Raw genomic sequence first — 461,373 nt, 5'->3', positions numbered from 1 at the left:
CCGTGATCAAGGCAACCTTGCCCTCCAATTCCAGAGCCGGCATTTTTTCTTGCATCGCGCTATCCCCCGTCTAGGTTCATCCACCGCGCGAAACCCGAAGAATCATCAGGTTCCGCTCAATGGATGCGTTTCGGCCCTCAGCCTACGTAACGAATGGCGAACACTGAGCCGTCGGGATGTTTGAAATTCCCCGAGGAATAGCTGTGCCCCATGTTGGTCACGATCATCCGGTTACCGGCGAAACCGATCAGGTTCTGGCCTGCCTGGATATTGGAAGCGAATACATGCTCCCTGCCCTCGGCATCGCGATGAATGATCGACGTGGTATAGGGCAGTGCCGCACTGGAATCACCTTCAGCCCAGTGAACGGAGGACATGAAACCCGCGTACTCGGGACGGAATGCCTCCCCCCCCAGCGGCCCGAAGCCCTTCGGTGCACGCAGCGTAGCGCCACCCTGCAAGGCCTCGATCGGCTGCGGATGAACCATACCATCAGCGATACGGTAATGCGCCGTGCGGAATTCGTGGGTCTGTTCGCCCCCGAAGTTGGTGCTCCATTTTCCTTCAAGCACCAGCATGTTCTCCTCGCCCACCACCTGCGGGTCGGCGTAGAACAAGCGATACGGCATGACCGGTCCGGGCCCCTGCTCGCCGTCCATCACCAACCAAGGTGAGACCGAACCATCCGGGCGTACGGCATAGATCGTGCTGTTATGCATGGAGAAGATCAGCAGCAGACCTTCTTCCGGCGTGCCCTTGCGACCGAATACGCCTGGCAGCAACGCCCCGGAGATCTGCTCTTTACCCGAACGCGGTGCAATGGCGAAGGGATATGGAATGCTCTCGCCCGGCGCTAGGCAATAGATCATGTGATCCATCACGGCACCCCGGCGGTGCGGCACCACCTGGCTGCAGAAGAAAATGTGATTCCCCCAATCGCCCCAATCCGCCGGCGCGATGATGGGCCGGAATACGCCAGCTTGCCGCCCTACGCCAGGAGCCATCAGCGTTTCCCAGCGATTGTCGGCATGCAGGCGATAGAGACCGCCGTGCCCCATCGACCAGTCGGTTTGCGCCTGGGGTTGCCCACCGATTTCCGAGATTAAAATGGACCCATCCGGCAGCCCCCAGGCGCAGTCTTCACGCCAATCCCAGAACACCTGGGGGTCATACAGAAACTCACCGCCCGTGACGATGGGTTCTACGACATAACGCGGATCATGGACCTCGACCTTGAACTGGGTCAGTTCGCGCAATTGATCGGAGGTGAAGCCTGCGTTGCTCATGTTCGTACATCCTCTTCTTGTTTTGGCTGGTGACGCCGGCCAGTCATTGGCGTCGCGCAGTGTGTCCCTGTTAAAGAGAGACAGTACCTCGCCGTCTGCTCGATCCAAGCCCGCCGGCACAGACTGCCCGATGCGTCACTCAGCCGAATAGACCACGACCGACCGTACGGCCTCACCAGTGCGCATCATGTCGAAACCACGATTGATCTCATCGAGCTCGAGATGATGGGAGACCAGATCGTCCAAGCTGTATTGGCCTTCCACGTACATGTCGACGAAGCGCGCTACGTCCTGGCGCTTGGCGCCGCCCATCAATGAGCCTGTCCATTTCCGGCCGCTCATCAGGGTAAAAGGAACGGTACTGAGCTCCTGGCCCGCAGGGATCACCCCTACACATACCGAGAGTCCCCAGGCCGGGTTGGTACTTTCCAGGGCTTGTCGAGCCAGAGCGGGAACGCCAACGCACTCGAACGCAAAATCGACGCCCATACCGGTCAACTTCTGAACTTCGGCAACAATGTTCTCAACCTCCTTTGGGTTGATGAAATCGGTGGCGCCGACTTTCCTCGCCACCTCTGCCTTGGCCGGATTGGTGTCGATCGCAATGATCCGCGACGCACCGGCGATCTTGGCCCCTTGAATTACACTGAGCCCCACGCCGCCGGTACCGAATACCGCCACAGAAGATCCTGGCGTGACCTTGGCGGTGATCATCGCAGCCCCCAGGCCGGTAGTTACGCCGCAAGCGATGCAGCACGCATGATCAGTTCGTGCCTGCTCATTGACCTTGACCAGGCTGTCGACCGGCACGACGGTCATTTCGGCGAAGGTGCCGAGCCCCATGTAAGAGGCAATTGGCTGACCATCGAGCGAAAACGGTGTTTTCGCGGATTGGCGGCGCGCCAGCATCTGCACACACAGGTTAGTACGCCCCGACTTGCAGAACGCACATTCGCCACAATCAGGCACTAGGTACGGAATCACCCGATCACCCACGGCAAACTCGCTGACACCCTCACCAACTGCGACCACATCCCCTACCCCCTCATGCCCCAATATTACTGGGAACGCCTGCGGGATCTTGCCTTCGAGGGCACTCAGGTCCGAATGACAAAGGCCGGTGGCCTTCAGCTTCACTAACACTTCACCAGGGCCTGGATCAGCAAGAGTCACTTCACGAATCTGCAGAGGCTCGTTGGGGCCGAATGCAACGGCGGCTTTAACCGAAAGGGGCATTTTTATTCTCCTGGGACGGGACGGGCCTGCTTGGCTGCCGCCCTGTGTGAGTAGCGCTGTTTTAGTTATCGTAGTTAACCTAGATAACCTTCATTTTTCACTCTGACACGAACAGGAAGCGGCTGTCCAGAAGACAGTTGCAAAGAGATAGGAGAGGATGATGGGAAAGGTTTATGGGTGCTGGACAGCTTGGACGTAGTGCTGGGCACTGGCCCAGAATTGTTCCAGGCCGCGCTTTCGCTGCATCTGCGCAAGACGCACCAGCGACATTTCTGCTGACACCCGCGGTTCGGCAAATGGACGCACCATATGCCCGTCAGGAAGACTGTCTCCCCGAACAAACCAATCAATGCTGATCGCGCAGATACCTTGTGCCGCTGCAAAACTAGCGAGTGCAAACGGATGGGATTCTGGAGGCACGATGCATTGCGCACCGCCGTCCTGCACAAGCCATTGGGTTAGCTGATCGAAAAGCACGGGGCCATGCTCTCGGGCAAAAAATGCGATGGGCGTCTGCGCGAGGTCAGCAAGTGCAATGGATGGTTTGGCTGCAAGCGCGCTGTTCACCGGTACCACAAGGTTGAACGGTACCCGCCGGATCACCAAGCGTTCAAACAGCTTCGAGTCCTGCAACTCGTGGCCCATGTAGAACGCTGCATCAATCTCCATTCTCAGTAATGCATCCAGTTGCTCAGGCTGAGGGGTACCAATGACCTCCAACAGCAACGACGGATAATCCTTCGCGGCCGCCGACACCACCTGTGTGCGCTCGGGTACGAAGACCGAAAATGGTGTCGCGCCAAGGCGACAGGACAAGTCGTTACGCTCCCGAAGAGCTGAGGCATGCTCCCGAAGTTTGCGACTGTTATCGACTACGGCCGCCACGCTGCCGAGAATCTCCTGCCCCTCCTTCGTAAGCTCGACACTCCGCGTGGAGCGCAGGAACAGGGCGAATCCAAAAAACTCTTCCAGCTTGCGGATCTGAACAGAAATGGAAGGTTGTGCCACATGTAGTCTGGCCGCAGCGCGCGTAAACGAGCGCTCCTCAGCAAGCACAACAAAGTAATTCAACTGTCTGGCGTCGAGCCTTTTCATCCGTACTTACCAATCAGCGAGCAGATTTATAGGCTATCGCTATGAATCTCGCTCCGCAATCTATTGGACTCCTGCCACTCATTGAAACCAAACTTTTTTACAAGCTCCCTACTCAAGAAGAACAAAAATGCAAAGCTCGTTAGCAGAACTGCAACGCGTGTTCGCTATACAGAAACGGCATCAGGCAGTGGTAAAGGCCTCGAATGCTGATGCGCGAATCAACAAGCTTCAGCGCCTCAAACAGGCCATCCTCCGCAACCAAGAAGATATTGTCGAAGCACTGACCACCGACCTTCGCCGCCCTCGCACAAGCTCCCCAGAATTTGGTGCAGTCATCGCGGAGATCGATAATGCAGTCATTCATTTGAAGAAATGGATGACCCCTTTGGAGGTTAATCCCTCACTGCCCATACTAGGCGCCAGCGCGCGCATCGTGCGAGAGCCTCGCGGAGTCTGCGCGCTTTATGGCCCTTGGAACTTCCCCATTTTGTTAGTGCTGCAGCCGCTGGTGGCAATCGTTGCGGCGGGCAATTGTGCTATCGTCAAACCCAACGAGCTAACACCCGCAAGTAGCCAGGTGATTGCCCGAATCATTGCCGAGAGCTTCGATGAAGCCGAGGTCGCTGTATTCGAAGGTGGTGTAGAACTCGCGGAGCAAATGCAGGAGCTACCATTCGATCACGTGTTCTTCACGGGTAGCCCGGCAGTCGGTCGCACCATCATGGCCGCCGCGGCGCGGCACTTGAGCTCCGTCACGCTTGAACTGGGCGGGAAGTGCCCCGTCATCATCGACCACACTGTCGACCTCAAAGACGCAGCAGAAAAGATCATTCGAGGCCGCTGCACCAATGCCGGGCAACTCTGTCTGGCCCCTGATCATGTCTGGGTACGCAAAGACCTGCGTGATGAACTCGTTCAGCACCTGTGTGAAACGGTGAGGACACTCTTCTATCCCCAGGGCTTTCTCGACAAAAACGCATTTGGTTGCATCGTGAATGGAAGAAATCTGCAGCGCCTGCAGGGCTATCTACAAGACGCGCTGCAGCGCGGAGCTTCACTGGCTTGTGGAGGGGAAATAGAAGCAGCTGATCTCACGGTCCACCCGACGGTGCTCATAGATGTTCCGGCAACTGCCACAATTATGCAGGAAGAAATCTTTGGCCCACTGCTTCCGGTGATGACCTGGGACTCCATCGATGAGGCGATCCGCGTGATCAATGCTCATGGCAAACCGCTGGCGCTCTATGTGTTCAGCAACGATGACGCATTTGTCGACAATGTACTGCTTCATACCTCTTCCGGCGGCGTCACTCATAACGACGTCATCCTGCATGCAGTAGATCCGGGTCTACCGTTTGGCGGGATAAACGGCAGCGGAATTGGCCGTTACCACGGCATTCACGGGTTCAACGAACTATCCCATGAACGCCCCGTGTTTTCAGTTCCTTACGTAGCGAAGAGAGGGTGAAGCCGTGAACACTTACATCCCTATCCAGCCTGAAGTCATCAAAAACACCGAACGAACGGGGCCTGTTTCCCTAAAACGTCAGCGCCTGATCTCCGCTTTGTACTTATCGGCGGTGGTACTGGGCCTTCTGCCGTGGCTGCTGAACTTGTCAGCGTTCTGGCAAGCTAGTGGCCTGGGGCTATTGTTTCCAGGTGCAGGCTTTCTTGCCGTGGGCGGCTGGTCACTGCTGCTTATTCCTGTCACGTTGCTATTGTTTGCAACAGCTCTCTTCGCCTGGTTCGCGACAGGAGTTGTGGTCGCACCACCATTGATCTGGCTCGGTAGCGCAATTCTTGCTGGCACACTGAGCGGCGATGCCACTTGGCCTTGGGCTCCCTGGTTGACAGCAGCCGTATGTCTAGCCTGGCAAGTGCGCAAATACCTTAAACGCAGCAAGGTGCATCAACGCGACCTGGGGCGACGTGAGCAACGCAATGCCTATCTGCCCGATGCCATGCAGGCTGTCACAGCCAGAGCCGCGCCCCACATTCCCCCCGCCAACCACGAGCTCGGGGCCGATGAGGTCGCACTTTCCAGACTGATACTCGAAAGGGCACTGCAGCCCGTCGGGCAGCTCGAACACTTTGACCGAATCGACCAGTTCCAGACTGCATCACTACGCTATCAGCTCAACTTTCTGGGCTATGGGTTGGCGCAAATGCAGTCTCAATACACGCCCAACTTCCATGGCTATTTGAGCGAAGCCCAGCGGCGGCTTATCGAGCAGTACTTGCAGCGTCCGATCTGGGACTACTGGCGACTGGAAAATCTCTGGGGCAATCTGAAGTACGACCCCGACCCCGTCGACAAAGACAACGTCATGCTAACTGGCTACTTCGGGCAGCAGGTCGGCATGTACATGCTCAATACTGGAGACCATCGCTACGCGAAGCCTGGCAGCCTGACCTTTCGTTGGAACGACGATACCGCCTACGAGCACGACATACACAGCATCAACCGCTCTCTGATGTGGAACTTTGCTAACAGCAGTTACTGTCTGTTCCCTTGCGAACCTAACTGGATCTACACCGGCTGCAACTTCTTCGCCCTCAGGAGCGTCGCGGTGTATGACCGCCTGTTTGGCACACACCAACTGGATGAGCTCAGACAACCATTCCTGGACAGCTTCGAGCGTGAGTTTACGACTGCCAGCGGTAGTGTGGTATCCCTTCGCTCCAGCCTGACCGGGGCTACCGCGCCCTTCCCAGGGGGAGACGCCGGTGCGGTACAGGGGATGAACCTGATTTCCAGCGAGCATGCCAAGCGCTTCTGGGCCATGGCCAGGAACGACATGGCACCCCTGATCGTTGAACAGAACGGCTTGCGCCAAATGAAAATCCCCGGCAAGGGCCTGGATTTCGGCAATTATCGCCGTGGATTCACGATGATCTATGGTGGCCTGTTAATGCAGGCTCGAGAGATCGGCGACACCGAATTTAGCGAAGCGATCCTCAACGCTCTCGATCAGCAATGTGGCCGCAAGCTCGATAATGGTGTCTTGTCATACGAGGGTTCAAATCTCGCCAATGCCACCGCCTTTCTCGGTCGACTCATGCAGCGCGATGGTTATCGCCATTCGCTGACCCAGGGCCCTACAGCAGAGGCGCTTCGAGGCCCATTGTTGACGGGCGCCGAATTTCCGCAGGTGCTGGTAGCCAAAGCGAGAAGCCACGATGGGCAGGATCTAGAATTGGTCTTGTATCCCGGAACCGCTCCCGGCCCCCAACGCATCACCATCGAGCGTCTGAAACCACACGGCCATTACAGCGCCAAAGGCACCATGCAGATGCATTTCACCGCTGACGTCGCTGGTACGGTCGAACTTGAGGTAATGCTCAACGGCCGAACTTCGGTGTGCATAACGCAGGGTTAAGAGTAAGGAGTCATTTATGTTCGGCTGTTGCGTATTGGTAGTGTCAATCATCGTGCTGTTTCTTGAAGGCGCCCGGCGCGTTCGGGCTGCGCTCCAGTCACCGACTCGCCTCGCAAAGGCGGCGCTACCGGTACTTGCCAACTGGCATCGCAAAATGGCGGGCCCAAGCGCAATCGTACTGCTGTCAGTACTGTTTTCCGGAGCGTGTCTTTTGCTTCTTCACGGATGGCCGGAGCACTCGTCACCCGTTGCCGCTGAAGAGAGCCTGGAAACCCTCTTCAGCGGCACTTTTTGCTCTGCAAAACCTGCAGCCAGCCTCGCAATAAAAGACCAAGCGGCTCACACAAACTGAGCCGCCCAAAGGGAAGGCCGCTTGTCCAACCGAGTGAAATCACCGAGGCACGGTATCAGCCATGGCAGCAAGAAAGATCTGTATACCTTGCCGCATGGCCTCCGATAACCACCGCCGACTCCAGCGATTCAGCGGGCATTGGGCAGGAGGAGGCATTTGATTATCGCTGGGCATGGGCGGATTCCTGCTTGGTTTAATAGTTCTGGGCCGAAACTGATTGCTAACTCAGCAAGGCCAAACATAGATAACCTAGATTACCATGTCAACCTCGCTCGCCAGACGATCACATTCTAACTATCACTTGATACGTAGATATAATAGTTATATAAGTTAGTGAATAGAGCGATGACATAGGAACTCCATAACCATGAGCAACGAAGTCGAATCTGCAGTCGATACAGCGCCGCTTAACACGCCCGCTCCTCCTTCGGCACCAACAGACCAACAATCGGCTGCTGCAGCGGCGAGCATACCCCACAGCATGACGCGCCTGACCATTGCCCGTCGGCTAACCGAATCGAAGCAGCAGGTTCCCCATTTTTATGTGAAAGGCGCTTGCCGGATCGATGCCCTACTCTCTCTGCGCAACCAGCTAAACGCTGCGTTGCAGGTCAAGTCATCGGTAAACGACCTTATCGTCCGCGCAGTGGCTCTCGCCCTGCGTGAAGTCCCGGAGGCCAATGTGTCTTGGGGCGAGAAAGCGATGCTCAAACACCAGCAGGTTGATGTTGCGGTAGCGGTCGCTACACCTCGCGGCCTGGTTACCCCCATCGTCCGCAACGTCGAGCAGAAGCAACCGCAAGAAATTGCTAGTGAGATCCAGGAGCTGGCCGGTCGCGCTCGAGCCGGCCGGCTCAAACCCCATGAGTACCAAGGGGGCACCGTCACCGTCTCTAACCTGGGCATGTTCGGCGTCGAAGAGTTCAGCGCCATCATTAACCCGCCGCAATCGATGATCTTTGCCATAGGTGCTGGCCAGGAGCAGGTGATTGCCAACGAAGGGAAGATTGAAGTCGGTACGTTGATGAACGTCACCATCTCGGTCGATCACCGCGCCGTTGATGGCGCCGTCGCTGCACAACTGTTCGCGGCCTTCAAGCGCCTGATAGAACACCCTGAAGCTCTGAGCGCTGTGTAATACGCAGGAAACCCTGTATCGCTCGTCGTTACAGGGTCTTTTTGTTCCTTAAACGGCTGCGAGTTCTGCTCCAGCCGCTTTCGTAAAGAGCTCCTCATGCATCTCGTCACCTCCAAATGGCCCCCATAAAAAAGCCGCGATCATTCGCGACTTTCTCATTTAGTTGACCGGCGTACTCAGTAGCCAGTCTGCAACCCGGGCGGCCAGGACATCGTTGTTGTCCTCCATCATCAGCATGTGGCCATTGCCGTGAATGCCAGACTCGGGCAGATAGTCCAGGGAAATATTGGCGAAGCGCTGCGACAACATCCTGGCCTGCTCAACATCCAGCAACGACAGCGTGCTGCCCTGGGATGGCAGGTTATCTCCCCAGATTAGCCGTACTGGGATATTCGGAAAAAGAGGATCGTCCAGTCCCGGACAGGTCTGGGCAGGCTCAATCGAAGCAATCGCCTTGACCTGATGCGGACGACTGAGGGTCGCCATCCACCCCAGATGCCCACCTTGGGAATGGGTGATCAACACCACTTCACCGAGCATATCGATGAGCTGCAGCAGCGGCTCGAGGGCTCGTGGATCGCTGCGACCGGGCGTGCCGGCGGCGATGGCGCCCGGTACACCAAAATCAGGCCAGAGCTGCGCGCCATAACACAGTGACTCCGCCAATGGAAAGCGCCCACCACCGCGAGCAAAGCGTTCGCCCATTTCCAGGCCGCAGGTAAAGGCCGGCCCCACAGGTTCTGCTCCATTGGCAAAGGGGTTCAGCCCTGTCAGATCTGGTGCGGAACGGCCACGCCACGCCTGGTCGATCACCAGCGTTTCGAAGCCGGCTCGCACGAACAAGGTTTGCCAGCCTTCACGACCATCAGGTGTCGTCTCCCAGGTCACACCGGAATGCATGCCGCCATGCAAGAACACAATCGGGAATGGAAAACATCGTTTCTGGGGAACCATACGCTGAACATACATGGCCCCCGTCACTTGTGTTTCCAGACCGAAGATCTTGTGCTGCACCTGGTGTGACCTTCCTCCAACATAAAAGCTTTCCAGCGCAGCGAGATTCAATGACTGCATACCCCCTCCTTACTCTTCAAAGGCCGCACATAGCTCACCAAAGGCATCGGCGAATTCGAGCTTGAATGTTTCCACGACCTCACGAGAGGAACGAATGCTGTCGACCAGGCCAACACCTTGGCCAACAAAATAGGTGACCAGTACTCGCGCCAATGGGTTACCCGCATCGGCAGCACGGTCCACCGCTGCCAGGGGTTGATTACTGAGCATGGACATCAATGGCATGGGCAGTGCACCCGGGCTGTCCGGGGCGTCCCAGGCATCATGCCAGGCGGAACGCAGTTGCCGGCTCGGCTTGCCAGTGCGCGCCGCGGAGCGGATGGTGTCGCGGGAAGTGGCCTGGACCATTTTCTCGCGGAAGGTTTCGCTGGTTTCCGCTTCGCTGGTGGCCAGCCAGATCGATCCGGTCCAGGCTCCCTGCGCCCCCATGGCCATGCAGCCCGCCATCTGCTGGCCGGTCATGATGCCGCCAGCAGCCAGCACGGGCACCTCACGAATGGGCTTGATCGCGCGGATCACCTCTGGCACCAGCACCAGGGTCGACACCTCGCCGCAGTGGCCGCCGGCCTCGGTGCCCTGGGCCACAATAATGTCGACCCCGGCGTTGACCTGGCGAATGGCATGCTCCTTGGCGCCGACCAGCGCAGCCACAGGTACGCCATGCTGACGTCCGCGCTCAATCATTGACTTGGGCGCAATACCCAGCGCGTTGGCAATCAGCCGGATCGGGTGCTGAAACGCGACATCCATCAACGCCTCCCCCACATCCGACAAGGTCGGTGGACGGCGACGATTGATCACGTTTTCCGGCGCAATAGTCACATCGTGCTTGGCCAGCAACGCGACCACAAAATCGCGATGACGGGTGGAAATTTTCTCAACTAACTCCTCGAAACTGATATCAGCAGAAACGACCTGATGTTCGGGAATCAGAATATCAATGCCATAAGGCTTGCCATCGACATGGGCATCGATCCAGTCCAGCTCTACCTTCAAACTTTCGGGGGTAAAACTGCTACCACCCAGCACACCAAAACCTCCGGCGCGACTGACGGCAGCGACTACATCTCGGCAATGGCTGAACGCAAACAGCGGAAACTCCGCTCCCGTCATACGGCAAGCATCGTTGTTCATGGGCACTTCTCTTTTATTGTTATTCGGTACGCCAGATGGCGAGTGCATCAAGGGCTTCGACGACGGAGCCGTCGACGCGCAACGGGTTGATCTCCAGCGCATCAAGGTCGCTGCCCAGCGCCAGGGCGGCATCACCGATGCGGGCGATTACGCGCGCCAGTTCATCCAGATCCGCTGGCTTGGCGCCGCGGTAACCCGTGAGCAATTTGCTAGCCTTCAACCCCGCCAACATGCCCTTAGCTTCAGTCGCCGATACGGGTAACAAGCGCAGTTGAGTGTCACCGAGCAGCTCGACCCAGACGCCGCCAAGTCCTACCGCTAGCGCCAAGCCCCACACTGGATCGCGGGCCACGCCCACCAATAGTTCGACGCCACCTTTGCGCATGGGGGAAACGATGACACCTTCGATATGTGCAGTGGGTTTGGCCTCGCGAACATTGGCCATGATTCGGTCGTAGCCGTCGCCAACTGCTTGCACGCCTTCCAGATTCAGCAACACACCGCCAACCTCGGTCTTGTGCTGGATGTCCGGGGAGAGAATCTTCAATACCAGCGGTCCCTCGAGCGAGCTCGCGGCCGCCTCGGCTTCCGCGCGACCGGTCACAACCCGCTGAGGAATGACAGGCACGTCGAGGGAATCAAGAAACGCCAGAGTATCGCGCTCGGTTGAGGGTCGTACTTGACTGGCCTGCCCCTCGGCGTGAGCTGCTGGGAGCTCGCGGGCCTGATTGCGCGACCAGCGATAGAGATGGCCGATAGCACGGACAGCATGGTCAATTCCCCCGGTCAGGGCCGGCAGTTCGTTGGTCTTGAGCAGGCCCAGCCCGTAAGCAGTCACTGGCTTCAGCACTTGCTGAATTAGGCAACCCCGCGCTCCGGACGTACGGAACCCCAGCGAGACTTCACGCATGGCCCCCTCCGACATTGGTGAGGCGGTTTCGGCCGACGACGGGATCTCGGACACCACCCCGATAAAGCCGATATTGGCGTCCTGGCTGAGCGCCTTGATGGCACCGGAATATATTTCCGGATTGCGCATTACTGCCCCGGTGACATCCAACGGATTATGGGCCGCGCCAAAGTCCGGCAGTATCCCTGCAAGGGATTCAAGAGTAGCCGGAGCAAACTGCGGGAACGTAATGCCCGCTTCCTCGCCACGGTCGGCGAAAATCTCGCAGGCCCCACCCGATGGAGAAACCAGGGCAAATCCTTTGCTCGCATCGATAGGACCAGTGGCCGCCAGCAGGTCTGCCGTAACCACCAAGTCTTCCAGCGAATCGACCCTGACAATGTTGTAGGCATCGCATACCGCCTGGAACACCCGGTCATCCCCGACCAGCGCGCCGGTATGCGCCTGGGCGACGGTAGCCGTGAGTTCACCGGTGCCGATTTTCAAAATGACGATTGGCTTGCCAGCACGAACAGCCGAGCGCGCTGCGGCCTCAAAGCGACGCGGATCACGGATCGACTCGGCAAAGACGGCGACCGCCCGCGTGGCCTGGTCGTCCACCAGAAACTGGATGACATCGGCCATATCCACCATGGCCTCGTTACCCATGGCGATCGAATAGGTCAGACTGACCCCTTGCTGGTGGGCGAAAGCGCTTATCATCGCTGCGGTTGCCCCACTCTGACTGACCAGCCCCACACGCGGCTGGATGAGCGCCGGAACCTTGATGGGAATAGCCGAAAGCGAAACGCTATCGACGAAGTTGGAGAAGCCGAGGCTGTTAGGGCCCAGCAGAGTAATGCCCAGCTCCTTGGCTCGCGTGAACAGGCGCGCCTGCTCAGCGGCGCCCTCCTCGCCGGTTTCGGCAAAACCTGAGGTCACCACCGCACCGAATCGGATACCACCAGCCGCCATATCCTCGATGGCGTCCTGCAAGGCCACCGCCGGCACCGCCACAAAGGCAGCATCGACATCACGCAACTCAGCACAGGACTGGAAGGTTTTCTGCCCCAATGCATCTGTACCACGACGGTTGACAAGGTGCACCGGACCACTGAAGTTCAAGGCCTTGAGGCTTCGCGCCACCAATGCAGACCAGGGGTTCTTGTCGGACGCGCCAATGATCGCGACAGAGCGCGGCCGAAACAGCTTCTCCAGTTCCATTTCCGATGCACCTTCATTATTAGCTAAATTAGTTAGCTAGGTTATAGCGTGTTGAGTCAATAAATCAAGCATGCAACGGCATCGCGTTTTTCGATACAGACATTCACGAGTGAACGGCGCGCGATCACCTTTCCGATGGGGGACCGGCAAGCGAATCAAGGGACATGCCTATAGCCAGGCGCTCCACAAGGAGCCCTGTACTGGGCAAACGGATGGTGGGGAGGATCTAAGACGTTACGCGATACGGCAGACGCATTGCACGGCTGCGCTATTTAGCAGGCAAAAAAGGTTTGCCCAGGGGAACGAATCGAACTGGCGATTCGGTTCCCCTGATGTCAGCAGGGATCGATCAGGCCGGGCCGGCCTTCACGGAGCTGGAGATCAGCTTGCGCTCACCCAACTTGGTGCGATCGAGGAAATCCAGGGCGCGCTCCATGTAGCGCTGCCAGAACGCCGCTGCTTCATCCACCTTGTCTTTTTCCAACAGGTTGCACAGCGCGTCATAACCGGAAACGGTCTTGGTCATGTTCTTGTGCAGCGCCTCGGCCGACTCACCTTGCTCTGTGAGGTTGATCGAGTAGATACCATCGGAAATGGTTTGCAGCACACTCAACAGCATTGCAATGGTCTTGTTGCCCGAAGCCTGCGCTAACAGTTCGTGGAAACGGTTGGTGCCGGTGACGACATCGATATATTTCCGTTCTTGCAGCGCGTCCTGGAGCTCGCTGACGCAAGCGCGCAACTCCTCGCTTGCACCTTTCAATTCGACGCTACGCCCTTTCAAAGAACGGATAACGCCCGGCTCGAAGAACATCCGCGCCTGGTGCAGATCGCGCATGGTCACGCCACCCGCTGCCAGCATAAAGTTGGCGTATTGAGCCACCTTCTGGATGCTTGGCCCCAGAATCGTAGCTCCCGAACGCATCCCTCGGCCGATGCTGATCAGCCCTTCCGCTTCAAGAATTCGCAGCGCCTCGCGTAACGTTGGGCGCGACACACTGAAAACTTCCAGCAATTTGCTTTCGGGCTGCAGCATTGAACCTGCCTTCAGATTGCCCGATGCGATTTGGTCGCGCAGCCGCCCTGCCACTATGTGAGAAAGCTTGGGAAGACGCAGATCGTCGCCAATCGAGCTCATCAATGCGGCCTGCCCACTACTCTCACTCGTTTTTTTTGCCATTGTAATCTCCTGAAATGCTAGTCGGAATATGCCACATCGTAGTTAACTTAGCCACTTGTTAATCTATCTTCACCTCGCTATTGGTTTGCCGTTGCGGGGTTTTCCCCGTTGCTCCAACGCCTCTACGTGCAGCTCATCCTCTCTGAGTGGCCTACTTTCATTTCTATTGCATCTCTCTTAATTTAGCTCTACATTGCCAACATAGCTAACGAGGTTATCCAAATAAGCGAGGAAGTAGCGTGAGTGCATCGGAACTGTTAGGCCAGGTAGCCCTGGTCACTGGCGCAAGCTATGGCCTGGGACGCGCGATAACGGAGGAGCTGCTCAAACGCGGCGCCAAGGTGATGCTCACGGACATTACTGAGCGAGTGGAAACCACTACGGCGGAGCTGGCGGCGCAGGAGTTGCCGGTGGCCCACACCCTCCTGGACGTAACTGATCGGGCCTCGGTAGATGCCGCGGTAGCGCAAACCGTCGCGCGGTTCGGCAAGCTTGATATCTTTATAAATAACGCCGGCTGGTCCAAGGTGATGAAACCGATCCTGGAGCTAACAGGTGAGGACTGGGACGCCTATATGGACATCAATATCCGTGGCAACCTTTTCTGTATCCAGGCGGCCGCTCAGGCGATGATCGCCCAGGGCCACGGCGGCAGAATCGTCGCAATTGCTTCCACGGCGGCCTGCAAACCCTATAAGCGCGCATCGGCGTACTGCACCAGCAAATCGGCCATCCCGATGCTGACCAAGGCCGCCGCACTGGAACTTGGAGAGTTCGGGATCACAGTCAACTGCGTTGCCCCTGGCCCAACGACGACGGAAACCAACCTGGCCCATAGTTCTGGCGCCATCGATCCCAAAATCGGCGAAGAGAAACGCCGCCGCGAAGCCTTGATCCCGTTAGGTAAGAATGACCCGGTAGATATCGCCACGGCAGTCGCTTACTTCGCCTCCCCCGCTGCGCGTCGAGTTACCGGCCAGATGATCGTGGTGGAAGGCGGCGGGTTGCTGCTGTCATGAGCCAGGTGTTCTCCGACCTGTTCACGCTCCACGGCCAAGTGGCGGTAGTCACTGGCGCTGCCTCAGGAATCGGCAAAGCTACCGCCCGCCTCCTCGCAGCCGCAGGCGCCAGAGTCGTGGTTGCCGACAAGGACCTAGAGGGCGCGCAGCGAGTGGCTGACGATCTGGGCAACGACAGCTTCGCCATTGCTTTTGATCTGACCGAAGACGCCTCGATTCGCACCATGTTCCTGTACATCTCAGAGGTCTGCGGGCGCCTGGACATTCTCATCAACAATGCCGGCATTTATCCCCGTTATGCCTTGCAAGACGTCACCCAGGCGCAGTGGCACGACATGCAGACTGTCAATGTCTGGGGCTGCTTTATGGTGTTACGCGAGGCGGCTCTGCTGATGCGCGCCGGTGGCAACGGCGGGCGTATCGTCAATCTCTCGTCCATCGGTGGGGCGCGCACTGCCGTACACGATCAGGTGGTCTACAACGCGTCGAAAGCGGCTCTGGACTCGATTACCCAGTCAGCTGCGCTCGAGTTCGCCGGAGATCGCATATTGGTCAACTCCATCCTGCCCGGCGCGGTAGCGCCACTGGATCCCAAAGTGAAAACTGCCGGCCATGCCGCCCCCACTGGCCCATTGTTGACTCCCGGTCGCATTTTGTTGGGACGCGCTGCACACGCTAACGAAATTGCAGCGCCAATCCTAATGCTGGTCAGCGCCGCGGGCGCCTACATCACGGGTCAGACGCTCATCGTAGATGGCGGTTTTTCTATTTCCTGAGGAGCAAGCATGCCGATTCAAACCCAACGCCACGGCGATGTGGTCGAGATCACCCTGGATTGGCCCGAAGTCCGCAACGCGCTGGGGCCAAGCGAAGGCCGCGAGCTGCGCCTGGCCCTGGAAGCAGCTAATGCCGACGATAGCGTCGCCGCTGTGGTGCTGTCGGCCAACGGCAAGGCCTTTTGCGCGGGCGGCAACCTACCTGAAATCGTGCGCCTGGCCGAACAGGGTGCCAGTGCCGTGGAGGACACCATTTACGGCGAGTTCCAGGGCGTATTTCGGGCGATCCGTGAGTGCCCGGTACCACTCATTACCGCCGTGGATGGTGCCGCAGTCGGCTTTGGCTGCGACCTGGCCCTGGCCGGCAGTGCCACCTTTATCGGCGACCGGGGCTGGATTGCCCAAGGCTGGATCAAGGCCGGCCTGATTCCTGCTACCGGCGGCACGCACTATGTCGTGCGCCGCGGAGGGCAACAAGCACTCTGGCGCCTGCTGCAAGCAGACAGAGTCGATGGCCCTACCGCAGAAGCCTGGGGCCTGGCCATCGCTTGCCCCCAAGCACGCGAGGCGGCGCTGGCGATGGCGACCAAATATGCAACCTATCCCCGTGCACCATTAAAAGCATTGACCCATCTGGCCAAGCTTGCCGAGCCGGAAGAACACCTGGCAGCCGCCTTGCGTTATCAGATTGGTTTCCTGACTGACCCGGGTTTTGCCCAACAGGCACAGCGACTGTTGAACCCGTAATGTTGTTCACGCCAGCCAATGTGAACAGATCCCTTAACCCAATGATAAAAATTGAGGATCAACGATGGACAAGCACAACACCGGATGCCCGATAACCATGACCGACCCTAAGGTCATGGGCTGCCCGTTTCCTGCCTATGACACGTTGCGGGAAGAAAAGGACATCTACATTGATCCGGTCACCGGCTTTTACGTCATCACCCGCTACGACGACTTGAAGGCCATTGCTGATGACCCTCATACCTTCGCCAACAACACCGGCCAACTGGGCTCGCGCTCGCAGTCGGCAAGCCAGAAAGTGGGTGAACTGTACAGCAAGGAAGGCTTTCTGCACGTCGACACGCTGGTCACCAACGACCCGCCCTCGCACACCCGCTACCGCTCGCTGGTCGACAAGGCCTTCAATGCCCTGCGCATCCGCTCTGCCGAAGGCACTATCCTGGCAGTGACCAATGCCCTTATCGACAAATTCCCCAATGGACCGTTCGATTTCGCCGAAGCCTTTTCGATACCGCTGCCGGTCCGCATGATTGCCGACCAGCTGGGCATCCCGCCGGATCTGGGGCCGGACTTCAAACGCTGGTCAGACGCGCTGCTGCAGCAGGCCAGCCCTAACCTCAGCGAAGATGAAATGTTGGCTGTGGCTAAAGTTGTCGTTCAGATGCAGCAGTTCTTCGCAAAGATGATTCGCGATTCCCGCGAGAAACCGAGCGGCACGCTACTTAGCGACCTGGCCAACCTGGACGTCGATGGCCAACTGCTGAGCGAAGGCGAGTTAGTCTCGATCCTGATGCAACTGTTGGTAGCCGGTAACGAAACAACCACCAACACCCTCTCGGCCGCCGTGTTGCGCCTGGCAGAAGACCCTGCCTTGCAGGATCAACTGCGCAAGAATCCCGATCAGATTCGTAACTTCTATGAAGAAGTACTGCGCCTGGACGCCGCGCTGCAGGGGCTGTTCAGACGAGCTACTAAGGACACCCAGGTTGGAACCACGGCCATCCCCGCCGGAGCGATCCTCAATCTGCGCTGGGGTGCTGGTAACCGTGACCCGCAACGCTACGAGAACCGCAATGAGGTTGACCTTGAGCGCAAGGCCATTACCCAGCATCTGGCGTTCGGTCATGGCATCCACTTTTGCCTGGGCAACCAGTTGGCTCGTGCCGAACTGCGCATCGGTCTGAGCCGTTTGCTTAAAGAAACCACATCATTCCGTCTGGCCGACGTCCCTGACAATGTAGTTCGACCACCGCATTTCATCGCCTATGGCATCAGCAAACTGATGATCGAAATCACCCGGGCCTAGTTCGCTGGCGCCCTACCCAACAAGAACAATCACGCGTTATTGCGAAGGTGCACATCATGCTGAATCACTACACCGACTTCTTCACCCTGGCGCATCCCGAAGAGTTCTATATTGGCGGCGAGTGGGTAAAACCGCTGGGCGACAAGCGCCTGGAAGTCATATACCCGGCCACCGAACAGGTCATCGCACGCCCCCCGGAAGCGTCTGTCGCCGATATCGAAAAAGCCGTGGCGGCCGCACGTCACGCATTCGATTTTGGGCCCTGGGCGCGCATGAGCTATGCCGAGCGCGGTGCCAAACTGCTGCAAGTGGCGGCCATCATGCAGCGCCGTGCAGGCGAGTTCAGCAAAAGCTGGACCGCCGAAATGGGCTGTTCCGTCAATCTCGCAGGCCCGGGCGGTTTCTCGCCATTCGCCCTGTTCTCGTACTACGGCAACCTGATCGCCAACGGCACGTTCGAGGAAGTTCGCCTACAAAGCCGCGGTAACGGTGTCGGCCTCGTGGTCAAGGAGCCGGTCGGCGTGGTGGCGGCCATCACGCCCTGGAACGCACCCGCCTCGCTGTCCAGCAAGATCATCGCCTCGGCGCTGGCCGCAGGCTGCTCCGTAATCCTCAAGCCAGCACCAGAAACCCCACTGTTCGCTTGGCAAATCGCCGAATGCCTCGAAGAAGCCGGTGTACCGCCGGGCGTATTCAACTTTGTTCCAGCAGGCCGTGAGGTGGGTGACCACCTGGTGCGCCACGCTGGCGTCGACAAGGTGAGTCTGATTGGTTCCACCGCCGCCGGCCGTCATATTGCCTCGGTATGTGGCGACCGCCTGGCCCGGGTCAGCCTGGAGCTGGGTGGCAAGTCCCCTGCCGTTATCCTCGATGACATCGACCCGGAACAGGTCGTGCCCAATCTGATCCCGCACTTCACCATGAATGCTGGCCAGATGTGCGCAGGCCTCACCCGCATCATCGTGCCCGAACACCGCCACGACGAGTTCGCCGAGGCCATCAGTGCCGGTCTGCGTAGCCTCAAGGTAGGCGACCCGTTCGATCAGCAGACCGCCTATGGCCCGATTGCCATGAAGCGTCAGTACGACAAAGTGATGGGCTACCTGGAACACGGTCGCAGGGAAGGTGCGCGGGTAATCACCGGTGGTGGCCGAGCCGCCAACCTGGATCAGGGTTACTACATCGCCCCTACCCTGTTCTCCGGCGATAACAGCATGGTTATCGCCCAGGAAGAAATCTTCGGCCCCGTGGCGGTGCTGATCAAACACAAAGGGGACGAGGATGCAGTGCGCATTGCCAACGACACCTGCTATGGCCTCAATGGTGCCGTCTATACCAGCGATGCCGACCGCGCCTACCGCACCGCCCGGCAGATCCGCGCTGGCAACCTGACCCATAACGGCTGGACCTACGACCCGGTATTCCCCTTCGGCGGCTTCAAACAGTCCGGTATCGGTCGTGACGGCGGACCCGAAGGCTTGGCTTCCTACCAAGAGACCAAGGTAGTCTACATGGCGGCAGCACCCAAGTCCTTCGGCGGCTGAACCACAGGGAGTACCACGTGGAAAAGTACGACTACATCATCGTCGGCGGTGGATCGGCAGGCTGCGTGTTGGCTAACCGTCTGAGCCAGGATCCGGGTTGCCGGGTCCTGCTGCTGGAGGCCGGAGGGGACGCCACCAGCCTGAAGGTTCGCCTGGCGTTCGGCTTCGCCCTGATGCTTAACAAGCCCCGTTACGACTGGTGCTATGAGACTCAAAAAGAGCCCCATCTCAATGATCGGCAGATGCCCTATCCCCGCGGCAAACTGCTCGGCGGCTCCAGCTCCATCAACGCCATGCTGTATGTTCGTGGGCTCAAGGAGGATTACGATGCCTGGGCTGCCGAAGGCTTGGACAGCTGGGGCTGGGCTGGCGTCGAGCCCTATCTGAACAAGCTGGAGCACTACCAGGGCCAATCACCCTGGCAACGTGGCGACACCGGGCCAGTAAAGGTTAATCCAGTCCCTAACTTTCACCCCCTCAGTGCCCGCATCGTCGAGGCAGCGGGCCAGTCGAGAGTCGGTAGCACCCAGGATTACAACGGCACCCAGGCATCGGGTATTGGCCAGGCTCAGGTGTTCTACCACAACGGTCGGCGCTGTGGCTCGGCCGCTGCTTATCTCGAGCCAGTACTGGAGCGTGCGAACCTGCGAGTGGAGACCAATGCCACGGTCGAGCGGGTGTTGTTCGAAGGCCAGCAGGCCATCGGTGTGCAGTATCGCCAGAACGGCGAAACCTGGATGGCCAAAGGCCGGGAAATCATTCTCAGCGCCGGTGCAATCGGCTCTCCGCAACTGCTGGAGCTTTCCGGTGTAGGCCAGACCGGGCGCCTGCGTGACCTGGGCATCGAGATGGTGAAGGATCTGCCTGCCGTGGGCGAATACCTGCAGGACCACTTCCTGGTGTTTATCGTTCAAACCCTGCAGAACATCCGCGGCATGGGTGCCGAACTCAGTGGCTGGCGCGCAGCGCTCAACACGGCGAACTATCTGCTGTTCAAACGCGGCCATATGAACGGCACGCCGACACAGATCTGCGGCCATGGAAGCGTCGAGGTGGATGGTGAAGAAGTCGGCCTGCAATTCATGGGCATGCCGCTGAGCTTCGTTCGCGACCCCGTGCGCAAAACCGTGGTGCAAAACCCTGATGCGGCCATGATGCTGGGCATGAATGTGTGCCGCCCACACAGCCGCGGCCATGTGCATATCCGTAGCAACAAGGTGGATGAGGCACCGGAGATTGCCACCAACTTCCTGGCCGATGAGCGTGACCTGAAAGCCACAATTGCCGGCCTACGCCTGTGTCGCGAAATCATCGCGCAGCCGGCCCTGGATGGAATCCGTGCCGAAGAAACCGCACCGGGCGCCCAAGTGGACAGCGATGAAGCGCTAACAGCCTATATCCGCGCTGCGGGTGCTTCGGCCTATCACCCGGTCGGCAGCTGCCGCATGGGAGTCGATCCGGCCACCAGCGTGGTCGATGCCCAGCTACGGGTACATGGACTCAAGGGCCTGCGGATCGTGGATGCGTCTGTCATGCCGCGCCTGGTTTCAGCCAATACCCACGCACCGACGGTGATGATTGCCGAAAAAGCAGCGGACCTGATCCGAGGTGAGCGCAGCCGCGCCTCCACATGACCTCTCTCGCGGGCGGCTTCTGCCCGCGAACACTCTCACAAGTGAATGAAACGCTGCACCCACAGTGAGTATTCATTCGCCTGCACTTCGCCCCAGGGTACCCCGATGTACGATACGAACGCCAACAACGAGCGGCCTGAAGCAGACACCGATAAGCCTTGGTATGTCCTCTTCCTCCTGATCTGCGGTTACATGGTCTACACCCTCGACAAGCAAGTGATTTCGGTGTTGATCGAGCCGATCAAAGCGGAGTTTGGCATCAGCGATACGACGGTCAGCCTGCTCGCTGGTCTAGCCAGTACGGCGCCCTTCGCCCTGGCGTGTATTCCCGTCGGCATGCTGGCCGACCGTATCAACCGCAAAAACCTACTTGTAACACTGATCATTGCCTGGAGCTTGATGACTGGCATGGCAGGCTTGGCCACCAGTATCTTGCTGCTATTTCTCTCGCGCATCGGCGTCGGCGCATTTGAGTCCGGTTTTTCGCCGCTCAGCCTGTCTATCATCAGCGATACGTTCCAGCGTCGCACACGGGCTACCGCCATGGGACTGTTTGCCCTAGGAGCACCGGCAGGCGCCTTCCTCGGCCTGGCGCTGGGCGGTTACATCGCCGCCACCCATGGCTGGCGTGCCGCATTCTTCATTGCTGGGCTGCCTGGCCTGCTGCTGGCGCTGCTGATCGCGTTTACCGTGCATGAGCCACAACGCGGTCGGTATGACCCGCCCGAGCAGCGCACGGGACCGGTTACGCTGTCTCAAGTGCTGGCTCACATCTGGCGTGACAGCGCGCTCCGCAACATTCTTCTGGGCATGGTGTTCTGCGCCGTGGTGCCGGCGGCAATCACAATCTGGAGCCCCAGTTTCCTGATCCGCGTTCATGGCATGGACATCCGGCAAGCAGGCCTGGCAGCGTCTGTGGCAGTGGGCTTGTGCGGCGCGGCGGGTGCGGCCGCAGGCGGTTTTATTGCGGATCGTCTTGGGCGTATCGAGGAATGGCGCAAGCTGATTTCCCCCGTGTTGGGCACCCTGCTCTCGAGCATCCTTGCGGTGTTCACGTTCGTTGTCGTGAGCGACGCGGTGACTGCCGTCATGTGCCTGGCACTTGTCGCCTTCTTTGCCCAGTTTTTCATCGGCACGGGCTATGGCGTCACCACCACACTTTGTCCGCCTGCATTGCGTGGCACCACGCTGTCCATTTTGCTGATGGCATTCAACTTCGGCTCGTTCGGGCTTGGCACATTGCTCCTGGGCATGCTCAGCGACCATCTGACGCCGTGGGCCGGCAACACCGCCATTGCCTACGGCATGCTCGGTTCAGTGTTATTCAGCATTATTGGCAGCGGTTTTATCGCCCGGGCGATGTGGTACATGCGGCGATCCAGCCAGCAAGCGCTGGGCGACGGTTACTGACATGACCTCAAAGGCGCGCAATACAGAGCATCTGACACCGTGGGTGTTAGGCGTTGCGGTGTTATTGCAAACCCTCGACGCCACGTCAGTAGCTGTCGCTCTGCCGGCGATCGCAGTCGACCTGCAGCGTGACACTCTGGCGGTTTCGGCGACCATCTCTGCCTATCTGCTGGGCGCCGCTGCCAGCGTACCGCCCTGCGGCTGGCTGGCTGATCGATTCGGTGGGCGGAACGTATTTCTGCTGGGAATATTAAGCTTCGTTCTCGCGTCCGTGGCCTGTGCTATGGCTCCTTCCTTACACGTACTGCTTGTTGCGCGCTTTACCGAGGGCGCGGCCGGGGCGCTGCTACTCCCCGTGGGGCGTATGGTGATCATGCGCACCTTCGCCGCCGATGAGCGCGTACGCGCCTATACAACCTTCGTACTCCCAGCATTACTCGGACCGATGTTAGGGCCGCTGGTAGGCGGCATGCTGGTGGAGTACGCCAGTTGGCGATGGATATTCCTTCTCAATGTGCCACTGGGTCTGTGCAGTCTACTGGCTGTATCCCTGCTACTGGGAAACTTCCGGGAAACCCAGCCACGGAAGATGGACTTGCTAGGCATGCTGATTACCAGCCTGGCGCTGCTAGTGTTCGTACTTGGACTGATAATGCTATCCAGGGCACTCTGGCAAGTCGGCACTATTGCCGTCGCATTAGGGTTATTGCTTGGCGTGCTGGCCGTCGCTCACGCCTGGCATCATGAGCATGCGTTACTGCAACTATCGCTGCTCAGGTCGCCATTGTTCCGTCGCGCGCTGGGAACAGATCTGTGTTGCCGGCTGCTGATGAATGCTGCGCCTGTTTTGCTTTCGTTGTTGCTGCAATCGAGGCTGGGTCTCTCCCCGTCGTTGACCGGCATTTTGATCGTGATGATCGCAGTAGGGTCACTGCTTACCAAACCCTATACCTATCGTTGGCTCGATCGGTACGGCTGCCGCGAGGTGATGGCCAGTTCAACAGTGCTCGCAGCACTTGCGTTCATTAGTTGCGCCTTGCTCACACCAACCTCCTCACCTTGGCTGATCGGCGCCTTGCTCCTGGCATTCGGTTTTTTCCGCTCACTTACCATCAGCGCCACCGCGGTCATGATCTTTCACGGTGTCGCACCTGAGGATACCGGCGCCGCCACGACCCTTTCAGCCATCGGCCAACAGGTTTTTCAAGTCATGGGCCTCACAGGCGTAACCATCCTGATGCAACTGAGCGGTGGCCAGCATCCGAGCACCGTCACCATCGCCGAAGCCATCGTTGTCAGCGGGCTGCTATCGCTCACTGCTCTGTATTTCATCTTCCGCATCGGCCCCGTGACGCTCCGGCCATGACCTCTTCAGCAACGGAGACAATAACAATGAACCCTCCTACTCCCCGTTCAACCTGGTTGATCATGCTGGCACTGGCCATTGCCGAGATAACCAGCACGTTCGAAGTCAGCATGGCATTCGTGGCGCTGCCAACGCTCAACCGCGTATTCGCCGATCCCGCTGCTGTCAGCTGGGTCCTGTCCAGTTTCTTTATCGTGGCCGCCGGCAGTGTCGCGCTGTTCGCCCGCTTGGGTGACCTCTACGGCCGCCGGCGCATGTTGGTGACCGTGTTGTCCATCGCAGCATGCGGCTCGCTGATCAGCGCTCTGTCCACCACGTTGCCAGGCGTCATACTCGGGCGCTCGCTCCAAGGTGTCACCGGCGCCGTGCTGCCTCTGTGCTTGGGCTTAATGCGCGAGAACATGACGCCCAAAACCCTCACGTTCAACATTGGCGTCATGGGCGGTGTGATGGCCGTAAGTTCAGGTCTGGCCTTCCTAGTGGCCGGCGCCATCATCGATCTGTATGACTGGCATGGCATGTTCTTTTTCAGCGCCCTGCTGGCAGTAGTTGGTATGGTTGCCGTATGGAGCCTGGTACCAGCCTCTCCTCCCGTGGTCAGCGACGGGTCGCTGGATATTCTGGGGGGAGCCCTGTTCGTACCCGCCGTCACCGGCCTGATGCTGTCCCTGACCCTGGCCAAGAGCGGCTGGCTACAACCGCAAAGCGCTGGACTGTTGATGGCCAGCCTTGTGCTGCTAGTTGTGTGGGCACGCCATGAGTACCGTCACCCGGATCCGCTGATCAACGTGCGCCTGTTTGCCGATCGCAGGATTTTGCTGGCCAACCTGGTCTTTGCTGCCATTGGTCTGGGGCCGATGATTGGTGGCGCGGTGATCCTCAGTCTGGCCCAGCAACCGGCGTGGAGCGGCGCCGGGCTGGGGCTCACAGCCACAGCCGCTTCACTGCTGAAGCAGCCCACCACCTTAATGGGTTTTGTCGCCGGGCCGGTCGCCGGCTTGCTTGCCGCCCGCTACGGCATTCGTGTCGCGATGCTGGTAGGCGGCGCGCTGGTCCTGGCGGCTTGGGTTCCGCCGTTGCTGAACCTGAACTCACTGAGCGCGCTACTGTTGACCGTGGTGGTCTTCAGCTTCGGCATCACCGTGTTGTTCAGCGCAACCAGCAACCAGGTGGTCATAGCCTCACCAGCGAATCGGACTAGCGAGGCCATGGGCTTGGCCCAGGTCTGCAGGAGTACCTGCGCCGCGCTGGGCAGTCAGATACTGGCCACGCTGCTGGCCAGCTCGCTGGTAACCCCTGACGGTGGCGGTACGCCGCTACCGAGTGCAGAGGCCTATCGCCTGGCCTTTCTGTTTCTGATCCTCTGCAGTGCGATTGCCCTGCTTGCCGCCTGGCTGGTGCCCACTCCCCGTGAACCTCGGAATCACCCGTCTATGGCTCTAGAGAGTGGGCAGCACTGACTCAGCAATCCGCCAACATACGTTCAAAGCGAGTACGCACGCGGACCTGCGAGTTGGGGTTGGTGAACAGATAGAGCTGACCCTGAGCGATGGCATCCAGTACCTGCTTCGCTACCTCTTCAGGGTCAATGTGGCCGGCACCGCTGGCGCTGGCCGCCGCGTCAGGCACCTGAAGCGGGACGTTACTGTGCCCCGGACGGTTGCGCGCCGCATCGCGTATACGTGTACGGACAAGGCCGCAACACAGTACCGTCACACCGACCTTACTCCCCGCCACGCGCAAGTCTGCTTCCAGGGTCTCGGTGAGCGACACCACGGCATGCTTGGTGGCGTTGTAGGCCGCATTACCAGGGATGGTCGATACGCCCGCCATGGAAGCGGTAGTCACCACATAACCGCTGTCCTGAGCAACCAGCAAGGGCGTGAATACATGCAAGCCATTGAAAACGCCCCGCAGGTTAACGTTCAGAATCCATTCCCAGCCCGTCGCATCCAGCGTCCATAAGGGACCGAACGGCAGCATGACACCAGCGTTGTTGCAGAGGATATCGACCCGACCGAAGCGCTCCAACACCTGGTCTCTGGCAGCTTCTACCTCCGCACGATTGGCGACGTCACAGACCAGTGGCAAAACCTGCACGCCTTTGCTCATTACATTACGCGCCGCTTCGCTCAACGCCTCTGACTCGATATCCAGCAGTGCGATATGGACGCCGCGCTGGGCAAACGCCATGGCCAATGCCAGACCAATACCTGAAGCCGCCCCGGTTATGACCGCGACCTGTCCTGCTACTACATCCATGATCCCTTCCCGCCTACTAGGCCATTGCCACACACACACAAGAAATATAACATAGATCACCTAGATAACTACGTAAACCAGCATGAGGGTGCATGATATGAAATGGTTGACCCAGCAAGTCGTATTGCTATCGGGAGTCGGCGAAGGCCTCGGCCGGGACACCGCGTTGCTATTCGCTGATCAAGGAGCGGACCTGATCATCACCGCACGCCGCGCGGAACACATCGAACGCATTGCCGAAGAGGTACGCGAGAAAGGCCGGCGCTGCCTGCCCGTGGTGTGCGATATCGCCGTGCTCGAAGACTGCGAAAGAACCGTGAGCCTGGCGATTAAGGAGTTTGGCCGGATAGATACGCTGATCAATATCGCCTACCGCGGTGATTGGCCTCAGCGCACCAGCCTGCTCGATTCGCAACCGGACCTGTCCAACTATCGGGAGTGCTTCGAGGTCAACGTGTTCGCCACGCTGCAGATGACCCGGGCCGTAGCGCAGCATATGGTCGAACAACGCAGTGGCCGGATCGTGATGATCAACACCATGACTGCCGAAAAAGTCTTGCCCGGCAGTGAAGCCTACGCCGGTTCCAAGATCGCTCTGCAACGCATGACCAGAGCGATTGCTATGGAGCTTGGCGAATACGGCATCCGGGTTAACTCCATGCACCCGGGCTTCATGTGGGGACCGCAAGTGCGCAAGGTCATGGAAACCCGTGCTGAGCAAAACTGCACCAGCGTGGAACATGAACTGCGCCAGGTCAGCAGCCAGGCCGCCCTGCGCTATATCCCAAGCACCGAAGAATATGCACGCACTCTGCTGTTTTTCGCCTCCTCGCTCTCCGATGCCGTCACCGGTCAGTCACTGCACGTCAACGGGGGGCTGTACATGCATTGATCCACGCACTATCCGCTATCTGCCCGGCGCTGCCAGCCCACCGACAAAAACAACAAGAGCCTCCATGCAAACGCTGATCAACCCCGCCATTCGCCTAATGAACCGCCTGAGCTTCGGCATGAAATTCAGCCTGATCTGTGCCTTGTTCATTCTGGCGCTGCTCGCCACCAGCGGCACCTTGGTGCTCAAGGCTTATCAGCAACTCGAGGCCACCCATAGTGAACACGACAGCCTCGCCGTTCTGAAAGCGAGCCTGCAAATACGCCGTTCCATGATGGATCTGGAAAGCTTGATGACCCTGCGCAACAAAGCGCCGCTGACCATGCAGAACAGCGATATCGACCAACGTATCAGCCGGCTCGAAAGCCAAGTGGTCAACGCGATGCTGGAGCTGAACGGTCTCGCCGATGGAGGCCTGACCCGGCTCGACAAAACCGGCCTCTACGATACGCTGCTCAACGATATGCAGGCCCTCAAGGCCGATGGCTTGCACACCAGCGAACGGGACAGCGTACGCAAGCAACTGAGCAATATGCAGTTGCTGATCGAGTCAATCGCCGCCAATAGCGGCCTTGGCATCGATGAAAACCCCGTGGTTCGAGAGCTGGCCGGATACCTCTCGGTGATGGGCGGAGAAATCGATGCCTCGATAAGCATGATCCGCACCCTGGCAGCCTCGACATTGGCGGTCGGCATGCTGAGCTCAGCCGATGGTGACCTGATCCAGCAACAGTTGAGCGAAGTGGATCGGCTCGAAGACAACTTCTCCAGCAAAGTCTCGCGCTTGTTCGACACCCACCCCGACACCCGTCCAACGCTTGAAGCGGCCAGCGAGGACACGCGGCGCTCTATCGCCGCCGTCATCACCCTGGTGGAAAACCAGGTATTGCTGGCGGGTGACCTGACCATGACTTGGCCCGCGCTCTTCCAAACCGCCGGTAGCGAAATGGACAAGGCCGAGCAGCTCAATCAGGCCATATTCTCCAGCCTGGAGCAGCGGCTCGAAACTCGCCTGGCCAAAGACCGCCGGACCATGTCTCTGTTACTGGCAGCTCTGGCGATCACACTGCTGGTGATCATCTACCTAGCCAGCGGCTTCTATACCTCTATCCGCCGCATCCTCCAGAGTCTGAGCGATGTGATGGATAATGTTGCTGCAGGCGACATGACCGTTAGCGTAGAGGCCGTCAGCCGCGACGAGCTGGGCGACCTGAGCCGCGTATTCAACGTCTCCATCGCCAAGGTGCACGACCTGATAGAACGCGTTGGCCGCACCATTGGCGAAGTAGAACATCAGGCCAGCCAGGTGGCCCATGTATCCAGCCACAGTAACAACGAAGTTTCTGCCCAGCGCGACCAGATCGAGCAGGTAGCCACGGCCATGAAGCAGATGGCAGCAACGGTACAAGAAGTAGCCCATAGCGCCGCCGCGGCAGTCAGCAATGCCCAGGACGTGAACCGCGAAACCATTGGCGGCAAGGAACTGCTCAATGTCCAGGTAGGTAGCATCAGAGCCCTGGCCAGCGAGATCGAACATTCGGTACGCGTGATCAACCAGTTGGCCAATGACAGCCAGGCCATCAGCCAAGTACTGGAAGTCATTCAGGGCATCGCCGAGCAGACCAACCTGCTGGCGCTCAACGCTGCAATCGAAGCAGCCCGCGCCGGCGAACAAGGCCGCGGCTTTGCCGTGGTAGCAGACGAAGTGCGCAGCCTGGCAAAACGTACCCGACAATCCACCGAAGAGATCGAACTGATGATCAGTCGCCTGCAAAGCGGCGTGGGCGAAGCCGTCACAGCCATGAACAACAGCAACGCCAAAGCGGAAACGACAGTCAGCCACTCCGACCAGATGCAACACGCCCTCGCCCACATCCTCAACCTGGTCAACAACATCGTCGATCAGAACCAACAGATCTCCGCTGCTGCAGAACAACAGACGGCAGTCGCCCACGAGATCGACCGCAGTATTGTGCAGATCAATGCCTCGGGGGAGCGTACAGCCGAAGGTGCGGGTCGTACCGAGAGAGCTAGTCAGCAGCTCAGCCTGCAAGTATCGGAGCTCAAGTCGTTGATCGGCGCGTTCCAGGTTCGAGCTTAGCGCCTCGTCTCCTTACTTGAGACCGCCAGCGTGAAAAAGGCGAACGTCTCGCCGTAATGAGGTGTCTCTTGCGAAAGGTTCCTGTCAGGGGGCGGCTGTCTGTCGATGAGAATAGGCAGTTAACGGCCCAGAGTGTGTGCTTTTTGGCAGAAAATACTGATTGCCGACGCCTTGTATCAATCAGGACCGATTGACACCGAAGGCTCCCAGCCGACGGAAACTTTCTATTAGCGAAGCGCTCAGGCAGGAAGAAAGGCTTAGGCCCGCCGCTCCCCTCCGATCAACGAGACGGCAGATTCAACAATTGCACCGGCTCGTGATACTCCGGATCGGCCGATACCTGCATAGCCGCCAACATGGCCTCGCAATCGGCCGCGACGGAGGGGCGATAGTCGGCGTGGGGAAACAGGTAAAACTGTTGCTGGCGCATGCCAGTCACAGCAGCTCGAGCGACATGCTCTGGCGCCATGCCCATCTGGGTGGAGAGATGCGTGGCGACACCGTCTTCGTGACGTAGAGCGTCGGGCCTGGCATGCAGAGCGTTAGCGCGGATTTGCGTGGCCACGACACCAGGGCACAGCACTGATACGCCAATAAATGTCCCCGCCAGCTCCAATTGCAGAACTTTGGCAAAGTTTACCAGTGCCGCCTTGCTGGACGTGTAAGCGCCTTGCGTAGCAAAGGCGTGTAACGCGGTAATGGAGGCCACCAGCAGGACATGCCCCTGCCGTCCCCGAGCCTTCATCCCTGGCAGAAACGCCTGCACGGCGTGCAAGGAGGCGAACAGGTTGACGTCGTAGACCCAACGCCAGGCTTCCACGGTTATTTCTTCCAGGGTGCCAGTGAAGGAGACTCCCGCATTACTGCAGAGAATGTCGCAAGGCCCCAGGGCTCTCTCGGCCTCGTCACGGGCTCCCACCCAACTAGTTGGGTCAGTCACATCTAGCTGGAGGGCGATCACCTGATCACTGTTGCCAAGCTCGGCAGCCACGACACGGGCTCGCTCCAGGTCGATGTCAGCGAGAGCTACGCGAGCCCCCTGCTGTAGCAGCTCGCGAGCTATGGCGCTGCCGATGCCGCCGGCCCCCCCACTGATAAACACGACCTTGTCGCGAAAATCCAACATTGCAAGACTCCTTGTGGTGGGTGGGGCGGGCAGATTTTTTATTAGGGCAGCTTGGCCAGCAACTCCCTTACCGCCGGGCGGCTGATCTTGTCCGAAACAGTACGCGGCAGGCTGTCCACCACGTAGATGCGGACCGGCACCTCGTAGGGCGAAAGGTTGTCCTTGGCGAACTGACGGATCGTCGCTACATCCAGAGCCGCGCCCCGATAAGCCTCGACCACCGCGACCGGCACCTCTCCCAGACGTTCATCTGCAGCGCCCAGCACGATGGCATCGAACACGCCCGGGGACAGCTTGATGACATCCGCCACCTTCCCCGCCATGACCTTGAAACCGCCACGGATAATGGCATCGTCGGCGCGACCGACAATGTAGAGGAAACCATCGGCATCCAGCCGGGCCAGGTCAGTAGTAGGGATCCAGTCCTTGCCACCATCGATACGGTCCAGTTTGGCTTCGAGAATGCCCTGTTCGCCCTGCTCCACTTCCTCGCGGGTGGCTGGATCGACGATACGCAACTGCACACCTTTGGAAACCCGCCCTACGCTGCCGCGTTTGCTGGCAGCAAAATTCTGGTGGTCTTCCAGCGTCCAACTGGTCACCACACCCATGAACTCAGTTGCGCCATACGTAGTGAGCACCGGAACACCAAACTTGCTCTCGAAGGCTTGCTGTAGCTCCACCGACAGTGGTGCCGTGCCTGCGCGCACCGCGCGGACACTGGAGAAATCGTCGCGGGTCGCATCGCTGTCGACCATCATCTTGATTGCCGTGGGCGGCAGCGGCGCAAACTTGGGTCGGTATTTCACCAGGGCCTGGCGATAACGCTCGGCATCGAACTTCTCGAAAAGCACGATGGGGCGCACCTCGAACACCGACATCAGGGTGTTAAAGGTGCCACTGGTATGCACCAGGGGACTGAACATCAGCGTCGGCGAGGTTTGCGGCTTGAGTTCGAAGTTCTCCACCGTGCCCTTGGCACTGCGCACACCATCGCGCAGTGAGGCGCTGATGGTGCGTTCGGATACCGGGATACGTTTAGGTGCGCCGGTAGTGCCGCTTGTCTGGATCTCGATCAGGGTGTTCGCCTCGCGCAAATGCCAGGTCTTGGCGCGTAACGGGGCCAGCTGTTCGAAGAACAGGCGGCCATCGCGAACCTCTGCAGCCAATACCATAGCGCCGCACGCCTCGCTGACGGCGACCACATCGGCGCCCAGGTCGTCACGACTGCCGATTAGGCACGCGAGGCCCAGGCCTGCGACTTCTTCGGCAACCAGGTGCGAGGGGCGTATGGCATTGATCAACAGCAAGCCACGGTCGGCACCCAGAATCGAAATGAAACTGCTCAATTGCTCAAGCCGATTGCGCCCCAGCAGGCCAATAACCGCGTCCTGGCCGATGCCTACCTCGGCAAGCACAGCGCCCAGCTCGGCAATCGCGTCCCCTAGGTCTTGCCAACTGAGGGTCTGCCCGTCGAAATCGATGGCGACCAGCGGACCACCAGCTTCAGTGGCACGAATGATGTGTTCGGCGATACCAGTCATTCAACGAACCTCATAGTCTTTGCGTTTGCCGCTCTGCAGCATATTTTCCACTTGCGGAATGCCCAGCGGGTTACCCAGCTGGGTGTAACTCAGCCCGCGCGCCATGGCTTGTGAACGGCCGGTATCCAGAGACTCCCAAATAGCCCTGACGGTGCCCTGAGTGGAAACGGACGGTTTGGATGCAATGATGGCCGCCACTTTGTGTGCACGAGCCCACAACTGTTCGTGGGGTACCAGCTCACTGACCAGGCCGATCTGATGGGCACGCTGAGCGCTCATTCGCTCTTCCACGCCCATGAGCGAGACCCGCAGGATTTCGCCCAGTGGCATGCGCCGGGCCATGCTGATCGGCTCCAGGGCGGCGACCAAGCCAAAGTCGACATGGGGGTCGAAGAAGGTCGCGTCGTCGGAAGCGATCACCACATCGGAACCGCCCACAATGTAGAAGGCGCCGCCGGCGCACATGCCGCTGACAGCAGTGATCACCGGCTTCCATACCTTGTGATGTTTGGGATCCAGGCTCTCGCCCGGGTCGGGTTTGTTCCAGATATTGTCAGGGTACTGGAAGCCCTGAACACGATCCAGGCCAGTGGAAAACGCGCGGTTGCCATCGGCGCGAAATACCACCGCATGGATATGATCGTCATCGCGCACGACGTTCCACAGGCGTCTGATCTCCACCATCATCTCGGCGTTGATGGCGTTCATCTTGTCGGCACGGTTGAGCGTAATGGTGGCGACATGATCGTCACCCACTTCAAATTGAACGAGCTCGGTCATGGTCGGGTCCTTAACGTTGTGGCGGGGTGATGAAGTCACCGCTGGCATCACCCAACTTCATGCCGCCATCGCAATCGAGAATGGTGCCGGTAATGTAGCTGCCATTATCAGACGATAGAAATATCGCCGCCTGGGCAATATCGCTCGGCGTGCCGAAACGACGCAAAGCGGTATGCGCACTCCACTTGATCTTGTCTTCCTCGGTCGGCGCCATGCGCTCGACACCTTCGGTACCGCGAATCGGCCCGGGGGAGATGGCGTTCACGCGGATGCCGGCCTGCCCCCACTCCATCGCCAACACCTTGACCACCATGTTCACACCTGCCTTGGCGGCACATACATGAACTTGCTGTGGCAGTGGCTGCACGGCCTGCGGCGCAGTGATGGCGATCAGCGAAGCACCGGGCTTGAGGACAAAATCGTAGGCCGCACGGAACACGTTATAGGTGCCCAGCAAGTCGATATCGACCACCGTCTTGAAGCCGTTCGCCGAGATACCCACGGCCGGCGACATGAAGTTGCCCGCTGCGCCGGCGATCACCACGCTGGGGGCTCCCAACGTTTCAGTTGCCCGCTCGAACAGTGCACACACCGCCGCGAAATCACGCACATCGGCACTACCAGCCATGACGGTGCCCCCCGTTTGCGCGCGGATCTGCTCGGCAGCGTCCTCGGCCTTGTCCGGATCGCGTCCGAACACCAGCACCTTGTCACCCTGGGCGGCAAAGCCCTTGGCGATACCCAGATTGATCCCGCTGGTACCACCCGAAATAAATACGGTCTTGCCTGTCATGAAAACCCTCTCTTACCAGCCGGACATTGTGGCGACACGCGCACGGTGCGACTGGGGCATGCCCAGATAGGCCTGATCGAACAACGCGCGCTTGAGCCAGACATGTGCGCCATATTCCCAGGTGTAACCGATGCCGCCATGGGCTTCGATCATGCGGCGAGTGATCTTCGGGTACACCTCGGTGATATGGGCTTTGGCCAAGGCCGCCGCCTCATGGGCGCCCAGCGGTGCGGTATCGAACAGATGGGCGGCGTACCAGTACAGGCCGACGCAGGGCTCCACCATCAATGCCATGTCAGCCAGTTGGTGTTTCACTGCCTGGAAAGCGCCGATTACCTGGCCGAACTGCTCGCGCTCCTTGCTGTACTCCACCGCCAGATGCACGGCCTGGGAAGCGCCACCGAAGGCATCGGCAGCCAACAGAATGAGCCCGGCGTCTACTATGCTCTGGCCAGCCGCCAATGGCAGACGCTCCATGGCGACCTGGTTGAATTCCAGGTGGGCCAGCGTACGCCCAGCATCTGTTGACGGGACCGCAGTACGCTCGATACCGCTGGAATCGCCCTGAACCACCGCCAGCGCGCCGCCCTTGAGGCCAACCACAATCAGATCAGCGCCTTCGGTGTGCAGCACGTACTGCTTGCGACCGGTCAGATGCCCTTCGCCTTCAAGGGTCCAGGTATCGGCTGTCCACTCACCCTTGGCTTCCGCCAAGGCCACCGTGGCGCGCAGTTCACCCGTCACCAACGCCGGCAGCCATTTGGCTTTCTGCTCGTCGCTGCCGGCAATGGTGATGGCCAGTGTCGCCAAGGCATGCTCGAAGAACGGACCCGGCATGGCATAACGCCCCACCGGCTCGGCCACCACGGCCAGATCCAGCAGGCCAAGACCGAGGCCGCCATATTCTTCCGGCACTACCATGCCGCCGATGCCCAGTTCCATCAACCCGCGCCAGAGCGTCAAGTCGGCGTGGCCATGCTCGTGCGGCTCAAGAGCGCGGTTCATCGGGCATTCGGTACGCAGATAATCCACCACAGCGTCCTGAAAGGCGCGCTGTTGCTCGTCTAGATCGAACCTCATTATTGACTGCTCTCCCGCGGCAAGCCGAGACCACGCTCGGCGATGATGTTGCGCTGGATATTGGAGGTGCCGCCGGCAATCGCCGCCGCCAGGGAGTTCATGTACTGATTCACCCAGCGCTCGTTACCCGGTCGGCGGTTACCGATTGGGGAGATCAACCCTTCGTCTTCGAGAATCGCATTGGCAACCTCCGCCACCGCCGCGGCGTAGTTGGATTGGCCAAGCTTGTTCATCATCTGCAGCAGGCCGCCACCATCACCAGACAGCTCGCGACTCATCTGAATGAAGCTGGAGCAGCGCTGCACTTCCAGCTCGGCCTTGAGCGCTGCCAGTCGATCACGTACCCAAGGATCCTTGATCGCCGGCACACCATTTTTGACGGTCCGTTTCGCCAACCCCAGCAGGCTGTCGAACAGGGACTCGGAGCGGTCGATGCCACCGAGCATGTTGCGTTCATGCTTGAGCAACGACTTCGATACGCTCCAGCCCTCGCCTCGCTCACCGACGATCCAGTCCTCGGGGGTCACCGCATCGGTGAAGAACACCTCGTTGAAATCATTGCCGCCGTTGATCTGCTTCATCGGGCGGATATCAATGCCCGGCTGATCGAGATCGATCAACAGGTAGGAGATACCCTGGTGCTTGCTCGCCTCCGGTTCGGTGCGAATCAGCGCGAACATGTACTGGCAGTCCTTGGCATAGGACGTCCATACCTTCTGGCCATTTATCACCCACTGTCCATCGCGCAATACGCCACGGGTCCGCAGGCTTGCCAGATCGCTGCCCGAGCCCGGCTCGCTGAAGCCCTGGGCCCAGCGATACTCGCCGCTCAGCGTCTTGGCGACAAAGCGCTCCTTCTGCCATTCGGCGCCGCGCTCGAGCAGGGTCGGCACCAGCATCTGCACGCCATTGCCTTTGATTTCCCCCGGCGCCTTGGCCGCAGCGAACTCTTCGGCAATGATTCGTGCCCGGATGACATCGGACGGCTGCTCAGAACCGCCGAAACGCTTGGGAATACCCCGATACAGGTAGCCGGCCTCAATGGCCTGCTGACGAAAGGCGACGACATCCGCACCTTCCTTCCAGGTTTCGCGAAGAAAGCCGCGTACCTGTTCGCGGTACTCGTCGTGTTCTGGTCCGTAGTTAAGTTCCATAGTCCGCGGCGCCTCAGTCGAACCCCAGGTCGTCCCAGACCTGGTTGAGGTTTTTCATGGCCTGGCGGCCGCCGACGCGATCCCGCTCGCGCAGAAAATTAATCTCGTCCTCTCGCCATACCACGTTGGAGAACAACGGGTGCCCTACGGTAGCGAAGTTAAGGAAGGCGCCAATACCCAGTCCATGGAAGTACTGCTGCAGCGCACGCTTGCCGAGCATCAGGTTGTCGGTGCTGTGGGCCGCCACGGCGCGGGCATATCGCAGCGATTCGTCTTCCAGTTTTTCACGCGGCACCACCGAGTTGGCGACCCCCCACTCTTTGAGCTCCTGGGCGCTCATCTTGCGACCGGTCAGGAGAATCTCCATCCCCCGGTTCAAGCCCAGGCGCAGCATGGTCATCGGCAGTTGGGTTTCAAAGCCGGCAAAACCAATGCGGCTCTGACGACGAGCTACATACGCATCTTCGGAGAGGATCAGAATGTCAGCCGTCATGGCAAAGGAGAACCCCTGCCCCAGTACAGCGCCTTGCGCTGCCAGGATCACCACCTTGTCGCCCCAAATGGTGCCGGTCAGGGTGCTGTCGAGCAGCTTTCGGATACCACGCATGCGCTTGGACTGGCCAAGCCGACCACCCTTTTTCAGGCCGAACGCCTCGACCGGCATTTTCTTGGTGTCTTCCCCGGAGCAGAAATCACTGCCGTTACCCGCCAGGATGATCACCTTGATCTCGTCGTCGTCCTGCGCCTTGGCGAACGCCTGGGCCAGCATGTCGTTCATGTCCGGCGTCACGATCGCATTCTTGCGGTGCGGCCGATTCAGCGTGATGCGGGCGATATGCCCATCGATGACCTCATAGAGAATGCTCTGAGAAAGATCTTCCTCGGTGTTATCGGGGATGTTGTTCATGGTCGTTTACTTCTCTTAAGCATTGATAAAGTCGTCGATGCGACCGTGGTAATGACGAATGCGCGCTTCTTGGTACCTGGCCAGCACCAAGCCTTTTTTCAGGGTCGACTGCAGCCCCACCCAGACGCCTTCGATGTTTTCGTAATCCTGATCGAAGATCGGCGCCAGACGCCCAAGTGCCGGGCAGTCGACAAAGGGCTTGTCCTCCGGCAACCAGAGGATTTCCGGGCTCTTCTGCATGGGCTCGGAAAGCAACCGCGGCGTCATCACGTAAACCTCCATGATGCAGCTGTCGTGGTTGTCCTTATTGGGGCGGAAGCGATAGACGATCGGAAGCCCCATGCCATACCAGGGCATGAAGTTAGGGAACAGGAAGTACTCGATCGCATCGAGCAACTCGACATCGTTGAGATGGTCCAGCGACTTGCCCATCGCAGCGGCGGCCGCTTGGCGGCGTTGATCCGCCAAGGCGCTGCGGTAGGTCATGCCTTCCGGAACTTGAATCGGCTCGCGCCCGGTGCCTTTGGACGCGTAGTCGGCAAACTCTTGCTGCGACATCTTGCGAGTGATACCGGAGGCCTGTGCTACCGACACGGTGGCCAGACGGCTGACGTTGCGATCGAAGATGTCGTACTGGGTCTCGGCGTACTCGGACACCGGCACCGACTGCGGGTGCGTCGGCATCACGTGGTAGGACTCGATAAACGCTTCCATCGCCACTTTCCAGTTGCCAGGCACGATGCGCGCGACATGCACGGCGACGCGGAAGTCTTCCAGCGGCAGTCGACTGAAATGCTCGGGCAGCACGCCGATCCACTTATCGAATGGCTCGGCGTTTTCGGCATCGGGATTGATGAACACGAAGCCGCCCCAGGTGCCGACCTTAGCCTCCGGCAGGTTCATATTGCGATCGCAGGTTTGCGGAAAATCCCAGTCCTCGGTAATGCGGCGATTACAGCCATTCAGATCCCATGACCACCCATGGAAAGGACAGGTAAAGGCGCCGGCCTTGCCTTGCCCTTTGACCAGACGCATGGCTCGGTGCAGGCAGGCGTTTGGGTAGGCCTTGATCTCATCTACAGCCGTGCGCACCACGATGAAGGAGCGATTGCCGATCTCGTAAGTGATGTAGTCACCGATCTCCGGGATATCGCCTTCATGGCAGGCCATCTGCCAAACACGCGACCAGAGCCCCTGCATCTCGCGCTCATGGAACTGCCGCGAGATGTAGCGCTCCACGGGCAGGTCTGCAGTCCCCATATCGAATGTGGAACGGGTAGCAAAAGCCCCTTCTATGGGGCGCTGTGCGTCTTCCGCCATGCGGATGCCGAGCGTGGGTTGTTTTGCTTGTTCTTTGCCGGACATGTCCCCTCCTCAATTCCTTTCATACGCCTGGGCGGTCACGGTTAACGTGCGCTGACGAACGACATCGCCAATATAGTTAACTAAGTTACACAGCACAAGCCCATTTGATTCACCGACATGACACCGTCGCCCAAACGCAGTCGCAAAAAAAAACTAGATAGATAAATTAGGTATACAAGTTAAATCTCTGCGGTTATTTTATTTTCCACAGGATTCAGACCTGCCTCAGTGCAGGCACTCAAGAATCACAACAACCTGAACCCTATTCATAGGAGATGTACGCGTGTCGACGCCCCCCCATAAAGACCCGGCCCCTCTCGCCTCCGCCGAAATGAAGGCCATCTACCGACGTGTCGCTCTGATCCGTGCCGCCGAACAGGCCATATCCAAGCAACTGCGTGCCGGCAAGATCTCCTTCAGCTTCTACCCCGTCACCGGTCAAGAGCTCGCTCCTTCCGTCCTGGCTCAATGCCTGGGCAGGGACGACCAGATGGTGACCATCTACCGCGGACTGGCAGACACCCTGGCCCGTGGCCTGCCTCTGCGTGAGCTGCTGGCGGAATGCATTGGTCACTCTGCCGGCGTATGCGGCGGCAAGGGCGGCGGCATGGGCGTGGCACGCGCCGACCTTGGTCTGATGATGACCACAGGTATCGTCGGCTCCAGCGCTCCGGTCGGCGTCGGCCTGGCCCTGGCCTCGCAATTGCAGAGCAGCGGCAAGGTGGTCACGGTCAGCTTCGGCGATGGCGCCACCAGCATTGGTGCTGTTCACGAGGCGATGCTCTTCGCTTCGCTGTGGAAGCTGCCGATCATCTTCGTCTGCCACAACAACGGTTGGGCCGAGTCCACTCCGCTCTCCGACTATTCCGTGCTGGAAAAGCTGGCCGAACGGGCTGATGGCTACCGCATGCCCGGTGTCACCGTCAGTGGTCGCGATCCGCATGCCCTGGCCGCCGTCTTCAATGAAGCCATCGAGCGCGCCCGCAGCGGTAACGGCCCGACCTTCGTCGAATCCATGACCTACCGTCTGTGCGGGCACTACTTTGCCGACGCCGGCGCCTATATGAACCAGGAAGAGTTGGCCGCCGAGCGCGCCCGCGACCCTATCGAGGCACTGCGTGCACAACTGCTAGCCGAAGGTCATGCCAACGAGGCAGAACTCCAGGCACTGGAAGCGGGTGTAGCGGATGAAGTGGCGCGTGACATGGCCACTGTGCTGGAAACCCCTGTTGCCCCCTTTACCGAAGCCGATGTGGTCAGCGATGTTTATCAAGACCCTGGCTTCCAACCGATCAGCCGCACTCGCCCGCAATCGTCTGCCCTACCGGCCGGTCCGATGCGCAAGGCGACAATGCGCGATGCGTTCAACGAAGCTCTCGCCATTGCTATGGAACAAGACGAACGCGTGATCATGCTGGGCGAAGACATTGCCGACCCAGCCAGTGGCGTGGTTGGTATCAGCCGCGGCCTGTCCACCCGTTTTGGTGATCGCGTGCGTTCTACACCGATTGCTGAACAAGGCATTTTCGGCGCCTGTGTTGGCGCCGGCCTGGCAGGCCTGAAACCAGTGGGCGAACTGCTGATGATGGACTTCCTGCCCGTGGCCATGGACCAGATGGTCAACCACGCCGCCAAAGCCCGCTACATGACGGGCGGACAGATGTCCGTGCCGATGACCATGATGACCTTGGTCGGAGCCGGCAATGGCGCCCAGCACTCGCAGTCAACCGAAGCCTGGCTGATGCACACCCCTGGCTTGAAAGTGTGCTATCCGAACAACCCGACCGACGCCAAAGGCCTGCTCCTGTCGGCGATCTTCGATCCGGACCCAGTGGTGCTGATCCATTCCATGCTGAACCTGTTTGGCAGCTCGGAAATGCCGGAAGGTGAGTACCGCATACCCCTGGGCCTGGCGGCCATCCGCCGCGAAGGCAGTGATGTATCGATCATCTCCTACGGCCCTGCGGTGGGCGATGCCCTCAAGGCTGCTGAAGCCCTGGCGGGCCAAGGTATCAGCGCCGAAGTCATCGACCTGCGCAGCCTGGTACCACTGGATGGCCAGACAATTCTCGAATCCGTCGCCAAGACCGGGCGTGCCGTGATCGCCCACCGCGCCACCGACTTCATGGGCCCAGCCGCCGAAATCTCCGCCCTGCTCTATCAGGAGCTGTTCGGCAAGCTCAAAGCTCCCATACAACGGATCGCTGGCGCCTACGCGCCCGTTCCGAAACATGGGGGCCTGCTCGGCCTTCATTACAAAGGCGCTGACGCCATCGTTAAAGCTACTCAGGAAATCATGAAATGACTGAACTCAGAATCCCAGCCGCCGGTGATGCCGTATCCGAAGTGCAACTGGTCGAATGGATCGCCGAGAACGGTGCGCAAGTCGCCGAAGGGGAAGTCATCTACTCGATCGAAAGCGATAAGTCCGTACTGGATGTGGAATCCCCGGCCAGCGGCACCCTGACCACCTTGGTCAATGCCGGCGAGATCTTCCCCATCGGCCATCTGGTCGGTCGTATCGACTGACACCCCCAGCCACCCTGGCGTCATCCCGGGGTGGCCACGACAACAAGAACTCCGTCAGTAATCAGGATTGCCTGGAGGCAACATGAGCGAAGCAGCAGGTATCGTCATACTCGGCGCCGGCCAGGCCGGTGGCGAGGTGGCAAGCGAACTCCGCAAACTCGGATACACCGGGCGCGTGACCATGATTGGCGACGAGCCTCATGTTCCCTATCGCCGCCCGCCGCTATCCAAGGCCTACTACGCGGGCCTGGTGACTGCCGAAGAGTTGTACGTGGTACCTCTTGCTAGCCTGGAAAAGGCTGAGATCGAATTTATCGGGGGCGTACGAGCTACCCATATCGACCGCGAACACAAGCAGGTCAGCCTGGAAGACGGACGCTCCATTCCCTACCACAAATTGGTGATCGCCACCGGCGGCCGGGCGCGCCCGTTGCCGCTGGAGGGTGCTGATCGCCCCAATGTCTTCTTGTTGCGCACTATCGACGATATCGAGCGTATTCGCGCCAGCTCCAAGCCTGGCGCCCGCATGGTGATTATCGGTGGTGGTTTTATTGGTTTGGAAACCGCCGCCGTCGCGCTCAAGCTCGGCCTTCAGGTCACTGTATTGGAAGGCTTGCCACGGGTACTGGCACGCGTGACGATCCCGGAAGTTTCGGCATTTTTCGAGCGAGTGCACCGTGAAGCCGGCGTGGACCTACGCACCGGCGCACAGGTCGCCGGGCTTGAAGGCGACGAACGAATCACCCACGTGCACCTGACGGATGGCAGCCGGATCGAGGCAGACCTGGTGGTGGTTGGAATCGGCTTGATCGCCAATACCGAGCTCGCCGAATCCGCCGGCCTGGTGGTGAACAATGGTGTGATCGTCGACGAATACGCCTGCACATCCGATCCCGATATCGTCGCCGCTGGCGACTGCACCAACCATCCGAGCCAATACCTGGGTAGACGGGTGCGCCTGGAGTCGGTCCCCAATGCAATGGAACAGGGAAAGGTCGCGGCAAATACCTTGATTGGCAACAAGGTGCCTTATCACTCGGTGCCTTGGTTCTGGTCCGACCAATACGACTTGAAACTGCAGATGGTCGGGCTCTCGGAAGGGTTTGATGAGTTCGTTGTACGCGGCGATCTGAGCGACCCAAACACCCGCTCTTTTGCCGTCTTCTACTTCAAAGATGGGCATTTGCTCTCCGTCGACGCCGTCAACAAACCCCAGGAATTTATGCTTTCCAAGAAGTTGGTGGCCGAACGGGCTCGGTTGAATCCGCAAGCTCTAACGAACGAAAAAGTGCCCTTCAAGACCCTCATCGCTGAGGCGCGAGCCTGATCCGTTTCGGCGGATCCCTTCAGCAGCCTGTACGACACCTTCGCGTGTCAGGAGACAAGCATGCCTAATGCACTGGCCTCATCGAACACAGAGGTCTGCTCTGCTCTGCCGCCCCAGCGGCGCGACTCACGCTACGATCAGACTCGCCGTAGCGCCCTCAAGTTGTTTGCCAGACAAGGCTTCAGCCATGTCAGCATGCGCGACCTGGCTAACGACCTTGGCATCAGCCCGGGCTCTATCTACAACCATATCGAAAGCAAGGAGCTGCTGCTCTTCGAGCTGATCGAGTCGGTCTATCTGAATCTGCTCGACCTAGTGGTGGCGTTTCGAGTCGACAGTGGCCGACCGGAAATAGCGATGCTGCAGATCATGCAGGCCCATCTTCAACTGCATGAAGACAGACGCCTGCACTTCCGGCTCGCCGAGCACGAATTCAACTGCTTGAGCAAACAGCATCAGGAAGAAATCCTGCTGCTGCGACGGCAATACGAGGAACACCTTTCCACGCTGCTGGGGCAACTGCTCGGCGCCGAGAACGCCGCGCTGCAAACCACCATTCCCCCGGTGCTGGTCGCGCTGCTGAACAATCTGCCAGCCTGGCTGGAACAGAGTGGCTCAACCGCTCTCCCCCGCAGCACGTTGCTAATCGACATGGCGACGGGGGTCCTATATGGCGCCCTGCAATTCAAGGTCTTTCCCCATCTTGATACTTCATACAGCCGCCCTTTGCCATCCCAAGGGCGCTAGCCACGTATCGCATCCCAAGAATAGGACACCTCCATGACCGCAGAAAATCGCAGCGTGCTACTGGCTATCGACGGCGCTATTGCCCGCGTCAGTTTGAACCGGCCTGAGGCACTTAACGCATTGACCGTCGACCTGGCACAAGGCTTTTTGCAAGCAATGCAGGAAATCGCAATCAATACCGATATTCGGGTGGTACTGATCAACGGGCTTGGCCGTGCTTTCTGCGCCGGTGGTGATCTCAGCTATCTGGATGGCGCTACCGCCGACAAGGCCCGCGCACTGATTGATCCGTTGCATGAAGCCATCGAACTGATGACGCAATTGCCGTTGCCGGTAGTGGCTGGCGTACATGGCATGGTCGCCGGAGCCGGGGTCAGCCTGGCACTTGCCAGTGACTTTATCCTGGCCGCCGAAGGCACCCGTTTCAACCTGGCCTACACCGGCATCGGCACCAGTCCCGACGCTTCGGCATCCTGGCATCTGCCGCGCCTGGTGGGCATAAACAAGAGCCTAGAACTGCTATTGCTTAGCGAGCCGTTCGATGCAGCCGAGGCGCTTCAGCTGCGTCTGATCAACCGCGTGCATCCTGCCGAGCAACTCCAAGATGCCTGTGAAGCCATGGCACAGAAGCTCGCCGTTGCCCCCACATTTGCTCTGGGGCAGACCAAACGCCTGGTACGGGAGTCGCCGCAGGCAACGCTCAAACAGCAGCTGGATGCCGAACGGGAAAGTTTCTGTGCTTGCACTCAGTCCCAGGACTTCAGCACTGGAATCCGCGCCTTTCTGAATAGGCAGAAACCTTCATTCACTGGCCGTTAACGCCCAAAGGCCAAGTCGAAGCGAGGGCATCGAGCATGCAGATGGACAACTCAGTTGCCGGCAAACCGGCTAACGTAATCACCGGGATAAAGCTGCGCGGAGCCGAAAAGCTCGCACGTATCCCGGTGAAGATCCTGCCCACCGAGGAGACGCCAAAGAAGCCCGATTGGATTCGGGTGCAGGTGCGATAAGCGTTCGGCGACTCACCCTGACTCCGTGCCAGGCGAATCGTCTATCTCAGTCCTTGCGCTTTGTCTGATCGTGCGACATATACCGACAGAAGCATTTACATCGAGGGCTTTTTGGTAAAATATATAACTTAGTTATCCATGTTAAAATAAGAAGAATTGCCATGAAGCTAGCCTTGCTGTTCCGCTCCGTTCCGCTCGCCGTTTTACTGGCCACCGTGCCGTTTATGGCGGCCAATGCCGACTACAAGGACCCGCTGGACAGTCCCGCCGCCTTCTCGCCGATGGCCGCCAGCACCCAGTTGCTGGATATCGCCACCGCTGGCCAGCGTTTGGTGGCAGTGGGCTGGCGTGGTCATATCCTTTACTCCGACGATCAGGGCCTGTCATGGACCCAGGCTAATAGCCCGGTTGACGTCGACCTAACAGCGGTTAGCTTTTCCTCGCCAAAGAATGGTTGGGCCGTGGGCCACAGTGGTGTGGTGTTGCACACCGCCGATGGCGGCGAAACCTGGAGCAAACAGCTCGACGGACGTACAGCTGGCCCACTGATGCTCGACTACTACGAAAGGAAGCTGAAGGACGGCGACGAGCAAGCGCAGAAGTACGTCGATGATGTGATGCTCAACACCGAGGGTGGCCCAGAACAACCATGGCTGGATGTCGCCTTCGTTGATGACCTGCATGGTTACGTGGTCGGGACCTTCAACCAGATCCTGTTCACCGCCGACGGTGGCAAGACCTGGGTCCCGCAGATGGACAAGGTCGACAATCCCGAGTCGCTGCACCTCAACGCCATTACCCGTGATGGTGATGCATTCTATATCGCCTCCGAGCGCGGGACCGTGTTCGTCAAAAGCCAGGGTGATGACCACTTCAAGTCTTCCTCGAGCGGCTACAACGGCAGCTTCTTCGGCGTACTGGCCAAGAACGGGCTGGTGCTCGCGTACGGTCTGAAAGGAACCCTCTACCGCAGCAAAGACCATGGCTCGACCTGGACTGCCATCGATGCCGGCGTGGACACCGCTCTAACCGGAGGCGCCATGCTCGACAACGGCCGGATCCTGCTGGTCAGCCAGGGTGGTCAACTGCTCAGCGCCCGCAACACCAACGCCGCCATCCAAGCCCTGAGCGTGGAACGCCCCACCATGTTTACCGCCCTTGTGCCGGTAGAGGCCGACAAAGTGGTGATTGTCGGTATGGCAGGTGCCCACCAGGAAACACTCAGCCCCACTCCCTGAGCCACCTTGAATTCAGCGTTTCCATCCAATTACAAGAATGAGGTATCCCCGTGGCCATGAACGCTCATAAGACAGCGTTACCGGTAATTAGCGACCCGAATGACTTCGACAGAAACTCGGGTGACTGGCTGGAACGCATGGTGTTCAACAACCGGATATGGGTGTTGCTCTTTTGCGCGATCATCACTTTGTTCTTCAGCTATCGAGCCACCCAGCTCACGGTCAACGCCAGCTTTGATGAAATGGTCCCGCAGAAGCACCCCTTCATCAAAAACTACCTGGAAAACAAAGACTCGCTGAAGGGGCTCGGCAACTCGATTCGGGTGGTGGTGGAAACCCAAAGTGGCGACATTTTCGACCCCGAATACTTGGAGGTTGTCAGACGCGTCAACGACAAGATCTTCCTGACGCCAGGCGTCGACCGCGCCTTGATGCGCTCGGTCTGGACCCCCATCGTGCGCTGGACGGAAATCACTGAGGAGGGCTACAAGGGCGGTCCGGTGATGCCCTTCGACTACGACGCCAGCGCCAACTCGATCAAAACCTTCAAGCTGAACGCGCTGCGCGCTAATCTACGCGGAAACCTGATCGGCTCGGACTACAAGTCCAGCATGATCATGGTTCCGTTGCTGGACAAACTGGCGGATACGGGCGTTCCTCTCGACTACAAAGCACTGTCCGACACCCTGGAGCAAGAAATCCGTGCGCCAATTGAGCACCCGCAAGCTGACTCGGAAAGTGCCCAGCTCAAAGGCAGCTACAAGATTCACATCATTGGATTCGCCAAACTCACCGGCGACTTGATTGATGGCCTGGCGAAGGTGCTGATGTTTTTCGGCCTATCCGCCCTTATCGCCGCAGCGATCATCTACCTCTACACTCGCGACCTACGCAGTACCGCCCTGTTGGTGCTAACTGCCTTGTGCGGCGTCATCTGGCTGCTCGGGCTGATGCAGTTGCTGGGCTATGACCTGAACCCCTACTCCATCCTTGTGCCCTTCCTGATCTTCGCCATCGGTATTTCCCATGGCGCGCAGAAGATGAATGGCGTGATGCAGGACATTGGCCGCGGCACCCACAAATACGTGGCGGCGCGCTACACCTTCCGCCGTCTATTCATGGCGGGTCTGACGGCCCTCCTCACCAACGTGGTGGGCTTCGCGGTGCTGATGATCATTGATATCCCAGTGATCCAGACGCTCGCCCTGACCACCAGCGTGGGTGTGTTGATCCTGATTTTCACCAAACTGTTCTTCATTCCTGTGGCACTGTCGTATATAGGCGTCAGCGAGAAAGCGGCACAACGCAGCATCCAGGCCGCCGAAAAGGCCCATCAACATCGCTTGAATCTGTGGTCCTTGCTCGTACGCTGTACAGAGCGACGCGTCGCTTTGCCGTTGGTAGTAGTGTCTTTGGCTGTTGGTGCAGTTGCCATTACGGTCAGCCTCAAATACCTGAAAATCGGCGACTTGGACAAGGGCGCGCCAGAGCTGCGCGCCGAGTCGCGCTACAACCAGGACAGCGAATATATCAACGAGTATTACGGCCTATCTGGCGATCAGTTCGCCGTGATTGTGAAGTCTTCTGAAGCAGACGGTGTTTCAAGCTTCCAGTCGCTGGTTAAACAGGACCGCCTGGCATGGATGTTGAAGCAACTACCGGAGGTCCTTGCCACCAGCTCACTTCCCGACAGTATTCGGCAGACCGCCTACGGCCAATTCGAAGGCAATCCCAAATGGCGAACCATCCCACGCAACCCCGGCGTTATTGGTCAAGCCGTAGCCCAAGCGATCGTTGACAGCCCCGGTGCGATCAACGGCAACGGTACCGTGACGCCGATGATTGCCTATCTTAAGGACCACAAGGCCGACACCCTAACTGCAGTGGCCAAGGCCGTGGAAACCTTCGCCGCAGAGAACAACGACGCCGACACGCAATTCCTGCTCGCCGCGGGTTCCGCCGGTATCGAAGCGGCTACCAACATCGTGGTCAAGGAGGCCAACTATCGGATCCTGGCACTCCTCTACGCGGCGGTAACCCTGCTCTGTTTCATCACCTTTAGAAGCTGGCGCGCAGTCGTCGTAGCAATGGTTCCCCTGCTTATTACGTCCTTCCTCTGCGAAGCCCTGATGGTGGCCCTCGGCATCGGCATCAAGGTCGCTACCCTGCCGGTAATCGCATTGGGCGTTGGTGTGGGCGTCGACTACGCCCTTTACCTGCTCAGCGTACAGATGCGCGCCCAACGTCTTGGCGCCACCCTGGCAGAGTCGTATGAACTGGCTATCGGATTCACCGGAAAAGTCGTGGCCCTGATCGGCATCACCATGGCCGCCGGCGTAATGACCTGGGCTTGGTCACCGATCAAATTCCAGGCCGACATGGGCATCCTGCTGACCTTCATGTTCCTCTGGAACATGCTGGGCGCGCTGGTATTGATTCCAGCACTGTCCAGCTTCCTGCTCAATGACCGGAAGGACATTCAGACAAGCGTCGACTTCGACCAGGTATCGCCCCATCCCACCGTGGAACCGCATGACACCGATAGCAGCCATCGGTTGGTTACGCATTCGCAGGGAATTGATGCGTTGGGGGGTGAGCGAATCTCCTAGCCGCTGCTCGCCCTGGTCGATGACAATAAGCCGACCAGGGCGTAGCAATGGGAAGCGGTGAAATCAGGAGGTGATGCGAATGCCGCCCGCTGAATATCGCTGTTTAAGCTTCAGTTCGATGTCGGCGATTTATTTCTCAGGAGCTTTGCGACAGGGCTCCCTATCAACGGGTACACAGCCCTCACCGTTTCAGCTCGTACCCTTTGGTTGTTGACGACCTGAATGGCCAGTTGGAGATTCGCTGGTCTTAAGAAAACGTCCAACAACTCAACTTGGTCTTTTATCCTCTTTCGACGATTTCCAGAATCATCACTTGCTTGAGAGCGCCCCGCCAGTTCCAGCTCCTTTTGGCTCAATCGCGCGTTGGTGGGAATCGCCTCTAACTGGCGACGTAGTTTCAACAGGGTTTCCTGATACAACTGCTGATCCAGTTGCAACCACACACCCAAGCCTTTGAGCTTACCAAATAAGTGCGGGTACCAGCGCCGTTCCTCGTACGACTTCCCCTTTTCGTCTTTACCCTTTTGATGAGTAAATACTCCCAAAACCCCCAAGGCGTTCCGCTCTCGAAAGTGATTGCCCTCAGCCTCTGGTTGTTTTGGGGCTGACGTTGCTGGAGGGAAGGCTTCTCCGACTGCATGGTCCTACCGTCCTTACCGCTGAGCGCCAGATGTTGGCGCTGGCTCTGTCGGCTCGGCTGGCGCTGTCGCGGTCCAAGAGCTCGAGTGGACGCCCCAGAACGCCACTGGCGGCATGGATGCTTTGGGAAAGCAGGATCAATACAGCCAGCAACAAACGCTTACGCGTGTTCGTTCCTTGGAAGTGTCATGAAAAAAAGCGCGCCCTCCGGTGGCGCAGCCCTCCCGTTCTTCGCCAGAAAATTGCTTTCACATTGTCTGCAGACAAAAAAACACCGACCCGAGGGCCGGTGTAGACGGTAGAAACAAGGAACAACGATGAATCGTCCGGAGCTTTAGCGCACGCCTCGCCCAGCCATGGCCTCAGGGGTAAAGGCATTTGGCGGTAGTTTGTCGACTGGCGAGAAAAATGCCTTGGGGTCGCCCTGGCTGGCTACAAAGGTGTAGCCACCACGAGCCAAGTCATAGCCAGTCAGGCAGGACACAAAGTCCACGGTACCGACACCAGCAATATAGTTTGCGCCTGTGTTGCCAAGCAACACGCGGAAGACCTTGCCAGCCTGGTCGAAGCCCTCACTTGCAACAACGGCCCAGCTATCTTCCTCAAGATAGAAGTTGCGCTTTGAGGCCGTATGACGCATACCGCTCTTCAATGTGGCCTCGACTACCCATACGCGACGAAGCTCCCAGCGCATAACATCTGGATTGATATGCTGCTTACCGATTAGCTTGTCAAAAGGAGCAGTCACAGCCATGTAGTTGTTGTAGGGGATATACATCTCTTTCTTGCCGACCAGTTTGAAGTCGAAGCGGTCCATACGCCCGGCAAACATGTTGGCTTCGTCGAAGTACAGAACCCCACCCAGCGGAGTAATTGGCGTGTCATAAGAGAACTCCGGCGCTAGGCGTACACGCCGCTGTCCAGTGGAGTAACTCCAGGAGCGCTGATCTTTGGTGTCATAACGCAGCGGATACCAGAGCAAAATCTTGTTACCGGCATCTCGTGCTGGCGAAAGAGTATTGGTAAGGCTGTAATAGTAGTAATCGCCACCACCCGACCAGTATGGCGTTCCACCATAGAAGCTGAACTGCTGCGGCGTTGCGAGGTTACCTGCAGCGTCCACCACTAGGTTGGTACCACGCCCCTCGGTGAAACCTGCTGGCCGCTCACGCAGCAAGTGGTTCCACATAGCTTGATAGCCATCCTTCGGAATAGGGAACGGAATGCCGTCGGCACAACCAGTGACACCGACACCGTTACTGGTGGTCTGGCATTCAGGGTTTGTGGCGTTTTTCAACGTGGCTGCAGCCCGTTCAGCACTCATCTGCGGATAGGTGCGATGGGTAGAATAAACGTTCACTTTGTAAGTATCGGGCCAGCGCCTGATCAACTCCTGCACACCAGGGCTGAGCTTGTCCGCATATTTCGCAACATTCTTGGCGTCGATAGTAAATTGGGGCTTCTCATCGGCAAACGGATCGACCCATTTACCAGAACCTTGTACATAGTTGGCCGGAGGTTTGGTCATTCCGCCGTTATAAGCGGGAATAGTGCCATCCGCGTTGCCGGCCTTTTCCGCCCCCCATGTAGTCAGCTTGGCGCCCAATAGGGCCGCCTCATCTGCGCTGACAGCCGCAGAGGCTGAGTGGATGATGAACGCAGACAGGATCGCAAGGGAAAGTGCCGCTTGGGTTTTCATGGAAACGCTACCTCTCATTATTGTTAGAAGCTGGTCTTGACGGTCAGACCGATACGGCCGCGGTCGGTGGTCTGCCAGGCACCATTACCGGTATACGAGGCGCCGTTACGCATGATTCTGGCGGTCGAGTCCGCGTAGGTCAGGGCAACGGTCCATTGGTTGCGGATGTTCAGCTCGCCACCGATGGAGTAGGTAGCCGCGCCTTGGTTGGTACCACCGAAGTCGGCGGTATTGCCCTTCAGACCCGCCTGGTAAGTAACAGGCATAGTCAGGTCCACACCCGGGTAGACTTGGGACCACTGCGGCGCGAAGCGGATGCCTAAACCAATGGCGTCGTCAGTAGCGCAACCTGCCCATTTGCCGCGAGGGCAGTTCGTGGTGCCTTCACCGTAGAACAGGTTTTCGTTCTTTTTCACGTCAATGAGATGGTCGTAGGTCAATTCCGCGGTCACGGTGCCCGAGTCCCACAACGCGTTCTGGCTCAGGCCGTAGATCGTGTTGAGGATCACGTGATACGTGTCACCTCGCGCGCCCTCGTCCGACTGTGCGAACCCTACGGTATTGAGGCCTGCGTTCTTGCGATAAGCGATCTCGGCACCCACGGCGAATACGTCGATAGTGGCGTCGACACTCAGACCAAACAGCTTGGTCTTCTCGGGAAAGACAGCGCGGTACTGGAGGGGGTTATCCGGGTTGCGCAACAGCCATAAGCCGTTTTTCTCGTCGAATTCACGATAGTAGAGACCGACCGTGGTGGCGTTCCAGTCGACGAAGTTGTACTTGGCGTTGACACCCCAGTTGCCGCGTTTTTTGTCGGGCTCTACCGCATCACCGCGTACAAATGGCAGGCCGGCGCCGGTCTTGTCGGGACCATCCAGGGTGAAGTCCGATGGGCCAAGGAAGGTACCGCCTTCTGGCGAACGCACATGGTCCCAATCGAAGAAGTATTGCGCCGCTACCGAAAGATTGTCGTTTACCTGCATCGTTGCGGAAATCTGATTCAACGGCAGGAACAGCTCACGCACCTCAGTACCGGGAATCGCCGCACCTTTGCGGCCATCAACCGGCGATTGGCTGTAGGCGATACCGGATTGGGTAAAGACCGAGTTGCCCCAATAGACCACATGCTGCCCCACTTTCACCGACAGGGGCATGTTGCCCAGCTCGAAGTTGCCGTACACGAATGCATCGAGAATCTCGCCAGACGGCCCACGGTAAAAACGCTTGGTCGTCGAGGAGTACTTGTCGTTGTTGTACGAGGACGGCACTCCCCTGAGGTCCGGATTACGTTCGACGTCGGTATCGCCGTAGGCCTGGTCCGCCCAGCCCGATGCGGAAACCCGGAAACCGTGGGTGTTGCGCCAGCCCACCTCCAGTTCGCTGAGGATATCCAGACGATTGGAGGTGATATCTCCTTTGTCGAACTTGTAGTCGCCGTCGTCGAACGCAGGGTTGCCCCCGATTCGATCATCACGCCCCTCCACGCGGGCCTGAAGGTTGTAGCGAAAGGTATTATCCCAGCGGACAGTCCAATCTGAGCTACCGGTGTCGATCTCGATGGCGAAGGCCGGGCTGAAAGCGGCCATGGATGCACATATTGCTGCTATCTGGGTGGTGTGCTTGCGGGGGCATGCGGTCATTTTCATGTCTTCTCGTTCTTGTTTTACAAAACATGCTGGAGGTCGCTACCTAGGTAACTACGTTAGTATAGTTACATCAGAAAACCGCTTCTGTAAAATGATTTCTGCTCGCTCCCAGAAGGTCATTGCTCGGTTGCTTTTCAACGGAGGTGAGCGTTCTCCTCTTTAGCGTGATCATGCTCATCCGCTCTTCGACCAGGGATTACCCGCGATTCAAGTCCAGCGCAACGAAAATGCATTGTGTGAATCCGGCGCTTGCAATTCAGTCAGGCACGACTCAACATGGATAACTACGTTAGCGTTGTATTCCAAATCCCTACACCGCAAACATCCATTTTCGAAGGCATGCAGCATCCGCCCATGTTCTCGATACCGCGCATGCAACCCTCTGCGAGCTCGCAGGGTGTAAGTGCCCTGCGCCGCCTTTCTCCACGAACAGAAGGGCGGCGCTGGTTCCCTGTCGCGAATCAGCCAGAGTTGAGAACACCAGACTGCGCATGCTTTGAACAGCCGGAACAAATGGCTATTGCGGAAGCTAACCTGGCGATCTAATCTACATAGGTAACTACGTCAAAACCGATAACCCCAAAGGGTTTTCTGTGACGATGGTGAACTAGAATAAAAACAACAGAGGGCCACCTCATGCGCACGCACATGCTAATGCTCACCTGCGTTTTTCATCAGTTAGTCGGCTGTTCCGAGCTCCCTGCTCCCGCTACCGACAGGTACCTTGCGCAGTACCACTACTGCGTTCAGTCAACGGAAACCGCATGCAGCCCTCCCGCCAACATCTCGCTGGGCGGGCTGTTTCGTTGAGTTTCGTCAAACCGTTTTAACCACCAAAGGACCTTTATGCACCCGCATTACGCGCTGAGTTTTGCTTGCTTAATCGCTTTCTCCGGTCTGGTCATGGGGGCGGACCTTCCTGCCCCCGTAGAGGCCTATCAAGCAGAAGCGAGTCAGGCACGAGGCCTGCTCGCGAAGGCCGTGGCCGCGTACAAAGAAGAAGGCGACACCGTGTTGGCTCAGCTTAGTCGCCAGGGAAGATTCACCACTCCAGACACTTACGTGTACGTGATCAACACTCAGGGCGTGATGCTGGCCAGCGGCGGCCCCTCCGCCATTTACATCGGCCGGGATATCCGTCCGATGCTCGATGACGAACTGAAAAACGCGCTCAACGAAGCTTTGTCCAGTGCCAACGATGACGTTGCCCATAGCCGCGAATACCACTGGATGAACTGGCGGGACGGCAAGCGCGAACGCAAGCGTGTGTATTTTCAACGCGTAGGCGACAAGGTCTTTGCGGCCGGTTATTACATGCCTCGCTCCTCCCCTCAGGAAGCAGCCCAGCTGCTTGACGACGCAGTGAGTGCCCTGCAGACAGATCCGCGCGCCACCCTGGAAAAAATCAATCGCCTCGACGCATTCTTCAACCGCGACGATCTCTATGTGTTTGTTATCGATGACACCTCCCAGAAATTCGCCGCCCATGGCGCAGACCACCGCCTGGTGGGCACTGATATCCGCACGCTGAGGGGCGCGGATGGCGAGCTGATCGGCCCGCGCCTGCTTGCCGCCGTCAAAGGGCGAGTCCAGGGAGAAGCCACCTACGCATGGCGCAATCCGGTGACGGGAAGCAAAGAGCAGAAGCACACGCTGATGAAGCGACAGGGGCATTTCATCGTCGCTGTTGGCTATTACGCGACCCGCCCTACCCCATGAGCACGGTCAGAGCGTAACCACCTCCCTGCAATCGAATTACGCCTCGACAGCCAATGGCATAAGTCGCCGGCAAAAACACGCCCAATTAGTACGCACTACTCATTATGAGGATGACACCCAATGGGCCCTGACCAGATAAGCCTAGGTTTCCTGATCGTGGATGTGGCGAAACTGATGCGCCGCTCCTTCGAGAAACACCTCGCAGGCAACAGGCTGCCCCTCAGTCAGGCCCGCACGCTGATCTACGTGGCCAAATATCAGGGCTGCCGGCAAGTTGAGCTGGCAGACATGCTGGAAATAAAGCCGATCACCCTGGCCAGACTGATCGACCAGCTGGAACTCGCGGATCTGGTTGAACGCCGTCGCGACCCTAATGACCGTCGTGCCTACCGTCTGTTTCTGCGTCCCAAGGCAGAAGCAGAACTCTCAACCATCGCCCTGGTTGCCGAACAAACGGGACAGCAAGCGCTGCGCAACCTTTCCTTTGACGAAGCCCAGGCCCTGGTCTTCGCCTTGCGTCATGTCCGCACCAACCTCTCTGCATGAGCCAGTTCATGAATAGCGAATTGCCCCTGGAAAAAAAGCCCCAACGCCGTCGCCGATTGCTATTGATGGTCGTGCTTCCTGGCTGCGTTATCGCCGCCTCGGTCGCGCTGTACCTCCACGGTGGACGCTATGTAGAGACGGATAACGCCTACGTCAAAGCCGATAAAGTACCCATCAGTGCGGACATTTCGGGAACGGTGCTGGAGGTAGTGGCCAAAGAAAACCAGGATGTCGCGGCCGGCGAATTGCTGTTCCGCATCGACCCGGCAAACTTCCGAATCGCCGCAGCTAAGGCCGAGGCCGAACTGGCCGAGACACGCACAGACCTCGCCTCCCTAAAAGCCAGTTTTCAAGAAAAGAAAGCTGAACTGGCGCTGGCGCGAACCCGCACCGAATACTCGGCGCGCGACTGGCATCGCCAGGAGAATCTAGCAGCCAAAGGCTATCTGTCCCCCGCTCGCCTCGACGAGGCCAGGCAACTCAAACAAATTGCCCAACAGGAGCAAGTGGCCAAGGAGCACGACCTTACTCGCATCGTCGAATCGCTCGGCGGCGACGTAAACAGCCCTATCGAGAAGCACCCCAGCTACCTGGCGGCTCTCGCGGGACTGGAACGGGCACGGCTGGACCTGGCCCGAATCGAAGTACGCGCCTCGCTGGCCGGCCATGTGAGCAACTTGCCTAAGCCTGGCCAGTACATCATGGCAGGCAGCACCACGATGACCCTGGTCGCCAATCGGGATCTCTGGATCGAAGCCAACTTTCCGGAAAAGGACCTGACCTACGTACGCCCCGGGCAACAGGTAGAGGTGCGATTCGATATGTATCCCAGTCGCAGCTGGATGGGCATTGTCGACAGTCTGAGCCCCGCAACCGGCGCCGAGTTCTCTGTGCTACCTGCGCAGAACGCAACCGGTTTTTCGGCGCCAGCCTGGTACCTCTGTCGCAGTCATTGCTGCTGGACACCTACCCCAAGGAAAAACATGGGTCGGCGATGGCGATGTGGGGAGTGGGCGTCATGGTCGGTCCGATTCTGGGTCCGACACTGGGCGGCTGGCTAACCGAGTATTACTCCTGGCACTGGGTGTTTTATATCAACCTGCCCTTCGGTGTACTCGCCTGGCTGGGGTTGGCCACATCCGTCCAGGAAAGCTCGATAGATACAACGAGGAAATTCGACTACCTCGGTTTCACTCTACTGGCAGTTGCTATTGGAGCCTTTCAGCTCATGCTGGATCGGGGCGAATCGCTGGACTGGTTCGCCAGTGGTGAAATCCTGGTAGAAGGCTTTTTGGCGGGGCTGTGTCTTTACCTGTTCATTGTACACACCTGCACGCATCCTCAGCCGTTTATCAACCCTGACATGTTCAAAGACCGCAACCTGTGTATGGGGCTGATCTTCATCTTCCTGGTGGGCATCGTATTGCTTGCCACCATGGCCTTGCTACCACCCTTTATGCAGAACCTCTTGGGCTACCCAGTGCTGGACGTGGGCTATGTATTGGCCCCCCGCGGCTTTGGCACCATGGTCGCGATGCTGCTGGTTGGAAGACTGATTTCCAAAGTGGATCCTCGCCCGCTGATTGCCCTCGGACTGTTGCTGACCAGCCTGTCTCTCTGGGAAATGACACAGTTCAATCTCGATTCGTCGAGCGCAGACATCATTCGTACCGGTATCACCCAGGGCTTTGGCCTTGGTCTGATTTTCACGCCGCTGACAACGATCAGTTTTTCGACGCTGGCGCCAGCCTTTCGCAACGAAGGAACTGCGCTGTACAGCCTCTTGCGCAATGTCGGTTCCGGCATTGGCATCTCAATCGTGATTACATACCTGAGCCAGCGGACACAAATTAATCACGCCGTGTTCACCGGCTACCTGACGCCGTTCAGCCAGCCACTACAACTGGCCGTGCAGGCGGGAGTGTACGACCTTGATACCACAGCAGGCCTGATGAAACTGGACAAGGAAGTTGCTCGCCAGGCCGTGACCCTGGCCTACCTGCAGGACTTCCGTCTGATGATGTTCATCACCCTGGCAGCGCTGCCAATGACGCTCTTGCTGCGTGTGCCCTAGCGAAATCCGCCCCCTGGAAATGTCATAGCCGAGTAGCAGTCGAGCTGGCTGCTGCCTCGCGAGTGACTATCGCGAACACGGCAAAGAAGTCTTACGCTACTTATATAACTAGGTTATCGTACATAGACAACAGCAACGGCAGCAGCTAGACATCGCGTTGCCCCATGCCCACTACAACGACAAAAACTCGCACGAAGGGATAGCAGCATGATGTTGGATAAGAGCAACGTGGAGTACATGGTCACCGAAGCAGCCAGGCTGATTCGCTGCGCCTTCGTACAACAGATCGAAAACCGCAACCTGACGCTTCGCCAAGCCCAGGTACTGGCCTACATCGCCAGGCATCCAGGATGCCGACAGGCCGACCTTGCCGAGGCGCTGGCCAAAAGAAACATGACGCTGACCGGAGTGCTGGATCGCCTTGAACGCCAAGGACTGTTAGAGCGACGCCAGGACCCCAGTGACCGCCGCGCACACCTGTTGTTCTTGAAAGACAAGGCATCTGCCGAACTGGACACCATCAGCAGCAGCACGACCAACGTACGCGAAGCCGCACTGCAGAACATCTCCGAAGCAGATATCACCGTGCTGACCAACGTATTGCGCAATATTGCTGAAAACCTGAACAGCAAAACCGTCAAACAACACCGGTAACGGATAACGGGGGGCCCTTCTCACCTCAACAAAGCCGTCGCTGGCCCTCCTCCTGGCCTCACGAATTCATGGCACCGACTTGGCCGTCAAAACCACCGCTAAGCGCTGCATCAAAAATATGCCGCAGCATGAGAAACCCGATGTTCTCGGTGATTCAAAGCAAGGAGCCGCGCAAATTGCTCAAACACTTGGCATCCGATCTTGAGTTCTAGCGCCCCCTCTTCTGGCGAGCCTCTCGTTTTCAATCCCCGTCCTCTTTTATCGGCGCAGTGAAGCTAAAGCCTCTACGCATCTCGCGATCCCGGTAGTAACCAACCAATTTAAGCGCCACACATAGATATATAGGTTTACCTAGTTGACACTCTTAATAATGACGCTTACGTTAACGTAAGGCACGTAACGAGACACTGGAGAGCCACACCATGCATAACCTGCCCGGCCTGAATTTTTTCCTTGGCGAAGAGATCGACATGCTGCGCGAATCCGTTGCGGGCTTTGCCGCAAAAGAAATCACGCCTCGAGCCGAGCAGGCAGACCGTACAGATCAATGCCCTATGGACCTGTGGCGTAAGTTCGGCGATATGGGCCTGCTCGGCCTGACCGTTTCTGAGGAGTATGGCGGCGCGGGCATGGGCTATCTGGCCCATATGGTAGCCATGGAAGAAATATCTCGCGCAGCCGATGGCATCGGCCTGTGCTACGGCCTGCCAGCGCGGCATTCCCTTGCTGTTCCTGCAGCACATCACCGGCTTTATGGTCGGCCAGAAATATGAGGCCGGCAGTATCGCCAAACATGGTGCCAAGCTCGTTACTGCCGTGGCCTGCGCCAAAAGTGCCGAAATTCACGGTGATCATCGGCGGGAGCTTTGGCGCTGGTAATTACGGGATGTGTGGCCGCGCATACGACCCACGCTTTTTGTGGATGTGGCCCAACGCCAAGATCGGGGTGATGGGGGCACAGCAAGCGGCGGGCGTGCTGGTTCAGGTGAAGCAGGGCCAAGCACAACGCCCCGGCCAGGTGTTCACCGAAGAGGAAGAGCAGAACCTCAAGCAACCCATCGTGGTGCAGTACGAACGCCAGGCGCACGCCTACTACTCGAGTGCACGTCTCTGGGACGACGGCGTCATCGACCCGGCGCAGACCCGCGACATCCTCGCACTGGCTCTTTCAGCCGCCCTTAATGCTCCTATCGAACCCACCACCTTCGGTGTTTTCCGCATGTGATATCGGCGCACCTGCACCGCAAAAATGGCCACCCATTGAGACCGAAGAGATGACCGACTTCATCACCATTGAACTGGATATAGAACCAACCGGCGTTGCCACGCTCTGGCTGAATCGTCCCGATAAAAACAATGCGTTCAATGCCGAAATGATCAGCGAGCTGAACGCAGCCCTGCGCATTCTGTTTGATAGCGAGATCGCAAGATTTCTGCTGCTACGAGGGCGAGGCAAACACTTTTCCGCCGGAGCAGACCTGACCTGGACGCAGAACTGCACCTTGCTCAGTTATGCAGAAAACCTCAAGGATGCCCACGAACTGGGTGAACTAATGGAGCGCCTTCATCAACTCCCCATGCCAACCCTGGCGGTCGTTCAAGGCGCTGCGTTCGCCGGAGCAATGGGATTGGTCAGTTGCTGTGACATGGCCATCGGTGCAACGGACGCCTTGTTCAGTCTTTCAGAAGTACGCATCGGGCTGGCCCCGGCGGTCATCAGTCCCTATGTCGTACAAGCGATCGGCGAACGTGCCGCGCGCCGCTACGCCCTAACCGCCGAGCGTTTCGATGGCGAACGCGCGCAGCAATTGGGCCTTCTTGCCGAGACTTACCCGGCCGCAGAGCTCGATTCCGCCGTTGAACAGTGGGTTGCAAACTTGCTGAAAAACAGCCCGCTGGCCATGCGAGTGACCAAGTCCTTGTTGTTGGATGTCGGCAGCGGAGCACTGAGCGCAGAGCTGCGCCAACGCACTGAGACCACCATCGCCAGCATTCGCACCAGCGAAGAGGGTCAGGAGGGGCTGAACGCCTTCTTGGAAAAACGCACACCGGACTGGCTGGGAGAATCGGCATGAAAACTCTCAACACCTTACTGATCGCCAACCGTGGTGAAATCGCCTGCCGTGTGATGCGTACCGCCAAAGATCTGGGGCTCGCCACCGTTGCCGTTTACAGCGATATCGATCGCACCGCTCGGCACGTTCGAGAAGCGGATATTGCCATCAGTCTCGGTGGAACCAAGCCCAGCGAAAGCTATTTGCTCGCGGAAAAAATCATTGCGGCCGCCAAGGCCAGCGGCGCGGACGCCGTGCATCCCGGCTATGGTTTTCTCTCGGAAAACGCCTCGTTTGCCCATCAATTGGAAGCAGCGGGCCTGATTTTCCTCGGCCCACCTGCCAGCGCTATCGAAGCCATGGGCAGCAAGTCCGCAGCCAAGGCATTGATGGAAAAAGCCGGTGTTCCGTTAGTGCCCGGCTATCACGGCGAAGCGCAAGACCTGGAAACCTTTCGCGCTGCCGCAGAGCACATCGGCTACCCCGTTTTACCGAAAGCCACCGCCGGTGGTGGTGGCAAAGGCATGAAAGTTGTCGAGCGGAAGAACGATCTGCACGAGGCGCGCAGTTCTGCTCAACGCGAAGCGCAAGCCGCATTCGGCGACTCGCGGATCTGGTGGAAAAATACGTGATAAAACCACGTCATGTGGAAATTCAGGTGTTCGCCGACCGGTACGGCAACTGCCTTTACCTGAACGAGCGTGATTGCTCCAATCAACGGCGTCATCAAAAAGTCGTTGAGGAAGCACCTGCGCCTGGTCTATCACGCGAGCTGCGGCGCGCCATGGGAGAGTCCGCCGTTCAGGCCGCGAAAGCCATCGACTACGTGGGGGCAGGCACTGTCGAATTCCTGCTCGATGCCCGCGGGGAATTCTTCTTTATGGAGATGAATACCCGTCTGCAAGTGGAGCACCCAGTAACCGAGGCCATTACCGGTCTCGACCTTGTCGCCTGGCAGATCCGGGTAGCACGTGGCGAGCCTCTGCCGATCACCCAGGATGAAGTGCCGCTTCAGGGGCATGCCATCGAAGTACGCCTGTATGCAGAGGATCCTGAAGGCGGCTTTTTACCCACCAGTGGCCATCTCGATTTGTACCGGGAGCCGGCTGGCGGCCCGGGGCGCAGGGTAGACAGCGGCGTCGCCGAAGGAGATGAAGTCTCGCCGTTCTATGACCCAATGGTGGCCAAGCTGATCGCCTGGGGCGAAAACCGTGAGGAGGCGCGCCAACGACTGCTGGCCATGCTCAAGGAAACGGCGGTCGGTGGTTTCAAAACCAACCTGGCCTTTCTCGCCCGCATCATTGGGCACCCGGCCTTCGCAGCGGCGGAGCTGGATACTGGTTTCATTTCTCGTCACGAGGCGGATCTGCTACCCGAGCAAGAGCCGCTACCGGACGACTTTTGGCGTGCGGCAGCCGCCGCATTTGTCATCAGCGATGGCGAGCGCATGCGGCATGATCACCCCTACTCCCCCAGGAGTGGTCACACAGGTTGGCGTGCAGGTCTGCCCAATGAAATCGCGCTGACACTGCGCAATGGTGAGACCACCTGCCCACTGAAGCTAGCGACAACCGATGATGCATCTGCCCGTCTTCAGCGCCAGACGTTTTACCGCAAAGGTGATGTTCTCTATCTGAAGTGGAACGGTGTATTGCATACGGTTCGCCAGGTGGACCCTATTGCTCATGCAGGTGCGGCTCAGTCGGGACATGGTGGCGGCCTCACGGCCCCCATGAATGGCAGCATCGTACGCATCCTGGTAGAGGCAGGTCAGCAGGTCGAGGCTGGCGCACCGCTGGTGGTACTGGAGGCCATGAAGATGGAGCATAGTATCGCGCCCCCCACAATGGCGTGGTCCAAGCCATTTACTGCAGTGAAGGCGAACTAATCAGCGAGGGTGTTGCCCTGGTCGAACTGGAAAAGGAGACCCCGCCATGAGCCTGCCATCGAGCGTTCGCTTGGTGGAGGTCGGGCCGCGTGACGGCTTGCAAAACGAGAAGCAGCCGATTGGGGTAAACGACAAGATTCACCTGATCAACCAACTCTCCGCCTCGGGACTCGGCTATATCGAGGTGGGGAGCTTTGTTTCCCCCCAGTGGGTACCGCAAATGGCTGGCAGTGCCGAGTCTTTGCAGGTATTGAACAGCGCGACGGCGTCATCTATGCAGCGCTGACTCCCAACCTCAAAGGACTCGAAGGCGCGATAGCAGCGGGCGTCAAAGAGATAGCCGTTTTCGCCGCCGCTTCCGAAGCGTTTTCCCGACGTCTGATGGCGTTAAAACGATGCGACCCGTCATCAAGCACCGCCAGAACCATCATTGACCACTTATCAGCGATTTGGTCGAACAGCGCCCGGCTTGGGCACTCCGACGAAAAACATTGCGGCTTTAATTCCAGCATCGAAGTTTCCTACACTGATGCCTTCCAGCAAGCTGGCGTAGATATTGGCCAATGCCTGGCCATAGGTGTCATGGAAATGACCGGCCAGTTTGTCGCGTGGAACCCAGCCATTTCGCGAATTGCATAGATGGACGCTCGACAAACTGCCCGAGGTTGAAGCGGCCCGGTCGAAGTTTGACGAGGCCGCGGAGTTTAAGCTGGCGGAGTGATTCGGTTACCGCGCAAGCTACAATTTATAGTTCAATGTCATCAGTGCATTACGCGGCGCTCCATAACTGACAGTATCGAAATCGCCTTTCTGGGTTGCATATTTTTTATCAAACACATTGTTGACATTGATTGATAGGTCCATGTTCCTTGTCAACTCATAACGCGCCATCAGTGACGTCAGCGCATAGGGGTCTTGTTCCGCTACCCTCGTGCTCGTACTGCTGCTTAAGAAGCGGCTTTGCCATCTGACGCCTCCGCCCAAAGTCAACTTTTCCAACATGCCAGGTAATTTGTACGTAGTGAACATCTGAGCGGTTGTGCGCGGTACCTGTGCGTTCAGCCTGGCGTCGTCGCCATCCTTGGCTGTGAAAGCGGCGATGCCAGCGTAGATGTTCCAATTGGGAGCAACTTCACCCTGCAGGTCAAACTCGACCCCGCGGGATCTGGTGCCATCAATACCTTTGTAAGCTTGCGCACCGCCTGGAGTAAGAAGACTGCCATCCGGTTGTGCAGCGTTGTCCAGTTCAGTGTCAAACAATGCGACAGACGCATTCAATCGCCCCTCCAGGTATTCAGCCTTGAGGCCAATCTCTTTCGTCTTGCCCTCCGTCGGTGTGAGGACATTGCCATTGCTGTCTCGGAACGATGTTTGCGGGTTAAATATGCCGGTATAACTGATATATACGGAATACGTATTATCAATGTCGTATATCAGGCCTGCATAAGGTGTAAACTCATTACTCTTTTTATAATTGAACGGCGTCCCACCTGCAGTCTCGTCGATCTCGTACCGACTGAACCGCCCTCCGACAATCAATTTCAATGGGTCGCCCAATGAGAATCTCGCTGTACTATAGAAGCCGCGCTGTTTAACCTCGGTATCGGTCGGCATAGACGCCATTGCATCAAAGTCGGGCTTGGGGAAATGATTATTCCAATTGTAGATATTGCCGGGTGTGAACCCTACAAAAAAGGGACTGATATCGTCTTTATTCGAGGTATACCGAGAACTCATACCGCCTACTACCAGGTCATGTTGGCGCCCCATTAAATCGAAGGGACCGCTCGCCATCACATCAAAGGTGTTTTGACGGCTTTTCCCTTTGCCAGCCAACGCAACCGGATAAGCGCCATTAGGGAAAATGCCTAATCCAGTCTCCTGGTCGGGTGTACCAAACCCGCCCAATAACTGGGAGTCATACTTAGTGCGGTACTGGTTCACCACACCGTGAACTTTCCAACCGTTATCAAACCGGTGTTCAAGTTCGGCAAAAGCCGTCTGCCGGGTGCTGTCCCAGCGATTCCAGTCCGCGGCCAGGGATTTGGAGCGCGACCATTCTGCCTCTGAGCCGTTGCTGAACCATAGAGGAGCACCGCCCCATGTCGGTCGCTCAGGGGAACTGTTCTGATAGTCATACCCAATATCCAAAGTGGTGTCTTCGGTGAGATCTGCCTCAATGACCCCGTAGAACGCTTGCTTTTGTGTTTGGTAACCATCGATGTAGGAGTGACCATCGTTATTGACCCCTACCATACGTGCTCGGATACGACCGTCGGTTGTCAACGGTACGGAAACATCCCCCATCTCTCGGAAACTGTCCCAGGCCCCCGCACTGATAGAGGTGGAGGCCGAGAACTCTGGCGTTGGTCTTTTGCGCACCAGGTTGACCGCAGCCGACGGATTGCCCGTGCCAGTAAGAAGCCCGTTAGCCCCGCGCACAATTTCGACACGGTCGTAAAATGCCGTTTCCAGGTCGCTGATACCGCTGCCGTTTATGACATCACCGATGACGGCGGGTATGCCGTCATACTGAATGTTGTCGATCAGAAAACCTCGGGAATAGAAACTCGTGCGTTGGCTATCTGATTGGTAAGACGAGATGCCAGTCGTGCTCTCCAGTACCCCCTGAACTGAATCCAGCTTTTGATCGTCCATGCGCTGACGCGTTACCACGGAAATTGATTGCGGCGTCTCCCGCAACGTCAGCGGCAAGCGAGTCGCGGCGGTGGTCTGGCCGGTGGTGTAAAGCCCCGTCCCTTCCGTCGTGGTGGTATCGGGTGTCCTCGTCCCGCTTATCGTCACCGATGGGAGAATCATCACGCCTTGAGACTGAGTGCTCTCATCGGCTTCGACAGGGTCCTGCGCCATTACACAACTCGAACTACCTAAAAACACCAACAGCACTGCAGTCACTGGGTTTGTCAGCAAACGCTCAGGCACGCAAGGGCGCCGCTCACCGCAGTAAGTCAACAAATTCCACATCAGCCATTCCTTATCAAGAAAAAACAGACAGCGGCCGACCGTCGAGAGACGGGTTTGAGAGAGGGCCGACAACTCAACCGGCACCAGGCCGGAGAACAGAAGTGACAAATCAATCTCAAGTGAAACTGATTTGCATTCGTTGTCGCGCAATCTAGCAACAAGCCGCCGTTGCCAGATATCGAAGGATGGCCAGATTATTTTCCAGTTCAGCCAATGTCAGCGATTGGTCGTTTTCCAGCCGAAATGAGAAAACTGCAAAACATTTCGCAATGTAGAAAAAGCGGCAAGGCCTTCCCGGCAGCGGCTTATGGCTGAGTCGTCCTGCCGCCAGGATTGGTCAGGCTCGGATAGATCGCCTACGAGCCATTACACGTCGTCAGGAAACAGGATTGACGGCACGGGCAATGACTCACCTGCGATAAGAGCGCTGGCTGAGCGGGCGGAGAGATATTGCACAGGCGGTTTGCCTACGGTTTTGCGGAACATCGTGATGAAGCCACTGGGTCCCTCATAACCAAGCTCCAGTGCAACCGATTGGACGCTTTCGCCCTTGGTCATGCGTTGCAGTGACACAATTACATGCAATTGCCGACGCCAACGTCCAAAACTCATCCCTATTTCCTGCAGCAAAAGCCGACTCATGCTGCGCTCACTCATGCCAATGCGAGTAGCCCACTCGCGCACCGAAACCTTAGCCGCGGGGTCGGCCAAGAGTATTTCAGCGAGCCTGCGCAGACGCGTGTCGCGAGGCATCGGCAAATGCAGGTCCTCCACGGGGGCTGCCGACAACTCGTCCAATAACGTTGCGATCAGGCGGTCTTCGCGCGCGACATTGACAGTGTCTCCCGAGAACCCCACCGCCTTCAGCAGCAACTCACGCAACAGCGGTGATACGCCAATCGTGCAGCAGTTTCGCGGAAGATTCGGAGCGGCATCAGGTTCAACAAACAGGCAATAACATTCCGTTTCTCCTGAACCACGTGTCGCATGTGACAAACCACCGGGTATCCATACGGCACATTGTGGTGGAACGATCCAGACGCCATCTTCTATTTCACAATTGAGGATGCCGCGCACGGAATAAAGCAGTTGCGCCTTACGATGTTGATGGCTGGCTTGCTCCCAATCCTTGCTCACCATCGAAGCGCTGAGGGCAACGACGGGCCGCGAAATGCCATCGACGTCCCATACGGCGACCATGTCTTTTTTAGCAGTGTTCGCCATAGCAGATGTCCCCACGCTAAGCCCTCAAAAAATAAAAATGGCTGCTTTGAACAATATTGTGGCCAGCCTGTGCAATTCAGCCGGATCGCTTGCAGAGTATCCTGAAACCGCAGGACATCACAGAGGTTTGGCAACGTGTCGAAGGACTATAGAAATGCGTATAGACGCCACACAATTTCCGTTCGTTTGGTTGCAAAAAACCACACCGGGCCATAGCCAAGAAGAGTCACTTGCCGAGTTTGAAGCCGTGCTTGCTCGCAATGAGCCCTTCGTATTGATAAGCAATGAAGGTCTGGACAAGTCGCAACCGGAACACTCGCCAGAGGAACTGAAACAAATAACCCTATGGATGAAGCGCCACAAAAGCGAACTCAAGCGTTATGTCAAAGCCTCGATTCATATCGAATCAAGTCTCGCCAAACGGCTGGCAGGCAAAGCGTTCGCAATAATGTATGAAAAATTTTGGGGTTATCCCATGCTCATCTCAACCACTGAAGATGAAGCCTTGGCGCTGGCGCGGAAGTTATTGCAACCAAAGGAAAAGTAGCGGCGTCCCTGAACGCTGCTACTCATCAAGGGGGAGAACCTGTGATGTTTATAGCAGCGAGATGGGGTAGTTGATGAAAATCCGGTTTTCATCAAACTCATTAGTGCTGAAGTCCCGACGGATCGACGCATTGCGCCATTTCACGTTGAGGTTTTTCAGCGCGCCGCTCTGCACGGTATAGGCCAGTTCGGTTTCGCGGCCCCATTCCTTGCCGTCGTCGACTGTGGCGGTGTGCACGTTGTCACCGCTGATGTAGCGGTTCATCAGGGTCAGGCCCGGCACGCCGACGACGGCGAAGTTGAAGTCGTGGCGCAGTTGCCAGGATTTTTCCTTGGCGTTGTCATAGCTGGAGTTGTAGCTGTCGTTGGCCAGGGTGCCGCCGCTGGTGCCGTTGACGCGCATCCAGGCGTCATCTCCGCCGACTTTCTGCAGGCCGACATAGAATGTATTGCCGCCGTATTTGGCCGAGAGCATGGCGAACGCGGTTTTATTGTCCAGGTCGCCGGCTAGGGCGCTGCCGTCTTCCCTGCCGATGAAGTAGCCGAGGTTGGCGCCCAGGGTCCAGTCGCCGATGGGCTGGCTGTGGGTCAGGTTGAAATATTGCTGCTGGTAGATGTCGGACAGTTCCGCGTACCACACACCGACCTGGGTGCGTTTTTCATTGAAGGCGTATTCGCCACCGCCGAAGTTGAAACGGTCGGAGGTGAACGCGCCGCGGCCGTTCATGTACATGTCTTCCATGCTCGCGTCGTTGCGCGGGCTGTTGCCACGGAACTGGCCGCCGTAGAGGCTCAGGCCGTTGATTTCGGTGGAGGTCACTTGGCCGCCACGGAAGGTCTGGGGCAGGGAGCGGCCGTCGTCGGACCGCAGGATCGGCAGCACCGGCATCCATTCGCCGACCTTCAACTCGGTCTTCGACACCATTGCCTTCAGGGCCACGCCCAAACGGCCGAAGTCGTCGGCCGGGCGACCGTCGTCATGCACCGGAAGCAGTTGCGTACCCGCCGTGCCACGGCCGCCGTCGAGCTTGACCGAGTACAGGCCCAGCACGTCCACGCCGAAACCAACCACGCCCTGGGTGAAGCCGGACTTGGCGTCGAGGATGAAGTTCTGGGTCCATTCCTCGGCCTTGCCCTGGGCGTTGTTCGGGTTGGTGAAGTTACGATTGATGTAAGCGTTGCGCAAATTGAGGGTGGCCTTAGCGCCATCGACAAAACCGCTATTTTGATCGGCTTGAACAACAGCTGACGAACCCGCGCAGAACGCAAGAGTCAGGCTGATAAGCGATTGATGTGCAGGCACGCTGCGGATAGTAACCGGGTAGCGCATGATGTTTCCTCACAATGAGTTATTATTGTTTTTGTTGCGATTTTTAACTTATGACAACGCATGCACAGACAGCCCGAAGAGCCAACTTCCGAGCGACCTAAGGAATTCCTTATCCAGCCCGTTATTGAGCAACTAGATAATTGTTTAATATCGCCTTAAGCAAAACCCGAGCGTGCGCAGACGCGAGCTAAACTCAATGCCTGTATTGGCACGCTCGTGGGGAATTGCGTAGTAACAATGACTGGAAGTTAAAACGTGCTCTAACGCCCGGCGATCAACCCGCACTCCCCGGCGTTTTGCAACGTGTGTATTCCAATTGATAAAGCGTGGTTTCTGGTCCCATCGATTGCCCCTCCAACAGCCGTTGCAGCTCGGCTACAAAAGACTCGCCGGCGACGCGAACGTAGTCAGGCGCACAACCTTCGATCATGACGATCCAGGCCGGTATCTGGGTCCCTTCGGAACGGGCCTTTTTCTCTGCGGTTTCAACTTTGCTCACGGCCTCATCAGCCACACACAAATGCACGCCGGTAATACCTTGTTTATCCGCAAGGGGAGGAAGCACGCGTTGGCGCAATGCGTCTGAAACCGATTTATGTCGCCCTTCGACAACATCGAAACGGACGGTTAACAAATACGCGCCCTGCCCTACACCGCTGGTGTAAGTGACCTCGCAGATGGATCGCGCGACGTTGCGATAGGACTGCACCGACTGTTGGGTCCAGGCCGTCGGACTGTTGAGACGCGACAAATAGTCCTGTCCTCCCAACACCTGCACAGTGTCAGCCTCATAGAGGTTGAAATAGGTTGGCCCTGCATCCAAAGCGATGTATCGGCGTCCCCGCAAAAAACCCGGAATGCCGGCCCGCTCAGGCATGTGTTCACGGTTATGCCACTCATAGAACTCGTTCCGCGCTTCGGGCAAAAGATCGTGCCAGATTGCGACTACACCTGTTCCAGCAAAGCTCATAGCGTTTTCCTCTAGTGATAGTCAGTCAACATTGGGATGGCGACCGGCGACCCATGCAGCCCCCATTTCAGCAACGTACGGAACCACGGTCTGAAATTGTTCACCCAGGCCTTGGCCACCGACACGCATGGTGTCACCCGCCTTGAGGAATACCGGCGGCTTCTGCCCGAGCCCCACACCTGGTGGCGTACCTGTAATGATGACGTCACCCGGCATTAGCGGCATGAAGCGACTGAGGTACGCGACAATATGTGCAACGCTGAAAATCATCGTGCGGGTATTGCCGGTCTGAAGACGTTTGCCGTTCACGTCGAGCCAGAGGTCAATTGCCTGCGGGTCGGCAATTTCGTCACGGGTGACCAGCCAAGGCCCCAGAGGTGCGAAAGAAAAACCGCTTTTCCCCTTGGTCCACTGACCTTCGTATTCAAGCTGATAAGCCCGCTCGGAAACATCATTGGCCAGGCAATAACCGGCAATGTGATCCAAAGCCTGCGACTCATCAATCTGCCAGGCAGGCGTACCGATGACGATGGCCAGTTCGACTTCCCAATCAAGCTTCTGAGCCCCCGTTGGTAAAATGACCGGGTCATTGGGTCCGCTGATGGACGCGGTGTGTTTGTTGAAGACCACCGGCTGGCTCGGGATAGGTGTATTCGTTTCAGCCGCGTGATCGGAGTAGTTCAGGCCGATGCAAATCAGGTTCGGTACGCTGCCTACGCATGGACCAAGACGTGTGCCAGGCGCCACCACCGGCAGCTTTTCAACGTCAACAGCACGCAGTTTTTCCAGCACTGTCGGGCTCAGGGCCGACGCATCGATGTCGTCGACAATGCCCGAAAGGTCTCGCACGATCCCTTGCGAATCCAAAACTCCCGGCTGTTCCTGCCCCGGTAAACCAAAACGAACTAAGCGCATTTGTTACTCCTCCTGCGTTGAGAAATGGACAGACAATGAGCCTGCTTCGCCGAACTGGACATGCAGTGGCTGGTTAACGGGCACATCGAGAACACCTGCATAGGACCCGGTGATAATCACCTGCCCTGCTTGCAGCCCTATCCCTTGTGTAGACAGAAAATTGGCCAGCCAGACGATCGGCAACAACGGATCCCCGTCCGGATGGCGGCCCTTGATTTTCAGGGGCTCCGACGTTGCATCGCTCAGGGTGATATCCAGTTCAGAGGGCATGCTGGCAGGGTTCGCCAGCGTGATTGGCGCCCCCAGTACCAGGCCATGATTGAATAGACCGTCCGCGAGCAATTGCTCGAACGGCAGTGTGTGTGGATCGGTGTAACGGCAGTCGATCACTTCCAATGCCAAGTGCACGGCGCTGATCGCAGCAGCGATCTGTTCAGTGGAATAAGGCTCGACACGAGCCGGCAAATCATGGGCCAGGACGCACGCCAGTTCAGGCTCGATGCGCGCCTTATCGGCGTCAGCGGCCAGTTGGTAACGTTCGCCTTTTACAATGCTGTCGCTGTAGATCGGGGCAACGATCCACTTGCCAGCCGGGGGTAAGGCACACTTCCATCCCCCCACGGTTTTTCCAGCCAATGGCCCCACATGCTGCTGGATGGCAAAACCTTGTACGAGGCTGCTTGGCAGGTTCGGGCCTGGCAAGGATGCCAGCCGAACACCCTCTAGCCGTGCACGGACCAGAGCGGCAGCGGCAGCGGCAACTTGCAACCCTGACCCCGCCTCGGCCAATTCAGGTGCGAGCTGGCTCATACGTTCTCCGAATGCACGCTGTTCTGGCGCGGCCAAACCGTACCCAGCTTGTTGGCTGCATCTTCCAGCAGAGCATGCAATTCGTCATAACGTTCAGGCTGCATGCGCAAGACCGGGCCGGCGATACTCATCGTGCCGACCACAGTGCCGGACGGAACCAGCTTGACCGGTACGGCAATCGCCCAAACACCCGCCTCGGCTTCTTCAATGACCAAGCCATACCCGCGCTTTCGAGTCAGCGCTAGCTCGGCCAACAAACCTTCGATGCTGTTGATCGCTTTCGGCCCCTGCCCCATCCCGGCTTCAGCTTTCCCCAATCCGCTACGCAGCGCATGTTCAATGGCCAGTTCATCAGGCATTGAAGCCAGCCAGGCTTTGCCATTGGCGGTGGCGTAGAGATTGATCGGCTGATCCATGGCCGGCGAATACATAAGCCCCGGCGCAGCACCTTGGGCCGAAGACAGCCACGACAAGGTGCCCTCGTTGACCACCGTCAACCGCACCAACTCATGGCACTGAACAGCCACTTGCTCAAGGATCGGCTGGACCAATTCGGGCAAGCCAATCCCATGTAAATAGCGCTGCCCCAACAGTGCAAGCTTCAGAGTCAAGCGGTATTGCGAGGTAGCTTCATCCTGCTCTGCCCACCCTTGCTCGACTAACTGAGCAAGCACTCGATGAGCGGGCCCCTTTTCCAAGCCCAGCTCGGCTGCGATATCAGACATCCGCATCCAGCGAGCTTCACGTGCCAGCAGCTCAATAGCCTCCAGACAACGGTCAACAGCACCTTTGACGACTCTCATATTTTTCTCGACTTATCTTTGACAATGAGGTGAATGTGAGCAACATTGTTCGTACTGGAACGACGTTCCAATAGTATGCAGGCGCCACCCGATAAGTCAAACCTGCTTGTACCTGATCGGCCTTATCGAGACGGAGCAGGCCACGCAGCTGGGTCTCCAGGATGTGGAAACGCCTGACGGATATAAAAAACCGAACTCTTCGGATTCGGCTCTTTTATCAACAGACGTGCACCTGTGTTTGTTCAATCTTTGCGGAAGAACGCCCAATGCATCTCACCCCCCTGCCTTACTTACAAAAGCCCGCGGGCAGCAAGATTGTGCATCATCGCTCGCAAGCCGAAAGTCCAGGGCGCAGCCTCATGGCTGTAGGTGACTGTGTTGCGCAGCGTGCCCAGCAACGGGCTACTTATGCTGACCTCATCCCCCTGCTTATGCGTAAAGCCGCTTCCCGGGGCCTCACGATCTTGGGTAGGCGCAAACAATGTCCCGAGAAAAAGCATGAACCCATCAGGGTATTGGTGATCGCCGCCAACCGTCTGGGCCACGAGATCCAGCGGGTCACGGCTGATCAGCGCCATGGAACTGCTGCCTTGAAGGATGAAGCCGTCGTCGCCCTGAACTTGCAAATCCACGACGCAATTGCGCACGTCATCGAGCGTAAACGCTTCATCGAACAGACGAATAAATGGGCCGACTGCACAGGACGCATTGTTGTCCTTGGCCTTGCTCAACAGCAGTGCGCTGCGGCCTTCGAAATCACGCAAATTGACGTCATTGCCCAAGGTGACGCCATGCACTTGGCCTCGACTGTTCACCGCCAGCACAATTTCCGGCTCTGGGTTGTTCCATTCAGACTTGTGATGGATGCCGATTTCGCTGCCACTGCCCACTGCGGCCAGAACCGGTGCCTTCGTGAAGATCTCCGCGTCCGGGCCGATACCGACCTCCAGGTATTGCGACCACATGCCCTGCTTGATCAGCACAGCTTTAAGGCGCATCGCTTCTGGCGAGCCCGGTTTGATTGCCCGCAAGTTGTCGCCTATGGCTTCTTGCACCAGACGGCGAACACTTTCGGCTTTGGCAGCATCGCCTCGGGCCTGCTCCTCGATTACCCGCTCAATCATGCTGGACGCGAAGGTCACCCCAGCCGCCTTGATGACGTGCAAATCCGCTGGGGGCAACAGAGATGCCTTGCCGGGATCGGAATGGGTGCCGGTGTTCCCAAGCAGCTCCTCGACGGTCCCGACGTACCTGCCAGGCGCCTGACGAACAGCCAACAGCGGCGAGGCGTGTTCCAGCAGTTCGCTTATTGTCGAAAAGACTTCAGAAAGGTCAAACACACCGTCCTCACGCAGCAGCACCGGGGAGGGGCCTGCAATCGCACCCGGGATCCAGGCGCGGCCGATCAGCGTTCCGGCCAGGCCATCCACTGGCAGGGTGTTTTCGCGCGTCAGTTTCAGATTCGACATAGAGCTTCCAGATCAGTCAGCCATCAGAGCCGTAAAAGTAATGGACCGCCCCCGTAAATCCCAATGAAAGAATCTCACTAATCAATGCTGTTTCGTTATCGACAGACAAGGCCTTACCCAATGGAAAACGATCAAATTACTTTTGGCAGTGTCACTCGATGGCTGAAGATCAAACATTTGGTACTGGTCAATAGCCTGGCCAAGACCCGCAATATGCACACCACCGCAGAACACATGAATGTTACACAACCGGCCATCAGTAAATTGCTTCGCGATCTGGAAGTACTCTTGGGATTCCCCTTGTTCGAGCGCCAAACGCGCAACCTGGTCCTGACTGAACTGGGAGAGTTCGTGGCCCGTTATGCGCGTATTACCCTGGAAGACGCGGAATCGTTCGTCGACCAAGTCAACAAGCTGCGAAAAGGCGGGCATGGCCATTTAAAAATCGGCACCATTTTCGCCGCCACATCAGTGGTGCTGCCTGAAGCGATTGCCAGCATAAAACGCGATCGCCCCCTGCTTTCTATTGAGGTAATCGAACAAACCAGTAACCAACTGCTGGAAATGCTCGAACAAAAAAAACTTGATTTGATCATCGCGCGCTTCACGGATGAGGATCGTCAGCCTTTCGAATTTACGTCGCTGGGACCTGAACCCTTTTGTCTTGTCGCGAACAGCACACACCCTCTGTGCCGACTTGAGGAAGTCCCCACCGACGCACTCAGCGAATGGCCATGGGTCATGTATCCCTTCAATACGCCGATCCGACAACGCATGGAGCGCGCGTTCACACTGTTCAAGATCGCCCCGCCAACCAACACAGTGGAGACCATTTCGATGCAAACCTTCCTGCAGTTGCTGCAGTCTGGGCCAATGCTCGCCATGCTCCCCGAGTCCATGGTCCAGTCGCAACTGCAAAATGGGCAGCTTCAAATCCTCGATACGCCCTTCAAAGTTGAATCTCAGGATTACGGGGTTATCACTCGCAAGGATGAGCCCCTGTCAGAGCCAGCGCGGATGTTTGTTGCGACCTTATTAGAGTTCGCCAGACTGCGGCAAACGGCTACAGAGAAGAGGCACTGCAGCGATCCCGGTAAAAGTCGATGAGGCAAAGTTATCGAGCAATCGAAAGCTCTCATTAGGCAGCCATTTCCATGAATCCTATAGTGCCGGCACACAAGTGCAGCGCTATTAGCGACCGCGCACCACCCAGCAGCCCGTGAGGATGCGATGGAACTGATCATGAAAACCGGCGCAGCAGCTGTGCTGCGTTTGAATCCGCTGGACGATGTGCTGATTGCACGCCGACCGCTACTCGCGGGCGAAATCCTTGAGCAAGAAGGCGTGACCATCCGGCAAGCGATCGTCCCGGGCCATAAAGTTGCCTCCCGGCGTATCGAAGCCGGTCAACCGGTAAGGCGCTATGGGCAAATCATTGGTTTTGCTGTTGTCGACATAGAAGCAGGCGAGCACATCCATGTGCACAACCTGGCGATGGGGGAATTCACTCGAGATTATGCTTTCAGCGTCGATGCGAAGCCCAACGTCAAGCCGAGTGAAGCCCCATCGTTCATGGGTATTGTGCGCCCGGATGGACGTGTCGCGACGCGCAACTACATCGGCATTCTGACGTCAGTGAATTGCTCTGCCACAGTAGCCCGGGCCATCGCAGACCATTTTCGTCGGGACATCAATCCCGCCGCACTGCAAGCGTATCCAAACGTCGACGGTGTTGTTGCTCTGACGCACTCTGCCGGCTGCGCCATTGATCCTGCGGGCGACGGTTTGAGCATGTTGCGCCGGACACTGGCCGGATATGCAACCCACGCCAACTTTGCGGCCGTGTTGGTGATCGGGTTGGGCTGCGAAACGAACCAAATCGACTCATTACTCACGACGCAAGGGCTAACCCGTAGTAATACGCTGCGCACATTCAACATCCAGGACAGTGGCGGTACATCCAAGGCCATCGCCTGTGGCATTGACCACGTGAAGCAATTGCTTGGCGAGGCCAATCGGATTCAACGTGAATCGGTCAGCGCTCGCCATCTGATCGTTGGGCTTCAGTGCGGCGGCTCGGATGGCTACTCCGGTATTACTGCCAACCCTGCGTTGGGTAATGCAGTGGATCGCCTGGTCGCCTGCGGCGGTACCGCGATTCTTTCCGAAACCCCTGAAATATACGGTGCCGAACACTTGCTGACACGGCGGGCTGTAAGCCGTGAAGTCGGCGAAAAACTTATCGCTCGAATTCATTGGTGGGAAAGCTACTGCGAGCGTATGGGGGCCGAGTTGAACAATAACCCCTCTGCTGGCAACAAGGCAGGTGGCTTGACCACCATTCTGGAAAAGTCGCTGGGCGCTGTAGCAAAGGCTGGCTCGAGCAACCTGATGGATGTCTACGAATACGCCCAGACCGTCACGGCCAACGGGCTGGTTTTTATGGACACCCCTGGCTATGACCCGGTCTCGGCAACCGGTCAGGTCGCCGGTGGTGCGAACCTGATTGCGTTTACCACCGGTCGCGGATCGGCCTATGGCTGTGCCCCTGCCCCATCAATCAAGCTGGCGACCAATAGCGCCTTATGGGCGCGTCAGCGAGAAGACATGGACATCAACTGCGGCGAAATAGCCGAAGACACTTTGACCATCGAGGCGTGCGGCGCAGCGATCTTTGAAACCATGCTACGCATTGCCTCGGGCGAACGCAGCATGAGCGAAAAACACGGATACGGACAAAATGAGTTCGTGCCGTGGCAGATCGGCGCCGTCACCTGATTCCAGTCCTGGGAACGCCTTGCCCAGCTATCTCTTGCACATTCAACCTGGAGACAACCATGTCCCTCATTACCGGCCAGAATTTTATCGGCGGTCAGCGCAGCGCCGCCGGCAGTATCATCGTCAAGAGTGTGGATGCCAGCACCGGAGAGACCTTACCCTATGCCTTCCACCAGGCGACTACGCAAGAAATCGAGGACGCAGCCCACGCAGCCAACAACGCCTTTTCCAGCTACCGCACCCTGAGCGCGAGCAAACGGGCTGATTTTCTTGATGCCATTGCTGAAGAGCTAGAGGCTTTGGACGATGAGTTTATTGCGCTGGTTTGCCGTGAAACAGCATTGCCTGCAGTTCGCATCCAAGGCGAACGCGCACGTACCAGCGGCCAAATGCGCTTGTTTGCAAACGTACTGCGGCGTGGTGACTTCTATGGAGCTCGCATCGACCAAGCGTTACCCCTTCGCAAACCGTTGCCGCGCCCTGACCTTCGCCAGTACCGCACCGCAATCGGCCCGGTTGCTGTGTTTGGTGCCAGTAATTTTCCGTTGGCCTTCTCCACGGCCGGCGGCGATACCGCCTCAGCCCTCGCGGCGGGTTGTCCGGTGGTATTCAAAGCCCACAGCGGCCACATGGCCACTGCAGAACAGGTCGCCAACGCGATCATCCGGGCGGCCGAGCGCAGCGGCATGCCCGTCGGTGTCTTCAACATGATTTATGGCAGTGGCGTAGGCGAAGCCTTGGTAAAACACCCGCTCATCAAGGGCGTTGGTTTTACCGGATCGCTCAAAGGCGGTCGAGCGCTGTGCGATATGGCCGCCGCTCGCCCCGACCCCATTCCAGTCTTCGCCGAGATGTCGAGCATCAACCCGGTCGTGATCCTGCCTCAGGCACTCTCGCGTCGAGCCGACAGTATCGCTCACGATCTTGTCGCCTCGGTGGTTCAAGGTTGTGGGCAGTTCTGCACCAATCCCGGGCTGGTGGTTGGCATTCGTTCGGATGCATTCAGCGCCTTTCAGAATAGCGTGGCCGCGTTGATCAGCGACCAACCTGCACAAACAATGCTCAACGCAGGCACCCTGCGTAGCTATGCGGCTGGCTTGCAGAACCTGCACGCGCATCCCGGCATCGCGCACCTGGCTGGCAGCAACCAACAGGGTCACCAAGCCCAGCCACAGTTGTTCAAGGCCGACGTAGAGTTGTTGCTTAACGGCGATAAAGTTCTTCAAGAAGAAATCTTCGGCCCCACGTCTATCTTCATCGAGGTCGCTGACCAGGCGCAACTCAACGCTGCCATCAATGCCCTTCACGGACAATTGACCGCAACCTTGATTGGCGAGCCAGAAGACCTTACGCAATTCGTAGAGTTGACTGCTTTGCTGGAGATGAAGGTTGGCCGCATCCTCATCAATGGCTACCCAACGGGTGTCGAGGTCTGCGATTCAATGGTGCACGGCGGTCCTTATCCTGCCACTTCCGATAGCCGCGGCACCTCGGTCGGCACTTTGGCCATCGACCGCTTCCTGAGGCCAGTCTGCTTCCAAAACTACCCCGACGCGTTGCTTCCCGATGCTCTAAAGAACGCGAATCCGTTGAACATTTCGAGGCTCGTCGACGGTGCTCTCTCGAGAGATAGCTTGTAGGTTGGCAAACGGGCACGTCGGCATGCAGACGAATTGATTTCCGATTCCCTTAAGGCGCGGGCTAGTGCGCCTTAAGGTCACTCTGTACTGCTGACGCGCCAAAATTTTGCAGAGCAATCTACAACGTTAAAACCTGTCGCTGGGGTCATTGCTCTTTGTATGAGCAACAGCGGCGACAGCTTGACGCTTGGGAACCTGCTCATCCTCTAGCGCCCTGTTCGCCCGAACGCACGAGCAGGCTTTGCCGTGCTCGCTCGGCTGGGCGACGACGTCGGACGTATGAACTCAGCACCGCACAAACACTAGCGTCCCGCTTGATCGCCCAAGGGGACTTCTCCCTTGACAAGGCGGCAATCTCGGTAACAGAATTACTGATGGAACAGCGTTACAATAACAACAATTGAGAAACCGGAGACACGTTATGAATCAGAGCATACCGATCGACGCTCATTCCAAAAGCCAGTCAAAGAAAGCCGCAGCTAGCGGCTGGATCGGCTCGGCACTGGAGTATTACGACTTCTTTATCTATGCGACCGCGGCGGCCTTGCTGTTTCCACAGCTCTTTTTTCCGTCTGATAACCCAGCGGTCGGCATCATTGCCTCTCTGGCAAGCTTTGGTGTGGGCTATATCGCCCGGCCGATAGGCGCTGTTGTCCTAGGGCATTTGGGTGATCGCCACGGCCGTAAAACGGTTCTGGTTTACTGCATGTTCCTGATGGGCTTCTCGACGATGTGCATCGGGCTGCTGCCAACGTACCAGCAGATCGGGATCTGGGCGCCCTTGCTGCTTGTGACGTTGCGCCTGATTCAGGGTTTTGCGGTGGCCGGGGAGATCTCCTGCGCCAGCTCCATGATTCTCGAACACGCTCCGTCCGGTCGCCGTGGTTACTTCGCAAGTTTTACCCTCCAAGGGGTTCAGGCCGGGCAACTGCTCGCGGCAGCAGTTTTCTTGCCTCTCGCTCATTTTATGCCTGCGGATCAGTTCGCATCCTGGGGCTGGCGGATTCCGTTCCTGCTCAGCGTCGTTGTCGTCATCATGGGATATATCATTCGCCGCCAAGTCGACGAGACACCTGTATTTGCCAAACAAAAAACGCAAGGCGAAGCGACTGTCCTGCCTGTTGTCGAAGTCATCCGGCAGAGCTGGGGTGATCTCTTGCGTGTGATCTGCATGGCACTTGCTGCGGTGATCGCCATTGTCGCCTCGGTATTCGGCGCTACCTATGCGGTTCAACCGGCCTATGGAATCGGTTTCCCTGCAGGCGTCTATTTGTGGATTCCTCTGCTGGGTAACATGTGCGCGGTGGTCCTGATCCCCTTCGTTGGTAACCTCTCAGACAAGATCGGCCGCAGGCCCCCAGTCATCATTGGCGTTCTCTGCGCAGGACTGCTCTCGTACGCGTACCTGTACGCTATCAGCGTCCATAACCTGTGGCTTTCGCTGGTACTCTCCGTACTCATGTGGGGCGTCGCTTATCAGGGTTTCAACGGTGTATTCCCGAGCCTCTTTCCCGAATTGTTCCGTACGCGGGTGCGTGTGACCGGTATGGCCATCGGACAGAACATAGGGACCGCGATGACTGCGTTTCTCCCGGCAATCTTCGTTACTGTAGCGCCCCCCGGCTCCGAGAACATCCCACTAAAAATCGGTTCTCTTACATTAGGTATCTGTGTTATCGCGGCGATCGCGGCGTTCACTACACGTGAAACATACCGGATTCGCCTTGAAGATCTCGGCAAACGCCACGCAGTGCCTATTGCCAAAGAAGAATACGATCGTATGCGGGCCGAAGCGATGCAGGGCACAGCTCAGCCAGCCGCCCCGAACGATCTGGCTAGCCAACTGCGCTCGTAACGACTTTCGACGATCACACTGGTGCGACCATTAGGTTTTCGCGACCCACACAGGCCCGACGGGCAGAGCAGCATCCTGCGGTCGGCACTTGCCAATGCATAGCCATCGACGCTGTGCATGAGCCAAGAAGCCGCCAGGACGCCTCTTCCCGTCAACATCAAATATCAGGCAACCATGGCCTCACATATCACAGGAACAACTCGGCTTTATGGATTGGTCGGCCATCCGCTGACGGCTGCCAAGTCTCCGCAATTATTCAACCGACTCTTTATAGAACAGCAGGCAGACGCGGTTTGTATTCCATTGGAGGTCAAGGCCGATGATCTGTCCGCGTTCGTGAAGGGTGCCAGAGCGCTGAACAATCTCGCCGGCATCCTGGTCACCATGCCTCATAAGCAAAGGATGCTGGATGTTGTCGACGAACTTCATCCGACTGCGCGTCAAGTCGGTGCAATCAACGTCATTCGTTGCGAGACAGACGGACGTTGGGTCGGCGCCGTATTCGATGGCCTCGGCTGTGTTCTTGGCATGCAATGGGAAGGCAACCATCCAGCGAACAAAAACGTTCTTTTGGTCGGTGCTGGAGGCGCGGGCAGAGCGATCGCATTTGCCGTCGCGTCGGCGGGCGCCCGATCGCTGACTATCTCCGATGTCGACGAACACCGAGCCGAGGATCTGGCGAAATCCGTCGCTGCTGAAACAGGTTGCATCACGCATTCCGGCCCACCCGACCCACATGGCTATGAAATCGTGATCAACGCCACGCCGCTTGGCATGAGCAAGAATGATCCTATGCCTGTGGATCCCGAGCGGTTGGAGCCCGGCACCCTCGTGGTGGATATCATCAATTCCCCTGACTCGACACCGCTTTGCGATGCTGCGCGGAAAAGAGGTTGTCGTACCCAGGACGGGGGCCCCATGCACAAAGGTCAGGCGCTGCTTGCCCTGCGCTTCCTTGGGTTTGATTACCACCCCGATAACGTCACAGTAGTCGATGCCGAATTATTGTTGCCGCCGGCAAGAGATGCCGGCCATTTGACGTAAAAACGCTTCAGCGAAAACGGGAAAAACGACCCGTTTTCATCGAAGCGAATAAAGGGAAAGACCATGAATGATTCCAAAGCCGCTGAAACCTATTGCGCGATCATTTTCAACCCGAACATTCCAAATGTCTGCTTGTACCGCGCCAGGAGTGAGTACGTATGAAAGTTGCGTTACTGGAGGTCAGCCATTGGCATGTCCCACTGTATCTGAATGCTCTTGAGGCCAATGGGGTTCAAGTGGTGGCCGTATCGGATTCGGAGCACGTGAAGGGCGAGGCCATTGCCGAGCGATTCAAATGTCCTTTGTATAGTTCATCCTATGAGTTGCTTGAGCGCGAGGAGGTCGATTTTGCTTTCGTGTTCGGCAGGCATTCGGAAATGCCGTCGCTGGCAGAAGCCGTGATCGCACGAAACATCCCTTTTGCCCTGGAGAAACCCTGCGGCATCAACATGGCGCAGGTCACACGACTGCGTGAGCTGGCCGAGCAAGCCAATCTCTACTGTGCTGTGCCGCTCATCTTCCGCATGAGTGAACTGCTGAGTGTTCTGAAAGAGGCTGAGGGACGCTTGGCCGCGGACTACAACTACATGTCTTTCCGTTTCATAGTAGGTCCGCCCGCTCGTTATGAAACAGCAGGCTCAGGCTGGGCCATCGATCCCGTTTTTTCTGGAGGCGGATCCACGATCAACGTGGCTACGCATTTCATAGATCTCTTCAGACTATTGACCGGTAAGGAGGTCTCTCGAGTCTCAGCCGTCATGAATTCACTGACACATCGGGGCGCCGTCGAAGACTATTCGTTATTGACCCTGCAGACTGAAGATGGCGTGATCGGTGTTGTGGAAACGGGATACAGTTTCCCCAGTACCGCCGACGAGCAGCGCGAGTTCTCTTTCACCCTTTCATCTGATCACATGTATGCCAAATCCGGTCCCGACCGAATCGAAATAAGGGATCGACAGAACCTTGCGGCCGGCACTCGAAGCCGCCGACTACAACTGGACACAGACGTCTATTACCCACTGTTCGTCAAACAAGTGCTTGCTGAGTGCCGTAACGGGGCCAAGCCCATTGCATCATTACGCGACGCAGAGGCAATCATGCAGGTCATGGACGCGGCCTACGCTTCAGCTCGGCAAGGAGGTACGCTTTTGACCCTTACGCCGACTCCTAAATGACTTGAGCCGCCGAGAAGCTCCGAGCGCCAACGGAATGAACAATTGCGACTTGCCCCGGTCTCTTGTCCAGATTGAGGTGATTGGGTCGCTTACTCTTCCGTTCTCCACGTCGAGATGATGTCGAAGAACGGTTGACTCCCATCCACATCACCGAACCATTACTAGGTGGGTGGGTTGCCTGCCACCCTCGCCTGCCTAGACATGAATCAGCATTCTAATGGCGGCCTTCTTGTAGGCCGCACTCACTTTGTCTGGATCGGCATGAGACAGCTGCGCTGTCTATCCATACCTTCGGGTATCCAATCTCGTTCAGCGATCGCCACGGCGAACTGGCCCATGGCCAGGCCAATTCCGGCGCCGACGGCGTGGGCCTCAGAGTAAATTTCCGGAGCCTCAGGGCTGCCGCAAATCACCGGATTGTCGGTGACGCTGGCCAACTCGCGCTCGACCACTGTCAGCACCTGGGCCCATACATCGCGCACCGCACCGTGGACCTGCGGTCTATCGCCCCAAAAATATGTGAAGAGACACCCTATAGCTGCTTCAAGCCTACGGTGAGCTTCGCGTCCTTGCATTGAATTATCAAATGTCTGGTATCGAATTATCGTTCATGCGCAGTCGCTCAGGACGATACAAACGAAAAACCGCGATGGGTCGCACTGCGCTCATATTCCAGGAGGCACTCGTAGTCAGCCTCACCGGCCGGCAGAACCTCCTTGATAGCCAGCGCTCGAGAAACCTCAGGAAGCTGTTTCAACGCTTCGTTCATTGCGCTCCTGATTGAATCTGCGTCCGTCGCCGTTCGACGAATCGTCGTTATGTAAGGCAGACAGGGACTGCGCACACTTCGCACAAGGACCCTAACGCCTTCGATCTCGTCACTGTTATCTCTCGCCAGATAGTCGTAGGTGACGCTGTCGATAGAAGCCAAATCACCGTCGTAATCCTTCAGCCTTCGAATGCTCTCCCTGTGCGATCCGGTGAAGGTCAGTTTCGAAAAAAAACCACGCTCGTTGATCCCGGCCAGCGTGTGGCGCAGTAAATTCATTCCAGAGTTGGAATCCCGGGCATTGATCAGCCCATGGCTGCCCTGGAAACCCACCAGATCAGTCACGGCCGAATCAGCTCTGCAGAGCAGCAAACTGCAATGATCACCACCCGAGCTATGAGCAAGCTCATAACTCGGGCGCCCTACTAGTCTCACTTTTCCCCGCAGTGACGTGATGAATGGATAACCACAGGTCTGGGATAACAAGAGATCCGGGGAAAGCCAATGGGGCGTTGGATCAACGATCGGCTTTTGCTCACGGCGCTCGCCCAAGATCTCCAGGACGCATTGGAGCCAGGCCTCTTGTGCCTGTAAAACCCTGGCAGGAGCGAGATACATGGATAGATCGCTGGTCATATGAAAATCCAGTCAGGGGATGTAATTAGCGCTTGACCTCAGATCACAGCAAGAAGCTGTTAACAGGCCTTTTCAAGCCCAAGCGGTCCCTCAGCGTCCCAGGTGCATATTCCTTGCGGAAAACCCCTTTGGCTTGCAGCAAAGGCACCACGCCGCGTGTGAATGCTTCAAAGTCCGTTGGCAAAAACGGAAACATGAGGTTATAGCCATCAACGGCATTCGACTCGTACAGCGCTGAAAGCTTATCCGCAATATGCTCCGCCGTTCCGATCAGTAGCCAGGTACTGGAACTCTTGACCAACCGGCGCCCTATTTCGCGGATGGACAAGGAGGTGTCGTACTTCTTGAGCAGGGCCAGTTCAGTTCGAATGCCATCAAACTCAGACTCATCTGGCAACGCTGGCAATGGGCTATCCGGCGATAGCCCTGTCAAGTCCAGACGGGTATAGCTGGAGACCAAGTCAATCGCCACGACATCGATAATGAGGCTGTCCTCCAGTTGCCGACGTCGCTCCTCCTCAGTCTCATCCTCGAGAACCACCGGAAGCACACCGGTGATGATTTTCAGATCACTGGAATGCCTGCCCTTCAACTCGAGTCGGTGATTCAAATCGGCCCTATACGCCAGTCCCTCTTCGACCGAATTGATGAAACAGAAGTGCACGTCCGCATGCGCAGCGGCCAGGTTCTTGCCCGCTTCAGAAGACCCCGCCTGGGCAAGGACCGGATGTCCCTGAGGTGGACGCGGCACATTAAGCGGCCCACGTACGCTGAAATGTGCGCCTTTGTGATTGATCGGGTGAATTTTCGATGGATCGGCAAAGTCGCCGTTGCCCTTGTCAAACTCAAGCGCACCCTCCTCCCAGGAGTCCCAAAGCTGCTTGACGACGTGGATGAATTCCTCGGCCCGCAGATAACGATCGCCGTGCTTCGTCACGCCTGACAATCCGAAATTCGTAGCCTCTTCTTCCAGCCAGGAAGTCACGATATTCCAGCTGGCTCGCCCTGCGCTGAGATAGTCCAACGAAGCAAAATACCGCGCGAGGTTGAACGGCTCGTTATAGGAAGTTGAAGCGGTGCCCATCAGACCAATGTGATCAGTCACGGCACCCAGTGCGGACAAGAGCGTAATAGGTTCAAGGCGGGCGTTGGCATAGTGCCTCAACCCACTGGCCACGGAGTCCCAGACCGCGACGTGATCCGCTACAAAAACCGCATCGAACTTCGCCGCCTCGGCCGCCTGCACCAGTTTTACGTAGTACTTGAGCGTGAATATTTCCTGGGTCGGTGACAGCGGGTGGCGCCAGGAAAAACGATGATCTCCTTGGGGGTTAAAAAAGAACAAATTCAAAATCATACTTTTATTGGACATAAAGCCTCCGCGACCTTACCAACGTCGCATTCATTTTCACTGGGCCGTCTTGACGGTATGTTCGGCGACCCACTGCGCCGCGACTTTTGCGGGATCCTTGTGATCGATATCAACAAGGCGATTGAGTTGCTTGAGGTCGTCATCGGTCAGTTTTGCAGAGACCGCGTTGAGCACCTGGGTGACTTCTGGGGTTAGCAACGCCTTGCGACCCAGTGGCGTGATGTTTTGCAGGGGCTGTTGGTGCTTGTCGTCCTCGAGGACAACCCAAGGCTCCTTAGCCAGGATGCCTTGCGTGGAGACCACCGTGGCGACGTCGATAGCGCCTGAGTTCAACGCCAACCGCGACAAGGGCCCGCCCATGTCCAGCGATTTGATGCTCTTGAAGTTGATGCCGTAGACCGCCTTCAACCCGGGTAGGCCTAAGGCAGCAGTGGCGACTTCGGGAGGCCCGCCCAACGTGAAATCACCCGAGACGGGGGCCAGGTCAGACAAGGTGTGCAAGTTGTACTTTTCTGCGGTTTTCTTGGTAACAGCCCAAGCGGTAATAGAGCCTGCGGACGAAGGCTCAAGCAGCTGGAGGTCCGCCGGCAACTTCTGTTGCAGAGCGCTGAGGATCTCCTTTTGGGTGGTCAGGGCGGTCTTGTCGTCATAGAAACTCAACAGTGATCCTATGTATTCGGGTACGACGTCTATATCCCCGTTTTCCAGCGCCTTGGCGATGATCTGGCGGTTCCCCAGATTGAGTCGGGTCTTGACGTCTATCCCTTCATTTTTCAAGGCTGACGCATAGATGTTTGCGAGAATCGTCTGCTCGGAAAAATTGGCCCCTCCAATGGTGATGGACTGAGCACTGGCAAACGTGCTGCCAACCAGCAAGCCTAGCCCCAGCAACAATGAAACCGAGTGCACTGAGCGAGCCTTCGAACATTGTTTGTTTTTCATTTGGGTCTGCACCTCTGCAAAGTTAATACGCACTATCAAATGCCCCTGGTCATGTAGCGATTAGTTCAACATTCCCCGCCCGCCATTTTCTAACCATGAGTGTTTCTATCATTGAACAAACCCACTCGCTGACGATCGCAAGTGCCGACACCATCAGTGCGCCGCCAATAATTTGCGGCGTATCATTTCGGCCCAGTCCATCAATAAGAAACCTGCCCAGCCCGCCGAACCCTGCATACGCAGCGATGGTGGCTGTTGCGATAAGTTGCACCAGGGCTGATCGGAATCCAGAAAAGATCAGCGGAAAAGCCAGCGGCAACTCGAGCTGAATAAACATCTGCCATCTGCGCATCCCCATCGATCTGGCAGCCTGCCTCAGAGACGAATCCACCTGATCGATTCCAACATAGGTATTGGTTAATATCGGCGGGATGCTCATAGTCACCAATGCGATAATCACCGTGCTGGTTTCATAGCCAATGAGCATGATTGCAAGTATCACAATACCCAGAGAAGGTAATGCTCGCCCAATATTGAACAGCCCTATCGCCACCTGCGCGCCTTTGCGGTAGTTAGCCAGAAGTACGCCGAGCGGCAACGCTATTGCACAAGCAATCGCCAGGCTCAAAGACACATAATAAATATGCTCTGCCAGCCGAGTCAGTATTCCGTTTTCACCCAACCAATTGTCAGTAAGAGAAAACCAAAGGTAGACACCTGTGATCATGTTCATCAGCGCACCCAAGGGACCAGCCATTTATTTATTGAATAAAACAGAAAATCAAAACATAACGCCAACATCACCGTCAGGACCAGGCTGACCGCCACAGGCGTAGTGAAACTTTGAGCCAGCCCGGTAATGAACATCTGGCCTAATCCGCCTTGACCAATCAAGGCAGTAACGGTCACCAGCCCCACCAATGTAACCGAGGTCGTTCGCAAGCCTGCCAATAACGAAGGCAGCGCCAGTGGAAGTTCAACCCCGAGGAATCTCTGCATGCGCGTATACCCTAGCGCACGGGCTTCTTCCAATACGTCCGGGGGATTACTCGCAAGCCCCGCCAAGGTGTTCTGCAACACAATAAGCAAGGAATACAGGCTCAAACCAATGACCGCCGTCGTCTTGGATAAACCGGTAAAAGGCATTATCAAAATAAACAGCGCCAGGGACGGAATGGTAAAGAGTATGCCGCTGACATAAATCATGGGGCTCGCCAATCCTGGCTGCCACAACGTCAAGAGCACCATTGCGCCCGCTAATAGCATCCCTATACACAGGCCCAAGGTCACCAGCTGAATATGATCAAATAACAGCTGACCGATCTGCTGCCAGTTTTCAACGATCCAGGACCAGTCAATCATTGCGCACTTCCGAAGCGGCGCTCATTGAGTGCGCTGTGAAGGCTGGCAATCGAGAGGCTACCTTCGTAACCGCCCGCCTCGTCCACGCGAACAACCACACCGATAGGAGCCATTAGAATTTTAACCAGTGCGTGATGCAACGAGTCGTTACTCGACACCGTTGTCAGCTCGGGAACAGGCACGTCCGATTCACTGACCCACTTCAACGGGTTGGACTTATCATCCAGTAGAAGGTTGAATTCGCAATTGACTTCATCCGCTGGAAGATCAGAAACCTTCATCAGCGAAAGTCTTTTTAACAGCGGATTTTTGCCGATAAAGTTCTTCACAAACTCGCTGGCAGGATGGGCAAGGATATTGTGAGGCGTATCGAACTGAACAAGCTTTCCTTCGCCCTCGAAGATGGCAATCCGGTCACCAATCTTGATGGCCTCCTCCATATCGTGGGTCACCAAAATAATGGTTTTATGCAAGCGTCTCTGAAGCGCAACTAGTTCATCCTGCAGTCGCTCGCGTATCACCGGATCAAGCGCGGCAAAGGGTTCGTCCATCAATACAACCGGTGGGTCCGAGGCCAATGCCCTCGCCAGAGCGACGCGACTTTGCTGCCCGCCCGACAGCTGATTAGGGTAGCGCTCAAGAAATTCCGGCTGAAGTCCAACCAGGGAAATGAGTTCGCTCACGCGCTGGCGGATTTTATGTTTGCTCCAGCCCAGGAGCCGCGGTACTGCGCCAATATTTTCTGCAACCGTCTGGTGGGGAAATAAGGCTGCGCTCTGCATCATGAAACCAATGCCGCGGCGTAGCGTAACGACGTCAAGCTCATCGGTCGCTACTCCATTGATACAGATGCGACCACTGTCCTGGGTATCCAGCCTGTTGATCATTCGCAAAATGGTTGTTTTGCCACACCCACTGGGCCCGACAAATATACAGATCTCACCCTCTCGGACGTTAAGCGTTAAATCGCTCACGGCCATTCGCGGGCTGCCTTTATGAGTTTTCTTGATGGCTTCAAAACGTATCATTTTCCGACGCCCAGATTAGCTTTCATATTTTTATTGCTCGGCAGGATGGCGAGGACAATCCACGGGACTGACCAGATGTCTCTGCAATAGCTGGAAGTAGCCATGAATGACATAGCCATTGTTTCGCGCAATCCATTGTTCACGCCTGGTTCTATACACCCGGGGTAAATAAAACCAGGGCAAACCGGGAAGATCGTGATGAACCAAGTGAAAATTGAGGTTAAGAAAGAGCCAACTCAACAGCCCTGACGATTCGTTGATAACCGTGCGGTGTTCTGGAAGCGTTGACGGGCGATGCTCGTAAAACGACCTGATCATGGCAATGGACAAGGCCGGCAGAGAAACTAACATTATGTACTGTACGGCACTGATGGCGCTGTATTGTTCAACCAGGGCCAGCACTACGCCAACACTTAGTATATGAGCTGCCCACATCCGCCAAGCGATTCGCCCGGTGTGAAATAGCCCTCCGATCTCGCTACTCACGAGGGTTATCACCGCCAATGGCGCGCCCATAAGCAAACGACCACCCAAGGTCTTGTTTACCCATAACAGCGTTCTGATATAACGAGGCGAGCGCAACCAAAAAGCACCGGTGACATAACGACTTTCTGGATCTTGACCCGGCACCGTCAGCACCTCGTCGTTGTGATGCGCTAAATGCGTGTCCCTATAAATGTCATAGGGATACCAAACGGCGAACGGCAGAAATCCCAGGGCTCTATTTATGGCAGGCCAACGAGTTGGATGACCGTGGATAAGCTCATGCTGAATCGACATCCAGAGCACAACCAGTGGAACCAACAGGACAATGGTGAATACTTCGCCGAGTGCGTCCCCATAAATAACAATAAAAGCCCAGGCCAGATAGAACCCGACCAATAAAAGCCAAGTAGGCCATTCGGTTTGGCTGGTTAATGTCGTGCTCAGCTTAACAATTTCAGCTCGATGAGCTTCATCCAAATAGTTTGGCATTTGTTGTAAGTCGCGATAGATCTTGCTCGGAACAGAAGCCCAATCACTTACGCGTCAAGCTGCAACCCCATGGGACCGGGTATTACCTGAAGAGGATTGGCTAGGCTAGCGGTATGGAAGTGCCCAACAGCGATTATTCACATGGCGTAGAGCAGAAACGCCAAGCCTTCGCTGATTGCACTGCAGGCTTCGCTGTTGGCCTGACAAGGAAGAGGTTTGCCGGTAACGAATGGAATGGCAATGGAGGCACAAGGACTAACGCGGATATTGCCGGAGTGAGAAATCGCGACATGAGCTCTGTCATAAGACAGAGCCTCAAGGCTGATTTGGAAGATTCGGGCGCCGGACATAGTCGTACCATAAAATAGGATTAAACATATCCGGCGGTCCGGTAACCACAATGTAGCAGAATGGCTAATGCACTCAAGAAATATATTTTATTATGCTTATTCCAGAAATGAATAAGCATTAAGCGGTGCATCTCCCCTCCTCTCAACGTGTCTGCTCCGCTAGCCTAGTTTCAGCGTACCGACTCTAAGCAACTTTACGCATTGCCGACTAACTAAATGACCGGCTGCTCCCGAAAGGCCTAGATAGCCACGAAGAATCTAGCGCTACATTAATCGGCGACGCTATGCAACCTGCGCGTAAATGCCCAGGCCGCACCGCAACGCAATTACGCGGGTGTTGAGCGGCCTTAACATGTTCGGTCATTGAAACAGTCAGGGCGCACTCAACAACAAATTACGATCTCGGCCTCGCAACATCCGAAGCTAGACCTCTGATTTTTTCAGACTAAACCTTTGTGGCATCGCACTCTCCACTCCGCAACAAGGCTCAAACCAATTCGGCTAAAGATGCCGGATTGAAGCCCTTCAGATCTGCGTAATCGCCATTTTCCACCTTGGCTGCCCAATCCTTGTCACTTAGCAGAACACGCCCTACAGCGATCAGATCAAACTCTTCGCGCTCCATGCGCTCGACAAGCCGATCCAAACTCGCAGGGGTTGACCCCTTGCCGGCGAATGCGTTAGTAACATCATTATCTAGCCCAACCGAACCAACACTGATGGTCGCGGCCCCGGTTACTTTCTTCGCCCAGCCCGCGCAGTTCAGGCCGTTCTCACCGTCAATCTCGGGGAACTCAGGTTCCCAGAAGCGGCGTTGTGAGCAGTGCAGGACGTCGACACCAGCCTCGACCAATGGCAACAGCCAGTCTTCCATCACAGCTGGTGTTTCAGCGACGCGTACGCCGTAGTCCTGTTGCTTCCACTGGCTGACGCGCATGATGATCGGGAATTCAGGGCCAACAGCATGACGAACAGCAGATACGATCTCGCTGGCAAAGCGCGAGCGTTCCTTGATTGTCGGGCCGCCGTAGCGGTCGGTGCGCAGATTGGTACCAGACCAGAAAAACTGATCGATCAGATAACCATGGGCTCCGTGGATCTCAACGGTATCGAAGCCCAGTCGTTTGGCATCCGCTGCGGCCTTGGCGAACGCTGCTACCGTGTCGGCAATGTCCTCTTCACTCATCGCCACACCACGCAGGTCACCTGGCGAATCAAGGCCCGACGGGCTTTCCACTGGCGCATCTGGCTCCCAGTCGTTGATGTAACGCGTGGAACCGGTGTGCCAGATCTGCGGTGCCATGCGCCCACCAGCGTTGTGGACCGCATCGATCACGTTTTTCCACCCCGCCAGCGCCGCTTCGCCGTGAAAAAAAGGGATGCCGGAGTCATTGCGCGATGCTGGGCGATCAACCACGGTGCCTTCCGACAAAATCAGCCCGACACCTCCCTCTGCCCGCCGCCGGTAATAGGCAGCGCTCGCTTCACCCGGAATGCCTTCGGGTGAGAACAGACGCGTCATTGGCGCCATGACAATCCGGTTTTTCAGTTCAAGCGAGCGGATGGAAAGAGGACGAAACAAAATGCTGCTATCAGGGTTTGACATCGGATGGACTCCATTTGCTTTTGGAAGTCACACAAGTATATTTTGTAGACCTAATGTCAATTAGGCACTTAGAGTCGCCTAGGTATATATGAGGAAACTTCGATGCTGGAATTAAAGCCGCAATGTTTTTCGTCAGACTGCCCAAGCCGGGCGCTGTTCGACCAAATCGCAGATAAGTGGTCGATGATGGTTCTGGCGGTGCTTGATGATGGACCGCATCGCTTCAATGCCATCAGGCGTCGCCTGGAGGGCGTCACTCAGAAGGCACTGACACAGTCCCTGCGGCGGTTGGAACGAAATGGACTCGTCTCGCGCAAGATCATTTCGTTCTCGCCCGTGGCAGTGCAGTATGAGATCACCCCACTTGGTCTAACACTGCAGCAGCCATTTCGCGAATTGCATAAATGGACGCTCGACAAATTGCCTGAGGTTGAAACGGCCCGGTTGAAGTTTGATGAGGCCGCAGACGTAAAGCTGATTATGTGATTCTTTTAACGACTCCCCGCCACTGCCAACCTGCAACGCATTACTTGATAGGTTTGCCGGCGGTATCCCTAAACCTACCAGCGCTACATTAAGTGCCTAATTGACTCTAGGTTTATCGCGCATACCTTGTAATGGTCGACAACGATGGTCTCACTTGATGCCTTATTGCGACCCTTGATCAACGCTTCTCTGCGACTCTCGACGATTGGCCAAGCGCCTTCGATATCGACGCGGCAGCGCTGATCCCAGCGGCCTGACCTTTTTTGGAAAGCCCAATATGACGAGGAGTAAAATGCGCAAAAATCTTCAATTTTACATCGATGGTTCGTGGGTGGAGCCCGCTGGCAATATCGTAATAGATGTAAATAATCCGGCTGACGAAACGGTTGCCGGCCAGGTCGCGCTCGGTGGCACCATTGACGTCGATAAAGCAGTCGCAGCGGCGAGAGCCGCCTTCCAGACCTTCTCGCAGATATCGGTTGATGAGCGTCTTGCACTATTCGATCGAATCATCGCAGCCTACTAGTTGCGCGCACATGACCTTGCGATAGCAGTGTCCGACGAAATGGGCGCACCGCTATGGCTTGCCGAGCAATTGCAAGTCACGGCCGGCCTCGCCCACATTCAAATTGCTCGCGCCGCGTTAGCCAAATACAGTTTCGAACACGAGATGGGCACCACTGAGATCGTACGCGAGCCGATTGGCGTCTGTGCGTTAATCACGCCATGGAACTGGCCGCTCAACCAGTTGACCTGCAAGGTGGCCGCATCGTTGGCGACAGGCTGCACGATGGTGGTGAAGCCTTCTGAAGTGTCGCCCTTCTCGGCGACGATCTTTACCGAGATCATGCATGATGCCGGTGTACCAGCCGGTGTTTTTAATCTGGTACATGGAGACGGCAAAGGTGTTGGCGACGCACTGACTGGTCATCCTGAAGTCGATCTCGTCTCGTTTACTGGATCTACATCCAGGTAGCGCGTAATGCTGCACTGACGGTGAAACGCGTACACCAAGAACTTGGCGGAAAGTCGCCGAACATCCTTTTGCCGAGTGCCGATTTCCCTTCCGCCGTGGCGGCGGGCGTGGCTCAAATTATGCTCAACAGCGGTCAATCATGTAATGCGCCGTCACGGATGCTTGTTCCATTTACACGAATGGATGAGGTAGCCGATCTCGCGCGCACTGCGGCAGCGCAGTGGGTTGTCGGACACCCGGCGAACAATGCCAAAATGGGGCCGGTCGCCTCCGAGGCGCAGTGGAGCAAAATCCAGAACCTGATACAGATCGGCATCGATGAAGGTGCAACACTGATCACAGGGGGGCTCGGCCGACCTGAAGGGCTTGATGCCGGATTCTACGTCCGGCCGACCGTCTTCTCCGACGTGACGAATGACATGACTATCGCCCGCGAGGAAATCTTCGGGCCGGTGCTTGTCATCATCGGTTACACCGATGAAGCCGACGCAGTGGCGATCGCCGATGACACGGTATTCGGTCTTGCCGCTTATGTTCAGGGCGAACATACAGCCGCCGAGGCAGTGGCACGCAAACTTCGGGCCGGACAAATCACGCTCAATTATGCCGACATGGATTTGGCGGCACCGTTCGGGGGATACAAGCAGTCGGGTAACGGTCGTGAATGGGGAGAAGTTGCGTTCGGCGATTTTCTCGAAACCAAAGCGATTGTTGGCTTTCGCCGGGCCATGTGACGAGCCTGCTGCCGGACAGGTTGCCATGAACGTCTGAGTAACCGTCAAGCACTAGGCAACTAGTGCTAGGACATCCGGTGACGTTACCTAAATCGGAATCTATGGCTTAGATGACGGTAACGGTATGATCACGTACTGGTAGCCGGTCATCGTGGCAAGAGGACACTGGAAACAGGGGAGGTACAGCAAGGTCTGGTCTGGACAGGTCGTAGGTCTGATTGATGACATTCCAACTGTGCGCGAGCTTATGGACCGCATTGTGGCCGAATGTCGCCAATCCCTTGCTACGGCCACAACGATGGCCAAGCAGGCGTCTTCATAAACTATCGGGCCGCCACCGCTTCTTCGGTGGTCCGCCAATTAAGTTGGGCGGACACCGGGATCCCGGGCTCAGTCGCCCGCAGTCAACTTTTATCGTTGCGTTGGCGAAAGCTTCCCGGGCTTTCGCCCGTCCATTGCTTGAAAGCCCGATGAAATGCGCTGGGTTCTCTGAACCCGACCTTATAAGCGATGTCCGCAATGCTCAGCGACGTTGTTCTCAAAAGCTCGAATGCAACAACTCGACGTACCTCATCCTTGATTTCCTGGTAAGAAAAACCCTCGCGCCTAAGGCCGCGCCGTAGACTGGCAAGATTGACATCGAACTCATTTGCAACCTGCTCAAGCGTCGGCCAGTCGTCATATCCGCACTCTTTCAACCGCTGATGAATCCGGGCACTGAACCCTTCTCGATTACGGAATCGGATAAAGACCGACTGGGGCGCATTGCGTAAAAAAGTGTAGAGCGCTTTGCGGTCCTGCACTACCGGAAGAGCCAAGTACTCGCTGTCAAACTCAATCTCCGTCGCCACAGCGTTGAAATCGACATTTGCGCCCCAAAGGAGATTTGTATCGCCGTGAGGCGGCCGCCTGTAGGCAAATTGCGCCCGGCCTATCGGGATGCGCCTACCGGCTAACCAGCACAGCAGACCCACAATCATCAATAAGAACGTCTCGGTCACCACTGCCTTCAAATACTCGTCGTCTGAACGACAATGCATGACTACCACCACCCGTTTACCGCGCACATGAACCTCGCATCGAATATCGCGCAAGAACAGCTCGAAGTATTTCAGTGACAGCTGCAGCGCGTTGCCAACAGTCGGCGCCTGAATCAATCCGCGGCATATCAACGCAAAACTACCGACAGGCATTCCATGGGAGTCGAACCCAAAGAATTCATCATCGAGCTCTCTGATTACGGCTAACCAAAGATGGGCCAATAACGTCGGGGACACCCTGTCATCCAGCGCTTCTGGCGTCTGTACTGTGAAACCCGACTCCATTAAAAGTCGGGCCATTCGCTCTGGTTGATCGTGAAAGCGCATGAGCAGGGCTTTGACGAAGTACGATGAAATCGAATGCTTTTCTCTCATAGTTCCTGCAATGCGTATGGCAAAAAATAGCACTTTTGCTGAGCCGTATTGGCATAGGCCCATCTCTGCATGGGCCACTAAACTGATCGTCACCAGAACATTACTTCAGATATCGGCCTACCTGTCACCTGTTGAACACAAGGGCCGACAGAGGCGACTTGTCATACCAAGGAGCTCCTCATGAGTACCCGTGAAGTTTTTATTGTCAGCGCTACCCGCACCGCAATAGGCACCTTTGGTGGCACGCTCAAAGATGTCACGCTGGGCGACCTGGCGACCATCGCCGTCAAAGCCGCCTTGCAGCGCAGTGAAATCGATCCGGCATTGATCGAACATGTGGTAATGGGGAACGTAATAGCGACGGAACCGAGGGATGCCTATTTATCTCGCGTGGCGGCCATGAATGCCGGCATCCCCAAAGAAACTCCCGCGTATAACGTCAATCGCCTGTGCGGTTCGGGTTTACAGGCAATCGTGTCGGCTGCACAAACTCTTTTATTGGGCGATGCCGAGATCGCCATTGGCGCGGGCGCCGAATCCATGAGTCGTGGTCCGTATCTTCTGCCGTCGGCGCGGTGGGGAGCTCGCATGGGTGATGCCCAGGTAGTCGACTATATGCTTGGCATCCTGCATGACCCCTTCCACGGGATCCACATGGGTATCACTGCGGAAAACATCGCAGAACGCAATGGTATTACCCGTGAGATGCAGGATGCACTGGCCTTGGAAGAGCAGAAACGTGCGACGCATGCGATCGCTGAAGGTCGCTTCATCGACCAAATCGTTCCAGTGGAAATCCAGAGTCGCAAGGCCACTCAGCTATTCAGTGTCGACGAACATCCCCGCAGCACTTCTCTGGAACAGCTTGCCCTGATGCGTTCGGTATTCAAACAAAACGGCTCGGTGACCGCCGGTAACGCGTCCGGACTTAATGACGGCGCCGCTGCATTGGTTATGGCCACGGGAGCCGCGGTGAAGTCCAATAACTTACGCCCCCTCGCCCGGCTTGTGGCCTACGCACATGCAGGTGTCGAACCGGAATTAATGGGGCTCGGGCCGATCCCTGCGACACGTCTTGCATTAAAACGGGCAGGTCTGACTGTGGCAGACATGGACGTCATCGAAGCGAACGTCGCTTTTGCAGCCCAAGCCTGTGCAGTCACTCAAGAGCTTGATTTGGACCCAGCCAAGGTTAACCCCAACGGTTCCGGGATTGCCCTTGGCCACCCAGTAGGGGCCACCGGAGCGATCATCGCCACGAAGGCCATTCATGAATTGCACCGCACAGGTGGGCGGTATGCACTGGCGACAATGTGCATCGGTGGCGGCCAAGGTATCGCGATCATTTTTGAAAGGGTTTGAGAATTTTATGAACATTCAACACATTGCGGTGATCGGCGCAGGCGTCATGGGCAATGGCATTGCTCAGGTCTGCGCCTTGGCAGGTATAAACGTTTCATTGATCGACATTTCTGACGAAGCGCTGGCAAAAGGTCTGGCTGCTCTCACCGGTAATTTGGAGCGGCAGGTTCGCAAAGAGGCAATCTCGTCCTTCGATAAACAAACCGCTCTAGGGCGTATAACGTTGAGCACCGACTACGCCGTGCTGGACCAAGCAGATTTGGTGATCGAAGCCGCTACCGAAAATCTTGAGCTAAAAAAACGCATCCTCAAACAAATCGACGATGTGGTTGGCAGCGACTGCATCATTGCCAGCAATACCTCCTCTTTGTCGATCACTGAACTCGCGGCAGTGGTTAGGCGACCTGAGCAATTTATCGGCCTGCACTTCTTCAATCCAGTGCCGATGATGGGCCTGCTGGAAGTCATACGCGGTTTGCAAACTTGCGACGCTACTCACACGACAGCGCTGGCGTTGTCGGCCCAGATAGGCAAGAGTGCGGTGACGGTGAGTAACCGTCCTGGTTTCGTGGTTAATCGTATTCTTTGCCCAATGATTAACGAAGCAATCTTCGTGCTGCAGGAAGGTCTGGCGAGTGCCAAGGACATTGATCTCGGCATGCAATTGGGCTGCAACCATCCCATCGGGCCGTTGGCACTGGCAGACCTGGTTGGGCTGGACGTGCTGCTGGCGGCATTGCAAAGCCTTTATGGGGGCTTTGACGACTCCAAGTATCGTCCAGCGCAACTGCTTAAGGAGATGGTTGCGGCCGGTTATTTGGGTCGTAAAAGCGGCCGTGGCTTCTATTCGTACGAGTGAAGCAATCATACCCACCCTTTAAATGACACCGTAAGCCAATCCCATATCGACCAATCCGCATCGAACAAACACTCAAGTGAAGGTACAGGCCATGATTGCATTCATGGCAGCTACCCTTGTTCGCGACGACGGTCATTTCATTGCGCCGGGTATCTGGATCAACCGCGAATAGCTCTCCTAACCCGGCATCTTAATGATACACAATTCAAGGCTATTAGCTGTGCGCAGTGGTCGTGCGCCTAGTAAAGGGTGCTCGCATCAAGAAATGTCATAGGGAGTCTCTAGCTTCGCTTTTTGATGCATAAGGATAAAAATGTTCAGCTCAAGCCCTTCGTAAATTTCAGGTAAGCAGCTTGGAAGGGCGCCCTCTCCGCCTGAAAATATAATTAGCAAGATTCCTACAAGCCAACATATCATAAGCAAGCTTATGTAATATTTGGTGAGTACAATGACGATTCAACCAACAATGGGCTTCGTTCTTCATGACGTTGCTCGCCTGATGCGCAAACGCTTTGAACAGCGTGCGCGGCAATATGACCTGACCCGCTCGCAATGGCAGGTGCTGTCAAAGCTGGCAGTAAACGAGGGAATTCATCAGAAGGGTTTGGCCGATCTGCTAGAGATCGAGTCTATTACGCTGGTCCGTCTACTCGATAAAATGCAGGAGCGCGGCTTAGTCGAGCGACGCCGTCATCCCACCGACCGGCGCATGACACTGCTTTACCTGACCCCCAATTCCCACCCGTTGTTCAAGGTGATGCGCTCACTTGGTGATCAGACTCGCGTCGAAACCATGTCCGGTTTCTCTGAAGCAGAAAGCGTGCTGCTTCAACAATTTCTGACGCGCATGCGCGAGAACCTGCTCCATGCTTGCGGCCAACCGGTGGACCATGAGGAGCCAAGCGATGTCCGAACTCCGCACTGAAATCGCCACCGGCCTGAACGAATCACCAGAGCAAACATTACCGGTCCGGCAGCGCCTGCGCCGTGTCCTGTTTCTGCTATTGCCCGTCGCCCTGCTCGCCGGTGTCGCCTTGTACATTTCGGGTGGCCAAGTGATCACCACCGACAACGCATATATACAGGCCGTCCGCGTTGGCGTATCCACAGATGTGGCCGGGATTGTCGACGCAGTGGAAGTTACCGATAACCAGGTGGTGACTAAAGGTCAGGTATTGTTTCGTCTACGCCCTGAGCCTTTTCAAATCGCCCTCGACAGTTCCAAAGCACAGTTAGGAGAAGTGCATAACCAGCTCATGAACCTAAAAGCCAACTACGCTGCGGCGCAAGCTGAGATAACTCAGGCGCAATCGGAAATTCCGTACTACGAAAAGAATCTGAAGCGCCTGGATACCCTGGTCAGTGTTTCGGCGGTGTCGAAAACCCAGTATGACGACGCCCGCCACGACCTGCAGACCACTCAGCAAAAAGTTACGGTGGCCAAGGCGCAAGCCCAGTCCATCCTCGCCCAACTGGGGGGCAATATCGACCTTCCGCTGGAGCAACAGCCGAGCTATCTGCAGGCCCGAGCCAAGGTTGATGAAGCGGCGCGCAACTTTAAAAACTCGGTGGTGGTGGCGCCCTTTGCCGGCATTGTCACCAACGTCGATTCGCTGGCTGCGGGAGCCTATCTTCAGCCTCCACAATCCGGCTTTAGCCTGGTCTCGACTGAGCAAATGTGGGTGATGGCGTCGCCAAAGGAAACCGAACTTACCCATATGCAGCCCGGCCAACCAGTGACAATTACGGTCGATAGTTATCCTGGTGAGACCTGGCACGGCACGGTGGAAAGCATCAGTCCCGCGTCGGGTTCGAGCTTCTCCCTTCTCCCGGCACAGAACACCACCGGCAACTGGGTCAAAGTGGTGCAGCGTATTCCGGTGCGCATCCGCATAGAGGATGCTGCCGGAAAACCGCCTCTACGCCATGGCATGAGTGTAGAAGCCGACGTCGACACCGGCCGCGCCCGTGGCCTACCAGAGCTCATCAGTAACCTGTTCGTCAGCAAGGCCCAGGCGCATGAGTGACTGCGACACGGTGATGCCGCCCTCCACGCAGCGGTTCATGATCACCGCTTGCGTGGTTCTGGCGGTCATCATGCAGGCGCTCGACACCACCATTGCCAACGTCGCCCTGCCCTATATGCAGGGCAGCGTGTCGGCAAGCTCCGACCAGATCAATTGGGTCTTGACTTCATACATTGTTGCCGCAGCAATCATGACACCCCCCTCTGCTTTCCTGGCCCGCCGCTTCGGGCGAAAAACCGTATTGCTCTGGGCTATTGTCGGCTTTGTGCTGGCGTCGGTGCTGTGCGGCATTGCCCAGTCGCTGGAAGAGATAATCGCTTTTCGCCTGATGCAGGGTATGGCCGGGGCAGCTTTGGTGCCTCTGTCGCAAGGAATTTTGTTGGATGTTTATTCGCTCAAAGAACGCGGCTCGGCCATGGCGCTATTCGGTGTCTCAGTGATGGTCGGGCCGGTCCTGGGGCCGATGCTGGGCGGCTGGCTCACAGAAAATCTAAGTTGGCGTTGGGTGTTTTTTATTAACGTGCCCATTGGGCTGATTGCTTTGCTAGGCATCATTCGCTACGTCCCGCAAACAACGGCGGATAAAAACTCACGCCTCGACTGGCTGGGCTTCGGCTCCCTCAGCGTGGCGATTATGGCCGTGCAGCTGTTTCTCGACCGTGGCGAGCAATTGGGCTGGTTTTCCTCCCTGGAGATTGTAATCGAGGCCGTGGTAGCGCTTTCCGCCATCTATGTTTTCCTCGCTCACACCTTCACCGCCAAAGACCCTTTTATCAGCCTTAAATTGTTCAAAGACCGCAACTTCTGTGTTGGCGTGGTTTTTATCTTCATCATCGGTATCACCTATTTGGCCTCCCTCGCCCTCATGACGCCGTACCTACAGAACCTGATGGGTTACCCAGTGTTAAAAGCGGGAATGGCGATGGGGCCGAGGGGGCTGGGCACCATGCTGAGCATGTATCTAGCCGGACGCTTGGCAAGCAAAGTCGATACCCGCTGGCTGTTGTTCTGTGGGCTTGCGTTGTCGGCCGGCTCCATGTGGCTCATGACTGGCTGGACGCCCAATGTCTCCATGCAGACCATTGTCTATGTCGGATTCATTCAAGGCGCTAGTCTGGGCCTAATGTTTGTCCCACTTTCGACCATTGCCTTCACCACGCTACCCGCTTCATTGCGTGCGGATGGCACCGGGCTATTCAGCCTATCGCGTAACGTCGGCTCAAGTGTGGGGATATCCATTGTCACTGTTTTGCTGATACAGAACACCCAGATCAACCATGCCGAGATAGGTGCGCATGTCACCGCATTCAACAGATCGTTCGATGCGTGGCCTGTCAGCAGTTTGCTCAACCCTCTAACAGCCAGCGGCCGCGCCCTTCTCGATAATATGATCAATATCCAATCCACCTGGATTGCCTATATCGATAACTTCAAACTACTGATGGTGCTGTCATTGGCGGTCATGCCGTTGCTGTTGTTTATCAAGCCTGCGCCGGTACTTCCGCCTAGCGAACACAGCCCGGTAATCGACTAAGCAACGCCAGCCTGCCGCTCGCTTAACCCTAGCCGTACCATCGCCGCGGTGGTCAGAAGCAGGAAACTCCCTCGAGCCAAACGCATTGGGTTGCGCGTAGTCGGCTGGGACTCGCTGGAAATTGAGCAGTGGGTCGTTGAATGCTAGGCCAGCACGCCTGATGCCATGCGTGTGGTATCGGTGGTCTTCACCAAAGGTGGGGTAGGCAAAACTACAGGCGCCGCCAACCTTGGCGGTCTGCTGACGGATGCTGGCCTGCGCGTCCTGTTGCTGGATCTAAATAGACAGCTCATCCTCTCCATCTATTACGCGTTCAGCCGGAAAGCCGTTGCCGCGGCGTACGAATACATTGCACTCGCCCTAACGGCACCTGCGCAGATTGCTTCCAAGACGGTGATCACAGGGCTCGACCTGATCCTCTCCAACGATCCAGCAAACCGACGACATTACCTCACCGTGGTATTTCTACATTGGCACCGGTGTGACGTCGTTGATTGCCCTGACGGCGCTGCGCAAAGAAGATTTTGTAGCAGGCTCGGGGGGGGTGGAAGCACGTTCGAAGGCTTGCGAGGGTGTACAGGATTTTGTGTAACTGGCGTTACTGTGGCGATGTTATTGAGCGCCAAGTGAAAGAGCTTCATGACTGCATCGTCTGCGGAGAATGAAGCTCTGCTTTTCGTCACCTATCGAACAGTGGGATGACGCTCGCCCAGTTCTTTCGCCACGATTGGCTAATCAACGGGGCGATTCGGGCTCCGCTTAAAACGAGTAACGGCCCCAAACAGAAAATCCAGGCGCACCTGAGTGGGTATGTCGAGCATCGAATACATCAGGCAACGGCCTGACTTGCATTGCCCGTAGCCCAGGGAATGGGCGTCCTTGCTGTCGCCGAAGGAAGCAGACTGCTAACGGCGTCAAGGCGACTGACTTGCTGCGCCGAAAGTTCGACCGACAGTGCACCGAGGTTGTCGGTGAGCTGGGTAACTGACCGGGGGCCGATGATGGGAACCGAGCCATGTGTACCCGCCCAGGCGATTGCGACCTGTCCTGGGTTGACGCCTAGTTCGTCAGCGACCGCGATCACTGTGTCGAGCACCTTAGTACGATGCTCGCTGTTCTCCGGCTGAAAAACCTTGCCACCAAACGCTTCAGCACGTCCCTTCTCACCGTTGCGATACTTGCCGGTCAGCATGCCCCCGCCCAATGGGGACCAGGTGACGATTCCGAGCCCCAGCGCATGAGAGGCTGGAAACAAATCAGCCTCAGGTTCACGCCGAACCAAGCTGTGCTCGAACTGTGCTGCGGCGATCGGCACCGCATGGGTGAGTTCGGCGAGGGTGACTGCCCGCGATAGCCGCCAAGCTGGGAAGTTGGAGAGCCCGGCGTAAAGAATCTTGCCCGCGCGCGCCAGATCCTCGAACCCTCGAACGATTTCTTCGGCAGGTGTGACATTATCCGGCCAATGCGCCCAGTAGAGGTCTATGCGATCAGTCCGCAGACGTTTCAAGCTTGCCTCCACCGAGGCCACCATCGCCTTGCGACTGTTGCCGGTGACAAGCCGGTTAGCGTCTGACTGTGCACCCCTGGTGTATTTGGTCGCGAGTACGAAGTTCTCGCGCCGCCCCTCCAGCAGGGTGCCGAGCAGTTCTTCTGATTGCCCAAACTGATAAACGTCTGCGCCATCGATAAAGTTGCCGCCCGCTTCGACGTATGCGTTGAAAATCGCCTTGCTGGTATCCTGATCGGCGCCATGACCCCAGCCGGTACCGAAGTTACCCGTACCAAGAACTACCTGCGAAACCTGCAAGCCCGTCTTGCCGAATGATAGGTATTTCATGTTTTCTCCGTTAATCACATCAGGAGCCTTTCAGCACGCCGCCGCAGGTGCCGATCGGCGTCCGGACCGGGCCCAAACAACGATGTCACGGCCATCAGCGCTCATCGAAGGGGTTGTGGGGTGATCGAAGATCAGGCATGTCGTGGTGGCGTGCGCGTATAGCCTTCCATCAGGGCCGACGATCCGCCCCTCGGCCGTGGCGACCTGGCTCCCGACATGAATCACCTTGCCCTCAGCACGCACCAACGGCACCGCATCGGTCAAGGCACGCACCACATTGAGCTTCAGTTCAAGCGTGGTATAGCCTTTGCCTACCGCCAGAGTTGTATGCACGGCGCAGCCCACCGCCGAGTCCAGTAGCGTTGCGAACCAGCCACCGTGCACGGTGCCCATAGGGTTGTAATGCCTGCTCCCGGGCCGACCTTGAAAGACAGCGACGCCGGGTTCCATGTACATCGGCAAAAAGTCGAGGGTGTCTCCGATAGGTGGAGGGGGCAACTCCCCGGCAAAGATCGCCTCGAAGACTTCCATCCCCGTGAGGTTGAAAGCCTGCCCTCTGGGCATCGCATCAGGTGCCTGAAGGCGAGCACGGACGGTCTGCTCCTCCTCAATCCATTGCGCTACAACCTGATTGATATCCATCAGTGGCTCCTTCTTCATATACTTGTATATGCAATAGTTGTAGGTACAATATACCGCATGAAGAAACCGATCAAGCCACAAGGATGCACCAACCTTAAGCTTCGCCAGCTCACACGCATGGTGACGCGTCACTACGACCACTATGTCGCAGAGACCGGGTTGAAAAACACGCAGTACGCGCTGCTATCGCATGTCGTCAAGCTAGGGCCAATTCGTCCCGGTGATCTGGCAAAGCGCATGCAGATGGATGCTTCGACATTGACCAGGAACCTTCAGCCTTTGGCGGCCCAAGGCTTGCTGAGGGTCGGTGCAGGCGATGATTCGCGCAGCCGTCTTGTCGACGCAACTGAGGCTGGACACGCGAAGCGAGCTGAAGCACAGCGCGCCTGGAAGCTCGCGCAAACCGCACTCAACGAGCTGTTGGGCATCGAGCGCGTCGCCGCATTGCACGATCTTCTGGATGCTTGCATCGAATGCCTTGGCGACGACGCGGATGACACCGCAGGGGACTAATTTTTTCGGGCGTACGCTTGAACCTAAAGACCCTTGAAAATAAAAAAGCCAACGGATTCAAATCCATGACGAAAACTATTGCCCACTCTTCAAGCCAGGTGGCCGATGCCAAAAATACATCCTTTGCCTATCGACAGGTTGGCCTCCAAGGCGACGCTACCCACGTTATTTTTATACAGCCGGCACGGGAGGTGACGCATGGAGGCTAAAGGCACATTGGCGGTTATCAGCGCGCAATCGCGACCAATAAGCCAGCCACTGACCGGGAGAATTGTGGCGTTGCTTGCAGGTTTAGCGGCTATCAGCACGCTGTCCACGAACATCATCCTGCCGGCGTTCCCCGTCATCGGTGACGACTTGGGGGTAGACGCTCGCGAGCTTGGCCTGACGCTGTCCAGCTTCTTCATCGCCTTCGCACTGGGCCAGTTGGTGGTCGGGCCACTCGCTGACCGCTACGGGCGCAAGAAGCTGGTGTTGGGCGGACTCGCGATCTTCGTAGTAGGCACCGTCATTGGAGGCCTCGCCACCACACTCGATACGCTAATTGCAGGGCGCGTCATCCAGGCATTGGGCGTGTGCGCCGCCTCTGTGTTGTCGCGCGCAATTGCACGGGATCTGTTTGAGGGGGAGGCACTCGCTCGTGCCTTGTCGCTGACCATGATTGCCACCGCCGCAGCGCCAGGTTTTTCACCCCTGGCTGGGAGCTTGATGTCGGTCACGCTTGGATGGCGGGCAATTTTTATCCTGGTAGGGCTAGCTGCCATAGCGCTCGCCTTTTTCTACGTTCGCGGCCTTGGTGAAACTCATCCAGCCGACCGACGCTCGCCGCATTCAGCCAAGAGTGTAATGCAAGCCTATTGGCGGTTGACGCTCGATAAGCGCTTCATCCTGCCAGCCCTTTCGATGAGCCTGCTGATGAGCGGACTGTTCGCGTCGTTCGCCGCCGCCCCCGCTATTTTGATGAAAGGGATCGGCCTGACGTCGTTGCAGACAGGCCTGTACTTCGCCTGCACGGTATTCGTTGTGTTCGCAGCTGGCATGGCGGCCCCGCGCCTGGCGCACCGTTACGGCCCGAGACTCATTACCACACTCGGTATTGCCTGTGCCGTGACAGGCGCAGGGCTACTCCTCGCAGGCCCGTCCGATCTGAGCCTTGGGTGGTATGCCCTTTCAATGGTCACGTTTCTTTGGGGCATGGGCCTGGCCAATCCACTGGGCACAGCCATCACCATGGGTCCTTTCGGCAAGGAAGCCGGGATGGCTTCCGCCCTGCTGGGCTTTTTTTCCATGGGGGCGGCAGCACTGACTACCTGGCTGGTATCGGTACTAACATTCGCGCCGGTCACGGCACTGGGAGGTGTACAGACGACAGCCTGCCTGATCGCGCTTGCGCTGTTCCTTCTACGGGGCAGTCTCGCGAAATAAACGCGAAGGTGCTAAGGCCTTAGCGAAGGCGACCATTAAGCGTTAAATTGGCTTACTCGCTGACGAAGTTCTCCACTCGCTTCGAGTAAGGCCCCGCCGGGGGCAAAATTGGGGGCATCGATAAGAAATTCCAGCCTAAAGCCGTTGATCTAGAGCCCTGTCAAAATGTTCTTCGGCGACCCTGAGAGTCTATAGGCGTCGTCGGGCAGGCTGTTCATCTGATCATTTTTGCCTTTCCACAAACCATGGAGCTTCATTCACTTCCAGTGGATTGCTCCATTGGGGGCACATCTGAGGGCATGCTTTGGATGGTTTGAAAAGGATGCCCCCAACCTAAGGCCAAGCAGGCTATTGATGAGGATAGCTCACCGGACTCTCTGCGAGTTGCTATACCGGCCTGAGATTTTCAGCGAAACGGTGAACATGCAGCCGATGAACATTTGATGATTCTTCGCATGCACACTGAATAGATGCGTGCAAATGTAAAAAATTATGATGGCATAATGCCTCGGAAAGCGGCAATATCCACACGTTCCCAACGGATTTTAAGGAGCGGTTCCGATGACATGGCCAGTCACGCTGAAACTCGACAGCGCAGCCTACCCGCTCAGCGTGGTGCAACGCGCCGCTTACTCCCTGGCCGACACTGTCGCGATCCAGGTCGGTATTGAAGCCAATCAGATAAGCCTCACGGCCCACCCCGCTGAAGCAAGGCTAACGCTTTCCCCGGAGCAGGCTCACTCGCTGATCCTCCAGCATCTGAACGACTTCGCCCTACGCGACCATATCAACCGCGAAACAGCAGGGTTGCGCGAAGTCCTGGCTCGAGCCGCGCTCGCTGGATGTGGGATTTCGCAGTGACACTGATTGCGACAGACGCCAAGCACTACCGCTTGCTGCCTTTTCGATTCATGCGCATGAACACGGGACATGACCGTGACATCCTGCTCACCTCCGATACCGGTGAGTACATGCACGTGAACGACGCGCAATTACGAGCCCTCAGTTACTTCGACGTTCAAGCAAGTACGCCTTTTTACAAGGACCTGCTGGCCCGCCACTTCATCTACGAACCAGGCCGCCACGACCCGTTCCCGGAAATGGCCGCGCAGTATCGCAGCCGCAAGGACTTCCTCTTCCAGGGCCCTGCACTGCACTTGTTCGTGGTTACATTGCGCTGCAACCACACCTGCCAGTACTGCCAGGTGTCGCGGGCCCCTCTGGGAGGATCCGGCCACGACCTGTCGGAAGCGGATGCACAGGCGGCGGTCGATCGCTTGTTCGAATCGAACGCTCCCGCCCTGACTTTGAGTTTCAGGGTGGCGAGCCGCTTCTAGCCTTCGAGCGCGTCCGCCAGATTGTCGAATGGGTCGTTGACCGGAACGTGGTCGAACAACGGGATATCCAGTTCGTCATCACCACCACGCTGCACCACCTGACGGAGGAAATACTCGACTTCGCAGAACAAAATCGCATCCAGTTTTCGACCTCGCTCGATGGGCCGGCGCCCTTGCACAATGCCAACCGCCCTACCCCGTCACGAGACTCCTACGAACGCACTGTAAAAGGCATCCAGTGGGTCCGTGAGCGCCTTGGCCATGATGCAGTTTCCGCGCTGACCACGCTGACTTCAAGAAGCCTCGAACAACCTGAAGCGATCATCGATGAGTATGTAAACCAGGGCTTCTCCAGCATCTCGCTTCGGCCTCTGAGCCCTTATGGGTTTGCCACCAAGAGTGCCCATCGACTTGATTACCCTATTGAGCGATACCTGGCCTTCTACAAGAAGGCACTGGCCTATTTGCTGCATATCAACCAACAGGGCGTATACCTCTCAGAGAGTTATACGAGCCTGTTGCTGAAGAATATCCTGACACCCTTCTCCTCCGGCTATGTAGACCTGCGCTCCCCTGCTGGCGCAGGCACTGCGGCGCTGGTTTACAACTATGACGGTTACGTCTATCCCTCGGACGAAGCCCGAATGTTGCTGGAGATGGGTGAAGACGGCTTGAGGCTCGGCACCGTGCAGCAACCCTTGTCTGAATTACTCGCATCGCCCGTTATGAATGCGTTGCTCGCCAGTGGTGTAGCAGAGGCGCTGCCGGGCTGCTCCGACTGCGCACTTGTCCCGTACTGTGGTGCTGATCCCGTCGAACACTATGCCCGCCAAGCTGACCCGATCGGACACCGAGTGTTCAGCAGCTTCTGCAAGAAGAACATGGGGCTGCTGAAGCATATTTTCGGCCTGCTTTGCGATGGCGACGACAACGTGCAGAGGGTGCTGCTGTCTTGGTTGAACAGGCGCTCTTACAACGATGTCCGGTTCCCGGGTTACAGGGGCTGATGGCGATGCTGCGCAAAGATACCCACTTCGAAATCCATCACCTGAATGAGCCGAAACTGCTCAAGGTCATCACTCTGGATGAGTTCATCGAACAAGGCCTGGCTGTTTGTGCCGGAAGCGCTGAGTTCGGTGACCTGCTGCTTTGGCTGCCAAACGAAGAACGGCTACGGAGCCCGCATCTGCTCTCATTACCAGTGGGTGGATTCCTGATCCCGGAGCCATTGATCGGCGACTTAGACAGCGCGCGGCCACACCTGCACACCCCCAAAGATGCGGATGTCGTGCAGCCCGGCGATGTCATTGCCATCACACCAGGCAACGCGTTGGTGCAAGTGCTCTATCGACGAGGCTCAGACAGCAACCTGCTGTTCATGACCGATCGTTGCAACAGCCTCTGCCTGATGTGCTCGCAGCCGCCCAAAGATATCGATGACCGTTGGCACATCGAGGAGAACCTACGGCTGATCGACCTGATGGACCCGGGCGAGGAAAATCTGGGAATCAGCGGCGGAGAACCCACGCTTTATCGCGACGGCCTGCTCGAAATCCTGGCCAAGTGCAAAGTCGTTTTGCCGCAGAAATCCATTCATGTGCTCAGCAACGGGCGTCTGTTCAAAGACCCGAGCTGGATCGCAGCGCTCTCTGCCATCGGCCACCCTCAGTTGAGCTGGGGCATCCCGCTGTATGCCGACAATGCCGAAGACCATGACCATGTGGTGCAGGCTCCAGGAGCGTTCAGCGAAACCCTGCAAGGTCTTTACAACCTGGCGCGCGCCAACCAGATCATCGAGATACGCGTGGTGCTCAATCGCCTGACCACGCCACGCTTGCCAGAGCTCGCCCACTACGTGTTCAGGAACCTGCCCTTCGTGCGGCATGTTGCGCTGATGGGTATCGAAAGTACCGGCCTGGCCAGGAAGAACTACGAAGAACTGTGGATTGACCCGCTGGACTATCAGGAGTCGTTGAGCCAGGCCGTGTATTTCCTGTTCAACCGCGGAGTGCCGGTTTCGATCTACAACTTGCCCCTGTGCCTGATCCCCGCCCACCTCTCGCGTTTCGCCCGCCAGAGCATCTCGGACTGGAAGAACCTGTTCATCGATACCTGCCAGCAATGCGCTGCCGTCAAACATTGCTCTGGCTTCTTCAAATCCCACACCGACCGCTGGCAGAGCCGCGGCGTACAACTACTATCGACCGAGGCCTTTAGCGCCTATGCAAGGAGTGCACAGTGAAATTGCTCGACCGCTGGAAAGTCCTGATCAGTGGGATCAGCTTGCTGCCAATGGCAGGTACCACCCTGGCACAGGCGGGCCATCTGTCGCTCGCCGATGCGAACTGGCAACCCAACGACAAGCTACAGCCCCCAGTATTTGCCGATACGCTCAATGCGCCAGACACCGTCAACATCTATGCGGCACATCGCTCGCACAGTTCACACCGGTCCCACAGTTCGCACAGTTCTCACTACAGCGGCTCGGGTGGCTATAGCGCACCTCGCTACTACAGCCCACCCGCTACCAGTACCCGAAGCTACAGCGCGCCGAGTGCTTCGAGCAGCACCCCAAGCAGCAACAGCCTTTATCAGTCGTCTGGCACTACCAGCGGGACAAGTTCGAGCACTTCAAAGAGCCGCGCGACCAATGAGCAGAAAAGCAACCTGGTAACCCGTGTGCAGACCGCGCTGATGGTGCGCCAGTATTACCAAGGCACCATTGATGGGGTGATGGGCAAGGCGACACGTGGTGCGTTGATGGCCTTTCAGATGGACAGTGGGCTGACCGTGAATGGCCGGATGGATACGCCATCGCTGAATGCGTTGGGGATCAAGATTCCATAAGTTGTTGGCGCTGATGCGATTTTGACGCCGGCTACCGGAATTCATTGACCCACCCGAGTACTCAAGAAATGATTACCTTGCGGGTGATTTCGGAGGCAGCGTGTGGGTCAGTCAAAATCAGCAACCTGGGTCAAAATCGCATCAGCGCCGACAATCATGGGCTTATCTTGCACCGCAAATAGGTCGATTGGCTGGAGATGCAGCAAGTCGTCACCAGCCACCGTCGCTGCCACCGACCGACACGGATCTGACTACTCTTAGATAAGCCGATGCTCGCGCAGAAACCTCACCTCCCCGCTGAAATTTAGGAATGTGCATGACTGCTGCCATCAGTGATTCAACAGCCCAAATCGCGTTTTCAATGTTTGAAAACAAAGGCGTCTACGCAGTGCTTCTTGGCTCGGGGGTATCACGCTCGGCGGGAATACCGACCGGCTGGGAAATCACCATGGAGCTGGTGAAACGATGGGGCATAGCGTCTGGTGCCGGCGAACAGGAAGATTGGCTCGCGTGGTACGTAGGTCAAACAGGAGAGCAGCCCAATTACTCCACGTTGCTCGAACGCCTGGCGACAACCCAGACTGAACGGCGAGCGATCATTCAAGGCTTTCTGGAACCTAGCGAAGACGAGTTAGAGGATGGCCTTAAACTGCCTACCCCCGCACATCGAGCGATCGCTGCGATGGTCAAAGCGGGTTATGTGCGCGTGATCATCACGACGAACTTCGACCGACTCATGGAAAATGCACTGCGCGATGTCGGCGTTGAGCCAACTGTCGTCAGTTCAGAAGACACCCTCGGAGGAGCGGAGCCACTCACTCATGCGTCCTGCTACATCCTGAAGATCCATGGTGATTACAAGGATGCCAGGATCCTCAATACCGATGGGGAGCTGGGCAAGTATCCGCCAGCGTTCAATACGTTGCTTGACCGCATCATCGATGAGTTTGGGCTGATCGTCGCGGGCTGGTCAGGTGAGTGGGATCATGCGCTGAGGGCGGCGTTTTTGAGGGCGCCCTCCCGTCGCTACCCGACCTACTGGCTTTCGCGAGGAAAATTGAGCGAGCGTGGCCAAGAGCTCATCACTCAGCGGCGCGCCAACGTCGTGACGGGCCTGGATGCCGACACCTTCTTCGATGGGCTGAACCTCAAACTGGAAACCATCCAGCAATCCCGCCTGCAGAACCCAGCCGGCATCGAGCTGACTCTCGCTATGGCCAAACGCTTTATGGCCAGACCCGAACACAGGATTCAGCTCGATGATTTAGTGACAAGCCAGGCTCATCAAGCGATCAGCCATCTGGCTCCTCTATTCACAGAACGACCTCAGGGCAGCACGTCCAAGGACTTTACCGATCTGGTTGAGATATACGAAGCGGCCATCGAGCCACTAGCACGCCTTTGTGCAGTGTTAGGGCGATGGGGTGCAGGTGTTGAGCATTCGATCGTTTTGGATGCGATCAAGGGCCTGCACGCTGCGTCTCAGGTCGAGCAGTCAGGCTGGGTAGCTGGACTTGCATTGAAGAGTTACCCGATAGCACTTGTTACCTATGCGTATGGCATGGGACTTGTACGGGCCAATCGCCTGAGCGAGCTAAACGAGCTGTTTAACACGACCCTTATCAACCGGCGCGAAATGCCTTTCCCTGTGGGAGTTGATCTATCACCGTTCTACGTTGAGGGAGCCAATGGCCTGCTTGAATTATGGAGGAGCTTCGAAGACCAAAGTAGAGCTCTTACCCCCTTGTGCAACCGACTCCATGACCGTCTTGCGCCTCGGTGGGCGCCTGACTTCGCAGGTCTGCAGGATCACGGGCTGCTTTACGAACGGTTTGAGTTTTTCAGTTTCCTGTTCTTCTGCGAGCAACGCGGAGTCAGTGAAGAATCGCTCGCGGATGCGGTGAAAAACCACGATTTCAAGAGAATCGCATTGGGCCGGCTTTCCTGGCATTCAGAGACCATCAACCGCTTCGCTCACGAATATGCGACCGAAGAGTACAGGGCCCCGCTGCTGGCAGCAGGGTTCGCACTTGGGTCGCAAAGCTACCTGGAGCAAATGCTTGAAGGACTGAAGCGGCTGTCCAGGTACTGACGCCTCACGCATTCCAATTAATGCAAATACGATTCAAATGGGGTACATGCGTTTGCTGCTGAAAACCTAGGACAAGTTTGGATTCTGGCAGCGGGCATCGAGGGAGGGTGATTTATGCGTTCTTCATCGGGTCACTGCCACTCCTGACCACCTCACCAGAAGAGGTGAGCGTTTTGGTGACCGCGCTACTGCCCCCCGAGCTCATGGCTTACTACGTGTACCTGCTCATAGCATTCGCTATCGTCAGCATCTTCACGCTTAGGGTGACGTTTCGATCCTTTCATCTCATTGGAAGGTCGCGGGAAGTGCACACGTTCTTCATCAACGAAGGAGGTAGCTTGCTGACTGCCTGTAGGGCTGCGTTGGGGGCGATGATTGGTGATCTGCTTGTATGGTGCTACCTAGCAGTTGATGATGTGAGTGCAGGAGGAGTACATGCAGTGATCAGCTACGCCTCCTTGACCCTGAAGTTCTGCATTGGCCTTGCGTGGACAGATGAGCCCCTCAGAGACCCGCATACCGTTAGCAGCTACAAATGATGGTGGCTGCCAGTAACTCCGGCACAAATGCCTGGCGCGCGGTCATCACGGGGTTAACCCAACGACAGACTGAGACGCTCTGATGACCAAAAACCTCTGTCCCTGCAAGCCCGAGTTTTCGGCCAATGGCTACTGTTTGGCCTGCGACGGTACCAAAATCAAGAATGCTAACAGAGAGAAAACGCTGAATAGCAATCTGCTCCGGCGCATTCCTAGCTGGAAGGAATACCTGAGCTTTGATGGCGCCCATTGCCACCAGCTATGGGCGAAGCTTGATGATCATTGGCGATGCCCGTGCTGCGAACGGACACGATACCAATTGCTACGTTGGACGATGCTTTACCCGAACAAACCGCATAGGCGAGAAGGCTGGGCTGTAGGTCTCCATACTCACCATGACCATGGAACCGACCTTTACGTACGAAAACCGCTTCTTGGAGAACCTCATCGGATCACCACATTTGCTCCCGTCATCATCTGCGAGCAATGCAACAGTGCTGACGGCGCGGTTAAGAGACGCCTAGGCCTTCCACCTTCCTTTACATTTGCGCCACTTGAGATCCGTCAGTTCGTGTGGCCAACGCCTCACGGCAAGCACATCATTCATTACGAGCGAGCCCAAATGATCTACCACCATGTCACGACTCGAGCACCGTTGTTTTTTGGCTGACAGGTTCAACTGAAGGGCATCCTATCAGCAGTCAAGCCAGCCCACGTCTGTACTTCGCAGCCAAGCTGCCCGTAAGATCGACATCGCACCTATCCGAGTAGGAGTGACCCTTTTGCCGAACGTGTTCTTTTCTTATTGCCATGCTGACGAGGCGCTGCGCGACCAGTTGGAAAAGCAGCTTTCGATGCTCAAGCGCCAAGGCGTCATTGAGACTTGGCACGACCGCAGAATCGGAGCAGGCCAAGAGATCGATGCTGCCATTGATGATCACATCAACAGCGACGAAATTATCCTGTTGCTGGTAAGCCCGGATTTCATCGCTTCCGACTATTGCTACAACATCGAGATGGCTCGCGCGATGGAGCGCCATGCCGCTAAAGAAGCGACTGTCATTCCTGTGATTCTTCGCCCATGCGATTGGCATCATGCCCCCTTCGGCAAGCTGCTTGGTACGCCCCAAGATGGTAAGCCAGTGACCCTTTGGCCTGATCGGGACGAAGCATTCTTGCAGGTTGCGAAGGAGGTTCGGAAGGCCGCCGAGCGACGCAGCCGTGGCCAACCGAACACTGCTCCGCGAGCCGAACGCAACGATTTCAATGGAGGTTCAGCGCCCTCCCTTATCGCCCCGGCTGGCCCTAGGTCGAGTAACCTTCGAATGGCTAAGAGCTTCACCCAGCTGGACAAAGACCGCTTCTTGCTCGACAGCTTCGAGTACATCGCCCGCTATTTTGAGAACTCGTTGCTGGAGCTCCAAGCGCGCAACTCAGGGTATGAAGGGGTGTTCCGTCGGATAGATGCAAATCGCTTTTCTGCGAATATCTACAGGGACGGCCACGACGTTGCAAAAGCGGCAGTGTTCACCGGCGGCCAGATGGGCGCCGGTATCTACTACAGCCATGGAGACTCGTTTGGCGGCGGCTCGTACAACGAGGCGCTCACCGTAAATACGGACGACCAATCCATGTACCTGAAGACCTTCGGCATGGCGTTCCACACTCGGCAAGACCAGAAGCTTTCCCAAGAAGGCGGTGCCGAGACGCTTTGGGGCCTTCTCATCGCACCGCTACAACGCAATCGGTAAATCATTGTTGGGTGCGAATTAGAAAGAACCCAGGGGGGGCACTTGGCCTTGACGCTGCCCCCTACGACAAAGAAGTAAGACTCACATAGAAGGTTCAGACCATGGAAGTAGTCCTGCTCGCCCACATCACATTTAACCGAATAGGCTCGGCCAGTGGCGGAGGCTTTCAAAGCCAACGCCAGGTCAAGTTTTCCGCTGAGCTACCAGACACCGACCAATCGGCCTTAAGGGAATTGGTGATCGAGATCGCCGAGGCAAATGGTGAAGCGGCGGGAGCCTTGAGAGAATTGAGGTACGAGCGAAGCTACGGAGGGGAATTGGTACTCAACATCCAAGGCCCGAGCACCTCATACGGCACCGCTTATGCCCAATGTCGCATCATCCATGCGCTGAAAGCCAAAGGGCAGTACTTCAAGCTTCAGGCGGTAGAAGACAGAGACGTCACACCATATGTCTCATCTCGGCGGGCTAAGTAGTTCGCATATCGACTCATCGAACCACCAAGGATTTGCCGGATTCTGGTTGGTCATCCAATATACGGAGGCGCACTGAATACCAGTCACGTCCACCCCGCCCCGCTTCAGAAATCGCCATTCGCGATCGCTCGCACACCCGGTGCAAATGGGGGCAAAACTGGGGGCACAATTCTATTTTTTCAGGCTGTAACTACTGCCCTAGAGCCAAGTCAAAATGTTCTTTGGCGACCCTGAGAGTCTTTAGACGTCGTCTGGCAGGCTATTCGGCTGATCATTTCTGCCTTTCCACAAACCATGGAGCTCCATTCACTTCCGGTGGATTGCTACATTGGGGGCACATCTGAGGGCATGCTTTGGATGGTTTGAAAAGGATGCCCCCAGTCTGCGGCTAGCTGGCTGGCCTGCTCTGATTACTGTAAGAGCGGAAGCAGATGATTTCCCTCGTGATGGCTTTTAGCTTTGATGCCAGCTAGATTTGGTGCTTTCTACGATCAAGGAAGGATATGAAAAAGCTCATCGTGATTATGGGAATATTTGTCGCACTCAGCGGTTGCGCTACGTCGCACTACACCGCAGGCCGAGACTTTCCGTCGGCCAGTGTAGCGAGCATCACCAAAGGCAAAACCACGACTACTGAGTTGAAGTCGCTATTCGGTGAGCCTTACGCCAAAAGCGCAGTCAGCGAAACTGACGAGAAGTGGATCTATACCTACAGCAACGGCTCAGCCCATGCCCAGAGCTATGTGGTCACCATGAAGGTGACGACTACGGGCACTCAGAAAACTCTCGACGTCTTGATCCGAAATGACGTGGTTATCAACTACACGTTCAGCGAAGGCCCCGCTCCAGTCACTACTACTGCGACGAACTGAGTTCGCCACCTTGCCATTGGGCGACCCACCGCGCTCAGTACGTTGTTAATGGAGCAAGCTCATGGACAGAACGTATGCTTTCGTGGATGAGTCCGGGAATTCCGACCTAGACACGTCAAAGGGTGGAAGCTCGGACTTCTTCATCGTGTGTTCCACTTTAGTGGCAGAGAAAGATCTGGAAGCTGCTTATGCCCAAGCTGAAGCACTCCGCGAGCGTCATTTTCAAAAAGGCGAGATCAAATCCAGCAACCTGAAGCCCAAGGATTCAGATCGCCGTGCCCGGATTCTCAACGAGCTAGCTGAGCTGCCGTTCAAGCTCTATTTCACCGTCGTCGATAAATCTCGAATCCACAAAGATGGTGGCCTTCGTATCAAAACCTCGTTCATAAAATACGTGAACGGGTTACTCTATGAACGGTTGTTCCGCGCATATCCTGATCTTCGGATGATCGTAGACGAGCATGGTGGACAGGAATTTCAGGAGAGCCTCAAAAGCTACGTTGCAGAACGGTTCGTCGACGACCTATTTGGCGATAAAGAAGCCTTCCAGACGATTGCCAGCAAGGACAACGTTTTGGTTCAGGTTGCAGATTTTTTTGCTGGCTCAGTGGCTCAGATATACGAGGAGAAAGCGTCGGAAAAAGCAGTTCTTGCCTACAAAAAGATCCTGCGTGGCCTGACTCTTGGCATGCTGGAGTGGCCATCCAAATACCAGCCTCTTTTGCCGCCGCCGACGGATGAAACTGGCTATGCAGACTACCAGGTACACCAAGAAGCTCTCCGCCAAGCTGACCTTTTTAGCGAGCGGGTTGGCGAGCATGCTGATGAGGATGAGCGCCTGCAGCTAAGCATCTTGCGGTTCTTGAGATTCCAAAGCGAATTCGTCACCAAAGACTACGTGCCAACCGCAGAAATTGTCGCCCACCTAAAAGATAGCGGTTTCGGAGACGTCAACGACCAGAGAATCCGCTCCAGTGGCATTGCCAAGCTTCGCGATTCGGACGTGATCATTACAAGCGCGGCGAAAGGCTACAAAATTCCCCAGACGCGTGCGGACATGAATGAGTTTCTTGAAAAAGCGTCAGGCATTGTTGTTCCTCTACTGGAACGTGTCAAAAAGGCTCGAGAGGTGTATCGGCTGAGTAGTCGAGGCGCATATGACATAGTGACGGCAGCCAACCTGAGTGAGCTGTCCAAGCTGCTCGCTGCGCTCGAGGCGTTTGCAGAAGACTGCATCGATCCAGGATGAAACTCTACAGGATTACTTTTCCGATGGAAGGCTCACTGATGAGCGTGTTGACTCCTAGACACGGGCGGTACGCCCGCATCTCGATGGTGTGGATTCTGGTAAGGTGGGAGCGATAAGAGTAGATAGCTCGGCAGGGACAGTCTGGCTACGGGACTCTCCTTGTATGGTAAGCGTCCGGTAGACACACCTGACCACACCATTCTCCCCCCTGTGTTCCTCAAAACCACGCTCATTTGCAAGGCTTCAGTAAGCGCTTGGTTAAGTCACCGTGGTTCGGAATCCGCGCTTAGAAAACTCAAGAGATAGTAAAGTGGGACGCCTCAGACCTCGGCAGATGGTGCGGATAAGATAAAGATTCGGCGTCTTGGATTACCAGACCCGTACTCCGCGCCTTAGCTTCGGTCATCAGCGCCCATTATCAGACTGAGGAGCTTTTTAGCAGGTCAACTCCCAGCGCGAGAACGTTCGTTCAGCTACTGCCCTTGTGCTGATGAGGTTGCCAGATTTGCACGGGCCCACTCCTCAGCGGTCGTGACTTGAATCGACTGCTGCGCGTTGAAAGTGCCTGCTTTAGGCCAGGCCACGCCTCTGCCCTGGGCGAACACAGCGCGGTACTTCTTGATGTGATGCGTTGGGTCTTTCTCCAATTCTTGGAGCAAGTACGGAACAGTCCACACGTTACGTTTGAACGGGCGGCTCAGTACACGTTCGAGGAGGCTCGCAACCTCTCCATACGTCACTGTGTCTCCCGAGAGATACACAATCTGATCGCGGAAGCGAGGTTCGAAGAAAACAATTTCCGCTGTCAACGCACCAATGTCGTCTGGAGTCGTGAGCGTCACGCTGGTCTCAAGACTGCCTAGCGCGTTCACGGTATCGTTTTCGAAGTCAACCACCTCGAATACTGGCTCGAACAGAAAGCTGGTGAACATACCCGTCGAGATGATTACCCATTCAGTTTTATCCTGGGCACGAAGCAATTCGCGAACATCAAGCTGAGCATCGAACAGATCCTGAGGACTGCCCCGACCGATTACCTCGAAGTCGACACCAAACTGCCACGGGAAGTAGCGCTTCACACCGGACTTCAGAACAGCGGTAGCCAGCTTCATTGGGGTTTCCCGGCCTGCAACCATCCCTGCACAGCCTATTACGGTATCGAAACGTGCGAATACTTCAGCCAGCTGATCGATTGAGTCATTCACGAGGTCTGCGGCCACCATCTGGATGCCGAGGCCCCGAAGCTCATCGATTTCGACCTTTTTCTCGGGCACTTGAGTGTTGATGGTCGAATCCCTGAGCAGGACGCTGATTGTGGAACCGGGCGCGCGCTTTGCTACTCGCGCAAGATTGCGCAGAACCGGCAGCCCAAGTTCACCGGCGCCTAGAACGAGAATGGATTGGGGGGAAAACTGGGTCACTTCGGTCATGATTTCTCCTGAGACCTGTTGCCTGTAAGATGAACAAATGCTTGCACGATTAGGCAACGTTCGTAAGAAGGCACACCTGTGATACCAGAGAAAGAAATGACCGATCAGGAGGCTCTCAGCCAGGCAGAAACAATTTGCCGAACGCTTAGAGAAGACGATGATGGCGTCAGACGAGAAGTGCTTGCTCACGCAGGCAGCCGCTGGTCGTTAGGTATTCTGCATGCCCTGGGGGTGTACGGCACGATGCGCCATGCCGAAATAAAAAGGCAGATGGCTGGGGTGACTCAGCGGATGTTAACCAAGACGCTACGCTCCATGGAGCGGGATGGCCTAGTGGTTCGGCGGGAGTTCGGTGAGATTCCGCCACGTGTCGAGTATGAGCTGACGCCGCTGGGTATGGGACTGTTGATCCGCATGTCACCTATCTGGACTTGGGTTGTCGAGAACGTTGAGGATTTCCGCAAGGCGCGGCGTATTTTCGACAGTCAGGATGACAAAAAACCCGCATGGCAAATACCTGCATCGACACCATTAGATTCAGACGCGTCTGACTGAAGGTAGCTCACAGCGTGTTAGGAGCCCTGTGCCCATTGATGCGGTAGTAATTGGCCAATTGCACTGGCCCTCTGTGTCGGCAACCGCGTCAGTACATCCTTGAGATACGCGAACGGATCATGCCCGTTCATGCGTGCCGATTGAATCAAACTCATAATTGCCGCCGCTCGTTTACCGCTGCGCAGTGATCCGGCGAAGAGCCAATTCGAACGGCCAAGGGCCCAAGGCCGGATCGTATTTTCGACCCGGTTGTTGTCGATGGGTACAGCACCATCATTGAGGTAGCGCGTCAGCGCTACCCAGCGTTTCAGGCTGTAATCCAGAGCCTTGGCCGTGGCCGAGCCCTCGGGCACAAGTTCGCGCTGAGCCAGCATCCACTCATGCAACTTCTCCGCGATGGGCATCGCCATTTCTTGCCGTAATCGCCAGCGATCTTCATCGCTCATCTCTTTGGCCTTCCGTTCAACCTCGTATAGGCCTCCGATTGAGTGCAGCGCCTGTTCGGCCAGTTGGCTTTTGTTCGCCACATGCAGGTCGAAGAACTTGCGGCGAGCATGGGCCATGCAGCCGATTTCGGTGATGCCCCCCTTCGAAGCCGGCCTTATAGCCTGCGAAGTCATCGCAGACCAGCTTGCCGTTCCAGGTGCCCAGGAAGTTGCGCGCATGTTCGCCAGCACGGCTCGGGCTGAAGTCGTAGACCACCGCCTTCAGTGCCGAGAATGGTGTCGTGCAGTAGGCCCAGACATACGCTCGGTGCGTTTTCTTTTCACCCGGTGCCAGCATTCGCACGGGTGTTTCATCGGCGTGGACTACTCGCTGGGCCAGCACTGTTTCGCGCAGCGCATCGACCAGCGGCTGAAGCTGCACGCCGGTTTGGCCCACCCATTGCGCCAGGGTGGATCTAGGGATGGCCAGGCCGGCACGGCCAAAGATCTTTTCCTGCCGGTACAGTGGAAGATGGTCAGCGAACTTGGCCACCATTACGTGGGCTAACAAGCCGGCAGTGGGGATGCCCTTGTCAATCACCTGTGCCGGAATCGGCGCCTGGGTCAGGGTTTCGCACTGGCGACAGGCCCACTTCCCACGCACATGTTGCTCAACGGTAAACACGCCCGGCGTGTAATTCAGTTTCTCGCTGACGTCTTCGCCGATACGCTGAAGTTGGCAGCCGCAGGCGCACTGAGTGCTTTCCGGCTCATGACGGATTACGGTACGTGGGAACTGCGCAGGCAACGGAGCACGCTTGGGCTGCTGACTGGGTTTGTCCGGTGCCGGGGCGGGACGAAGTGCTTTCAACTCGGCGTCGATGGCTTCGAGGTCGGTGTTGAGCAAGTCATCCAGCAAGCTGCCTTGCGCCGGGCTTATTTGCTCACTGCGCTTGGCAAACTTGTGGCGTTTGAGGATCGCGATTTCGTGAGAGAGCTGCTCGATGATCGTCTCGTCACGATGGATCTTTCGGCCCATGGTGTCGACCTTCGACAGCAACTGCGCAGCGAGGGCGCGCAGTTGTTCAGGCGTCATGTGGTCGAGATTGAGCGAGGAAGTCATGCTGTGGATTTTACCAAAGCAGCCCACCTGCCACAGCTGAAAGGCGGGGCTAAATCAATGTAATTGCGCCGTTAGAACCAACCCGCTGCCATGGCAAACCGAGCACCAGCGCTTGCAGTTGTTCAGCGTCGAGTTCGACTTCCAGGCCGCGATGAGTTCCAGGCCAATGGAATTTCCCTTGGTTCAATCTCCGTGCTGCAAGCCAGATGCCCACGCCATCGTGCACCAGCACTTTCATCCGGTTGGCGCGTCGGTTGGCAAACAGATAGGCGCAGTGCGGCTTCGCCGCACCAAATACCGCGACAACACGGGCCAGCGCCGTGTCGGTGCCGGCACGCATGTCCATGGGTTCGGTGGCGAGCCAGATAGCGTCGATGCGTATCATTGCGAGAGGCTGCGAATGAAGCGGGCGCAGCCGTCCGGGTCGGAGACCGGCCATTTGACCGTCATGGATTTGTCGCCCAGCGGCAGCGTGATAACTACCACAACATCAACGTGACGCTTGGGCATCGGTTGCAGTGGTACGAATGCTGGCAGCGATGCTGCGCGCTTGTCGCGGTAAATAGGCAGCCACTTGCGGATGACGTTGGCGTTGATGCCGTGGCTGATGGCGACGCTCGAAACCGTGGCGCCAGGTTGGAGGCATTCCTGCACTACCTGAGTTTTAAAGGATTTGGAATAAGAGCTTCGTTGGCGCATGGAAATCCTAGCGATAAGGGTGATCGCGTCCGCTAAAAATTAGGCGGACACCATCGCCCTTAATTCTGGAATTCTGAAGGTGTGTTCACCGGGCGCTTACCTTGTATGTAGGCCATAATGAAAAATGCTCCGCATTTTTCGATACGGAGCATTCTCTTAAGGGGCTGGACAGATTGCTAGGTTTTCACACTGTCTGTTGCAGAACCATTTCATACTCAAATTGAAATCACCTAGCAAGCAAAGATTCGAAGCTTGCATTTAGGTCACCTGAGATAAGGGGATTCACTTCATCGTCGGCATAGAGAACTCTACACCCTCGCGGATGCCCGAAGATGGCCAGCGCTGAGTGACCGTTTTACGCTTGCTATAGAAACGAACGGCATCCGGGCCGTAGGCATGCAGGTCGCCAAAGAGCGAGCGCTTCCAGCCACCAAAGCTGTGATACGCGACAGGTACTGGGAGCGGTACGTTGACGCCGACCATGCCGACCTTGATGTTGTCCGAGAAGTATCGGGCTGCTTCACCATCGCGAGTGAAGATGCAGGTGCCATTACCGTATTCATGAGCATCGATCAGTTGCATCGCCTCTTGCATACTCTGCGCGCGCACGATCAACAGTACCGGCCCAAAGATCTCCTCCTCGTAGCAGCGCATGCCGGGTTTGACTTGATCGATCAATGTCCCCCCAACAAAAAAACCGTTCTCGCAAGCTGGAACCTGAATGTTTCGACCATCCACTACGACCTCCGCGCCCTCCTCTTCTGCACTGTCGATGTATCCGATCACTTTTTGCTGATGTTGGCGAGTGATCAGCGGGCCAAAGTCGTTGCTCTTGTCTTGATAGGCGCCGACCTTGAGACGGGTCATTGCTTCGCGCATTTTGCTGATCAAGGCATCGGCTGTTGCATCACCTACTGTGACCGCTACAGACAGAGCCATGCATCGTTCCCCTGATGATCCAAATGCAGCCCCCACCAACTGGTTGACCGCATTATCGATGTCCGCATCTGGCATGACGATGGCGTGGTTTTTTGCTCCACCCAATGCTTGGCAACGTTTGCCATTTGCCGCAGCCGTCCGGTAGATGTACTCAGCGATTGGTGTCGAGCCTACAAAACTTACCGCCTGAACACGATGGTCGTGGAGCAAGGTATCAACGGCCTCCTTGTCACCATTAACCACGCTCATGACGCCATTCGGCAAACCAGCTTCCTGCAGCAGTTGGGCGATGAACAGGGTCGAACTTGGATCGCGCTCGGAGGGCTTCAGGATGAAGCAGTTACCGCAGGCAATCGCCATAGGAAACATCCACAGCGGCACCATCGCAGGGAAGTTGAATGGCGTGATTCCAGCAACTACACCCAGCGGTTGGAACTCACTCCAAGAATCGATATTAGGGCCAACATTTTTGCTGTGGTCCCCCTTGAGCAACTCGGGCACACCACACGCATATTCAACATTTTCGATGCCCCGCTGAAGCTCGCCCATGGCATCGTGGACTATCTTTCCGTGCTCTTCACCAATCATTTGGCAGATACGTTCGGCATTCTGCTCAAGCAGTTCTTTGAAGCGAAACATCACCCGCGCGCGCTTGATAGGTGGTGTGTTGCGCCACTCAGGAAAAGCCGCTTCAGCGGCAGCAATGGCTTTTTCGACCGTTAGTTTCGAGGCCAGCGCAACCTGTTTGGTGACTTCGCCCGTCGCAGGATTGAACACGTCCTGAGTGCGCTCAGTGTCAGTGACAATCTGGCCGTTGATCAGATGACCTACAGTAATCATGTGAGTGTTCCTTATTTTATGTACGCGGCAGTTACCGCTGAAGTGATGAAGAGGCGTGGTTATCGTTTTGGCTACCAGAGGTTTCGGTAGAGCTCGATCATCTCGTCGACCGAAGGCACCCGAGGATTGTTGCCCGGTGAACCGGATGCGAGGGCTTGCTCAGCCATAATTGGCATCAGTTCGAAGAAGCGTGCGCGACTGATGCCAAAGCCTTCAGGTGTAGGAACTTGCAGCTCGTCATTGAGGGCTTGCAGTTCGACGAGCAACTTAGCGTTGGCGCTATCGTCGCTGTCCTCAACGGTCGCAACACCAATGGCCCGTGCACAATCGGCGTAACGTTTTGGGGCGCCTGGGATGGAGAAAGCTGTTACGCCTGGCAGCAGCATCGCGTTGGAAAGTCCGTGTGGCACATGGAAAAAAGCTCCAATCGGGCGGCTCATACCATGCACCAGGGCAACCGAGGCTGCCGAAAACGCAACGCCGGCCAAAGTAGATCCCAGCATCAGCGCCTCGCGCGCTGCAATGTCCTGGCCTGCGTGATAGGCCCGGCGCAAGTTCGGGCCAATCAGGCGCATCGCGGCCAGCGCCTGACTGTCACTGTAGAGGTTGGCTTTGAGGCTGACATAGGCCTCAATGGCGTGGGTTAGTGCATCGATACCGGTATCCGCCGTGACACGAGCTGGCAGGGAGAGCGTCAGGGTGTAGTCGACCAATGCCGCCACAGGCATAAACCCGATGCCTACGCAGAGCATTTTTTCGTCGTTCTGTTCATCAGTAATGATGGTGAAACGGGTAACTTCCGAACCGGTACCAGCTGTGGTCGGTACTGCAATGATCGGCAAGCCTTGCTCGCTCACCTGCCGTGGAAATTTATAGTCACGCATCTCGCCACCGAACTTGGCGAGAATACCAATGGCTTTGGCACTGTCGATTGGACTGCCACCACCCAATGCAATGATGCTGTCATAGTCGCCCGATCTAGCATGTTCAACACCGGCACGAATCGAATCGACCGTGGGCTCAGGAACAGTGTCGGCGAAAACGTCGGCGCTCAAACCTTTGCTTGCAAGTACATCCTGGATACGACCGGCGTAACCGAGTTGCACCATCATTTTGTCAGTGATGATCAATGGTCGATGGCAACCCAGGCTAGCGAGCACATCTGGAATGGCCTCGCTGGCCTTGGCGCCCACCTGCAGGATGCGCGGCAGAACTATTTGATTCGACATGTTGCCTCCGAAAGTTTCCCTGTGGGGGCGTCGACTCCAGGAGAGTGCCGCCCCCTATTTTTCTTGTGATGGAAGTCGCCGAGGTAGATGGGCATTTGTGAAACTTCTTACCCTTAACCTCTGACGGGAATGTCAGCTGGGCAAATACTCTTGGCTCCAGCTGTCGCTGATAACGCTGCGGGTCATGAGAGCGTCAACTTCACTTTCGCTGTAACCGAGTTCACCCAAGACAGATCTGGTTGAAGCGCCAAATTTTTCTGCTGGTGAAAGGCTGCGGATCGCCGCATGGCGCGGGCGTATGGCAAAGGGATCGAGCTGAGTTACGCAGCGCCCACTCGGATGATCGGCATAGACACTGAACGAGTAGCTCCCGTTGTCCGTGCCCGGGTAGTTGTCAGCAGGTCGGCTGTAGCGATTGCGGAGATTGTCGATGTTATCCGGGACAGCAGCGGCGACTCCGGCTTCCTGCAAACGGCGTTGCCAGGTTTCTCCCGCCACCTTGGCCAGAGCTGCACTGAGGAAAGCCGCGTGGTCACCTGCCGCAGACAGGCCGTTCAAGCCTTGAACTGCATCCAGTCTGCCCAGATCCGCTGAATCTGCATCGAGGTATAGCCAACCGTCAGCCGTTCGATAGAAACGCGACAGATCGCTATAACCCAACACCTCACGACCCGCCGGCTCATCAAAAGGTGCGCGCCCCGAGTAGTCGTAACAGAAAGGAACTTGAACCAGGTTGCCCAAGGCAGCCAGTGACGTCCGAGCTCGGCTGACCTTGCCTGTTCTGGACTTTTGATACAACGCTGTGGCCACGCCAAGCGCAGCAGCGAAACCGCACATCACATCAATGGTGCCAACATGAGCATGTTCTTCCGGGGTCTGCATACCGCCACCAAACCGCAGCATGATGCCGGTCGTGGCCTGGATGAGATCGTCGTAACCCAAGTAGTCAGTTCTAGGGCCACGGCACGGGCCACCGAAGCAGTCCAACTGGCAGAAAATCACCTCAGGATTCACGGCCTTCAGGCTGGCCTCATCTAACCCTAAAGGCGCCAGTTGGCGATCAGGCGCATTCATGACAATGACATCCACTGACTTCACCAACCTGTCGAATACCTCACGCCCCTCATCTTGATTGAGGTCGACCAACACGCTTTGCTTACCGCGCGCCGAAGACATACCGAACACCACGGTGTTCCATGGATCGTAATTAGGCTTGGTGGGGTCAAGCTTGATGACATCCGCACCGAATCGCCCGAGGAATGAGGTCGAGTGCGGGCCGGCAATCACGTTGGTCAGGTCGAGGATACGAACACCGTCCAGCCATCCTTTTGAACACGGCTGATTTGCGACTGGCAACTCCTCGCGAGTGCCTTCACTCACGGTGGCCAATGCCTCCTCGATACTGACTTCTCGTCGTGAGAGCGGAGACAACATCAACTCTGCACTGTCTTCCAGCCAGGCTATAGCGCCGGGCTGTTTCATCAGCCCATATTGATAGTCAGTGACGTCGACCACTAAGCCTGCAGTGTTTGCATGCTCATCATGCAACCACTCTTGAGTTGAACGATGAGGAGCACCAGGAAACTGCCCTTCACCGAAGATTTTTTCCCATTGCGCAGCCGTCTTGGTCAGGAAGACTTCCTTCATGCGAGCCGAGATAACCTTCGCCCAGTGAGCTGGAAGCGGATAAACACCGAGTGAGGCATCACCTTCCCATTGCGCAAATGGCAGGTAAGGATCTTCAACTTTAGGAAGACCCGCAGCGAGCATTTCCTCGTACAAACCCATTGCCTGTAGGCAGCGTTTGGCATGCGAGCGATGGGAGGGGCAAACTGCGTAGAATTTGCGTCCGTCAGCACATTCATAGGTACGGTAGAAGGGGTCGAGGTACTCCTGCAAATCCTCATAACTGAGGTTCATCGGCAGGTTCTCGGCTCGTCGACGCTCAATCTCCTTTTCACGCAAGGTTTTGTAGCGCGCTGGATAGCCGTCGATCTTGATTGAGTTGTAAGAAAGTCCCTCCATGACCGCCGAAGCGAGCGGCACTTCGATCTCATCACCCATGCCAGTGCGTTGTCTGGATTGCAATGCCAGCACCACAGCCGAGACGGCGAGCATCGTGCCGTAAGCGGATGCGAGTGGCAGTGGAGAAAAGCTCGGATTAATGCCCATCAATACCCGATTTTGCCCCATATCAGTGAAAACCCCTGAGGCTGAAGCGATAATTGCCTCAGTGGCACGCCATTGGCTTCGGAGTTCATCATTGGTTGCAAAACCTGGAATGGACAAGGTGATCAGTTGCGGGTGTTCACGACGCAACTCGGAAAAATCCAGTCCCAGGTTTTTCATCACGCCAGGACGGAAGTTCTCAATCACGATGTCAGCTTTAGCGATCATCTGCCTCGCGTGGTGCAAACCCTCAGTAGACTTCAAGTCCAAGCGCAAGCACTGCTTGTTTCGGTTGAGGACGGCATTCGCCGGGCTATCCCAGAGCGGGCCAGCGGGTGGATCAATATGAATGACCGTGGCCCCGAGATCACCCAGTATCATCGCGACAGCGGGGCCGGCAATGTATTGGCCAAAATCGATAACGTTCACACCGCAAAGGGGTAGCTGACTGAGGTTTGTCATGTTTCACCCATTATTTTTATTGTCCTGCTTCTTCAAGCTTTCACGCAGGGTTTAGGTTTTCAGAAGCCGTCTGCAGAGGCTCAAAGCGTTTCAGGCTTGGCCCATTGAGTGGCGATCTGGGAGTTACTTTCGAGAAAAGTTGGGGACTGCGAAAGCAATAAAAAAAAACCCTATGGGTTCATTTTTTTTATGCGATAGGAGTAGGATTTATGGATTGCCGCTACAAGACGTACGCTGGCTCGCCCCATAGCCAGGCACTTTTCCTCAGAGAATTTTGAGCCATGAAGAAGCGACTACCTCCGCTCAACTGGTTGCGCGCGTTCGAGTCAGCCGCTCGTCACCTAAGCTTTACGGAGGCGGCTGTAGAACTAAGTCTCACTCAGGCAGCCGTCAGCCAGCAGATCAAAGCACTGGAATCGCAGCTCGGCGCAGCTCTGTTTAAGCGTCTACCTAGAGGTTTGGAACTGACGGAGCCTGGCTTAGCCTTTCTACCCGTCGTCCATGAATCGGTGGAGCGTCTTGCAGCGGCGACCGATGAGATATTCGGTCAAGGGCACCGGAAGGTGCTCACAGTGCGCAGCAGTCTGGTTTTCTTTACTCATTGGCTTTCGGGTCGTCTGCCGCGATTTCGCGAGCAGCATCCAGATGTCAATTTGCGCATCACCAGCAACATCTGGATGGGCGAAACCGATCTCGAATCTGATCTGGAAATTCGATATGGCAGCGGTAAATGGACTGGCCTGAAGAGTGAACGGCTGACCTGGGATTTGCTTTTCCCTGTGTGCGCCCCTGATTTGCCCACAACGCAAAAGCCCTTGAAAACCCCAAGAGACCTTCGTCACCACGAACTTCTGCATGTCTTGGGTTATGAGGAGGGATGGGGCTATTGGTTGAAAAAGGCCAAGGCCGACGACGTTGACTCATCTCAAGGACTGCAGTTCGACACGCTTATTTCCGCACTGAAAATGGCGGAGCTGGGTCAAGGAGTTGCCTTGGCGCGATCTTCGCTCGTCGAGCAGTATCTTGAATCAGGACAACTCATCGCCCCTTTGACCGCAAAATTTAAAACCTCAGAAGCGTTTTACTTAGTGTATTCCCCGCACAAAATCGTCAATCCCCAAGCGGCAGCTTTCGCAAGTTGGCTGATGGAAGAAGCGTACGCCGCGCGTAGCGAAGAATGAGGAAGTGATTTTTGAATCCGTGAATGCCTGAAGCCCTTCACTTTAGACACCAATAGATAATTTTTGTGTTGCACCCATAAAAAAAATCGCCCCATTGGGTTTTTTTTTATTGCTTTTACCTTCCGATTTTTTTGCCGAGAGTAAAGCCCTGATCGTCTCTTCGGTTGCTCACGCACTCCGTGCGAAGAGCTTGTGACGGTTTCCCACAAAAATAAAAACGAGGGGTCTCACGCATGAAAAGCGCAACGTTTCTTTTGCTAACCGGCATAGTGTCCTGCAGTGCTTACGCAGAAAACACTCTCACGGTTGTGTCCTACGGCGGCAACCTAACAAACGCCCAGATCCAAGCCGCACACAAACCCTTCACTGCCGCCACTGGTACCCGGGTGATTTCGGAGGACTATTCCGGGGGCATCGCGCAAATCAAGACTCAGGTAGACAGCAAAAAGGTCACTTGGGACGTAGTCGATGCTGAAATACCGAACGTCATTCGTGCCTGTAACAACGGCCTGCTTGAACGAATTGACCCAGCCACCCTGGCACCTGCACCGGATGGAACACCTGCTGCAAAGGATTTTCTGCCAGGGGCCCTGACGGAATGCGGCGTGGCGAGTTATGTCTGGTCGACAGTCATGGCCTACAACACCAAAGCCTTCAAGGGCGAACAGCCCCATACCCTGAAAGACTTTTTCGACACCAAGCGCTTCCCAGGCAAGCGAGCACTGCGTAAAGCACCTCAAGTCAATCTTGAATGGGCGCTGATGGCCGACGGCGTGCCCCGTGAAAAGGTGTACGAAATGCTGGGGACTGAAGATGGCCTGGATCGAGCTTTTGCCAAGCTCGACACAATCAAAAAGGACACCATCTGGTGGGAAGCCGGGGCACAAGCGCCGCAACTGCTAGCCGATGGCGAGGTCAGCATGATCTCAGCTTATAGCGGACGTATCGTGATTGCGCAGCAGAAAGAGCAGCAGCCATTCAAAATCGTGTGGGATGGTCAGATGTACGACATGGAGGCTTGGGTAGTGCCTGCCGGCAACCCGAAAAAAGATCAGGCGATGGATTTTTTGAAGTTTGCCACTCAGAGCTCGGTACTGGCTGACCAAAGTAACTATATCGCCTACGGCCCTACACGACTCTCGGCGCAAGCCCTGGTAGACCCGAAGGTCAAACCCAACTTGCCAACTAGCCCTGAAAACTTTGCCAGCGCACTCCAGGTGGACTCCCAGTGGTGGGGAGACCATGCAGACGAATTGAATGAGCGCTTCAACGCTTGGCTGTCCAAGTAACCAAAAACTCAACCACAACCTTGCCGCAGCACACCTGACACACCCCTTTGGCGGGCCCGGGCGACTTTTCGTGCCCGGCTCCTCTACAGCACCAATAACAAGAGATATCTCCCATGCGTACTGAATCATTCGTTAGCTTTCGAAATGTGCAGAAGAGTTATGACGGCGAACATCTGGTCGTCAAAAACTTCAACCTCGAAATCGAACAGGGTGAGTTCGTCACCATGCTTGGCCCTTCGGGTTCCGGCAAGACGACATGTTTGATGATGTTGGCAGGGTTCGAGACCGTGACTCATGGGCAAATTTGCATTGATGAAAAACCGGTAAATGATATAGCTCCGCAAAAGCGCGGTATCGGCATGGTGTTTCAGAACTATGCCCTTTTCCCTCACATGACCATTGAAGAAAACCTCGCCTTCCCACTGAAAGTGCGCAAATTGTCCCGGCAAGACATCGAAGACCGGGTGCGTAAATCACTTGACCTGGTGGCCTTGGGACAATTCGCAAAGCGAATGCCGGCTCAGCTGTCTGGCGGTCAGAAACAGCGTGTTGCACTGGCCCGCGCATTAATCTTCGAGCCACGTTTGGTGCTGATGGATGAACCGCTTGGAGCGCTGGACAAACAGCTTCGTGAACAGATGCAATATGAAATAAAGCGTCTGTCAAAACAGCTCGGCATCACAGTTGTGTACGTTACTCACGATCAGACTGAAGCCCTTACGATGTCGGATCGCATCGCAGTCTTTAACGATGGAATTGTCCAGCAACTGGCCAATCCGTCCGACCTTTACGAAAAACCGCAGACCGCATTTGTCGCGAGTTTCATCGGCGAGAACAACCGGCTGATGGGGCAGATTATCGAGCGCCAGGAACGTTACTGCCAGGTGCGTGTTGGTGAGCATCTCGTCAAGGCGCTGGCCGTCAATATCCAACCTGTAAGCTCGACCACCACACTGTCGATTCGTCCTGAGCGCGTGCAGATTGGCGCACGTCCAGGTGAGTACGACAACCATATGCCGGCCCGCATTGAGGAGATCATTTATCACGGTGATCACTTGCGAGCGCGCTTGAAACTGGCAGGCAACGACGAGTTCATCGTCAAGATGGTCAACACCGCAGGACACGCTGCTCCCCAAGCCGGTACTTGCATCGATGTGGGTTGGTCAGCCGACGACTGTCGGGCGCTGGACGCCTGAAGCCCTACAACGACTTTACTGTTTTGCCGGAGCACCCAGATGAACAACTCATATACCGTCAGCCCCATATTAGAGACCGTCAGCGAGCCCCTACCTCAAGGAAACCTGAAGTCCAGCCTTGACCGGGCAGAACGTCTAAACAAGACCAAATCACTGCTATTGGTCGTCCCATTGCTGGCATTCATTACGGTATTTTTCTTGCTGCCTATTGGCGCGATGTTGCTGCGCAGCATCCAGAACCCGACCCTTTCCACGGCGATGCCACAGACCGCAGCCGCATTAGCCAACTGGGAGGGCACAGCCTTGCCAGACGAGCAGTTGTTCGCCACCGTGGGTCATGAAATCCTCGCCCTGCAAGAGGCCCGACAATTGGACAGTGTCGGCTCCGATCTCAATAGGGTGATGGTTGACGCCAAGAGCCTGATGGCCCGCACTGCACGTGGCCTGGCCAGCAAGGTCGTCGTGCCAGGTGCGTTTAACACCACAATGACCGGCATCGACAAGCGCTGGGGGCAGATCGGCACCTGGATGCAGTTGAAGAAAATGGCGCCAGCCTACTCCGCAACTAACTATCTCGCGGCCCTGGACTTGCGTTATGACGACCAAGGTAAGGTCGTTCAACAACCTGAGAGCCGACGCATCTACGTCAGCATTCTGATCAAGACCTTGATGGTTGCACTAGGTATCACGGCGTTGTGCATGATCCTGGGTTATCCGCTGGCCTACATGCTCGCCACCCTTCCAGCAAAAACCAGCAACCTGTTGATGGTCATGGTGCTATTGCCGTTCTGGACATCACTTCTGGTACGCACCAGCGCCTGGATGGTGATCTTGCAATCCAACGGTGTGCTGAACAGCACGTTGAACAGCATGGGATTGATCAACCAGCCACTCGAACTCATGTACAACATGTTCGGAACGGTCATTGCTATGACCCACATCCTTCTGCCTTTCATGGTGCTGCCGATGTTCAGCGTCATGAAAAGCATCGACACAACCTATACCCGTGCAGCGCACTCCATGGGCGCCAGTTCGTTCCGCACTTTTGTGCAGATCTATTTTCCCTTGTCTCTGCCTGGATTGAGCGCTGGAGGCATCCTGGTGTTCATTCTGGCGACGGGGTACTACATCACTCCGGCGTTGGTGGGTGGGCGTACCGGACAAGTCATCAGCAATTTCATTGCTTACCACATGCAGACCTCCCTGAACTGGGGACTGGCCGCCGCCATCGCGTCCATCCTCCTGATGATTGTCCTGGTGCTGTACTGGATTTATGACCGGGTCGTGGGCATCAACAATATGAAACTGGGGTAATCGAAATGAGTCTTCCAAGCTATACCAGCCCGATGGGCAGAGTCTGGTTCTTCAGCGTTCGAAGCTTTGCGGTATTGGTGCTGTTGTTTCTGATTTTGCCAATATTGGTAGTGGTGCCTTTGTCATTTAACGTCGAGCCCTACTTCAGCTTTACCAGCGGCATGCTCAGCCTTGATCCAGCGGCCTTTTCAATGCGTTGGTACCACATGCTTCTCGAGGATCCACTGTGGGTGCTGTCGTTCAAGAACAGTCTGCTGATCGCCTTCTGCGCAACGGTGATTTCAACGGCACTCGGGACGTTGGCAGCACTCGGCTTGTGCCGCGCTAATCTGCCGTGCAAGGGACTGCTGATGGGCACCCTGATTTCGCCGATGATCGTACCGGTGATCATCTCTTCTGCCGGCATGTACTTTTTCTACAGCGCACTGGGCATCGGGCAAAACCACCTTGGCATCATTCTGGGCCATGCGGTACTCGGTACGCCATTCGTCATCATCACAGTGACGGCGACATTAGTTGGTTTCGACCATTCGTTGACCAGAGCAGCGACAAGCCTCGGAGCTTCTTCCACATATACATTTTTCCGCGTGACCTTCCCAATTATTCGTCCAGGGATCATGTCCGGCGCGCTCTTTGCGATGGTGACCTCATTCGATGAGGCGGTGCTGGTGCAATTTCTTGGCGGGGTTGAGCAACGCACCATACCGCGCCAGATGTGGTCAGGCATGCGCGAACAGATCAGCCCAACCATCCTGGCGGCGGCCACATTACTGATTCTCGGCTCGGTGGCATTGCTGGTCGCTGTTGAACTCATGCGTCGACGCTCGTTGCGCTTACGAGGCATCAAAGAGTAACGAGCGTAGTTCCTGAGGCCCGTGAGACGCACACTTTTATAAAGATGCGTCAAAAAAGAAACCGGGCAGAGGTTAGGCAATCTCTGCTTCGGTTTATCTACTCCAACCTCCTAGGCAACCGTCATGGCAGTTATGAAATTGACTTTGTAGACGATCAGTCTAATATACTTAGCCATGATCAAATCCTCGCAAACTCCTCGCCGTGGCCGTCCGCCCAAGGTATCCCGACAGAATCCGGATACCCGTGACGCACTAATTCGCTGCGGGACAGAAATTCTAACTGAGCAGGGCTTCATGGCCACCGGCATCGACGGCGTACTGAAGACGGTCGGTGTTCCAAAAGGCTCCTTCTACCACTACTTCGATAGCAAGGAAGATTTTGGACGGGCCGTGATGGACAACTACGCAGCTTACTTCGCCAACAAGCTCAAACGCTGGTTTCTCGATGACTCAATGACTCCTCTGCAGCGTGTTCTAGCCTTCGTCGAGGACGCGAAAGGAGGGATGGAGAAATACCAGTTCAGACGCGGCTGCCTGGTAGGTAACCTTAGCCAGGAAGTAACCATCCTTCCCGCAGGTTTCCGTGAGCATCTAGATGCCACCCTATTCAGTTGGCAGCAACAATTGGCCACTTGTCTAAGAGAGGCACAGGATGCTGGCGAACTCGCCAGACATGTTGATTGCGCAGAACTCGCTGCGTACTTTTGGATTGGTTGGGAAGGTGCGGTGCTCAGAGCACGGCTGGTGAAAAGCACAGCCCCTTTAAATACGTTCATCAACGGATTCATGGCCGGATTACCGCGTTAATTTTTTTTGGCCTTTTATAGACGATCGGTCTAATTGAGGAAAACCTTATGTTCCATGGCATTCTGATTGAAAAAAATGACACTAGCAGTCTCGTAAAATTAGCCAGCTTGGACGAAGCACAACTGCCTGCCGGTAATGTGACGGTTCGTGTTGCTTATAGCACCCTCAACTACAAAGACGCACTGGCGATAACGGGACAAGGCCCGGTTGTACGCAAGTTTCCGATGGTGCCTGGTATCGACCTGGTGGGGACGGTTGAGGAAAGTAGCCATCCTGACTTCAAGGTCGGTGACAATGTGCTGCTTAATGGATGGGGCGTGGGTGAAGCGCACTGGGGTGGCCTAGCTCAAAAGGCTAGAGTCAATGGTGACTGGCTTATTCCACTGCCTCGCGGGTTCACCGCGCAACAAACCATGGCAATTGGCACAGCAGGTTATACGGCGATGCTCTCGGTGCTCGCTTTGGAGCGTAACGGCGTGACACCGGATACGGGCGAAGTATTGGTGACAGGAGCCAATGGTGGCGTTGGCAGTTTCGCTATCGCCCTCCTCGCTGGCTTGGGCTACACCGTAGTGGCTTCAACTGGTCGTCTTGAAGAATCTGATTACCTAAAGAGGCTTGGCGCCTCGGAGATCATTGATCGCTCAGTCTTAAGCGGGCAAGGTCGCCCACTTGCCAAAGAACGATGGGCAGGCGCGATTGATTCGGTTGGTAGCCATACGCTGGCCAACGTATGTGCCAGCACCTGTTATGGAGGCACCGTTGCGGCATGCGGACTCGCGCAAGGGATGGACTTACCTGCCAGCGTTGCCCCCTTCATTTTGCGTGGGGTGACACTGGCTGGTATCGACAGCGTGATGCGTCCGCGAAGAGATCGGATCGCAGCTTGGGATCGTCTGGTACGAGATCTTGATATCTCTATCTTAAAAGAAGTAACGCGAGAGATTGGTTTGGACGCGGTTGTTCAGACGGCAAAGCAACTGCTCGCCGGCCAAGTACGCGGACGGGTTGTGGTTAACGTCAATAATTGATTGCATCGTCTCAGGCACCATTGCCTTTCACTTGGGCCTAATGTCTACCAGTCTCCGCGAACAAAAAGGGCCCCTCGTAGGGCCCTTTTTTCTTCTACTAAAACCAAATTCACTTGGTAAGTCTGGACTCGACGGTTTCAGTGCTTTTCAGCTTCCGATGATTCAAATTACGAGAGATATCGCCCCGTTTCCCTAGCATCTCGGGGCGTACGGTGGGTGATCAAACTTGAGAAATGTCCAATCAGCTCGTGCCTTCACCGCCTGGACCGTACACTGAAGGTCGCTGAAGACCAACCTGGTCCACGTCAGAAATCGCCAGTCGCGATCGCCCACGCACCCGCTGCGACTGGGGGCAAAATTGGGGGCATCACCTCTATTCTTGTCGCTGAAATACCCACCCTAGAGCCCAGTCAAAATGTTCTTTGGGGACCCTGAGAGTCTTTGATTCAAGCCGTCGCACACTTAAACGCTGGATGACCGGGCACTCACAACGGCCCGCAAAAGAGCTGCAGGCACTGCCGCTGAGCCAGATGGGGTGGCGACCAGCAAGGTACGCCAACCCGCAAGGTCATATGACAGCACCTGCCACACCAGCCACAGCCACAGCCACAGCCACAGGTAGCTGAGTTGGAACACCACCCAGGTCAATCCTGGCTATCCAAGGCGGTCAAGCATGGCGATTATCCGTACCGTCCATGATACGACGGGCTTTGGCGACCGTGTCTGCGGCCAGGCGTCCTTGCTCCACCAGTGCCTGCAGAGCCGTCAGGCAGATCGCCTGGCTGTCCACCTCGAAGTAACGCCGCAGGGCGCGCCGGGGGTGTCTGAACAGCCGAAGCCATCCGTGCCCAGCACCTTGAACGGCGCACTGACATAGGGAGCGATGAGTTGCGCATAGGCCCTGACATAGTCCGTCGCCGCCACGACCGGCGCGGACCCGCCCAGGCATTGCTCGACATGTCCCAGTGTCGTCTGCGCACCCGCCAGACGCGCGTGTTGGGCAGACCTGGCATCGCGTTCAAGCTCGCTGAAACTGGTGACACTCCAGACCTGCACCGTCACGCCCCATTGCTCGCGCAGCCGGTTCGCCGCCGCCAGCACTTCATTGAGGATCGCGCCGCTTCCAAGCAGGCGCACCAACGGCGCGTCCGACCCGGCGTCCAGTGTATCGAGCAGGTACATGCCCTTGATCACACACGAACGGGGCCAGGACCAGCACGCCTACCACCATCTGGATCAGCACGATCAGGTGCGCGGGCAGGTCCTTGAGGCGCTTGGTGATCGCCGCCGCCACGGCGTAGAAAAAGGCCGAAGCCAGGGCCAGGCAGACGCCGAGCAAGTAGTCGGCGCCGGTGGCCTGCCCACTGCCCTTGGCGGACACGAACAGCATCAGCCCGGCGAAGGCCAACAGCAGCCAGCCAACCTTGGCGGCGCTGAGGCGTTCAGCGAAAAACAGCACACCCAGACCGACCAGCATGAACGGCTGAACGTGGTAGACCACCGTGGCAATGGCGATAGAGGAATGTTTGTAGGCACTGAACAGCCTTCAGCGCCCGTAGTGCGCCCCGGTAACGATAGTGACGCTGTGCGGTTCATGCCGCTTCCAGCGCACCGATTCTTTCATGCACCTCGCCTACCCGCGCTAGCAATTTGTACATGTTCCTCTCCTTGAGTCGGTTTGCGTATGGGAAATCAATGCCCCTTGAATTCGAGCTCCAGACGCGGCGTACCGGCCTTCAGGGCCTTGATGGCCGAAGCAAGCCCGTTCTTCACGTCTTCTGTCTCGAACAAGGGCATGGCAATGTTGAACATCACATCGTCGGCCGCTTGGACACCGCCGTTGGCCCAGGCTCGCAGCAAGGCTTTGTGAGCTGCGTGGGCGCGTGTGGGGCCATGCACAAACTTCGCGGCGAACGCATGCGCCGTTGCAAACAGTTCGGCATCGGCGACGACGCGGTTGATTACGCCGAAGCGCTCCATCGTCGCGGCGGGGACACGCTCGGAAGTCAGCGCCCATTCCATGGCTCGTACGCGTCCTGCACGTTCGGCGACGCGGTAGATGCCGCCCAACAGGGTCACTAAGGCAAGCGACTGTTCCGGATGGCAGAATGTTGCGCTTTCGGCGGCAAAGATTACATCGGCACGCAACGCCAGTTCGAAACCACCGCCGGCGCACAAGCCTTGCACCACGGCGATGACAGGCAGGGTCAGACGTTCGAAGCGATTGAAGACGTCCATGTAACCCTCGAAGCGTGCACGCAACTGGCGGGGGGGGTCATCGGGCCAGGACATGATGTCGCCGCCAAAGCTGAAGCTCTCGCCTTCGGCGCGCACCAGCACGACGCGTGCGTCACTGCGTTCGATCGCGCTGACTGCCGTAGCCAGTTCGTCAACCATCTGGTCGTCGATGCGGTTTTGCGGCGAGCGATCAAGAATGATCGTTGCTATGCCGTTCTCGATGGTATGGGTGAGATGAGACATGTCGGGCTCCTGCGTGGTCGCTAGTTGAGGTTAGAAGAGGTGTTCCTTGAACCAGTCCAGCGCGGCGGTACTTGATTGATCGAATCTGGTGATGTACGGATCGAAGTGGCCGCCGGGAATCGTCACGAGGCGCTTTGGCTCAACGGCACGCTCATAGGCGGCCAGCTCAAGATCGGTCAGCGTGATCGTGTCCTGCAGCGCGACGATCATCAGCAGCGGCGTGGGGGACACGCGCGCAATCCACGTGCCCGGTTCGTACATGCGCGCAGCGCGCGTCGAGCGCACCGTGACGCTGTTCTCCCAGGCGCCGTCGGGTACGGGCTGCAGATAGAACTCGATGGCTTCCTTGGTGCGGTACGAAGCAGGGACGGCCGGATCGGCGCTGACGATTGCCTGCCTACGCGGCGGCTCGCCGCGTGCTTGCGCGCGCTCGTCCGCCGTGAAGGCATCCTCGATGGCGGCGACAGCATCTGGCGGAATGCGGCGCAGTCCTTGCTCGAAGCCGCTGATCGTCGGCACCTGCGCGACGACCGCACGCAAGCGGCGTTCGGTTGCGCCAAGCACGAGTGCGTGACCGCCGGAATAGCTCGTGCCCCATAAGCCGATGCGCTTCGCGTCGACGGCGTCCTGGTCTTCGAGGAAGCTGATCGCGCGCCGCCAATCGGCGATCTGACACCATGGGTCGATATCCTGGCGCGGCGTGCCTTCGCTGGCGCCGAAGTTGCGGTGATCGTGCAGGAGGACGACAAAGCCGTTGGAGGCAAATTTCTCAGCGAATGGCTCCAGGCCGTGCTCCTTCACGCCGGCATAACCATGCGCCATCGTGATGGCAGGATAGGGGGCGGTGCCGCCGGTGGGAATATAGAGCCAGCCGCGCAGCGTGACGCCGCCCTCGGCTTCGAACGCGATATCGGTACGTCGAAACATGGAAGTTCTCCTTGTAGAAAGAGGTCAGGCGGCGCCGTAAACCCTATGCGCAGTGGCAGTTCATGCCTTCCACCCTTGCCTCGGTCACTCGATGCCAGGTCAATTGCCTGGTCGCTCAAGCGTGAAGAGCTGCTCCGCGCCGATTTCGAAGTAGTCGGCCGGCCCACCTCCGCGCAGGATCGGGCGCGCATGCGCAGTCTGATACACGCCGTCTTTGATCAGTTGCTGATCAATGTGGATCGCTACTACTTCGCCCAACACCAGCCACGCCGGCAGCGCAGCACCGCCTTGCGCCTCAAGCTGCACGATCTGGGTGACCACGCACTCGAACTGCACCGGGCTAGCCGCAACGCGCGATGGCCGTACTTTTACGGAGGGCAGCGTCTCCAACTTGGCCAACTCGAATTCATCGACGTCCGCTGGCGCCATCGCCGCAGAGGCGTTCATCGCCTCGGCGAGTTCTCGCGTCGCCAGATTCCATACGAACTCGCCGGTCGCACGCGCATTGGCGAGCGAGTCCTTCGCGCCAAGCGAGCAAAAGCCGATAATCGGCGGCTTGTAGCTGAATAGGTTAAAAAAGCTGTAGGGAGCAAGGTTACGTACGCCGTCGTTGGAGACAGTACTGATCCAGCCGATCGGGCGCGGAGCGACGATGGCGTTGAGCGGATCGTGCCGCAGGGAATGTCCCTGTGCCGGTTCGTAGAAATGCCAATCGGTCATAGCTTACCTCTTTGGGGACGAGCGCAAGAGCTGCCGCCTACAGTGCCTCCGGCTCGGTGCGCGTGCGCAACACCATGGTCGAAGTGATGGCTGCATTCATCCCGATACCCGTCCAGAACATGGTGTCGGATCGGAGCCGCATGAGCCCCACTCCTGAGAAACGAACGAGACATCCGTTTCGAGTCAATTCTGCTGCGCCGTTTCTAAAGAACGGGGCGGCTTTCGTATTTCTTACTTGTTTACCCAAGGCATGGAGAGGTCAATGTCAGTGACCAGCTTGCCACCGCCAAAGCTCATGTTTTCCAAGGGAACGGCATACATGATCAGGCTGATATCGTCCTGACTGACGCCCGCCTTTTCTACCGCGTAACGGGTGACCAACTCCGCGAGTTTGCGTTTCTGCTCCACTGTCCTGCTTGTGCCTATCGTCACCGTTACGACCATGCGCTTGTCAGATCTCTTCATGTCAGGAAAAGTCGGATGGATGAAAAGCTCATCGTCCTTGTGCTCACTGATGATGACGAAACGGTCATCCATAGGCGTATCCATGGCTTCATGAAGAGCGAGATTCAAGGCGTCCGCCAGCGCGCGCTTCTCTTCGCTAGAGAATTTTTGAGCTGGAATGTGGGCGTGGAATATTGGCATGAGTGTTTCCTCGGTGGTGTTGTTCAGGTTAAATGAGGCGATGAAGTGCGTTTCGATGTGTGCGCTGCCTCAGCGGCCTCGGCAACCCTAGCTTTCATATCCCGGAGGAACCGAGAAAATCTCCGCCTCCGGTGGCGGCAGGTCAGCAGCGCCGTTTGGGTGGAGTGCCTGTGCCGCGGCCACCGTGTTAAGAGACTCGCGAAGCAACTTGATTTTGCCGCCCTCGGCAACGAGGTATCCCGTGAACAAGTGATGGATGAGACGTCCGGTCGACGCCGCGCGCGTTTCCGCCAGATATTCGGCGTACACCTGATCCTTCGTGTCGATCAGCACCGTGGTATTCTCGGGTTTGAAGCTGAAGCCGGGATAAAGGTTGCCGCCGACAAAATCATAGAGCTCCGCGATGGCTTCGCGCCCCTGATGGCGGGTCGGAATACCGAGCGAATGGAGGAATGGGAGTTCCAGCACGCCGTCCTCGGCGAACAGCTCAGCACATTTCTTGCCGTCGGGGACAACGGCAAGAAGGTCTAACAGCAATGTTTTTGCATCAGTCATGGTAATTGTCCTCAGGAAAAATTGGCGGCCGCCGCCAGGGGCGGCGCAGTAGGATCAGTTCGGAAAGCTGTCGCCAAACATCGGGAGCCCACTTTTCGAACCGTCGCGCGTGGCCTCGTCTTGGATAACATCCCAGTGTTCGGCGAGCTGGCCGTTTTCGATGCGGACTATGTCGACCACGATCCAGTTTGTCGGGGCGCCGAATCCTGAGAAGCGGCCATGAAGTACGACATAATCGCCCGAGGCCACGGCCAGCCCATTTTCGTAGCGAAACTCGGCGGGCGCTGCCTTGACGAGATCAAACAGGCCTTCGCGACCGGGCGCGATATAAGCACTGTGCTGGATATAGTCGGGCGACCAGAAGCGTTCGGCCGCGGCATAGTCGCGCTTGTTGAACAGCGTATCAAACGCTTCCAGCACGAAATTCCTGTTTCTCTCTTCGGTGCTCATTGGTTTGTCCTCTCTTCGTTATCTGTTGGGTTGAGGGAGGGTAGGCGGATTAAATTTCGCCATCTCCCACCGCTGTGTGGTGGGAGATGTTGGTCCGTACAACTGTAATGATCTTCGGCGAAACGCCAGCTCATCGTGCCATGTCGCCGTTACCGCATTTCGGCCATACGCAGCACCGAATTGCCGCTGTTACCCGTGTTGAAAAACCCAGATGTTCGATTCTTTTAGCGCTTGCAAAGTGCAAGTGGTTGAATAATATTTGCGCTACTTGCATAATGCAAGTGGAAATTTAAGGGGAATAGCAGTGCAGCAAACAAGACGATCGGGCTGCCCGATCAACCTGACGCTTGAGCAGATCGGCGACCGCTGGAGCCTGATCGTTATCCGCGATGTTATGTTCGAGAACAGACGCAGTTATGGCGCCCTGCTGGAGCAAAACCAGGAAGGCATCGCCACGAACATCCTCGCAAGTCGACTGAAGCACTTGACCGCGTCTGGCCTGCTGACACGATGTCCGGATCCGAAACATCAGCAGAAAGGAATTTACAGCCTCACGGAAGCGGCAATACAGCTTGTACCTCTGCTCGCACATATGGCTGCCTGGGGCGTTCGGCATACGCATCCGAGCAAGGAAGCGTCTTTGCGCGCGGAGGTGCTGGAAAAGGGCGGCCCTTCACTTTGGAGTGCCTTTATGGATGAGCTACGTTATCTGCATCTCGGTGCACCGCGTCCGGCGCGCTCAGTATTGGACAAGCTTCGGGCCGACGACGAGCAGGCAATCGCTACTTAGTACCAATCTTTGGCGTCATGACATCCACCATGTGGTGCAAAGCGTTGGCGCTGATGCGATTTTGACCCAGGTTACTGATTTTAGCTGACCCATGTGCAGCCTCTGAAATCCCACGCAAAGTCATGATTGCTGAGTATTCGAATGGGTCAATGATCGCGTTCGATTGTCGAAATGACGGTAGTCACCCCTCGGAAGGCCATAACTCTAAAACACGAAGCTATGCCCTAACTCCCCTTCCATCCAGCTCAAAAATCGCCTGACTCTGGGAAAACTGGAGTGTGCCTTGGGGAACACTAAATGGTGGGCGGCTACCGGAGAGCTCAACGCTTCAGGGGCGACCTCAACCAGCGAACCGCTGGCCAGGTATTTTTGCGCCAGCAGCGTACTTTCGAGAGCGAATCCCAAACCGTGACTCGCTGCTTCCAGGCTCATGTAGGATCGGTCGAAACTCAAAGCGTAGGGTCTTTCGGGGCGCGCCAGGCCATGCTGAGCGAACCACTCAGGCCATCTGAGCAAGGTCGCTTCGGAAAGAATCAGGTCTTCAGCCAGAAGATCAGCTGCGTTGTATACCGCGCAGCGCGCGATCAGCTTGGGCGAGGCCAGCACAGCGAAACTCTCGTTGCGCAAGGTGCGCACTTCATAGCTGGGCCAGTTAGGCCGGCCGTGGCGAATATCGACATCGATTTTGTCCTGGCTGAAATGCAGCGATTCGTAAGAGCAAGACAAATTGATTTGGATGTCCGGGTTGGTCAAGCGAAATGACTCCAACCGGGGCATCAGCCAGAGCAAGCCAAAGCTGGGGGAGGAATGCAGCCGCAGGCAATCCAGACTCACGTCACTCGCTGCCCGCTCGGTAGCGACCTCAAGGCTCTGCAATAAACCGGAAATGTCCTTCAAGTACTGCTCACCCACTGGTGTCAGCGTCACCCCACGCGCTGCCCGCACAAACAACTGTCGACCGATCATGACCTCCAGTTTGGCCAGTTGGTGGCTGATCGCTGATGGCGTGAGGTCCAGCACTTCGGCTGCTCTTGCCAGGTTGCCAAAACGGGCGGTCTGCTCGAAGGCTTGAATTGCTCTCAGCGGTGGCAGATTGGATGAAGGGATATCGTCCTGGCGCATCAGTATTCAGCCTGTTTTTTGGTCTTGAACGGGTAGTGCCATTCAAGCATTTGCGGTCTGCATTGACGAGTGCTGAATTTTATTCATGTAGCAGTGACGTTTGCGTTATTGCTCGGCATGTCGACGGGAGCCACTCTGAGTCATCGATCGCTGAATCGAACCATAAAAACAATCAGAGGTACCCCTCATGCTTCTTCAAGGCAAAGTCGCGATTATTACTGGCGCTGCATCCGAACGTGGTATCGGCCGCGCAACGGCTGTCACCTTCGCCAAACACGGCGCCCGCGTTGTGATCCTGGATCTCGACGAATCCGCCGCCCGCGACGCTGCGGCCACCCTCGGCGAAGGCCATCTGGGCCTGGCTGCCAACGTCGCCGATGAGATGCAAGTCAAAGCAGCCGTCGCCAAGGTTGTCGAGCACTACGGCCGTATCGACATACTCATCAACAATGCCGGCATCACGCAGCCAATCAAGACCCTGGACATACGCCCGGGCGATTACGACAAGGTTCTGGATGTAAGCCTGCGCGGCACGCTGTTGATGTCGCAGGCGGTCATTCCGGTGATGCGCACTCAGGCTTCGGGCAGCATCGTCTGCATGTCATCCGTATCGGCCCAGCGCGGTGGCGGCATTTTCGGCGGCCCACACTACAGCGCAGCGAAAGCCGGTGTGCTCGGACTGGGCAAGGCCATGGCGCGCGAATTTGGCGCGGACAACATTCGCGTCAACTCCATCACGCCAGGTTTGATCCATACCGACATCACCGGCGGCCTGATGCAGGATGATCGCCGCCACGCGATCATCGAAAGCATCCCGCTGGGCCGGCTGGGCGCAGCGCAGGATGTTGCCAATGCGGCACTGTTTCTCGCCAGCGACTTGTCCTCTTACCTCACCGGCATCACGCTGGATGTAAACGGCGGCATGTTGATCCACTGACGACAGGTGTAACCACCCGCTGCCCATTAAGTTCTGGATCGAAGATACGTCGGGCCTCAAGCCCGGCGTTCTATAAAAACAAGAGATCAGACCATCATGATGACCACCATGACGCTCGACGCTGTGTCCACAGTGCGCTCAAGCGCGTATCGCAAAACTGCCTGGCGATTGATGCCTTTCCTGATGTTGTGCTACCTGTGCGCTTACCTGGACCGGGTAAATGTCGGGTTTGCAAAGCTTCAGATGATGAATGACCTGTCCCTGAGCGAGACCGTATACGGGCTTGGCGCTGGCGTGTTCTTTCTTGGCTATTTCCTCTGCGAAGTGCCAAGCAACCTAATCCTCCACAAGGTCGGTGCTCGGCGCTGGATCGCGCGCATCATGATCTCGTGGGGCATCATCTCCGCCCTCTTCGCCTTCGTGGAAACGGCCTGGCAGTTCTATACGCTGCGCTTTCTGCTCGGGATCGCCGAAGCGGGTCTCGCGCCGGGCTTGCTGCTCTACCTCACTTACTGGTTCCCCTCCTACCGCCGCGCAAAAATGACCGTGCTGTGGTTCATCGCCATCCCGCTCTCAGGAATGATCGGCGGGCCGCTCTCAGGCTACATCATGACCCAGTTCGCAGGCTTTCATGGCTGGGCGGGCTGGCAGTGGATGTTCGTGATTGAAGCCATTCCGACGGTTATTGTTGGCCTGATGGTGCTGGCTTACCTCAAAGATGGCGTTCACCAGGCGACCTGGTTGACTGATGAAGAAAAAACACTCGTCAGCAAAGAGCTGGCCGAGGACAACAGCCGCAAAGTCACCCACGCATCGGTCGGGGCATTCCTGCGGGACCGCCGCCTGTGGACTCTTGCCTGCATCTACTTTTGCGTGGTCATGGGCCAGTACGCGATCACCTTTTGGCTGCCGACGCTCATCCGTAACGCAGGTGTTGCCGATCCGATGCACATCGGCTTGCTCACCAGTCTCCCCTACCTGTGCGCCATCGTCGCGATGGTGCTGATGGGGCGTAGCGGCGACAAACACCAGGAGCGCCGCTGGCATCTGGTCGCACCGATGATTGCCGGCGCGCTCGGCCTCACTTTGGCTGCGGTGTTCGGCGGCAACCTGATGCTGTCGGTATTGAGCCTGTGCCTAGCGGCTGCCGGTGTGCTGTCGGCGTCGTCACTGTTCTGGATGCTGCCTACCACGTTGCTTGGTGGTGTCTCCGCCGCTGCCGGGATCGCCGGAATAAACAGCTTTGCCAATCTTGCGGGGTTCTGCTCGCCGTACCTGATTGGATGGATCACCACCACTACCGGTTCGAGCGCCATTGGCATGTACCTGATTACCGGTGTGCTGTGCATCGGTGCTTGTTTGGTGCTGCGCATTCCCGCCGCTTCGGTCAATCGTTGAGTTAACGGAGAATTTCCATGACTGCCACTTTATCTCGCGTGTCATCCACCACGCTGGTGCAGCGCGCCCATAACATTCGCCGCCATGCCTTGCGCATGGGGCAAGTCCAGGGCCAGGGCTATGTCGGCCAGGCGCTTGGCGCGGCAGACTTGCTGGCCGTGTCGTATTTTCATGCCTTGAACTACAAGCCCGAAAACCCCAAGTGGGAACAGCGTGATCGCTTTTACCTCTCCATCGGTCACTACGCGATCGCGCTGTATGCCGCGCTGATCGAGGCTGAAATCATCCCACTGGATGAGCTTGAAACCTACGGTTCGGATGACAGCCGCCTGCCCATGTCCGGTATGGCCGCATACACCCCCGGCATGGAAATCACCGGCGGCTCGCTGGGCCAGGGACTGGGCATCGCGGTGGGCGCCTGCCTGGGTTTGAAGCGCAAACAGTCCAGCTCTTTCGTTTACAACCTGCTATCGGATGGCGAGCTGAATGAGGGCTCCACCTGGGAAGCTGTGATGTCGGCTTCGCACTGGAAACTCGACAACCTGATCGCCATCGTCGACGTGAACAACCAGCAAGCCGACGGGCACTCCAGCGAGGTGCTGGCATTTGAACCCATCGTTGACCGATGGCAAGCCTTTGGCTGGTTCACCCAGCGGGTAGACGGTAACGACCTGGACGCCTTGGTCAAAGCTTTCGACGCGGCCCGCAGCCATCCCGCCGCACAACCGCGCGTCATCATCTGCGATACCAAGATGGGCAAAGGCGTGCCGTTCCTGGAAACCCGCGAAAAGACTCACTTCATCCGCGTGGATGAGCATGAATGGGATGTGGCCCTGAACAACCTCGAAGAAGGCAAAACGCTATGAGCAACGCAACCAACACTACGGCTCAGGCGCCCGCGGCCCTGAAGAAAAAACTGACAACCTCCGCGATGATTGCCTCGATTGCCGCTGAAGGTCAGGCCACCAGATCCGCGCCCTTTGGTCACGCGTTGGCCGCACTCGCGGACCAGCGCCAGGATATCGTGGGTTTATCGGCTGACTTGTCCAAATACACCGACCTGCACATTTTCGCGAAGGCGCACCCGGAGCGTTTCTACCAGATGGGCATGGCTGAGCAGTTGTTGATGAGCGCGGCAGCGGGCATGGCTCGGGAGGGGTTCGTGCCCTTCGCTACCACTTACGCGGTGTTTGCTTCGCGCCGGGCCTATGACTTCATCTGCATGGCGATTGCCGAGGAAAACCTCAACGTCAAAATCGTCTGTGGTCTGCCAGGCCTGACCACCGGGTACGGCCCCAGCCACCAGGCAACTGATGATTTGGCAATCTTCCGCGCCATGCCGAACCTGATGATCGTCGACCCGTGCGATGCCCTGGAAATCGAACAGGCAGTGCCCGCCATTGCAGCGCATCAAGGGCCAGTCTACATGCGGTTACTGCGGGGCAACGTACCGCTGGTGCTCGACGAATATGGCTACAAATTCGAGATCGGCAAAGCCAAAACCCTGCGCACGGGCAATGAGGTTTTAATCATTGCCACCGGCTTGATGACAATGCGCGCGTTGGAAGCAGCCAAGGAGCTTCAGGCTGACGGTGTGGATGTCGCGGTGCTACACGTTCCCACGATCAAGCCTTTGGATGAGCAGACCATTCTGGCTGAGGCCAGAAAGCCGGGACGACTGGTAGTGACTGCGGAAAACCACTCCATCATCGGCGGATTGGGCGAAGCGGTGGCGACCGTGCTGTTGCGCAATGGGGTCACGCCGACATTCAGGCAAATAGCGCTGCCGGACGCGTTTCTCGATGCTGGCGCGCTTCCGACGTTGCACGATCGCTACGGCATTTCCACCCAGGCTGTGTGCGCGCAGATTAAAGGTTGGTTATAGGGTTTAAACTTGCAGGGGGCTGAATCAGCCCCCTGCAAGGAGGAAATATCCCTTGAACGCTGTTTTAAACTGCTGCTTGCCGGCAGTTCGTCAGAGCGCCTTTAGCGCACGTTCGACGCTGATAGCAAGCGGCGTGGTTGGCCTCCCGATAAGTTCAGCCAAGGCGCGTTCGTTGGCGTAGAGAGCCCCCTGGGAGGCGCTGACGTCATAGGAAGCCAATGCTGCGGCAAGATCCTTCGGCAAGCCAACACCTTCGAGCGCGGCGGCGTAGTCGGCTTCCGGGAGGTTGCGGTAAGGGATGTGCTTGCCGGTCTGCTTCGAGATTTCCGCCGCCAGATCAGCCAGCGTCCAAGAGGTATCGCCGGCCAGTTCGTAGGTAGTGTTCTCATGGCCGTCAGCAGTCAACACCACTGCGGCGGCTTCGGCCAGATCCTCGCGTGTCGCTGACGAAATCCGGCCCTCGCCTGCACTACCAAACAGCGCACCATTAGCCAGCGCCACACCAACGAAACCTGTGTAGTTTTCTGTGTACCAACCATTGCGCAACAGCGTGTAGGAAAGTCCGGACGCCTTGAGGGCAGCCTCGGTTGCGCGGTGTTCGTCGGCAAGTGGCAGCACGGACGAGTCAGCGTGCAACACGCTGGTATAGACAATGCGCTTGATGCCGGCCCTCTTCGCCGCCGCAATGACGTTGGCGTGCTGCGCGGCGCGCTGACCGATTTCGCTGGAGGAGATCAACAGCAAGGTTTCCACTCCGGACAACGCCGCATCCAGCGTCTCGGTCTTGGAATAGTCGAACGCCCTTGCCGCAACGCCCAGCGCTTCTGCCTGTTCCGGCTTGCGCACCAAGGCAAGAATGCTGCTCGTGGCGGTTCGCTGCTTGAGGTTCTCGATGACGATGCGGCCCAGTTGGCCGGTGGCTCCAGTAACGGCAATGCTCATGAGGTCACTCCTTGGTGAACGAAAGGGTTGAAGAAATAGCCATGAGCGACTGTAGGATATAAAGTTACTTTAAGTAAGTACGCACAAAAAGGTAAGTGTATGAGTGCAAGCGTTCCTTCAAGATCATCAGAAAAGCCGTCAGCAGTCCCTTTGTCCGAGCGCTTAAGGCGTGGCGACGTGCTGACTCCCCAATGCCCGTCGCGTGAAATCCTGAACCACCTGACTAGCCGCTGGGGGGTATTGGTGCTGATTGCTCTGCTGCCTGGCACGCTGCGGTTCAGCCAGCTACGACGCAAGATCGGCGGCGTCAGCGAACGAATGCTGGCGCAGACGCTTCAGTTGTTGGAAAGCGATGGAATGGTGGAGCGTCACGCCTATGACATTGTGCCGCCACACGTGGAATACACGCTGACGCCTATGGGTAGGGAAGCGGCCGTAAGGGTGCGAGAACTGGCCGATTGGGTGGAGACGCACTATGCAGCCGTGCTGCGTCAACAAGAGGCTTTAGCCGTGGAGAGAGGCCGGTAGGCCAGCCAGCGCAAACAAGTCACGAACCAGCACAAGAGGCCCATCGCTTGTTGGCGCTGATGCGATTTTGACCCAAGCCGCCGGAAATCATTGACCCATCCGAATACTCAGCAATCGATGACCTTGCGTGGGATTTCAGAGGCTGCACATGGGTCAGCTAAAATCAGTAACCTACTGATCTCTTTCGCGTCAATGCTCTGCTGAACGCCATAGACAAGCCCTTAGGTCTGGCGTCATTCCAGCCAGGAGACTCCCTTCGATCTCAGTCGGACAGTGATGGCTAAGGGCAGAGCTCAGACGTTCAGCTCTGAATGCAATTCGGACAACGCGGCAAAAAGTTGCTCATCGTTGCGCTTGTAGTACGTCCATTTTCCAACTTTTGTTGCTGTCACGAAATCCATGTCTTGAAGAACCTTCAGGCAAAGGGATGTTGCAGGTTGCGACATCCCCGCTTTGTCTTGGATCAAGCTTGCGCATACACCGTATACGCTGAAGTCGTAGAGCTGGCTGTAGCTCTTGAAAGACTTGTGCGGGTTTGCCAGCCACGCGAGTACAGCTCGTCGGGTTGGATGAGACAAGACCTTAAGTGCTTCGCTTAGCTCCATAAACCTTGAACCTTGACTCTAATGTGGGGCTGCCCCCATTTGGGTGACCGCGCACGCTGTCAGGTGCTGTGCGGATAGTCGATGTATCCCCGCTCCCCACCGCCATACAGAGTTGAAGGATCTACGGGGTTAAGGGGTTGGTTTTCTTTGAAACGTAGTGGTAAATCCGGGTTTGCGATGAACGTGCGTCCGAAGCCGAAAAAGTCGCCGTAACCCGTCGAGAGAATACGTTTGGCTTTCTCATGAGTGTAGTTACCGGCATACATGATCGGGCCCGAGAACGTATCACGCAGTGCCTGCCGGAATGAGTCTGGAAGATCAGGGCTATTGTCCCAATCTGCTTCTGCAATTGAAAGGTACCCGATGCGCAGGCCTTCCAGCATTTTGGTCGCTTCGACGTAGGTCTCGTGCGGATCTTTTTCGACCAGCCCCAAATAGACCCGTTCTTCATCCGTCGATTCAAACAATGGCGCGAAGCGTACACCAACGCGCTCGCTTGCGAATACACCAATGACCGCTTCAGTCACTTCACGCAGGAACCGCAGCCGGTTTGTGAGTGATCCCCCGTACTCGTCAGTTCTGCGATTAGTGTGCTCTGAGATGAATTGGTTGATGAGGTATCCGTTCGCGGAATGCAGCTCAACGCCATCGAACCCCGCACGCTTCGCATTTTGAGCCGCTCGGCGATAAAGCTCTACCAGCTCCTTGACCTGGATAGTGGTCAATTCTTGCGGCATGCTCGGATCTGCTAACTGTCCCTCGTTAGGGCCGGTTTCAATGAATACTTTAACGTTGGTCGCGCGGATAGCTGAAGGTGCAATTGGAGGCTGATTATCTGGCTGCAAACTGACGTGGGAAACACGACCAACGTGCCAGAGTTGGCAGAAGATGGTGCCACCCTCGGCATGAACTGCTTCGGTCACCTGGCGCCAACCTTCGACCTGTTCGTCACTGTAAATACCGGGCGTCCAAGCATAGCCTTGGCCGCGTGGCTCGATTTGAGAGCCTTCGGTGACCATGAAGCCCGCTGTAGCGCGTTGGCGGTAGTACGCTGCCATGAGCGAGTTCGGTACGTTACCTGGCTGCGAGCTTCTGGAGCGAGTTAGTGGGGGTAAGACGATACGATTTCGAAGCACCATGCTGCCAAGGTTCATAGCGTCAAAAAGATTGCGAGAGGACATTGTTGAGCCCGTATGGGTAGTTGAATGTGCAAACACATTAACACATAAGAATGTTCTGATGTGTTGTGGCGACGCGCTCACTCGTGTTTTCCCAATTCCCTTGACTTTTCGCTGTGCATTTTTGCATGTCAATCAGGCGTTTCTGTCAATTCTTATTGTAAAAAAGCCACCCTATACTCGCGATCAAGCTGGTCCACCAGCATCGTTTCCTAGCCAGTAAGCCACTACAAAAACAATATAGGGCTAACAGCATGAGCGCAGGGGTTAACGTCGGCGTATACGCCGAACACAAGCAGTTGTGCCGCTACGCAATAACGGCAACCCTCACTGTGCACCGCTGGCTCGTGCCACTGCTCGTAACGCATTGGTACGACATCGACTTCCCACATCGCCCTCCCATCCCCGGACGTTCATTCGACCGGCAATGAGTCCTGCAACCCGCATTCAGGTGACGCCCCGCACGGGCGTCGCCCGAGTACTCGTCTGCCTCTGAAAAGGCGGAAACAACAACAAAAAACACACTCGGAGCCTCACTATGACGACTGACCATCCGAACCACGCCCATACCTGCGCACAGGTCAGGGCCAATCCCAATTTCAAGCACCTCACCCGCCAGCGCGCGGTGCTGGCCTGGTCATTGAGCGGCGTGGTTCTGGCTATTTATTATAGTTTCATCATGGTGGTGGCTTTTGTCCCTGCCTGGCTGCACCTGCCGCTGTACGACGGCAGCCACCTCAGTCTTGGCATGCCAATCGGCGTGACGATCATCCTGTTGTCCTGGCTACTTACCGCCTGGTACGTGCACAGAGCCAACACCCACTTCGACGTGCTCAGCTCGCAGATCCTCCAGGAGTCCCGCGCATGAAACGCCTGTCCGCCCTTCTCGCCCTCAGCCCTGTGCTGGCCCATGCCGAGCCTATCATCGCGCAGAAGCAACCGCTCAACCTGCACGCCATCGGCATGTTTTTCGTCTTTGTCCTCGCCACCCTGCTGATCACCTGGTGGGCTGCACGACGCACCCGCTCAGCCGCCGATTTCTACAGCGCAGGCGGCGGTATCACGGGATTTCAGAATGGCTTGGCAATCGCTGGGGACTATATGTCGGCAGCAACTCTGCTGGGCCTGTCGAGCATGGTATTCGCCAAGGGTTACGACGGCTTCGTCTACATCATTGGCTTCTTTGTTGGCTGGCCTATCGTCACCTTCCTGATGGCCGAGCGCTTGCGCAACCTGGGGCGCTACACCTTCGCCGACATCGTCTCCTACCGCCTCGATCAAACCCGCGTACGCAGCTTTGCCGCCCTCGGATCGCTGACCGTGGTGTGCTGCTATCTGGTGGTGCAAATGGTCGGCGCCGGTCAACTGATCAAACTGTTGTTCGGTCTCGACTACCGCACGGCGGTGGTGGTAGTCGGCGTGTTGATGTTGGTCTACGTGATCTTCGGCGGCATGCTCGCCACCACATGGGTACAGATCACCAAGGCGGTCCTGCTCCTGGCGGGCGGCACCACCCTGGTGCTTATGGCCCTGAGCCGCTTCGACTTCAGCTTCGAAACGCTGGCCGCCCAGGCTGTGTCGGTGCATGCCAGCGGTGTGCAGATCATGGGGCCGGGCACCTTGCTGGCCGACCCGATCAATGCCGTGTCACTGTCCCTTGGCCTGGTGTTCGGTATCGCCGGCCTGCCGCACATCCTGATGCGTTTCTTTACGGTGCCCAATGCCAAGGAAGCGCGTAAATCGGTGCTATTTGCCACGATGTTCATCGGCTTCTTTTTCCTGGTGGTCTGCGTCCTGGGTTACACCGCCATCGTCATCGTCGGCACGGATCCACAGTACTACGTCGACGGTAAGCTGGGCGGGACCATGATCGGCGGCAGCAACATGGTAGCCATGCACTTGGCCAAGGCGGTGGGCGGCAACCTGTTTCTCGGTTTCCTCTCCGCCGTGGCTTTCGCCACCATTCTCGCCGTCGTGTCCGGTCTGGCCCTGGCCGGTGCCTCGGCCATCTCCCATGACCTTTATGCTTCGGTATTGAAGAAGGGCCGCGCCGACGAGAAAAAGGAAATGCGCGTGTCGCGCATTGCCACCGTCTGCCTGGGCATCGTTGCGATTTCCCTTGGCATTCTGTTCGAGGGCCAGAACATCGCCTTCCTGGTCGGCCTGACGTTCGGCATCGCCGCCTCGGCGAATTTCCCGGTACTGATCATGTCCATGTACTGGGGCGGCCTGACCACCCGCGGCGCCCTCTATGGCGGCCTGACCGGCCTGATCAGCGCACTGGCCCTGGTGATCTGCTCGCCGTCGGTTTGGGTCGGTGTACTGGGACATGCCCAAGCGCTCTTCCCTTACGACCAACCGGCGCTGTTCTCAATGCCCCTGGCCTTCCTGGTCATAGTGGTCGCTTCCAGGCTTGACCGCAGCGAGCGCGCCGACCGCGAGCGCGCCGCCTATGCCGACCAATTCGTCCGTGCCCAGACCGGCCTTGGAGCTTCCATGGCCAGCAGTCACTGACGCTGCTTTTTCCGGGGCTGATGCCCCTAGCGCGAGTCCGCTCCTTTGCTTCGCGCTTTTTTACGCCCGACCTGCGCCGCTCGGCGCAGGACACCCAAAAAGCGCCCCTCCCTCGCCAACTCCAAATGGCGCGGGAGCGGCTCGTCGACAACAAAAACAACAAAAGGCATCCAATGAAACCGACCACCCTTACCCTGTTCCTGGCCGGCAGCGGCCTCGCAGCACAAGCTCACGCCGACTTCTTCGCAGACAGCACAGCCAACCTTGAGTTACGCAACTTCTATTTCAACCGTGACTATCGCCAAGCCAATGCCGCCCAATCCAAGCAAGAGGAATGGGCGCAAGGTTTTCTGCTGCGCTACGAATCGGGATTCACCGAAGGGCTAATTGGTGTCGGCTTCGATGCCATCGGCCTGGTTGGCGTCAAGCTCGATTCCAGCCCTGATCGCGCAGGCTCCGGCCTGCTCAAACGTCACCGCGACACCAGCAAAGGTGCACAGGACGAGTACGGCGAACTGGGCCTGACCGCTAAAGTGCGGGCCTCGAAAAGCACGCTGAAACTCGGCACGCTGTTGCCGAAACTGCCGACGGTATTGGCCAACGATTCACGGCTGTTGCCACAAACCTTCAAGGGCGGCCAGTTGACCTCGCTGGAACTCGAAGGCCTCACCGTGGATGCCGGGCGACTGACGCAGGTCAATCAGCGCGACTCCTCGGATTACGAGGACATGGGCATCACCCGCACCGGCGCCAAGGGCATCACCACACGTCATCTCGACAGCGACAGTTTCGATTTCGCCAGCCTGAACTACAAATGGACCAGCAACCTCGCCACCGGCTACAGCTACGGTCACCTCGACAACTTCTACAGCCAGCACCTGGTCAACCTGACCTACGTGTTGCCGGTGACGACGGGCCAGTCGCTGAAGACGGACTTGCGCTTCGCCCGCTCCACGGATGATGGCGGCAGCAATGTCGATAACAATGCGATTGGCGCGATGTTCACCTACAACCTCGGCGGGCATGCGTTGGGCCTGGGTTATCAAGGCATGAGCGGCGACACCGGCTACGCCTACGTCAACGGCACCGATGCCTTTTTGGTGAACTTCGTGCAGATCGGCGACTTCGCCAGCAAGGATGAAAAATCCTGGCAGGCGCGTTACGACTACAACTTTGCGGCCATCGGCATTCCGGGCCTGACCTTCATGACCCGCTATCTCACCGGTGACAACATCGATCTGGGTGGCAACCGCCCGGAAGGCAAGGAATGGGAACGTGATACCGACATTGGTTATGTGGTGCAGAGCGGGCCATTGAAGAATGTCGGGGTGAAATGGCGTAACGCGACAGTTCGCTCGACCAACTTCGGCAGCGACCTGGATGAAAACCGCCTGATCGTCAGCTACACCCTGAAGCTCTGGTAAATACGCACGCGAGCCGAATGCTACTCCCAGCGCCTGGCGGTGTGAGTGGCATTCGCCTTGCGGTTCTGCCGCGTCATGGGCCAAACAGCCCCATGCATTTTTGCACAACACACTGGCTTTTTTAGCCATTCATATTTGTTTTATGCATGCATATACTCGATTCAAATCTGGTCACTAATCAGATCAATCCCGATAAAAATAAACAAGGGAACCCACCGTGAAACCATTCTTGCTGGCCGTCTCCCCATCATCAGGTCTGCGCACCTGTCCCGTACGTCCCGCAGCTCGCAGCGATACCACCTTCGCCGCTTGACTGCTTCGTACTCGCCACCCGCGCCGATCGACACCTTGATTGATGGAGAGAACAATGAATACCAACAGCCAACCCTTCCTTGCCGCTCGCGACTTCCTGCTTTCCCACCGTACCGATTACGCCACCGCGGTGCGTGACTTCCGCTGGCCGCAACTGAGCGAGTTCAATTGGGCGCTGGATTACTTCGATGCCATGGCGCAGGGCAATCACGCCAACGCCTTGTGGATCGTCGAAGAAGACGGCAGCGAACAGCGCTACAGCTTCCAGCAACTGGCCTCGCGCTCCAACCAGGTGGCCAACCACTTGCGTGCCCTTGGCGTGCGCCGTGGCGAACGCATCCTGCTGATGCTCGGCAACGACGTCGCCCTGTGGGAAACCATGCTGGCCGCCTTCAAAATCGGCGCCGTGGTCATTCCCGCCACCGCCCTGTTGACCCCGGATGACCTGCGCGACCGCATCGAGCGCGGCCAGGTTCGCCACCTTGTGGTCGGCGGCGCCCACGTCGACAAGTTCGTCGGCCTGGGTGAAGGCTGCAGCCGCATATGCGTCGGCCCGGGCCCCGCCGACTGGACCTCGCACAGCGCAGCCAGCGAATATTCCGAGCAGTTCGAAGTCGAGGGCCTCACCCTGGCCACTGACCCGATGCTGCTGTACTTCACCTCCGGCACCACCTCCAAACCGAAGATGGTACTGCACAGTCATCAGAGCTACCCGGTCGGCCACCTGTCGACCATGTACTGGATCGGCCTGCAGCCGGGTGACCTGCACTTGAACATCTCATCACCGGGTTGGGCCAAGCATGCGTGGAGCTGCCTCTTCGCACCATGGAACGCCGGCGCCTGCATCTTCATCCACAATGTCGCGCGCTTCAGCGCCACGGCTCTGCTCGGCGCGCTGGAGCGCTACGGCGTCACCAGCCTGTGCGCCCCACCCACCGTCTGGCGCATGCTGATCCAGGAAGACCTGGCCAGTTACAAGGAGCGCTTGAAACTGCGTGAACTGGTGGGCGCCGGTGAACCGCTCAATCCGGAGATTATCGAGCAGATTCTGCATGCCTGGGACTTGCCACTGCGCGACGGCTTCGGCCAGTCGGAAACCACCGCCCTGGTCGGCAATACACCCGGCCAACTGCTCAAACCCGGCTCCATGGGCCGTCCGCTGCCGGGCTACCGAGTGACCATGCTTGACCCCGATGGCATACCCGGCAATGAGGGTGAAGTAGCCCTGCCGCTGGATGTGCGACCACTCGGTCTGATGTTGTGCTACGAGGACAGCCCGGAAAAAACCGCCGAAGTGATGCGCGACGGTTACTACCGCACCGGCGACACCGCGCAGATCGACGAGGACGGCTATGTCACCTTTGTCGGCCGCGCCGACGATGTGTTCAAAGCCTCCGACTACCGCATCAGTCCCTTCGAGCTGGAAAGCGCGCTGATCGAACACCCGGCGGTGATGGAAGTGGCCGTGGTGCCGAGCCCTGATCCGGTGCGCCTGGCAGTGCCCAAGGCCTATCTGATCCTGGCCCATGACGCACCGGGCAGCTACGAACTCGCCGCCGACATCCTCGCCTTCGCCCGCGAGCATTTGGCGCCCTACAAGCGGGTGCGACGTATCGAATTCGTCAGCGAACTGCCCAAGACCATCTCCGGGAAGATTCGCCGGGTGGAATTGCGGCAAATGGAAGTGCAGCGTCGCCAGGGCGACGCACGAGGCCCCCAGGAATACTTCGAAGAAGACTTCCCGCAACTCAAGGGCTGAACCCGGGCCGGTAAGCCGGCCATTCTGAATTCAAACGCGACCGCTCGGCCAATCAGGCCGAGGGGCCTCACTCGACTCAAAGAAAGTAGACAGGACCCGAAAATGACCTCCTCCAGCATTCCTAGCGTCAAGCTTCTTATCAACGGCGAATTCGTCGAATCGCGCAGCACCCAATGGCGCGACGTGATCAACCCGGCTACCCAGGAAGTCCTGGCCCGCGTCCCCTTCGCCACCGCCGAAGAAATGAACGCCGCCGTGGCCAGCGCCAAGGAAGCCTTCAAGACCTGGCGCAAAACGCCGATTGGCGTCCGCTCCCGGATCTTCTTCAAATATCAGCAACTGATCCGCGAAAACATCAAAGAACTGGCAGCACTGCTCACCGCCGAACAGGGTAAAACCCTGCCGGATGCAGAAGGTGATGTGTTCCGCGGGCTAGAGGTCGTTGAGCACGCAACCGCCATCGGCAATCTGCAGATGGGCGAACTGGCCAACAACGTCGCCAATGGCGTCGACACCTATACCTTGATGCAGCCGCTGGGCGTGTGCGCCGGCATCACCCCGTTCAACTTCCCGGCGATGATCCCGCTGTGGATGTTCCCGATGGCCATCGCCACCGGCAACACCTTCATCCTCAAGCCGTCCGAGCAAGATCCGCTGGTGACCATGCGCCTGGTCGAACTGGCGCTGGAGGCCGGTGTACCGAAGGGAGTGCTCAACGTCATCCACGGTGGCGTCGACGCGGTGAACTTGATCTGCGACCACCCGGACATCAAGGCCGTGTCCTTCGTCGGCTCGACCAAGGTCGGCACCCACGTCTATAACCGCGCTACCCAGAATGGCAAGCGTGCGCAGTGCATGATGGGCGCAAAGAACCATGCCATCGTCCTGCCCGATGCCAACAAACAGCAGACCCTGAACAACCTGCTGGGTGCTTCCTTTGGCGCTGCGGGCCAGCGCTGCATGGCTCTGCCAGTGGTGATCCTGGTCGGTGAAGCACAGGCCTGGTTGCCAGACCTGATCGAGCGAACCAAGACCCTCAAGATCAATGGCGGCACCGAGCCGGGCACCGACATCGGCCCGGTGATTTCCTGCGCCGCCCTGGAGCGCGTCAACGGTCTGATCGCCAGCGGCATCGAAGAAGGCGCCAGGCTCGAACTGGATGGGCGCAACCCGAGTGTGCCGGGCTACCAAGACGGCAACTTCGTCGGCCCGACTATCTTCTCCGGCGTTACCGCGCAGATGTCTGTGTACCGCGAAGAGATCTTCGGCCCGGTGCTGTGCGTCATGCACGCCGCCAGCCTGAGCGAGGCGATCGAGATCATCAACGCCAACCCGAACGGCAACGGTACGGCCCTGTTCACCCGCTCCGGCGCTGCCGCCCGTCACTTCCAGGAAGAGATCGATGTCGGCCAGGTGGGCATCAACGTGCCGATCCCGGTGCCGGTCCCGCTGTTTTCCTTCTCTGGTTCGCGCGCCTCCAAGCTGGGCGACTTGGGCCCCTACGGCAAGCAGGTGGTGACCTTCTACACCCAGACCAAGACGGTCACCCAGCGCTGGTTCGACGAAGACGACACCAGCGGTGCGGTAAACACCACCATCACCCTGAAATGACCTTTGCTGGCCGACGCCAAGCGCCGGCCAGTCAGGAGCTGAAAGATGGAATACCAAACTTTACTGGTCGATGTGCAACAGCGCGTGGGCCTGATCACCCTCAACCGGCCACAGGCGCTCAACGCGCTGAACAGCCAATTGATCGCCGAGCTGAACCAGGCCCTTGATCGCCTGGAGGCCGACCCTGAAATCGGCTGCCTGGTCATCACCGGATCGACCAAGGCCTTTGCCGCGGGTGCTGACATCAAAGAGATGGCCGCGCTGGGTTATCCGCAGATTTATCTGGACGATTTCTTTGCCGCCGCCGACCGCATCGGCGCCCGGCGCAAGCCAATGATTGCCGCAGTGGCTGGCTACGCGTTGGGTGGCGGTTGCGAGTTGGCGCTGATGTGCGACTTCATCTATGCCGCCGATAACGCCCGCTTCGGCCTGCCGGAGCTGAACCTGGGTGTGATCCCCGGGATTGGTGGCACCCAGCGCCTGAGCCGCGCCATAGGCAAGTCCAAAGCCATGGAGATGTGCCTGACGGGTCGCCAACTCGGCGCCGAGGAAGCTGAGCGCGCCAATCTGGTGGCCCGTGTTTTCCCCGTCGCAGAGTTGCTGGAACGAACCCTGGAAGTCGCCCGCGGCATTGCCGGCAAGTCGCTGCCAGCAGCCATGATGATCAAGGAATGCGTCAACCGCGCCGAAGAGATCAGCCTCACTGAAGGCGTACGTTTCGAGCGCCGGCTGTTCCATTCGCTGTTTGCCAGCCACGACCAAAAGGAAGGCATGCAAGCCTTCGTCGACAAGCGCGTGCCGAATTTCCTGCACCGCTGAATCCAACTCGCAAAAGGTAGCCATCATGCATATCGGATTTCTCGGCCTCGGCAACATGGGCGGCCCAATGGCCCGCAACCTGCTCAAGGCTGGCCACAGCCTGACCGTTTTCGATCCATTCCCCCAGGCGGTCGCCACCCTGGTGGAGGCCGGTGCCAGCGCCGCCGACTCCCCCGCCGCCGTGGCCAAGGCCAGGGTTGAGGTGATCATCACCATGCTGCCGACCGCCGAGCACGTGAAGCAGGTCTATCGGGGCAAGGATGGCCTGCTGGCCAATATTGGCCAAGGCGTGCTCTTGATCGACAGCTCGACCATCGACCCGCTGAGCACCCGCGAGTTGGCCAAATACGCCCTTGCCCAAGGCAACCCAATGCTCGACGCGCCGGTATCCGGTGGCACCGGCGGTGCGGCGGCAGGCACCCTGACCTTTATGGTCGGTGGCCCGGACAGCGTGTTCGACCAGGCCCTGCCGATCCTCTCGGCCATGGGCAAGAACATCGTGCACTGCGGCGCAGCAGGCAACGGCCAGGTGGCCAAGATCACCAACAACATGCTGCTCGGCATCTCCATGGTCGGCGTCGCTGAAGCCATGGCCCTGGGTGTAGCCCTGGGCATGGACGCCAAGGTACTGGCCGGAGTCATCAATACCTCCACCGGCCGCTGCTGGAGCTCGGAGATCAACAACCCGTTCCCAGGCGTGCTGGAAAACGCTCCAGCCTCGCGTGGTTACAGTGGCGGCTTTGGCAGCAACCTGATGCTCAAGGACCTCGGCCTGGCCACCGAAGCAGCCAGGCATGCGCGTCAACCGGTGGCGCTCGGTGCTGTAGCCCAGCAGCTGTACCAGACGTTCAGCCTGCAAGGTAACGGTGGCCTGGACTTCTCCGCCATCATCAAACTGTTCCGCGGAGAAGCCTGAGCATGAGCGAGCAGCAAGCCCCAGTGCTGGCCAGCGTGCGTAACCGCGTCGGCCACCTGACACTGAATCGGCCAAATGCGTTGAACACCCTGGACCTGCCCACGGTGCGCCTGCTCTGCCGGCACCTGCGGACTTGGGAGCAGGACCCGGAGATTGTCGCCGTGACCCTGCGCGGTGCTGGCGAAAAAGCCTTCTGCGCCGGTGGCGATATCCGCATGCTGTACGACAGTCACAAGGCCGGCGACAACCAGCATGAGTTGTTCCTCGAAGAAGAATACGCCCTGGATGAGTACCTGCACGGCTACACCAAGCCAGTGCTGGCACTGCTCGATGGTTTCGTCCTCGGCGGCGGCATGGGCCTGGCCCAGGCCGCCTCGTTACGGGTGATCACCGAGCGCACGCGGATGGGCATGCCGGAAGTCGGCATCGGTTTTTTCCCTGATGTCGGTGGCAGCTATTTCCTGCCGCGTTTGCCAGGTGAACTAGGCACCTATCTGGGCATCACCGGCTGCCAGGTGCGTGCCGCCGATGCCCTCTATGCGAACCTTGCCGACTACTACCTGCCCAGCGAACGACTGGCCGAACTCGATGCCAGAATCGACCACTTGATCTGGACCGCTGCACCCGCCGAAGACTTGCAGGACCTGCTCTGCGACATGGCCACCGAGCGTCTGGCCGGGTCCGAGCTCAAGGCCTGTCGCCAGGCAATCGACGAATATTTCGCCTTGCCCGATGTCCCGGCCATTCGCGCCGCGCTGCAGGGCGAACATCGCCCTGAGCTGCAAGACTGGGCCGAGCAGACGGTCAAGCTGCTCGACAGCCGCTCGCCGCTGGCGATGGCTGCGACGCTTGAGTTGTTGCGTCGTGGTCGTTACCTGAGCCTGGCTGAGTGCTTCGCTCTGGAGTTGCACCTCGACTACCAGTGGTTCGACAAGGGCGACCTGATGGAGGGTGTGCGCGCCCTGATCATCGACAAGGACAAGCGCCCTTGCTGGAACCCACCCACCTTGGCAGAGCTGGTTCCTGCCCGGGTACAAGCCTTTTTCAACGACTTTGAACGCGCCTCCGGCAAGCCCGTACGCACCGCCTGATCGGCAGGAGACTTTACAATGCACGATATCGAATTGACCGAAGAGCAACGCATGATCCGCGACATGGCGCGCGACTTCGCCCGCAGTGAAGTCGCGCCGCATGCCCAAGCCTGGGAGAAGGCCGGCTGGATCGATGACGCGGTGGTGGCGCAGATGGGCGAGCTGGGTCTGCTGGGTATGGTCGTCCCGGACACCTGGGGCGGCAGTTATACCGACTATGTGGCCTACGCTCTGGCTGTGGAAGAAATCTCGGCCGGTGACGGTGCCCTCGGCGCGCTGATGAGCATCCACAATTCGGTGGGCTGCGGCCCCCTGCTGAAATACGGCACCCCCGCGCAACAGGACAGCTGGCTGCCGCTTCTGGTCAGTGGTCAAGCGATCGGCTGTTTCTGTCTGACCGAACCACAGGCCGGCTCCGAGGCGCACAACCTGCGCACCCGTGCCGAACTGCGCGACGGCCAGTGGATTCTCAACGGTGCCAAGCAGTTCGTCAGCAACGGGGAGCGGGCCAGGCTGGCCATTGTCTTCGCCGTCACTGATGCGGAACTGGGCAAGAAAGGGCTGTCGGCCTTCCTGGTCCCCACTGACAACTCCGGATTCGTGGTCGACCGACGCGAACACAAGATGGGGATCAAGGCCTCCGATACCTGCGCGGTGACCTTGAACAACTGCACCATTCCCGAAGCCAACCTGCTGGGTGAACGCGGCAAAGGTCTGGCCATTGCCCTGTCCAACCTCGAGGGCGGTCGCATCGGCATCGCCGCCCAAGCCCTGGGTATCGCTCGCGCCGCCTTCGAGGCTGCACTTGGCTATGCCCGCGAACGCATCCAGTTCGGCAAGCCGATCATCGAGCACCAGAGCGTGTCCAACCTGCTCGCCGACATGCACACCCAACTCAACGCCAGCCGGCTGCTGATACTCCATGCGGCGCGCCTGAAAAGTGCCGCACAACCGTGTCTGTCCGAAGCCTCCCAGGCCAAACTATTCGCCTCGGAAATGGCCGAACGCGTGTGCTCCAGCGCCATTCAGATCCATGGCGGCTACGGCTATCTGGAGGATTACCCGGTGGAGCGTTACTACCGCGACGCGCGTATCACTCAGATCTACGAAGGCTCCAGCGAGGTCCAGCGCCTGGTGATCGCCCGCGAACTGAGTCACTACGCGCTCTGACCCCTGCAGCCGGACGCGCCTGCCGCGTCCGGACTTCACTGTGTTTCCTCTCGCGGAATGGAGGCCTGATTTCATGACCCACGCCCAGCCCGTCATGTCGCGTTGCGCCAAATCGAATGCCTTGTTGGCGGTGGCCATCGACTCGCGCTACCTGGAAACCCGCCAGAAGGCTCTCGAGTTGTTCGCCAAGTGTGGTTTCAGCCGGGTAAGCATGCGCGACCTGGCCACCTATCTGGGGATCAAGGCTGGCTCCATTTACAACCACATCGAAAGCAAGGAGGCACTGCTGTTCGAACTGATCGAGGAACTCTACGAACAGTTGCTTCATGGCGCCAGCCTGGTGACTCGTCGCAAATCCGCCCCCGCTGTACGACTGCAAGGCCTACTTGAGGCGCATCTGCTGCTACACGAGCGAATGGGGGCGCATTTCCGTCTGGCGGAATACGACCTCCATTGCCTGAGCAGCGAACAGCATGCCTCGATCCTGAGCCTGCGCCGACGCTACGAGGAGCATCTGGTGGAAACGATAGAGCAACTCACCGGCACACCGGCCAACGCCACCCGACGCGCCACCTTGAGCGGCATCGTTTCCCTGCTGAACCAACTGCCGGCCTGGGTTGCGGAGCCACAGGCAAGCAAGGGAGCACGCCGCAAATTGTTGCATGACATGGTGATGAGCGCTCTTCAGGGTGCGTTGCGGGCAACTTAGGCCTCTGGCCGAGTGGCTCTTGAAGGTTCATAAAGCACGCCGAGCGTTTTACCGTACGCTGGTCATTAACGCCCGGGTATTGGACTGCTTGGGCGTTTTACAACGCGTTTTCGCCTGAGCGAGTCAGGGCTCGCAATGCGGCTCGGTTGAGGCAACCGGGGCTTACGCAGTAACTGACTTATTTCCTCTGCGCTGACCGCGCAGCTGAAAAAGTGGCCCTGAATTTCATCGCAGCCGTTTTCACGCAGGAAGGTTTGCTGCTCTTCGGTTTCGACACCTTCGGCAATGACCTTCAGGTTCAGTTTGTGCCCCAACGAAATCACTGCGGTGGCGATGGCTTTGTCGTTCTCGTTGTCGGGCAGATCGCGCACGAAAGACTGGTCGATCTTGAGTCTCGCGATCGGGAAACTTTTCAATGCTGCGAGGCTGGAGTAGCCGGTGCCGAAGTCGTCGATCGAGAGACTGATCCCCATTGATTGCAGTTCCTTCATTTTGCTGATGGCCTGCTGAAGGTCTTGCATGATCAGACTTTCGGTCAGCTCCAGCTCAAGGTACATCGGGTCCAGTCCGGTTTCTTGCAAGGCATGCATCACCCGGTCGATCAGGTCCCTTTCGATGAACTGGCGTGCTGAAATATTCACCGACATGGTGATCGGCGGCCAGCCCGCATCCTGCCAGGCCTTGTTCTGTCTGCACGCGGTATGAATCACCCAGTCGCCGATGGGCACGATCAAGCCGGTCTCTTCGGCCTGCGGAATGAATTTGATTGGAGACACCATGCCGAGCTCGGGGTGCTGCCAGCGGATCAGTGCTTCTACGCCGATAATCTGACCTGACTGCAAATCCACCTGTGGCTGGTACAGCAGCAGGAACTCGTCATGGTTGAGTGCGTTTCGAAGCCCGTCTTGCATGGCGAGCTTGCCCTGATCCTTGTTATTCATCTCGCTCGTATAGAACTGGTAACTGTTGCGCCCCAGCTCCTTGGCCCGGTACATGGCGGCGTCCGCGTTGCTGAGCAACGTCTCGGTATCGCTGCCGTCGGCGGGATAGGTGGCCAACCCCATGCTGCAGGTGACGTGGAGTGTATGTCCGCTGAGCTGAATCGGTTGCAGGATGGCTTCCTGGATTTTGTGCAGGGCGGGAGTAACGCCGTCGAGGTCTGAGGGCTGGTCGAACAGGATGATCACAAACTCGTCGCCACCCAGTCGCACGACGGTGTCGGTGCGGCGTACACATTCCAGCATGCGCTGGGCGACGGTTTTCAGCAGTTCGTCTCCAGCACTGTGCCCAAGGCTGTCATTCACCAGTTTGAATTTGTCCAGATCGAGAAACACCACCGTCACCAGCCGGCTGTAGCGCTGAGCATAAAGTATTGCCTGCTTGAGACGGTCTTCGAGCAGTGTGCGATTTGGCAGCCCGGTCAGCGCGTCATGGTCACCCATATAGCGAATGCGCTTTTCGGTCAGTTGGCGTTCTATCGCAATGCCGGCAAGCGGTGTCGCCATGTTGATCAGTCGCGTTTCGGTCGAGCTGGGGCTGCGCACGGTGCTGGAATACAAGGCAAACGTACCCAATACCTTGCGTTCATGGGACAGAATCGGCGTCGACCAGCACGCGCGAAATCCATAGGGCGCGGCGACTGAACGGTACTCCTCCCACAGCGGATCCAGCTCGATATCCGTGACGATGACCGGTTCTCGTCGATACACCGCGGTGCCGCATGAACCGACGTTCGGACCGATCGCAATCCCGTCAATGAGTTGGTTATAGGCTTTCGGCAAACTGGGCGCAGCCCCGTGCAGCAGGTGTTTGCCATCCTCATCCAGTACCAGGATGGACACCATCATCCCCTCCAGTTGGGACTCGACCAAGTGAGCCAGGCTGTCGAGGACTTCTGCAAGCTCGGTGCTCCTGGCGATCAGCTCCAGGACATGACCTTGTCCGGCACGGATGACGGCTTCTTGCTCTAATCGGCTGTTTTGCAAGGCGAGCCGTTCTGTGGCGATGCTCAATTGGACCGTTCTTTTTTCCAGCTGAAGTCGGTCTTTGAGAAATTGATTCACCGCGCGAGCCATGTTGCCGATCTCGTCCTTCCCATGTTCCGCCATCATCAAATGCGTCTTGTCAGTGCGCTCCTGACGCAATTGCCGGCTTATTTCATTCAGACGCACGAGCACATGACGCCCCATGAAGACCCGGGTCACGAACCAGGCAAACACCAGGCTGGCGCCCAACATGATCAGCACCCATTGCTGGCTACGATTTGAATCCTCGACCAGGCGCTGCAGGGCTTGGCGATAGTCTTCGGTGTAAGCACTGGATTGCGCACGGGCCACCGCGACCAGAACCCCGGCCTCGTTCTTCAGTTCCTCATTGAAGTGCTGTATGACGTTGTACTGATTGATGAGCCTCAGGCGCAGGGAGAAGAGATCGGGCGTCTCCACATTAGCGTCGGGTAGCTTGCCTGTGGTGCGTGACAGGCGCTCATATCGGATCCGCAGCCGTTGCACGGCATCACTGTCGACAGCCTGCGGCAGGTCGAAAAGTAACACCGCCAGTTCCAGGCTGGCCCGGGTCTGGGTCGCGGTTAACCGGGCGGTGTGATCCTCCATGGTTTGCTTGAAGGTGACCTCGGTTTGCAGCAGGCTTTCTCGCAACTGCGCAACGATGTTGGCGGTATTGCGGAACATCTGACTCGACTGATGCATGTCGAGTATCGCCACGCCACTGTTCGCGGCAGTCAGCTGCTGCACCAGTTGATCAAGGGCTTCAAGCTGTTCGACGGTCGCCGCATAGCTTGAACGCAGGGTGTCGGGGGAGCGGGTTGTCAGAAGCTGATCGGTCTGGCGTTCGATCAGCAAGGTACGCTGCAGCATGTCTTGCCCATTTTGCATGCGGACCAGTCGTTCCTCCGTCAACTGGCGGGTGCCGTTGTTTGACGTGCGCAAGGCGTAGACCGCCGTTGCACCACTCGCCAGGATCAGCAGCGCCAGCGTCAGAAACGCCAGTGTGAACTGTGCGCGTAGCGATTGCGGCAATAGCCGGCGTCCGAGCCGGGAAGTAACGTCCAATGTCAGGGATTCCATTGGTGGCGATAGATGTCTCGATAGCCATTGTCAGGGTCGTACTGGAATTTCTTCCCGCCGTCGAAGGCGATATTGTCGGCATTGACCAGGTGAATCGGCGCTACGAAGCCGCTCACCGGCAGACCTGCAAACAGCCGGTTCAATTCATCCATCACTTGCCAGCCATGCAGGTTGAGCGGCTCGGCCACGGTGACGGTCTGGTAGGTTTTTGCCTGTATGCGCAAGAAAGCCGAGGCGCTGCCATCACCGGCAGACAACAGACTGATGCCGTCACTGGGTATTGCGGCACTGGTCAATGAGGCAATCGAGTAGTCGAAATAGATATCGTTGATGGCCAGCGTGTGGGTCCAGCGCTTGCCATAGCGCTGAAGCAGCTCCTTGGTGATCGCCGGCATCTTCTCGCCACTTTCGGAGATCGCGACATCGCGCACTTCCAGCAACGTACATTCCCGACAGGCCCGAATGACGTTTTCCATGGCCTTGGCTTTCGCCATGGCGATGCTGTACTTGGAGTCGGTCAGGATGACCACGCCGGCGCGTCCGTTTGACTGTGCCACTGCCGCCATGGCCGTGAGGCGAGCCACTTCGAGCGGATCGGTCGTGACGTTCATGGCCACCGGCGTGCCGTCAATTGGCCCGGGGCGTGCCCCGGCGTGCCAGCCAACCACCGGCACATCCGTGTTGGCGAAGAGGATCAGCGCCGCATTGTTCTCAAGAGCATCGGAGCCGCACAGAATGAGGCCGTCGGGTTTCGCTGCCAGGGCATCGGAAAAGGCCTTTGCGCGCCCGGCCGATGATCCAGCGCCATCGAATATCTTCAGCGTCCAGCCCATCGCCTTGGCTGCCTCGCGAGCGCCCTGCGCGACACCGACAATTCCTCCGTTACGCAAATCTTCTGCGACAAGGGCGATGTTCTTGCCCCGCAGGGCTTGCGGGCCGGATTCAGGGCCGCTCCAGCGAACGGCTTCAAGGGTGGCCCTGGAAACGACTTCCTGCGCTTGAATCACCGTAACCGTGGCGTTTTCGACAGCGTATCCGGGAGTTGCCGTGAAAAGACAGCAAACCGTAATTGAAGCGAGTAGCCAGGGCCTGAGTAACCAGAGCCTGATCAGACAGGCTCGATCACCGCATGTGATGCCGGGTCTGGAGCTGATGGCGCGTTCATAGTCTGGCATGGCGTCCCTTTTTGCCAAGAGTGCAGCGTTCACTATCCGAAAGGATAGTCGGTTCTGCTGTCATCAGGTCTTTTGTGGGGAAAGTGCGCGAATTTTAGTCCTGAACATTCAGGAAATGGGACAGGGTCCATGGCCTACTTGCGCAACTTACGGCTCCTTGTATGGGGATTTGTGTACGCCGCCGGTCCATGTGTGGAAGCCTGCTCGCGATGCCCACAACGCGCTTAATGCCAATCCTTACACTCCGTGCAACACTGAATTGTCATCATTTCATTTGAAAGCCCGCCAATGGGAGGTGCATGCTAGAGGGCTAGCAATGAACTTATATCATTCCGAATGATAGTTACCTTCGGTTCATTCGATTCGTGCCATACAACCCCGCCAAGCATCATCCGTCCATCTCAATACATTGGCGGATGCATCCATGGAACAGTCACTCAAACATTTGCGCTTCCCCTTGGCCTTGTTGGCCGTGCTGGTGATGAGCGCCTGCGGCAAGACCCCGGACGCTGCCGCCACGATGCCCGCGGCCAAAGTCAGCGTGGCCAAGGTGCTGGAGCAACCGGTCAACGAGTGGGACGAATTCACCGGGCGCCTTGAAGCGCCGGAAACGGTAGAGATTCGTCCACGGGTTTCCGGCCAGATCGATGATGTGGCCTTCACCGAAGGCGCGTTGGTCAAGAAAGGCGACCTGCTGTTCCAGATCGATCCGCGTCCATTCCAGGCTGAGGTCCGCCGCCTCGAAGCCCTGGTTGCCCAAGCTCGCGCCACCGCCACCCGCAGTGAAAACGAATCCCAGCGCGGCGAACGCCTGCGCACCAGCAACGCGATTTCCGCCGAACTCGCCGACTCGCGTACCAGCGCGGCTCAAGAAGCCCGCGCCGCCGTCGGTGCCCTCCAGGCCCAATTGGACCTGGCCAAACTGAACCTGAGCTTCACCCGCGTCACTGCGCCTATCAGCGGCCGTGTCAGCCGTGCGGAAATCACCGCCGGCAACCTGGTGACCGCCGATACCACCGCGCTGACCAGCGTGGTGTCCACCGACAAGGTCTACGCCTACTTCGACGCCGACGAGCGTGTCTTCCTTAAATACACCCAGCTCGCCCGCCAGGGCCAACGCGGCGCAACCACGCCGGTTTACCTCGGCCTGTCCAATGAAGACGGCAACCCGCACCAGGGCCAGATGAACTTCGTCGACAACCAGGTCAACCCGAAGACCGGCACCATCCGCGGTCGTGCGGTGTTCGACAACAGCGACGGCACCTACACCCCGGGGCTTTATGCACGCCTGAAACTGGTGGGCAGCGGCACTTACTCCGCGGTGTTGATCAACGACGAAGCGGTCGGTACCGACCTGGGTAAAAAGTTCGTGCTGGTGATGGATACCGACAACAAAACGGCTTACCGCCCCGTCGAACTGGGTCCGAAGATCGAAGGTCTGCGCATCGTGCGCAGCGGCCTGAACAAAGACGACACCATCATCGTCAAGGGCTTGCAACGGGTTCGCCCTGGTTCACCGGTCACCCCTGAAGTGATCCCGATGGCCAGCCAGGAAACCCTCGCGGCGCTGGCTCAACAACGACAAGCGCTGGAAGCCAGCAACCTGCCCCAAGTCGCACCTGCCAAGGTCGCGCCGGGTACGGTTGTGAAAGTGGCTGCTGCCACTCCACGCGGTTAAGGGACAATTACTCCGATGAATTTTTCCCAATTCTTCATTTCACGGCCGATCTTCGCAGCGGTACTGTCGCTGCTGATCCTGATCGCCGGCGCCATCTCGCTGTTCCAGTTGCCGATCAGCGAATACCCCGAAGTCGTGCCGCCGACCGTTGTGGTCCGTGCCAACTTCCCGGGCGCCAACCCTAAAGTCATCGGTGAAACCGTGGCCGCTCCGTTGGAGCAAGCCATCACCGGCGTCGAGAACATGCTGTACATGTCCTCGCAGTCCACCGCTGACGGCAAGATCACCCTGACCATCACCTTCGCCCTGGGCACTGACCTGGACAACGCGCAGGTACAGGTGCAGAACCGCGTGACCCGGACCGAACCCAAGCTTCCCGAGGAAGTGACGCGTATCGGTATCACCGTCGACAAAGCTTCGCCCGACCTGACCATGGTTGTGCACTTGACCTCGCCGGACAAACGCTACGACATGCTCTACCTGTCCAACTACGCCTTGCTCAACATCAAGGATGAGCTGGCGCGTCTGGGCGGTGTCGGTGATGTGCAGCTGTTCGGTATGGGCGATTACTCGCTACGGGTATGGCTCGATCCGAACAAGACCGCTTCGCGCAACCTGACCGCCACCGATGTGGTCACTGCGATTCGTGAACAAAACCGTCAAGTGGCGGCCGGTGCCCTGGGCGCTCCGCCTGCGCCGAATGCCACCGCGTTCCAGTTGTCGGTGAACACGCAAGGTCGTCTGGTTTCCGAGGAAGAGTTCGAGAACATCATCATTCGTTCCGGCGAAAATGGTGAAATCACTCGCCTTAAAGACATCGCTCGCGTCGAACTCGGCTCCAGCCAGTACGCCCTGCGCTCCTTGCTCGACAACCAGCCGGCGGTGGCGATCCCGATCTTCCAGCGCCCTGGCTCCAACGCGATCCAGATCTCCAACGACGTCCGGGAGAAAATGGCCGAGCTGAAGAAGAACTTCCCGGAAGGCATGGATTTCAGCATCGTCTATGACCCGACGATCTTCGTGCGCGGTTCCATCGAGGCGGTGGTTCACACCCTCTTCGAAGCGCTGATCCTCGTGGTACTCGTAGTGATCCTGTTCCTGCAAACCTGGCGCGCCTCGATCATCCCGTTGGTAGCAGTGCCGGTTTCGCTGATCGGTACGTTTGCCGTGATGCACCTGTTCGGCTTCTCGTTGAATGCCCTGTCGCTGTTCGGACTGGTACTGGCCATTGGTATCGTGGTCGACGATGCGATTGTGGTGGTGGAGAACGTCGAGCGAAACATCGGGCTCGGATTAACCCCTGTAGAAGCCACCAAGCGTGCGATGCGTGAAGTGACCGGCCCGATCATCGCGACGGCGCTGGTGTTGTGTGCGGTGTTTATCCCGGCCGCGTTCATCTCCGGCTTGACCGGGCAGTTCTATAAACAGTTCGCCCTGACCATTGCGATTTCGACCGTGATCTCGGCCTTCAACTCGCTGACTTTGTCGCCGGCGCTGGCCGCCGTATTGCTCAAGAGCCATGACGCGCCGAAGGACCGTTTCTCCAAGGTTCTGGACAAGATCTTCGGTGGCTGGTTGTTCCGCCCGTTCAACCGTTTCTTTGACAAGGCCAGCCACGGCTATGTCGGCACCGTGGGCCGGGTTATCCGCAGCAGCGGTATCGCCCTGCTGGTGTACGCAGGCCTGATGGTGTTGACGTTCTTCGGTTTCTCCAATACCCCGACCGGTTTCGTACCCGGCCAGGACAAGCAATACCTGGTGGCCTTCGCGCAACTGCCGGACGCCGCGAGCCTGGACCGTACCGAAGACGTGATCAAGCGCATGTCCGACCTGGCCCTGAAACAGCCTGGCGTGGAAAGCGCGGTGGCCTTCCCGGGTCTGTCGATCAACGGGTTCACCAACAGCCCTAACTCCGGCATCGTGTTCGTGACCCTGAAGCCTTTCGACGAGCGCAAGGATCCGAGCATGTCCGCCGGTGCGATTGCCGGTGCATTGAACGGCCAGTATGCAGGGATTCAGGAAGCCTACATGGCGATCTTCCCGCCGCCGCCGGTACAAGGCCTGGGCACCATTGGCGGTTTCCGCCTGCAGATCGAAGACCGGGGCAACCTGGGCTATGACGAGCTGTACAAAGAAACCATGAACATCATCGCTAAAAGCCACAGCGTTCCGGAGCTGGCAGGCCTGTTCACCAGCTACACGGTGAACGTGCCGCAGGTCGATGCCGCCATCGACCGGGAAAAAGCCAAGACCCACGGCGTGGCCGTCAGCGATATCTTCGACACCCTGCAGATCTACCTGGGTTCGCTGTATGCCAACGACTTCAACCGCTTCGGTCGCACCTACCAGGTCAACGTTCAGGCTGAGCAGCAGTTCCGTCTCGAATCGGACCAGATCGGTCAGCTGAAAGTGCGTAACAACCGCGGCGAGATGATTCCGCTGGCGACCTTCATCAAGGTCAGCGACACCTCGGGGCCGGACCGTGTGATGCACTACAACGGCTTCATCACCGCTGAAATCAACGGTGCGGCAGCCCCCGGCTACAGCTCCGGCCAGGCCGAGAAAGCCATCGAGAAACTGCTCAAGGACGAATTGCCCAACGGCATGACCTACGAGTGGACCGACCTGACCTACCAGCAGATTCTGTCCGGCAACACAGCGCTGTTCGTGTTCCCGCTCTGCGTACTGCTGGCGTTCCTGGTGCTCGCGGCTCAATACGAAAGCTGGAGCCTGCCACTGGCGGTGATCCTGATCGTACCGATGACCCTGCTGTCGGCCATCACCGGTGTGATTGCCTCGGGCGGCGACAACAACATCTTCACCCAGATCGGTTTGATCGTACTGGTGGGACTGGCCTGTAAGAACGCGATTCTGATCGTTGAGTTTGCCAAGGATAAACAGGAAGAAGGCCTCGGCCCGCTGGCAGCGGTATTGGAAGCTTGCCGCCTGCGTCTGCGGCCGATCCTGATGACCTCCTTCGCGTTCATCATGGGTGTGGTGCCTCTGGTCTTCTCCAGCGGTGCCGGTGCCGAAATGCGTCATGCCATGGGGGTGGCGGTGTTCTCCGGGATGCTCGGGGTGACCTTCTTCGGTCTGTTGCTGACGCCAGTGTTCTACGTACTGATTCGTAACTTTGTGGAGCGCGGTGAAGCGCGCAAAGCGGCCAAGGCGCTGAAATTGGAAAAGCAACTGGAGGCGCAACAATGACCCTGAAAGCCTTCCTGCCGAGCCTTCTGGTGCTGGCCTTGAGTGCCTGCGCCGTCGGCCCGGACTACAAAACCCCAACCACGGAGGCGGCCAACATCACGGCCGCCACCGATGGCAGCGCCGGTCAGAAGAACTTCGACCGCGCCCGTTTCGAAGGCATCTGGTGGCAGCAGTTCGACGATCCGACCCTCAACCAGTTGGTGACCCAATCCTTGCAAGGCAACCGTGATTTGCGCGTGGCCTTCGCTCGCTGGAAAGCGGCCCGGGCGATTCGCGATGACGCCAGCAATGACGCCATGCCGACCATCACCAGCCGCGCCAGCAGTGATTTGGCCAAGGGGCAGATTCCCGGCCAGACCACCGACCGGGTCAGCAGTGAACGCTATGACCTGGGCCTGGATATGGCCTGGGAACTGGACTTGTTCGGTCGCATCCAGCGCAACCTGGAATCCAGCGACGCTGAACAGCAGGCCGCCGAAGCCGATCTTTACCAACTGCAAGTCACCATGATTGCCGAATTGGTGGACGCCTATGGCCAACTGCGCGGCGCACAGCTGCGGGAAAAGATTGCCCTGGCCAACCTGAACAACCAGCAGGAGTCGCGCAAGATCACCGAAAGCCTGCGTGATGCCGGTGTCGGCGATCAGCTGGACGTGGTTCGCGCCGATGCGCGCCTGGCCTCTGTCGAAGCCAGCGTGCCGCAACTGCAGGCCGAACAGGTGCGTCAGCGCAACCGCATCGCCACCTTGCTGGGCGAGCGTCCGGACAAGCTGAGCGTCGACCTGAGTCCAAAAGACTTGCCGGCCATCGCCAAGGCCCTGCCAATCGGTGATCCGGGCGAGCTGCTGCAACGGCGTCCGGACATCCGTAGCGCCGAACGCCAACTGGCGGCCGCCACCGCTCGCATCGGCGTGGCCAAGGCTGATTTGTTCCCACGGGTCAGCCTCAGCGGCTTCCTCGGTTTCACCGCCGGGCGCGGATCGCAGATCGGTTCCTCGGCAGCTAATGCCTGGGCACTGGGCCCAAGCATTACCTGGGCGGCATTCGACCTGGGCAGCGTGCGCGCCCGTTTGCGCGGTGCCGATGCTGAAGCCGAAGGCGCCTTGGCGACCTACGAGCAGCAAGTGCTGCTGGCGCTGGAAGAGTCGGAAAACGCCTTCAGCGATTACGGCAAACGTCAGCAGCGCCTGATCTCGCTGATTCGTCAAAGCGAATCCAGCCGCGCCGCTGCGGACCTGGCCGATATTCGCTACCGCGAAGGCACCGTGGACTTCCTCGTGTTGCTCGATGCCCAGCGTGAGCGCCTCGCAGCCGAAGACACCCAGGCCCAGGCCGAAGTCGATTTGTATCGCGGCATTGTCGCGATCTACAAAGCCCTTGGCGGCGGCTGGCAGCCAGAGACGGTCGCCAGCAAGTAACGTTTTATAGAGCTCCTTTGGTTGGCCGCAACCAACCAATTCTTTTGCCCCGCGCCTCATTCGGTCGCGGGGCTTTTTTTGTCTGCACGCCGTGCTGGAGTCACCCCCCCCCCTGTGGGAGCGGGCTTGCTCGCGAATGCGATGTATCAGCCGCAGAATATCTATTGGATGTACCGGCCTCTTCGCGAGCAAGCCCGCTCCCACAGAGGTTAGTGGGTTGCCTTGCTATCGCCGTTTTCCATGATGGTTACCGTGGCCGTGGTCCCGGCACGCAGGCGGTTTTTGGCGACATAGTCGGCGTCGATTTGAATCCGCACCGGCACCCGTTGCGCCAGCTTCACCCAGGTGTAACTGGGGTTTATGTTTGCCAGCAGGCGACTGCCGGGGGAGTTCTCGCGGTCGGCGATAGCAAAAGCGATGCTTTGCACGGTGCCGCCGAAGGTCTCGCCGCTCATCAACTCGACCCTGACCCGGTCGCCCTCCTCGATTCGCGGCAGCTTTGTTTCTTCAAAGTAGCCGCTGACATAAAACGAGTCGCTATCCACCAGCGCCAGCAACGCCCCTCCGGCAGTGGCGTAATCCCCCTGACGAGTCAGCAGGTTGGTCACATAACCGCTAACAGGCGCTGCGACCCGCGTGCGCTGCAAGTCCAGTTCGGCCTGGGTCAATGCGGCAATCGCCAGTTGCACATTGGCTTGTGCCAGGCCCAGATTGGCCTGATTGCGTAACAACTCCGCCTGCGCCACAGCCACTTCAGTACTGGACTTTTCCCATTCTTCGCCGGAGATCGCGAAACCCTGTTTGAGGGTTCGACGGCGGCGCTCTTCGCTTTGGCGCTGCCTGAGCAGCGCTTCGCTGGAGACAATCGTCGCTTCAGACTGGCCCAGCGTGGCTTTTGCGACTTCCACTGCGCGCTTGGCATGCTCCACTGCCAGCGTATAACGAGCCGGGTCGATCTCCAGCAGCAACTGGCCTTTCGTAACATGCTGGTTGTCTTGAACACTCAGGCTGACGATGCGCCCCGAGACATCTGCGGACAACGTCACCACATCGGCGCGAACCCGCGCATCCCGAGTCCAGGGCGCGCGGGTGTAATGTTCCCAGGCGAACCAGCCGAGCACGAAGGCCAGCAATACCACCGCCACAGTCACGAGTCGGGCAAGGATCTTCTTCAAGGCATCAAGCTCCCATCACCAGAATCAGCGTCGCGCAAACGCTGGCGTATAACGCGCCTTCGAACAAGGCCTCATGCCAGACAAAACGCAGCACGCCAAAACGGCGCAAGATCCAGTCCAGCAGCAGGAAGATCGGCAGGGCCAGCAGTAACGCCTGGGCAATCGGCGGCAAGTAGACGCCGCCCAATTCAAAATCAATGGGCAAGGGCTGGCTCTCCTTCCGTTTGGGCGGGTTGAAAGTATTGGCGATGTCGCTCCAGAAACGACACCACGATCAACAACGCCACGCGCATCCTGAAAACCGACCACAGGTGTTCATGAACGTCTAAATGCAAGTCGTCCATTTCATCGCCCAAGACACGCAAGTTTCCGAGCAGTTGCTCAAGGTCAATCCCGGGCCGCCCGGAGATCAATCGGCCTGTCTCACGCACGGCAGCCAGCAAACGGTTTTGCTGGTCTGTACTCAGCAACGTGTTGCTTTGCCCCTGTTGCCTGAGCTGGTTCAAAGCCACACCCAGTGCCATGCACCCAAGGCTGACTTCGAACAGCTCGCTGGAGTGCTTGTCGTTGGTAGCCGGTAATAGTCCCAACATCATGGTCAGGCGATCGACCATACGACTTTCAAACGCAAATTGCTGTTCATCGGTGGCCGGCGTCTTCAGCAAAGCGTAGACCTGCTCGCAGTTTTCACTGAACAGCCGACGTATCCGCAAAACGGGCCTGAACGGGAAGATCAAGGCGTAGACGCTGAGCGCCAGCGCGGAGGCGCTGATGTACGCACCAGCAAACTCAAACCACTGAATGGCGCTGTTTTGGCCGATTTCTGTGTTTTGCGGCCCCAGCAACAGAATGGTCGTCAGTCCAAGACCAATGCCTGTGCCGGTGGTTGGCGGACTGGCCAGCCCCACCGCGACGGCATACAGCAATGGGGCAAGCAACAAGGCGAGTAATTCGAAGTCACTGATCATCGGTATCAGCATGAACAGATAGAGCGCCGACACCACCATGGCCAGACCCTGCCCCCTGGCAAAGCTTTGCGCAGCCAGCAACGGTCGCGGAAAAGTCGCCATCAGCGAACAGAGAATCCCCACCACAATCATCCCGCCACGGGCCCCGTCCCAGGCAGTCTCGATCCAGATCAGACCGGCCACCAGCAGCGCGACAAATGCCCGGACTGCATTCATTGCCGCCAAGGTGAAGTCCAGATGCAGCGGATTGTCCTGGCCACGGAATACGCAACTGGCTTCACGCCCTTCCTGGATCGCGTCGCTTAGCTCCAGAATCTGTGCCAGCTGCTCTAGCATCCGCGCCTGCTCCCAACGCAGTGCCCAGGCCAATGAACGCAGGGTGGCAGGCATCGTCTCGGTGAGTTGTTCGGCCTTGTAGGCCTGGTCATCGAAACGCTGTTGCAGCGCCGCGAAAGAGTGCCGCGCCTCAGTCGACAATGAACGCCCTCGCAGGGCCAATTCATCGAGAAACGCCAGTTCTTCGGCGCGCAAACGTTGTATCTCTTCCGGCAACGCGCCTTCCCAGCGTTCGGTGAGCAGTTGCCGCTGGTGACGCAGGGCCGTCAACCGCGAAGTCAGCAGCACCAGCTGATTGCCCAGCAGTTGCACCAGCCCATTGGCGCTGCGCAACCGTGGCGCATCGTAATATAAATGCCGACGTACCCCCTCCAGAGCACTGATTGCACCGAGCAGTTGCATCTGCCGCCGATGGAAATCGGCCTCGCTTTCTTCGGTTCGAATGACGGCAGCAGCGTGGGTCGCGAGCAGCTTGATGACCTGATCGATCTTGGCGAAGTAATCCCGCGCCACAGCTTCCGGCCGCGCCGTGAGAAGGCTGACCACGCACACGCAAGCCACCGCCAAAAGCGTCTCGGTCACACGAGTGACGGCCAGCAGGAACGTGCCGTCCTGATCGGGCACCGCCAGCAGCGCCACGACCACCGCCGTGTACCCGCTCAGAACAAATGCCTGGGAGCTGGTGTAGCGCAACAAGGTGCCGCCGGCGGTACAGAATGCCAACCACAAGGCCAGGGTGAGGATGAAAGGCAGGGGCGCCTGGGGGAAGATCGCCATGATCAACACCGCCACCACCGCTCCTAACGTGGTGCCGATGACCTGGCCGAAACTTCGGGCAAGGGCCATGCCGCCCAATGGCTGGCTGACGATGACCACCGCCATGATCGACCACTTGGGCTGCTCAAGGTCGAACAGGAAGGCCAGATACAATGTCAGCAGCCCGGCCACAATGGTTCTCAGGGCGAACAGCAGCACCTCTCGTCCGGGGTTGAGTATCGCCTTGAAATATTGAAGCAGGGGTTGCATGGGTGTGCTCATTAAGTCATCTCCAGCAAGCGTAGTCATTGCTTCAGTGCCTCGACAGGTTTCAGTGTCGACAAAACCTGTAGGCAAATTCGCCGATGGACACGCTTACCTTGATAGAGCCTGTCGATTACCTCGTCAGCCATAGCAATTGGACAGCCCCCCCGCCGCCCCTTAGGCTGACACTGCTGCGAAAGCGCCACTCTCTATATAAAGTTGCTGCCCATGATTGTGCGTTCCAAGCCGAATCTGATCGGCATGCTGTTTTCCCTTAAAGGCTCGATTGCCAAGCGTATTGCCTTGCGCAGTCTATTGGTGACCTTGCTCGCGTCGGTCATTGTGTTGGTGGAGACTTGGCACCCGGCCTATTTTTCCAAGGTCAATGCCACACCCTTCACCCTGCTGGGATTGGCGCTGTCGATATTCATGAGTTTTCGCAACAATGCTTGCTACGACCGTTGGTGGGAGGGTCGCAAGCAACTGGGGCAACTGATCATCGAAGTACGCTCGTTGATTCGCGAAACCCAAGGGTTGATGACGGCGGCCGAACGTGAACTTCTGCTGCGTGAACTCTGCGGTTTCGCCCATGGCTTGATCGCCCGCCTGCGTTTTGAAAACGAGATGAGCGCGATCAAACCGTGGACGCAAGAAGCCGTAGACGCAAAGCACCCGAACATCACTGACGCACTCTTGCAGCGAATCGGTGCTCGGTGTTCAGCGCTGGCCGAACGTGGTCAGATCAGCGAGTGGCGTTACACCCAACTGGAAACTCGACTGGTCAGCCTCAGCCAGGTCCAGGCCAGTTGCGAACGAATCAAAAGCACGCCGCTGCCCTTCCCTTACACCCTGCTGCTGCACCGCACCATTTACCTGTTCTGCATCTTGTTGCCATTTGCCATGGCCGAACCCCTCGGCTGGCTGACGCCGGTGATCACCGCCATTGTCAGCTACACCTTTTTTGGCCTCGACGAAATCGGCGACGACCTGGAAGACCCTTTCGGCTTCGATGAGAACGATCTGCCGTGCAATGCGATTGTGCGCATGCTGGAGCGCGAAGTGCTGGCAGCGCTGGGGCAAACCGCGTTGCCACCCGCCCTTGAGCCGGTCGACTACGTGCTGACCTAAGCTTGGGTTTGACTCACAGCCCGGCCTGACCGAAGCTGGTGGCTTTGCAAAAGCCTGCCAGCTCCCGGATTCCTGCATGCCTCAGTCCCGCCGCTACTTGCTCATCAGCCTCTGCGTATTGTTTGCCCTCGCCCTCGCCTGGTTTTTCCTGCGTAGCACGACGCCCGTGGTGCCGGCGGCGATCAAGCATGGCTACAGCGAAGCGCTGGCCCAGGCACGCGCGGGTCAACCGGGGGCGGCGCGGGTGCTTTACCAGCAATTGGGTCGCCCTGACCTGTCGACCAAGCGCCGTGTCTGGCTGCACGCCGAACTGCCCAACTACCCAAGCCCGCAAGCCCTGAAACTGGCGGATGCGGACTTGCAACATCCATCGGCGGATGTGCGCATCGCAGCGATCAAAAGCATCAGTGGGTTGGTGCCCAGCGGGCAGCGCAGCCTGTTGCTGGGGCCCTTGCTTGATGACAGCGATCCGAGCGTCCGGTTTGCGGCGGTCAACGCCTTATTGGGTCTGACGCCGGATGAACTGGGGTTGTACTTCGGCCCCTTGGAGCAGGCCATCGATGCTTGGGAGCAGCTCCTCAAGGGTCAGCCGGAAAGCGCCGAAACCCAATACCAACTGGCGCGCCTGCACTTGCACAATGCCGAGCTGAAGGATGCGCAGCAGGCCTTGGAGCGCACGTTACAACTGGCGCCCGGCAACCTGCCGGCATTGGTGATGCAGATCGAAGTGCTGGATAAACAGGGCCAAAGCGATGCCGCCAGGCAATTGTTGGCGAAACAGTTAAAGGCCCAGCCTGACTCGGCTTACCTGCAACATGCGCTGGGGCTCTGGTTGCTGCATCACGGGCAAAGTGAGTTCGCCCTGCTCGGGCTGTCCAAAGCCGTGGAGCTTGAGCCGGACAACAAGGATTACCGCTACGACCTGGCCACCACGCTGCACGGTGAGCAGGAGCTGGAGGCGGCGCAGAACCAGTTGCAGGAAATCGTCCAGCGCCACCCGGCCGATCGCAAGGCGCGCGTGCTGCTGATCAACTATTGGAAGGAAAGCGGACAGTTGCAGAACGTGCAGATATTGCTGGCACAGCTGGAACAGCTCAACCCCGACGATCCGGCGTTGCAGCAAGGGCTTTAATCAAGATCTTTGCTTTTTTGTACAAGAACCACACACAAACACAAAAGGTTGAACCGCCGTCTCGGCGAAAGGTCAAGTGATCAGGCATTCCATTCAGGCACTTCAAGCCTGTTGCCTCGCTTCCCCTAGTCATGAGAGGGCATTTCTTGTCTACATCTAACGAGTTGATCAGTGCAAAAGCCGCCACCGGCATTGAAGGTCTGGATGACATCCTGGCCGGTGGATTGTCCCGCGGCCACGTGTTCTTGCTGGAGGGTGAACCCGGAACCGGCAAAACCACCGTCGCATTGCATTTTTTGCTGGCTGGCGCCCATGCCGGCGAGCGCTCGTTGTACATCACCTTGTCTGAAACCGAGCGCGAGCTGCGCCAAGGGGCGTTGTCCCACGGCTGGGAGCTGGATGAGAACATCCACATCTTCGAGCTGACGCCGCCGGAAAGCCTGCTCAATGCCGAACAACAGCAGAGCCTGCTGTATTCCTCGGACCTGGAGCTGGGTGAAGCCACCAAACAGATTTTCGAAGCGGTCGAACGGGTCAAACCGACCCGCGTGGTGGTCGACAGCCTGTCCGAAATCCGCCTGTTGGCCCAAAGTTCTTTGCGCTATCGCCGGCAGATTCTGGCCATCAAGCATTACTTCGTGCGCTACGAGGCCACGGTGCTGCTGCTGGACGACCTGACCACCGAAGCCCTCGACAAAACCGTGCACAGTGTGGCCCACGGGGTGATTCGTCTCGAAGAATTGACGCCCAACTACGGTGCCGAACGCCGGCGCATCCGCGTGGTGAAGTATCGCGGCCAGAAGTACCGGGGCGGTTTCCATGACTTCACCATCATGGGTGACGGCGTGCATGTGTTCCCACGCCTGGTGGCGGCCGAACATCGCGGCCGTTATATCCGCCAGCAATTGACCAGTGGCATCCCGGAAATGGATGCCCTGCTCGGTGGCGGTATCGAGACGGGGTCCAGCACTCTGATCCTAGGCCCGGCCGGCACTGGCAAATCGCTGATCTCGATGATCTTCGCCGCTGCGGCGGTGGCCCGTGGCGAAAAGGCCGCGTTGTTCATCTTCGATGAAGAACTGGGGCTGCTGTTCGAGCGGATGAAAAACATCGGCATCGACCTGAAGGCCCTGGAAGACACCGGCAACCTGCTGATCGAGCAAGTGGACGCCGCCGAATTGTCCCCCGGCGAGTTCTCCTACCGGGTTCGTCGTTGTGTCGATGAACGCAATATCAAAACCGTGGTGATCGACAGTATCAACGGCTATCAGGCGGCGATGCCCGAGGAAAATGCGCTGGTGCTGCACATGCACGAGTTGCTGCTATACCTCAATCGCCAAGGCGCCGCCACCTTCATGACCGTCGCCCAACATGGGCTGGTCGGTGACATGCAGGCCCCCGTCGACATTACTTATCTCGCCGACACGGTCATTCTGCTGCGCTACTTCGAAGCCCTGGGCAAGGTTCGCCGAGCGATCTCGATCATCAAAAAACGTACCGGCAGCCACGAATCGACCATCCGCGAATACCGCATCAGCAGCCACGGCATGACCATCGGTAAACCACTGGAGGCATTCCAGGGTGTATTGCGTGGCGTGCCCACTTATCTGGGCGCGAGCAATCCGCTGCTTGAGGAAGATGCCCAGTGACGGTCATGGAGGCAATGTCCGAGCGTGCGATCATTCTTGCGCCGTTGGGACGCGACAGCCAGATCGCGCTGATGATGCTCAACGAGGCAGGGTTCGACGGGGTCATCACCCGGGATCTGGGCGCGTTGTGCAATGAGCTGTCGCTAGGTGCCGGCCTGCTGGTGATTGCTTGCGAGGCTTTATTGGGCGCCGACCTTGAACCACTGCTGGGTCTGATCGAACAGCAACCGGCGTGGTCGGATCTGCCGATCGTGCTGCTGACTCACCACGGTGGCCCGGAGCAGAACCCTGCATCGCGACTCGGTTCGCAGTTGGGCAACGTGACTTTCCTTGAGCGCCCGTTCCATCCGGTCACGCTGATCAGCCTGGTCACCACGGCGTTGCGCGGGCGACGTCGGCAGTATGAAGCCCGAGACCGGTTGATTGATCTGAGCCAAAGTGAACTGCGCCTGCAAAATACCCTGGAAACCCTCGAGCAACAGGTTGAAGAGCGCACCGCGCAATTGCGCCGCAACGAGGAAGTCCTCAGGCAGTCGCAGAAAATGGAAGCGGTCGGCCAACTCACCGGCGGCATTGCCCACGACTTCAACAACATGCTGACCGGCATCATCGGCAGTCTGGAGCTGCTGCGTCGACGCCTGGCGCGCGGACGCACCGAAGACCTGGACAGTCTGATCGATCTTGGAGTGACCTCCGCCAACCGCGCGGCGGGCCTGACGCATCGTCTGCTGGCGTTCTCCCGTCGCCAGTCGCTGGATTCAAAACCGGTGCAGATGAATACCCTAGTGGTATCCATGGGTGAACTGTTGCAGCGCAGCATCAACGAAAGCATTCACCTGGAAATGCAGCTGGACGAGCAACTGTGGGTCGCCGAGGCAGATCCCAACCAACTCGAAAGCGCCCTGCTCAACCTGGTGCTCAACGCCCGGGATGCCATGCCCGACGGCGGAAAGCTGCTGGTAAAAACCTCCAATCAGCATCTGGATCCGGGGTTCACCGCGGCACACAGCAATCTGCAGCCGGGCGATTACATCGTCCTGAGCGTCACCGATACCGGTTGCGGCATGCCGCAAAGCACCATCAACCGGGCCTTTGATCCCTTCTTCACGACCAAACCCATTGGCCAGGGCACAGGCCTTGGATTGTCGATGATTTATGGTTTCAGTAAACAGTCCGGCGGCCATGCGAGCATTCACAGTGAAGTCGGAAAAGGCACCACGGTCAGTCTGTTTTTGCCGCGTTTCAGCGGCGAACTGGTCCAGGACGCCCAAATCGATGCCCAACACGCTCCTTACGCCCGGGACGGCGAAACCGTGCTGATCGTCGAGGATGATCCCGCAGTTCGAGTGTTGGTCAGTGCCGTATTAAGTGAATTGGGCTACGCCTTCGTTGAAGCGGGCGATGCCGACAGCGCCGTGCCGATACTCAACTCCAGTCAGCGAATCGACTTGCTGATCAGCGACGTGGGACTGCCGGGCATGAACGGCCGGCAACTGGCGGAAATCGGCCGGCAGTATCGGCCTGATCTGAAGGTATTGTTCATCACCGGGTATGCCGAACACGCCGCCGTGCGCGGTGGTTTTCTTGATCCCGGCATGCAGATGATCACCAAGCCGTTCACCTTCGATTTGTTGACGGCGAAGGTGCGGGAGATGATCAGAATCTGAGGGATTCTCGTGTAGGAGCTGCCGAAGGCTGCGATCTTTTGATCTGGGCCGTCGCGCAAGCGCAAAAAGATCAAAAGATCAAAAGATCAAAAGATCGCAGCCTGCGGCAGCTCCTACGGGGGTCCGCCGTCTTCAGGACAGCAGGTCCTGCATGACCTGTTGCAACACATCCAGATCGAACGGCTTGGCCAGGATCGGTGCTTTGCGGGTGATCGGGCTGTCGGTTTCGCGAATTTCCTGCGGGTAACCGCTGATAAAAATGACCTTGAGCTCCGGTCGCAGCTTCACGGCGGGCTCGGCGATCTGCACGCCAGTGATTCCCCCCGGTAAGCGGAAGTCGGTGATCATCATGTCCAGATGCGGCTTGCTCGCCAGAATTTCAAAGGCCTGCTCGCCGTTTTCGGCTTGCAGCACCCGGTAACCCTCACCCGACAAGTAAGCAGACAGCACCATCAAGATCGAAGGGTCATCCTCGACGATCAGTACCACATCTTGTGCATCTTCACTCATGGAAAGCCTTTGTTCGGTCAATAGCTGCTGATACGACCGTGCGGTCACTCAGAGGTTGCGTTTATCGGGCTGTTTCCCTGCAGCGGCAGACAAACGCGAAACAAGGCGCCTTCGCCAATCCGGCTCTCGACAGTGATGGAGCCACCGTGGGCGGCGACAATCTGCTCCGAAATAAACAGCCCCAGGCCCAGCCCCGCTACAACGGTCTTGGCGGAAACCCGTTCGAACTGCTGAAAAATGCGCTGCTGATTCTCTTCACTGATCCCGATACCGCGATCCTGAACCTCAACCCACGCTTGCCCGTCCTGATTGTACACGCGTACGTCGATCAGGCTCTTGGCACCATAACGCAGCGCATTGGTCAACAAGTTGGAAATCACTTGTTCGATACGGAACTCGTCCCAGTGGCCCACCACCGGCTGCTCGGCCGTCAAGGTCATCGACGACTCGGCGGCCTCGACCTGCGGGGCAAAGTTCTGCAGAAGGTTGTTCACCAGTTGCACAAGGTCAAACCGACTGGGGCGGATCGACAGCTTACCGGTGCGGATCCGCGATACATCGAGCATGTCTTCGATCAGGCGGATCAGGCTTTTGATCTGCCGCTCGTCGCGGTCGACCATGGCGTGCATCTTGTCCAGCGTGAATGCTGCAGCGTTATTCCGGGCCAGGTGCATTTTACGCAACTGGGTCTCAAGAATCAGGCCATTGAGCGGCGTACGGACTTCATGAGCCACGATAGACATGAAGTCATCACGCATGCGCACCGCCTGCTCCAGCTCATTCTGGGTGTTCTGCAACTGTTTGAGCAGCGCCTCCTGCTCCCGGCGACTTTGCTCCAGCGCTTCGACCTGATGCTTCATCGCTTTGCTCTGGCGATACAGGTCGACAAAGACATTGACCTTGCTCTTGACCGCATGAACGTCCAGCGGCTTGTGCAAGAAATCTACCGCACCGCTTTCATAGCCCTTGAACGCGTAATTAAGCTCGCGGCCGGCGGCACTGACGAACACAATCGGGATATTTTTGGTTTTTTCCGTGCCGCGCATCAACTCGGCCAGCTCGAAGCCGTTCATGCCGGGCATCTGCACATCGAGAATGGCCATGGCGAATTCATGCTGCAGCAACAGCGACAAGGCTTCGTCGGCGGACAGGGCTTTGTAGACGATACGGTCTTCACGCCTGATCAATGCATCGAGCGCCAGAAGGTTTTCCGGCAGGTCGTCGACGATCAGTAATTTGGCCAGGACATTACTTAACATACGATTCGTTCCAGCTCGACAAACAGACGGCCAATGCCGCGAAGATCCAGCCGATGAGTATCCAGCACTGCCCTATTCATGATTTGCGATAGATCCGTTCTGGTTTGACCAATGCTTCAAATTGATTGCCATAGGCCGAGAAATCCAGGGTTTCCTTACTGCCCAGCGCCAGAAAACCCCGATGACACAGTGATTCGTGAAACAAGCCCAACGCACGGCCCTGAAGTTTTTTATTGAAATAAATCAATACATTACGACATGAAATTAATTGAGTTTCCGAGAACACACTGTCGGTGGCCAGGCTGTGATCGGCGAAGGTCACGTTGTCGCACAGGCTCTTGTCGAAAATCGCATAACCATAGGCCGCCGTGTAGTAATCGGCGAACGACCGCTGACCACCCGCCTGCTGGTAGTTGTGAGTGTAGGCCCGTACGTTCTCCAGGGAGAAAATCCCCTGCCGCGCTTTATCCAGCGAGTGCGGGTTGATGTCGGTGGCATAGAGGATGGTGCGATCCAGCAGGCCTTCTTCGCGCAGCAGAATCGCCATCGAATAGACCTCTTCGCCAGTGCTGCAACCCGCGATCCAGACCTTGATCGACGGATAAGTCTTGAGCAGTGGCACCACTTCCTGACGTAGCGCCAGGAAATGCGAAGGGTCGCGGAACATTTCACTGACCGGAATCGTCAGCAATTGCAGCAATTGCATGAACGCGGTCGGATCATGCAGAACCTTCTCTCGCAGCGCCGAGATGGTTTTGCACTCGAACTGACTCAAGGCGTGATTGACCCGGCGTTTGATCGACGCGCTGGAGTAATCGCGAAAATCGTAGCTGTACTTGAGGTAGATCGCCTCGATCAATAAGCGCAATTCGGTTTCGGTGTCGCGCTCCACTAGTGTCCTGCCTCGCAAGTATGTCCCTTTTTGGGGAGTGGCTGATGTTGCCAGACAAGGCGCCGCGACGAGTCATAGCTGGCTATGGCGAGGAGCGGCAACGCAGTATGGCGACAACAGACGCCGCCAAAAAGGAACATACTTGCGAGGCAGGACACTTATATTCGTTCCATCTTCGGTAACCACACACGAATCAGCGAAAACAGGCGATCCAGGTCGATAGGCTTGGCCAGGTAGTCGTTGGAACCGGCCTGCAAGCAGCGCTCCTGATCGTCCTTCATCGCCTTGGCCGTCACCGCAATGATCGGCAGCTTGCGCCAGCGCGGGTCCTTGCGGATTTCGAGGGTGGCTTCGAAACCATCCATTTCCGGCATCATCACGTCCATCAGCACCAGGTCAATGTCCTCGACTTCATTCAATTTCTCGATCGCCTCACGGCCGGTGCGGCCAATGACCACGACGGCCCCCTTTTGCTCCAATGCACTGGTCAACGCGAAGATGTTGCGTACATCGTCGTCCACCAACAGCACTTTACGGCCCTCGAAAACCTTGTCCCGGCTGCGGGCGATCTTGAGCATCGTCTGACGCTCCTGGGACAAGCGGGATTCGACCTTGTGCAGAAAAAGTGTCACTTCGTCCAGCAACCGCTCGGGCGAGCGAGCGCCCTTGATGATGATCGAACGCGAATACTTGCGCAGCTCTGCCTCTTCATCCCGGGTCAGGTTACGTCCGGTATAGACGATCACTGGCGGGAACGAGCAGATATCCTCGGTCGACATGCGTTTGAGCAAGTCATTGCCGAGCATGTCCGGCAGCTTCAGGTCGATGATCATGCAGTCGAAAATCGTGGTGCGCAGCAGGTCCAGCGCATCCTGCGCCAGGCCGACAGCGGTGATTTCAATGTCCTCGTCGCCGATCAGCCGAGCGATGCTGTCGCGTTGCACATCATCGTCTTCAACCAGCAAGACCCGTTTGACCTTCTGCGTCAGTTTGGCTTCGAGGCGGGCAAATACCTCCTTGAGCTCCTCGCGGGTGGTGGGCTTGACCGCATAACCGATGGCGCCCATGTGCATGGCCGCCTCGACCCGGTCTTCGACCGAAATCACGTGTACCGGGATGTGCCGGGTTTCAGCATGTTCTTTCAGGCGCTGCAATACCGTCAGCCCGGAATGATCCGGCAGGCGCATGTCCAGCAGAATCGCATCAGGGAGGAACTGCATGGCCAGGTCATAGCCTTCGTCGGCGCCATGGGCCACCAGGCACTGATAACCCAGTTCATGGGCCAGATCGTAAAGAATGTGCGCAAAGTTGGGCTCATCCTCCACGACCAGGATGCAGCGGGTAGCGAATGGCGCCTTGTTGCGATCATCGTCGAAACGCGGAATGTCGACGTCGGCAATCAATGGCCCAGGCGCAGAAATCACCGCGTTTGTAGGCTCGGCCACTGTCGTTGCATTCATCGCCTCGTCTGGTTCGACGTAGTGCTGCGGCAGCACCAGGGTGAACACACTGCCCTGCCCAGGCGTGCTGGTCACGCTGATGGAGCCGCCCAATAACGTGGCCAGATCACGCGAAATCGACAAACCCAGGCCGGTGCCGCCGTAACGACGATTGATGGTGCCATCGGCCTGACGGAAGGCTTCGAAAATGCTTTCCTGCTGATCCGGCGCGATACCGATGCCCGAATCGCGGATGATAAAGGCAATGCCCTCGCCCGGTTGAGCAGCGACGCTCAGGCTGACAGTGCCTTTCTCGGTGAACTTCACGGCGTTGGACAGCAGGTTCTTGATCACCTGCTCCAGGCGCTGGCGGTCGGTGAACAGCATCAGGGGCGCATCGGCCAGCAATTGCACCTGGAAATCCAGGTTCTTTTGCGCAGCCAACGGCTGGAACATGCCACGCAGGCCTTCCACCAGACGCGCGACACTGGTGTTTTCCGCTCGCACCTCAAGCTTGCCGGCCTCGACCTTGGAAATGTCGAGAATATCGTTGATCAGGTTGAGCAAATCATTGCCGGCGGAATAGATCGACTCGGCGAACTTGACCTGCTCGGCACTGAGATTTTCCTGCGGGTTTTCCGCCAACAGCCTGGCCAGAATCAACGAACTGTTCAGCGGCGTGCGAAGTTCGTGGGACATGTTGGCGAGGAATTCGGATTTGTACTTGCTGGAGCGCTGCAACTCTTCGGCGCGCGCTTCGAGTTCAACCTGGGCCAGATTCAGCTCGGTGTTTTTCTGGTCCATGGCATCGCGTTGCGCGGCCAGGATCTGCCCCTGCTCGGCGAGTTGTTCGTTGGTTTGCTCCAGCGCTACCTGCTGGGTTTCCAGGTGGCCCTGGGATTCCTTGAGAATCCGCGACTGCTCTTCCAGCTCCTCGTTGGCGCTCTTGAGTTCTTCTTGCTGAACCTGCAGCTCTTCGTTGAGTTGCTGGGCTTCGGCCAGCACCTCCTGCAAACGTTGACGATAGCGAGCGGCCTCGATCGAGGTGCCGATGTTGCCGGCAATCAATTCGAGCAGTTCAACATCACGATCCGTCAGCGTGCGCAGGAACCCCAGTTCGATCACACCGTTGACCCGATCGTCATCGCTGGTCGGCACCACCAATACGCTATGCGGTAAACCTTCGCCCAGGCCGGAACTGACTTTGAAGTAGTCGCCTGGTACGTCATCCAGACGAATCAAACGCGCCTGTTGCGCCACCTGGCCGACAATCCCTTCGCCACTGTAGATCTGCTGTTCAAGCGCTTCCTGTTCCCGGGAGAAACCGTAAGACGCGATACGCTTCAGGCCACCATGATCCTCACGGACATAGATCGCCGCGACAGCCGTGCCTAAATATTGCGCACAGAACTGCAAAATGTTGCGCCCCAACACATTGAGAGATAGCTGCCCCAGGACTTGCTCGGCCAGTTCGGTCTGGCCGTTACGTAACCAGGCTTGCTGTTCCAGGCGTCGGGCACTGGCCTGTTGTCCGGCGAGATTGGTGCTGTAACTTTGCGACAGTTTGAGCAAGTCCCGACGACCAATGTAGGCCAGCAACCCGCTGATAGCGGCCACGAACAGCAGATAAAGGGCGATGCTCCAGATCGTGGTTTGGCGCACTTCCTCGTTGCGTGTACCACGCAACTGCTGCTCCAGGTCGATAACATCTTCGAATTGCTTGCGGATCTCATCGGTCAGCCGCTTGCCACGCCCGGCCTTGACGGCGCCACGGTAGTCACCGCTGGCACGCTGCAAATCGATCATCGCTTGCGCGTAATTGGCCCACTCCGTCTGCAAGGCCTGGAGCCGGCGCAGACGATCAGTCTGGACCGGATTGTCAGCGGTCAATTCGAGCAAGGTATTGAGCGCGACGGCGATTCTCGGCTTGGCCGTCTCGTAGGGATCGAGGAAATGTTCGTCGCCACTGAGCAGGAACCCACGCATGCCGGTTTCCAGATCGACGGTCAGCTTTATCGCCTCATTGGCATTATTGATCACCCGGTCGGTGTGCTGGACCCACTGAATCACCGACAGTAGGTAGGTGATCAGCGAAACGAAGAAAACCGCACTGATGACGCCCACACCCAATGGCAGGCTGACGTTGCGGCTCAGGAGTTTACGGAATCGTTGCTCATCAACCGAGGACGCAGAGGTCATGGGGAAGCCTTGTCGTGCTATTGAAAAGCATCGAGTCTGCCCCAAAACGGCCGGGCTCATCCATTTTTCTGACATGTTTTGCGGCAAAAACCTGCATTTAGCTGCTCTGGGACAAAGGAGCGGTTATTCTCTGCGGCTCTTGTGCGGCTATTGTTTTTGTAGCGCGTCGGGAACCTGTCGTGATTCATCACTCAATCACGCAAGAACCCGGCGGTTTCGATTGTCCGGCAACCGCGAATTCAACCTTTGAGAGCCCCACTATGTCCGCAGACACCTCCACCATTCTAGTCGTCGAAGACGATGCCATCGTGCGCACGCTGATCGTCGATGTGCTGGAGGAGCTCGAATTCGAAGTACTCGAGGCGGATGGTAGCGAACAGGCCCTGGAGTTTCTAAATGACGAAGACCAGGACATCGACTTGCTAATGACAGATGTGGGGTTGCCGGTCATGGACGGTCGGGAACTGGCGAAGCAGGCGCGCATGCTGCGTCCCGAATTGCCAATTCTGTTCGCCAGCGGCTATGCCGAAAGCATCGAGGTGCCTGACGACATGCACGTGATCGGCAAGCCGTTTTCCATTGATCAGTTGCGGGACAAGGTCAAAGGCATGCTGGTCTGAGAAAGTTGACTGGGGCTGTGGCCCCCTCCACTTCTGCATAAACAGACGTAAGACTGCATTTTTCGGCGTTTTTCGGCTCAACCTGTCAACTCTGACAGTAGAAAAGGCCGCCCGCCTGGCGTTTGATTGGACCGGTGATTCTCACTCATAAGGAACCGGGTCCATGCCGAATCAAACCGAATGCTACGCACGTTATTTGAAAATCAGCGGATTGTTGCTAATGCTCATCGCCGGATATGGTTGCCAGTCAGCCTCTTCCGACAATCCGCAGCACTGCTTTGAACAGAACGGACAAGCGTTCAGCGAAGTATTGAACTGCTATCGCAAAGCCCAAGCGACGCAACCGCTGCGCTACGTCAGTAAGGGACAAGAGCAACAGCCCGGCGTCAACATCCGGCGCTTCGAACTGATGTCACAGTCCTGGGGCCAGGGCGGTCAAGTCGCCCCAGCAGACTGGACCCATGGAGTCGACCTGTACATTCCCGACAACGTCAAAGGTACGCGTGCCGTGCTGGTCGCCAACGACGGCGTCAACCAGCCTTTGCCCGGTGAGTCTCCGGGAGCACCCAACAACTTTTCGCAGCACACATTACTCAACATTGCCCGGCAAACCGGTTTGATCGTAGTGGCTGTCAGCAATGTCCCTAACCAGTATTTGACCTACAGCGATGACGGCGTGCCGCGCACAGAAGATGGCAGCGTTGCCCACAGCTGGAAACTATTCATGCAGGCGCCGGAACAACAACCCTTTATGTCGCTGCATGTGCCGATGATGGAAGCATTGGTTAAGGCCATGGACCTGACACAAAAGGAAACGCAGCCAGGCCAGGTGGTGAGTTTTCTTGCCACCGGCGCGTCGAAACGCGGTTGGGCGGTATGGCTGTCCGCCCTTTCGGACTCACGCGTCGATAGCATCGTGCCGTTTGTCATAGACGTCTTGAACACGGACAAAGTGTTCGACCAGACGTTTCTGGCTTACGGCGGTAACTGGCCTCTGGCGTACATCGACTACTACTTGCAAGGCGTGATCGCCCAACGCAAGAGCGAGCCGTTCAAGAAGTTGCTGCAAGTCGAAGATCCGATGAACTATCGAAATCTATCCGGCTACATCGACCGCTTGAAGATCCCGAAATACATCGTCAACGCCAGTGGTGATGATTTCTTCATCCCGGATGCTTCGCGCCAGTATCTTGCGGATCTGCCGGGTGACAATACACTTCGGATCATTCCCAATGCCGCCCACGATGTGCGGGCGTTTGTTGAAGCGAACCTGATTCCTTACATCAAGCGGCGGCAGACCGGCAATACCGCACCGAGGTTAAAGGCACAGGAACAGCACCTGGACGCCTCATCAACCAAGTTGCAGCTGACCTTGTCCGAAATGCCAATCAGGATGACCCAGTGGACAGCCCACAACCCAAAGGCCCGGGACTTCAGGTACAACTGCGGCGTGCGCTACACCGCAGCACAGTTGCCGGCCTCAACGGAAGTCCATGCAACTCTCCGTGCTCCCAAGGTGGGTTGGAGCGCAGAGTTCTTCGAGGCTGAGTACGCAGACGGCGTTGTCGAAACGACATTGGTCAAGATTCTTCCGGATACATATCCGGATAAGGCACCACCCGCCGATGAGGCGTTTTGCAGAACGCTACCCGCCACCCTGGGTCAGTGAATCAAGACACGACAATCTCGACCGTTTTGCTAAATGGGGTGGTTCTCAACAATTGGACGTTAGTCCACTCCTGAATCTCGCCAACGGCAAGATGTCCATGGGCCTGCCGAGTTTTCCAAATACCAACTACAACAGCTCCATGGTGTTTAAAAATGCCGACTCGTTTGCATTGACGACATCGCTGCTAAGCCAATTAAAAACCAACAAGCAAGCGTATCAGCAGAATATAGCGACCATGAAAGCGGCACTCAAAAATGCCAACCATGGATACATCAGTGGGCAGACACTGGTAAAAATCAACATCCTCTAAGTTTCAGACATACCGAGTTACCGATACCGGGCGCATGCGACCACTACTGTACTGTGGTTTAATTGCGCCCTTTTTGCCCCCTCGCTTGCTGCAAAGGATCACTATTTATGACCCAGCCCCGCGCAACCAAAGTCCTGGTGATTGGTTACGTCTGGCCCGAGCCCCGCTCTTCTGCGGCCAGTGGGCATGTCATGCAGATCCTCGAAACGTTTTTGCAGCAAGGCTGGGATATCACTTTCAGCAGTCCCGCCGGTCCCGGCGAGCACAAGGCCGATCTGACCGTGCTGGGCATCCGCGAAGTGCCGATCGAGTTGAATAACAGCAGTTTCGACACCTTTGTCAGTGAACTGGCACCGGATATCGTGTTGTTCGACCAGTTCATGATGGAAGAACAGTTCGGCTGGCGAGTAGAGAAACACTGCCCCGACGCCTTGCGCGTGCTGGAGACCTCCGACCTGCAAAGCCTGCGACATGCCCGGCATCAGCGACTCAAGGAGCGCTTGAAGGCCAGTGATGACGCCAATGATTTCAGCGAGTTATTCGCCCCTGCATTGCGCGAAGAGTTCGAGCTCATGGCCGATACCGATCTGGCGAAACGGGAGATCGCCGCGCTGTATCGCTGCGACTTGAACCTGATGATCTCCGAAGTGGAGATTGAATTGTTGGTCGAGCAGTTCGGGTTGCCGCAACAATTGCTGCACTGGTGCCCATTGATGGTCGAACCCCTGACCACCGCGTCGCCGGCGTTTGAGGAGCGTGCGCATTTCCTCAGTATCGGTAACTTCCGCCACGCGCCGAACTGGGATGCCGTGCTCTGGATGAAAACCACGATCTGGCCGCTGATCCGTGCGCAGTTGCCAGAGGCGCAACTGCACATCTATGGCGCCTATACGCCGCCCAAAGCCACCGCCCTGCACAATGCGGCCCAAGGGTTTCATGTGATGAACTGGGCAGAAGATGCTTTGCAAGTCATGTCCGCGGCGCGGGTATGCCTGGCGCCGTTACGCTTTGGTGCGGGTATCAAAGGCAAGATTGTCGACGCCATGCTGTGTGGCACGCCCAATGTCACCACCCCCATTGGCGCAGAAGCGATGCACCGCGAACAGCCGTGGCCGGGCGCCGTGACCCGAACCGCGCGCGAGTTCGCCGATTGTGCGGTTCGTCTTTATAAAGAAAAAGACCTCTGGATGAGTGCCCAATCCCATGGCCAGCAATTATTAGCCGATCGCTATCAGCCCGCGGTACATGGCCCGGCGCTGATCGAGAAGTTGTTGTATTGCCAGCAACACCTGGCACTACTTAGAAGGGATAACTTCACCGGCAGCATGTTGCGCCATCATCATCACAAAAGCACTCAATACATGGCGCAGTGGATTGAAGCAAAAAATCGCATTTAAGAAAATGCCGAACTTCGCCCGCCGAACGCAACAAGAACTTATCAGCACTTGAAGGGACGCCCTACGAAACGTTCTTCTGATCGCTGTCTTCGACCACCATTCGCTATCGAGCAGTGTCGCAGGCTGGCACAGAGAGCCTGGAAAGAGGCATGATCAACGGGCGATAACAATAAAAGTGCCCTGACATGAGCCGACCAGCCAGAGTTACCGATCCTTCCTACGAATTGATGGACGACCATAACGGGTTGTCCATCATCTATCGTCAGCATGGCTTCCCCTGCCCTTTGGTGCGCTGGCATTTTCACAAGGAATACGAACTGCACCTGATCATCGCCAGCTCCGGCAAGGTGTTCATCGGTGACTACATCGGCAACTTCTACCCGGAAACGCTGTTCCTGACTGGTCCCAACCTGCCTCACAACTGGATCAGCCAGGTGGCCGAAGACGAAGTGGTGCCCAAACGCGACATGCTGGTCAATTTCACTGACGAACTGTTCGAAAGCGGCCATCAGGTGTTCGCCGAGCTCAAGACGCTTGCACCCTTGCTGGAGCGCGCGCAGTACGGCATCGAGTTTCGCTGCAAGCGCACGATTCGCCAGGCCATGACCTTGATGCAGCGCATCGCTGATACCAAGGGCATGACCCGGCTCGGGCATTTTTTCATTCTGCTGGAGTTGCTGGCGGCATCCGATGACTATCAGTTGCTGTCCGGTGCCACGACGCCGCAATTGGCCGATGAGCACAATATCGACCGCACCAACCGGGCGGTGGATTACATCTTTGCCCATTACGCCCGAGAACTGCCGCTGGAAGAAGTCGCCGAGCACTTGGGCCTGAAGCCGACCTACTTCAGCCGAGTGTTCAAACAGGCCACCGGGCGCTGCTTCATCGAATTCGTCAATCGCCTGCGCATCAGCAAATCCTGCGAGCTGCTGGCCGATGGCGACAAAACGGTGACCGATGTGTGTTTCGAATCGGGCTTCAATAATATTTCCAACTTCAACCGGCGCTTTCAACAGCTCAAGGGCATGACGCCGTCGCACTACCGGCGGTTGGCGGTGCAGCGCTTGACTGAGCAAAACCTGGGTTAATACCTACCCCTGTGGGAGCGGGCTTGCCCGCGATAGCAGACTGTCAGCCGATATAAATCGGTGGATCTGACGGCCTCTTCGCGGGCAAGCCCGCTCCCACAAGGTTTTGTATTCAAGCTGAAAACCTGTACAGATTTCCAACGGCGCTAGCGGCTAGTAAACCGTACCACGCACCTCTCGCCCTCAACCCCAGTGCAAAAAAGTATCGGTCACAGTGCGATGGATGATTTGTCACCCCATCAATTGAAGGCTGTAATCAGTGCACATTCTTCCTGCGCAGGAAGACACAAAAACAATAACTGTCCTTCTGTAACCCGCCGGGTGCAGAAAAGGAGTGCACGATGCAACCTTCTGTAAAAGCTCTGCTTGCTCTCACCTGCATGACCCTCAGTAGCGTCAGCCTCGGCGCCCAGACCCTGACCATTGCCACCGTCAACAACAGCGACATGATCCGCATGCAAAAACTCTCGAAAACCTTCGAGGCCGAGCATCCGGACATCAAGCTCAATTGGGTGGTGCTCGAAGAGAACGTCCTGCGCCAACGCCTGACCACCGACATCGCCACCCAGGGCGGGCAGTTCGATGTGTTGACCATCGGCATGTACGAAGCCGCACTCTGGGGCGCCAAGGGCTGGCTGGAACCGATGAAGGACTTGCCGGCCAGTTACGCCCTCGACGACGTGTTCCCTTCAGTCCGGGAAGGTCTCTCGGTCAAGGGCACGCTCTATGCCCTGCCGTTCTACGCGGAAAGCTCCATCACCTATTACCGCACTGACCTGTTCAAGGACGCCGGGCTGACCATGCCCGAGCGCCCGACCTGGACCCAGATCAGCGAATTTGCCAGCAAACTCACCAACAAAGACAAAGAACAGTACGGCATCTGCCTGCGCGGCAAGGCGGGCTGGGGCGAGAATATGGCACTGATCACCACCGTCGCCAATGCTTACGGCGCACGCTGGTTCGATGAGCAATGGAAACCGGAATTCATCGGCCCCGAATGGAAAAACGCGCTGAACTTCTACGTCGACACCATGAAGAAGTCTGGACCTCCTGGCGCGTCGAGCAACGGTTTCAACGAAAACCTGGCGCTGTTCAACAGTGGCAAGTGTGCGATCTGGGTCGATGCCAGCGTCGCCGGCTCGTTCGTCACCGACAAGACCCAAAGCAAGGTCAGCGATCACGTCGGCTTCACCTACGCACCACATGAAACCACCGACAAAGGTTCGGCCTGGTTGTATTCCTGGGCGCTGGCCATTCCGACCAGTTCCAAGGCCAAGGACGCGGCGAAAACGTTCAGCGCCTGGGCCACTTCCAAGGAATACGGTGCGTTGGTCGCGGAAAAAGACGGCATCGCCAACGTGCCGCCAGGCACTCGTACTTCGACTTACACCGAGGCCTATATGAGCGCCGCGCCGTTCGCCAAGGTGACGCTGGAATCGCTGAAGGCTGCGGACCCGAGTAAACCGTCCCTCAAGCCCGTGCCCTATGTCGGCATCCAGTTGGTGACCATTCCTGAGTTCCAGGCCGTGGGCACCCAGGTCGGCAAGCTGTTCTCGGCAGCGCTGATCGGCCAGACCACGGTCGACCAGGCTTTGACCGCCGCCCAGTCAACCACCGAACGTGAAATGAAGCGTGCCGGTTATCCAAAAATAACCGCGCAATAACAACTGTGGAGACGGGCTTTGTGGCGAGGGGGCTTGCCCCCGTTCGGCTGCGAAGCAGTCGCAAAGCTTTGGGGTCGCTTCGCGACCCAACGGGGGCAAGCCCCCTCGCCACATAAGCCCGCTCCCACATTGGATCTTCATTTGTCTGTTCTTAATCGGTTTTAACGCCATGAATATTTCAACTGTCAAAGCTCACATGGACATTGCCCAACCGGTGCGTAAAAGCCGGTTGACCAACCCTGGCTGGTTTCTGGTCAGCCCCTCGGTGGCGCTGTTGCTGCTGTGGATGATCGTGCCGCTGGGCATGACCGTTTACTTTTCGATGATCCGCTACAACCTGCTCTACCCCGGTGAAAACCAGTTCGTGGGGTTGGAGAACTTCAGCTACTTTCTGAGTGACTCGGGCTTCCTGCCCGGCGCCACCAACACGCTGTTGCTGGTGGGCAGTGTGTTGCTGATCAGCGTGGTGTTCGGCGTGTTGATCAGCGCATTGCTGGAGGCCAGTGAGTTTCTCGGTCGCGGCATCGTGCGGGTGATGTTGATCTCGCCCTTCTTCATCATGCCCACCGTCGGTGCGCTGATCTGGAAGAACCTGATCTTTCACCCGGTCTCGGGGATTCTCGCCTACATCTGGAAGCTGTTCGGCGCGCAGCCGGTGGACTGGCTCGCGCATTACCCGCTGCTGTCGATCATTATCATTGTCTCGTGGCAATGGCTGCCCTTCGCGATCCTGATTCTGATGACCGCCATGCAGTCCCTCGATCAGGAGCAGAAAGAAGCCGCGCGCCTGGACGGTGCCGGCCCCATCGCGATCTTCTGGCACCTGACCCTGCCGCACCTGGCGCGGCCGATTGCAGTGGTGGTGATGATCGAAACCATCTTCCTGCTGTCGGTGTTCGCCGAAATCTTCACCACCACCAACGGTGGCCCCGGTTATGCCTCGACCAATCTCGCCTATCTGATCTACAACCAGGCGCTGGTGCAGTTCGACGTCGGCATGGCGTCCGCCGGTGGTTTGATCGCGGTGTTGATTGCCAACGTCGCGGCCATCGTGCTGGTGCGGATGATCGGCAAAAACCTGACAGACAAAGCCTGAGGCCTGCGCCATGACTCTTCAACAATCCCGCCGTCTGCAAAGCCTGCTGCTGGGCACCCTGGCCTGGGCCATTGCGATCCTGGTTTTCTTCCCGATCTTCTGGATGGTACTGACCAGTTTCAAAACCGAAATCGATGCGTTCGCCACGCCGCCACAGTTCATCTTCACGCCGACGCTGGAGAACTACCTGCACATCAACGAGCGCAGCGACTACTTCAGCTTCGCCTGGAACTCGGTAGTGATTTCCTTCAGCGCCACGGCCCTGTGCCTGCTGATCGCAGTACCGGCGGCCTACTCCATGGCGTTCTACGAAACCCAGCGCACCAAAGGCACGCTGTTGTGGATGCTATCGACCAAGATGCTGCCGCCGGTGGGCGTGTTGATGCCGATCTACCTGCTGGCCAAGAGCTTCGGCCTGCTGGACACGCGCATCGCGCTGATCGTGATTTACACGCTGATCAACCTGCCGATCGTGGTCTGGATGATTTACACCTACTTCAAAGACATCCCCAAAGACATCCTCGAAGCCGCACGCCTGGACGGCGCAACGCTGTGGCAGGAAATGGTCCGGGTGTTACTGCCGATCGCCAAGGGCGGCCTGGCTTCCACGGTTCTGCTGTCGCTGATCCTGTGCTGGAACGAGGCGTTCTGGTCGCTGAACCTGACCTCGTCCCAGGCCGCGCCACTGACCGCGTTGATCGCCTCGTACTCAAGCCCCGAAGGTCTGTTCTGGGCCAAGTTATCGGCGGTGTCGACCCTGGCCTGTGCGCCGATCCTGATCTTCGGCTGGATCAGCCAGAAACAATTGGTCCGCGGCCTGTCGTTCGGCGCCGTGAAATGAATCCGATCCGATCCCTGTAGGAGCCAGGCTTGCCGGCGAAGGCGGTTTGACGGACGCCTTCGCCGGCAAGCCTGGCTCCTACAGAAAAGCCCGCACGGCTCAACTGAATAACAACACCTGGAGGCCCATCATCATGGCCAACCTGAAAATCAAAAATCTGCAAAAAGGCTTCGAAGGTTTTTCCATCATCAAAGGCATCGACCTGGAAGTGAATGACAAGGAATTCGTGGTGTTCGTCGGCCCGTCGGGCTGTGGTAAATCCACCCTGCTGCGGCTGATCGCCGGCCTTGAAGAAGTCAGCGGTGGCACCATCGAACTGGATGGCCGCGACATCACCGAAGTCAGCCCGGCCAAGCGCGACCTGGCGATGGTGTTCCAGACTTACGCCCTGTACCCACACATGAGCGTGCGCAAAAACATGTCGTTTGCCCTGGACCTGGCCGGTGTAGCGAAAGCCGAAGTCGAGAAAAAAGTCGGCGAAGCGGCGCGCATCCTTGAACTCGGGCCGATGCTGGAGCGCAAGCCCAAGCAATTGTCCGGTGGTCAGCGGCAACGCGTGGCCATCGGCCGGGCGATCGTGCGCAACCCGAAAATATTCCTGTTCGACGAACCACTGTCCAACCTCGACGCCGCCCTGCGGGTGCAGATGCGCCTGGAACTGTTGCGCCTGCACAAAGAACTGCAAGCCACGATGATCTACGTGACCCACGATCAGGTTGAAGCCATGACCATGGCCGACAAAGTCGTCGTGCTCAATGGCGGCAAAGTCGAACAAGTCGGTTCGCCGCTGGACCTGTATCACCAGCCGGCCAACCTGTTTGTCGCAGGCTTCCTCGGCACGCCGAAAATGGGCTTGCTCAAAGGCAAAGTCACCCGCGTCGAAAGCCAGCGCTGCGAAGTGCTGCTGGACGCCGGCACCCGCATCACGTTGCCGCTGAGCGGCGCCAACCTGAGCGTCGGCGGCGCGGTAACCCTGGGCATTCGCCCGGAGCATCTGAATCTCGCGCAAACCGGCGACTGCACCTTGCAAGTCACTGCCGACGTCAGCGAACGCTTGGGCAGCGATACCTTCTGCCACGTCCTGACGTCGTCCGGCGAAGCGCTGACCATGCGTGTTCGCGGCGATCTGGCCAGCCGTTATGGCGAAACCCTGAGCCTGCACTTGGACGCTGAACACTGCCATTTATTCGATGCCGACGGCGTGGCGCTGACCCGCCCACTGCGCGCCGCGGCCTGATCCGAGAGCATGCGATGAAACTGAATAAACAGAACCTCAACCGCCTCGCCCCCGAAGTGGCCCTGCCCGCCTACACCCTGAGCGACACTCGCCAAGGCATCGCGCACATTGGCGTCGGCGGTTTCCACCGCGCGCATCAGGCGTACTACACCGATGCCTTGATGAATACCGGCGAAGCGCTGGACTGGGCCATTTGCGGGGTCGGCCTGCGCGCTGAAGATCGCCGCGCCCGGGACGATCTCAAAGAGCAGGATTATCTGTTTACCCTGTTCGAACTCGGCGACAGCGACGACGCTGAAGTGCGGGTTATCGGTGCCATCCGCGACATGCTGCTGGCCGAAGACAGCGCCGAAGCGCTGATCGACAAACTCGCCGATCCAGACATCCGCATTGTCTCGCTGACCATCACCGAAGGCGGCTATTGCATCGATGACAGCAACGGCGAATTCATGGCGCACCTGCCTCAGATCCAGCATGATCTGGCTCACCCGAACGCACCGAAAACCGTGTTCGGCTTCCTCTGCGTCGCACTGGCCAAACGACGTGCAGCCGGCACGCCCGCGTTCACGCTGATGTCTTGCGATAACCTGCCGCACAACGGCGCCGTGACCCGTAAAGCCCTGCTGGCATTCGCCGCCCTGCGCGACGCCGATCTACGCGACTGGATCGAGCACCATGTCAGTTTCCCTAATGCGATGGTCGACCGCATCACGCCGATGACCAGCACCGAGCATCGTCTGCAACTGCACGACAAACACAGCATCGACGACGCGTGGCCGGTGGTCTGCGAACCGTTTGTGCAATGGGTGCTGGAAGACAAATTCGTCAACGGTCGCCCGGCCTGGGAAAAGGTCGGCGTGCAGTTCACCGATGACGTCACGCCTTACGAAGAGATGAAGATCAAACTGCTCAACGGCAGCCATCTGGCCTTGACCTACCTGGGCTTTTTGAAAGGTTACCGCTTCGTTCACGAAACCATGAACGACCCACTGTTCGTGCGCTACATGCGCGCCTACATGGACCTGGACGTGACGCCGCAACTGGCACCGGTGCCGGGCATCGACCTGACCGAGTACAAAAACACCCTGGTGGCGCGCTTCTCCAATCAGGCGATTGCCGATCAGCTGGAGCGAGTGTGTTCGGACGGCTCGTCGAAGTTTCCGAAGTTCACCGTGCCGACCATCAACCGCTTGATTGCCGATGGGCAGGAGACCAAACGTGCGGCGCTGGTGGTGGCGGCCTGGGCGCTGTACCTCAAAGGCGTGGATGAGAATGGCCAGAGCTATGCAATTCCGGATCCACGGGCAGCGTTCTGTCAGGCGCTGGTGGCCGATGATGTGTTGATCACTCAGCGGTTGTTGGAAGTGGAGGAGATTTTTGGGACGGCGATTCCGCGCTCTCCAGAGTTCGTCGCTGCGTTCGAGTGGTGCTGTAACAGCTTGCGCGATGTTGGGGTGACACGGACGTTGGAGCGGGTGCTGGCGTAAGAGTGGTGGTGAACCTGCTGCCGTCTTCGCGAGCAAGCCCGCTCCCACAGTAGATCTTCAGTGAACACGGATTTTGTGTTCGACAACAATCCAATGTGGGAGCGGGCTTGCTCGCGAATGGGTTCACCGAGATCGACCTGACACATCAAGGATCTTCCATGGCAAACCAACAACTATTCCTGGGCATCGATTGCGGCACCCAAGGCACCAAAGCCGTGATCCTCGACGCGCACAGCGGTCAGGTCCTCGGTCAGGGCGCCGCCGCCCACAGCCTCATCAGCGGCGCCAATGGTCGTCGCGAGCAAGACACTGCCCAATGGCTGGAAGCCTTTACCCTGGCCACCCACCGTGCATTGCTCGCAGCGAATGTAGACGGTCAGGCCATCCTCGGCATCGGTGTTTCCGGCCAGCAGCATGGCCTGGTGATGCTCGACGATCGCGGCCAGGTGTTGCGCCCGGCCAAGCTCTGGTGCGACACCGAGTCCACGCCGGAGAACGACCGCTTGCTCGCCCATCTGGGCGGCGAAGAAGGTTCCCTGGAACGCCTCGGCATTGTCATCGCGCCGGGCTACACCGTGTCCAAACTGCTCTGGACCAAAGAACAGCACCCGGAAGTGTTCGCCCGGATCGCCCGCATTTTGCTGCCCCATGACTACCTCAACTACTGGCTCACCGGCCGCAGTTGCAGCGAGTACGGTGATGCCTCGGGCACCGGGTATTTCAACGTGCGCACCCGCCAATGGGACTTGCAACTGCTGCGCGACATCGACCCCACCGGGCGCCTGCAAGCCGCGCTCCCGGAGCTGATCGATGCCCACCAACCGGTCGGCACAATCCTGCCGAGTATCGCCGAACATCTGGGCATCAATCCGCAAGCACTGGTCTCCAGCGGCGGTGGCGACAACATGATGGGCGCGATCGGAACCGGCAATATAAAGCCCGGCGCGATCACCATGAGCCTTGGTTCCTCGGGCACGGTTTACGCCTATGCCGAACAAGCAAACGTCAGCCCGGATGCCTCGGTTGCGACCTTCTGCTCCTCCAGCGGCGGTTGGCTGCCACTGATCTGCACGATGAACCTGACCAACGCGACCAGCACGATTCGCGAGCTGTTCGAACTGGATATCGAGGCGTTCAACGGCTTGGTCGAGCAAGCGCCGATCGGTGCCGACGGCGTGTGCATGCTGCCGTTCCTCAATGGCGAACGCGTTCCCGCCCTGCCCCATGCCAGCGGCAGCCTGCTGGGGCTGACTATGACCAACCTGACCCAGGCCAACCTGTGCCGCGCCGTGGTAGAAGGCACCACCTTTGGTTTGCGTTATGGGCTGGACCTGCTTCGCCACAATGGCTTACAAAGCCTGCGCATCTGCCTGATCGGCGGCGGCTCGAAGAGCCCGGTGTGGCGGCAGATCGTCGCTGACATCATGAATACGCCAGTGATTTGTACCGAGCAAAGTGAAGCCGCGGCCCTCGGCGCAGCGATTCAGGCGGCGTGGTGCAAGTCCTGGGCAAACGGTCACGAAGACAGCCTGGCGGACTTGTGCGAGCGTTGCGTAACGCTCGATCTGGCCAGTGAAACCTTACCGATTGCAGAAAATGTGGCGGCCTGTCAGCAGGCCTATGAACGCTATCGACAGCATGTCGCAACCCTTTAAAGAGCGAGAAACTATGTATCTGGTATGTGGCGAAGCGCTGTTCGATTTCTTCAGCGAAGACGATGCCAGCGGCTTGGCATCCAAAGTGAATTTCAAGGCGATTGCCGGCGGCTCGCCGTTCAATGTGGCCGTAGGTTTGCGCCGCTTGGGCGTGGACGCGGCACTGTTTGGCGGGCTGTCGACCGATTACCTCGGCCGACGTTTGCAGCAAGTGCTGCAGGATGAAGGTGTGCGCCCGGACTACCTCGTGGACTTTGCCGCGCCGACCACCTTGGCAATGGTCGCGGTCGGTGCCAATGGCTCGCCCCATTACAGCTTTCGTGGCGAAGGCTGCGCTGATCGGCAGTTGAGCCTGGCACATCTGCCGACGCTTGGGCCTGAAGTGCGCGGGTTGCACGTCGGCTCGTTTTCGCTGGTGGTGCAGCCGATTGCCGATACGTTATTGGCATTGGTGCAACGGGAAAGCGGCAAACGCCTGATCAGCCTCGACCCGAACGTGCGCCTCAATCCCGAGCCGAACATCGAGTTGTGGCGCTCGCGGATTGCCACGCTGGTGGAGCTGGCGGATCTGATCAAGGTCAGCGACGAAGACTTGAGTCTGTTGTACCCCGAGCAAGATCCTCAGCACGTCATCGAAAGCTGGCTGGAATATCGCTGCCAGTTGGTGTTCCTGACCCGTGGCGGCGAAGGCGCAACGGTGTTCAGCCGTGCCCACGGCTCGTGGTCGGTACCGGCCTGTTCAGTGAAGATTGCCGACACTGTGGGGGCTGGCGATACATTTCAGGCAGCGTTGATTACCTGGCTGACCGAGCAGCAGTTGGATTCGGTTGAAGGTTTGCAGCAGCTGAGCCGTGAACAGATCGACGGGATGCTCAGGTTTGCGGTGAGCGCAGCGGCGCTGACGTGCAGCAAGACAGGGCCGGATTTGCCGTATCGGCAGCAGTTGGAAATGCGCTGAATGTGAGGGCCTCTTCGCGGCAAGCCTCGCTCCTACAGGTCCGGCGCTGGCATGATCAATGCCTCGCCACAAATGCTGTAGGAGCGAGGCTTGCCCGCGAAGGCGGCCTACCGGTTGCACACCGAAAAATTGTAACTCCGCAATCAACGGCACAAGCCCATATCCATTGCTCGAAACCCTCTAGACAAGGGTTTCCCCTATACAGCTTGCCCTCCATATTCGTCTTGAACATGGCACTTTAATACTGCACCATCCGCCCCTGCTTTTTCAAAGGACGGAACTCAAGGCATGCTGGACGCAAACGCAATCCATATCTCCCTCACACTCGAAGGCGTTTCCGTCGACCTGCAGGTCCTCAGTTTCGTCGGCCGCGAAGCCCTCAACCAGCCGTTCTGTTTCGACATCGAACTGGTCAGCGCCCGCCCCGACCTGAAACTCGAAGAGTTGCTGCACAAGCCCGGTTGCCTGACCTTCGGCGCCACCGGCCAGGGCAAGATCCATGGTCTGGTGTACCGCATCGAGCAAGGCGATTCCGGCAAGAGCCTGACCCGCTACAGCATCAGCCTGGTGCCGCAACTGGCCTACCTGCGGCACAACCACGACCAGCAGATTTTCCAGCAGTCAAGCGTGCCGAAGATCATCGCCCAGGTCCTCGAGGCCCGCGGCATTCTGGCCGACGCCTACAGCTTCCAGCTCGGCGCCATCTACCCCGAGCGCGTGTACTGCGTGCAGTACGACGAATCCGACCTGCACTTTATTCAGCGCCTGTGCGAAGAGGAAGGCATTCACTTCCATTTCCAGCACTCGACCAGCGGCCACAAACTGGTGTTCGGCGATGACCAGACGGTGTTCCGCAAACTCGCGCCGGTGAGCTACCAGCAAGACTCCGGCATGGCTGCCAAAAAACCGGTGATCAAGCGCTTCAACCTGCGCCTGGAAACCCGTACCACCCGCGTCAGCCGCCGCGACTACGACTTCGAAAAACCACGCCTGCTGCCTGAGGGCGCGGCCAAAAGCGCGTTCGCCCCGGACCTCGAAGACTACGACTACCCCGGCCGCTTCACCGACCGCGCACGGGGCAAGCAACTGGCGACCCGTGCCCTCGAACGCCATCGCAGCGACTACCAACTGGCCGAAGGCAAAGGCGATGAACCGACCCTGGTCAGCGGCCACTTCATGGCCCTGAGCGAACACCCGCGCGCCGAGTGGAACGACCTCTGGCTGCTGCTGGAAATCGTCCACGAAGGCAAGCAGCCGCAAGTGCTCGGCGAGAACATCACCAGCGACGTCACCGATAACAAGGACGACTTCCACCAGGGCTACCGCAACCGCTTCCTCGCCACGCCGTGGGACGCGCATTACCGCCCGGCCCTGGAACACCCGAAACCGAAAGTGCTGGGCAGCCAGACCGCCATCGTCACCGGCCCGGCGGGTGAAGAAATTCACTGCGACGAATATGGCCGCGTCAAAGTGCAGTTCCACTGGGATCGCGACGGTCAGGGCAACGACACCAGCAGCTGCTGGCTGCGCGTCGCCACCGGCTGGGCCGGCAACGCCTACGGCGGCATCGCCATCCCGCGAGTCGGCATGGAAGTGCTCGTCACCTTCCTCGAAGGCGACCCGGACCAGCCGCTGATCACCGGCTGCCTGTACCACAAGGAAAACGTCGTCCCCTACGACCTGCCGACAAACAAAACCCGCAGCACCTTCAAGACCCTCAGCTCACCGGGCGGCAAGGGCTACAACGAGTTTCGCATCGAAGACAAAAAAGGCGCGGAACAGCTCTACTTGCACGCCCAGCGCGACTGGGATGAAAACATCGAGCACGACCAGAAAATCCGCATCGGCAATGAACGGCATGACACGGTCGAGGCCAATGTATTCAGCGAGTTCAAGGTGGAAGAGCACCGCCTCACCCATCTGGACCGCAAGACCGAAGCGCGGGCGGACGATCACCTGACTGTCGGCGTGACCCGGCATGTGAAAGTGGGAACGGCGCAGTTTGTCGAGGCCGGGACGGAGATTCATTACCACGCCGGGGAGAAGGTGGTGGTTGAGGGTGGCATGGAGCTGACGGCCAAGGCTGGCGGGAGCTTTGTGAAGATTGATGCGAGCGGGGTGACGATTAGCGGGGCGGAGGTGAAGGTGAATTCCGGGGGTGGCCCGGGAGCGGGTTCAGGTACCCAGGCATTAGGTCCATTGATCCCGTTAGCAGCTGCAATCGCGAGCGCCGGTCAACTTTTAGAACGAAAAACAGTTCTCGAGAAAACAGACCATGACTTGGATTTCTTGATTACTGATCAAAACACGGGTTTACCGTTGAAAAATTTTCCTTATGTCATCAAAACCTCTTCGGGCAAGAGCCTGGCGGGACGTACCAATGATGAAGGAATAACTGGAAAAATAAAAAGTGCAGAAGCGGAAATGGCTGTGATTGAGGTTTATGACGACATCCCCCCTATCAATCCAGGATGGGACGCTTGATATGCCTAAATTGAAACCTTTGGCCACAAGTCAAAAAGCGTTGACTCCGGTAACCGATAAAAAACCGGCTTCAGTCATGGTAGATGACAGTAAGCGTTTGAAGGAAATCAGGAAACTGGTTGAAGCCAACAACAAGTCTTCGATTGATACAAACACTATCATTTGCCAGATTTATATGGAGTCACGTTTCGATGCTAATGCCGGGGCTGGGCACAATGCTCGAGGCCTGATGCAAATGCAGATGCAAGCGGTGCAACAGGTCTACAAATATCGAAGAAAGAAACAGCTTGGCCGTACGCCGAGCGACGAGCAAACCAAAGCGGTATTTGCCGAAGGCAAGGAATTCCACGCTAGCGCCAGCATTTTTGACGAAGCCAAAAATATTCAACTTGGCACGGAGTACATGCAATATTGGATCGATGTATCCAGCTCAATTGAAGAGGCCTACAAAAAGTACCGAGGCCTTTCCAACGGAGTTTATTATAAAAAAATAAGTGCCTGTGCCGCGAAACTCGCGGCCAGTCCCGATTCAATGCAGGTGCTCAGGGACAATATAAAGTGAAAAAACCGTGGTTGTATTTAATCACTGTCCTGTTTATAGGGACTGCCTATGCAGAGCCGCCCAAGTCAATTCTCGGCTGCCCTTTGTCTGATGGAACACGGGGGTCTTTACTGGCCGAGTCAACTGCAGAGGGTCAGCGCTTGTTTCTTGAGCTCGATCAGAAAACACAAACTGCATTTACGGACATGCCTGATACCGACTTTGTCGGGCAGGTGGTCCTGGCAAAGTGCATTTCCTCCGGCTTTATATTTGCGCTCAACTACGGCTCGCCGTATTTGAAGGGTGTTGTTTTACGCAAAAACCCCGTCAGTCATTCGATCGAACGAATCGATTTTGCAGAGAAGTCCCTGCCCCGCTGGCTTTATCTTGGACAAGAGCAAATGCGGTTGGTCATTCCAAATATCGGGAACGAGGTCCCAGGAAAGTTCCTGGTTTATGATTATTTCGCGGAAAAAGGGCAACCAGAGGAAGCAGGTAGTGTTGATGTTCGGCCAGATACCCATGGGTTCAAGGTTTTACGCCTGAAATGAGCGCATCATCCCATTGAATACATCACCGTCGGACATCTAGCTTCAAAGCCTGCCCGCAGGAGGCAGGCTTGTTTTTGAAGGTGCGCGTCAGACCGGAAAGATTAAACGAGAAGGCTCCTGACCTAGCCTTTGAATTGCCGGATAACACCCCAGTCATCAGGCTGGAATTGATCGCTACGGTGTACTTCAAAGAGGGCTATTTGCTTGAAAACAAGCAAAAGGTCATGGAGTGTTTCGCCCGCTTCAAGGAGGAATTCGGCCAATATCAGAAAGTACAACAACAAAAAAAAGCCCGGCTTGCCAACGGTAGCGTCTCGAAGGTCGCTATCGCCGGCAGGCCGGGCTCCTAAAGCAAAATACCGCTTAAATGTTTCGCATCAACAGCACTTCGGTCCCGCCTTGCTGCCGTAACGAGCCTCCTGACGTTCGCGAAAGAACACCTCGTAGCTCATCACCGGTTTGTCCGGGTGTTTGGTTTGCATATGCTCAACGTAAGTGTCGTAGTCAGGCATGCCAACCATCAAGCGTGCAGCCTGCCCCAGGTATTTACCAAGGCGACTCAGGTCATTGAACATGGGCACCCTCCTCCATCAAGCATCCGGCAAAGCCTGGAATGGTGCTTCTTTATCCGTACGCTCCTTGGTGCCCCAGGCGGCTATACCGACCTTGAGTGCAAAGAACAGGATGCTGAACACCACGAGCAAAAACAGCGCGGTCAACGTTGCGTTGGTGTAGGCGTTGTAGATGACGTGCTGCATCTGCTCGATGCTTTTGGCCGGCGCGAGGACCTGGCCGTTGGCCAAGGCGTCGCTGTACTTTTTCGCCAGCGCCAGGAAGCCGATTGCCGGGTTGGCGTCGAACAGCTTGATGAAGCCTGCGGTGGTGGTGCAGATCAGCAGCCACACCGCTGGCAGCATGGTGACCCAGACGTAGCGTTGGCGCTTCATTTTGATCAATACGACAGTTGCCAGCATCAGTGCGATACCCGCCAGCATCTGGTTGGAGATGCCGAACAGTGGCCACAAGGTGTTGATCCCGCCCAGTGGGTCGATCACGCCTTGATACAGCAGGTAACCCCACATCGCCACGCAACCGGCGGTGGCGATCAGGTTGGCGGTCCAGGATTCGGTGCGCTTGAGCGCTGGAACGAAGGAGCCGAGCAAATCCTGCAGCATGAAACGCCCGGCACGGGTACCGGCATCCACCGCAGTGAGGATGAACAGCGCTTCGAACAGGATCGCGAAGTGGTACCAGAACGCCATGGTGTTTTCACCTGGCAGAAGTTGGTGCAGGATCTGCGCGATACCGACCGCCAGAGTCGGCGCACCGCCGGCACGGGCCAGGATGGTGGTTTCACCGATGTCCTTGGCCACTGCTTGCAGCGCTTCCGGGGTAATTGCAAAACCCCAACTGCTGACCGTCTGCGCCACTGAAACAGCATCCGCGCCGACAAGGGCCGCCGGGCTGTTCATCGCAAAGTACACGCCTGGCTCGATCACCGACGCAGCCACCATGGCCATGATCGCCACGAAGGACTCCATCAGCATGCCGCCATAACCGATGTAACGGGCATGGCCTTCACTGGCGAGCAGCTTTGGCGTGGTGCCGGAAGCAATCAGTGCGTGGAAACCGGACACCGCGCCACAGGCAATGGTGATGAACAGGAACGGGAACAACCCACCTTTCCATACCGGCCCGGTGCCATCGATGAACTGGGTCAATGCCGGCATTTTCAGGTCGGGCATGGTGATCAGAATGCCGATCGCCAGCGCAACGATGGTGCCGATTTTGAGGAAGGTCGACAGGTAGTCACGCGGCGCCAGAATCAGCCACACCGGTAGTACTGCGGCGACGAAACCGTAGCCAATCAGCATCCAGGTGATCTGGATTCCAGTGAAGGTGAACGCCTTGGCCCACACCGGGTCAGCGGCAATCTGCCCGCCCAGCCAGATCGACCCCAGCAGCAACGCCACGCCGATCACCGAGATTTCACCGATGCGGCCCGGGCGGATGTAGCGCATGTAAATGCCCATGAACATCGCGATCGGGATGGTCGCCATCACCGTGAAAATACCCCACGGGCTTTCGGCCAGGGCCTTGACCACGATCAGCGCCAGCACCGCGAGGATGATGATCATGATCAGGAAGCAGCCAAACAGCGCAATGGTCCCGGGGATGCGGCCCATTTCTTCACGGACCATGTCACCCAGGGAGCGACCGTTGCGGCGGGTGGACATGAACAGGACCATGAAGTCCTGAACCGCACCGGCCAGCACCACGCCGGCGATCAGCCACAGCGTACCGGGCAGGTAGCCCATCTGCGCCGCCAATACCGGACCGACCAGCGGCCCTGCGCCAGCGATCGCTGCGAAGTGGTGTCCGAAGAGCACGTGTTTGTTGGTCGGCACGTAGTCCAGACCATCGTTGTTGAGTACGGCGGGAGTGGCTCGATTGGGATCGAGCTGCATCACCTTGGTGGCGATGAACAGGCTGTAATAGCGGTACGCGACGAGATAAATAGCGACTGCTGCGACTACGATCCAGAGGGCGTTGATGGCTTCGCCGCGGCGCAGGGCCACGACACTTAGCGCAAACGCTCCCAGGACAGCCACGGCAAACCAGGCGAGGTGTTTAGCCAGACGGGGCATAGCGTGTCTCCTGCCGACAGCCAGTGGCTGCGGCGGTAATTATTATAATTGTGTCCGCATTGCGGAGCGGGCCCAATATCCGCCCATGCTGTCGACAAATAAATCCGCGTTACTACGTACGTGGCGTCTACGTATTTCTACGTAGATGATCTGTCAGATGAAATACAAAACCTGTGGGAGCGGGCTTGCTCGCGAAGAGGCCAGTACATTCAACATCACCGTTGACTGACAGACCGCCTTCGCGAGCAAGCCCGCTCCCACAAGGTTCTGCGTTTTCATCACAGCCGCAGGTCATTCTGTCCAGCACTGCTACTGGAGGCGCGTATCTTTGGCATATGATGCCGGGCCTTCGCCTTCCCTCGGTCTGGCCAGGAGTAGAGATGCAGCTCAAACATAAAATCGTCGCGCTCGGGATTCTGCCGCTGGTGTTGGCGATCGCGGTCATCTGTGCGCTGGTGATTTCCCTGAACCGGCAACTGGGTGATCAACAGGCGCAACTGATCGAAGACAGCATTCTGGCCAGCAAGCGCGCAGAGCTGAAAAACTACGTCGAAATGGCCCAGAGCCTGATCGCGCCGCTGTACGACGACGGTCGGGGTGATGAGCGCGCGCAGCAGCAAGTGCTCGAAGAACTGCGCAAGCTCAGCTTTGGCATCAATGGCTACTTCTTCGTCTACGACCGCGAAGGCCGTAGCCTGATGCATGCGCGCCAGTCAGAGCTGGTGGGCAAATACCTGTGGGACATGACCGACCCTCACGGTCTGCCGGTGATCCAGGCGTTGCTCAAAAGTGCGCAATCGGGCGAAGGTTTTCAACGTTACGCCTGGAACAAACCCTCTTCCGGCCAAGTGACCGACAAGCTCGCTTACGTGGTGATGCTGGACCGTTGGGGCTGGATGCTCGGCACTGGCATTTACCTTGAAGACGTCGAACGCGCCACCCGACAGGCCCGTGACGAGGTGGCTCAGGGCATCCGCAAAACCATGCTGGCCATTGCCGCGGTGGCCCTTGTGGCGGTGCTGTTTGTCTTCGCCAGCGGCATGACGCTGAACGTCAGCGAGCATCGCCTGGCCGACAAAAAACTCCAGCGCCTGACCCAACGCATTGTCAGCCTGCAAGAGGAAGAACGGTCGAGGGTTTCCCGAGAGCTGCACGACGGCATCAGCCAGCTACTGGTGTCTATCAAGTTTCAGTTCGAACTGGCCAGCCATGTGCTGGAGAATGGACAAGACAAGGGTTTGAGCATCTTAAGAGACGCCACGGAGCGCCTCGGGGATGCGATTGGCGAAGTTCGCAGCCTCTCTCACGACCTGCGCTCGTCGCTGCTCGACACCCTCGGCCTGCCGGCGGCAATCGGTCAACTCGCCGCAGAATTCGAGCAGCGCAGCGGTCTGGTCGTGACTTTCAACGATAACGAATTCGACTGTCATCTGGTCGATGGCGCCGCCGTCTCGTTGTTTCGCATCGTGCAAGAAGGCCTGACCAATATCGAACGCCACGCACAGGCAAAAAACGTCATCATTACCCTGCACGGTTCTGAAAAGTCCGTACGTTTGACAGTGGTCGATGACGGCATCGGTTTCAACGTCGCCCAAGTCGAACGTCGTCACGCGGGTATTGGCCTGCGCAACATCCGTGAGCGTGTCGAGCATTTTGGCGGTCGATTCGACCTGACCTCGATGCCGGGAAGAAGTGAGCTGGACGTGCTGCTGCCGATGAAACTGCCCGGTACAGAACGCTGACTCAACCCATAACAATTAGAGTGAATGCCTGCGATGAACCTGCCCTACCCGATCCGCGTCGCCCTGGTTGACGATCACTCCCTGGTCCGCGACGGAATCAAATCGCTGCTGGCGGTCATGACGCAGCTGGAAGTGGTGGGAGAAGCCGAGAATGGCGCCGATGCCATTGAAATGGTCGGGCGCTGCCAGCCGGACCTGTTGCTGGTCGACATCAGCCTTAAGGACATCAATGGCCTTGAGCTGACGCGCTTGTTACGCAGCCAATACCCGTCGCTCAAGGTGTTGGTGCTGAGCATGTACGACAACTATGAATACGTGAGTGAATCCGTTCGCTCGGGTGCCAGCGGCTATGTGCTGAAGAATGCGCCTTCACGGGAAATCATTGCGGCAATCGAAGCCATTGTCAGCGGCGGGACGTTCTACAGTGCCGAGATCGCACAACGGCTCATCGCCGATAAAAGTACCGACAACGAGCTGACTCCGCGCGAAAGCCAGGTGCTGTACAAGATGGCTCAGGGGTTGAACAACAAGGAAATGGCTCGCGAACTGGATATCAGTGTGCGGACTGTAGAAACCCATCGCCTGAGCATCCGTCGCAAGCTCAACATCGACAAACCCGCCGCCCTCGTAAAGTACGCGATCGATCACGGGATCATTTCGCGTTAGCGGTGATTCACACCGCGCTCGTATTAACGACACGTGCCGTGCGAATGAACAACGCGCGTACCTTGTCCCAGAAATTCCCCCCCAGCACGAAAAAGCTGCCGATCAACATGGCATCGCCCAGCGCCTGGAGCTGCCAGATATTGGGCCTCAGCCCCGGCCAGATAGTATCTATGTAAGGTTCGAGAAATCCCGAGATCAGTGGCAAGCAAAACATCACGAGGCCGATTCTATGGCGAGCCGGGCCTACTTCCACGTCTGCCGGTGCAAGTGTGGAGACGTAACCGAACATGCTGCGCTTGAGTTGCTGAAAGCCGGACTTGCCCATAATGGCAATGACGAGAATTAACAGAACTTTGTTGCTGATAAACAAAACGCCTGTCAGTGCCGCGATCTTTGAGCCGGGCACATCCACTGCGGCAGCGAGAGGCACCATCAGCCAGGATCCCAGCATCAAACAGATAATCGCGATGCCCAGTTTGAAGCGCCAACCAGCGGAACCAGGTGCATTGTCATCCTGAGGGTTGCTCATGGTCTTCTTAACCTTCATTTTTTGGCCGGGATTAATGGATCTTCAGAAGCGTAGCAGTTAGTTGATCCCGGATCATTCAACATGACCTTGTATTTGTCCGAGCTGTACTAACCTAAGCGAACCGGTAACCAACGCCATTTCAATACTAGGTATGTTCGGATGACGTTTTCCCAAGATCTACCATCAGTGCACCGATGCTGACGTGCTCGGGCCGGCTGCTTCTTCTATGCGCCCTCGGCCTTGGCGGCTGTGTCCGTCTGGGACCGGATTTCCAGGCCCCCGGCGAGGCCTGGACAAAACTCTGGAGCAGCCCCGCGCTTGAGCAAGCCAGCCAACGAAGCCTGAATCCCGACATTCGCCAATGGTGGCAAGTGTTCGCCGACCCGGTCCTCGATGCGCTGATCGCCGAATCGGATGCGCACAATTCCAACCTGAAAATTGCCGGCCTCCGCGTCATGGAAGCCCGTGCCCGGTTGGGCATTGCGCAAAGCGGGCGTTATCCGCAGCTGCAACAGGCCAGCGCGGACAGCTTGTACTTCAACCGCAAGCAATCCGGTGGCAGCAACCCGCAAGACAGCCACTTCTGGCAACACAGCGCGGGCTTTGATGTCGGCTGGGAACTGGACTTCTGGGGGCGTTTCAGTCGAGCCATCGAGTCCTCCGATGCCAGTTACTTCGCGGCCCAAGCCAACTATGAAGACGTTCTTGTACTGTTGCGTGCTCAGGTGGCCGATACCTACTTTTCGTTGCGCACCACCGAAGCGCGTTTGCGCGTCGCCCGAGAAAACGCCGAACAGCAAAAGCGCAACTTTGAGATCACCGAAAAACTGTTCAACAGTGGCCAGAGCGCCGAACTCGACTTGCAACAAGCCAAGACCCAATACCTGGGCACCTTGAGCAGCATTCCGGATTTTGAGGCGCAAGTAGTGCGCACCCGTAACGCGTTGGCTGTGCTGATCGGACAGCCACCCAGCGCCCTGCCCCAATTGCTTGAAAACGAGGGACTGATCCCGCTGGTGGACCAAGCCGTGCTGCAAGACGTGCCGGCCAACCTGTTGTTGCGTCGCCCGGACGTGCGCGCCGCCGAGCTCAATGTCGCGGCCCAGTCGGCACTGATCGGTGTGGCACAAACCGACTTTTATCCGTCGCTGACCTTGCTGGGCAGCATCGTCTGGACCACCGATACGTTGAGCGGCACCTCCAACAGCCTGGACCTGATCGGCGGTCCCAGTTTGCGCTGGAACCTGTTTGACCACGGCCAGATCAGCAACAACGTGCGCATACAGGATGCGCGGTTGCAGCAGCTGATTGAGGTTTATCGCGACAAAGTCCGCCAGGCCGCACGAGAGGCCGATGATGCCGCCAGCAGCCTGATCAAATCACTGGAACGCGAGCGCATCCTGGGTGAAGCACAGGTCGCCGCCGCGCGTTCGTTGAGCCTGGCCAGCACCCAATACCGGGAAGGTTACTCGGACTTCCAGCGCGTGCTGGACGCTCAACGCGCATTGCTCGAACAGCAGGACAATTACCTGCTCAGCCGCAGTAATGCCGTGAGCAACCTGATCGCCCTGTACAAAGCCCTTGGCGGCGGGTGGTACAGCGCCCAGCCGACAGTCGATCAAAACACTCGCCAGCAAATGGAACAACGCACCGACTGGGGCAACCTGCTGAATGAGCCAGCCCCTTCGCAAGCCTCTTATCCCGAGCCAGAAGGTTAAAGCCGATGACTGAACCCTCGCCGCCCGTCACTGAGGCGCCCTCCCCCAAGGCATCCGAGCCTGCCGCCGATCCTGCAAAAAAGGGCATCAAGTGGGTGATGCTGCTGATCGTCTTCAGCTTGGCCTGGTACTTGTTGGCTGACCGTTTCACACCGTATACGCAACAGGCTCGGGTGGGCGCCTTTGTCATTCCGGTGGCCTCAGAAGTGGCGGGCCAGGTGATCCGTGTGAATGTGCGCAACAACCAGGACGTCAAGGCGGGCGATGTGCTGTTTGAAGTGGATCAGCAGCCCTATCAAATAGCTGTCGACCGCGCACGCGCAGACCTTGAATCGACACGCCGGCAGATCGGTGCCAGCACGGCCGGCATTGCTTCGGCTCAAGCCAATTTGCGCGCCGCCCAGGCCAATGAACTCAAGGCGCGGCAGGACAATCAGCGCCTTGAAGGTTTGTACCGCGAAGACCCTGGCACCATTTCCGTGCGCCTGCTGGAAGTCTCTCGGGCCAGCCGTGAGCAGGCCATCAGTCAGGTCGCCGCAGCCCGTGCCGAAGTCCAGCGGGCACGGGAACAGGAAGGCGGCAGCGAAGAAGACAACGCGCTGTTGCGCAGCGCCGCCACGGCGTTGTCAAAAGCTGAACTGGACTTGTCCAACACGCAGATTCACGCACGGTCGGCGGGACTGATCACCGACCTGCGCACCGATGTCGGACAGTTCGCCACTGCCGGCAGCCCGGTCATGACCCTGATTGCCATCCACGATGTGTGGATCAGCGCAGACATGACCGAAAACAACCTTGGCCTGGTCGAGGTCGGCACCCCTGTTTCGATCGTGCTGGATGCCCTGCCGGGGAGGGTTTTCGAGGGGCGTGTGCGCAGTGTCGGCTACGGTGTCAGCGTCGGTCAGAGTACTGCGCCCGGCAGCCTTCCCAGTGTGCAGAACAGCCGCGACTGGCTGCGTCCGGCCCAGCGTTTTCCAGTGATTATCGAGTTCTCCGAGGACTCAAGGAAAACGCTGTTCGCCAGCCGCGCCATCCGTGCCGGTGGGCAGGCTGAAGTGATGGCATTCCCGACTCAAGACAACCCATTGAACCTGCTCGGTCGTTTGTTCGTGGGGCTAATGAGCTGGCTGAGCTATGCCTATTAAGGGCGTGCCTACCCAGCGCACGCCCCGGGTTCAGCGTGCGTTGCGTATGGGCACAGGCACCGCATTGTGCCTGGCGACCAGCTTCGGCCTGGGCTTGCCGATCCCTTTTCTCGCGCCGGTGCTGGCCGTGTTGCTGTTGGCTTCCCTCAATCGGCCGCTGCCATTGAAGGCCGGATTGATTCTCGCTCTGGCTGCGATGTTAACCACCGGCGTCGGCCTGTTGTTGATTCCGATCCTGCGTTACTACCCGATTACCGGCGTGCTGCTGATTGGCGTCAGTATGTTCCTGGCGTTTGGTTTTGGCCTGCGCGGCGGCAACGCCTTGATCATGACCTTCATGATCATTGGCCTGACGATGATTTCTTCGGCCGGCGTCGCCGAGTTCGATCTGGCGATGATGGTCATCGGTGCCCTGGTCAAGGGCTTGATCCTCGCCGTTCTCGTTGTGGGGATTAGTCACTGGCTGTTTCCCGACCCCGCCAATGCGCCTTCCCCACCCGCCGCCAGCGCTTTGCCGGCGCAAGAAGTTAGCAGGGTTGCACTGCGTGCAACCCTCATTGTCATACCGGCATTCCTGTTGGCCCTGATCGACCCGGCGAGCTATCTGCCGATCATTTTGAAAGCGGTCAGTCTTGGCCAACAGAGTTCGACGACAACGACGCGCAACGCTGCTCATGAATTGCTCGGTTCGACCTTCATGGGTGGCCTGTTGGCTGTTGGGTTCTGGTGCGCGCTCAGCCTGTTTGTGCACCTGTGGATGTTCTTTCTGTGGATGCTGCTGTTCGGCTTGCTGTTGGCGCGCAAGCTCTATGCCCTGAGCCCGACCCGACAAACCCCGGGGTTCTGGCTCAACAGCCTGGTCACGCTGATCATCCTGCTGGGTCAGTCGGTTCAGGACAGCCTCGCCGGGAAAGACGTCTATACCGCCTTCGCCGTGCGCATGGGATTGTTTATCGCCCTCACGCTCTATGCCTTGCTGATGGTCCACCTACTTGATCGGCGGCAGCGCAATCCACGTGTCACTCAGCTCACGGAGTGATCTGATAACCCCGCCCTTGCAGGCAGCTGTGATAGTGCTGTTTCACATCGACCTCGACCGGCTCATAAAACTCGTCATGTTGACGTCCAAGTACCTGCGTAGCATCCACCGCAGCACCCTCCGAGGCTGGCGGGCCAGAGGAGCTCTGGCTGGCCGTGACGTTGCTGCAATCATTGATATCCAGTTGGGTTTGTTGGGAACTCTGCCCGTTCATGGGCACGATCGTTTCGGCCTGAACCGGCGTATAGACCATCAACATGACGGCACACAGGCTGAAAGACGATAACCGACTCATGATGATCTCCGACACGGTCCACTGTGTTTGCGGGCCAGCGTTTGGCTGGGAAGTTCCTGGAACAACGCTCGATAACTGCTGGAAAACCGTCCCAAATGCCAGAACGACCAATTCATCGCCACTTGCGCGACCGTGGTTTCCCCGGCCGTTCGCCTGAGCAATTCGCGGCGCGCGCTGTTGAGCCGACGCAAGCGCAACCAATGCGTGGGTGTCATTGCGGTATACGCCTTGAACGCATGCTGCAACTGACGCAGCGAAACCCCGGCCACCTGGGACAGCTCCAGCAAATTGAGGGTTTCTTCCGGTGTATCGGCGGCCCATTCGGCGACGCGTTTCATGATCGTTCGCTCCTCCGCCCGGCGCTGCAAACCTGCGCGATCCAGGCACACACAGGCGTTATCGAGGATGTACAAACAGTCCTCCAACAGTTGCTGGGTCAACGCCTCTTTGCTCGGTGGATCCAGCGTCTGCGTCAGCCGCGTCAACGTCCCGCTCAACCAGCGGCTGAACAGCGCGTTCTGACCTGAATTGAGCGGCGACATGAACAAGCCTTCAAGTCGCGCCACGTCCAGGCCATGGCGCTGAACGAATTCCGGACCGAACACCACGGCGATTTCCTGGTAGTTCTCCGGGGTGATCCAGATATTGCGGCTTTCACCGTTCAACACGTACAGCGAGTTGTCGCTGCGATCGAAACAGAACGCCAGCGAGCCTTGCGGGGCACTGAAATTCTGCTCGACGCGGGTGTTCATCTGTTCCTCGTAAATCTCGACGCCTTGCAAATCCAGATAGCGCACCCTTCCGGCGAAATGCCCCGGGGACATTTGCTGATAGTGCTGCACCCAACCCGGTGTGGCGCGGATTTGCTCGGCCACATCGGCGGTGTTGAACGCTTGAACCTGCAACGGATTGCACGCTGTCATGGGGGTGCCTCGCGCACTCTTTTGGTGCGCTTTGTGCGGTTTAAAGTGGATAGATGGAACGGCAAGGCTCACCCAAGATAGTCGTCAACGCGCCACAGGGGAAGTGTTCGGTGGATGAAGCCGCGTCCCTCCCCGGCGTTAATCAAACCAATAATGAGGTTTTTATGAATGCCCCTTTCGATCAGCTGTTCACGTGGCTGAAAGATCACAAGATTACCGAGGTCGAGTGTGTGGTCAGCGACTTGACCGGCATTGCTCGCGGCAAGATTGCACCCACCAACAAATTCCTGCATGAGCGAGGCATGCGCCTGCCGGAAAGTGTGCTGTTGCAAACGGTAACCGGGGACTTTGTTGACGACGACATCTACTACGACCTGCTCGACCCGGCGGACATCGACATGGTCTGCAAGCCCGTCGCCGATGCGGTTTACGTCATTCCATGGGCCATCGAACCCACCGCCATCGTGATCCATGACACGTTCGACAAGTTCGGCAATCCCATCGAACTGTCGCCGCGCAACGTGCTGAAGAAAGTGCTGCAGCTCTACACCGACAAAGGCTGGAAGCCGATTGTCGCGCCAGAAATGGAGTTTTACCTGACCCAGCGCTGCGAAGACCCGGACTTGCCGCTCAAGGCACCACTGGGACGCTCCGGCCGTGCGGAAAGCGGTCGTCAGTCGTTTTCCATCGACGCCGCCAACGAGTTCGATCCATTGTTTGAAGACGTTTATGACTGGTGCGAACTACAGGGCCTGGACCTCGACACGCTGATCCACGAAGACGGTCCGGCGCAGATGGAAATCAATTTCCGTCACGGCGACGCGCTGGATCTGGCGGACCAGATCACCGTGTTCAAACGCACCCTGCGCGAAGCGGCACTCAAGCACAACGTCACCGCGACCTTCATGGCAAAACCGATCGGCGACGAGCCCGGCAGTGCCATGCACCTGCACCAGAGCGTGGTGGACATTGCCACCGGCCAGCCGATTTTCGCCGATGCCGACGGGCAGATGAGCGAACTGTTCCTGCACCACATCGGCGGCTTGCAAAAGTACATTCCCAAAGTGCTGCCGATGTTCGCGCCCAACGTCAATTCGTTCCGCCGCTTCCTGCCTGACACCTCGGCGCCGGTCAACGTTGAATGGGGCGAAGAAAACCGCACCGTCGGCCTGCGCGTGCCGACCTCCAGCCCGGACGCCATGCGCGTGGAAAACCGCTTGCCGGGTGCTGATGCCAACCCTTATCTGGCGATTGCCGCGAGCCTGTTGTGCGGGTATCTGGGCATGGTCGAAAAGGTCGAACCGAGCGCCGCGGTGCAGGGCCGTGCTTACGAGCGGCGCAATCTGCGCCTGCCGATCACCATCGAGGACGCACTGACGCGCATGGAAGAGTGCGAAACCATCGAGCGCTATCTGGGGAGCAAATTCGTGCGCGGTTACGTCGCGGTCAAACGGGCCGAACACGAAAACTTCAAGCGCGTGATCAGCTCCTGGGAGCGTGAGTTCCTGCTGCTCAGCGTTTAGTCAGTAACGGCCCCATGATGATCGTTCCCACGCTCCGCGTGGGAATGCCTCAAGGGACGCTCCGCGTTCCAATGGGACGCAGAGCGTCCCGGGCTGCATTCCCACGCAGAGCGTGGGAACGATCAAACGCCTGAAGAAATTCAATAACTAAAAGAGGTGTCGATATGCGTCTATTGAAATCCGTGGTCCCGGTCACGCTGGCGGTCTTGTTCAGCGCAGGTGCGCAGGCTCAGTCACAGGTCAGCGTCTACAACTGGACCGATTACATCGGCGAGACCACCCTCGCCGACTTCCAGGCAAAAACCGGGACCAAAGTGATCTACGACGTATTCGATTCCAACGAAACCCTGGAGGGCAAACTGCTCGCCGGTCGTACAGGTTATGACGTGGTGGTGCCCTCCAATCACTTCCTCGCACGCCAGGTGAAGGCCGGCGCGTTCCTCAAACTGGATCGCTCGCAACTGCCCAACTGGAAAAACCTCGACCCGAAACTGCTGGCCTTGCTGGAAAAAAACGATCCGGGCAATGAACATTCGGTGCCGTACCTGTGGGGCACCAACGGCATTGGCTACAACGTCGACAAGGTCAAGCAAGTGCTGGGCATCGATCGCATCGATTCCTGGGCGGTGTTTTTCGAGCCGCAGAACCTGAAAAAGCTCAGTCAGTGCGGCGTGTCGATGATGGATTCGGCCGATGAAGTGTTCCCGGCGGTCCTGAACTACATGGGCATGGACCCACGCAGCGAAAACCCCGAGGATTTTAAAAAGGCCGAAGCCAAACTGATGACCATTCGGCCTTACATCACCTATTTCCATTCGTCCAAATACGTGTCGGACCTGGCCAATGGCGACATTTGCGTCGCATTCGGCTATTCGGGCGATGTGTTCCAGGCGGCGAACCGCGCCAAGGAAGCGAAAAACGGCGTGAATATCGCCTACTCGATCCCCAAGGAAGGCAGTAACCTCTGGTTCGACCTGCTAGCGATTCCTGCCGACGCCAGCAACCCGAAAGAGGCTCACTCGTTCGTCAACAACCTGCTGGATCCGCAGGTAATCGCCAAGGTCAGCGCGTCGGTCGGTTACGCCAATCCAAACCCGGCGGCCAAACAATACATGGACACCGAGCTGGTCAATAATCCAGAGGTCTATCCTCCTCAGGAAGTGCTCGACAAACTCTACATCTCCACCACCCCGCCCCAGCCGATCATGCGTCTGATGACCCGCTCCTGGAGCAAAGTGAAGTCCAACCAATGAATCAGTACGACAACGAACACGCTCATTCCTATTACGCTGCATCGGCCAAGGGCATGACACCTTACCCCGCGCTGGGTTCGGATCTTGAGGCCGATGTCTGCGTGGTGGGCGGCGGCTTTACCGGGGTTAACACCGCGATCGAACTGGCGCAGCGCGGGCTCTCGGTGATTCTGCTGGAAGGCCGGCGGATCGGCTGGGGCGCCAGTGGGCGTAATGGCGGGCAGTTGATCCGCGGCATCGGTCATGACGTCGACGGTTTCGCCCGTTATGTCGGCCAGGACGGTGTGCGCTATTTAGAGCGTGCAGGCATCGAATCAGTGGAACTGGTGGGCAATCGCATCCGTGAGCATGGGATCGATTGCGACCTGCGCTGGGGCTTCTGCGAGCTGGCCAACACCCCGGCGCAGTACGAGGCGTTCAAGGCGGAACGGCAAAACCTTGCCGAACTGGGTTACCGCCATGAAACCCGACTTGTCGGCCCCGAGCAGATCCGCCAGCAAGTGGTGGGCTCCGATGTTTATGCCGGCGGCCTGATCGACATGGGTTCGGGTCATTTGCATCCGCTGAATCTGGTGCTTGGCGAAGCGCGCGTTGCCGAATCCCTCGGGGTGCGAATATTCGAACAAAGCCCGGTGCTGGAGTTGATCCATGGCAGCACCGTGCAGGTTCGTTGCGCCGGCGGCACGGTTCGCGCCGGCAGTCTGGTGCTGGGTTGTAATGCGCACCTGGAAGAACTCGAACCACGCCTGAGCGGCAAGGTTTTACCGGCCGGCAGTTACATCATCGCCACCGAGCCTTTGGCACCTGAGGTTGCCGCGCAATTGATCCCGCAGAACCTGGCGCTGTGCGACCAGAAAGTCGGCCTCGATTACTACCGGCTCTCGGCGGATCGACGCTTGTTGTTCGGCGGTGCCTGCCATTATTCCGGGCGCGATCCGGAGAATATCGGCGCTTATATGCGGCCAAAAATGCTCAAGGTCTTCCCGCAATTGGCGGATGTGCGCATCGACTATCAATGGGGCGGCATGATCGGCATCACCGCCAACCGCTTCCCCCAGGCCGGACGATTGAGCCAGTACCCGAACGTGTTCTACGCCCAGGGTTACTCCGGTCATGGCCTGAATGTGACCCACTGGTGCGCACGGTTGCTGGCCGAAGCGATTCATGCCGGGCACAGCAAGGGGCTCGATGTTTTCAGCGCCGTCCCGCACATGACCTTTCCCGGTGGAAAAGCCCTGCGTTCACCGCTGCTGGCCCTCGGCATGTTCTGGTATCGCCTGCGCGAATTGCTCGGCTGACGACCCTTCCAGGCGCTGCCGAAAATTCCCCGGTTGACTACCTCCCCCGGAGCTGCCGCAGGCTGCGATCTTTTGATCTTGCTTTTAAAAGTAAAAAGATCGCAGTCTGCGGCAGTTCCTACAGGGAATTCATCGTCCACCCTGATCAGTCTTTTATTTGCTCAATCGCAAGTCACTTCTATATTGAGGGAGTGCTCTGACTTTCCTGCCTCCTGGCGAGTGCGGCCTATGGCTACGACTGACCAACTGATCATCTGCGAGCACTGCGACTGCGTGTATGAAAAAGTCACGCTCGCCAAACATCAGAAAGCCCTGTGTACCTGCTGCGGCGGCGTGCTGCAGCGTTATAACGGACTGTCGGTGGAGCAGCGTCTGGCCTTGGCCTTCACGGCATCGGTGCTGTGGATTTTCGCCAACTTCTATCCCGTCATGAGCATCAGCCTCAAGGGCCTGAAAAACAGTGCGACGCTGTGGGATTCGGTATTGGCGTTGAGCCAGGGGCCGATCACCTTTATTGCGCTGGTGGCCGCGATTTCGATCATCATCGCGCCGCTTTTTCAACTGGTGTTGCTGATCTGGGTCCTGAGCTTCGCCCTCGTGCATCGGCGCTCGCCAGGCTTCAAGCTGTGCATGCGCTGGCTCGAAACCCTCAGACCCTGGAGCATGCTCGAGGTTTGTCTGCTGGGGGCAATGGTGGCGGTGTTCAAACTGGCAGGTTTGCTCGATGTAATACCCGGCCTTGGCCTGTTTGCCCTGGCTGTCCTCAGCCTGCTACTGATCCGCATCGCCGGGCGCGATGTCCGGGAATTGTGGGACACCTTATGAACAGGCCACCGCTCGCCAGCGAACTCAACCTGTGCCTGTGCCATAGCTGCGGCCTGGCCTGCGACATAACGGATAACCCTCACGAATGCCCACGCTGCGGTGCGCCCTTGCATGCTCGCAAAACCAATTCATTGACCCGCACATGGGCCTATTTGCTGACCTCGCTGGTGTTTTATATCCCGGCCAATCTGTTGCCGGTGATGAACACCAGTCTGTTCGGCAACGGCTCCGACAGCACCATCATGAGCGGTGTGCTGGAGTTCTGGGCGCACGGTGCGTGGGACATTGCCCTGATTATTTTCATCGCCAGCATCGCGGTACCAGGCGTCAAGTTCGTTGCCCTCTCCCTGCTGCTGATCACCGTGCAACGCGGCAGCCTTTGGGCGCGCAAGGAGCGTTCGAAGCTTTACCGTTTCGTCGAGCTGATCGGCTACTGGTCGATGCTCGATGTGATTGTTGTCGCACTGGTCGCCGCGCTGGTGAAATTCCAGGCGCTGGGCGATATTCAACCGCGCCTGGGTATTCTGTTTTTTGGTCTGGTGGTGGTATTCACCATGCTGTCTGCCATGAGTTTCGATCCGCGGCTGATCTGGGATAAAGAGCGGGATAACGAGCGGGCCAACCCACCCAACGAGGAGGTCAAGGATGAAGTCGCAAGCCACTGATGGGCCGCAAGACCCCGGCCAGGCCAGTATCAAGACCCGTCGCTTCAGCGTTTCGCTGGTGTGGATTGTGCCGATCGTTGCGGTGCTGGTGGGGATCTCCCTGGTGATACACAGCATGATGCAGGAAGGCCCGACCATCACCGTCACGTTCAAGACCGGTAGCGGTCTTACGGCCAACAAGACCGAGGTCAAATACCGCAACGTGGTCATCGGCCATGTCTCTGAAGTGAAGCTGAGCGACGATCAGAAAAGCGTTAACGCCACGATCAAACTCGACAAACAGGCTGAAAACTTCACCCGCGAAGATTCGCAATTCTGGGTCGTGCGACCACGCATTGGTGCCGGCGGTGTCTCGGGCATCGATACCCTGCTGTCAGGCGATTACATTGGCGCTGACATCGGCGAGGCCAATGCCCGTTCCAAACATTTCATTGGTCTGGAAAACCCGCCGCCCATTACCTATGGCGAGCCGGGCAAGCGCTTCATGCTGCGCACCCAGGACCTGGGCTCGCTGGACATCGGCTCCCCCGTCTATTACCGCAAGATTCCGGTCGGGCAAGTGGTGGCGTATGCGCTGGATGCCGACGGCAAAGGGGTGAACATCGAAATTTTCGTGCATTCGCCCAATGACGTCTTCGTCACGCAGAACACCCGGTTCTGGAACGCCAGTGGTATCGATGTGAGCGTGGGTGCCAATGGTTTTGCGGTGAATACCGAATCCCTGTCTTCGTTGTTGGTGGGCGGCATCGCGTTTCGCGCGCCGGAATACAGCCCCAATGATCAGCCAGCCAGCGAGAATAAAGCCTTCGACCTGTTCGAAGACCAACAAACCGCCCTCGCGCCCCCCTTTGGCAAGGGGCAGTTCCTGAGCTTGCGCTTCGATCAGGCCTTGCGCGGGCTGAAGATCGACGCGCCGGTGGAGTTCCTCGGCATCGAATTTGGCAGAGTCGTCTCGGTCAATCTGGATTTCGACGCGAAAAAGCGCAGCTTCCCGGTCAATGTCGGCATCGTGATCTACCCGCAACGCCTCGGTCAGGCTCATACCAAAATGCTCGAGGCCTTGAAGCATGACCCTAATGACGAAGCCGCTGGTGTGCGGCTGATGGGCAGCTTCATCGAAAACGGCCTGCGAGCCCAGGCCCGTAGCGGCAACCTGTTGACCGGCCAGCTCTACATCGCGCTCGACTTCTACCCCGACGCAGAGAAAGTCGTGTTCGATCCAACCGCCCGCCCCGTCACCATCCCCACCATTCCTGGCAGCCTCGAGCAGTTACAGGAAAAACTGGAAAACATGATCAACAAGATCAACCAGCTACCGATTGACCGCATTGCCGGCAATCTCGACAGCAACCTCGTCGAACTGCGCAAGGGCCTCGTACAGTTCAACGCCAGGACCCTGCCCGGCGTGCAGACCACCTTGGGGGACGTCAGCAAGGCCTTGCAATCGGCCAGTTCGACCTTGGCCGATGATTCGCCGCAACGGGAGCAGTTGACCCAGACCCTGGACGAACTCGGGCGCATGTCACGCTCCTTGCGTGAACTCTCGGATTACCTGGGCCGGCATCCGGAATCACTGATTCGCGGTCGTCCCGACAACGCCGCACCGATGGATATGAAGGCGCCACCGCGCAACTGACCACAGGAGCAATACCCATGGCTTTCCCGCTGAAGATCTCGCTGGTCACTGCGCTGTTACTGCTCACCGCTTGCCGCAGCGATCCGATTCAGTTCCATACCCTGACCCCGACCCAACTGAGCGGCGCAAGCGGCGGCGCGGAGATTCAGATTGAAGGCATCACGGTGCCGCCCCAGGTCGATCGGCCGCAGATTGTCATTCGCCAAGGTAACAGTGGCCTGGCGATCCTCGAAACCGAATGGTGGGCGGCGAGTCTGGTGGATGAATTGCGCAGCGCCTTGGTCGATCAACTGGTCACCAGCAATCTGCAACGCAGAGTGTCGTTGCGACTGGACGTGCAGCGCTTTGATTCGATCCCCGGTCAATACGCGCTGATCGACGTCAAATGGCGCCTGCGCAGTCTAAGTCCCGGCGATGCTGCGCTGATCACCTGTCGCAGCACGTTGCAGACCCCCGCCGGCCCGAGCATCGATGAGCTGGTGCTCGCCCATCAGAACAATGTGAAACGGTTAGCTGCCGCCATCAGTCAGGCTGCAATCGGATCTTCACGGGGCTGTCCGTCGGTCAAGTAGCCAGTGCGCGGTTTTCCCTCGGTGGCAAAGCACGTAGGATGCCGCCCAACCACCGAGGCTGACCGATGTCCCATACAGCTACCCTTCAGGGTTCAAGCGTAAGAATCCTGATTTATCTTCTGTTCGCGATCCAGCTCATCTCCATGGGCGCGATGGAAATGAGCGGGACGTTCTGGCCCGTCCATCTGCGTGGGCTGACGTCGTCGGAGTCGGTGTTCAGCTTCGCCAGTATCGCCGTCTACGTCGGGCCGATGCTGGGGATTATTCTGACCAGCGCATTCTGGGGCCGTATCGGCGACCGGTATGGCCACAAGTTGATGATGATCCGCGCCCTGGCCGGTTTGTCATTGACCCAGCTTGGGCTGGCCCTCTGCAGCGATATCTGGGTGATCCTGCTCCTGCGCTTCTTGCAGGGCGCGTTCGCCGGGTACATCGCCCCGGCCCAGGCTTACGGCGTCAGCATTGAAGCGCCTTCACGCCGGGCGCGGCTGTTTGCAATCCTGCAAATATCCACCAACGTCGGTTCATTGCTCGGTGCCGTGGTCGGCGGGCTGATCCTCGATTACGCGACCTTCTTCTGGATCAACATCATTGCCTCGGCCCTCTGTGCGATCTGCACCGTGGTGGCGGCCGTGACCTTGCCGGATGTGCCGCCGGTGAAGAAAGCACCAGTGGTGGATGCCACTGCACCGGTCAAGCGTTCACGTAGTGTGTGGCAAGGCTCGCCGCTGCTGTCGTTGCTGGGCGTGATGGGAATTTTGTTGCTGGCGCGAATGCTGCCGCAGACTTCGTTCTCGCTGTATGTCAGTTCGGTGTTCAAGGTCAGCAACTCGGTGGTTGGCCTGTGCTACGGCTTGCTGGCCCTGGGTTTCATCATCTCGGCGACGCCGTGGTCGCGCTACTTCGAACACCGTAGCCAGCAGGAAACCCTGCACCGCATCACCTACATTGTCATCGGTTGCATCGGCCTGACCGCCGTGGCCGGCATCACCCGCAACCCGGTGGTGTTTGTCATTGCCTACTTCGTGTGGGGCGTGCTGCTTGGGGCGACGACGCCGGTGCTGATGGCACTGATCTCGAAAACCGCCGACAGCTCACAGCAGGGTTACGTGCTGGGAATTGCCCAAAGTACCGCGCAACTCGCCTCCATCGCGGGCATCTCGGCCGGTGCTTTGTTCAGCCAGGTCTATGGTTTGCAATACACCTACCTGTTTGTTTGCCTGGCCTACGTGGTCGCGCTGATACCGATTGTCGCCCTGCGCTATTGGCCAGTGGTGATGCAACCGAGTCAGGTGCCCCCGGGCGACTGATCCTGCAGGCCCCTCTTGCGCCGCAGGGTCACAGTCAACTAGCATTGGGAATACTTCTCAATCGCTAAAAATTATCATCCATGAGCGATACCCTGCCCGCGACTCACAACAATCACCTGCGCATGATCGAGGCCCTGTACAGCGGCCATCATGGCTGGCTGTATGCCACGTTGCGCAAAAAACTGGGCAACGCCATGGATGCGGCCGATCTTGCACAGGACACCTTTACTCGCATACTCGCTTCCCGGGTCGCGGTCATTGAGCAGCCTCGGGCTTACCTGAGCTGCGTGGCCAAGGGCATTCTGGTCAATTGGTATCAGCGCAAGGCGCTCGAACGCGCCTACCTGGATGCCTTGGCGTTGCTGCCCGCGCCCGAAGCGCCCTCCCCCGAACTGCGTTTCATGGTTCTGGAAACCCTGCACGAAATCGACGCAATGCTCGATTCCCTGCCGCCGCTGGTAAAGCGTACGTTCTTGCTATCGCAGATTGGCGGGCTGAAATACGAGGACATCGCCGCACAACTGGGCGTCTCGCTGATTACCGTCAAGCGCTACATGAAGCAGGCCTTCGTGCAATGCCTGATGCTGGTGGAATGAATGTCGACTCGCCACAGTGACGCGCAAATCGATCCGCGAATTCTCGAAGAAGCCGCCGAATGGCTGATGCGTCTGAGCGAAAGCGACTTCAATGAAACCCAGCGAGCTGAATGGGAATGCTGGCGCGTCAGCAGCCCCGAGCGTCATCGCGCCTGGGCTCGTGCGCAATTGCTGCAAAGCAAGCTCGGTGGGCTGCCACCGTCGCTGGCGATGTCGGCGCTGGATCGCCCAAGCAATCCTGAGCGACGCACCGCACTGGCAAAACTGGCGACCATCCTCGCGGTATTGCCCGCCGGCTGGGGCAGCTGGAAACTGGTGGAATCGCAGCAATGGACGGCCGACTACCGGACTGCCGTCGGCCAACGTCGTGAAATGACCTTGGCCGACGGTTCGCACATCACCCTGAATACCGACACCGCCATCGATGTGCTGTTCGATGCTCACCAGCGACTGATCAACTTGCGCGAAGGCGAAATTCTGGTGCAAACCGCGCCGGATGTATTGTCCCAGGCCAGACCTTTTTTGGTCAGCACCCGTCAGGGGCGCATGCAGGCCTTGGGCACACGGTTTACCGTTCGCCAATGGCAGACCCGCACCCACCTTGCCGTGCTGGACGGCGCAGTCAGAGTCGAGTTGCCCCGTGACAGTCACGTCGCCCCATTGATCGTCAATGCCGGGCAACGCACCGATTTTTCCGCGCAAGCCTTTGGCCGGTTGAACCCGGTGGACAGCGCAGTCAGCGCCTGGGCTCAAGGCATGTTGATGGCTGACAACGTACGTCTGGCCGACTTCCTCGCCGAACTGGCGCGCTATCGCAAAGGCTTCGTACGCTGCGACCCGGCCATTGCCGATCTGCGCATTTCCGGCGCCTTCCCCATCAGCGACACGCAACGCACCCTGAACATGCTCGTGCAAACGTACCCGGTGATCGCCACCGGGCATTTAAACGGCTATTTGGTCACGCTTTCTCCCGCCTGAGCTCGCAAAAAAATATTGCGGCGCAGGTGATACTTTTTTTGATCTCGACTGGCTAGGGAAGGAAGAACTTCTCAACCTCGTCGAAAGGGTCATCACTCCATGTTCGTTGCACGCCCTCAGTGTTCGGATCGCTCGTTGAAACTGGCTGTCCGTAGCGCGTTGCTAAGCCTTGCCCTGACCGGTGCCGTCTGCTCGTCTGCCTCGGCCGCCGCGCCGGTACAGCTGGATGCCACCGCCACCCGCGCCTACAACATCGCGCCGGGGCCATTGGGTGCAACGTTGTCGAGATTTGCCGTGGACGCCGGCATTGCCCTGTCATTTCAGCCCTCGATGACCGAAGGCCTGACCAGCCCGGGCCTGTCGGGCACTTACTCGACGCAGGAAGCGCTCAGCCGATTGCTGGCCGGCAGCGGGCTGGAAATCGTCTCGCGCAATGACGGCAGCTATACCCTGGCACCGCGTCCGGCCGACAGTGCAGGCGGGTTGACCCTTGACGAAACCACGGTCAATGGCATCGACGCTCGCACCAATAGCCTGCCGCCGGCTTATCCGGGCGGTCAGGTCGCTCGTGGTGGGCGCCTTGGCATGCTGGGCAACAAAGATGTAATGGACGCGCCCTTCAGCGTCAGCAACTACACCTCGGCACTGATGAAGGATCAGCAGGCGGTCACCGTGGCCGATGTGCTGGAGCGTGACTCCTCGGTGCGCTCCACGGGCCAGACCGGTGGCATCGTCGACTCGTTCTTCATCCGTGGCTTCCCGGTGGGAGAAGGCAACCTCGGTGAGTTGGCGTTCGACGGCGTGTACGGCGTGGCCCCCAACTATCGGGTGTTCACCGAGTACGCCGAACGCATCGAAGTGATCAAAGGCCCTGGCGCCCTGCTCTACGGCATGTCACCCAACAGCGGCGTCGGTGGCGTGATCAACGTGGTGCCCAAGCGCTCTCTCGATGAAGACCTGACCCGGTTCACCGCCAGTTACGCCATGAATTCGCAGATCGGCGGGCACATCGACGTCAGTCGGCGCTTCGGTGAGGAACGCCAGTTCGGCGTGCGCATCAATGGCAGTACCCAGCAAGGCGACACCGCCATCGACGATCAATCCCGTGATGTCGATATCGGTTCGATCTCGCTGGACTATCAGGGTGACCGCCTGCGCACCACCCTGGACCTGATCAGCCAGAAGGAACAATTCGACGCTGCGTCACGACCGTTCCTCGTCGCTTCCGGCGTGGAGATTCCCTCCGCAGCTAATGGCCGTACCAACGTCAGCCAGGACTGGGGTTGGTCTGAAACCCGTGACAAATCCGCCCTGTTCGGCGCCGAGTACGACCTCAACGACGCCCTGACCGTGTTTGCCCACGCCGGCGGCGGCAAGTCGGATGTCGCGCGAATGTCCGACCAGACCCCGACCATCCTCAACAGCGCTGGCGATACGCGCTCGGTTCCCGGCTATTACAAATTCGAAGTCGAGCGTTACACCGTCGATGCCGGTGCCCGTCTGCGCTTCGACACCGGCCCGATCAGCCACAGCACCACCGTGCAAGTCACCCGTTACCGCGACGAACTGTCCAGGGGCATCAACTCCGGGCCGGCGGTTCTATCGAACATGTATCACCCGGTCGATCGTCCGAAACCGTCGATTGCCAGCCCCGATGCACTGAAAGTCTCCGAGACCGAACTGTCCGGCGTGGCCCTGGCCGACACCCTGTCGATGATGGACGAACGTTTGCAGGTCACCCTCGGCCTGCGCAAGCAGAATATCCAGTCCGATAACTACAACACCGCCGGCGTGGTCACCACCTCGTACGATGAAAGCGAAACCACGCCGCTGTTCGGGGTGGTGGTCAAACCCTGGGATCACGTTTCGTTCTACTACAACTACATCGAAGGTTTGAGCAAGGGTGACATCGCGCCGGCCACGGCCTCGAACTCGGGCGAGATCTTCGCGCCTTACATCTCCCGCCAACAGGAAGTCGGGGTCAAGGTCGACTACGGCACCTTCACTTCTACACTCGCCCTGTTCCAGATCAAGAAGCCCAGCGGCGAACTGGCCAACGGCGTGTTCTCGGTGCAAGGCGAGCAACGCAACCGTGGCGTCGAGTTGAACGTGTTCGGTGAAATCGCCCAGGGCACGCGCCTGCTCGGTGGCGTGACCCTGCTCGACGCCGAACTGACCAAAACCGGCACCGCCGCCAATCGTGGCAATAAACCGGTGGGTGTGCCCGAGGTTCAGGCCAACCTCTGGGCCGAATGGGACACCCCGTGGGTCGAGGGTTTGACGCTGACCAGCGGCGCGATCTACACCGGCAGCCAATACGTGAACCAGGCCAACACCCAGGAACTCGATCCATGGACCCGCTTCGATGTTGGCGCGCGTTACGCCACCCGCATCGCGGAACGCCCGACCACGTTCCGGGCGACGGTGCAGAACGTGTTCGATCGTGAGTACTGGTCCGGTGTCGCGTCTTATGGCGCTTTCTCCCAAGGTTCGCCGCGCACCCTGCAACTGTCGGCCACCGTCGATTTCTGAAAATGTTCAGCCCTAGCAGTGGCCTGAGCCGCTGCTGGGGCTGGCCCTGTAAAGGCTTCAACCATGGCATCTGTTCATCGACACAGCCACGCCTTCGTTGCCCTGCTATTGGCAGGAGTGCTGGGCGTGGCGTTGTTTTTTTCACTGGCGCCGCGCAATGCAGTCGCCGCCGCTCAAGACCCTGCAGCAGTCACGGTGACTGACTTGTTGGGCCGCGAGGTCAAGGTGCACCTGCCGGTCAGACGGGTGATTCTCGGCGAAGGTCGACAGCTGTACCTGGTCGCCGCGCTGGATACGCAGAACCCGATCGAGCGCATCGTCGGTTGGCGCAAAGACTTGATCCAGTCCGATCCGGACACCTACGGCGCCTACCTGCGCAAATTCCCCGACATCGCAAAGATCCCCACCTTCGGCGGCTTTGAAGACGGCACGTTCGACATCGAGCAAGCGATCTCGCAGCAGCCCGACGTGATCATCCTCAACATCGAAGCCCAACATGCCACTGAAGACGCTCGCTACATCGAGAAACTCGACGCCTTGGGTATTCCAGTGGTCTATGTCGATTTTCGCAACAACCCGATGGACAACACCGAACCGACCATGCGCCTGTTCGGCAAGCTGTTCGGCAAGGAAGCGCGTGCCGAGGCGTTCATCGATTTTCGCAACCAGCAGATCCGCCGCGTTACTGACGTCATCAAGGCCAGTCAAGCGCCGCGCCCGAACGTGTTCATCGAGCGTATCGGCGGTTACACCGACGACTGTTGCCTGAGTTTCGGCAATGAGAACTTCGGTCGTTTCGTCGAGATGGCCGGCGGCAATAACATCGCCAAAGGCATCATTCCGGGCACCTTTGGCCAGTTGAACCCTGAACAGGTGATCGTCGCCAACCCGGATCACGTGGTCGTGACCAGTGCCAACTGGGAAGCCTTCGCGCCCAGTGGGCGTTGGGTCGGCGTCGGCCCGGGCGCCGACCTCACAGAGGCCCGACGCAAACTGGCCTGGTACACCCGGCGCCCGGCATATGCAGGGATCAAGGCTCAGGACACTCAGGCGTTTCATGCGATCTGGCACCAGTTCTACAACAGCCCTTACCAATTCGTGGCCATCCAGCAACTCGCCAAATGGTTTCACCCGACGCTGTTTGCCGACCTTGATCCCGACGCTTCGTTTCGCGAACTGCATGAGCGATTCCTGCCGGTACCGTACGAGTCGGGTTACTTCGTCAGCCTGAAGGAGAGCCGTCAATGAGTTCTCTGGGTGAAGCGCAGATCGTACAGCGCGACACGTATCGCCAACTGGTGCTGCGCAAACGGCTGATCCTCGCGGCATTGGTGGTGTTGCTGGTGGGCAGCGTGTTGCTGGATCTGGCCCTGGGCCCCGCCAGTTACAGCTTGAGCGAAGTGCTTAACGCGCTGTTTTCACCGGACACCGCCTCGGCGCAAGTGCGGGTGGTGATGTGGGAAATCCGTCTGCCGGTGGCGCTGATGGCGGTGGCGGTCGGTGCGGCGTTGTCGCTGGCCGGCGCGCAGATGCAGACCATCCTCAACAACCCTCTCGCCAGTCCTTTCACCTTGGGCATTTCTGCCGCCGCCAGTTTCGGCGCGGCCATGGGCCTGGCCTTCGGCGTGGCGCTGTTCCCGTTGGCGGCGCAGTACATGGTGCCGGTGAATGCCTTCATCATGGCGATGCTTTCCGCCCTGCTGATCCACTTCCTGAGCATGCGCCGCGGCGTGACGGCGGAAACCATCGTACTGCTCGGCATTGCGCTGGTGTTCACCTTTAATGCGCTGCTGGCGCTGGTGCAGTTTTTCGCCACCGAACAAGCCGTCGCGGCGGTGGTGTTCTGGACCATGGGCAGTTTGACCAAAGCCACTTGGCCGAAACTCGGGGTGATCTGCCTGGTGATCCTGATCACCCTGCCGATCTTCGCCAAACGTGCCTGGGCCTTGACTGCCCTGCGTCTGGGCGATGACAAGGCCGCGAGTTTCGGGATCAACGTGCGCAGCCTGCGCTTTCAGACGTTGATCATGGTCAGCCTGCTCGCCTCGTTTCCGGTGGCGTTTGTTGGCACTATCGGTTTTATCGGGCTGGTCGGGCCGCACATCGCACGGATGCTGATCGGCGAAGATCAGCGGTTCTTTTTACCCGCCTCGCTGCTGACCGGTTCGCTGATTCTGTCTGCCAGTTCGGTCGTCAGTAAAACCCTGATCCCGGGTGCGATATTTCCCATAGGCGTGGTCACCTCGCTGATCGGCGTGCCGTTCTTCATATCTCTGATTCTCAGCGGGAAGAAAAACTCATGGTGAAGATCCAGCTTGAGAACCTTGGCGCCCGCTACGGCCAGCGCGAGATCATTTGCGGCGTGACCACCGCGACCTTCACCGGTGGCCAGGTGGTCGCCGTGGTCGGGCCGAACGCGGCGGGCAAGTCGACCCTGTTCAAGCGCATCGCCGGGCTGATCGATGGGCCAGGACAAGTCATTCTGCAAGACTCGAAAAAAGGTTCACAAGGCATCAGCTACATGCCGCAAGGCCTGAATGCCAGCGCCCGTCTGACGGTTTACGAGTCGGTGTTGCTGGCGCGCAAACAACTGACCCCGGGCTGGGTCGTGCACGACGACGAGTTGAGACGGGTGGACGATATCCTCAGCGCACTGGGGATCACCGAACTGTCTTTCCGCAACCTCGGCGAACTCAGTGGCGGCCAGCAACAACTGGTGTCGATTGCACAAACCCTGGTGCGCGAGCCGGAAATCCTGCTGATGGACGAACCGACCAGCGCCCTCGACATGCATCGGCAGGTGCAAGTGCTGAACTTCATGCGTGCACTGGCACGTAAACGCGAGGTGATCGTGTTCATCGCGATCCACGACCTGAATCAGGCCCTGCGCTTTGCCGATCAGGTGCTGGTCATCGCCAACGGCACCAGCCAGGGCAGCGGGCCCAGCGATGAAGTGATCACTGAGCAGATGCTGCGAGAGGTCTACAAAGTCGAAGCGCGGATCGAGAAATGCAGCCGTGCCCAAAGCCACATTCTGATCGACGATATCGTCTGAAACCCGCCGTCAAAGGTCGAAGCGATCGACCGCCCGACGGCGTTCATTGTCGTCGCGCACATCGTAATTGGCCGTGGTCTGGATGTTGCTGTGGTGGGCCAGTTTCTGCGCGATCGACAGGTCGTGCTCTTCAATCACTCGGGTGATGAACGACCGCCTAAAATCGTGCGGCATGATTTTCACCCCGACCTGCGCACCGCGTTGCCGGGCAATGTAGTAGATCGCATGCTTGGTGATGCGCTCGCGGGTAATGTGGCTGCCACGGCGGATGCGGTTGAACAGGAACGGATCATCCGTCTCGCCCTCCTTTAACTGCGAACGCCGCAACTCCAGCCACGCATCCAGTTTGGCGAAGGCCCAGGCTGGCGCGTACTTGATCAGCTGTTTGTTGCCCTTGGCGGTGACGCACAGGCTACGCTCGGTGAAATCCACCTGTGCCAGATCCAGATTCACCGACTCCGATTTGCGCATCCCCGACCCGTACAGAATCCCGATGATTGCCGCATCCCGTAGCCCTTGTGGCCGTGGATCGGCTGCGCAGACCTCCATCAGATCGCGAATCAGGGTGCGCTTGAGGTTGCGCCCCTGGGACAGTCGCGTGCCGGCAATGCCTTTGACCGAACGCATTTTCAGCAGATGCTCCTGACTGATCAGGCTCATGCGCCACGCTTCGTTCATCACCCCGCGCACCGCATTAACGTAGAGCGACGAGGTATTGGGCGCGTAGCCGTCTTCGCGCAAGGTCGCCACCAGTGCAACGACATCTTCGGGCTGCAGTTGATGCCAGGGAATCTCTTCGATGTTCATGTCTTCGAAGTCCAGACGGTCGGCGGCGTCCTGCAATACATAACGCATGGTCAACTGGCTGGACGGTGCCAGACGTGCCAGGTACAGGGTTAACGGGTTGGCTTTGGAAATGCTGGATTCAGTAGCAGGTAAGTCAATCAATGAAACGGCCTTGAAATGAATAAAGTTCAACAAAACAACTAAGCAATGCAACACAAGTCCTATAACGCGGACACATCTGTAAGTCTTTTCCTATAAAAATCGCAATAAACGGCAGAAGTCTGAACAGTGGCTGTATGAGCTTCAGATAAACGATTCGCCTACCGGTTTTTCATGTTCCTTTCACAAAACCGCGCTTAACCTCCATGGATCCGAAATAACACCTTGTAAGCGTCCAACGTGCCGGCCACGACACGAAAAGTCAACCAATGTGATTTGTCACCAGTTCTGGCAACTACTTGATGCAGCTTTCGTTTTTGCGTCTACGCTAATATTGGATCCGATGTTTTCGCCTGTAAGGCTATTCATTTTTCAGCCGCGAGGTGCCCATGAATCAGGCGTTTCTCCCCTTCTCCCGCCCCAGTATCGGCGATGAAGAAATTGCTGCCGTAGAGCAAGTACTGCGCTCCGGCTGGATCACTACCGGGCCGAAAAACCAGCAACTGGAAGAGCACTTCGCCAACTATGTAGGCTGTCGCCATGCCGTCGCATTGTCCTCGGCCACCGGCGGGATGCATATCACGTTACTGGCCTTGGGAATTGGTCCCGGTGACGAAGTCATCACACCGTCCCAGACCTGGGTATCGACCGCCAACATGATCTGCCTGCTCGGCGCGACGCCGGTTTTCGTCGACGTTGACCGCGACACGTTGATGAGCGACCTGGCGAGCATCGACGCGGCAATCACGCCGCGCACCAAGGCGATCATTCCGGTGCATTACGCCGGTGCGGCGTTCGACCTCGATCCGCTCTACGCGCTGGCCGACCAGCACGGGATCGCCGTCATCGAAGACGCGGCCCACGCGGCGGGTACTTTCTATAAAGGTCGTCATGTCGGCGCCCAAGGCACGGCGATCTTCTCGTTCCATGCGATCAAGAACATGACCTGCGCCGAGGGCGCGATGTTCGTCAGTGACGATGAAGCCCTGGCGACTCGAGTGCGCATGCTCAAGTTTCATGGCCTTGGCGTGGATGCCTACGACCGCCTGACCCACGGCCGCAAACCCCAGGCCCAAGTGATGGAGCCTGGCTTCAAGTACAACCTGGCCGACATCAACGCGGCCATTGCCCTGGTGCAACTGGAGCGTCTGGACGCGATCAACGCCAAGCGCACGGAGTTGGCCCGAACCTATTTGCAACGCCTGGAAGGCTTGCCAGTGCAACCGCTGGCCATTCCGGCGTATACGCAGCAGCACGCCTGGCACCTGTTCATTCTGCGTATCGACACCGAACGTTGCGGGCTGGACCGTGAGGCGTTCATGAAAGCCCTGCAAGAACAGAACATCGGTACCGGCATTCACTTCATCGCCACGCACCTGCACACGTACTACCGCCAGCGTTTCCCCGACATCTACCTGCCCAACACCGAATGGAATTCGGCGCGGCTGTGTTCGATTCCGTTGTTCCCCGACATGACCACCGATGATGTCGATCGTGTCGTCGGCGCCATTGAAACCATTCTGGATACAAGCCTGTGAGACCTTACCCAATCCGTTGCGTGTCAATCGTCATTCCGGTCTACAACGAGCAAGACAGCCTGCCCGAGTTGCTCCGGCGCACCGAAGCGGCGTGCCAGCAACTGCACCAGGATTACGAAATTGTGTTGGTCGATGACGGCAGTCGCGACAACTCGGCGCAAATCCTCGAGGACGCTGCCAATCGCGAGTGCAGCCCGGTGGTGGCGGTCATTCTCAACCGTAACTACGGCCAGCACGCAGCGATCATGGCCGGTTTCGAACAGTGCAAAGGTGATGTGGTCATCACCCTCGACGCCGACCTGCAAAACCCGCCGGAAGAAATCCCGCGGCTGGTGGCTCAGGCAGAACTGGGCTACGACGTGGTCGCCACGGTGCGCAATAACCGTCAGGACTCGGCCTTGCGCCGCTGGCCGTCGAAGCTGATCAACCTCGCCGTGCAACGCTCCACCGGCGTTGCCATGAGTGACTACGGCTGCATGCTGCGCGCCTATCGCCGGACCATCGTCGACGCCATGCTCGCCTGCCGCGAACGCAGCACCTTCATCCCGATCCTGGCCAACAGCTTCGCCCGCCACACCACGGAAATTCTGGTGACCCACGCCGAGCGCGAACACGGCGAATCCAAATACAGCTCGATGCGCCTGATCAGCCTGATGTTCGACCTGATCACCTGTATGACCACCACACCGCTGCGATTACTGAGCATCGTCGGCTTCGGCATGGCCGGCCTCGGCCTGCTGTTCGCCGTCATGCTGATCGTCCTGCGCCTGGTCTTCGGCGCCGAGTGGGCCGGCGATGGTCTGTTTGTGCTGTTCGCCGTGCTGTTCGTTTTTACCGGCGGGCAATTCATCGGCATGGGCCTGTTGGGTGAGTACCTGGGCCGCATGTACAGCGACGTCCGGGCGCGTCCACGGTTCTTCATCGAAAAGGTTCTGCGTAGCCCCCCCTCTACCCCTGCTCCCACTGCCATCTCCATAGCCACTGTCGACGGCCTCACTTCCACTTCCGCAGATCAGGTTCTCTCATGAGCGCAAAAGCTGTTGTCTTCGCTTATCACGATATTGGCTGTGCCGGCATCGAAACCCTGCTCAATTCAGGTTACGAGATTGCCGCCGTGTTCACCCATCCCGACGATCCGAAGGAAAACGCGTTCTATGGCTCGGTTGCGCAGCTGTGCGCGCGCAAAGGCATCCCGGTGCACGCCCCGGAAGACGCCAACCATCCGCTGTGGATCGAGCGCATCAGCAAGCTCAACCCCGATTACCTGTTCTCGTTCTACTACCGCAATCTGTTGAGTGAGCCACTGCTGGCCACGGCCAGTAAAGGTGCGTTCAACCTGCATGGCTCGTTGCTGCCGCGCTACCGTGGCCGGGCACCGGCCAACTGGGTGCTGGTCAATGGTGAAACGGAAACCGGCGTGACCCTGCACCGCATGGTCAAGCGTGCCGACGCCGGCGCGATCATCGCCCAGCAACGGGTGGCGATTGAGCGCACCGACACCGCGCTGACCCTGCACGGTAAATTGCGCCTGGCGGCCACCGATCTGTTGCGCGACACCCTCCCCGCGCTGCTTCAGGGCAAAGTCAGCGAAACGCCTCAGGACGAATCCCAAGCCACGGTGTTTGGCCGTCGCACCCCGGCGGACGGCAAACTGCTCTGGAACAAACCGGCTGAAGAGCTGTTCAATCTGGTCCGCGCCGTGACCCAGCCTTACCCGGGCGCGTTCTGCGCGGTGGGTGAGCACAAGCTGATTGTCTGGAGCGCCGACGTGGTCAAGGGCAATGAAGGACTGCTACCGGGCCGGGTCATCAGCGTCGACCCATTGCGTATCGCCTGCGGCGAAGACTCGCTGGTGATCAACGCCGGCCAGCGTAACGACAACGGCCTGTACCTGAGCGGCCCGCAACTGGCCAACGAACTGGGGCTGGTCGATGGCTCGGTGCTGCGCGGCGCCGAATCGGGCCGTGCACCGCGTCGCACCCGGGTCCTGATCCTCGGCGTCAACGGTTTCATCGGCAATCACCTGTCCGAACGTCTGCTGCGTGACGACCGCTATGAAGTGTACGGCCTGGACATCGGCTCGGACGCCATCGAGCGCCTGCGCAGCCATCCGAACTTCCACTTCGTCGAAGGCGACATCAGCATCCATTCGGAGTGGATCGAGTACCACATCAAGAAGTGCGACGTGGTTCTGCCACTGGTGGCGATTGCCACGCCGATCGAATACACCCGCAATCCGCTGCGGGTGTTCGAACTGGACTTCGAAGAGAACCTGAAACTGGTTCGCTACTGCGTCAAGTACAACAAGCGCGTGATCTTCCCGTCGACCTCCGAAGTCTATGGCATGTGCCAGGATGGCAACTTCGACGAAGACAGCTCCAACCTCGTGGTCGGCCCGATCAACAAGCAACGCTGGATCTACTCGATCTCCAAGCAGTTGCTCGACCGAGTGATCTGGGCTTACGGCCAGAAAGGCCTGAATTTCACCCTGTTCCGCCCTTTCAACTGGATGGGCCCGCGCCTGGACCGTCTGGACTCGGCACGCATCGGCAGTTCCCGGGCCATTACCCAACTGATCCTGAACCTGGTGGAAGGCACACCGATTCGCCTGTTCGATGGCGGCGAGCAAAAACGCTGCTTCACCGACATCGCCGATGGCGTCGAAGCCCTGGCGCGGATCATCGACAACGAGAACGACGTCTGCAACGGCCAGATCATCAACATCGGTAACCCGGATAACGAGGCCAGCATTCGTCAGTTGGGCGAAGAACTGCTGCGTCAGTTCGAGGCGCACCCGCTGCGCGCCAACTTCCCGCCATTCGCCGGATTCCGCGATATCGAAAGCAAAGCCTTCTATGGCACTGGCTATCAGGACGTGTCTCATCGCAAACCGAGCATCGCCAACGCCAAACGTCTGCTTGACTGGAGACCAACAGTCGAGATGAGCGAAACCATCGGCAACACGCTGGACTTCTTCCTGCGTGAAGCCATGCTCGAAGTCGCTCAGCGATCTACAGAAGAATCATGCTGATGCAGGCAGGCCTACGAATCGATGTCGACACTTACCGAGGCACCCGTGAGGGGGTGCCGCATCTGCTGGACATGCTCGATGAGGCTCAGGTCAAGGCGACGTTTTTCTTCAGCGTCGGGCCGGACAACATGGGGCGCCACCTATGGCGCCTGATCCGTCCGCAGTTCCTCTGGAAGATGCTGCGTTCCAACGCCGCCGGCCTGTATGGCTGGGACATTTTGCTGGCCGGCACCGCGTGGCCGGGCAAACCGATCGGCCGCGACCTCGGGCACCTGATGCGTCAGACCCTGGCGGCAGGGCATGAAGTCGGCCTGCACGCCTGGGATCACCACGGCTGGCAGGCCAATGCCGGGCGCTGGAGCGAGGCGCAGTTGATCGAGCAGATTCGCCGTGGCGTCGACAGCCTCAGCGATATTCTCGGGCAAAAGGTCGAGTGCTCGGCGTCTGCCGGTTGGCGGGCGGACGAGCGTGTGATCGAGGCCAAGCAGGGTTTCGGCTTTCGCTACAACAGCGATTGTCGGGGCCAGCGCCTGTTCCGGCCGACGCTGGCCGATGGCAGTCCGGGGACACCGCAGATTCCGGTGGACCTGCCGACCTTCGATGAGGTGGTCGGCCCGAACGTCGCCGCCAAGGACTTCAACGCGTTCATTCTTGAGCGGTTCACCCCGCAAGCACTCAACGTCTACACGATCCATGCCGAAGTAGAAGGGATTCTAATGGCCAACGATTTCCGTCAACTGCTGGCCGATGCGCGCCGGCAGGACATTCATTTCCAACCCCTGGGCGACCTGCTGCCCGAGGCACCCGCCACTTTGCCCATGGGTCATGTCGCGCGCGGAACCCTCGAGGGCCGTGAAGGCTGGCTCGGGGTACAAGGCGTATGAGCAAACGCTGGGCACTGCCGTTTTTGCTGGTCGTTCTGGCGTTGGCGTACTTGCTGCCGCTGGGCACCCACGGTTTATGGATTCCCGATGAAACCCGTTACGCCCAGATCAGCCAGGACATGCTCCTGAGCGGTAACTGGGTGTCGCCACACTTCATGAGCCTGCGTTACTTCGAAAAGCCAGTGGCCGGTTATTGGATGATCGCCATTGGCCAAGCGCTGTTTGGCGACAACCTGTTTGGTGTGCGTATCGCCTCAGTGCTGAGCACCGGGCTGAGCGTGTTGCTGTGTTACCTGATCGCCCGCCGGCTGTGGAACGAACCGCGCAAAAGCTTCGCCTGCGCGCTGCTGTACATGAGTTTTACCATCGTCGCCGGGCAAGCCGGCTACGCCAACCTCGATCCGCAATTCACCTTCTGGGTCAATCTGAGTCTGGTGGCTTTGTGGTTTGCGCTGGACAGCGTCAGCCGTGGCCGGCGTCTGCTCGGTTGGGCGGTTCTGGGGCTGGCCTGCGGCATGGGCTTCATGACCAAGGGGTTTCTCGCCTGGCTGCTGCCGGTGCTGATCGCCCTGCCCTGGATGCTCTGGCAAAAACGCTGGCGGGAGCTGCTGACTTACGGCCCGGTGGCGATTGCCGTGGCCATCGCGGTGAGCCTGCCGTGGGCCTTGGCGGTGCACGCGCAGGAACCCGATTACTGGCGGTTCTTCTTCTGGCACGAACACATTCGCCGTTTCGCCGGGGATGACGCCCAGCATGACGCACCGTGGTGGTTCTATTTGCCGCTGCTGGTGGCGTTCAGTCTGCCGTGGGCGGCGTTGCTGCCGTCGGCACTGAAACAGGCGTGGCAGACCCGGCATCAGGCGGGCATTGCTTTCCTGTTGCTGTGGCTGCTGATGCCGTTGACGTTTTTCAGCCTGAGCAACGGCAAATTGCCGACCTACATCTTGCCCTGCCTGCTGCCCCTGGCGCTGTTGCTGGGCCATGCACTGGCAGACCGTCTGAAGCTGGAAAAGGGCCGGGTACTGGGGATCAATGGCCTGCTGAACCTGACGCTGGGCCTGATCATCCTGATTGCGCTGATCTATCTGCAACTAAAAAAACCGCTGTACAACCATGAACTGCACAACCTCGTTCTGGTGTTCATCGGCTTGACCGGCTGGATCATGGCCAACCTGCTGCAAGCGTTCCGCCCGTTGCAATGCTGGGCGGCACCGGCCTTTGGCAGTTTGCTGCTGATCGGTGTGCTGCCGGCCGGACTGCCCGACTCGGTGGTGGCGAACAAGATGCCTGACCAGTTCATCCTCGAGCACGCCGAGGAACTGGCGCAGACCGGCAAGTTACTGAGCAATGACCTGGGCGCCGCTGCAGCCCTGGCCTGGCGCCTGAAACGCCCCGACGTGGCGTTATACAACACGATAGGCGAATTGAAATATGGCCTCGCCTATCCTGATTCAGTGAAGCAGCGAGTCGACCTGGACAAGGTGCAACAGTGGATGCGCGAAGCCCGCCAGAGTGGTTCGGTCGGCGTGGTGATGCGGGTCAAGGGCGATGGCGAGCTGCAAGAAATCGAACGACTGCCCAAGGATGGCAAACGTTATGAACAAGGCAACCTGGTGATTCTGATCTTTCCTCAGGGGGCGCCATGAGCCTGCTGCTCGTATTGGCTGCCTGCCTGCTGACCTGCCTGGGCCAAATCGCCCAGAAATACGCCGTGGAAAGTTGGCGCGGCAAGACGTCGGGCTGGGGCGAGAAACTGCGCTCGCCGTGGCTGTGGCTGGCGCTCGCCTCTCTGGGCTTGGGCTTGCTGGTCTGGCTGCTGGTGTTGCAGCGCCTCGAAGTCGGCGTCGCCTATCCCATGCTCAGCCTGAATTTTGTGTTGATCACACTGGTCGCCCGCTTCGTCTTTCATGAAACCATCGACCGCCGTCACTGGCTGGGCGTGGCGCTGGTAATCGCTGGCGTGGCGCTGCTGGGGCAACACGCATGAGCCTGCGTCGCGGACTCGCCTTCGCCTTGGGCAGCGTGCTGCTGGGCAGCGCCGCGCAGTTGGGTATGCGCTGGAGCATGACCCGCCTGCCCCATCCCGAACAATTGATATCCGCCTTGAGCAACGGCAGCGTCGATGTGTCCGCCGTAGTCGTCGTGCTGGCCGCCATTCTCGCCTATGCCGTGTCGATGCTTACCTGGCTCGCCGCCCTGCGGGACTTGCCCCTGGGTAGGGCTTATTCGCTGCTGAGCATCAGCTACGCGCTGGTGTATGTGCTGGCCGCCAGCCTGCCGTTGTTCAACGAAACCTTCAGTCTTTCGAAAACCCTCGGGGTGGCGCTGGTCATTCTCGGTGTCATCACCATCAACTCTCGACCTGCTCACGTGCCCACTATCAGGAGAGCTCTATGAAAATCAGTGTATTTGGTAGCGGTTATGTTGGCCTGGTGCAAGCTGCCGTCCTGGCTGAAGTCGGCCACGACGTGGTGTGCATGGACATTGACGAGAAGAAAGTCGCGTTGCTGCAACAAGGCCACGTCAGCATCTTCGAACCGGGGCTGGCCAGCCTGGTGCGTGAGAGCCTGGAAGCCAAACGGCTGCAGTTCACCACCGACGAAAAACTCGCGGTGCAGCATGGCCAGGTATTGTTCATCGCCGTCGGCACGCCGTCCCGGGAGGATGGTTCGGCGGACCTGCGCTACGTGCTGTCGGTGGGTGAAGCGGTGGCGCGTCACCGTGAACAATCGGTGATTCTGGTGGAGAAATCCACGGTGCCGGTGGGCACGGGCGATACCCTGCGCGCGCATATCGAAAAGTGCCTGCTCAAGGTCGGTCGGCTGCTGCAGTTCGATATCGTCTCCAACCCCGAGTTTCTCAAGGAAGGTTCGGCCGTGGCCGATTGCCGGCGCCCGGACCGCATCATCATCGGCTGTGAGCGCGATGACGTGCGCGATGTGATGCGCGATCTCTACGCCCCGTTCAATCGCAACCATGACCGCATCATGTTCATGGACCTGCGCAGCGCCGAGCTGACCAAATACGCCGCCAACTGCATGCTGGCAACCAAGATCAGTTTCATCAACCAGATCGCCGAGCTGGCCGAACACCTGGGCGCCGACATCGAATCGGTGCGGCTGGGCATCGGCGCCGATTCACGCATCGGTTATCACTTCATCTATCCCGGCTGCGGTTACGGTGGCTCGTGTTTCCCCAAGGACATGCGCGCGCTGATTCACAGTGCCGAAGAAGCCCATTGCAACAGCGACCTGCTGCAAGCGGTGGAAGCCATCAACGAGCGGCAGAAACACAAACTGTTCGAACGCATCAACGCCTTCTACAAGGGCGATTTGCGCGACAAGACCTTCGCTGTGTGGGGCCTGGCCTTCAAGCCCAACACCGACGACATGCGCGATGCGCCGAGCCGGGTGCTGCTCGAATCGCTGTGGGCCGCCGGGGCCAATGTACGAGCGTTCGACCCGGAAGCCATGCAGGAAACCCAACATCTTTACCCGGACGAATCTAAGCTGATGCTCATGGGCACACCAGAATCGGTTCTTACCGGGGCCGACGCACTGATCATCTGCACCGAATGGCAGCAATTCAAGGCGCCGGACTTCGATCTGATCCAGCAACGGCTTAACGCTCCGGTGATCTTCGACGGGCGCAACCTGTACGACGCCGAACGCCTGGCCCGCAGTGGCTTCCTGTACTTCCCGATGGGCCGTGGCGAATCACGCAACCTGCCGATTCCCCATCAGCAATGGCCAGCGGCCTCGGTCGTGGCGTGACGCGCCCATCTTCCAGCCCCCCTTTGTGAGCTGCCGAAGGCTGCGATCTTTTGGCGGCTTTGAAATTGCTGAAGATCAAGATCAAAGGATCGCAGTCTGCGGCAGCTCCTACATGAACTCGGTGTACGCAGTCTTGTCCTGGGCGCTGGCCGCAAGTTGCTGTTAACGGCACTGGTAGACGAGAACTCCACGGTCTGACTTTGACTACGTTTCGCGACTTGCCCTGGAATGAATCGTTTTATCGGCAACTCGGTTTTGAAACTTTGAGCCTGGCTGAAATCGGCCCGCGTTTAACGGCGGTGTTGAACAATGAAAGCAACCACGGTTTTCCGGGGGAGCGACGCTGTGCGATGCGCTTGACGCGGCGTTAGCGTCAAACCGACGCCTTCAAATCCACCCCCAACGCTTGGGCAAACGCCTTTACCAGCGGACTGCGCACAGTGTTGTGACGCAGGATCAAATTGAACGGCGTGACGATGTTGATCAGGTCCGGCCGCACCGCCCGAAACTGTCCCTGAGCCACCAGGGTTGCCGCGTAATGCTCGGGCAGAAAACCCACGAAACGGCCGGTCTTGACCAGCAGCGCCACGGCTTCCACTTGAGTTGCCGACGCAGAAAAGCTGTCGTAGCGGGCAAAATTCAGTTTGTCTCGATGGATCGCGTAACGGTGGTTGATGCACTCGTAATCCTGCAGCACATTGCTGCCCATCTCCGCCTCCAGCACTGAGAACAGCGGATGGCCGACGGCGCAATACACGTACGAGCGTTCTTCATAAAGCGGGAAGTAATCGAACTCCTCTCTTTTCTGATAAACCGGCACGATCCCGGCCACTAACCGCCCCTCGACGACGCCTCTTTCTACCTCATCTAACTGAGACGCTTGAAGTTGAAACCTTACTTTTGGCGACTCTTCATTTATTTTTCTAAGCGCCGCAACTAACGGTGAATTATCGTCGGTGATCGTATTATCAATAACACCCACCCCAAGATCGCCAATAAGTTCATTCTGCGCCGAACTAAGCCGGTCTCGAAAGTTGTCGACGGAGGCAAACAAATCGATTGATGCCTGGTACACCAGGCGCCCTTCTTCGGTCAGGTGAAACCCTTCCCGCCCTCGGGTGCACAGGCGCATGCCGATGCGAATCTCGAGGTCGGAGATCTGTTTGCTGATGGCCGCCAGGCCCACATTCAGCTCATTCTGCGCCGCACTGAAGCCACCCGCCTCGACCACAGCCTTGAATACTTTGAGCAGTTTGAAGTCCAGACCGCTGAGGGCCAGCGGTGCCCGATGTAGCGTTTTTGGCGGCGGGTTTCCGGAATTGGAAAGTGGGGTTTCCATAATGCTTATTTACCTCTGGCGCCCTATTCAACAATCTGTGCCCAACAACAAAAACAGTGCTGGCTAATAATAATGAACACAGAAAACAAGGCTTGGCAACCGTTAATAAATCCCGTCGATCAGTGCCAACTCACTGATTTCGAACTATTAAAAGCTGACACTTCGATCAGCTCTCGCCATTTAGCAACTGCGCTTTTCCCCTGCCCTTGAATTTGATTGAGCCGAACCACGCCCGAATGATTTTCGGCGGGTGTTCCAGGCTCTGCACACTGATGATCTGTAGGAGCGAGGCTTGCCCGCGAAGCTCTTCGGCCTCACACCAGATTAATTTTTAACTTCCGAGCAACGACGAGGAAAAACAACAATGTCTCAAACCACCGACCGTCTCTGGGGTGCCCGCTTCAAGAGCGGCCCGTCCGAAGCCCTGGCGGCCCTGTCCCGTTGTCCCGAGCGCTACTTTCGCCTTACCCCGTACGACCTCGCCGGATCCAAGGCGCATGCCCGGGAATTGCAGCGCGCAGGGCTTCTGAGCGAGCAGGAAACCCAGACCATGCTCGACGCCCTGGAGCGTATCGGTGATGACTTCCGTGCCGGTAGCATCGCGCCGACGCTGGATGACGAAGACGTCCACACGTTCATCGAGCGCCTGCTGACCGAACGCCTCGGCGCACTGGGCGGCAAGCTGCGCGCCGGCCGCTCGCGCAACGACCAGACCGCCAATGACCTGCGGCTGTTCCTGCGTGATCACGTGCGCACCCTGGCCGTCGAAGTGCTGGCCTTGCAACAAGCGCTGGTGGATCAGGCCGAGCAACACATCGAGAGCATCTGCCCTGGGTTCACCCACTTGCAACAGGCCCAGCCAATCGTCTTTGCTCACCACTTGCTGGCCCACGCCCAATCGATGCTGCGTGACGTGCAGCGCCTGGTGGATTGGGATGTGCGCACCTCGCTGTCGCCACTCGGCGCGGCGGCCATGGCCGGTTCCGCCATTGCTCGCCTGCCGCAGCAGTCGGCCAAGGAAATGGGCTACAGCGGCGTGTGCGAAAACTCCATTGACGCCGTTGCCAGCCGCGATCACGTTGCCGAGTTCCTGTTCATTGCCAGCATGCTGGGGATCAACATTTCCCGCCTCGCCGAAGAGTTCTGCCTGTGGTCGTCGCGGCAATTTCGCTGGGTCGCGCTGGACGATGCCTACGCCACCGGCAGTTCGATCATGCCGCAGAAGAAAAACCCGGACATCGCCGAACTGGCCCGGGGCAAGGCTGGCCGCCTGATCGGTAACCTGACCGGTTTGCTGTCGACCCTCAAATCCCTGCCGCTGTCGTACAACCGCGACTTGAGTGAGGACAAGAACGGCGTGCTCGACAGCGTCGACACCCTGCTGCTGGTGCTGCCGGCCATGGCCGGAATGGTCGCGACGATGAAGGTCAACGTCGAAGAACTGCGTCGTCAGGCCCCGCTGGGTTTCACCCTCGCTACCGAAGTGGCCGACTGGCTGGCAGTGCGCGGCGTGCCGTTCAAGGAAGCTCACGAAATCACCGGTGCACTGGTCCAGGCCTGTGAGAAACATGAGATCGAATTGTGGGAAGCATCTCCGGCGCTGCTGGCCGAGATCGATTCGCGCCTCAAACCTGAAGTGCGCGACAGCCTGACGCTGGAAGCCGCCATCGCCGCCCGCAGCGGCTGGGGCGGCACCGCGCCGCAACAGGTGCGCGAGCAGATCGGCCGTTTGAAAACCGCCCTCGCCGCCCAGCAGCAATGGACCGAGAACTATCAGGGTTTCCGGCTCTGAAGCAGGACACAAAACCTGTGGGAGCGGGCTTGCTCGCGAAGGGGCCGTGTCAGTCGCCATTTATGTTGAATGACACACCGCATTCGCGAGCAAGCCCGCTCCCACAGGGGATTGTGGTTGGCCTGAATTACCAAGCGTACGGAGAAACAACATGAGCCAGACTCAGGCAGAACGACTCCAGGCGGAGCGCAAACTGGCGGAAAACCAGTTCGATATCACCCAGTACCAGCATGTGCCACGGCGTTACTACGGGCGGATTTTCTTCGCCACGGTGATCGTGATTGCAATTATCGGTCTGGTACGGGCCTTCGCCGAAGGCAAGATCGAATGGTCGTACATCGGCCAGTTCCTTACCTCACAGGCCATTATGTGGGGCCTGCTCAACACCATCGTCATGGCGGTGCTGGCGATGGCGCTGGGCATCGTGTTCGGGGTGATCACCGCCATCATGCGCATGTCGGCCAACCCGATCCTGCGCTATGTGGCGCTGACCTACACCTGGCTGTTTCGCGGCACGCCGCTGATTCTGCAACTGCTGCTGTGGTTCAACCTGGCACTGATTTTCCCCACCATCGGCATCCCCGGCCTGTTCGAAATGGACACCGTGAGCCTGATGACACCGTTCGTGGCCGCCCTCCTCGGTTTGAGCATCAACCAGGGCGCCTACACCGCCGAAGTGGTGCGCGCCGGCCTGCTCTCGGTGGACACCGGGCAGTACGAAGCCGCCAAGTCGATCGGTATGCCACGCCTGCAAGCCCTGCGCCGGATCATCCTGCCCCAGGCCATGCGGATCATCATTCCGCCGGTGGGTAACGAGTTCATCGGCATGGTGAAAATGACCTCCCTGGCGAGTGTCATCCAGTACTCGGAACTGCTCTACAACGCCCAGAACATCTACTACGCCAACGCCCGCGTGATGGAGCTGCTGATCGTCGCCGGTATCTGGTACCTGGCCACCGTCACTGTTCTGTCCTTTGGTCAAAGCCGTCTGGAGCGTCGTTTCGCTCGCGGCGCCGGCAAGCGTTCTTGAGGAGTTCAACATGAGAAGCATCGTCAAGGCCGTGAGCCTGAACAAGTACTACGACCATTTCCACGCACTCAAGGACATCAACATCGAGGTCGAGCAAGGCGAAGTGCTGTGCATCATCGGCCCGTCCGGCTCTGGCAAGAGCACCCTGTTGCGCTGCGTGAATCAGCTGGAAAAAATCGACAAGGGCGGCCTGTGGGTCGACGGCGAACTGGTGGGTTACCGCATCGTCGGCAACAAGCTGCACGAACTCAACGAGTCGCAGATCGCCCGTCAGCGCCTGGCCACCGGCATGGTGTTCCAGCGCTTCAACCTGTTCCCGCACATGACTGTGCTGCAAAACATCATCGAAGGGCCGTGCCAGGTGCTCAAGCGTTCACCCAAAGAAGCGCACGAAGAAGCCTTGGAATTGCTCGCTCGCGTCGGCCTGGCCGACAAGCGCAACAGCTACCCGATCGAACTGTCGGGTGGTCAGCAACAACGAGTGGCGATTGCCCGCGCGTTGGCCATGCGCCCCAAGCTGATGCTGTTCGATGAACCCACTTCGGCACTCGACCCGGAACTGGTCGGAGAGGTGCTGTCGGTGATGCGCGATCTGGCGCAGACCGGCATGACCATGATCGTCGTCACCCATGAACTGGGCTTCGCTCGCGAGGTTTCCAACCGCATGGTGTTCATGGACGAAGGACAGATCGTGGAGGCTGGAAGCCCCGAAGAAATACTAATAAGTCCACAAAACCCACGCACCCAAAGCTTCATTTCTGCCGTTCGAACCTAAGCGCCAGCCTCGGAAACCAAGAGCTGCGTAATAACACTCATAAGAGAACGACCATGAAGAACATAGTTATCCCAGCAGTACTCGCAGGCGTTATGGCTTCCAGCTTCACCTGGGCCGCCGAACTACCGGCCAGCATCAAGGACAAGGGCGAGGTCGTGGTAGCGATCATGCCGAACTACCCGCCGATGGATTTCAAGGACCCGGCCACCAATACCCTCACCGGCCTCGACGTTGACCTGGGCAACGCCTTGGCCGAGCGGCTGGGCGTGAAGATCAAATGGCAGGAAACCGGCTTCGAACAAATGATCAACGCGCTGACCACCGACCGTGTCGACATGGTGATGTCGGGCATGACCGACACCGCTGAGCGTCAGGCCAGCGTGACCTTCGTCGACTACTTCACCAGCGGCCCGCAGTTCTACACCTTGCAGAAAAACAAGGACACGAACGAGATCATCGACCTGTGCGGCAAGAAAGTCGGCACCAGCCGCCGCACCACCTTCCCGGCGGAAATCGCCGAGTGGAGCAAGGCCAACTGCGAAGCCGCCGGCAAGCCTGCGATCAACGTGATCGGCACCGAAGGCTCGGCCGACGCCCGCGCGCAACTGCGTCAAAGCCGTATCGACGCAGCCATGCAGGGCAGCGAAACCCTGCCGTACCTCAAGACCCAGGAAAAGGACATGTACAAAACCGTGGGCCTGCCAATTTCCAAGCAGTTCACCGGTCTGGGCGTGAGCAAGAAAAAGCCTGAGCTGAGTGAAGCGGTGAAAGTGGCGATGCAGAGCATGGTCGATGACGGCAGTTACCAGGCGATCCTGAAGAAGTGGGACCTGGAACTGGGCGCGATCAAGACCGTGACCATTAACGCCGGCAAGTAATGCTTGCCCTGTAGGAGCGAGCCTGCTCGCGATAGCGGTCTGTCAGATGACATAGATGTTGAATGTGCCGGCCCCATCGCGAGCAGGCTCGCTCCCACACTAAATCCGGGTCGATCACAATTTTGTGACCAACCGGAAAACCTGTGGGAGCGGGCTTGCTCGCGAAGAGGCCCTGTCAGCCAGCATTGATGTTGACTGACACACCGCCTTCGCGAGCAAGCCCGCTCCCACAGGGTTCGGCGTTTATTTTTAGATAGTTGGAGCACCACATGTCCTCCTCACCCCAACCGACCTGGCCGGACCAGCACACAGCCTGCCTCGCCCTGGCCTTCGACCTCGATGGCCCGACCGGCGATGCGATGCTCAACGGCTCGATTTGGCGCAAGCCCGAGTATTTCGGTTTCGGTGGTTATGGCCCCTATCGGGCTCTGCCGCGGATTCTCGATTTGCTGGATGAGTTCCGGATCCCGACCACGTTTTTCGTCCCGGCCTGGGTCGTGGAGAACTGGCCGAAACAGTGCCAGGCAATCGTCGAGCGCGGGCATGAGGTGGCTTACCACGGTTACAAACATGAATCCTTTTACGCCCTGACGCTGGACCAGCAAAAGGACGTGATGCACAAATCCCGCGAGGTGTTCTGGAAGCATCTGAACATCCGCGCCGAAGGTTTCCGCACACCATCCGGCGACTGGCGGGCCGAAACACCGGCCATGCTGGTGGAAGCCGGCGTGACTTATTCCAGCAGCATGCGCGGCGATGATCGGCCGTACCTGGTCAACGTGCCGGGCTTCGATACGCCACTGGTGGAAATCCCCGGCCGCTGGGAAATGGACGACTATGCCTCCCTCGCCTACACCCGCGCGCCGGACTTTCCATCGGGGTTGGACCGTACCGCCAGCTACGCGCTGACCCTCGACAACTGGTGCCGCGAGTTCGACGGCGCCATGGACGAAGGGTTGTGCCTGACCACCCTGTTCCACCCCAAGATTACCGGCAAGCCGGGGCGCATCCTGCTTCTGGAAAAGCTCTTCGAACACATGCGCCAACGCGACGACGTCTGGTTCGCCACCTGCCGCGACGTCGCCCACTGGTGGCTGAAGGAGCATCACCATGGCTGATTCCACTGTCTGGCCAAACGGCTATCGCTGCGCCGTGGTGCTGACCGTCGATTACAACGACATCCACGGCATCCTCACCCAGGCGCCGGAAGTCGCCGGGCGCGACAAGACTTTATCGGTGTGGCGCTACGGCACCCAACGCGGTGTCGAGCGTTTGCTCAGGCTTTTCGAAGAACGGGGCGTTTCCAGCAGTTGGTGCATCCCCGGCATCGTCGCCGAAGAAAACCCGCAGCACATCCGAGCGATCCAGGCTGGCGGGCATGAGATTGCCTGCGCCGGGTATCGCCATCAGAACTACGACAACCTGACGCTGGCCGAGCAAAGCGCCGAGGTCGCCAAGGGTTGCGCGGCCTTGAGCGCGCTGACCGGTCAGCGTCCGACAGGCTTTCGTATTCCGGCCGGCAACGGTGCGGCCGGCTTCATTGAAGCGTTAAGGGAGCATGGCATCCGCTGGGACTCGTCATGGCGCGGCGATGATTTGCCCTTCGCTCACCCGACGGCACCCGAAGTGATCGAGCTGCCGTTGCACTACGAACTGGAAGATGAGCCCTACTTCGCCTTCAACCTCAGCCCGGCGGTGCCGCCCGCGCAATCGAGGATCGCTTCCTACAGCCATACCCTGGGCAACCTGCAAATGGACTTCGCCGGGTTTCACCGCTTCGGGCTGTGTTACGTGCTGCGGTTGCACCCGGAAATCATCGCCACGCCCGGGCGGATCGGCGTGTTGCGCCAATTGCTACAAAGCATTCAACAGCACGATGACGTGTGGATCGCCACCGGTGCCGAGGTCGCTCAATGGTGGGCTGAATCGGCAGCGCCCGTGGCCGAGGATCATCCGGCGACCGTGTACGAACGTCATTACCGGGATTACGGCGTATGAAAGATCAACAAATCTCAGCCTTCGGTAGCGCCTACGATGGAGTCGTGCGAATGGAGCGGTTGGCACAGTTCTGCGTCGATACTCGCTTCGAAGATTTACCTCCCGCGTTGGTTGCGCAAGCCAGGCGACACATCCTCGACACCTTCGGCGTGACCCTGGCCGGGGCTGGCAGTGATGTGGCGAAGCAGGCACGTCAGGTTTTCGAGGGTGAGGCCGGCAGCACGTTGGTCTGGGGCACCGGTCAGCGGGTCGGCGCGGCACAGGCCGCCATGCTCAATGGCATCGCCGCGCATGCCCTGGAGCTGGACGACACCGGCGGTTGCGACCATTCCGGCGCGGTGGTGCTGCCGGCGGTGATGGCTGCGCTCTCGATGTCGGAGCTATCGGTTTCTGAAGCGTCAGTAAACGGCCGCGAGTTGATCACCGCCGTGGTGATCGGCTACGACCTCAGCCGTCGGGTACTCGAAGCCTGCGGCAGTTATTCGGCCCACAACGGTGCCGGTTGGCACTCCACGGCGACGTGCGGGGTCTTTGGCGCAGCGGCGGCCAGTGCCCGGATTCTGGGTCTGGATGCGCAGCAAACCCTTGCGGCGCTGGGCATCGCCGGCAGCTTCAGCGGCGGTCTTTGGGCCTTCATTCATGACGGCTCGCAAAGCAAAAAACTCCACAGCGGTCGCGCCGCCGAAGGTGGTTTGTTGGCGGCACGGTTTGCTCAACAAGGCATCACCGGGCCGACAAAATTGTTCGATGATGTCTGGGGCGGTTTTCTCAAGACCCTCGCGGCGGATACCGCCGTGCCCGAGGCGCTGGATGCCGAACTGGGCCACGTGTGGAAACTCGCCCGCTGCTCGATCAAACCCTATGCGGCATGCCGGGGCACGCATTCGGCGATCGATGCATTGGGCCTGTTGCTGGATCAATTGCAGGTCAGCGCGGATCAGGTCGAAAGCGTTCAGGTTTCGTTGTGCGGATTCCTTCAGGACATGTGTGGCGGTCAGGACATCAATACCCTGCCGGCTGCGCAAATGAGCCTGCGTTATGCCCTCGCCGCCCGGCTGGTCCATGGGCATTGCCGGTTGGAAGCCTACGACGACGAACAGCGCCACCACCCGCGAATTGCTTATTGGATGTCGCGCATTCACCTTGAAGTCGACCCGCTACTGTCGGAGGATGGCGAGCCTGTGGTCAGCCTGCAGACCGTGGACGGTCGGCAGGCGAGTTTGTGTGTTGAGGTACCGTTGGGTGCGCCGGGCAATCCGCTGAGTGATGAGGCGCTGGAGGAGAAGTTCTTCAGTCTGGCGGGCCGGGTTATGCCGCGACAGCGGGTGCAAGGATTGATTGAGCAGTTGTGGCGGCTGGAAGAGCTGGAATCGGTTCGGGCGCTTGATCGGTGGCTGAGTTGAATAGTGTGTTGCCTGGTCCGGCCTCTTCGCGAGCAAGCCCGCTCCCACAGTTGATCGGGTTGATCACAAATTTTGTGATCGGCACAGTTTTAATGTGGGAGCGGGCTTGCTCGCGAATGGCAGCGACTCGATATCCCGGCGAACACTACGAAATCTAAAATAAGGACATTTGCCCCACCGTGGCCACTTACTCCCTCGTTATCCGCCGCTTGATGATCGTTTCGCTGACCATCGTCATCAGCCGCGCCATCACCAGCCCGTTGCTCACCCTGTTTCTGAGCAACAAACTCGGCCTCAACCAACAGGACGTCGGCCTGTTGCTGGGCATCGCGGTGTTTATCGCCACCCTGCTCGCGCTTTACGGCGGTTACATCATCGACCGCCTCGAAAAACGTCGGCTGCTGATTCTGACCATGCTCTCCAGCGCCATCGGTTTCGTGCTGCTGACCTTCGCCGAAAACCTCTACCTGACCACCGCCACCCTGGTGATCACCGAAACTGCCTCGGCGCTGTTCCTGATCGGGTCCAAGGCGATCCTCAGCGAAAACCTGCCCGTGGGCCAGCGCGCCAAGGCTTTTTCGCTGCGCTACACCCTGACCAATATCGGCTACGCCACCGGCCCGATGCTCGGCGTGGTGATCGCCGGGGTGCAGCCGCTGGCGCCGTTCCTGATCGCCGGCGGCATCGCATTCTTCAGTATTTTCCTGATGAGCGGGATTCCCAAAGACCCGGCCCAGACACCCGCCATCGGCCAGCCCCAGAGTTTCCTCAAAACCCTGATCACCCTGAAGAACGACCGCACGCTGATCATGTTCACTTGCGGCTGCCTGCTCAGCACCGTGGTGCACGGTCGTTTCACCCTGTATCTGTCGCAATACCTGCTGGTCACCCAAGACACCAAACGCGCCCTGGAAACCATGGCCGCCCTGCTCGCCTGCAACGCCATCAGCGTGATCCTGCTGCAATACCAGATCGGCCGGTTCCTCAAACGCGAACAACTGCGTTACTGGATTGCTGGCGGCACCAGCCTGTTCATCCTCGGGTTGATTGGTTTCAGCCTGGCTGACAGCCTGGTGAGCTGGTGCGTGGCGATGTTCATCTTCACGCTTGGCGAAATGATCATTTACCCGGCCGAATTTCTGTTCGTCGACACCCTGGCCCCGGAAGAGCTGCGTGGCAGCTACTACGGCGCACAGAATCTCGCGGCCCTCGGTGGGGCGCTGAGCCCGGTGATCTGTGGCTATCTGCTGCTGCACACGCCCGCGCCCACCATGTTTTATGCACTGAGTGCGTTGACGGCGATGGGCGGTTTGCTGTGCTTCATGAGCGGTCGGCGCGTGGCAATACTGCAAAAATAATGCACTGAAACAGCATTAATATGAATTTGTCAGCATAAGGAATGATCGGCACACTGTGCGGCGTTCCTCCCCCAATAGTTGGAACTACTTCAAGGGCTTTCTGGGTATCCCAGCTAAGCCTTTTTTTTGCCTGGATTTTTATACGGACCGTTTGCCTCATGTTCGCTCGCTGGTTACCTGCCGCCATCAATACCCGCCCTTCAGAATGGAGCCGCGCCGCCATCGGCATGTCACTGGGCACGATGTTCAGCGTCTGGCTCTGCAGCCAAGTGTTCGGCATGGACGTGGCGCTGCATCTGATCGGGCCACTGGGCGCCTCGGCGGTGCTGTTGTTCGCTGTGTCCTCGGGCGCGCTTGCCCAGCCGTGGTCGATTCTTGGCGGTTACCTTTGCGCGGGAGTGGTCTCGCTGCTGGTCGCTCATGTGCTCGGACGCACCCTCGGCAGCGCTTGCCTGGCGGCGGGCATGGCACTGATTCTGATGTGCTGGCTGCGTTGCTTGCACCCACCGGCTGGTGCCTTGGCGTTGCTTATGGTGGTGGCAGACCCGGCGACCATCGCCCTGGGGTGGAAAGCCCTCGGCCCGGTGATGCTCAGTGGCTCGACGATGCTGCTCAGCGCATTGGCGTACAACAATCTGACGCGCATTCGTTACCCAAAACGTCCCTCTGAACCGGCACCGATGATGCCCGTTCCCGACAGCCAGGCGATCACTGCCGCGGATCTGAAACTGGCCCTCGCCGACATGGAGGCCTTCTACGACGTCACCCCTGAAGACCTCGAGCAGTTGATCCATGCCAGCGAGTTGCATGCCAGGCGCCGTAGCATCGGTGAAGTGCTGAGCAGCAGAACCTGAGTTTATCAATGGCAGCAGCAGGTTTTGTGGCGAGGGAGCTTGCTCCCGCTGGGCTGCGAAGCAGCCCCTTCACAGAGCCTGCGACTGCTACGCAGTCGAACGCGAGCAAGCTCCCTCGCCACAAGTTCGAGCTTGATTCAAAACGGTGTCAGGCTGCCAAAGGTTGCGATCCTCTGATGTTGCCCTAAGGTAAAAATGCAAACAGCACCTGCACGTATCCCGGTTGTACATCACAAATTTGCACTGATACGATCCAGCATCGCTCGCGCGCGAGCTTCTCTAGAAAGAACAATAAAAGCAGGGAGTTAGTGATGACTGCTCAGGTTTCATCCCCGACAACACAGCCCATGGATGCCACGCAAAACGAAGTGTTGGCCGAGGTTCGCAATCACATCGGTCACCTGACCCTCAATCGCCCCGCCGGCCTCAACGCCATTACCCTGGACATGGTTCGCAGCCTGCAACAGCAACTCGACGCATGGGCCGCAGATCCGCAGGTGCACGCGGTGGTGTTGCGCGGCACTGGTGAGAAAGCTTTCTGTGCCGGCGGCGATATTCGCTCGCTGTACGACAGTTTCAAAAGCGGCGATACCCTGCACGAAGACTTCTTCGTCGAGGAATACGCCCTCGACCTCGCCATCCATCACTATCGCAAACCGGTCCTGGCCTTGATGGACGGCTTTGTGCTGGGCGGTGGCATGGGGCTGGTGCAAGGCGCCGATTTGCGGGTGGTCACCGAGCGCAGCCGTCTGGCGATGCCGGAAGTGGCTATCGGTTATTTCCCGGACGTTGGCGGCAGTTACTTCCTGCCGCGCATCCCCGGTGAGCTGGGCATTTATCTCGGGGTCAGCGGCGTGCAGATTCGTGCCGCCGATGCGCTCTATTGCGGCCTGGCCGACTGGTACCTGGAAAGCGCCAGCCTGGGCGCGCTGGACGAGCAACTCGATCACCTCCAATGGCACGAAACTCCGTTGAAGGACCTTCAAGGTCTGCTGGCGAAACTCGCCGTGCAACAACTTCCGGCGGCACCATTAGCGGCATTGCGGCCGGCCATCGATCACTTCTTCGCCCTGCCCGATGTGCCGAGTATGGTGGAACAACTGCGTGAAGTGACCGTCGCCGACAGCCACGAGTGGGCCACGGCCACCGCCGACCTGCTGGAAAGCCGTTCACCGCTGGCCATGGGCGTGACCCTGGAAATGCTGCGGCGCGGTCGGCACCTGAGCCTGGAACAGTGCTTCGCCCTCGAACTGCACCTGGATCGCCAGTGGTTCGAACGCGGCGACCTGATCGAAGGCGTGCGCGCCTTGCTGATCGACAAAGACAAGAACCCGCGCTGGAATCCGCCGACTCTGCAGGCACTGGACGCCGGGCACGTGGCGAGTTTTTTCACCGGGTTCGACCACAGCGGGAGCTGAGCCATGCACGATATCGAATTGAGCGAAGAGCAAGTGATGATCCGCGACATGGCCCGGGATTTTGCCCGCGGCGAAATCGCGCCCCATGCACAAGCCTGGGAAAAGGCCGGCTGGATCGATGACGGTCTGGTGGCGAAGATGGGTGAACTGGGTCTGCTGGGCATGGTGGTGCCCGAGGAATGGGGCGGCACTTATGTCGACTACGTCGCCTACGCCTTGGCGGTGGAAGAGATTTCCGCCGGTGACGGCGCCACCGGTGCGCTGATGAGCATCCACAACTCCGTGGGCTGCGGGCCGGTGCTCAACTACGGTACCGAAGAACAGAAACAGCAATGGTTGCCGGACCTCGCCAGCGGCCAGGCTATCGGTTGCTTCTGCCTCACCGAACCCCAGGCCGGTTCCGAAGCGCATAACCTGCGCACCCGCGCCGAACTGCGCGACGGCCAGTGGGTGATCAATGGCGCCAAGCAATTCGTCAGCAACGGCAAACGGGCGAAACTGGCGATCGTGTTTGCCGTGACCGATCCGGAGCTGGGCAAGCGCGGCATCTCGGCGTTCCTGGTGCCGACCGAAACCGCGGGTTTCATCGTCGACCGCAGTGAACACAAGATGGGCATCCGCGCTTCCGACACCTGCGCCGTGACCCTGAACAATTGCACCGTTCCCGAGGCCAACCTGCTGGGCGAACGCGGCAAAGGCTTGGCCATCGCCCTCTCCAACCTCGAAGGCGGCCGCATCGGCATCGCCGCGCAAGCCTTGGGCATCGCCCGGGCAGCGTTCGAAGCAGCGCTGGCTTACGCGCGGGATCGGGTGCAGTTCGACAAGCCGATCATCGAGCACCAAAGCATCGCCAATATGCTGGCCGACATGCACACCCGACTGAACGCCGCACGCTTGCTGATCCTGCACGCCGCACGGTTGCGCAGTGCCGGCAAGCCGTGTCTGTCGGAGGCTTCACAGGCCAAGCTGTTTGCCTCGGAAATGGCCGAGAAGGTCTGCTCGTCGGCGATACAGATTCATGGCGGGTATGGGTATCTGGAAGATTACCCGGTGGAGCGTTACTACCGGGATGCGCGGATCACGCAGATTTATGAAGGGTCGAGCGAGATACAGCGGATGGTGATTGCCCGGGAGCTCAAGCACTACCTGGTCTAGAGAGTCGCCGCAGACATGATCGTTCCCACGCTCCGCGTGGGAATGCAGCCCGGGACGCTCCGCGTCCCATCAAAAGCCGAACGCGGAGCGTCCGTTGAGGCATTCCCACGCAGAGCGTGGGAACGATCAGTGTGGGTTACTTGCCGACGAACTCCGCCTCACGCTTGGCAATAAACGCCGCCATCCCTTCCTTCTGATCCTGCGTCGCAAATGCCGCATGGAACACCCGACGCTCAAAACGCACGCCTTCCGACAGGCTGACTTCAAAGGCGCGGTTGACGCTTTCCTTGACCATCATCGCAATCGGCAGCGATTTCTTGGCAATCAGTGCCGCGACTTTCAGCGCTTCTTCCAGCAACTCATCAGCCGGAACAATCCGCGCAACAATGCCGCAACGCTCCGCTTCCACCGCATCGATCAAACGCCCGCTCAGGCACATTTCCATGGCCTTGGCCTTGCCCACCGCGCGAGTCAGGCGCTGGGTGCCGCCCATGCCCGGCAACACACCGAGGTTGATTTCCGGCTGACCGAATTTGGCGTTGTCGCCCGCCAGAATGAAGTCGCACATCAACGCCAGTTCACAACCACCGCCCAAGGCGAAACCGTTGACCGCGGCGATGATCGGCTTGCGGCGGTTGGCCACGCGATCGCTGTCGCTGAACAGGTCATCGAGGTAGATCTGCGGATACGTCAGCTCGGCCATTTCCTTGATGTCGGCACCGGCGGCGAAGGCTTTTTTCGAGCCGGTCAGCACGATGCAACCAATGTTCGAATCGGCTTCCAGGCCATCGAGGGCGTGGTTCAATTCGCTGACAATTTGTGCATTCAACGCGTTCAAGGCTTGCGGACGGTTGAGGGTGATCAGGCCGACGCGGCCGTGGGTTTCCAGCAAAATTGTTTCGTAGTTCATCGGTGGATTCCTTCTCAAAGATTGCGCGAAATGACCATGCGCTGAATATCGCTGGTGCCTTCGTAGATCTGGCACACCCGCACGTCGCGGTAGATCCGCTCCAGCGGGAAGTCGTTCAGGTAACCGTAACCGCCAAGGGTTTGCAACGCTGAGGAGCAAACCTTCTCGGCCATTTCTGAAGCGAACAGCTTGGCCATGGACGCTTCGACCAGCGCCGGTTTACCGCTGTCGCGCAATGCCGCCGCGTAATGCACCATCTGCCGGGCCACGGCGATCTGGGTCGCCATGTCCGCCAGCCGGAACGCCACTGCCTGATGTTCGATGATCGGCTTGCCGAAGCTCTCGCGTTCACGAGCGTAGTCGCGGGCTGCTTCGAACGCGGCGCGGGCCATGCCCACCGATTGCGAGGCGATGCCGACACGGCCGCCTTCGAGGTTGGCCAGGGCGATCTTGTAGCCTTCGCCCTCCTCGCCCAGTCGATTGGCCACCGGGACTTTCACATCCTCGAAGAGGATCTGGCAGGTGTCGGAGGCATGCTGACCGAGTTTGTCTTCGACTCGCGCGACTTTATAACCCGGCGAATCGGTCGGCACGATCAGCGCTGTGATCCCACGCTTGCCGGCACTCGGATCAGTCACCGCAAACACGATCACCACCCCGGCGTTCTGCCCGGAGGTGATGAACTGCTTGCAGCCGTTGAGCACGTAGTGATCGCCGTCGAGCCGGGCGCGGGTTTTCAGGCTGCTGGCGTCGGAGCCGGCTTGCGGTTCGGTCAGGGCAAACGCACCGAGCATCGCGCCGCTGGCCAGCGGCTTGAGGAAGCGTTCTTTCTGCTCGTCGTTGCCGAACTTGAGGATCGGCACGCAACCCACCGAGTTGTGCACGCTCATGATGGTCGAGCAGGCGCCATCGCCCGCAGCAATTTCTTCCAGCGCCATGGCGTAGGCCAGGTAACCGGTGTCACAACCACCCCACTGCTCCGGCACCAGCATGCCGAAAAAGCCAAGGTCGGCCATCTCGCCGATGGCTTCCTTGGGGAAGCGATGTTCGCGGTCCCATTCGGCGGCGAACGGTTTCAGCCGTTCCTGGGCAAACTGCCGGGCCGCGTCGCTGATCTGAAGTTGTTCGTCATTGGGAATCATGCCAAGTCCTTAAAAATGAGCCTAACGCACAAAATGCCTGGTTGAAACGCTGAACCTGTGGGAGCGGGCTTGCTCGCGAAAGCGGTGTGTCATTCAACATTGATGTCGATTGACCCGGCCTCTTCGCGAGCAAGCCCGCTCCCACAATGGGATAGCGTCAGTTTCAGTACAGGCATTCCACAGCCATGGCCGTGGCTTCGCCGCCGCCGATGCAGATCGCTGCAACGCCGCGTTTCAGACCTTTCTGGCGCAAGGCCGAGAGCAAGGTCACGAGGATCCGCGCGCCGGACGCACCGATCGGGTGGCCCAGGGCGCAAGCACCGCCGTGAACGTTGATCTTCTCGTGGGGGATTTCCAGTTTGGTCATGGTCACCAGACTCACCACCGCGAACGCTTCGTTGACTTCGAACAACTCGACTTCGTCCAGGGACCAGCCGGTTTTCTTCATCAGCTTCTTGATCGCGCCCACCGGTGCCACCGGGAACAGCCCCGGCGTGTCGGCAAATGCAGCGTGACCATGAATCACCGCCAGCGGTTTCAGGCCTTGCTTTTCTGCTTCGGAACGGCGCATCAACACCAGTGCCGCCGCGCCGTCGGAGATCGAACTGGAGTTCGCCGCAGTCACGGTGCCACCGTCACGGAACGCCGGTTTCAGCGAGGCGATCTTGTCCAGTTTGGCTTTCGGCGGCTGTTCGTCATGGCTGATCAGCACCTGCTCTTTGCCGACGGTCACGGTGAGCGGCACGATCTCGGCGTTGAAGCTGCCGTCCTTGATCGCCTGTTGCGCGCGGGTGGTCGAAGCGATGGCAAAGGCGTCCTGAGCTTCACGGGTAAAGCCGTTGGTTTCAGCGCAATCCTCGGCAAAGGTGCCCATCAGGCGGCCCTTGTCGTAGGCATCCTCCAGGCCATCGAGGAACATGTGATCGAGCACCCGGCCATGGCCCATGCGGTAACCACTGCGGGCGCGGTCCAGCAGGAATGGAGCGTTGGACATGCTTTCCATCCCGCCAGCGACTACCACGTCGGCACTGCCGGCGATCAGCATGTCGTGAGCCAGAATCGTGGCTTCCATGCCCGAGCCGCACATCTTGTTCAGTGTCGTGCAACGGGTCGACTTATCCAGCCCGGCGCCCAGTGCCGCTTGCCGCGCCGGGGCCTGGCCGAGGCCGGCGGAGAGCACGCAGCCGAACAGCACTTCTTCTACGGATTCAGGGGCGACACCGGCGCGTTCGACGGCAGCACGAATCGCTGCAGCGCCCAGCTGCGGTGCGGTCAGGCTCTTCAGTTCGCCCTGGAAACCGCCCATCGGGGTGCGGACTGCACTGACAATAACAATCGGATCGTTGGAAAGTGTCATGTCTAATCTTCCTTATTTAGCGGCCATGCGCAAGGCACCGTCGAGACGGATCACCTCGCCGTTGAGCATGCTGTTTTCTATGATATGCCTGACCAGCGCGGCGTACTCGCCCGGCTTGCCCAGACGCGGCGGGAACGGCACGCCAGCGGCCAGAGACTCGCGCACTTCCGGGGTCATGCCGGCCATCATCGGCGTTTCGAAAATGCCCGGGGCGATGGTCATCACGCGGATGCCGAAGCGCGCCAGTTCACGGGCGGCGGGCAAGGTCAGGCTGACGATCGCACCTTTCGAAGCCGAATACGCGGCCTGACCGATCTGGCCGTCGAAGGCCGCGGCCGACGCGGTGTTGATGATCACGCCACGCTCACCGTCTTCGTCAGCTTCGGTTTCGGCAATCGCCGCGGCCGCCAGACGCAGCATGTTGAAGCTGCCGATCAGGTTGACGTTGATCACCTGGCTAAAACTGTCCAGCGCATGAGGACCGTTCTTGCCGAGGATCTTCTCGCCACGGACGATGCCAGCGCAATTGACCAGACCATTGAGGCCGCCAAACGCTTTGACCGTCGCCTGCACCGCCGCTTGCGCCGCCGTTTCATTGCTGATGTCCGCCACCACGCTTTGTGCGCCCAGACGTGCAGCCTGGGCCGCGACGGCTTCGGCGTTCATGTCCACCAGCATCACCTTGGCGCCGGCAGCGATCAGCATTTCAGCGGTGGCGGCACCGAGGCCGGATGCACCGCCGGTGACGAGAAAAACCTTGTTTTCGATCTGCATCATTGTTTCCTTGGATTCAAGCTGAAACGTTCTTCGCGGCGGCCTCTTGAGCCTTGGCGATTTCCTGGTTGCGCAAGATAAAGCGCTGCAGTTTGCCGCTTGGGGTTTTCGGCAATTCGCTGACAAATTCAATTTCACGGGGGTACGCGTGCGCCGCCAGACGCTTGCGCACGTGTTGGCGCAGCTCTTCGGCGAGCGCAGGTTCGGCACGGTATTGCGGGCTGAGCACGACGAAGGCTTTCACCAGCTCGGTACGCTCCGGATCGGGCTTGCCGATCACCGCCGCTTCGACCACTGCCGGGTGTTCGACCAACGCGCTTTCGACGTCGAACGGGCCAACGCGGTAGCCGGAGGTGGTGATCACATCGTCACTGCGGCCGACGAAGCTGATGCTGCCGTCCGGGTTCCACTCGACGGTGTCACCGCTCAGGTAATAGTTGCCGACGAACGCCTTGGTCGGCGCGCCTTCGTAGCCGCCGAACCAGCACATCGGCGACTGGGTCCGGTCGATGGCCAGAATGCCGGGCTGGCCGACGCCCAGTTCTTTGTATTCGTCGTCGAGCACCACGATGCGGTGGCCCGGCGAGGCGAAACCGGCAGCGCCGACGTGCACCGGATGATCGAGGCCATGGTGATTGCACAACACCATGCCCAGTTCGGTCTGGCCGTAATGGTCATGAATCACCACGCCGAGATTATCGGCGAACCAGCGGATCACTTCCGGGTTCAGCGGCTCGCCGGCGCTGCTGACGATGCGCAGCTTGCCCTTGATCGAGCGGGAGAATTCATCGCCACCGGCAATCAGCAAGCGATAGGCAGTGGGCGAACCAGTGAGGTTGGTGATCCCGTATTTGTTGATCACCCGACAGGTGCTTTCGAGGGTGAACGGGCCATCGTAAAAGGTGATCGGGTGCCCCATCGCCATCGGTCCGGTGACGCCAAAATAGATGCCGTAGGCCCAACCCGGATCGGCGACGTTCCAGAACGCGTCTTCGGGGCGCAGGTCTACCGCGTCACGGGTGTAACTCTGGAACGCGACGATCGCCTTGAGCGGCACCGACAGCGCTTTCGACGGGCCGGTGGTGCCCGAGGTGAACATCAACAGGAACGGGTCTTCGCCGGTCAGTAATACCGGTTCGCAGACGCTGGAGTAGTTGGCCAGTTCGGCCCAGAAACTGAAATCACCCCGAACAATACCTTGGCCTTTCGGGCCGCCGACGGTGACGATGGTCGGGCAGTCGGCCACTTCGGCCAGTTTCGGGCGATTGACGGCGTCGGTTACTACGACTGCGGCGCCGGAGCTGTTGAGGCGATGTTCGATGGCTTTCGGGCCGAAGGCGGTAAACAGCGGTTGATAGACCGCGCCGATGCGCCAAGTGGCGAACACGGTGATCAGTAATTCGATGTTGCGTGGCAGGAGGCCGGCGACTTTATCGCCCTTCTTCACACCCTGGGCCAGCAGGAAATTGGCGAAGCGCGCGGCTTTGTCCTGCAAGTCGCTGAAGGTGTAGGTCGCGCTGCTGCCATCGCGGCCTTCCCAAAACAGCGCGATGCGCCCCGGCAAGGCATGCCGGTCGCAACACTCGACGCAGGCATTGAGCGCGCTCAACGACCCTGTGAGCGCGGCATCGACGGTGTGCTGATAATTGAACTGTGACTTGGCAGACAAGTAATCGCGCATTGCCAGAATCCCTGTGTGTTTTTATTAGGTTGGGGGGAACCGTAAACAACAGGGAAATACTCGCTCTGCGCGGGGAGCGGGACAATGGTCAAAGCTATCAAGTTGTGTGACTGGTTTGGCCAAGGTCACTACTTACCTCATTCCCACGCTCCGCGTGGGAATGCAGCCCGGGACGCTCCGCGTCCCAGAAGCGGACGCAGAGCGTCCATTGAGGCATTCCCACGCAGAGCGTGGGAACGATCGATCAATCAGCCTCGTTAAGAATCAAACTCCGATAATGCCCCGGATTAGACCCCGACCACTTGCGAAACGCCTTGTAGAACGAGCTGGTATCGGCAAATCCCAAGCGGGTGGCGATTTCGGTGAAGCTGATGGCAGGCTCCGCCAGCCAGACGATCGCCAGTTCCTTGCGCACACTGTCCTTGAGCCCCTGATACGTCTGGCCCTCTTCAGCCAGACGCCTACGCAGGGTCGAGGCCGACATGCACAGTTGCTGCGCCAGCGCCTCGGTTTCCGGCCAGTGTTCGGCGGGCAGTTGCCGCAGATCGTGTTTGATCCGGCTGGCCAGGCTCTCGGGATCGCGGTATTTGACCAGAATGTTCGCCGGCGCATGGGCGAGGAATCGCTTCAGTTCTTCAGGGCTGCGCTTGATCGGCAAATCCAGGCAGTCAGCGGAGAAAATCATCCGCGTGCGCGGCCGGTCGAACCGCAGGTTCTCGGAGAACATCACCCGGTAGTCATCGCAAAAATCCGGCGCCGGGCAACGCAACTCAATGGCCAGGATCGGTATCCGCCGCCCCGCCAACCAACAGGCCACGCCATGCACGATCATCCAGTAAGTGAAATAGGTAAAGGCGCGGCGCGGGTCTTCGTCATCCTCCAGCAGAACGATTTCCGCCAGGCTTTGCTGGCGAACCAGTTGCGCGGGCATGCGCTCGAGCATCAACGACAGAAAGCTCAGCCCCGAGGTCAGCCCGGCGGCCAGGCTTGGCTGAACCATCGAGCAGCGACACAGGAACTCCAGACTGCCGGACTTGAGTTTGCGCGGGTCCATGCCAAAAAACTCATCGTCCCCGCGCCGGGCCAACAAGCGCCACAGCCTTGCATAAGCAGTGGCCGGAACGCGGGCGTCGGTGGTTTGCAGCAGCACAGGATCGATGCCGACCTTGTTCAACACCTCTTCGGTGGCCGCGCCCGGGGCACAACTTTGCAACAGCGCTTCACGCACCAGTTGAATGGATATGGTGTCTTTTTCCGACATTGACCGAGGCGAGCCTTGTTCTTGTTTGAGTGGTGAGCATATTAGCGCAGCCACCACAGCCCGGCGCAGATCCCTGTGGGCAGCCTAGATCCCTGTGGGAGCGGGCTTGCTCGCGAAGGGGCCATAACAGTCAACATTGATGTCGCCTGACACACCGCTTTCGCGAGCAAGCCCGCTCCCACAGTGGATTTGAGTCGATGCACGATTGTGTGACCGACACATGGCTCACTGTGGGAGCGGGCTTGCTCGCGAAGGCATTATTACCGGCGACACACCTTCGACGCCGGGTTGAACCTCACAAAATCCGATACAACAACCGCTCGATCCGTACCCGGCTGACACGCTTGAGAAACTTGGCCACTCCCGCCGGATAATCCGGCAGCGTTTCCAGATCCTGATACCGCTCGATGCGGCGGATGTGCTGGAAAATCTCCGCCAGCTCTTTATCACGCGGCTCCAGCAATTCACCTTTCGGATCATCGATCAGCAGCGCGTTTTCCAGGTCGAGACGGAATGCACGCGGGTTGAGGTTGTTGCCGGTCAGCAAGGTGTAGCGCTGATCGATCCACATCCCCTTCAGGTGATAGGTGTTATCGCCATCCTTCCACAAATGCAGGTTCAGCTTGCCACTGTCGATGCTGCGCTGATGACGCTTGGCGAAGCGCCGCAGGCTGATCTCGTAAAGGTATGGCAGCGCCGCGATCACCTTGAACGGCTCGCTCGGCGGAATGTAGAAATCGTTGGCGGTTTTGTCGCCGACGATGATGTCGATCTTCACCCCCCGCGCCAGCGCCCGATTGATTTCCCGGGTCACCGCCAGCGGCAGGTTGAAGTACGGCGTGCAGATGGTCAGCTGATGTTGCGCACTGGCGATCAGCTCGCAAATCACCCGGCTCAACGGGTTGTTCTTGCCCACACCGAGCAAGGGGCTGACGGATAAACCGCCCTTCGCCGTGCTGCCCGCCGTGGTGTCGTATGCCGCGTGCTTGAGACGGCTGCGCAAGTCACCGATGTCGTTACGCAGGCTGCGGGTGGTCGGCAGGTTCGGCAGGTCGAGGCGATGCACCGCTTTGGAGGCGATCAGACCGTGCTGAATCAAATGCTGCATCGAATCTGCCAGTGCTTGATTCTGCAGCAGGTGATAGCGATCGAAGCGGTACTTGTCGAATTTGTGCAGGTAAACGTTGTTCAGGCTCGCGCCGCTGTAGAGCACGCAATCGTCGATCACGAAACCCTTCAAATGCAGCACGCCGAACAGCTCGCGGGTCTGCACCGGCACGCCGTACACCGGCACAACGCTTTCGTGGGTGCGGGTCGTTTCCTGATACCAGGCCGCGTTGCCCGGCTGCTTGCCGGCACCGATCAAACCGCGCTGGGCGCGCAACCAGTCCACGACAACCACCACGTCCAGTTCCGGGCGCGCCAGTTTGGCGGCGTGCAGGGCATCGAGGATTTCCTGCCCGGCCTCATCCTGTTGCAGGTACAGCGCGACGATATAGATGCGCCGGGTTGCCTGAGCGATTTGTTCCAGCAGGCAACGACGGAACTCGGCGGCGCCAGAGAGGATGGTGACGGCATCGGCGGTCAGCGGAAAACTGCGCAGTTTAGGCAGCAGAGAGCGTTTGAAAAGCGACGGCATAGGGCTCGCAAAGGGTCGAATCCGAAGAACCCGAGAGCTTACACCATGGATTGCCTTGGGTCTTGTTAGTGTCTGTAAAGACCCTATCGCGAGCAGGCTCGCTCCCACAGGGGAATACATTTCAAATGTGGAAGCGAGCCTGCTCGCGATGGCAATTTTATGGGCGCCAAAAATAACCGCTTGACCAAGGAGAACGATCATTCTACTGTTGGTCACATGAACGAAATCACTAGCAACGACACACGCGACATCATTCTGGATGTCACCGAAAAGTTGATCTACAAAAGTGGCATCGCGGCCACCGGCATGGATCTTCTGGTGAAAACCGCCGGCGTTTCCAGAAAAAGTATTTACCGCTACTTCGCCAACAAGGAGGAGCTTACCGTCGCGGCTCTGCAACGCCGCGATGTGCGCTGGATGCATTGGTACCGAACGGAAGTCGGCAAGGCACAAACCCCGGCCGAGCGGCTGCTCAACCTGTTTACCGTGCTCAGGACCTGGTTCGACTCCGAAGGCTTTCGCGGTTGCGCATTCATTAACACCAGCGGCGAAACCGGCGATGCGCAAGACCCGGTTCGCCTGGTCGCCAAAGACCACAAACAGAAACTGCTCGACTATGTGTGCGAGCTCTGTACCGAACATGGCGCAACAGACCCGGAGACGCTGGCCAAACAGCTGCTGATCCTGATCGACGGTGCCATTACCGTAGCGCTTGTGATGGGTGATCACAGTGCCGCCGATAATGCGCAATGCATGGCGCGAAAGTTATTGGACCTGTAACACTCTTTAATAAGCCCGACAACTTGCTAGAACGTTAATTTGATAGGGAGACTTAATATGTCTACTGCCGAAGTTCGTCCGCCATTGCCGCCGTTTACCCGTGAATCGGCCATCGAAAAAGTTCGCCTGGCCGAAGATGGCTGGAACTCCCGCGACCCGGAACGGGTGTCCCTGGCCTACACCCTGGACACCCAATGGCGTAACCGCGCCGAGTTCGCTCACAACCGCGAAGAAGCCAAAAATTTTCTGGCCCGTAAATGGGCCAAGGAACTGGACTACCGGCTGATCAAGGAACTCTGGGCCCATGGCGACAACCGTATCGCTGTGCGTTATGCCTACGAATGGCATGACGATTCGGGTAACTGGTTCCGCTCCTACGGTAACGAGAACTGGGAGTTCGACGAGAACGGCTTGATGTTCAACCGTTACGCCTGCATCAACGACATGCCGATCAAGGAAAGCGACCGCAAGTTCCACTGGCCGCTGGGCCGCCGACCGGATGATCACCCGGGCTTGTCCGATCTGGGCCTGTAACTTCACCTCACCTCGATGATCGTTCCCACGCTCCGCGTGGGAATGCATCCCATGACGCTCCGCGTCACATCCGAAGCGCACGCGGAGCGTCCATACCGGCATTCCCACGTAAGACGCGGGAACGATCGGCTGTATCAGGATAACTTTATGGGTAAGATACCGGCCTTCCCCGCAGCCCATCTTCTGCGCCCTGCCGAATAAGCCCATTTCATGCCTTTCGAACTCAGCGTTGACCTCACTACCCTGGCCGTTCTGGCTCTCGTCGCTTTCATCGCCGGTTTCATCGACGCCATCGCTGGCGGTGGCGGTCTGTTGACCACCCCGGCGCTGCTGACCGCCGGCCTGCCGCCGCACCTGGTGCTGGGCACCAACAAGCTCAGTTCGACCTTCGGCTCGGCCACCGCCAGTTTCACTTTCTACCGGCGCAAACTGTTTCATCCACGGCAATGGATGCACGCCATTGTCGGTACGCTGGTGGGCGCACTCACCGGTGCTGTGGTCGCTCATTACCTGCCGGCGGAATGGCTGAACAAGATGCTGCCGGTGATCGTTTTCGCCTGCGGTCTGTACCTGTTGTTCGGCGGCACACCAAAGGCGCCGCTGGACAGCGACGCACCGATCAAGAAGAAGTGGCAATCGAGCCAGGGCTTCAGCCTCGGTTTCTACGACGGCGTCGCCGGCCCGGGAACGGGTGCGTTCTGGACCGTCAGCAGCCTGCTGCTCTACCCCATCGACCTGGTCAAGGCCAGCGGCGTGGCACGCAGCATGAACTTCGTCAGCAACATCGCAGCGCTGTCGGTGTTCATATTTTCCGGGCAGGTGGACTGGATCATCGGCCTGAGCATGGGCCTGTCGGTGATGGTCGGCGCCTTCTTCGGCGCGCGCACCGCCATCAGCGGCGGTGCGAAATTCATTCGCCCGGTGTTCATCACCGTGGTGCTCGGCCTGACCGTCCGGTTAGCCTGGCAGCACTGGTTCAGCGTGGCCTAAGCGCCGCGCCACATAGACATCGATGAGGTAACGGGCAATCGAGCGAGACGCCGGCAACGGCGGCAGCTCGTGCACGTTGAACCACTGGGCGTCTTCGATCTCATCTTCCTGACAGACAATCTCGCCACCGGCGTACTCGGCGTGAAAACCGAGCATCATCGAATGCGGGAACGGCCAGCATTGACTGCCCATGTACTGGATGTTCTTGACCTCGATCTGCACCTCTTCGCGGACCTCGCGAATCAGGCAGTCCTCGGCCGACTCACCCGGCTCGGCAAACCCCGCCAACGTACTGTAGACCCCGGCGACAAAACGCGGAGAACGAGCCAGCAGAACCTCGTCGCCACGGGTCACCAGCACGATCATGCTCGGTGAAATGCGCGGATAGTGGCGTATATCACACGGCTCACAGTACATCGCCCGCTCACGCGGCACTTGGCTCATCACCTGCCCGCAATTGCCACAAAAACGATGTTCACGGGCCCAGGTACCGATTTGTGCGGCGTAGCCGAGCACCTTGTAGACGGTGTGATCACCCTCAAGCATGAACGCTCGCAGGCCTTTCCAGTTGCAACCCGGTACTTCGCTGTGACTGCGCAGCTCCAGCAGGTAGACCGGTTCGCCATCCAGGTGGCCGATGCCATGCTCGGCGAGAATCGACAGGTCCTGACGCTTGAGCCATTCCCGTGGAAACAGCGCGCCATTGTCATCGAACAAAAAGCCTTCGGGGCTGCGCGCCACGGCCCAACCGCCGGGTTGATCGGTGTCCAGTACTGCGGTGGTCCAGCGTGAAATCATGGTTAATCAATCCAGAAATTCGGGTTTCTGTTTGCTCATATGGGCGGCCATGGCCACGCGCAGATCGGTGGATTGCACCATGGCGGCGTTCCAGGTGGCGACGTATTCGAGGCCGTCGTCGATGCGATGGTCGCGCATGTAGCTGATCATCTCTTTGGTGCCGGTGATAGCGATCGGCGACTTGCCGGCGATCTCGCGGGCAATGCCCATCACGCCTTCAAGCAGGCTGGCGGCATCGCTGTAGACGCGATTGACCAGGCCGATGTTGCGCGCTTCGTCGGCGCCAAAGGTGCGACCAGTGTAAGCCAGTTCACGCAGCATGCCGTCACCGATTATCCGTGGCAAGCGTTGCAAAGTGCCTACATCGGCTGCCATGCCGATGTCGATTTCCTTGATGGAAAATTGCGCGTCCTCGGCGGCGTAACGCATGTCGCAGGCCGAGATCAGGTCGATGGCGCCGCCCAGGCAATAACCCTGAATCGCCGCCAGCACCGGTTTGCGGCAGTTGTCGACGGCATTGAAGGACGCTTGCAGCGTGAGGATCGTTCGTCGGAGCAGCCGTGCATTGCGGCTGACGTCCTTGCCCAACTCATTGAGCATACCGGCCATCATCATCAGGTCGATGCCCGAAGAAAAATGCTTGCCGGCGCCACTGAGTACCACCACCCGGACTTCATCGGTATCGTCGATCCACCGGAAAATTTCGATGATCTCGCTCCAGAACGCGGCGTTCATCGAATTGATCTTTTCCGGGCGATTGATCTGCACATGGGCGATGTTATCGGCCAGTTCGACGCTGAAGGCAGTGTATTGAGACATGGCAGTGATCCTTTACCGGGGCAGGAAATGAGGCCGAACTATAACAAGGCATCCGTGCCGGCAGTAAGGCAGCGGTTCGGCCAAATGCGGGACTGGTTTCAGGTTCTTTAGCGTCTGGGCTGACCTCATCGCGAGCAGGCTCACTCCCACATTGGATCCTGGGCGTTCACAAATCCCCCGCTCGCGATTGGCCGCACCACCGAAATTATTGAGAAACCGACTTAGCACACGAGCAAACTTGTCACTATGCTTGCACCGGACTTTCCAAGGAGGAACCCGCCCATGCCAATCTCTTCACGAGCAGCCTTGCTGGTTATCGACGTACAGAACGACTTCATTCCCGGTGGTCAACTGCCGGTGCCGGAGGGTGACCTGATCGTGCCCTTGATCAACCAGCTCGGGCGCCAGTTCAAGCAGGTCATCATTGCCCAGGACTGGCATCCGCCCGGCCATGCCTCATTCGCTTCCAGCCACCCGGGGCGCAAACCCTACGACGTGATTCAGTTGCCTTACGGTGAACAAACGCTTTGGCCTGAGCATTGCGTACGGGCCACACCCGGCGCCGAGTTCCACGCGGAACTGGACCTGCCCCACGCCCAACTGATCATTCGCAAGGGCTGCAATCCGGACATCGATAGCTATTCGGCGTTTCTGGAGGCGGATCGAACCACGACCACAGGCTTGGCCGGGTATCTTAAAGAACGCGGCATCGACACGGTTTACATGGTCGGGCTGGCACTGGATTTTTGCGTGATGTTTTCTGCGCTGGACGCGCGGGCAGCGGGATTCAATGCGTTTGTGGTAATGGATGCGTGTCGGGCGATTGATCTGGATGGATCGCTGGCGGCGGCAACTGACCGGATGCAGGTGGCTGGGGTCGGGTTGATTCTATCAACCGAAATACTTGGTTGATCTGTAGGAGCTGCCGAAGGCTGCGATCTTTTGATCTTGCTTTTAAAAGAACAAGATCAAAAGATCGCAGCCTTCGGCAGCTCCTGCCTTTGGATCGAGTAAAACCGTAAACGCGAATCGTCTGAAAGAGGACCTTTAAACCGGAGTCGGTAACCACAACCGAAACCGCGCGCCCCCCAGCGGCGAAGCTTGCGCGGTGAGTGTGCCGCTCTGTGCTTCCAGTGCCCGGCGGCTGATTGCCAGGCCCAGACCAAACCCGCCAGTGGCGCGATCCCGGCTGCGGTCCAGCCGATAAAACGGCTCGAAAATCCGCTCCCGCTCTTCTTCCGGAATGCCGATGCCATCGTCATCCACCCAGATCTCACAGCCTTTGGGGCACACCTGCACACCGATCTGAATCCGTTTTTCGCAATAGCGCATCGCATTGCGCAGCAGGTTCTGGATCGCCCGGGCGGTCAGTCGCGGGTCCAGAGAGAAGCGTTCGAGCTGGCCGTTAAGCAGCACATCAATGACGATCTCCGGTGACTCAAGTTCTTCATCGACGCTGCCCAAAATGCTGTCGATGAACTCATCCAGCGACACGTCGACCTGTTCCGGCAGCCGCCCCGGGTTTTGCAAGCGGCTGTAAGACAGTAACTCCAGCACCAGTTCATCCAGTTCGCGAATGTGCGCGACCAAGCCTTGCAGACGTTCGCGGCTGGTGGCCGGCAAGTCATCGGACAGTGCCAAGGCCAGGCCGAAATCCAGCCGCGTCAGTGGCGTGCGCAACTCATGGGACACGGCGTTGAGCAGATCGCGCTGTTGGTTGAGCAAGTTTTCGATGTCGCCGGCCATGGTGTCGAAAACATTGGCCAGGCTGCCGATGTTGGAGCTGGGGGAAATCTGCGTGCGCTCGCTCAAGTGGCCCTTGCCGAAGCGTTCGGCGGTGCCTTTGAGGCGTTCCAGGTCGCGCCAGTGCGGGCGCAACCACAGCAACAGACAGGCGAGCATGGTCGCGCCGATCAGCACGTTGATGCTCCAGTACAACCAACTGACGTCCGTCGGGTCCGGCGGCACGACCATCTTCACGACCAGTTGCTCGCTCAACGGCGCCACGGCCAAGGTGCGCCAGCCCCAATCGCCGATGCGCACGACGTTTTCCCCGCGCTGCAAGCGCGCACGTTCATCCAGAGTAAATTCGGCGTCATCGTTACGGCCCAGCACAATGTCCAGCGGCTGGAATTCCTTGTCCATTTCGTCTGCCAGCGCCGGCCACTGCTCAATAGGCACCGCGCGAAACTGCTTGACGATCAGCGTTTGCAAACCTCGGGAGTAGTCGAGGTTGTAGGTGACAAAACGCTCATGGAAAACCTGGATTACCAGATCCGGCACCAGGTAGATCGCCGCGCTGAACGAGACGATAGTCACCAGATAGAGGCGAAACAGGATTCTGAACATCGACTCAGCATTCCCACTCAGAGCGGCTGAACAGGTAGCCCTTGCCCCACACGGTTTTGATCTTGCGCGCCTCGCCAGCGTGGTCGTCGAACTTGCGCCGCAGCTTGGAGATGGCCACATCCACCGAGCGGTCGGTGCCGTTGAATTCGATACCGCGCAAGCGTTGCAGAATCTGGTCGCGGCTCAGTACTTCGCCGGCATGCCGGGCCAGCACCACCAGCAAGTTGTATTCACCGCTGGACAGCTCGACCAGTTGCTCGCGCCAGGTCACGGTGCGCTCGGACAGGTCGATGCACAGATTGCCCATGAGAATGCGATCGTTGGCGGTCATCGGTTCGCTGAGGCTGCTGCGGCGCAGCAAGGTGCGCACCCGGGCCAGCAACACCCGTGGTTCGCAAGGTTTGGTGACGTAGTCGTCGGCGCCCATTTCCAGGCCCAGCACCTGATCGTGGCTGTCATCGCGGGCGGTGAGCATCAGGATCGGCAAAGTCGCCGAATCGGCTCGCAGCAAGCGGCAGACCTGCAAACCGTCGAGCCCCGGCAGCATCAGATCGAGAATCACCAGGTCCGGAGGATTGAGCCGCGCCCGTTCGCGCACATGATCGCCACGGCTGATCACACTGACGCAATAGCCGTTGCGTTCCAGGTAGCTGGCAATCAGTTCGGAGAGCGCAGAGTCGTCTTCGACCAGGAGGATGTTGGGCATGGGGGTGTTTCCAGAAAGTGCAGTGGCGCCTGTCAGGGCCTCTTCGCGAGCAAGCCCGCTCCCACATTTGATCTTCAGTGCGACATAGATCCCATGTGGGAGCGGGCTTGCTCGCGAAGGCGGCATAACAGTCGCAAAACGGAATCAAGTCGCCAAGGATATACGCCCTCACACGCCCATGAGCAAAACCCTTACACAATTTCACACAGCACCTACAAAGCTTCACCGCTACCCTCGTCGCCCCCCCGTAGGATACGGGGGTCAATATTGGGGTATTTACATGTCAAAGAATCTGCTTGCCCGGCTCAGCCTGATTGCACTGGCGTTGACGCTGAGTGCTTGTGATCAGTCCTCGACCGCCGAAGAACAGGCGCCGCTGGCCACCGTGCGGGTTGAAACCGTCGAAGCCCGGCCGCTGTCGATCAGCAGCGAGCTGAGCGGGCGGATTGTCGCGCCACGCATCGCCGAAGTGCGCGCCCGAGTCGCCGGCGTGGTGTTGCAGCAGGCCTTCCGTGAAGGCAGCGACGTAAAAAAAGGCGACGTTCTCTTCCGTATCGACCCGGCGCCGTTCAAGGCCGACCTGGACAGCGCCGAAGCCGCACTGCGCAAGGCCGAGGCCAATGCATTCCAGGCCAGATTGCAAGAACAGCGCTACGCCCAGTTGATCGAAGGCAACGCCATCAGCGGTCAGGATTATGACAACGCCCGGGCCAATGCCCGGCAGACCGCCGCCGATGTCGCCGCCAACAAAGCCGCCGTGGAGCGGGCGAAACTGAACCTGGGTTATGCCACCGTTACCGCGCCGATTTCCGGACGCATCGGCCGAGCGCTGGTGACCGAAGGCGCGCTGGTCGGGCAGAACGAAACCACGCCGCTGGCACTGATTCAGCAGTTGAACCCGATCCACGCTGACCTGACGCAATCGACCCGTGAACTCAACGACCTGCGCCGCGCGTTCCGTTCCGGCCAGTTAAAGGAAGTGGGCCAGGGCCAGGCCAAAGCCACCTTGATTCAGGACGACGGCAGCCTCTACCCGCTACCGGGCAAGTTGCTGTTCACCGACATCACGGTCGACCCGGGCACCGGCCAGATCATTCTGCGCAGCGAGTTCCCCAACCCGGACCTCGACTTGCTGCCGGGCAGCTTCGTTCGCGTGCGTCTGGAGCAAGCGTTCAATCAGCAAGGCATCAGCGTGCCGCAACGGGCCGTCCAGCGTGACAGCGCCGGCATCGCCCAAGTGCTGCTGCTCGATGCCGAACAGCGGGTCGGCCAGCAAGCGGTCGAACTGGGCGCAGTGCAGAACGATCGCTGGATCGTCACCCATGGCCTCAAGCCCGGCGACCGCATTGTCACTGAAGGCCTGCAACATGCGCGCCCCGGTGAAAAAGTCCAGATCGATAACACCCCTCTTCCCCTTGCCCAGGTTTCTGGTCAGTAAGCAGGACGCTTTTTATGCCGCAGTTCTTTATCGACCGCCCGGTGTTCGCCTGGGTGATCGCCTTGTTCATCCTGCTGGCCGGTGCGCTGGCCATTGTGCAGTTGCCGGTGGCGCAGTACCCGAACGTTGCACCGCCGAAAGTCGAAATCTATGCCACCTACCCCGGCGCATCGGCGCAGACCGTGGACGAAAGCGTGGTCAGCCTGATCGAGGAAGAGCTCAACGGCGCCGACCATCTGCTGTATTTCGAATCCCAGAGCAGCCTCGGCAGTGCCACCATCACCGCGACTTTCCAACCAGGCACTGACCCGGAAATGGCGCAGGTCGACGTGCAAAACCGCCTCAAAGTAGTCGAGTCGCGCTTGCCGCAAGCGGTGACTCAGCAAGGCTTGCAGGTGGAGAAAGTCTCCGCCGGTTTCCTGCTGCTGATCACCCTCACCTCCAGCGATGGCAAGCTCGACGACGTGGCGCTCAGCGACTACCTGGCGCGCAACGTGATGAACGAGATCAAGCGTCTGGACGGCGTCGGCAAGGCCCAGTTGTACGGTGCCGAACGGGCGATGCGGATCTGGATCGATCCGCGCAAGTTGATCGGATTCAACCTGACCCCGGCCGACGTCAACGCCGCCATCGTTGCGCAAAACGCTCAGGTTTCCGCGGGCAGCATCGGCGATTTGCCGACCCGCACCACCCAGGAAATCACCGCGACCATTCTGGTCAAAGGTCAGTTGTCGACGCCTGAAGAATTCGCCGACATCGTGCTCAAAGCCAATCCGGACGGTTCAACCGTGCGCATCCGCGATGTCGCGCGGGTGGAGATCGGCAGCCAGGAATATCAATTCTCCACGCGCCTGAACGGCAAACCGTCGACCGCCGTCAGCGTGCAACTGTCGCCAGGCGCCAATGCCCTGAGCACCGCGACGCTGGTACGGGCGAAGATGGACGAACTGGCGCGCTACTTCCCGGCCGGCGTGGAATACAAGATTCCGTACGACACTTCGCCCTTCGTCAAAGTCTCGATTACCAAGGTGGTCTACACCCTCATCGAGGCGATGGTGCTGGTGTTTGCGGTGATGTTCCTGTTCCTGCAAAACATCCGCTACACGCTGATCCCGACCCTGGTGGTGCCAGTCGCACTGATGGGCACTTTCGCGACCATGCTCGCACTGGGCTTCTCGATCAACGTGCTGACCATGTTCGGCATGGTGCTGGCCATCGGCATTCTGGTGGACGACGCGATTGTGGTGGTGGAGAACGTCGAGCGGATCATGGCCACCGAAGGCCTGTCGCCCAAGGACGCGACGCGCAAGGCGATGAAGCAGATCACCGGGGCGATCATCGGCATTACCCTGGTGCTGGTGGCGGTGTTCATTCCGATGGCGTTCATGCAGGGCTCGGTCGGGGTGATTTACCAGCAGTTCTCGCTCTCCATGGCCACGTCGATCCTGTTCTCGGCGTTCCTCGCCCTGACCTTGACCCCGGCGCTGTGTGCGACGCTGCTCAAGCCAATTGCTCAGGGTGAACATCACGCCAAGGGCGGCTTCTTCGGCTGGTTCAACCGGCGCTTCGAACAACTGACCGAGCGTTATCAGGGCTGGGTCGCCTATGCACTGAAACGCACCGGGCGTTACCTGTTGATCTACGGCGTGCTGCTGATCGGTCTGGGGCTGTGCTTCAGTCGTCTGCCCTCCTCGTTCCTGCCGGTGGAAGACCAGGGTTACACCATTACCGACATTCAACTTCCACCGGGCGCGAGCAAGAATCGCACGGTGCAGGTGGTCGAGCAGATCGAAGCACACAACGCCACCGAACCGGGCGTCGGCGACAGCACGGTGATTCTCGGTTTCAGCTTCTCCGGCAGCGGGCAGAACGCCGCACTGGCGTTTACCACGCTCAAGGATTGGTCGGATCGGGGCAGCGACGACTCGGCGAGTTCGATTGCCGACCGCGCCAACATCGCGCTCAGTCAGATCAAGGATGCCATGGCCTTTGCGGTCCTGCCGCCGCCGGTCGATGGCCTCGGCACTTCCAGTGGTTTCGAGTTCCGCCTGCAAGACCGTGGCGGCCTTGGCCATGCCACGCTGATGCAGGCGCGCAGCCAATTGCTGGCCGCCGCCGAGAAGAGCCCGGTCTTGATGAACGTGCGCGAAAGCGCCCTGGCCGAAGCGCCGCAGGTGCAACTGGAAGTCGACCGCAAGCAAGCCAACGCCTTGGGCATTTCGTTTGCCGACATCGGCAACGTGCTGTCCACCGCCGTGGGGTCGGCCTACATCAACGACTTTCCCAATCAGGGACGGATGCAGCGAGTGGTGGTCCAGGCTGAAGGCGATCAGCGCAGTCAGGTCGACGACCTGCTGAAGATTCACGTGCGCAACAACGGCGAGAACATGGTGCCGTTGTCGGCTTTCGTTCGGGCCAACTGGACCCAGGGCCCGGCGCAATTAACCCGTTACAACGGCTACCCGGCCATCAGCATTTCCGGCGAACCGGCGCCCGGCTACAGCACTGGCGAAGCCATGGCGGAAATCGAGCGATTGGTGGCGCAAGGGCCGGCGGGATTGGGGCAGGAATGGACCGGGCTGTCGTTGCAGGAACGTTTGTCCGGCAGTCAGGCACCGATTCTGCTTGGGCTCTCGTTGCTGATCGTGTTCCTGTGCCTGTCGGCGCTGTATGAGAGTTGGTCGATTCCGACCTCGGTGTTGCTGGTGGTGCCGCTGGGTGTGCTCGGCGCGGTACTGGCCGTGACGTTGCGCGGAATGCCCAACGATGTGTTCTTCAAGGTCGGGCTGATCACCATCATTGGCCTGTCGGCGAAGAACGCGATCCTGATCATCGAATTCGCCAAGAGCCTGTACGACGAAGGTCACGACCTGATCGACGCCACCCTGCAAGCCGCACGCTTGCGCCTTCGGCCGATTGTCATGACGTCACTGGCATTCATCCTTGGCGTGGTGCCATTGGCGATTGCCACCGGGGCCAGCTCGGCGAGCCAGCAAGCCATCGGCACCGGCGTGATCGGCGGGATGATCACCGCGACCCTGGCAGTGGTGTTTGTCCCAGTCTTCTTCGTCGTCGTGATGAAACTGGTGCGCAAGCGCCACAAAAACATCTAAGCCACAACACATCCCCTGTAGGAGCGAGGCTTGCCCGCGAAGGCGGTGCGTCAGTCGACATTAATGTTGAATGTGACGGCCTCTTCGCGGGCAAGCCACGCTCCTACAAGGGATTATCGTTGTGGTCACAACCTGGGCTAAGGTGTTTAGACACCCAGGCCCATCGAGTTCCCATGCCTCTACTCGCCCGCACCCACCCTCGCCTGTCCGCCGCTGCCACCCTTGGCGTCGCGGTGGGCATTCTGGCTCCGGCCGACTCGATCATCAGCAAAATCCTCATCGGCTGGAACACCGGGGTCTGGACCTATCTGATGCTGATGCTCTGGCTCACCATGCGAGCCAAAGCGCCGGATGTGCAACGCATTGCCGAGGTCGAAGACGAAAACGCCGGTCTGGTGCTGTTTGTTGTATGCATCGCCGCGTTGGCGAGCCTGGCGACCATCGCCTTTGAACTGGCCGGCAGCAGGGACCTGGAAACGACCCGCAAACTGTTGCACTACGGCTTTACGGCATTGACCGTGATCGGTTCATGGCTGCTGATCGGGGTGATTTTCAGCGTGCACTACGCCCGTCTGTTCTACACCTTGGGCGGCAAAGACCCCGCTCTGCGTTTTGCTGAAGGCCTGACAACGCCCAACTACTGGGACTTCCTGTATTTCTCTTTCACCATCAGCGCGGCGGTCCAGACGTCCGATGTCGGCGTGGCGACTCGGGATTTGCGCAAGATTGTCCTGGCGCAGTCGCTGATCGGCTTTCTGTTCAACACGGCCATTCTCGGGTTTTCGATCAACATCGCGGCGGGACTGTTCAACTGATCCCTGCACAAACGTTCTAGCCATCACCCTCGGCGCGGGCGCAGCTGCGGGTATTAACGTTGACTATCATTTTTTTTGCGTTTCTCTTCCATGCCTGACAAGTTGGGCATGGCTGGGAACCCGTACCCGCCTACACCTGGATACACCACTAAAACGACAACGACTCAACCAACTCCTCGCCAATTGAACCGCTTGCACAAATTAAAAAATATATAGACGATCCATGTCCGGCGTTGAGGTGTCACGCCAAATAACGCACAAAAATCACCCACTGTAAACTGTCAACTCTGACAGTTTACAGCCAGACCTATTAACGGTTTGATAACTCATCCCGATAGTAGTCTTTATAGAGCGGGATACTTTGTGATGACTATGGAGACCACCTTGATGATCATGAAAAAACCCAACACCAGACAGGCCGCCCGAGCTGGAGTTTGCGAAGGAAAATTGAATAGCTCCGAGGATTTCAAGGCAGGATTGGTTGAGCTCTCTCTGGAGCAATACGAGCCACCGCATGGTGAGGCCTACCGCATGTTTGCCCGTCAACGCAGTCAGCAGGGGTCGGCTACGAAAGAAATCATTCTTTCTTTCACCAAAGGTTCTGCTGATGGCACTTACGATCTGACACCTGATGCGTCCACTGTCAGGCTCACGTTCATAGATACCGATGAGAATTCTACAAATATCTACATGCAAGTCAGTGGAAAAGCGGAATTGAGCGTTGATCAAGACACTGGTGTTTTCAGTGGTGAATTGAAAGATGTAATTGTTGAATATCGAGTCGATGAAACACCGGTCCAGCTAACCATTAATGTGACATTCGAGGCCATCAACAATCGCGTCAGGTACACGCTCCCCCAACAGCGCAACCGCGCCGCCTGATGACGGGGGGCATGAAATAAAAAAGGAAGCCCAGGCTTCCTTTTTTACAATCATTCAATCAATCTTTTTACCACTCGTAACGACCGCCGATATTGATGCCCAACGGTTGTTCGATGTTCCGGCCGTTACTGTATTCAAAATCAGCATGCACATGGAAGTTATTGGTCAATGCCATGGCAACACCGGTCGCCAACTCCGTCCGTGACCCGGACAGGTCATTGTTGAATACGTTGTTGTTGACCTGGACTTCGTTGTTTTTGGCAAACTCATGAGCCCAGGCGGCACGCAGGTAAGGCTGCAGGACCCGACCCTTTTCCAGTTCGATACTGCGACCAACCGTTGCGCCGGCCTTGCCGATAAGGGAGCGCATGCGATCCCCTTCAGCTTGCAGGTCATTGTCGAGGGAAAAGTCTTTGCCCTGAACCACGATCGCAGACCATTGGGTGAAGGGCTCAACGAAGTACCCGTTGCCAAGGGGCAGATGACGACCCACCTCGATCGATCCGCCAAGGCCGGTGTTGTCATAGTCGCCTTTAGCCCGCTTTCCATCGCTCAGCCCGACTTTCACTTCGTTACGGAAGCGGTTGGCTTTCAATACGCCGTCAAAGTAAAAACCGGAGCGCGGATCGAGCCAGGTCGCGTAAGCGCCCAAATAGTAGCTGTCGACACGCCCTGAGGTACCCGCATCAAGATTGAGGTCTGATTTACTGTGTCCCGCCATCGCTCCCACTAACCATTGGTCGTCGCCAATCGGCAGCGGTGCGTCAGCTCCCAGGGTAAAACCTTGTTGGGTTTGCTGGTAACCGACGCCAGAGCCATCGGCCACATTGTATTTGTTGCCATAGGTGCGGCCCCAGGCTCCGGCGCGCCCTCCATTGAAACGCAGTTCCCCCATGCGAGTACGCAATGAGGTCAACTCGCCGAGCCATATTGTGGAGGGGGTGTTGAACAGGGCGAGAACTGAACGTGCGCCCGGGCTGACCGTTCGAGTGCTGGGGTCAAGTACCCAATCATTGCCACTTTTTGTCAGACCGTAAGAGTAGGTACCCAGATCGACAGCACGGGTCATGAAGAACTGTGCATCTCCTCCTGCTGTCTGGACGACGCGGATAGGCTGTCCGGTGGCAGGGTCAACTCCACTGCTCGCAATCACCAACTCGTGCGTACCACTGGCGTTACCGGTGACATTCAACAAGTCGGTCTGGCCGGTGGCGAAATCGGTTCCCATCAAAAACCGGCCGCTACCGGACAGCGAAGTGACATTCAGTTGATAGAACGCGTCGTTGGCGCCGAATACCACCGACCCGCCATGGTTAAGCGTGAGTTGATCAATGCTGCCGTCAGCCGCCATTACCCAACTGGAACCGTCGTTGATAGTGGCGCTGGACACGTTCTCCAAACGTCCAGTCAAGGTGGAACTGTCTTGCAGCGTCAAATGTGTCGTACTGCCCTGCTCCGTAACGATGTTACCCGTCAGATGGCTGTCGTTGACGAACAAAGAAGTAATCGCTCCGCCTCTTACATCCAACAACGTCCCGTTGCCGGCAAGCAAATGAGATTGGGTCAATGAAACAGTTGCTGTCGAGTTTGAAGTGTTGCCAAAGTCGACCAGAATTGCCGAACCGGTTTGCCCCTGAACCGTGGCGTTATCCAGGTTCAGTACTGCGGGCTGGACTTCATTAGGGTCAAGATCGATCACTACACCCTCTTTCCCACCGATGATCCAGCTGCTCTTGGCTGATGCCTGGCCGCTACGCAATCGAAGCCCGTAACTTGTGGCGCCGGTGCCCATAAGCGTTGAATCGACAAGATCCAGCGTACTGAAAGCACTGACCAGTGCGCCACCAAGGTTACCGCTGATTGTGCTATTGCCTACCGTAACCTTGGAGCCTATTTGGGTAGTGAAGTCACGAACCGCCTGGAGCCCTATACGATTACTCGTGATAGTACTTTTGTCGATCGTTGCATCGCTGTTGCTCAGAAGAACAGCGGCCAATCCGCCAGTACCTGAAACGGTGGCGCCGTTCAGGTAAACCGTTGACCCATTGCGGGCCGATATCTGCTGGGTGGTACTGCCAACGTTTACGTTGAGGATAGAACTATCAGAGTTGATCGCGAGCGTTTGTGCACCATTGACCGTTAACGTAGCGCCTTGGCTAAGGTCCCAACGTTCCGGTGCTCCACCACTGACGACTTCCTCTCTTCCGACAACGGGCGCTGCAAATGCCGATGAAATAAAAAAGGACAGCAGCGATGTGCTTAAAATTGCATAGCTGATTGTACCGTTCGAATTGAGTGTCAATGTTCTCCACATACCTGATCACCTACCTGATTAAAGCTTGAGCACTGGCGTTCCGAACGACCAGCCGTTTGAGGGCTGGCAGACTACCCGGCGGTTACACAAATCTATGTAGGATTAATCCTTATATACCGGTGAATATTCCTCACATCCTTTTGTTTGAAGGATTTCACTGCCAAAAAGGGGCGGCGAGTTCTCCAGCCTCGCCGCCCCTTGATCTGATTTCTATTTAGGGGGTCGGTATAACAAACTCTTCGCAGTAGCGACCCTCACTGTCATCCAGGTCCAACTCACGGATCGCCGCTGCCGAGTCGGGCGTAGGATTATTCCCTGCCCCTCCGCGCGAAATAGAATAAGTAACATGACCCAATGCCTGGTGTGCAGGTTTGAAGTCTTCCTCATAATCGCCTATTCCAATAACAACCCCCTCTGTAGGGAATACACCCGATATTGGATACGTAGCCACAGCATCTGTATCTGGAATGGGCGTAGTGGGATCATCTTTGGGATACGCTACGTACTTCAATGTAATAGTCTCACCATCCACCGTGTATGTGTTTGGCAATATACGTACTAGCAAATTCCTCCTATCAGAGCCATCCCCCGGATTCGTTGCGGTAGGGAAATTCAGAGTCGCGCATCCGATTCTTCTCGCGGGGCCAGCAAGATTCAATATTTCCGGCGCCACCATTTGAATCGGAAAGGGTTCTACAGGAATATCCCGCGGGTCGGACTCATTCCGATTAGTCCCCGAGGGCGTATACAACTCATAGTGTAATTTCTTTGTTCCAGGCTCCTGCGTTTCAACTATATTCCAAGGCAGGTTTCTGGAAATGGTTGTACCTGCTTGTCCCGTCGTCAGGGCAATGGGAGAAGCAAATTTTACGTTGTCATAAAAGAGATCGATAAACCAGCCTTCTTCTGTCGGAGGTGTCGCAAAAACATCAATGTGGGCTTGTATGCCAGTATCACCGAAATCTGCTTCCAATATTGTGTTGATACTCCCGTTTGTCGTGGTCAACCTGGGGGGGGCCATCACGTCCGGACCGATGCGTGAAATATCCACATCAATAACGACGTCATCCTCAGCGAGCTTGTTGACACCACGGAACATTTTGAAACTCACGGTTGTGCGAACGATAACATCTGTATCGCCATACACTTGTTTGACGAGATCGGCAGCTGCATGAAATGTCAGCTCAGTGTTAGTCCTTACTGGCTGCTCTGCCCCTGCCTGCTGCCCTCCCCAATAACCCACGATCGTGTCGTTTGGTGCATTCGGCGTGGGAACTTTTACTTTGAACTCTACACCCTGTGGAAGAACTTGAACGTCCTTGTAATCGATTAGACCGTCGCCATTCTCGCCATTGGCCAACGTCACAATTGGCGGGAAAACCGTCTCGGGATCGGGATTTGGTGTATGGGCCACAGTGCGCTGGCTGGAGCCTGATCGACGCGCGACATTACCCGCCGCGTCTTCTGCTACATACATCAGCAGGTTGACACCGTCAGCAGCATTTGTAAAAACAGCCACCGGAATTTCAGCGTCCTGACTTGCTGACAATCGTCCATTATAAACAGGAGTGTCCCGTGACGGATCGGGCGTCGGACCAAAGTACAACTTGTAGATATCACTTGCCAAGTAATTTGTTGGCGGGATGGCTGGCTTGACAATGATCCCGGTCTTGCCGTCGAGATAAGCTTCATCAATTGGCGCGCCTGGTGGCAGATCGGCAGGCCATGTAGGGGCGCCCGGCGTACGGTCAGAGGGCGGATTCTTTACTTTATAGGGGTAAGTTCGGTCAATAGCGAAAGTGGCAATGGCGGACGCCACATCGTTCGTACCACCGGCCCAATAAATGTATTGAAACTCCCATTCAGTCGGGGTTTCGGGCGTGTCTTCTTCTTTCAAAAAACTTTGCGGAATTTTGAAGGGCACGGTCCAGTCTCGATCGGCTACTGGACCCAATTCTATATATTCATCCGGGTGCGGGAAGTCCGGGTGCGGGAAGATATTTATCCATGCAGTGTCACCTTTTTTACGAATTTGCGGTTGTAAATAATCCTCATCATCTTCAAGTGGCGGCTTTCCAACAAGATAATCCAGATCTGCCGAAAGGTATCGGGTATGGATTCGCAGATCGTCAGGAATATCCTGTCCTGGAAAAGTGGCCTTGACAGGCGGGTCAGCACGCACGTTATCTACCGAGGTTTCTGTTTGAGATGCTGCTTCCCTGGACAGTTCGGCCCGCTCAACTATTGCGCTCATAATCGTCTCCACATATAAAAGTTAGATAGCGCAACGATAAATAACAAACTGCTCGCCAGTTGCGCCCGCACCATCTTTGTCTACTTAACAACACTGCAACTTACATCGATAAACCTACAAACACCCCTCCAGCGCTGAAACTTCCATCTCTTGCTGATTTTTCAACACCCTACTTTGCAAGTCATTGTTCAAGGCCCGCATGGAAGGTCGTCACCCGGTATAATTCTGTCAATTCTGGCCAGTGCTGTTTTTGACACACCTACAAGCCTGGCTCCACGATATATTTCATAAACAAGGGTGGCGGAAGCATTCTCCTCCATCGGTTTTATATGTGTGCTGTAGGGTTCAACTACGAGCTCATATCCTTCCCGAATATCTTTATCGCTCAAATTTTGGCGTACATTGACCCAGCGCGCAGAAACAATTTCGGGGCCACTACCATTCAGCGAGGGATACCCTTTCCATGTAACTTCGCATCTATCGCCAACTTTAAATAATGTGAGCGGAGGAACAACAACATGTACACCAAGCCATATTGGCGGCTCGGTGTAGCAATTATAATAGCCCTCATCATTTTTATATAAAAAATGAGGCTCCTCAACATCGTTCTGTATTGGAGCGTGATCTATTGTCAGTTTACGACGATATGAAGATGATGGATTATCGGCCGTATCAAGCAACTCATACCACAACTCCCCGACGCCATTATTTAGCAGATGTTCCGGACCAATATGAATAATAAACTCAGGCTTCATGTCCGCCGGAGTATAAATATTTTCTATCTTTACAGGTATTTGTCCGGGTTGCTCAAAACGAACCGTCAAAATGTCCCTTTCCCCCGGTTCCGTCGCCGGCTCCTTCCATAAAGGTACGATTACATCAACACCTGTGAGCAGCAATGGAAGTGGAATATGACCCTCCGGATCAACATCGGGATCATCTACACCTTCAACTTTTGGCGCATCGAATGTCAGAGGTTTATTGGGCGCCATGTCGCAAGTCCTTTGATGGTCACAAAATTATTCGTTGGTACTGAAAGAAATTAAGCGCCTAGTTCAGTGGTGTGACTACTGTCATATCTGACAGGTAATGCTACCGTTTGTCGGTTTTTTCCTACGCAGTAGGATGTCGCGGGCTTGACGCATCTTCGCGAATGATGTTTTCTGAAACCGGTTTCATAGCCAGCCTGCACAAACTCCAATAACAAGGTTGAAAACCGTGAACGACTTCTCCGCCGCCCAACGCAGTCGCGTCACCATGCTCGACGTCGCCGAACATGCAGGCGTGTCCAAAGCCAGCGTCTCTCGCTTCATCGGCGATGACCGCTCCCTGCTCTCCGATGCCATCGCCCTGCGCATCGAGCAGGCGATTGCCGAATTGGGCTACCGCCCGAACCAGATGGCCCGCGGCCTGAAACGTGGGCGAACTCGTTTGATCGGCATGTTGGTGGCCGATATCCGTAACCCTTATTCGATTGCCGTGATGCACGGGGTGGAAACCGCTTGCCGTCAGCACGGCTACAGCCTGGTGGTGTGCAACACCGATCGCGATGATGAGCAAGAGCGTCAACACCTGGCGTTGCTGCGCTCGTACAACATCGAAGGCTTGATTGTGAACACCCTCGGTCATCACCGGGATGAACTGCGCGAACTGCATCAGGAAATGCCCATGGTGCTTGTGGATCGCAAGGTCGAGCAGCTCGAGAGCGATCTGGTGGGGCTGGATAATCCGGCCGCTGTCGAGATGGCCGTTGCCCACCTTGAAGAGCGCGGTTATCGCGATGTGCTGATGGTCACCGAACCGTATGACGGCACCAGTTCGCGGATCGAGCGGGTCAGCAGTTTCAAGGCGCAGATCGAGCGGCGTCCGGCGCTTTCGGGGGCTGTGGTCGAAACCGGCGGCGATCTGACTGTTCGTTTGAAAAACTTTCTGCAAACGCCTGGCCCTGGCCCGAAAGCGCTGTTTTGCGCCAACGGTATCGCCGCGCTGGCCAGTACTCATTCGTTGCGTGAGTTGAAGTGCAACCTGTTCGGGGATGTCGGGCTGATTGCCCTGGATGATCTGGATTGGTATCCGCTGGTGGGGAGCGGGATTACCGCCCTCGCCCAGCCGACGGCGGAGATGGGCGCGAGTGCGTTTGAGTGTTTGCTCAAGCGGCTGCGAGGGGATGACGGGCCGGTGCGGAACCTGGATTTTTCGGCGCGGTTGATAGTGCGGGGGTCGACCCTGGGGAATCTTCGGTGAATATTCGGGCCTCTTCGCGGGCAAGCCTCGCTCCTACAGATTTTGTGTACGCCACAGATCCCTGTAGGAGCGAGGCTTGCCCGCGAAGAGGCCCCAAAGACCACCCCACAACTCACATCAATATTTTTTTGACCAAAAATGAAACCGGTTTCAGAGGTGAATAACAATGAACAAACCACCCGTTTCCATCAGCCTGTCCAGCTACGGCGCCGACCTCGTCCGCCAACGCGGCCAGGGCAGTTTTGTCGAGGTGCTGTCCGCTGCGGGCGCCACGCACATTGAATGGCGCGAAGAGCTGCTGACACTCGAAGTCCCCACGCAATTGGCCAGCGCCACGCAATCCCGGGGCCTGGAAAGCATCTATTCCTCACCGATGGAATTGTGGCGGGCCGGGCAATCGGCCCCCAATCCTGAGCTTGTCCCGACCCTGAAACGTGCCGAGTCATTCGGCGCCCAATGGCTGAAAGTCTCCCTGGGCTATTTCACCGACAACAATGATCTGCAAACACTAGCGCTGCAATTGCAACAGAGCCCGGTGCAGCTGCTGGTGGAGAACGATCAGACCTTGCACGGCGGCCGAATCGAACCCTTCCTGCGTTTCTTCGCCGACGTCGAGCAGCACAACCTGCCGATCAAAATGACCTTCGACATCGGCAACTGGCAATGGCAGGACCAGTCCGCCGCCAACGCCGCGCGGCTGCTCGGTCGATACGTCGGCTATGTGCATTGCAAAGCCGTGGCACGGCGGGCCGACGGCAAACTGGTGGCGGTGCCGCCGTCTGCGAGCGACCTGCATCTGTGGTGCCGACTGCTACGGCATATGGATCACGGCGTGATGCGCGCGGCGGAGTATCCACTGCAAGGCGATGACCTGGTGCAGTTGACCACCGAGCATGTCGCCGCCCTCGCCCGCCTCGGTCAATCCCGCCTGGAGCCTGCGCATGTCTGAGATCGATATTCTGTCGTTCGGTGAAACCATGGCGATGTTCGTCGCCGAGCAGAACGGTGAGCTGGTTGACGTCGGCCAGTTTCACAAGCGCATTGCCGGGGCCGACAGCAATGTTGCCATTGGCTTGTCGCGGTTGGGTTTTAACGTCGCCTGGCTGAGCCGGGTGGGTGCTGACTCTTTGGGTCGGTTCGTGATCGATACGCTGGAGAAAGAAGGCCTGGATTGCAGCCATGTCGACATCGACCCGGCGCACCCGACCGGTTTTCAGCTCAAGTCCCGCAGCGACGATGGCAGCGATCCGGTTGTCGAGTATTTCCGCCGTGGCTCGGCCGCCAGTCATTTGTCGGTGCAATCCATTGCTCCGCAATTGCTCGAGGCCAGGCATCTGCACGCCACGGGCATTCCCCCGGCGCTGTCGGAAGCGGTCCGGGAAATGTCTTTCGAGCTGATGACCCGCATGCGCAATGCCGGGCGCAGCGTGTCGTTCGACCCCAACCTGCGCCCGAGTCTGTGGGCCAGCGAGCAACAGATGATCCGCGAGATCAACCGCCTCGCCGCCCTCGCCCATTGGGTGCTGCCGGGTTTGAGCGAAGGGCGTTTGCTGACCGGTTTCGAAGCCCCCGCCGACATCGCGGCGTTTTACCTCGACCAAGGCGCTGAAGCCGTGGCGATCAAACTCGGGCCGCACGGCGCGTATTACCGAACCCATCTGAATGAAGGTTTCGTTGCAGGCGTGCCGGTGGAAACGGTGGTCGATACGGTCGGTGCCGGTGACGGGTTTGCCGTCGGCCTGATCAGCGCCCTGCTGGAAAACCACAGCGTTGCCCAAGCGGTGCAGCGTGCCAACTGGATCGGTAGCCGCGCGGTGCAGAGCCGTGGGGATATGGAGGGGTTGCCCGGTCGGGCCGAGATGGATGCTGAATTTGAGGCCGCCTTCGCGGGCAAGCCTCGCTCCTACAGGTCTTGCGCGATCCCGTAGGAGCGAGGCTTGCCCGCGAAGGGCCCCTAACAGTCACCGCAAAAAACCGATTCAAAACCGTTACCTGCTGCGACAAAAACAACAAGCTCAGGAGCATCACTATGAAAACCGCAACACTGGCCACCCGCCGCTGGTGGTACATCATGCCGATTGTGTTCATCACCTACAGCCTGGCGTATCTGGACCGCGCCAACTATGGATTCGCCGCCGCCTCCGGAATGGCGGCGGACCTGATGATCACCCCCGGGCTGTCGTCCTTGCTCGGCGCACTGTTCTTCCTTGGCTATTTCTTCTTCCAGATTCCGGGCGCGATCTACGCCCAGAAGCACAGCGTGAAAAAGCTGATTTTCGTCAGCCTGATCCTCTGGGGCGGCCTGGCGACCTTGACCGGGATCGTCTCCAACGCCTACTGGCTGATCGTGATTCGCTTCATGCTCGGCGTGGTCGAAGCCGCCGTGATGCCGGCGATGCTGGTGTACCTGTGCCATTGGTTCACCCGTGCCGAACGCTCGCGTGCCAACACGTTCCTGATCCTCGGCAACCCGGTGACCATGCTCTGGATGTCGGTGGTGTCGGGCTACCTGATCCAGCATTTCAGCTGGCGCTGGATGTTCATCATCGAAGGCTTGCCGGCGGTGCTGTGGGCGTTTATCTGGTGGCGGCTGGCCGATGATCGCCCGGCTCAGGCCAAGTGGCTCAGCGACCAGGAAAAGCAGGATCTGGAAAGCGCCCTGGTCGCCGAACAGGTCGGCATCAAAGCGGTGAAAAACTACGCCGAAGCCTTCCGCTCGCCGAAGGTGATCATCCTTGCCTTGCAGTTTTTCTGCTGGAGCATCGGCGTCTACGGTTTCGTGTTGTGGCTGCCGTCGATCCTCAAGGCCGGCGCGCAGATGGACATGATCGAAGCCGGTTGGCTGTCGGCGTTGCCCTACCTGGCGGCGGTGATCGCCATGCTGCTGGTGTCCTGGGGCTCGGACAAACTGCAAAAGCGCAAACGCTTCGTGTGGCCACCGCTGTTGATCGCCTCGATTGCCTTCTATGGCTCCTACGTTTTGGGCGCGGAACATTTCTGGTGGTCCTACACGCTGCTGGTGATTGCCGGCGCCTGCATGTACGCCCCGTACGGGCCGTTTTTCGCCATCGTCCCGGAAATCCTCCCGGCCAACGTCGCCGGTGGCGCCATGGCGTTGATCAACAGCATGGGCGCGCTCGGCTCGTTTGGCGGCTCTTATCTGGTCGGTTATCTGAACAGCTCCACCGGATCGCCCGGTGCCTCTTATCTGCTGATGAGCGGTGCGTTACTGCTGTCGGTGGTGCTGACGATTTTCCTCAAGCCCGGCGCCAGTGACCGGGTCGCTGTGCCCCGGCCGATGGCGGCTCATTCTTGATTTGATATAGAGATGACAACGATGAAAAAGCAGGTTGTGCTGTACAAGAAACTCTCGCCGCTGCTGATGGCTCGCTTGCATGAGCAGACCGAGGTGACGCTGATCGACAGCCTCGACGCAGAGGGCTTGGCGCAACTGCGCCGGGCCCTGCCCCGTGCCCAAGGATTGCTCGGCGCCAGTCTCAAACTGGACGCCGGTTTACTGGATCTGGCGCCGAACCTGGAAGCCATTGCCAGCGTGTCCGTCGGCGTCGATAACTACGACATCGACTACCTGACCGAACGGCGAATTTTGCTCAGTAACACCCCCGATGTGTTGACCGAAACCACCGCCGACACCGGTTTCGCGCTGATCCTGGCCACCGCCCGACGCGTGGTGGAACTGGCCACTATGGTTCGCGCCGGCCAGTGGAGCCGCAACATCGGCCCGGCGCATTTCGGCAGCGATGTACACGGCAAGACGCTGGGCATTATTGGCATGGGGCGGATCGGTGAGGCGTTGGCGCAACGCGGTCATTTCGGTTTTGGCATGCCGATTGTGTATCACAGCCATTCGCCAAAACCGGCGGTGGAGCAGCGATTCAACGCGCAATACCGCAGCTTGAGCGATCTGCTGCAGCAGGCCGATTTCGTTTGCCTGACGTTGCCGTTGACCGCTGCAACCGAAGGGATGATCGGCGCTGAACAGTTCGCCCTGATGCGCCCCGAAACGATCTTCATCAACATTTCCCGGGGCAAGGTGGTGGATGAGCCGGCGCTGATAGAGGCGTTGCGGCAGAAGCGGATTCGCGCGGCGGGGCTGGATGTGTTTGAGCGTGAGCCGCTGGACAATGACTCGCCGTTATTGCAGTTGAACAACGTGGTGGCGACGCCGCACATCGGGTCGGCGACGCATGAGACCCGGGAGGCGATGGCCCGGTGTGCGGTGGATAATCTGTTGGCGGCTTTGGCTGGGGAGCGGCCGGCTAATCTGGTGAATGCCGGGGCGTGGGGCGGTCAGGAAGAGCCGAAACTCGTTCTCGCGACAGGCGGCATACAACCCGGTTAACCATCGCTTAACCCCATGGTCCAAAACTTTACTGGACCGCACGCCCTCAGCTCCTCTGACGCCCAGTGCGGCAGGTTCGACGTTCTTCAGTCGAACTGATTTCCCCTCTGCACTGGAGATTCACCATGAACACGCGAACACTGCTGATAACCACTGCCCTCGCCTGCACCGCGTTCGCCGGGCTTGCTCAGGCCAACGAGACGTCGTCCCCCCAACCCGTGCCTTATCACTACGGCATGCCGTTGCAGGTGGCCAAGGTCATTTCACTGACTGAACCGCAAACGCAGGAATGCCAAGTGGTGACGGCCAACATGAAGTACATCGACAAATCGGGTGAGCCTGCGCAGATTACGTACCAAAAACTGTCTGACGCGTGCAGCTATCAGAACTGACAGTAGGCCTGTAAGGGTTCTGGCGCTAAGCTCTGGCGCTTCCCTCACTGCCGCAAGGGTTTGGCGGCACTGGGCTTCGGTGAATGGCTCAATGGTCATGCCGAGCCGGGCATTTTGCTGGCGATCCTGGTGGAATTGGCGCTGGGTCTGGGGTTTATCCAGACCCGGCGCGTATCGGTCGAACTCGGTGAAACGGCCGGTTAATGGACTTTTGACGTTGGGTGCAACAGCTCGCTGTGCGTGTTGCGCTCAAGGTCGCTGCGTAACTCGGCGATCAGATTATTGATTTCCCGGCACCCGTTGAGGTGATGGGCGTCTATGCCAGTGACGATCAGGTCGAGGTGGTCAGTCTCGACGTCCGAATACACCTTGATGGTCATCGACAGGTCCGGCGACAGCGTGCATTGGCAGCGTTTCGGGAGAAAACTGCTCTCAATGATATTGCGTAGTTCCAAGGCAGAAAGAAACATGGCCACCCTCTCGGTATTGTGAGATTGCCAATCAAAAATCAATGTCGGTCGGAGCTAAAATCGCCCGTTGTTTTTCTTCCATGGGGAACCTCATTGTTCCAACGTCCCAACCGTCTTCTTGTTTCAGCGCTGACTCAGTAATGATCGTGGTCAGCTCAAGACAGCTTCAGCATAAAACATGCCCGAGATTTCGCCCTGCGCCTCGTCGGCAAATCAAGGGTTTGGGGGAAATGGCAACACATCGCGTCATGCAAAATGCAAGAAAGGTCTGTTTCAAGACCTGCATTTTGCAAACGCCCCGATGGCGGGTTTGCATTGGGTGAGGACGGCAGTGAGAAGGCGGCCCATCCATTCAGTATCCGCTGACCCCACACACACGCAAGGAGGCATCATGGGTGCTTTGCCGCTTAACACGACCGTCGGGCTGATAGTTGCCATTTTGTCGTCCGTAGCCCACGCCGCAACCCTCGAAGACGTCGCGCCGTATCCCAAGCCTGAGAGCGGTTTTACCCGCCAGGTCATTCACCTCGCCCCGCAACAACAGGAAGACGGTTATCAGGTCGAAATTCTTGCCGGCAAGACTCTGACCGTGGACTGCAACCGTCAGCGCTTGGGCGGCATGCTTGAAGAAAAGAACCTTGAGGGCTGGGGTTACCCGTTTTACCGGCTGGAGAAAATCACCGGCCCGATGAGCACGCTAATGGCCTGCCCGGATGGCAAGCGCAAAAAGGACTTCGTGCCGGTTGTCGGTGACGGTTTCAGACTGCGCTACAACAGCAAATTGCCGATCGTGCTCTACATGCCCAAGGACGTCGAAGTGCGCTACCGGATCTGGTCGGCGTCGAGCCATGTCGAGAAAGCCGTTCAGGAATAATCGGACCAGCCTTCACGCCAACACGCCGCTCAACGCGGCGCGCTCGGCCACATGCCGCAAACTGTCGAAATTGATATTCGCGCCCGAATCAATGGCCACCAGGGTCTGACCCCGAGCGCCGGTTCGCGCCACGTACTGCTTGATCCCGGCCACGGCCAGGGCGCCGGAAGGCTCGGTGATCGAGCGGGTATCGTCGTAGATGTTCTTGATGGCGGCGCAGAGTTCGTCATTGCTGACGGTCATTACCTCGTCGACGCAAAACCGACAGACCTCGAAGCCATGGGCGCCGATCTGAGCGACGGCCACGCCATCGGCGAAGGTGCCGACGGTTGGCAGCACAACCCGTTCGCCGGCCTGTAATGCAGCCTGCAAACAGGCGGAATGTTCCGACTCGACGCCGATGATGCGCACTTCAGGGCGCAGGTATTTGATGTACGCGGCAATGCCGGCGATCAAGCCTCCACCGCCCACCGGAACGAAGATCGCGTCCAGCGGCCCTTGGTGCTGGCGCAGGATTTCCATGGCGACGGTGCCCTGCCCCGCGATCACGTCCGGGTCGTCGAAGGGCGAGACAAAGGTGCGGCCGGTTTGCTGTGCCAGGCTCAATGCGTATTCCAGGGCAAACGGAAAACTCTCGCCGTGCAGCAGCGCTTCGGCGCCTCGACTGCGAACCCCGAGCACCTTCAATTCCGGTGTCGTGCAGGGCATGACGATGGTTGCGCCGATCCCCAGCTCGCGGGCCGCCAACGCTACGCCTTGGGCATGATTGCCCGCCGAGGCCGTGATTACGCCGCGGGCCTTCTGTTCATCGCTCAGGTTCACCAGTTTGTTGTAGGCGCCACGGATCTTGAAGGAAAACGTCGGTTGCAAGTCTTCGCGCTTGAGCAGGATCTGATTGCCCAACGCCTCGGACAAGGCCGGAGCCGCTTGCAACGGCGTGCGCACGGCGAGTTCGTAAACCGGCGCGGCGAGGATCTTTTTCACGTAGTGCTCAAGCAAGCTCTGCTGGGCGGGGGTACTGTTCATGGTCGTCTCCTTGGTATCCGGGTTTACGCGGTCGGCAGCTCCTACGCCGGTTGCGTGCGCCCGGCAAGCTCAAAACCCAAGAGACAGAAAGTAAAAACCCGCCTCTAGGGCGGGTTGGGTGCTGCAGTCGTGAGCTAGCCCGCCAAATAAGGAATGGCGGTAATAATGCTTGGCTGGCAGCGCAATACGGTGGAAGTCATGGCTGGAAATTAGCCGGAGGCTGATGGCAAGTCAATGGCCAATTTTCAAAAGCCGCTGTAGGCTGGCGATTCTGTTCATCGTCCAAGGAAGGAAACCATGAAGTCTGTCGCCCTGCCCCTCATCGCCTTGATCGCTTTCGCCAGCTACACCGTTTCGGTGATGCTGCAGGCGGAGCAGTCGTTGCTCGACTTCGGCATCAGCCTGATGTCGCGGCCCGATACCGCGCAGGTGGTGATCGATTTATACCTGTTGGCGACCCTTGCCGGTATCTGGATGTACAAGGATGCGCGCAAGCGTGGGCAGTCGGGGTTATCGGTGGTTCCCTATCTGGTGGTGACGGCGGTTTTTGTGTCGGTCGGGCCGTTGTTGTATCTGGTGGTGCGGGGGCTTCAGGAGCGGAAAAACTCTGGCGAGGCAGCTCAAGAGGCCTGATCCAGGAGTTGTTGCGCTGTTGAGATTGCCTTCGCGAGCAAGCCCGCTCCCACATTAGATCTTCCGTGAACACATAATTTGTGAACACCAGAGATTAAATGTGGGAGCGGGCTTATTCGCGAAGGCGATCTGACAGCCGCCGAAGTCACTTCGCCAGGCGCTTGAGCCCGAGCACCATCACCCCCGCCCCCAGCATCATCGCCGTCAGAAACAACGGATAGGCAATCCACCACGGCGTACCAGCGGTCATCATGCTGAACTCGGACATGCCGCCAATGCTCGCAATCAGGTTCAACGGCAGAAACACCACGTTGATCAACGTCAGTTTGCGCAGCAGGTTGTTCATGCTGTTGTTCATCAGGTTGCCGCGCGCGTCGATCAACCCGGAGAACACCGTGGAGTAGATTTCCGCCTGCTTGTAGCACTGGTTGTTCTCGATAATCAGATCGTCGATCAAACCGATGGCTTCAGGGCTGAAGTGTTCCTTCGCCGCATGATTACGCAGCCGGGTCAGGACCGCGCCGTTGCTGTGAATGGCGTTGATGTAATAGATCAGGCTTTCGCTGAGGTTGAACATCTGGACCAGATGCTGGTTCTGCATCGAGGCATTGAATTTTTGCTGCAACTCCCGGGCAACCATCTTGATCACCTTGAGGTGCCCCAGATAGTGATGAATGTTGTTGAACAACAGGTCGAGCAACACATCCAGTGGTGTCTTCAGTGACTGCCGCGTGCCGAGGCCGCTGAGCGGTGAGTCGTCGGTGGCGATCACCAGCAGACGCCCCGGGGAAAACAGCAAGCCGCAGGATGACACTTCGAAGGCCAGGCTGCCGCCGCCTGAGTAGTTTTCCGGGCGTTTCCAGATCAGGAACAGGTTGTCGGGGTGAAACTCGATGCGCGACACCTCGTCGGGGTCCAGGGCTGAGGCCAGAGCGTGTTCATCTACTTTGAAATGGCTGTGCAACAGATCCCGCTCGGCCGCATCGGGGTTGCTGAACAGCATCACGTCGGCGTCCAGCCGTTCGACCGCGTGCAGGGCGCCGTGGCTCAGTTCAAAGCTTTTGATCATCGGCCGCTCACCAGGCCTGGCCGCGGCGCTTGAGCTCCAGCCGACGGACAAACTCTTCCAGCACCAAAGAATACAAATCGTCCTGCAAGTAGGCGTCTTCGATGCCGGCGTCCATGTTCGGGTTGTCGTTGACTTCGATCACCACCACTTTGTCGCCGGACTGTTTGAGGTCGACGCCGTAGAGGCCGTCGCCAATGAGATTTGCGGTTTTCACCGCCAGTTCAACCACCGCTCGCGGCGCTTCGTGAACCGCCAGGGTGCGGCATTCGCCGTTGATGTCCTGGCCTTTGGCTTTGTGGTTGTAGATCTGCCAATGGCCCTTGGACATGAAGTACTGGCAGGCAAAGATCGGCTTGCGGTTGAGCACGCCAATGCGCCAGTCGTATTCGGTGTAGAAAAACTCCTGGGCCAGCAGCAATACCGAGTGTTCGAACAGTTCGGCGGTGGCTTCAAGCAAGGCTTGCTGGCTCTCGACCTTGATGACGCCCTTTGAGAAACAACCGTCGGGGATCTTCAGCACCAGTGGAAACCCCAGACGCTCGCCTACCCGCTCGAAATCTTCCGGTCGTTCCTTGTAGAGGATTTCAGTGGCGGGCATGCCCAGTTGATGGCTCTTGAGCAAATCGGTCAGGTAAACCTTGTTGGTGCAGCGCAGGATCGACGCCGGGTCATCCATCACCACCAAACCTTCGCTCTCGGCCTTTTTGGCGAAGCGGTAGGTGTGGTTGTCGACGCTCGTTGTCTCGCGGATCAGGAGCGCGTCGTATTCGGCGATTCGGGCGTAGTCCTTGCGTTCAATCAGCTCGACGTCGATGCCTAGTGTCTTGCCGACCCTGACGAAGTTGTCCAAAGCCTTGGGATTGGAGGGCGGCAATGCTTCTTGCGGATCGTGCAGAATGGCCAGGTCATAACGGGCCAATCGCCTGGAGCGCGGCATGCGCCAGATCTTGCGACTGAAACTGTCGAGCGCATTAGCGAATTGATCTTCCTGATCTTCACGCAACTTATGCAAGGCGCCAAACTTTACACCTTCGATGTGCCAACCGTTAGTTCGACGAAACTCAACCAGCAATATCGGACAAGGAAAAACCTCGAACAACTGTCGAGCCAGATCCTGTAATGGCTCGATAGCGGTTTTGCCGAAATACAGTGTCAGGGTAAATCCTTCGGTATCGCTGTAAAGATGATTGCTGAGGGCCTTTTCCAGGGTTTTATCCAGATCATCCAGGGCCAGCCCATACAGGGATTTTCGGGTCAGTTCGCTGATGGTCCGCACCGACGGTATAACCTTGTGCCCCCGCGCTTCGGCCAGCAGCGAGCAGTAATAACCGTGCCCGAGGTACTTGTAGCTGCGGCACAGGTTAATCACCTGAACCCGCTTGCCCTGCTCGTTATCGCGGGTCTGTTCGAGGTATTCCTGGGCAGTGACGATGTCTTCACTGGGGAAATAGGAGGCCCAGTCTTCCTTGCGTTCGACGATGATCATCAACTGGCTGGAAGTTCTTATCGAGCCATTTAAATAGTTTGTGGAAGTTATTGCTGTTGGTAGCGTTTGCTCAGATACTTCGCGCCAATAACCTTGTACCGCTGACATAGTGATTGATCCATTGAAGAACAAGACCTTTCCTATTAAGCACGAACTTTTTCGAAAGTCCCGTTTCGTTACGCAACTTTTACGGCGGTTATATGAATCCTGTTTTTCGCTTGGCGGTAGTTGAAGATATACCGTCACTGCTGGCACTCGAACAGCAATGTTTCACCACGGACCGGCTCAACAGTCGCAGTTTTCAATGGATGATTACTCGGGCTCACGGGCAACTGCTGGTGGCCCAACGAGGCGAGCAATTGGTGGGCTATGCGGTGGTGCTATTTCACCGGGGCACTTCATTGGCGCGCCTGTACTCGATTGCGATAGCCCTTGATGCTCGCGGCAGTGGACTGGGCAAGCAATTGCTCGAACGTGTCGAGGCCTGCGCCATTGAACATGACTGCGCCTACCTGCGGCTGGAAGTGCGCATCGACAATCCAACGGCCATTGCTCTGTATGAGCGTAACGGTTACCGGCGTTTTGCGCTGATTCACGACTATTACCAGGACCATGCCGACGCGCTGCGCCTGGAAAAACGTATCCTCCAGCACCGCGATTCACGCAACATCAAGGTGCCTTACTACCCGCAGACCACCGAGTTCACCTGTGGCCCGGCCTGCCTGCTGATGGCCATGGGCGCGCTGCAAGACGATCGAGCGTTGGAGCGCGGTGAAGAACTGCAAATCTGGCGCGAGGCGACCACGGTGTTCATGACGTCTGGCCACGGTGGCTGCAGCCCTCAAGGTCTGGCGCTGGCAGCGTGGCGGCGTGGCTTTCGGGTGCGGCTGCAACTGAGCATGGCCGGGCCGTTGTTTCTCGACGGCGTGCGCGATGCGCATAAAAAAGGCGTAATGCGCCTGGTACACGAGGCGTTCACGGCGCAGTTGCAAGCCACCGACGTGGAACGAATGATCGGCGGACCACTGGATCTGCCACGGTTACTGCACGATGGCGGACAGCCGCTGGTATTGATCAGCAGCTATCGCCTGACCCGTTCCAAGGCGCCGCACTGGGTGATCGTCACCGATTGCGATGAAGAGTTTGTCTACCTGCACGATCCGGATGTGGATCACAGCCAGCATCGTCAGCCGATGGACTGCCAGCACTTGCCGGTCAGCCATGGGGAATTCGACAAAATGTGCAGTTTCGGACGAGGCAAGCTGCGGGCTGCGGTGATTCTCTATGCTCCACGGTGAAACTACCCTGTAGTAGCTGGCGAAGCCTGCGTTCGGCTGCGCAGCAGTCGTAAAAAATCATCCACCGCGGTGGCCCAGGTAGACCGAGGCGCCAAGATTGACGACTGCTGCGCAGCCGAACGCAGGCTTCGCCAGCTGCTACAGGGGGGTGGTTACTTCAGGCCAAGCTTGTACAGCACTCCGTCATCTTCATCGGTCAGCAAATACAGATAACCATCCGGCCCCTGCCGTACATCACGAATCCGTTTGTTGAGCTCACCCAACAACCGCTCTTCGTGAACAACCTTGTCGCCTTCGAGCTGCAGGCGAATCAGCTCCTGACTCACCAGCGCCCCGATAAACACGTTGTGCTGCCAGGCCTTGAAGCGATCGCCGTCATAGAAGGTCATGCCGCTGAGGCCGGGGGATTTTTCCCAGACATGGTGCGGGCCCACGGTACCTTCGGCGGTTTCGCCCTTGGCTTCCGGGATCGGCAGGCCGGAATAGTTGATGCCGTGGGTTGCCATCGGCCAGCCATAATTTTTGCCACGCTCGATGATGTTGATCTCGTCGCCGCCCCGTGGGCCGTGCTCGTTCTCCCAGAGCGTGCCGCTCCAGGGATTGAGTGCCGCGCCTTGCGGGTTGCGTTGGCCGTAAGACCAGATTTCCGGGCGAACGCCTTTTTGCCCGACAAAGGGATTGTCTTGCGGCACCTTGCCATCCGGATAGAGCCGCACGACCTTGCCTTGCAGCTTGTCGAGATCTTGCGCCGTGGGCCGGTCGTTATTCTCGCCCAGGGTGATGAACAGATAACCGTCACGGTCGAACACCAGTCGTGAGCCGAAATGATTGCCGACGGAGAGCTTGGGCTCCTGACGGAAGATCACTCTGAAATCCTTGATCGCCGTCAGGTCTTCCGACAACCGTCCGCGACCGACCGCCGTGCCGGCCTTGCCGCCCTCACCGCCCCCTTCGGCGTAAGACAGATAGACCATGCGGTCTTGCTTGAAATCGGGCGACAACACCACATCGAGCAATCCGCCTTGCCCCTTGGCCCAGACCTGAGGCACGCCATTGAGTGGACCCGAGAGTTTGCCGTCGCCACTGACCAGCCGCAGGTTGCCGGGCCGTTCGGTCACCAGCATCCCTTGGCGGTCAGGCAGAAACGCCAACGACCAAGGGTGGTCCAGGCCTTTAACGATCGGCGTGAGCTCAAGGGTGCCCTGCTCGCTTTTAAAATCCTGTGTTGGCGCTGCAAAGGCGGGCGCCGTGACGGTTAATAACGCGCTGGCACAGAAAGTGGCCAAGAGGGTTTTACGCAACATGCACGATTCCTTTTGTCGTCAATAGCGCTGGCAAGACTTCTGTCTCGCCGTTCAACGGTAGTTGCGGTCCGAGCCCCTAGGTGGTGGATTGGGAATGAACTTCGGTTGGCTGGCGGGAGCCTGTCGATCTTGCGGATAGCGATTGCCGATGCCGCCATTATCGAGCGTTGGCGGTCGTGGCACAGGCACCGTGTTTGGCCCGCGGATTACAGGGATATTGGGTTGCGTGCCTTGCATGCTGTTGGGATTGGCCCGGCGAATCGGGCTGTTGTAGGGATTGTTGTTGCTTCCCGGCAGGTTCTGCGCCAGCAGCAAGGGCGAAGAAGACGATGCGGCGTCTGCCAGAGCCAAAGGGCTTAGCACGCCACTCAATGCCAGCGCGATGACGCCGAGCACACATCGGTTCATGGGGGACCTCTCTAAATGAGCGTGCCATGCTTCATGGATGAATAGAGCCACGCTACGCCCAGGGTTCGGATTTGTTAACTAAAACCTCCCCCGCAACATGTAACACGAGTTAACCGCACCGCCGATCCGCCCGCAGGACCGGGCCGCCGCCGACTGAAACTTTTGCCCTTGGCCACAGGTCACCTGAACATCAACGACGAGGTCACGACGATGGCACGGGCAATCTGGAAAGGCGCAATCAGTTTCGGTCTGGTGCACATTCCCGTTGCGCTGGTTTCGGCGACGTCTTCGCACGGGATCGATTTCAAATGGCTCGACAGCCGCAGCATGGACCCGGTCGGCTACAAGCGCATCAACAAGGCCACCGGCAAGGAAGTCACTCAAGAGCACATCGTCAAAGGGATCGAGTACGAAAAAGGACGTTACGTGGTGCTCAGTGAAGAGGAGATTCGCTCGGCTCATCCACTGTCGACCCAAACCATCGACATTTTTGCCTTTGTCGGCAGCGAGCAGATCCCTCTGCAAAACATCGACACGCCCTACTACCTGGCGCCGGACAAACGCGGCGGCAAGGTCTATGCGCTGTTGCGCGAAACCCTCAGCAAAACCGACAAGGTCGCCCTGGCCCGCGTGGTGTTGCATTCGCGCCAGCACCTGGCGGCCCTCATGCCGCTGGAATCAGCCATGGTGCTGGTGATGCTGCGCTGGCCCGCCGAAGTACGCAGCCTGGATCAACTGGAACTGGGCAGTGAAGTGACCAAGCCGGATCTGGCCAAAGGCGAGTTGGAGATGGCCAAACGACTGGTGGAAGACATGAGTGCCGACTGGACGCCCGAAGAGTACCGCGACAGTTTCGAAGACAAGATCATGGCGCTGGTCGAGAAGAAGGCGAATGAAGGCAAGATCGAAGATGTCGAAACCGTGACGGGTGAAGAGGTGCGTAAAACCGCCGATGTTATTGATCTGACCGAACTGCTCAAACGCAGCCTTGGTGGCAAGGGCGGCGGTAAAGCGGCTACCAAAGCCAAATCTGCTGCGCAGAAAAAACCCACGAAGCGGTCGAGCGGCTGACCCTTGTTGGCACCCATGAGTTATGGGGTGCAAATACTGGCCTCTTCGCGAGCAAGCCCGCTCCCACATTGGATCTGTGTCGTTCACAGGACAAATGTGGGAGCGGGCTTGCTCGCGATGGCGTCATGCGCCACAACGCAAAACTCAGATCAAAACAAAAATCGCCAGTAATCCGCCAAAAACCGCCCATTTCTCCAGGTAGTAGCGAGTACGGTTACGCTTCTTGAGCGCTTTGCCACGCAGGCGAATCTTGTAGATTCTGGCGAACAAGCGGTTGATGCCACCGACCTTGTCGCCCGCATCGTTCGGCGCGCCCGCCGCTGCCATCACCGTGCGGCTGAACCAACGGTTGAACGCCGCCGCCCAGCGATACTTCATCGGCCGCTCGATGTCGCAGAACAGGATGATGCGGTTCTGCGCAGTGGTGTTTTCGGCGTAATGAATGAAAGTCTCATCGAACATCACCGCTTCGCCATCGCGCCAATGGTAGTTCTCACCATCAACGTTGATGTAGCAACCGGCATCGTTCGGAGTGTCCAGCCCCAAGTGATAACGGTAAGAACCGGCATACGGATCGCGGTGACGGACCAGTTTCGAACCCGGCGGCAGTTCGGCGAACATCGCGGCCTTGATCGAGCCGATGCTTTGCACCAGTTCAGTCGTACGCGGGCAGAGCTTTGCGGCCGACGGGTGACTGTCGCCGTACCATTTGAGGTAGAAACGCTTCCAGCCACTTTTGAAAAACGAGTTGAAACCAACGTCGTCGTACTGATTGGAACGTTTGATCTCCCCGGCCTTGAGCAAATTCTGGCCTTCAGCGCGAATCTCTTCCCAATGAGCCTGCAAAGGGCTCAAGTCGGGAAAGTCTGCCGGATTGAGATAAGGTTTGTTGGGCGTTTTGGAGAACAGATAAAGGAAGCAATTGACCGGCGCCAGAAACGTCGAGTGGTCGCTTAGTTGACGGCCTAATTTGTGGCGCACTTTTCCGCGCAAGTGCACATACGCGATGGAGATGACATAAATAGCGGCAATGATAAGTTTCACGAAAATCGTCACACGTCAGAAGTGAACAAACGGCGTCCCGATGGCGCATTCTTGAGCCATGCCGATGGACGGCACGACGTCGAAAGATGGCATTTTAGCCACACCTTGTAACTAATAGTTAACCTTCAACTGTGAAAATGTGTCCACTTAGTAGCGCGGCTCGGCCGGTAATGCGAACCGCTCTCCCGATAGTAGCCCCATGCCATACCACCATCCGTCGAATATGTAAACACGACACTCTATACGCGGCCCCGTCTGGCTTAGGCTTTGCAATGGCCGGACCTAGCAGCCCCAGAGCGACATAATTCTGACGCGGCGGCAATTAAATTAACGATTAGGACTCCAGCGATACGCTTGGTCAGTCACCGGGAGATGTAACGTGTCAACTCTCAATGAAATCGCAGCGAACCACGCGAGAATGGCTAAGGCAAAAGAAGAAGAGTCGACCGGGCTGAGTGAGCGGCACCTTCAAATAGTGGGAAGTTTCGAAATCCCGTCTATCGATGACCAACAACACATTCCACTGCACCTTATCACCGGAGCGCAGGACAACCACCTCGTACAAGCTACTGGCTACTTGCTCTGAGTCTCGATCTGGTCAGTCGCCGGCTTGTCGCACGCGGTTCAACGTGCGGCAATGCCAGACTTTCAACCGCTGCCAGCGAGTTGTTTACAGTGGGCAGACAGCGACAACTTTATAATCACTGCCTGAAGAGGTGATCTGCACGGTCCAGCCTTGCGCAAAAACCATGTCGTGATGCTCGACGATGGCACTGATGACGGGGCAAAGCTTGCTGGCTTCTTCTGGAGAGCTGTCTACCGAGATGTTGACCGAACGATCCTCGCTTGAGAACTCGGAGGCCTGAGTCAAGGCGTCGTTGCTATCCAGAATTTTGCAGAGCAATGAGGCGTTCTCAACGGACTCGTCTGTAGTGCCGGAGTAAGCATATTGAGCCGTTACAATCGTCAATAGAAAAAACAAACCTGTTGCATATTTGTGTCTCACTTCCATGTTTCCTTGGGTTGGGGGGAAGGAATACTAATCCATTAGCCGGTCAATAGTTTTGACGGCAGCCCTCTTCCCTCCAGCAACGCCCGCAGCACTGATACCGTCAAGCTCGTTTATTCCCCTTTGCCCAGCCGACGACCATTAAACCCAGGCCGGGAATCCATAGACCAGGTGCAGTGATAGCGAGACCGCAGATAGCCATTGGTAGCCCAGTCAGAAACATCGGGTTTCGAAACGCCTTATCCATAGCACCCTCTCCTTTAAGAATTTCTCTCATTAAACCACTAAGCCTGTCGCTGAGCGGCAAATAGTCATTGGCACCACTGAGACTCACAGGGGATTGCGTCGTTGTCGCCGTCCATTTTCATTCCTGGGCAATTTTGCAGAAAGTTTTTGGCCTCTGCGCACGAGGTCATCTGTGAACAATATTTGCGCCCATCACATTTGAATGGCGCTGAAACAGGCTTCGGCGCAGTCACGACTGTAGCTATTTCTTTGGGATTCGATAGTTGAGCCGTAGCCCAGGACTGTAGTTCAGGGGAAAACTTCCAAGCCAACAGACCCACAACAAGCATCACCAAAATCAGTTTCATTTTGATCCCACCCATGATGAGAGACCATTTGCGTTCTCATGTTGCCTGCTTTCCAGCGTACGGCGGGCGAGGAACGCGTGCTGGGCGAGAATCAGGAAGAGTATCTGCAAGACGAAGCGCCAGCGCGCCCGGAAACCCGAGCCCTGACGAAGAAGAATAGACCTCTCCCCACTTTGTGCTGTCACGCGTGGTACGGAGAGACGAATCTGAAGAGGTGCCCACCCTGACCAAGTGCTGGCCATTCAGTAATCCATCTGAAACACACGAGGCCGGGCAAGCGGTGCTGACTTTACCCAGAGCCACGCCAAGTGTCCCGAACACAACGCTGAACAAAAATAACATCGAGACAACTCTACGCTCCCCTGCCTATCCAGGATGAACGACCTCCCAGCCAGCCCCCGATTCTGCACAAACCGGGGCCGAACCTTGAAGAAGCCTGCGACACGTTATCGCCCACCGTACAACTGCCGTCACACATATGCGACAATATGCGCAATGTCTGGCATGAATCCCGCCTTTTTGCCCAACAGCTTGGACACCGCGTCCAGATGCTGCTCTCGACTTATGCGCGCTGGTTGAACTCTAGCGGTGACTGGGAAGAGATGGAGAGAAACTCCAGAATGTCCCAGGAATGGCCCAAGCGCCAAATGCGCAGCTCGCAACCCATTGATAGGTAAAGTAATTGATCTCCACAGCTAACATCACGATGCAGTTCGGCGCCAAGCCGCTATTCGAAAACGTTTCGGTCAAATTCGGCGCCGGTAACCGCTACGGCCTGATCGGTGCCAACGGTTGCGGCAAGTCGACCTTCATGAAAATCCTCGGTGGCGACCTCGAGCCGTCCGGCGGCCAGGTCATGCTCGAGCCGAACGTGCGTCTGGGTAAATTGCGCCAGGACCAGTTCGCCTACGAAGAATTCACCGTGATCGACACCGTGATCATGGGTCACGAAGAGCTGTGGAAGGTCAAGGCCGAGCGCGACCGCATCTACTCGCTGCCGGAAATGACCGAAGAAGACGGCATGGCCGTGGCCGAACTGGAAACCGAATTCGCCGAAATGGACGGCTACACCGCCGAATCCCGCGCCGGTGAACTGCTGTTGGGTCTGGGTATCGGCATCGAGCAGCATTTTGGCCCGATGAGCGAAGTGTCCCCGGGCTGGAAACTGCGCGTGTTGCTGGCGCAGGCACTGTTCTCCGATCCTGAAGTGCTGTTGCTCGACGAACCGACCAACCACCTGGACATCAACACCATCCGCTGGCTGGAAAACATTCTGACCCAGCGCTCCAGCCTGATGATCATCATCTCCCACGACCGTCACTTCCTGAACAGCGTGTGTACCCACATGGCTGACCTGGACTACGGCGAACTGCGTCTGTTCCCGGGCAACTACGACGAGTACATGACCGTGGCGACCCAGTCCCGCGAGCAATTGCTGTCGGACAACGCCAAGAAGAAGGCGCAGATTTCCGAGCTGCAATCGTTCGTCAGCCGCTTCTCGGCCAACGCCTCGAAAGCCAAGCAAGCGACCTCCCGCGCCAAGGCGATCGACAAGATCCAACTGGCCGAAGTCAAGCCTTCGAGCCGTGTGAGCCCGTTCATCCGTTTCGAGCAAACCAAGAAGCTGCACCGTCAGGCGGTCATCGTTGAGCGCATGGCCAAAGGCTTCGACGGCAAGACACTGTTCAAGGACTTCAGCTTCCAGGTTGAAGCCGGCGAGCGCGTGGCAATCATCGGCCCGAACGGTATCGGTAAAACCACCCTGCTGCGCACTCTGGTCAACGAACTGACCCCGGATGCCGGTACCGTGAAGTGGACCGACGCCGCGGAATTGGGCTACTACGCCCAGGACCACGCGCATGACTTCGAAGACGACTGCAACCTGTTCGACTGGATGGGCCAGTGGACCCAGGGCGGCGAACAACTGGTTCGCGGCACCCTCGGCCGGATGCTGTTCTCCAACGATGAAATCCTCAAGTCGGTCAAGGTCATCTCCGGTGGTGAGCAAGGTCGCATGCTATTCGGCAAGCTGATCCTGCAAAAGCCCAACGTGCTGGTGATGGACGAACCGACCAACCACTTGGACATGGAATCCATCGAGGCGCTGAACCTGGCGCTGGAGAACTACCCGGGCACGCTGATCTTCGTCAGCCACGACCGTGAGTTCGTATCGTCCCTGGCCACTCGCATCATCGAATTGAGCGCCGATGGCGTGATCGACTTCAGCGGCACCTATGACGACTACCTGCGTAGTCAGGGTGTTTTGATGTAAGACGGCTGCAAGCTTCAATTGAAAAGCCCTGTCCTGGTGACGGGGCTGATCGTTCCCACGCTCTGCGTGGGAATGCCGCCAGGGACGCTCCGCGTTCCCGCTTTGAAGGGTGACGCAGAGCGTCACGGGATGCATTCCCACGCAGAGCGTGGGAACGATCGCCAGCTGTATCGTTAGCCTGCTTCCTTTTATTCCCCGCCCACGCCATGATGCAGTTCTCCTACCGCCGCCCGCGAAAGAGCTCTCATGTCTGTGCAGCAACTGCCCCCGCAAAGCTCCATGGCGATCACTCTGCAGATCGTCTCCATCGTTTTCTATACCTTTATTGCCTTCCTCTGCATCGGCCTGCCGATTGCGGTGTTGCCCGGGTATGTCCATGAACAGTTGGGGTTCAGCGCCATCGTGGCGGGGCTGACCATTGGTTCTCAGTACCTGGCCACCCTGCTCAGCAGGCCCATGGCCGGACGTCTGTCGGACAGCATCGGCACCAAGCGGGCGATTGTTTACGGGTTGTCGGGGATTGCGTTGAGCGGCGTGCTGACACTGCTGTCGACCCTACTGCAGGGTATGCCGTTGTTGAGCCTGATCATCCTGATCGCTGGCCGCTTATTGCTGGGCATTGCTCAAGGATTGATCGGGGTCGGCACGATCAGTTGGTGCATGGGCCAGGTCGGTGCCGAGCACACGGCGCGTTCGATTTCCTGGAACGGCATCGCTTCGTACGGCGCCATCGCCATCGGCGCGCCGCTGGGGGTGGTGATGGTCGCTGAACTGGGGTTCGCCAGCCTCGGGATCTCGCTGTCGTTACTGGCCCTGCTGGCGCTGCTGTTGATCCGCAACAAACCGTCGGTGCCGGTGATTCGCGGCGAGCGCCTGCCGTTCTGGGCGGTGTTCGGGCGCATCGCTCCCTTCGGCGCGAGCCTGAGCCTGGCGTCCATCGGATACGGCACGCTCACTACCTTTATTACCCTGTATTACGTCAACCTAGGCTGGACCGGCGCGGCTTATTGCCTGACGGTATTCGGAGTCTGTTTCATTCTGGCGCGGTTGTTGTTCATCTCCAGCATCAGCCGTTTCGGTGGCTTCACCTCAGCCATCGCCTGCATGACCATTGAAACCGTGGGGCTGGTCTTGCTGTGGCTGGCGCCCTCGACGGGTTATGCCTTGATCGGCGCTGGGCTGACCGGGTTCGGTCTGTCGCTGGTGTATCCGGCGCTGGGGGTGGAAGCGATCAAGCAAGTGCCCAATTCCAGTCGCGGAGCGGGTTTGAGTGCCTATGCGGTGTTTTTCGATCTGGCGCTGGCGATTGCCGGACCGCTGATGGGCGCGGTTGCGTTGAACCTGGGGTATTCGTGGATTTTCTTTAGTGCGGCGATGTTGTCGATAACCGGACTTGGTTTGACCCTGCTGCTGAAACACCGCGCAATGACCTGACACCTGTAATCCCTTGTGGGAGCGAGCCTGCTCGCGATGGCGGCAGGACATTCAACAAATCAGTCGCCTGTCAGACCGCTATCGCGAGCAGGCTCGCTCCCACAAGGGTTCCGGGGAAATTATTGATCGGCGGTCTGCATCCCGGCGCGGGTAGGTTTGCCCAGGGCATGGGCGAAGAACCGTCCGGCTTCGGAAATCATGTTGCGGTGAATGTCCTTGCGGTCGACGCCGTCGGCATCGGTACACAGCGCCGGCATGGCGGCGATCTGTTCTTCGTTGCACGGCGCCAGGAATACGAAGTGCCCTGCCCCGGCCAGCAATTTGAAGTCCGGTGCGGTTGGCAGTTTGCGCGCAAGCGCTGCGGCGTTTTTGTCGAACGCCACCAATTTGTCGCCATCACCGCTGTAAAGCAGCACCGGCACGTGCACGTCGGCCAAGGTATGGCGGCCGAACTTCAGACTCAGCGGTGCCATCAGTAACAAGGCATGCACGCGCGGGTCCGCCACTGGCTGCAAATCATCGCGGTCGACGATCAGTTCGCCTTGCGTGTTGCAGGCATCGTGATCATCCGGGCGCTCCTGGCAATAACGGCGCAGACGATCCAGATCCGGGGTGGCGCCGGACAGAATCAGTGCAGTCTCACCGCCCGCCGAATAGCCAATCACCCCGACCTGCTCGGCATTGACGAAAGGCGCGAGCATCCGGTCGCCCAAAGTCGCGGTAATGGCTTCGGAAATCTGGATCGGCCGACCATAAAGGTTGCTCAAGGTGCCGAGGCGGCTGTGGTCTTTGGAGTTGTCGCCGGGATGGATCACCGCCACCACCACAAAGCCCTTGCGCGCCAATGAGGTGGCGAGGTCGTGCAGGGCCAGCGGGGTTCCGGTGTTGCCGTGGGACAACATCAGCATCGGGAAACGTCCGATGGCGACTTTGGTGTCTTCACCCGCTTCGACCGTATAGCCCTCGAGCGTGCTGGAATGTTCCTTTTCACTGGACGGGTAAAAAGCGATGGCACGCATCGGCTGCAGGTCCAGCGGATCGAGGAACGTCATTTCATGGAAGCCGACGCTCCAGTGAGGATGCGGCGCAGACGCGGCATGCACCAAACTCAGACTGCCGAGCAGGCAAATCAGTAGCGTTGCACAAAGACGCACCATCGGATGCCCCACCTTGTTACCTGACCACAGATGTCAGCCCTCGACTGCATAACCTGGGCCATAAATCGATAACGCCAGAAACAAAAAACTCCGTACCTGGCCATCACGATGACCAGAATACAGAGTTTCAGCGGTATTGCCCGAGGCTGTTTACGACTTTTATGCAAGCCTTACGCAGCCGCGAACAGTTGCTCGCTGATGTGCGCCTGGGCGTCGCTCATGGCTTTAGTGCGCACTTCATCACCGTAGGCCAGGCCATGGGCGCGGACAAACTCGATATCGGTGATGCCGAGGAAACCGAACAACACCTTCAAGTAGTCTTCGTGAGCAGTGCCGGTTGGTTGGCCAACGTGCAAACCGCCAGACGTCGAAACGATGACTATTTTCTTACCGCCGCACAGGCCTTCAGGGCCGGCTTCGGTGTAGCGGAAAGTCTGACCGGCCACGGCGATGCGATCGATCCAGGCCTTGAGCTGGGTCGGAATGGTGAAGTTGTACATCGGCGCGGCAATCACGACGGCATCGGCGGCGAGGAATTCGGCCAGGGTCTGCGCGCTCAGCTCGGCTTCGTGTTGTTGCGCGGCGTTGCGCAGTTCAGCGGCGGTGCCAGCGGCAACCAGAGTGGTGGCGGAGAAATGGCTGATGGCATCAGCGGCCAAGTCGCGGTAAGTCACCGCTACGCCAGGCTCGGCGGTTTGCCAGGCTTTGACAACTTCGCCGCTCAGCTGACGGGAAGCCGAGTTGTCACCCAGAATGCTCGAATCGATATGCAGTAATTTCATGTGGGATCTCCAAGGTGAGGATCGCCACCCGGCGATCTGATGGAGACAATCCTATCGACGAAACCAATGGCTGATTAGTCAGCAACAATGCGATAGTTCGTCTCACTGATAGAACAATCGGATTTAAATCATGCAAGACCTTAACGACCTCTATTACTTCGCCAAGGTGGTCGACGCCGGCGGTTTTGCGGCGGCCGGGCGTTTGCTGGGGATTCCCAAGTCGCGGTTGTCGCGACGCATCGCCGAGCTGGAAGAGCGCCTCGGCGCGCGCCTGCTGCAACGCACAACCCGCCAACTCAACCTCACCGCTGTCGGCGAGCGCTACTTGCGGCATTGTCAGGCGATGCTGCTGGAGGCCGAAATGGCCGACGAAGCGGTGGCCAGCATGTCCAGCGAACCCCGGGGGCGCTTGCGAGTGTCCTGCCCCGTAGGGTTGGCCCACCAAATGCTGCCAGAAGTAATCAGTAACTTCCTGGAGAAATTCCCTCAGGTTCAACTGGAAGTCATGCTGCTCAATCGTCGGGTTGATTTGATCAACGAGGGTGTCGATGTCGCCTTGAGAGTGCGGGATCTGGGTGATGAAGATCCATTGCTGGTGACCCGTCGCTTGCGTCAGGCACAGACCGTCATGGTCGCCAGCCCGGCGTTTCTTCGCGAGCGGCAGATCAAAACCCCGGACGACTTGAAAAACGTACCGATACTGGGCGCCCTGGAAGCCGATCGGCTGGTGCATCTGCGGATGCTCGACCAGCATGGCAAGGCCTGTGAAATGACATTCGAAGCCCGATTGGGAGTCGATGATTTTCTCGTGCGCAAGGCTTGTACCCTGTCCGGGCTGGGCTTTACCGTGCTGCCCATGATGTATTGCGAGCAGGAGCTGGAAAACGGCACGCTGGTGCAACTGTTGCCCGACTGGTCATTGCCGGGCGGCTGGCTGCAAGCCGTCTACCCTCATCGACGCGGGGTGATGCCAGCGGTGCGCGCCTGGATCGACCATCTGATCGAATCATTCAATGCTTGTGGGGACAGACTGTTATGAAAGCGCGATTAATGAGCGAAGAGGATGTCGCACAATACTGCCTGGCGTTGCCCGGCGCGCGGGAAGATTACAAGTGGGGTGGCGTGCGGGTGTTTTCGATTGCCGGGAACAAGATGTTTGCCTTGCAGAACCTGCGGGGACAGTCCCTGGCGTTCAAGGTCGACAAGGACCTGTTCCTGGGCCATTGCGACCGGCCGGGCATTCACCCGGCACCGTATCTGGCCCGGGCCCAGTGGGTCATCATGGAAACGCCCTACCCCCTGGGCACCGAAGAGCTGCAAGGTTTGCTGCAACGTTCCCACCAACTGGTGGTGAGCAAGTTGCCCAAGCGCACGCAGGTCGGCTTGCTGCTTTAAAGTGCTTTAAAGCAATGCAAACAGGTTAGCGCCCAGAAACAGCTGATCGATCCAGAACACTTGATGCATCAACACGATGAGCCAGAACACCAACTGAAACGAGACTTTGCGGGTCTTGTGCCGAAACGCTTGCTGGGCCAGCAAAGCGCCCGGCCAACCACCCGCCAGCTCCACCGCGTGCAAGACGTTCTCCGGCGTGCGCCAGCTATCGGCGCGGGCCTTGTGCTTGTCGCTCCAGTACAGGAAAAACGCCAGCACGCTGACGATGCCGTAGGCCGCCAGCGGAATCACCGACACCCCGCGCAGCCACATCGACACCGAGCCAAACAACGGCACTGCGCACAGCACAACGAACACCAACAGTTTCAGCCGCAGGTTCTGCATGGCGCCCCCGGACTTGCGCCCGGGGTTATTGTTGCGCGCACTGGAATCGCTCATGGCTTGACCGCGGTCCAGTCGACCCAGCCGAATTGCCAGGTGGCCAGGATCACCAGACCGAACGCGATGCGATACCAGGCGAATGTCGCATAGCTGTGGCTGGCAATGAAGATCAGCAGGGCCCGAACGGCGATCATCGCAAAGATGAAGGCGGTGATGAAGCCAATGGCAAATACCGGAAAATCAGCCGGCACGAACAGGCTGCGGTATTTGTAGCCCGAGTACACCGCCGCGCCGACCATGGTTGGCATGGCGAGGAAGAACGAGAATTCGGTGGCCGTTTTGCGCGACAACCCGAACAGCAAACCGCCAATGATCGTCGAGCCGGAACGCGAAGTCCCCGGAATCATCGCCAGACACTGGGCGAAGCCGACTTTGAGAGCGTCTTTCCAGGTAATGTCATCGACGCTTTCAGCATGCACTTCATGCTGACGACGTTCGGCCCACAACATCACGACCCCGCCCACGACCAATGCGGTAGCCACGGTAATCGGGTTAAACAGGTACTCATGAATCAAGTCGGCGAAAATCACCCCCAACACCACCGCCGGCAGGAAAGCGATCAACAGGTTCGCGGTAAAACGCCGAGCGCTGGGCTGCGTCGGCAAGCCAATGACCACGTCGAAGATCTTGCGGCGAAACTGCCAGACCACCGCCAGGATCGCGCCGAGCTGAATGATGATATTGAAGGCCATGGCCCGCTCGCCGCCGAAATTGAGCAAGTCCGCCACAATAATCTGGTGCCCGGTACTGGAAATGGGCAAGAACTCCGTCAGCCCTTCTACCACGCCTAAAATCAATGCCTGAAAGGCCGTCCAAAGATCCATCAATCCCCCAAGAAGAATGCCCCCAGGCATGCTCCGTTAATAATTTATAAACGTTAACTGCGATCAACCTTAGCTGAATCCCCGCGCGCACAAGATCCACGCAAAACGGTAAAAATTGCGTGAAAAAAGACTTGGGCTCAGGTTTTCCCGCGCGGGGCCGAAATCCTATCAGACAAGCTTCGTTTACGCTGCCGCGTAATAGGACCTGAGTCGGATAGGCCCGATCGGCAAAGTGTGATTGGATGCTGGCGATCGTTTATCACAAGAACAAGAAACCGGAGTAACCGCGTTATGAACAGCTTGCGCAGTGTGTCGATCAGCCGACGCTTGTGGCTCATCTTGATCGTGGCCGTGGTGATGCTATTGACGTTGGGCGTGTTGATGCTCAAGCAGATTCACGACGACCTCTATCAGGCCAAGGCCCAAAAGACCCAGCACGTGGTGCAGACCGCCAGCGGGATCCTCATCTACTATCACGGCCTGGAAACTGCCGGCACCCTCACCCGCGATGCCGCGCAAAAACAGGCACTGACCGCCGTGCGCGGTTTGCGCTACGACCAGAACGATTATTTCTGGATCAACGACCTGACGCCCGTCATGGTCATGCACCCGACCAATCCGAAACTTGAAGGTCAGAATCTCTCGACGATCCGCGACCCCGACGGTTTCGCGCTGTTCAACGAGATGGTCGCCATCGCCAAGGCCAAGGGTGCCGGCATGGTCGATTACCGCTGGCCGAAACCGGGCGCCAGCGCACCGGTGGAAAAAACCTCCTACGTGAAACTGTTCGAGCCCTGGGGTTGGGTGATCGGTTCGGGCGTGTACATCGATGACATGCAGGCCGAGTTTTATGCCCAAGTCTGGAAGGCCTCATTTTTGGGTCTGGTGATTGCGCTGATCATGGCCCTGCTGGTGATCATGATTGCCCGCAGCATCGTGCGTCCGCTCCAGGAAACCGTGAACGCCATGGCCAACATTGCCAGCGGTGAAAGCGACCTGACCCGCAGCCTCGATACCTACGGTCAGGACGAAGTCACGCAACTGGCCCGGCACTTCAACGCCTTCACCGCGAAACTGCGCCTGGTGATCAGTCAGCTGCAAGTGTCGGCTGGTGCGCTGGGCCAATCTTCCAATGAACTGGGCAATGATGCCGCGCAAGCCCAGCAGCGCAGCCAACAGCAATCCCAACAAATGGAACTGGTGGCGACCGCGATCAACGAAGTGACCTACGGCGTGCAGGATGTGGCCAAAAACGCCGAACACGCGGCCAGTGAAATGCGCAATGCCGAGTCTCAAGCGCAACAGGGCCAGGTCAATATCGACGGCAGCCTGCAGCAGATCGACAAGCTGTCGTCGACCATCGATCAAGCCGTTGAAGTGATTCGTACGCTGGCCGCCGAAAGCACGCAAATCGGCAGCGTTCTGGAAGTGATCCGCTCCATCGCCGAGCAAACCAACTTGCTGGCCCTCAACGCGGCGATCGAAGCCGCTCGGGCCGGCGAGCAAGGTCGCGGGTTTGCGGTGGTTGCCGATGAAGTGCGCCTGTTGGCCCAGCGCACTCAAAAGTCGACGGCAGAAATCCAGTCGATGATCGAACGCCTGCAAAGCCATTCCGAAGCGGCGGTCAAGGTGATTGGCGACAGCAGCCGTGCCTCGCAACTGACCATCGAGCAGGCCGGCCTGGCCGGCGCCAGCCTGAATGCCATCGGCCAGGCCTTGCGCAACCTCAACGGGTTGAACGCCTCGATTGCCAGTGCGACCTTGCAGCAGGCCCACGTGGTGGAAGACATCAATCAGAACGTCACCCAGGCAGCCGGGTTGTCCCATAGCACGGCACTGGCGGCCGAACAGTCGAGCGTGGCCAGCGTTCACCTCAAGGAATTGAGCGAGCAGTTGAACGGGTTGCTGAAGCAGTTCCGGGTTTGAGAGCACTCCTGTAGCAGCTGGCGCAGCCTGCGTTCGGCTGCGCAGCAGTCGTGAAATCAGGCGGCGCGGTGTTTCAGGTATACCGCGCGCGCAGAACTTGCGGCGGCTTCGCCGCCGAACGCAGCCTCGCAGGCTCGGCAGCTGCTACACCGGACTGCGCAAGCCGGTTCTACTTGGCAGCGCCTGCCGCTACAATCCCCCCTCTTCGTCTTCCCCAAGGAACCTCCATGTCCGGGCTTGAACTGTTTGCTGCCGCCCTCGGCGTGATTGCCGTCTGGTTGACGGTCAAACAGAACCCCTGGTGCTGGCCGATCGGTCTGGTCATGGTGCTGCTGTATAGCTGGATCTTTTTCGAAGTGAAGCTGTATTCGGACATGCTGCTGCAAGTGATCTACGCCGGTTTGCAGATCTACGGCTGGTGGCAGTGGACCCAGGGGACCGCGACTCATGGCAAGCGGCATGTCAGCCTGCTCGATGGCAAATCCGTTGCGCTCGGACTGGCCGTCGGCGCAGTCGGCAGTTTGCTGCTGGGCGCCGCGATGGCCCACTGGACCGATGCCGCGCAGCCCTGGCTCGATGCGGCACTGACCGGTTTCAGCCTGGTGGCGCAGTTATGGATGGCGCAAAAACGTCTGCAATGCTGGCCCCTGTGGATCGCGCTGGACATCATTTTTGTTGGCCTGTTCATCTACAAAGAGCTGTACCTGACCGCGGGCCTGTATGGGGCGTTCGCACTGCTGGCGGTGCATGGCTGGCGGACATGGCGCACCGATCCGGCGTTGCGCACATGAAAGTTCTGGTACTGACGGGCCCTGAATCCAGTGGCAAGAGCTGGCTGGCCGCCGAACTGCAACAGCAATTCGGCGGCGCTCTGGTGGGCGAATACGTGCGCTGGTTCATTGAGCAGGAGGCGCGAGACACCTGCCCGGCCGATATTCCAGAAATCGCTCGCGGTCAGCTGCAATGGGAAGACGAAGCTCGCGCCCTGGGGCCGCCATTGCTGATTCTCGATACTCACTTGTTGAGCAATATGCTCTGGAGCGAAACCCTGTTTGGCGATTGCCCGGCCTGGCTCGAGCAAGCACTGCTGGCTCGACACTATGACTTGCACTTGCTGCTGTCGCCCGAACAAGTCGATTGGACCGATGACGGTCAACGGTGTCAGCCCGAGCTGGAGGAACGCCGGGCATTTTTCAACGCGACTCAGGCATGGCTGGAGCAGCATCGACAGCCTGTTCAAGTGCTTCAAGGCGATTGGGCCGAACGCCGGCTTCAGGCATTGCAAGCCGTCACGCTGCTGCTCGAGCGCTGACCTCTCTATTTCGGCGGGACCTGTGGGAGCGAGCCTGCTCGCGATTGGGCTATCACATTCAACATCTATGTTGACGGTCAGACCGCTATCGCGAGCAGGCTCGCTCCCACAGGGATTGCGCTTAACTTGCTGGCACTCTCCTCCAGCCATTTGTTGCAGTATTTTTGCAAATACGTCCGCTTCTGAAACACCGTCCCCTCTCGAACAACCCATTTCAACGCCGGTTATCGTCTTGTCATGCGATGTGTTAGAACGCTGATACATCCCGCATAAAGCTTGGATCCAGTGCTATTGCGATCTCTTATCAATATTGCCGTCCCGGCGGTTGTCTCAGACCTGAAACACCCTTTCATCGATCCACTAGCGTTGATCGATAACCCTCTGAATCAAAACGACAATCAAAAACCGGCACAGCTTTCGCTCGCTCCTTCGCAATGTTGATTGGGACCCGCCCACATCAAAGAAGGAATTGCCGCCGTGGGGACATTTGATAGCAGCATCTTTAGCCTCTTACTGATCGGATGTGCACTGGGCTCAAGTGTCAGCCTGCCCGTACAGGCTGACAACGGCATCATTATTATCAAACGTGATGTCCAACCGCGCATGGCAACCCGTGCACCGGTGATTCCCGACCCCAGCCCCACGACCGCCAATGCCAACCCGTCCAGACAAGTCCTCAGGCAAACGAACGAGTTGAGCGACGGCGACTTCGCCAACGTCGCCAGTGGTGCCGGTATCTCCCGCCTGGTCACTCAAGGCACCCACAACAACCTGGGCGGCAATCTCACCAACCAGACCCAGCTTTCCAACCTCCCCGCTGGACGTTCGGGAAACTCGGGCAACGGTATCGCCAACATGGTCAATTCAAATGTCCAGCAAGGTCTGGGTGCTCTGAGAGTTGTAACGGGAGACCGTTGAGATGAATCGTACGCTGCTGATGATGGCCATGTTTTGCAGTGCATCGACCTTTGCCCAGCCTCCCGTCATCAATAACGCCGAAATCGACGGTTCGGGCATGCAGCACCAAGGCAACCTCTCGGTCAACCAGGCGGCGGGCGATCAGCAGCAACAGGCCAATGCCCGGGCCATCGCCATTGGCAACAACGCCAGCGCCACCACACAGATTCGCCAACGGCTGCGCACGCAGGTCGACCCCAGGATCGACGCTCGATCCAGCATTCAAGGCGACTCCTTCAGCCACAGCAACGGCGTACTGGGCGTCAACCAGAGCGCAGGCGCCAGCAATCAGCAAGCCAATGCCCTGCGGATAAGTATCAGTACACAACCGCAAAGTATCGACGACAGCGTCCTCATGCAGCAGAACGTGACGCTGATCCACAACTCCGATCCAACTGACTCTGCACCAGGCAATCGCCAGGTCGCTACCAGCGATCAGGCCTTCACCGGTAGCCGTGGGGTGATCCAGTTGAATCAGAGCTCCGGGGTGGGAAACCGAATGGCCAACACCCTGAGCGTACGGGTCACGGATTGATCCAAACAGGTAGACACAACACTTAACCTAAAATAAGTACGGAGAATCACCATGAAACCTTCGATGGCACTCAAGCCTCTGGTTTTCGCAATTGCTGCGGTCATGGCTGTTGCTGTACAAGCTGGGCAGAACGATTGGCGTGACAATGACCACCACCATGGTCATAAACCCCCTCCTCCAACAAAGATCCCTGTCTATGCGACGGCCAATGCGTGGGATAACCAGAGCAGTACCGGCAACCGCATCCATAACGAGGGGACGGTCAACGAAGCTGAAATGAGCAGCTCTGCCACAGGCGCCAGCGGCAACGTCGGCGTCAACGTGGCAGCAGGTAGTGGCAACCAGCAAGACAACGCGTCCGCCATCGCCAATGCTGCCTCAAACTCCAGTCAGGATAACAGCTTCGTGTTCGGTACTGCCGAAGCCACCGCCGACGTCACGCAATACAGCAACAACAATAGAGTCAACAACTTCGGTAGTACAGCCTCCGCCGTGATGAACGGATCGGGGAATGGCGGCAGCGGCAATATGGGTATCAACATTGCTGGCGGCGACCTCAACCAACAGAAAAACACCATGGCCATTGCCAACACCAATGCCCCGCTTGGTAATGCATTAGCCACCGCCTCTGCCGATCAACAAGGTCCTGGCCTGGTAGTGAATAACTACGCTGATCGGACAACTCGCCTGGATACGATAACCGTTACCACAACGGCCAGCGGTAGTTCCTCTCGCGACAAGTCTTCCGATTTGAGCGTTAACAAAAGCGCTTCTTCGAGCTTCGATGTGAGTGGTTCCAGGAGCGCTGATGCGAGTGGTTCCAGAAGCTCCGATGCGAGCGGCTTCAGAAGTTCGGACAGCAGCTCCAGCCGCAGTGCTTCTTTGAGTGCTGCTTTGGATGCGTCTGCGAATGCCACCAGAACTGTTACCTGGAACAATGGCAATGGCGATCGCACCCGCACCAGGACTGTCGACGCATCGGTTGACGCATCGATCGATGCAGATTTCGACGCATCGCGTCAAAGATCGAGCGACTCCTCGTTCGAAAGATCGTTCGATAAGTCGTGGGAGAGCTCGTCGGCCTCCTCGTTCGAAAAATCGGGCAGTAAAGAGTCCGAATCTTCGTACGACAAATCAAAAAGTTACAGCGAGAGCAGTTCTTTTGATTTGAGCAACACCTATTCCTATCAAGTGCTGACTCCAACTGGCTGGGCCAACCCTGTGACCAACACCGCAACCCTGAACGGTTCGGTGAATGGTGGCAGTGGCAACCTGGGCGTCAACGTGGCTGCGGGTGTGGGCAACCAACAAAGCAACTCGTTGGCCATTTCCAACAACTCGTTCTAATTGCTGTCTCTGGAGGCCCCCTTACGGGGGCCTGTTTCAACACAACCAGAAGGCGTCCTTCCATGCGCATTATTGCTTTGGCATTTTTGCTGTGCGTGGCCAGTGTGAGCGAGGCTGCACAAATGCCGCTGTCCGTCCTGCCGGGTGGCGCGGTGGTGTACAAGCCGATCCAGAGCATTCGCGAGCGTAAGTTTGCCGACCTGGTGCAACAGAAAACCGACTTCAGTTGCGGCGCAGCTGCGCTGGCAACCATATTGCGCCAAGCCTATTGGCTGGACGTAAATGAAGAACAGATCATCGAAGGCATGCTGGCACATTCCGATCAAGATCTTGTCCGTGTCCAGGGCTTCTCCATGCTCGACATGAAGCGCTACGTGGAAAGTATCGGCATGCGGGCCCGTGGCTACCGGGTAGCGCCGCAAACGTTGAGCGACATCAGAATTCCGGTTGTGGTGCTTCTGGATATCCGTGGCTACAAACATTTTGTGGTCATGCAAAGAGTTCACAAGGGCTGGGTCTATATCGGAGATCCGGTACTCGGTCATAAACGCTACAAAGTCGACGACTTTGTAAAAGGCTGGAACGGCATCATCTTTGCCGTCATCGGCCAGGGCTACGACAAAGCCAATGCATTGCTCGACCCACCCATGCCACTGACCGCCAAGAACCGCATCAACACCTTCACCCCGGTGCGAGACGCAGAATTGATGGATTTCGGCTTCATTCAAAGCGACTTCTTCTGATAACAAGGAGCACGACGCTCCGGGAGCATCCCATGAAGACTCCACTCTGGCTGGCCGTGGTTTGCCTGGCCGCCAGCCTCCCGATCCAGGCACAGACGTTCAAACCCATTGAGCTGAAGGATCAGGAATTGGCGACCCTGCGCGGCCGCTATGTCATGCCGGGGCGAATCATCAGTTTCGGCATTGTCATGACCAGCACTTGGCAAAATGCCAACGGTGAAGTGATCGGGGCAACGTCCTCGATGCAAATTCAACAATCGACCATCAAGCCACAGTTCTATGTGTCGATGATCAATGAAAAGGGTAATGGCTCAACGAGTTCGCAAGGCACCGGCACTGTCACTGGTGGCAATGGCCTCAACAGCACCGAAGGCGTCACTCAAGTCGTGCGTGCTGCCGGCGACCATAACAGTGCCTACAACAACGTTCAGATCAACGTCACAAAGGCGAGCCAGGCGCCAGCAACGCAACAGCAGGGCCAGGCGTTGGCCGCAGGCTCGACGTTGGTCGGCGCCAATGGCGCGGGCGCGTTGAGCGTTTCCTCGACCTCTACGGGTATGCAACTCAACATCGTGGCCAACAACAACCAGGGCAGCACCGAACAACGCCTGGCTCAGGGCGGATTGATGCAGAACACGACGTTGCTCGGTGGTGGTAACCAGGTCAACAACCTCACGTCACTCAATGTCGTGCTGCGTGACAACGCGACAGCCGGGTCGCTGAACGGCAACCTGGACCAACTCAAAGGTCTTCGCACTCAAGGATTCTGATCTACGCTCAGTGTCACCCGATGTAGTCAGAAGGGACGGCTAACCCATGCACCGATCGTTGACGTTCAGAGCTATCGTTTGTTTGAGTAGCCTGGCCCCGGTCCCACTGCTGTACGCAGCACCGGACCCCCAGGTCGAAGCACTAAAACAAGAACTCATGGAGTTGAAACAGCGTTACGAAGCACAACAGAACGCGCTTATGGTACTCGAGCAGCGCATTCGCCAAGTCGAAGAAACACCTGCGACGCCTGCCCCCAAACGCCTGACCAAATCCCCCGCAGAAACGCCCGGCAGTGGTCAGACAGTGGCTGCCGGTGCGCCGGGAACCACGGGCAGTTCATACGGCCAATCGCTCAAGGATGATTCGCAACCTGCGCAAAGCGTTTCCAACCTGTATGACGAAGCCAGCGGCTTCTTCGGTGGCGGCAAGTTCAGCTTCGAAACCGGCCTGACGTACACGCACTACGATACCCGTGCATTGGTACTCAACGGCTTCCTGGCACTGGACTCGATTTTCCTTGGCAACATCAACCTCGACCGTATCAAGGCGGATAACTGGACCCTGGACCTGACCGCCCGCTACAACGTGGCACAACGTTGGCAGTTCGACATTAACGTCCCCGTGGTGTATCGCGAATCAACGTATTCCTCCGGTGGTGCCGGTGGCGCAGGCCCGGTGACGTCGGACGCAACCGTGACCCGCGACCCGACCATCGGCGATGTGAACGTTGGCGTTGCCTACAAGTTTCTGGATGAGTCGGCCAATCTGCCCGACGCGGTCTTTACACTGCGCGTCAAGGCGCCGACCGGTGAAGACCCTTACGGCATCAAGCTGGTCAATGACCCGAACAACGATAACCTCTCGGTACCCGAGGAGTTGCCTACCGGCAATGGTGTCTGGTCGATCACTCCGGGTCTCTCACTGGTCAAGAGCTTCGACCCGGCCGTACTGTTCGGCAGCCTGGCCTACACCTACAACATGGAAGATTCTTTCAGCGACATCAGCCCTCAGGTCAACTCCAAGGTGCCCGGGGACGTGAAACTGGGGGATTCCTGGCAGATCGGCGCCGGTATTGCCTTCGCCTTGAACGAGAAGATGAGCATGTCGTTCTCGTTCACCGATCAGTTTGCCAGCAAGAGCAAGATCAAGCCGGACGGTGGTGACTGGCAATCGATTTCCAACAGCGATTACAACTCGGCCAACTTCAACATCGGCATGACCCTGGCCGCGACCGATAACCTGACGATCGTTCCCAACCTGGCCATCGGCCTGACCGACGACTCGCCGGACTTTTCCTTCAGCCTGAAATTCCCGTACTACTTCTAATCCCGCGCACACACTTTTGTTGATCATGTAGCAGCGAGGCTTGCCCGCGAAGAACGCCAGGCGGTTTAACTGAATCACCGCGCTATCGTTCTTCGCCGGCAAACCTCACTCCGGGCCCGCAATCGCTCAACGTATCTGATGCTTGTGCAACAAACGGTAGAAGGTAGGCCTGGATACCCCCAGCACCTTGGCGGCGTTGCTCAAATTATCGCTGTGGCGGTTAAGTACATCGCACAAGGCCTGGCGCTCTGCCCGGCACTTGTAGTCTTCCAGCGTGCCCATCGGCGCGGCAATGGCCTGCTGGCTGAGCAACCCCAGGTCCCGGGCTTCGATCTGCCTTCCTTCAGCCAGAACCAGTCCGCGCCGTACCCGATTGGCTAACTCGCGAACATTGCCCGGCCAGTCGTGCTTGCCCATGGCGATCAGCGCGTCTTCGCTGAAGCTGCGCGGACGACGACCGGTTTCATGGCTGTAGAAATGGGAAAAGTGATTGGCCAACATCGAGAGATCACCATGGCGCTCGCGTAGCGGCACGGTGATGACTTGCAGGACGTTCAAGCGGTAGTAAAGATCTTCGCGAAAGCGTTTCTTCTCGATGGCCGCTTCCAGGTCGACGTGCGTTGCCGCCAATACCCGCACATCCACCGGAATAGGCTGGTGGCCCCCTACACGCTCAATGTGTTTTTCCTGCAGGAAGCGCAGCAGATTGGCTTGCAGTTCCAAGGGCAAATCACCGATTTCATCGAGAAACAGCGTTCCGCCGTTAGCCGCCTCGATCCGCCCGACCTTGCGCTGATGCGCGCCGGTAAAGGCGCCCTTCTCGTGGCCAAACAGTTCGGACTGGATCAAGTGTTCGGGGATCGCGCCGCAGTTGATCGCCACGAACGGTTTGCTGTGACGCTGGGATTGTCGATGCAGCGTGCGAGCGACCAACTCCTTGCCCGTCCCGCTTTCGCCGCGAATCAGCACCGGGGATTCGGTGGGTGCCAGTTTGCTGAGCAGTTTGCGCAGTTCGCGAATCGGTTTGCTGTCGCCGAGTAGTTCATGTTCAGGCTGATCGACATGAACCGTGCCCTGCCCGCGCAAGCGTGCCATACCGAACGCTCGGCCCAGGGTGACCTGAACCCGTGAGACATCGAACGGCAGGGTATGGAAGTCAAAAAACCATTCGCAGACGAAGTCTCCGACATTTTGTAATCGCAGGACTTCTTGATTCAGCACTGCAATCCACTCGGTACCACTACGGGCGATCAATTCCTTGACGGCTTCCGGGCGCTCCAGATGAAAGGGCTGCAAACGCAACAGGCCGACATCGCAGGTTCGTTCGGTGGCGTTTTCCAGGGTACAGCTGTCAACATCCCATCCAACGGCGCGTAAACCCGGCAACAAGCGGTGGCAGTCGTCGCAAGGATCCACTACTAAAAGACGTCGTAAGGCAGGCGCTTCGATCATGACTGTTCCTTGACGCCAAATTTAGGAAATATTAGTAAAAACAGTCATTTGGCGGGCTTCGATGTAACACTAGCAAGATTTTGACGCGAGCTTGTATCGATTGCTTATAGGGTTGTTTGCTTATTAGTTATAAGAAGTCAGTTGGTTAGTTGCCTAACGGGTTAAACCTTTCATTCAGCTTTCAGAAGCGGCCTGAATATCGAATCAATCAAAGAAAGTTAAAATTTCTTTCGATTGTGTGTGACCCAACCCCCGGTTGCGGACATCAGTACAAGTAACCAGCCGAACGGTAAGCCCAACCGACGGCACATCACTTGTTTGGGCATACAGAGAGAAGATCCCATGAACGCCCCGCTCCGTATCAACGAAGCACTTTTGATTGCCGACCGCGCATTCCAACCCTTTCAATGCGTGGCCTGGGCTCTACAAGACGGTAGCGAACTAAACCTGGCCATCATTGATCGCACCAACACGCGCATCAGCCGCAAACAGATTCCAAGCAGCGCCTACTCCGATCCGGCGCAACTTGAACATGTGCTGGAAGAAGCCCGTGCCGAGTTGAGCCAGGAAGGTTACAAATTGCAATCATGGTCCATGCCGCACTAAGTGTATTCGCGGATTGCCGCCCGGCAATCCGCGCCCCTTCTTTTTAGTTGACGATTTTCTACAGTCAGCTGCGCAAACCCTCCCCTGTTTCAACTTCTAACCGCCGGTTTACTTGGCAGGCTTTTCAGTGGTTCGAAAAGACACTGTTCTGGCACAAAACGCCCCCCCTCCAGCTCATGAAAACAGTTGTGCGCCGAGTCATTCAGGGATTGAATGTTTTACTCAGGCGGTCACCTTCCGGGCACCTGGATCAGGACGACTGGCAAGGAGATGCATGCATGTCACCCCAGACTGCTTTTGCCTTACCTGCAACCGTGAATGGCGCCGAACGGCTCGATGCGAGTTTCGCTGGCACCGGCAAGACTCAAGTGTATTTTTCCGGCAGTCTCTCCAGCATGGCCAATGACATTGCGATTGACCCTGTCGGCCGGTTGCTGGTGGCGGCAAAAGTCGGTACGCCGGGCGGCCATCGCTTCGGCCTGGCCCGTCTGCTTGCAGATGGTTCGGCGGATCTGGCATTTGGCAAACAAGGCAGCATCAGCGGGCAGTTCGCCCACGGCTTCGAAGCCATGGCCGGCAAAGTGCGGGTGTTGGCCGACGGGCACATTCTGGTGGCCGGCCTGCATTACGAAAATGCTCACCGTACGCTGCCTGCCCTGGCGATGTTCGATCAGCAAGGCTGCCCGGTCCAGGGGTTTGGCGACAATGGATACTGCGTGGTGCGCCTGCCGGGTGATCTTTCCCGGGGCGCTCGCGATGCCTGGTTACCGCGCGGCATGCCGGGCACTGAAGCCTGTGATGTCTGCGTGCAGGACGACGGTCGAATCCTGTTGCTGGCCAATCATCACTTCGACCTGGCCGATCACGCCGGCATGCTGATACGACTCAACGCCGACGGTTCGCTGGACGATAGCTTCAACGGCCGTGGTTTCGTCATGGTCCGGCACCTGTTAATGAACACCTGGCTCTGCAGCTTGATGGTGCAGCGCGATGGTCGGATCCTGGTGAGCGGAACAATCAATGTTCCCGAGGAAGGTCTGCTGGCGCGTTATCACCCGGATGGCCGGCTGGACGACCGCTTCGCCGTGGATGGTTTCATGACCTTCAAGGCACGCGAGCACAGCGCTCGGGTCTGCCAGATCGTCCAGCATGAAAACGGTGACTTGCATTGCTTTGGCAGCAGTCGCGATCCGATGCTCTGCCTGTCTCTGAAAGTTCACAGTAATGGCCGGCCGGATATTCATTGCAACGGTGGCCAGCCAAAGCTATTGGGAGTCGGCCGCAGCGACTGCCACTGGACCGCCGCCGGGGTTCAGCCGGACGGGCGAGTGCTGACAGTCGGAGCGACGGTCGGCGGGGTCGAAGCTGATCTCGTTTTTGCCCGATATTTACCCAGTGGGCAACTGGATCGCAGTTTTGCCAAGGGCATCGGCTGGTGTCGCACACACCTGAGTCACGGTTCGCATACTGCTACTTCATTGGCCATTCAGGCCAACGGTTGCATTGTCATAGGCGGCTATTCACTGGACGGCAACTGCCGCGCGGTCGTCGCGCGTTATCGGTGTTAGGCCAACGTCATTTTCCGCACTTGATCTTCTGTTGTTCTTACGGCAACTTGCGCGCTTCTTAAAACAAGGAGTAGCCGATGTCTGGTTCAATGGCCCAGGCCTTCGCGCATAATTTTCTCGGGCACTCACCTCGTTGGTACAAGGCGAGCATTGTCGGCTTCCTGATTCTCAACGCTCTGGTGTTGTGGACGGTCGGTCCGGTGGCGGCCGGCTGGTTATTGGTGCTGGAGTTTATTTTCACCCTGGCCATGGCGCTCAAGTGTTATCCGTTGATGCCCGGCGGGTTGCTACTGGTCGAAGCATTGCTGCTGAAAATGACCACGCCCCAGGCGCTCTATGATGAGCTGGTGCACAACTTCCCGGTGATCTTGCTGCTGATGTTTATGGTGGCAGGCATCTATTTCATGAAAGACCTGCTGTTGTTTCTCTTCTCGCGCTTGTTGTTGGGGGTTCGCTCCAAGGCCCTGCTGGCGTTGATGTTCTGTTTCCTGTCCGCGTTTCTGTCGGCGTTTCTCGATGCGTTGACCGTGACTGCGGTGATTATCAGTGCGGCGGTGGGTTTCTATTCGGTGTATCACCGTGTCGCCTCGGGCGGCGATCCGCGTCAGGACAGCGAAATCGGCGATGACCGGCACTTGCCCACGCTCCATCACGCCGACCTCGAACAGTTCCGCGCCTTCCTGCGCAGCCTGCTGATGCACGGTGCGGTCGGCACCGCGTTGGGCGGTGTGTGCACGCTGGTTGGCGAGCCGCAGAACCTGTTGATCGGCCATGAAATGGGTTGGCACTTCGCCGAATTCTTTTTGAAGGTCGCACCGGTGTCGTTGCCGGTATTGGCAGCGGGTCTGGTGACTTGCGTACTGCTGGAGAAACTGCGCTGGTTCGGCTATGGCACGCTGCTGCCGGACAATGTGCGTACGGTGCTGGCCAACTACGCCGCCGAAGACAACGCCGCACGCACTGCACGTCAGCGCGCTGCGTTGATGGTTCAGGGCGCGGCAGCGCTGATTCTGATTGCCGGCCTCGCGTTTCACGTCGCCGAAGTCGGCTTGATCGGTTTGATGGTGATCGTGCTGATCACCGCATTCACGGGCATTACCGATGAGCATCGCCTTGGCAACGCCTTCAAGGATGCCATGCCGTTCACGGCGCTGCTGGTGGTGTTTTTCGCAGTGGTGGCAGTGATTCAAGATCAGCAACTGTTCACACCGCTGATCCAGTGGGTGCTGGCGCTACCGACAAGTCAACAGCCGGGCATGTTGTTTATTGCCAATGGCTTGCTGTCGGCCATTAGCGACAATGTGTTCGTGGCGACCATTTACATCACCGAAGTGAAACAGGCGTTCCTCGCCGGCCACATGAGCCGCGAACAGTTTGAAACCCTGGCGATTGCGATCAATACCGGCACCAACCTGCCGAGCGTGGCGACGCCCAATGGTCAGGCGGCGTTCCTGTTCCTGCTGACCTCGGCGATTGCCCCGCTGATTCGCCTGTCGTACGGGCGGATGGTATGGATGGCGCTGCCTTATACCGTGGTGATGGGCGTGTTGGGCTGGTATGCGGTGAGCTACTGGCTGTAACACCGGCCAAATGTGGGAGCGGGCTTGCTCGCGAAGGCGATGTGTCATTCAACAACGATGTTGAATGTGACGGCCTCTTCGCGAGCAAGCCCGCTCCCACATTGGTTTTGTGTCGTTATCGAGGGAGGATGTATTGCTCGATCGCCTGGGCCGCGCCGTCTTCGGTATTGGCTCCGGTCACCACGTCGGCCTGACGCTTCACCGCCTCTTCCGCCTGCCCCATGGCGATCGACAACCCGGCCCGGTGAAACATCGCCGGGTCATTGCCACCGTCACCCAGGGCGGCGGTCTGTTCCAATGGCACCCCGAGAAACTCGGCCAGTGTTGCCAATGCCTCGCCTTTGTTAGCCAGCATCGCCGTCACGTCCAGATAGATCGGTTGTGAACGCGAAACCTGCGCCTGCCCTTCGACCTTGGGCAGCAACTGCGCTTCCAGTTCGATCAACAGTTCGGCGTTATTGCTGGCCGCGACGATTTTGTCGATACGTGCAAGGTAAGGCTCGAAATTCTCGACCACCACCGGCGGATAACCCAAGCCGTGCTGCTCTCGCGGGACCATCGGGCCGTACGGATCTTTCAACAGCCAGTCGCCGCCACTGAACACCCAGACTTCAATGTCAGGCTGATCGGCAAACAGTGTCAGCGCCGTCAGCGCCGCCGTTGCCGGCAAATAATGTGCAACCAGCACACTGCCGTCCGGGTTTACGAGGGTGCCGCCATTGAAGGCCGCCGTCGGCAGATCAACACCCAGGGCTTCGATCTGCTGCAACATGGCTTTGGGCGGACGTCCGGTGGCCAGGCTGAACAGTACGCCAGCCTCGCGCAAGGCGCGGACCGCTTCGATCGTGCGCTGACTGAGGCTGTGATCAGGGAGCAGTAACGTGCCGTCCATGTCGCTGAGCAGAAAACGGATGGGCTGTTGCGTTATCTCACTCATCCGACGCTGTGCCAGACGCGGCCGTCGCGGGTGAGCAGCTCATCAGCAATCTTAGGTCCGTCTTCGCCGGCCGTGTAGTTCTCCACCGTTGCGTCCTGCTGCCAGGCATCGAGGAATGGCTGCACGGCGCGCCAGCCGTTCTCGATGTTGTCGGCGCGCTGGAACAGCGTCTGATCGCCGGTCAGGCAGTCGTAGATCAGGGTTTCATAGCCGGTCGATGGCTGCATCTCAAAGAAATCCTTGTAGGCAAAACCCAGCTCGATATTGGCCATGTTCAACGCCGGCCCCGGCCGCTTGGCCAGCAGGTCGAACCACATGCCTTCGTTTGGTTGAATCTGGATCCGCAGGTAGGTCGGCTGCAACTCATCGACCTCGGTGTCGCGGAACTGCGCATACGGCGCCGGCTTGAAGCAAATGACAATCTCGGTGTCGCGGGCGCTCATACGCTTGCCGGTGCGCAGGTAGAACGGCACGCCGACCCAGCGCCAGTTGTCGATCATGACTTTGAGCGCGACATAGGTTTCGGTCGTGCTGTCGGGTGCCACGTTGGCTTCCTGGCGATAACCGGGCAGCGGCTCGCCACCAATCTCGCCGGCGGTGTATTGGCCGCGCACCGAGTTGGCTCGCGCTTCCTCGGTCGACCAGGGGCGGATCGCGCCGACGACTTTGGCTTTTTCGCCACGTACCGCATCGGCGCCAAAAGCAGCCGGTGGTTCCATGGCCACCATCGCCAATAATTGGAACAGGTGATTGGGCACCATGTCCCGCAGGGCGCCGGTGACCTCATAAAAACTGCCACGGGTTTCCACGCCGACGGTTTCGGCGGCGGTGATTTGCACGTGGTCGATGTAATGGTTGTTCCAGAAGGCTTCGAACAGGCTGTTGGAGAACCGGCTGACCAGAATGTTCTGCACGGTTTCCTTGCCCAGATAGTGATCGATCCGGTAGATCTGCTTTTCCGTCATCACTTTGAGCAAGCACGCGTTCAAGGCTTCTGCGGTATGCAGATCGGAGCCGAAAGGCTTTTCGATCACCACCCTTCTGAAGGCATCGGGGGTTTCTTGCAGCAATCCGGCAGCACCGAGACGCCGCACCACCTCACTGAAAAAACGTGGCGCGGTGGCCAGATAGAAAATCGCATTGCCCGTGCCGCTGGCGGCGATTTTCGCCGCCAGCGCTTCGTAGGTGCGTTCGTCAAGGAAGTCGCCCTGGACATAGCTGATGTGCTTGGCCAGTTTGGCCCACAACACCGGATCAAGGGATTGATCGCCCTTGCCAACCTTGGCCGCCACTTCCACCCGAATGAAATCTTCGAGCTTTTTGGCGAAGGCTTCGTCACTGATAGCGTTGTGATCAACGCCGATGATCCGCAGTCCATTCCCCAGCAAACCGTCGCGACTCAGGTTGTACAGCGCCGGCATCAGCAAGCGCTTGACCAGATCACCATGGGCACCGAACAGAAACAGCGTGGTAGGCGGTGCGGGTTCTGCCTTGGATTTCCTGCGGATCACATGGGTCATTTTTTCGGGGTCTCCACATGGCCGCCGAAGCCGAAGCGCTGGGCCGAGAGAATCTTGTCACCAAAGGTGCCTTGCCCGCGCGAACGGTAGCGCGAGAAGAGCGAGTTCGACAGCACCGGTACCGGCACCGATTGCTCCATCGCGGCTTCGATGGTCCAGCGACCTTCACCGCTGTCAGCCACAGAGCCTGAGTAGCCGTCGAGCTTCGGATCGCTGGCCAGTGCGTCGGCGGTCAGATCAAGCAGCCAGGACGACACCACGCTGCCACGACGCCAGACTTCGGCGATGTCGGCAACGTTCAGGTCGAAACGCTGGTCTTCCGGCAGGTTGGTGCTGGCTTTGGTCTTGAGGATGTCAAAGCCTTCAGCGAAGGCCTGCATCATTCCGTATTCGATGCCGTTGTGAATCATTTTCACGAAGTGGCCAGAACCAGCCGGGCCTGCGTGGATGTAACCGCGCTCGGCGCGATCGTCATCGGACTGGCGATCCTTGGTGCGCGGGATGTCGCCCATGCCCGGGGCCAGCGTTTCGAACAGCGGGTCAAGACGCTTAACGGTGTCGGCATCGCCGCCGATCATCATGCAGTAGCCACGCTCCAGGCCCCAGACGCCGCCGGAGGTGCCGACGTCGATGTAGTGCAGGCCTTTTTCCGACAGGGTTTTGGCCCGGCGGATATCATCCTTATAGAAGGTGTTGCCGCCGTCGATGATGGTATCGCCCGCTTCAAGCAAGGTGCTCAGGGTGTCGATGGTGTCTTCGGTCGGTGCGCCGGCGGGCAGCATGACCCACACCGCGCGTGGTTTGGCCAGGCCAGCGACCAGGGCTGGCAAGTCGGCAACACCGGTGGCGCCTTCTTCAGCCAGGGTATCGACAAATGCGCTATTGCGGTCGTAAACAACGGTGGTATGTCCGTTGAGCATCAGGCGCCGTGCAATATTACCGCCCATGCGGCCCAGTCCAATAATCCCGAGTTGCATGTACTGATGCTCCCTACTACAAATAAAGTGTGTCAAAGGTTATAGCCCAACGCGACTCATTCGAGTTAGTCCAGCGTATGGGAATGAAGTTTCCGGGCATTGTGCCCGATCCAGACTGATAACGTCGGGAATCGTACCGAAGACACAACGACCATGAAAAATAAAAAAGTTCCCTTCAGGGGCAAAAGAAATCAAAATCGGCGCCGATAGTAAGTGAGCACCCGAAATCGGGAGCGAACTTACAGTTGAGACAGCCATTTGCGAGGTGAGCAATGGGCACCGTACACACAGCACTGCCAGCACAAACCCTTTACGTCACGATCCGTCGCGATGAACTGCGCCAGTTGAAAGATGAGCGCGACCAGTTGAAGCGGGAAGTCGCCCAATTGCGCCTGCTGACCCAAGGCAATCAGGCTCAGCCCTTGCCTGTCACCCAACGCGCCCCCCACGCCTGACCCCTCGTTTGACTCGGAAGCAGCCGCTGCTGTTTCCGACTCGCTGCAACCCTGCCAGCTCTGGCAACTCACAAAGTTTTCACACCTTCTTGTTGATACTCCGGCTCATTGTGGCCGCTCGGTATCCACGCGGCGCCCGTTCGTCTGCGACAAGGAGAGTGCCGACGGCCGAAGAAATTATCAGGCTGGAGTGCTGAATGGCTTTGTTTAAACGCAGCAAAACGTCTGCGAAAGGTTTTGATTGGGCAGGATTTCTCTGGTTATTTCTGTTCTTCTGGTATTTTTCCGGCATCACCCAACTGCTGATTCAACTGACGGGCACCTCCGGTTTTACCGGGTTCCGCCAGGCCTTTGTGATGAGCGCCATCTGGCTCGCGCCGATGCTGCTGTTCCCCAGAAAAACACGGGTGATGGCCGCACTGATCGGCGTGGTGCTGTGGGCCTGTTCGATGGCCAGCCTCGGTTATTTCTTCATCTATCAGCAGGAATTTTCCCAGAGCGTCATCTTCATCATGTTCGAATCGAACGTGTCTGAAGCCGGCGAGTACATGACCCAGTATTTTGCCTGGTGGATGGTACTGGCGTTCCTCGCCCACACCGCGTTCGCGTATTTCCTGTGGACCCGTTTGCGCCCGGTATACCTGCCACACGGCCAGGCATTGGTCGCGGCGACGGCAATTCTGCTAGCCGTGGTCGGTTACCCGCTAATCAAGCATACCGCACGCAGCGGCAGCCTGGCGGGCGGCTTCGAGAAGTTCGAAACCCGCATCGAGCCCGCCGTGCCTTGGCAGATGGCCGTGGCCTATCACCGTTACCTCGATACCCTGGCCGGCATGCAAGACATGCTTCACAGCGCCAGCAAAATTCCACCGCTCAAGAACCTCACCGATTCGATGGCCAATCAGCCGGCGACCCTGGTGCTGGTGATCGGCGAGTCCACCAACCGTCAGCGCATGAGCCTGTACGGCTACCCTCGGCAAACTACGCCGGAGCTGGACAAGCTCAAGGACCAACTGGCGGTTTTCGATAACGTCATTACCCCGCGCCCCTACACCATCGAAGCGTTGCAGCAGGTACTGACGTTCGCCGACGAAGAAAACCCCGACCTCTACCTGTCCACACCGTCGGTGGTCAGCATGATGAAACAGGCGGGTTACAAGACCTTCTGGATCACCAACCAGCAGACCATGACCAAGCGCAACACCATGCTTACGACCTTCTCCGAGCAGGCCGACGAGCAGGTATACCTGAACAACAACCGCAACCAGAACGCCGCCCAGTACGACGGCGACGTGATCGAGCCGTTCAACAAGGCTTTGGCTGATGCAGCGCCACGCAAGCTGATCGTTGTGCATTTGCTCGGCACGCACATGAGCTACCGGTACCGTTACCCATCGACGTTCAACAAGTTCACCGACCGCAAAGGTGTTCCGGACGGCGTGCGTGACGATCAGGTGCCGACGTACAACAGCTATGACAACGCAGTGCTGTACAACGACTTCGTGGTGTCGAGCCTGATCAAGGACTACGCCAAGTCTGATCCGAACGGCTTCCTGCTGTACCTCTCCGACCATGGCGAAGACGTCTTCGACTCCGTTGGCCATAAAACCCTGGGCCGCAACGAGAGCAAGCCGACGGCGCCGATGTACACCATTCCGTTCATGGCGTGGGCTTCGCCGAAATGGCGCGAAACCCATGACTGGAGTTTTGCCGGCGACCTGAGCCGTCCGTACAGCAGTTCTCAGCTGATTCACACCTGGGCGGATCTGGCAGGCCTGAGTTTCGATGAACTGGACCGCAGCAAAAGCCTGGTCAGCGACAGCTTCAAGCCTCGGCCATTGATGATCGGCAACCCTTATGCACGTAAGCAGAGGCCGTTGATCGACTTCAGCCTGATGAAACCCAAGGACGCGCCTATCACGCCGGAAGTCGTTCAACAGTAATTCTTTTGTAGGAGCCAGGCTTGCCGGCGAAGACGTCCTTAAGTGCGCCTTCGCCGGCAAACCTGGCTCCTACAAAAAGCGGTTCATCAGGACTGCGCATTAAAGCGCCTTGGTCCAGAACAGCATCCGCCCGTGCGCCGGGTCGAACATGCCTGGCGCAAAACCGAATTTGCCATAAGCCCCCTGAGCCACCGCGTTACCTTCCAGTACTTCCAGAGTGATTTTGCAGCAGCCGCGCTGGCGCGCGATGTCCTCGACTTTGTGCAGCATCTTCTGGCTCAACCCCAACCCGCGAAACTTCGACACCACCGCCACATCGTGCACGTTCACCAATGGCCGGCAGGCGAAGGTCGAAAAACCTTCAAAACAGTTGACCAACCCTGCCGGCTCGCCGCCGACAAACGCCAGTACGCTGAAGGCATGGGGACGTTTGGCCAGTTCCCCCGGCAGTTGTCGCAATCTATCGGCGGGTAACGGGTGACCGCCGCCCATTGGGTCTTCGGCGTAGTGGTTCAATACAAGACAAATCGCCTCGGCATGCACCGGGTTGGTGTAGCTGGCCTGAAGCACAAGAATTTCTGCGGATTCCATTTCCACCCTCAATCACACAAGTTGCCCCAGCTCGCTTCTTGCGCGCTGAAAGGTCTGACGACCTTATCGCGAGTGCCGGGGTGCCGACAACCGGATCCTGTTGTGATCGTTCTCTCTCAAACGCCCCAGATCAATGCCTCGGTCCATCCCAGCTCGGCAAAATCCTCAGCCCTCAACCCCGACTCACCCGCACAAAAAAACTCGTCCAGTTGCGGCGGCTTGACCGACGTGCCACTGAGCATCGCGTGAACCTGCCCGCGATGATGGATCTGATGCTCGAACAAATGGGACAGCATGCGCAAACGGCTGTCATGTTGCGGGGTGTCGCGTGCGATGGTCACGAGCCGCCCGAGGTCTGCATCGCGCAGGTGCTCGCAGTAGGCGATCAGTCGACGGTCCACCAGAGCTTGCTCGCGTTTGAGATCGACGCCGTGGGCGAACGGCTCGTCTTCGTTGAAAAAGACGTAGCAATCGGGATGCGGTTCGTCACCGCGCAACTCCCGCTCCAGTGCATCCACATAGAACCAGTCACAGGTCAGGATGTGATTCAGGGTCGCGCTGAGGCTGGGAAAGAAACTGACTCGCGGCGCTGCCAGTTCGGCCGGGCTTAGCTGAAGCCAGGCCTTGGCCAGTCGGTGATTGGCCCAAGCGTTCTGATAGGCCATGGTCAGCAAATGGTGGGACAAGGGCTGATTCATGTTCGCTCCTCCCGGATATCAAACCTCGGCGAAACGTTTGAGCTGCATTTCCTGCAGACGACTAAGGGTGCGACGAAACGGAAACTCCAGATAGCCCTCGGTGTACAACGCCTCCATCGGCACCTGCGCCTCGAGGTACAGCGGCACCTTGCGGTCGTAGCATTCGTCCACCAGGGCGATGAACCGCCGCACGCCATCGTCATGCACCGACAACTGCGGCAACTCGCGATCCCCCGCCGCCACCCTTTCGACGCCGTCTTCAGTGCCACGGGCGATGCGCCCTTCGCGTTTTTGCGCGCTGAGGTTGGGCACGTCGCTCAACAGAATAGCGCTGAAAGTGTCGCACAGGGCCATGAAGTCCATGGCGGCAAATGGCTGCTCGCAGAGCTCGGTGTAACGGCACCAGAGCACGGTTTGACTGGCCTGCATGACATTGACCGAACGGTAGCCGATCTTGACCGGATCGCTGGACAGCGACTGGCCGACGGTCAAGGCTTTGAACACCTCGCTCAGCGCGCCGGGCTGGCCCGGTACGTTCACCCAGTAACGCTGCAGACCGGCGCCAGGATGCAGACGATGATCTTCCCCGCCATCCACCGCTATCACCTGCATGTGTTGTTTGATTGCAGTAATAGCCGGCACGAACCGGTCACGATTGAAGCCATCTGCATACAGCTGATCCGGCGGTTGATTGGAGGTGCAGACCACCACCACGCCCTGCTCGAACATCACTTGAAACAAACGTCCGAGAATGATCGCGTCACCGATGTCGTTGACGAACAGTTCATCGAAACACAGCACACGCACTTCCTGGCTCAGCTCGCGGGCCAGCGCTTTCAATGGGTCGGCGATGCCGGTCAATTGAAAGGAACGCTGATGCACCCAGCCCATGAAATGATGAAAGTGCTGACGCCGGGCCGGGACCCGCAGGTTTTGGTAGAACTGATCCATCAACCAGGTCTTGCCCCGCCCGACCGGCCCCCAGAGGTACACACCGGTAATGGACGCGTGGTCTTCATGCAAGGCTTCATGGCATTTTTGCAACGCCCACACGGCGTGTTCCTGAGCTTCGTCCTGGACGAAGCCCTTCTGTTCGATGGCGTGTTGCCAGGCGCTTAAGGGAGAGTCGACATTCATGCGCGGCAGTATACGTTGTAGCCGCCGCTTACGGCTGGCTCGTAGCAGCTGTCGAGCCCCAGCGAGGCTGCGTTCGGCTGCGCAGCAGTCGTCAAACCAGAACCTGCGGTGTATCAGGCAAACCGCGTTAGCCGGACTCACGACTGCTTCGCAGCCGAACGCAGCCTCGCCGGGGCTCGACAGCTGCTACGAGCCAGCTTTTGCAGGCCCGCGGTTACAGCGAGATGTCCAGCCGGGCAATCTTGCCCTGTTCATTGAGGCGGAACATGTAGCGCAGTTCCAGCGGGCTGCCAGGGAACGTTCCGGAGATCAGGTTGTGCACCAGCACTTTGCCGGTGCGCAGCTGAACGTCGAGCACCTCGACCCGGGGCTGATAACGTTGTGCGGTGTCTTGCATCCATTGGGCGATGGCTTGTGTGCCGACTTGATGCTGCCCCTCATCGAACACGTTGGCATCCTCAGCGAAAAAACTGGCAACCCTCGACGTGTCGCGAGCATTGGCAGCGGCAATGTAGGCGGCGATGGCGGGGGCCAGTGAAGAGGCTGGATTGGACATGTTTACGGCTCCTTGTGAGTTGATTCTGGCGCCATGCTAAAACAAGCCTGTGTCAATTCTTGTCAGGAGTGAAACGCCCTGCTTCGTCCAGTTGCATCTGCTTGCGCCAGGTGCGCGGCAGGTCGCTGCGCCGCCCCGGATAGCGTTCGCCCTGCTCGCTGGCGGCCGAGATCCGGTCGGTGCGAAACGTGCGATAGGCACTGCGCAACTCACACCAGGCGACGATGATCCGCACCTCGTTGAGAAAGCCCAGGGCCAGTGGCCAGATCAGCCGCTGACTGGGCACCTGATTGGCGTCCGCGTAGTCGATGTGCAGCTTGGCCTGATCGCGGATGGCTTGGCGAAACACATTCAAGGGCACGGCATTTTGCGGATAGCCATAACCCGGCGGCCCCGGCAGCACCGTCGGGTTGCGCAAGGCCTCCTGGGCCGTGGGGTCGAGTACCGCAGCGATTTTTGCCAGGGCATCGGCCGCGGCTTTGCCCAACACCTCATCGCCACGCTGATCCACGTAACGCAAGCCAAGCACGATGGCTTCGGTTTCGTCGGCATTGAGCATCAAGGGCGGCAGAAACAGACCGCTGCGCAACACATAGCCGATCCCCGCCTCGCCAAAAATCGGTGCGCCGAGCGCGGTGAGTTCAGCGATGTCGCGGTACAGCGTGCGTTCGGAAATCTCCAGTTCGCTGGCCAATGTCGCCGCCGTCACCGGACGACTTTTGCCCCGCAGCACTTGTAACAAAGTCAGTAAACGGCTGGTTCGCGACACGGTCGGCAGGCTCTTTCCTGAAAAGTCGTCGGAGCTTAGCAGAGGCTGTTGTCAGAAACTGGCAGTAGCGATAAGACCTTGCTCGATGGCCTGGCACAGATCAAATGTGGGAGCGGGCTTGCTCGCGAAGACGGCTTAACATTCAACACTTCTGGTGGCTGACACTCCGCTTTCGCGAGCAAGCCCGCCCTCACATTGGCTTGTGTGTTACCGATCGACCTTATGCCTGGCCGCATACAAACACAGCATCTCCATGGCTAATGTCGCCGCAGCCAGTGAGGTAATGTCCGCGCTGTCGTAGGCAGGCGCCACTTCCACCACGTCCATCCCCACCAGGTTGATCCCGCGCAAACCGCCGAGAATCTCCAGCGCCTGCACCGTGCTCAAACCGCCGCACACCGGCGTTCCGGTGCCCGGCGCAAAGGCCGGGTCGAGGCAGTCGATGTCGAAGGTCAGGTACACCGGATGATCACCGACCCGGGCACGAATCGCCTCGACGATCGCCTCGCACCCTTGCCTTCATCCTTTCCGGCAAGCATGTGGGCTACCTGCCCGATCACTTCGCCCGCAGTTGGGAAGACAAAGGGTTGCTGCGCGCCGTGCGCCAGGGCGACATGAGTTTTGAGGTGGCGTTCCATCTGGCCCGCCATCGCGCACAGGTGCCGGGGGATGCGCAAAAAGCCTTTGAAGAGGATTTGCTTGCGGCGTTTGCTTGAAGAGCAATTGGGCTTGCCCCGTAGGAGCGAGGCTTGCCCGCGAAGAACGATGACGCGTAATACCTGAAAAACCGCGGCGCATTCTTCGCGGGCAAGCCTCGCTCCTACAGTATTTTCATTGCGGAGCTGCCGAAAGGCTGCGATCTTTTGACCTTGCCTGGTTCACCGGCGTGGAGAGTGAACCCGTTTCACCTGCGGCTGTCGCACTGGTAGACCGTGCGTAATACTCAAGAGCCGAGCCACGAGCGGCTCGGCCTTTTTCTTTACGAGAACCTGTCCATGCGCAGATTGTTCGCCCTGTCTCTGTCCCTCCTGCTGCTCTCCCTGAGCGCCTGCGCCCTGTTCCCCCAACACGACCCGCTGAACATCAACGTGGTCGGTATCGAGCCACTGCCAAGCCAGGAACTGGAAGTGCGTTTCGCGGTAAAACTGCGCGTGCAGAACCCCAATGAAACGGCGATCGACTACAACGGCGTGGCCCTGGATCTGGAGGTGAACGGTCAATCCCTCGCCTCTGGTGTCAGCGACCAGTCGGGCTCGATCCCACGTTTTTCCGAAGCGGTGATTGTGGTGCCGGTGAGCGTTTCGGCTTTCTCGGTGCTGCGTCAGACCCTCGGGTTGGGGCAGACGCAGACACTGAACAATCTGCCTTACGTGCTTCGGGGCAAACTGGCTGGTGGCGTGTTCGGCACGATGCGTTTCCTTGATCGCGGCAAACTCCGCCTGCCGGAGCCGACCACCGACACGTGGTAATGCTCACGGCTCGGCTCGCGGCTTAACTGGATCGATCACCTGGGTCACACAATGTTTGAGGCCTTCTACGTGCCAATTGGCCCACAGCCGACTTTTGCCGGTGCTGTCTTCATCCGGCTCTATCGCCAGCCAGTTTCGAGCGGCGATCAGGTAACGTCCCCGTGCACCAATGGGCAACATGGTTCCGGTGATGCCGTAGTCGATCTGCTCCTGGTGCTTGCCAATGGACTCCAGAAACTGCACTGCCAGCACCGGCGGTGCAGGATGCACGACCCCGGTCGAAATCAATTGGTAGATCAATCCCGAACCATCGTTGCGATGCCGGGACAACGTTGATTCGATCACGCAGGCCCCCGCCACATGAACATCACCGGACACCAGCGTGACCTTGCATGACTCGGCATGGGCGAAATTCAGCAGACGCATGATCAACCGCTTGCGTTCGTCCCGGTGAGGCAGGCTTCGCCAATGGTCGCGCAAATCGTCCTCGAGTTCCTGTTGCCCCGAAATCAGGTCCAGTGCCTTTTCCGCCGCCTGCAAATCAAGGTAACCCACGGGAATACTCGACATCAGGAGCAAGTGCTTATGCCCCTTGACCTTGCCCAGCCAGGCATAAATCGCATCCCAACTGACGGGCGAAATGATCCGGGTTCGCCGGGCCGGCGCAGTCGTCAGATCCGGCGCACGTTCGCTGCGCAAGTCGGGAACCAGTAATGCCAATTCGCCCAGGCCGGTAAACCCCAGGTGAAAGCCGTCAGCGGTATCGGGAATCGCACAGGGATGAGTATCAGCGGACGGTTTGAGGTGAGGATGAGTCTGGATCAGTTGCTGTTGGAAAATCCTGAAATAGCGTTTGGCCGTGGCAAACAACCCCTGGAACACCGGGCTTGAATGCAGAATCTCATCGTAGGAACCCCAGCCATCGATGATGTCATGGTCGTCCCACATCATTACCGTCGGAACGGCGCTGAGCAGCTTCGCGACCTCAGGCTGTTTCCAGCGCTCCAGATAGAGTCTGGCGAAGAACTTGTCCAGATCGGCTTCGATCAGCTTGCTGTAGACCGCCTTTTTGCGCTCGGCGAAGGGTTTGGAAAACCATGTTTTCATCGACGACAGATTGCTGCGCATATCGTCGCTGTAAACCTGATCGCCCCCCATCAACAACAGGTGATAGGGCTTGCTTTGATGAGCCCCCCACATGTGCTCCCAGCGCTCATGGTTTCTGTCCACCTTCTCCATGTCCTTGGGGTTCGAAAAGCCGTTGCACGACACATAGGCCATGCGCGGCGACTGCCCCTCGGCCGGAACGACGAAGTTGGCCTGCGCGCCCTCGATCTTGATTGTGTAAGTGCTGGCAACAGCCTGGTCTTGCAGCGCTTTTAAATCGATGCGCCAGACGCGGTACTGAGGACTGAGCAACGGGATATCGGCGATGGCCAACGGTTTGCCGGCAGTGACACCGCCGGGGACTTTTACGCTGGGTGATGATTCACCCAAAGGTAAAACCACTAGGGCAGACACGTTATAGACATTACTGTTGATGCCACGAAATTGCAGAATCGGGCCGAGTAACAAACTCATGGACAGTCCATCCGTTGACAGGGGTGTGAACGCCTAGAGACTAGACGACAATCGACGCTGCGCATGGCGCACCACCCGTCCCTACAAGGAGGTCACCCACGATGCACGCCGCTCCAACGCTCTACACCGAACGACTGATCTTGCGCCCGCTGGAACTGGCCGATGCCGAGGCTTCAACTGCGCTGAAGATCCACTGTGGGAGCGGGCTTGCTCGCGAAGGCGGTGTGTCAGGCAATATTAATGTCGACTGACACGCCCTCTTCGCGAACAAGTCGAATCGTCGCACCGCCGCTCCCACATTAAGTTATACGTTGAACCGCACGCCCGGTTTGGCCCGCTCATCCACCGTCAATTCAAATACGTCCGGGCGCGCGTAGTGCCCGACCACGTCGTAGTCGTAACGGGCGCGGATCAGGTCCTCGGTGTCGATTTCGGCAGTCAGCAAACCCGCTTCGTCACGCAGCGGCCCGGCGAGAATGTCGCCCATGGGCCCGACAATCACGCTGCCGCCGGCAATCAACGGGCGCTGCGCCGGCCAGTTGGCGATGTCCACGCCCAAGGCTTGCGGTGAGGCCTGGACCTGACAGGCGCTGACGACAAAGCAGCGTCCTTCATGGGCGATGTGGCGCATGCTTACCTGCCACATTTCCCGCTCGTCCACGGTCGGCGCACACCAGACCTCCACGCCTTTGGCATACATCGCGGTGCGCAGCAGCGGCATCATGTTTTCCCAGCACACGACGGCGCCGATTCGCCCAACCTGGCTGTCGATCACCGGCAAGGTCGAGCCATCGCCCTTGCCCCAGATCAGCCGCTCGGTGCCGGTGGGCATCAGCTTGCGATGCTTGGCGACCAGTCCGGCCTGCGGGTCGAAATACAACGCGGTGCAATATAACGTGCTGCCCGCGCGCTCGATCACGCCGATCACCAGATTGGCCCCGGTGCGTGAGGCCAATCCGGCCAAGGCTTCAGTTTCGGCACCGGGCACATCGATGGCGTTGGCAAAATATCGGGCAAACGCTTCACGACCTTCCGGCAGTCGATAGCCGAGTTGCGTGCCGAAACCCTCGCCCTTGGGGTATCCGCCGAGCAACGCCTCCGGCATGACCACCAGCGCGGCACCGGATTCGATAATGGCGGTTTCCCAGGAGAGGATTTGATCGAGGGTTTCAGCCTTGCCGCCGGGCAAGGCGCCGATTTGCAGCGCAGCAACGATGGACTTGGGCATCGCGATGACTCCGTCAGTAATGAGGTGTTGCTCATTCTCCGGCGCCACAGGATCATGAATAAAGCCCGACTCACTGCTGAATGATATGAACCAAATGAATATCGCCACCGTCGATCTCAATCTGCTCAAAGTCTTCGAAGCCCTGCATGAGGAATCCAGCGCCAGCCGTGCCGCACTACGTCTGGGCGTGACGCAATCGGCGGTCAGCGCGGCGTTGCGCCGATTGCGCGAGGTGTATGGCGATCAGCTGTTCGTGCGTACCGGCCGAGGTCTTGCGCCGACGCTCAAGGCCAACCAGTTGAAACCGGTGGTGAGCGATGCGCTGAACAAATGCCGCCAGAGTCTGGCGATGGTCGATCCGGCGGCGAATCATTACGACGGACGTTCGGTGACGGTGGGTTTGTCGGATGATTTCGAAATCGCCTACGGGCGACAATTGATTGAAGAGATCGCGGACCGCGCGCCGAAACTGCGGCTGATCTTTCGCCAGACCCACAGCCAGATCGTCGCCCAGGCCTTGATGGAGCGCAGCATTGATCTGGCGATCACGGCAGGCGGGTTTGCCGAGCGTTTGCTCAGTCGTCAGGTGCTGGGTGAAGGCGATTATCTGTGCCTGGTAGACCCCCTCAGTCTGGCCGAGGGACAAGAGACTCTCAGCCTTGAGGCGTTCGTCGCCCGCGAACACATTCTGGTGTCATCGGGCGGTTTTATCGGGATTACCGATGAAGGCCTGGCGGCGTTGGGGCTGAGTCGGCGGGTATGCGCGTCAACCACGCACTTTGCCGCGTTGCCGCATCTGCTCAAGGGCAGTCAGGCGGTTGCGACCATTCCAGCCCATGCAGCTCGAAGTATCGCCGCGCTCAGCGGATTGGCGCTGCTGCCCTGCCCTTTGGCGCTGCCACGCTATCCGATCGAGCTGGGCTGGCGCACCAGCACGCAGCTCGATCCGGTGGTGTTGAAAGTGCGCGAGGCGATAATCGCGACCTTTTCCCAACAGGGGAATGGTGTCTGGACGTTTATTTAGCGGCCATCAGGCGATTGACTTCGCTGCGCACCATGTTGGCGAATTCCGGGGGCGACATGCCGTCGAGTTCGGCGCGGACCCACTCAGCCCATTTGCCTTTGCGCTTGGCACGTTCACCGAACAACCGTGCGGCTTCGCCCTTGGATTTACCCAGGTTGTTTTGCCAGAGTTCGAACAGACGGGATTTTTCATCTTCAAGCGCCGCGCGCTCGGCAAGGGATTTGTCGGCCAGATTGAAGCTCATGGAAGATTACCTGCTGCGTAAAATAGGCGACATCTTACACTGTAGGAGGAAATGTCCTGCCCTGGATTTTTCTTCGGGGTGGAGTCGCCACGCAAAAAGACTGCAACTTTTGCCATGGCGCCAGACTCCATTGTTCACTGCCCGTCTATCTGCAAGGAGTACTCCAATGGCCCGCAAAATCATCGATCAAGTCGCCGATGATCAAATCAAGGATCAGGTCTTCAGCGAACTTCAGGCCCTGATCGAAGAGTCGGAAAAACTGCTGAAAAGCAGTGCTTCATTGGTCGGTGAAGAAGCGGACACCCTTCGTGGGCAAATCGCCCAGAAGCTCCAGCAGGCCCGGGGTTCAGTTTCCAGTATGCGTGACCGGACCAGGCCCGCGGTCGAGGCCAGTGAAATCTACATCGGCGGTCATCCCTGGCAAACCGTGGCCATCTGCGCCGGATTCGGTTTGGTGGTGGGGTTGTTGTTGGGTCGTCGTTAAGCCAAGCGCAACCTATGTGGGAGCGGGCTTGCTCGCGAAAGCGGTGTGTCAGGCAACATCAATGTTGACTGTGTCGCCGCCTTCGCGAGCAAGCCCGCTCCCACAGGTTCCGTTTTCAGGGTTCAGAGCCCGGCCAGCTCCCGCAGATCTGCCAGCGTCTGAGGATCAAGCGCAATGCCTTCGATCCTGGCTTTGGCGCGCTGCCCGTGACGTCGATCACCCGGTAACCGCTTGAGCCCGACACCGTGCATCTGCCGGACCAGTTCCTGGCTGCGCTCGGCAAAATCCTGCCCCGCCGATTTGCTCGGATCGATCACAATCAGCAGTTGACCGGTCCAGGGGGTTTTCGCCCCCGGATGGTTCGACCAGTCGAACTCAAAAGAAAAATTGCCCCCCGTCAACGCCGCCGCCAACAGCTCCACCATCATCGACAGCGCCGAACCTTTATGGCCGCCAAATGGCAGCAAGGCGCCGCCTTCAAGAATTGCTTTCGGGTCCTGGGTCGGCTGGCCGAGGCTGTCCACCCCCATGCCTGGCGGCAAGCGCTCGCCTTTGCGGGCAGCGATCTGTACATCGCCATGGGCGATGGCACTGGTTGCCAGGTCGAAGACGATCGGAGCACCGTTGGCCCGAGGGGCGGCGAAGGCAATCGGGTTGGTCCCGAACAACGGACGATCGGCACCGTGCGGCACCACGCAGGTCATGCTGTTGACCACACTCAGCGCCACCAGCCCTTCATCGGCAAACGGCTCGACGTCCGGCCACAAGGCAGCGAAATGGTGGGAATTACGAATGGCCAGCACCGCAATACCGGCACTGCGGGCTTTCTCGACCAGCAATGGCCGCGCCGCCGCGAGCGCCGGTTGGGCGAAACCATTCGCGGCGTCGACCCGGACAAACCCCGAAGCCACGTCCTCGACCACCGGCACAGCCTGACCATTGACCCAACCACTTTGTAACGTCGATACATAACCGGGAATGCGGAATACACCGTGGCTGTGAGCCCCGTCGCGCTCGGCGCCGGCGCAGTTGAGGGCCAGGGTTTTGGCGACATCGGCCGAGGTTCCGTGGCGCAGGAAGATCTGCTCGAGTAACGCCGTCAGCACTTCGAAGGACAGGTTTTGCGAGATAGCAGTAGACACAGGATCGTGTGGCGCAGACATCTGAAGCTCCAGAGTAATTATTGGAGGGGGCAACAGCGTACGAAAACCAACCGATTAACAACGGGCGACGAGTAGCCTGTCAACCCTTCGCTTGAACCAATGCACCTGATGAGAACCGATTGAACCGAAAAGATGCTTTGGCGCATGTTTGCACAAACACTGGGCAGCCATGCGGTAACTATCTACCACCTTCGACTCCCCCGCGACTTTTAGTCTTGAGCCTCAACCCATAGGCGCATTCAGCAGCGCCCTGAACGAGACTCGACGATGCCCACACCTCCCGCTCCGCTGTTTTTCCCCCAAGCCCTGCACTCGCCCGGCCACTGGAATGATCTGGGTAAAACCCATGGGCTGACGCGCAAGGATTTCGAATGGTTCAGTCATCTGGAACTGGCCAGCCAAACGTTACGCAGTCAACAGACTCCGCCCATGTCTGCCGAAAAAATCCTGCTCAATGCGCAAGACTTGGCCTCCACCCCCTTGGCCGGCAGCTTCGTGTTGAGCCTCACTCCGGATGACAACGGTGAGATTCTCTACACCCCGTACGCCGGCATAAAGAAGTTCCACAGCCGCGAAGCCTTGATCGAACAGCTTGAAGGTCAGCTGAAGAGCGCGACGGAGGACGACGACCTGCTGGCTTTCATGTCGTTGTCTGCGCGTAAAACATTGGCGGCTGCGGCCAACATTCAGGTGAGCTTTCAGGGCATCGAGGGCGACGTATTCGAAGACCAGCGCACCGTCATTGCCAATAACCAGCGAATGAACGAGCAGGCCATGCTGGACGAGTTGTTCAAGCTGCCAACACTCACCTCGCTGCTCACTACGCTGCTTGATGAGTTGCTGCAGTCGTCATTCCCGGGCCTTGATCAAAGCCAGACCCGACTCAACTTCTACTCCGTTGCACCGGCCCATGACGACAACCAGGAAAGTGCCCCGCCCCGGCGCTGGATCAACTCCATGTCCCTGAGTGACGCGGTACTGTCGTACTACCGCCATCAGCGATGGCCGATCGGGCAGTCTCATGAATTTTCCCATCCGGAAAAAAAGCCGACGAGCACCGACCAACTCCAATGGGAAACCGCGGTAAAGACCGCTTCCAGCAAACTGATCAGCCTGCTTTCCGGGAAACTGCAGCGCTACTGGAACGATGCGGCGGCTGACGGGGCATCCCGCCGCGTTTTTTTCAGCCGGGCCATCTGTGAAAAGGCACGCACAGAGTTCCTGATCAAGCGCGAGGCCGAGATCATCAGCCCTGAACAAAGCCAGGCCTTGCACTCGTTGATTCAGCCGACGGCGAGCACGTCCTCGGCACTCAGCCTCGAGACGGTGCATCTTTGGGAACACGCAGCCAATTATGTCGAACTGGCGGGCGCACTGATGATCAGTCACGCCAATTCCAAGGCCTTTCTTTACACCCCCACGCAAGGACTCCAGGTGCTGAAGGACTATCAGGACCTCAAAGATACCTTGCTGAGCAAATTCAGCGCGCGCGGTCACGAAGATGAACTCTACGGCCTGCTGAGCCTGGAGGAGCGTAACCGGTTCATCGGTTTCAATCAGCCTCAAGTCTCCGGCGAGGTGATTTCAGGCTCGATATTCAAAACGCTGTTTGAGGCGATCATCGCCAAGCAACGGCAAAACATGGAATACGTTCTGCAGGTTTTCCGTCACAGCGACGGCACCGTGGACCTCCATGCCTTGTTCGACAAGGCACTGGATATCCGCGCCATGATCAGCGATCAATTACTGACGCTGGATGTTCAGGGACGCTGGAGTACCCGGCCGGTGTTATCTGGCAACCAGCTGCCTTCCATGGTCTTGGCGGATAGAGCCGCGGCGTTCGTAAAAACCTTCAGCGATGTCGAATCGCTGATCAGCGCGGAATTCGCCTCCCAGCCGACCGCCTCTGGGGCCCTGCAGCGCATTTACCTGGAGAATCTGAAACCGCGCCTGGCCCACGCGCTTTCCGTGGGTGTACGGGGAGAAGCCAGCCTTCGAGTGCTCAACGCCACGCTGCGGGACGCCGACCGGGCCATTGTCGATACGGTGTTCAACCCGGATCAACCGGATCGAGAAACGCGCCTTGCCCTCAATGGTTTCAGGCCTGACGCTTATTCACTGCTCCTTGAGTGCTCCGGGCAGAAGAATCCGCTGCCCTTGGCCAACTGCGTACTATTGACCGAACGTGGCGGGCTCGATGTTCAACATTCCGGCCGGGCAATTCTGTGGACGCCTGCGACCGGACTGGAAGTCTTCGCGACGGTCAGTAGCGCAACGACGGAATTGAACCGGCGCCTGCTCGACGCCAACAAACGCCTGGAATTGCTGGAAAATCTCAACCCCGCCCAGCGCACATTCCACCAGCGCTATACACTCAACTCGTTGCGACTGATTGAGGGCAACGTCCTGCGGCGCCTTGCGCAATCCTCCATTGACCACTTCCTGGCCCGTTGCGAACACCTGCGCGGCCTGAAGCTGGACGCTGCAAAGAAGATCAAAGCGCTTAACGAAATGACGCAACGGGTCATCGACACCAACTTGCAAAGAGCCAGGTTGATCTCGCAGGCCATCACCCGACAGCAGTCCCTGCCTGCATGGCTTGGCATGGCCCCTGTCGAAGAACAGCAGTTACACATTGAACTGCTGGAGCAATACCACAACAGTGTCTCCGACGATAAAGACTACCTGCACGGGGTCCAGCCCCTGAAGTCCTATGTGCATGACCGATTGGTGTCATTGCTTGGCAGCCGATTCACAGGAACGCGACTGGACCCCGACCACATCAAAATCACGCCCAACCTGGCCCTGGCCGGGCCGGCGCGTAGCCTGACCGAGTTTGCCCTGAACCCTGTCAACGCAGCTCAAGCCATCGGCTTCAAGATTGCCTCGACAACCTCGACGGCCCTTCCCGATCGCCTGGATCAGAACGCCGTGCGCCAGCTTGTGCAGTCACTGAATATCCACAGCGATTATGCAGCGCGGGTGACGGATGCATTGACTAAAGCCGGCGCCGATTCCGACAAACGAAAGCAGCGTTTTATTCAGCAACTACCGTGGCAACTGTTGCAACACGCTCATGCACTGAAACTGCAGCAACATCTCAGTGCCAGCGCCTTCGACTTGATCTGGCAGGTTCTCGACATGCCGGACGCCATTGCCCGCGCGGCTGTAACAGGTGCCCACGCCATCGTCAGGCCGCTGGAACTGATCAAGACGGCAGGTGCCACGGCCGTTAAAACCCTGGGTCTGTACCTGATCGGCCCCGGTGTCGGGCATCAAGGGCCGCAAATCCTGTATGCGCCCTACCACACAGGCTCCGTGTTCACCGAATTCGAGAACGAAGCCAGCGTTATATCTGCGATCAATGTGCCAGGGGCACTGCAGAATCTGATCATTCGTCGGCTTCCCGAGGGTGAGCAAACCTTGTTCGGCAATCTGCTCAAGGCCACCATCGGACAACTAAGCGAAATCACCCTCGCGTCCACCCCCATTAACGGCAACCTGCTTGCACAACTGTTCAGCGATAATGTCGGCCTTCTATCAAAAATGCTGGGCAGCCAGTCAGAGATCACCGGCCAGGCCGACTGGGAAACCGCCAAAAACCTGTTCAGCGCCGGCATCAAACTGATATCGGGCCTGTTGCCGGGCAAACTCGCCTATGGGCAGTTACTGTGGCAAAGCTACAAGGACTTCAAGAACTCCGCCGAAGCGCTACAGGATCATCACTGGAAACAGGCATTGCAGGCGTTTATTGCCGGCACCGCGCAAATGGTGACGCTGGGCAAGTTGTCGCTGGAGGCTTCAACGACTCCTGCGCAAGCAACCTCCAACACCGCGCCTGTTGCCAAACCGGTGGCCGCCCTGCAATGGTCAAAAGTGAAACCGACGGCTCTGATGCGCACGGTGTTGCAGCCTTTGGAGGCCTCGGACACTGCATTAAAGGATCTGAAGAAGAGCAGCACCAATGGAACTTACCTGGACTCGGTCAACAATCGTACGTACGCCCCCGTCGAGGGAAAGGTTTACCCCGTGGTCAAAACCGGGCCGATCTGGCGAATGATCAAAGACCGACAGCAAGGTCCCGCGTTGCTGGCGGCTTCCGGCCAGCAGCTAGTGATCGATCCGGACATCCATACGGTCCATTACGGCAAAGCCCTGTCGAAAATGCACAACAAATATGTTGTTGATCGCACGGCTCGAGACATTCTGAATATCGAAGCGCGGGGAATGGAAGACATTCGGATAAAACACCCGGAAAAAGCACGCATGATCGTGCAGGCCATAGACTTGGCTCGCTATTACGCATTTAACAGTCTGCATAATCTGGTGCAGCTCAGACACCTGAATCCGGGGACGCGGCTGGATACCTTTCTTAAAGCCTTTTTTGATGCTGACCACCTCGACGCCAGCCTCCTGGCAAAAATCAAAAAGGTCATCGTTCCCATTTGCACAGCGCTGGTGGACCCAAACGAGGACTGGATGAACTCCGAACGTTTTGTGGTCGGTTCAAACAAATACGAGACCAATAGCACGATCGCTTTTGTTGTACCTGACGATGCACAGAAGCGTGTGTATTTCACGGAGATGTTTTTTGACCCGCAACTCGATTGGTACAAGTCCTGTTTGACTGAACCTTTCGACGTCGACGACCATGCCCGGGCCGCTACCCTGATTCATGAGTTCTCCCATATTTTTTCAAACACCGTAGATATTGCAACGCTTGAGGCAAGGCGTCCGTTCACCGATCTGATCGCCACCGTCATCGGTTTCGGTACGCAAACCAAACAGACTCAACAGGACTTCCAGCGAGAGGCACTGTCCCTGGATACCCCGAGGGAAGAACTGTTTGCCCGCTGGAACGCAACATTGCAGTCATGGATCAGTCTGGACTCGATTGAGGGGTTGGAGCATGTGGGTAAGGACATCCTCAAAACGACGAGCTGCAAAACGATGGATGAGGCTCGCAACGCCTTCCTGAATCCAGGGAAGGTGGACCTGCGAGCCGACATCATTTTGCGCAACGCCGACTCGATCGCTCACTTGATCTGTGAAATGGGTCGACAACTGGATCCGGTGCCCGCCCCGCTCACTGCCTGACGTCCGGCGTAGCAGCTGTCGAGCCCCAGCGAGGCTGCGTAGCAGTCATAAATCAGATTGCGGTATGTCAGGCAGACCGCATTAGCGGGTTTCACGACTGCTACGCAGCCGAACGCAGCCTCGCTGGGGCTCGACAGCTGCTACCGTCCGGGACGGCGGGATCAGTCCTGGAGGTCTTGACCCTTTTTTCACTCCATTTATGGATACTGCCTGGTGCCCCCCGGCTTTCAGAGTGTCCATGTGAAAATAAGTTGTTCTTTGATGGGCAAATGCCATGACGGTTGTTCTCGCAGACTTCCCCTCAAGGTTAGAATGCAGGAAATCAGGATGAGTCAATGACCGACCACTCTCTCTCCCAAGCACAATACGACGCCATCACCGATGCCGCTGCGCACTGGTGCATGCGCTTGCATGCCATCGACTGCACAGCCGAAGAGCGTCAGGCGTTCGAGCAATGGCGTGATGCCCATCCCCTGCACGCCTTCGAGTACGAAGCCATGCTGGAAATCTGGGAGGTTGCGGGCGATTTGCCTCGTCCCGAATCTCCCGCGCCGGCTGTTCGCGGAAAACCGACAATGCCTTGGCGCACTTTCGGCATTGCCGCCACCGTCTGCGCCTTGGCGTTGCCGCTGGCGGCCTATACCGGATGGAACCTGGGTTGGCTGCCCAATGCCTATCAGCATTTCGAAGCGAGCGACAATGTTCGTCAGGTCACGCTGAGCGACGGCAGTCAGGTGGAGCTGAATCTGGGCACTGAACTGACGTTCAGCAATTACAAGGATCAGCGTCGCGTCACGTTGAAAAAAGGCGAAGCCTTCTTCAGCGTCAGTCATGACCTGCAGCATCCATTTATCGTCAAGGCAGCCGATGGCAGAATTCGCGTCACCGGTACCCGATTCAATGTCTGGATGTATGAAGATCAGGTACGCGTGAACCTGATAGAAGGGTCCGTGCTGGTGACCAGCAACGCTGCCTTGCCCGGCGAAGGTTCACGTCTTGAACCTGCCATGCAGGCACGTTATCGACACGGTGACTTCACGCCGCAAATCAGCCAGGTCTCTGCCGATGACCACTCGCTGGCGTGGCGCAGCGGCAAACTGGTGCTCGATGATCTGACGCTGACCGATGCCCTGCCCTTGATCAATCGTTATTTGAACAAGCCAGTCATGATCGCGGACCACAGCACCGGCTCGATTCGCCTCGGTGGTATCTACAACATCAAAGAGCTCAATAGCCTGGTGGCTTCGTTGCCCAAGGTGCTGCCGGTCTACCTGACCCGCAACAAAGACGGCAATCCGGTTCTCAATTCGATCCCGCAACAAGCCCCAAAAAGCTGAAGGCCGCCACCCTTGCGGGGTGCGGCCTTCATGTTTCATTCGAACGCTATCGCTATTACTGCGCGACGATCTTCCCTGCTTTTTCATCCTGTTCGCGAATCGTCTGAGCCTGGTACTGCGGATCGGACGTGATCTGCTGCTCGGTGAACGGCAATACGCTCAGCTGCTTCTTCGAAAAGGCCAGTGTCTGGTCCCGGGAGTACTTCGACGCCGGGTCACTGGACAATGAGAATGCCAACAAACCTTGAGCCTGCGGCCCCTTGTCATCGAACGTCACCACCTGCAAATAGCTGGTACCACTGACGACTTCGCGCTTGCCGTCGGTTCTCGGCACGCTTTGGATCGCGTTATACACACCCAGCATGCCCGGTCCGCCGTGAATTGGCGTTTGCTGCCCTCCACTGCTGACCACCTGGATATCACCCCAGCGGCTATCGGCTTTCAGGCCAAGGGTTTTTACCTGTTCGACCGAGGCCAGCATCGCCGCCCGAATCGCTTTGGCGACGTCTGGCTGTTCAATTGCCAGGCCACGTGGAGTGTGTTGCGGGTTCTTCGGATCGAACGCGACACGCCAGATGCCAGGGATTTGCTGCAACGGCTCCATGACATTTTGAAAATGCACAAAGCCCAATCCACTGTCCAGATTCACCCGGCGATCCCAAGCCTTGAGGCTGGCACACAACGGCGTAAGCGTCGGCGCATCGGCGCCAAGATCCGCGGCGCAGAATTGCAGCAGGTCCGGCATCACCTGGGTCGCCTGATACACCTGATCGTCCATCACCATGTGTTGCAGATCTGCCGCGGCGACAGGGCCGGCCTTGCTCAAATTCCCCAGACGCTCCAATGCAAAGCGCGAACGCAGCCCCAACGGTTGATTGTCCTGACTGATCAATGGCGAGAAGCCGGTAAGCGGTTGTGCCGGGTTGGCCATCCAGGCCGAATCGTTGGAATGTTGTACAAAGTCTTTGCGCAACAGTTGCGGCAACTTGTCTGCCGCATAAATACCTTTTTGCGCAGCGTGCGGGTCGATGTCCCAGGCACAGGCGCTGTTGGAACCGTCGAGCAGGATCATCTGTAATCCGGCCCGAGGATCGCTGCACTTGGCCAGCTTGTCGGCATTGACGTTCGGCACCACCGACAGGTTCATGTAAAGCGTCTGCCCCTGATCGTCCACCGCCAGGGTATTGACCCACGGAATCCCCTGAATTTTGTGCACCGATGCCTGCAAATCCTTGAGGCTGGCGGCACGGTTCATCGCATACCACTGTTGCAAGACCCGGTCGTTCTCCAGATTGGCATCGCGCAGGCTATAGGCGAACTGGTTGTTCCAGTCCAGCTTGCCGGGCCATTGCACAATCGGGCCGAATTGCGAGCTGTAGACCACATGGGAAATCTGCCGGGTCTGGCCATCGGCTTGCTTCACGTTCACCGCCAGCGTCTGCTTTTTCATCGGCAAGGACTTGCCATCCAGCAGGTAACGGGTCGGATCCTTGGGATCGAGTTGCAGACGATACAGCGTGAAATGCTTGGACGAATCCACGGTGTGGGTCCATGCCAGGTGCTGGTTGAAACCAATGTTGATCATGGGCAGGCCGGGCAACGCGGCGCCCATGACGTCCAGTTTGCCGGGAATAGTCAGGTGCATCTGATAGAAACGCATCCCACCGACCCAAGGAAAGTGCGGATTGGCCAGCAGCATCCCGCGTCCGTTGAACGAACGTTCGCTGCCGACCGCCACGGCGTTACTGCCGCGATCCAGAGCGAAGCGTTGCATGCGTGAAGCCGCCAGCTGGAACGACGCCGGATCGCCCACCACCTGCGCGACGGTTTTCGGTGGGGTAGCGCCGGCCAATGCTTCGGCAAACTGACCCACGCCGCCTTCGACCAGCAGACGTCGGGTCAGCTTGACCAGATCCTGCGCAGTGATCGCGCGCACCCATTCGCCCTGGCATTGCTGCGGCAAACCCTGGGCCTGGCGCTCTGTCAGCGAACGGTTGTAACCGGCCACATAACCGTCGATGAGCTCACGAACTTCAGGCGTTTGCGCCTGCCAGAAAGCGCCGACTGCCTGCGGCGTATTCAACCAGTTGAAAAACAGATCGCTGGCCAGGTTCCCGCGCTCTTCGACGGTAAACTGGTCCGGCCCAAAATACCGTGAGCGCTCGCCATTGACGGTGACAATCTCATTGGCCAGCAAGCACAGATTGTCCTGAGCGTAGGCATAGCCAATGCCATAGCCGAGGCCGCGCTCGTTTTCGGCACGAACATGCGGCACGCCGAAACTGGTTCGACGAATCTCGGCTGTCGCCGGCTCTGGCTGGCTGCGCGCGTTTGCCGCAAGACTCAGCCCCAGCAACACACCCGCAAGGCTCAACCTGGTTAACTGCCTGGAAATAATCACGCTCGCTCCTGATCGAAAAGACGTATGACACGCAATGCGCCTCCCCTTAAAACGAAGCAAACAGCAAAAATTTAAGCCTTTGAGGGGTAACCCCACGCCCGGCTCACGGGCCGCTGACGTACTGGCGACAAATTTTCTACATACGGGTCTTCATTATTTGCCTGGCTCGTTCGTCTTATTGATTGAGAGCACCCATCACATTTTTCCTGATCAGGCTCTGAAAAGGAGTTTTTGCATGTACAACCCGCAACTGCCAACGGACGGTAGCCATGCGCCAAAGGCCAGCACCCTGGGCTCCGGCGTTTTCAATCAACCAGCCGAACGCCACGGCAACGAACGGATCAGGTTTCTGCTCAAGAGCTTTGGCCTGCGAACCAGTCTGATTCGCCTGAAAGTGATCGACGCCTTGCTGACGGCCGCCCAAAGCGACCGCAGCCTGGGTGTGCGTGGCGTGCACAGTCACTTGCTGGACCTGGATATTCCCCTGTCCTTTCTCAGTGTCCGTGAAGTGTTGAAACGCTTGTGCGGTGAAGGCGTGATCACCCTCAATCCGGACAAAAGCTACAGCCTGCATCCACAGGCTGCCGCCGTCCTGTTCAGCGAGTAGTCCGGCCATGGGGCGTCGCTCAAGGCTTGACCTTGCGACGCATCACGCCATTGATCACCACCACGAGCACCGCCACGCCAATGGCGATGTACTGGAACAGCTGCTCTGTGATGATCCCTGCATTTTGCAGCCAGGAAAGGCCGAACATGATCCCCAGTACCACCAGGGAAATCAGTATCGAGTATTTCAAACGTTGCGACTGGGTCATTGCGGGTTCCTGAATCAAAAAATGTATCCGACTTGTATTCGATTGCATACCAAGCCACTACCGATCTGCGGGAATGAGGGGCTGCAAGCGAGGTCGTATGTTACAGCCGATGACGAAATTTGACTTCATTGCGGCGATAACCATGAGGATTTTGAAATGTTTCGGCGAATCACACTGCTGATCCCCTTGCTGCTCTCCTGCTCCTGAGTGGCTGCATCGTTTTCCCCCCACGGCGGCTGACATGGCGATCGTCATTATGACCCTGGCGCACCGAGTTATGATCAGCCTCGATAACATTGGCTGGCCGGTTATATAACCGACTTATTCGCCAACACCAAAAACTTATCCTACGAACTCCCGTACCACGCCTGCTTTATAGCGGGCATTTTTCGTGCTGGGGGATTTGATTACGAACTCACAGTCTCTTTTTCCAAAAAACCCAACCAGACACACAATGAAAAATAGTGAAGTTTTTTGCCTCAAATAAGCACATGAAAATCCTCATGGGCCATGGTTATTCTTGTTCTGCCGTCTTATCAGACTTCCGGCATAAACAGGAACATCATGCACAAACCCTTAATAGATATAAGTTCGTCCAGACTTCTTGGCTTTTGCCTTGCAATCACTCTTTTTGAACTTCTGACTTACATGGCCAGCGATATGATCATGCCGGCCATGTTGACCGTAACCCATCAATTGAATGCCAGTGCGAGTCATGTTCCCTACGCCTTCAATCTTTATTTGGCAGGGGGCATTCTTTTGCAGTGGTTTATCGGTCCACTGTCCGATCATTTCGGTCGTCGCAGAGTGCTGCTCATCGGTTGTGCGGTATTCGCTCTAGCCTGTGCTGCGGCGTTTTACGTGCATAGCATCTTTGTCTTCAATGGTTTGCGCCTGATTCAGGGCATGGGATTGGGATTTGTCATCGCGGTCAGTTATCCAGCCCTGCAAGAAGTCTTCTGTGAAGCCGACGCAGTAAAGATCATGGCATTGCTGGGCAACGTGGCGCTGCTCTCCCCGCTGCTGGGCCCCTTGCTCGGCAGCCTGATGCTGGAATGGCTCTCCTGGCGGGAGCTGTTTTTACTGTTAGGGGTCGGCGGTGCGATGGTCTGGTTGGGGCTTTACTGGTACATGCCGGAAACGGTGGGCACCTTGCGTCAGGATGGTCAGCGACTGGCTGCCGTACCCTTTGAATGGGGCGGCACGGTGCGCCGCTACACCGCTTTGCTCACCAACACGCAATTCCTGCGCGCCACCGTCGCCTTGGGACTGATGAGCCTGCCGTTGATTGCCTGGATCGGGCTGGCACCGCTCTTGCTGATCCAGAACCAGGGACTTTCCACCCTGCAGTACGGCCTGTGGCAGATCCCGGTATTTGCGGCAGTCATTCTCGGCAATCTGATACTCAACCGATTGATTGCCAACACTGAACTGCCCCAACTGATTCGATACGCGCTCTGGCCGTTTTGCGGTGGGCTCATCGCATTGGCCGCCATTACTTTCACCGGTGCCTCGACGCTCCTGTTGGTCAGTTGCCTGTCGCTTTACGCCATCGGTCTTGGCATGAGCAACGCCGCGCTGTACCGGCTCGCGCTGTTTTCCAGCGATGACAGTAAAGGACTGGTCTCAGCCGCGATCGGCATGATCTCCATCGCTGTCATGGGTGGTGGTGGCTCGATTATCGCGGCCCTGGGTGCCGGTGACAGCCTTGAGGCCTTCGCTCTGATGGCCTGTCTCATGGGGCTATTGTGCCTGGAGCCCTTGAGACTGTTTCTGCGTCGTTCTCACATCCCGCTTGCGATCTGACACCAACCAGTAGGTCTTTTGATGATCCATCTACCCCATACCGATGCGCTTTGTGCGTTAACGCAACCCTATTGCCTGGATTCCGTGCCGGACGGTCTGTTCGACCGGGCCATGAGCGAAATCAGCCTGTTTCATTGTCATCACACACCCGGATACGAACGCTGGTTGAATGCTAATGATCTTGACGCCAACGCCCTGGAGACGCTGGATGACTGGTCAAGGTTGCCGCCGATTTTCGCCAATTACTTCAAACGTCATTTGGTGTTCGGTCCCACAGGCGAAGGCGCGCTGGAGCTGACATCATCCGGCACCAGCGGCCAGAAGAGTCGCATGCGCTACGACCATCGCAGCATGGCCGCGGCACAAGGCATGGTGAACCACATTTTCCGGCATTACGGCTGGGATACACCGGACAGCCCCTGCAACTATCTGCTCCTGAGCTATGAGCCCGAGGCCGCCATCACCCTGGGCACTGCCTATACCGATCAGTTTCTTTGCAGCTACGCCCCCGTCAACCGTGTCGCTTACGGCTTGCGCCTCTCCGGCAAAGGTCATGAGTTCGATCTTTTTGGTGTGATTCGAGCCTTGCAAGAATTTGCCGAGGAAGGATTGCCCGTTCGCATTCTCGGTTTTCCGGCGTTCCTTTCCCATGCCCTTCAATGCATGGAAGACACCGGCGTGGCTGATTTGCAATTGCCTGCCCAATCATTGGTGTTTCTGGGGGGAGGCTGGAAAACCCAGGCGGCACAGGAGATCCCCCTGCATCAGTTGTATGCCCGAATCAATCGGCAATTGGGTATCGACCTGCCCCGCTGTCGGGACGGCTATGGCGCCGTAGAGCATGCAGTGCCTTACATCCAGTGTGCCCACCATCATTTTCATGTACCGATCTATTCGAAGGTTTTCGTGCGCAACCCATCCGATTTCACTGTCCAGCCATACGGCAAGCGCGGCTTGCTGGAATTCGTCTCGCCGTACATTTCGTCGAGCCCTGCCCATGCCGTGGTCATGGGCGATCTGGCAACATTACATCCTGGCGCCAGTTGCGGATGCGGTCTGCCAACCGATTGGTTCGAGCTCCATGGCCGTGCCGGCACCTCCGCCAGTCGCAGTTGTGCCATGGCCGCTTCCGAACTGATCGGAGGCGCTTGATATGTACCTGATCAATGGCCAGTTGCGTGATGACGTCACCCCGGAAAGTGCCCTCGAACTCCTTAAGAAACCATTGCCCCGGCTGCTTTCTTCACCGATCGATAGTGAGACCGTTATCGAGTCTGCTGTGCGCTTTGCCACGAAGTTGCAATCTCGTAGCCAGGATCTGGCCCTTGACGATGAGCAATATCAGGGGCTGATCGATTTCTGCCAGCGCAGCAATCTGAGCACAAAACTTGAGCGAGAGCTGGGCCTGCAACCGCGTTCGCTGCGACGTATCGACTATCGACAGCCATGTTTCGAAAGCTGGCATCCATTAGGCTTGGTGGTGCATATCACCCCAGGCAATGCGCCGTTACTGGCGTTCTGCGCAATACTCGAAAGCCTGCTGGCCGGCAATATCAACTGGTTGCGCCCCAGTGCCAGCGATCAGGGGTTGACCGCACAGTTGCTGGCCGCCCTTGTGCAATGCGACAGCAGCGGCAGGCTGGCCGAATTCGTAGCAGTTCTGCCGGTTGACACCTCACGGATAGCTCAACTTTGCGCCACGGCAGACGGAGTATCGGCCTGGGGTGGTGTCGCAGCGCTCAAGGCGATTCGTCAGCAGATTCCTGCGGGATGCCGCTGGATCGATTGGGGGCACAAGATCAGCTTCGCTTATCTGTCACCTGAAGCGGCAGAGCCCGCCGCGCTCGATGCCTTGGCAGATGAAGTCTGTCGACTGGATCAACAAGCGTGCTCCAGCCCTCAATGGGTGTTGGTGGACAGCAACGATCCGGCGGTCCTGCACGACCTCGGAGAGCGTCTGGCCGAAGCCTTCAAACGTCGCGCCCAACAGTGGCCGGCGCTAATGCCGACGGATCAGGAAGCTTCGGAAATCACCACACGCACTGCCATGGCGCAGCTTGATCAGTGCTTTACCCACCAGACCGGCCAGGTGTGGACCGGCTCCGGGTGGCGTGTCATCTGGGAGCATCATCAGACGCTCGCGCCGTCGCCGCTGTTTCGTACAGTGCTACTCAAGCCAGTCCCACAGCACTTGCTTGCCGAATCATTGTTGCCCTGGCGAAACGTCCTGCAAAGCTGCGCGTTGATAGCCTCCCCGGCAGGGACACCCGAGCTTGTTCGTACACTGGTCAACGCCGGCGTCACTCGCATTGCTCCTTGCGAGACGATTCATGATGGCTACGCTGGCGAGCCTCACGATGGTGTTTATGCGCTGTCGCGTCTGAGTCGCCGCCTCTCCGTGAGCCTGGCCGCTGATGTCTCGATTGGCCGCTCAACGCTCGACCCGGTGCCGCCTGCCCCTGACACAGCCCGTGGCCCGATCATGGACAAAGACACCTTCACGACCCAGCCGATCAGCCCCACGGCACAGCTGTATTTTCGCTCCGGCGGTAGCAGCGGCACTCCGGCCCTGGCAGGTTTCAGCTACCGAGACTTCCAACGACAAATGCGCGCCGCGGCTGATGGCATGTTCGCTGTCGGGCTCGATCCGTCACAGGACCGGGTGATGAACCTGTTCTATGGCGGGAACCTGTACGGTGGTTTTTTCAGCTTTTCGAGCATTCTTGAACAGATGGGCGTTGCACATTTGCCTATGGGGGCTCCCCAGGACGACGACTTCAGCGAAATCGCCCGACTGATCGTGGAGCAACGAGTCACCGTGCTGATTGGCATGCCCAGTACGCTGCATCGCCTGTTTTTCAAGGAGCAGGCCCGACTTCGCGACTATGCTGGTATTGGCAAAGTGCTCCTTGGCGGCGAGCATCCGGGCGAGGCCAGTCGACGCCTGATGGAAAGTTGTGGAGTGTCGACGATTCGTTCTGCGCTCTATGGATCCGTCGATGCAGGCCCACTGGGTCATGCCTGCCGGGCTACCGCAGACGGCGTGTTTCACTTGATGTGCGAAACCCAGTATCTGGAGATCGTTCAGTTCGAGCAGGATGTGCCGGTGCAAGCCAATGAGATCGGCCGTCTGCTATTTACCTCCCGCGCCCGGCAAGGTCAGCGCGTTCACCGATATGACATCGGCGACACCGGCCGCTGGCTCCCCGGAGCCTGCCCTTGCGGACTGGAAACGCCGCGATTCGAACTACTGCAGCGGCACGGCAAGCTGGTGCGGATTGGTACGGAGTTCATCTCGCCTTCGGCGCTGGAACACAGCGTAGGAATCCCCATTCAAGTTGTTCTGGATTACACCGCCAGTGGCGTCGAACGAATGCAGGTTCGAACGGATGCCGATATCACTTGGGTACGAGAAAAATTGCTGACCCATGAAGCATTGGCAAATGCCATAGCCGCGGCCCTGTTAATTGTCGAAGTTACCGCCTGCGCTGAACATGAATTCATACGAAACAAGCACAGCGGAAAAGTCCCACTGATTGTCGATCGAAGAATATAAAAACAGAACGTTTCAACGACCGTGTTTTTCAAACCAAAACGCCTGATTAGAAAAGAGAATCCAGTGAAATCAATTCATTCGCTCGAACAACTCGTGTCTTTTGTACGACAACACTCAAACTACTACAGCGCGCACCTGAAACATTTACCCACCACAGGTATTACGTTAAAAGATTTACCGTTAACCAATGTGACCAACTATTGGACCGGCAGCAATGACTTGAATCATTGGTCGGTCTTGACGGGAAACGTTGATAACGCGTTGGTGTTTAAAACCGGAGGTTCGACCAGCCAGGGGAAACTTGCGGTTTACTCCTACGAGGAATGGCAAACACTGGTCAGTACCTTCGGAAACAGTCTCTCTTCTCAATTGAACAATGGCGATCGCGTCGCCAATCTGTTCTTTTCAGGGGATCTCTACGCCAGTTTTCTGTTTGTCCACGATTCCCTGGCCCATGTCGGACGATCCATCTGTGAGTTTCCGTTTACCGGCGACATCGAACCGGACGTACTGGCGGATGCGATCGCACGACATCGAATCAATATTCTGGCCGGGGTGCCCGCACAGTTGCTTCGATTCGCGGCCTACCTGACGCAGCATCGGCGTGTGCTCTGCGGGGTCGAGACGCTGCTGTATGGCGGCGAAAGCCTGTTTGCCCCGCAGTTGGCAATCCTCGGTGAAGTATTCCCCAACGCCCGTATTGCCTCTATCGGCTACGCCAGCGTAGACGCCGGGCTCATAGGGGCCAGCACTCGCGACTGTGCATTGGGCGAGCATCGGGTATTCGAACAGCAAACCTTGCTGCAAATCATCGATGAACACACCGGTGAAGTGATTGAAGAATGCGATCGTATCGGAATGCTAGTGCAGACCAATCTGACACGCCGGCTCATGCCGCTGCTGCGTTACCCGGTGGGCGACCGTGCATGTTGGCGTGAACCGACCGCCACCCCGAGGCGTAAATTCGCCCTAAAGGGGCGTAGCGCCCACAGTCAGCGGGTACGAGTCGGCGTGCTGTCGCTGTTTACCGAAGAAATACACGAGATCATTCAGCGCGTAGCGCACAGCGAGCAATGGCAATTGCTGATCGAACAGACCGGCTCCAAGGATCTGTTGAGCGTGAAGTGGGTGCCCGAACCTCAGTCACAAACCGTCGAGCCGGTACTCCGTGCATTGCGTGAAGCTTTGCTTGCCCACTACCCTGCCATCGACGACCTGAGCCGCGAGGGTCTGCTGGAGTTTCGAGTGCTCTGCTGCGCAGCCACAGACCTGCAACTTCACCCTCGCTCGGGCAAACAATTGCGAGTGCGGGATTTGCGAGTGTATGACGTCTGCTCGCAGGAGCCCGCGCAATGACCCGGTTGATACTTCGCCCCTACCGTCCTTGCGACGCAGATGCCGTGAGCCGGTTGTTTCGAGAGGTCTACGGCGATCTTTACGCTCAGCCGGATGTTTACCTGCCGAACATGATCAGTCAGCACAACGCCGAAGGCCGCTGGCAATCGATACTGGCCATGGATGGCGCGCGGGTGCTCGGGCATGCCGCGCTGTGCCGCGACTCGCCTTCGAATACCGCGGAACTGGCGCTCACCGTGGTACATCCCGTCGCCCAGGGACAGCATATCGCGACGCGCCTGGGCCGAGAGTTATTGATGCTGTCGGGTTCTCTGGGGATCCGGAGCGTATCGATCAAGCAAGTGACCCACCATCCCTACACTCAACGCATGGCAGAGAATATCGGCTTTCACAGCACTGGACTGCTTCCCGATTACGTCCCTTCGCCATTCGGTGAATCGCTCCCGGAAACCATCGTGATGGGCAGTCACATGATCGAAGGACACACGCGCCCGCTCCCCGACATCCCCTGGCCTGAAAGCTGCCGAGCATTCATGCAGCACCTGTGCTCGGTGTTCGGAACCTGCCAGGACAAGGCGTCACGACCCGCGATGCCGTTGCAAATAAAACAACATCAGCACCGGTATGACATTGTCATCCAGCACTTGAACAAAGACTTGCTCGAGCAGCTCTGGCAACTACCCAGACACTGGCTGATCTCGGCACGAGTCGGACTATCCCGGCACTTCGCCCGCAATCTGCGCAACTTATCGACTTTGGGCTTCGCCTTCACTGGCCTGATGCCTGCGCCGGGTGACAATGGTTGGTTCGCATTGTTTCATCGGGGCGTCCGTTCTCGATCCCTCAACCTGCACTGCGCGCGCATGCAACAGTTGCATGACGAACTACAGCAGAACACCAACGCCACGAATCCCATGATTGCGTCGATACACTCGCCTATGGATGCCCGCTCAGTCGCGTAAATGTTTTCTAGAAAAGTCATTACCTGGTTGCGCACAGAGCTCCACCAACCAATCGACAAATACCCGCACCCGCCGGGACAACTGGCGGTGAGGAGGATAGAGCGCCGTCAGCGGCATACCCGGTGGCGGCACGTCCCTCAGGACCTCGATCAAACGCCCCTCCTTCAGTTGGCGGGCAACGTGATAATACGGGGTCTGGACCAAGCCATATCCCGCCTCGCACGCCGCCAGATAACCATCGGAGCTGTTGACCGACACGTGCTTGGGCAGGTCGATCAGTTGCAGTTGGTCATCGACTACAAATTCCAGCCCGTAGCGTTTGCCGGTGCCATTGGAAAAGTATTCCACCATCTGATGCCCCTTCAGATCCTCCAGGCATAGCGGAGTCCCGCGAAGTTGCAGATAGTCGGGGCTGGCGCATGTGATCTGGTCCAGTATGCCCAGCGGCCGCGCCACCAGTGAGTCTTCCAGGGCCGAGCCACCCCGCAACACGCAATCGACACCTTCGCGGATCAGATCCACAGGCCGGTCATTCAACCCGATTTCCAGTTCGATCAAGGGATACCGGTCAGTGAATTGCGGCAATGCCGGAATCACAATCAAACGTCCCACTCCCGCCGGCATATCCACTCGCAGCAGACCTTTGGGGTTTTGGCGAGCAGCGGAAAACACCGCTTCGGTCTCCTCCAGATCCGCCAGCAGCCGCACGCAACGCGGGTAATAGGCGGCGCCATCGAGCGTCAGGCTGATCTGCCGGGTTGTGCGTTGCAGCAGTTGCACGCCCAGATGAGCCTCAAGTTGCTTGATCAGAATGGTCACCGAAGCCCGGGGCAATTGCAGGCTGTCCGCCGCTTTGGCGAAGCCGCCCAGTTCGACGATTCGGGTGAACACGCGCATGGCGTTGAAACGGTCCATTGCTTTGGCTTACCAGCTGATTATTTAGAAATTACAAATAGTGATAGCAGATTTAGCCGGTTTATCTTGTTTCTGTCGAGGTCAACAATGGGATTCAATTCAAAGGGAGCTGATTTCATGCAATCACGTCAACTGGGCAAAAACGGTCCGCAGGTGAGTGCGATAGGTCTGGGCTGCATGGGCATGACCGATTTCTACACCACCGGCGTAAACACCCGCGAAGCCACGGCCACTTTGCACCGCGCGCTGGAACTGGGAATCAACCTGCTCGACACGGCAGACATGTACGGCCCACATACCAATGAAGAGCTGATCGGCAAGGCCATTATCGGCAAGCGTGAGCAGGTGTTTCTGGCCAGCAAGTTCGGCATTGTTCGCGACCCGTCCAACCCCGGTGCACGGGGCGTCAACGGTCGACCGGAATACATTCGCGACGCTATCGACGGCACCCTCAAACGCCTTGGCGTGGAAACCCTGGATTTGTATTACCAGCACCGCATTGATCCGCAGGTGGCCATCGAGGAAACCGTCGGCGCCATGGCAGAACTGGTGAAGGCCGGCAAGGTGCGTTACCTGGGATTGAGTGAAGCATCGGTCACCACGCTGGAGCGAGCGAACAAGGTTCACCCGATCAGCGCACTGCAAAGTGAATACTCGCTATGGAGCCGCGACCAAGAGGAGAACGGCTGCCTGGCAGCTTGCCAGCGTCTGGGTGTTGCTTTTGTGCCTTACAGTCCGTTGGGCCGGGGCTTTTTGACCGGTGCTCTGAGAAGTCCGGATGATTTCGCAGCCGACGACTACCGTCGCTTCAGTCCACGCTTTCAAGGGGAAAACTTCGCTAAAAACCTGTTGCTGGTGCAGCAAGTGCAGGCCCTGGCCGCCGACAAGGGTGTGACGGCGGGCCAACTGGCGTTGGCATGGGTATTGGCCCAAGGGGATTACCTGATCCCGATTCCAGGCACCAAACAGCGTAAATACCTGGAAGAAAATGTCGTCGCGCTGGACGTGAAACTGAGCCGCGAAGAGTTGCAGGCCCTGGAAGGGATTTTCCCGGCCAATGCCACGGCCGGCCTGCGTTATCCGGAAGAAGTCATGAAGTTGCTTGACCGATAACAGGTGCCCGGCCCGTTCGATGGTTCGAGCGGGCCAACGCGGCCAAACATCACGCCTTGGCGTTAACGCCCTTGTCATCAGGAACCGTCGTACCGTTGCCCTTGCCGTAAGCTTGCAAGTTCTGCAGTACGTAGATCGCCGTCTTGTATTCAGGGATCAGGCCAACGGCGTACTTGTCACCCTTGATACTGTTGTTCTGAATGGTATCCAGTTGCGTGGCGAAATACTCCAGCGCATTGAACTTCGCATCCGGGTCTTTCTGTACGCCAAAACGATCAAACTTGTCACCGGCATTAAGCAAGGTCATCGAAGTAATATCGGAAATCAGGCCTTTGCCTCTCAAGAAGGCACTGAGATTGCCCAGTTGCTTGGCGGATACATTTTCCGGATCGAAGCCCTTGATGTTCCTGTGCAGTTTCTGTTCATCCATTTTCGCCGTATTCAGCGCATTGGGATTGCTTCCCACCAGTGCCAGCATCTGCTTGACCCTGGCGCTGTGGGTGACAGGCTTGCCGCTGCCGGTATCCTTGACCAGTAAACCTGCCTTGCTCGTCCATGCGCCTGTATAGCCGATTGTCATGACCGGGCTCCCGACTGCGTGACAGGATGCCGATCATCCAAAACACACAGACGTCCTTGTGAGGCGACCATAAAAGTTCCTTGTTTATCCGAGTTAAGTGCGGGCGAGTATCGATGCACGCTTCAGCGTCACCAACAAATATTTCCGCTTTTTACAATTCTTGTACATTTACGACACATACCAAAAAGCCCCTTGTTTCATTGGCCAATACGAACTTTTCGATATTGGCGCAGATAACTAATCAAGCCCTTATGCATGTCTGGGTTAGTTTGTTTGTATCAATATGGACACGTCCCTTCCGGCCGTTCGTCACCCCAGGCAAATCTTGCACGATCGTACCTAAAGCTCGACATTCGTGAGCCGATACCCTTTCGATGCCCCGATTTTCAAACCCACACCCCCATAATAAAAACGCTGCACAAGGACCGGTCCCATGCCCGCATTTCGTACCATTCAGGCTCGCTACACGCTGTTTCTGGTCCTGTTCATCCTGCTTTTATCCGTCCTGACCGTGGTTGGCATCAGTCAGCTGGTCGCGCCAAAACTGCGTTATACCGAAGAACAGGTAGCCCTCAATCGCATCGCCGAAGTGGCCGAGCAGATCCAGGGTGAACTGAACAAGGTGCAAGCCCAGCAGCGCAGCATCACTCAAACCATTCCCCTGCTCGACAGCGCCGCCATCGACACGGTCCTGCCGGGCCTGGTTGATCAGTACGGTGAACTGAAAGTCTTCGGTGGCGGGATCTGGCCATTGCCCGGTCAGCGCGAAGCCGGGCGCAATAAGTTCAGCACCTTCTGGCACCGCGATGCCTCGGGAAAACTGGCGGTCAATACGTTCTGGAACAGCGACGCCGCGCCCAACTATTACGACCAGACCTGGTACAAGGGCGGTATGCAGACTCCGCGCGGCCAATGTGCCTGGGCCGCCGCCTATAAAGATGACGCCAGCGCCGAACCGCGCACCAACTGCGCCATGGCCATTCAGAAAAATGGCGCGGCGTACGGTGTCTCGACCATTGACGTGACACTAGGCTTCTTCAATGACTTGGTGGCGCGCAAGGAAAAAGACCTGGGTGCCGAGATGCTGATCGTCGAGGCCGATGGCAAGATCATCAGCAACAGCTCGCGAATCAGCGGGCCGATCGTATTGAAAAACATCGCTGAACTGGCCGGCCAGTCGCCGTTTGCCGCTCAGGTCAAGGCCGGGCTGGCACAGCGGGACCAATCGCTGCAACGGGTCGAGTTCGATAACAACGGCGAAACCAGCACCTTCTTCATGCGCCCGATCGAAGGTACGCCGTGGTTCCTCGCCACCGCCCTGCCGACCACACTGATCACGGCCCAGCGTGACGATGTGCTCAACACGTTGAGCCTGTTGCAGATTCCGATGGTGATTCTGCTGGTGTTGCTGCAGGTCTATGCCATCCGCCAACTGATCCAGCGCATGAAAGCCCTGAAAGCCAATATCGACGCCTTGTCCACGGGTGATGCCGACCTGACCAAGCGCATCACCATCCGCGCCGAAGACGAACTCGGCGCCATCGGTCATTCGGTCAACACCTTTATCGCCTACTTGCAGAATATGATCGGCGAAGTTACTCAGGCGACGGGCGCAATGGCGTCGAGCCTGGAGAATCTGCAACGGACTTCCGCTCACACCAGCCAGATTCTGGTGCGTCATGCTTCGGAAACCGATCAGACCGTCACCGCCATTACCGAGATGAGTTCGACCGCCGACAGCGTCGCGCAGAACGCCGCCGAAACCGCCGCTTTCACGCAACGCGCCAATGAGCACGCGGATCGCTCCCGCGTGGTGGTCGGCGAAGCGTCGAGCAGTGTGGTGGCGTTGATCGATGAAGTAGCAAGTGCCACCCATAAAGTCGAAAACATGCAACAGGACGCCCAACGCATCACCGAAATTCTCGGGGTGATTGGCGCCATCGCCGGGCAAACCAATTTGCTGGCACTGAACGCCGCGATCGAAGCAGCCCGGGCCGGTGAGCAAGGCCGCGGGTTCGCAGTGGTCGCCGACGAAGTCCGCGCCCTCGCCGCCCGCACCCAGGCCAGCACTTCGGAAATCAACGAAATGCTAACCCGCCTGACCCAAGGCGTGAGTTCGTCGGTCAGCGCCATGGAAAACACCCAGGTCAGCTGTCAGTCGGCTGCCGATGCCACGGCCCGGGTCAACTCCGGCCTGGATGAAATGGCCGGCTCCGTCAGCCACATCAACAGTCTGAGTACCCAGATCGCCACCGCCGCCGAGCAGCAAAGCGCCGTGACCGAAGAGATCAATCGCAGCATGGTGCAGATCCGCCATATGGTCGATGAGCTGGTGAAAAGCGGCCAGGCCAGTGAGCTCAACACTCAGCAACTGCTGGAAGCCAATAACCGGGTGAGCGCGATCATGGGGCGTTTCAAGGTTCGTTGATCGCAAAAGCAAGGCATGCCCTTCGGTGAGGGGCTTGCGCTGATGCCAGTCAGAGAAACATCGTACCTGTGGCGAGGGAGCTTGCTCCCGCTGGGGCGCGCAGGGGCCCCGAATCTGCCAGCGTGGGGATCCGGATCGAATACGAGCGTCTGGTTTTGCGACTGCTTCGCAGCCAAGCGCAAGCAAGCTGCCTCGCCACGATGCGTTACTCATGCTGTATTACTTCGAAACAATCCGCCTCCTCTTCGCGAGAGAAAACGGTCAAAATGCATCTTTTTGGCCACAACCCGAGACGAGATCCCCATGCGAACCCACCTGCGTCTGGCCGCCCTGAGCGCCCTTTTCATCTCATCCCTTGCCCAGGCTGCCGAGCTGATTCCCATCGAAGTTCATCGCGACGCCAACTGTGGCTGCTGCAAAAAATGGGTCAGCCATCTGGAAGCCAACGGTTTCAAGGTCGCAGACCATGTTGAAGCCGACATGAGCCAATTCAAGCAACAACACGGTGTGCCACCTCGGCTCGCGTCGTGTCACACCGGCCTTATCAACGGCAAATTCGTCGAAGGCCACGTGCCGGCCGATCAAGTACTGGCCTTGAGCAAGCGTGACGATTTGTTGGGGGTTGCAGCCCCTGGCATGCCGATGGGCTCGCCCGGCATGGAAACGGACGGCATGAGCGATGCCTATCAAGTGATCGGTTTGAAAAAGGACGGCACTGACGTGGTGGTGGCGGACTACCCCGCCCATTGATGTTCGGCGCCTACATCGGGCTGTTTCTCGCGGCGTTCGGTGCCGCGACGCTGCTGCCACTGCAATCCGAAGCAGTGCTGGTGGGGTTGTTGCTCAGCAATCAGGATTGGCTCTGGTCGTTGTTGGCCGTCGCAACGCTGGGCAATGTGCTGGGCTCGCTGCTGAACTGGTGGCTGGGGCGCGGCATCGAGCGGTTTCGCGAGCGGCGCTGGTTTCCGGTCAGCCCTCGCCATCTCGAGCAAGCCCAAAAGCACTACCAGCGTTATGGCCATTGGTCGCTGCTACTCAGTTGGGTGCCCATCATCGGCGATCCACTGACGCTGGTGGCTGGCGTCATGCGCGAACCGCTGGGGCGTTTCCTGGTGATCGTGACACTCGCCAAGGGCGCCCGCTATGGTGTGTTGGCCGCGGCTACGCTGGGGTGGATGGGTTGAATGGTCATGGCGATGGCCCGTAGCAGCTGTCGAGCCTGCGAGGCTGCGTTCGGCTGCGAAGCAGTCGTAAAATCAGAAATTGCAGTGCATCAGGCAGACCGCGTCAGCCGGACTCACGACTGCTTCGCAGCCGAACGCAGCCTCGCAAGCTCGACAGCTGCTACGGCATTGCGGCCATGACCTATGTTTAATGTCACCCTAATCATGCCGGTCCAGCATCGGCGGATTTCCTGCGGAGCTTACCCATGTCGCCCATGCTCTCTCGCTGGTTACCCGGCCTGCTGCTGACAGCGGCTCTGCCCGTTCTCGCTCACGCCCAGAACCAGAACCAGGCCGAAACGCCGGAATACGGCCCGCAACTTCAGGGCTTCGATTACCCCTACACGGTCAAGTACTTCGACTTTGAGTCCCAAGGCAAATCCCTGCAGATGGGTTACATGGACGTTGCCGCCCAAGGCAAGGTCAATGGACGCAGCATGGTGCTGATGCACGGCAAAAACTTCTGCGGCGCGACCTGGGATAGCTCGATCAAGGCGCTGAGCGAGGCCGGTTACCGGGTCATCGCGCCGGACCAGATCGGCTTTTGCACCTCCAGCAAACCGGACCACTATCAATACACTTTCCAGCAACTGGCAGCCAACACCCAGCAACTGCTCAAAACCCTGGGCATCCAGAAGGCCACCCTGCTCGGCCACTCCACCGGCGGCATGCTCGCCACCCGCTATGCGTTGCAATACCCCGATCAAGTCGAACAGTTGGCTTTGGTCAATCCAATCGGCCTGGAAGACTGGAAAGCTCTTGGCGTGCCCTATCTCACGGTTGATCAATGGTATGAGCGCGAGCTGAAAGTCACGGCGCAAGGTATCCACGACTACCAACGCAACACCTATTACGATGGCCGCTGGAAGCCGGAGTTTGATCGTTGGGTGAACATGTACGCGGGCCTGGCCAAAGGGCCAGGCAAAACAGCGGTGGCTTGGAACTCGGCGCTGATTTACGACATGATCTTCACCCAACCGGTGTACTACGAGTTCAAGGACCTGAAAGTGCCGACCCTGCTGCTGATTGGCACCTCCGACACCACGGCCATCAACAAGAACATCGCACCGCCCGAGGTCAAGGCGAAAATCGGTCATTACGACGTACTCGGCAAGCAAGTGGCGAAATTGATTCCCCGGTCGACGCTGATCGAATTCCCCGGTATGGGCCACGCGCCACAGATGGAGGAACCGGCGAAATTCCATCAGGCGTTGCTCGGCTGGCTGAACCAAACCAATCCCGTTCGTTGATGAGGCAAGGCTGATGGCGGTGCAGATTGCGGTGATCGATGACTGGCAGGACGTGGCTCGCGACGTGGTGGACTGGTCGGTGCTGGACAGCATCGGCCAGGTGAGTTTTATCCATGACTACCCGGCCGACAACGAAACCCTGGCCGAACGCCTCGGCGCATTCGAGGTGATCTGCGTGATGCGCGAGCGCACCCGGTTCGACGAAGACCTGCTGCGCCGCTTGCCCGCACTTAAACTGCTGGTCACCGGCGGCATGCGCAACGCTGCCCTGGACCTGAAAGCCGCCGCCGCGCTGGGCATTCAGGTGTGCGGCACCGACAGCTACAAACACGCCGCCCCCGAACTGACCTGGGCGCTGATCATGGCCGCGACCCGCAACCTGGTGGCCGAAGCCAATGCCTTGCGCGCAGGTCAGTGGCAACAAGGGCTGGGCGGCGACCTGCAGGGCAAGACCTTGGCGATTCTCGGTCTGGGCAGCATTGGTCAACGGGTGGCCCGGTTCGGGCAGGTGTTCGGCATGCGGGTAATTGCCTGGAGCGAAAACCTGACCGCCGAACGGGCTGCCGAGGTCGACGTCACCTATGTCAGCAAGCAGGAACTGTTCGAGCAGGCCGATGTGCTGTCGGTCCATCTGGTGCTCAGCGAGCGCAGCCGAGGGCTGGTTGACGCTCAGGCACTGGACTGGATGAAACCCACGGCATGGTTGGTCAACACCGCTCGCGGGCCGATTGTCGATGAATCCGCATTGATCAAGGCCCTTCAGAAAAAACGCCTGGCGGGTGCTGCGCTGGATGTGTTCGAGCATGAGCCGTTGCCCCGTCATCATCCCTTCAGAACGCTGGACAATGTACTGGCCACGCCTCATGTCGGGTATGTCAGCCGGCAGAATTACCAACTGTTCTTTTCGCAGATGATTGAGGACATTCAAGCATGGGCGGCGGGAGCGCCGATCCGGCTGCTGGGCTGAAACCGAGTTATCGTTCATCGCGAGCAGGCTCGCTCCCACATTGGATCTCGGGTGTACACAGAATGTGTGACGAAGCAGATCCAAATGTGGGAGCGAGCCTGCTCGCGATGAGGCCCTCAAAATCACTACCTCTCCCCTAAACCCTACGCACCGCAATGGTGCGACCCACATCCCATCACGCCCGATTATCGTGACTCCCGGGTCCTGATTTGACCCACGCCAGAAAATAAACCTGCCCTTCGTCGGTGCATCTCCCCGCAAAGCTCTATGCCTGTACCCTCTTTTGACCGATTGTCGAACAATTTCACCCTATAGCCGCCCCCGCTCTAAGTTCTGGCCTAGACTGATTTTCGCGGAGTAAAACCGGCTGGTCATTCGGTGAAAATAATCGAAACTTTTGGTGCTGGCCTCGTGTCAGGTTAAAGGTAGGGCCACAGCGACTGGTGCATTCCTTGCAACAGCCACTTCACCCATTCTGCTTCAGCGCATGGGCAGCACTTGCTCACCGATGCGTAGCGCGTTTGCGCCCGGCCACAGGATTTGGCCACGAACACCGTTTGTGCCAGGCCTAGAATTAGATCAACAACACGGGAGATTCATATGATCAGTGCGGCTTTAGATATCCAGGGAGAACGTGCTCATCAGCAGGTCGGGGAAACGAGCACCGTCGGTATCCTCAATGCCAAATCGGTCAACATGCCGACCCCCAAGACACTGGCACCGGTAGTCAGTCAGAATCCCAACAAGAAAAGAGTCCTGTTTGTCACCTCGGAGATTGCCGACCTGGTAAAGACCGGAGGTCTTGGCGACGTTTCCGCCGCACTGCCCCGGGCCATGGCGCATCTGCACGATGTGCGTGTGCTGATCCCCGGTTATCCGCAAGTGATGAATAGCGAAAACCCGATTCATATCATCGGTGAACTGGGCGGGCACGCAGCGTTGCCGCCCTGCAAGATCGGGCGCATGGACATGCCCGATGGCCTGGTCATTTACGTGTTGATCTGCCCTGAATTGTACGAGCGCGAAGGTTCACCTTACGGCGCCAACAACGGCCGCGACTGGCCGGACAACCATATCCGTTTCGCCCGCCTGGGCCTCGCAGCAGCCGATATCGCCGCCAACCTCGCCCAGATTCACTGGTGCCCGGACCTGGTGCACGCCCACGACTGGCCCGCAGGCCTGGCGCCGGCCTATATGCACTGGCGTGGCCAACGCACCCCGACCCTTTTCACCATTCACAACCTGGCGTACCAAGGTGTCACCAGCCTCGGTTCGTGCCCGGAACTTGGTATCCCCATGCATGCCTTGCAACAGGAAGGCATGGAGTTTTACGGCAAGATGTCGTTCCTCAAGGCCGGCATGGCCTACTCGAGCCACATCACCACCGTCAGCGCGACTTATGCCCAGGAAATCACCACGCCGGCCTTCGGCTGCGGTCTCGACGGTTTTCTCGCCGCCAAGACCCAGCAAGGCTTGCTCAGCGGGATTCCCAATGGCATCGATGAAAGCTGGGATGCAGCGACCGATCCGCACCTGTTCCACCCGTTCGGCATCGGCGACTGGGACGGCAAAGCAGTCAACGCGGCGCATGTTCGCCGGCTGTTCGACCTCGAAGACTCCGAAGGTCCGTTGTTCGCCGTGGTCTCGCGGCTGGTCTACCAGAAAGGCCTGGACCTGACCGAAGCGGTGGCAGAATACATTGTCGCCAACGGCGGGCAGATCGCAATCATCGGCCGTGGCGAACCGGAAGAAGAACAAGCCATGCGTGAACTGGCGTTGCGCTTCCCCGGGCAAGTCGGCGTGCACATCGGCTTCAATGAAACCGACGCCCGCCGGATGTTTGCCGGCAGCGATTTCCTGCTGATGCCTTCGCGTTATGAACCCTGCGGCCTGAGCCAGATGTACGCCCAGCGCTTCGGTTCATTGCCGGTGGCCCGCAATACCGGTGGCCTGGCCGACACCATTGAAAACGGCGTGACCGGTTTCCTCTTCGACGAATCCACGGTGGAAAGTTATCGCGAAGCCCTGAGCCGCGCGTTCAAGGTGTTCGCCTTCCCCGGCCTGCTCAACGCGATGCGGTGCCGAGCCATGGCGGCGCCGTTCAACTGGTGCAAGGCAGTCGAACCCTACGCCGAACTCTACGAAAAACTGGTGGCTAAAGCGCTGGGAAAATCGGGCAAACAGTAAGAGGCTTTCAACGATGCCGTTACGGACCCTTGAGACCTGGCCCCACGGCGCAATCATGCTGGACGCAGAACACACGCGTTTTGCCTTGTGGGCGCCAGATGCGTTTTTCGTCAGTCTCGAACTGGAAGATGGACAATCCCTGCCACTGCTGCCTCAGGCCGATGGCTGGTTTGTGATCAACACCCGCTGCCCCGCGGGTACCCGCTACCGCTACAACATCGATGGCGAGCTTACGGTGCCGGACCCGGCCTCCCGCGCCCAGGCGGGTGATATCGACAGCCACAGCGTGGTGGTCGATCCCCTCGCCTATCGTTGGCAACACAGCGCCTGGCAAGGTCGACCGTGGAATGAGGCGGTAATCTACGAATTGCACGTCGGTGCACTCGGCGGCTTCAGCGAGGTTGAGCAATACCTGGCGCACCTGGTTGAGCTGGGTATTACCGCCATCGAACTGATGCCGCTGGCGCAGTTTCCCGGCGAACGTAACTGGGGCTATGACGGGGTTTTGCTTTATGCGCCTCAAGCCTCCTACGGCTCGCCCGAACAACTCAAACACCTGATCGACACGGCCCACGGCCACGGCCTGGCAGTGATTCTCGACGTGGTCTACAACCACTTCGGCCCCGACGGCAATTACCTTCATCGCTACGCCAAAGGCTTTTTCCGCGAAGACAAACACACCCCCTGGGGTGCGGCGATCGACTTCCGGCGGCGCGAGGTGCGCGACTTCTTTATCGACAACGCGCTGATGTGGTTGCTGGAGTACCGCTTCGACGGCCTGCGCCTGGACGCGGTGCATGCCATCGAAGACCCGGACTTTCTTCAGGAGCTGGCGCAACGGGTACGGCGGCAAACCGATCCGGCGCGACACGTGTGGCTCATGGCGGAAAACGAACACAACCAGGCCAGCCTGCTGGAACAAGGTTTCGACGCGCAATGGAACGACGACGGCCATAACGCCCTGCACGTTCTGCTCACGGGTGAAACCGATGCCTATTACGCCGACTATGCCCGGCAGCCCACCGAACAGCTCGCCCGTTGCCTGAGCCAGGGCTTCGTGTTTCAGGGCCACATCACCCGCCACGGTACGGCGCGCGGTGAGCCGAGCGGTCACTTGCCGCCCACGGCCTTCGTGCTGTTCCTGCAGAACCACGACCAGATCGGCAATCGCGCCTTTGGCGAGCGCCTGCATCAGTTGGCCCATCCTGATGCCCTTTACGCCGCCACCGCGTTGCTGCTGTTGTCGCCGATGATCCCGCTGATGTTCATGGGCGACGAATTCGCCGCCGAGCAACCGTTCCTGTTTTTCACCAGCCACCACGGTGAACTGGCGGAGTTGGTGCGCGAAGGACGACGCAATGAATTCGCGGCGTTCAGCGCCTTTGCCGATCCGCACAAACGCGAGCAGATTCCCGACCCGAACGCGACGCAGACCTTCGAAGCTTCACGGCCGAAACTGAGCGCCAGCTGCCAATCGCCGGTTTATGAGCTGTATCGCCAACTGCTGAAGATCCGCCATCAACACATCATCCCGCACCTGCCCGGCGCCCAGGCGCTGGGAGCGCAGGTACTGGCCGCGGGCGCGGTGACGGCGCGCTGGCGGTTGGGCGATGGCAGTCAGTTGCGCATTGACCTGAACCTCAGCGATGCGCCCGTGGTCCACTCCCCACAGGCCGACGCGACATTGCTGTTCGAACACCCGCCACAATCGGCCGGTCTGTTGAATCAGGGCACACTTGCCCCGTATTGCGCGCTAGTCAGCCTCACGGCCGCAGCCCCTTTGCTACCCCCGGATGGAGAGCGCCCATGAGCAATGCGCAACTGGAAATACTGGCCAGCCGAGCAGGCCTGGCCGTCGACTGGATCGATGCCAATGGCCGTCCACAGAAAGTGACCCCGGCGGTGTTGCGCTCGGTGCTCAGCGGGCTTGGCCATCCCGCCAATACTGCCCAGGAGATCGACGCCAGCCTGCTGCAATTGCAGGAAGTGCAACAAACCCGGCACCTGCCACCGCTGTTGACCTGCGATGTGGGCGTCGGCCTGGACCTGGCCCACTACTTCGAACCGCAAACCCCGTGTGAAATCCATCTCGAAGACGGCTCACGGATCAACTTGAAACTCGATGACAACGCGGTGTTGCCCGGGCTGGTGCCGGTGGGTTATCAGCACGTCAGCATCGATGATCAATCCTTCACCCTGGCGGTGGCACCCCAGCGCTGCTACAGCGTCGGCGACGCGGTGGACAGTCAGAACCCGCGTGCCTGGGGCCTGAGCGTGCAGTTGTACTCGTTGCGCCGTCCCGGCGATGGCGGTTTCGGCGATACCCAGGCCCTCGAAGATCTGGCCCGGGTGGCCGGGGAACGAGGCGCCGAAGCGTTGGCGATCAGCCCGCTGCATGCGATGTTCAGTGGCGATACCCAGCGTTACAGCCCTTACTCGCCATCCAGCCGCCTGTTCCTCAATAGCCTGTACGCGGCGCCCGGTGCGATTCTCGGTGAGCGTGCCCTGCGCGCCGCGATCGACGCCACCGGCCTTGCTGCTGAGCTCAAGCACCTTGAGGCATTGCCGCTGATCGACTGGCCCACCGCCGCCGAAGCCAAGCACCGCTTGCTTGAGGCCTTGTACGAAGGCTTCACTCACGGCGAACACCCCTTGCACCCGGATTTCAGCAGCTTCCGCCATGCCGGTGGCGAAGCGCTGGAAAATCATTGCCGCTTTGAAGCGATCCAGGAGGTCCGTGCGCGGGACGGTGAAAGCCTCGACTGGCGCGAGTGGCCCGAACAATGGCGTGACCCGCGCAGCACCGCCCTGGCGCATTTTGCCGAAGAAAACTCGACCCGCATCGGCTACTACGCGTTCTGCCAATGGCTGATTGCGCGCAGCCTGGAACGCGCCCAAGCCGCCGCCCGCGGTGCCGGCATGGGCATTGGCCTGATCGCGGATCTGGCCGTTGGCGCCGACGGCGGCGGCAGCCAGGCCTGGAGTCGTCAGGACGAATTGCTCACCTCGCTGACCGTGGGTGCGCCACCGGACATCCTCAATCGTTCCGGCCAGGGCTGGGGCATTTCCGCGTTCTCCCCCGAAGGTCTGGTGCGCAACGGCTTTCGCGCGTTCATCGAAATGCTGAGGGCCAACTTCGCCCATGCCGGCGGCCTGCGTATCGATCACGTCATGGGGCTGCAACGACTGTGGGTGATCCCCAACGACGCACACCCCAGCGACGGTGCCTACCTCTATTACCCGGTGGACGACCTGCTGCGCTTGCTGACCCTCGAATCCCATCGACATCAGGCCATCGTCCTCGGCGAAGACCTCGGCACCGTGCCCGAGGGTCTGCGCGAGAAACTCATCGCGCGCTCGATTCTCGGCATGCGCGTGCTGCTGTTCGAACAGGACAATACTCACTTCAAGCCGATTCTCGACTGGCCGGACAACGCCTTGGCAACCACCAGCACCCATGACCTGCCGACGCTCAATGGCTGGTGGCATGGCCGCGATATCGACTGGAGCGCGCGCTTGAATCTGGTCGACGCCCCGGGTGAAATCGAATGGCGCCAACACCGTGAGCGCGAGCGCGAAGGTTTGCGTCGGGTGCTGAGCGAGGACCCGCAGAATTTCCGCGAGGAGTCCCACGAAACCGATCAGGTGCTCGACGCCGCGATCCGCTTCCTCGGCCATACCCGCGCGCCGCTGGTATTGCTGCCAATGGAAGATGCCTTGGGGATCGAACAGCAGGCCAACCTGCCCGGCACCACCGACACCCATCCCAACTGGTCCCGCAGGCTACCCGGCGACAGCGAAGCCCTGCTCGATGATCCGGACGCCGCCCGGCGCCTGGAACTGCTCGCCTGTGCGCGACTTCAGGCGGCCGAGCGTGACCAATGAATCAACCGTTCAACCAACCGCTGCGGGCGACTCTGCGGCTGCAGTTTCATAAAGGTTTCACTCTGGATCAGGCGGTGCCGCTGGTGCCGTACTTCGCCAGCCTGGGCATCAGCCACGTCTATGCCTCGCCGCTGCTCGCCGCCCGCGCGGGGTCCATGCATGGCTACGACGTGGTGGACCCGACCACGGTCAACCCTGAGCTGGGTGGCGAAGCTGCGTTGCGCCGTTTGGTCAGTGCGTTGCGCGAACAGGACATGGGGCTGATCCTCGACATTGTCTCCAATCACATGGCCGTCGGCGGTGGCGACAACCCTTGGTGGCTCGACTTGCTCGAATGGGGGCGACTGAGCCCTTACGGCGAGTTCTTCGACATTCAATGGCATTCGCCCGACCCGTTGATGGAGGGCCAATTGCTGCTGCCTTTTTTGGGCAGCGATTACGGCATCGCCTTGCAGGACGGCACCCTTCCCTTGCGTTTCGATGCCCGGCGCGGCGCTTTTTATGTCGAGCACTACGAACATCACTTCCCGATTTGCCCCACCAACTACGGCGAATTGCTCAAGGCCGATGATCAATTGAATGCCGGGCAGGTCGAGCAGCTCAAATCCCTGGCAGACCGCTTCAGTACCTTGAGTTACCAGACTGACGCGCACAGCTTGGCGATCCCACTGAAAACGGAACTGGCTGAACTGGCCAGCGATCCGGCCATTCTTCAGGCCATCCAGCACACGCTCGGCACCTACGACTCGCTCACCGCCGAGGGTTTCCAGCGCCTGCATAACCTGCTCGAACGCCAGAGTTATCGCCTGGCCAGCTGGCGCACTGCGGCGGACGACATCAACTGGCGGCGCTTTTTCGACATCAATGAACTGGGCGGCCTGCGCGTTGAACGCCCGGCGGTGTTCGAGGCGACTCATGCAAAAATCTTCGAGCTGGTGGCCGAAGGTCTTGTCGACGGGCTGCGCATCGATCACATCGATGGCCTCGCCGACCCGCGTGGTTACTGCCGCAAACTGCGGCGCCGAGTCGATCGCCTGGCGCCGGATCGGCACCTGCCGATCTACGTCGAAAAGATCCTCGGCGAAGGCGAAACCCTGCGCCGCGACTGGTCCGTCGATGGCAGCACCGGTTACGAATTCATGAATCAGTTGTCGTTGCTGCAACACGACCCCGAAGGCGCCCAGACCTTGGGCGAACTCTGGAGCCGGCACAGCGAACGGCCCGCCGATTTTCGTCAGGAAGCGCAACTGGCGCGCCAGCAGATTCTCAACGGCTCCCTCGCCGGGGATTTCGAAAGTGTCGCCCACGCCCTGTTGCAAGTGGCCCGGGACGATCTGATGACCCGGGACCTGACCCTCGGCGCAATCCGTCGGGCCTTGCAGGAACTGATCGTGCACTTCCCGGTGTATCGCACTTACATCAGCCCGCTGGGCCGAAACTGCGCCCAGGACGAGGTGTTTTTCCAGCAGGCCATGGACGGTGCAAGGCAAACCCTCGGCGAGGCCGACTGGCCGGTGCTCGATTGCCTGTCCCGCTGGCTCGGCGGTCAACCCTGGCGCAAACACCCGGTGGGGCGCCCACGCAAACTGCTCAAGCATGCCTGCGTGCGCTTCCAGCAACTGACCTCACCGGCGGCGGCCAAGGCAGTGGAAGACACCGCGCTTTATCGCTCGGCGGTGCTGCTGTCGCGCAACGATGTCGGCTACAACACCGAGCAATTCAGCGCTCCGGTGGCTGACTTCCATGCTGCCTGCGTCAATCGCCTCGCCGAGTTCCCCGACAACCTGCTGGCCACCGCGACCCACGACCACAAACGCGGCGAAGACACCCGCGCGCGGCTGGCGGTGTTGAGCGAGCGCAGCGCCTGGTATGCCGACCAGGTCGAACACTGGCGAACCCTGGCCGACAAATTGCGCATTGAACCCGGCGCGCCTTCGGCGGGTGACGAGCTGATTCTTTATCAAGCGATCCTCGGCAGTTGGCCGCTGGAGCTGCACAGCAACGATCAAGTGGCGCTCGAGGACTACGCCAAACGCCTCTGGCAGTGGCAACAGAAAGCCCTGCGCGAAGCCAAGTTGCAAAGCAGCTGGAGTGCGCCAAACGAGGGGTATGAACAGGCGACCCATGGGTTTCTCGAACGCTTGCTGCTCAGCCCCGAAGGCCAGCCACTGCGCACGGCCATCGGTGCGGCGGCGCAGAGCATCGCCGCCCCGGGAGCATTGAATGGCTTGGCGCAAACCTTGCTGCGAATGACCGTGCCGGGGGTACCGGACCTCTATCAGGGCAACGAGTTCTGGGACTTCACGCTGGTCGATCCGGACAACCGCCGACCCGTGGATTACGTCAGTCGTCAGCAGGCCATGCACCTACGGTTGGACCTGCCCGATCTGTTGGCGAACTGGCGTGACGGGGCCATCAAGCAAACCCTGATCGCCCGGACGTTACATCAACGTGCCGAGCATGCCGGACTGTTTCAAAAAGGGACGTATCAAGCCCTGGAAGTCCTCGGTAGCCAGGCTCACCGGGTACTGGCGTTTGCTCGTGAATGGCAGGGAAAACGGGCTATCGTGATAGTACCGATACGCTGTGCCGAACTGCTGGAAAACAGTGCCGAACCACAGATTGATGCGCCGCTCTGGGGCGATACACGGGTCAAGTTGCCGTTCGCCGTCCCTGAAGAAAATCTGAAGGGACTTTTTGCAAGCGTCATAGTCACAAAACACAGGGAACTGTTGGTCAGCACCGCGCTGGGGAATTTCCCGGTCAATCTCTTTATCCAAACTACCCAAGCTTGAGTTCAGTTCAGGAGCATTGCGATGAGTACCGACGATAAACGCATCCGCGAATTTGCCTATCAAATCTGGGAATCCGAAGGAAAACCCACGGGCCAGGAAAAACGCCATTGGGAGATGGCCTGCAAACTGGCCGACGCTGAAGCCCAAGCCAAAGCGCTGGCGCCCGGCAAGTCATCGAAAGCTGCCAGCAAAAGCATCGGTGCCAAGTCCGCGGTGGGCAAGCCCGACGGCAAGCTCAATGCCAAAGGCGTCGAACCCAAAACCAAGGCCAAAGCCAAACCCTCTGCTTCGACAGTGACCCCGCTTGGCGAAAAAAACGTCGAGAAAAAGCCACGCGCTGCGCGCAAGCCGCCAACGACCTGACGCGTTTATCGCCTTGCCTCGCTTGATTTGTGGCGTGTCTCTCGCCACCGAGGGCGCGCTCGCCCTCGAAAAAAACCAGAGCCACGGTTCATCGCAGTCGAGTACCGTCACCCCATGCAGGAGCAACTATGAGCAGTCCAAAGAAAACCGCGCCCGAACCTCGTGCCGAGGCTTCGCGAATCCGCGAAGGCTTGCCCTTCCCGCTAGGCGCGACCTGGGATGGCCTGGGGGTCAATTTCGCGCTGTTTTCGGCTAACGCGACCAAGGTCGAACTGTGCATCTTCGACGATTCCGGCGAGGTGGAACTGGAGCGTATCGAGTTACCGGAATACACCGACGAGATCTACCACGGCTACTTGCCTGACGCCCACCCGGGGTTGATCTACGGCTATCGCGTGTACGGTCCTTACGACCCGGCCAATGGTCATCGTTTCAACCCCAACAAGCTGCTGATCGATCCCTACGCCAAGCAATTGGTCGGTCGATTGAAATGGTCCGAAGCGTTGTTCGGCTACACCATCGGCCACCCTGACGCCGACCTCAGTTTCGATGAGCGGGACAGCGCGCCCTTCGTGCCCAAATGCAAAGTGATCGACCCGGCTCACACCTGGGGTCATGACCATCGCGTCAGCGTGCCGTGGGACAAAACGATCATTTATGAAACACACGTACGCGGTTTCAGCATGCGTCACCCCTCCGTCCCCGAGAACCTGCGTGGCACCTTCGCCGGGTTGATGGTCGATGACGTGCTCGAACACATCCGCAAGCTCGGCGTGTCGACCGTGGAATTGCTGCCGATTCATGCCTTCGTCAATGACCAGCATCTGCTGCACAAAGGCATGACCAACTACTGGGGTTACAACAGCATCGCATTCTTTGCCCCGGACCCGCGCTACCTGGCCAGCGGCAAGATCGCCGAGTTCAAGGAGATGGTCGCACACCTGCACGAGGCCAATCTGGAAGTGATCCTCGACGTGGTCTACAACCATACCGCCGAGGGCAACGAACAAGGCCCGACCCTGTCGATGCGCGGCATCGACAACGCCTCTTACTACCGCTTGATGCCTGACGACAAGCGCTACTACATCAACGATTCGGGGACCGGCAACACCCTGGACCTGAGTCACCCGTGCGTACTGCAAATGGTCACCGACTCCCTGCGTTACTGGGCCACGGAAATGCATGTGGACGGTTTCCGTTTCGACCTGGCGACCATCCTCGGCCGTTACCACGACGGTTTCGACGAGCGTCACAGCTTTCTCGTGGCCTGCCGCCAGGACCCGGTGCTGCGTCAGGTGAAGATGATCGCAGAAGCCTGGGATTGCGGCCCCGGGGGCTATCAAGTCGGGAACTTTCCGCCGGGTTGGGTTGAGTGGAATGACAAATTCCGCGACACCGTGCGCGCGTTCTGGAAAGGCGACGACGGCCAACTGGCCGACTTCGCCAACCGCATGACCGCCTCCGGCGAGATGTTCAATCAGCGTGGCCGGCGGCCGTATGCCTCGGTGAACTTCGTCACCGCCCACGACGGTTTCACCCTCAACGACCTGGTGTCGTACAACGACAAACACAACGAAGCCAACGACGAGAATAATCAGGACGGCAGCAACAACAACCTGTCCTGGAACCACGGTGTCGAAGGCCCCACCGACGATCCCGAGATCAATGAGCTGCGCCAGCGGCAAATGCGCAATTTCTTCGCCACGTTGCTGCTGTCCCAGGGCACGCCAATGCTGGTGGCTGGCGATGAATTCGCTCGCACCCAGAACGGTAATAACAATGCCTATTGCCAGGACAGCGAGATCGGTTGGGTCAATTGGGACCTGAGCGAAGACGGCAAGGCCCTGCTCAAGTTCGTCAAACGCCTGATCAAATTGCGCCTGGCCTATCCGATTCTGCGTCGCGGGCGCTTCCTGGTGGGCAACTACAACGAAGACATCGGCGTCAAGGACGTGACCTGGCTGGCCCCGGACGGCAGCGAAATGTCCATCGAACAATGGGAAGAAGGCCACGGTCGTTGCCTGGGCATGCTGCTCGATGGCCGCGCCCAGGAAACCGGCATTCGCCGCAAGGGCGGCGACGCGACCCTGCTGCTGGTGGTTAACGCCCACCATGACATCGTCAATTTCCTGCTCCCGGAAGTGCCTGACGGCGGTTTCTGGACCTGCATGATCGACACCAATCAACCCTCGATTCGTGGCCAGGAACGCTTCGAGTTCGGTCACGAATATTCAGTCACCGGCCGCTCGCTGCTGCTGTTCGAATTGCAGCGCGAAGAAGAAGAGTGAACGGGGCCCTCGGGGGCAAGCCGTAATGAAATCCGTAGGGACGGTTTCGCTGATTATTTGCGAAACCTGACACAGCCTGGGTTAAAAAAACCGCATCAGACCAAAGACTGAGGCGACGAATAACGATCCATGAGCAATACTCTGCCCGCAGCAATCCAGGGTTCGGAGCGCTGCAATTGCTATTTACCCCGCCTTCACGGGTCTGCCAGGCTTGCACCCTCGCAAGCATTGCGCACGACTGAGGGCCAGACAGAACAAGGACGTAGCGCCTATGAAAACGGTTTCCATCAGCGAAAGTGGTCTGCCCGTGCAGATCTGGAACAGCGCCCAGCAACTGGACAACATCCCTGTCATCAATACCGAAACCCTGGTCCCGGCCGGCGCTCGCGCAGTGGTGATCGCGCCGCATCCTGGCGATGAAGTGCTGACCTGCGGCGGCCTCCTGCAACAGCTGTGCGCCCTTGGCCATCCTCTGCAATTGATCTCGATCACCGACGGTAGCTACAGTCATTTTGGTTCGCGACAGTGGTCACAGAAACGCCTGAGCGTATTCCGCCCCCAGGAAAGCGTCGAAGCCTTGCGCCGGCTCGGAGTGCCGATGCACAGCCTGAAGTGGATTCGCGCCGGCTTCACCGACAGCGGGCTGGCCGAACGGGAGTCTGAACTGACCCAATTCATCGTCCGCTACCTGCGCCCCGGCGATGTGGTGTTCACCACTTGGCGCGAAGACGGTAACCTCGACCACGACGCCGTCGGCCGCGCCAGCGCCAGGGCCGCAGCGCTGGTCGGTGCGACGCTCAACGAAATACCGGTTTGGGCCTGGCACTGGCCGACACGTGAGCATGGGCTGATCCCCTGGGATCGTGCGCGCAAGGTACGCCTCGACACCTGGACCGTCGCGCGTAAAAGCCATGCCACCTACGCCTACGCCAGCCAACTCGACGGTGAGCCGATAATCGGTGTCGCCCCGTCAGTGCCCCAGGTGCTTCTGGAGCGCATGCGTTTGCCGTATGAAATTGTGTTTGTCTGAAACCCTTGCAGCAAAGCTGCGTTCGGCTTGTAGCAGCTGTCGAGCTAGCGAGGCTGCGTTCGGCTGCGTAGCAGTCGTGAATTCAGCATCTGTGATTTATCTGACGAACCGAGCAGCCTGATTTTACGACTGCTACGCAGCCGAACGCAGCCTCGCAAGCTCGGCAGCTGCTACGGGGTTGCGATGGATGTGTTACGACAATCAACTGAACTGCTCGCCCATGCACCAGTCGCATGCATACATCAGCCTGATTCAGAGGAGTGAACGTGACCAGCGATGCCGAACGACAGGCCGTCGAATCCATGCCACCGAACACGCCTGCGGCGGTTCATCGACTCAGAGTGCTGACGGTCAACACCCATAAAGGCTTCACTGCCCTCAACCGGCGTTTTATCCTCCCGGAGTTGCGTGAAGCGGTACGCAGCACGTCGGCAGACCTGGTGTTTCTGCAGGAAGTGGTCGGTGAGCACGACCGGCATTCTTCCCGCTACAACGACTGGCCACAGACCTCGCAATACGAGTTCCTGGCCGACAGCATGTGGAGCGATTTCGCTTATGGTCGCAACGCGGTCTACCCCGACGGCCACCACGGCAATGCCCTGCTGTCGAAATACCCGATCCGCGAATTTCGCAACCTCGACGTCTCGATCACCGGCCCCGAGCGGCGCGGGTTGTTGCATTGCGTACTGGATGTGCCGGGGCATGCCGAAGTGCATGCCATTTGCGTGCACCTGAGCCTGTTGGAAAGCCATCGACAACTGCAGCTGCAGTTGCTCTGCCTGTTGCTCGAATCGTTGCCCGATGACGCCCCGGTGATTATTGCCGGCGACTTCAACGACTGGCAGTTGCAAGGCAATGCCGCCCTCGCCCGGCGCGACTACCTGCATGAAGCCTTCGAACGCCATCATGGCCGACCGGCGAAAACTTACCCGGCACGTTTTCCCCTCCTGCGCCTGGACCGGATCTACCTGCGTAATGCCAGCAGTCATGAACCGCGAATACTTGGCCACAAACCCTGGACGCATCTGTCGGACCATTTGCCGCTGGCGGTGGAAGTGCGCCTGTAACACCGTCAAATGACAGTCGCCAAGGATGCCATCGCTGACAGAAAAAATGACAGCAATGGCGCGCCGACGCCGTTTGTTTATCCTGCACTGGATCAGCCGCCAAACAACCGATAGCCCCCTACCAAACGCGTCTGGCCCGCGCCTTTCTGGATGATTTTTCGCACAAACAACAACTTATATACGCGCCAAAAATCAGTCACTTACAACACCTAAAATAGCCATACCGCTTATCGGCCACTTTCTTGACGCAGTGTCAGCAGTCTTCTTAGCTAGTGCTTACTACCCCCGGAAATCCATCAGGGGCAAGCCACCAGACTCCTGTAAAAAAAGGCGGGTCTGACCCTGCCCCAATCCATTCGGTCGCCCCTCATTCGGGGTAGGAGAGACGCCAAAGCGAGATACGCATGCCATTGCAAGGTAGACCTCCATGAAAACTTCATTCACTCCACAAGAGATCAAAATCACTTTTTGCACCGTCACGAGTTCACTCCTGCTGTGCTCATCCATGGAGGTGCAGGCCTCGTCTGCCGAGGATGAACCAACGCTTTGGTATAACCAGGCACTGCCGACCCTTACCTTGCCCACCGGCTCCGTCACGTATCCCGGTCGTTCACGCTTCAATCCAGACTTGCAAAGCTCACGCCTTACGGTCGAAGACGCCGCGCCTTCGGCCTGGGACCACGTCTATGGAAAGACTTCACGGCAGGCCCAAACCGACTATCTGGCCCAGGGCTCCTCCATCCCCGGCGCCAGCGAATTCAAAGGCCCGGCGCTGCTGACCGTCCAAAGCAACAGCGGCCATACCCAGCGGGTCGGACTGATCGGCGGCACCACCCAATTCCAGGGCAATGACAACGGTCTGCTGACCAGTCGCGCCCTCGCCGACCCCGGCCATGACACGCTCAACCTTCAAGGCCAGAGTCTCGGCGCCTACTGGAGCCTGACCGGTCCAAAAGGCTGGCACGTAGACTTGAGCGCCAGCGGCGGCCGGGTCAACGGCTACAGCCGCAATGACCAAGGCGCGCGACAAGCCACCGAAGGCAGCGCGGTGACGCTGTCGGTGGAAGGTGGTTTCCCGATTGGCCTGGGTAATAACTGGGTGATCGAACCCCAGGCGCAGTTGATCAATCAACGCATTACGCTGGATACGCCCTATGCCGGCTCCGGCAACGGCTCCTCCAGCGATATGACGTCCTGGAGCGGTCGGGTCGGTGCGCGCTTGAAAGGCAGTTACGATATCAACGGCCTGCCCGTCGAACCCTATGTGCGGACCAACGTGTGGCACACGGTATATACCGGTAATACCGTGAGCCTGGATCAGGTCGACAAAATCAGTAGCAGCCGCAAATCCTCGACCGTGGATGTGGGTTTGGGGCTGGTCGCCAGAGTGACGCCTTTGGTCAGCCTGTACATCAGCGCCGATTACAGCAGCGATGTGGATGACAATGATTTGAACGGGTTGATTGGCAGTTTGGGGGTGCGGATGCGGTGGTGAGCGCATGACACAAGAAGCGCTTTGTTCGATCTGGCCTCTTCGCGAGCAAGCCCGCTCCCACATTGGTGTTGTGTACGACGACAATCCAATGTGGGAGCGGGCTTGCTCGCGAATGAAGCGACGCGATTTTAGATCAACCCTCCGGACGCAGGATCAACACCCCCAACGGCGGCAAATTCAACTCCAGTGAGAGGGCCTGGCCATGGCTCGGTTCTTCGTCGGTGAACACCCCGCCACCATTGCCGTAATTGGACCCGGCATAAGTGTCGGCGTCGCTGTTGATCAACTCAACCCAGCGCCCGGCAAACGGCACGCCGACACGGTAGGACTGTCGCGGCACCGGGGTAAAGTTCGCCACTACCAGCACTGGACGTCCGTCCTTGCTCCAGCGCAACCAGGCATAGACGCTGTTGACCGCATCGTCGCCGATCAACCACTGGAAGCCTTGCGGGGCATCGTCCTGATCGTGCAGCGCCGGTTCTTCGCGATACAACCGATTCAGGTCACCGACCAGTTTGCGCACCCCCTGGTGTTCCGGGTATTGCAGTAAATACCAGTCCAGTTGCTGATCGTGATTCCACTCACGCCACTGGCCGAATTCGCAGCCCATGAACAACAATTTCTTGCCCGGATGCGTCCACATGAAACTCAGATAAGCCCGCAAGTTGGCAAACTTCTGCCAGCGATCCCCCGGCATCTTGTCGATCAGCGAATGCTTGCCATGCACCACTTCATCGTGAGAAATCGGCAGGATAAAGCGTTCGGACCAGGCATACACCAGGCCGAAACTCAGCTCATTGTGATGATGGGCGCGGTACACCGGATCCTGCTGAATGTAATGCAGCGAGTCGTGCATCCAGCCCATGTTCCACTTGTAGGCAAAACCCAGCCCACCCTGTTGAGTGCTCTGGCTGACACCCGGCCACGCCGTGGATTCTTCGGCAATCACCAGCGCCCCCGGTGCTTCCAGGGCCACCACATCGTTGAGATGGCGGACGAAATCAATGGCCTCCAGATTCTCCCGACCGCCGTGACGGTTGGGCACCCACTCGCCGGCCTTGCGCGAGTAATCGCGATACAGCATCGACGCCACTGCGTCCACGCGCAGGCCATCGACGTGGAAATGCTTGAGCCAGTGCAGCGCCGAGGCCAGCATGTAGCCGTGCACCTCGGTGCGGCCCAGGTTGTAGATCAGCGTGTCCCAGTCCTGGTGAAAACCTTCCTGCGGGTTGCCGTACTCATACAGCGCGGTGCCATCGAACTGCGCCAGGCCGTGGGTATCGGTGGGGAAATGCGCCGGCACCCAATCGAGGATCACGCCAATCTCGGCCTGGTGACAGGCATTGACGAACGCGGCGAAGTCATCCGGCGTGCCGTAACGGGCGCTCGGGGCGAATTGCGACAGCAGTTGATAACCCCAGGAACCACCGAACGGATGCTCCATGATCGGCATCAGTTCGATGTGGGTGAAACCCAGCTCCTTTACATAAGGAATCAGCCGCTCGGCCAACTCGGGCCAGGTGTACTGACGGGCGACCTCGCCCAGGTCATCCAGCTCGCATTGCCAGGAACCGGCGTGCAATTCGTAGATCGACAGCGGTGCGCTGGTTCGCTGCCGCTCGCCCCGCGACTGCATCCAGTCGTGGTCCTGCCAGTCGATTTTCAGCGGCGCGGCGACTTTCGATGCAGTGTCCGGTGGCAAAGCGGTGGCAAGGGCCATCGGGTCGGCCTTGAGCGGCAGAATGCCGTGGGCGCCGAGAATTTCGTATTTGTAGGCTTCCCCCGCTTGCAGGCGCGGAATGAACAACTCCCAGACCCCGGAAGGATGGCGCAGACGCATCGGATGACGACGACCGTCCCAGACGTTGAAATCGCCAACCACCGAGACCCTTTTGGCATTCGGCGCCCACACGGCGAAGCGCACACCCTCCACGCCATCGACCGTCTTCAGCTGCGCGCCGAGGCAACTGCTCAAGTCCCGGTGATTGCCCTCGGCGAACAAGTACAAATCCATCTCGCCGAGTAACGGGCCAAAGCTGTAAGGGTCCTCGGCGAGTTGCTCGCCACCGGCCCAACGGGTTCGCAACAGATAGGGTCGGGCCCGCTCGAAGTGCCCGACGAATAGCCCCGGGGTTTGGGTGGTCTCAAGGCTGCCGAGCTCTTCCCCGGATTCCTTGTCCACCACTTGCACGCTTAAGGCATCCGGCAGATAGGCGCGAATGAATTGCCCGCCAGCGCCATCGCCGTGCGGGCCGAGAATTGCGAAGGGATCCCGATGCTCAGCGCGTACCAACGCATCGATATCCCGTGCCCTGGGCAGCAGCGCCTGTTCCACGTGCCCCTGTTCCTTGTTCGAGATACTCATGACTACTCTCCACCAAGATCGGAAAAGGGTTTGAGCCCACTCAATAACCCGTACAGACCGTGCAACGGCACGGGCAGCCAGGTGGGGCGATTTTCAGCCTCATAGGCCACTTCATAAGCCGCCTTCTCCAGACCGAACAACGCCAGCGCGGCGTCCTCGCCTTCAGGATCTTGCCATGCATGAGCAAGACTAGCTGCCGCCAGCCGATAAGCGTCGACAAATGCTTGCCGCGCCTCTTTCAGATAACGATCGGCGACCCGTTGACGCGCCGCTTGGGCGTCGGCAGTGTTATCGACGTTGTGCACGTTGATCGTCATCGCCGCCGCATAATCGAAGGAGCGCAACACGCCGCTGACATCTTTATAAGGGCTGTGTTTGCCTCGGCGCTCATGCAGCGGCCGCGCCGGCTCGCCCTCGAAATCGATCAGGTAGGCATCGCCCTTGATCACCAGCACCTGCCCCAGGTGCAAGTCGCCATGGACGCGAATGCGCAGGCCACCAGCAGCCTTTTTACCCAGCTCCTGGACATGGCTGAGGATGGCTTTTTTGTTGTCCAGCAAGCGACTGACCAATGCCTGGTCCGCCGCGCTCAGTTCAGTTTGATGCTGCTTGAGCAGCTTCAGGGCATGTTCCAGTTGCGCCGTCACGTCCTTGGCCGAGGCCAGGGCATCTTTCTGGGTAGTGATTTGTGGCGCGAAGTCCGGGTTGGTGCTCGGGGCCGCCAACACCTGATGCATTTCCCCCAGGCGCTGGCCGAGCATGCCGGCAAAATCCTTCAACTCGCCGAGGGCGTTGTAGTGCTGCTCCTGTTCGGACATAGCATCAGCGAGTTCGTCGCGAAGTGCCCGTTCGAGGTTGTTCTGGGTCCACTCCCACGCGTCGCCCTGATTGCTCAAGTAGCCTTGGGCGATCATCAACAACGTGTCCTCGCCCGCCGCATCGCGACGAATCACCGCGCCCAGCAGCGGCGAAATATTCTGGAAACCGGCATGGGTCAAGTACGCACTCATTTCCAGCTCCGGGTGCACGCCTGACGCGACCTTGCGGATCAATTTCAGCACCAGGCTGCTACCAATCACCACCGAACTGTTGGATTGCTCGGCGGACAGGTACCGCACCTCCGACTCGGCCGTCAGGCCAAGCCTGTTCAGTTCGTCGGTCGGCTCGAAACGGATCTCGCCACCGTCCGACGGCAACACCATGCCAGCCTGCATGCTCTGCAACACGGCATGAACAAAGCTGTCGAGGCTGAAGGCATCGGTGATCAAACCGACCTGACGCCCGCGCCGGACCCGGGCCAGTGCCAATTGCTGCGGCAACGCCGCGCCGACCTGTTCCTCGGAGATAAAACCGAATGGCAACTGGTAACGGCTGGTCTGACCGCCGCTGGTGACGTCGATCTCACCCAGCAGCACGGGATGCTGCGGGTCGCCGAAACGCACGCCGTAAGCGAGGTTGACGTTGTCGATGATGCCGTCCTTGCCGGCGTACCAGCGGCGGTTCTGCAACCAGCTCGGCAGAATGCCCTGCTCCAGGGTGTGGCGGGATGGCGCTTCGAGCAGCTCTTCCATGCGTTTCTTCAGCACCAGAGTGGTGAAGTCCGGCAGGCTTTGCGCCGGCTCCACGTGCCAGCTCGGCATTTGGTTTTCCGCCGCCAGCCCGAACCAATAGAAGCCATAAGGCGCCAGCGTCAGCAGGAAATTCAACTGGCCGATGGGCGGGAACGCATTGCCGCCGAGCATCTCCACCGGAACCATGCCGACATAAGCCGACAGATCCAGCTCCGCCGCCTGCGCGCTGCGGGACACGTTGGCCACACACAGAATAATCTCGTGCTTGCCGTCAGGGCCGGTGAATTCGCGGGTATACGCCAGGATCCGTCGATTGCTCGGTGAGAGCATCTTCAGCGTCCCACGACCGAAGGCCTTGGACTGCTTGCGCACCGCGAGCAGGCGTCGGTTCCAGTTCAATAACGAATGAGGGTCACCGGCCTGGGTTTCGACGTTGACCGACAGGTAGCCATAGAGCGGATCCATGATCGGCGGCAGCACCAGGCTGGCCGGGTCGGCGCGGGAGAAACCGCCATTACGGTCGATCGACCATTGCATCGGCGTGCGCACACCGTCGCGGTCGCCGAGGTAGATGTTATCGCCCATGCCGATTTCATCGCCGTAATACAGGGTCGGCGTGCCAGGCATCGACAGCAGCAAACTGTTGAGCAATTCCACGCGGCGACGATCACGTTCCATCAACGGCGCCAGACGCCGGCGAATCCCCAGATTGATCCGCGCCCGACGGTCGGCGGCGTAGTAATTCCACAGGTAATCGCGCTCCCGGTCGGTGACCATTTCCAGGGTCAGCTCATCGTGGTTGCGCAGGAAAATCGCCCACTGGCAATTGGCGGGAATTTCCGGGGTCTGGCGCAGAATGTCGGTGATCGGGAAACGATCTTCCTGGGCCAGCGCCATGTACATGCGCGGCATCAACGGGAAGTGAAAGGCCATGTGGCATTCGTCGCCGTTCTGGCCGTCGGCAGAGGTGTTGCCAAAGTACAGCTGAGTGTCTTCCGGCCACTGATTGGCCTCGGCCAGCAGCATGCGATCGGGGTAATTGGCGTCGATTTCGGCGCGGATCTGCTTGAGGACGTCGTGGGTCTCGGGCAGGTTTTCATTGTTGGTGCCGTCGCGCTCGATCAGGTACGGGATCGCGTCCAGCCGCAGACCGTCGATGCCCATGTCGAGCCAGTAACGCATCACCGATAGCACCGCTTTCATCACTTGCGGGTTGTCGAAGTTCAGGTCCGGCTGATGGGAATAGAAACGGTGCCAGAAGTACTGACCGGCGACCGGGTCCCAGGTCCAGTTGGACTTTTCGGTGTCGAGAAAAATGATGCGGGTTCCGTCGTATTTCTGATCGTCATCGGACCAGACATAGAAGTCGCGGGCCGCCGAACCGGGCTTGGCCTTGCGCGCGCGCTGGAACCACGCGTGCTGGTCCGAGGTGTGGTTGATGACCAGTTCGGTAATCACCCGCAGGCCGCGTTTATGGGCCTCGGCAATGAAACGCTTGGCATCGGCCATGGTGCCGTAGTCAGGATGCACGCCACGGTATTCGGCGATGTCATAGCCATCGTCGCGTCGTGGCGAGGGGTAGAACGGCAACAGCCAGATGGTGTTGACGCCCAGATCGGCAATGTAATCGAGTTTGGCTATAAGGCCGGGAAAGTCGCCGATCCCGTCGTTGTTGGAGTCGAAAAAAGACTTAACGTGAACCTGGTAGATCACCGCATCCTTGTACCAGAGCGGGTCTTTGATAAAGGTGGCTGACCTGGGTTTCTTCGCCATTTGTAACTCCTGTTGATACTAGAGAACGCCTTGGCCTGGATCGTTCCCACGCTCTGCGTGGGAATGCATCCAGTGACGCTCTGCGTCACAGCGGCGGACGCAGAGCGTCCAGGGCGGCATTCCCACGCAGAGCGTGGGAACGATCATGACGGTCAAGAAGTAGTAATCCTCCAAATCCCGAACGGCAGATGCCACGGTTCGATCCGCATGAACTGGTACTTGCCGTGCCAGGTCCAGCGGTGGCCGTTCATCAAGTCTTCGCCCTGAGTGACGGCATCATCGGGCAGGCCCATCTCCCACAGCGGCAATTCGAAGTTTGCCTCCTGGGCGTGATGCGGATCGAGGCTGACCGCCACCAGAATGAAATTGCTGCCGTCGACGCTGCGTTTGCCGAAGTACAAAATATTGTCGTTCCACGCGTTGTAGACCTTCAGACCCAAGTGCGTGTGCAACGCCGGGTTCTGCCGGCGGATGCGGTTAAGCTGGGCGATTTCGGCAATGATGTTGCCCGGCGCATTGAAGTCTCGTGGGCGGATTTCGTACTTCTCGGAATTGAGGTATTCCTCCCGGCCCGGTACCGGCGCCGCTTCACATAGCTCAAACCCCGAATACATGCCCCACAGCCCGGAACCCATGGTCGCCAGTGCGGCACGGATGAGAAAACCGGCGCGCCCGGATTCATGCAGGAACGCCGGGTTGATGTCCGGCGTGTTGACGAAAAAATTCGGCCGGTAGCATTCACGCCACGGCGACTCATTGAGTTCGGTGAAGTAGGTCGCCAGCTCGGTCTTGGTGTTGCGCCAGGTGAAATAGGTATAGCTCTGGGAGTAACCGACCTTGCCCAAACGCGCCATCATCGCCGGGGTGGTAAAGGCTTCGGCCAGGAAAATCACATCGGGGTACAGCGCCCGCACATCGGCGATCATCCATTGCCAGAACGGCAACGGCTTGGTGTGAGGGTTATCGACGCGAAACAGCTTCACGCCCTCCTCGACCCAACCCACCACAATGTCACGCAGTTCGATCCACAGGCCGGGAATTGCGTCCACGGCATAGAAATCGACGTTGACGATGTCCTGGTATTTCTTCGGCGGGTTCTCGGCGTATTTGATCGTGCCGTCCGGCCGCCAATTGAACCAGCCCGGATGCTGTTTGAGCCACGGATGGTCCTGGGAACACTGAATCGCAAAGTCGAGGGCGACTTCCAGCCCGTGCTCGGCGGCGGCCGCGACGAGCCGGCGAAAATCTTCGCGAGTACCCAGTTCCGAGTGAATCGCCTCATGCCCACCCTCTTCGCTGCCAATAGCGTAGGGGCTACCCGGGTCGTCCGGGCCGGCGATCAACGAATTGTTCGGGCCTTTGCGGTAGCTGCGGCCGATCGGGTGGATCGGCGTGAAGTACAGCACGTCGAAGCCCATGTCCTGGATCATCGCCAGCCGCGAATGCACGTCGTTGAAGGTGCCATGGCGGGCCGGATCGTCGGTGATCGAGCGCGGAAACAGTTCATACCAACTGGCGAACTGTGCCAGCTCTCGCTCCACGTCCACCGGGTATTCAGGGCTCAGGCTCAGGAAGGGACGATGGTCAGCCTGGGCCATCAAGTCCGCGCTGCGTTGGTGCAGAAACAAGGCGACCTGCTCGGTTTCGAGCAGACCGGACAGCTCATGGTGCAACGCCGCCAGTTGTTCACTGAGCGGGCCTTCAGAGCGTTCGGCTGCCTGTTGGACGTGGGTGCGCCCTTCCTGCAACTCCAGGCTGACTGAGACGCCGGCGTCGTGCTTTTTTTTCAGCTCATAACAAAAGCTGGCGAACTGATCGATCCAGGCTTCGAGGCAGAACACATAACGCCCCTGCTTGTTGACACGAAACTGGCCCTGCCAGCCGTTATTGCCCAGCTCGGCCATCACCTCGCTCTGCCAGTCTTCGTCGCCGTCGGCACGCCAGCGGATGCGCACGGCCAGTTTGTCGTGACCGTCGGCAAACACTTTGCTGGTCACCACCACGTCCTGATCAATCACGGCTTTAACGGCGAATTGCCCGCCATCGAGGGTCGGCATGGTGTTTTCGATCACGATCCGCGGTAGCAGTAACGCCTGCGACAGCGGTATATGCGGGTTGTAGCTCAACTCTGTGGGTTTCTCAGCGGTCATCGAGCATCTCTCCTTAACGCCCCAAGGACGCTCTTGTGCCTGGTCGTCGTTCACACGAAGCGATCTGCCCCGACATGAACTCACTTAAGTTCCGAACAGCAGGCGTCGGTAAAAGTTCAGAGGGATTTGCCAAGTCTTTCGGGGAATCAAATTCCCTGTGTACGGGTCAACCAACTTAAGCACGACTCACGCCATCTGCCACTGGAGACTGTATCGATGAGTATTCCAATCCCGGCCGAGACACCCGATCCGAACATTGATGAGCCGACGGTACCGCCGATACAGCCAACACCGCCGACCGAGCCCGCCCCCGTCCCCGAACAGGAACCGCCGGGCACCAACCCGCCACCGCGCGAAGAGCCACCGACTGTTCAGCCACCGGAAATCGTCACCCCTGAGTGATCAGTCGCGCGGGGGGCGTTCCTTTTCCAGCTGGCGCACCACGACCGGCATCACACCGAGAATCACCAACGCCAGCAACGTACTGAGCACCGCCGTCGCCTCGCGGCCCATTCCGGCCGAAACACCAATGGCCGCCGTCATCCACAAACCGGCGGCGGTGGTCAGGCCTTTGACATGGCCCTCATCGCCATCAGTGTTTTTCAGGATAGTCCCGGCGCCGAGAAAGCCGATGCCGGCGATCACGCCCTGCACCACCCGGCTCATGGCGTCGGCCTGGGATCCTGACATCTGCGGCACCAGCACAAACAATGCCGCGCCGAGCGCCACCAGCATGTGGGTGCGAACCCCGGCAGCCTTGCCCTTCTGTTCACGTTCGAAACCGAGAATGCCACCCAGCAAGGCCGCCATCAGCAAACGCACGGTAATGCGCGTCAGTTGTGAAGCATCGCCAATGTCGGCGAACTCCGCTTGCAGCGTCACCCAAACCTCGTGCCACCAAGCGTCCATGGCGCAGTCCTTGTGAAGATTTAATGACTCGATAGAGGATGGACCGCCACCACCATTAATCGGTTGCACAGAACGATGACCGGCGGATGCGTCCTAACACTTCAGAATCCGCCGAAAAAGGACGCCTCCATGACCGTGCGCATCGAAAACCAGACCTGCTTCTTCATCACCCAAAACGGCGAAGAAATCCGTCTTTGCCCCGACGTGACCATCATCACCGACGGGGAAAAATCCATGTCGGCGGTCGACCTCGACGGCCAGCGCATCTACATCACCGAAGCAGAAGCCGATGCATTGACCGTAGCAGGCGCAGTGGACAGTCGCCGACATCTGAAGGCCACGGACAGTGATTCGGTGATTTGACTGACCCGCATCAACACACCCCACAAACAACTGGCATAGGTGTTTGTGGCCAACCATTGCGGGTGCATCAAGTTGTCGCAGGCGGGTGCGGACAACTCATCTGATCCGCTTTTTATTGCTTTAGCTGAGTCTGTTATGCAAACAGATCGCTGGTCATAGTGCTCAGGCCTGATGGAGGCTGATGAGCGAAAGACCATGAGCGATAGAATCCCCGTCCGAACCGTTGAAAATGCCTCATTTTTAAAAAGCAATGAACCTTTGCGTCCAAAGATAAAGGCCAAATCCAGCGACAACCTGATCCATACCCGCAGCTTCACGGGTGTGTTCCGCACCCTGCGCATGAGTGGCGCGGGGGTTCTGTTTCTGCTGTTCTTCGGTACGGTGTGGCTGAACTGGGGCGGTCGCCAGGCAGTGCTCTGGGATCTTTCCGAAAGCAAATTTCACATCTTCGGCGCGACCTTCTGGCCACAGGATTTCATTCTGCTTTCGGCGCTGCTGATCATCGCTGCGTTCGGCCTGTTTGCGATCACCGTGTTCGCCGGCAGGGTCTGGTGCGGTTACACCTGCCCGCAGAGTTCCTGGACCTGGATCTTCATGTGGTGCGAGAAAATCACCGAAGGCGAGCGCAACCAACGGATCAAGCTGCAAGCCGCCCCCTGGGGCCTGAACAAACTGATCCGCCGCTCGGCCAAACACACCCTGTGGCTGGCGATCAGCCTGCTCACCGGCCTGACCTTTGTCGGCTACTTCACGCCGATCCGTCCGCTGGCCGAAGAACTGCTGACCTTGCAAATCGGCGGGGTCAGCCTGTTTTGGGTGCTGTTCTTTACCGGGGCTACTTACATCAATGCCGGTTGGTTGCGCGAAGCAGTGTGCATGCACATGTGTCCGTATGCGCGGTTCCAGAGCGTGATGTTCGACAAGGACACCCTGACCATTTCCTACGACGTGGCCCGCGGCGAAAACCGTGGCCCGCGCAAACGTGACGTCAAACCCACCGAGGTCGGGCTGGGTGATTGCATCGATTGCCAATTGTGCGTGCAGGTCTGCCCGACCGGCATCGACATTCGCGACGGTTTGCAGATGGAATGCATCGGTTGCGCCGCGTGCATCGACGCCTGCGATTCGATCATGGACAAAATGGGCTACGCCCGTGGGCTGATCAGCTACACCTCGGAGCATGAACTGCAGGGCGGCAAAACCCACCTTCTGAGGCCGCGACTGATCGGTTATACCGCCGTGCTACTGGTAATGATCGGCGCCCTCGCCCTGGCGCTGGTGGAACGGCCAATGGTGTCGCTGGACGTGAGCAAGGACCGTGGCCTGTTCCGCGAGAACAGTGAAGGCCAGATCGAAAACATCTACAGCTTGAAGGTCATCAACAAGACCCAGCAACGTCAGGATTATCGATTGACGCTGGTCGATGGCGATGGCTTCCAGCTGCAAGGCAAGACCGAACTGAGCCTGGCACCGGGCGAGATTGTGGATGTGCCGGTGTCGGTGGCGATGACCACGGAACGGCCGAGCAGCAGTTCGCAGACGATCAGTTTCAAGATTGTCGACAGTGATGAGCCGGACATCTATAGCGTGGCCAAGAGCCGGTTTGTTGCGCCGATGAACCGTTGAGCCATTAAGATGCAATCCTTTGTCAGATGCGGTCCTCTGTCAGATGCGATCCTCTGTCAGATGCGATCCTCTGTGGCGAGGGAGCAAGCTCCCTCGCCACAAAAGGGCACCACATGAATAACTTCAAACCGGGCACTCGATGAAACGCTACGAAAAATTCGCCGACGACATCGCTGAACTGATCCGCTCCGGCGTCCTCGGTCCCGGCCAGCGGGTGCCGTCGGTGCGCTACGCCAGCCAGACTTACGGGGTCAGCCCGTCCACGGTGTTCCAGGCCTATTACCTGCTTGAGCGCCGTGGCCTGATCCGCGCCCGGCCGCGCTCCGGTTACTTCGTCAATACCCATGCACCGAGCCCGTTTTCGGAGCCGGTGATCAGCAGCCAGGTCAACGAATCCACCGAAGTCGACGTCAGCGAACTGGTGTTCTCGGTGCTGGACTCGATCAAGGATCCGAACACCGTGCCCTTCGGCTCGGCCTTCCCCAGCCCCACGCTGTTCCCGCTGCAGCGGTTGTCCCGCTCACTGGCCAGCGCCGCCCGGGAAATGGACCCGCGCATGGTGGTCACTGACATGTCGCCTGGCAACCCGCAACTGCGTCGGCAAATAGCCCTGCGCTACATGGTCGGCGGGCTGATGTTGCCCATGGAAGAATTGCTGATCACCAACGGCGCCCTCGAAGCCCTGAACCTGTGCCTGCAAGCGGTCACCGAACCCGGCGATCTGGTGGCCATCGAAGCCCCGGCGTTCTACGCCAGCCTGCAAGTGCTGGAACGGCTGAAGCTCAAAGCGGTGGAAATTCCGGTGCACCCGCGCGATGGCATTGACCTTGGTGTGCTGGCCCAGACCCTGGAACGGCATCCGATCAAAGCCTGTTGGTGCATGACCAGTTTCCAGAACCCGATGGGCGCGACCATGCCCGAGGCGAAGAAGCAGGAACTCGTGGAGTTGTTGCGCAGTCACCAGGTGCCGCTGATCGAGGACGACGTCTACGCCGAGCTCTACTATGGGCAACAGGCGCCAAAACCGGCCAAGGCTTTCGATACTGAGGGTCTGGTGATGCACTGCGGTTCGTTCGCCAAGAGCCTGGCCCCCGGTTATCGCATCGGCTGGGTCGCGGCCGGGCGTTATGCGCAGAAGATCGAGCGCCTGAAGCTGATGACCTCACTCTGCGCCTCGATGCCCGCCCAGGCCGCCATCGCCGATTACCTGCAACACGGCGGCTACGACCGGCACCTGCGCAAACTGCGCTACGCCCTGGAAGAACAGCAAAGCGCCATGCTCGCCGCCATCGCCCGCTACTTCCCGGCCCAGACGCGCGTCAGTCAGCCGGCGGGAGGGTACTTTCTGTGGCTGGAGCTGCCGCCGCAGATGGATTCGTTGAAGTTGTTTCAGATGGCGCTTGCGCAAGGGATCAGCATCGCCCCGGGGCCGATCTTTTCACCGACCCAGCGGTTCAGGAATTGTATTCGGTTGAATTACGGCAGCCCGTGGACTGAGGATTCAGAGAAGGCGATGGAGACGTTGGGGCGGATTGTGCGGTCGTTCTGAGGGTTTGATGTTGTCTGGGCTATCGCCTTCGCGAGCAAGCCCGCTCCCACAGGGGTTCGGTGGTGTTCACAAATTTGGTGTGTAGACACCGTCCCCCTGTGGGAGCGGGCTTGCTCGCGAAGAGGCCAGAACAGACAAAGCAAATCCTGAGGATTAACGCCCACCACCCAGATCGACGAACGTCCCGGTCGCATAAGAAGCCTTATCCGACAACAACCACACTATCGCCTCCGCCACTTCATCCGGCCGCCCACCCCGGGCCATCGGGATTGCCGACTCCAGCTTGCTGACCCGGTCCGGATCGCCGCTCAGTGCATGGAAATCGGTGTAGATGTAACCCGGCCGCACGGCGTTGACGCGAATACCCTCGCCCGCCACTTCCTTGGACAAACCGATGGTGAAGGTGTCCAGCGCGCCTTTGGACGCTGCGTAGTCGACATATTCGCTGGGGGCGCCCAAGCGGGCAGCGACCGACGACACGTTGACGATGCTGCCGCCCTGACCGCCATGTTTGGGTGACATGCGCAGGATCGCGTGTTTGGCGCAGAGGATCGGCGCCAGGACGTTGGTCTTGAGGATTTTCAGAATACGGAATTCGGACATTTCGTCGATCCGCGACTTTTGCCCGACAGTGCCGGCGTTGTTCACCAGCGCCGTGACCCGACCGAGTTCGGTATCTACGCGGTGGAACAGGCCGATCACCTCGTCTTCGATGCTGACATCGGCGCGTACCGCAATGGCTTGGGCACCGAGTGCGCGGACTTGTTCCAGCACACTGTGCGCCGCCTGTTCGTCGGACTGATAGTTGATACAGATCCGATAGCCCTGCTCTGCGGCCAACAGGGCCGTGGCGGCGCCAATTCCGCGGCTGCCGCCGGTGATGACGATGACTTTGTCCATGCTGGCATTCCCCCGTTTCAAGCGTAAGCAGTCGGGGCCAAGAATAACCGCCATTGCGCGGTTTTGCATGGGTTGTGTGGCGGCTGTTCAGACACCTTCGCGGGCAAGCCTCGATCCTACGGATTGATGGTGATCTGTAGGAGCGAGGCTTGCCCGCGAAGAACGATAACGCGGTCCCTCAGCCCGCCGCCAATTGCTCCCCACGGTGAATATCGGCCATGAAGCGATCGGCCGGCAGCGGATGCCCCAGCAGGTAACCCTGCAACGAGTCGCAGCCCAATTGGGTCAGGAAATCTTGCTGGACACCGGTTTCAACCCCTTCGGCGACAATCCGCAAGCCCAGCGCCTGGCCGAGGGCGACGATGGCCGAGACGATGGCCGCGTCGTCGCTGTCGTGTTCCAGATCGCGGACGAAACCCCGGTCGATCTTCAGTTCATTGGCCGGCAGGCGCTTGAGGTACATCAAGCTCGAATAGCCGGTACCAAAGTCATCGATAGACAGGTCGACGCCCATCTCCGAGAGTTCCTGCAGCACCGTCATGCTCGCGTCGGCATCGCTCATGGCGGTGGTTTCGGTGATTTCCAGGGTCAGGCTGTTGGCCGGCAAATGATGAGTGGCCAGGGCCTTGGCGACGCTCTGGACCAACCCGGCATGGCAGAACTGCAAGGCCGAGAGGTTCACCGCGATGCGCCAGTCGGTGTAACCGAGCACGTACCACTCGCGCATCTGACGGCAGGCTTCATTGAGCACCCACTCGCCGATCGGAATGATCAGCCCGGTCTTCTCCGCAAGGTCGATGAAGCTGTCCGGCTGAAGCATGCCCTGGGTCGGGTGTTCCCAGCGCAGCAACGCCTCGGCACCCACCGGTCGGCCATGGCCGGCGTCGAACTTGGGCTGGTAATAGAGGCTGAATTGCTGCTGATCCAGGGCGTTGCGCAAGTCCTGAAGCAATTGCAGCTGTTTGCGCGCGTTGCTGTTCATCGAGGCGTCGAAGAAGCTGTGGCCGTTTTTCCCGGCACCCTTGGCGTGGTACATCGCCGCGTCGGCGTTCATCAGCAACTCCTCGGCAGTCTGACCGTTGCCCGGATAGAGCGCGATGCCGACGCTGGCGGAAATCTGCAAGTCATGCTCCGCGACCCGGAACGAGCGCGCGATCAGCCCCACCTGTCGCGCCGCCAGGTTCAGCGCGTCATTGGGCTCGGCGAGTTGCACCAGCAACACAAATTCATCGCCGCCGATCCGCGCCAGGGTGTCCTGGCTACGCAAATCTTCACGCAAGCGCAGGCCGACCTCACGCAGCAACTGGTCGCCCATGTGGTGCCCAAAAGCATCGTTGACCGGTTTGAAACCATCCAGATCAATGAACATCAACGCAAAACAGCCACCCTGCTCCTGCACCCTCGACATCGCCTGATCGATACGGTCGGCCAGCAACACTCGGTTCGGCAGCCCGGTCAGGGTGTCGTGCAGCGCCAATTGGGTGAGTTCGCGATTGGCCTCGGTCAGCGAGTGGGCCAGGTCCGCGGTGCGAGCCTCCAGGCGTGCATCGAGGATCGAGGTCAGCAAGGCAATGCTCAATACGGCAAGGGTGGTGATCAGAACAAGATTGTCCAGGCCCTCGCCGTTCAGGCCATCGGCCGCCGCGCCACAGAAACTGCCGTCGGCAAAGCGTGCCGCGGCCATGCCGGTGTAGTGCATGCCGACGATGGCGATGCCCATGATCACCGCAGCACCGCCGCGGATCAGGCGAACATAGGGCGCATGCCGACGCAGGCGGAAAGCGATCCACAATGCCGCGCCCGACGCGACGACGGCAATCAGCAATGAGGCGCTAAACAGTGCAGGGTCGTAATCGATACCCGGCTGCATGCGCATGGCGGCCATGCCGGTGTAATGCATCGCACTGATGCCAGCGCCCATCACCAGCGCGCCGAACGCCAGTTGCCAGGCTGGCAGTTGTGGCTGGCTGACCAACCACAAGGCAAAACCGCAGGACAGAACCGCAATCAATAGGGACAGCGCCGTAAGGGAAACGTCATAGCCCAGGTCGATCGGCAATGTGAATGCGAGCATGCCGATGAAATGCATCGACCACACGCCAACCCCCATTGCAAAAGCGCCGCCCGCCGTCCACAGATGCACCGCCCGGCCTGTGGCCGTGGCGATGCGACCGGTGAGGTCGAGCGCGGTATAAGAGGCAAGTATCGCCACACAAAGCGATATGAAAACCAGCGTAAGGGAATAACTACCAATGAGCATGGGACTTCTCGCGACCGCCCCCGCCGTGGTGCATTCATTCTCGGGGAGCAAAGTCGGCGATTGTACTGATTCCGCGGACGAACGCACTCACAAAGTCATCAAAAGGCCATCAAGGTGATGAAGCATTTGTATGACTGCTGCACAAGTCCCCTGTAGCAGCTGCCGAGCCTGCGAGGCTGCGTACGGCGGCGCAGCCGTCGTAAATCAGCTATCGCGGTGTGTCAGGAAAACCTTGCATGTAGGGTTTGCGACGGCTGCGCCGCCGAACGCAGCCTCGCAGGCTCGGCAGCTGCTACGGGCTACAAGTTCGCTATTTGTCGCTCACCTGCAACTGCCCGTCCCACCCGCCGCCCAGTGCGGCGATCAATTGCACGCTGGCGATCAAGCGGCTCTGCAGCAAGCTCAGCACGTTGCGCTCGTTACTCAATGCCGTGGCCTGAACCACCACCACATCCAGATAGGCAATCAGCCCGGCCCGGTACTGATTCCGGGTCAAACGCAAGGATTCGCGCGCCGCCTCCAGGGCTTCCTGACGCACCTTGGCTTCGTCTTCCAGCACCTTGAGCTGCACCAGATAGTTTTCCACTTCACGGAAGCCGTCGAGCACGGTCTGGCGGTATTTAGCGACGGTTTCGTCATAGGCCGCTTCGCTGCGATCGACTTCCGCCGAGCGCTGCCCACCGTCGAACAGGGTCATGGCCAGTTGCGGGCCGACTGACCAGAAGCGGTTCGGCACGCTGATCCAGTTGTTAGAGGTGCTGCTGCTATAACCGCCGTTCAGGCTCAGGGTCAGGTCTGGGTAGTAGGCGGCTTTGGCCACGCCGATATTGGCGTTGGCGGCCATCACCGAGCGCTCGGCGGAGGCGATGTCCGGGCGGCGTTCCAGCAACTGCGAAGGCAGGCTCAGCGGCACCTGCGGCAATGCCGGGATATCTTTGGTTTCAGCCAGCCTGAACTCGGCCGGCGGCAGACCAATCAGTACAGCGATGGCGTTCTCGAACTGCGCGCGCTGCCAGATCAGGTCGACCATCTCTGCCTGAGTGCTTTTGAGCTGCGTGGTGGCCTGCGCCACAGCGTCCTTGCCGGAGACACCGGCGCGGTACTGGTTTTCGGTCATGGTCAGCGAGCGCTGATAAGCCTCGACCGTCGCTTCCAGCAGGCGTTTCTGTTCGTCGATCACCCGCAGTTGCAGGTAGTTCTGCACCAGCTCCGATTGTTGGCTCAGGCGCATCGCCGCCAGGTCGGCAAAACTCGCCTCGGCGTTGGCGGTGTCAGCTTCCAGGCCTCGGCGCAATTTGCCCCAGACGTCCGCTTCCCAGCTGACCCCGGCCTGCGCGGTGTAAGTGTCGCGAATACCGCTGGAGGAACTGCTCAGGCTCGAGCTGCTGCTACCGGTGCCCTGGCTGGAACGGGTTTTCCCCACGGTCAGGTCCACCGTCGGGAAAAACGCCCCCCGGGCGCTGCGCACCAAGGCCTGGGCCTGGCGGTACTGGGCTTCGGACTGAGCGACAGTCTGGTTGGCGCTGTTGAGTTTTTCGATCAGGCCGTTGAGCTGCTGATCGCCATACAGCTCCCACCAGGCACCACGGGCCAGAGAATCGCTGGGATTGGCCTGACGCCAGCCAGCCGCTTCCTTGTACTGTGCTGGCGCGGCGGCTTGCGGGCGCTGGTAATCCGGGCCGATGGCGCAGGCACTGAGCATCGCCACGCACAGCGACAGGCTCAGCAAACGCGAGCGCTGCGCCGTGAACAGCGCCGTGATCAGCGGTGCAGCCAGGTTGATAAGCGAACGGTCAGTCATAGCGGAGTTTCCAGAGCAGCATCGGTACGCACTCCACGCCAGCGGTTGAACCGATGGCGCAGATTGTCGAGATAGAGGTAAACCACCGGGGTGGTGTAAAGCGTCAGCACCTGGCTGAAGACCAGCCCGCCGATGATGGTCAGGCCCAGCGGCTGACGCATTTCCGCCCCTTCGGCACGACTCAGCAGCAACGGCAAGGCGCCAAGAATTGCCGCCAGGGTGGTCATCAGAATCGGTCGCAGCCGTTGCAGGCAAGCGCTGCGGATCGATTCCAGCGGCTCCAGGCCTTGATGCCGTTCCAGTTGCAGTGCCAGATCGATCATCAGAATCGCGTTCTTCTTCACCACGCCAATCAGCAGGAACAGCCCGAGCAAGGAGATCAGGCTGAACTCGCCGCCCAGCACATAGATCGACAGCAACGCTCCGACCCCGGCCGACGGCAAGGTCGAGAGAATGGTCAGCGGGTGGATGTAGCTTTCATACAGCACGCCCAGCACCAGATACACCGCCACCAGCGCGCCGAGAATCATCCACGGCTGGCTCTTCTGGGTCGCGGCGAACGCATCGGCGGTGCCGGCCATTTTCGCGATGACGTCTTCCGGCAAACCAACCTTGGCAATCGCCCGCTCAATCGCCGCCGAGCCCTGCTCCACCGTCACGCCTTCGGCCATGTCGAACGCGATGCTTTCCGAAGCGAACTGGCCTTCGTGACTGACCCGGTCGTCTTCCAGGCTGTTTTCATAGTGCGCGATGATGGACAGTGGAATCCGCGCACCATCGGCGGTGATCACCTGCACCTGCTTGAGCGTGATCGGGTCTTGGGCGTATTTCGGGTTGACCTCCATCACCACCTGATACTGGTTGAGGCTGTCATAGATGGTCGAAATCTGCCGCTGGCTGTAGGCGTTGTTCAACACCGAAGTGACCATGTCCATGTCCACGCCCAGACGCTTGGCCTGATCGCGATCGACGATCAGGGTCACTTGCTGGGCGCCACGGCCTTCGCGTGCGTCGATTGCCGTCAGTTCCGGCAGCGCCTTGAGGGCGGTGACGACTTTCGGATACCACTCGCGCAACGCGCCGAGATCGCCGCTTTGCAGGATGTAGGAATATTGCGAGGAGGTTTGCTCGCGGCCGCCGCCAAATTGCAGGTCCTGATCGGCCATTAGCATCAATTGCGCACCGGGCATCTTGGGCATTTCCTTGCGCAGGCGTTCGATGACTTTCTGCGCGGACAGGTTGCGTTCCTTGATGGGCTTGAGCCGCACCAGCATGAAGGCGTTGTTGGTGCCGTTGCTGCCACCGATGAACCCGGCGACGCTCTCCACCGCCTCGTCCTTGAGCACGGCGCGACGGAAGATTTCCATCTTCGGCTGCATCACGCTGAATGACAGCCCATCGTCGCCACGCACGAAACCGATCAACTGGCCGGTGTCCTGCTGAGGTAAAAATGTTTTAGGAACAATGATATACAGCGCGATGTTCACGCCAATCGTCACGAACAGACTGAGCAGTGTCAGCCTACGGTGACGCAATACCCAGTCAAGGCTGGTGGCGTATTTGCCGACCATCCACTCGTTGGTCCGCTGGCTCCAGCGCTGCAGGCGGTTTTCCTGCCCCGGCGTGTGCGGCTTGAGCCAGCGCGCGCAGAGCATCGGCGTCAGCGTCAGCGACACCAGCAACGACACCACAATGGCCGCCGCCAGGGTGATGGAAAACTCGCGGAACAGGCTTTCGATGATCCCGCCCATGAACAGGATCGACAGAAACACCGCCACCAGCGAGACGTTCATCGACAGCAGCGTGAAGCCGACTTCCTGGGCCCCGAGGTAGGCAGCCTTCATCGGCGGCACGCCCTTGTCGATGTGCCGGGAAATGTTCTCCAGCACCACGATGGCGTCGTCCACCACCAGCCCGGTGGCCAGGATCAGCGCCATCAACGACAGGTTGTTCAGGGAGAACCCGTAGAGGTACATCACCGCAAACGTGCCCACCAGAGAAACCGGTACCGCCAGGGTCGGAATCAGCGAGGCACGCAAGTTACCGAGGAACAGAAACACCACCAGAATCACCAGCGCCACGGCAATCAGCAAAGTCATTTCCGCTTCATGCAGGGTGGCCTTGATCACCGGCGAACGGTCCATCGCCAGGTTCAGCTTGACGCTGGCTGGCAGCACAGCCTGCAGTGCCGGCAATTGCGCCTTGATCTCGTTGACCGTCTCGATGATGTTGGCGCCAGCCTGGCGGTTGATCACCAGCAACACCGCCGCGTCGTCGTTGAAGAACCCGCTGTTGTAGCGGTCCTCGACGCCGTCACTGACCTTGGCCACATCTTTCAGGCGCAGGGCCGCGCCGTCCGCGTAGTGAATGATCAGCGACTCGTAATCCTTGGCCTTTTCCAGCTGATCGTTGGCCTGCACCTGCCACAGCCGCTGGCTGTCTTCGACCGAGCCCTTGGGCCGGCGCACGTTGGCGTTGGCGATGGTGTTGCGCACATCGTCCAGCGCCACGCCGTATTGGTTCAGTGCCTGGGGCTCGAGTTCGATGCGCACCGCCGGCAGCGAACTGCCACCGATCTGCACTTCCCCCACGCCCTGCACCTGGGACAGGCTCTGGGACAGGATCGTCGAGGCGAGGTCGTAGAGCTGGCCTTTTTCCAGCACATCCGAGGTCAACGACAGCACCATGATCGGCGCCTGGGACGGGTTGACCTTTTTGTAGGTCGGCATGCTGCGCATCCCGCTCGGCAGCAAATTGCGCGAGGCGTTGATCGCCGCCTGCACTTCCCGCGCCGCGCCGTTGATGTCGCGGTCCAGGTCGAATTGCAGAATCACTCGCGTCGAACCCTGGCTGGAACGACTGCTCATGGTGTTGACCCCGGCGATGGCGCCGAAGGAACGCTCCAGTGGCGTGGCCACGGTCGAAGCCATGACCTCCGGGCTCGCACCGGGCAAACTGGCCTGAACCACGATCACCGGGAAGTCCATCTGCGGCAGCGGCGATACCGGCAACAGGCCGAAGCTCACGCCGCCCAGCAGCATGATCGCCAGGCTTAACAACATCGTTGCGACCGGGCGCTTGATAAAAGGTCCGGACAGGTTCATGGCTGTTCTACCGGTTCCACAGACTCGGACTTACGGCCCCAGCGCCGCCCGAGGCGATCGAAGTACAAGTAAATGACAGGCGTGGTAAACAGCGTCAGCACCTGACTCACCAGCAAGCCACCGACCATCACCAGACCCAAAGGCTGGCGCAGTTCCGCGCCGGAACCGGTGGCCAGCATCAATGGCACCGCACCGAACAATGCTGCCAGGGTGGTCATCAGAATCGGCCGGAAGCGCAGAAGCGCGGCCTGATAGATCGCCGTTTGCGGGTCCATGCCCTGATTGCGTTCCGCCTCGAGGGCGAAGTCGATCATCATGATCGCGTTCTTTTTCACGATACCGATCAGCAGGATGATGCCGATGATCGCGATCATCCCCAGGTCATTGCCGCTCAACAGCAACGCCAGCAAGGCGCCGACCGCCGCCGAGGGCAAGGTCGAGAGAATGGTGATCGGGTGAATGTAGCTCTCGTAGAGCACGCCAAGCACGATGTACATGGTCACCACCGCCGCCAGAATCAGCAGCAAGGTGCTCGACAGCGACGCCTGGAACGCTTCGGCCGCGCCCTGGAACTGGGTCTGCACGCCGATCGGCATGCCAATGTCTTTCTGTACCTGATCGATGATCTGCACCGCATGCCCCAGTGCCACGCCCGGTGCCAGGTTGAAGGACACCATCACCGCCGGGAACTGGCCGATGTGAGTGATCGCCAGTTGCGCCTGACGTTCCTCGACATGCGCCAGGCTGGACAGGCGTACCTGACCGCCATCGGTGGTCTTGACGTGAATCTGGTTCAGCGCATCCGGGCCGATTTTCTCGCCGGACTGCGACTGCAACACCACGCGGTATTGGCTGGCCTGGGTGTAAATGGTGGAAATCTGCCGCTGACCGAAGGCGTCGTACAGCGCGTCGGTGATGTTCGACACCGATACGCCGACCCGCGATGCCGCATCACGGTCGATCACCAGATAAACCTGCAAGCCCTTGTCCTGCAAATCGCTGGCGACGTCGGTCAGCTCCGGCCGTTGGGCCAGGGCTTCCACCAGACGCCCGCTCCACAGGCTGAGCAACTCGGAATCCGGCGAGGACATGCTGAACTGGTACTGCGTGCGGCTGACCCGATCTTCGATGGTCAGGTCCTGCACCGGCTGCATGAACAGGCGAATGCCGATCAGCTTGTCCAGTTCCGGTTGCAGACGCGCAATCACTTCGGTGGCACTCAGGTCGCGATGGCTGTGGGATTTGAGGTTGATCAGCAGCCGGCCACTGTTCAGCGTCGAGTTGTCGCCATCGACCCCGATATAGGACGACAGGCTCTCGACGGCCGGATCGGCCAGGATCACCTTGGCCAGTTCCTGCTGGCGCTCGCTCATCGCCGCAAAGGAAATCGACTGCGGCGCCTCGGAAATACCCTGGATCACCCCGGTGTCCTGCACCGGAAAGAAGCCCTTGGGCACCATCATGTACAGGAACACGGTCAACGCCAGCGTGCCGATGGCCACCATCAGTGTCAGCGGCTGGTGCTTGAGAACCCACTTTAACTTGCGCCCGTAAGCCGCGATCATCCAATCAATTGCGGCGCCACTGGAGCGGTAGAACCGGCCCTGTTCTGCTTCCTTGGGCTCACGCTTGAGCAGCCGCGCGCACATCATCGGCGTCAGGGTCAGGGAGACGACAAGGGAAATCAGGATCGCCACCGCCAACGTGATCGCGAACTCGCGGAACAAGCGCCCCACCACGTCGGCCATGAACAGCAGCGGAATCAGTACCGCGATCAGCGACAGGGTCAGGGAAATCAGGGTGAAGCCGATCTGTTTGGCACCCTTGAGCGCGGCTTGCAGTGGGCTGTCACCCTCCTCGATGAAGCGGGAAATGTTCTCCAGCATCACGATCGCATCGTCCACCACGAAACCGGTGGCGATGGTCAGCGCCATCAGGGTCAGGTTATTGACCGAAAAGCCTGCGAGGTACATCACGCCGAAGGTGCCGATCAACGACAGCGGCACGGCCACCGACGGAATGATCGTGGCGCTGGCCCGCCTCAGGAACAGGAACGTGACCATCACCACCAGCGCGATGGCGATCAGCAGTTCATGTTGCACGTCGGTGACCGAGGCGCGGATGGTCTGGGTGCGGTCGGTGAGCACTGTGACGTCGAGGCCGGCCGGCAGGTTGTCGGTGATGCTCGGCAGCAAGGCCTTGATCCGGTCGACCACTTCGATGACGTTGGCGCCGGGCTGGCGCTGGATGTTCAGGAGCACAGCCTGGTTTTCATTGGCCCACGCCGCCAGACGTTCGTTCTCGGCTCCGTCGACGATCTGCGCCACGTCCTTGAGCCGCAACGGTGCGCCGTTGCTGTAGGCGAGGATCAGGTTGGCGTAGTCCTTGGGTGACGTCAGTTGGTCGTTGGCGTCAAGCATCGACACCCGGGTCGGGCCGTCGAAGTTGCCCTTGGGCTGATTGACGTTGGAGGCGCCGATCAACGTGCGCACGTCCGACAGATTCAGGCCGTTGGCCGCCAGGGCCTCCGGGTTGACCTTGATCCGCACCGCCTGACGCTGGCCGCCGGCAATGCTGACCATGCCGACGCCGCTGATCTGGGCAATTTTCTGCGCCATGCGGGTGTCGACCAGATCATTGAGTTTGGGCAACAGCATCGTTTTGGAGGTGATGGCCAGCGTCAGCACCGGGGTGTCCGCCGGGTTGACCTTGTTGTACACCGGCGGTGCCGGCAAATCCTTGGGCAGCAAGTTGGTCGCGGCGTTGATCGCGGCCTGCACCTGCTGCTCGGCGACGTCCATGTTGATGTCGAGGCTGAACCGCAGGGTCAGCACCGAGGCGCCGCCGGAACTGGTGGATGCCATTTGGGTCAGCCCGGGCATCTGCCCGAACTGACGCTCCAGCGGCGCCGTCACGGCGCTGGTCATGACATCCGGGCTGGCGCCGGGATAGAGCGTCATGACGCGAATGGTCGGGTAATCCACCTGGGGCAATGCCGACACCGGCAGCAGCCGATAGGCGATCACACCGGCCAGAATAATGGCCAGCATGCTCAGGGTCGTGGCGACCGGGCGAAGGATGAACAGCCGCGAGATGTTCATGCGCCGCCCTTTTTCGCCTTGTCGGTGGTCGCGGGTTCAGTCGCATCGGCCGCCGATTTGCCTTGCAGGTGCTCGGTCGGGGTGGTCGGCACATCCTTGCTGTCGTTGACGACTTCCACTTCGCTGCCTTCTTTCAGGCGGTCGGTGCCTTCCAGCACCACCCGATCACCAGCGGCCAGGCCCTCGGTAATCACCGTGTTGTCACCGTCACTGGCGCCGACTTTCAACGGGCGGATGGTGACCTTCTTGTTGCCATCCATGGCATAGACGAACGTGCCGTTGGTGCCGAACTGGATCGCTGCCGAAGGGGCAAGCACCACACCTTTGAGGGTGTCGGCCAGCAAGTGGACGTTGACGAACTGATTGGGGAACAGTGCTTGATCACGGTTCTCGTAACGGGCCTTGAATTTCAGGGTGCCGGTGGTGACGTCGATCTGGTTGTCCAGACTCTGCAACACGCCAGTGGCCTGCAATTGGGTATCACCACGGTCCCAGGCTTCGGCGGGCAGCTTGGCACCGGTGCGATAACGGGCCAGCACGGTGTCCAGGCTGTTTTCCGGCAAGGTGAATGCGACGCTGATCGGTTGAGTCTGGGTGATGATTACCAGCGCCGTGGTGTCATTGGCGGCAACAAGGTTACCGACGTCCAATTGACGCAAGCCCACACGCCCGGCGATCGGCGCGCGAATTTTGGTGAACTCCAGGTTGAGCTTGGCGTCGTTGACCGCCGCCTGATTGGTCTTGACCGTGCCCAGGTACTGGCCGACCAAGGCTTCGGCGGTGTCGAGGGTTTGCTTGGCGATACTGTCTTCGCGGTACAGGCCGCGATAGCGCTCGACATCGACTTGGGCATTCTTCAGTTGTGCCTGATTCTGCAGCAAGGTGCCTTCAGCCTGGAGCAAGGCGTTCTGGTAAGGGCGCGGATCGATTTCGGCCAGCAGGTCGCCCGCCTTGACCATTTGCCCTTCTTCAAACGAAATCTTGATCAGTTCGCCGCCCACCCGGCTGCGCACATTGATGGTGTTCAGCGCGGTCACGGTGCCCAGCGCCTTGTAATACAGCGGGAAATCGCCTTTGACCGCTGGCGCCACACGCACCGGGACCGGACCGGTCGCCCCGCCGAACCCCGGACGCATCCCCCCCGACCGGCCGGTGTGTCCGGCAACGGCTTTCTGCCCTGCGCCCTCCTTCGGGCTGCTGCCTGCGGGCCAGAACTTCCAGCACAGGCCAGCGATGACCAACAGGACAAGCAGGCCAAACAGCCAGCGACGGGGACTACGGGAAGCGGAGGATTGCATTGAGTGATCAACCATTGGGCGCGTGGGCTTTTTTACATGAGGCTGAACGATAAGCACTGGCGGGTCTGAAGCAAAGCGCCTTTACCGGCAATTTACCTTCGGCTTACGTAACAGAAGATTTATCTAAGACACTGAAGCACAAATGAAAACGGCCTGGACAGGGCCAGGCCGTTAACAATTGTAAAACTTCGCTTATTTCAGAACGGCGAGCGCTGCGTCGTAGTTCGGTTCTTGACCGATTTCGCTGACCAGTTCGCTATGCAGAACCTTGTCGTTCTCGTCCAGCACCACGACGGCACGGGCGGTCAGGCCTTTGAGTGGGCCATCGGCAATCGCCACGCCGTAGTTCTCGATGAACTCGGCACCGCGCAGGGTCGACAGGTTTTGCACGTTTTCCAGACCTTCGGCACCGCAGAAACGAGCCTGGGCGAACGGCAGGTCAGCGGAGATGCACAGCACGACGGTGTTGGCGACGTCGTTGGCCTGGGCGTTGAACTTGCGAACCGAAGTGGCGCAGGTCGGGGTGTCGATGCTTGGGAAGATGTTCAGCACTTTGCGCTTGCCGGCGAAATCCTTCAGGGAAACATCCGACAGATTGCCGGCAACCAGGGAAAAGGCTGGCGCCTGGGAGCCGGCTTGTGGCAATTGGCCGTTGACTTGAACCGGGTTGCCTTTAAGAGTGACTTGAGCCATGAACGGAGTCCTTCTGAACGTTGGTGTAGAGAATTTTGACGAGGCCGAAGTTAACCACGAAATGGTCTGGCGACCTATGGCCAGATACAAATTGTGATGTTTCGTCGCACAAACTGGATACAAGCGTTTCAACAAAACTGATTAACACTGCATGACCCTGTGGGAGCGGGCTTGCTCGCGAAAGCGGTTCAACATTCAACAATGATGTTGGCTGAGGTCCGTCTTCGCGAGCAAGCCCGCTCCCACAGGACCGTATACGGGCTGCTTAACCGAGCAAGCGCAACATATTGCGGTGCCGCGCTTCGAAAATCCGCTGCATGTAGGCATTGACCACCAGCCACTCCAACGGCGCGCCACCAATGGCCGCATAGGTCACACGGTCGGTGTACAGCGTACCGCCCTCACCCGCCGCCACCCGATGTTCATGACGAAAGGCAGCCATTGGCCCCTCGAGCATTTCATCGATGAAATGGTGCTCTCCCACCTCGCGGATCACCACCGTCCAGCTCGACGGGATCAAGTTGAACATCCAGTGCCGAAAGCGAAACTGGCGACCGGCTTCGATGCGCAGGTTACTCAAATCGATCTCGCTCAACAGCGTGACTCGCTCTGGAAAGATCTTCGGGAAGTTCACGCCTTCCAGACAGAAGTCGAGGACTTGCTCGGGGGTACGATTGGGGATCAGGGTGGTGAGTTCCAGTACAGGCATAGACCGTAACATTTCCTTTGTTTGGCGGGATGGCTGATTGGGCAGCCGTGTTAACACGACACCGTGCTAGGGCTTTGCTTGAGCAACGGTCATTTCGGGGTATTCGTTTCGGTCTCTGAACATGATGTAAAGCGGGTCCAGGCCAGACGCTGGCGGGAAGACAACGACGTAGTCATCGAAACGAATCGCGGCCATGTCGTTGAAAGCCTCCAGCAAGGGCACAGGTGAAGACCGGAGGAATCCCAGCCGATACTCGGGGGCTGGCGCCAGGGTCGATGTGGCGTCAAGGGGCGCAGGCTCGCTCCAGCTCACAATTGCCGGGGCCGGCCCGTCAGCGGTAAAACAATAGGTCTTCATCTGCTCATTCCAGACAGCAGCTCGCACCCTCACCCTGGAGGACAATACGTTGCCATTAGTCGGCGTAATGGCCACCTGTAGCAACGTGTTTATTTCTCTCAGGCCTTGGGACATCGTCCTTGGTGGAACGGCGTACGTGCCGCTGCTCATCCTGAACGGAAGATCGACTTCGGCCCCCGTCGCGGCCAAGTCTTGCCAGTCCTGGCCCTCGATCGGCAGCAACTCGAGCAGCGGAACGCTGAGCCCATACCTTCCCACTTCGGCCCGGCTGGTGAATTCGAATTGCAGCACGGCTGCGTATTGACCTTGATGGTCCTGGGCTCCCGAGGTGATCTGCCAGGTAAACTCCGCCACCGCCGAGCGTATGGCTTTTTGCAGTGCTACCCGATGGGTCTCCAGGGGTTGCGAAAGGCCGCCATCGAGGAAAATACCCGGTCGCGCATTGGCAAAGGCAAGCGGCGCAAAAAGCAGCTCGCCCGCCTGGGTAGGCCCTGCTCCCTGTTGATAACGCTGATCAACGAGTTGTGTTTGCGCGACTGCCAGCAGCGCTTCAGCATCCACTTGAAAACGATGGAGACGTTGATTGATTTCATTCAACTTCGCCAGATAACGGTCGTGAGTGGCATTGATCTGCTGGGCGATACTTTGCCACTGCGCGAGTTCGGACCGGGCGTAGGATAGCTCGCGCCGGGCGCTGTCTCTTTTGAACCCGATGCTCATTTTCCAGAATTCGTATCGGCGGGCTGCCAGGCGCGCTTGAAATTCAGAAGTCTCCAGAGCACGGATGTCCGCCTCGCGCCCACGGATGTCCACTAGGGCGTTCTGGCGCTGACGCAGGTGTTTGATTCGTTGCTCGAATACACTGAGTGCCGCTTCTGCCGCCCGTTCTGAGTCCGCCAGATCTACAGCGACTTTCTGTACGTCAGCCAGGTTCCGGGCGATACGTTGCTGCGTCATCTGCGCCAGGGTCAACGGTGCTCCCGGTCTTGCAGCAACCGGACGAGGAACAGGAACACCCTCCCCTTTGAATGCGGCACGCCCCTGTTTGTGGTGCCAGTCTTTGACGTAGTACACGACCGAGCCCGATGAATAAGTGTTCGTATCGTCCTCTGGCGGATAAAACAGCAGGTCTGCCCCTTTGGGATCACCGACGATGCGGTCGAAATGATTGATCAGTCGGTCGTGGTCCTGTTTCGGCAGATCGACGGCCCAGATTCTGTTCACCAAGGTCTGGAATTCCGATTCGGTGTAATCCTTGAGTGTTGTTTTAAGTTCCATCTTTATTGCTTCCTTGTTTCTGGCACATGACGACTGCCAGTTAACGGCATCTGCTCATATTGTGATGAGCAGATGCCTTTGAGTTGTTTGCGTTTCAAGCAGGGCAGTTACTCTGGCTTGAAACCGGGTTTGTTATTGAGTGCGCGCCATTCTTTAATGACCCTCAGCACGTCTTCCGGGGTACTTTCACACCCTTCCTTAGGTTGGAAAATTACACCAGATCGATCTGGATGTTCAGTCACCTCCTCGAAGTGCAATACACCCTTGACTATAAAGTCATCAAATGCATCAGCGGACAAATCATCTCTCTCTTCATAAAGCCCGCGCAGAAATTCTAAAAATTCAGCCTCGGTGTAGTCTTCAAACTTCTCTTTAAAAACCATCATCAATTTCCTTTTCCATGAAAATCAATATGCCGTTTAGGCGTCATCACCACCAAATTATCCATATCGTAAACAGCCCCTCCTTGTGCAACTTCTACAAGATGATGAATTTCGAATTTAATTCGACCTCCATTTCTATCTTCTGGTAACGGGAAAGGAGCCTTACCCATTTTCATTAAGTGCAAATCGATAGGCGTAAATTGAGCCCTCAATTCCACATCCGCCGCAACAGCCCTCCAAAACGCCCGCCTGAATCCATGGAAATTACGAAATTCCATCGACCGCAACTTATCCGCAATCTGCTCGGGAATCGGCGCCCCCTCCGCTCGTGCCGCATCCCCCAACCATATTCCTGAAACCGACTGCCCAAACCCCATCGCCACACCCGGATCATCACGCCGATCCAGAAACAGGACATCCGACGAAGGCAACTCCATATCCGCCGGATACCCAGGAATACTGGCACCGATCTGCCCTTCGTCAACAGCCGGAAACGTCTCGTTTTGCGGTAGGACCGGGATGATCGGTGTGCCGGGATAAACCGCTGGAATCGACGGTGTAATCGGTGAAGTTGTAGGACCGAGGTGTTCGATACCCGGCGGCACCAGAGGTGTCCAGGTTCCGACGCCGACCGGACGAATCGGCCAGGGCAGGACCGCAGGAGTGATCCCCAGCCGTCCCTGGATGCTTTGCGGCGTGGTGATGCTGATTTTGTCGAGGTTGAAAGGATTGGCGCCGAACTCCGCCCGTTCCTGATAGCGCAGTTCGAACTCGCGTCGCTCACCGACCCAGGTACTTTTCGGCGCGTACGGCGCGAAGCCTTGTTCGATGCGCTTTTTGTTCACCTCATCGAATTGAGCGATGAGCGTCGGATGCTCGCCGAGCGTTCGCCACAGCGCTTCGTCGAAGGCGGCAAGCGAGTTGAATTCACGACCACGAAACTGGTCGCCTATCTGCAAGGGAATGGCAGCACCTTGTGCCTGGCTCGCGGTTTTCCACCAGTCATTCGCCGCCGGTTTACCGACCCCTGTGACGACGCCCGAGCCTATCGGTGGCAGATTGAAGGTGAAGTAAATCGGCGGCTGATCAGGCACGCACACAATGCAATCGCTGATACGCAGATCGACGCCCGCCGCGATGGCCTCGACCTGGGGTGTCAACACGCTCAGCCCGGGCTGACTGGCAGTGGCAACCTGAGTGGTGTCCGGGGTGAATTGCAGGTGCCTGGCTGGCGATCCGGGAATCTCGGCGCTATAGAGGCCGGTCAGCGGGTCAGGCACCGCATTGATAACCGGCACCTCAGCACCAATGGCATCGCCCGTAGCGACAGCGATGATCGCGGTGCCTTCCGGCACGGTTTCAGGTTTGAGTCGGTACGCGACCTCCACTGAACCGCCCGCATCGGCGATCGATTGCAACGCTTGGCGGTCAGTAAGGCCCAACGCTTGCGCCGGCACCCCGACAGCCTGAAACAAACGCCGACGTTGCTCAGCGCTCAACTCACCATTGCCAAGGGTTGGCGAGTACACCATCGCGGTGACGAACACCGGTCCCGTTTTTGCGGCAATCCGCCCGAAATCGATGAGGGTATTGACGGCAGACTGGACAGCCATTTCAAGCACTGCAGCGCCTTGCTGCGCAACGAATATGCCATCGCGCGTCAAAGCCATCCCGCCAGCGGTCAGCGAAGACACCGGGACTGTCAGCGTGTTGGCCTGCCTGACCCGCTCAACCCGTGCATCTTCATCGGCCTGCTGCTTGAAGCGAACTCGAGCTTCATGCTGCTTGGCGTACTGGCGTTGGGCCTCCCAGACCGCTTCCCTTTCGCGCCAGACAATCGTCTGCTCGGCATGACGCCTGGCCAGCACGCTGGACTTGTCAGTGAGTGCGCTTATCTGTGTGGATAGCAGCCGCGCTTCGTGGGCAGCGTTGTAGGCGTTTTCCCAGATCTGGTGGCCGTCGTTGAGTGCCTCGCCGAACTGCCCCAGTCGCGTCAGGTAATCGTTCGATGTGCGGGTGAATGGGTCGTGCCCATCGAATGAGCGAGCGACCGCGTTCCTGATATTTAGCTCGGTGGTTTTGCGGGCGATGAGCCCATCGATTTCGTTTTTTTCTTTGGTGATCAGGTAAAGCTGCCAGCGTTCGCTCGAGTCGGTGGTGGGCGCCCGTCGTGCAGCCGAGATTTCTTGTTCAAGAGATGGCGCGAGTTGCCCGGCCCTGTCGGCAAAACGACGGTCCACCTCACCCCTGATAGCGTCATGACGCTGCGCCAGCCCCGCCAGAAACTGGTGAAGAGCCTGAGTTTGCGCTGCGGCTGCCTGTGCTTGAGCCGCCTCGGCTTGCGCTTTGGCCTCGGCCTGCGCACGCTCTTTTTCCTTCTTCTGACGATCAGCTTCTATAGCCCGCCTGCGGGCCTTTTGTCTTTTCTTGCTGGTTCTACCGAATCCGCCTGAAACCCCTGCGCCGCCACCAAAACCGCCGCCTGAGCCACCACTCGAAGCGGGTGGTCCGGACGTGATGACAACACTTCCTGACGTTCCATCGTAATGTGTTTGTTGTGCCATACAGTCTCTCCTTGTCTGTAGGCACAGCATGTCGATGCAACCGCAGTCAGGTGCGGTACATAGTTATCGGTGTGGATTTAAATCAAGGTGCTATTTGAGGGAATCAGTCACCCACACAGGTAACAAATTCACTTCTTTTGCGGTCTTTCGTTAGAGGTAGTGTCGATTCGGGCGACCGCCATTCGACTAGACAGTGAGTCACTCACATCCAGCGGAGACAAAACCATGCGATTCATGATCATTGTGAAAGCCAGCCCGGATTCCGAGGCTGGTGTGATGCCCAGCGAAGAACTGATGGCCGCGATGGGCAATTTCAACGAGGAACTGGCCAAGGCCGGCATCCTCATCGATTGCGACGGCCTGCAGCCCAGCAGTAAAGGCGCCCGCGTACGTTTTTCGGGTGACGAGCGTACGGTGATCAACGGCCCGTTCGCTGAAACCAAGGAGCTGATCGCTGGCTATTGGTTGTGGCAGGTGAAGTCGAAAGAGGAAGCGATCGAGTGGGTCAAGCGCTGCCCCAACCCGATGCCGGGTACAGAGGCCGAGATCGAGATTCGCCAGGTGTACGAGGCCGAAGACTTCGGGGCCGAGTTCACACCGCAGTTGCGCGAGCAGGAAGAACGAGTACGTGCGCAGGCGAAGCAGCACTGAAGCAAAACTGATGCACCTGACATACCTGATGCACTTCTGATGCACCTGATGCCGCTTGATGCGTCGTAGGAGCTGCCGAAGGCTGCGATCTTTTGATCTTGTTTTAGCGGCCCTGGGAAAGAGCAAGATCAAAAGATCGCAGCCTTCGGCAGCTCGGTATCGGGATTGCGGGGGGAATTAGTGGTACCCGGAGACCGCTTTCGCGAGCAAGCCCGCTCCCACATTTGATCTCTGGTGTACACAAAATCTGTGATCGAAACAGAATCAATGTGGGAGCGGGCTTGCTCGCGAAGAGGCCCTCAGCCCCGCCGCATTACTTGGACTTGAGTTTCAGATACGACTGATGCATATCCGATGCCCAGCCATCGATCACGTTTTTCACGTCACCGGCCTTCATCACCTGATCTGAGTTTTCCAGCGGTTTGCCAATGCCCTTGCGCACCACTTGGGCCACGACTTTGTTGTTGCCACCATCGAGAAACACCGCTTCGGTGGCCAGATTGGTTTCCTGGTCGCGAATGCCGCTGGCTGTACTGACTGCCGCCGCTACCAGGGCGATCGGGATCACTTCATAAGGCTGGAGGCTTTCGGTCTTGCTGGTAACAGAGGTGATCGCCGCACGCACCACCATCACGCCAGGGCCGGGACCGTTGGCCAGTGGCAGGGATTTGCCTATTTCGCGTTTAAGCGCCTGATCGTAGTAACTGGTGATGCCGTTCAGTGTGGTTTGAGGGATTTTCGCCGTCGGTTGCGGTTTGGGATAGAGCTGAGTCGGTTCGATGTAGACACTGGTGAATTTGTTGATATCAAGCTTGGGGTCCATCCAGCGCATTACCACAGCGCCCGATGGCGACTTGGCTTCCTTCAGCTGACTGTAGTTCTTGAGAAAACCGGAATACTGGTCCGGCTCGACGACTTTGCTCGAGCAACCCACCACCCCGATCGAGGCGATGCACAGTGTGCTCATCAGTAACGCAAGCTTCATGCTGTAACTCCTGTCAGAAGGCCGGGCAACAATATTGAATACGGGAAATACAGGTATAGCCAATGCCCGGCACTTTGTTATCAAAAAGCACAATATTCATCTATTGCTGAAGTGATCGCGGCCATATTCAAAGACCCTTCGCGGGCAAGCCTCGCTCCTACAAGTCCGGGTTGTATGAACCAAAACCCTTGTAGGAGCGAGGCTTGCCCGCGAAGACATCAGCTCAAACAACACAAAACCTCATTGGAAAAACCTGGTCAATCACCACGAAGATCCGCTTTTCGCCGCCAATTCCCGCCGACTATTGGCGCGCATCGCCTTGATCAGCGACACCGTGCCCACCAGGATGATCACCGCCGCGAACAGGAAGTCGATGCTGTACAGCTGGAAGTCGTTCAACGGCCCCACCAGAAACACCCGGATCGCACCAATACTCACGAGCGTCGCGAGAAAATCGATGCCCGGCTCATCGCGATAAAACACGTGCAGCAGCGGCAGGCACATCACCAGCAACAACAGCAGCACAATCACCTTGAACGAGCCCTTGCGCTCGACACTGAACGCGCATTCGTTGGCGCCGTAGGGCTTGTAATCCTCCTCGCGAATCAACGAGTTTTTCTCGTTGATGTACTCGACACGGTTGTACTTGCGGATTGGCGTAAAGGTGTTCGACATCTCCATGCCAGTGGTGATGTGCCTGAATTTCAGGTCAATGCGCTCATTGCCCTTGAGGATGTACAGCACCGGTTTGTAGCCGTGGCGATAGGTGTCGAACGGAAAGTCCGTCGACCGCCCCAAGACCCCGATGGGTCTGGACTCAAGTTCCGCGTAGGCACTTTTATCGGTCGAAGACAGGTTGCGGCTCAGGGGCTTGATCCTGACCTGCTCCATGAGAATCGGCGCAATGCCGTAGGACCACTGCAGGGGTTCCATGCGCAGCCGCAGTTCGTTGCGGCCCAGGTCATAGCGATCAAAGGTTCGCTCGGAGACGATCACCGCGCCCGAGAGCATGAACTCGCCATGAACGTTGTTGGTGATATGCAGCGACAGTCGATCCCTGCCCGAGCCTGTGGCATCGCTGGCCGGTGGCGTGCCACACCAGGCGTAGCTGCTGAAGGTCTCCCCGAGCTGGCCGGTACGGTTCTCTTTGAACACATAAAAGTAACTGCCCCACAGGGCCGCCATCAGCAGCAACGCGAAAAGCCCTAAAATCTTCTTGCCCACGCTCAAACCAGACTCCTTTCTTTGCTGACTCCCTATGAGGCGCGGACTCTATCAAAATGCCATCATTGGCCCAAGTAAAAATCCCCGTACACAGAAGATCCTTGTGGGAGCGGGCTTGCTCGCGAAAGCGGTGTATCAGTCGACATCAATGTTGAATGTCAGTCAGCTTTCGCGAGCAAGCCCGCTCCCACAGGGGTTGCGCTAACTGACTGGGATTTGAGCCGGGAAAGCTTCAGCGCCGCCGAAACAACGGTCGCGGCTCAATCACCGAGCGTCCGTACAACACGCTCATCCCCGCCAATCCCTTCAGCGCATCTTCAGCGGATTTATCTTCACGCACGGCGAAACTGTCGAAACCGCATTGGCGCATGTGGCTGAGTTGATCGCGCAGCACATCACCAATCGCGCGCAATTCGCCTTGCCAACCGAAACGCGTACGCAGCAGATAGGCCTGGCTGTAGGCGCGTCCGTCGCGAAAACTCGGGAAGTCGAGGGCAATCAGCGGCAGGTCGGGAAACCACGGGGTCAGGTTTGTCACTTCCTCGTTAGGCCCCAGCCAGACGCCTTCGAGCGCTGATGTCCTGTCGGCATTAAGTGCCAGCCACTGGGGTAACGGCAGTATCAGCGGTCCGGCCGGCAACTCATCCGTTGCTTCACGAATCAACTGCCACGGATCATCGCGCACCCACTCGGCACCGCCCTCTTGCAAACGCAGCAGATTATTCATGCCGACACCTCCAGCATTTTCGGGTAAACCCGTTCCTTGAACGGCTCCAGACCGATGCGCGCCAAGGTATCGACGAACAGTTCCTCGCTCTCGCGGTAGCGGACAAATGTAGCGATGATCCGCTCGATCACCGCGGGCACTTCGACGGCGCTGAAGGACGGGCCGATGACTTTGCCCAACGCGCTGTTCTTGCCTTGGGCACCGCCAAGAGTGATCTGGTACCACTCGCTGCCGTTTTTATCGACGCCAAGAATGCCGATGTTGCCGATATGGTGGTGACCGCAGGCGTTCATGCAACCGGAGATATTCAGACTGATGTCGCCCAGGTCATGCAGGTAATCCAGGTCCTCGAATCGCGCCTGTATCGCTTGTGCGACGGGAATGGATTTGGCGTTGGCCAACGCGCAAAAGTCACCGCCGGGGCAGGCGATGATGTCGGTCAACAAGCCGATGTTGGCGCATCCCAGGCCTTGCTCGCAGGCCAGGCACCACAGCGGGTAAAGGTCAGTCTTGGGCACGTCCGGCAGGACGACGTTCTGTTCATGGGCGATGCGAATTTCGCCGAAGCCGAACTGTTCGGACCACTGGGCCACCGCCTCCATTTGCTCGGCCGTGACATCCCCCGGTGGCGCGGCGATGCCCGGTTTGGTCGACAGCACCACGCTGGCGTAACCCGGCACCTTGTGCCGTTGAACGTTGCGCGTCACCCAACGGGCGAAGGCCGGGTTCTCGGCCAGGCGCGTGCCGAAATCCAGGTCGGTGCCGGCCAGTGAACGGTAATCGGGGGGCACAAAGGCACTGGCGACACGCTCATACTCGACGTCGGTCAACTGCGCCGGACCGTCCTTGAGGTATTGCCACTCCTCCTCCACTTCCTTGGCGAACGCTTCGATACCCAAAGCCTTTACCAGAATCTTGATCCGCGCCTTGTATTTGTTATCGCGCCGCCCGTGGCGGTTATAGACCCGCAGCACCGCCTCGACATAGGACAGCAGGTGCTGCCACGGCAAGCCATCGCGAATCTGCAAACCGAGAATCGGCGTGCGCCCCAACCCGCCACCCACGATCACCCGCAAGAGCATTTGCCCGCTGTCATCGCGATAAAGATAGAGGCCGATGTCATGCATCATGATCGCCGCGCGGTCCTGCTTCGCCGAGCAGATGGCGATCTTGAACTTGCGCGGCAGGAACAGGAATTCCGGATTGATGGTCGACCATTGCCGCAGGATCTCTGCCAGTGGGCGCGGGTCCATCAGCTCGTCCGCCGCGACGCCGGCGAAGGCTTCGGTGGTGATGTTGCGCACGCAGTTGCCGGAGGTCTGGATCGCGTGCATTTCGACTTGGGCCAGACGTTCGAGAATGTCCGGCACCTGGGCCAGTTCGATCCAGTTGAACTGCATGTTCTGCCGGGTGGTGAAGTGGCCGTAGCCACGATCGTAGTCCCGCGCAATGCTCGCCAGAATGCGCATTTGCTTGGCGCTCAGCGTGCCGTAAGGAATTGCCACGCGCAGCATGTAGGCATGTTTTTGCATGTACAGGCCGTTCTGCAGGCGCAGGGGCAGGAACTCTTCTTCACTCAACTCCCCGGCCATGAAACGTTCGACCTGATCGCGAAACTGCGCAACACGCTCGAACACCAGGGCCCGGTCATAGTCATCGTATTGATACATGTGGCTGCCACCTCATCAGGATTATCGGGCTCTGCGGCTAATGCCAGTCAGTCAGGCGCAGAACCTGTGGGAGCGGGCTTGCTCGCGAAGAGGCCGTCACATGCAACATCACCGGTGACTGACACTCCGTCTTCGCGAGCAAGCCCGCTCCCACAAGGATTGCGGTGTTCAATTCCTTAACTGGTCGGCATCAGGCTCTGCGGCTCGTTCTTGAGGTGGCGACTATGCACCTGCAGCGCAGCACGTTACAGATTCAGCTAAACACTAAAAAACCGTATCAGGGCGCGGCCTATGGCCGCAGGCCCGCATCACATCTGATCCGCATAAACTCGGTTTTTCTGAGTCTGTTTTGTCTGCGGCAGGGTTTCTACAGTTCATGCATGCCAGACCGGGTGGCCTGGCAAGTCTTTGCAACCGTGGAAGAATTGACCATGAGCACAGCAACAATCGGACAGGCCTATAACTACAAGGTCGTTCGCCAATTCGTCGTGGCAACCATCGTCTGGGGCGTCGTCGGGATGGCGATGGGGGTGTGGATCGCCTCGCAACTGGTGTGGCCGGAGATGAACCTCGACCTGCCGTGGACCACCTTCGGCCGCTTGCGCCCGTTGCACACCAGCCTGGTGATTTTCGGCTTTGCCGGCAGCGCGCAATTCGCCGCCAGTTACTACGCGGTGCAACGCACCTGCCAAGTGCGGCTGTATTCCGACAAGCTCGCCGCGTTCACCTTCTGGGGCTGGCAATCGGTGATCGTGGTGATGCTGATCACCCTGCCGCTGGGCTACACCACCACCAAGGAATACGCCGAGATCGAATTCTCCGGCGCGGTGTGGATGACGGTGGTCTGGGTCGCTTACGCCATCGTGTTCTTCACCACTGTGGTGCAACGCAAGACCAAACACATCTACGTCGGCAACTGGTTTTTCGGCGCGTTCATCGTGGTGATCGCCATGCTGCACGTGGTCAATCACCTGTCGATTCCGGTGGACTGGTTCAAGTCGTATCCGGTGTATTCCGGGGCCACCGATGCCATGGTGCAGTGGTGGTACGGGCACAACGCGGTGGGATTCTTCCTGACCACCGGCTTCCTCGGGATGATGTATTACTTCGTGCCGAAACAGGTCGGCCGGCCGGTGTATTCCTATCGGTTGTCGATCGTGCATTTCTGGGCGCTGATCACCCTGTACATCTGGGCCGGCCCACACCACTTGCACTACACCGCACTGCCAGACTGGGCGCAGTCGCTGGGCATGGCGATGTCGCTGATCCTGTTGGCGCCGAGTTGGGGCGGCATGATCAACGGCATGATGACCCTGTCGGGCGCCTGGCATAAATTGCGCACCGACCCGATCCTGCGCTTTCTGGTGCTGTCCCTGGCCTTCTACGGCATGTCGACGTTTGAAGGGCCGATGATGGCGATCAAGACGGTGAACGCCCTCTCCCACTACACCGACTGGACCATCGGCCACGTTCACGCCGGGGCCCTGGGCTGGGTGGCGATGATCACCTTCGGCGCCGTCTACCACATGGTCCCGAAAGTCTTCGGCCGCCCACAGATGCACAGCATCGGCCTGATCAACGCACACTTCTGGCTGGCGACCATCGGCACCGTGCTGTACATCGCCTCGATGTGGGTCAACGGCATCACCCAGGGTTTGATGTGGCGCGCGATCAACGACGACGGCACGCTGACCTACTCCTTCGTCGAAGCCTTGCAGGCCAGTCATCCGGGGTTTGTGGTGCGCTTCGTCGGCGGGGTGTTCTTCCTTAGCGGCATGTTGCTGATGGCCTACAACACCTGGCGCACGGTGCGGGTGTCGGACGTGAAGATGGCTGAACTTGAAGCGCAGATTGCCTGAGGCAAGGAGCCTGACATGATCGAGATGGCGCTGAATCTATTGGGTGTTCTGGGGCTTTGGCTGGCGGTCGAATACTGCCTGAAACAGCAGACGGCCGAGAGCCTGGACGATGCCAGCCTGATTCCGTTCGCCGATGATCCCGAGGTGGCGCGGCGGGTGGAATTGGCGACGGGTAAGACTGTGAAAGCAGTGGCGCCGGAAGAGGTGAAGCCGGGTTGGGGCAACCTCGAAATCTGAGGTGCAACCAATACACTGTGGGCTTGCCCTGGGCTACACAGTTTTACTCTGTCACGCAGCTTTGAACTTCGACCATTCATCAAAAAACCGTTCCCCCTATCAGATCTGACAGTAGCCATGTTCGTTGAACTGCTATTTGATGACTCCAGTCCATTGACCATCGTGCAGGAGCCTCAGACATGACCACCCCCGAATCCATCGACAACACCGTACTGATACTATCCCTGCCCCGCGTGCTCGGCGCCACCCGACCCGTTGAGGGGGCCAATATCGGCGTCTCTTTGCTTATTTACGATCTGGCCGACGAGGGAGCCACTGTCGAGGTCGATCCGCCCTTGTCAGGCACGATGGATCCCGGGGATGTCATGCAATTGTGGCTGGAGGATGACCACACGCTCCTGGACAGCGAGATCATTGTGGACGTGAATGCCAAGACAACCTTGCGCATCCCCAAAGACCGGCTGCATCCGGACCGGATCAACGAGTTGTACTACACCATCACCCGTAACAGTCAAAACATCGGCACCTCCACGCCGCCGTTGACCATGCTCTACAACAAGATCCGCCCTGGTCTGAAGGACACCCATCCTGAGGATGGTCATTCGGAGCTTAAGTTGTTGCTGCCCGATGTGATCAGGAATGGTGTAGGCCCCGATTTTGTCAGCGCAAGGGTGTGCGTGTCATACCCGTATTGCCGGGCCTATGATGACGTCAGCCTGAAATGCAACGGCGAGCTCATGACCTATCAGGTCAGCAAGGACGAGGCCCCGGAACCGCCCAACCCGGGCTCGGCGATCCCGACCACGGTGTACTTTACCGTGACCCGCAACTACCTGAAACAAGCACAAAGACCGGGCAATAAACTGGTTTTTTCCTACACTGTCACCGACCAGATCGGTAACGGCCCAGACACCAACGCGGTGTGGTCGGCGTCGCAAGAAGCTGAAGAAGACCTGGACGGTCTCTCCTTGCTGATGCCAATCCTGCGTGAAATTCAGAGTGATGTTACGGATGATCCGGGCATCATCGATTTGGAAAAGCTTGGCCCTAATCCGCTGTGGTTTATTGCACTGACCGACGACTCGCGCATTCAGGTGGGGGACACGATCAACGCTACCTACACCGCGACAATCGAGGGCCAGCCGGACGTCGTGGTGTCGCCCAGCGGGACGGTGGAGGCGGATGAGTTCGGGCAGAAAAACCCCTGCATCCTGCAGATTCCAAACAACAAGGTCATCACCGGCAGCAAAGTGACGGCGACATACGGGCTGTTCAGGGGAGGGGTTGAGATCGGCAAATCCAGGACGGCCACGGCAAAGGTGATTGGTCCAGAGCTCCACCCAGAGATCACCTCGGTGAGGGATTCCAAAAACAATGAAATCCCGAATGGCGGAAGCACCGTTGATGTCACTGTCACGCTCAGCGGTAACGGCCGTAACGACCAACGAGTTGAGGTTTTTGATAACGCGAGCTCGCAAGGGATTGCACTCGTAGATAGCGACGGTGACTGGAGCAAAACGGTGACAGGATTGGTAGAGGGCACTCACAGTTTCATCGTCAAATCCCTGTATGGCAACGGGCTGGAATCGTCCCCATGGAGCCTGACCCGGCGCGCGCCATTGGAAGTTGCAGACCCAAACGTTTCACTCAGGGGCACCCAAATTATTTCAGCCCCAGTTCCCTACAATCCTCAGTTTTCAAGAACAAAGTATGTGATTCCCGGAACCACCGATGTACGAATACCCACGGGAGGGAAACCACCCTACACTTACACATCAAGCAATCCCAATATAGTGACCGTAGAGCAGACAGGCGTCATGAGTTCCACAGGGAACGGTAGAGCAACGATTACCATCAGAGATAGCGTGGGAGACAGTGTGGTGATCCAAGTGCAATGCGAGAACGTATACCAACTCCTTGCAGGCAACTTACTATATACCTTCAGTGCATATGAAGAATGGCTAACGGGAACTGACTGCGTGCCCCCAGGCGCTTCCCGTTACTTCAACGCGATCCAGTTCGCATATGAGGGATTCCCAGCCGATGCATTCCCTTCCGTGTACTGGTCCCTCAACTCCCCCAACTACCCAGGCAAAGCCTACCGGATAAAAACATCCGGAGTCCCCATCGGCGAGCCACCTTACCTGCAAGGAGTCATACAAGAACATATAGAACAAGGGACAATCAGATTAAAGCCGCTAGGAATCCGACCAAAAACCGGCTTTTAACTCTGCCAGAATGGGATTGAATCTGTTGGGCGTGCAGGGGCTTTGGCTGGCGGTCGAGTACTGTTTGAAGCACCAGACGGCCGAGATGCTGCAGTGAAGCCGTCTTTTGCGAACGCCGTAAATCAATGTGGGAGCGAGCCTGCTCGCGATAGCGGAGGGTCAGTCAACCATACATGTTGATTGCTAAACCGCCATCGCGAGCAGGCTCGCTCCCACAGGGAATGCGCAATGCTCAGAGCATTCAGCCGCGCTCACGGGGAATCAGGCTCTGCAGTTGCTGCGCCAGGAAGTTCGCATCGAAGGCAAAGGTATCCGGGTCTTTCAAACCATTGGTCTTGCGCCATTGCCAATTGCTGGAGGGCGGCAGGCACACCAGCGAAATGCTGCCATAACGCGCGGCGGTCAAGCCCATCACTGCCAGGGAAATCTGCCCACCCGCGCCCATCACGTCCGGCACGAACTCCACTGGTTTACCGGCAATCACAACAGACAGTTTCTCGGTCTTGAACGGCGACGTCTCGAGCGGCACGCTCGGCCCCGACGCGACATACGCCTCGCGACTCACTTCCAGCAGATTCGGCGTCAGGATCGGAGCCAGCCACTGCTGGATCTGATCGAACAACTCACCAATGCGCGTCGCCCACACGGCCGATTGCGACTCAAACAGTTGCTTCTTGTGCGCTTCGCTATCTGCATAGTGGCGAAGCATCTCGCCCAGTTGCTGTACATCGTCCATTGCGGTGTTCCTTTGGTTGAAGCGTTGCTGCGGACTTTGAGCATGGCAGATGCGCGCCACAGACGTACGACTAAAAGCGTGAACGGTATTGGCGAGGGGTCATGCCCAGGTGCTTGCGGAAGGCACTGCCCATATGGGACTGATGGGCGAAACCGGCATCCAGAGCGATACAGGCCAAGGATAGATCAGTGCATTCGATCATCCTTCGTGCCGCCTGAAGGCGCATTTCAATGAGGTAAGCGTAGGGTGTCAGGCCGATAGTCTGGGTGAAATCGCGCAGAAAGCGCAGCTCGTTTTGCCCATAGGTGGCAGCCAATTGTTCCAGCGTCAGAGGCTGCTGGAACTGCTCGCTGATCTGCTCCATGACGCGAGCGAAGGCCCGGGGCGCCGCACGCTGCGTGATATCGGCTTTCCAATTCGCTACGCCAACCAGCGCCACGGCACATTGCTCAAGTGCCAGCAAGTCGGGTTGCGTGGCGAGCAACTGACGCCGTACCTCTCGCGCCAGAGACAACGCTCGTCGATTGCCGCAAGACTGCACGCGGTGGGCGACGGAGGGTAACTGTTCGCTGGCTAACTGCTCGTCCAACTGCATCAGCAGATACTCGCCACCGGTGGCTGATTCGGAAAACACCTCCACGCCGATAGGCGTATAAGCCAATACACCCGCAAAGGTATCAAAATCTGTCCGTCGGTCAGAATCGATCGCATGCACGCCTTGCTGACGTTCCAGTGTCACCCCTAGCGTTTTTGACTGTGCCGGATCGCGCGCGCTGTAGGCCGCACGAGGCAAGAGTTGCAGGCAGATTTTGCCACCCGGCAGGCGCTGGCTCAGCACACTGGGCATGTGAAATTTCCTGATAGATCGCCATGAAGACCCACGGGATACTCTCGAATAAAGAGCACCCTCGCAAGGGTTTGCCACTACAGGAGCACAACATGCGCACCATCGGCCTTATCGGCGGCATGAGCTGGGAGTCCAGCGCCGAATATTACCGTCTCATCAACCAGCAAGTACGCGACCGCCTCGGGCCGTTGCGCTCGGCGAAACTGTTGATGTACAGCGTCGACTTCGGCCCGGTCGAACAGGCCCAGCATGCCGGGCGCTGGGACGATGCGGCGGCGATTCTGGTGGATGCGGCCCAGCGTCTGGAAGCAGGTGGCGCCGAGTGCGTGGTGCTGTGTACCAACACCATGCACAAGGTGGCCGGGCAGATTCAGGCGGCGATCGATATTCCGTTCCTGCACATTGCCGACCCGGCCGCTCAGGCGGCACTGGACGCCGGTGCGCTGCGGGTGGGTTTGCTGGGTACTGCGTTCACCATGGAGCAAGACTTTCTCAAGGCACGTCTGACGGCCAAGGGCCTGACAGTGCTGGTACCGGAGGCTGAGGAGCGCCAGGCCGTGCACCGGATCATCTATAACGAGTTGTGCGTCGGGGTGATCAGCGAGGCGTCACGTCAGGTCTATCAACGGGTGATCGAGTCGCTGACCGAACGCGGCGCCCAAGCGATTATCCTCGGCTGTACCGAAATCGGCCTGCTGATCAAACCCGAGCACAGCGCCCTGCCCTTGCTCGACACCACCGAACTGCATGCGCAGGCGGCGGTGGCGTTCGCGTTGGACGACTGACTCGCGCAGAACCTGTAGGAGCGAGCGGTGCGTCGATCCGACTTGCCCGCGAAGAATGCACCGCGGTTTTTCAGGTATTACGCGTCATCGTTCTTCGCGGGCAAGCCACGCTCCCACAGGATGTTCGTCGCTCACATTTCTTGACTTATCGGCGTTGGGCCTCGGGCGTGCGACGCAGGCGCGCCATGCTCAGGGTATCGACCAGCCGACCGTCACGCACGGCGTAATCGCGGAACAGGCCTTCGGTCTCGAAACCGAATTTCTGGTACAGGCCGATGGCTGCTTCGTTGTCGGCGTACACCGAGAGTTCGACCCGTTGCAGGTTCATCCAGTTGTCGGCGACGTCCAGCGCTGCTGCCAGCAATTTCGAACCGACACCCTTGCCCTGCCACGCCACGGCGACACCCATGCCAAAGCTGCCGGCGTGGCTGCGGCGGATCCGCGAAAACTGCTCAAGGCCAATGTTGCCGATGACCGATCCCTGGTGCAGCGCCACCAGTTTCACCGCGCGCTCGTTGTCCGCCATCAGGCGCTGGCGCCAGACCTCGGTGGACTGAAACGGCATTTGCAGCACCTGCCGGGCCACGGCGGGGTCGTTGTAGAGCGCGGTGATGCCCTCGATGTGGGATTCGCTGAAACGTTCGAGGTGAATGGCGGGGTCATGGTCGGGCATGGCGGTGTTCGTCCTTGATCGGTGTGTGACCGGTCACTCTAAACCGCGATCCCCATGAGTGGCGAGATCAAAATGTGGGAGCGGAGATTCGGGCGCGGACCTGACGAAAACAAAGTCAAAAGATCGCAGCCTTCGGCAGCTCATGCATTGATCGTGTGTACCCGTCATTCAGCGGGTGTACCCAATCTCTGTAGGAGCTGCCGAAGGCTGCGATCTTTTGCTCTTGATGGCAGGCTGTGGCGGTGTTTTGTGTCCGTTGCCGGTTGCCGAGATGCGTGCTGCATGCAGAGCGGCATGGCTAGACCGTTGACGCGACAACCACCTGCTAGAGTAAAAAACATACCCATCGACTATCCAGCACCGGAGTCGTGCACCGCCACCTGGACGTTCGACTTGAGAAACGACGTTATTCGCCGGACTGAATGTCACCTTTGGAAAATGAGGAAATTTCTATGAAAGGTTTGCTTCGCGCCGCAGGATTCAGCCTGATGGCGTTTTTCGCAAGTTGTGGTGTTGGTGCTCAGACAGTGCACAGTCATGCTGCGCCGCCTGCCTTCCCCGCCACACCGGCCGATATCCAAGCGGATAGCCAAAGAAATTGATCGTTCTCATGTTCCACGGAGGGCTTGGGGACGGGCTTGCTCGCGAAGGCGGTGTGTCAGTCGACATCAATGTTGCCTGACGCACCGCCTTCGCGAGCAAGCCCGCTCCCACATTAGTTAGTCGTCAACTCTCGAACCACTCCCGCCGCTCGCTGAAGGTGTTGTGGATCAGTTCGACGATCCGCTGCACCTCGGTCTCATTCCGGGAATCGGCATTGACCGCCATCCACACCTGGCGCTGCATCGGTTGCTTGAAGAGCCCGGGTAACGCCACCAGCCCCCGGTCGAATTGGCTCATGTACTGCGGCAATAAACCGATGCAGGCGCTACAGCGGATCATCTCTAGCATCAGCTCATAGGCATGCAGTTGCACCACCCCCGCCAGGCGCTGCTCCACCAGACTGTTCCACGCACCAAAAGCGCTGACATGACGATCGTGCTGCCATTGCACCAGCATGAAATCGGCCAGGTCACCCAGGCTGTCCGGCCGCGCCGCGACCCGTGAATACCGTTTGGCGATGTGCGGCAGATAGTCCAGCCGTGCCAGTCGCTGGGGTTCGCTGATGGCAAAACTGGGGCCTGGCGACGGCGAATCGGTGCCGGCCAGCCACACCACCACATCGGCACTGATCGCTCGCAGGGACAGTTCGCTGTCCAGGGAAATGATGTCCAGGCGCACACTGGCGTTGCGCCGCAGCAGCGAGACCAGATCACGGCCGAGGATGTCGTGCAGGATCGATTCGGCGACGGCCAGGCGAATCAAGGGCTGTTCGATCACGGGCAAGTCGCGTTCACGGGCCAGGGCAATCAACTGCGCCTGAAGCCGCAAGCCGTCACGACTGAGTGCAAAGCCATTGCCCGAGTGGCTGAACAGCGAACGCCGCAGTTGCGCTTCAAGTTGTGCCAGTTGTTTACGCAATTGGGTCGATTTGATGTTGAGGCTGCGGGCCGCTTGCATGAAACAACCGCAACGGGCGCAGACCCGGAAAGACTGCACCAGCACCGGATCGATTCCGGCCAGTGAGTGTAAGGATTGGTTTTGTTCTACGGGCCAACGGTACTCGGTCACACCCTGACGATCAGTGGGTTCCATGAATGACATTGATGACTCCCTGTCGATCTGTCCTTGAGCGTTTTATCCTGCTGACTGTTTATGAACTTGATGTGACGGCCGCACAAAAAGCGAATCAACCACCGGGCGTTTGCCGAAAGCTCACCGCCAGGCGGTTCCAGCTGTTGATGGTGCTGACGGCCAGGGTCAGGTCGACCAGTTCACCGTCGCTGAACTGCTCCCGGGCCTGAGCGTAAACGTCATCCGGCACGTGGCTTTGCGAAAGCAGGGTCACCGCTTCGGTCCAGGCCAGGGCCGCCTGCTCCCGAGGGTTGAAAAAGTTGCTGTCGCGCCAGACCACGATCGCGTAAAGCCGGCGATCGCTCTCACCGAAGCGGCGCGCGTCCACCGAATGCATGTCGGTGCAGAAGGCGCAGCCATTGAGCTGCGAGGCGCGGATTTTGATCAGGTTCAACAAGGCCGGTTCGATGCTCAGGTCGCGGGTCAAGGCCTCCATGGCGATCATGGCTTTCATTGCTTTGGGCGATGCGCTGTAGTAATCCAGACGGGAGTTCATGGGGCGACCTCGGGGATCGGATAGGTGACTCCAAGGTAGAGGCTGATCCGCGAGCGTCACAGGTCCAATTCGTCGAAAAAACCATGGACCGCCCGGCAGCAGGCCAATCGCAGGTTTTTCGCCCACGCAACTTCTGCGCAGCCGTTCATGCGGGTAATCTGGCGCGACGCACAGTCGCCTCAACCGCCCCAGGAGCCCCGCCGGTATGGAACTTCATGTTGTCATCAACGGCCGCAAGGACCTGGCAGGCCAGTTGTACCGGCAACTGCGCGACGCCATTGAATCCGGTCGCCTGACAGCCGGGACGCAACTGCCGCCCAGCCGCTTGCTGGCCGAACAACTGGGGATCTCGCGCAAGACCATTTCCGACACGTATGCGCAATTGACCTATGAGAACTTCCTCACCGGGGTGATCGGCAAAGGCACTTACGTCAATGCCCGGGCGGCGAAAATCGTCCACAAGCAGAGCCACTCGGAGCTGGCGAGCTTTGAGGTCATCGAACGCTGGCGCAACCTGCCGACATTCTTGCGCCACCCGACGCTGGAAGGTTCGTTGCGTTACGAGTTCATTGGTGGCGCCACCAGCAAGGGCCAGTTCCCGCAGGACGACTGGCGCCGCTGCACTTCCCATGCCTTGCGCCAGATGGCCGGTTCCAAAGGTTTCTATAGCCTGCCCGAAGGCCTGCCGGCGCTGCGCAATGCCATCGCACAGCACATCGCGTTTTCACGCGGGGTCAACTGCCAGGACGAAGACGTGGTGGTGTGCAATGGCGCCCAACAGGCGCTGGACCTGATTTCCCGGGTGTTGACCCAACCGGGCAGCCTCGTCGCCATGGAAGACCCCGGTTACCCGCCGGCGCGTCTGTTGTTCGGGAGCCATGGCGCAACGGTGGTCGGCGTGCCGGTGGATGCGCAAGGCATTCAGGTCGAGCACATTCCCGATGGCACCCGGCTGATTTACGTCACCCCGTCGCACCAGTTCCCCTTGGGCATGCCCATGAGCCAGGCCCGGCGCGAAGCCCTGCTCGCAAGGGCCTATGAGCTGGGGGCGATCATTATCGAAGACGATTACGACAGCGAATTCCGCTACGAAGGCCGGCCCACCGACTCGCTGCAAAGCCTGGATGAGCGCGGCATCGTCGCCTACGTCGGCACTTTTTCGAAGACCTTGCTGCCGGAACTGCGGCTCGGGTACGCGATATTGCCGCCGGCGATTCTCGAAGCGGTGATCCGCGCCAAGCAGCTCACCGACCTGCATACCTCCACCCTGCCCCAATGGGCGCTCGCCAAGTTCATCGCCGAGGGCTGTCTGCTCAAGCACATCAGGCGCTGCCATACGATTTACGCCGGGCGCCGTGAACGGATCCTGGCGCGCATGGCCGGCGACCTTTCGCCGTGGTTTGAAGCGGTGCCAACCACGGCCGGGTTCCACATGGCGGTGCTGTGCAAGGTGCCGGTCGATATGCCATTGGTGATCGAATTGGCAAAAAAAGTCGAAGTGGGGCTCTATGCCCTGGACAGCTTTTTTTACCAGCAAGCGCCGCGGGCCGGGCTTTTCCTGGGGTTCGGCGCGATCGAAACCCTGGACATCGACATCGCCCTGGACCGGTTAAGGGATATCTTGCAGCAGCTCGGCTGAGGGATTGGTCTGCGGCTTTATCCGGTGATTGGCTATTGGCGATCTGGGGGTGCAGGCCTATCCTGATTGGGCGTTATCCCTCAATGAGCAGGATTCGTCCGGCCTGATTCAGGAGTGTGAGCAATGTCCAACGAAGTGATTACCACCGTAAAGGTGCAGGCGGCCGCCGGCCGCTCGGACGAACTGGGTAAGCAACTGCAAAAGATTGTCGACACCCTGCGCGAACTTCCGGGCTGTGACTCCTATATGGTCGACCGCTGCCCCGAGGACGACACCCGCTGGACAGTCAGCGCCCGCTGGCAATCGGAAGCGGCCATGCAATCGCATTTCAACTGCCCCGAAGTGCAAGGCTTTATCGGCCTGATCGACAGCCGACTGGCCAACGCGGTCGACTTCAACAGCTTTCCGATCGTTTAAATCAAGACACTCTGGTGATGATCGTTCCCACGCTCTGCGTGGGAATGCAGCCAGGGGCGCTCCGCGCCCCAAAAGCGGACGCAGAGCGTCCGGTGAGGCGTTCCCACGCAGAGCATGGGAACGATCAACGGGTAACGTAACTTCGGTCATTGGTCATCAGACAAAAAAAAGCCCCATCTCTTTCGAGACAGGGCTTTTTCATTCAACGCTTATCAGGCAGCCGGTTCCAGCTCGGTGCTGACAGCGACAGCCGCAGTGGCAGGCACCACCGCTTGACCGCTCAACGCCAGGTCCAGCAGTTCGCGGTTGGCCACTGCGTACATGGCGTAGTCGGTGCCGCTGGCGGCACGGATTTCCACCAGCATGGCGCGCCAGCGTTCGATCATGCCTTCGTGCTCTTCCATCCACAGCGCCAGGCGTGTTTCCACGTCCTGGGTGCCGTCGCCCTGTTGCAGGACAGAGATGGTGATCGCACGTTGTTGCCAGTCGACGTCATCACGGAACGCTTCACGGGCCAGGGCCTGCCAGTTGTTTTCAACCGGCAGAGCGCTGATCTGTTGCAGGTACCAGGTGATGTCCAGCGCACTGCCCACGGCGAAGTAGGCCTTGGCCACGTCCGCTGCGTTCTGGCCGGTCACATCCGAAGCTTCGATGATCGGCAGCAAGGTGTACAGATGAGTGGTGCCTGCAACCATGCGCGCCAGCAACTCAGGCACGCCAGCAGCGACGTAAGCCTGGTAGCGGGTCTGCCAGCCTTCGCGGGTCGGGCCTTCCAGCAGCTCGTCGAGCTTGAGGCCCAACGCCGCCAGGTGCGGACCGAAGTGCGCGACGTCACGGGCAGCGTTCTGCTCGTTGCGACGGCTGCGCAGGAACCAGCGCGTAGCGCGGCGGCCCAGACGCATCAGCTCGTCCATCAGCTCCAGTTGTACGTCAGCGGAAACCTGGTAGTCCAGGGCTTCGATCTGCCGGAACCAGTGCGGGAGGTGGAAGATGTCACGCACGATCACATATGCACCGGCCACGTTCGCCGGGCTCATGCCGGTCGACTCTTTGAGTCGTTGAACGAAGGTGATGCCCATGTGGTTCACCAGATCGTTGGCGATCTGGGTGCTGACGATTTCACGCTTCAGACGGTGACGGCGCATGGCATCGGAGAACTTGCTTACCAGCGTCGGCGGGAAAGCGGTTTCCATGTCGCGGGTCAGGTAGTCGTCGTCCGGCACCAGGGAGTTGAGCAGCGCTTCCTTGAGGTCGATCTTGCTGTAGGAGATCAGCACCGACAGCTCGGCACGGGTCAGGCCATGGCCTTCCGCGAGGCGTTCGTTGATCGCGTCTTCAGCCGGCAGGAACTCGATGGCGCGATCCAGCTTGCCGCGGCCTTCCAGATCGTTCATCAGACGTTTGTATTCGGCAATCCGCACGAAGGCACGACGTGCCGCCAGGGACAGAGCCTGAGTCTGCTTGTAGTTGTTGCCGAGCACCAGATTACCGACTTCGTCGGTCATGCTCGCCAGCAACTGGTTACGTTGCTTGTCGGTCATGTCACCGGCGTGTACCACTTCGTTCAGCAGGATCTTGATGTTCACTTCGTGGTCGGAGCAGTCCACACCACCGGCGTTGTCGATGAAGTCGGTGTTGGAACCGCCGCCATTGAGGCCGAATTCGACACGACCCAGTTGAGTCATACCGAGGTTACCGCCCTCGCCCACGACTTTGCAGCGCAGTTCGTTGCCGTTCACGCGCAGTGCATCGTTGGCCTTGTCGCCGACATCGGCGTGGCTTTCGGTGCTGGCTTTCACGTAGGTGCCGATACCGCCGTTCCACAACAGGTCTACCGGTGCCTTGAGCAAGGCATTGAGCAGTTCGGTCGGGGTCAGCTTGTCAGCCTGAATGTCGAAACGCTCTTTCATCTGCGGGGAAATCGCGATGCTTTTTGCGCTACGGGAGAAGATCCCGCCGCCTTCGGACATGATGCTGGTGTCATAGTCCGACCACGCCGAACGCGGCAAGTCGAACAGACGCTGACGCTCGGCGAAGCTGTTGGCAGGCTCCGGGTTCGGGTCGATGAAGATGTGCAAGTGGTTGAACGCAGCGACCAGTTGCAGCTTGTCGGACATCAGCAAGCCGTTACCGAACACGTCACCGGCCATGTCACCGACGCCCACCACAGTGATGCTGTCTTCCTGGACATTGATGCCGCGCTCGCGGAAGTGGCGTTGTACGCCGACCCACGCGCCCTTGGCGGTAATGCCCATTTTCTTGTGGTCGTAACCCGCCGAGCCACCGGACGCAAAGGCGTCGCCGAGCCAGAAGCCGTAGTCGATGGCGATGCCGTTGGCGATGTCGGAGAAGGTCGCAGTGCCCTTGTCTGCCGCCACTACCAGGTACGGGTCATCGTCGTCATGACGCACGACGTTGGCCGGCGGTACCAGTGCGCCGTCTTTCAGGTTGTCGGTGATGTCCAACAGGCCCGAGATGAAGATGCGGTAGCAGGCGATGCCCTCGGCCGCGATCTCGTCACGGCTGCCGCCCAGCGGCAGGCGACGCGGCAGGAAGCCGCCCTTCGCACCCACCGGCACGATGACCGAGTTCTTCACTTGCTGGGCTTTTACCAGGCCCAGGACTTCGGTGCGGAAGTCTTCTTCACGGTCGGACCAGCGCAGACCACCGCGAGCAACGTTGCCAAAGCGCAGGTGCACGCCTTCGACGCGAGGCGAGTAAACGAAGATTTCGAACTTCGGAACCGGCTTGGGCAGCTCCGGAATCTGGTGCGGGTTGAACTTGAAGCTGAAGTAGGACTTGTTCTGACCGTGGGCGTCGGTCTGGTAGAAGTTGGTCCGCAGGGTCGCTTTGATCAGGTCCAGGTAACGACGCAGGATGCGGTCTTCGTTGAGCACCTGGACATCGTCCAGTGCTGCCAGAATCGCGTGTTCCAGGCGTTGCTGCTTGTCTTCCAGATCGTCGCTGGCAAGCTTGCGCGCCAGGTAGAAACGGGTCTTGAATAACCGGGTCAATTCACGAGCGATGTCGGTGTGGTTGTTCAGGGTGCTGGCGATGTAACCCAGGTCGAAGCCCAGGCGGATCTGCTTCATGTAACGAGCGTAGGCACGCAGCAGCGCCACATCGCGCCATGGCAGGCCGGCGGTCAGCACCAGGCGGTTGAAGGCATCGTTCTCGGCATCGCCACGCACGATGTGGACGAAAGCGTCCTGCAAGGTGTCGTTGAGTTGCTGGATGTCGAGTTCCAGGCCTTCAGCGGCGGTGAACGCGAAATCGTGAATCCAGAATTCGCGGCCGCTGTTGTGGCGCAGGCGATACGGGAACTCACCCAGCACGCGCAGGCCGAGGTTTTCCAGGATCGGCAACACGTCGGACAACGCCAGCGGGGTGTCGGCGTGATACAGCTTGCAGTGCAGCATGCGCTGACCGGAGACCTGGGCCAGCGGCTGATAGAAGCTCATGACCAGCGGATTTTTTTCGCTCAGGCTCAGCAGGTGCTGCATGTCGACCACAGCTGAGTGGGCGGCGAAACGCTCGCGGTAACCAGCCGGGAAGCCTTTCGGGAAGTCGGCCAGCACGTTGGTGCCCTGGGCTTCGCCGAAGCTCTCGACCACCAGGCTCGCGTAGTCGTCCTGCCAGCTGCGGCAGGCCTGTACCACTTCTTTTTCCAGCAGAACCGGGTCGATGTCCAGACGGTTCTTCGGATCGACCCGCAGAATCAGTTGCACACGGGCCAGCACAGACTCGGAGAAGAAGGTCCAGAACTCGCAGTCCGAGGCTTTCAGGCGATCCATCAGCACTTGCTGGATCTTCTGCCGCACTTCGGTGGAGTAGATGTCGCGCGGCACGTAGGCCAGGCAGTAGCAGAAACGGCCGTACGGGTCTTTGCGCAGGAACACACGGATCTTGTTGCGTTCCTGGATCTGTACGATCGACATCACGGTGGTGAACAGCTCGTCCACCGGGGTCTGGAACAAGTCATCGCGGGGCAGTACTTCGAGTACCTGGGCCAGTTCCTTGCCCAAGTGAGCCTTGGCCTGGAAACCCGAACGCTGTTCGATGATCTCGACCTTGCGACGGATGTAAGGAATGACCCGCACGCTTTCGCCATACACCGACGAGGTGTACAGGCCCATGAAGCGGCATTCCTTGACGACCTTGCCATCGGCATCGATCTGGCGGATCGATACGTAATCCGGGTAAGCCGGACGGTGGACACGGCTTGGGTGCGCAGCCTTGGCGAACGACAGCGGCGTCGGTTCGCGCAGGTAGTTGACGGCGTAGTCTTCGATGCGCAGGTCGTCGACGGTCAGGCCGGCGCGCAGCAGTTTGGTCAGGCCGAGGAACGAGTTCTGGTCATATTCGATGTGACCGCCGTTCTGATCCTCGCCCACCACGAACTCTTCGTAGCCCAGGAAGGTGAAGTGGTTGCCCACCAGCCATTCCAGGAAGCTCTTGATTTCGGACTTTTCGTCGGCGTTGATGATGAACTGGCTGTTGTCGATGCCTTCGATCAGCTCCTGGACCTTGGCCTTCATCGGTTCGAAATCGGCGACCGCGACGCGGACTTCACCGAGAACCTGCTCCAGCTCTTTGGTCAGGACGTTCAGTTCGGCCGTGTTGGCGCAACGGTCGATTTCCAGGTACATCAGCGATTCTTGCAGAATGCCTTCGCCCTGGGTGCCTTTGGGCAGGATTTCCAGCAGCTCGCCCTTGCTGCCGCGACGCACGCTCAGCACAGTGGTTTGCAGGGTATGAATGCTGTAGCCGCGACGGTTCAGCTCGGTGCGCACCGAGTCCACCAGGAACGGCAGGTCGTGGTGCAGCACTTCGACCGCGGTGTGGGTCGACTGCCAGCCGTGGCGTTCGTAATCGGGGTTGTAGACGCGCACTTGCGGATGCGCGTGATCGAAGCGCTCAAGCAGGCGCCACGCAGAAAGGGTGCAGCCGGCGAGGTCGGACAACCGACGCTGGGTCAGCTCGTCCAGGGAAATGATGCCGAAGAATTGTTCAGCGAACAGCGCCACTTGTGGCAGTGCCTGTTCACTGATGTGCTGCGCCAGTGCCGCTTGCAGTTGGTGCTGGAAGTCGGCTTTGCTGGCTGCGGTGAAGAACGCCATCTGTGGTACTCCGCTTGGGCTTGTTATTGATGGAAGCGTCGCGTGCAAACCCCTTTCGGGGCAATCCGTCACCCTGTTCCTGATTCTCGGGCAGAGGAAACAGGATGACAGGTGGATGAAGCTGGACGAGACACTCAGGTCACATTCACCTTCCAAGAATGGGCATCTGCAAAAACGACTGCCAAGGCAACAGGCAATGCCTTTACGGGTGCTCATCCGTTGCGCAGCTTAACGACTGCGGCAAGGGCCATGCTTGCAGCGCTGCGACATATTCGGTCAACGGTACGCAGCGCGCGGCAGGTGCCTCGAACAACATTAGCAGCCGTGTCGCAAAACGGGCGTTTTATGCCCGGTTTTACGGTACATGCGTGCCAATAATGACCAGTAACACCCCGAATGTTCACGACACATCTTCTGACACTCAGCCGAGCAGAAATTCCCCAGGGCTGGCAGAATTGCTTTTTGTAACGTTCACCATGCTCGCCGAGCCAGGATTTTCCCCATGCAAATGACAACTGACCTCTTGATCGTCAACCCGTGCGACGAAGAAGAAGACAACTTGGCCATGCTCTGCTGCACCAGCGCTGACGGCGAAATGTTCCTGATGAGCCGCTTTCCGGACGAGGATGAGCTGGAGATCATCTTCCACGACAAGCCTTCGGCCCTCAACGGTGTGAAAGTCACCCTCAGCCCCGACCGCCTGCTGATCGAAATCGCCGCCGCGGACGCCGATGTGCTCGATGGCGAAGATTCGCTGGAAATCCTGCACAGCACCGATGCGCAGGATCTGGCTGAGGTGGAAGAAACCTTGCAGAACATCCTCAAAGGGACTGGTACCTATATAAGCCAGCTCTGAGCCTCGGAATCTCAGTGCCTGAACGGACGCCTTCGCGAGCAAGCCCGCTCCCACATTCGATTGCATTTTTCCTGGAAGAACGCGGTTAACTGTGGGAGCGGGCTTGCTCGCGAAGAGGCCAGCCAAATCACCACCCTGCCCCTTGTCTACAAAATTCCAACAATTTTGCCCATCAATTCCCGCACTTTGCACAAAATGCCGTTAGTCGCCGCCCCCCGCGATGGATTAAAGTAACGCCCCCAGCCCTGGCGTTATTCGAACGTCTTCGGTCACCCTTTCCAGGAACAGTCATCGATGGAACATCGTGAAGCGCTGCTCGCGCTGCGAACCTTTCTTTCAACGCAGATTCTCGGCCAGGAAAAACTCATCGAGCGCTTGCTCATCGCCCTGCTCGCCGACGGCCACATGCTGGTCGAGGGCGCCCCGGGCCTGGCCAAGACCAAGGCCATCAAAGAGCTCGCCGAAGGCATCGAAGCACAGTTCCATCGCATCCAGTTCACCCCCGACCTGCTGCCAGCCGACATCACTGGCACGGAAATCTATCGCCCGGAAACCGGCAGTTTCGTATTCCAGCAAGGCCCGATCTTCCACAATCTGGTGTTGGCGGACGAAATCAACCGTGCCCCGGCCAAGGTTCAGTCGGCCCTGCTTGAAGCCATGGGCGAACGCCAGGTCAGCGTCGGGCGCAGCACCTACGACCTGTCGCCGCTGTTTCTGGTCATGGCCACGCAAAACCCCATCGAGCAGGAAGGCACCTACCCGCTGCCCGAAGCCCAGCTCGACCGTTTCCTGATGCACGTGAAAATCGGCTTCCCTGATGCCGCCGTCGAGCGCCGGATTCTGCAACAGGCCCGCGGTGAAGCGCTGCACGGCGAAACCAAGCCCGAGCGCCGGGTCAGCCAGCAGGCGATTTTCGCCGCGCGCAAAGAAATCCTCGGGTTGTACATGGCCGACGCCGTGGAGGAATACCTGGTGCAACTGGTCATGGCCACGCGCATCCCCGCCAAGTTCGACCCGGAAATGGCCGAATGGATCGCCTATGGCGCCAGTCCGCGCGGCTCCATCGCCCTGGACCGTTGCGCCCGGGCCCACGCCTGGCTGGCCGGTCGCGATTTCGTCAGCCCGGAAGACATTCAGGCGGTGCTGTTTGATGTGTTGCGCCACCGCATCATTCTTTCCTTTGAAGCCGAAGCCGCTGGCATCGACCAGGACCGGGTGGTCCAGCGGATTCTCGACGTCGTAGCCGTCGCTTGACTCCGATGAACGCCCTCCTGCCGCCCGAGCCGGGCATCCGTGTCAGCCTTTCCGAGCTGATCCAGATGCGTCATCGCGTGCGCGAAGTGCAGTTGTTTTCCACGCCGAGCCAGCGCAGCCCGCTGATCGGCCTGCACCATTCCAAACTGCGCGGGCGCGGGGTGGACTTCGATCAGGTGCGGGTGTATCAGGCCGGCGATGACGTGAGGAGCATCGACTGGCGCGTCACCGCCCGGACCCAGGAGCCCCACACCAAGCTGTTCCATGAAGAACGCGAGCGACCGATTTTCATCATGGTCGAACAGAGCCGCCGGCTGTTTTTCGGCTCCGGACTGATGTTCAAATCAGTGCTGGCCGCCCAGGCGGCGAGCCTGATTGGCTGGGCCGCGCTGGGCCATAACGACCGGGTCGGCGGGCTGGTGTTCGGCGATGACGAGCACTACGAGATCAAACCGCGACGCAGCAAACAGAGCCTGCTGCAATTGCTCAACCGACTGGTGCGGGTCAATCAGTCGCTGCACACTGAACGCGAGCCGGATCGCGACGCCTTCGGCATTGCCCTGCGCCGCGCCCGGGAAGTATTGCGCCCTGGCAGCCTGGTGATCGTGATCTGCGATGAGCGCGCCTTGTCCGACGGTGCCGAGCAACAGTTGAGCCTGTTGTCACGTCATTGCGACCTGTTGCTGCTGCCCGTGTCCGATCCGCTGGATCATGCCCTGCCCGCTGCCGGGCTTTTACGCTTTGCGGAACGGGGAGCGCAACTGGAACTCGACACATTGAATTTCGACTTGCGCCAGGCCTATCGCGCACAAGCGGAAGCGCGCATCGCCCGTTGGGAGTTGCTGGCGCAGAAACTGCGGGTATTGCTGATGCCTTTGAGCACCCAAAGCGAAATGGTCGAGCAACTGCGCGAATACCTGAACCCGCAGCGTCCGGGAAAAAGTCGATGAGCAGCCTCGATCAACTGCAACCGCTGATTTCCCCGCCACCGATCGGCTTCTGGCCGCCGGCACCGGGCTGGTGGCTGCTGCTGTTATTGCTGCCATTGATCGGTTTCGGCCTGTGGCAGTTGCGCCGTTTCATTGTGAACAAACGTCCTGTCGTGCGCGCCGAACAACCGCTGGACCCGGTGCGTCTCGCGGCCTTGGCCGAACTCGCCCTGATGCCCAAACCCTACGACGGCGCCCCGGCTGGCGCCTGGCTGCAGCAACTCAATGGCTTGCTCAAACGCCTGTGCCGCAACCATTACCCATACAGCCAGAGCCACACCCTTAACGGGCGCAAGTGGCTGGCGTTCCTTGACAACCGCTGCCCGGCCGCCGGCCTTACGCGCTGGATGGTGCTGGTGGAAGGCGCCTACAAACCCGAATGCAAACTCGACGACAAGGCCATCGCCGGCCTGACTCAAGCGGTCGACACCTGGATTCGCAAACATGTTTGAGTTCACCTGGCCGTGGATCTTCGCCCTGCTGCCACTGCCCTGGCTGATGCGGGTGCTGCTGCCGGTGGCCGACAGTGGCGAACCGGCGCTCAAGGTCAGCTTCCTCAGCGAACTGGAAGGCCTCGCTCGCCGCCGCGCCCGGGCGAATCTGCCGGCGTGGCGCCAGCAAGCCCCATTCATTCTGCTATGGCTGTTATTGCTGATCGCTGCCGCACGCCCGCAATGGCTCGGCGAGCCCCTGCCGATTGCCGCCAGCGGCCGCGACTTGCTGGTAGCGGTGGACGTGTCCGGCTCCATGGATTTCCCCGACATGCAGTGGCAGGACGAAGACGTCAGCCGACTGACACTGGTGCAACATTTGCTCGGCGATTTTCTTGAAAGCCGCGACGGCGACCGGGTCGGCTTGATCCTGTTCGGCAGCCAGGCCTATCTGCAAGCGCCACTGACTTTCGACCGGCACACCGTGCGCGTATGGCTCGACGAAGCGCGGATCGGTATCGCCGGCAAGAACACCGCCATCGGCGATGCCATCGGCCTGGCCCTCAAACGCCTGCGGCAACGTCCGGCACAAAGCCGCGTGCTTATTCTGGTCACTGACGGCGCCAACAACGGTGGCGAAATCGATCCGTTGACCGCCGCACGGCTGGCAGCCAACGAAGGGGTGAAAATCTACCCGATCGGTATCGGCGCCGATCCGGAACAAAGCGGCACCCTGGGATTCCTGGGCATCAACCCGAGCCTGGACCTCGACGAACCGGCCTTGAAAGCCATCGCCCAAGCCACCGGTGGCCAGTACTTCCGCGCCCACGACGGCGAGGAATTGCAGGCGATCAAGCGCACCCTCGACAAACTGGAACCGGTGACCCAGCAACCCACTCAGGCCCGCCCGGCCCAAGCGTTGTATCACTGGCCTTTGGCGATGGCGCTGCTGTTGAGCATGCTGCTGGTGATCCGCGAGCGCTGGCCGGACAATCCGTTGCAACGGCTGCTCATCAAGAAGCTGTTTACCAAAGAGCGGTTTCTACAAGCGCAACTACCCGACTGGCGTCAGCGGCTTAAACGCCTGCATCTGCGGAGGCGCCGATGATTGCGCTCTGGCCGCACTGGTTCCGCCCTTGGTGGCTGCTGTTGCTTCCTTTGCTGGGCTGGTTGCTCTGGCAACTCTGGCATCGGCAGAAACGCGCCGGGCGCTGGCAAATGATTCTGCCGCCGGCCTTCCATGCCGCGTTGCTCAGCGGTGGCAGCGGTCGCGAAAGCAAACTGCCATGGGTCGCCCTGGGCCTGGCCTGGGTGCTGACCGTGCTGGCCCTGCTGGGGCCGAGCTGGCAGCGCGTCGAACAAACCAGCCAGAAACCCGCCGACCCGCTGGTGGTGTTGCTTGAGCTGACCCCGGAAATGCTCGCCACCGACAGTGCGCCGAACAGGCTGGAACATGCCCGGCGCAAACTGTTCGACCTGCTGCAAAACCGCAGCGACACGCAGACAGCAATCATCGTCTACGCCGGCAGCGCCCACACCTTGGTACCGCTGTCGGATGATCTGTCGACCAGCCGCAACCTGGTGGATGCACTCAAGCCGTCGCTGATGCCCCTGGCCGGTCATCGTGCCGATCTGGCGGTGGCCAAGGCCCTTGCGCTGCTGGATCAGGGCGCCCTCGGCCAGGGTCGGATCCTGCTGATCGGTTCGTCGCTGACGGAACAGGAGCGCCAAGGGATTCGTCAGGCGCTGGACGACAGGTCCACGCAATTTCTGATGCTCGGTATCGGCACCGCCGAAGGGGCGCCGGTCGCGCAGGATGACGGCAGTTTCCTCAAGGATGACCTGGGCGCCATTCTGGTGCCCCGCCTGGACGGCCCCAGTCTCAAAGCCTTTGCCAACGGCCTGGGCGGACGTTATCGCCAGGCGCGTCTGGACGATGCCGACCTGCGCGGCCTTGGCCTGTTCGATGGGCCACGGGATCTGCGCAACGAAGGCCAGACATTGCGCCTCGACACTTGGGCCGATCAGGGCTATTGGCTGCTGCTGCCGCTGTTATTACTGGCCGCCTGTGCCGGGCGCCGCGGTTGGCTGTTCTGCCTGCCGCTGCTGTTCCTGCTGCCGCAACCGAGCTACGCCTTCGATTTCGAAGACTTGTGGCTGCGTCCCGATCAGCAAGGCCTGCATTTGCTCAAACAAAAGCGCCCGGCCGAGGCCGCGCAGCATTTCGAAGACCCGCAGTGGCAAGGTGTGGCGCTCTATGAAGCCGGCGACTACAGTGGCGCCGCCCAGCGGTTTACCCAAGGCACCGACGCCCACGCCCACTACAATCGGGGTAATGCCCTGGCCAAAAGCGGTGAGCTGGAAGCAGCGCTGGATGCTTACGATCAAGCGCTTGAACGTCAACCGGATCTGCGCCCGGCCCTGACCAACAAGGCATTGGTGGAAAGCCTGCTCAAGCAGAAAACCTCAGCGCCGCCCGTCGAGCCGGACAAAACCGCCGATGGCAAAACCGAAACCATCACCCAGGAACCGCCGCCGGGCAGCGCCACCCAACCCAGCAATGGCGAGCCGAAATCCGACGCTGAGCAGACCACGCCGGACGCCGGGCAGCCGCCCACGACGACACCGCAACCGGGTGCCAATGAAGTCCCGGGCAGCGAGTTGGGCGATGAGCAAAGCACCACGCCACCACGACGCCCGGCCAGCGACACGATTGAAGGCGAACAGCGCCAGGCGCTGGAGCAATGGCTGCGCAAGATCCCGGATGACCCCGGCGAATTGCTCAGACGCAAATTCTGGTACGAACAGCAACAACATCAGGATCAGGAAAAAACTCGATGACCCGCTTCACCGCCTTCTTGCTCGCATTGTTGCCCGCCCTGTTGCTCTGCACCGTTCAGGCCCAGGCTGTGGAGCTGGTCGCCAGCGTCGATCGCAGTCGCCTGAATTCCGGCGAGACGGTCGAACTGACCCTGGAGACCAGCGACGTGACCCAGTTCGGCAAACCCGACCTGTCCCCGCTGGAGCCGCTGTTCGAAGTGCGCGGCACCCGCCAGGTCAACCAACTGAACACCCTTAACGGCGACACTCAGGCGACCACCCGCTGGATCATCACCCTGCTGCCTCGGCAAAATGGCAGCGTGGTGATCCCATCGCTGCAACTGGGCGACGTTCAGAGCCAGCCGATTACCGTGCAGGTGATCGAGAGCGAAACCCAGGACAGCAGCAACACACTGGCGCCGGTGTTCATCGAGGCCAGCCTCGACCAGAACAGCGTCTATGTGCAGGCTCAGGCGATCCTGACCTTGCGCATCTACCATTCGGTGTCGCTGTACGACGACAGCAGCCTGACCCCGTTGCAGATTCCCGATGCGCGCATCGAACAGCTGGGCGAGTCGCGCACCTACGAAAAAGTCATCAACGGATTGCGTCATGGCGTGATCGAAATGCGCTACGCGATCTACCCGCAGCACAGCGGTGAATTGACCATTCCGGCGCAGATGTTCAGTGCCACGCCGGTCGATACCCGGCCATCCCAGGACGCAACACCTCAAGGTCCGAAACCGGGCAAGCAGATGCGCGTCAAATCCGCCGAGATCCCGCTGACGGTCAAGGCCAAACCCGACACGTATCCGGCCGATGTTCCCTGGCTGCCGGCCCGCAGCCTGAGCCTCGGCGAAAGCTGGAGCCCGGAACCGGATCATTTGCAGGTCGGCGACTCGCTGACCCGCAGCCTGACCCTGAACGCCGAAGGCCTCGCCAGTTCGCAACTGCCACCGCTGCCGGCCACCGAGATCAACGGCCTGCGGCGCTACCCGGATCAACCGGTGCTGGGCAACCAAAGCAGCGAGCGCGGTTTGATCGGCAGTCGTGAGGACCGTGAAGCCCTGGTGCCGACCCGCACCGGCAACATTGACTTGCCCAGCGTTGAAGTGGTCTGGTGGAACACCTTCGAGGATCACCTGGAACACAGCAGCCTGCCGGCCCGCACGCTGCAAGTGGCGAGCAATCCAAGCCTGATCGTCGATACCCCGACGGGCAGCCCGCAGGTGATGTCCGATGCCAACAACGAAGCCCTCTGGTGGAAACTCAGCACCGTGATCCTGGCCTGCACTACCCTGCTGGGCTTCGGCCTCTGGTGGCGCGCCCGCTGGCAACCGGCGATCCTGCGGGCGGCGCAGACCGGCCCGAGCCCACGCACCCTGCTCGACGACCTCAAGCGCGCCTGCCAGGCCAACGACTCCCACGCCACTCGCCAGGCCCTCGACGCCTGGGCCCGACAACAACCGGAAACCCTGGCCGACATGGCGGCGCGTTTTGTACCGCTGTCCGATGCACTGGACGGCCTGAACGGCGCGCTGTACAGCGAAACCGGCCAGTACTGGCAGGGCGAGGATCTCTGGCGCGCGATTCGTGCGATCCCGACGGCCGAGGGGGTTCAGGATCTGGTTGGCGATACCGGGTTGCCGCCGTTGTATCCCAAATAAACACCAGCCAAAACCAACACCCCATCCATGTAGCAGCTGGCGAAGCCTGCGTTCGGCTGCGCAGCAGTCGTAAATACTGTTTGCGCGGTATTCCTGACACACCGCGAGTTCTGGTTTTGCGACTGCTGCGCAGCCGAATGCAGGCTTCGCCAGCTGCTACAAAGAGTGCATTGGCCACATCCAACGTGTTTGCCAGTAAACTCTCCCCTCTTTAGCCGCCACCCTTTTCCTCGCGGCCATCACCTTATTTTGTTGCGGAGTACGCCTTGCGCCTGTTTCACACCTCCGACTGGCACCTTGGGCAGAACCTGCACGGCCAGGAGCGCGATTTCGAGCATGCCTGCTTTCTTGACTGGCTGCTGCGTCAGCTGAAGCTGGATCAGCCTGATGTACTGCTGATCGCCGGCGATATCTTCGACACGGTCAACCCGCCGGTCAAAGCCCAGGAGCGCCTCTACGACTTCATCGTCAGCGCCCACGAGCAGCAGCCGTTGCTGACCATCGTGATGATCGCCGGCAACCACGACTCCGGCTCGCGCATCGAACTGCCCGCGCCGTTGATGCGGCGCTTGCGCACTCACGCCCTCGGTCGCGTGCTGTGGCTCGATGACGGGCAACTGGATGCCGAACGCCTACTGCTGCCGTTGCCGGATGCCAGCGGCGAAATTGCCGCCTGGTGCCTGGCGTTGCCGTTCCTGCGCCCCGCCGAAGTGACCGGCGCGCATTTGGGCGATAACTACTTGCGCGGCATCGGCCAGGTTCATGAATGGCTGATTGAAGCCGCCAATGCCAAACGCAAGTCGGGCCAGGCGCTGATCGCCATCAGCCATGCGCACATGGCTGGCGGTTCGGTCTCGGAAGATTCCGAGCGCAGTTTGATCATCGGCAACGCCGAAGCCCTGCCCGCCAGTTTGTTCGGGCCGAGCATCAGCTACGTCGCCCTCGGGCATTTGCACAAGCCGCAGAAGGTCAACGGTGAAGAGCGCATCCGCTACTGCGGCTCGCCGATTCCGTTGTCGTTCTCCGAGATCAATTACCAGCATCAGATCCTCGACATTCAGCTCGATGGCGAAACATTGGTCAGCGTCGAACCACGCCTGATTCCCCGTTCCGTCCACTTGCAACGCCTCGGCTCCGCGCCGTTGGCGGAAATCCTGTTGCAACTGGCCGACCTGCCCAACATCGACCTGCTCGCCGATATCCAGCGTCAGCCGTGGCTGGAAGTACGGGTCCGTCTCGACGAACCGCAACCGGACCTGCGCCATCAAGTGGAAACCGCTCTGCAAGGCAAGGCAGTGCGGCTGGTGCGGATCGCTGCCGAATACGCCGGCAATGGCAGCCGCGACGGCATCGATGACGGCACAACCTTGATCGAACTCGATCAGCTTTCGCCCCAGGAACTGTTCAGCCGCGCCTGGCAGGACAACTACGGCAGCGAGGTCGACGAGCAAACGCTCAAGGACTTCGCCGAGCTGCTGCAGGACGTGCAGATGGAGAGCGAACAACCATGAAAATTCTCGCGATCCGCCTGAAAAACCTCGCCTCCCTGGCTGGGCCGTTTGAAATCGACTTCACTGCGGAGCCCTTGGCCAGTGCCGGCCTGTTCGCGATTACCGGGCCGACCGGTGCGGGCAAAAGCACGCTGCTCGACGCCCTGTGCCTCGCACTGTTTGGCGCTGTGCCGCGCCTGAACAACACCGGCCGCGACGCCAAGGTCCCGGACGCCGATGGTGAAATCGGCACCGGCGACCCGCGCACCCTGCTGCGTCGCGGCACCGGCGAAGGCTATGCCGAAGTGGATTTCGTCGGCATCGACGGTCGCCGCTATCGCGCTCGCTGGGAGGCCAATCGCGCCCGGGAAAAGGCCGGCGGCAAACTGCAAGCCAGTCGCCAGAGCCTGCGTGACATAGATCAGGATCAACTGCTGGCCAGCCAGAAAGGCGAATACAAAGCACAGCTCGAAGCCGCGCTGGGCCTGAACTTCGAACAGTTCACCCGCGCCGTAATGCTGGCCCAGAGCGAGTTCAGCGCCTTCCTCAAGGCTGACGACAACGACCGCAGCGAGCTGCTGGAAAAGCTCACCGACACCGCGCTCTACACCCGTCTCGGTCGCCGCGCCTTCGACAAGACCAAAGAAGCCCGCGAAGCCCACAAGTTATTGCAGGATCAGGCCTCCGGGGTCACCCCGCTGTCACCTGAAGCCCGGGCCGAACTCGATGAGCGCTTCAACGACGCTCAACAGCAACTCAAGAGCCAGCAGGCGCAGCTCAAACAGTTGGAGTTGCAACACACCTGGCTCAAGGACCTGCGCCAGGTGCAGGACGCGCAACAAAGCGCCACCGAGCAACTGCAATCTGCCCGGCAACACTGGAACAGCCTGGCCGGCGAGCGCTTGAAGCTGACTCGCCTGGAGCAATTGGCCCCGCAACGGCATCAGTTCGCGCGCAAGACCGAACTGACCGCCCAGCTCACGCCGCTGGCGGCGCAGATTCAGCAACACACGCAACAGCAAAGCGAGCTGAGCGAGCGACAGGCTCAACTCGAACAGAGCCTGAGCGCTGCGCAAACGGCGCTGACCCAAGCGCAAAGCCAACACACCTCCAGCGCCCCACTGCTGCGCCAAGCCTTCGAAGAGCAAAGCACCCTCGCCCGCCTGGTCAAGGACGCCAGCCTCAGTGCCGACCTCAAGCAGCAGGCAGAACAGGCCTGCACTCAGGGTCAGGGCACGATTCAGGGTTTGCTCGAGCAACAGAAACAGGTCGCCGAACGGTTGCAGCGGATTGCCGGGGAGCTTGAGCAGAGCACCCATCTGGCGCCATTGAGCGATGCCTGGAACGCCTACCGCGATCGCCTGCAACAACTGATGCTGATCGGCAATCGCCTGAACAAGGGCCAGGCCGAACTGGCCGCCCTCGAGCAAAGCGCCGCTCGCGCCGCCGACGAACTGACCACACAACGCCAGAGCCTTGAGGTGCTGTACAAAGAAGCCGGTGCCGAGCCTGAAGCGGTGGCCGAGCAGATTCAGATCCTCGGCAGTTTGCTGCAGGACAACCGCAAGCAACTGCGGGCCGTTGAAGAGCTGACCCGGCTATGGGCCAGCCAGCAGGAACTGGACAAACGCGGCGCCGAGCTTCAACAGCGGCAACTCGCCGCTCAGCAAGACCGCGATCGTCTGACCCAGGACGGGGTGAAGACCAAGGCCGAACTGAGCGTCGCCGAACAGACCCTGACCGTTACCCGCGAACTGCTGGAACGTCAGCGTCTGGCGCGCAGTGCCAGTGTCGAAGAACTGCGCGCGCAGTTGCAGGACGATCAGCCGTGCCCGGTTTGTGGCAGCCCGGATCATCCTTATCATCAGCCTGAAGCCTTGCTGCAAAGCCTCGGCCGGCATGATGAAAGCGAACAGGCCAACGCTCAGAAAGCCGTCGACCTGCTCAAGGAAAAACTCACCGATCTGCGTGCCGAAGTCGGCGGTTTGATTGCCCAGCAAAAGGAATTGCTGCAACAGCAGGAACAACTCGCGAGTCAGCAACAAGGCCTGACCCCGAGCCTGGAGGCGCACCCACTGTCCGCGCAACTGTTGGCCCAGGACGCAAGCAAACGCGATGCCTGGCTAACGCAACAAAGCAGCCAGTTGAACCAGAGCATCACGCAGGATGAGCAACGGCAAACCGCCCTGCTCACCCTGCAACAGGATGCCGCGCGCCTTGCGCAACAACTGCGCAGTGCTGAAACGGCGAGTCAGCAAGCCACACAGCACCTGATCAACCAACAACGTGAATTGAGCAGTGATCGCCATCGTCTGGACGAAGAACTGAAGGCGTTCAGCACTCTGCTCCCGGCCGACACGCTGGAGGCCTTGCGCAACGAACCCGCCGCGACCTTCATGCAGCTCGACCGGCAGATCGCCCAGCGCCTGCAACAACTCGACCAGCAGCGCGAAGAACTCGGCGAACAGCAACAGCGCCAGCAGACGCTGGAGAAAGAACAGTACCAACAGCAGACCCGCATCCAGCAACAGGAAGCTGCGCAGCAGCAGTTCACGGCGCTGACCGGGCAGCAACAGGCTTGCCAGGAAAAACTGACGCAACTGCTGGGCGAACATGCCAGCGCCGAACAGTGGCAGCAGCAACTGGATCAGGCCGTCGAGCAGGCGCGCACTGCCGAAGCGACGGCCAATCAGGAACTGCAAACCGTACGCACGCGCTTGGTGCAACTGGCCGCTGAACTCAAAGCGCAGCAGGAACGTTCGCAGGCTCTGGAAACCGAAGATCGCGAGCTGAGCGCCAAGATCGCCGACTGGCGTGCGCAGCATCCAGAACTGGACGACGGCGGACTGGAAGATTTGCTCGGCATCGACGACCAACAGGTCAGCGAACTGCGTCAACGATTGCAGCAGAGCGAAAAGGCCATCGAGCAAGCCAAAGTGCTGTTGCAGGAGCGCGATCAACGCTTGCTCGATCATCAGGCGCAGCACAACGGCAATCTCGACGCCGAACAACTGGCCACGACGCTGGTCGAGCTGCAAAACCTGTTCGCTGCCAGCGAGCACCGATGCGCCGAATTGCGCGCCGAACAGGCCGAGGATCAGCGTCGACAGAATGCCAATCAGGCGCTGGCGCAGCAGATTGCCGACGCCTACGCCGAGTACCAGCGTTGGGCACGTTTGAGTGCGCTGATCGGTTCCGCCACCGGCGACACCTTCCGCAAGATCGCCCAGGCCTACAACCTCGATTTGCTGGTGCATCACGCCAACGTCCAGCTGCGCCAACTGGTGCGGCGCTATCGCTTGAAACGCGGCGGCAGCATGCTCGGGTTATTGGTGATGGACACCGAGATGGGCGACGAACTGCGCTCGGTGCATTCGCTGTCCGGAGGCGAGACGTTCCTGGTGTCACTCGCCCTGGCGCTTGGTTTGGCGTCGATGGCTTCGAGCACGCTGAAAATCGAATCGCTGTTCATCGACGAAGGCTTCGGCAGTCTCGATCCTGAATCCCTGCAACTGGCCATGGACGCTCTCGACGGTTTGCAGGCGCAAGGACGCAAGGTCGCGGTGATTTCCCACGTGCAGGAAATGCATGAACGGATCCCGGTGCAAATCCAGGTTCACCGTCAAGGCAACGGCCTGAGTACGCTGGAGGTGAAATGAATACGCTGTATTCGTTCCGCCGCTGCCCCTACGCCATGCGCGCACGCATGGCGCTGCGCTATTCGGGGGTTGCGGTGCAGATCGTCGAGGTCAGCCTCAAGGCCAAACCGGCCGAAATGCTCGCACTGTCGAGCAAAGGCACGGTGCCGGTGCTGAGTGTGGATGGGCGGGTGATCGATGAGAGCCTGGACATCATGCGCTGGGCGCTGGCGCAAAACGATCCGCAGGACTGGTTACTCAAGGATGATCCGCAAGCACAGCAACATAGCGCCGCGTTGATCGAAGAGAACGATCAAGTGTTCAAGGTGCATCTGAATCGCTACAAGTACGCCGAGCGTTATCCCGAGCAGCCGATGGCGTTTTACCGGTCTGAGGGCGAGGTGTTTTTGCGCAAGCTGGATGAATTGCTGGAGGGGCGCGACTACTTGCTGGCCGGGCACCCGAGCCTGGCGGATATCGCCCTGATGCCGTTCGTGCGGCAATTCGCCCACGTGGATCGCGAGTGGTTCGGGCAGACGCCTTATGTGCGGTTGCAGGCGTGGCTGCAGCGCTTCATCGACTCAGATCTGTTCACATCAGTCATGGTGAAAACTCGGTCCCCGTAGGAGCTGCCGAAGGCTGCGATCTTTTGACCTTAAAAATCAAAATCAAAAGATCGCAGCCTTCGGCAGCTCCTACATTCATGCCAAGACCGCGCACATCCCCAACACCGAGCAATCCACCTGGAATGGCCCGAAGAATTCGCCATTGGATTTGATCGGCGGATTGCCCACCAACAGCTCCAGAGCCTTGGCGGTCTGAATGTTGTGGGCGATGTTGTGGTTGCATTCGATAGCCCGCGCCACCGACCCCGCCGAACCCTGCCCGATCCCAAGTAAAGAAGCGCCATTGGTCATGAACGCCAGGAAGGCGATGACCCAGAGCTTGCGTCCTTTCATGCCCCCACCACTCCCGCCACGTCGGCATGATCGAGCAATACGTTTGGCGCGCGGTGTTCGAATTGAATGGCGGGATAAGCGACCTGGATCGGTGCTTGAACGGTTTGTTGCGATTGAGCCGAAAGGCTGACGGCCAACACCATGGCCACGTAAAGACCGATGGCCAGGTAGGCGCCGTATTTGGCAGAAGTAATGATTGCGCTGGCCATGGGTTCTCCGTGGGCATGTTTCAGTGCCCACAGAATCGATCAAAAAACAGAAGTTAACTAGCGACCTTTATGCATAGTAGCTATCAGTTTTATTGATCATGAACCCAGCGTGTTTCAGTCCTCGATAAAACTCATCAAGCGCTCGCGGGCCGCATCCGGCTCGTTGGGAACGGGCTGGGCAGCCGACAGAATCGGGGTGGAATAGAGAAACAGGAGAACCACTGCCAGACGCATCGCCATGCTGTCGATCCTTTTAGGGAAGGAGTCAAAAAATCAGCGTCAAATTTAAATTAATGGCCATGTGATATCAAGCAATACATTGATAGCAATATGATGCTGTCGTAAACGCGTTATGCAGGAGCGACATCACTTCGGGGCTTTTCGACGCCTATGGGCCGATCGGCAAGTGACTTCGCTCCTGCATAAAAGGTGCAGGGTTCAGATTTCAGTGTTGGGTTTTGTGATCCAGCGCGGCGTAGAAGTTGGCGCTCTGTTGCAGGTATTTCTGGGTGTAGCTTTGGGTGTGGGATTTTCTGTCGCTGATTTCAACGTTGGCGCTGGCAGGCAGTGCAACAGTGGCAGAGATAGCGGAAGCGGCGATGACAGAGAAGACATTGAAGTTCATGGCGGTATTCCTCGGGTTCAGTTGGCTTGCTTGCCCGGTGGGGCCGTGAAGCAAACTTAACTCCCGAGGGTCGACGCCTTGAAATGCTTTGTAGCATTAGCCGATATCAGTCTCATTAATAGAAGGTTGCAGGCCCCATCAACCGGGGCCTGCGGTCTATTGACGCACCAGGAACTTGAGATCGCTGGGGGCATCCATCGGCAGTTTCTGCACGGTTTTGCCCAGCAGCCCGGTCTTGGCGTCGCGCTCGACGACGACAATCTGGTTGCTCTTCTGGTTGGCAATCAGCACGAACTTGCCACTCGGATCGAGGCTGAATTCGCGCGGGTGATCACCGTCCACGGAGCGACGCTGAAGCTCCTTGAGCTGCCCGGTCGCCGGGTCGATGGCGAACACCAGCAACTGATTGGTGGTGCCACGGTTGCTGACGTAAAGGAACTTGCCGTCGGCCGAGGCGTGAAGCGCAGCCGCAGCCTTGCCCGATGTAGGCAGGCCCGCCGCCAGATCGACCAACTGCGTTTGCTCAAGCTTGCCGTCGCGGTAATCGAACACTGCGACCTGCGCGCTCATTTCCATGGTCAGCCAGGCGTGCTTGCCATCGGCACTGAACAGCAAGTGTCGCGGCCCGCTGCCAGGTGGCAACTGGACGGACGCAGGTTTAGCGGCGGTCAACGGTCGTTCCGGATTGGCCTTGGGATCGAAGCGATAGACGAAAATCTTGTCCGCTCCCAAGTCGTTGGAAAACACGTATTGGCCATCCGGCGATGAAACCACCGAATGCACGTGTGCCGTCTTCTGCCGCTCAGGGTTGACCCGGCTGGACGGATGACTGCTCATCTGCACCACGGGTTTTAGCTTGCCGTCGGTGCCCACCGGTAACACCGCCAAGGTGCCGCCCGGGTCTTCAGCCACCGAGTAGTTGCTGACAAACACGTGACTGGCATCGCCGCTGACGCTCGAGTGCGTCGGCTCGTTGCCCAGGGTTTGCACCTGACTGATCAGGTTCAATTCATTGGTCTTCGGGTCAATTGCATAACTGCTGATACGCCCTACCGGATCCGCCTGCCCCGGGCCATTTTCGTTAACCGCGAACAGGCGCTGTTGATCCTTGGATACGGCGAGCCAGGACGGGTTGGCGCTCTTCACCACCTGCAGGGGTGTGGCGTCGATCTGCCCGGTGCGGCTGTCGAAACCCAGACGATAAATCCCCTGGCTCTGGCCGGCGGTGTAGGAGCCCACCAGCAATTCGTAACTGTCGACCGGGGCCGCTTGCACGCCCATTGCGCCGACGCTGCCAGCCATCAACAGTGGCCAGAAGTTACGCATCCTCATTCGTTTCGTCCTCATCGTCACCACCGCCGAACGCTTCCATAGGCACCAGCCGGTGCTCGCCGGAATCGCCGGTAATGATCCAGCTCTTCAAGTCGGGATCGAACGTCGCCGCCGCGATCTGGGCCATGCTGAACTCCCAGCGCTTGAGCGCCCGACCGTCCATGCATTCGATGTGCAGGTTATCGTCTTCATCGAGGGAGAAGTCGAACGCGTGCAGCCCGTCGATTTCAAGCATGTCGCAGTGTTCGAGGGCATTGATCAAGGTGTTGCTTACGGCAGTCATGGCAGTCAATCTTTGAATGGGAAAGGCGCAATGATAGCTCATCACACCGCAATGATCGTTCCCACGCGCAGCAAAGGAATGCAGCCAGTGACGCTCTGCGTCACATCAACAGCCGAACGCAGAGCGTCCGTTGAGGCATTCCCACGCAGAGCGTGGGAACGATCAGTTCCAGCGGACCGAGCCAATCAGTTGTGGGCGGCTAGAGAGCTTCGCGCGATGGCTTGCCGTCGACCAGGCGCTGGATGCGCAGCGGATTACCATTTTTCAGCGCTTCCGGCAGCAGGCTGTCGGGGTAGTTCTGGAAGCACACCGGGCGCAGGAAACGGTCGATGGCCAGGGTGCCCACCGAGGTGCCGCGCGCATCGGATGTCGCCGGATACGGCCCGCCATGAACCATCGAGTCGCAGACTTCCACGCCGGTCGGATAGCCGTTAAGCAGGATTCGTCCGACCTTCTGCTCCAGCAATGCCGTCAGCTCACCGAATTGTTCGAAGTCCGCCGGCTCACCGATGATCGTTGCCGTCAGCTGCCCATGCAGACCGTTCAAAGCGGCATTGAGTTGCGCCTGATCCGCCACTTCGACGAACACCGTGGTCGGGCCGAATACTTCCTCTTGCAGCACTTCATCGCCATCGAGCAACAGGCTCACATCGGCCTTGAACAGTTGCGGTTGCGCCTGATTGCCTTGTTGCGGACTGCCCGCCAAATGCTCGATCTTCGGATGCGCGAGAAGCTTCTGCAGGCCCTTGCCATAGCTGCTCAAGGTGCCGGCATTGAGCATGGTTTGCGCCGGTTGATCGCCAATCAGCCCCGCCACCTGCTGCACGAACGCGCTGAACTGCGGCGAACGAATACCGATCACCAACCCCGGATTGGTACAGAACTGCCCACAACCCTGCACCACCGACGCCGTGAGGTCTCGGGCGACGCTTTCAGCACGAGCTTCCAGCGCTTGAGGCAGCACGATCACCGGGTTGATGCTCGACATCTCGGCGAACACCGGAATCGGCTGCGCACGTGCCGCTGCCATGTCGCACAGCGCACGGCCACCTTTGAGCGAACCGGTAAAACCGACTGCCTGAATGGCCGGGTGCTTGACCAGCGCTTCGCCCACTCCGCCGCCGTAGATCATGTTGAACACACCGGCCGGCATGGAGGTTTTCTCGGCGGCGCGAATCACGGCATTGGCCACCCACTCAGCAGTGGCCATGTGGCCGCTGTGCGCCTTGAACACTACCGGACAGCCAGCGGCCAATGCCGAAGCGGTATCGCCGCCCGCCGTGGAAAACGCCAGCGGAAAGTTGCTCGCACCAAACACCGCGACCGGCCCGAGGCCGATGCGGTACTGACGCAAATCCGGACGCGGCAATGGTGTGCGTTCAGGCAGCGCCCGATCAATCCTTGCGCCATAGAAATCACCACGCCGCAGCACCTTAGCGAACAGACGCATCTGGCCGCTGGTGCGACCACGCTCTCCTTGAATACGACCGGCCGGCAACGCAGTTTCGCTACAGACCACGGCGACAAAGTCATCACCCAACGCGTCCAGTTCATCGGCAATCGCATCGAGAAATTGCGCACGTCGTTCGGCGCTCAGGCTGCGATAGGCCGGGTAAGCGGCGGCGGCAGCCTTTGCGGCGGCGTCGACTTCTTCAAGGGTGGCCTGATAGAAGTCGTGAGGCAAAGCCTCGCCAGTGCTGGCGTCGATGCTCTGGAGTTTGATGGTGCCGGTAGCGCTGCGCTGACCGCCAATGTAGTTGTGACCAAGAATCTGGGTCATGGGTGTCTCCTTAAAGTGTGCCGACGGTGCCGGGTTCGAACGCCGCTTCAACGGGTTCAATGCCGTTGATCAAGGGTGCGCCGAACTCGGCCTGGCTGATCTCGAACACGTCACCCGGTTGGGTGCGAATGCCATCGGCGAAGGACAGGGTCGCGGTGCCGAAGAAGTGAATGTGTACGTCGCCGGGGCGCAGGAACTGGCTGTACTTGAAATGGTGGTACTCGAGGTTTTCCAGGCTATGGCACATGTTCGCTTCACCACTGAGGAATTCGTTCTGCCATAACACTTCACCGTCACGCAGGATGCGGCTGGTGCCGGCCAGATGCGGGGGCAATTCGCCGACCCGAAGCTCCGGGCCATAGCTGCAACTGCGCAGTTTCGAATGGGCCAGATACAGGTAATTCTTGCGTTCCATCACGTGATCGGAGAACTCGTTGCCCACCGCGAAACCGAGGCGATAGGGTTTGCCGTCGTGGCCGATCACATAGAGACCGCTGAGTTCAGGCTCCTCCCCGGCATCTTCGGCAAACGGCGGCAGCGGAAATGGTTTGCCCGGTCGCACAACGATGCTGCCGTCGCCCTTGTAGAACCATTCCGGTTGCACGCCGGCCTGGCCGGTCGCGGGTTTACCGCCCTCCATGCCCCACTTGAAGATGCGCATGGTGTCGGTCATGGCGGTTTCATCGCCGGCCTGTTGATGCATTTTGTCCCGGGCCGAAGCGCTGCCCAGATGGGTCAGGCCGGTGCCGCTGACCAGCATGTGCGCCGGGTCCGGGTGATCCAGCGGCGGCAGGATCTGCAGATTGGCCAGTAGCGCTGAATAGTCATGGCTGATGCCCAGCCCCAGGGTTTGAACCTGTTGCTCAAGATTGACCCCCGCCTCGATCGCCGCCAGCGCCAGATCCCGCACCGAGCGCGCATCCCGCACTTCGCGCACCAGGCCGTCCTCGACCACGCCAACGCGGCGTTCGCCGTGACTCAATTCGAACTGAACTAAACGCATGATTTTTCTCCTGTTAAAGCAAAACTTCAAAACAACGCAGGACCCTGTGGGAGCGGGCTTGCTCGCGAAGAGGCCGCCACATTCAACATCACCGGTGACTGACACTCCGCCTTCGCGAGCAAGCCCGCTCCCACATTTGGATCGTGTTGACCTCAGGTACGGGTAGCGCCCCGGGCGCTGGCGGCGAACTGGTCGGCCGGCAGCACATGCTTACGCTCCAGCAACCGATAAACCACACCCGTGAGGACCAGGCCGAACACCATCACGCAGGACAGGAAATACAACCCCGACGCCAGGTTACCGGTGTATTCCTTCAGCGCACCGATCACGAACGGGCCGATGTAGCCACCAAGGTTGCCCACCGAGTTGATCAACGCGATCCCCGCCGCCGCACTGGCGCCTGCGAAGAATCGGCCCGGCAAGGTCCAGAACACAGCGGTGCAGGAAAACAGCGCGAACGCCACCAGGCACAGCGCCGCCAATTGCAGCACCGGCACGGTCAGCCAGGCGCTGAGGAACAGGCCGATGGCGCCCAATACATACAGCACCGCCAGATGGCCGTAGCGATCATTCAAGCGATCGGAACTGCGCGGAATGATCAGCAAACCGATGATCCCGAAGATGTACGGCACCGACGACACGAACCCGGTCATCAGGTCAGTGCCACCGAACTGCTTGATCAACGTCGGCAGCCACAAACCGAGACCGTAGATGCTCAGCGTCACCGGCAGATAGAACAGCGCCAGCAGCAACACGCGTTTGTCCTTCAGTGCGTGCAGCGGATTGCCGTGGCGAGTCTGGCCGTACACCTCCAGGTCCTTTTTCAGCTCACCGGTCAGCCAGTCTTTCTCAGACTGGTCCATCCATTTCACTTGTTGCGGGCCGTCCGGCAGGTAACGCAGCACCGGCCAGGTCAGCAAGATCGCGGGTGTGCCGATGACGATGAACAGCCACTGCCAACCGTGCAGCCCAAGAATGCCGTCCATGCCCAGCAAGCCGCCGGACACCGGGCCGGTGATCATCATCGCGATGGGTTGGGAAAGGATGAACAACCCGAGAATCTTGCCGCGATGGCGGATCGGGAACCATTGGGTGATGTAGTACAGAACGCCCGGGAAGAAACCGGCTTCGGCCGCGCCGAGCAGAAAGCGCATCACATAGAAGCTGTTCGGTCCCTGGACGAACGCCATGCCGATGGTGATGGCGCCCCAGGTGACCATGATCCGCGCGAACCAGCGCCGGGCGCCAAAGCGGTCGAGCATCAGGTTGCTGGGGATTTCCAGCAGGAAGTAGCCAATGAAGAACAGCCCGGCACCCAGACCATAAGCCGCGTCACCCAGACCGATGTCGGCGCCCATGTGCAGCTTGGCGAAACCTACCGCGGAGCGATCCACATAGGCGATCAGGTACAGCAGGATCAGGAAGGGAATCAGTTTCAGCGTGATGCGACGGATAAGCCGCAATTCCTGGCTCATGAGTTCGGTCTCCGATTGTTGTTGTTATAGAACCTCGGGGGACGCCTCTCGCAGAAAACTGCCAGGGCCATCCCTCCGTTGAAAATGACTATATAGTAATACTATTTAACCAACAACCCTTCCAAACAGGCGAAATTGCGCTTATGTTACGCCAGAGCTTTAACAATATAGTCATACAATAAGAGAACCGATCATGTCTGATAAGAAACCCACCCTGCGCTCCGCCCAATGGTTTGGCACCGCCGACAAGAACGGCTTCATGTACCGCAGCTGGATGAAGAATCAGGGCATCGCCGACCACCAGTTCCACGGCAAGCCGATCATCGGCATTTGCAACACCTGGTCGGAACTGACCCCATGCAACGCGCATTTCCGGCAGATCGCCGAGCACGTCAAACGCGGGGTGATCGAAGCCGGCGGCTTTCCAGTGGAATTCCCGGTGTTCTCCAATGGCGAATCGAACCTGCGCCCCACCGCCATGCTGACTCGCAATCTGGCGAGCATGGACGTCGAGGAAGCGATTCGCGGTAACCCGATCGATGGTGTGGTGCTGCTCACCGGCTGCGACAAAACCACCCCGGCGCTGCTGATGGGCGCGGCCAGTTGCGACGTGCCAGCAATCGTCGTCACCGGCGGGCCGATGCTCAACGGCAAGCACAAGGGCCAGGACATCGGCTCGGGCACGGTGGTCTGGCAGCTCAGCGAACAGGTCAAGGCGGGCACCATCACCCTTGACGATTTCCTCGCGGCCGAGGGCGGCATGTCACGCTCTGCCGGTACCTGCAACACCATGGGCACGGCCTCGACCATGGCTTGCATGGCCGAAGCACTTGGCACTTCCCTGCCCCACAACGCGGCGATTCCGGCGGTCGATGCGCGCCGCTATGTATTGGCGCACATGTCCGGCATGCGCGCCGTAGAGATGGTGCGCGAAGACTTGAAACTGTCAAAAATCCTCACCAAGGAAGCCTTCGAAAACGCCATTCGGGTGAACGCCGCCATCGGCGGTTCGACCAACGCGGTGATCCACTTGAAAGCCATCGCCGGGCGCATCGGTGTCGAACTGGACCTGGATGACTGGACCCGCATCGGTCGCGGCATGCCGACCATTGTCGACCTGCAACCGTCAGGGCGCTTCCTGATGGAAGAGTTCTACTACGCCGGCGGCTTGCCCGCGGTGCTGCGTCGCCTCGGCGAAGCGAACCTGATTCCGAACCCGAATGCCCTCACCGTCAACGGCAAAACCATCGGTGAAAACACCAAGGACGCGCCGATCTACGGCCAGGACGAAGTGATTCGCACCCTCGACAACCCGATTCGCGCCGATGGCGGCATCTGCGTGTTGCGCGGCAATCTGGCCCCGCTGGGTGCGGTGCTCAAGCCATCCGCCGCGAGCGCCGAATTGATGCAACATCGCGGGCGTGCGGTGGTGTTCGAGAACTTCGACATGTACAAGGCACGGATCAACGACCCGGAACTGGACGTGGATGCCAACTCGATTCTGGTGATGAAGAACTGCGGACCGAAGGGTTATCCGGGCATGGCCGAAGTCGGCAACATGGGATTACCGGCCAAGCTGCTGGCCCAGGGCGTGACCGACATGGTGCGGATTTCCGACGCACGCATGAGCGGCACCGCTTACGGCACCGTTGTTCTGCATGTGGCACCGGAAGCGGCGGCTGGTGGGCCTTTGGCGACCGTGAAGGAAGGCGACTGGATCGAGCTTGATTGCGCCAACGGGCGTTTGCACCTGGACATTCCGGATGCGGAGCTGGCAGCGCGCATGGCGGATCTGCAACCACCGCAACAGTTGATCGTGGGCGGTTATCGTCAGCTGTACATCGACCATGTGCTGCAGGCGGATCAGGGTTGCGACTTCGACTTCCTCGTCGGGTGCCGAGGGGCCGAGGTGCCGCGTCATTCTCACTGACACCATTCATCTAATGTGGGAGCGGGCTTGCTCGCGAAGGCGGAGTGTCAGTCAGCATTGATGTTGAATGTGACGGCCCCTTCGCGAGCAAGCCCGCTCCCACATTTAATCCCCATCTGCTTCAGGACTGTGCTTGCTCTGGCGACCGTCCTCGCCGCGCCTGCTATCATGCGCGGCACCCCATCGCACAGGATCGCGCCGTTCCCCATGGATTACCGCAAACCCTCCGACCGCAAAAGCATGCACTCGCGCATCGTCCAGGAATTGGGCATGCAGATCGTCTCGGGACGGTTCAAGCCGGACGACAAACTGCCCGCCGAAGCCCTGCTGTGCGAGGAATACGCGGTCAGCCGACCGGTGCTGCGCGAAGCCACTCGCGTATTGGTGGCCAAGGGCCTGGTGTATTCCCGTCCGCGGGTCGGCACGGTGGTCAAGCCGCGCAAGGAATGGCACATGCTCGACCCGGACGTGCTGCACTGGCTGATGCAAAGCAGTCCGCAAAATGAATTCTTTGATCTGCTGACCAGTGTGCGCAGCATCATTGAGCCGGCCGCCGCCGCGTTGGCCGCGCAGTTCGCCACCGACGAAGACATCGCCTCCATCGGTGAAGCCTACCAACGCATGGAAGCGGCGCCGACACCTGAAGCCTTGCTGCAACCGGACCTGGATTTCCACAGCCGGATCGCCGACGCAACCCATAACGACTTACTGGCGAACCTGTGCAACATGTTGTCGGTGGCCATTGCCGAGGCCTTGAAGCATTCCAACCAACGGCCGAATCTGCATGAACTGGCACTGCCACGGCACAAGGCGATCCTGACCGCTATCGAAAACCGTGACGCCCTCGGTGCCCGGCATGCAACGCTGGTGCAACTGGATGATGCGCGCAGTGCGCTAAGCACGGTACTCGGTCAAGTCTTGTAACCACACGCCATAACCCATTGCGCACAGGCGGTGACAGAATGAATTTTCCTGCTCAGGGCCGATGATCCGGCCCAGAGGCACGGACGCTATGACAGCGCCGACCTATAACACGAAAAGGATTTCGTCATGCTCACCCCTGTTGCACCGGTATCTCCTCCATTCAGCCAACTGCCCGCCCGGGCGGTTCAGCAGCGATTCGCCAGTCGACCGACACTGCTTTCTGCGATTATCAATGCATTACGCGACAGGTTGCTGGAGCATTACCCCACACTGGATTTCGATCCGATAAAGATCAAGCTGGCCAGCCCCGCTGTCGGTGGCCATTGGGATCTGAAGCCGTTGAGCCAAGTGGTTATCGACCATCTGATCAACCCGCAGATGCTGGACTTTACCCCACAGGACTCAAGGGCGTTTTTCCTCACGCAAGTACCACCCAAACGCCTGGACACCGCAGCCAAGCCTCACGTGGACATGCAAATCATTGCCAGCATCATTGCTGAGCTGCCATCGACGCTTTACCTCGATTATCAGCAGGCATTGGCTGACTACTGGAGCCTGACCGACGACAGCGGCATCAGTCGCTGGCAATGTTTCAGCGAGTTCCTCCATGACCAGTTGAAAGCCGCAGCCTTATACGCCAAGAATCTGAGTGACGAACAGCGAGACATGGTGCGGCAGGTCACGGACTGGCCCGACAGAGTCGAGCGCTCGCCCAAGACCAGCAAAACCGTTTACGCCTGCTTTCTGGAAACGACACTCGGCAACGACGATAACGAAATACTTCTGCTCGGGCCTGAAATTCTGTTGATGCGTGAGAAACAAGTGTTGCTGTGCAGCGTTGACGGCCACGTCCAACCTTTCGATTCCCTGGATGACTTCGGCAGCGCCTGGGGGAAGAAGATGCAAAGCGAGTTTTTGATCGACCGTCTGACCTGGAAACGCTATGAGCCCAATGGCAACCTGTTCGAGCTCCAGGCGGGCCTGATCCTTAATCGGCAGCTCGAAAACCTGACCGCATTGTCATTTTCCAGTTACCCGAGCGAGCAGGACCTGGCGCAACGTCTGGACACCCTCACGGATCCGGCAACGCTGTTCATCCGGCAATCGACAGCGCCACCAACGATGCTGGCACAGTTGCACTCGCAACTCCCCGACTGGTTGAAACAGGCTTCGGCCACTGATCGCTTCGCCTATCGACAGCACCTGCTCGACCTCGCAAACGTCACCGCTCAAAGCCATGGACAGTCATTTAATGAAGGCATCGAAGATATCCGAAGCTTCAGCCGCGAGGCGCTGCGAGCGCAGATAAAGCAGGATCACGACGTCGACTACAACCCCGACGATCTGGTGCTGGACTTCGCCGTCGCTGCCGGCTATCCGGGAGGTGCCGGTTTTATCGAACATGTGCGCATGTCCCTGACTGATCTGGCCCTGAAGAATCTCGCCGGCAAGCCCCGTGGCCGCCTGCGGGTTTTGCGCAAGGACGGACAGACTCCCGAAGACTGGTTGAACGAGGACTATATACTCGGCAGCAAAGGCCTTATCCAGCGCGTCGACATCGGTACGGTCTATCCGCAAAGGATCAAGACGTTATTACTATCGGACACCGTGGATGCCCGGCGCCGAGAAGCCCTGTTTACCCGCGAACTGCGAGTCCAGTTACCGATGCGCGCGCTGGAGTACAAGGTCAGAAAACAATATGGCTTGACCGACAAGGGTTATCGCTACGTCAAGGCGCTTATGGGGCAGACACCTTCGGAGCGCAAAGTCGACGAACAGAACATCGTCATCCGCCCGTTGGCGTTTCACAGAAAGCCCGGCGCCAAACCCGATACGGTGGACAACATGTTCCTGATCGAACCCCTTGATCCGAACGTTGGCCCACATCTTCTTTATCGTCCGTTGTACGCCGAAGCCCTGCTGGAGTACCCATCGCGCCAGGCCGTCCTCGATGCCATCGCCGAATCCGGCGCGTTGCAAACCAGCGTGCTTACATGGATGGCGGATAACGTACGAGACATTTACGACAATGACGGATTCAAGGAACCGCACATTGTTCGCTTTCACTTGGGCGACGAATTCGAACGTCCACGAAAACCTGCCCCCACAACCTTGGCCAGCAATGAGGGTGCAGAAGTATTGCGCCAGTCGCTGCACGACGGTCGACTGCTCAACTACCTTTTCACCAGCACCGCTCGCACCTTGGTCGATCTGGCCGAGCGTGAGTCGGTGTCCAACAGTGAAAGCCGTTGGGCCGTTCTCATGGAGGGTGCATGGTTACTCTTCAATACGCTGCTGCTACCGCTGACGCGAGGGCCGCTGATGCTTGCCGGATGGATGACGGTACTGATCACCAGCCTCAAACAGGACCTGCCCGCCCTCGACAGCGACGATCCGAAAGCCAAAGAGTTAGCGCTGATTGATCTGCTACTCAATACCGCGATGGTGCTGTTGCACCTGGGAGCCAGCTCGGAGAGCGCCCATCAGCGGCCATTGCCATCGAAACTCCCTGAACAAACCGCCCCGCGCCTGAAACCCTGGCGCAGACTGGCAAATCACGCAGAACCGATGCCTGCCGCCCTCGTTCATCAAGGTTCGCCGGGCATCCCACAGGGACCGGTAGATGGCAGCCATACGGTGCTGGATTTCACCAGCTCCATTGCCACCTCTAAAGCGGCCGACAAGCTGCTCAATGCCTTGTTGGACTTTCACGTGCCATGGCCGCAGAAGTTGCCACCGGCCGAGAAAAACGGGTCCCTGAAAGGACTTTTCCGGATCGACGATACCTGGCACGCCAGCATTGGCGGACTTTTTTTCCAGGTCAGCGTCGTGCCCGGCTTCGCAGAGGTCTACCTGGTAGATCCGGCCCATTCCGATCGCCCCGGCTTCAAACTCGCCAGCGACGGCAAGGGGAACTGGCGACTGGATCGGGGATTGAAGCTTGAAGGCGGCATGAGGGGGCGACTCCAGGCGGTACGCGATGAAAACCGGCTCCGGCTACATGAACTGACCACTCATAAGGATCGTCTGAAGCAGGCTCTCGCGCCATTGGTACTCTCTCAATCAGAGGCGAGGAGATCATTGTTTTCAGCGAGGGAAATACTCGACGCACAAAAGAAAAAGCTCAGGATCGTATGGGAGTTGCTCGGCAAGGCTACACCAGAGCAGAAGGTCCAGCTGACCTCGCGTCATAGCCAGGAAGTGCTCAAGACAGCAGAGGCCGCCGCTATACATGACAGAGAGCTGAATATTTACAAGGAGCGCATTGACACGTTGAACGCAGAAATGCCGAAGTTGACCGATGCGTACAACGCCTTGATCGAAGTCGACAGAACCAGGCCTTACGAGAGCGAACGTGATAATGGGCTTTTACTCATCTGGGACGCTCTGGATATCGTTCATGAGCAAACAAAGCTGTTGGGACGCGATCTCCTTCAGACCAGGAATGGGGAATACCTCAATGAACTCCTCGCCCGTTTTCCTGAAGAATTGGGTCAGGAAATAACGACAGCCTATTTCGAATTTGTCGACAACCGGCGGGCAGAAATCGAGATAACCAACAGGCTCATCGAGTCCGCCAAAACACTTGAAACGACTCAGGAACAGGCAGGTGAAAAACTGCGCAGTCGAAAAATAGTGAAGCACTTGTTCAATGCCGAAAACTACCTCCCTGCTTTAATCAAGTTGCATCAATTGCTGTCGCTTAAAGAATTGGTTCTGGAACGCAGTTGCCGCTCCAGAGATCCGGCAGAGTATCCCTTTGTAATGCGACTCGTCGGCTCTTCAATGGAGAGCACAGTGCTGTCCCACATGGAGATCTGCAGTAGCTCCGGCTACGCAACCGCCGAGCAGATAGCCGTCCTTGAAAACATCCTCAAGCACTACGAAGAAATCGATAATGCTGTTCGTTCGTTGAATGAAATGGCATCTGGCTTTGTGCGCACTGAATATCAAACACCGTTTCTGAAGCAACTCAATGAAGCGCACGTCAGCGCCGAAGAGCAACTGGCTGCACTGATTCGAGAAAACGAAGGGGTCGCGCCCCAATCCGCACATACCAAACCGATCAGGACCAGGCCGTCCACCAAAAGGGTATTCAAGTCCCGCAACAAAGGCACCCTGATCGGCGACATCAGACCCTCCCGGGAAAACAATCAAGGTCGTTTCATCGATGTTCAAGATCCGATTACCGAACAGAAGATTGCCAGCTACATGGAACACCCCGAGGAAGGTGTCTGGGTTGAAGTCGTGCAGGGCACGCCCACTCAACCAACATTGCCGCCAGGGTCGCGACCTTTATCGGCAATAAAAAAGGAAATGCATACGCTGATTGGCCAACGGGCAGGTATCGAAAACTCGATACGCTTCCAACAGAAAAAGCTACAGGATCCTGGTCGGCTCGAAAGCCTCAACCCCTTGGACTGGAATGACATGCTGATCCAGCATGCCGAAAAACTCGACGCCCTGGCCTATGAAATTGATAGCACCCACCCTACCGAGACCGAGGCAGCACAACTGAGCAAAACCCTTCGTGACGAGGCGCTCATAACAACTCGCCAGGCACGTCTGTATTGCAGCGAGGGCTACAAAAAACAGCTGCCCAAGGCAGAAAACATCCACTACTTATGGAAGAACGGTTTCGTTGACATCAATCTGGTGGGGCGTTTGATACCGACGGCTGCCGGAGACTATCTCACCGAATATGCGGTCCGCGAAAAGAACACATTTAACGTTTTATGGTATGCGCACTTTCATTACGCCAGCCTTGATATGCCTCGACCGGACTACAGCATTGGCCATTTAAAACTACCGGAGCAGCGCTTTCTGACACGCAAGGATCTTATCCGGCAGGCCGCCGCCGACAACCGTGCCGTGGCCAATCTGGAGAAATCGCTGATCAAACCGCCGCTGGATGAAACACTGTTCTTAAAACTCTGAATCCAGTTTCCGGCCTGAACAACACACGATAAAAAAAGCCGCAACCCATGATTGCGGCTTTTCTGTTTCAGCCAGGGATCAGTGAGCAAACAGCGAGTTGCCCTTCTGCCCTGCCAGTTTCTCCGGTTTGATCAGGAACCGCGCCAGCGCTGGCAGCAGCCACAACGCGCCGAACATGTTCCAGAGCAGCATGAAGGTCAGCATCAGGCCCATGTCGGCCTGGAACTTGATCGCCGAGAAGATCCAGGTGCATACGCCGATCGCCAGGCACAGGCCGGTGAACAGCACGGCTTTACCGGTGGACTTCAGCGTCTGGTAGTACGCCTCTTGCAACGGCAGGCCGGCACGCAGGAAGCTTTCCAGACGGCTGTAGATGTAGATTCCGTAGTCCACGCCAATCCCCACCCCGAGCGCCACTACCGGCAAGGTCGCCACTTTCACGCCGATGCCCATGAACGCCATCAATGCGTTGCCGAGGACCGAGGTCAGTACCAGCGGCAGCACGATGCACAAGGTCGCCGCCCAGGAACGGAAGGTGATCATGCACATGGTTGCGACGCAGATGTACACCAGGACCAAAATGGTCAGTTCGGAGCGTTTGATCAC

378 protein-coding genes and 20 pseudogenes (2 of these 398 cut by a window edge) are annotated in these 461,373 nt (G+C 58.4%); 239 read left to right on the top strand and 159 right to left on the bottom strand.

Going from position 1 to position 461,373, the window contains the following annotated elements; all coding sequences use genetic code 11:
• From IB250_RS04580 to IB250_RS04565, 4 genes are all read right to left on the bottom strand, one after another.
• Nucleotides 1-55 carry the beginning of an SDR family oxidoreductase gene (locus IB250_RS04580; protein ID WP_225603265.1) on the bottom strand. The gene continues 689 nt to the left of window position 1, outside the view, so the window shows 55 of its 744 coding nt (coding positions 1-55); the start codon lies at nucleotides 53-55; the stop codon falls past the left edge of the window.
• An 82-nt stretch (nucleotides 56-137) separates the two neighbouring features.
• Nucleotides 138-1,286, bottom strand: a complete 1,149-nt coding sequence (locus IB250_RS04575) for a hypothetical protein (protein WP_192343161.1) — start codon at nucleotides 1,284-1,286, stop codon at nucleotides 138-140.
• A gap of 135 nt (nucleotides 1,287-1,421) precedes the next feature.
• Nucleotides 1,422-2,522: a zinc-binding dehydrogenase gene (locus IB250_RS04570; protein WP_192343160.1), complete on the bottom strand. Its 1,101-nt coding sequence runs from the start codon at nucleotides 2,520-2,522 to the stop codon at nucleotides 1,422-1,424.
• 171 nt (nucleotides 2,523-2,693) lie between these two features.
• Nucleotides 2,694-3,617, bottom strand: a complete 924-nt coding sequence (locus IB250_RS04565) for a LysR family transcriptional regulator (RefSeq protein WP_192343159.1) — start codon at nucleotides 3,615-3,617, stop codon at nucleotides 2,694-2,696.
• Between the two features lie 127 nt (nucleotides 3,618-3,744).
• Between IB250_RS04565 and IB250_RS04560 the strand changes: the two genes are divergently transcribed.
• The 3 genes from IB250_RS04560 to IB250_RS04550 all read left to right on the top strand — a co-directional run bounded on the left by IB250_RS04560 (nucleotide 3,745) and on the right by IB250_RS04550 (nucleotide 8,487).
• On the top strand, nucleotides 3,745-5,085 hold the full coding sequence (locus tag IB250_RS04560; RefSeq protein WP_192343158.1) for an aldehyde dehydrogenase family protein: 1,341 nt from the start codon (nucleotides 3,745-3,747) through the stop codon (nucleotides 5,083-5,085).
• A gap of 4 nt (nucleotides 5,086-5,089) precedes the next feature.
• Nucleotides 5,090-6,997, top strand: a complete 1,908-nt coding sequence (locus IB250_RS04555; RefSeq protein ID WP_192343157.1) for a hypothetical protein — start codon at nucleotides 5,090-5,092, stop codon at nucleotides 6,995-6,997.
• Between the two features lie 719 nt (nucleotides 6,998-7,716).
• Entirely contained in the window at nucleotides 7,717-8,487 is a 771-nt protein-coding gene (locus IB250_RS04550; RefSeq protein WP_192343156.1) for a 2-oxo acid dehydrogenase subunit E2, read from the top strand.
• Between the two features lie 159 nt (nucleotides 8,488-8,646).
• On the opposite strand, the gene IB250_RS04545 is transcribed toward IB250_RS04550, so the two are convergent.
• From IB250_RS04545 to IB250_RS04530, 4 genes are all read right to left on the bottom strand, one after another.
• Nucleotides 8,647-9,561, bottom strand: a complete 915-nt coding sequence (locus IB250_RS04545; protein ID WP_192343155.1) for a hypothetical protein — start codon at nucleotides 9,559-9,561, stop codon at nucleotides 8,647-8,649.
• A 9-nt stretch (nucleotides 9,562-9,570) separates the two neighbouring features.
• Nucleotides 9,571-10,695 (bottom strand): nitronate monooxygenase, encoded by a 1,125-nt coding sequence (locus tag IB250_RS04540; protein ID WP_192343154.1) that lies wholly within the window; start codon nucleotides 10,693-10,695, stop codon nucleotides 9,571-9,573.
• A gap of 19 nt (nucleotides 10,696-10,714) precedes the next feature.
• Nucleotides 10,715-12,808 carry an acetate--CoA ligase family protein gene (locus tag IB250_RS04535; RefSeq protein ID WP_192343153.1) on the bottom strand — a complete coding sequence of 698 codons (2,094 nt, stop codon included), beginning with the start codon at nucleotides 12,806-12,808 and terminating at the stop codon, nucleotides 10,715-10,717.
• Nucleotides 12,809-13,157: 349 nt separating this feature from the next.
• Entirely contained in the window at nucleotides 13,158-13,988 is an 831-nt protein-coding gene (locus IB250_RS04530) for a FadR/GntR family transcriptional regulator (RefSeq protein ID WP_192343152.1), read from the bottom strand.
• Between the two features lie 239 nt (nucleotides 13,989-14,227).
• Between IB250_RS04530 and IB250_RS04525 the strand changes: the two genes are divergently transcribed.
• The 9 genes from IB250_RS04525 to IB250_RS04485 all read left to right on the top strand — a co-directional run bounded on the left by IB250_RS04525 (nucleotide 14,228) and on the right by IB250_RS04485 (nucleotide 25,250).
• Nucleotides 14,228-15,007: an SDR family NAD(P)-dependent oxidoreductase gene (locus IB250_RS04525; RefSeq protein ID WP_192343151.1), complete on the top strand. Its 780-nt coding sequence runs from the start codon at nucleotides 14,228-14,230 to the stop codon at nucleotides 15,005-15,007.
• Nucleotides 15,004-15,783, top strand: a complete 780-nt coding sequence (locus IB250_RS04520; RefSeq protein ID WP_192343150.1) for an SDR family NAD(P)-dependent oxidoreductase — start codon at nucleotides 15,004-15,006, stop codon at nucleotides 15,781-15,783. The genes IB250_RS04525 and IB250_RS04520 overlap by 4 nt, the downstream gene beginning before the upstream one ends.
• 9 nt (nucleotides 15,784-15,792) lie before the next feature.
• Nucleotides 15,793-16,530, top strand: a complete 738-nt coding sequence (locus IB250_RS04515; RefSeq protein WP_192343149.1) for an enoyl-CoA hydratase/isomerase family protein — start codon at nucleotides 15,793-15,795, stop codon at nucleotides 16,528-16,530.
• Between the two features lie 97 nt (nucleotides 16,531-16,627).
• Nucleotides 16,628-17,836 carry a cytochrome P450 gene (locus IB250_RS04510; RefSeq protein ID WP_192343148.1) on the top strand — a complete coding sequence of 403 codons (1,209 nt, stop codon included), beginning with the start codon at nucleotides 16,628-16,630 and terminating at the stop codon, nucleotides 17,834-17,836.
• Between the two features lie 56 nt (nucleotides 17,837-17,892).
• Nucleotides 17,893-19,380: an aldehyde dehydrogenase gene (locus IB250_RS04505; RefSeq protein WP_192343147.1), complete on the top strand. Its 1,488-nt coding sequence runs from the start codon at nucleotides 17,893-17,895 to the stop codon at nucleotides 19,378-19,380.
• A 17-nt stretch (nucleotides 19,381-19,397) separates the two neighbouring features.
• On the top strand, nucleotides 19,398-21,014 hold the full coding sequence (locus tag IB250_RS04500) for a GMC family oxidoreductase (RefSeq protein WP_192343146.1): 1,617 nt from the start codon (nucleotides 19,398-19,400) through the stop codon (nucleotides 21,012-21,014).
• Nucleotides 21,015-21,119: 105 nt separating this feature from the next.
• Entirely contained in the window at nucleotides 21,120-22,424 is a 1,305-nt protein-coding gene (locus tag IB250_RS04495; RefSeq protein ID WP_192343145.1) for an MFS transporter, read from the top strand.
• 1 nt (nucleotide 22,425) lies between these two features.
• Nucleotides 22,426-23,790, top strand: coding sequence for an MFS transporter (locus IB250_RS04490; protein WP_192343144.1), 1,365 nt, complete (start codon nucleotides 22,426-22,428; stop codon nucleotides 23,788-23,790).
• 26 nt (nucleotides 23,791-23,816) lie between these two features.
• Complete coding sequence (locus IB250_RS04485) at nucleotides 23,817-25,250, top strand: MFS transporter (RefSeq protein WP_192343143.1); 1,434 nt, start codon at nucleotides 23,817-23,819, stop codon at nucleotides 25,248-25,250.
• Nucleotide 25,251: 1 nt separating this feature from the next.
• Here IB250_RS04485 and IB250_RS04480 read toward each other — a convergent pair whose 3' ends face one another.
• The gene (locus IB250_RS04480; RefSeq protein ID WP_192343142.1) at nucleotides 25,252-26,052 is read right to left on the bottom strand and encodes an SDR family NAD(P)-dependent oxidoreductase; all 801 of its coding nucleotides are present in this window, start codon (nucleotides 26,050-26,052) and stop codon (nucleotides 25,252-25,254) included.
• Between the two features lie 97 nt (nucleotides 26,053-26,149).
• On the opposite strand from IB250_RS04480, the gene IB250_RS04475 reads away from it, so the two are divergent.
• The 3 genes and pseudogenes from IB250_RS04475 to IB250_RS28980 all read left to right on the top strand — a co-directional run bounded on the left by IB250_RS04475 (nucleotide 26,150) and on the right by IB250_RS28980 (nucleotide 29,045).
• Nucleotides 26,150-26,944 (top strand): SDR family oxidoreductase, encoded by a 795-nt coding sequence (locus IB250_RS04475; RefSeq protein ID WP_192343141.1) that lies wholly within the window; start codon nucleotides 26,150-26,152, stop codon nucleotides 26,942-26,944.
• Nucleotides 26,853-28,172: pseudogene (locus IB250_RS28985) on the top strand (HAMP domain-containing protein); the annotation flags it as partial. The gene IB250_RS04475 and the pseudogene IB250_RS28985, both read left to right, overlap by 92 nt.
• A gap of 153 nt (nucleotides 28,173-28,325) precedes the next feature.
• Nucleotides 28,326-29,045 carry a methyl-accepting chemotaxis protein gene (locus IB250_RS28980; protein ID WP_412548330.1) on the top strand — a complete coding sequence of 240 codons (720 nt, stop codon included), beginning with the start codon at nucleotides 28,326-28,328 and terminating at the stop codon, nucleotides 29,043-29,045.
• A gap of 280 nt (nucleotides 29,046-29,325) precedes the next feature.
• Here the strand turns inward: IB250_RS28980 and IB250_RS04465 are convergent, their stop codons facing one another.
• The 8 genes from IB250_RS04465 to IB250_RS04430 are packed head-to-tail and all read right to left on the bottom strand — an operon-like array spanning nucleotide 29,326 to nucleotide 37,794.
• Nucleotides 29,326-30,171, bottom strand: a complete 846-nt coding sequence (locus IB250_RS04465; RefSeq protein WP_192343139.1) for an SDR family oxidoreductase — start codon at nucleotides 30,169-30,171, stop codon at nucleotides 29,326-29,328.
• A gap of 41 nt (nucleotides 30,172-30,212) precedes the next feature.
• On the bottom strand, nucleotides 30,213-31,715 hold the full coding sequence (locus IB250_RS04460; RefSeq protein ID WP_192343138.1) for a class I adenylate-forming enzyme family protein: 1,503 nt from the start codon (nucleotides 31,713-31,715) through the stop codon (nucleotides 30,213-30,215).
• Entirely contained in the window at nucleotides 31,716-32,495 is a 780-nt protein-coding gene (locus IB250_RS04455; RefSeq protein ID WP_192343137.1) for an enoyl-CoA hydratase/isomerase family protein, read from the bottom strand.
• 10 nt (nucleotides 32,496-32,505) lie between these two features.
• Nucleotides 32,506-33,288 (bottom strand): SDR family oxidoreductase, encoded by a 783-nt coding sequence (locus tag IB250_RS04450; protein WP_192343136.1) that lies wholly within the window; start codon nucleotides 33,286-33,288, stop codon nucleotides 32,506-32,508.
• A gap of 12 nt (nucleotides 33,289-33,300) precedes the next feature.
• Entirely contained in the window at nucleotides 33,301-34,368 is a 1,068-nt protein-coding gene (locus IB250_RS04445) for an acyl-CoA dehydrogenase family protein (RefSeq protein ID WP_192343135.1), read from the bottom strand.
• Entirely contained in the window at nucleotides 34,368-35,522 is a 1,155-nt protein-coding gene (locus IB250_RS04440) for an acyl-CoA dehydrogenase family protein (RefSeq protein WP_192343134.1), read from the bottom strand. Before IB250_RS04440 ends, IB250_RS04445 begins: the two co-directional genes overlap by 1 nt.
• A gap of 13 nt (nucleotides 35,523-35,535) precedes the next feature.
• The gene (locus tag IB250_RS04435) at nucleotides 35,536-36,429 is read right to left on the bottom strand and encodes an enoyl-CoA hydratase/isomerase family protein (protein WP_192343133.1); all 894 of its coding nucleotides are present in this window, start codon (nucleotides 36,427-36,429) and stop codon (nucleotides 35,536-35,538) included.
• 15 nt (nucleotides 36,430-36,444) lie between these two features.
• Nucleotides 36,445-37,794, bottom strand: coding sequence for an aromatic ring-hydroxylating oxygenase subunit alpha (locus IB250_RS04430; RefSeq protein WP_192343132.1), 1,350 nt, complete (start codon nucleotides 37,792-37,794; stop codon nucleotides 36,445-36,447).
• A 283-nt stretch (nucleotides 37,795-38,077) separates the two neighbouring features.
• On the opposite strand from IB250_RS04430, the gene IB250_RS04425 reads away from it, so the two are divergent.
• The 8 genes and pseudogenes from IB250_RS04425 (at nucleotide 38,078) to IB250_RS04390 (ending at nucleotide 47,254) form a co-directional block, all read left to right on the top strand.
• On the top strand, nucleotides 38,078-40,099 hold the full coding sequence (locus tag IB250_RS04425) for a thiamine pyrophosphate-dependent enzyme (RefSeq protein WP_192343131.1): 2,022 nt from the start codon (nucleotides 38,078-38,080) through the stop codon (nucleotides 40,097-40,099).
• Entirely contained in the window at nucleotides 40,096-40,323 is a 228-nt protein-coding gene (locus tag IB250_RS04420) for a lipoyl domain-containing protein (protein ID WP_218396122.1), read from the top strand. The genes IB250_RS04425 and IB250_RS04420 overlap by 4 nt, the downstream gene beginning before the upstream one ends.
• An 82-nt stretch (nucleotides 40,324-40,405) precedes the next feature.
• Entirely contained in the window at nucleotides 40,406-41,650 is a 1,245-nt protein-coding gene (locus IB250_RS04415) for an NAD(P)/FAD-dependent oxidoreductase (protein WP_192343130.1), read from the top strand.
• 60 nt (nucleotides 41,651-41,710) lie between these two features.
• Nucleotides 41,711-42,397 carry a TetR/AcrR family transcriptional regulator gene (locus IB250_RS04410; protein ID WP_192343129.1) on the top strand — a complete coding sequence of 229 codons (687 nt, stop codon included), beginning with the start codon at nucleotides 41,711-41,713 and terminating at the stop codon, nucleotides 42,395-42,397.
• Between the two features lie 33 nt (nucleotides 42,398-42,430).
• Complete coding sequence (locus IB250_RS04405) at nucleotides 42,431-43,216, top strand: enoyl-CoA hydratase/isomerase family protein (RefSeq protein WP_192343128.1); 786 nt, start codon at nucleotides 42,431-42,433, stop codon at nucleotides 43,214-43,216.
• A 35-nt stretch (nucleotides 43,217-43,251) separates the two neighbouring features.
• Nucleotides 43,252-43,401: pseudogene (locus IB250_RS04400) on the top strand (lipoyl synthase); the annotation flags it as partial.
• A gap of 167 nt (nucleotides 43,402-43,568) precedes the next feature.
• Nucleotides 43,569-44,645 carry a WD40/YVTN/BNR-like repeat-containing protein gene (locus tag IB250_RS04395; RefSeq protein ID WP_192343127.1) on the top strand — a complete coding sequence of 359 codons (1,077 nt, stop codon included), beginning with the start codon at nucleotides 43,569-43,571 and terminating at the stop codon, nucleotides 44,643-44,645.
• A 56-nt stretch (nucleotides 44,646-44,701) separates the two neighbouring features.
• Nucleotides 44,702-47,254 carry an efflux RND transporter permease subunit gene (locus IB250_RS04390; protein ID WP_192343126.1) on the top strand — a complete coding sequence of 851 codons (2,553 nt, stop codon included), beginning with the start codon at nucleotides 44,702-44,704 and terminating at the stop codon, nucleotides 47,252-47,254.
• A gap of 110 nt (nucleotides 47,255-47,364) precedes the next feature.
• Here IB250_RS04390 and IB250_RS04385 read toward each other — a convergent pair whose 3' ends face one another.
• From IB250_RS04385 to IB250_RS04375, 3 genes are all read right to left on the bottom strand, one after another.
• On the bottom strand, nucleotides 47,365-47,808 hold the full coding sequence (locus IB250_RS04385; RefSeq protein WP_192343125.1) for a hypothetical protein: 444 nt from the start codon (nucleotides 47,806-47,808) through the stop codon (nucleotides 47,365-47,367).
• A gap of 419 nt (nucleotides 47,809-48,227) precedes the next feature.
• Complete coding sequence (locus IB250_RS04380) at nucleotides 48,228-49,592, bottom strand: DUF1329 domain-containing protein (protein WP_192343124.1); 1,365 nt, start codon at nucleotides 49,590-49,592, stop codon at nucleotides 48,228-48,230.
• Between the two features lie 23 nt (nucleotides 49,593-49,615).
• Entirely contained in the window at nucleotides 49,616-51,232 is a 1,617-nt protein-coding gene (locus IB250_RS04375) for a DUF1302 domain-containing protein (protein WP_318652630.1), read from the bottom strand.
• A gap of 852 nt (nucleotides 51,233-52,084) precedes the next feature.
• On the opposite strand from IB250_RS04375, the gene IB250_RS04370 reads away from it, so the two are divergent.
• From IB250_RS04370 to IB250_RS04325, 10 genes and pseudogenes are all read left to right on the top strand, one after another.
• The gene (locus tag IB250_RS04370) at nucleotides 52,085-52,957 is read left to right on the top strand and encodes a cache domain-containing protein (RefSeq protein WP_225603264.1); all 873 of its coding nucleotides are present in this window, start codon (nucleotides 52,085-52,087) and stop codon (nucleotides 52,955-52,957) included.
• Nucleotides 52,958-53,077: 120 nt separating this feature from the next.
• Complete coding sequence (locus IB250_RS04365; RefSeq protein ID WP_192343122.1) at nucleotides 53,078-53,503, top strand: MarR family winged helix-turn-helix transcriptional regulator; 426 nt, start codon at nucleotides 53,078-53,080, stop codon at nucleotides 53,501-53,503.
• A gap of 8 nt (nucleotides 53,504-53,511) precedes the next feature.
• Complete coding sequence (locus IB250_RS04360; protein WP_225603306.1) at nucleotides 53,512-54,564, top strand: HlyD family secretion protein; 1,053 nt, start codon at nucleotides 53,512-53,514, stop codon at nucleotides 54,562-54,564.
• Nucleotides 54,456-55,577 (top strand): DHA2 family efflux MFS transporter permease subunit, encoded by a 1,122-nt coding sequence (locus IB250_RS04355; protein ID WP_225603263.1) that lies wholly within the window; start codon nucleotides 54,456-54,458, stop codon nucleotides 55,575-55,577. Before IB250_RS04360 ends, IB250_RS04355 begins: the two co-directional genes overlap by 109 nt.
• Nucleotides 55,578-55,784: 207 nt before the next feature.
• The gene (locus IB250_RS04350) at nucleotides 55,785-56,231 is read left to right on the top strand and encodes a MarR family winged helix-turn-helix transcriptional regulator (protein WP_192343121.1); all 447 of its coding nucleotides are present in this window, start codon (nucleotides 55,785-55,787) and stop codon (nucleotides 56,229-56,231) included.
• A gap of 422 nt (nucleotides 56,232-56,653) precedes the next feature.
• Nucleotides 56,654-56,935, top strand: a pseudogene (locus tag IB250_RS04345) (acyl-CoA dehydrogenase family protein); the annotation flags it as partial.
• Nucleotides 56,931-57,456 (top strand): annotated as a pseudogene (locus IB250_RS04340) (carboxyl transferase domain-containing protein); the annotation flags it as partial. The pseudogenes IB250_RS04345 and IB250_RS04340, both read left to right, overlap by 5 nt.
• 49 nt (nucleotides 57,457-57,505) lie before the next feature.
• Entirely contained in the window at nucleotides 57,506-58,306 is an 801-nt protein-coding gene (locus tag IB250_RS04335; protein ID WP_192343120.1) for a gamma-carboxygeranoyl-CoA hydratase, read from the top strand.
• A pseudogene (locus tag IB250_RS04330) lies at nucleotides 58,303-60,223 on the top strand (acetyl/propionyl/methylcrotonyl-CoA carboxylase subunit alpha). The gene IB250_RS04335 and the pseudogene IB250_RS04330 overlap by 4 nt, the downstream one beginning before the upstream one ends.
• Nucleotides 60,220-60,551: pseudogene (locus IB250_RS04325) on the top strand (hydroxymethylglutaryl-CoA lyase); the annotation flags it as partial. The pseudogenes IB250_RS04330 and IB250_RS04325, both read left to right, overlap by 4 nt.
• Here the strand turns inward: IB250_RS04325 and IB250_RS28585 are convergent.
• Together IB250_RS28585 and IB250_RS04320 are read right to left on the bottom strand one after the other, a co-directional pair.
• Nucleotides 60,545-60,685: pseudogene (locus IB250_RS28585) on the bottom strand (winged helix-turn-helix transcriptional regulator); the annotation flags it as partial. The pseudogenes IB250_RS04325 and IB250_RS28585 sit on opposite strands and share 7 nt — an antisense overlap.
• Nucleotides 60,675-60,788: pseudogene (locus IB250_RS04320) on the bottom strand (hydroxymethylglutaryl-CoA lyase); the annotation flags it as partial. The pseudogenes IB250_RS28585 and IB250_RS04320, both read right to left, overlap by 11 nt.
• 1 nt (nucleotide 60,789) lies before the next feature.
• Between IB250_RS04320 and IB250_RS28580 the strand changes: the two are divergent.
• Nucleotides 60,790-60,894 (top strand): annotated as a pseudogene (locus IB250_RS28580) (transcriptional regulator); the annotation flags it as partial.
• 17 nt (nucleotides 60,895-60,911) lie between these two features.
• Here IB250_RS28580 and IB250_RS04315 read toward each other — a convergent pair.
• Together IB250_RS04315 and IB250_RS04310 are read right to left on the bottom strand one after the other, a co-directional pair.
• Nucleotides 60,912-63,308: a TonB-dependent siderophore receptor gene (locus tag IB250_RS04315; protein WP_225603262.1), complete on the bottom strand. Its 2,397-nt coding sequence runs from the start codon at nucleotides 63,306-63,308 to the stop codon at nucleotides 60,912-60,914.
• 216 nt (nucleotides 63,309-63,524) lie between these two features.
• Nucleotides 63,525-64,382 (bottom strand): AraC family transcriptional regulator, encoded by an 858-nt coding sequence (locus IB250_RS04310; protein ID WP_192343119.1) that lies wholly within the window; start codon nucleotides 64,380-64,382, stop codon nucleotides 63,525-63,527.
• A gap of 154 nt (nucleotides 64,383-64,536) precedes the next feature.
• Between IB250_RS04310 and IB250_RS04305 the strand changes: the two genes are divergently transcribed.
• Entirely contained in the window at nucleotides 64,537-64,929 is a 393-nt protein-coding gene (locus IB250_RS04305) for a hypothetical protein (RefSeq protein WP_192343118.1), read from the top strand.
• Nucleotides 64,930-64,977: 48 nt separating this feature from the next.
• On the opposite strand, the gene IB250_RS04300 is transcribed toward IB250_RS04305, so the two are convergent.
• The 6 genes from IB250_RS04300 to IB250_RS04275 all read right to left on the bottom strand — a co-directional run bounded on the left by IB250_RS04300 (nucleotide 64,978) and on the right by IB250_RS04275 (nucleotide 71,225).
• On the bottom strand, nucleotides 64,978-66,258 hold the full coding sequence (locus tag IB250_RS04300; RefSeq protein WP_192343117.1) for an OprD family porin: 1,281 nt from the start codon (nucleotides 66,256-66,258) through the stop codon (nucleotides 64,978-64,980).
• A 274-nt stretch (nucleotides 66,259-66,532) separates the two neighbouring features.
• The gene (locus IB250_RS04295) at nucleotides 66,533-67,228 is read right to left on the bottom strand and encodes a DUF4286 family protein (protein ID WP_192343116.1); all 696 of its coding nucleotides are present in this window, start codon (nucleotides 67,226-67,228) and stop codon (nucleotides 66,533-66,535) included.
• 21 nt (nucleotides 67,229-67,249) lie between these two features.
• On the bottom strand, nucleotides 67,250-68,143 hold the full coding sequence (locus IB250_RS04290; RefSeq protein WP_192343115.1) for a fumarylacetoacetate hydrolase family protein: 894 nt from the start codon (nucleotides 68,141-68,143) through the stop codon (nucleotides 67,250-67,252).
• 3 nt (nucleotides 68,144-68,146) lie between these two features.
• Complete coding sequence (locus tag IB250_RS04285) at nucleotides 68,147-68,953, bottom strand: 2-keto-4-pentenoate hydratase (RefSeq protein WP_192343114.1); 807 nt, start codon at nucleotides 68,951-68,953, stop codon at nucleotides 68,147-68,149.
• Entirely contained in the window at nucleotides 68,950-69,756 is an 807-nt protein-coding gene (locus IB250_RS04280; protein WP_192343113.1) for an IclR family transcriptional regulator, read from the bottom strand. The genes IB250_RS04285 and IB250_RS04280 overlap by 4 nt, the downstream gene beginning before the upstream one ends.
• Before the next feature lie 290 nt (nucleotides 69,757-70,046).
• On the bottom strand, nucleotides 70,047-71,225 hold the full coding sequence (locus tag IB250_RS04275) for a fumarylacetoacetate hydrolase family protein (protein WP_192343112.1): 1,179 nt from the start codon (nucleotides 71,223-71,225) through the stop codon (nucleotides 70,047-70,049).
• 120 nt (nucleotides 71,226-71,345) lie between these two features.
• Between IB250_RS04275 and IB250_RS04270 the strand changes: the two genes are divergently transcribed.
• From IB250_RS04270 to IB250_RS04245, 6 genes are all read left to right on the top strand, one after another.
• Complete coding sequence (locus IB250_RS04270) at nucleotides 71,346-72,332, top strand: LysR family transcriptional regulator (protein ID WP_192343111.1); 987 nt, start codon at nucleotides 71,346-71,348, stop codon at nucleotides 72,330-72,332.
• A 123-nt stretch (nucleotides 72,333-72,455) separates the two neighbouring features.
• On the top strand, nucleotides 72,456-74,003 hold the full coding sequence (locus tag IB250_RS04265; protein ID WP_192343110.1) for a UxaA family hydrolase: 1,548 nt from the start codon (nucleotides 72,456-72,458) through the stop codon (nucleotides 74,001-74,003).
• 59 nt (nucleotides 74,004-74,062) lie between these two features.
• The gene (locus IB250_RS04260) at nucleotides 74,063-75,643 is read left to right on the top strand and encodes an aldehyde dehydrogenase (NADP(+)) (RefSeq protein ID WP_192343109.1); all 1,581 of its coding nucleotides are present in this window, start codon (nucleotides 74,063-74,065) and stop codon (nucleotides 75,641-75,643) included.
• 421 nt (nucleotides 75,644-76,064) lie between these two features.
• A complete protein-coding gene (locus tag IB250_RS04255; protein ID WP_192343108.1) occupies nucleotides 76,065-77,498 on the top strand; it encodes an MFS transporter in 1,434 nt (477 codons plus the stop codon).
• Nucleotides 77,499-77,615: 117 nt separating this feature from the next.
• Nucleotides 77,616-78,542 carry a shikimate dehydrogenase family protein gene (locus IB250_RS04250; RefSeq protein ID WP_225603261.1) on the top strand — a complete coding sequence of 309 codons (927 nt, stop codon included), beginning with the start codon at nucleotides 77,616-77,618 and terminating at the stop codon, nucleotides 78,540-78,542.
• A 158-nt stretch (nucleotides 78,543-78,700) separates the two neighbouring features.
• Nucleotides 78,701-79,720 (top strand): Gfo/Idh/MocA family protein, encoded by a 1,020-nt coding sequence (locus IB250_RS04245; RefSeq protein ID WP_192343107.1) that lies wholly within the window; start codon nucleotides 78,701-78,703, stop codon nucleotides 79,718-79,720.
• A gap of 242 nt (nucleotides 79,721-79,962) precedes the next feature.
• On the opposite strand, the gene IB250_RS04240 is transcribed toward IB250_RS04245, so the two are convergent.
• The 9 genes from IB250_RS04240 to IB250_RS04200 form a co-directional block, all read right to left on the bottom strand.
• Nucleotides 79,963-80,202 (bottom strand): aromatic amino acid lyase, encoded by a 240-nt coding sequence (locus tag IB250_RS04240; protein ID WP_218396159.1) that lies wholly within the window; start codon nucleotides 80,200-80,202, stop codon nucleotides 79,963-79,965.
• A gap of 140 nt (nucleotides 80,203-80,342) precedes the next feature.
• Nucleotides 80,343-81,125 carry a phosphate/phosphite/phosphonate ABC transporter substrate-binding protein gene (locus IB250_RS04235; RefSeq protein WP_192343105.1) on the bottom strand — a complete coding sequence of 261 codons (783 nt, stop codon included), beginning with the start codon at nucleotides 81,123-81,125 and terminating at the stop codon, nucleotides 80,343-80,345.
• Nucleotides 81,126-81,168: 43 nt separating this feature from the next.
• Nucleotides 81,169-82,497 carry an LLM class flavin-dependent oxidoreductase gene (locus IB250_RS04230; protein ID WP_192343104.1) on the bottom strand — a complete coding sequence of 443 codons (1,329 nt, stop codon included), beginning with the start codon at nucleotides 82,495-82,497 and terminating at the stop codon, nucleotides 81,169-81,171.
• A gap of 36 nt (nucleotides 82,498-82,533) precedes the next feature.
• Nucleotides 82,534-83,373 (bottom strand): ABC transporter substrate-binding protein, encoded by an 840-nt coding sequence (locus tag IB250_RS04225; protein ID WP_225603260.1) that lies wholly within the window; start codon nucleotides 83,371-83,373, stop codon nucleotides 82,534-82,536.
• Between the two features lie 115 nt (nucleotides 83,374-83,488).
• Nucleotides 83,489-84,172 (bottom strand): ABC transporter permease, encoded by a 684-nt coding sequence (locus tag IB250_RS04220; protein WP_192343103.1) that lies wholly within the window; start codon nucleotides 84,170-84,172, stop codon nucleotides 83,489-83,491.
• Nucleotides 84,172-84,801, bottom strand: coding sequence for an ABC transporter permease (locus IB250_RS04215; protein ID WP_192343102.1), 630 nt, complete (start codon nucleotides 84,799-84,801; stop codon nucleotides 84,172-84,174). Before IB250_RS04215 ends, IB250_RS04220 begins: the two co-directional genes overlap by 1 nt.
• A complete protein-coding gene (locus IB250_RS04210) occupies nucleotides 84,798-85,829 on the bottom strand; it encodes an ABC transporter ATP-binding protein (protein WP_192343101.1) in 1,032 nt (343 codons plus the stop codon). The genes IB250_RS04215 and IB250_RS04210 overlap by 4 nt, the downstream gene beginning before the upstream one ends.
• A 30-nt stretch (nucleotides 85,830-85,859) precedes the next feature.
• Nucleotides 85,860-86,804, bottom strand: a complete 945-nt coding sequence (locus IB250_RS04205; RefSeq protein ID WP_192343100.1) for a fatty acid desaturase — start codon at nucleotides 86,802-86,804, stop codon at nucleotides 85,860-85,862.
• A gap of 837 nt (nucleotides 86,805-87,641) precedes the next feature.
• Nucleotides 87,642-88,760: an NADH:flavin oxidoreductase gene (locus tag IB250_RS04200; protein ID WP_192343099.1), complete on the bottom strand. Its 1,119-nt coding sequence runs from the start codon at nucleotides 88,758-88,760 to the stop codon at nucleotides 87,642-87,644.
• A 102-nt stretch (nucleotides 88,761-88,862) separates the two neighbouring features.
• Between IB250_RS04200 and IB250_RS04195 the strand changes: the two genes are divergently transcribed.
• Both IB250_RS04195 and IB250_RS04190 read left to right on the top strand, forming a co-directional pair.
• Nucleotides 88,863-89,246, top strand: coding sequence for a winged helix-turn-helix transcriptional regulator (locus tag IB250_RS04195; protein WP_192343098.1), 384 nt, complete (start codon nucleotides 88,863-88,865; stop codon nucleotides 89,244-89,246).
• A 292-nt stretch (nucleotides 89,247-89,538) separates the two neighbouring features.
• A pseudogene (locus IB250_RS04190) lies at nucleotides 89,539-90,956 on the top strand (aldehyde dehydrogenase family protein).
• Between the two features lie 404 nt (nucleotides 90,957-91,360).
• Here IB250_RS04190 and IB250_RS04185 read toward each other — a convergent pair.
• Nucleotides 91,361-92,371 carry an AraC family transcriptional regulator gene (locus IB250_RS04185; RefSeq protein ID WP_192343206.1) on the bottom strand — a complete coding sequence of 337 codons (1,011 nt, stop codon included), beginning with the start codon at nucleotides 92,369-92,371 and terminating at the stop codon, nucleotides 91,361-91,363.
• A gap of 180 nt (nucleotides 92,372-92,551) precedes the next feature.
• Here IB250_RS04185 and IB250_RS04180 point away from each other — a divergent pair, with 180 nt between their 5' ends.
• From IB250_RS04180 to IB250_RS04150, 7 genes and pseudogenes are all read left to right on the top strand, one after another.
• Nucleotides 92,552-93,733 (top strand): acetyl-CoA C-acyltransferase family protein, encoded by a 1,182-nt coding sequence (locus IB250_RS04180; protein ID WP_192343097.1) that lies wholly within the window; start codon nucleotides 92,552-92,554, stop codon nucleotides 93,731-93,733.
• A 7-nt stretch (nucleotides 93,734-93,740) separates the two neighbouring features.
• Nucleotides 93,741-94,592, top strand: a complete 852-nt coding sequence (locus IB250_RS04175; protein ID WP_192343096.1) for a 3-hydroxybutyryl-CoA dehydrogenase — start codon at nucleotides 93,741-93,743, stop codon at nucleotides 94,590-94,592.
• Nucleotides 94,593-95,040: 448 nt separating this feature from the next.
• Nucleotides 95,041-95,517, top strand: coding sequence for a MarR family winged helix-turn-helix transcriptional regulator (locus tag IB250_RS04170; protein ID WP_192343095.1), 477 nt, complete (start codon nucleotides 95,041-95,043; stop codon nucleotides 95,515-95,517).
• Nucleotides 95,498-96,619, top strand: coding sequence for an HlyD family secretion protein (locus tag IB250_RS04165; RefSeq protein WP_225603259.1), 1,122 nt, complete (start codon nucleotides 95,498-95,500; stop codon nucleotides 96,617-96,619). The genes IB250_RS04170 and IB250_RS04165 overlap by 20 nt, the downstream gene beginning before the upstream one ends.
• Nucleotides 96,612-98,153, top strand: a complete 1,542-nt coding sequence (locus IB250_RS04160; protein ID WP_225603258.1) for a DHA2 family efflux MFS transporter permease subunit — start codon at nucleotides 96,612-96,614, stop codon at nucleotides 98,151-98,153. The genes IB250_RS04165 and IB250_RS04160 overlap by 8 nt, the downstream gene beginning before the upstream one ends.
• Nucleotides 98,154-98,216: 63 nt before the next feature.
• A pseudogene (locus IB250_RS04155) lies at nucleotides 98,217-98,300 on the top strand (AlpA family phage regulatory protein); the annotation flags it as partial.
• Between the two features lie 18 nt (nucleotides 98,301-98,318).
• Nucleotides 98,319-98,675 (top strand): annotated as a pseudogene (locus tag IB250_RS04150) (ParA family protein); the annotation flags it as partial.
• Nucleotides 98,676-98,982: 307 nt separating this feature from the next.
• Here IB250_RS04150 and IB250_RS04145 read toward each other — a convergent pair.
• Together IB250_RS04145 and IB250_RS04140 are read right to left on the bottom strand one after the other, a co-directional pair.
• On the bottom strand, nucleotides 98,983-99,990 hold the full coding sequence (locus IB250_RS04145; RefSeq protein WP_192343093.1) for an aldo/keto reductase: 1,008 nt from the start codon (nucleotides 99,988-99,990) through the stop codon (nucleotides 98,983-98,985).
• Between the two features lie 30 nt (nucleotides 99,991-100,020).
• On the bottom strand, nucleotides 100,021-100,632 hold the full coding sequence (locus IB250_RS04140) for a PaaI family thioesterase (RefSeq protein ID WP_192343092.1): 612 nt from the start codon (nucleotides 100,630-100,632) through the stop codon (nucleotides 100,021-100,023).
• Nucleotides 100,633-100,689: 57 nt separating this feature from the next.
• On the opposite strand from IB250_RS04140, the gene IB250_RS04135 reads away from it, so the two are divergent.
• The 7 genes and pseudogenes from IB250_RS04135 to IB250_RS04105 all read left to right on the top strand — a co-directional run bounded on the left by IB250_RS04135 (nucleotide 100,690) and on the right by IB250_RS04105 (nucleotide 108,846).
• Nucleotides 100,690-101,145, top strand: coding sequence for a MarR family winged helix-turn-helix transcriptional regulator (locus IB250_RS04135; RefSeq protein ID WP_192343091.1), 456 nt, complete (start codon nucleotides 100,690-100,692; stop codon nucleotides 101,143-101,145).
• A gap of 198 nt (nucleotides 101,146-101,343) precedes the next feature.
• Nucleotides 101,344-102,570, top strand: a complete 1,227-nt coding sequence (locus IB250_RS04130; RefSeq protein WP_192343090.1) for a multidrug effflux MFS transporter — start codon at nucleotides 101,344-101,346, stop codon at nucleotides 102,568-102,570.
• 561 nt (nucleotides 102,571-103,131) lie between these two features.
• Nucleotides 103,132-103,431: a His-Xaa-Ser system protein HxsD gene (hxsD, locus tag IB250_RS04125; RefSeq protein ID WP_161871905.1), complete on the top strand. Its 300-nt coding sequence runs from the start codon at nucleotides 103,132-103,134 to the stop codon at nucleotides 103,429-103,431.
• Nucleotides 103,428-104,914, top strand: a pseudogene (hxsB, locus tag IB250_RS04120) (His-Xaa-Ser system radical SAM maturase HxsB). The gene hxsD and the pseudogene hxsB overlap by 4 nt, the downstream one beginning before the upstream one ends.
• Nucleotides 104,914-106,149, top strand: a complete 1,236-nt coding sequence (hxsC, locus tag IB250_RS04115; protein WP_192343089.1) for a His-Xaa-Ser system radical SAM maturase HxsC — start codon at nucleotides 104,914-104,916, stop codon at nucleotides 106,147-106,149. The pseudogene hxsB and the gene hxsC overlap by 1 nt, the downstream one beginning before the upstream one ends.
• Nucleotides 106,146-106,754, top strand: coding sequence for a His-Xaa-Ser repeat protein HxsA (gene hxsA / locus IB250_RS04110; protein ID WP_192343088.1), 609 nt, complete (start codon nucleotides 106,146-106,148; stop codon nucleotides 106,752-106,754). The genes hxsC and hxsA overlap by 4 nt, the downstream gene beginning before the upstream one ends.
• Before the next feature lie 316 nt (nucleotides 106,755-107,070).
• Complete coding sequence (locus tag IB250_RS04105) at nucleotides 107,071-108,846, top strand: SIR2 family protein (RefSeq protein ID WP_192260341.1); 1,776 nt, start codon at nucleotides 107,071-107,073, stop codon at nucleotides 108,844-108,846.
• A gap of 522 nt (nucleotides 108,847-109,368) precedes the next feature.
• Here the strand turns inward: IB250_RS04105 and IB250_RS04100 are convergent.
• Complete coding sequence (locus IB250_RS04100) at nucleotides 109,369-109,635, bottom strand: hypothetical protein (RefSeq protein ID WP_192343087.1); 267 nt, start codon at nucleotides 109,633-109,635, stop codon at nucleotides 109,369-109,371.
• A 532-nt stretch (nucleotides 109,636-110,167) separates the two neighbouring features.
• On the opposite strand from IB250_RS04100, the gene IB250_RS04095 reads away from it, so the two are divergent.
• From IB250_RS04095 to IB250_RS04080, 4 genes are all read left to right on the top strand, one after another.
• Nucleotides 110,168-111,136, top strand: coding sequence for a toll/interleukin-1 receptor domain-containing protein (locus IB250_RS04095; RefSeq protein ID WP_192343086.1), 969 nt, complete (start codon nucleotides 110,168-110,170; stop codon nucleotides 111,134-111,136).
• A gap of 101 nt (nucleotides 111,137-111,237) precedes the next feature.
• Nucleotides 111,238-111,612, top strand: coding sequence for a hypothetical protein (locus IB250_RS04090; RefSeq protein WP_192260344.1), 375 nt, complete (start codon nucleotides 111,238-111,240; stop codon nucleotides 111,610-111,612).
• 503 nt (nucleotides 111,613-112,115) lie between these two features.
• Nucleotides 112,116-112,484, top strand: a complete 369-nt coding sequence (locus IB250_RS04085) for a hypothetical protein (RefSeq protein WP_192343085.1) — start codon at nucleotides 112,116-112,118, stop codon at nucleotides 112,482-112,484.
• Between the two features lie 61 nt (nucleotides 112,485-112,545).
• Nucleotides 112,546-113,733: a DUF3800 domain-containing protein gene (locus IB250_RS04080; RefSeq protein ID WP_192343084.1), complete on the top strand. Its 1,188-nt coding sequence runs from the start codon at nucleotides 112,546-112,548 to the stop codon at nucleotides 113,731-113,733.
• Between the two features lie 473 nt (nucleotides 113,734-114,206).
• Here IB250_RS04080 and IB250_RS04075 read toward each other — a convergent pair whose 3' ends face one another.
• Complete coding sequence (locus IB250_RS04075; RefSeq protein ID WP_192343083.1) at nucleotides 114,207-115,163, bottom strand: aromatic alcohol reductase; 957 nt, start codon at nucleotides 115,161-115,163, stop codon at nucleotides 114,207-114,209.
• Between the two features lie 96 nt (nucleotides 115,164-115,259).
• Between IB250_RS04075 and IB250_RS04070 the strand changes: the two genes are divergently transcribed.
• Nucleotides 115,260-115,718 carry a winged helix-turn-helix transcriptional regulator gene (locus IB250_RS04070; protein ID WP_192343082.1) on the top strand — a complete coding sequence of 153 codons (459 nt, stop codon included), beginning with the start codon at nucleotides 115,260-115,262 and terminating at the stop codon, nucleotides 115,716-115,718.
• A gap of 17 nt (nucleotides 115,719-115,735) precedes the next feature.
• On the opposite strand, the gene IB250_RS28795 is transcribed toward IB250_RS04070, so the two are convergent.
• From IB250_RS28795 to IB250_RS04040, 7 genes and pseudogenes are all read right to left on the bottom strand, one after another.
• Nucleotides 115,736-115,849 carry a transposase domain-containing protein gene (locus IB250_RS28795; RefSeq protein ID WP_263864761.1) on the bottom strand — a complete coding sequence of 38 codons (114 nt, stop codon included), beginning with the start codon at nucleotides 115,847-115,849 and terminating at the stop codon, nucleotides 115,736-115,738.
• A gap of 9 nt (nucleotides 115,850-115,858) precedes the next feature.
• Nucleotides 115,859-117,182: pseudogene (tnpC, locus tag IB250_RS04065) on the bottom strand (IS66 family transposase); the annotation flags it as partial.
• Nucleotides 117,183-117,315: 133 nt separating this feature from the next.
• Nucleotides 117,316-117,651, bottom strand: coding sequence for an IS66 family insertion sequence element accessory protein TnpB (gene tnpB, locus IB250_RS04060; RefSeq protein WP_192343081.1), 336 nt, complete (start codon nucleotides 117,649-117,651; stop codon nucleotides 117,316-117,318).
• Complete coding sequence (tnpA, locus tag IB250_RS04055) at nucleotides 117,648-117,965, bottom strand: IS66-like element accessory protein TnpA (protein ID WP_192343080.1); 318 nt, start codon at nucleotides 117,963-117,965, stop codon at nucleotides 117,648-117,650. Before tnpA ends, tnpB begins: the two co-directional genes overlap by 4 nt.
• A gap of 282 nt (nucleotides 117,966-118,247) precedes the next feature.
• Nucleotides 118,248-119,744, bottom strand: a complete 1,497-nt coding sequence (locus IB250_RS04050) for a CoA-acylating methylmalonate-semialdehyde dehydrogenase (RefSeq protein ID WP_192343079.1) — start codon at nucleotides 119,742-119,744, stop codon at nucleotides 118,248-118,250.
• Between the two features lie 71 nt (nucleotides 119,745-119,815).
• A complete protein-coding gene (locus IB250_RS04045; protein WP_041983780.1) occupies nucleotides 119,816-120,973 on the bottom strand; it encodes an iron-containing alcohol dehydrogenase in 1,158 nt (385 codons plus the stop codon).
• A gap of 132 nt (nucleotides 120,974-121,105) precedes the next feature.
• The gene (locus IB250_RS04040) at nucleotides 121,106-123,604 is read right to left on the bottom strand and encodes a CoA transferase (RefSeq protein WP_192343078.1); all 2,499 of its coding nucleotides are present in this window, start codon (nucleotides 123,602-123,604) and stop codon (nucleotides 121,106-121,108) included.
• 281 nt (nucleotides 123,605-123,885) lie between these two features.
• Between IB250_RS04040 and gcvA the strand changes: the two genes are divergently transcribed.
• The 7 genes from gcvA (at nucleotide 123,886) to IB250_RS04005 (ending at nucleotide 131,276) form a co-directional block, all read left to right on the top strand.
• The gene (gene gcvA / locus IB250_RS04035) at nucleotides 123,886-124,785 is read left to right on the top strand and encodes a transcriptional regulator GcvA (protein WP_192343077.1); all 900 of its coding nucleotides are present in this window, start codon (nucleotides 123,886-123,888) and stop codon (nucleotides 124,783-124,785) included.
• 233 nt (nucleotides 124,786-125,018) lie between these two features.
• The gene (locus tag IB250_RS04030; protein ID WP_192343076.1) at nucleotides 125,019-126,074 is read left to right on the top strand and encodes an ABC transporter substrate-binding protein; all 1,056 of its coding nucleotides are present in this window, start codon (nucleotides 125,019-125,021) and stop codon (nucleotides 126,072-126,074) included.
• A 113-nt stretch (nucleotides 126,075-126,187) separates the two neighbouring features.
• On the top strand, nucleotides 126,188-127,270 hold the full coding sequence (locus IB250_RS04025) for an ABC transporter ATP-binding protein (RefSeq protein ID WP_192343075.1): 1,083 nt from the start codon (nucleotides 126,188-126,190) through the stop codon (nucleotides 127,268-127,270).
• 39 nt (nucleotides 127,271-127,309) lie between these two features.
• Nucleotides 127,310-128,584 carry an ABC transporter permease gene (locus tag IB250_RS04020; RefSeq protein ID WP_192343074.1) on the top strand — a complete coding sequence of 425 codons (1,275 nt, stop codon included), beginning with the start codon at nucleotides 127,310-127,312 and terminating at the stop codon, nucleotides 128,582-128,584.
• Nucleotides 128,585-128,589: 5 nt separating this feature from the next.
• Nucleotides 128,590-129,438, top strand: a complete 849-nt coding sequence (locus IB250_RS04015; RefSeq protein ID WP_179053930.1) for an ABC transporter permease — start codon at nucleotides 128,590-128,592, stop codon at nucleotides 129,436-129,438.
• A 174-nt stretch (nucleotides 129,439-129,612) separates the two neighbouring features.
• A complete protein-coding gene (locus tag IB250_RS04010; RefSeq protein WP_192343073.1) occupies nucleotides 129,613-130,245 on the top strand; it encodes a TetR/AcrR family transcriptional regulator in 633 nt (210 codons plus the stop codon).
• Nucleotides 130,246-130,292: 47 nt separating this feature from the next.
• Nucleotides 130,293-131,276, top strand: coding sequence for an MDR family oxidoreductase (locus IB250_RS04005; protein WP_192343072.1), 984 nt, complete (start codon nucleotides 130,293-130,295; stop codon nucleotides 131,274-131,276).
• 765 nt (nucleotides 131,277-132,041) lie between these two features.
• On the opposite strand, the gene IB250_RS04000 is transcribed toward IB250_RS04005, so the two are convergent.
• The 8 genes from IB250_RS04000 to IB250_RS03965 form a co-directional block, all read right to left on the bottom strand.
• Complete coding sequence (locus IB250_RS04000) at nucleotides 132,042-132,458, bottom strand: transketolase-like TK C-terminal-containing protein (RefSeq protein ID WP_225603257.1); 417 nt, start codon at nucleotides 132,456-132,458, stop codon at nucleotides 132,042-132,044.
• Nucleotides 132,379-132,753, bottom strand: coding sequence for a hypothetical protein (locus tag IB250_RS03995; RefSeq protein WP_225603256.1), 375 nt, complete (start codon nucleotides 132,751-132,753; stop codon nucleotides 132,379-132,381). The genes IB250_RS04000 and IB250_RS03995 overlap by 80 nt, the downstream gene beginning before the upstream one ends.
• A 215-nt stretch (nucleotides 132,754-132,968) precedes the next feature.
• Entirely contained in the window at nucleotides 132,969-133,757 is a 789-nt protein-coding gene (locus tag IB250_RS03990; RefSeq protein WP_192343071.1) for an enoyl-CoA hydratase/isomerase family protein, read from the bottom strand.
• A gap of 30 nt (nucleotides 133,758-133,787) precedes the next feature.
• Nucleotides 133,788-134,684 carry an alpha/beta hydrolase gene (locus tag IB250_RS03985; RefSeq protein WP_192343070.1) on the bottom strand — a complete coding sequence of 299 codons (897 nt, stop codon included), beginning with the start codon at nucleotides 134,682-134,684 and terminating at the stop codon, nucleotides 133,788-133,790.
• A 99-nt stretch (nucleotides 134,685-134,783) separates the two neighbouring features.
• Nucleotides 134,784-135,404, bottom strand: a complete 621-nt coding sequence (locus IB250_RS03980) for a flavin reductase family protein (protein WP_192343069.1) — start codon at nucleotides 135,402-135,404, stop codon at nucleotides 134,784-134,786.
• 231 nt (nucleotides 135,405-135,635) lie between these two features.
• The gene (locus tag IB250_RS03975; RefSeq protein ID WP_192343068.1) at nucleotides 135,636-136,049 is read right to left on the bottom strand and encodes a tautomerase family protein; all 414 of its coding nucleotides are present in this window, start codon (nucleotides 136,047-136,049) and stop codon (nucleotides 135,636-135,638) included.
• 87 nt (nucleotides 136,050-136,136) lie between these two features.
• Complete coding sequence (locus IB250_RS03970; RefSeq protein WP_192343067.1) at nucleotides 136,137-136,604, bottom strand: nuclear transport factor 2 family protein; 468 nt, start codon at nucleotides 136,602-136,604, stop codon at nucleotides 136,137-136,139.
• 54 nt (nucleotides 136,605-136,658) lie between these two features.
• Nucleotides 136,659-137,054 (bottom strand): nuclear transport factor 2 family protein, encoded by a 396-nt coding sequence (locus IB250_RS03965; protein WP_192343066.1) that lies wholly within the window; start codon nucleotides 137,052-137,054, stop codon nucleotides 136,659-136,661.
• A 304-nt stretch (nucleotides 137,055-137,358) separates the two neighbouring features.
• Between IB250_RS03965 and IB250_RS03960 the strand changes: the two genes are divergently transcribed.
• Entirely contained in the window at nucleotides 137,359-137,844 is a 486-nt protein-coding gene (locus tag IB250_RS03960; protein WP_192343065.1) for a winged helix-turn-helix transcriptional regulator, read from the top strand.
• A 204-nt stretch (nucleotides 137,845-138,048) separates the two neighbouring features.
• Here IB250_RS03960 and IB250_RS03955 read toward each other — a convergent pair whose 3' ends face one another.
• A complete protein-coding gene (locus IB250_RS03955; protein WP_192343064.1) occupies nucleotides 138,049-138,966 on the bottom strand; it encodes a LysR substrate-binding domain-containing protein in 918 nt (305 codons plus the stop codon).
• A 187-nt stretch (nucleotides 138,967-139,153) separates the two neighbouring features.
• Here IB250_RS03955 and IB250_RS03950 point away from each other — a divergent pair, with 187 nt between their 5' ends.
• From IB250_RS03950 to IB250_RS03935, 4 genes are all read left to right on the top strand, one after another.
• The gene (locus tag IB250_RS03950) at nucleotides 139,154-139,903 is read left to right on the top strand and encodes an SDR family NAD(P)-dependent oxidoreductase (RefSeq protein WP_192343063.1); all 750 of its coding nucleotides are present in this window, start codon (nucleotides 139,154-139,156) and stop codon (nucleotides 139,901-139,903) included.
• 96 nt (nucleotides 139,904-139,999) lie between these two features.
• Nucleotides 140,000-141,301 carry an MFS transporter gene (locus IB250_RS03945; protein ID WP_192343062.1) on the top strand — a complete coding sequence of 434 codons (1,302 nt, stop codon included), beginning with the start codon at nucleotides 140,000-140,002 and terminating at the stop codon, nucleotides 141,299-141,301.
• A 17-nt stretch (nucleotides 141,302-141,318) separates the two neighbouring features.
• Complete coding sequence (locus IB250_RS03940; protein WP_192343061.1) at nucleotides 141,319-142,167, top strand: transketolase; 849 nt, start codon at nucleotides 141,319-141,321, stop codon at nucleotides 142,165-142,167.
• Nucleotides 142,164-143,186, top strand: coding sequence for a transketolase family protein (locus IB250_RS03935; RefSeq protein ID WP_192343060.1), 1,023 nt, complete (start codon nucleotides 142,164-142,166; stop codon nucleotides 143,184-143,186). Before IB250_RS03940 ends, IB250_RS03935 begins: the two co-directional genes overlap by 4 nt.
• 90 nt (nucleotides 143,187-143,276) lie before the next feature.
• Here IB250_RS03935 and IB250_RS03930 read toward each other — a convergent pair whose 3' ends face one another.
• Entirely contained in the window at nucleotides 143,277-144,128 is an 852-nt protein-coding gene (locus tag IB250_RS03930; RefSeq protein ID WP_192343059.1) for an SDR family oxidoreductase, read from the bottom strand.
• Between the two features lie 177 nt (nucleotides 144,129-144,305).
• On the opposite strand from IB250_RS03930, the gene IB250_RS03925 reads away from it, so the two are divergent.
• Complete coding sequence (locus IB250_RS03925) at nucleotides 144,306-144,656, top strand: helix-turn-helix domain-containing protein (protein ID WP_318652625.1); 351 nt, start codon at nucleotides 144,306-144,308, stop codon at nucleotides 144,654-144,656.
• Between the two features lie 293 nt (nucleotides 144,657-144,949).
• Here IB250_RS03925 and IB250_RS03920 read toward each other — a convergent pair whose 3' ends face one another.
• Together IB250_RS03920 and IB250_RS03915 are read right to left on the bottom strand one after the other, a co-directional pair.
• The gene (locus IB250_RS03920) at nucleotides 144,950-145,261 is read right to left on the bottom strand and encodes an ArsR/SmtB family transcription factor (RefSeq protein ID WP_192343057.1); all 312 of its coding nucleotides are present in this window, start codon (nucleotides 145,259-145,261) and stop codon (nucleotides 144,950-144,952) included.
• 59 nt (nucleotides 145,262-145,320) lie between these two features.
• Entirely contained in the window at nucleotides 145,321-146,442 is a 1,122-nt protein-coding gene (locus IB250_RS03915; RefSeq protein ID WP_192343056.1) for an alkene reductase, read from the bottom strand.
• A 535-nt stretch (nucleotides 146,443-146,977) separates the two neighbouring features.
• Between IB250_RS03915 and IB250_RS03910 the strand changes: the two genes are divergently transcribed.
• From IB250_RS03910 to IB250_RS03865, 10 genes are all read left to right on the top strand, one after another.
• Complete coding sequence (locus IB250_RS03910; RefSeq protein ID WP_192343055.1) at nucleotides 146,978-147,307, top strand: DUF485 domain-containing protein; 330 nt, start codon at nucleotides 146,978-146,980, stop codon at nucleotides 147,305-147,307.
• Nucleotides 147,304-148,953 (top strand): cation acetate symporter, encoded by a 1,650-nt coding sequence (locus tag IB250_RS03905; protein WP_192343054.1) that lies wholly within the window; start codon nucleotides 147,304-147,306, stop codon nucleotides 148,951-148,953. Before IB250_RS03910 ends, IB250_RS03905 begins: the two co-directional genes overlap by 4 nt.
• A gap of 173 nt (nucleotides 148,954-149,126) precedes the next feature.
• Nucleotides 149,127-150,377 carry an OprD family porin gene (locus tag IB250_RS03900; RefSeq protein WP_192343053.1) on the top strand — a complete coding sequence of 417 codons (1,251 nt, stop codon included), beginning with the start codon at nucleotides 149,127-149,129 and terminating at the stop codon, nucleotides 150,375-150,377.
• Nucleotides 150,378-150,744: 367 nt separating this feature from the next.
• Nucleotides 150,745-152,448: an AMP-binding protein gene (locus tag IB250_RS03895; RefSeq protein ID WP_192343052.1), complete on the top strand. Its 1,704-nt coding sequence runs from the start codon at nucleotides 150,745-150,747 to the stop codon at nucleotides 152,446-152,448.
• Between the two features lie 102 nt (nucleotides 152,449-152,550).
• Complete coding sequence (locus tag IB250_RS03890; RefSeq protein ID WP_192343051.1) at nucleotides 152,551-154,059, top strand: CoA-acylating methylmalonate-semialdehyde dehydrogenase; 1,509 nt, start codon at nucleotides 152,551-152,553, stop codon at nucleotides 154,057-154,059.
• A 45-nt stretch (nucleotides 154,060-154,104) separates the two neighbouring features.
• The gene (locus IB250_RS03885; protein WP_192343050.1) at nucleotides 154,105-154,878 is read left to right on the top strand and encodes an enoyl-CoA hydratase; all 774 of its coding nucleotides are present in this window, start codon (nucleotides 154,105-154,107) and stop codon (nucleotides 154,876-154,878) included.
• 25 nt (nucleotides 154,879-154,903) lie between these two features.
• Nucleotides 154,904-155,794 (top strand): 3-hydroxyisobutyrate dehydrogenase, encoded by an 891-nt coding sequence (gene mmsB, locus IB250_RS03880; RefSeq protein WP_192343049.1) that lies wholly within the window; start codon nucleotides 154,904-154,906, stop codon nucleotides 155,792-155,794.
• Nucleotides 155,795-155,796: 2 nt separating this feature from the next.
• Complete coding sequence (locus IB250_RS03875; protein WP_192343048.1) at nucleotides 155,797-156,885, top strand: enoyl-CoA hydratase/isomerase family protein; 1,089 nt, start codon at nucleotides 155,797-155,799, stop codon at nucleotides 156,883-156,885.
• 18 nt (nucleotides 156,886-156,903) lie between these two features.
• On the top strand, nucleotides 156,904-158,055 hold the full coding sequence (locus IB250_RS03870; protein WP_192343047.1) for an acyl-CoA dehydrogenase family protein: 1,152 nt from the start codon (nucleotides 156,904-156,906) through the stop codon (nucleotides 158,053-158,055).
• Between the two features lie 73 nt (nucleotides 158,056-158,128).
• Nucleotides 158,129-158,764: a TetR/AcrR family transcriptional regulator gene (locus tag IB250_RS03865; protein WP_192343046.1), complete on the top strand. Its 636-nt coding sequence runs from the start codon at nucleotides 158,129-158,131 to the stop codon at nucleotides 158,762-158,764.
• A 65-nt stretch (nucleotides 158,765-158,829) separates the two neighbouring features.
• Here the strand turns inward: IB250_RS03865 and IB250_RS03860 are convergent, their stop codons facing one another.
• Together IB250_RS03860 and IB250_RS03855 are read right to left on the bottom strand one after the other, a co-directional pair.
• Complete coding sequence (locus IB250_RS03860) at nucleotides 158,830-161,850, bottom strand: EAL domain-containing protein (RefSeq protein WP_192343045.1); 3,021 nt, start codon at nucleotides 161,848-161,850, stop codon at nucleotides 158,830-158,832.
• Nucleotides 161,838-162,857 carry a substrate-binding domain-containing protein gene (locus tag IB250_RS03855; protein WP_192343203.1) on the bottom strand — a complete coding sequence of 340 codons (1,020 nt, stop codon included), beginning with the start codon at nucleotides 162,855-162,857 and terminating at the stop codon, nucleotides 161,838-161,840. Before IB250_RS03855 ends, IB250_RS03860 begins: the two co-directional genes overlap by 13 nt.
• A 592-nt stretch (nucleotides 162,858-163,449) precedes the next feature.
• Between IB250_RS03855 and mexE the strand changes: the two genes are divergently transcribed.
• Genes mexE through IB250_RS03840 form a run of 3 tightly spaced genes read left to right on the top strand, consistent with a single transcriptional unit; the run spans nucleotide 163,450 to nucleotide 169,328 of the window.
• Nucleotides 163,450-164,703: a multidrug efflux RND transporter periplasmic adaptor subunit MexE gene (mexE, locus tag IB250_RS03850; protein ID WP_192343044.1), complete on the top strand. Its 1,254-nt coding sequence runs from the start codon at nucleotides 163,450-163,452 to the stop codon at nucleotides 164,701-164,703.
• A 15-nt stretch (nucleotides 164,704-164,718) separates the two neighbouring features.
• Nucleotides 164,719-167,910, top strand: coding sequence for an efflux RND transporter permease subunit (locus IB250_RS03845; protein ID WP_192343043.1), 3,192 nt, complete (start codon nucleotides 164,719-164,721; stop codon nucleotides 167,908-167,910).
• Nucleotides 167,907-169,328, top strand: a complete 1,422-nt coding sequence (locus IB250_RS03840) for an efflux transporter outer membrane subunit (RefSeq protein ID WP_192343042.1) — start codon at nucleotides 167,907-167,909, stop codon at nucleotides 169,326-169,328. Before IB250_RS03845 ends, IB250_RS03840 begins: the two co-directional genes overlap by 4 nt.
• A 209-nt stretch (nucleotides 169,329-169,537) precedes the next feature.
• Here IB250_RS03840 and IB250_RS03835 read toward each other — a convergent pair whose 3' ends face one another.
• The 3 genes from IB250_RS03835 to IB250_RS03825 are packed head-to-tail and all read right to left on the bottom strand — an operon-like array spanning nucleotide 169,538 to nucleotide 172,845.
• Nucleotides 169,538-170,503 carry an HlyD family secretion protein gene (locus IB250_RS03835; RefSeq protein ID WP_048393500.1) on the bottom strand — a complete coding sequence of 322 codons (966 nt, stop codon included), beginning with the start codon at nucleotides 170,501-170,503 and terminating at the stop codon, nucleotides 169,538-169,540.
• A gap of 4 nt (nucleotides 170,504-170,507) precedes the next feature.
• Complete coding sequence (locus IB250_RS03830) at nucleotides 170,508-170,708, bottom strand: DUF1656 domain-containing protein (protein WP_192343041.1); 201 nt, start codon at nucleotides 170,706-170,708, stop codon at nucleotides 170,508-170,510.
• Entirely contained in the window at nucleotides 170,698-172,845 is a 2,148-nt protein-coding gene (locus tag IB250_RS03825; RefSeq protein ID WP_192343040.1) for an FUSC family protein, read from the bottom strand. The genes IB250_RS03830 and IB250_RS03825 overlap by 11 nt, the downstream gene beginning before the upstream one ends.
• A 210-nt stretch (nucleotides 172,846-173,055) precedes the next feature.
• Here IB250_RS03825 and IB250_RS03820 point away from each other — a divergent pair, with 210 nt between their 5' ends.
• The 4 genes from IB250_RS03820 (at nucleotide 173,056) to IB250_RS03805 (ending at nucleotide 178,403) form a co-directional block, all read left to right on the top strand.
• Entirely contained in the window at nucleotides 173,056-173,955 is a 900-nt protein-coding gene (locus IB250_RS03820; RefSeq protein WP_192343039.1) for a bestrophin family protein, read from the top strand.
• A gap of 76 nt (nucleotides 173,956-174,031) precedes the next feature.
• Nucleotides 174,032-175,087: a tetratricopeptide repeat protein gene (locus IB250_RS03815; protein ID WP_192343038.1), complete on the top strand. Its 1,056-nt coding sequence runs from the start codon at nucleotides 174,032-174,034 to the stop codon at nucleotides 175,085-175,087.
• A 146-nt stretch (nucleotides 175,088-175,233) separates the two neighbouring features.
• Nucleotides 175,234-176,736, top strand: a complete 1,503-nt coding sequence (locus IB250_RS03810; protein WP_192343037.1) for an ATPase domain-containing protein — start codon at nucleotides 175,234-175,236, stop codon at nucleotides 176,734-176,736.
• A 5-nt stretch (nucleotides 176,737-176,741) separates the two neighbouring features.
• Complete coding sequence (locus IB250_RS03805) at nucleotides 176,742-178,403, top strand: ATP-binding protein (protein WP_225603302.1); 1,662 nt, start codon at nucleotides 176,742-176,744, stop codon at nucleotides 178,401-178,403.
• A 132-nt stretch (nucleotides 178,404-178,535) separates the two neighbouring features.
• Here IB250_RS03805 and IB250_RS03800 read toward each other — a convergent pair whose 3' ends face one another.
• From IB250_RS03800 to IB250_RS03785, 4 genes are all read right to left on the bottom strand, one after another.
• Nucleotides 178,536-178,913 carry a response regulator gene (locus IB250_RS03800; protein WP_192343035.1) on the bottom strand — a complete coding sequence of 126 codons (378 nt, stop codon included), beginning with the start codon at nucleotides 178,911-178,913 and terminating at the stop codon, nucleotides 178,536-178,538.
• Nucleotides 178,914-178,957: 44 nt separating this feature from the next.
• Nucleotides 178,958-180,172: a hybrid sensor histidine kinase/response regulator gene (locus tag IB250_RS03795; protein WP_192343034.1), complete on the bottom strand. Its 1,215-nt coding sequence runs from the start codon at nucleotides 180,170-180,172 to the stop codon at nucleotides 178,958-178,960.
• A gap of 76 nt (nucleotides 180,173-180,248) precedes the next feature.
• Nucleotides 180,249-181,064, bottom strand: a complete 816-nt coding sequence (locus IB250_RS03790) for a CheR family methyltransferase (protein ID WP_192343033.1) — start codon at nucleotides 181,062-181,064, stop codon at nucleotides 180,249-180,251.
• A gap of 158 nt (nucleotides 181,065-181,222) precedes the next feature.
• Nucleotides 181,223-184,702, bottom strand: coding sequence for a response regulator (locus tag IB250_RS03785; protein WP_192343032.1), 3,480 nt, complete (start codon nucleotides 184,700-184,702; stop codon nucleotides 181,223-181,225).
• A gap of 260 nt (nucleotides 184,703-184,962) precedes the next feature.
• On the opposite strand from IB250_RS03785, the gene IB250_RS03780 reads away from it, so the two are divergent.
• The 16 genes from IB250_RS03780 (at nucleotide 184,963) to IB250_RS03705 (ending at nucleotide 202,653) form a co-directional block, all read left to right on the top strand.
• Nucleotides 184,963-185,322 carry a response regulator gene (locus tag IB250_RS03780; RefSeq protein ID WP_192343031.1) on the top strand — a complete coding sequence of 120 codons (360 nt, stop codon included), beginning with the start codon at nucleotides 184,963-184,965 and terminating at the stop codon, nucleotides 185,320-185,322.
• A gap of 163 nt (nucleotides 185,323-185,485) precedes the next feature.
• Entirely contained in the window at nucleotides 185,486-186,991 is a 1,506-nt protein-coding gene (locus IB250_RS03775; RefSeq protein ID WP_192343030.1) for a PhoPQ-activated protein PqaA family protein, read from the top strand.
• Complete coding sequence (locus IB250_RS03770) at nucleotides 186,948-187,301, top strand: hypothetical protein (RefSeq protein ID WP_192343029.1); 354 nt, start codon at nucleotides 186,948-186,950, stop codon at nucleotides 187,299-187,301. Before IB250_RS03775 ends, IB250_RS03770 begins: the two co-directional genes overlap by 44 nt.
• A gap of 107 nt (nucleotides 187,302-187,408) precedes the next feature.
• Nucleotides 187,409-188,698 (top strand): glycosyltransferase, encoded by a 1,290-nt coding sequence (locus IB250_RS03765; RefSeq protein ID WP_192343028.1) that lies wholly within the window; start codon nucleotides 187,409-187,411, stop codon nucleotides 188,696-188,698.
• A gap of 185 nt (nucleotides 188,699-188,883) precedes the next feature.
• A complete protein-coding gene (locus IB250_RS03760; protein ID WP_123496941.1) occupies nucleotides 188,884-189,789 on the top strand; it encodes an AraC family transcriptional regulator in 906 nt (301 codons plus the stop codon).
• Between the two features lie 341 nt (nucleotides 189,790-190,130).
• On the top strand, nucleotides 190,131-191,453 hold the full coding sequence (locus IB250_RS03755) for an ABC transporter substrate-binding protein (RefSeq protein WP_192343027.1): 1,323 nt from the start codon (nucleotides 190,131-190,133) through the stop codon (nucleotides 191,451-191,453).
• A gap of 169 nt (nucleotides 191,454-191,622) precedes the next feature.
• Nucleotides 191,623-192,549, top strand: a complete 927-nt coding sequence (locus tag IB250_RS03750; protein ID WP_123496945.1) for a carbohydrate ABC transporter permease — start codon at nucleotides 191,623-191,625, stop codon at nucleotides 192,547-192,549.
• 10 nt (nucleotides 192,550-192,559) lie between these two features.
• Nucleotides 192,560-193,390 carry a carbohydrate ABC transporter permease gene (locus tag IB250_RS03745; RefSeq protein WP_192343026.1) on the top strand — a complete coding sequence of 277 codons (831 nt, stop codon included), beginning with the start codon at nucleotides 192,560-192,562 and terminating at the stop codon, nucleotides 193,388-193,390.
• A gap of 133 nt (nucleotides 193,391-193,523) precedes the next feature.
• Nucleotides 193,524-194,627: an ABC transporter ATP-binding protein gene (locus IB250_RS03740; protein WP_192343025.1), complete on the top strand. Its 1,104-nt coding sequence runs from the start codon at nucleotides 193,524-193,526 to the stop codon at nucleotides 194,625-194,627.
• A 14-nt stretch (nucleotides 194,628-194,641) separates the two neighbouring features.
• Nucleotides 194,642-196,114, top strand: a complete 1,473-nt coding sequence (locus IB250_RS03735) for a mannitol dehydrogenase family protein (protein ID WP_192343024.1) — start codon at nucleotides 194,642-194,644, stop codon at nucleotides 196,112-196,114.
• 158 nt (nucleotides 196,115-196,272) lie between these two features.
• On the top strand, nucleotides 196,273-197,769 hold the full coding sequence (gene xylB / locus IB250_RS03730; protein WP_192343023.1) for a xylulokinase: 1,497 nt from the start codon (nucleotides 196,273-196,275) through the stop codon (nucleotides 197,767-197,769).
• Nucleotides 197,770-197,782: 13 nt separating this feature from the next.
• On the top strand, nucleotides 197,783-198,727 hold the full coding sequence (locus IB250_RS03725; RefSeq protein ID WP_192343022.1) for a carbohydrate kinase family protein: 945 nt from the start codon (nucleotides 197,783-197,785) through the stop codon (nucleotides 198,725-198,727).
• Nucleotides 198,728-199,015: 288 nt separating this feature from the next.
• Nucleotides 199,016-201,211, top strand: a complete 2,196-nt coding sequence (gene tssI / locus IB250_RS03720) for a type VI secretion system tip protein VgrG (RefSeq protein ID WP_192343021.1) — start codon at nucleotides 199,016-199,018, stop codon at nucleotides 201,209-201,211.
• A 1-nt stretch (nucleotide 201,212) separates the two neighbouring features.
• Nucleotides 201,213-201,773, top strand: coding sequence for a transglycosylase SLT domain-containing protein (locus IB250_RS03715; protein WP_192343020.1), 561 nt, complete (start codon nucleotides 201,213-201,215; stop codon nucleotides 201,771-201,773).
• Nucleotides 201,770-202,303, top strand: a complete 534-nt coding sequence (locus IB250_RS03710; protein ID WP_192343019.1) for a hypothetical protein — start codon at nucleotides 201,770-201,772, stop codon at nucleotides 202,301-202,303. Before IB250_RS03715 ends, IB250_RS03710 begins: the two co-directional genes overlap by 4 nt.
• 68 nt (nucleotides 202,304-202,371) lie before the next feature.
• Nucleotides 202,372-202,653, top strand: a complete 282-nt coding sequence (locus tag IB250_RS03705; protein WP_008069969.1) for a hypothetical protein — start codon at nucleotides 202,372-202,374, stop codon at nucleotides 202,651-202,653.
• A 27-nt stretch (nucleotides 202,654-202,680) separates the two neighbouring features.
• On the opposite strand, the gene IB250_RS03700 is transcribed toward IB250_RS03705, so the two are convergent.
• A complete protein-coding gene (locus tag IB250_RS03700) occupies nucleotides 202,681-202,878 on the bottom strand; it encodes a YbdD/YjiX family protein (RefSeq protein ID WP_007900300.1) in 198 nt (65 codons plus the stop codon).
• Between the two features lie 15 nt (nucleotides 202,879-202,893).
• Entirely contained in the window at nucleotides 202,894-204,951 is a 2,058-nt protein-coding gene (locus tag IB250_RS03695) for a carbon starvation CstA family protein (protein ID WP_192343018.1), read from the bottom strand.
• A 380-nt stretch (nucleotides 204,952-205,331) separates the two neighbouring features.
• Here IB250_RS03695 and IB250_RS03690 point away from each other — a divergent pair, with 380 nt between their 5' ends.
• Together IB250_RS03690 and IB250_RS03685 are read left to right on the top strand one after the other, a co-directional pair.
• Complete coding sequence (locus IB250_RS03690) at nucleotides 205,332-206,693, top strand: cache domain-containing protein (protein ID WP_192343017.1); 1,362 nt, start codon at nucleotides 205,332-205,334, stop codon at nucleotides 206,691-206,693.
• A gap of 33 nt (nucleotides 206,694-206,726) precedes the next feature.
• A complete protein-coding gene (locus IB250_RS03685) occupies nucleotides 206,727-207,359 on the top strand; it encodes a response regulator (RefSeq protein WP_007900295.1) in 633 nt (210 codons plus the stop codon).
• Nucleotides 207,360-207,366: 7 nt separating this feature from the next.
• On the opposite strand, the gene IB250_RS03680 is transcribed toward IB250_RS03685, so the two are convergent.
• Entirely contained in the window at nucleotides 207,367-207,888 is a 522-nt protein-coding gene (locus tag IB250_RS03680) for a transporter suffix domain-containing protein (RefSeq protein ID WP_192343016.1), read from the bottom strand.
• A 194-nt stretch (nucleotides 207,889-208,082) separates the two neighbouring features.
• Here IB250_RS03680 and IB250_RS03675 point away from each other — a divergent pair, with 194 nt between their 5' ends.
• The 3 genes from IB250_RS03675 to IB250_RS03665 are packed head-to-tail and all read left to right on the top strand — an operon-like array spanning nucleotide 208,083 to nucleotide 211,790.
• Nucleotides 208,083-209,606 carry an efflux transporter outer membrane subunit gene (locus IB250_RS03675; RefSeq protein ID WP_192343015.1) on the top strand — a complete coding sequence of 508 codons (1,524 nt, stop codon included), beginning with the start codon at nucleotides 208,083-208,085 and terminating at the stop codon, nucleotides 209,604-209,606.
• Nucleotides 209,607-209,611: 5 nt separating this feature from the next.
• Nucleotides 209,612-210,751 carry an HlyD family secretion protein gene (locus IB250_RS03670; RefSeq protein ID WP_192343014.1) on the top strand — a complete coding sequence of 380 codons (1,140 nt, stop codon included), beginning with the start codon at nucleotides 209,612-209,614 and terminating at the stop codon, nucleotides 210,749-210,751.
• Entirely contained in the window at nucleotides 210,741-211,790 is a 1,050-nt protein-coding gene (locus tag IB250_RS03665) for a DUF2955 domain-containing protein (protein WP_192343013.1), read from the top strand. Before IB250_RS03670 ends, IB250_RS03665 begins: the two co-directional genes overlap by 11 nt.
• On the opposite strand, the gene IB250_RS03660 is transcribed toward IB250_RS03665, so the two are convergent.
• On the bottom strand, nucleotides 211,780-212,085 hold the full coding sequence (locus IB250_RS03660; RefSeq protein ID WP_192343012.1) for a hypothetical protein: 306 nt from the start codon (nucleotides 212,083-212,085) through the stop codon (nucleotides 211,780-211,782). The genes IB250_RS03665 and IB250_RS03660 overlap by 11 nt on opposite strands.
• Nucleotides 212,082-213,008 (bottom strand): helix-turn-helix domain-containing protein, encoded by a 927-nt coding sequence (locus IB250_RS03655; RefSeq protein WP_008072346.1) that lies wholly within the window; start codon nucleotides 213,006-213,008, stop codon nucleotides 212,082-212,084. The genes IB250_RS03660 and IB250_RS03655 overlap by 4 nt, the downstream gene beginning before the upstream one ends.
• A gap of 164 nt (nucleotides 213,009-213,172) precedes the next feature.
• On the opposite strand from IB250_RS03655, the gene IB250_RS03650 reads away from it, so the two are divergent.
• From IB250_RS03650 to IB250_RS03585, 14 genes are all read left to right on the top strand, one after another.
• Nucleotides 213,173-214,531 carry a glutamine synthetase family protein gene (locus IB250_RS03650; protein ID WP_007900282.1) on the top strand — a complete coding sequence of 453 codons (1,359 nt, stop codon included), beginning with the start codon at nucleotides 213,173-213,175 and terminating at the stop codon, nucleotides 214,529-214,531.
• A 164-nt stretch (nucleotides 214,532-214,695) separates the two neighbouring features.
• Entirely contained in the window at nucleotides 214,696-215,784 is a 1,089-nt protein-coding gene (locus IB250_RS03645; RefSeq protein ID WP_192343011.1) for a polyamine ABC transporter substrate-binding protein, read from the top strand.
• On the top strand, nucleotides 215,781-217,082 hold the full coding sequence (locus IB250_RS03640; protein WP_192343010.1) for an NAD(P)/FAD-dependent oxidoreductase: 1,302 nt from the start codon (nucleotides 215,781-215,783) through the stop codon (nucleotides 217,080-217,082). Before IB250_RS03645 ends, IB250_RS03640 begins: the two co-directional genes overlap by 4 nt.
• A gap of 228 nt (nucleotides 217,083-217,310) precedes the next feature.
• Nucleotides 217,311-217,907 (top strand): paraquat-inducible protein A, encoded by a 597-nt coding sequence (locus IB250_RS03635; protein WP_192343009.1) that lies wholly within the window; start codon nucleotides 217,311-217,313, stop codon nucleotides 217,905-217,907.
• Complete coding sequence (locus IB250_RS03630; RefSeq protein ID WP_192343008.1) at nucleotides 217,904-218,572, top strand: paraquat-inducible protein A; 669 nt, start codon at nucleotides 217,904-217,906, stop codon at nucleotides 218,570-218,572. The genes IB250_RS03635 and IB250_RS03630 overlap by 4 nt, the downstream gene beginning before the upstream one ends.
• Complete coding sequence (locus IB250_RS03625; RefSeq protein ID WP_192343007.1) at nucleotides 218,553-220,208, top strand: intermembrane transport protein PqiB; 1,656 nt, start codon at nucleotides 218,553-218,555, stop codon at nucleotides 220,206-220,208. The genes IB250_RS03630 and IB250_RS03625 overlap by 20 nt, the downstream gene beginning before the upstream one ends.
• A 17-nt stretch (nucleotides 220,209-220,225) precedes the next feature.
• Nucleotides 220,226-220,780, top strand: coding sequence for a membrane integrity-associated transporter subunit PqiC (locus IB250_RS03620; RefSeq protein ID WP_192343006.1), 555 nt, complete (start codon nucleotides 220,226-220,228; stop codon nucleotides 220,778-220,780).
• A 65-nt stretch (nucleotides 220,781-220,845) separates the two neighbouring features.
• A complete protein-coding gene (locus IB250_RS03615) occupies nucleotides 220,846-222,090 on the top strand; it encodes an MFS transporter (protein WP_192343005.1) in 1,245 nt (414 codons plus the stop codon).
• Between the two features lie 80 nt (nucleotides 222,091-222,170).
• Entirely contained in the window at nucleotides 222,171-222,686 is a 516-nt protein-coding gene (locus tag IB250_RS03610; protein WP_008072357.1) for a sigma-70 family RNA polymerase sigma factor, read from the top strand.
• The gene (locus IB250_RS03605; protein WP_192343004.1) at nucleotides 222,687-223,664 is read left to right on the top strand and encodes a FecR domain-containing protein; all 978 of its coding nucleotides are present in this window, start codon (nucleotides 222,687-222,689) and stop codon (nucleotides 223,662-223,664) included.
• 99 nt (nucleotides 223,665-223,763) lie between these two features.
• The gene (locus IB250_RS03600; protein ID WP_192343003.1) at nucleotides 223,764-226,196 is read left to right on the top strand and encodes a TonB-dependent receptor; all 2,433 of its coding nucleotides are present in this window, start codon (nucleotides 223,764-223,766) and stop codon (nucleotides 226,194-226,196) included.
• Nucleotides 226,197-226,259: 63 nt separating this feature from the next.
• Entirely contained in the window at nucleotides 226,260-227,444 is a 1,185-nt protein-coding gene (locus IB250_RS03595; protein WP_192343002.1) for an ABC transporter substrate-binding protein, read from the top strand.
• On the top strand, nucleotides 227,441-228,502 hold the full coding sequence (locus tag IB250_RS03590; RefSeq protein ID WP_192343001.1) for a FecCD family ABC transporter permease: 1,062 nt from the start codon (nucleotides 227,441-227,443) through the stop codon (nucleotides 228,500-228,502). Before IB250_RS03595 ends, IB250_RS03590 begins: the two co-directional genes overlap by 4 nt.
• Nucleotides 228,496-229,251 carry an ABC transporter ATP-binding protein gene (locus IB250_RS03585; protein WP_192343000.1) on the top strand — a complete coding sequence of 252 codons (756 nt, stop codon included), beginning with the start codon at nucleotides 228,496-228,498 and terminating at the stop codon, nucleotides 229,249-229,251. The genes IB250_RS03590 and IB250_RS03585 overlap by 7 nt, the downstream gene beginning before the upstream one ends.
• A gap of 9 nt (nucleotides 229,252-229,260) precedes the next feature.
• Here IB250_RS03585 and xerC read toward each other — a convergent pair whose 3' ends face one another.
• Complete coding sequence (gene xerC / locus IB250_RS03580; protein ID WP_371317105.1) at nucleotides 229,261-230,199, bottom strand: tyrosine recombinase XerC; 939 nt, start codon at nucleotides 230,197-230,199, stop codon at nucleotides 229,261-229,263.
• A gap of 386 nt (nucleotides 230,200-230,585) precedes the next feature.
• On the opposite strand from xerC, the gene arnB reads away from it, so the two are divergent.
• The 8 genes from arnB to IB250_RS03540 are packed head-to-tail and all read left to right on the top strand — an operon-like array spanning nucleotide 230,586 to nucleotide 239,422.
• Nucleotides 230,586-231,734, top strand: coding sequence for a UDP-4-amino-4-deoxy-L-arabinose aminotransferase (arnB, locus tag IB250_RS03575; protein WP_192342999.1), 1,149 nt, complete (start codon nucleotides 230,586-230,588; stop codon nucleotides 231,732-231,734).
• Nucleotides 231,731-232,762: an undecaprenyl-phosphate 4-deoxy-4-formamido-L-arabinose transferase gene (gene arnC, locus IB250_RS03570; protein WP_192342998.1), complete on the top strand. Its 1,032-nt coding sequence runs from the start codon at nucleotides 231,731-231,733 to the stop codon at nucleotides 232,760-232,762. The genes arnB and arnC overlap by 4 nt, the downstream gene beginning before the upstream one ends.
• Nucleotides 232,759-234,765: a bifunctional UDP-4-amino-4-deoxy-L-arabinose formyltransferase/UDP-glucuronic acid oxidase ArnA gene (arnA, locus tag IB250_RS03565; RefSeq protein WP_192342997.1), complete on the top strand. Its 2,007-nt coding sequence runs from the start codon at nucleotides 232,759-232,761 to the stop codon at nucleotides 234,763-234,765. Before arnC ends, arnA begins: the two co-directional genes overlap by 4 nt.
• Nucleotides 234,765-235,649 carry a 4-deoxy-4-formamido-L-arabinose-phosphoundecaprenol deformylase gene (gene arnD / locus IB250_RS03560; protein WP_192343201.1) on the top strand — a complete coding sequence of 295 codons (885 nt, stop codon included), beginning with the start codon at nucleotides 234,765-234,767 and terminating at the stop codon, nucleotides 235,647-235,649. Before arnA ends, arnD begins: the two co-directional genes overlap by 1 nt.
• Nucleotides 235,646-237,295 carry a lipid IV(A) 4-amino-4-deoxy-L-arabinosyltransferase gene (gene arnT, locus IB250_RS03555; protein WP_192342996.1) on the top strand — a complete coding sequence of 550 codons (1,650 nt, stop codon included), beginning with the start codon at nucleotides 235,646-235,648 and terminating at the stop codon, nucleotides 237,293-237,295. The genes arnD and arnT overlap by 4 nt, the downstream gene beginning before the upstream one ends.
• Nucleotides 237,292-237,636: a 4-amino-4-deoxy-L-arabinose-phosphoundecaprenol flippase subunit ArnE gene (arnE, locus tag IB250_RS03550; RefSeq protein ID WP_008072369.1), complete on the top strand. Its 345-nt coding sequence runs from the start codon at nucleotides 237,292-237,294 to the stop codon at nucleotides 237,634-237,636. Before arnT ends, arnE begins: the two co-directional genes overlap by 4 nt.
• A complete protein-coding gene (gene arnF / locus IB250_RS03545; protein WP_192342995.1) occupies nucleotides 237,633-238,046 on the top strand; it encodes a 4-amino-4-deoxy-L-arabinose-phosphoundecaprenol flippase subunit ArnF in 414 nt (137 codons plus the stop codon). Before arnE ends, arnF begins: the two co-directional genes overlap by 4 nt.
• Nucleotides 238,043-239,422 (top strand): UDP-glucose dehydrogenase family protein, encoded by a 1,380-nt coding sequence (locus tag IB250_RS03540; protein WP_192342994.1) that lies wholly within the window; start codon nucleotides 238,043-238,045, stop codon nucleotides 239,420-239,422. The genes arnF and IB250_RS03540 overlap by 4 nt, the downstream gene beginning before the upstream one ends.
• A gap of 373 nt (nucleotides 239,423-239,795) precedes the next feature.
• Here the strand turns inward: IB250_RS03540 and IB250_RS03535 are convergent, their stop codons facing one another.
• A complete protein-coding gene (locus IB250_RS03535; RefSeq protein WP_192342993.1) occupies nucleotides 239,796-240,761 on the bottom strand; it encodes a LysR family transcriptional regulator in 966 nt (321 codons plus the stop codon).
• 364 nt (nucleotides 240,762-241,125) lie between these two features.
• Between IB250_RS03535 and argH the strand changes: the two genes are divergently transcribed.
• The 11 genes from argH to IB250_RS03480 all read left to right on the top strand — a co-directional run bounded on the left by argH (nucleotide 241,126) and on the right by IB250_RS03480 (nucleotide 253,422).
• Entirely contained in the window at nucleotides 241,126-242,553 is a 1,428-nt protein-coding gene (gene argH / locus IB250_RS03530; protein ID WP_063343604.1) for an argininosuccinate lyase, read from the top strand.
• 151 nt (nucleotides 242,554-242,704) lie between these two features.
• The gene (locus tag IB250_RS03525; RefSeq protein WP_105346141.1) at nucleotides 242,705-243,583 is read left to right on the top strand and encodes an amino acid ABC transporter permease; all 879 of its coding nucleotides are present in this window, start codon (nucleotides 242,705-242,707) and stop codon (nucleotides 243,581-243,583) included.
• Between the two features lie 10 nt (nucleotides 243,584-243,593).
• Nucleotides 243,594-244,358, top strand: a complete 765-nt coding sequence (locus IB250_RS03520; protein WP_007900205.1) for an amino acid ABC transporter ATP-binding protein — start codon at nucleotides 243,594-243,596, stop codon at nucleotides 244,356-244,358.
• 53 nt (nucleotides 244,359-244,411) lie between these two features.
• Nucleotides 244,412-245,236, top strand: a complete 825-nt coding sequence (locus IB250_RS03515) for an ABC transporter substrate-binding protein (RefSeq protein WP_007900204.1) — start codon at nucleotides 244,412-244,414, stop codon at nucleotides 245,234-245,236.
• Between the two features lie 269 nt (nucleotides 245,237-245,505).
• Nucleotides 245,506-246,354 carry a polysaccharide deacetylase family protein gene (locus IB250_RS03510; protein ID WP_063343602.1) on the top strand — a complete coding sequence of 283 codons (849 nt, stop codon included), beginning with the start codon at nucleotides 245,506-245,508 and terminating at the stop codon, nucleotides 246,352-246,354.
• Entirely contained in the window at nucleotides 246,347-247,234 is an 888-nt protein-coding gene (locus IB250_RS03505; protein ID WP_192342992.1) for a polysaccharide deacetylase family protein, read from the top strand. Before IB250_RS03510 ends, IB250_RS03505 begins: the two co-directional genes overlap by 8 nt.
• On the top strand, nucleotides 247,231-248,637 hold the full coding sequence (locus IB250_RS03500; RefSeq protein ID WP_192342991.1) for an MmgE/PrpD family protein: 1,407 nt from the start codon (nucleotides 247,231-247,233) through the stop codon (nucleotides 248,635-248,637). The genes IB250_RS03505 and IB250_RS03500 overlap by 4 nt, the downstream gene beginning before the upstream one ends.
• Nucleotides 248,638-248,816: 179 nt before the next feature.
• Nucleotides 248,817-249,995: an MFS transporter gene (locus tag IB250_RS03495; protein WP_192342990.1), complete on the top strand. Its 1,179-nt coding sequence runs from the start codon at nucleotides 248,817-248,819 to the stop codon at nucleotides 249,993-249,995.
• A 158-nt stretch (nucleotides 249,996-250,153) separates the two neighbouring features.
• Entirely contained in the window at nucleotides 250,154-250,849 is a 696-nt protein-coding gene (locus IB250_RS03490; RefSeq protein ID WP_192342989.1) for an HPP family protein, read from the top strand.
• Between the two features lie 311 nt (nucleotides 250,850-251,160).
• Nucleotides 251,161-252,267, top strand: a complete 1,107-nt coding sequence (locus tag IB250_RS03485) for an enoyl-CoA hydratase/isomerase family protein (protein ID WP_192342988.1) — start codon at nucleotides 251,161-251,163, stop codon at nucleotides 252,265-252,267.
• A 3-nt stretch (nucleotides 252,268-252,270) separates the two neighbouring features.
• Nucleotides 252,271-253,422: an acyl-CoA dehydrogenase family protein gene (locus IB250_RS03480; protein ID WP_063343595.1), complete on the top strand. Its 1,152-nt coding sequence runs from the start codon at nucleotides 252,271-252,273 to the stop codon at nucleotides 253,420-253,422.
• A 136-nt stretch (nucleotides 253,423-253,558) separates the two neighbouring features.
• On the opposite strand, the gene IB250_RS03475 is transcribed toward IB250_RS03480, so the two are convergent.
• The 7 genes from IB250_RS03475 to pssA all read right to left on the bottom strand — a co-directional run bounded on the left by IB250_RS03475 (nucleotide 253,559) and on the right by pssA (nucleotide 262,186).
• Nucleotides 253,559-254,332, bottom strand: a complete 774-nt coding sequence (locus IB250_RS03475; protein WP_192342987.1) for an enoyl-CoA hydratase — start codon at nucleotides 254,330-254,332, stop codon at nucleotides 253,559-253,561.
• A 14-nt stretch (nucleotides 254,333-254,346) separates the two neighbouring features.
• Nucleotides 254,347-255,474 carry an acyl-CoA dehydrogenase gene (locus tag IB250_RS03470; RefSeq protein ID WP_095634009.1) on the bottom strand — a complete coding sequence of 376 codons (1,128 nt, stop codon included), beginning with the start codon at nucleotides 255,472-255,474 and terminating at the stop codon, nucleotides 254,347-254,349.
• Between the two features lie 163 nt (nucleotides 255,475-255,637).
• Nucleotides 255,638-256,831 carry an acetyl-CoA C-acyltransferase gene (locus tag IB250_RS03465; protein WP_192342986.1) on the bottom strand — a complete coding sequence of 398 codons (1,194 nt, stop codon included), beginning with the start codon at nucleotides 256,829-256,831 and terminating at the stop codon, nucleotides 255,638-255,640.
• Between the two features lie 12 nt (nucleotides 256,832-256,843).
• The gene (locus IB250_RS03460; RefSeq protein WP_192342985.1) at nucleotides 256,844-257,605 is read right to left on the bottom strand and encodes an SDR family NAD(P)-dependent oxidoreductase; all 762 of its coding nucleotides are present in this window, start codon (nucleotides 257,603-257,605) and stop codon (nucleotides 256,844-256,846) included.
• Between the two features lie 16 nt (nucleotides 257,606-257,621).
• Nucleotides 257,622-259,286 carry an AMP-binding protein gene (locus tag IB250_RS03455; RefSeq protein ID WP_192342984.1) on the bottom strand — a complete coding sequence of 555 codons (1,665 nt, stop codon included), beginning with the start codon at nucleotides 259,284-259,286 and terminating at the stop codon, nucleotides 257,622-257,624.
• Nucleotides 259,287-259,530: 244 nt separating this feature from the next.
• Nucleotides 259,531-260,547: an AraC family transcriptional regulator gene (locus IB250_RS03450; protein WP_192342983.1), complete on the bottom strand. Its 1,017-nt coding sequence runs from the start codon at nucleotides 260,545-260,547 to the stop codon at nucleotides 259,531-259,533.
• Nucleotides 260,548-260,842: 295 nt separating this feature from the next.
• Nucleotides 260,843-262,186 carry a CDP-diacylglycerol--serine O-phosphatidyltransferase gene (pssA, locus tag IB250_RS03445; RefSeq protein ID WP_192342982.1) on the bottom strand — a complete coding sequence of 448 codons (1,344 nt, stop codon included), beginning with the start codon at nucleotides 262,184-262,186 and terminating at the stop codon, nucleotides 260,843-260,845.
• A 216-nt stretch (nucleotides 262,187-262,402) separates the two neighbouring features.
• Between pssA and IB250_RS03440 the strand changes: the two genes are divergently transcribed.
• From IB250_RS03440 to IB250_RS03430, 3 genes are all read left to right on the top strand, one after another.
• Nucleotides 262,403-262,966, top strand: a complete 564-nt coding sequence (locus IB250_RS03440; RefSeq protein ID WP_192342981.1) for a TetR/AcrR family transcriptional regulator — start codon at nucleotides 262,403-262,405, stop codon at nucleotides 262,964-262,966.
• Between the two features lie 57 nt (nucleotides 262,967-263,023).
• Nucleotides 263,024-263,500 (top strand): DUF1348 family protein, encoded by a 477-nt coding sequence (locus tag IB250_RS03435; RefSeq protein WP_123497029.1) that lies wholly within the window; start codon nucleotides 263,024-263,026, stop codon nucleotides 263,498-263,500.
• Nucleotides 263,501-263,710: 210 nt separating this feature from the next.
• Nucleotides 263,711-264,490, top strand: a complete 780-nt coding sequence (locus IB250_RS03430) for a TSUP family transporter (RefSeq protein ID WP_095631017.1) — start codon at nucleotides 263,711-263,713, stop codon at nucleotides 264,488-264,490.
• On the opposite strand, the gene nudC is transcribed toward IB250_RS03430, so the two are convergent.
• A complete protein-coding gene (gene nudC, locus IB250_RS03425) occupies nucleotides 264,458-265,288 on the bottom strand; it encodes an NAD(+) diphosphatase (protein ID WP_123497031.1) in 831 nt (276 codons plus the stop codon). The two genes, IB250_RS03430 and nudC, sit on opposite strands and share 33 nt — an antisense overlap.
• 6 nt (nucleotides 265,289-265,294) lie before the next feature.
• On the bottom strand, nucleotides 265,295-266,107 hold the full coding sequence (locus IB250_RS03420) for a crotonase/enoyl-CoA hydratase family protein (protein WP_192342980.1): 813 nt from the start codon (nucleotides 266,105-266,107) through the stop codon (nucleotides 265,295-265,297).
• Nucleotides 266,108-266,389: 282 nt separating this feature from the next.
• Between IB250_RS03420 and pncA the strand changes: the two genes are divergently transcribed.
• On the top strand, nucleotides 266,390-267,019 hold the full coding sequence (gene pncA, locus IB250_RS03415; RefSeq protein WP_192342979.1) for a bifunctional nicotinamidase/pyrazinamidase: 630 nt from the start codon (nucleotides 266,390-266,392) through the stop codon (nucleotides 267,017-267,019).
• Between the two features lie 135 nt (nucleotides 267,020-267,154).
• On the opposite strand, the gene IB250_RS03410 is transcribed toward pncA, so the two are convergent.
• Together IB250_RS03410 and IB250_RS03405 are read right to left on the bottom strand one after the other, a co-directional pair.
• Nucleotides 267,155-268,456, bottom strand: a complete 1,302-nt coding sequence (locus IB250_RS03410; protein WP_192342978.1) for an ATP-binding protein — start codon at nucleotides 268,454-268,456, stop codon at nucleotides 267,155-267,157.
• 4 nt (nucleotides 268,457-268,460) lie between these two features.
• Nucleotides 268,461-269,162 carry a response regulator transcription factor gene (locus tag IB250_RS03405; RefSeq protein ID WP_007900125.1) on the bottom strand — a complete coding sequence of 234 codons (702 nt, stop codon included), beginning with the start codon at nucleotides 269,160-269,162 and terminating at the stop codon, nucleotides 268,461-268,463.
• A gap of 280 nt (nucleotides 269,163-269,442) precedes the next feature.
• On the opposite strand from IB250_RS03405, the gene IB250_RS03400 reads away from it, so the two are divergent.
• The 4 genes from IB250_RS03400 to IB250_RS03385 all read left to right on the top strand — a co-directional run bounded on the left by IB250_RS03400 (nucleotide 269,443) and on the right by IB250_RS03385 (nucleotide 275,410).
• Nucleotides 269,443-270,600, top strand: coding sequence for an efflux RND transporter periplasmic adaptor subunit (locus IB250_RS03400; RefSeq protein WP_192342977.1), 1,158 nt, complete (start codon nucleotides 269,443-269,445; stop codon nucleotides 270,598-270,600).
• 14 nt (nucleotides 270,601-270,614) lie between these two features.
• Complete coding sequence (locus IB250_RS03395; RefSeq protein WP_192342976.1) at nucleotides 270,615-273,713, top strand: efflux RND transporter permease subunit; 3,099 nt, start codon at nucleotides 270,615-270,617, stop codon at nucleotides 273,711-273,713.
• 173 nt (nucleotides 273,714-273,886) lie between these two features.
• The gene (locus IB250_RS03390) at nucleotides 273,887-274,528 is read left to right on the top strand and encodes a DUF1345 domain-containing protein (RefSeq protein WP_192342975.1); all 642 of its coding nucleotides are present in this window, start codon (nucleotides 273,887-273,889) and stop codon (nucleotides 274,526-274,528) included.
• A 366-nt stretch (nucleotides 274,529-274,894) separates the two neighbouring features.
• On the top strand, nucleotides 274,895-275,410 hold the full coding sequence (locus tag IB250_RS03385) for a hypothetical protein (protein WP_192342974.1): 516 nt from the start codon (nucleotides 274,895-274,897) through the stop codon (nucleotides 275,408-275,410).
• Nucleotides 275,411-275,477: 67 nt separating this feature from the next.
• On the opposite strand, the gene IB250_RS03380 is transcribed toward IB250_RS03385, so the two are convergent.
• From IB250_RS03380 to IB250_RS03370, 3 genes are all read right to left on the bottom strand, one after another.
• On the bottom strand, nucleotides 275,478-277,724 hold the full coding sequence (locus IB250_RS03380) for an autotransporter outer membrane beta-barrel domain-containing protein (protein WP_192342973.1): 2,247 nt from the start codon (nucleotides 277,722-277,724) through the stop codon (nucleotides 275,478-275,480).
• Between the two features lie 214 nt (nucleotides 277,725-277,938).
• Nucleotides 277,939-279,978, bottom strand: a complete 2,040-nt coding sequence (locus IB250_RS03375; protein ID WP_192342972.1) for a hypothetical protein — start codon at nucleotides 279,976-279,978, stop codon at nucleotides 277,939-277,941.
• Between the two features lie 188 nt (nucleotides 279,979-280,166).
• On the bottom strand, nucleotides 280,167-280,970 hold the full coding sequence (locus IB250_RS03370) for a hypothetical protein (protein WP_192342971.1): 804 nt from the start codon (nucleotides 280,968-280,970) through the stop codon (nucleotides 280,167-280,169).
• Nucleotides 280,971-281,196: 226 nt separating this feature from the next.
• Here IB250_RS03370 and IB250_RS03365 point away from each other — a divergent pair, with 226 nt between their 5' ends.
• The 7 genes from IB250_RS03365 (at nucleotide 281,197) to IB250_RS03335 (ending at nucleotide 287,181) form a co-directional block, all read left to right on the top strand.
• Nucleotides 281,197-282,222: a LacI family DNA-binding transcriptional regulator gene (locus tag IB250_RS03365; protein WP_192342970.1), complete on the top strand. Its 1,026-nt coding sequence runs from the start codon at nucleotides 281,197-281,199 to the stop codon at nucleotides 282,220-282,222.
• A gap of 166 nt (nucleotides 282,223-282,388) precedes the next feature.
• Nucleotides 282,389-283,171 carry a sugar phosphate isomerase/epimerase family protein gene (locus IB250_RS03360; RefSeq protein ID WP_192342969.1) on the top strand — a complete coding sequence of 261 codons (783 nt, stop codon included), beginning with the start codon at nucleotides 282,389-282,391 and terminating at the stop codon, nucleotides 283,169-283,171.
• Nucleotides 283,164-284,150, top strand: coding sequence for a sugar kinase (locus IB250_RS03355; RefSeq protein WP_192342968.1), 987 nt, complete (start codon nucleotides 283,164-283,166; stop codon nucleotides 284,148-284,150). Before IB250_RS03360 ends, IB250_RS03355 begins: the two co-directional genes overlap by 8 nt.
• Nucleotides 284,151-284,251: 101 nt before the next feature.
• The gene (locus IB250_RS03350; protein WP_192342967.1) at nucleotides 284,252-285,538 is read left to right on the top strand and encodes an MFS transporter; all 1,287 of its coding nucleotides are present in this window, start codon (nucleotides 284,252-284,254) and stop codon (nucleotides 285,536-285,538) included.
• Between the two features lie 21 nt (nucleotides 285,539-285,559).
• On the top strand, nucleotides 285,560-286,585 hold the full coding sequence (locus IB250_RS03345) for a 2-hydroxyacid dehydrogenase (RefSeq protein ID WP_192342966.1): 1,026 nt from the start codon (nucleotides 285,560-285,562) through the stop codon (nucleotides 286,583-286,585).
• 125 nt (nucleotides 286,586-286,710) lie between these two features.
• Nucleotides 286,711-286,977, top strand: coding sequence for a DUF2790 domain-containing protein (locus tag IB250_RS03340; protein WP_192342965.1), 267 nt, complete (start codon nucleotides 286,711-286,713; stop codon nucleotides 286,975-286,977).
• Between the two features lie 60 nt (nucleotides 286,978-287,037).
• On the top strand, nucleotides 287,038-287,181 hold the full coding sequence (locus IB250_RS03335) for a hypothetical protein (RefSeq protein WP_192342964.1): 144 nt from the start codon (nucleotides 287,038-287,040) through the stop codon (nucleotides 287,179-287,181).
• Here IB250_RS03335 and IB250_RS03330 read toward each other — a convergent pair.
• Nucleotides 287,178-287,447 carry a DUF1652 domain-containing protein gene (locus IB250_RS03330; protein WP_192342963.1) on the bottom strand — a complete coding sequence of 90 codons (270 nt, stop codon included), beginning with the start codon at nucleotides 287,445-287,447 and terminating at the stop codon, nucleotides 287,178-287,180. The two genes, IB250_RS03335 and IB250_RS03330, sit on opposite strands and share 4 nt — an antisense overlap.
• A gap of 391 nt (nucleotides 287,448-287,838) precedes the next feature.
• On the opposite strand from IB250_RS03330, the gene eco reads away from it, so the two are divergent.
• Nucleotides 287,839-288,321 carry a serine protease inhibitor ecotin gene (eco, locus tag IB250_RS03325; RefSeq protein ID WP_192342962.1) on the top strand — a complete coding sequence of 161 codons (483 nt, stop codon included), beginning with the start codon at nucleotides 287,839-287,841 and terminating at the stop codon, nucleotides 288,319-288,321.
• Nucleotides 288,322-288,351: 30 nt separating this feature from the next.
• Here eco and ilvA read toward each other — a convergent pair.
• Nucleotides 288,352-289,347, bottom strand: a pseudogene (gene ilvA, locus IB250_RS03320) (threonine ammonia-lyase, biosynthetic); the annotation flags it as partial.
• Between the two features lie 297 nt (nucleotides 289,348-289,644).
• On the opposite strand from ilvA, the gene IB250_RS03315 reads away from it, so the two are divergent.
• A complete protein-coding gene (locus IB250_RS03315; RefSeq protein WP_192342960.1) occupies nucleotides 289,645-289,980 on the top strand; it encodes a DUF2834 domain-containing protein in 336 nt (111 codons plus the stop codon).
• A 145-nt stretch (nucleotides 289,981-290,125) separates the two neighbouring features.
• Here IB250_RS03315 and IB250_RS03310 read toward each other — a convergent pair whose 3' ends face one another.
• Nucleotides 290,126-291,049, bottom strand: a complete 924-nt coding sequence (locus IB250_RS03310) for a magnesium transporter CorA family protein (protein WP_192342959.1) — start codon at nucleotides 291,047-291,049, stop codon at nucleotides 290,126-290,128.
• Nucleotides 291,050-291,056: 7 nt separating this feature from the next.
• Nucleotides 291,057-292,535: a RimK family protein gene (locus tag IB250_RS03305; protein ID WP_192342958.1), complete on the bottom strand. Its 1,479-nt coding sequence runs from the start codon at nucleotides 292,533-292,535 to the stop codon at nucleotides 291,057-291,059.
• Nucleotides 292,536-292,735: 200 nt separating this feature from the next.
• On the opposite strand from IB250_RS03305, the gene rimI reads away from it, so the two are divergent.
• On the top strand, nucleotides 292,736-293,833 hold the full coding sequence (rimI, locus tag IB250_RS03300) for a ribosomal protein S18-alanine N-acetyltransferase (RefSeq protein WP_192342957.1): 1,098 nt from the start codon (nucleotides 292,736-292,738) through the stop codon (nucleotides 293,831-293,833).
• A 152-nt stretch (nucleotides 293,834-293,985) separates the two neighbouring features.
• On the opposite strand, the gene IB250_RS03295 is transcribed toward rimI, so the two are convergent.
• Nucleotides 293,986-295,137 carry a PQQ-dependent sugar dehydrogenase gene (locus IB250_RS03295; protein ID WP_192342956.1) on the bottom strand — a complete coding sequence of 384 codons (1,152 nt, stop codon included), beginning with the start codon at nucleotides 295,135-295,137 and terminating at the stop codon, nucleotides 293,986-293,988.
• Nucleotides 295,138-295,188: 51 nt separating this feature from the next.
• Nucleotides 295,189-295,545: a hypothetical protein gene (locus tag IB250_RS03290; RefSeq protein ID WP_192342955.1), complete on the bottom strand. Its 357-nt coding sequence runs from the start codon at nucleotides 295,543-295,545 to the stop codon at nucleotides 295,189-295,191.
• A 210-nt stretch (nucleotides 295,546-295,755) separates the two neighbouring features.
• Here IB250_RS03290 and IB250_RS03285 point away from each other — a divergent pair, with 210 nt between their 5' ends.
• Complete coding sequence (locus IB250_RS03285) at nucleotides 295,756-296,616, top strand: Ku protein (RefSeq protein WP_192342954.1); 861 nt, start codon at nucleotides 295,756-295,758, stop codon at nucleotides 296,614-296,616.
• Nucleotides 296,617-296,760: 144 nt separating this feature from the next.
• On the opposite strand, the gene lpxO is transcribed toward IB250_RS03285, so the two are convergent.
• Entirely contained in the window at nucleotides 296,761-297,660 is a 900-nt protein-coding gene (lpxO, locus tag IB250_RS03280) for a lipid A hydroxylase LpxO (protein WP_192342953.1), read from the bottom strand.
• A 379-nt stretch (nucleotides 297,661-298,039) separates the two neighbouring features.
• On the opposite strand from lpxO, the gene IB250_RS28880 reads away from it, so the two are divergent.
• On the top strand, nucleotides 298,040-298,246 hold the full coding sequence (locus tag IB250_RS28880; protein ID WP_318652622.1) for a hypothetical protein: 207 nt from the start codon (nucleotides 298,040-298,042) through the stop codon (nucleotides 298,244-298,246).
• 84 nt (nucleotides 298,247-298,330) lie between these two features.
• On the opposite strand, the gene IB250_RS03275 is transcribed toward IB250_RS28880, so the two are convergent.
• Together IB250_RS03275 and IB250_RS03270 are read right to left on the bottom strand one after the other, a co-directional pair.
• On the bottom strand, nucleotides 298,331-298,672 hold the full coding sequence (locus IB250_RS03275) for a hypothetical protein (protein ID WP_192342952.1): 342 nt from the start codon (nucleotides 298,670-298,672) through the stop codon (nucleotides 298,331-298,333).
• A 308-nt stretch (nucleotides 298,673-298,980) separates the two neighbouring features.
• On the bottom strand, nucleotides 298,981-299,262 hold the full coding sequence (locus tag IB250_RS03270) for an excalibur calcium-binding domain-containing protein (protein WP_032830181.1): 282 nt from the start codon (nucleotides 299,260-299,262) through the stop codon (nucleotides 298,981-298,983).
• Between the two features lie 444 nt (nucleotides 299,263-299,706).
• Between IB250_RS03270 and IB250_RS28570 the strand changes: the two are divergent.
• The 3 genes and pseudogenes from IB250_RS28570 to IB250_RS03260 all read left to right on the top strand — a co-directional run.
• Nucleotides 299,707-299,939 (top strand): annotated as a pseudogene (locus IB250_RS28570) (integrase); the annotation flags it as partial.
• A 5-nt stretch (nucleotides 299,940-299,944) separates the two neighbouring features.
• Nucleotides 299,945-301,534 (top strand): ABC-F family ATPase, encoded by a 1,590-nt coding sequence (locus tag IB250_RS03265; RefSeq protein ID WP_081499236.1) that lies wholly within the window; start codon nucleotides 299,945-299,947, stop codon nucleotides 301,532-301,534.
• Between the two features lie 246 nt (nucleotides 301,535-301,780).
• Nucleotides 301,781-302,968 (top strand): MFS transporter, encoded by a 1,188-nt coding sequence (locus IB250_RS03260; protein WP_192342951.1) that lies wholly within the window; start codon nucleotides 301,781-301,783, stop codon nucleotides 302,966-302,968.
• 119 nt (nucleotides 302,969-303,087) lie between these two features.
• Here the strand turns inward: IB250_RS03260 and IB250_RS03255 are convergent, their stop codons facing one another.
• Together IB250_RS03255 and IB250_RS03250 are read right to left on the bottom strand one after the other, a co-directional pair.
• The gene (locus IB250_RS03255; RefSeq protein WP_192342950.1) at nucleotides 303,088-304,125 is read right to left on the bottom strand and encodes an alpha/beta hydrolase family protein; all 1,038 of its coding nucleotides are present in this window, start codon (nucleotides 304,123-304,125) and stop codon (nucleotides 303,088-303,090) included.
• Nucleotides 304,126-304,295: 170 nt separating this feature from the next.
• Nucleotides 304,296-304,907 (bottom strand): FMN-dependent NADH-azoreductase, encoded by a 612-nt coding sequence (locus tag IB250_RS03250; protein ID WP_192342949.1) that lies wholly within the window; start codon nucleotides 304,905-304,907, stop codon nucleotides 304,296-304,298.
• A gap of 130 nt (nucleotides 304,908-305,037) precedes the next feature.
• On the opposite strand from IB250_RS03250, the gene IB250_RS03245 reads away from it, so the two are divergent.
• Nucleotides 305,038-305,946, top strand: a complete 909-nt coding sequence (locus IB250_RS03245) for a LysR substrate-binding domain-containing protein (RefSeq protein ID WP_192342948.1) — start codon at nucleotides 305,038-305,040, stop codon at nucleotides 305,944-305,946.
• A complete protein-coding gene (locus tag IB250_RS03240) occupies nucleotides 305,943-306,302 on the top strand; it encodes an MmcQ/YjbR family DNA-binding protein (protein WP_192342947.1) in 360 nt (119 codons plus the stop codon). Before IB250_RS03245 ends, IB250_RS03240 begins: the two co-directional genes overlap by 4 nt.
• A 6-nt stretch (nucleotides 306,303-306,308) precedes the next feature.
• Here IB250_RS03240 and IB250_RS03235 read toward each other — a convergent pair whose 3' ends face one another.
• Together IB250_RS03235 and IB250_RS03230 are read right to left on the bottom strand one after the other, a co-directional pair.
• Entirely contained in the window at nucleotides 306,309-306,740 is a 432-nt protein-coding gene (locus IB250_RS03235) for a DUF1294 domain-containing protein (protein WP_192342946.1), read from the bottom strand.
• Complete coding sequence (locus IB250_RS03230) at nucleotides 306,737-307,567, bottom strand: undecaprenyl-diphosphate phosphatase (RefSeq protein ID WP_192342945.1); 831 nt, start codon at nucleotides 307,565-307,567, stop codon at nucleotides 306,737-306,739. Before IB250_RS03230 ends, IB250_RS03235 begins: the two co-directional genes overlap by 4 nt.
• A 291-nt stretch (nucleotides 307,568-307,858) precedes the next feature.
• Between IB250_RS03230 and IB250_RS03225 the strand changes: the two genes are divergently transcribed.
• The 9 genes from IB250_RS03225 (at nucleotide 307,859) to IB250_RS03185 (ending at nucleotide 316,484) form a co-directional block, all read left to right on the top strand.
• Nucleotides 307,859-309,493 carry a methyl-accepting chemotaxis protein gene (locus IB250_RS03225; RefSeq protein WP_192342944.1) on the top strand — a complete coding sequence of 545 codons (1,635 nt, stop codon included), beginning with the start codon at nucleotides 307,859-307,861 and terminating at the stop codon, nucleotides 309,491-309,493.
• 227 nt (nucleotides 309,494-309,720) lie between these two features.
• Entirely contained in the window at nucleotides 309,721-310,284 is a 564-nt protein-coding gene (gene pnuC / locus IB250_RS03220; protein WP_063343558.1) for a nicotinamide riboside transporter PnuC, read from the top strand.
• Nucleotides 310,281-310,805 carry an AAA family ATPase gene (locus IB250_RS03215; protein WP_192342943.1) on the top strand — a complete coding sequence of 175 codons (525 nt, stop codon included), beginning with the start codon at nucleotides 310,281-310,283 and terminating at the stop codon, nucleotides 310,803-310,805. Before pnuC ends, IB250_RS03215 begins: the two co-directional genes overlap by 4 nt.
• A 477-nt stretch (nucleotides 310,806-311,282) precedes the next feature.
• Complete coding sequence (locus IB250_RS03210) at nucleotides 311,283-311,723, top strand: hypothetical protein (protein ID WP_192342942.1); 441 nt, start codon at nucleotides 311,283-311,285, stop codon at nucleotides 311,721-311,723.
• A gap of 1 nt (nucleotide 311,724) precedes the next feature.
• A complete protein-coding gene (locus tag IB250_RS03205; RefSeq protein WP_192342941.1) occupies nucleotides 311,725-312,297 on the top strand; it encodes an adhesin in 573 nt (190 codons plus the stop codon).
• A 51-nt stretch (nucleotides 312,298-312,348) separates the two neighbouring features.
• Nucleotides 312,349-313,644 (top strand): heme utilization protein, encoded by a 1,296-nt coding sequence (locus IB250_RS03200; RefSeq protein ID WP_192342940.1) that lies wholly within the window; start codon nucleotides 312,349-312,351, stop codon nucleotides 313,642-313,644.
• 62 nt (nucleotides 313,645-313,706) lie between these two features.
• The gene (locus IB250_RS03195) at nucleotides 313,707-314,387 is read left to right on the top strand and encodes a C39 family peptidase (protein WP_192342939.1); all 681 of its coding nucleotides are present in this window, start codon (nucleotides 313,707-313,709) and stop codon (nucleotides 314,385-314,387) included.
• A gap of 32 nt (nucleotides 314,388-314,419) precedes the next feature.
• The gene (locus IB250_RS03190; protein WP_192342938.1) at nucleotides 314,420-315,157 is read left to right on the top strand and encodes a hypothetical protein; all 738 of its coding nucleotides are present in this window, start codon (nucleotides 314,420-314,422) and stop codon (nucleotides 315,155-315,157) included.
• 46 nt (nucleotides 315,158-315,203) lie between these two features.
• The gene (locus IB250_RS03185) at nucleotides 315,204-316,484 is read left to right on the top strand and encodes a hypothetical protein (protein WP_192342937.1); all 1,281 of its coding nucleotides are present in this window, start codon (nucleotides 315,204-315,206) and stop codon (nucleotides 316,482-316,484) included.
• Between the two features lie 126 nt (nucleotides 316,485-316,610).
• On the opposite strand, the gene IB250_RS03180 is transcribed toward IB250_RS03185, so the two are convergent.
• Nucleotides 316,611-317,936 carry a sigma-54 dependent transcriptional regulator gene (locus IB250_RS03180; RefSeq protein WP_192342936.1) on the bottom strand — a complete coding sequence of 442 codons (1,326 nt, stop codon included), beginning with the start codon at nucleotides 317,934-317,936 and terminating at the stop codon, nucleotides 316,611-316,613.
• Between the two features lie 342 nt (nucleotides 317,937-318,278).
• Here IB250_RS03180 and IB250_RS03175 point away from each other — a divergent pair, with 342 nt between their 5' ends.
• From IB250_RS03175 to nhaB, 3 genes are all read left to right on the top strand, one after another.
• Nucleotides 318,279-318,542, top strand: coding sequence for a hypothetical protein (locus IB250_RS03175; protein WP_192342935.1), 264 nt, complete (start codon nucleotides 318,279-318,281; stop codon nucleotides 318,540-318,542).
• A gap of 278 nt (nucleotides 318,543-318,820) precedes the next feature.
• Nucleotides 318,821-320,110 (top strand): hypothetical protein, encoded by a 1,290-nt coding sequence (locus IB250_RS03170; protein WP_192342934.1) that lies wholly within the window; start codon nucleotides 318,821-318,823, stop codon nucleotides 320,108-320,110.
• A 77-nt stretch (nucleotides 320,111-320,187) separates the two neighbouring features.
• Entirely contained in the window at nucleotides 320,188-321,690 is a 1,503-nt protein-coding gene (gene nhaB / locus IB250_RS03165) for a sodium/proton antiporter NhaB (RefSeq protein WP_192342933.1), read from the top strand.
• Between the two features lie 115 nt (nucleotides 321,691-321,805).
• Here nhaB and IB250_RS03160 read toward each other — a convergent pair whose 3' ends face one another.
• From IB250_RS03160 to gnd, 3 genes are read right to left on the bottom strand one after another with little or no spacing between them, the layout of a single operon-like run.
• Complete coding sequence (locus IB250_RS03160) at nucleotides 321,806-322,627, bottom strand: HAD family hydrolase (RefSeq protein WP_192342932.1); 822 nt, start codon at nucleotides 322,625-322,627, stop codon at nucleotides 321,806-321,808.
• Nucleotides 322,624-324,147 carry a glucose-6-phosphate dehydrogenase gene (gene zwf, locus IB250_RS03155; protein ID WP_192342931.1) on the bottom strand — a complete coding sequence of 508 codons (1,524 nt, stop codon included), beginning with the start codon at nucleotides 324,145-324,147 and terminating at the stop codon, nucleotides 322,624-322,626. Before zwf ends, IB250_RS03160 begins: the two co-directional genes overlap by 4 nt.
• The gene (gene gnd / locus IB250_RS03150) at nucleotides 324,144-325,124 is read right to left on the bottom strand and encodes a phosphogluconate dehydrogenase (NAD(+)-dependent, decarboxylating) (RefSeq protein ID WP_123496772.1); all 981 of its coding nucleotides are present in this window, start codon (nucleotides 325,122-325,124) and stop codon (nucleotides 324,144-324,146) included. Before gnd ends, zwf begins: the two co-directional genes overlap by 4 nt.
• A 272-nt stretch (nucleotides 325,125-325,396) precedes the next feature.
• On the opposite strand from gnd, the gene IB250_RS03145 reads away from it, so the two are divergent.
• Together IB250_RS03145 and IB250_RS03140 are read left to right on the top strand one after the other, a co-directional pair.
• Nucleotides 325,397-325,579 carry a DUF6026 family protein gene (locus IB250_RS03145; protein ID WP_008069248.1) on the top strand — a complete coding sequence of 61 codons (183 nt, stop codon included), beginning with the start codon at nucleotides 325,397-325,399 and terminating at the stop codon, nucleotides 325,577-325,579.
• Nucleotides 325,580-325,776: 197 nt separating this feature from the next.
• Entirely contained in the window at nucleotides 325,777-327,522 is a 1,746-nt protein-coding gene (locus tag IB250_RS03140) for a phosphoethanolamine transferase CptA (protein ID WP_192342930.1), read from the top strand.
• 99 nt (nucleotides 327,523-327,621) lie between these two features.
• Here the strand turns inward: IB250_RS03140 and IB250_RS03135 are convergent, their stop codons facing one another.
• The 6 genes and pseudogenes from IB250_RS03135 to IB250_RS03110 all read right to left on the bottom strand — a co-directional run.
• Nucleotides 327,622-328,113: a GNAT family N-acetyltransferase gene (locus IB250_RS03135; RefSeq protein WP_123496776.1), complete on the bottom strand. Its 492-nt coding sequence runs from the start codon at nucleotides 328,111-328,113 to the stop codon at nucleotides 327,622-327,624.
• A gap of 116 nt (nucleotides 328,114-328,229) precedes the next feature.
• The gene (locus IB250_RS03130; RefSeq protein ID WP_192342929.1) at nucleotides 328,230-328,811 is read right to left on the bottom strand and encodes a DinB family protein; all 582 of its coding nucleotides are present in this window, start codon (nucleotides 328,809-328,811) and stop codon (nucleotides 328,230-328,232) included.
• Nucleotides 328,812-328,829: 18 nt separating this feature from the next.
• Nucleotides 328,830-329,948, bottom strand: a complete 1,119-nt coding sequence (zapE, locus tag IB250_RS03125) for a cell division protein ZapE (protein ID WP_192342928.1) — start codon at nucleotides 329,946-329,948, stop codon at nucleotides 328,830-328,832.
• Between the two features lie 214 nt (nucleotides 329,949-330,162).
• Entirely contained in the window at nucleotides 330,163-330,504 is a 342-nt protein-coding gene (locus tag IB250_RS03120; protein WP_007897370.1) for a nuclear transport factor 2 family protein, read from the bottom strand.
• A 52-nt stretch (nucleotides 330,505-330,556) separates the two neighbouring features.
• The gene (locus tag IB250_RS03115) at nucleotides 330,557-331,273 is read right to left on the bottom strand and encodes a helix-turn-helix transcriptional regulator (protein WP_192342927.1); all 717 of its coding nucleotides are present in this window, start codon (nucleotides 331,271-331,273) and stop codon (nucleotides 330,557-330,559) included.
• Nucleotides 331,274-331,480: 207 nt separating this feature from the next.
• Nucleotides 331,481-331,792: pseudogene (locus tag IB250_RS03110) on the bottom strand (arginase family protein); the annotation flags it as partial.
• Between IB250_RS03110 and IB250_RS03105 the strand changes: the two are divergent.
• Both IB250_RS03105 and IB250_RS03100 read left to right on the top strand, forming a co-directional pair.
• Nucleotides 331,783-331,989 (top strand): annotated as a pseudogene (locus tag IB250_RS03105) (LysR family transcriptional regulator); the annotation flags it as partial. The pseudogenes IB250_RS03110 and IB250_RS03105 sit on opposite strands and share 10 nt — an antisense overlap.
• 279 nt (nucleotides 331,990-332,268) lie before the next feature.
• Nucleotides 332,269-332,742 carry an LEA type 2 family protein gene (locus IB250_RS03100; protein WP_192342926.1) on the top strand — a complete coding sequence of 158 codons (474 nt, stop codon included), beginning with the start codon at nucleotides 332,269-332,271 and terminating at the stop codon, nucleotides 332,740-332,742.
• A gap of 3 nt (nucleotides 332,743-332,745) precedes the next feature.
• Here IB250_RS03100 and IB250_RS03095 read toward each other — a convergent pair whose 3' ends face one another.
• Nucleotides 332,746-334,323, bottom strand: coding sequence for an alkaline phosphatase D family protein (locus IB250_RS03095; protein ID WP_192342925.1), 1,578 nt, complete (start codon nucleotides 334,321-334,323; stop codon nucleotides 332,746-332,748).
• Nucleotides 334,324-334,424: 101 nt separating this feature from the next.
• Here IB250_RS03095 and IB250_RS03090 point away from each other — a divergent pair.
• A pseudogene (locus tag IB250_RS03090) lies at nucleotides 334,425-334,496 on the top strand (GNAT family N-acetyltransferase); the annotation flags it as partial.
• A gap of 131 nt (nucleotides 334,497-334,627) precedes the next feature.
• Here the strand turns inward: IB250_RS03090 and IB250_RS03085 are convergent.
• Nucleotides 334,628-335,551: a carbon-nitrogen hydrolase family protein gene (locus tag IB250_RS03085; RefSeq protein WP_192342924.1), complete on the bottom strand. Its 924-nt coding sequence runs from the start codon at nucleotides 335,549-335,551 to the stop codon at nucleotides 334,628-334,630.
• Between the two features lie 85 nt (nucleotides 335,552-335,636).
• Here IB250_RS03085 and IB250_RS03080 point away from each other — a divergent pair, with 85 nt between their 5' ends.
• Complete coding sequence (locus IB250_RS03080) at nucleotides 335,637-336,575, top strand: LysR family transcriptional regulator (RefSeq protein WP_192342923.1); 939 nt, start codon at nucleotides 335,637-335,639, stop codon at nucleotides 336,573-336,575.
• On the opposite strand, the gene IB250_RS03075 is transcribed toward IB250_RS03080, so the two are convergent.
• A complete protein-coding gene (locus tag IB250_RS03075; RefSeq protein WP_192342922.1) occupies nucleotides 336,568-336,819 on the bottom strand; it encodes a hypothetical protein in 252 nt (83 codons plus the stop codon). The genes IB250_RS03080 and IB250_RS03075 overlap by 8 nt on opposite strands.
• Before the next feature lie 166 nt (nucleotides 336,820-336,985).
• Here IB250_RS03075 and IB250_RS03070 point away from each other — a divergent pair, with 166 nt between their 5' ends.
• Nucleotides 336,986-337,303, top strand: coding sequence for a DUF883 family protein (locus IB250_RS03070; RefSeq protein ID WP_192342921.1), 318 nt, complete (start codon nucleotides 336,986-336,988; stop codon nucleotides 337,301-337,303).
• 122 nt (nucleotides 337,304-337,425) lie between these two features.
• Here IB250_RS03070 and IB250_RS03065 read toward each other — a convergent pair whose 3' ends face one another.
• Nucleotides 337,426-338,466: an Ldh family oxidoreductase gene (locus IB250_RS03065; protein ID WP_192342920.1), complete on the bottom strand. Its 1,041-nt coding sequence runs from the start codon at nucleotides 338,464-338,466 to the stop codon at nucleotides 337,426-337,428.
• 267 nt (nucleotides 338,467-338,733) lie between these two features.
• Between IB250_RS03065 and IB250_RS03060 the strand changes: the two genes are divergently transcribed.
• Together IB250_RS03060 and IB250_RS03055 are read left to right on the top strand one after the other, a co-directional pair.
• Nucleotides 338,734-343,563, top strand: a complete 4,830-nt coding sequence (locus IB250_RS03060) for a dermonecrotic toxin domain-containing protein (protein ID WP_192342919.1) — start codon at nucleotides 338,734-338,736, stop codon at nucleotides 343,561-343,563.
• Between the two features lie 335 nt (nucleotides 343,564-343,898).
• Nucleotides 343,899-344,900 (top strand): FecR family protein, encoded by a 1,002-nt coding sequence (locus IB250_RS03055; protein WP_192342918.1) that lies wholly within the window; start codon nucleotides 343,899-343,901, stop codon nucleotides 344,898-344,900.
• Between the two features lie 55 nt (nucleotides 344,901-344,955).
• Here the strand turns inward: IB250_RS03055 and IB250_RS03050 are convergent, their stop codons facing one another.
• Nucleotides 344,956-347,301, bottom strand: a complete 2,346-nt coding sequence (locus IB250_RS03050; protein ID WP_192342917.1) for an acylase — start codon at nucleotides 347,299-347,301, stop codon at nucleotides 344,956-344,958.
• 235 nt (nucleotides 347,302-347,536) lie between these two features.
• Between IB250_RS03050 and IB250_RS03045 the strand changes: the two genes are divergently transcribed.
• Nucleotides 347,537-347,908 (top strand): fe2+ zn2+ uptake regulation protein, encoded by a 372-nt coding sequence (locus IB250_RS03045; protein WP_192342916.1) that lies wholly within the window; start codon nucleotides 347,537-347,539, stop codon nucleotides 347,906-347,908.
• A gap of 19 nt (nucleotides 347,909-347,927) precedes the next feature.
• On the opposite strand, the gene IB250_RS03040 is transcribed toward IB250_RS03045, so the two are convergent.
• Nucleotides 347,928-348,116: a hypothetical protein gene (locus tag IB250_RS03040; RefSeq protein ID WP_007901365.1), complete on the bottom strand. Its 189-nt coding sequence runs from the start codon at nucleotides 348,114-348,116 to the stop codon at nucleotides 347,928-347,930.
• A 564-nt stretch (nucleotides 348,117-348,680) separates the two neighbouring features.
• Between IB250_RS03040 and IB250_RS03035 the strand changes: the two genes are divergently transcribed.
• From IB250_RS03035 to IB250_RS03015, 5 genes are all read left to right on the top strand, one after another.
• Entirely contained in the window at nucleotides 348,681-349,922 is a 1,242-nt protein-coding gene (locus tag IB250_RS03035) for an MFS transporter (RefSeq protein ID WP_192342915.1), read from the top strand.
• 21 nt (nucleotides 349,923-349,943) lie between these two features.
• The gene (locus tag IB250_RS03030) at nucleotides 349,944-351,074 is read left to right on the top strand and encodes an acyl-protein synthase (protein ID WP_192342914.1); all 1,131 of its coding nucleotides are present in this window, start codon (nucleotides 349,944-349,946) and stop codon (nucleotides 351,072-351,074) included.
• Between the two features lies 1 nt (nucleotide 351,075).
• Nucleotides 351,076-353,478: an aldehyde dehydrogenase family protein gene (locus IB250_RS03025; protein ID WP_192342913.1), complete on the top strand. Its 2,403-nt coding sequence runs from the start codon at nucleotides 351,076-351,078 to the stop codon at nucleotides 353,476-353,478.
• 63 nt (nucleotides 353,479-353,541) lie between these two features.
• Nucleotides 353,542-354,834 carry an AMP-binding protein gene (locus IB250_RS03020; protein WP_192343200.1) on the top strand — a complete coding sequence of 431 codons (1,293 nt, stop codon included), beginning with the start codon at nucleotides 353,542-353,544 and terminating at the stop codon, nucleotides 354,832-354,834.
• Complete coding sequence (locus tag IB250_RS03015) at nucleotides 354,831-355,796, top strand: GNAT family N-acetyltransferase (protein WP_192342912.1); 966 nt, start codon at nucleotides 354,831-354,833, stop codon at nucleotides 355,794-355,796. Before IB250_RS03020 ends, IB250_RS03015 begins: the two co-directional genes overlap by 4 nt.
• Here the strand turns inward: IB250_RS03015 and IB250_RS03010 are convergent.
• Nucleotides 355,785-356,711, bottom strand: a complete 927-nt coding sequence (locus IB250_RS03010) for a LysR family transcriptional regulator (protein ID WP_192342911.1) — start codon at nucleotides 356,709-356,711, stop codon at nucleotides 355,785-355,787. The two genes, IB250_RS03015 and IB250_RS03010, sit on opposite strands and share 12 nt — an antisense overlap.
• Before the next feature lie 117 nt (nucleotides 356,712-356,828).
• Here IB250_RS03010 and IB250_RS03005 point away from each other — a divergent pair, with 117 nt between their 5' ends.
• On the top strand, nucleotides 356,829-357,824 hold the full coding sequence (locus IB250_RS03005; protein WP_192342910.1) for an aldo/keto reductase: 996 nt from the start codon (nucleotides 356,829-356,831) through the stop codon (nucleotides 357,822-357,824).
• Nucleotides 357,825-357,873: 49 nt separating this feature from the next.
• On the opposite strand, the gene IB250_RS03000 is transcribed toward IB250_RS03005, so the two are convergent.
• Complete coding sequence (locus IB250_RS03000) at nucleotides 357,874-358,404, bottom strand: hypothetical protein (RefSeq protein WP_192342909.1); 531 nt, start codon at nucleotides 358,402-358,404, stop codon at nucleotides 357,874-357,876.
• A gap of 433 nt (nucleotides 358,405-358,837) precedes the next feature.
• Between IB250_RS03000 and IB250_RS02995 the strand changes: the two genes are divergently transcribed.
• The 14 genes from IB250_RS02995 (at nucleotide 358,838) to IB250_RS02930 (ending at nucleotide 379,382) form a co-directional block, all read left to right on the top strand.
• The gene (locus tag IB250_RS02995; protein ID WP_192342908.1) at nucleotides 358,838-360,832 is read left to right on the top strand and encodes a methyl-accepting chemotaxis protein; all 1,995 of its coding nucleotides are present in this window, start codon (nucleotides 358,838-358,840) and stop codon (nucleotides 360,830-360,832) included.
• Nucleotides 360,833-361,135: 303 nt separating this feature from the next.
• A complete protein-coding gene (locus tag IB250_RS02990) occupies nucleotides 361,136-361,582 on the top strand; it encodes a DUF411 domain-containing protein (protein WP_192342907.1) in 447 nt (148 codons plus the stop codon).
• Nucleotides 361,582-362,016 (top strand): YqaA family protein, encoded by a 435-nt coding sequence (locus IB250_RS02985; RefSeq protein ID WP_192342906.1) that lies wholly within the window; start codon nucleotides 361,582-361,584, stop codon nucleotides 362,014-362,016. The genes IB250_RS02990 and IB250_RS02985 overlap by 1 nt, the downstream gene beginning before the upstream one ends.
• A gap of 245 nt (nucleotides 362,017-362,261) precedes the next feature.
• A complete protein-coding gene (locus tag IB250_RS02980) occupies nucleotides 362,262-363,305 on the top strand; it encodes an alpha/beta fold hydrolase (protein WP_192342905.1) in 1,044 nt (347 codons plus the stop codon).
• A 13-nt stretch (nucleotides 363,306-363,318) separates the two neighbouring features.
• Nucleotides 363,319-364,272 carry a D-2-hydroxyacid dehydrogenase family protein gene (locus IB250_RS02975; protein ID WP_192342904.1) on the top strand — a complete coding sequence of 318 codons (954 nt, stop codon included), beginning with the start codon at nucleotides 363,319-363,321 and terminating at the stop codon, nucleotides 364,270-364,272.
• A gap of 600 nt (nucleotides 364,273-364,872) precedes the next feature.
• Nucleotides 364,873-366,459: a glycogen synthase GlgA gene (glgA, locus tag IB250_RS02970; protein WP_192342903.1), complete on the top strand. Its 1,587-nt coding sequence runs from the start codon at nucleotides 364,873-364,875 to the stop codon at nucleotides 366,457-366,459.
• A 13-nt stretch (nucleotides 366,460-366,472) separates the two neighbouring features.
• Entirely contained in the window at nucleotides 366,473-368,269 is a 1,797-nt protein-coding gene (treZ, locus tag IB250_RS02965) for a malto-oligosyltrehalose trehalohydrolase (RefSeq protein ID WP_192342902.1), read from the top strand.
• Nucleotides 368,266-370,344, top strand: coding sequence for a 4-alpha-glucanotransferase (gene malQ, locus IB250_RS02960; protein WP_192342901.1), 2,079 nt, complete (start codon nucleotides 368,266-368,268; stop codon nucleotides 370,342-370,344). The genes treZ and malQ overlap by 4 nt, the downstream gene beginning before the upstream one ends.
• Nucleotides 370,341-373,139, top strand: coding sequence for a malto-oligosyltrehalose synthase (locus IB250_RS02955; protein ID WP_192342900.1), 2,799 nt, complete (start codon nucleotides 370,341-370,343; stop codon nucleotides 373,137-373,139). Before malQ ends, IB250_RS02955 begins: the two co-directional genes overlap by 4 nt.
• Before the next feature lie 21 nt (nucleotides 373,140-373,160).
• On the top strand, nucleotides 373,161-373,502 hold the full coding sequence (locus IB250_RS02950; RefSeq protein ID WP_192342899.1) for a DUF2934 domain-containing protein: 342 nt from the start codon (nucleotides 373,161-373,163) through the stop codon (nucleotides 373,500-373,502).
• Between the two features lie 128 nt (nucleotides 373,503-373,630).
• Nucleotides 373,631-375,790 carry a glycogen debranching protein GlgX gene (gene glgX, locus IB250_RS02945; protein ID WP_192342898.1) on the top strand — a complete coding sequence of 720 codons (2,160 nt, stop codon included), beginning with the start codon at nucleotides 373,631-373,633 and terminating at the stop codon, nucleotides 375,788-375,790.
• 271 nt (nucleotides 375,791-376,061) lie between these two features.
• Nucleotides 376,062-376,820, top strand: coding sequence for a PIG-L deacetylase family protein (locus IB250_RS02940; RefSeq protein WP_192342897.1), 759 nt, complete (start codon nucleotides 376,062-376,064; stop codon nucleotides 376,818-376,820).
• Between the two features lie 266 nt (nucleotides 376,821-377,086).
• A complete protein-coding gene (locus IB250_RS02935; RefSeq protein WP_192342896.1) occupies nucleotides 377,087-377,887 on the top strand; it encodes an endonuclease/exonuclease/phosphatase family protein in 801 nt (266 codons plus the stop codon).
• Nucleotides 377,888-378,314: 427 nt separating this feature from the next.
• A complete protein-coding gene (locus IB250_RS02930; protein WP_192342895.1) occupies nucleotides 378,315-379,382 on the top strand; it encodes an autotransporter outer membrane beta-barrel domain-containing protein in 1,068 nt (355 codons plus the stop codon).
• 133 nt (nucleotides 379,383-379,515) lie between these two features.
• Here the strand turns inward: IB250_RS02930 and glgB are convergent, their stop codons facing one another.
• From glgB to IB250_RS02915, 3 genes are all read right to left on the bottom strand, one after another.
• A complete protein-coding gene (gene glgB / locus IB250_RS02925; protein ID WP_192342894.1) occupies nucleotides 379,516-381,747 on the bottom strand; it encodes a 1,4-alpha-glucan branching protein GlgB in 2,232 nt (743 codons plus the stop codon).
• A gap of 2 nt (nucleotides 381,748-381,749) precedes the next feature.
• Complete coding sequence (gene treS, locus IB250_RS02920) at nucleotides 381,750-385,091, bottom strand: maltose alpha-D-glucosyltransferase (protein WP_192342893.1); 3,342 nt, start codon at nucleotides 385,089-385,091, stop codon at nucleotides 381,750-381,752.
• 152 nt (nucleotides 385,092-385,243) lie between these two features.
• The gene (locus IB250_RS02915) at nucleotides 385,244-387,241 is read right to left on the bottom strand and encodes an alpha-1,4-glucan--maltose-1-phosphate maltosyltransferase (RefSeq protein WP_192342892.1); all 1,998 of its coding nucleotides are present in this window, start codon (nucleotides 387,239-387,241) and stop codon (nucleotides 385,244-385,246) included.
• A gap of 216 nt (nucleotides 387,242-387,457) precedes the next feature.
• Here IB250_RS02915 and IB250_RS02910 point away from each other — a divergent pair, with 216 nt between their 5' ends.
• On the top strand, nucleotides 387,458-387,643 hold the full coding sequence (locus IB250_RS02910; RefSeq protein WP_192342891.1) for a hypothetical protein: 186 nt from the start codon (nucleotides 387,458-387,460) through the stop codon (nucleotides 387,641-387,643).
• On the opposite strand, the gene IB250_RS02905 is transcribed toward IB250_RS02910, so the two are convergent.
• Complete coding sequence (locus IB250_RS02905) at nucleotides 387,644-388,150, bottom strand: MgtC/SapB family protein (protein WP_192342890.1); 507 nt, start codon at nucleotides 388,148-388,150, stop codon at nucleotides 387,644-387,646.
• A 129-nt stretch (nucleotides 388,151-388,279) separates the two neighbouring features.
• Here IB250_RS02905 and IB250_RS02900 point away from each other — a divergent pair, with 129 nt between their 5' ends.
• The 3 genes from IB250_RS02900 (at nucleotide 388,280) to mapR (ending at nucleotide 391,688) form a co-directional block, all read left to right on the top strand.
• Nucleotides 388,280-388,513 (top strand): DUF3203 family protein, encoded by a 234-nt coding sequence (locus tag IB250_RS02900; RefSeq protein ID WP_123496866.1) that lies wholly within the window; start codon nucleotides 388,280-388,282, stop codon nucleotides 388,511-388,513.
• 195 nt (nucleotides 388,514-388,708) lie between these two features.
• Complete coding sequence (gene ccoG, locus IB250_RS02895) at nucleotides 388,709-390,139, top strand: cytochrome c oxidase accessory protein CcoG (protein ID WP_192342889.1); 1,431 nt, start codon at nucleotides 388,709-388,711, stop codon at nucleotides 390,137-390,139.
• Nucleotides 390,140-390,278: 139 nt separating this feature from the next.
• Nucleotides 390,279-391,688, top strand: coding sequence for a GntR family transcriptional regulator MpaR (gene mapR / locus IB250_RS02890; protein WP_008069156.1), 1,410 nt, complete (start codon nucleotides 390,279-390,281; stop codon nucleotides 391,686-391,688).
• A 153-nt stretch (nucleotides 391,689-391,841) separates the two neighbouring features.
• Here mapR and IB250_RS02885 read toward each other — a convergent pair whose 3' ends face one another.
• From IB250_RS02885 to IB250_RS02835, 11 genes are all read right to left on the bottom strand, one after another.
• The gene (locus IB250_RS02885; protein ID WP_008069154.1) at nucleotides 391,842-392,588 is read right to left on the bottom strand and encodes an SDR family oxidoreductase; all 747 of its coding nucleotides are present in this window, start codon (nucleotides 392,586-392,588) and stop codon (nucleotides 391,842-391,844) included.
• A gap of 178 nt (nucleotides 392,589-392,766) precedes the next feature.
• A complete protein-coding gene (locus IB250_RS02880; RefSeq protein WP_192342888.1) occupies nucleotides 392,767-394,848 on the bottom strand; it encodes a putative bifunctional diguanylate cyclase/phosphodiesterase in 2,082 nt (693 codons plus the stop codon).
• 310 nt (nucleotides 394,849-395,158) lie between these two features.
• Nucleotides 395,159-396,649, bottom strand: a complete 1,491-nt coding sequence (locus IB250_RS02875) for an efflux transporter outer membrane subunit (RefSeq protein ID WP_192342887.1) — start codon at nucleotides 396,647-396,649, stop codon at nucleotides 395,159-395,161.
• Nucleotides 396,646-399,753 (bottom strand): efflux RND transporter permease subunit, encoded by a 3,108-nt coding sequence (locus IB250_RS02870; protein ID WP_192342886.1) that lies wholly within the window; start codon nucleotides 399,751-399,753, stop codon nucleotides 396,646-396,648. Before IB250_RS02870 ends, IB250_RS02875 begins: the two co-directional genes overlap by 4 nt.
• Nucleotides 399,750-402,854 carry an MdtB/MuxB family multidrug efflux RND transporter permease subunit gene (locus tag IB250_RS02865; RefSeq protein ID WP_192342885.1) on the bottom strand — a complete coding sequence of 1,035 codons (3,105 nt, stop codon included), beginning with the start codon at nucleotides 402,852-402,854 and terminating at the stop codon, nucleotides 399,750-399,752. Before IB250_RS02865 ends, IB250_RS02870 begins: the two co-directional genes overlap by 4 nt.
• Nucleotides 402,851-404,167 carry an MdtA/MuxA family multidrug efflux RND transporter periplasmic adaptor subunit gene (locus IB250_RS02860; RefSeq protein ID WP_192342884.1) on the bottom strand — a complete coding sequence of 439 codons (1,317 nt, stop codon included), beginning with the start codon at nucleotides 404,165-404,167 and terminating at the stop codon, nucleotides 402,851-402,853. The genes IB250_RS02865 and IB250_RS02860 overlap by 4 nt, the downstream gene beginning before the upstream one ends.
• A 177-nt stretch (nucleotides 404,168-404,344) precedes the next feature.
• Complete coding sequence (gene tpx / locus IB250_RS02855; protein WP_192342883.1) at nucleotides 404,345-404,845, bottom strand: thiol peroxidase; 501 nt, start codon at nucleotides 404,843-404,845, stop codon at nucleotides 404,345-404,347.
• 265 nt (nucleotides 404,846-405,110) lie between these two features.
• Complete coding sequence (locus IB250_RS02850; protein ID WP_192342882.1) at nucleotides 405,111-405,554, bottom strand: SRPBCC family protein; 444 nt, start codon at nucleotides 405,552-405,554, stop codon at nucleotides 405,111-405,113.
• A 66-nt stretch (nucleotides 405,555-405,620) separates the two neighbouring features.
• A complete protein-coding gene (locus IB250_RS02845; protein ID WP_192342881.1) occupies nucleotides 405,621-407,189 on the bottom strand; it encodes a bacteriocin immunity protein in 1,569 nt (522 codons plus the stop codon).
• A gap of 107 nt (nucleotides 407,190-407,296) precedes the next feature.
• Nucleotides 407,297-407,572, bottom strand: a complete 276-nt coding sequence (locus IB250_RS02840) for a bacteriocin immunity protein (RefSeq protein ID WP_192343199.1) — start codon at nucleotides 407,570-407,572, stop codon at nucleotides 407,297-407,299.
• A gap of 2 nt (nucleotides 407,573-407,574) precedes the next feature.
• On the bottom strand, nucleotides 407,575-410,136 hold the full coding sequence (locus IB250_RS02835) for an S-type pyocin domain-containing protein (RefSeq protein ID WP_192342880.1): 2,562 nt from the start codon (nucleotides 410,134-410,136) through the stop codon (nucleotides 407,575-407,577).
• A 225-nt stretch (nucleotides 410,137-410,361) separates the two neighbouring features.
• Here IB250_RS02835 and IB250_RS02830 point away from each other — a divergent pair, with 225 nt between their 5' ends.
• Nucleotides 410,362-410,787: a YciI family protein gene (locus IB250_RS02830; RefSeq protein ID WP_192342879.1), complete on the top strand. Its 426-nt coding sequence runs from the start codon at nucleotides 410,362-410,364 to the stop codon at nucleotides 410,785-410,787.
• Nucleotides 410,788-411,100: 313 nt separating this feature from the next.
• Here the strand turns inward: IB250_RS02830 and IB250_RS02825 are convergent, their stop codons facing one another.
• The 4 genes from IB250_RS02825 to IB250_RS02810 all read right to left on the bottom strand — a co-directional run bounded on the left by IB250_RS02825 (nucleotide 411,101) and on the right by IB250_RS02810 (nucleotide 415,393).
• The gene (locus tag IB250_RS02825) at nucleotides 411,101-411,772 is read right to left on the bottom strand and encodes a DUF3313 domain-containing protein (RefSeq protein ID WP_192342878.1); all 672 of its coding nucleotides are present in this window, start codon (nucleotides 411,770-411,772) and stop codon (nucleotides 411,101-411,103) included.
• Nucleotides 411,773-412,033: 261 nt separating this feature from the next.
• Nucleotides 412,034-413,002, bottom strand: a complete 969-nt coding sequence (locus IB250_RS02820; RefSeq protein WP_192342877.1) for a hypothetical protein — start codon at nucleotides 413,000-413,002, stop codon at nucleotides 412,034-412,036.
• A gap of 226 nt (nucleotides 413,003-413,228) precedes the next feature.
• Nucleotides 413,229-413,723, bottom strand: a complete 495-nt coding sequence (locus IB250_RS02815; protein WP_123494355.1) for a DUF934 domain-containing protein — start codon at nucleotides 413,721-413,723, stop codon at nucleotides 413,229-413,231.
• Complete coding sequence (locus tag IB250_RS02810) at nucleotides 413,720-415,393, bottom strand: nitrite/sulfite reductase (protein WP_192342876.1); 1,674 nt, start codon at nucleotides 415,391-415,393, stop codon at nucleotides 413,720-413,722. The genes IB250_RS02815 and IB250_RS02810 overlap by 4 nt, the downstream gene beginning before the upstream one ends.
• Before the next feature lie 431 nt (nucleotides 415,394-415,824).
• Between IB250_RS02810 and ccoN the strand changes: the two genes are divergently transcribed.
• The 4 genes and pseudogenes from ccoN to IB250_RS28565 all read left to right on the top strand — a co-directional run.
• Complete coding sequence (ccoN, locus tag IB250_RS02805) at nucleotides 415,825-417,252, top strand: cytochrome-c oxidase, cbb3-type subunit I (RefSeq protein ID WP_192342875.1); 1,428 nt, start codon at nucleotides 415,825-415,827, stop codon at nucleotides 417,250-417,252.
• Nucleotides 417,253-417,267: 15 nt separating this feature from the next.
• Nucleotides 417,268-417,489 (top strand): cbb3-type cytochrome c oxidase subunit 3, encoded by a 222-nt coding sequence (locus IB250_RS02800; RefSeq protein ID WP_192342874.1) that lies wholly within the window; start codon nucleotides 417,268-417,270, stop codon nucleotides 417,487-417,489.
• A gap of 179 nt (nucleotides 417,490-417,668) precedes the next feature.
• The gene (locus IB250_RS02795) at nucleotides 417,669-419,717 is read left to right on the top strand and encodes a hypothetical protein (RefSeq protein ID WP_192342873.1); all 2,049 of its coding nucleotides are present in this window, start codon (nucleotides 417,669-417,671) and stop codon (nucleotides 419,715-419,717) included.
• 10 nt (nucleotides 419,718-419,727) lie between these two features.
• Nucleotides 419,728-419,808, top strand: a pseudogene (locus IB250_RS28565) (cbb3-type cytochrome c oxidase subunit 3); the annotation flags it as partial.
• A 150-nt stretch (nucleotides 419,809-419,958) separates the two neighbouring features.
• Here the strand turns inward: IB250_RS28565 and IB250_RS02790 are convergent.
• Together IB250_RS02790 and IB250_RS02785 are read right to left on the bottom strand one after the other, a co-directional pair.
• Nucleotides 419,959-420,453, bottom strand: coding sequence for a hypothetical protein (locus tag IB250_RS02790; RefSeq protein WP_192342872.1), 495 nt, complete (start codon nucleotides 420,451-420,453; stop codon nucleotides 419,959-419,961).
• Nucleotides 420,454-420,523: 70 nt separating this feature from the next.
• A complete protein-coding gene (locus IB250_RS02785) occupies nucleotides 420,524-421,300 on the bottom strand; it encodes a helix-turn-helix domain-containing protein (RefSeq protein ID WP_192342871.1) in 777 nt (258 codons plus the stop codon).
• A 92-nt stretch (nucleotides 421,301-421,392) separates the two neighbouring features.
• Here IB250_RS02785 and IB250_RS02780 point away from each other — a divergent pair, with 92 nt between their 5' ends.
• A complete protein-coding gene (locus tag IB250_RS02780; RefSeq protein ID WP_192342870.1) occupies nucleotides 421,393-422,085 on the top strand; it encodes an aspartate/glutamate racemase family protein in 693 nt (230 codons plus the stop codon).
• 145 nt (nucleotides 422,086-422,230) lie between these two features.
• On the opposite strand, the gene IB250_RS02775 is transcribed toward IB250_RS02780, so the two are convergent.
• Complete coding sequence (locus IB250_RS02775) at nucleotides 422,231-422,758, bottom strand: GNAT family N-acetyltransferase (protein ID WP_192342869.1); 528 nt, start codon at nucleotides 422,756-422,758, stop codon at nucleotides 422,231-422,233.
• Between the two features lie 452 nt (nucleotides 422,759-423,210).
• Here IB250_RS02775 and IB250_RS02770 point away from each other — a divergent pair, with 452 nt between their 5' ends.
• Nucleotides 423,211-423,360, top strand: a complete 150-nt coding sequence (locus tag IB250_RS02770) for a hypothetical protein (protein ID WP_192342868.1) — start codon at nucleotides 423,211-423,213, stop codon at nucleotides 423,358-423,360.
• Between the two features lie 124 nt (nucleotides 423,361-423,484).
• On the opposite strand, the gene IB250_RS02765 is transcribed toward IB250_RS02770, so the two are convergent.
• Nucleotides 423,485-424,462 carry a LysR family transcriptional regulator gene (locus IB250_RS02765; RefSeq protein WP_192342867.1) on the bottom strand — a complete coding sequence of 326 codons (978 nt, stop codon included), beginning with the start codon at nucleotides 424,460-424,462 and terminating at the stop codon, nucleotides 423,485-423,487.
• Nucleotides 424,463-424,547: 85 nt separating this feature from the next.
• On the bottom strand, nucleotides 424,548-424,988 hold the full coding sequence (locus tag IB250_RS02760; RefSeq protein ID WP_192342866.1) for a carboxymuconolactone decarboxylase family protein: 441 nt from the start codon (nucleotides 424,986-424,988) through the stop codon (nucleotides 424,548-424,550).
• Nucleotides 424,989-425,193: 205 nt separating this feature from the next.
• Between IB250_RS02760 and IB250_RS02755 the strand changes: the two genes are divergently transcribed.
• Nucleotides 425,194-426,627: a PLP-dependent aminotransferase family protein gene (locus IB250_RS02755; protein WP_192342865.1), complete on the top strand. Its 1,434-nt coding sequence runs from the start codon at nucleotides 425,194-425,196 to the stop codon at nucleotides 426,625-426,627.
• A 123-nt stretch (nucleotides 426,628-426,750) separates the two neighbouring features.
• Complete coding sequence (locus tag IB250_RS02750) at nucleotides 426,751-427,044, top strand: putative quinol monooxygenase (protein ID WP_063343499.1); 294 nt, start codon at nucleotides 426,751-426,753, stop codon at nucleotides 427,042-427,044.
• A gap of 212 nt (nucleotides 427,045-427,256) precedes the next feature.
• On the opposite strand, the gene IB250_RS02745 is transcribed toward IB250_RS02750, so the two are convergent.
• Nucleotides 427,257-432,164: an NAD-glutamate dehydrogenase gene (locus IB250_RS02745; protein ID WP_192342864.1), complete on the bottom strand. Its 4,908-nt coding sequence runs from the start codon at nucleotides 432,162-432,164 to the stop codon at nucleotides 427,257-427,259.
• A 502-nt stretch (nucleotides 432,165-432,666) separates the two neighbouring features.
• Between IB250_RS02745 and IB250_RS02740 the strand changes: the two genes are divergently transcribed.
• The 10 genes from IB250_RS02740 (at nucleotide 432,667) to IB250_RS02695 (ending at nucleotide 445,935) form a co-directional block, all read left to right on the top strand.
• A complete protein-coding gene (locus IB250_RS02740) occupies nucleotides 432,667-433,020 on the top strand; it encodes a hypothetical protein (RefSeq protein ID WP_192342863.1) in 354 nt (117 codons plus the stop codon).
• 294 nt (nucleotides 433,021-433,314) lie between these two features.
• Nucleotides 433,315-434,274 carry an AAA family ATPase gene (locus IB250_RS02735; protein WP_095053787.1) on the top strand — a complete coding sequence of 320 codons (960 nt, stop codon included), beginning with the start codon at nucleotides 433,315-433,317 and terminating at the stop codon, nucleotides 434,272-434,274.
• A gap of 5 nt (nucleotides 434,275-434,279) precedes the next feature.
• Complete coding sequence (locus tag IB250_RS02730; RefSeq protein ID WP_123494332.1) at nucleotides 434,280-435,224, top strand: DUF58 domain-containing protein; 945 nt, start codon at nucleotides 434,280-434,282, stop codon at nucleotides 435,222-435,224.
• Nucleotides 435,221-435,715, top strand: coding sequence for a DUF4381 domain-containing protein (locus tag IB250_RS02725; protein WP_123494331.1), 495 nt, complete (start codon nucleotides 435,221-435,223; stop codon nucleotides 435,713-435,715). The genes IB250_RS02730 and IB250_RS02725 overlap by 4 nt, the downstream gene beginning before the upstream one ends.
• On the top strand, nucleotides 435,708-436,802 hold the full coding sequence (locus tag IB250_RS02720; protein WP_192342862.1) for a vWA domain-containing protein: 1,095 nt from the start codon (nucleotides 435,708-435,710) through the stop codon (nucleotides 436,800-436,802). The genes IB250_RS02725 and IB250_RS02720 overlap by 8 nt, the downstream gene beginning before the upstream one ends.
• On the top strand, nucleotides 436,799-438,535 hold the full coding sequence (locus IB250_RS02715) for a tetratricopeptide repeat protein (protein ID WP_192342861.1): 1,737 nt from the start codon (nucleotides 436,799-436,801) through the stop codon (nucleotides 438,533-438,535). Before IB250_RS02720 ends, IB250_RS02715 begins: the two co-directional genes overlap by 4 nt.
• On the top strand, nucleotides 438,532-440,181 hold the full coding sequence (locus IB250_RS02710) for a BatD family protein (protein WP_192342860.1): 1,650 nt from the start codon (nucleotides 438,532-438,534) through the stop codon (nucleotides 440,179-440,181). Before IB250_RS02715 ends, IB250_RS02710 begins: the two co-directional genes overlap by 4 nt.
• A 266-nt stretch (nucleotides 440,182-440,447) precedes the next feature.
• Nucleotides 440,448-441,692, top strand: a complete 1,245-nt coding sequence (locus IB250_RS02705; protein ID WP_192342859.1) for an exonuclease SbcCD subunit D C-terminal domain-containing protein — start codon at nucleotides 440,448-440,450, stop codon at nucleotides 441,690-441,692.
• Nucleotides 441,689-445,330 carry an AAA family ATPase gene (locus IB250_RS02700; RefSeq protein ID WP_192342858.1) on the top strand — a complete coding sequence of 1,214 codons (3,642 nt, stop codon included), beginning with the start codon at nucleotides 441,689-441,691 and terminating at the stop codon, nucleotides 445,328-445,330. The genes IB250_RS02705 and IB250_RS02700 overlap by 4 nt, the downstream gene beginning before the upstream one ends.
• A complete protein-coding gene (locus tag IB250_RS02695) occupies nucleotides 445,327-445,935 on the top strand; it encodes a glutathione S-transferase (RefSeq protein ID WP_192342857.1) in 609 nt (202 codons plus the stop codon). The genes IB250_RS02700 and IB250_RS02695 overlap by 4 nt, the downstream gene beginning before the upstream one ends.
• Nucleotides 445,936-446,010: 75 nt before the next feature.
• On the opposite strand, the gene IB250_RS02690 is transcribed toward IB250_RS02695, so the two are convergent.
• The 9 genes from IB250_RS02690 to IB250_RS02655 form a co-directional block, all read right to left on the bottom strand.
• Complete coding sequence (locus IB250_RS02690) at nucleotides 446,011-446,268, bottom strand: hypothetical protein (protein WP_192342856.1); 258 nt, start codon at nucleotides 446,266-446,268, stop codon at nucleotides 446,011-446,013.
• Nucleotides 446,265-446,477 (bottom strand): hypothetical protein, encoded by a 213-nt coding sequence (locus tag IB250_RS02685; protein WP_192342855.1) that lies wholly within the window; start codon nucleotides 446,475-446,477, stop codon nucleotides 446,265-446,267. The genes IB250_RS02690 and IB250_RS02685 overlap by 4 nt, the downstream gene beginning before the upstream one ends.
• A 114-nt stretch (nucleotides 446,478-446,591) precedes the next feature.
• The gene (locus tag IB250_RS28790; RefSeq protein ID WP_007901166.1) at nucleotides 446,592-446,717 is read right to left on the bottom strand and encodes a hypothetical protein; all 126 of its coding nucleotides are present in this window, start codon (nucleotides 446,715-446,717) and stop codon (nucleotides 446,592-446,594) included.
• Between the two features lie 205 nt (nucleotides 446,718-446,922).
• Entirely contained in the window at nucleotides 446,923-447,102 is a 180-nt protein-coding gene (locus IB250_RS02680; protein ID WP_192342854.1) for a hypothetical protein, read from the bottom strand.
• Between the two features lie 156 nt (nucleotides 447,103-447,258).
• The gene (locus IB250_RS02675; protein ID WP_192342853.1) at nucleotides 447,259-448,434 is read right to left on the bottom strand and encodes a lactonase family protein; all 1,176 of its coding nucleotides are present in this window, start codon (nucleotides 448,432-448,434) and stop codon (nucleotides 447,259-447,261) included.
• Nucleotides 448,421-448,717 (bottom strand): DUF5629 family protein, encoded by a 297-nt coding sequence (locus tag IB250_RS02670; RefSeq protein WP_192342852.1) that lies wholly within the window; start codon nucleotides 448,715-448,717, stop codon nucleotides 448,421-448,423. The genes IB250_RS02675 and IB250_RS02670 overlap by 14 nt, the downstream gene beginning before the upstream one ends.
• 199 nt (nucleotides 448,718-448,916) lie before the next feature.
• Nucleotides 448,917-450,497 (bottom strand): aldehyde dehydrogenase (NADP(+)), encoded by a 1,581-nt coding sequence (locus tag IB250_RS02665; protein ID WP_192342851.1) that lies wholly within the window; start codon nucleotides 450,495-450,497, stop codon nucleotides 448,917-448,919.
• Between the two features lie 10 nt (nucleotides 450,498-450,507).
• Nucleotides 450,508-451,500, bottom strand: coding sequence for an AraD1 family protein (gene araD1, locus IB250_RS02660; RefSeq protein WP_192342850.1), 993 nt, complete (start codon nucleotides 451,498-451,500; stop codon nucleotides 450,508-450,510).
• Nucleotides 451,501-451,652: 152 nt separating this feature from the next.
• A complete protein-coding gene (locus IB250_RS02655) occupies nucleotides 451,653-452,975 on the bottom strand; it encodes an MFS transporter (RefSeq protein ID WP_192342849.1) in 1,323 nt (440 codons plus the stop codon).
• Nucleotides 452,976-453,168: 193 nt separating this feature from the next.
• Between IB250_RS02655 and IB250_RS02650 the strand changes: the two genes are divergently transcribed.
• The 3 genes from IB250_RS02650 (at nucleotide 453,169) to IB250_RS02640 (ending at nucleotide 460,767) form a co-directional block, all read left to right on the top strand.
• The gene (locus IB250_RS02650; RefSeq protein WP_007901147.1) at nucleotides 453,169-454,905 is read left to right on the top strand and encodes an IlvD/Edd family dehydratase; all 1,737 of its coding nucleotides are present in this window, start codon (nucleotides 453,169-453,171) and stop codon (nucleotides 454,903-454,905) included.
• A 207-nt stretch (nucleotides 454,906-455,112) separates the two neighbouring features.
• Nucleotides 455,113-455,829 carry a FadR/GntR family transcriptional regulator gene (locus IB250_RS02645; protein ID WP_032830095.1) on the top strand — a complete coding sequence of 239 codons (717 nt, stop codon included), beginning with the start codon at nucleotides 455,113-455,115 and terminating at the stop codon, nucleotides 455,827-455,829.
• 126 nt (nucleotides 455,830-455,955) lie between these two features.
• The gene (locus tag IB250_RS02640) at nucleotides 455,956-460,767 is read left to right on the top strand and encodes a dermonecrotic toxin domain-containing protein (protein WP_192342848.1); all 4,812 of its coding nucleotides are present in this window, start codon (nucleotides 455,956-455,958) and stop codon (nucleotides 460,765-460,767) included.
• Between the two features lie 78 nt (nucleotides 460,768-460,845).
• Here the strand turns inward: IB250_RS02640 and IB250_RS02635 are convergent, their stop codons facing one another.
• Nucleotides 460,846-461,373 carry the final stretch of an efflux RND transporter permease subunit gene (locus tag IB250_RS02635; RefSeq protein WP_123494299.1) on the bottom strand. 1,857 nt of this gene lie beyond the right edge of the window, so only the last 528 of its 2,385 coding nucleotides appear in the window; the start codon falls outside the window, past its right edge; its stop codon occupies nucleotides 460,846-460,848.

This window comes from Pseudomonas sp. PDM09, from assembly GCF_014852305.1.
In the GTDB taxonomy this organism is placed as follows: Bacteria; Pseudomonadota; Gammaproteobacteria; order Pseudomonadales; family Pseudomonadaceae; genus Aquipseudomonas.
This window is presented reverse-complemented; position numbering and strand designations above follow the sequence as displayed.

Coding starts and splice junctions, on each gene's coding strand:
- IB250_RS03285 (WP_192342954.1), top strand. CDS start 295,756: ATGGCACGGGCAATCTGGAAAGGCGCAATCAGTTTCGGTCTGGTGCAC.
- IB250_RS04490 (WP_192343144.1), top strand. CDS start 22,426: ATGACCTCAAAGGCGCGCAATACAGAGCATCTGACACCGTGGGTGTTA.
- IB250_RS04020 (WP_192343074.1), top strand. CDS start 127,310: ATGAACAACTCATATACCGTCAGCCCCATATTAGAGACCGTCAGCGAG.
- IB250_RS03685 (WP_007900295.1), top strand. CDS start 206,727: ATGAACCTGCCCTACCCGATCCGCGTCGCCCTGGTTGACGATCACTCC.
- IB250_RS02850 (WP_192342882.1), bottom strand. CDS start 405,554: ATGCCTGTACTGGAACTCACCACCCTGATCCCCAATCGTACCCCCGAG.
- IB250_RS02980 (WP_192342905.1), top strand. CDS start 362,262: ATGTCGCCCATGCTCTCTCGCTGGTTACCCGGCCTGCTGCTGACAGCG.
- malQ (WP_192342901.1), top strand. CDS start 368,266: ATGAGCAATGCGCAACTGGAAATACTGGCCAGCCGAGCAGGCCTGGCC.
- IB250_RS02750 (WP_063343499.1), top strand. CDS start 426,751: ATGTCCAACGAAGTGATTACCACCGTAAAGGTGCAGGCGGCCGCCGGC.
- IB250_RS03065 (WP_192342920.1), bottom strand. CDS start 338,466: ATGTCTGCGCCACACGATCCTGTGTCTACTGCTATCTCGCAAAACCTG.
- IB250_RS03620 (WP_192343006.1), top strand. CDS start 220,226: ATGGCTTTCCCGCTGAAGATCTCGCTGGTCACTGCGCTGTTACTGCTC.
- IB250_RS03700 (WP_007900300.1), bottom strand. CDS start 202,878: ATGTTCAATGACCTGAGTCGCCTTGGTAAATACCTGGGGCAGGCTGCA.
- IB250_RS03070 (WP_192342921.1), top strand. CDS start 336,986: ATGGCCCGCAAAATCATCGATCAAGTCGCCGATGATCAAATCAAGGAT.
- IB250_RS04370 (WP_225603264.1), top strand. CDS start 52,085: ATGCACCCGCATTACGCGCTGAGTTTTGCTTGCTTAATCGCTTTCTCC.
- IB250_RS04410 (WP_192343129.1), top strand. CDS start 41,711: ATGCCTAATGCACTGGCCTCATCGAACACAGAGGTCTGCTCTGCTCTG.
- IB250_RS03490 (WP_192342989.1), top strand. CDS start 250,154: ATGTTCGCTCGCTGGTTACCTGCCGCCATCAATACCCGCCCTTCAGAA.
- rimI (WP_192342957.1), top strand. CDS start 292,736: ATGAATCCTGTTTTTCGCTTGGCGGTAGTTGAAGATATACCGTCACTG.
- IB250_RS03410 (WP_192342978.1), bottom strand. CDS start 268,456: ATGTTCAGAATCCTGTTTCGCCTCTATCTGGTGACTATCGTCTCGTTC.
- IB250_RS03350 (WP_192342967.1), top strand. CDS start 284,252: ATGAAAACCGCAACACTGGCCACCCGCCGCTGGTGGTACATCATGCCG.
- IB250_RS03840 (WP_192343042.1), top strand. CDS start 167,907: ATGACCCTGAAAGCCTTCCTGCCGAGCCTTCTGGTGCTGGCCTTGAGT.
- xylB (WP_192343023.1), top strand. CDS start 196,273: ATGGCAAACCAACAACTATTCCTGGGCATCGATTGCGGCACCCAAGGC.
- IB250_RS03055 (WP_192342918.1), top strand. CDS start 343,899: ATGACCGACCACTCTCTCTCCCAAGCACAATACGACGCCATCACCGAT.
- IB250_RS04100 (WP_192343087.1), bottom strand. CDS start 109,635: ATGGGCGCCATCAAAGCTCAGGTATTCCTTCCAGCTAGGAATGCGCCG.
- IB250_RS03305 (WP_192342958.1), bottom strand. CDS start 292,535: ATGATCATCGTCGAACGCAAGGAAGACTGGGCCTCCTATTTCCCCAGT.
- IB250_RS03395 (WP_192342976.1), top strand. CDS start 270,615: ATGCCGCAGTTCTTTATCGACCGCCCGGTGTTCGCCTGGGTGATCGCC.
- IB250_RS03095 (WP_192342925.1), bottom strand. CDS start 334,323: ATGAGTTTGTTACTCGGCCCGATTCTGCAATTTCGTGGCATCAACAGT.
- IB250_RS04575 (WP_192343161.1), bottom strand. CDS start 1,286: ATGAGCAACGCAGGCTTCACCTCCGATCAATTGCGCGAACTGACCCAG.
- IB250_RS03480 (WP_063343595.1), top strand. CDS start 252,271: ATGCACGATATCGAATTGAGCGAAGAGCAAGTGATGATCCGCGACATG.
- IB250_RS03390 (WP_192342975.1), top strand. CDS start 273,887: ATGCCTCTACTCGCCCGCACCCACCCTCGCCTGTCCGCCGCTGCCACC.
- IB250_RS04015 (WP_179053930.1), top strand. CDS start 128,590: ATGAGTCTTCCAAGCTATACCAGCCCGATGGGCAGAGTCTGGTTCTTC.
- IB250_RS04070 (WP_192343082.1), top strand. CDS start 115,260: ATGACCGATCAGGAGGCTCTCAGCCAGGCAGAAACAATTTGCCGAACG.
- IB250_RS02950 (WP_192342899.1), top strand. CDS start 373,161: ATGAGTACCGACGATAAACGCATCCGCGAATTTGCCTATCAAATCTGG.
- IB250_RS04465 (WP_192343139.1), bottom strand. CDS start 30,171: ATGTTGGATTTTCGCGACAAGGTCGTGTTTATCAGTGGGGGGGCCGGC.
- glgB (WP_192342894.1), bottom strand. CDS start 381,747: ATGAGTATCTCGAACAAGGAACAGGGGCACGTGGAACAGGCGCTGCTG.
- IB250_RS03080 (WP_192342923.1), top strand. CDS start 335,637: ATGAACCAAATGAATATCGCCACCGTCGATCTCAATCTGCTCAAAGTC.
- IB250_RS04435 (WP_192343133.1), bottom strand. CDS start 36,429: ATGAACAACATCCCCGATAACACCGAGGAAGATCTTTCTCAGAGCATT.
- IB250_RS04085 (WP_192343085.1), top strand. CDS start 112,116: ATGAAAAAGCTCATCGTGATTATGGGAATATTTGTCGCACTCAGCGGT.
- IB250_RS03755 (WP_192343027.1), top strand. CDS start 190,131: ATGCAACCTTCTGTAAAAGCTCTGCTTGCTCTCACCTGCATGACCCTC.
- IB250_RS03430 (WP_095631017.1), top strand. CDS start 263,711: ATGCCTTTCGAACTCAGCGTTGACCTCACTACCCTGGCCGTTCTGGCT.
- IB250_RS03735 (WP_192343024.1), top strand. CDS start 194,642: ATGAAACTGAATAAACAGAACCTCAACCGCCTCGCCCCCGAAGTGGCC.
- IB250_RS03160 (WP_192342932.1), bottom strand. CDS start 322,627: ATGAGTGAGATAACGCAACAGCCCATCCGTTTTCTGCTCAGCGACATG.
- IB250_RS03485 (WP_192342988.1), top strand. CDS start 251,161: ATGACTGCTCAGGTTTCATCCCCGACAACACAGCCCATGGATGCCACG.
- IB250_RS03205 (WP_192342941.1), top strand. CDS start 311,725: ATGAATCGTACGCTGCTGATGATGGCCATGTTTTGCAGTGCATCGACC.
- IB250_RS02720 (WP_192342862.1), top strand. CDS start 435,708: ATGTTTGAGTTCACCTGGCCGTGGATCTTCGCCCTGCTGCCACTGCCC.
- IB250_RS03340 (WP_192342965.1), top strand. CDS start 286,711: ATGAACACGCGAACACTGCTGATAACCACTGCCCTCGCCTGCACCGCG.
- IB250_RS03905 (WP_192343054.1), top strand. CDS start 147,304: ATGAAACGCCTGTCCGCCCTTCTCGCCCTCAGCCCTGTGCTGGCCCAT.
- ccoG (WP_192342889.1), top strand. CDS start 388,709: ATGAGCGATAGAATCCCCGTCCGAACCGTTGAAAATGCCTCATTTTTA.
- arnB (WP_192342999.1), top strand. CDS start 230,586: ATGAATCAGGCGTTTCTCCCCTTCTCCCGCCCCAGTATCGGCGATGAA.
- arnF (WP_192342995.1), top strand. CDS start 237,633: ATGAGCCTGCGTCGCGGACTCGCCTTCGCCTTGGGCAGCGTGCTGCTG.
- IB250_RS03970 (WP_192343067.1), bottom strand. CDS start 136,604: ATGACTGATGCAAAAACATTGCTGTTAGACCTTCTTGCCGTTGTCCCC.
- IB250_RS03715 (WP_192343020.1), top strand. CDS start 201,213: ATGCCTAAATTGAAACCTTTGGCCACAAGTCAAAAAGCGTTGACTCCG.
- IB250_RS03780 (WP_192343031.1), top strand. CDS start 184,963: ATGTCCGCAGACACCTCCACCATTCTAGTCGTCGAAGACGATGCCATC.
- tnpA (WP_192343080.1), bottom strand. CDS start 117,965: ATGCGCCAACGAAGCTCTTATTCCAAATCCTTTAAAACTCAGGTAGTG.
- IB250_RS04565 (WP_192343159.1), bottom strand. CDS start 3,617: ATGAAAAGGCTCGACGCCAGACAGTTGAATTACTTTGTTGTGCTTGCT.
- IB250_RS02900 (WP_123496866.1), top strand. CDS start 388,280: ATGACCGTGCGCATCGAAAACCAGACCTGCTTCTTCATCACCCAAAAC.
- IB250_RS03140 (WP_192342930.1), top strand. CDS start 325,777: ATGGCTTTGTTTAAACGCAGCAAAACGTCTGCGAAAGGTTTTGATTGG.
- IB250_RS03600 (WP_192343003.1), top strand. CDS start 223,764: ATGTTCGTTGCACGCCCTCAGTGTTCGGATCGCTCGTTGAAACTGGCT.
- IB250_RS03460 (WP_192342985.1), bottom strand. CDS start 257,605: ATGCAGATCGAAAACAAGGTTTTTCTCGTCACCGGCGGTGCATCCGGC.
- zapE (WP_192342928.1), bottom strand. CDS start 329,948: ATGAATGTCGACTCTCCCTTAAGCGCCTGGCAACACGCCATCGAACAG.
- IB250_RS03310 (WP_192342959.1), bottom strand. CDS start 291,049: ATGATCAAAAGCTTTGAACTGAGCCACGGCGCCCTGCACGCGGTCGAA.
- IB250_RS03805 (WP_225603302.1), top strand. CDS start 176,742: ATGGAGGCAATGTCCGAGCGTGCGATCATTCTTGCGCCGTTGGGACGC.
- IB250_RS03920 (WP_192343057.1), bottom strand. CDS start 145,261: ATGGAGCTAAGCGAAGCACTTAAGGTCTTGTCTCATCCAACCCGACGA.
- IB250_RS03000 (WP_192342909.1), bottom strand. CDS start 358,404: ATGACAATCGGCTATACAGGCGCATGGACGAGCAAGGCAGGTTTACTG.
- IB250_RS02790 (WP_192342872.1), bottom strand. CDS start 420,453: ATGGACGATGTACAGCAACTGGGCGAGATGCTTCGCCACTATGCAGAT.
- IB250_RS02835 (WP_192342880.1), bottom strand. CDS start 410,136: ATGGCACAACAAACACATTACGATGGAACGTCAGGAAGTGTTGTCATC.
- IB250_RS03450 (WP_192342983.1), bottom strand. CDS start 260,547: ATGTCGGAAAAAGACACCATATCCATTCAACTGGTGCGTGAAGCGCTG.
- IB250_RS04140 (WP_192343092.1), bottom strand. CDS start 100,632: ATGGATATCAATCAGGTTGTAGCGCAATGGATTGAGGAGGAGCAGACC.
- IB250_RS04365 (WP_192343122.1), top strand. CDS start 53,078: ATGGGCCCTGACCAGATAAGCCTAGGTTTCCTGATCGTGGATGTGGCG.
- IB250_RS02770 (WP_192342868.1), top strand. CDS start 423,211: ATGAAAGGTTTGCTTCGCGCCGCAGGATTCAGCCTGATGGCGTTTTTC.
- IB250_RS04405 (WP_192343128.1), top strand. CDS start 42,431: ATGACCGCAGAAAATCGCAGCGTGCTACTGGCTATCGACGGCGCTATT.
- IB250_RS03275 (WP_192342952.1), bottom strand. CDS start 298,672: ATGGAAGTGAGACACAAATATGCAACAGGTTTGTTTTTTCTATTGACG.
- IB250_RS03795 (WP_192343034.1), bottom strand. CDS start 180,172: ATGTTAAGTAATGTCCTGGCCAAATTACTGATCGTCGACGACCTGCCG.
- arnD (WP_192343201.1), top strand. CDS start 234,765: ATGCAGGCAGGCCTACGAATCGATGTCGACACTTACCGAGGCACCCGT.
- IB250_RS03770 (WP_192343029.1), top strand. CDS start 186,948: ATGAGGCGTTTTGCAGAACGCTACCCGCCACCCTGGGTCAGTGAATCA.
- IB250_RS03885 (WP_192343050.1), top strand. CDS start 154,105: ATGGAATACCAAACTTTACTGGTCGATGTGCAACAGCGCGTGGGCCTG.
- IB250_RS04260 (WP_192343109.1), top strand. CDS start 74,063: ATGTCCCTCATTACCGGCCAGAATTTTATCGGCGGTCAGCGCAGCGCC.
- hxsC (WP_192343089.1), top strand. CDS start 104,914: ATGGCGATGCTGCGCAAAGATACCCACTTCGAAATCCATCACCTGAAT.
- IB250_RS03935 (WP_192343060.1), top strand. CDS start 142,164: ATGAGCAACGCAACCAACACTACGGCTCAGGCGCCCGCGGCCCTGAAG.
- IB250_RS03910 (WP_192343055.1), top strand. CDS start 146,978: ATGACGACTGACCATCCGAACCACGCCCATACCTGCGCACAGGTCAGG.
- IB250_RS02910 (WP_192342891.1), top strand. CDS start 387,458: ATGAGTATTCCAATCCCGGCCGAGACACCCGATCCGAACATTGATGAG.
- IB250_RS03940 (WP_192343061.1), top strand. CDS start 141,319: ATGACTGCCACTTTATCTCGCGTGTCATCCACCACGCTGGTGCAGCGC.
- IB250_RS04075 (WP_192343083.1), bottom strand. CDS start 115,163: ATGACCGAAGTGACCCAGTTTTCCCCCCAATCCATTCTCGTTCTAGGC.
- IB250_RS02955 (WP_192342900.1), top strand. CDS start 370,341: ATGAATCAACCGTTCAACCAACCGCTGCGGGCGACTCTGCGGCTGCAG.
- IB250_RS03035 (WP_192342915.1), top strand. CDS start 348,681: ATGCACAAACCCTTAATAGATATAAGTTCGTCCAGACTTCTTGGCTTT.
- IB250_RS04265 (WP_192343110.1), top strand. CDS start 72,456: ATGGAACTGATCATGAAAACCGGCGCAGCAGCTGTGCTGCGTTTGAAT.
- IB250_RS03195 (WP_192342939.1), top strand. CDS start 313,707: ATGCGCATTATTGCTTTGGCATTTTTGCTGTGCGTGGCCAGTGTGAGC.
- IB250_RS03955 (WP_192343064.1), bottom strand. CDS start 138,966: ATGCGCCAGGACGATATCCCTTCATCCAATCTGCCACCGCTGAGAGCA.
- IB250_RS02985 (WP_192342906.1), top strand. CDS start 361,582: ATGTTCGGCGCCTACATCGGGCTGTTTCTCGCGGCGTTCGGTGCCGCG.
- IB250_RS03015 (WP_192342912.1), top strand. CDS start 354,831: ATGACCCGGTTGATACTTCGCCCCTACCGTCCTTGCGACGCAGATGCC.
- IB250_RS04450 (WP_192343136.1), bottom strand. CDS start 33,288: ATGACAGGCAAGACCGTATTTATTTCGGGTGGTACCAGCGGGATCAAT.
- IB250_RS02875 (WP_192342887.1), bottom strand. CDS start 396,649: ATGACTGACCGTTCGCTTATCAACCTGGCTGCACCGCTGATCACGGCG.
- IB250_RS04545 (WP_192343155.1), bottom strand. CDS start 9,561: ATGCAGTCATTGAATCTCGCTGCGCTGGAAAGCTTTTATGTTGGAGGA.
- IB250_RS04335 (WP_192343120.1), top strand. CDS start 57,506: ATGACCGACTTCATCACCATTGAACTGGATATAGAACCAACCGGCGTT.
- IB250_RS03100 (WP_192342926.1), top strand. CDS start 332,269: ATGCGCAGATTGTTCGCCCTGTCTCTGTCCCTCCTGCTGCTCTCCCTG.
- IB250_RS02840 (WP_192343199.1), bottom strand. CDS start 407,572: ATGGTTTTTAAAGAGAAGTTTGAAGACTACACCGAGGCTGAATTTTTA.
- IB250_RS04050 (WP_192343079.1), bottom strand. CDS start 119,744: ATGATTACTGTAGGTCATCTGATCAACGGCCAGATTGTCACTGACACT.
- IB250_RS03245 (WP_192342948.1), top strand. CDS start 305,038: ATGCAAGACCTTAACGACCTCTATTACTTCGCCAAGGTGGTCGACGCC.
- IB250_RS04550 (WP_192343156.1), top strand. CDS start 7,717: ATGAGCAACGAAGTCGAATCTGCAGTCGATACAGCGCCGCTTAACACG.
- gnd (WP_123496772.1), bottom strand. CDS start 325,124: ATGCAACTCGGGATTATTGGACTGGGCCGCATGGGCGGTAATATTGCA.
- IB250_RS02775 (WP_192342869.1), bottom strand. CDS start 422,758: ATGCCCGACCATGACCCCGCCATTCACCTCGAACGTTTCAGCGAATCC.
- IB250_RS03085 (WP_192342924.1), bottom strand. CDS start 335,551: ATGCCCAAGTCCATCGTTGCTGCGCTGCAAATCGGCGCCTTGCCCGGC.
- argH (WP_063343604.1), top strand. CDS start 241,126: ATGTCTCAAACCACCGACCGTCTCTGGGGTGCCCGCTTCAAGAGCGGC.
- IB250_RS03475 (WP_192342987.1), bottom strand. CDS start 254,332: ATGAACTACGAAACAATTTTGCTGGAAACCCACGGCCGCGTCGGCCTG.
- IB250_RS03895 (WP_192343052.1), top strand. CDS start 150,745: ATGAATACCAACAGCCAACCCTTCCTTGCCGCTCGCGACTTCCTGCTT.
- IB250_RS02870 (WP_192342886.1), bottom strand. CDS start 399,753: ATGAACCTGTCCGGACCTTTTATCAAGCGCCCGGTCGCAACGATGTTG.
- IB250_RS03060 (WP_192342919.1), top strand. CDS start 338,734: ATGCCCACACCTCCCGCTCCGCTGTTTTTCCCCCAAGCCCTGCACTCG.
- IB250_RS03585 (WP_192343000.1), top strand. CDS start 228,496: ATGGTGAAGATCCAGCTTGAGAACCTTGGCGCCCGCTACGGCCAGCGC.
- IB250_RS03400 (WP_192342977.1), top strand. CDS start 269,443: ATGTCAAAGAATCTGCTTGCCCGGCTCAGCCTGATTGCACTGGCGTTG.
- IB250_RS03120 (WP_007897370.1), bottom strand. CDS start 330,504: ATGTCCAATCCAGCCTCTTCACTGGCCCCCGCCATCGCCGCCTACATT.
- IB250_RS03145 (WP_008069248.1), top strand. CDS start 325,397: ATGGGCACCGTACACACAGCACTGCCAGCACAAACCCTTTACGTCACG.
- IB250_RS03635 (WP_192343009.1), top strand. CDS start 217,311: ATGGCTACGACTGACCAACTGATCATCTGCGAGCACTGCGACTGCGTG.
- IB250_RS04310 (WP_192343119.1), bottom strand. CDS start 64,382: ATGGCGAACACTGCTAAAAAAGACATGGTCGCCGTATGGGACGTCGAT.
- IB250_RS03590 (WP_192343001.1), top strand. CDS start 227,441: ATGAGTTCTCTGGGTGAAGCGCAGATCGTACAGCGCGACACGTATCGC.
- IB250_RS04165 (WP_225603259.1), top strand. CDS start 95,498: ATGTCCGAACTCCGCACTGAAATCGCCACCGGCCTGAACGAATCACCA.
- IB250_RS03290 (WP_192342955.1), bottom strand. CDS start 295,545: ATGAACCGATGTGTGCTCGGCGTCATCGCGCTGGCATTGAGTGGCGTG.
- IB250_RS02795 (WP_192342873.1), top strand. CDS start 417,669: ATGACCACCCCCGAATCCATCGACAACACCGTACTGATACTATCCCTG.
- IB250_RS28795 (WP_263864761.1), bottom strand. CDS start 115,849: ATGAACGGGCATGATCCGTTCGCGTATCTCAAGGATGTACTGACGCGG.
- IB250_RS03640 (WP_192343010.1), top strand. CDS start 215,781: ATGAATCAGTACGACAACGAACACGCTCATTCCTATTACGCTGCATCG.
- IB250_RS03315 (WP_192342960.1), top strand. CDS start 289,645: ATGAAGTCTGTCGCCCTGCCCCTCATCGCCTTGATCGCTTTCGCCAGC.
- IB250_RS04025 (WP_192343075.1), top strand. CDS start 126,188: ATGCGTACTGAATCATTCGTTAGCTTTCGAAATGTGCAGAAGAGTTAT.
- IB250_RS03995 (WP_225603256.1), bottom strand. CDS start 132,753: ATGCTGGTCGGTCTGGGTGTGCTGTTTTTCGCTGAACGCCTCAGCGCC.
- IB250_RS02700 (WP_192342858.1), top strand. CDS start 441,689: ATGAAAATTCTCGCGATCCGCCTGAAAAACCTCGCCTCCCTGGCTGGG.
- IB250_RS03535 (WP_192342993.1), bottom strand. CDS start 240,761: ATGGAAACCCCACTTTCCAATTCCGGAAACCCGCCGCCAAAAACGCTA.
- IB250_RS04005 (WP_192343072.1), top strand. CDS start 130,293: ATGTTCCATGGCATTCTGATTGAAAAAAATGACACTAGCAGTCTCGTA.
- IB250_RS04145 (WP_192343093.1), bottom strand. CDS start 99,990: ATGAAATACCTATCATTCGGCAAGACGGGCTTGCAGGTTTCGCAGGTA.
- IB250_RS03680 (WP_192343016.1), bottom strand. CDS start 207,888: ATGAGCAACCCTCAGGATGACAATGCACCTGGTTCCGCTGGTTGGCGC.
- IB250_RS04505 (WP_192343147.1), top strand. CDS start 17,893: ATGCTGAATCACTACACCGACTTCTTCACCCTGGCGCATCCCGAAGAG.
- IB250_RS02725 (WP_123494331.1), top strand. CDS start 435,221: ATGAGCAGCCTCGATCAACTGCAACCGCTGATTTCCCCGCCACCGATC.
- IB250_RS02810 (WP_192342876.1), bottom strand. CDS start 415,393: ATGTATCAATACGATGACTATGACCGGGCCCTGGTGTTCGAGCGTGTT.
- IB250_RS04510 (WP_192343148.1), top strand. CDS start 16,628: ATGACCGACCCTAAGGTCATGGGCTGCCCGTTTCCTGCCTATGACACG.
- hxsD (WP_161871905.1), top strand. CDS start 103,132: ATGACATGGCCAGTCACGCTGAAACTCGACAGCGCAGCCTACCCGCTC.
- IB250_RS02730 (WP_123494332.1), top strand. CDS start 434,280: ATGAACGCCCTCCTGCCGCCCGAGCCGGGCATCCGTGTCAGCCTTTCC.
- IB250_RS28980 (WP_412548330.1), top strand. CDS start 28,326: ATGAAGCAGATGGCAGCAACGGTACAAGAAGTAGCCCATAGCGCCGCC.
- IB250_RS03775 (WP_192343030.1), top strand. CDS start 185,486: ATGCCGAATCAAACCGAATGCTACGCACGTTATTTGAAAATCAGCGGA.
- IB250_RS03250 (WP_192342949.1), bottom strand. CDS start 304,907: ATGAAATTACTGCATATCGATTCGAGCATTCTGGGTGACAACTCGGCT.
- IB250_RS03930 (WP_192343059.1), bottom strand. CDS start 144,128: ATGAGCATTGCCGTTACTGGAGCCACCGGCCAACTGGGCCGCATCGTC.
- IB250_RS03610 (WP_008072357.1), top strand. CDS start 222,171: ATGAGCGATACCCTGCCCGCGACTCACAACAATCACCTGCGCATGATC.
- IB250_RS03665 (WP_192343013.1), top strand. CDS start 210,741: ATGCCTATTAAGGGCGTGCCTACCCAGCGCACGCCCCGGGTTCAGCGT.
- IB250_RS04540 (WP_192343154.1), bottom strand. CDS start 10,695: ATGAACAACGATGCTTGCCGTATGACGGGAGCGGAGTTTCCGCTGTTT.
- IB250_RS04160 (WP_225603258.1), top strand. CDS start 96,612: ATGAGTGACTGCGACACGGTGATGCCGCCCTCCACGCAGCGGTTCATG.
- IB250_RS02915 (WP_192342892.1), bottom strand. CDS start 387,241: ATGACCGCTGAGAAACCCACAGAGTTGAGCTACAACCCGCATATACCG.
- IB250_RS03235 (WP_192342946.1), bottom strand. CDS start 306,740: ATGAGCGATTCCAGTGCGCGCAACAATAACCCCGGGCGCAAGTCCGGG.
- IB250_RS02685 (WP_192342855.1), bottom strand. CDS start 446,477: ATGGCCAGCGCAATCATTACTTCTGCCAAATACGGCGCCTACCTGGCC.
- mmsB (WP_192343049.1), top strand. CDS start 154,904: ATGCATATCGGATTTCTCGGCCTCGGCAACATGGGCGGCCCAATGGCC.
- IB250_RS03025 (WP_192342913.1), top strand. CDS start 351,076: ATGTACCTGATCAATGGCCAGTTGCGTGATGACGTCACCCCGGAAAGT.
- IB250_RS04350 (WP_192343121.1), top strand. CDS start 55,785: ATGATGTTGGATAAGAGCAACGTGGAGTACATGGTCACCGAAGCAGCC.
- gcvA (WP_192343077.1), top strand. CDS start 123,886: ATGAAGAAGCGACTACCTCCGCTCAACTGGTTGCGCGCGTTCGAGTCA.
- IB250_RS04200 (WP_192343099.1), bottom strand. CDS start 88,760: ATGTCAAACCCTGATAGCAGCATTTTGTTTCGTCCTCTTTCCATCCGC.
- IB250_RS03595 (WP_192343002.1), top strand. CDS start 226,260: ATGGCATCTGTTCATCGACACAGCCACGCCTTCGTTGCCCTGCTATTG.
- IB250_RS03200 (WP_192342940.1), top strand. CDS start 312,349: ATGAAACCTTCGATGGCACTCAAGCCTCTGGTTTTCGCAATTGCTGCG.
- IB250_RS04440 (WP_192343134.1), bottom strand. CDS start 35,522: ATGGAACTTAACTACGGACCAGAACACGACGAGTACCGCGAACAGGTA.
- IB250_RS03375 (WP_192342972.1), bottom strand. CDS start 279,978: ATGAGCGCAATAGTTGAGCGGGCCGAACTGTCCAGGGAAGCAGCATCT.
- IB250_RS03655 (WP_008072346.1), bottom strand. CDS start 213,008: ATGACAGCGTGCAATCCGTTGCAGGTTCAAGCGTTCAACACCGCCGAT.
- IB250_RS04485 (WP_192343143.1), top strand. CDS start 23,817: ATGAACCCTCCTACTCCCCGTTCAACCTGGTTGATCATGCTGGCACTG.
- IB250_RS02975 (WP_192342904.1), top strand. CDS start 363,319: ATGGCGGTGCAGATTGCGGTGATCGATGACTGGCAGGACGTGGCTCGC.
- IB250_RS03255 (WP_192342950.1), bottom strand. CDS start 304,125: ATGGTGCGTCTTTGTGCAACGCTACTGATTTGCCTGCTCGGCAGTCTG.
- IB250_RS03520 (WP_007900205.1), top strand. CDS start 243,594: ATGAGAAGCATCGTCAAGGCCGTGAGCCTGAACAAGTACTACGACCAT.
- IB250_RS03785 (WP_192343032.1), bottom strand. CDS start 184,702: ATGACCTCTGCGTCCTCGGTTGATGAGCAACGATTCCGTAAACTCCTG.
- IB250_RS04460 (WP_192343138.1), bottom strand. CDS start 31,715: ATGACTGGTATCGCCGAACACATCATTCGTGCCACTGAAGCTGGTGGT.
- IB250_RS04390 (WP_192343126.1), top strand. CDS start 44,702: ATGAACGCTCATAAGACAGCGTTACCGGTAATTAGCGACCCGAATGAC.
- IB250_RS03695 (WP_192343018.1), bottom strand. CDS start 204,951: ATGCCCCGTCTGGCTAAACACCTCGCCTGGTTTGCCGTGGCTGTCCTG.
- IB250_RS02745 (WP_192342864.1), bottom strand. CDS start 432,164: ATGGCGTTCTTCACCGCAGCCAGCAAAGCCGACTTCCAGCACCAACTG.
- arnE (WP_008072369.1), top strand. CDS start 237,292: ATGAGCCTGCTGCTCGTATTGGCTGCCTGCCTGCTGACCTGCCTGGGC.
- IB250_RS03040 (WP_007901365.1), bottom strand. CDS start 348,116: ATGACCCAGTCGCAACGTTTGAAATACTCGATACTGATTTCCCTGGTG.
- treS (WP_192342893.1), bottom strand. CDS start 385,091: ATGGCGAAGAAACCCAGGTCAGCCACCTTTATCAAAGACCCGCTCTGG.
- IB250_RS02905 (WP_192342890.1), bottom strand. CDS start 388,150: ATGGACGCTTGGTGGCACGAGGTTTGGGTGACGCTGCAAGCGGAGTTC.
- IB250_RS02655 (WP_192342849.1), bottom strand. CDS start 452,975: ATGAGCCAGGAATTGCGGCTTATCCGTCGCATCACGCTGAAACTGATT.
- tssI (WP_192343021.1), top strand. CDS start 199,016: ATGCTGGACGCAAACGCAATCCATATCTCCCTCACACTCGAAGGCGTT.
- IB250_RS02680 (WP_192342854.1), bottom strand. CDS start 447,102: ATGAACTTCAATGTCTTCTCTGTCATCGCCGCTTCCGCTATCTCTGCC.
- IB250_RS03505 (WP_192342992.1), top strand. CDS start 246,347: ATGGCTGATTCCACTGTCTGGCCAAACGGCTATCGCTGCGCCGTGGTG.
- nudC (WP_123497031.1), bottom strand. CDS start 265,288: ATGATTTCACGCTGGACCACCGCAGTACTGGACACCGATCAACCCGGC.
- IB250_RS03825 (WP_192343040.1), bottom strand. CDS start 172,845: ATGAGCACACCCATGCAACCCCTGCTTCAATATTTCAAGGCGATACTC.
- IB250_RS02930 (WP_192342895.1), top strand. CDS start 378,315: ATGAAAACTTCATTCACTCCACAAGAGATCAAAATCACTTTTTGCACC.
- IB250_RS04420 (WP_218396122.1), top strand. CDS start 40,096: ATGACTGAACTCAGAATCCCAGCCGCCGGTGATGCCGTATCCGAAGTG.
- IB250_RS04515 (WP_192343149.1), top strand. CDS start 15,793: ATGCCGATTCAAACCCAACGCCACGGCGATGTGGTCGAGATCACCCTG.
- IB250_RS03690 (WP_192343017.1), top strand. CDS start 205,332: ATGCAGCTCAAACATAAAATCGTCGCGCTCGGGATTCTGCCGCTGGTG.
- araD1 (WP_192342850.1), bottom strand. CDS start 451,500: ATGCGTTTAGTTCAGTTCGAATTGAGTCACGGCGAACGCCGCGTTGGC.
- IB250_RS03870 (WP_192343047.1), top strand. CDS start 156,904: ATGCACGATATCGAATTGACCGAAGAGCAACGCATGATCCGCGACATG.
- IB250_RS02860 (WP_192342884.1), bottom strand. CDS start 404,167: ATGGTTGATCACTCAATGCAATCCTCCGCTTCCCGTAGTCCCCGTCGC.
- IB250_RS03355 (WP_192342968.1), top strand. CDS start 283,164: ATGTCTGAGATCGATATTCTGTCGTTCGGTGAAACCATGGCGATGTTC.
- IB250_RS02650 (WP_007901147.1), top strand. CDS start 453,169: ATGTCTGATAAGAAACCCACCCTGCGCTCCGCCCAATGGTTTGGCACC.
- IB250_RS03980 (WP_192343069.1), bottom strand. CDS start 135,404: ATGACCGATTGGCATTTCTACGAACCGGCACAGGGACATTCCCTGCGG.
- IB250_RS02865 (WP_192342885.1), bottom strand. CDS start 402,854: ATGAACATCTCGCGGCTGTTCATCCTTCGCCCGGTCGCCACGACCCTG.
- IB250_RS03760 (WP_123496941.1), top strand. CDS start 188,884: ATGAGCCGACCAGCCAGAGTTACCGATCCTTCCTACGAATTGATGGAC.
- IB250_RS03500 (WP_192342991.1), top strand. CDS start 247,231: ATGAAAGATCAACAAATCTCAGCCTTCGGTAGCGCCTACGATGGAGTC.
- IB250_RS04560 (WP_192343158.1), top strand. CDS start 3,745: ATGCAAAGCTCGTTAGCAGAACTGCAACGCGTGTTCGCTATACAGAAA.
- mexE (WP_192343044.1), top strand. CDS start 163,450: ATGGAACAGTCACTCAAACATTTGCGCTTCCCCTTGGCCTTGTTGGCC.
- IB250_RS04105 (WP_192260341.1), top strand. CDS start 107,071: ATGACTGCTGCCATCAGTGATTCAACAGCCCAAATCGCGTTTTCAATG.
- IB250_RS03990 (WP_192343071.1), bottom strand. CDS start 133,757: ATGTCTCATCTCACCCATACCATCGAGAACGGCATAGCAACGATCATT.
- IB250_RS03765 (WP_192343028.1), top strand. CDS start 187,409: ATGACCCAGCCCCGCGCAACCAAAGTCCTGGTGATTGGTTACGTCTGG.
- IB250_RS03370 (WP_192342971.1), bottom strand. CDS start 280,970: ATGGCGCCCAATAAACCTCTGACATTCGATGCGCCAAAAGTTGAAGGT.
- IB250_RS04195 (WP_192343098.1), top strand. CDS start 88,863: ATGCTGGAATTAAAGCCGCAATGTTTTTCGTCAGACTGCCCAAGCCGG.
- glgX (WP_192342898.1), top strand. CDS start 373,631: ATGAGCAGTCCAAAGAAAACCGCGCCCGAACCTCGTGCCGAGGCTTCG.
- IB250_RS03865 (WP_192343046.1), top strand. CDS start 158,129: ATGACCCACGCCCAGCCCGTCATGTCGCGTTGCGCCAAATCGAATGCC.
- arnT (WP_192342996.1), top strand. CDS start 235,646: ATGAGCAAACGCTGGGCACTGCCGTTTTTGCTGGTCGTTCTGGCGTTG.
- IB250_RS03440 (WP_192342981.1), top strand. CDS start 262,403: ATGAACGAAATCACTAGCAACGACACACGCGACATCATTCTGGATGTC.
- IB250_RS03605 (WP_192343004.1), top strand. CDS start 222,687: ATGTCGACTCGCCACAGTGACGCGCAAATCGATCCGCGAATTCTCGAA.
- IB250_RS04185 (WP_192343206.1), bottom strand. CDS start 92,371: ATGAGAGAAAAGCATTCGATTTCATCGTACTTCGTCAAAGCCCTGCTC.
- IB250_RS04415 (WP_192343130.1), top strand. CDS start 40,406: ATGAGCGAAGCAGCAGGTATCGTCATACTCGGCGCCGGCCAGGCCGGT.
- IB250_RS28790 (WP_007901166.1), bottom strand. CDS start 446,717: ATGGCGATGCGTCTGGCAGTGGTTCTCCTGTTTCTCTATTCCACCCCG.
- IB250_RS03295 (WP_192342956.1), bottom strand. CDS start 295,137: ATGTTGCGTAAAACCCTCTTGGCCACTTTCTGTGCCAGCGCGTTATTA.
- IB250_RS02675 (WP_192342853.1), bottom strand. CDS start 448,434: ATGAGGATGCGTAACTTCTGGCCACTGTTGATGGCTGGCAGCGTCGGC.
- IB250_RS04170 (WP_192343095.1), top strand. CDS start 95,041: ATGACGATTCAACCAACAATGGGCTTCGTTCTTCATGACGTTGCTCGC.
- IB250_RS02710 (WP_192342860.1), top strand. CDS start 438,532: ATGACCCGCTTCACCGCCTTCTTGCTCGCATTGTTGCCCGCCCTGTTG.
- IB250_RS04430 (WP_192343132.1), bottom strand. CDS start 37,794: ATGTCCGGCAAAGAACAAGCAAAACAACCCACGCTCGGCATCCGCATG.
- IB250_RS03435 (WP_123497029.1), top strand. CDS start 263,024: ATGTCTACTGCCGAAGTTCGTCCGCCATTGCCGCCGTTTACCCGTGAA.
- nhaB (WP_192342933.1), top strand. CDS start 320,188: ATGTCTGGTTCAATGGCCCAGGCCTTCGCGCATAATTTTCTCGGGCAC.
- IB250_RS02670 (WP_192342852.1), bottom strand. CDS start 448,717: ATGACTGCCGTAAGCAACACCTTGATCAATGCCCTCGAACACTGCGAC.
- IB250_RS02665 (WP_192342851.1), bottom strand. CDS start 450,497: ATGACCCAGATTCTTGGTCACAACTACATTGGCGGTCAGCGCAGCGCT.
- IB250_RS02785 (WP_192342871.1), bottom strand. CDS start 421,300: ATGCCCAGTGTGCTGAGCCAGCGCCTGCCGGGTGGCAAAATCTGCCTG.
- IB250_RS03660 (WP_192343012.1), bottom strand. CDS start 212,085: ATGAGTCGGTTATCGTCTTTCAGCCTGTGTGCCGTCATGTTGATGGTC.
- treZ (WP_192342902.1), top strand. CDS start 366,473: ATGCCGTTACGGACCCTTGAGACCTGGCCCCACGGCGCAATCATGCTG.
- IB250_RS03455 (WP_192342984.1), bottom strand. CDS start 259,286: ATGCGCGATTACTTGTCTGCCAAGTCACAGTTCAATTATCAGCACACC.
- IB250_RS02815 (WP_123494355.1), bottom strand. CDS start 413,723: ATGAATAATCTGCTGCGTTTGCAAGAGGGCGGTGCCGAGTGGGTGCGC.
- IB250_RS03005 (WP_192342910.1), top strand. CDS start 356,829: ATGCAATCACGTCAACTGGGCAAAAACGGTCCGCAGGTGAGTGCGATA.
- arnA (WP_192342997.1), top strand. CDS start 232,759: ATGAGCGCAAAAGCTGTTGTCTTCGCTTATCACGATATTGGCTGTGCC.
- IB250_RS03540 (WP_192342994.1), top strand. CDS start 238,043: ATGAAAATCAGTGTATTTGGTAGCGGTTATGTTGGCCTGGTGCAAGCT.
- IB250_RS02825 (WP_192342878.1), bottom strand. CDS start 411,772: ATGAAGCTTGCGTTACTGATGAGCACACTGTGCATCGCCTCGATCGGG.
- IB250_RS03380 (WP_192342973.1), bottom strand. CDS start 277,724: ATGTGGAGAACATTGACACTCAATTCGAACGGTACAATCAGCTATGCA.
- IB250_RS04570 (WP_192343160.1), bottom strand. CDS start 2,522: ATGCCCCTTTCGGTTAAAGCCGCCGTTGCATTCGGCCCCAACGAGCCT.
- pssA (WP_192342982.1), bottom strand. CDS start 262,186: ATGCCGTCGCTTTTCAAACGCTCTCTGCTGCCTAAACTGCGCAGTTTT.
- IB250_RS03170 (WP_192342934.1), top strand. CDS start 318,821: ATGTCACCCCAGACTGCTTTTGCCTTACCTGCAACCGTGAATGGCGCC.
- IB250_RS04530 (WP_192343152.1), bottom strand. CDS start 13,988: ATGGCAAAAAAAACGAGTGAGAGTAGTGGGCAGGCCGCATTGATGAGC.
- IB250_RS04455 (WP_192343137.1), bottom strand. CDS start 32,495: ATGACCGAGCTCGTTCAATTTGAAGTGGGTGACGATCATGTCGCCACC.
- IB250_RS03135 (WP_123496776.1), bottom strand. CDS start 328,113: ATGGAATCCGCAGAAATTCTTGTGCTTCAGGCCAGCTACACCAACCCG.
- IB250_RS03670 (WP_192343014.1), top strand. CDS start 209,612: ATGACTGAACCCTCGCCGCCCGTCACTGAGGCGCCCTCCCCCAAGGCA.
- IB250_RS03260 (WP_192342951.1), top strand. CDS start 301,781: ATGTCTGTGCAGCAACTGCCCCCGCAAAGCTCCATGGCGATCACTCTG.
- IB250_RS03360 (WP_192342969.1), top strand. CDS start 282,389: ATGAACAAACCACCCGTTTCCATCAGCCTGTCCAGCTACGGCGCCGAC.
- IB250_RS04380 (WP_192343124.1), bottom strand. CDS start 49,592: ATGAAAACCCAAGCGGCACTTTCCCTTGCGATCCTGTCTGCGTTCATC.
- IB250_RS02830 (WP_192342879.1), top strand. CDS start 410,362: ATGCGATTCATGATCATTGTGAAAGCCAGCCCGGATTCCGAGGCTGGT.
- IB250_RS02845 (WP_192342881.1), bottom strand. CDS start 407,189: ATGGAACTTAAAACAACACTCAAGGATTACACCGAATCGGAATTCCAG.
- IB250_RS04280 (WP_192343113.1), bottom strand. CDS start 69,756: ATGAGAGTCGTCAAAGGTGCTGTTGACCGTTGTCTGGAGGCTATTGAG.
- IB250_RS03900 (WP_192343053.1), top strand. CDS start 149,127: ATGAAACCGACCACCCTTACCCTGTTCCTGGCCGGCAGCGGCCTCGCA.
- pnuC (WP_063343558.1), top strand. CDS start 309,721: ATGTCCGGGCTTGAACTGTTTGCTGCCGCCCTCGGCGTGATTGCCGTC.
- IB250_RS02695 (WP_192342857.1), top strand. CDS start 445,327: ATGAATACGCTGTATTCGTTCCGCCGCTGCCCCTACGCCATGCGCGCA.
- IB250_RS03725 (WP_192343022.1), top strand. CDS start 197,783: ATGTATCTGGTATGTGGCGAAGCGCTGTTCGATTTCTTCAGCGAAGAC.
- IB250_RS04045 (WP_041983780.1), bottom strand. CDS start 120,973: ATGTCGAATCAAATAGTTCTGCCGCGCATCCTGCAGGTGGGCGCCAAG.
- IB250_RS02735 (WP_095053787.1), top strand. CDS start 433,315: ATGGAACATCGTGAAGCGCTGCTCGCGCTGCGAACCTTTCTTTCAACG.
- IB250_RS02760 (WP_192342866.1), bottom strand. CDS start 424,988: ATGAACTCCCGTCTGGATTACTACAGCGCATCGCCCAAAGCAATGAAA.
- IB250_RS04040 (WP_192343078.1), bottom strand. CDS start 123,604: ATGACAAACCTCAGTCAGCTACCCCTTTGCGGTGTGAACGTTATCGAT.
- IB250_RS03465 (WP_192342986.1), bottom strand. CDS start 256,831: ATGACACTTTCCAACGATCCGATTGTTATTGTCAGTGCAGTCCGCACC.
- IB250_RS04445 (WP_192343135.1), bottom strand. CDS start 34,368: ATGAGGTTCGATCTAGACGAGCAACAGCGCGCCTTTCAGGACGCTGTG.
- IB250_RS02885 (WP_008069154.1), bottom strand. CDS start 392,588: ATGGACAAAGTCATCGTCATCACCGGCGGCAGCCGCGGAATTGGCGCC.
- IB250_RS03345 (WP_192342966.1), top strand. CDS start 285,560: ATGAAAAAGCAGGTTGTGCTGTACAAGAAACTCTCGCCGCTGCTGATG.
- IB250_RS04520 (WP_192343150.1), top strand. CDS start 15,004: ATGAGCCAGGTGTTCTCCGACCTGTTCACGCTCCACGGCCAAGTGGCG.
- ccoN (WP_192342875.1), top strand. CDS start 415,825: ATGAGCACAGCAACAATCGGACAGGCCTATAACTACAAGGTCGTTCGC.
- IB250_RS03615 (WP_192343005.1), top strand. CDS start 220,846: ATGTCCCATACAGCTACCCTTCAGGGTTCAAGCGTAAGAATCCTGATT.
- IB250_RS02880 (WP_192342888.1), bottom strand. CDS start 394,848: ATGCTCATTGGTAGTTATTCCCTTACGCTGGTTTTCATATCGCTTTGT.
- IB250_RS04255 (WP_192343108.1), top strand. CDS start 76,065: ATGAATCAGAGCATACCGATCGACGCTCATTCCAAAAGCCAGTCAAAG.
- IB250_RS03630 (WP_192343008.1), top strand. CDS start 217,904: ATGAACAGGCCACCGCTCGCCAGCGAACTCAACCTGTGCCTGTGCCAT.
- IB250_RS03190 (WP_192342938.1), top strand. CDS start 314,420: ATGAAGACTCCACTCTGGCTGGCCGTGGTTTGCCTGGCCGCCAGCCTC.
- IB250_RS03405 (WP_007900125.1), bottom strand. CDS start 269,162: ATGCCCAACATCCTCCTGGTCGAAGACGACTCTGCGCTCTCCGAACTG.
- IB250_RS02995 (WP_192342908.1), top strand. CDS start 358,838: ATGCCCGCATTTCGTACCATTCAGGCTCGCTACACGCTGTTTCTGGTC.
- IB250_RS04395 (WP_192343127.1), top strand. CDS start 43,569: ATGAAGCTAGCCTTGCTGTTCCGCTCCGTTCCGCTCGCCGTTTTACTG.
- IB250_RS03215 (WP_192342943.1), top strand. CDS start 310,281: ATGAAAGTTCTGGTACTGACGGGCCCTGAATCCAGTGGCAAGAGCTGG.
- IB250_RS03045 (WP_192342916.1), top strand. CDS start 347,537: ATGTACAACCCGCAACTGCCAACGGACGGTAGCCATGCGCCAAAGGCC.
- IB250_RS04210 (WP_192343101.1), bottom strand. CDS start 85,829: ATGATACGTTTTGAAGCCATCAAGAAAACTCATAAAGGCAGCCCGCGA.
- IB250_RS02940 (WP_192342897.1), top strand. CDS start 376,062: ATGAAAACGGTTTCCATCAGCGAAAGTGGTCTGCCCGTGCAGATCTGG.
- IB250_RS03675 (WP_192343015.1), top strand. CDS start 208,083: ATGCTGACGTGCTCGGGCCGGCTGCTTCTTCTATGCGCCCTCGGCCTT.
- IB250_RS04295 (WP_192343116.1), bottom strand. CDS start 67,228: ATGAGCTTTGCTGGAACAGGTGTAGTCGCAATCTGGCACGATCTTTTG.
- IB250_RS04275 (WP_192343112.1), bottom strand. CDS start 71,225: ATGTCGAATCTGAAACTGACGCGCGAAAACACCCTGCCAGTGGATGGC.
- IB250_RS02755 (WP_192342865.1), top strand. CDS start 425,194: ATGGAACTTCATGTTGTCATCAACGGCCGCAAGGACCTGGCAGGCCAG.
- IB250_RS04230 (WP_192343104.1), bottom strand. CDS start 82,497: ATGTCCAATAAAAGTATGATTTTGAATTTGTTCTTTTTTAACCCCCAA.
- IB250_RS03130 (WP_192342929.1), bottom strand. CDS start 328,811: ATGAATCAGCCCTTGTCCCACCATTTGCTGACCATGGCCTATCAGAAC.
- IB250_RS03875 (WP_192343048.1), top strand. CDS start 155,797: ATGAGCGAGCAGCAAGCCCCAGTGCTGGCCAGCGTGCGTAACCGCGTC.
- IB250_RS03985 (WP_192343070.1), bottom strand. CDS start 134,684: ATGTTTCGACGTACCGATATCGCGTTCGAAGCCGAGGGCGGCGTCACG.
- IB250_RS02645 (WP_032830095.1), top strand. CDS start 455,113: ATGGATTACCGCAAACCCTCCGACCGCAAAAGCATGCACTCGCGCATC.
- IB250_RS03950 (WP_192343063.1), top strand. CDS start 139,154: ATGCTTCTTCAAGGCAAAGTCGCGATTATTACTGGCGCTGCATCCGAA.
- tpx (WP_192342883.1), bottom strand. CDS start 404,845: ATGGCTCAAGTCACTCTTAAAGGCAACCCGGTTCAAGTCAACGGCCAA.
- IB250_RS03750 (WP_123496945.1), top strand. CDS start 191,623: ATGAATATTTCAACTGTCAAAGCTCACATGGACATTGCCCAACCGGTG.
- IB250_RS03525 (WP_105346141.1), top strand. CDS start 242,705: ATGAGCCAGACTCAGGCAGAACGACTCCAGGCGGAGCGCAAACTGGCG.
- IB250_RS02800 (WP_192342874.1), top strand. CDS start 417,268: ATGATCGAGATGGCGCTGAATCTATTGGGTGTTCTGGGGCTTTGGCTG.
- IB250_RS03860 (WP_192343045.1), bottom strand. CDS start 161,850: ATGGAATCCCTGACATTGGACGTTACTTCCCGGCTCGGACGCCGGCTA.
- IB250_RS03845 (WP_192343043.1), top strand. CDS start 164,719: ATGAATTTTTCCCAATTCTTCATTTCACGGCCGATCTTCGCAGCGGTA.
- IB250_RS02640 (WP_192342848.1), top strand. CDS start 455,956: ATGCTCACCCCTGTTGCACCGGTATCTCCTCCATTCAGCCAACTGCCC.
- IB250_RS04080 (WP_192343084.1), top strand. CDS start 112,546: ATGGACAGAACGTATGCTTTCGTGGATGAGTCCGGGAATTCCGACCTA.
- IB250_RS03470 (WP_095634009.1), bottom strand. CDS start 255,474: ATGATTCCCAATGACGAACAACTTCAGATCAGCGACGCGGCCCGGCAG.
- IB250_RS03650 (WP_007900282.1), top strand. CDS start 213,173: ATGAATGCCCCTTTCGATCAGCTGTTCACGTGGCTGAAAGATCACAAG.
- IB250_RS04475 (WP_192343141.1), top strand. CDS start 26,150: ATGAAATGGTTGACCCAGCAAGTCGTATTGCTATCGGGAGTCGGCGAA.
- IB250_RS04235 (WP_192343105.1), bottom strand. CDS start 81,125: ATGACCAGCGATCTATCCATGTATCTCGCTCCTGCCAGGGTTTTACAG.
- IB250_RS03915 (WP_192343056.1), bottom strand. CDS start 146,442: ATGTCCTCTCGCAATCTTTTTGACGCTATGAACCTTGGCAGCATGGTG.
- IB250_RS03270 (WP_032830181.1), bottom strand. CDS start 299,262: ATGAAACTGATTTTGGTGATGCTTGTTGTGGGTCTGTTGGCTTGGAAG.
- tnpB (WP_192343081.1), bottom strand. CDS start 117,651: ATGATACGCATCGACGCTATCTGGCTCGCCACCGAACCCATGGACATG.
- IB250_RS03890 (WP_192343051.1), top strand. CDS start 152,551: ATGACCTCCTCCAGCATTCCTAGCGTCAAGCTTCTTATCAACGGCGAA.
- IB250_RS03800 (WP_192343035.1), bottom strand. CDS start 178,913: ATGAGTGAAGATGCACAAGATGTGGTACTGATCGTCGAGGATGACCCT.
- IB250_RS04130 (WP_192343090.1), top strand. CDS start 101,344: ATGGAGGCTAAAGGCACATTGGCGGTTATCAGCGCGCAATCGCGACCA.
- IB250_RS04285 (WP_192343114.1), bottom strand. CDS start 68,953: ATGAGCCAGCTCGCACCTGAATTGGCCGAGGCGGGGTCAGGGTTGCAA.
- IB250_RS04220 (WP_192343103.1), bottom strand. CDS start 84,172: ATGAACATGATCACAGGTGTCTACCTTTGGTTTTCTCTTACTGACAAT.
- IB250_RS04245 (WP_192343107.1), top strand. CDS start 78,701: ATGAAAGTTGCGTTACTGGAGGTCAGCCATTGGCATGTCCCACTGTAT.
- IB250_RS04360 (WP_225603306.1), top strand. CDS start 53,512: ATGAATAGCGAATTGCCCCTGGAAAAAAAGCCCCAACGCCGTCGCCGA.
- IB250_RS03030 (WP_192342914.1), top strand. CDS start 349,944: ATGATCCATCTACCCCATACCGATGCGCTTTGTGCGTTAACGCAACCC.
- IB250_RS03515 (WP_007900204.1), top strand. CDS start 244,412: ATGAAGAACATAGTTATCCCAGCAGTACTCGCAGGCGTTATGGCTTCC.
- IB250_RS03180 (WP_192342936.1), bottom strand. CDS start 317,936: ATGATCGAAGCGCCTGCCTTACGACGTCTTTTAGTAGTGGATCCTTGC.
- IB250_RS04215 (WP_192343102.1), bottom strand. CDS start 84,801: ATGATTGACTGGTCCTGGATCGTTGAAAACTGGCAGCAGATCGGTCAG.
- IB250_RS03240 (WP_192342947.1), top strand. CDS start 305,943: ATGAAAGCGCGATTAATGAGCGAAGAGGATGTCGCACAATACTGCCTG.
- IB250_RS04480 (WP_192343142.1), bottom strand. CDS start 26,052: ATGGATGTAGTAGCAGGACAGGTCGCGGTCATAACCGGGGCGGCTTCA.
- IB250_RS04250 (WP_225603261.1), top strand. CDS start 77,616: ATGAGCCAAGAAGCCGCCAGGACGCCTCTTCCCGTCAACATCAAATAT.
- IB250_RS03075 (WP_192342922.1), bottom strand. CDS start 336,819: ATGAGCTTCAATCTGGCCGACAAATCCCTTGCCGAGCGCGCGGCGCTT.
- IB250_RS04375 (WP_318652630.1), bottom strand. CDS start 51,232: ATGACCGCATGCCCCCGCAAGCACACCACCCAGATAGCAGCAATATGT.
- IB250_RS03010 (WP_192342911.1), bottom strand. CDS start 356,711: ATGGACCGTTTCAACGCCATGCGCGTGTTCACCCGAATCGTCGAACTG.
- IB250_RS03645 (WP_192343011.1), top strand. CDS start 214,696: ATGCGTCTATTGAAATCCGTGGTCCCGGTCACGCTGGCGGTCTTGTTC.
- mapR (WP_008069156.1), top strand. CDS start 390,279: ATGAAACGCTACGAAAAATTCGCCGACGACATCGCTGAACTGATCCGC.
- IB250_RS03625 (WP_192343007.1), top strand. CDS start 218,553: ATGAAGTCGCAAGCCACTGATGGGCCGCAAGACCCCGGCCAGGCCAGT.
- IB250_RS03385 (WP_192342974.1), top strand. CDS start 274,895: ATGACTATGGAGACCACCTTGATGATCATGAAAAAACCCAACACCAGA.
- eco (WP_192342962.1), top strand. CDS start 287,839: ATGGGTGCTTTGCCGCTTAACACGACCGTCGGGCTGATAGTTGCCATT.
- IB250_RS03185 (WP_192342937.1), top strand. CDS start 315,204: ATGCACCGATCGTTGACGTTCAGAGCTATCGTTTGTTTGAGTAGCCTG.
- IB250_RS04090 (WP_192260344.1), top strand. CDS start 111,238: ATGGAAGTAGTCCTGCTCGCCCACATCACATTTAACCGAATAGGCTCG.
- IB250_RS04030 (WP_192343076.1), top strand. CDS start 125,019: ATGAAAAGCGCAACGTTTCTTTTGCTAACCGGCATAGTGTCCTGCAGT.
- IB250_RS04290 (WP_192343115.1), bottom strand. CDS start 68,143: ATGCGCTTAGTTCGTTTTGGTTTACCGGGGCAGGAACAGCCGGGAGTT.
- IB250_RS02690 (WP_192342856.1), bottom strand. CDS start 446,268: ATGAAAGGACGCAAGCTCTGGGTCATCGCCTTCCTGGCGTTCATGACC.
- IB250_RS04495 (WP_192343145.1), top strand. CDS start 21,120: ATGTACGATACGAACGCCAACAACGAGCGGCCTGAAGCAGACACCGAT.
- IB250_RS02765 (WP_192342867.1), bottom strand. CDS start 424,462: ATGTCATTCATGGAACCCACTGATCGTCAGGGTGTGACCGAGTACCGT.
- IB250_RS04535 (WP_192343153.1), bottom strand. CDS start 12,808: ATGGAACTGGAGAAGCTGTTTCGGCCGCGCTCTGTCGCGATCATTGGC.
- IB250_RS02780 (WP_192342870.1), top strand. CDS start 421,393: ATGCGCACCATCGGCCTTATCGGCGGCATGAGCTGGGAGTCCAGCGCC.
- IB250_RS04270 (WP_192343111.1), top strand. CDS start 71,346: ATGGAAAACGATCAAATTACTTTTGGCAGTGTCACTCGATGGCTGAAG.
- pncA (WP_192342979.1), top strand. CDS start 266,390: ATGCCAATCTCTTCACGAGCAGCCTTGCTGGTTATCGACGTACAGAAC.
- IB250_RS03330 (WP_192342963.1), bottom strand. CDS start 287,447: ATGTTTCTTTCTGCCTTGGAACTACGCAATATCATTGAGAGCAGTTTT.
- IB250_RS03815 (WP_192343038.1), top strand. CDS start 174,032: ATGCCTCAGTCCCGCCGCTACTTGCTCATCAGCCTCTGCGTATTGTTT.
- glgA (WP_192342903.1), top strand. CDS start 364,873: ATGATCAGTGCGGCTTTAGATATCCAGGGAGAACGTGCTCATCAGCAG.
- IB250_RS03945 (WP_192343062.1), top strand. CDS start 140,000: ATGATGACCACCATGACGCTCGACGCTGTGTCCACAGTGCGCTCAAGC.
- IB250_RS04135 (WP_192343091.1), top strand. CDS start 100,690: ATGAAGAAACCGATCAAGCCACAAGGATGCACCAACCTTAAGCTTCGC.
- IB250_RS04000 (WP_225603257.1), bottom strand. CDS start 132,458: ATGTACCTGCTCGATACACTGGACGCCGGGTCGGACGCGCCGTTGGTG.
- IB250_RS03965 (WP_192343066.1), bottom strand. CDS start 137,054: ATGAGCACCGAAGAGAGAAACAGGAATTTCGTGCTGGAAGCGTTTGAT.
- IB250_RS03820 (WP_192343039.1), top strand. CDS start 173,056: ATGATTGTGCGTTCCAAGCCGAATCTGATCGGCATGCTGTTTTCCCTT.
- IB250_RS04175 (WP_192343096.1), top strand. CDS start 93,741: ATGAACATTCAACACATTGCGGTGATCGGCGCAGGCGTCATGGGCAAT.
- IB250_RS04205 (WP_192343100.1), bottom strand. CDS start 86,804: ATGCCAAACTATTTGGATGAAGCTCATCGAGCTGAAATTGTTAAGCTG.
- IB250_RS04300 (WP_192343117.1), bottom strand. CDS start 66,258: ATGCGCTACCCGGTTACTATCCGCAGCGTGCCTGCACATCAATCGCTT.
- IB250_RS04305 (WP_192343118.1), top strand. CDS start 64,537: ATGCGTATAGACGCCACACAATTTCCGTTCGTTTGGTTGCAAAAAACC.
- IB250_RS03740 (WP_192343025.1), top strand. CDS start 193,524: ATGGCCAACCTGAAAATCAAAAATCTGCAAAAAGGCTTCGAAGGTTTT.
- IB250_RS04010 (WP_192343073.1), top strand. CDS start 129,613: ATGATCAAATCCTCGCAAACTCCTCGCCGTGGCCGTCCGCCCAAGGTA.
- IB250_RS03225 (WP_192342944.1), top strand. CDS start 307,859: ATGAACAGCTTGCGCAGTGTGTCGATCAGCCGACGCTTGTGGCTCATC.
- IB250_RS02740 (WP_192342863.1), top strand. CDS start 432,667: ATGCAAATGACAACTGACCTCTTGATCGTCAACCCGTGCGACGAAGAA.
- IB250_RS02990 (WP_192342907.1), top strand. CDS start 361,136: ATGCGAACCCACCTGCGTCTGGCCGCCCTGAGCGCCCTTTTCATCTCA.
- zwf (WP_192342931.1), bottom strand. CDS start 324,147: ATGACCCATGTGATCCGCAGGAAATCCAAGGCAGAACCCGCACCGCCT.
- IB250_RS03975 (WP_192343068.1), bottom strand. CDS start 136,049: ATGCCAATATTCCACGCCCACATTCCAGCTCAAAAATTCTCTAGCGAA.
- IB250_RS04180 (WP_192343097.1), top strand. CDS start 92,552: ATGAGTACCCGTGAAGTTTTTATTGTCAGCGCTACCCGCACCGCAATA.
- IB250_RS02715 (WP_192342861.1), top strand. CDS start 436,799: ATGATTGCGCTCTGGCCGCACTGGTTCCGCCCTTGGTGGCTGCTGTTG.
- IB250_RS03510 (WP_063343602.1), top strand. CDS start 245,506: ATGTCCTCCTCACCCCAACCGACCTGGCCGGACCAGCACACAGCCTGC.
- IB250_RS03230 (WP_192342945.1), bottom strand. CDS start 307,567: ATGGATCTTTGGACGGCCTTTCAGGCATTGATTTTAGGCGTGGTAGAA.
- IB250_RS03175 (WP_192342935.1), top strand. CDS start 318,279: ATGAACGCCCCGCTCCGTATCAACGAAGCACTTTTGATTGCCGACCGC.
- IB250_RS03420 (WP_192342980.1), bottom strand. CDS start 266,107: ATGTCTCAATACACTGCCTTCAGCGTCGAACTGGCCGATAACATCGCC.
- IB250_RS03745 (WP_192343026.1), top strand. CDS start 192,560: ATGACTCTTCAACAATCCCGCCGTCTGCAAAGCCTGCTGCTGGGCACC.